The organism is Hymenobacter sublimis (genome assembly GCF_023101345.1).
Taxonomy (GTDB): Bacteria; Bacteroidota; Bacteroidia; order Cytophagales; family Hymenobacteraceae; genus Hymenobacter; species Hymenobacter sublimis.
The window spans coordinates 1,400,930-1,862,302 of sequence record NZ_CP095848.1 but is presented as its reverse complement, the minus strand read 5'-3'; the positions used below and the strand labels follow the sequence as shown (position 1 = coordinate 1,862,302).

Annotated in this window: 386 protein-coding genes, 3 tRNA genes, 1 other RNA gene, 2 pseudogenes and 2 riboswitches (2 of these 394 only partly in view); of the genes and pseudogenes, 183 read left to right on the top strand and 209 right to left on the bottom strand. The window is 57.5% G+C overall.

Annotated features, from left to right (window positions below; translation table 11 throughout):
* A protein-coding gene (locus tag MWH26_RS07860; RefSeq protein ID WP_247976769.1) for a hypothetical protein crosses the window boundary here: on the top strand, positions 1-231 show its final stretch. It extends 1,080 nt beyond the left edge of the window; the window shows 231 of its 1,311 coding nt (coding positions 1,081-1,311); its start codon lies off the left edge, out of view; it ends in the stop codon at positions 229-231.
* Between the two features lie 336 nt (positions 232-567).
* Here the strand turns inward: MWH26_RS07860 and MWH26_RS07855 are convergent, their stop codons facing one another.
* A complete protein-coding gene (locus tag MWH26_RS07855) occupies positions 568-981 on the bottom strand; it encodes a YdgH/BhsA/McbA family protein (protein WP_247976768.1) in 414 nt (137 codons plus the stop codon).
* Between the two features lie 58 nt (positions 982-1,039).
* Entirely contained in the window at positions 1,040-1,489 is a 450-nt protein-coding gene (locus MWH26_RS07850; RefSeq protein WP_247976767.1) for a hypothetical protein, read from the bottom strand.
* A gap of 305 nt (positions 1,490-1,794) precedes the next feature.
* Here MWH26_RS07850 and MWH26_RS07845 point away from each other — a divergent pair, with 305 nt between their 5' ends.
* The 8 genes from MWH26_RS07845 (at position 1,795) to MWH26_RS07810 (ending at position 10,838) form a co-directional block, all read left to right on the top strand.
* Positions 1,795-3,624, top strand: a complete 1,830-nt coding sequence (locus MWH26_RS07845) for a peptidoglycan D,D-transpeptidase FtsI family protein (protein WP_247976766.1) — start codon at positions 1,795-1,797, stop codon at positions 3,622-3,624.
* Positions 3,625-3,822: 198 nt separating this feature from the next.
* Positions 3,823-4,593 (top strand): aldo/keto reductase, encoded by a 771-nt coding sequence (locus tag MWH26_RS07840; RefSeq protein ID WP_247976765.1) that lies wholly within the window; start codon positions 3,823-3,825, stop codon positions 4,591-4,593.
* Positions 4,594-4,832: 239 nt separating this feature from the next.
* Positions 4,833-5,921, top strand: a complete 1,089-nt coding sequence (locus tag MWH26_RS07835; protein ID WP_247976764.1) for an OmpA family protein — start codon at positions 4,833-4,835, stop codon at positions 5,919-5,921.
* Positions 5,922-5,953: 32 nt separating this feature from the next.
* Positions 5,954-6,772: a polysaccharide deacetylase family protein gene (locus MWH26_RS07830; RefSeq protein ID WP_247976763.1), complete on the top strand. Its 819-nt coding sequence runs from the start codon at positions 5,954-5,956 to the stop codon at positions 6,770-6,772.
* Positions 6,773-7,035: 263 nt separating this feature from the next.
* Positions 7,036-7,173: a hypothetical protein gene (locus MWH26_RS07825; RefSeq protein WP_188558631.1), complete on the top strand. Its 138-nt coding sequence runs from the start codon at positions 7,036-7,038 to the stop codon at positions 7,171-7,173.
* A gap of 264 nt (positions 7,174-7,437) precedes the next feature.
* A complete protein-coding gene (bamJ, locus tag MWH26_RS07820) occupies positions 7,438-8,064 on the top strand; it encodes a BamJ family beta-barrel-assembly machinery protein (protein WP_244696039.1) in 627 nt (208 codons plus the stop codon).
* 13 nt (positions 8,065-8,077) lie between these two features.
* A complete protein-coding gene (locus tag MWH26_RS07815) occupies positions 8,078-8,755 on the top strand; it encodes a hypothetical protein (protein ID WP_247976762.1) in 678 nt (225 codons plus the stop codon).
* 133 nt (positions 8,756-8,888) lie between these two features.
* Entirely contained in the window at positions 8,889-10,838 is a 1,950-nt protein-coding gene (locus tag MWH26_RS07810) for a KUP/HAK/KT family potassium transporter (RefSeq protein ID WP_247976761.1), read from the top strand.
* A gap of 430 nt (positions 10,839-11,268) precedes the next feature.
* Here MWH26_RS07810 and MWH26_RS07805 read toward each other — a convergent pair whose 3' ends face one another.
* On the bottom strand, positions 11,269-13,077 hold the full coding sequence (locus MWH26_RS07805; RefSeq protein ID WP_247976760.1) for a M61 family metallopeptidase: 1,809 nt from the start codon (positions 13,075-13,077) through the stop codon (positions 11,269-11,271).
* 277 nt (positions 13,078-13,354) lie between these two features.
* Between MWH26_RS07805 and MWH26_RS07800 the strand changes: the two genes are divergently transcribed.
* The 3 genes from MWH26_RS07800 (at position 13,355) to MWH26_RS07790 (ending at position 15,900) form a co-directional block, all read left to right on the top strand.
* Entirely contained in the window at positions 13,355-13,906 is a 552-nt protein-coding gene (locus tag MWH26_RS07800) for a C40 family peptidase (RefSeq protein ID WP_247976759.1), read from the top strand.
* A gap of 721 nt (positions 13,907-14,627) precedes the next feature.
* The gene (locus tag MWH26_RS07795) at positions 14,628-15,068 is read left to right on the top strand and encodes a DUF2147 domain-containing protein (RefSeq protein WP_188558637.1); all 441 of its coding nucleotides are present in this window, start codon (positions 14,628-14,630) and stop codon (positions 15,066-15,068) included.
* A gap of 331 nt (positions 15,069-15,399) precedes the next feature.
* Positions 15,400-15,900, top strand: coding sequence for a hypothetical protein (locus tag MWH26_RS07790; protein ID WP_247976758.1), 501 nt, complete (start codon positions 15,400-15,402; stop codon positions 15,898-15,900).
* Positions 15,901-15,994: 94 nt separating this feature from the next.
* Here the strand turns inward: MWH26_RS07790 and MWH26_RS07785 are convergent, their stop codons facing one another.
* The gene (locus MWH26_RS07785; RefSeq protein WP_247976757.1) at positions 15,995-18,013 is read right to left on the bottom strand and encodes a M1 family metallopeptidase; all 2,019 of its coding nucleotides are present in this window, start codon (positions 18,011-18,013) and stop codon (positions 15,995-15,997) included.
* A 153-nt stretch (positions 18,014-18,166) separates the two neighbouring features.
* Between MWH26_RS07785 and MWH26_RS07780 the strand changes: the two genes are divergently transcribed.
* Positions 18,167-20,419, top strand: coding sequence for a T9SS type B sorting domain-containing protein (locus MWH26_RS07780; protein WP_247976756.1), 2,253 nt, complete (start codon positions 18,167-18,169; stop codon positions 20,417-20,419).
* Between the two features lie 80 nt (positions 20,420-20,499).
* Here MWH26_RS07780 and MWH26_RS07775 read toward each other — a convergent pair whose 3' ends face one another.
* The 3 genes from MWH26_RS07775 to MWH26_RS07765 all read right to left on the bottom strand — a co-directional run bounded on the left by MWH26_RS07775 (position 20,500) and on the right by MWH26_RS07765 (position 22,157).
* Entirely contained in the window at positions 20,500-21,144 is a 645-nt protein-coding gene (locus MWH26_RS07775; protein ID WP_247976755.1) for a cytochrome c oxidase subunit 3, read from the bottom strand.
* Between the two features lie 442 nt (positions 21,145-21,586).
* The gene (locus MWH26_RS07770) at positions 21,587-21,931 is read right to left on the bottom strand and encodes a hypothetical protein (RefSeq protein WP_247976754.1); all 345 of its coding nucleotides are present in this window, start codon (positions 21,929-21,931) and stop codon (positions 21,587-21,589) included.
* The gene (locus MWH26_RS07765) at positions 21,924-22,157 is read right to left on the bottom strand and encodes a hypothetical protein (protein ID WP_244696030.1); all 234 of its coding nucleotides are present in this window, start codon (positions 22,155-22,157) and stop codon (positions 21,924-21,926) included. The genes MWH26_RS07770 and MWH26_RS07765 overlap by 8 nt, the downstream gene beginning before the upstream one ends.
* A gap of 219 nt (positions 22,158-22,376) precedes the next feature.
* Between MWH26_RS07765 and MWH26_RS07760 the strand changes: the two genes are divergently transcribed.
* The 4 genes from MWH26_RS07760 to MWH26_RS07745 all read left to right on the top strand — a co-directional run bounded on the left by MWH26_RS07760 (position 22,377) and on the right by MWH26_RS07745 (position 26,625).
* Entirely contained in the window at positions 22,377-23,186 is an 810-nt protein-coding gene (locus MWH26_RS07760; RefSeq protein ID WP_247976753.1) for a TapB family protein, read from the top strand.
* 32 nt (positions 23,187-23,218) lie between these two features.
* A complete protein-coding gene (locus MWH26_RS07755; RefSeq protein WP_247976752.1) occupies positions 23,219-23,743 on the top strand; it encodes a DUF4920 domain-containing protein in 525 nt (174 codons plus the stop codon).
* Positions 23,744-23,920: 177 nt separating this feature from the next.
* Positions 23,921-26,083, top strand: a complete 2,163-nt coding sequence (gene ligA / locus MWH26_RS07750; protein WP_247976751.1) for an NAD-dependent DNA ligase LigA — start codon at positions 23,921-23,923, stop codon at positions 26,081-26,083.
* Between the two features lie 95 nt (positions 26,084-26,178).
* Complete coding sequence (locus MWH26_RS07745) at positions 26,179-26,625, top strand: rhodanese-like domain-containing protein (RefSeq protein WP_247976750.1); 447 nt, start codon at positions 26,179-26,181, stop codon at positions 26,623-26,625.
* 101 nt (positions 26,626-26,726) lie between these two features.
* Here MWH26_RS07745 and MWH26_RS07740 read toward each other — a convergent pair whose 3' ends face one another.
* Positions 26,727-28,106: a glycoside hydrolase family 2 TIM barrel-domain containing protein gene (locus MWH26_RS07740; protein WP_247976749.1), complete on the bottom strand. Its 1,380-nt coding sequence runs from the start codon at positions 28,104-28,106 to the stop codon at positions 26,727-26,729.
* A gap of 208 nt (positions 28,107-28,314) precedes the next feature.
* Between MWH26_RS07740 and MWH26_RS07735 the strand changes: the two genes are divergently transcribed.
* The gene (locus MWH26_RS07735) at positions 28,315-30,780 is read left to right on the top strand and encodes a glycosyltransferase (protein WP_247976748.1); all 2,466 of its coding nucleotides are present in this window, start codon (positions 28,315-28,317) and stop codon (positions 30,778-30,780) included.
* Between the two features lie 120 nt (positions 30,781-30,900).
* Here MWH26_RS07735 and MWH26_RS07730 read toward each other — a convergent pair whose 3' ends face one another.
* The gene (locus MWH26_RS07730) at positions 30,901-31,830 is read right to left on the bottom strand and encodes a polysaccharide deacetylase family protein (RefSeq protein WP_244696021.1); all 930 of its coding nucleotides are present in this window, start codon (positions 31,828-31,830) and stop codon (positions 30,901-30,903) included.
* Positions 31,831-31,956: 126 nt separating this feature from the next.
* Here MWH26_RS07730 and dapA point away from each other — a divergent pair, with 126 nt between their 5' ends.
* On the top strand, positions 31,957-32,826 hold the full coding sequence (dapA, locus tag MWH26_RS07725; RefSeq protein WP_247976747.1) for a 4-hydroxy-tetrahydrodipicolinate synthase: 870 nt from the start codon (positions 31,957-31,959) through the stop codon (positions 32,824-32,826).
* A 67-nt stretch (positions 32,827-32,893) separates the two neighbouring features.
* On the opposite strand, the gene MWH26_RS07720 is transcribed toward dapA, so the two are convergent.
* From MWH26_RS07720 to MWH26_RS07710, 3 genes are all read right to left on the bottom strand, one after another.
* Entirely contained in the window at positions 32,894-33,427 is a 534-nt protein-coding gene (locus MWH26_RS07720) for a hypothetical protein (protein ID WP_247976746.1), read from the bottom strand.
* Between the two features lie 246 nt (positions 33,428-33,673).
* The gene (locus MWH26_RS07715; protein ID WP_244696018.1) at positions 33,674-34,411 is read right to left on the bottom strand and encodes a (Fe-S)-binding protein; all 738 of its coding nucleotides are present in this window, start codon (positions 34,409-34,411) and stop codon (positions 33,674-33,676) included.
* A 103-nt stretch (positions 34,412-34,514) separates the two neighbouring features.
* Positions 34,515-35,369 carry a hydroxymethylglutaryl-CoA lyase gene (locus MWH26_RS07710; protein WP_247976745.1) on the bottom strand — a complete coding sequence of 285 codons (855 nt, stop codon included), beginning with the start codon at positions 35,367-35,369 and terminating at the stop codon, positions 34,515-34,517.
* Between the two features lie 336 nt (positions 35,370-35,705).
* On the opposite strand from MWH26_RS07710, the gene MWH26_RS07705 reads away from it, so the two are divergent.
* Positions 35,706-37,034, top strand: coding sequence for a M23 family metallopeptidase (locus tag MWH26_RS07705; protein WP_247976744.1), 1,329 nt, complete (start codon positions 35,706-35,708; stop codon positions 37,032-37,034).
* A gap of 193 nt (positions 37,035-37,227) precedes the next feature.
* Here the strand turns inward: MWH26_RS07705 and MWH26_RS07700 are convergent, their stop codons facing one another.
* From MWH26_RS07700 to MWH26_RS07690, 3 genes are all read right to left on the bottom strand, one after another.
* Positions 37,228-37,830 carry a hypothetical protein gene (locus MWH26_RS07700; protein WP_244696015.1) on the bottom strand — a complete coding sequence of 201 codons (603 nt, stop codon included), beginning with the start codon at positions 37,828-37,830 and terminating at the stop codon, positions 37,228-37,230.
* A gap of 292 nt (positions 37,831-38,122) precedes the next feature.
* Entirely contained in the window at positions 38,123-38,845 is a 723-nt protein-coding gene (locus MWH26_RS07695) for a hypothetical protein (protein WP_247976743.1), read from the bottom strand.
* Positions 38,842-40,593, bottom strand: a complete 1,752-nt coding sequence (locus tag MWH26_RS07690) for a S8 family serine peptidase (RefSeq protein ID WP_247976742.1) — start codon at positions 40,591-40,593, stop codon at positions 38,842-38,844. Before MWH26_RS07690 ends, MWH26_RS07695 begins: the two co-directional genes overlap by 4 nt.
* Positions 40,594-40,796: 203 nt before the next feature.
* Here MWH26_RS07690 and MWH26_RS07685 point away from each other — a divergent pair, with 203 nt between their 5' ends.
* Both MWH26_RS07685 and MWH26_RS07680 read left to right on the top strand, forming a co-directional pair.
* On the top strand, positions 40,797-41,594 hold the full coding sequence (locus MWH26_RS07685) for an OmpA/MotB family protein (RefSeq protein WP_247976741.1): 798 nt from the start codon (positions 40,797-40,799) through the stop codon (positions 41,592-41,594).
* A gap of 399 nt (positions 41,595-41,993) precedes the next feature.
* Complete coding sequence (locus MWH26_RS07680) at positions 41,994-42,227, top strand: hypothetical protein (RefSeq protein WP_244696009.1); 234 nt, start codon at positions 41,994-41,996, stop codon at positions 42,225-42,227.
* A 378-nt stretch (positions 42,228-42,605) separates the two neighbouring features.
* Here the strand turns inward: MWH26_RS07680 and MWH26_RS07675 are convergent, their stop codons facing one another.
* The 5 genes from MWH26_RS07675 to MWH26_RS07655 all read right to left on the bottom strand — a co-directional run bounded on the left by MWH26_RS07675 (position 42,606) and on the right by MWH26_RS07655 (position 47,576).
* Entirely contained in the window at positions 42,606-43,160 is a 555-nt protein-coding gene (locus MWH26_RS07675; protein WP_247976740.1) for a 2'-5' RNA ligase family protein, read from the bottom strand.
* Positions 43,161-43,287: 127 nt separating this feature from the next.
* Positions 43,288-44,682, bottom strand: coding sequence for a M28 family peptidase (locus tag MWH26_RS07670; protein ID WP_247976739.1), 1,395 nt, complete (start codon positions 44,680-44,682; stop codon positions 43,288-43,290).
* Between the two features lie 109 nt (positions 44,683-44,791).
* Entirely contained in the window at positions 44,792-45,358 is a 567-nt protein-coding gene (locus MWH26_RS07665) for a histidine phosphatase family protein (protein WP_247976738.1), read from the bottom strand.
* Between the two features lie 66 nt (positions 45,359-45,424).
* Positions 45,425-46,420 (bottom strand): DUF1028 domain-containing protein, encoded by a 996-nt coding sequence (locus MWH26_RS07660; RefSeq protein ID WP_247976737.1) that lies wholly within the window; start codon positions 46,418-46,420, stop codon positions 45,425-45,427.
* A 454-nt stretch (positions 46,421-46,874) separates the two neighbouring features.
* Positions 46,875-47,576, bottom strand: a complete 702-nt coding sequence (locus MWH26_RS07655) for a TIGR04283 family arsenosugar biosynthesis glycosyltransferase (RefSeq protein ID WP_247976736.1) — start codon at positions 47,574-47,576, stop codon at positions 46,875-46,877.
* A gap of 330 nt (positions 47,577-47,906) precedes the next feature.
* On the opposite strand from MWH26_RS07655, the gene MWH26_RS07650 reads away from it, so the two are divergent.
* The gene (locus tag MWH26_RS07650) at positions 47,907-48,176 is read left to right on the top strand and encodes a hypothetical protein (protein ID WP_247976735.1); all 270 of its coding nucleotides are present in this window, start codon (positions 47,907-47,909) and stop codon (positions 48,174-48,176) included.
* A gap of 331 nt (positions 48,177-48,507) precedes the next feature.
* Here the strand turns inward: MWH26_RS07650 and surE are convergent, their stop codons facing one another.
* Entirely contained in the window at positions 48,508-49,377 is an 870-nt protein-coding gene (gene surE / locus MWH26_RS07645) for a 5'/3'-nucleotidase SurE (protein WP_247976734.1), read from the bottom strand.
* A 140-nt stretch (positions 49,378-49,517) separates the two neighbouring features.
* Between surE and MWH26_RS07640 the strand changes: the two genes are divergently transcribed.
* The 3 genes from MWH26_RS07640 to MWH26_RS07630 all read left to right on the top strand — a co-directional run bounded on the left by MWH26_RS07640 (position 49,518) and on the right by MWH26_RS07630 (position 52,718).
* Entirely contained in the window at positions 49,518-50,213 is a 696-nt protein-coding gene (locus tag MWH26_RS07640) for a hypothetical protein (protein ID WP_247976733.1), read from the top strand.
* Positions 50,214-50,330: 117 nt separating this feature from the next.
* Positions 50,331-50,765 carry a DoxX family protein gene (locus MWH26_RS07635; RefSeq protein ID WP_247976732.1) on the top strand — a complete coding sequence of 145 codons (435 nt, stop codon included), beginning with the start codon at positions 50,331-50,333 and terminating at the stop codon, positions 50,763-50,765.
* A gap of 219 nt (positions 50,766-50,984) precedes the next feature.
* Entirely contained in the window at positions 50,985-52,718 is a 1,734-nt protein-coding gene (locus tag MWH26_RS07630; protein WP_247976731.1) for a M14 family metallopeptidase, read from the top strand.
* Positions 52,719-52,853: 135 nt separating this feature from the next.
* Here MWH26_RS07630 and MWH26_RS07625 read toward each other — a convergent pair whose 3' ends face one another.
* From MWH26_RS07625 to dnaG, 8 genes are all read right to left on the bottom strand, one after another.
* Positions 52,854-53,690 carry a hypothetical protein gene (locus MWH26_RS07625; protein WP_247976730.1) on the bottom strand — a complete coding sequence of 279 codons (837 nt, stop codon included), beginning with the start codon at positions 53,688-53,690 and terminating at the stop codon, positions 52,854-52,856.
* Positions 53,691-53,748: 58 nt separating this feature from the next.
* On the bottom strand, positions 53,749-54,552 hold the full coding sequence (locus MWH26_RS07620; protein WP_247976729.1) for a hypothetical protein: 804 nt from the start codon (positions 54,550-54,552) through the stop codon (positions 53,749-53,751).
* 124 nt (positions 54,553-54,676) lie between these two features.
* Positions 54,677-55,924 (bottom strand): bifunctional 3,4-dihydroxy-2-butanone-4-phosphate synthase/GTP cyclohydrolase II, encoded by a 1,248-nt coding sequence (locus tag MWH26_RS07615; protein WP_247976728.1) that lies wholly within the window; start codon positions 55,922-55,924, stop codon positions 54,677-54,679.
* Positions 55,925-56,287: 363 nt separating this feature from the next.
* Positions 56,288-57,091, bottom strand: a complete 804-nt coding sequence (gene proC / locus MWH26_RS07610) for a pyrroline-5-carboxylate reductase (protein WP_247977073.1) — start codon at positions 57,089-57,091, stop codon at positions 56,288-56,290.
* Between the two features lie 360 nt (positions 57,092-57,451).
* Entirely contained in the window at positions 57,452-58,657 is a 1,206-nt protein-coding gene (locus tag MWH26_RS07605) for a glycosyltransferase (protein ID WP_247976727.1), read from the bottom strand.
* Entirely contained in the window at positions 58,641-59,867 is a 1,227-nt protein-coding gene (locus tag MWH26_RS07600) for a glycosyltransferase family 4 protein (RefSeq protein WP_247976726.1), read from the bottom strand. Before MWH26_RS07600 ends, MWH26_RS07605 begins: the two co-directional genes overlap by 17 nt.
* An 86-nt stretch (positions 59,868-59,953) precedes the next feature.
* The gene (locus MWH26_RS07595) at positions 59,954-61,036 is read right to left on the bottom strand and encodes a potassium channel family protein (RefSeq protein WP_244695994.1); all 1,083 of its coding nucleotides are present in this window, start codon (positions 61,034-61,036) and stop codon (positions 59,954-59,956) included.
* A gap of 263 nt (positions 61,037-61,299) precedes the next feature.
* Complete coding sequence (gene dnaG, locus MWH26_RS07590; RefSeq protein WP_247976725.1) at positions 61,300-63,378, bottom strand: DNA primase; 2,079 nt, start codon at positions 63,376-63,378, stop codon at positions 61,300-61,302.
* A 193-nt stretch (positions 63,379-63,571) separates the two neighbouring features.
* Between dnaG and MWH26_RS07585 the strand changes: the two genes are divergently transcribed.
* Both MWH26_RS07585 and MWH26_RS07580 read left to right on the top strand, forming a co-directional pair.
* On the top strand, positions 63,572-64,675 hold the full coding sequence (locus MWH26_RS07585; protein ID WP_247976724.1) for an Mrp/NBP35 family ATP-binding protein: 1,104 nt from the start codon (positions 63,572-63,574) through the stop codon (positions 64,673-64,675).
* Positions 64,676-64,851: 176 nt separating this feature from the next.
* The gene (locus MWH26_RS07580; protein ID WP_244695992.1) at positions 64,852-65,187 is read left to right on the top strand and encodes a NifU family protein; all 336 of its coding nucleotides are present in this window, start codon (positions 64,852-64,854) and stop codon (positions 65,185-65,187) included.
* A 78-nt stretch (positions 65,188-65,265) separates the two neighbouring features.
* Here MWH26_RS07580 and MWH26_RS07575 read toward each other — a convergent pair whose 3' ends face one another.
* Complete coding sequence (locus MWH26_RS07575) at positions 65,266-66,234, bottom strand: hypothetical protein (protein ID WP_247976723.1); 969 nt, start codon at positions 66,232-66,234, stop codon at positions 65,266-65,268.
* Positions 66,235-66,414: 180 nt separating this feature from the next.
* Here MWH26_RS07575 and fahA point away from each other — a divergent pair, with 180 nt between their 5' ends.
* The gene (gene fahA / locus MWH26_RS07570; protein ID WP_247976722.1) at positions 66,415-67,698 is read left to right on the top strand and encodes a fumarylacetoacetase; all 1,284 of its coding nucleotides are present in this window, start codon (positions 66,415-66,417) and stop codon (positions 67,696-67,698) included.
* A 204-nt stretch (positions 67,699-67,902) separates the two neighbouring features.
* On the opposite strand, the gene acs is transcribed toward fahA, so the two are convergent.
* The 10 genes from acs to MWH26_RS07520 form a co-directional block, all read right to left on the bottom strand.
* A complete protein-coding gene (gene acs, locus MWH26_RS07565) occupies positions 67,903-69,828 on the bottom strand; it encodes an acetate--CoA ligase (RefSeq protein WP_247976721.1) in 1,926 nt (641 codons plus the stop codon).
* Between the two features lie 98 nt (positions 69,829-69,926).
* Positions 69,927-70,304 (bottom strand): response regulator transcription factor, encoded by a 378-nt coding sequence (locus MWH26_RS07560; RefSeq protein ID WP_247976720.1) that lies wholly within the window; start codon positions 70,302-70,304, stop codon positions 69,927-69,929.
* 72 nt (positions 70,305-70,376) lie between these two features.
* A complete protein-coding gene (locus tag MWH26_RS07555; protein WP_247977072.1) occupies positions 70,377-71,720 on the bottom strand; it encodes a sensor histidine kinase in 1,344 nt (447 codons plus the stop codon).
* A 398-nt stretch (positions 71,721-72,118) separates the two neighbouring features.
* Entirely contained in the window at positions 72,119-73,129 is a 1,011-nt protein-coding gene (locus tag MWH26_RS07550) for an SLC5/6 family protein (protein WP_247976719.1), read from the bottom strand.
* Between the two features lie 185 nt (positions 73,130-73,314).
* Entirely contained in the window at positions 73,315-73,527 is a 213-nt protein-coding gene (locus MWH26_RS07545) for a hypothetical protein (protein ID WP_244695984.1), read from the bottom strand.
* 167 nt (positions 73,528-73,694) lie between these two features.
* Positions 73,695-75,206, bottom strand: a complete 1,512-nt coding sequence (locus tag MWH26_RS07540) for an MFS transporter (RefSeq protein ID WP_244695983.1) — start codon at positions 75,204-75,206, stop codon at positions 73,695-73,697.
* 160 nt (positions 75,207-75,366) lie between these two features.
* Positions 75,367-76,905, bottom strand: coding sequence for a hypothetical protein (locus MWH26_RS07535; RefSeq protein WP_247976718.1), 1,539 nt, complete (start codon positions 76,903-76,905; stop codon positions 75,367-75,369).
* 138 nt (positions 76,906-77,043) lie between these two features.
* Positions 77,044-77,466 (bottom strand): IS1/IS1595 family N-terminal zinc-binding domain-containing protein, encoded by a 423-nt coding sequence (locus MWH26_RS07530; RefSeq protein ID WP_247976717.1) that lies wholly within the window; start codon positions 77,464-77,466, stop codon positions 77,044-77,046.
* A gap of 225 nt (positions 77,467-77,691) precedes the next feature.
* Positions 77,692-78,468 (bottom strand): DUF2490 domain-containing protein, encoded by a 777-nt coding sequence (locus tag MWH26_RS07525; protein ID WP_247976716.1) that lies wholly within the window; start codon positions 78,466-78,468, stop codon positions 77,692-77,694.
* Positions 78,469-78,543: 75 nt separating this feature from the next.
* Entirely contained in the window at positions 78,544-79,467 is a 924-nt protein-coding gene (locus MWH26_RS07520; protein WP_247976715.1) for a M28 family peptidase, read from the bottom strand.
* Positions 79,468-79,568: 101 nt separating this feature from the next.
* On the opposite strand from MWH26_RS07520, the gene MWH26_RS07515 reads away from it, so the two are divergent.
* On the top strand, positions 79,569-80,504 hold the full coding sequence (locus MWH26_RS07515; protein WP_247976714.1) for a flavin reductase family protein: 936 nt from the start codon (positions 79,569-79,571) through the stop codon (positions 80,502-80,504).
* A 99-nt stretch (positions 80,505-80,603) separates the two neighbouring features.
* Entirely contained in the window at positions 80,604-81,770 is a 1,167-nt protein-coding gene (locus tag MWH26_RS07510; RefSeq protein WP_247976713.1) for a glycosyltransferase family 39 protein, read from the top strand.
* A gap of 173 nt (positions 81,771-81,943) precedes the next feature.
* Here the strand turns inward: MWH26_RS07510 and MWH26_RS07505 are convergent, their stop codons facing one another.
* Entirely contained in the window at positions 81,944-83,173 is a 1,230-nt protein-coding gene (locus MWH26_RS07505; RefSeq protein ID WP_247976712.1) for an alanine dehydrogenase, read from the bottom strand.
* A gap of 92 nt (positions 83,174-83,265) precedes the next feature.
* A complete protein-coding gene (gene tsaE / locus MWH26_RS07500; protein ID WP_247976711.1) occupies positions 83,266-83,691 on the bottom strand; it encodes a tRNA (adenosine(37)-N6)-threonylcarbamoyltransferase complex ATPase subunit type 1 TsaE in 426 nt (141 codons plus the stop codon).
* A gap of 381 nt (positions 83,692-84,072) precedes the next feature.
* Here tsaE and MWH26_RS07495 point away from each other — a divergent pair, with 381 nt between their 5' ends.
* The 8 genes from MWH26_RS07495 to MWH26_RS07460 all read left to right on the top strand — a co-directional run bounded on the left by MWH26_RS07495 (position 84,073) and on the right by MWH26_RS07460 (position 96,358).
* Positions 84,073-85,329, top strand: coding sequence for a pyridoxal phosphate-dependent aminotransferase (locus MWH26_RS07495; protein WP_244695973.1), 1,257 nt, complete (start codon positions 84,073-84,075; stop codon positions 85,327-85,329).
* Positions 85,330-85,621: 292 nt separating this feature from the next.
* Entirely contained in the window at positions 85,622-88,084 is a 2,463-nt protein-coding gene (locus tag MWH26_RS07490; RefSeq protein WP_247976710.1) for an outer membrane beta-barrel protein, read from the top strand.
* Positions 88,085-88,399: 315 nt separating this feature from the next.
* Entirely contained in the window at positions 88,400-88,840 is a 441-nt protein-coding gene (locus tag MWH26_RS07485) for a MarR family winged helix-turn-helix transcriptional regulator (protein ID WP_247976709.1), read from the top strand.
* A gap of 191 nt (positions 88,841-89,031) precedes the next feature.
* A complete protein-coding gene (locus MWH26_RS07480; protein ID WP_247976708.1) occupies positions 89,032-91,494 on the top strand; it encodes a TonB-dependent receptor domain-containing protein in 2,463 nt (820 codons plus the stop codon).
* Between the two features lie 443 nt (positions 91,495-91,937).
* The gene (locus MWH26_RS07475; RefSeq protein WP_247976707.1) at positions 91,938-92,663 is read left to right on the top strand and encodes an HAD family hydrolase; all 726 of its coding nucleotides are present in this window, start codon (positions 91,938-91,940) and stop codon (positions 92,661-92,663) included.
* Positions 92,638-93,678 (top strand): UbiA family prenyltransferase, encoded by a 1,041-nt coding sequence (locus MWH26_RS07470; protein ID WP_244695969.1) that lies wholly within the window; start codon positions 92,638-92,640, stop codon positions 93,676-93,678. The genes MWH26_RS07475 and MWH26_RS07470 overlap by 26 nt, the downstream gene beginning before the upstream one ends.
* Before the next feature lie 38 nt (positions 93,679-93,716).
* Positions 93,717-95,429 (top strand): glycosyltransferase family 39 protein, encoded by a 1,713-nt coding sequence (locus MWH26_RS07465; RefSeq protein ID WP_247976706.1) that lies wholly within the window; start codon positions 93,717-93,719, stop codon positions 95,427-95,429.
* Positions 95,430-96,019: 590 nt separating this feature from the next.
* Complete coding sequence (locus tag MWH26_RS07460) at positions 96,020-96,358, top strand: hypothetical protein (protein ID WP_247976705.1); 339 nt, start codon at positions 96,020-96,022, stop codon at positions 96,356-96,358.
* A gap of 67 nt (positions 96,359-96,425) precedes the next feature.
* Here MWH26_RS07460 and porX read toward each other — a convergent pair whose 3' ends face one another.
* A complete protein-coding gene (porX, locus tag MWH26_RS07455) occupies positions 96,426-97,994 on the bottom strand; it encodes a T9SS response regulator signal transducer PorX (RefSeq protein WP_247976704.1) in 1,569 nt (522 codons plus the stop codon).
* 174 nt (positions 97,995-98,168) lie between these two features.
* On the opposite strand from porX, the gene MWH26_RS07450 reads away from it, so the two are divergent.
* From MWH26_RS07450 to MWH26_RS07415, 8 genes are all read left to right on the top strand, one after another.
* A complete protein-coding gene (locus MWH26_RS07450) occupies positions 98,169-98,543 on the top strand; it encodes a four helix bundle protein (protein WP_247976703.1) in 375 nt (124 codons plus the stop codon).
* Between the two features lie 64 nt (positions 98,544-98,607).
* Positions 98,608-99,837, top strand: coding sequence for an HD domain-containing protein (locus MWH26_RS07445; protein WP_244695964.1), 1,230 nt, complete (start codon positions 98,608-98,610; stop codon positions 99,835-99,837).
* A gap of 63 nt (positions 99,838-99,900) precedes the next feature.
* Positions 99,901-101,700 carry a glycosyltransferase family protein gene (locus tag MWH26_RS07440; RefSeq protein WP_247976702.1) on the top strand — a complete coding sequence of 600 codons (1,800 nt, stop codon included), beginning with the start codon at positions 99,901-99,903 and terminating at the stop codon, positions 101,698-101,700.
* Positions 101,701-101,721: 21 nt separating this feature from the next.
* Positions 101,722-102,762 carry a UDP-3-O-(3-hydroxymyristoyl)glucosamine N-acyltransferase gene (lpxD, locus tag MWH26_RS07435; RefSeq protein ID WP_247976701.1) on the top strand — a complete coding sequence of 347 codons (1,041 nt, stop codon included), beginning with the start codon at positions 101,722-101,724 and terminating at the stop codon, positions 102,760-102,762.
* A 135-nt stretch (positions 102,763-102,897) separates the two neighbouring features.
* Entirely contained in the window at positions 102,898-104,289 is a 1,392-nt protein-coding gene (locus MWH26_RS07430; RefSeq protein ID WP_247976700.1) for a bifunctional UDP-3-O-[3-hydroxymyristoyl] N-acetylglucosamine deacetylase/3-hydroxyacyl-ACP dehydratase, read from the top strand.
* 90 nt (positions 104,290-104,379) lie between these two features.
* Entirely contained in the window at positions 104,380-105,180 is an 801-nt protein-coding gene (lpxA, locus tag MWH26_RS07425; RefSeq protein ID WP_247976699.1) for an acyl-ACP--UDP-N-acetylglucosamine O-acyltransferase, read from the top strand.
* Between the two features lie 105 nt (positions 105,181-105,285).
* Positions 105,286-105,918, top strand: coding sequence for an ABC transporter ATP-binding protein (locus MWH26_RS07420; RefSeq protein WP_247976698.1), 633 nt, complete (start codon positions 105,286-105,288; stop codon positions 105,916-105,918).
* Positions 105,919-106,156: 238 nt separating this feature from the next.
* On the top strand, positions 106,157-106,516 hold the full coding sequence (locus MWH26_RS07415; protein WP_244695961.1) for a hypothetical protein: 360 nt from the start codon (positions 106,157-106,159) through the stop codon (positions 106,514-106,516).
* A 130-nt stretch (positions 106,517-106,646) separates the two neighbouring features.
* Here MWH26_RS07415 and MWH26_RS07410 read toward each other — a convergent pair whose 3' ends face one another.
* Both MWH26_RS07410 and MWH26_RS07405 read right to left on the bottom strand, forming a co-directional pair.
* On the bottom strand, positions 106,647-107,417 hold the full coding sequence (locus MWH26_RS07410; RefSeq protein ID WP_244695960.1) for a DUF4197 domain-containing protein: 771 nt from the start codon (positions 107,415-107,417) through the stop codon (positions 106,647-106,649).
* A gap of 292 nt (positions 107,418-107,709) precedes the next feature.
* Positions 107,710-108,543, bottom strand: coding sequence for a DUF4197 domain-containing protein (locus MWH26_RS07405; RefSeq protein WP_247976697.1), 834 nt, complete (start codon positions 108,541-108,543; stop codon positions 107,710-107,712).
* A gap of 99 nt (positions 108,544-108,642) precedes the next feature.
* Between MWH26_RS07405 and MWH26_RS07400 the strand changes: the two genes are divergently transcribed.
* The 3 genes from MWH26_RS07400 (at position 108,643) to MWH26_RS07390 (ending at position 111,932) form a co-directional block, all read left to right on the top strand.
* A complete protein-coding gene (locus MWH26_RS07400; protein WP_247976696.1) occupies positions 108,643-109,893 on the top strand; it encodes a competence/damage-inducible protein A in 1,251 nt (416 codons plus the stop codon).
* A 321-nt stretch (positions 109,894-110,214) separates the two neighbouring features.
* Complete coding sequence (locus MWH26_RS07395) at positions 110,215-111,630, top strand: dihydrolipoamide acetyltransferase family protein (RefSeq protein ID WP_247976695.1); 1,416 nt, start codon at positions 110,215-110,217, stop codon at positions 111,628-111,630.
* A gap of 95 nt (positions 111,631-111,725) precedes the next feature.
* A complete protein-coding gene (locus tag MWH26_RS07390; protein WP_244695958.1) occupies positions 111,726-111,932 on the top strand; it encodes a hypothetical protein in 207 nt (68 codons plus the stop codon).
* A 135-nt stretch (positions 111,933-112,067) separates the two neighbouring features.
* Here the strand turns inward: MWH26_RS07390 and MWH26_RS07385 are convergent, their stop codons facing one another.
* The 6 genes from MWH26_RS07385 to MWH26_RS07360 all read right to left on the bottom strand — a co-directional run bounded on the left by MWH26_RS07385 (position 112,068) and on the right by MWH26_RS07360 (position 121,987).
* Complete coding sequence (locus MWH26_RS07385) at positions 112,068-112,475, bottom strand: DoxX family protein (RefSeq protein WP_247976694.1); 408 nt, start codon at positions 112,473-112,475, stop codon at positions 112,068-112,070.
* A 97-nt stretch (positions 112,476-112,572) separates the two neighbouring features.
* On the bottom strand, positions 112,573-113,175 hold the full coding sequence (locus MWH26_RS07380) for a nitroreductase family protein (protein ID WP_247976693.1): 603 nt from the start codon (positions 113,173-113,175) through the stop codon (positions 112,573-112,575).
* A 116-nt stretch (positions 113,176-113,291) separates the two neighbouring features.
* Positions 113,292-115,877 carry a TonB-dependent receptor gene (locus MWH26_RS07375; RefSeq protein ID WP_247976692.1) on the bottom strand — a complete coding sequence of 862 codons (2,586 nt, stop codon included), beginning with the start codon at positions 115,875-115,877 and terminating at the stop codon, positions 113,292-113,294.
* Positions 115,878-116,288: 411 nt separating this feature from the next.
* Entirely contained in the window at positions 116,289-118,334 is a 2,046-nt protein-coding gene (locus MWH26_RS07370; RefSeq protein ID WP_247977071.1) for a S9 family peptidase, read from the bottom strand.
* Between the two features lie 361 nt (positions 118,335-118,695).
* Positions 118,696-121,380 (bottom strand): valine--tRNA ligase, encoded by a 2,685-nt coding sequence (locus tag MWH26_RS07365; RefSeq protein WP_247976691.1) that lies wholly within the window; start codon positions 121,378-121,380, stop codon positions 118,696-118,698.
* 256 nt (positions 121,381-121,636) lie between these two features.
* Positions 121,637-121,987, bottom strand: a complete 351-nt coding sequence (locus MWH26_RS07360; protein ID WP_188557656.1) for a 4Fe-4S dicluster domain-containing protein — start codon at positions 121,985-121,987, stop codon at positions 121,637-121,639.
* Between the two features lie 234 nt (positions 121,988-122,221).
* Here MWH26_RS07360 and MWH26_RS07355 point away from each other — a divergent pair, with 234 nt between their 5' ends.
* The gene (locus tag MWH26_RS07355; RefSeq protein WP_247976690.1) at positions 122,222-123,247 is read left to right on the top strand and encodes an acyl-CoA reductase; all 1,026 of its coding nucleotides are present in this window, start codon (positions 122,222-122,224) and stop codon (positions 123,245-123,247) included.
* Between the two features lie 122 nt (positions 123,248-123,369).
* Entirely contained in the window at positions 123,370-123,681 is a 312-nt protein-coding gene (locus MWH26_RS07350) for a hypothetical protein (RefSeq protein WP_244695952.1), read from the top strand.
* 205 nt (positions 123,682-123,886) lie between these two features.
* Here MWH26_RS07350 and MWH26_RS07345 read toward each other — a convergent pair whose 3' ends face one another.
* From MWH26_RS07345 to MWH26_RS07310, 8 genes are all read right to left on the bottom strand, one after another.
* Positions 123,887-124,759 (bottom strand): nucleoside phosphorylase, encoded by an 873-nt coding sequence (locus MWH26_RS07345; RefSeq protein ID WP_247976689.1) that lies wholly within the window; start codon positions 124,757-124,759, stop codon positions 123,887-123,889.
* A gap of 213 nt (positions 124,760-124,972) precedes the next feature.
* Positions 124,973-125,926, bottom strand: a complete 954-nt coding sequence (gene trhO, locus MWH26_RS07340) for an oxygen-dependent tRNA uridine(34) hydroxylase TrhO (protein ID WP_247976688.1) — start codon at positions 125,924-125,926, stop codon at positions 124,973-124,975.
* A 98-nt stretch (positions 125,927-126,024) separates the two neighbouring features.
* Positions 126,025-126,663 (bottom strand): NeuD/PglB/VioB family sugar acetyltransferase, encoded by a 639-nt coding sequence (locus MWH26_RS07335; protein ID WP_244695951.1) that lies wholly within the window; start codon positions 126,661-126,663, stop codon positions 126,025-126,027.
* A gap of 141 nt (positions 126,664-126,804) precedes the next feature.
* Positions 126,805-128,076: a hypothetical protein gene (locus MWH26_RS07330; protein WP_247976687.1), complete on the bottom strand. Its 1,272-nt coding sequence runs from the start codon at positions 128,074-128,076 to the stop codon at positions 126,805-126,807.
* A gap of 46 nt (positions 128,077-128,122) precedes the next feature.
* Complete coding sequence (locus MWH26_RS07325) at positions 128,123-129,406, bottom strand: DUF2851 family protein (RefSeq protein ID WP_247976686.1); 1,284 nt, start codon at positions 129,404-129,406, stop codon at positions 128,123-128,125.
* A 145-nt stretch (positions 129,407-129,551) separates the two neighbouring features.
* Positions 129,552-130,196, bottom strand: coding sequence for an outer membrane lipoprotein periplasmic chaperone LolA1 (gene lolA1, locus MWH26_RS07320; RefSeq protein ID WP_244695948.1), 645 nt, complete (start codon positions 130,194-130,196; stop codon positions 129,552-129,554).
* A gap of 119 nt (positions 130,197-130,315) precedes the next feature.
* On the bottom strand, positions 130,316-133,363 hold the full coding sequence (locus MWH26_RS07315; protein ID WP_247976685.1) for an FtsK/SpoIIIE family DNA translocase: 3,048 nt from the start codon (positions 133,361-133,363) through the stop codon (positions 130,316-130,318).
* A gap of 119 nt (positions 133,364-133,482) precedes the next feature.
* Complete coding sequence (locus MWH26_RS07310; protein ID WP_247976684.1) at positions 133,483-135,177, bottom strand: DUF6044 family protein; 1,695 nt, start codon at positions 135,175-135,177, stop codon at positions 133,483-133,485.
* Positions 135,178-135,325: 148 nt separating this feature from the next.
* On the opposite strand from MWH26_RS07310, the gene MWH26_RS07305 reads away from it, so the two are divergent.
* The gene (locus tag MWH26_RS07305; protein ID WP_244695944.1) at positions 135,326-135,748 is read left to right on the top strand and encodes a hypothetical protein; all 423 of its coding nucleotides are present in this window, start codon (positions 135,326-135,328) and stop codon (positions 135,746-135,748) included.
* Positions 135,749-135,774: 26 nt separating this feature from the next.
* Here the strand turns inward: MWH26_RS07305 and xerD are convergent, their stop codons facing one another.
* Positions 135,775-136,677 (bottom strand): site-specific tyrosine recombinase XerD, encoded by a 903-nt coding sequence (gene xerD / locus MWH26_RS07300; RefSeq protein ID WP_247976683.1) that lies wholly within the window; start codon positions 136,675-136,677, stop codon positions 135,775-135,777.
* 217 nt (positions 136,678-136,894) lie between these two features.
* Here xerD and aroQ point away from each other — a divergent pair, with 217 nt between their 5' ends.
* From aroQ to MWH26_RS07275, 5 genes are all read left to right on the top strand, one after another.
* Positions 136,895-137,344: a type II 3-dehydroquinate dehydratase gene (gene aroQ, locus MWH26_RS07295; RefSeq protein ID WP_244695942.1), complete on the top strand. Its 450-nt coding sequence runs from the start codon at positions 136,895-136,897 to the stop codon at positions 137,342-137,344.
* A 129-nt stretch (positions 137,345-137,473) separates the two neighbouring features.
* Positions 137,474-138,541, top strand: a complete 1,068-nt coding sequence (locus MWH26_RS07290) for an aminotransferase class V-fold PLP-dependent enzyme (protein WP_247976682.1) — start codon at positions 137,474-137,476, stop codon at positions 138,539-138,541.
* A gap of 91 nt (positions 138,542-138,632) precedes the next feature.
* Positions 138,633-139,193: a MarC family protein gene (locus MWH26_RS07285; RefSeq protein WP_244695940.1), complete on the top strand. Its 561-nt coding sequence runs from the start codon at positions 138,633-138,635 to the stop codon at positions 139,191-139,193.
* A gap of 110 nt (positions 139,194-139,303) precedes the next feature.
* Complete coding sequence (gene rnhA / locus MWH26_RS07280; RefSeq protein ID WP_247976681.1) at positions 139,304-139,771, top strand: ribonuclease HI; 468 nt, start codon at positions 139,304-139,306, stop codon at positions 139,769-139,771.
* 1 nt (position 139,772) lies between these two features.
* Positions 139,773-140,495, top strand: a complete 723-nt coding sequence (locus tag MWH26_RS07275; protein ID WP_247976680.1) for a tRNA1(Val) (adenine(37)-N6)-methyltransferase — start codon at positions 139,773-139,775, stop codon at positions 140,493-140,495.
* Positions 140,496-140,512: 17 nt separating this feature from the next.
* Here MWH26_RS07275 and MWH26_RS07270 read toward each other — a convergent pair whose 3' ends face one another.
* Genes MWH26_RS07270 through MWH26_RS07260 form a run of 3 tightly spaced genes read right to left on the bottom strand, consistent with a single transcriptional unit; the run spans position 140,513 to position 143,571 of the window.
* Entirely contained in the window at positions 140,513-141,211 is a 699-nt protein-coding gene (locus MWH26_RS07270) for an ATP-binding cassette domain-containing protein (RefSeq protein WP_247976679.1), read from the bottom strand.
* Positions 141,204-142,151 (bottom strand): hypothetical protein, encoded by a 948-nt coding sequence (locus MWH26_RS07265; RefSeq protein WP_247976678.1) that lies wholly within the window; start codon positions 142,149-142,151, stop codon positions 141,204-141,206. Before MWH26_RS07265 ends, MWH26_RS07270 begins: the two co-directional genes overlap by 8 nt.
* Positions 142,152-142,203: 52 nt before the next feature.
* Positions 142,204-143,571, bottom strand: coding sequence for a saccharopine dehydrogenase C-terminal domain-containing protein (locus tag MWH26_RS07260; RefSeq protein WP_247976677.1), 1,368 nt, complete (start codon positions 143,569-143,571; stop codon positions 142,204-142,206).
* 288 nt (positions 143,572-143,859) lie between these two features.
* Here MWH26_RS07260 and MWH26_RS07255 point away from each other — a divergent pair, with 288 nt between their 5' ends.
* Both MWH26_RS07255 and MWH26_RS07250 read left to right on the top strand, forming a co-directional pair.
* Positions 143,860-144,354 carry a cytidine deaminase gene (locus tag MWH26_RS07255; RefSeq protein WP_244695934.1) on the top strand — a complete coding sequence of 165 codons (495 nt, stop codon included), beginning with the start codon at positions 143,860-143,862 and terminating at the stop codon, positions 144,352-144,354.
* Positions 144,355-144,476: 122 nt separating this feature from the next.
* Entirely contained in the window at positions 144,477-145,151 is a 675-nt protein-coding gene (locus MWH26_RS07250; protein ID WP_244695933.1) for an alpha/beta hydrolase, read from the top strand.
* Positions 145,152-145,221: 70 nt separating this feature from the next.
* Here the strand turns inward: MWH26_RS07250 and MWH26_RS07245 are convergent, their stop codons facing one another.
* The 4 genes from MWH26_RS07245 to MWH26_RS07230 all read right to left on the bottom strand — a co-directional run bounded on the left by MWH26_RS07245 (position 145,222) and on the right by MWH26_RS07230 (position 149,823).
* Positions 145,222-145,974 carry an SDR family NAD(P)-dependent oxidoreductase gene (locus tag MWH26_RS07245; RefSeq protein WP_244695932.1) on the bottom strand — a complete coding sequence of 251 codons (753 nt, stop codon included), beginning with the start codon at positions 145,972-145,974 and terminating at the stop codon, positions 145,222-145,224.
* A 13-nt stretch (positions 145,975-145,987) separates the two neighbouring features.
* The gene (gene porT, locus MWH26_RS07240) at positions 145,988-146,800 is read right to left on the bottom strand and encodes a type IX secretion/gliding motility protein PorT/SprT (RefSeq protein WP_247976676.1); all 813 of its coding nucleotides are present in this window, start codon (positions 146,798-146,800) and stop codon (positions 145,988-145,990) included.
* Positions 146,749-147,477, bottom strand: a complete 729-nt coding sequence (gene ubiE / locus MWH26_RS07235; RefSeq protein WP_247976675.1) for a bifunctional demethylmenaquinone methyltransferase/2-methoxy-6-polyprenyl-1,4-benzoquinol methylase UbiE — start codon at positions 147,475-147,477, stop codon at positions 146,749-146,751. The genes porT and ubiE overlap by 52 nt, the downstream gene beginning before the upstream one ends.
* A 129-nt stretch (positions 147,478-147,606) precedes the next feature.
* The gene (locus MWH26_RS07230; protein ID WP_247976674.1) at positions 147,607-149,823 is read right to left on the bottom strand and encodes an OmpA family protein; all 2,217 of its coding nucleotides are present in this window, start codon (positions 149,821-149,823) and stop codon (positions 147,607-147,609) included.
* A 509-nt stretch (positions 149,824-150,332) separates the two neighbouring features.
* Between MWH26_RS07230 and yihA the strand changes: the two genes are divergently transcribed.
* The 3 genes from yihA to MWH26_RS07215 all read left to right on the top strand — a co-directional run bounded on the left by yihA (position 150,333) and on the right by MWH26_RS07215 (position 152,123).
* Positions 150,333-150,950 (top strand): ribosome biogenesis GTP-binding protein YihA/YsxC, encoded by a 618-nt coding sequence (gene yihA / locus MWH26_RS07225; protein ID WP_247976673.1) that lies wholly within the window; start codon positions 150,333-150,335, stop codon positions 150,948-150,950.
* Positions 150,951-151,022: 72 nt separating this feature from the next.
* A complete protein-coding gene (locus MWH26_RS07220; protein WP_247976672.1) occupies positions 151,023-151,496 on the top strand; it encodes an energy transducer TonB in 474 nt (157 codons plus the stop codon).
* A 30-nt stretch (positions 151,497-151,526) separates the two neighbouring features.
* Positions 151,527-152,123: a DUF5606 family protein gene (locus tag MWH26_RS07215; protein ID WP_244695929.1), complete on the top strand. Its 597-nt coding sequence runs from the start codon at positions 151,527-151,529 to the stop codon at positions 152,121-152,123.
* A 78-nt stretch (positions 152,124-152,201) separates the two neighbouring features.
* Here MWH26_RS07215 and fbp read toward each other — a convergent pair whose 3' ends face one another.
* Positions 152,202-153,230, bottom strand: a complete 1,029-nt coding sequence (fbp, locus tag MWH26_RS07210) for a class 1 fructose-bisphosphatase (RefSeq protein ID WP_244695928.1) — start codon at positions 153,228-153,230, stop codon at positions 152,202-152,204.
* 156 nt (positions 153,231-153,386) lie between these two features.
* Here fbp and MWH26_RS07205 point away from each other — a divergent pair, with 156 nt between their 5' ends.
* The 6 genes from MWH26_RS07205 (at position 153,387) to MWH26_RS07180 (ending at position 159,715) form a co-directional block, all read left to right on the top strand.
* Complete coding sequence (locus MWH26_RS07205; protein WP_247976671.1) at positions 153,387-154,688, top strand: aspartate kinase; 1,302 nt, start codon at positions 153,387-153,389, stop codon at positions 154,686-154,688.
* 240 nt (positions 154,689-154,928) lie between these two features.
* Positions 154,929-155,387, top strand: coding sequence for a Fur family transcriptional regulator (locus MWH26_RS07200; protein WP_247976670.1), 459 nt, complete (start codon positions 154,929-154,931; stop codon positions 155,385-155,387).
* Positions 155,388-155,498: 111 nt separating this feature from the next.
* On the top strand, positions 155,499-156,137 hold the full coding sequence (locus MWH26_RS07195) for a peroxiredoxin (RefSeq protein ID WP_247976669.1): 639 nt from the start codon (positions 155,499-155,501) through the stop codon (positions 156,135-156,137).
* Between the two features lie 266 nt (positions 156,138-156,403).
* Positions 156,404-157,657, top strand: coding sequence for a 3-deoxy-D-manno-octulosonic acid transferase (locus MWH26_RS07190; RefSeq protein ID WP_247976668.1), 1,254 nt, complete (start codon positions 156,404-156,406; stop codon positions 157,655-157,657).
* A gap of 120 nt (positions 157,658-157,777) precedes the next feature.
* Positions 157,778-158,704, top strand: coding sequence for a ribosome small subunit-dependent GTPase A (gene rsgA, locus MWH26_RS07185; RefSeq protein ID WP_247976667.1), 927 nt, complete (start codon positions 157,778-157,780; stop codon positions 158,702-158,704).
* A 126-nt stretch (positions 158,705-158,830) separates the two neighbouring features.
* Positions 158,831-159,715, top strand: a complete 885-nt coding sequence (locus MWH26_RS07180; RefSeq protein ID WP_247976666.1) for an NAD(P)-dependent oxidoreductase — start codon at positions 158,831-158,833, stop codon at positions 159,713-159,715.
* Positions 159,716-159,838: 123 nt separating this feature from the next.
* Here MWH26_RS07180 and MWH26_RS07175 read toward each other — a convergent pair whose 3' ends face one another.
* Positions 159,839-160,492: a fasciclin domain-containing protein gene (locus tag MWH26_RS07175; protein ID WP_247976665.1), complete on the bottom strand. Its 654-nt coding sequence runs from the start codon at positions 160,490-160,492 to the stop codon at positions 159,839-159,841.
* A 197-nt stretch (positions 160,493-160,689) separates the two neighbouring features.
* On the opposite strand from MWH26_RS07175, the gene MWH26_RS07170 reads away from it, so the two are divergent.
* The 3 genes from MWH26_RS07170 to MWH26_RS07160 all read left to right on the top strand — a co-directional run bounded on the left by MWH26_RS07170 (position 160,690) and on the right by MWH26_RS07160 (position 163,193).
* Entirely contained in the window at positions 160,690-161,148 is a 459-nt protein-coding gene (locus tag MWH26_RS07170; RefSeq protein WP_244695923.1) for a peptidylprolyl isomerase, read from the top strand.
* A gap of 255 nt (positions 161,149-161,403) precedes the next feature.
* Entirely contained in the window at positions 161,404-162,768 is a 1,365-nt protein-coding gene (locus tag MWH26_RS07165) for a dicarboxylate/amino acid:cation symporter (RefSeq protein WP_247976664.1), read from the top strand.
* Positions 162,769-162,968: 200 nt separating this feature from the next.
* Complete coding sequence (locus MWH26_RS07160; RefSeq protein ID WP_244695921.1) at positions 162,969-163,193, top strand: hypothetical protein; 225 nt, start codon at positions 162,969-162,971, stop codon at positions 163,191-163,193.
* Positions 163,194-163,558: 365 nt separating this feature from the next.
* Here the strand turns inward: MWH26_RS07160 and MWH26_RS07155 are convergent, their stop codons facing one another.
* The gene (locus MWH26_RS07155; protein WP_247976663.1) at positions 163,559-165,085 is read right to left on the bottom strand and encodes a sigma 54-interacting transcriptional regulator; all 1,527 of its coding nucleotides are present in this window, start codon (positions 165,083-165,085) and stop codon (positions 163,559-163,561) included.
* 233 nt (positions 165,086-165,318) lie between these two features.
* Between MWH26_RS07155 and MWH26_RS07150 the strand changes: the two genes are divergently transcribed.
* On the top strand, positions 165,319-166,014 hold the full coding sequence (locus MWH26_RS07150; RefSeq protein ID WP_247976662.1) for a 2'-5' RNA ligase family protein: 696 nt from the start codon (positions 165,319-165,321) through the stop codon (positions 166,012-166,014).
* Between the two features lie 27 nt (positions 166,015-166,041).
* On the opposite strand, the gene MWH26_RS07145 is transcribed toward MWH26_RS07150, so the two are convergent.
* Positions 166,042-167,514, bottom strand: coding sequence for a TlpA family protein disulfide reductase (locus tag MWH26_RS07145; RefSeq protein WP_247976661.1), 1,473 nt, complete (start codon positions 167,512-167,514; stop codon positions 166,042-166,044).
* A 168-nt stretch (positions 167,515-167,682) separates the two neighbouring features.
* Between MWH26_RS07145 and MWH26_RS07140 the strand changes: the two genes are divergently transcribed.
* Positions 167,683-170,013: a PAS domain-containing sensor histidine kinase gene (locus tag MWH26_RS07140; protein ID WP_247976660.1), complete on the top strand. Its 2,331-nt coding sequence runs from the start codon at positions 167,683-167,685 to the stop codon at positions 170,011-170,013.
* 62 nt (positions 170,014-170,075) lie between these two features.
* The gene (locus MWH26_RS07135) at positions 170,076-170,489 is read left to right on the top strand and encodes a response regulator (RefSeq protein ID WP_247976659.1); all 414 of its coding nucleotides are present in this window, start codon (positions 170,076-170,078) and stop codon (positions 170,487-170,489) included.
* A gap of 110 nt (positions 170,490-170,599) precedes the next feature.
* Here the strand turns inward: MWH26_RS07135 and MWH26_RS07130 are convergent, their stop codons facing one another.
* The gene (locus tag MWH26_RS07130; protein ID WP_247976658.1) at positions 170,600-171,706 is read right to left on the bottom strand and encodes a vWA domain-containing protein; all 1,107 of its coding nucleotides are present in this window, start codon (positions 171,704-171,706) and stop codon (positions 170,600-170,602) included.
* A 166-nt stretch (positions 171,707-171,872) separates the two neighbouring features.
* Here MWH26_RS07130 and MWH26_RS07125 point away from each other — a divergent pair, with 166 nt between their 5' ends.
* A complete protein-coding gene (locus MWH26_RS07125) occupies positions 171,873-172,154 on the top strand; it encodes a DUF427 domain-containing protein (protein WP_247976657.1) in 282 nt (93 codons plus the stop codon).
* Positions 172,155-172,371: 217 nt separating this feature from the next.
* Positions 172,372-173,031, top strand: coding sequence for a hypothetical protein (locus tag MWH26_RS07120; RefSeq protein ID WP_244695911.1), 660 nt, complete (start codon positions 172,372-172,374; stop codon positions 173,029-173,031).
* 70 nt (positions 173,032-173,101) lie between these two features.
* Here MWH26_RS07120 and MWH26_RS07115 read toward each other — a convergent pair whose 3' ends face one another.
* Both MWH26_RS07115 and MWH26_RS07110 read right to left on the bottom strand, forming a co-directional pair.
* Complete coding sequence (locus MWH26_RS07115) at positions 173,102-174,082, bottom strand: acyl-ACP desaturase (RefSeq protein ID WP_244695910.1); 981 nt, start codon at positions 174,080-174,082, stop codon at positions 173,102-173,104.
* Positions 174,083-174,191: 109 nt separating this feature from the next.
* Complete coding sequence (locus tag MWH26_RS07110; protein WP_247976656.1) at positions 174,192-175,925, bottom strand: hypothetical protein; 1,734 nt, start codon at positions 175,923-175,925, stop codon at positions 174,192-174,194.
* Positions 175,926-176,225: 300 nt separating this feature from the next.
* On the opposite strand from MWH26_RS07110, the gene MWH26_RS07105 reads away from it, so the two are divergent.
* Positions 176,226-177,914 (top strand): ArnT family glycosyltransferase, encoded by a 1,689-nt coding sequence (locus MWH26_RS07105; protein WP_247976655.1) that lies wholly within the window; start codon positions 176,226-176,228, stop codon positions 177,912-177,914.
* Here the strand turns inward: MWH26_RS07105 and MWH26_RS07100 are convergent.
* The 3 genes from MWH26_RS07100 to MWH26_RS07090 form a co-directional block, all read right to left on the bottom strand.
* Positions 177,911-178,819, bottom strand: coding sequence for a glycosyltransferase family 2 protein (locus MWH26_RS07100; RefSeq protein WP_247976654.1), 909 nt, complete (start codon positions 178,817-178,819; stop codon positions 177,911-177,913). The two genes, MWH26_RS07105 and MWH26_RS07100, sit on opposite strands and share 4 nt — an antisense overlap.
* 183 nt (positions 178,820-179,002) lie before the next feature.
* Positions 179,003-180,298, bottom strand: coding sequence for an MATE family efflux transporter (locus tag MWH26_RS07095; protein WP_247976653.1), 1,296 nt, complete (start codon positions 180,296-180,298; stop codon positions 179,003-179,005).
* Between the two features lie 60 nt (positions 180,299-180,358).
* Positions 180,359-181,363 carry a hypothetical protein gene (locus MWH26_RS07090; protein ID WP_247976652.1) on the bottom strand — a complete coding sequence of 335 codons (1,005 nt, stop codon included), beginning with the start codon at positions 181,361-181,363 and terminating at the stop codon, positions 180,359-180,361.
* Positions 181,364-181,581: 218 nt separating this feature from the next.
* Between MWH26_RS07090 and corA the strand changes: the two genes are divergently transcribed.
* Positions 181,582-182,790, top strand: a complete 1,209-nt coding sequence (gene corA / locus MWH26_RS07085; RefSeq protein WP_247976651.1) for a magnesium/cobalt transporter CorA — start codon at positions 181,582-181,584, stop codon at positions 182,788-182,790.
* 156 nt (positions 182,791-182,946) lie between these two features.
* Here corA and MWH26_RS07080 read toward each other — a convergent pair whose 3' ends face one another.
* Positions 182,947-185,688 carry a hypothetical protein gene (locus MWH26_RS07080; RefSeq protein ID WP_247976650.1) on the bottom strand — a complete coding sequence of 914 codons (2,742 nt, stop codon included), beginning with the start codon at positions 185,686-185,688 and terminating at the stop codon, positions 182,947-182,949.
* Between the two features lie 323 nt (positions 185,689-186,011).
* On the opposite strand from MWH26_RS07080, the gene MWH26_RS07075 reads away from it, so the two are divergent.
* Positions 186,012-187,484, top strand: coding sequence for an APC family permease (locus MWH26_RS07075; protein WP_247976649.1), 1,473 nt, complete (start codon positions 186,012-186,014; stop codon positions 187,482-187,484).
* A gap of 241 nt (positions 187,485-187,725) precedes the next feature.
* Here MWH26_RS07075 and MWH26_RS07070 read toward each other — a convergent pair whose 3' ends face one another.
* The gene (locus MWH26_RS07070) at positions 187,726-188,430 is read right to left on the bottom strand and encodes a carboxypeptidase-like regulatory domain-containing protein (RefSeq protein ID WP_247976648.1); all 705 of its coding nucleotides are present in this window, start codon (positions 188,428-188,430) and stop codon (positions 187,726-187,728) included.
* A gap of 287 nt (positions 188,431-188,717) precedes the next feature.
* Entirely contained in the window at positions 188,718-189,122 is a 405-nt protein-coding gene (locus tag MWH26_RS07065; protein WP_247976647.1) for a hypothetical protein, read from the bottom strand.
* A gap of 161 nt (positions 189,123-189,283) precedes the next feature.
* Between MWH26_RS07065 and MWH26_RS07060 the strand changes: the two genes are divergently transcribed.
* From MWH26_RS07060 to MWH26_RS07050, 3 genes are all read left to right on the top strand, one after another.
* Positions 189,284-190,618, top strand: coding sequence for an NAD(P)/FAD-dependent oxidoreductase (locus tag MWH26_RS07060; RefSeq protein ID WP_247976646.1), 1,335 nt, complete (start codon positions 189,284-189,286; stop codon positions 190,616-190,618).
* Positions 190,619-190,680: 62 nt separating this feature from the next.
* Positions 190,681-190,911, top strand: a complete 231-nt coding sequence (locus MWH26_RS07055) for a hypothetical protein (protein WP_247976645.1) — start codon at positions 190,681-190,683, stop codon at positions 190,909-190,911.
* Positions 190,912-191,075: 164 nt separating this feature from the next.
* Positions 191,076-192,494: a 4Fe-4S binding protein gene (locus MWH26_RS07050; RefSeq protein ID WP_247976644.1), complete on the top strand. Its 1,419-nt coding sequence runs from the start codon at positions 191,076-191,078 to the stop codon at positions 192,492-192,494.
* Between the two features lie 63 nt (positions 192,495-192,557).
* Here the strand turns inward: MWH26_RS07050 and MWH26_RS07045 are convergent, their stop codons facing one another.
* The 4 genes from MWH26_RS07045 to MWH26_RS07030 all read right to left on the bottom strand — a co-directional run bounded on the left by MWH26_RS07045 (position 192,558) and on the right by MWH26_RS07030 (position 195,454).
* Positions 192,558-192,902, bottom strand: coding sequence for a hypothetical protein (locus MWH26_RS07045; RefSeq protein WP_247976643.1), 345 nt, complete (start codon positions 192,900-192,902; stop codon positions 192,558-192,560).
* 89 nt (positions 192,903-192,991) lie between these two features.
* Positions 192,992-193,993, bottom strand: coding sequence for an alpha/beta fold hydrolase (locus MWH26_RS07040; RefSeq protein ID WP_247976642.1), 1,002 nt, complete (start codon positions 193,991-193,993; stop codon positions 192,992-192,994).
* A 74-nt stretch (positions 193,994-194,067) separates the two neighbouring features.
* Positions 194,068-194,637, bottom strand: coding sequence for a hypothetical protein (locus MWH26_RS07035; protein WP_247976641.1), 570 nt, complete (start codon positions 194,635-194,637; stop codon positions 194,068-194,070).
* A gap of 190 nt (positions 194,638-194,827) precedes the next feature.
* Positions 194,828-195,454, bottom strand: a complete 627-nt coding sequence (locus MWH26_RS07030; protein WP_247976640.1) for a peroxiredoxin — start codon at positions 195,452-195,454, stop codon at positions 194,828-194,830.
* Between the two features lie 35 nt (positions 195,455-195,489).
* Between MWH26_RS07030 and MWH26_RS07025 the strand changes: the two genes are divergently transcribed.
* From MWH26_RS07025 to MWH26_RS07015, 3 genes are all read left to right on the top strand, one after another.
* Positions 195,490-196,203: a glycosyltransferase family 2 protein gene (locus tag MWH26_RS07025; protein ID WP_247976639.1), complete on the top strand. Its 714-nt coding sequence runs from the start codon at positions 195,490-195,492 to the stop codon at positions 196,201-196,203.
* Between the two features lie 79 nt (positions 196,204-196,282).
* Positions 196,283-197,770: a cellulose synthase family protein gene (locus MWH26_RS07020; protein ID WP_247976638.1), complete on the top strand. Its 1,488-nt coding sequence runs from the start codon at positions 196,283-196,285 to the stop codon at positions 197,768-197,770.
* Positions 197,771-197,827: 57 nt separating this feature from the next.
* Complete coding sequence (locus tag MWH26_RS07015; RefSeq protein WP_247976637.1) at positions 197,828-199,147, top strand: MptA/MptB family glycosyltransferase; 1,320 nt, start codon at positions 197,828-197,830, stop codon at positions 199,145-199,147.
* On the opposite strand, the gene MWH26_RS07010 is transcribed toward MWH26_RS07015, so the two are convergent.
* The 8 genes from MWH26_RS07010 to MWH26_RS06975 form a co-directional block, all read right to left on the bottom strand.
* On the bottom strand, positions 199,122-200,078 hold the full coding sequence (locus MWH26_RS07010; RefSeq protein WP_247976636.1) for a hypothetical protein: 957 nt from the start codon (positions 200,076-200,078) through the stop codon (positions 199,122-199,124). The two genes, MWH26_RS07015 and MWH26_RS07010, sit on opposite strands and share 26 nt — an antisense overlap.
* 27 nt (positions 200,079-200,105) lie before the next feature.
* Positions 200,106-200,762, bottom strand: coding sequence for a TIGR04282 family arsenosugar biosynthesis glycosyltransferase (locus MWH26_RS07005; RefSeq protein ID WP_247976635.1), 657 nt, complete (start codon positions 200,760-200,762; stop codon positions 200,106-200,108).
* A complete protein-coding gene (locus MWH26_RS07000; RefSeq protein WP_247976634.1) occupies positions 200,755-201,297 on the bottom strand; it encodes a rhodanese-like domain-containing protein in 543 nt (180 codons plus the stop codon). Before MWH26_RS07000 ends, MWH26_RS07005 begins: the two co-directional genes overlap by 8 nt.
* A gap of 118 nt (positions 201,298-201,415) precedes the next feature.
* Positions 201,416-202,462 (bottom strand): arsenosugar biosynthesis radical SAM (seleno)protein ArsS, encoded by a 1,047-nt coding sequence (gene arsS / locus MWH26_RS06995; RefSeq protein WP_247977070.1) that lies wholly within the window; start codon positions 202,460-202,462, stop codon positions 201,416-201,418.
* A gap of 73 nt (positions 202,463-202,535) precedes the next feature.
* Positions 202,536-202,868, bottom strand: coding sequence for an arsenosugar biosynthesis-associated peroxidase-like protein (locus MWH26_RS06990; protein WP_244695882.1), 333 nt, complete (start codon positions 202,866-202,868; stop codon positions 202,536-202,538).
* A 121-nt stretch (positions 202,869-202,989) separates the two neighbouring features.
* On the bottom strand, positions 202,990-203,541 hold the full coding sequence (locus MWH26_RS06985) for a heme NO-binding domain-containing protein (RefSeq protein ID WP_244695881.1): 552 nt from the start codon (positions 203,539-203,541) through the stop codon (positions 202,990-202,992).
* A 121-nt stretch (positions 203,542-203,662) separates the two neighbouring features.
* Positions 203,663-204,562 (bottom strand): anti-sigma factor, encoded by a 900-nt coding sequence (locus MWH26_RS06980; protein WP_247976633.1) that lies wholly within the window; start codon positions 204,560-204,562, stop codon positions 203,663-203,665.
* Positions 204,563-204,564: 2 nt separating this feature from the next.
* The gene (locus MWH26_RS06975; protein WP_244695879.1) at positions 204,565-205,122 is read right to left on the bottom strand and encodes an RNA polymerase sigma factor; all 558 of its coding nucleotides are present in this window, start codon (positions 205,120-205,122) and stop codon (positions 204,565-204,567) included.
* A 251-nt stretch (positions 205,123-205,373) separates the two neighbouring features.
* On the opposite strand from MWH26_RS06975, the gene MWH26_RS06970 reads away from it, so the two are divergent.
* Positions 205,374-206,774: an NAD-dependent succinate-semialdehyde dehydrogenase gene (locus MWH26_RS06970; RefSeq protein ID WP_247976632.1), complete on the top strand. Its 1,401-nt coding sequence runs from the start codon at positions 205,374-205,376 to the stop codon at positions 206,772-206,774.
* Positions 206,775-206,922: 148 nt separating this feature from the next.
* On the opposite strand, the gene MWH26_RS06965 is transcribed toward MWH26_RS06970, so the two are convergent.
* Positions 206,923-207,351, bottom strand: coding sequence for a ribosomal maturation YjgA family protein (locus MWH26_RS06965; protein WP_247976631.1), 429 nt, complete (start codon positions 207,349-207,351; stop codon positions 206,923-206,925).
* Between the two features lie 137 nt (positions 207,352-207,488).
* On the opposite strand from MWH26_RS06965, the gene MWH26_RS06960 reads away from it, so the two are divergent.
* Positions 207,489-208,274, top strand: coding sequence for an oxygenase MpaB family protein (locus MWH26_RS06960; RefSeq protein ID WP_247976630.1), 786 nt, complete (start codon positions 207,489-207,491; stop codon positions 208,272-208,274).
* 454 nt (positions 208,275-208,728) lie between these two features.
* Positions 208,729-213,387, top strand: coding sequence for an Ig-like domain-containing protein (locus tag MWH26_RS06955; RefSeq protein ID WP_247976629.1), 4,659 nt, complete (start codon positions 208,729-208,731; stop codon positions 213,385-213,387).
* 176 nt (positions 213,388-213,563) lie between these two features.
* On the opposite strand, the gene MWH26_RS06950 is transcribed toward MWH26_RS06955, so the two are convergent.
* From MWH26_RS06950 to MWH26_RS06935, 4 genes are all read right to left on the bottom strand, one after another.
* Positions 213,564-214,616: an LLM class flavin-dependent oxidoreductase gene (locus tag MWH26_RS06950; protein ID WP_247976628.1), complete on the bottom strand. Its 1,053-nt coding sequence runs from the start codon at positions 214,614-214,616 to the stop codon at positions 213,564-213,566.
* 388 nt (positions 214,617-215,004) lie between these two features.
* On the bottom strand, positions 215,005-215,775 hold the full coding sequence (locus tag MWH26_RS06945) for a YdcF family protein (protein ID WP_247976627.1): 771 nt from the start codon (positions 215,773-215,775) through the stop codon (positions 215,005-215,007).
* Positions 215,776-216,024: 249 nt separating this feature from the next.
* Positions 216,025-216,372 (bottom strand): thioredoxin family protein, encoded by a 348-nt coding sequence (locus tag MWH26_RS06940; RefSeq protein ID WP_247976626.1) that lies wholly within the window; start codon positions 216,370-216,372, stop codon positions 216,025-216,027.
* 131 nt (positions 216,373-216,503) lie between these two features.
* Positions 216,504-218,285, bottom strand: coding sequence for a DUF885 domain-containing protein (locus MWH26_RS06935; RefSeq protein ID WP_247976625.1), 1,782 nt, complete (start codon positions 218,283-218,285; stop codon positions 216,504-216,506).
* A gap of 227 nt (positions 218,286-218,512) precedes the next feature.
* On the opposite strand from MWH26_RS06935, the gene MWH26_RS06930 reads away from it, so the two are divergent.
* Positions 218,513-219,706, top strand: coding sequence for a lactonase family protein (locus MWH26_RS06930; protein WP_247976624.1), 1,194 nt, complete (start codon positions 218,513-218,515; stop codon positions 219,704-219,706).
* A gap of 232 nt (positions 219,707-219,938) precedes the next feature.
* On the opposite strand, the gene MWH26_RS06925 is transcribed toward MWH26_RS06930, so the two are convergent.
* A protein-coding gene (locus MWH26_RS06925; RefSeq protein WP_262921989.1) for an IS5 family transposase occupies positions 219,939-220,693 on the bottom strand; the annotation gives its coding sequence in 2 pieces (ribosomal slippage) (positions 219,939-220,360 and positions 220,360-220,693; 756 coding nt in all).
* Between the two features lie 147 nt (positions 220,694-220,840).
* On the opposite strand from MWH26_RS06925, the gene MWH26_RS06920 reads away from it, so the two are divergent.
* A complete protein-coding gene (locus MWH26_RS06920; RefSeq protein ID WP_247976623.1) occupies positions 220,841-221,323 on the top strand; it encodes a hypothetical protein in 483 nt (160 codons plus the stop codon).
* 4 nt (positions 221,324-221,327) lie between these two features.
* On the opposite strand, the gene MWH26_RS06915 is transcribed toward MWH26_RS06920, so the two are convergent.
* The 4 genes from MWH26_RS06915 to MWH26_RS06900 all read right to left on the bottom strand — a co-directional run bounded on the left by MWH26_RS06915 (position 221,328) and on the right by MWH26_RS06900 (position 228,698).
* Entirely contained in the window at positions 221,328-222,527 is a 1,200-nt protein-coding gene (locus MWH26_RS06915) for an acetate/propionate family kinase (RefSeq protein ID WP_247976622.1), read from the bottom strand.
* A gap of 195 nt (positions 222,528-222,722) precedes the next feature.
* Positions 222,723-223,646, bottom strand: coding sequence for a DUF808 domain-containing protein (locus tag MWH26_RS06910; protein ID WP_247976621.1), 924 nt, complete (start codon positions 223,644-223,646; stop codon positions 222,723-222,725).
* 133 nt (positions 223,647-223,779) lie between these two features.
* Positions 223,780-225,870, bottom strand: a complete 2,091-nt coding sequence (gene pta, locus MWH26_RS06905; RefSeq protein WP_247977069.1) for a phosphate acetyltransferase — start codon at positions 225,868-225,870, stop codon at positions 223,780-223,782.
* 227 nt (positions 225,871-226,097) lie between these two features.
* A complete protein-coding gene (locus MWH26_RS06900; protein ID WP_247976620.1) occupies positions 226,098-228,698 on the bottom strand; it encodes an ATP-binding protein in 2,601 nt (866 codons plus the stop codon).
* A 169-nt stretch (positions 228,699-228,867) separates the two neighbouring features.
* Between MWH26_RS06900 and MWH26_RS06895 the strand changes: the two genes are divergently transcribed.
* Positions 228,868-230,319, top strand: a complete 1,452-nt coding sequence (locus MWH26_RS06895; protein ID WP_247976619.1) for a DNA/RNA non-specific endonuclease — start codon at positions 228,868-228,870, stop codon at positions 230,317-230,319.
* A gap of 210 nt (positions 230,320-230,529) precedes the next feature.
* On the top strand, positions 230,530-231,693 hold the full coding sequence (locus MWH26_RS06890; protein ID WP_247976618.1) for an MFS transporter: 1,164 nt from the start codon (positions 230,530-230,532) through the stop codon (positions 231,691-231,693).
* Between the two features lie 110 nt (positions 231,694-231,803).
* Here MWH26_RS06890 and MWH26_RS20195 read toward each other — a convergent pair whose 3' ends face one another.
* The 5 genes from MWH26_RS20195 to rsmA form a co-directional block, all read right to left on the bottom strand.
* Entirely contained in the window at positions 231,804-232,688 is an 885-nt protein-coding gene (locus tag MWH26_RS20195; RefSeq protein ID WP_311136887.1) for a nuclease A inhibitor family protein, read from the bottom strand.
* A 163-nt stretch (positions 232,689-232,851) separates the two neighbouring features.
* Positions 232,852-233,325, bottom strand: a complete 474-nt coding sequence (gene greA / locus MWH26_RS06875; RefSeq protein WP_244695860.1) for a transcription elongation factor GreA — start codon at positions 233,323-233,325, stop codon at positions 232,852-232,854.
* A 169-nt stretch (positions 233,326-233,494) separates the two neighbouring features.
* The gene (locus tag MWH26_RS06870) at positions 233,495-234,466 is read right to left on the bottom strand and encodes an NAD(P)-dependent oxidoreductase (RefSeq protein ID WP_247976617.1); all 972 of its coding nucleotides are present in this window, start codon (positions 234,464-234,466) and stop codon (positions 233,495-233,497) included.
* A gap of 23 nt (positions 234,467-234,489) precedes the next feature.
* Complete coding sequence (locus tag MWH26_RS06865; protein ID WP_247976616.1) at positions 234,490-234,873, bottom strand: hypothetical protein; 384 nt, start codon at positions 234,871-234,873, stop codon at positions 234,490-234,492.
* A gap of 2 nt (positions 234,874-234,875) precedes the next feature.
* On the bottom strand, positions 234,876-235,664 hold the full coding sequence (gene rsmA, locus MWH26_RS06860) for a 16S rRNA (adenine(1518)-N(6)/adenine(1519)-N(6))-dimethyltransferase RsmA (RefSeq protein ID WP_247977067.1): 789 nt from the start codon (positions 235,662-235,664) through the stop codon (positions 234,876-234,878).
* Between the two features lie 220 nt (positions 235,665-235,884).
* On the opposite strand from rsmA, the gene MWH26_RS06855 reads away from it, so the two are divergent.
* From MWH26_RS06855 to accC, 10 genes are all read left to right on the top strand, one after another.
* Positions 235,885-237,333: a leucyl aminopeptidase family protein gene (locus MWH26_RS06855; RefSeq protein WP_247976615.1), complete on the top strand. Its 1,449-nt coding sequence runs from the start codon at positions 235,885-235,887 to the stop codon at positions 237,331-237,333.
* A gap of 161 nt (positions 237,334-237,494) precedes the next feature.
* The gene (gene pdxA, locus MWH26_RS06850) at positions 237,495-238,547 is read left to right on the top strand and encodes a 4-hydroxythreonine-4-phosphate dehydrogenase PdxA (RefSeq protein WP_247976614.1); all 1,053 of its coding nucleotides are present in this window, start codon (positions 237,495-237,497) and stop codon (positions 238,545-238,547) included.
* A gap of 331 nt (positions 238,548-238,878) precedes the next feature.
* A complete protein-coding gene (locus MWH26_RS06845; protein ID WP_244695855.1) occupies positions 238,879-239,247 on the top strand; it encodes a helix-turn-helix domain-containing protein in 369 nt (122 codons plus the stop codon).
* A gap of 76 nt (positions 239,248-239,323) precedes the next feature.
* The gene (locus tag MWH26_RS06840; RefSeq protein ID WP_247976613.1) at positions 239,324-239,860 is read left to right on the top strand and encodes a YceD family protein; all 537 of its coding nucleotides are present in this window, start codon (positions 239,324-239,326) and stop codon (positions 239,858-239,860) included.
* 58 nt (positions 239,861-239,918) lie between these two features.
* The gene (gene rpmF / locus MWH26_RS06835) at positions 239,919-240,143 is read left to right on the top strand and encodes a 50S ribosomal protein L32 (RefSeq protein ID WP_139922673.1); all 225 of its coding nucleotides are present in this window, start codon (positions 239,919-239,921) and stop codon (positions 240,141-240,143) included.
* Positions 240,144-240,280: 137 nt separating this feature from the next.
* Positions 240,281-241,222: a phosphate acyltransferase PlsX gene (gene plsX / locus MWH26_RS06830; protein ID WP_247976612.1), complete on the top strand. Its 942-nt coding sequence runs from the start codon at positions 240,281-240,283 to the stop codon at positions 241,220-241,222.
* Positions 241,223-241,287: 65 nt separating this feature from the next.
* Positions 241,288-242,301, top strand: coding sequence for a beta-ketoacyl-ACP synthase III (locus tag MWH26_RS06825; protein WP_244695853.1), 1,014 nt, complete (start codon positions 241,288-241,290; stop codon positions 242,299-242,301).
* Positions 242,302-242,491: 190 nt separating this feature from the next.
* On the top strand, positions 242,492-243,055 hold the full coding sequence (efp, locus tag MWH26_RS06820; RefSeq protein ID WP_244695852.1) for an elongation factor P: 564 nt from the start codon (positions 242,492-242,494) through the stop codon (positions 243,053-243,055).
* Between the two features lie 28 nt (positions 243,056-243,083).
* A complete protein-coding gene (gene accB / locus MWH26_RS06815) occupies positions 243,084-243,575 on the top strand; it encodes an acetyl-CoA carboxylase biotin carboxyl carrier protein (RefSeq protein ID WP_244695851.1) in 492 nt (163 codons plus the stop codon).
* Positions 243,576-243,686: 111 nt separating this feature from the next.
* A complete protein-coding gene (gene accC / locus MWH26_RS06810) occupies positions 243,687-245,033 on the top strand; it encodes an acetyl-CoA carboxylase biotin carboxylase subunit (RefSeq protein ID WP_244695850.1) in 1,347 nt (448 codons plus the stop codon).
* Positions 245,034-245,314: 281 nt separating this feature from the next.
* On the opposite strand, the gene MWH26_RS06805 is transcribed toward accC, so the two are convergent.
* The 3 genes from MWH26_RS06805 to MWH26_RS06795 all read right to left on the bottom strand — a co-directional run bounded on the left by MWH26_RS06805 (position 245,315) and on the right by MWH26_RS06795 (position 247,770).
* Complete coding sequence (locus tag MWH26_RS06805) at positions 245,315-245,806, bottom strand: hypothetical protein (protein WP_247976611.1); 492 nt, start codon at positions 245,804-245,806, stop codon at positions 245,315-245,317.
* Positions 245,807-245,925: 119 nt separating this feature from the next.
* Positions 245,926-246,504, bottom strand: a complete 579-nt coding sequence (locus tag MWH26_RS06800) for a DUF3109 family protein (RefSeq protein WP_244695848.1) — start codon at positions 246,502-246,504, stop codon at positions 245,926-245,928.
* Between the two features lie 105 nt (positions 246,505-246,609).
* On the bottom strand, positions 246,610-247,770 hold the full coding sequence (locus MWH26_RS06795; protein ID WP_247976610.1) for a glycosyltransferase family 4 protein: 1,161 nt from the start codon (positions 247,768-247,770) through the stop codon (positions 246,610-246,612).
* A 199-nt stretch (positions 247,771-247,969) separates the two neighbouring features.
* Between MWH26_RS06795 and MWH26_RS06790 the strand changes: the two genes are divergently transcribed.
* From MWH26_RS06790 to MWH26_RS06775, 4 genes are all read left to right on the top strand, one after another.
* Entirely contained in the window at positions 247,970-250,222 is a 2,253-nt protein-coding gene (locus MWH26_RS06790) for an ATP-dependent helicase (protein ID WP_244699082.1), read from the top strand.
* A gap of 256 nt (positions 250,223-250,478) precedes the next feature.
* Positions 250,479-251,180 carry a DUF4290 domain-containing protein gene (locus MWH26_RS06785; protein WP_244695846.1) on the top strand — a complete coding sequence of 234 codons (702 nt, stop codon included), beginning with the start codon at positions 250,479-250,481 and terminating at the stop codon, positions 251,178-251,180.
* A gap of 126 nt (positions 251,181-251,306) precedes the next feature.
* The gene (gene murA / locus MWH26_RS06780; protein WP_247976609.1) at positions 251,307-252,611 is read left to right on the top strand and encodes a UDP-N-acetylglucosamine 1-carboxyvinyltransferase; all 1,305 of its coding nucleotides are present in this window, start codon (positions 251,307-251,309) and stop codon (positions 252,609-252,611) included.
* A 157-nt stretch (positions 252,612-252,768) separates the two neighbouring features.
* Positions 252,769-253,530: a DUF4349 domain-containing protein gene (locus tag MWH26_RS06775; RefSeq protein ID WP_247976608.1), complete on the top strand. Its 762-nt coding sequence runs from the start codon at positions 252,769-252,771 to the stop codon at positions 253,528-253,530.
* Between the two features lie 157 nt (positions 253,531-253,687).
* Here MWH26_RS06775 and MWH26_RS06770 read toward each other — a convergent pair whose 3' ends face one another.
* The 8 genes and pseudogenes from MWH26_RS06770 to MWH26_RS06735 form a co-directional block, all read right to left on the bottom strand.
* Complete coding sequence (locus tag MWH26_RS06770; RefSeq protein WP_247976607.1) at positions 253,688-254,029, bottom strand: phage holin family protein; 342 nt, start codon at positions 254,027-254,029, stop codon at positions 253,688-253,690.
* 158 nt (positions 254,030-254,187) lie between these two features.
* Positions 254,188-255,279, bottom strand: a complete 1,092-nt coding sequence (locus tag MWH26_RS06765) for an agmatinase family protein (protein WP_247976606.1) — start codon at positions 255,277-255,279, stop codon at positions 254,188-254,190.
* Positions 255,280-255,423: 144 nt separating this feature from the next.
* Positions 255,424-256,059: a chemotaxis protein CheC gene (locus MWH26_RS06760; RefSeq protein ID WP_244695843.1), complete on the bottom strand. Its 636-nt coding sequence runs from the start codon at positions 256,057-256,059 to the stop codon at positions 255,424-255,426.
* Positions 256,060-256,119: 60 nt separating this feature from the next.
* Positions 256,120-257,751 carry a chemotaxis protein CheA gene (locus tag MWH26_RS06755; protein ID WP_247976605.1) on the bottom strand — a complete coding sequence of 544 codons (1,632 nt, stop codon included), beginning with the start codon at positions 257,749-257,751 and terminating at the stop codon, positions 256,120-256,122.
* Positions 257,748-258,836: a chemotaxis protein CheB gene (locus MWH26_RS06750; protein WP_247976604.1), complete on the bottom strand. Its 1,089-nt coding sequence runs from the start codon at positions 258,834-258,836 to the stop codon at positions 257,748-257,750. The genes MWH26_RS06755 and MWH26_RS06750 overlap by 4 nt, the downstream gene beginning before the upstream one ends.
* A 61-nt stretch (positions 258,837-258,897) precedes the next feature.
* Positions 258,898-259,281, bottom strand: a complete 384-nt coding sequence (locus tag MWH26_RS06745; RefSeq protein WP_244695839.1) for a response regulator — start codon at positions 259,279-259,281, stop codon at positions 258,898-258,900.
* Positions 259,282-259,328: 47 nt separating this feature from the next.
* Positions 259,329-259,855, bottom strand: a pseudogene (locus tag MWH26_RS06740) (chemotaxis protein CheW).
* A 70-nt stretch (positions 259,856-259,925) separates the two neighbouring features.
* Positions 259,926-264,299, bottom strand: a complete 4,374-nt coding sequence (locus MWH26_RS06735) for a methyl-accepting chemotaxis protein (RefSeq protein WP_247976603.1) — start codon at positions 264,297-264,299, stop codon at positions 259,926-259,928.
* 330 nt (positions 264,300-264,629) lie between these two features.
* On the opposite strand from MWH26_RS06735, the gene topA reads away from it, so the two are divergent.
* The 5 genes from topA to MWH26_RS06710 all read left to right on the top strand — a co-directional run bounded on the left by topA (position 264,630) and on the right by MWH26_RS06710 (position 273,936).
* Complete coding sequence (topA, locus tag MWH26_RS06730; protein ID WP_247976602.1) at positions 264,630-267,104, top strand: type I DNA topoisomerase; 2,475 nt, start codon at positions 264,630-264,632, stop codon at positions 267,102-267,104.
* Positions 267,105-267,318: 214 nt separating this feature from the next.
* A complete protein-coding gene (locus MWH26_RS06725; RefSeq protein WP_247976601.1) occupies positions 267,319-268,110 on the top strand; it encodes a DUF4846 domain-containing protein in 792 nt (263 codons plus the stop codon).
* A gap of 79 nt (positions 268,111-268,189) precedes the next feature.
* Complete coding sequence (locus tag MWH26_RS06720) at positions 268,190-268,882, top strand: SIR2 family NAD-dependent protein deacylase (protein ID WP_247976600.1); 693 nt, start codon at positions 268,190-268,192, stop codon at positions 268,880-268,882.
* Between the two features lie 196 nt (positions 268,883-269,078).
* Positions 269,079-272,807: an outer membrane protein assembly factor gene (locus MWH26_RS06715; protein ID WP_247976599.1), complete on the top strand. Its 3,729-nt coding sequence runs from the start codon at positions 269,079-269,081 to the stop codon at positions 272,805-272,807.
* Positions 272,808-272,943: 136 nt separating this feature from the next.
* Positions 272,944-273,936: a Ppx/GppA phosphatase family protein gene (locus MWH26_RS06710; RefSeq protein ID WP_247976598.1), complete on the top strand. Its 993-nt coding sequence runs from the start codon at positions 272,944-272,946 to the stop codon at positions 273,934-273,936.
* A gap of 113 nt (positions 273,937-274,049) precedes the next feature.
* Here the strand turns inward: MWH26_RS06710 and ppk1 are convergent, their stop codons facing one another.
* The 6 genes from ppk1 to MWH26_RS06680 all read right to left on the bottom strand — a co-directional run bounded on the left by ppk1 (position 274,050) and on the right by MWH26_RS06680 (position 279,569).
* Positions 274,050-276,335, bottom strand: a complete 2,286-nt coding sequence (gene ppk1 / locus MWH26_RS06705; protein WP_247976597.1) for a polyphosphate kinase 1 — start codon at positions 276,333-276,335, stop codon at positions 274,050-274,052.
* A gap of 53 nt (positions 276,336-276,388) precedes the next feature.
* Complete coding sequence (locus MWH26_RS06700) at positions 276,389-276,769, bottom strand: RidA family protein (protein WP_247976596.1); 381 nt, start codon at positions 276,767-276,769, stop codon at positions 276,389-276,391.
* Positions 276,770-276,829: 60 nt separating this feature from the next.
* Positions 276,830-278,818: a DNA topoisomerase (ATP-hydrolyzing) subunit B gene (gene gyrB / locus MWH26_RS06695; protein WP_247976595.1), complete on the bottom strand. Its 1,989-nt coding sequence runs from the start codon at positions 278,816-278,818 to the stop codon at positions 276,830-276,832.
* 378 nt (positions 278,819-279,196) lie between these two features.
* A tRNA-Arg gene (locus MWH26_RS06690) sits at positions 279,197-279,270 on the bottom strand.
* Positions 279,271-279,317: 47 nt separating this feature from the next.
* Positions 279,318-279,394: transfer RNA gene (locus MWH26_RS06685), tRNA-Pro, on the bottom strand.
* 87 nt (positions 279,395-279,481) lie between these two features.
* A tRNA-Ser gene (locus tag MWH26_RS06680) sits at positions 279,482-279,569 on the bottom strand.
* A gap of 180 nt (positions 279,570-279,749) precedes the next feature.
* On the opposite strand from MWH26_RS06680, the gene MWH26_RS06675 reads away from it, so the two are divergent.
* The 4 genes from MWH26_RS06675 (at position 279,750) to MWH26_RS06660 (ending at position 284,724) form a co-directional block, all read left to right on the top strand.
* On the top strand, positions 279,750-280,745 hold the full coding sequence (locus tag MWH26_RS06675) for a VWA domain-containing protein (RefSeq protein ID WP_247976594.1): 996 nt from the start codon (positions 279,750-279,752) through the stop codon (positions 280,743-280,745).
* Positions 280,742-281,707 carry a hypothetical protein gene (locus MWH26_RS06670; RefSeq protein WP_247976593.1) on the top strand — a complete coding sequence of 322 codons (966 nt, stop codon included), beginning with the start codon at positions 280,742-280,744 and terminating at the stop codon, positions 281,705-281,707. The genes MWH26_RS06675 and MWH26_RS06670 overlap by 4 nt, the downstream gene beginning before the upstream one ends.
* A 157-nt stretch (positions 281,708-281,864) precedes the next feature.
* Positions 281,865-283,046 (top strand): acetyl-CoA C-acyltransferase, encoded by a 1,182-nt coding sequence (locus MWH26_RS06665; protein ID WP_311136886.1) that lies wholly within the window; start codon positions 281,865-281,867, stop codon positions 283,044-283,046.
* Positions 283,047-283,266: 220 nt separating this feature from the next.
* Positions 283,267-284,724 (top strand): toxin-antitoxin system YwqK family antitoxin, encoded by a 1,458-nt coding sequence (locus tag MWH26_RS06660; RefSeq protein ID WP_247976592.1) that lies wholly within the window; start codon positions 283,267-283,269, stop codon positions 284,722-284,724.
* 122 nt (positions 284,725-284,846) lie between these two features.
* Here the strand turns inward: MWH26_RS06660 and MWH26_RS06655 are convergent, their stop codons facing one another.
* From MWH26_RS06655 to MWH26_RS06625, 7 genes are all read right to left on the bottom strand, one after another.
* Positions 284,847-286,148 carry a sensor histidine kinase gene (locus MWH26_RS06655; protein ID WP_247976591.1) on the bottom strand — a complete coding sequence of 434 codons (1,302 nt, stop codon included), beginning with the start codon at positions 286,146-286,148 and terminating at the stop codon, positions 284,847-284,849.
* A 106-nt stretch (positions 286,149-286,254) separates the two neighbouring features.
* Positions 286,255-287,637: a sigma-54-dependent transcriptional regulator gene (locus MWH26_RS06650; protein ID WP_247976590.1), complete on the bottom strand. Its 1,383-nt coding sequence runs from the start codon at positions 287,635-287,637 to the stop codon at positions 286,255-286,257.
* A gap of 45 nt (positions 287,638-287,682) precedes the next feature.
* Complete coding sequence (locus tag MWH26_RS06645) at positions 287,683-288,882, bottom strand: ABC transporter permease (RefSeq protein WP_244695821.1); 1,200 nt, start codon at positions 288,880-288,882, stop codon at positions 287,683-287,685.
* 60 nt (positions 288,883-288,942) lie between these two features.
* The gene (locus MWH26_RS06640; RefSeq protein ID WP_247976589.1) at positions 288,943-290,208 is read right to left on the bottom strand and encodes an ABC transporter permease; all 1,266 of its coding nucleotides are present in this window, start codon (positions 290,206-290,208) and stop codon (positions 288,943-288,945) included.
* A 94-nt stretch (positions 290,209-290,302) separates the two neighbouring features.
* Positions 290,303-291,046, bottom strand: a complete 744-nt coding sequence (locus MWH26_RS06635; protein ID WP_247976588.1) for an ABC transporter ATP-binding protein — start codon at positions 291,044-291,046, stop codon at positions 290,303-290,305.
* A 253-nt stretch (positions 291,047-291,299) separates the two neighbouring features.
* Positions 291,300-292,778, bottom strand: coding sequence for a TolC family protein (locus MWH26_RS06630; protein WP_247976587.1), 1,479 nt, complete (start codon positions 292,776-292,778; stop codon positions 291,300-291,302).
* A gap of 103 nt (positions 292,779-292,881) precedes the next feature.
* Positions 292,882-294,129, bottom strand: coding sequence for an efflux RND transporter periplasmic adaptor subunit (locus MWH26_RS06625; protein ID WP_247976586.1), 1,248 nt, complete (start codon positions 294,127-294,129; stop codon positions 292,882-292,884).
* Positions 294,130-295,078: 949 nt separating this feature from the next.
* Here MWH26_RS06625 and MWH26_RS06620 point away from each other — a divergent pair.
* From MWH26_RS06620 to MWH26_RS06575, 10 genes are all read left to right on the top strand, one after another.
* Complete coding sequence (locus MWH26_RS06620) at positions 295,079-297,541, top strand: TonB-dependent receptor (RefSeq protein ID WP_247976585.1); 2,463 nt, start codon at positions 295,079-295,081, stop codon at positions 297,539-297,541.
* Between the two features lie 496 nt (positions 297,542-298,037).
* The gene (locus tag MWH26_RS06615; RefSeq protein ID WP_244695813.1) at positions 298,038-298,421 is read left to right on the top strand and encodes a hypothetical protein; all 384 of its coding nucleotides are present in this window, start codon (positions 298,038-298,040) and stop codon (positions 298,419-298,421) included.
* A 298-nt stretch (positions 298,422-298,719) separates the two neighbouring features.
* Complete coding sequence (locus MWH26_RS06610; RefSeq protein WP_247976584.1) at positions 298,720-299,184, top strand: carboxypeptidase-like regulatory domain-containing protein; 465 nt, start codon at positions 298,720-298,722, stop codon at positions 299,182-299,184.
* 202 nt (positions 299,185-299,386) lie between these two features.
* On the top strand, positions 299,387-300,034 hold the full coding sequence (locus MWH26_RS06605; protein WP_247976583.1) for a TIGR02117 family protein: 648 nt from the start codon (positions 299,387-299,389) through the stop codon (positions 300,032-300,034).
* Between the two features lie 355 nt (positions 300,035-300,389).
* A complete protein-coding gene (locus MWH26_RS06600) occupies positions 300,390-300,782 on the top strand; it encodes an STAS domain-containing protein (protein WP_247976582.1) in 393 nt (130 codons plus the stop codon).
* A 99-nt stretch (positions 300,783-300,881) separates the two neighbouring features.
* A complete protein-coding gene (gene hisS, locus MWH26_RS06595) occupies positions 300,882-302,279 on the top strand; it encodes a histidine--tRNA ligase (protein WP_247977065.1) in 1,398 nt (465 codons plus the stop codon).
* Between the two features lie 74 nt (positions 302,280-302,353).
* Positions 302,354-303,853, top strand: a complete 1,500-nt coding sequence (gene hutH, locus MWH26_RS06590) for a histidine ammonia-lyase (protein ID WP_247976581.1) — start codon at positions 302,354-302,356, stop codon at positions 303,851-303,853.
* 137 nt (positions 303,854-303,990) lie between these two features.
* Positions 303,991-305,931 carry a T9SS type B sorting domain-containing protein gene (locus MWH26_RS06585; protein WP_247976580.1) on the top strand — a complete coding sequence of 647 codons (1,941 nt, stop codon included), beginning with the start codon at positions 303,991-303,993 and terminating at the stop codon, positions 305,929-305,931.
* A gap of 115 nt (positions 305,932-306,046) precedes the next feature.
* Positions 306,047-306,382: a YbaB/EbfC family nucleoid-associated protein gene (locus MWH26_RS06580; RefSeq protein ID WP_188557510.1), complete on the top strand. Its 336-nt coding sequence runs from the start codon at positions 306,047-306,049 to the stop codon at positions 306,380-306,382.
* A 40-nt stretch (positions 306,383-306,422) separates the two neighbouring features.
* Positions 306,423-307,529, top strand: coding sequence for a glycosyltransferase family 2 protein (locus MWH26_RS06575; RefSeq protein ID WP_247976579.1), 1,107 nt, complete (start codon positions 306,423-306,425; stop codon positions 307,527-307,529).
* A 93-nt stretch (positions 307,530-307,622) separates the two neighbouring features.
* Here MWH26_RS06575 and MWH26_RS06570 read toward each other — a convergent pair whose 3' ends face one another.
* A complete protein-coding gene (locus tag MWH26_RS06570) occupies positions 307,623-307,841 on the bottom strand; it encodes a PspC domain-containing protein (RefSeq protein WP_188557508.1) in 219 nt (72 codons plus the stop codon).
* A gap of 164 nt (positions 307,842-308,005) precedes the next feature.
* On the opposite strand from MWH26_RS06570, the gene MWH26_RS06565 reads away from it, so the two are divergent.
* The 4 genes from MWH26_RS06565 to MWH26_RS06550 all read left to right on the top strand — a co-directional run bounded on the left by MWH26_RS06565 (position 308,006) and on the right by MWH26_RS06550 (position 313,164).
* Positions 308,006-309,820 carry a tetratricopeptide repeat protein gene (locus MWH26_RS06565; RefSeq protein WP_247976578.1) on the top strand — a complete coding sequence of 605 codons (1,815 nt, stop codon included), beginning with the start codon at positions 308,006-308,008 and terminating at the stop codon, positions 309,818-309,820.
* A gap of 370 nt (positions 309,821-310,190) precedes the next feature.
* A complete protein-coding gene (locus MWH26_RS06560; RefSeq protein WP_247976577.1) occupies positions 310,191-311,144 on the top strand; it encodes a bifunctional helix-turn-helix transcriptional regulator/GNAT family N-acetyltransferase in 954 nt (317 codons plus the stop codon).
* Positions 311,145-311,335: 191 nt separating this feature from the next.
* Positions 311,336-312,319: a pyruvate dehydrogenase complex E1 component subunit beta gene (locus tag MWH26_RS06555; protein ID WP_247976576.1), complete on the top strand. Its 984-nt coding sequence runs from the start codon at positions 311,336-311,338 to the stop codon at positions 312,317-312,319.
* Between the two features lie 275 nt (positions 312,320-312,594).
* Positions 312,595-313,164 carry a DinB family protein gene (locus tag MWH26_RS06550; protein WP_247976575.1) on the top strand — a complete coding sequence of 190 codons (570 nt, stop codon included), beginning with the start codon at positions 312,595-312,597 and terminating at the stop codon, positions 313,162-313,164.
* Positions 313,165-313,235: 71 nt separating this feature from the next.
* Here the strand turns inward: MWH26_RS06550 and MWH26_RS06545 are convergent, their stop codons facing one another.
* Together MWH26_RS06545 and MWH26_RS06540 are read right to left on the bottom strand one after the other, a co-directional pair.
* Positions 313,236-313,688 (bottom strand): acyl-CoA thioesterase, encoded by a 453-nt coding sequence (locus MWH26_RS06545; protein WP_247976574.1) that lies wholly within the window; start codon positions 313,686-313,688, stop codon positions 313,236-313,238.
* A gap of 84 nt (positions 313,689-313,772) precedes the next feature.
* Entirely contained in the window at positions 313,773-314,507 is a 735-nt protein-coding gene (locus MWH26_RS06540; protein ID WP_247976573.1) for a class I SAM-dependent methyltransferase, read from the bottom strand.
* Positions 314,508-314,601: 94 nt separating this feature from the next.
* Here MWH26_RS06540 and MWH26_RS06535 point away from each other — a divergent pair, with 94 nt between their 5' ends.
* The 3 genes from MWH26_RS06535 to MWH26_RS06525 all read left to right on the top strand — a co-directional run bounded on the left by MWH26_RS06535 (position 314,602) and on the right by MWH26_RS06525 (position 317,423).
* Positions 314,602-314,781: a DUF2256 domain-containing protein gene (locus tag MWH26_RS06535; protein ID WP_247976572.1), complete on the top strand. Its 180-nt coding sequence runs from the start codon at positions 314,602-314,604 to the stop codon at positions 314,779-314,781.
* Positions 314,782-314,876: 95 nt separating this feature from the next.
* Positions 314,877-315,269 carry a hypothetical protein gene (locus MWH26_RS06530; RefSeq protein WP_247976571.1) on the top strand — a complete coding sequence of 131 codons (393 nt, stop codon included), beginning with the start codon at positions 314,877-314,879 and terminating at the stop codon, positions 315,267-315,269.
* Positions 315,270-315,863: 594 nt separating this feature from the next.
* A complete protein-coding gene (locus MWH26_RS06525) occupies positions 315,864-317,423 on the top strand; it encodes a tyrosine-type recombinase/integrase (protein WP_247976570.1) in 1,560 nt (519 codons plus the stop codon).
* A gap of 47 nt (positions 317,424-317,470) precedes the next feature.
* Here the strand turns inward: MWH26_RS06525 and MWH26_RS06520 are convergent, their stop codons facing one another.
* The 13 genes from MWH26_RS06520 to MWH26_RS06460 all read right to left on the bottom strand — a co-directional run bounded on the left by MWH26_RS06520 (position 317,471) and on the right by MWH26_RS06460 (position 328,187).
* A complete protein-coding gene (locus tag MWH26_RS06520) occupies positions 317,471-318,136 on the bottom strand; it encodes a hypothetical protein (protein ID WP_247976569.1) in 666 nt (221 codons plus the stop codon).
* Between the two features lie 26 nt (positions 318,137-318,162).
* Entirely contained in the window at positions 318,163-319,245 is a 1,083-nt protein-coding gene (locus tag MWH26_RS06515; protein ID WP_247976568.1) for a hypothetical protein, read from the bottom strand.
* Positions 319,246-319,277: 32 nt separating this feature from the next.
* A complete protein-coding gene (locus MWH26_RS06510) occupies positions 319,278-320,054 on the bottom strand; it encodes a hypothetical protein (RefSeq protein WP_247976567.1) in 777 nt (258 codons plus the stop codon).
* Positions 320,055-320,056: 2 nt separating this feature from the next.
* On the bottom strand, positions 320,057-320,269 hold the full coding sequence (locus MWH26_RS06505; RefSeq protein WP_247976566.1) for a hypothetical protein: 213 nt from the start codon (positions 320,267-320,269) through the stop codon (positions 320,057-320,059).
* 36 nt (positions 320,270-320,305) lie between these two features.
* Entirely contained in the window at positions 320,306-321,076 is a 771-nt protein-coding gene (locus MWH26_RS06500; RefSeq protein WP_247976565.1) for a phage minor head protein, read from the bottom strand.
* An 18-nt stretch (positions 321,077-321,094) separates the two neighbouring features.
* Entirely contained in the window at positions 321,095-322,372 is a 1,278-nt protein-coding gene (locus tag MWH26_RS06495; RefSeq protein WP_247976564.1) for a phage portal protein, read from the bottom strand.
* Entirely contained in the window at positions 322,372-323,853 is a 1,482-nt protein-coding gene (locus MWH26_RS06490) for a hypothetical protein (protein ID WP_247976563.1), read from the bottom strand. Before MWH26_RS06490 ends, MWH26_RS06495 begins: the two co-directional genes overlap by 1 nt.
* A complete protein-coding gene (locus MWH26_RS06485; protein WP_247976562.1) occupies positions 323,853-324,302 on the bottom strand; it encodes a terminase small subunit-like protein in 450 nt (149 codons plus the stop codon). Before MWH26_RS06485 ends, MWH26_RS06490 begins: the two co-directional genes overlap by 1 nt.
* 298 nt (positions 324,303-324,600) lie before the next feature.
* Positions 324,601-325,473, bottom strand: a complete 873-nt coding sequence (locus MWH26_RS06480) for a hypothetical protein (RefSeq protein WP_247976561.1) — start codon at positions 325,471-325,473, stop codon at positions 324,601-324,603.
* Positions 325,474-325,841: 368 nt separating this feature from the next.
* Positions 325,842-326,498 carry a hypothetical protein gene (locus MWH26_RS06475; protein ID WP_247976560.1) on the bottom strand — a complete coding sequence of 219 codons (657 nt, stop codon included), beginning with the start codon at positions 326,496-326,498 and terminating at the stop codon, positions 325,842-325,844.
* A 3-nt stretch (positions 326,499-326,501) separates the two neighbouring features.
* The gene (locus MWH26_RS06470; protein WP_247976559.1) at positions 326,502-327,161 is read right to left on the bottom strand and encodes a hypothetical protein; all 660 of its coding nucleotides are present in this window, start codon (positions 327,159-327,161) and stop codon (positions 326,502-326,504) included.
* A gap of 253 nt (positions 327,162-327,414) precedes the next feature.
* Positions 327,415-327,573, bottom strand: coding sequence for a hypothetical protein (locus tag MWH26_RS06465; protein WP_247976558.1), 159 nt, complete (start codon positions 327,571-327,573; stop codon positions 327,415-327,417).
* A gap of 83 nt (positions 327,574-327,656) precedes the next feature.
* A complete protein-coding gene (locus MWH26_RS06460; RefSeq protein ID WP_247976557.1) occupies positions 327,657-328,187 on the bottom strand; it encodes an HNH endonuclease in 531 nt (176 codons plus the stop codon).
* A 608-nt stretch (positions 328,188-328,795) separates the two neighbouring features.
* Here MWH26_RS06460 and MWH26_RS06455 point away from each other — a divergent pair.
* The 4 genes from MWH26_RS06455 (at position 328,796) to MWH26_RS06440 (ending at position 331,624) form a co-directional block, all read left to right on the top strand.
* Positions 328,796-330,130, top strand: a complete 1,335-nt coding sequence (locus tag MWH26_RS06455) for a hypothetical protein (protein WP_247976556.1) — start codon at positions 328,796-328,798, stop codon at positions 330,128-330,130.
* Between the two features lie 117 nt (positions 330,131-330,247).
* Positions 330,248-330,814, top strand: a complete 567-nt coding sequence (locus MWH26_RS06450) for an HNH endonuclease (protein WP_247976555.1) — start codon at positions 330,248-330,250, stop codon at positions 330,812-330,814.
* Positions 330,815-330,818: 4 nt separating this feature from the next.
* Positions 330,819-331,220, top strand: coding sequence for a hypothetical protein (locus tag MWH26_RS06445; RefSeq protein ID WP_247976554.1), 402 nt, complete (start codon positions 330,819-330,821; stop codon positions 331,218-331,220).
* A 167-nt stretch (positions 331,221-331,387) separates the two neighbouring features.
* Positions 331,388-331,624, top strand: coding sequence for a hypothetical protein (locus tag MWH26_RS06440; RefSeq protein ID WP_247976553.1), 237 nt, complete (start codon positions 331,388-331,390; stop codon positions 331,622-331,624).
* Positions 331,625-331,680: 56 nt separating this feature from the next.
* On the opposite strand, the gene MWH26_RS20255 is transcribed toward MWH26_RS06440, so the two are convergent.
* Entirely contained in the window at positions 331,681-332,061 is a 381-nt protein-coding gene (locus MWH26_RS20255; RefSeq protein ID WP_375374035.1) for an HNH endonuclease, read from the bottom strand.
* A gap of 538 nt (positions 332,062-332,599) precedes the next feature.
* On the opposite strand from MWH26_RS20255, the gene MWH26_RS06435 reads away from it, so the two are divergent.
* Positions 332,600-333,790: a replication initiation protein gene (locus MWH26_RS06435; protein ID WP_262921988.1), complete on the top strand. Its 1,191-nt coding sequence runs from the start codon at positions 332,600-332,602 to the stop codon at positions 333,788-333,790.
* A 10-nt stretch (positions 333,791-333,800) separates the two neighbouring features.
* On the opposite strand, the gene MWH26_RS06430 is transcribed toward MWH26_RS06435, so the two are convergent.
* The 18 genes from MWH26_RS06430 to MWH26_RS06345 form a co-directional block, all read right to left on the bottom strand.
* Complete coding sequence (locus tag MWH26_RS06430) at positions 333,801-334,349, bottom strand: hypothetical protein (protein WP_247976551.1); 549 nt, start codon at positions 334,347-334,349, stop codon at positions 333,801-333,803.
* 11 nt (positions 334,350-334,360) lie between these two features.
* Entirely contained in the window at positions 334,361-334,699 is a 339-nt protein-coding gene (locus MWH26_RS06425; RefSeq protein WP_247976550.1) for a hypothetical protein, read from the bottom strand.
* On the bottom strand, positions 334,699-335,133 hold the full coding sequence (locus MWH26_RS06420; protein ID WP_247976549.1) for a hypothetical protein: 435 nt from the start codon (positions 335,131-335,133) through the stop codon (positions 334,699-334,701). Before MWH26_RS06420 ends, MWH26_RS06425 begins: the two co-directional genes overlap by 1 nt.
* 84 nt (positions 335,134-335,217) lie before the next feature.
* Entirely contained in the window at positions 335,218-338,286 is a 3,069-nt protein-coding gene (locus MWH26_RS06415) for a phage tail-like protein (RefSeq protein ID WP_247976548.1), read from the bottom strand.
* A 19-nt stretch (positions 338,287-338,305) separates the two neighbouring features.
* Positions 338,306-339,190, bottom strand: coding sequence for a hypothetical protein (locus MWH26_RS06410; protein ID WP_247976547.1), 885 nt, complete (start codon positions 339,188-339,190; stop codon positions 338,306-338,308).
* Positions 339,191-339,200: 10 nt separating this feature from the next.
* Entirely contained in the window at positions 339,201-341,666 is a 2,466-nt protein-coding gene (locus MWH26_RS06405; protein ID WP_247976546.1) for a hypothetical protein, read from the bottom strand.
* Between the two features lie 5 nt (positions 341,667-341,671).
* Positions 341,672-343,855, bottom strand: a complete 2,184-nt coding sequence (locus tag MWH26_RS06400) for a hypothetical protein (RefSeq protein ID WP_247976545.1) — start codon at positions 343,853-343,855, stop codon at positions 341,672-341,674.
* Positions 343,856-343,904: 49 nt separating this feature from the next.
* Complete coding sequence (locus MWH26_RS06395; protein WP_247976544.1) at positions 343,905-347,444, bottom strand: hypothetical protein; 3,540 nt, start codon at positions 347,442-347,444, stop codon at positions 343,905-343,907.
* A 73-nt stretch (positions 347,445-347,517) separates the two neighbouring features.
* Positions 347,518-350,655 carry a tape measure protein gene (locus MWH26_RS06390; protein WP_247976543.1) on the bottom strand — a complete coding sequence of 1,046 codons (3,138 nt, stop codon included), beginning with the start codon at positions 350,653-350,655 and terminating at the stop codon, positions 347,518-347,520.
* Between the two features lie 383 nt (positions 350,656-351,038).
* A complete protein-coding gene (locus MWH26_RS06385; RefSeq protein ID WP_247976542.1) occupies positions 351,039-351,395 on the bottom strand; it encodes a hypothetical protein in 357 nt (118 codons plus the stop codon).
* 34 nt (positions 351,396-351,429) lie between these two features.
* Entirely contained in the window at positions 351,430-351,846 is a 417-nt protein-coding gene (locus tag MWH26_RS06380; protein WP_247976541.1) for a phage tail protein, read from the bottom strand.
* A gap of 16 nt (positions 351,847-351,862) precedes the next feature.
* Positions 351,863-352,297, bottom strand: a complete 435-nt coding sequence (gene gp17, locus MWH26_RS06375) for a tail completion protein gp17 (protein WP_247976540.1) — start codon at positions 352,295-352,297, stop codon at positions 351,863-351,865.
* A gap of 6 nt (positions 352,298-352,303) precedes the next feature.
* On the bottom strand, positions 352,304-352,651 hold the full coding sequence (locus MWH26_RS06370; protein WP_247976539.1) for an HK97-gp10 family putative phage morphogenesis protein: 348 nt from the start codon (positions 352,649-352,651) through the stop codon (positions 352,304-352,306).
* Positions 352,635-352,961 carry a phage head closure protein gene (locus MWH26_RS06365; RefSeq protein ID WP_247976538.1) on the bottom strand — a complete coding sequence of 109 codons (327 nt, stop codon included), beginning with the start codon at positions 352,959-352,961 and terminating at the stop codon, positions 352,635-352,637. Before MWH26_RS06365 ends, MWH26_RS06370 begins: the two co-directional genes overlap by 17 nt.
* Complete coding sequence (locus MWH26_RS06360; protein WP_247976537.1) at positions 352,961-353,488, bottom strand: head-tail connector protein; 528 nt, start codon at positions 353,486-353,488, stop codon at positions 352,961-352,963. Before MWH26_RS06360 ends, MWH26_RS06365 begins: the two co-directional genes overlap by 1 nt.
* Positions 353,489-353,495: 7 nt before the next feature.
* Entirely contained in the window at positions 353,496-353,735 is a 240-nt protein-coding gene (locus MWH26_RS06355; protein ID WP_247976536.1) for a hypothetical protein, read from the bottom strand.
* Positions 353,736-353,765: 30 nt separating this feature from the next.
* Entirely contained in the window at positions 353,766-354,926 is a 1,161-nt protein-coding gene (locus MWH26_RS06350) for a phage major capsid protein (RefSeq protein ID WP_247976535.1), read from the bottom strand.
* Positions 354,927-354,943: 17 nt separating this feature from the next.
* Positions 354,944-355,672 carry an HK97 family phage prohead protease gene (locus tag MWH26_RS06345; protein ID WP_247976534.1) on the bottom strand — a complete coding sequence of 243 codons (729 nt, stop codon included), beginning with the start codon at positions 355,670-355,672 and terminating at the stop codon, positions 354,944-354,946.
* Positions 355,673-355,839: 167 nt separating this feature from the next.
* Between MWH26_RS06345 and MWH26_RS06340 the strand changes: the two genes are divergently transcribed.
* The 7 genes from MWH26_RS06340 to MWH26_RS06310 all read left to right on the top strand — a co-directional run bounded on the left by MWH26_RS06340 (position 355,840) and on the right by MWH26_RS06310 (position 362,728).
* Positions 355,840-356,157, top strand: coding sequence for a hypothetical protein (locus tag MWH26_RS06340; protein WP_247976533.1), 318 nt, complete (start codon positions 355,840-355,842; stop codon positions 356,155-356,157).
* Positions 356,158-356,375: 218 nt separating this feature from the next.
* The gene (locus MWH26_RS06335; protein ID WP_247976532.1) at positions 356,376-356,717 is read left to right on the top strand and encodes a hypothetical protein; all 342 of its coding nucleotides are present in this window, start codon (positions 356,376-356,378) and stop codon (positions 356,715-356,717) included.
* Between the two features lie 79 nt (positions 356,718-356,796).
* Positions 356,797-357,009: a hypothetical protein gene (locus MWH26_RS06330; protein WP_247976531.1), complete on the top strand. Its 213-nt coding sequence runs from the start codon at positions 356,797-356,799 to the stop codon at positions 357,007-357,009.
* Between the two features lie 441 nt (positions 357,010-357,450).
* Positions 357,451-357,942, top strand: coding sequence for a hypothetical protein (locus tag MWH26_RS06325; protein WP_247976530.1), 492 nt, complete (start codon positions 357,451-357,453; stop codon positions 357,940-357,942).
* Between the two features lie 626 nt (positions 357,943-358,568).
* Entirely contained in the window at positions 358,569-358,844 is a 276-nt protein-coding gene (locus tag MWH26_RS06320; protein ID WP_247976529.1) for a hypothetical protein, read from the top strand.
* A gap of 252 nt (positions 358,845-359,096) precedes the next feature.
* The gene (locus tag MWH26_RS06315) at positions 359,097-359,573 is read left to right on the top strand and encodes a nucleoside deaminase (protein WP_244695800.1); all 477 of its coding nucleotides are present in this window, start codon (positions 359,097-359,099) and stop codon (positions 359,571-359,573) included.
* Positions 359,574-359,779: 206 nt separating this feature from the next.
* Positions 359,780-362,728 carry a heparinase II/III domain-containing protein gene (locus MWH26_RS06310; RefSeq protein ID WP_247976528.1) on the top strand — a complete coding sequence of 983 codons (2,949 nt, stop codon included), beginning with the start codon at positions 359,780-359,782 and terminating at the stop codon, positions 362,726-362,728.
* Positions 362,729-362,805: 77 nt separating this feature from the next.
* Here the strand turns inward: MWH26_RS06310 and ffh are convergent, their stop codons facing one another.
* Together ffh and MWH26_RS06300 are read right to left on the bottom strand one after the other, a co-directional pair.
* Positions 362,806-364,155 carry a signal recognition particle protein gene (ffh, locus tag MWH26_RS06305; protein ID WP_188557493.1) on the bottom strand — a complete coding sequence of 450 codons (1,350 nt, stop codon included), beginning with the start codon at positions 364,153-364,155 and terminating at the stop codon, positions 362,806-362,808.
* A gap of 44 nt (positions 364,156-364,199) precedes the next feature.
* On the bottom strand, positions 364,200-364,529 hold the full coding sequence (locus MWH26_RS06300) for a hypothetical protein (RefSeq protein ID WP_247976527.1): 330 nt from the start codon (positions 364,527-364,529) through the stop codon (positions 364,200-364,202).
* A 111-nt stretch (positions 364,530-364,640) separates the two neighbouring features.
* On the opposite strand from MWH26_RS06300, the gene MWH26_RS06295 reads away from it, so the two are divergent.
* On the top strand, positions 364,641-365,957 hold the full coding sequence (locus tag MWH26_RS06295; RefSeq protein WP_247976526.1) for a glycosyltransferase family 4 protein: 1,317 nt from the start codon (positions 364,641-364,643) through the stop codon (positions 365,955-365,957).
* A gap of 47 nt (positions 365,958-366,004) precedes the next feature.
* On the opposite strand, the gene MWH26_RS06290 is transcribed toward MWH26_RS06295, so the two are convergent.
* A complete protein-coding gene (locus MWH26_RS06290; RefSeq protein WP_247976525.1) occupies positions 366,005-367,864 on the bottom strand; it encodes a hypothetical protein in 1,860 nt (619 codons plus the stop codon).
* A gap of 232 nt (positions 367,865-368,096) precedes the next feature.
* Between MWH26_RS06290 and pseB the strand changes: the two genes are divergently transcribed.
* The 17 genes from pseB to MWH26_RS20190 all read left to right on the top strand — a co-directional run bounded on the left by pseB (position 368,097) and on the right by MWH26_RS20190 (position 392,869).
* A complete protein-coding gene (gene pseB, locus MWH26_RS06285; protein ID WP_247976524.1) occupies positions 368,097-369,116 on the top strand; it encodes a UDP-N-acetylglucosamine 4,6-dehydratase (inverting) in 1,020 nt (339 codons plus the stop codon).
* Positions 369,117-369,212: 96 nt separating this feature from the next.
* The gene (pseC, locus tag MWH26_RS06280) at positions 369,213-370,385 is read left to right on the top strand and encodes a UDP-4-amino-4,6-dideoxy-N-acetyl-beta-L-altrosamine transaminase (protein ID WP_247976523.1); all 1,173 of its coding nucleotides are present in this window, start codon (positions 369,213-369,215) and stop codon (positions 370,383-370,385) included.
* Between the two features lie 41 nt (positions 370,386-370,426).
* Complete coding sequence (locus MWH26_RS06275; RefSeq protein WP_247976522.1) at positions 370,427-371,152, top strand: cytidylyltransferase domain-containing protein; 726 nt, start codon at positions 370,427-370,429, stop codon at positions 371,150-371,152.
* Between the two features lie 49 nt (positions 371,153-371,201).
* Positions 371,202-372,740 (top strand): UDP-2,4-diacetamido-2,4,6-trideoxy-beta-L-altropyranose hydrolase, encoded by a 1,539-nt coding sequence (gene pseG / locus MWH26_RS06270; protein WP_247976521.1) that lies wholly within the window; start codon positions 371,202-371,204, stop codon positions 372,738-372,740.
* A 42-nt stretch (positions 372,741-372,782) separates the two neighbouring features.
* Complete coding sequence (pseI, locus tag MWH26_RS06265; RefSeq protein WP_247976520.1) at positions 372,783-373,823, top strand: pseudaminic acid synthase; 1,041 nt, start codon at positions 372,783-372,785, stop codon at positions 373,821-373,823.
* 64 nt (positions 373,824-373,887) lie between these two features.
* Complete coding sequence (locus MWH26_RS06260; RefSeq protein WP_247976519.1) at positions 373,888-375,198, top strand: glycosyltransferase family protein; 1,311 nt, start codon at positions 373,888-373,890, stop codon at positions 375,196-375,198.
* Between the two features lie 54 nt (positions 375,199-375,252).
* Positions 375,253-376,695, top strand: a complete 1,443-nt coding sequence (locus tag MWH26_RS06255; protein ID WP_247976518.1) for a DUF7033 domain-containing protein — start codon at positions 375,253-375,255, stop codon at positions 376,693-376,695.
* Positions 376,696-376,806: 111 nt separating this feature from the next.
* Complete coding sequence (locus MWH26_RS06250; RefSeq protein ID WP_247976517.1) at positions 376,807-378,291, top strand: lipopolysaccharide biosynthesis protein; 1,485 nt, start codon at positions 376,807-376,809, stop codon at positions 378,289-378,291.
* Positions 378,292-378,602: 311 nt separating this feature from the next.
* A riboswitch (SAM riboswitch) is annotated at positions 378,603-378,694 on the top strand.
* A 316-nt stretch (positions 378,695-379,010) separates the two neighbouring features.
* Entirely contained in the window at positions 379,011-379,778 is a 768-nt protein-coding gene (locus tag MWH26_RS06245) for a phosphoadenylyl-sulfate reductase (protein WP_247976516.1), read from the top strand.
* A gap of 168 nt (positions 379,779-379,946) precedes the next feature.
* On the top strand, positions 379,947-380,858 hold the full coding sequence (gene cysD, locus MWH26_RS06240; protein WP_247976515.1) for a sulfate adenylyltransferase subunit CysD: 912 nt from the start codon (positions 379,947-379,949) through the stop codon (positions 380,856-380,858).
* A gap of 97 nt (positions 380,859-380,955) precedes the next feature.
* Positions 380,956-382,269 carry a sulfate adenylyltransferase subunit 1 gene (locus MWH26_RS06235; RefSeq protein WP_311136885.1) on the top strand — a complete coding sequence of 438 codons (1,314 nt, stop codon included), beginning with the start codon at positions 380,956-380,958 and terminating at the stop codon, positions 382,267-382,269.
* 241 nt (positions 382,270-382,510) lie between these two features.
* A complete protein-coding gene (gene cobA, locus MWH26_RS06230) occupies positions 382,511-383,314 on the top strand; it encodes a uroporphyrinogen-III C-methyltransferase (protein WP_247976514.1) in 804 nt (267 codons plus the stop codon).
* 50 nt (positions 383,315-383,364) lie between these two features.
* The gene (locus MWH26_RS06225; RefSeq protein ID WP_247976513.1) at positions 383,365-385,218 is read left to right on the top strand and encodes an assimilatory sulfite reductase (NADPH) flavoprotein subunit; all 1,854 of its coding nucleotides are present in this window, start codon (positions 383,365-383,367) and stop codon (positions 385,216-385,218) included.
* Between the two features lie 437 nt (positions 385,219-385,655).
* The gene (locus MWH26_RS06220; RefSeq protein ID WP_247976512.1) at positions 385,656-388,556 is read left to right on the top strand and encodes a TonB-dependent receptor; all 2,901 of its coding nucleotides are present in this window, start codon (positions 385,656-385,658) and stop codon (positions 388,554-388,556) included.
* 138 nt (positions 388,557-388,694) lie between these two features.
* Complete coding sequence (locus MWH26_RS06215) at positions 388,695-389,471, top strand: DUF2490 domain-containing protein (RefSeq protein ID WP_247976511.1); 777 nt, start codon at positions 388,695-388,697, stop codon at positions 389,469-389,471.
* 4 nt (positions 389,472-389,475) lie between these two features.
* On the top strand, positions 389,476-391,182 hold the full coding sequence (locus tag MWH26_RS06210) for an NADPH-dependent assimilatory sulfite reductase hemoprotein subunit (protein WP_247976510.1): 1,707 nt from the start codon (positions 389,476-389,478) through the stop codon (positions 391,180-391,182).
* Between the two features lie 181 nt (positions 391,183-391,363).
* Positions 391,364-392,869 (top strand): TSUP family transporter, encoded by a 1,506-nt coding sequence (locus MWH26_RS20190; protein WP_311136884.1) that lies wholly within the window; start codon positions 391,364-391,366, stop codon positions 392,867-392,869.
* Between the two features lie 79 nt (positions 392,870-392,948).
* Here the strand turns inward: MWH26_RS20190 and MWH26_RS06195 are convergent, their stop codons facing one another.
* On the bottom strand, positions 392,949-394,403 hold the full coding sequence (locus tag MWH26_RS06195; RefSeq protein ID WP_247976509.1) for an amino acid permease: 1,455 nt from the start codon (positions 394,401-394,403) through the stop codon (positions 392,949-392,951).
* 376 nt (positions 394,404-394,779) lie between these two features.
* Positions 394,780-394,872, bottom strand: a riboswitch (SAM riboswitch).
* A 358-nt stretch (positions 394,873-395,230) separates the two neighbouring features.
* On the opposite strand from MWH26_RS06195, the gene MWH26_RS06190 reads away from it, so the two are divergent.
* The gene (locus MWH26_RS06190; RefSeq protein WP_247976508.1) at positions 395,231-395,662 is read left to right on the top strand and encodes a DUF4890 domain-containing protein; all 432 of its coding nucleotides are present in this window, start codon (positions 395,231-395,233) and stop codon (positions 395,660-395,662) included.
* A gap of 115 nt (positions 395,663-395,777) precedes the next feature.
* On the opposite strand, the gene MWH26_RS06185 is transcribed toward MWH26_RS06190, so the two are convergent.
* The 5 genes from MWH26_RS06185 to MWH26_RS06165 form a co-directional block, all read right to left on the bottom strand.
* Entirely contained in the window at positions 395,778-396,536 is a 759-nt protein-coding gene (locus tag MWH26_RS06185; protein ID WP_247976507.1) for an EcsC family protein, read from the bottom strand.
* Between the two features lie 36 nt (positions 396,537-396,572).
* The gene (locus tag MWH26_RS06180; RefSeq protein WP_247976506.1) at positions 396,573-397,037 is read right to left on the bottom strand and encodes a hypothetical protein; all 465 of its coding nucleotides are present in this window, start codon (positions 397,035-397,037) and stop codon (positions 396,573-396,575) included.
* 9 nt (positions 397,038-397,046) lie between these two features.
* Positions 397,047-398,090, bottom strand: a complete 1,044-nt coding sequence (locus MWH26_RS06175) for a Gfo/Idh/MocA family protein (protein ID WP_247976505.1) — start codon at positions 398,088-398,090, stop codon at positions 397,047-397,049.
* A 143-nt stretch (positions 398,091-398,233) separates the two neighbouring features.
* Positions 398,234-399,043 carry a M48 family metalloprotease gene (locus MWH26_RS06170; protein WP_247976504.1) on the bottom strand — a complete coding sequence of 270 codons (810 nt, stop codon included), beginning with the start codon at positions 399,041-399,043 and terminating at the stop codon, positions 398,234-398,236.
* 118 nt (positions 399,044-399,161) lie between these two features.
* Positions 399,162-400,319, bottom strand: coding sequence for a DegT/DnrJ/EryC1/StrS family aminotransferase (locus MWH26_RS06165; RefSeq protein ID WP_247976503.1), 1,158 nt, complete (start codon positions 400,317-400,319; stop codon positions 399,162-399,164).
* A 169-nt stretch (positions 400,320-400,488) separates the two neighbouring features.
* On the opposite strand from MWH26_RS06165, the gene MWH26_RS06160 reads away from it, so the two are divergent.
* Entirely contained in the window at positions 400,489-401,409 is a 921-nt protein-coding gene (locus tag MWH26_RS06160) for a DUF6565 domain-containing protein (protein ID WP_247976502.1), read from the top strand.
* Here the strand turns inward: MWH26_RS06160 and MWH26_RS06155 are convergent.
* The 6 genes from MWH26_RS06155 to MWH26_RS06130 form a co-directional block, all read right to left on the bottom strand.
* The gene (locus tag MWH26_RS06155; protein WP_247976501.1) at positions 401,406-402,395 is read right to left on the bottom strand and encodes a glycosyltransferase family 2 protein; all 990 of its coding nucleotides are present in this window, start codon (positions 402,393-402,395) and stop codon (positions 401,406-401,408) included. The genes MWH26_RS06160 and MWH26_RS06155 overlap by 4 nt on opposite strands.
* 127 nt (positions 402,396-402,522) lie before the next feature.
* Positions 402,523-403,230: a cell division ATP-binding protein FtsE gene (locus tag MWH26_RS06150; protein WP_247976500.1), complete on the bottom strand. Its 708-nt coding sequence runs from the start codon at positions 403,228-403,230 to the stop codon at positions 402,523-402,525.
* Positions 403,231-403,341: 111 nt separating this feature from the next.
* A complete protein-coding gene (locus tag MWH26_RS06145; RefSeq protein WP_244695764.1) occupies positions 403,342-403,545 on the bottom strand; it encodes a fructose-6-phosphate aldolase in 204 nt (67 codons plus the stop codon).
* A gap of 85 nt (positions 403,546-403,630) precedes the next feature.
* On the bottom strand, positions 403,631-404,287 hold the full coding sequence (fsa, locus tag MWH26_RS06140; protein WP_247976499.1) for a fructose-6-phosphate aldolase: 657 nt from the start codon (positions 404,285-404,287) through the stop codon (positions 403,631-403,633).
* A 212-nt stretch (positions 404,288-404,499) separates the two neighbouring features.
* An RNA gene (gene ffs / locus MWH26_RS06135) (signal recognition particle sRNA small type) lies at positions 404,500-404,596 on the bottom strand.
* Between the two features lie 284 nt (positions 404,597-404,880).
* The gene (locus MWH26_RS06130) at positions 404,881-405,027 is read right to left on the bottom strand and encodes a hypothetical protein (protein ID WP_247976498.1); all 147 of its coding nucleotides are present in this window, start codon (positions 405,025-405,027) and stop codon (positions 404,881-404,883) included.
* A gap of 367 nt (positions 405,028-405,394) precedes the next feature.
* On the opposite strand from MWH26_RS06130, the gene guaA reads away from it, so the two are divergent.
* On the top strand, positions 405,395-406,927 hold the full coding sequence (guaA, locus tag MWH26_RS06125) for a glutamine-hydrolyzing GMP synthase (RefSeq protein WP_247976497.1): 1,533 nt from the start codon (positions 405,395-405,397) through the stop codon (positions 406,925-406,927).
* Positions 406,928-407,152: 225 nt separating this feature from the next.
* On the opposite strand, the gene MWH26_RS06120 is transcribed toward guaA, so the two are convergent.
* Together MWH26_RS06120 and MWH26_RS06115 are read right to left on the bottom strand one after the other, a co-directional pair.
* Entirely contained in the window at positions 407,153-409,036 is a 1,884-nt protein-coding gene (locus tag MWH26_RS06120) for a DUF4153 domain-containing protein (protein WP_247976496.1), read from the bottom strand.
* Between the two features lie 67 nt (positions 409,037-409,103).
* Positions 409,104-409,424 carry a DUF6686 family protein gene (locus tag MWH26_RS06115; protein WP_247976495.1) on the bottom strand — a complete coding sequence of 107 codons (321 nt, stop codon included), beginning with the start codon at positions 409,422-409,424 and terminating at the stop codon, positions 409,104-409,106.
* A gap of 452 nt (positions 409,425-409,876) precedes the next feature.
* Here MWH26_RS06115 and MWH26_RS06110 point away from each other — a divergent pair, with 452 nt between their 5' ends.
* Positions 409,877-413,110, top strand: coding sequence for an AsmA-like C-terminal region-containing protein (locus MWH26_RS06110; RefSeq protein WP_247976494.1), 3,234 nt, complete (start codon positions 409,877-409,879; stop codon positions 413,108-413,110).
* Positions 413,111-413,385: 275 nt separating this feature from the next.
* Here the strand turns inward: MWH26_RS06110 and dgt are convergent, their stop codons facing one another.
* The 6 genes from dgt to MWH26_RS06080 form a co-directional block, all read right to left on the bottom strand.
* On the bottom strand, positions 413,386-414,807 hold the full coding sequence (gene dgt, locus MWH26_RS06105; RefSeq protein ID WP_247976493.1) for a dGTP triphosphohydrolase: 1,422 nt from the start codon (positions 414,805-414,807) through the stop codon (positions 413,386-413,388).
* Positions 414,808-414,895: 88 nt separating this feature from the next.
* Entirely contained in the window at positions 414,896-415,588 is a 693-nt protein-coding gene (locus MWH26_RS06100) for a DUF1361 domain-containing protein (RefSeq protein WP_244695756.1), read from the bottom strand.
* Positions 415,589-415,890: 302 nt separating this feature from the next.
* Positions 415,891-417,381, bottom strand: coding sequence for a TolC family protein (locus MWH26_RS06095; RefSeq protein WP_247976492.1), 1,491 nt, complete (start codon positions 417,379-417,381; stop codon positions 415,891-415,893).
* Between the two features lie 68 nt (positions 417,382-417,449).
* Positions 417,450-418,850 (bottom strand): HlyD family secretion protein, encoded by a 1,401-nt coding sequence (locus MWH26_RS06090; protein WP_247976491.1) that lies wholly within the window; start codon positions 418,848-418,850, stop codon positions 417,450-417,452.
* A gap of 144 nt (positions 418,851-418,994) precedes the next feature.
* A complete protein-coding gene (locus tag MWH26_RS06085) occupies positions 418,995-420,722 on the bottom strand; it encodes a peptidase domain-containing ABC transporter (RefSeq protein ID WP_247976490.1) in 1,728 nt (575 codons plus the stop codon).
* Between the two features lie 64 nt (positions 420,723-420,786).
* Positions 420,787-421,455, bottom strand: a complete 669-nt coding sequence (locus MWH26_RS06080) for a TetR/AcrR family transcriptional regulator (protein ID WP_247976489.1) — start codon at positions 421,453-421,455, stop codon at positions 420,787-420,789.
* 328 nt (positions 421,456-421,783) lie between these two features.
* Between MWH26_RS06080 and MWH26_RS06075 the strand changes: the two genes are divergently transcribed.
* The 5 genes from MWH26_RS06075 to MWH26_RS06055 all read left to right on the top strand — a co-directional run bounded on the left by MWH26_RS06075 (position 421,784) and on the right by MWH26_RS06055 (position 427,740).
* A complete protein-coding gene (locus MWH26_RS06075; protein ID WP_247976488.1) occupies positions 421,784-423,775 on the top strand; it encodes an ABC transporter substrate-binding protein in 1,992 nt (663 codons plus the stop codon).
* Between the two features lie 105 nt (positions 423,776-423,880).
* On the top strand, positions 423,881-425,209 hold the full coding sequence (gene hemL / locus MWH26_RS06070) for a glutamate-1-semialdehyde 2,1-aminomutase (protein ID WP_247976487.1): 1,329 nt from the start codon (positions 423,881-423,883) through the stop codon (positions 425,207-425,209).
* Between the two features lie 285 nt (positions 425,210-425,494).
* A complete protein-coding gene (locus MWH26_RS06065) occupies positions 425,495-426,367 on the top strand; it encodes a hypothetical protein (protein WP_247976486.1) in 873 nt (290 codons plus the stop codon).
* Between the two features lie 64 nt (positions 426,368-426,431).
* Entirely contained in the window at positions 426,432-426,968 is a 537-nt protein-coding gene (dcd, locus tag MWH26_RS06060) for a dCTP deaminase (RefSeq protein WP_244695747.1), read from the top strand.
* A 250-nt stretch (positions 426,969-427,218) separates the two neighbouring features.
* Positions 427,219-427,740: a DUF4890 domain-containing protein gene (locus MWH26_RS06055; protein ID WP_244695746.1), complete on the top strand. Its 522-nt coding sequence runs from the start codon at positions 427,219-427,221 to the stop codon at positions 427,738-427,740.
* A gap of 70 nt (positions 427,741-427,810) precedes the next feature.
* On the opposite strand, the gene gldC is transcribed toward MWH26_RS06055, so the two are convergent.
* Both gldC and dnaN read right to left on the bottom strand, forming a co-directional pair.
* On the bottom strand, positions 427,811-428,149 hold the full coding sequence (gene gldC / locus MWH26_RS06050; protein ID WP_188557445.1) for a gliding motility protein GldC: 339 nt from the start codon (positions 428,147-428,149) through the stop codon (positions 427,811-427,813).
* Positions 428,150-428,355: 206 nt separating this feature from the next.
* On the bottom strand, positions 428,356-429,480 hold the full coding sequence (dnaN, locus tag MWH26_RS06045; protein WP_188557444.1) for a DNA polymerase III subunit beta: 1,125 nt from the start codon (positions 429,478-429,480) through the stop codon (positions 428,356-428,358).
* A 295-nt stretch (positions 429,481-429,775) separates the two neighbouring features.
* Between dnaN and MWH26_RS06040 the strand changes: the two genes are divergently transcribed.
* On the top strand, positions 429,776-430,204 hold the full coding sequence (locus tag MWH26_RS06040; protein ID WP_247976485.1) for a BLUF domain-containing protein: 429 nt from the start codon (positions 429,776-429,778) through the stop codon (positions 430,202-430,204).
* Positions 430,205-430,257: 53 nt separating this feature from the next.
* On the opposite strand, the gene MWH26_RS06035 is transcribed toward MWH26_RS06040, so the two are convergent.
* The 8 genes from MWH26_RS06035 to MWH26_RS06000 form a co-directional block, all read right to left on the bottom strand.
* Positions 430,258-431,970: a sensor histidine kinase gene (locus MWH26_RS06035; RefSeq protein ID WP_247976484.1), complete on the bottom strand. Its 1,713-nt coding sequence runs from the start codon at positions 431,968-431,970 to the stop codon at positions 430,258-430,260.
* Positions 431,963-432,292, bottom strand: a complete 330-nt coding sequence (locus MWH26_RS06030; protein ID WP_244695741.1) for a circadian clock KaiB family protein — start codon at positions 432,290-432,292, stop codon at positions 431,963-431,965. Before MWH26_RS06030 ends, MWH26_RS06035 begins: the two co-directional genes overlap by 8 nt.
* A 10-nt stretch (positions 432,293-432,302) precedes the next feature.
* Positions 432,303-432,617: a circadian clock KaiB family protein gene (locus MWH26_RS06025; protein ID WP_244695740.1), complete on the bottom strand. Its 315-nt coding sequence runs from the start codon at positions 432,615-432,617 to the stop codon at positions 432,303-432,305.
* Between the two features lie 37 nt (positions 432,618-432,654).
* Entirely contained in the window at positions 432,655-434,352 is a 1,698-nt protein-coding gene (gene kaiC / locus MWH26_RS06020; protein WP_247976483.1) for a circadian clock protein KaiC, read from the bottom strand.
* Between the two features lie 311 nt (positions 434,353-434,663).
* Complete coding sequence (gene gldG, locus MWH26_RS06015) at positions 434,664-436,391, bottom strand: gliding motility-associated ABC transporter substrate-binding protein GldG (RefSeq protein WP_247976482.1); 1,728 nt, start codon at positions 436,389-436,391, stop codon at positions 434,664-434,666.
* A 112-nt stretch (positions 436,392-436,503) separates the two neighbouring features.
* Complete coding sequence (gene gldF, locus MWH26_RS06010; RefSeq protein ID WP_247976481.1) at positions 436,504-437,229, bottom strand: gliding motility-associated ABC transporter permease subunit GldF; 726 nt, start codon at positions 437,227-437,229, stop codon at positions 436,504-436,506.
* Positions 437,230-437,266: 37 nt separating this feature from the next.
* A complete protein-coding gene (gene gldA / locus MWH26_RS06005) occupies positions 437,267-438,172 on the bottom strand; it encodes a gliding motility-associated ABC transporter ATP-binding subunit GldA (protein ID WP_247976480.1) in 906 nt (301 codons plus the stop codon).
* Positions 438,173-438,375: 203 nt separating this feature from the next.
* Positions 438,376-439,068, bottom strand: a complete 693-nt coding sequence (locus MWH26_RS06000; protein WP_247976479.1) for an SDR family oxidoreductase — start codon at positions 439,066-439,068, stop codon at positions 438,376-438,378.
* Positions 439,069-439,080: 12 nt separating this feature from the next.
* Between MWH26_RS06000 and MWH26_RS05995 the strand changes: the two genes are divergently transcribed.
* Complete coding sequence (locus tag MWH26_RS05995; protein WP_247976478.1) at positions 439,081-439,860, top strand: GIN domain-containing protein; 780 nt, start codon at positions 439,081-439,083, stop codon at positions 439,858-439,860.
* Between the two features lie 22 nt (positions 439,861-439,882).
* On the opposite strand, the gene MWH26_RS05990 is transcribed toward MWH26_RS05995, so the two are convergent.
* Positions 439,883-440,593, bottom strand: coding sequence for an SDR family oxidoreductase (locus tag MWH26_RS05990; protein WP_247976477.1), 711 nt, complete (start codon positions 440,591-440,593; stop codon positions 439,883-439,885).
* Positions 440,594-440,696: 103 nt separating this feature from the next.
* Between MWH26_RS05990 and MWH26_RS05985 the strand changes: the two genes are divergently transcribed.
* The gene (locus tag MWH26_RS05985) at positions 440,697-441,428 is read left to right on the top strand and encodes an MlaE family ABC transporter permease (protein ID WP_247976476.1); all 732 of its coding nucleotides are present in this window, start codon (positions 440,697-440,699) and stop codon (positions 441,426-441,428) included.
* A 72-nt stretch (positions 441,429-441,500) separates the two neighbouring features.
* A complete protein-coding gene (locus tag MWH26_RS05980) occupies positions 441,501-442,310 on the top strand; it encodes an ABC transporter ATP-binding protein (RefSeq protein ID WP_244695732.1) in 810 nt (269 codons plus the stop codon).
* A 203-nt stretch (positions 442,311-442,513) separates the two neighbouring features.
* On the opposite strand, the gene MWH26_RS05975 is transcribed toward MWH26_RS05980, so the two are convergent.
* The 4 genes from MWH26_RS05975 to MWH26_RS05960 all read right to left on the bottom strand — a co-directional run bounded on the left by MWH26_RS05975 (position 442,514) and on the right by MWH26_RS05960 (position 445,859).
* Complete coding sequence (locus MWH26_RS05975; RefSeq protein ID WP_244695731.1) at positions 442,514-443,059, bottom strand: YfiT family bacillithiol transferase; 546 nt, start codon at positions 443,057-443,059, stop codon at positions 442,514-442,516.
* Between the two features lie 157 nt (positions 443,060-443,216).
* The gene (locus MWH26_RS05970) at positions 443,217-443,843 is read right to left on the bottom strand and encodes a bifunctional nuclease family protein (protein ID WP_188557431.1); all 627 of its coding nucleotides are present in this window, start codon (positions 443,841-443,843) and stop codon (positions 443,217-443,219) included.
* Positions 443,844-444,049: 206 nt separating this feature from the next.
* Positions 444,050-445,027, bottom strand: coding sequence for an electron transfer flavoprotein subunit alpha/FixB family protein (locus MWH26_RS05965; RefSeq protein WP_244695729.1), 978 nt, complete (start codon positions 445,025-445,027; stop codon positions 444,050-444,052).
* Between the two features lie 91 nt (positions 445,028-445,118).
* Positions 445,119-445,859: an electron transfer flavoprotein subunit beta/FixA family protein gene (locus tag MWH26_RS05960; RefSeq protein ID WP_188557429.1), complete on the bottom strand. Its 741-nt coding sequence runs from the start codon at positions 445,857-445,859 to the stop codon at positions 445,119-445,121.
* Between the two features lie 74 nt (positions 445,860-445,933).
* Between MWH26_RS05960 and MWH26_RS05955 the strand changes: the two genes are divergently transcribed.
* From MWH26_RS05955 to MWH26_RS05945, 3 genes are all read left to right on the top strand, one after another.
* Entirely contained in the window at positions 445,934-446,275 is a 342-nt protein-coding gene (locus MWH26_RS05955) for a tetratricopeptide repeat protein (RefSeq protein WP_244695728.1), read from the top strand.
* A 171-nt stretch (positions 446,276-446,446) separates the two neighbouring features.
* Entirely contained in the window at positions 446,447-448,918 is a 2,472-nt protein-coding gene (locus MWH26_RS05950; protein WP_247976475.1) for a M1 family metallopeptidase, read from the top strand.
* 190 nt (positions 448,919-449,108) lie between these two features.
* The gene (locus MWH26_RS05945) at positions 449,109-449,960 is read left to right on the top strand and encodes a transporter (protein ID WP_247976474.1); all 852 of its coding nucleotides are present in this window, start codon (positions 449,109-449,111) and stop codon (positions 449,958-449,960) included.
* Between the two features lie 194 nt (positions 449,961-450,154).
* Here MWH26_RS05945 and MWH26_RS05940 read toward each other — a convergent pair whose 3' ends face one another.
* From MWH26_RS05940 to rhuM, 5 genes and pseudogenes are all read right to left on the bottom strand, one after another.
* Positions 450,155-451,492 carry a M20/M25/M40 family metallo-hydrolase gene (locus MWH26_RS05940; protein ID WP_247976473.1) on the bottom strand — a complete coding sequence of 446 codons (1,338 nt, stop codon included), beginning with the start codon at positions 451,490-451,492 and terminating at the stop codon, positions 450,155-450,157.
* 342 nt (positions 451,493-451,834) lie between these two features.
* Complete coding sequence (locus MWH26_RS05935; RefSeq protein WP_247976472.1) at positions 451,835-452,575, bottom strand: hypothetical protein; 741 nt, start codon at positions 452,573-452,575, stop codon at positions 451,835-451,837.
* Between the two features lie 59 nt (positions 452,576-452,634).
* Positions 452,635-456,084: a pyruvate carboxylase gene (locus MWH26_RS05930; RefSeq protein ID WP_247976471.1), complete on the bottom strand. Its 3,450-nt coding sequence runs from the start codon at positions 456,082-456,084 to the stop codon at positions 452,635-452,637.
* Between the two features lie 132 nt (positions 456,085-456,216).
* Positions 456,217-456,561: a type II toxin-antitoxin system death-on-curing family toxin gene (locus tag MWH26_RS05925; protein WP_375374048.1), complete on the bottom strand. Its 345-nt coding sequence runs from the start codon at positions 456,559-456,561 to the stop codon at positions 456,217-456,219.
* A gap of 201 nt (positions 456,562-456,762) precedes the next feature.
* Positions 456,763-456,963: pseudogene (gene rhuM / locus MWH26_RS05920) on the bottom strand (RhuM family protein); the annotation flags it as partial.
* Between the two features lie 406 nt (positions 456,964-457,369).
* Here rhuM and MWH26_RS05915 point away from each other — a divergent pair.
* The 4 genes from MWH26_RS05915 to MWH26_RS05900 all read left to right on the top strand — a co-directional run.
* On the top strand, positions 457,370-458,083 hold the full coding sequence (locus tag MWH26_RS05915; RefSeq protein ID WP_247976470.1) for an SDR family NAD(P)-dependent oxidoreductase: 714 nt from the start codon (positions 457,370-457,372) through the stop codon (positions 458,081-458,083).
* A 118-nt stretch (positions 458,084-458,201) separates the two neighbouring features.
* The gene (locus MWH26_RS05910) at positions 458,202-459,524 is read left to right on the top strand and encodes a cryptochrome/photolyase family protein (RefSeq protein ID WP_247976469.1); all 1,323 of its coding nucleotides are present in this window, start codon (positions 458,202-458,204) and stop codon (positions 459,522-459,524) included.
* Positions 459,525-459,583: 59 nt separating this feature from the next.
* Positions 459,584-460,219 carry a TetR/AcrR family transcriptional regulator gene (locus tag MWH26_RS05905; RefSeq protein WP_247976468.1) on the top strand — a complete coding sequence of 212 codons (636 nt, stop codon included), beginning with the start codon at positions 459,584-459,586 and terminating at the stop codon, positions 460,217-460,219.
* A gap of 138 nt (positions 460,220-460,357) precedes the next feature.
* Positions 460,358-461,373, top strand: the 5' portion of a protein-coding gene (locus MWH26_RS05900) for an ABC1 kinase family protein (RefSeq protein WP_247976467.1). The gene runs 298 nt beyond the window's last position; the window shows 1,016 of its 1,314 coding nt (coding positions 1-1,016); its start codon is at positions 460,358-460,360; its stop codon lies beyond the right edge, outside the window.

Sequence of the window (461,373 nt, the reverse complement as noted above, 5' to 3'; positions counted from 1 at the left end):
AAGAAGATTATCGTCGCTGATTTGGTAAAAGATATCATAGTAGGAACCACCTTTGTTTCCATTGGCCTTTTCTCGCATTTTTTACCAGAAAATATTGGTCAAATTGTAGCTGGGCTTGGTGGGATTAACTACTTAAGCAAATTTGGGGATAACACTAAAAAGTTAACAAACATCGAATCTGAAATAAGGAATAATAAATATTTTTTTGTATGGAAATTACGTCAAGGATAGGGTCTTACTAACTATTTCAATCCCAACTTAGCCAACTAGGTTGGCATTTAATCATCCTTACACGACACCCGCTTTCGCCCCCAACTGGCGCGAGTTTAGCGCAGCGTAACTCGTGACCAGCGGATAATACCTGCACTGCCGTAAAGCAGCAAACCACAACCGCGCCGCCTGGAGCTATCCAAGCGGCGCATTTCTTACTGAGAGATACTTAAAGTGCAGGTCCTGCTACCGCGGCGTATTACTTAATACTACTCGCGGGTCCACTGCCGGCCCCTATACCTCCGTTGTTCCATCTCTCCTAGCCGTTGCTCGTGCAGCAGCCCTGAGCCAAGCAGTTTATTTTTCCTCGTTACACACGCGGTGTAGCCACTCCTCAGCCGCTTCAGTGCTGTCGAACACCTCGGCGTGGAAGGCTTTTAGCTGGGCGTAGAAGTTGGCCGCGGAGCCGTCGGCTAGGGTTTCCGGCGTCGAAATCAGGGCGAAGTAACGCATACCGGCCGCAGCCGCATTGGGTGCCCATTCGTTGATGACCCAATCCATGGAATGGTCCCAGGGGCCGCGTACGGAACGGGTGTCGTTTAGAACGCAGGAAAATCCGGCCTTGGCTAGCGCTTCGGTGTAGGCCTTGGCCCCTTCCTGAATGCTGTCGGCGGTCAGGTAGCCTTGCCAGTTTACCCGGATCCACTGGTTTTCATAATCGGTATCTACTGTTAGGTACACCCTGCCCAGAGAGGTTTTTAACTCTTGCATAAAAGCCTATTCGAAATCAATGATGAATGAGAAGCGCCCTCAAATGTCTTGCACAGGGCTATTCCTGAGCCTTGGACGCTGCAGTTCTTTTTCTTACGCCTTGCTTAGCTTCCTCCAATGATGGGTAGTAAACAGGTTCCAGCACATATTTTTCGGGTTGCGCTACCGCTAGCTGGGCATACTGCTGGGTTGCCAGCTGCCCGAGCACGTTTTGGGAGGTGATGATGCTCATCTCGCGCAAACCCGCTTGGTAAGCCCGAACGTTCCAGTCGTGGGCTAGCCACTGCTGAATATCGTTGTGGATGGCACTCATGCGGCGCGTATCGGCAATCCAGCCCCAGGGCTGTTGGGGGCTGGTATGAGTCTGGAAGTACTCCAGCCCTGTGTTCATCATGTGCTTAAACTGTTCCCGGTTGGCAAAGCTATGTAGCTGTACGATGATGCAAGGCGTGGCCGAGTCTGCCAACACCGTGGCATACGATTCTTCTAGAATAATCTGTTCATACATGAAAGCATGTACGATTTTCCCAACTCGCTTGTTTCCCAGCGGCGCCCTCTCAAAGGGGAAGTATTTTACCTGAACTGCCCTAGCCCTCGCCTTCGGTTTCTGCTTTCGATTGGCTGTTTTTATCCGTATTAGCCAACAGTGTGGGGCACACGCAATAGAATTGTAGAAGCAGAAAGGGAGCCTAAGAAACTACTACCCACCGACCAGCTAGCACTAAGCTGAATTCCGCGCGGTTCCGAGCGGTAAGCAAACCGGTTGATCGAAAAGCGCAGCACCGAAGCCCGGCAATTCTCTAGCTTTACCCCATGCGCACGGCTTTTACTAAGTGGGGGAACTGTCTACTGGCTTTGCTTGTGGCCCTGGCCGCCTGCTCATCACCAGAGCAACAGACCGGCCAACCGCCGCAGGACTCGGAAACCAAGGAGGTATACACCCGCCGGCGCATCGTGGTGGCCGACTCGCTTATCCGGGGCCGCGTGCTTGACCGCAACGACTCCGTGCTGGTTGACACCCGCCTGCAGTACCTGCTGAAGCTGCCGCGCCGCTTCCCACTGGATACCCTGGCGCTAGGCCTGCTGCTAGGCTGGGATTCAACCACCGTCCGGCGCCGCATTGCCGAGGCCCTGCCCTACCCAGACGCACCCGCTGGTTACCCGGTCCAGCTTCGGCTTACTGCCGCTGAAGCCAAACGGGTCCGCCGCGACAGCGCCGACTGGCCTAGGCTGGCCGTGGTTGAGCGCCACCAGCGCACGTATACCACCGGCGCCGCGGCTCCCGTGCTGGGCTACCTGAGCAGCGAGGCGCAGGCGTTCTACCGCCAAGCTAAGCGGTACCGGCGCGGCCGTTTTTACCGGCTGCGCAATGGCGGCGTTGAAACCTATTATAACGGTCTGCTCCAGGGCCGTCACGGCTACCTCCACCCCTTGGTAGATGCCAACGGCCAAACCCACGGCACCTGGGCCAAGGATACCACTTTCCGGCAGGGCCAGGACTTACACCTCACCATTGACGTTAAGCTACAGGCCTACGCCGAAAAGCTGCTGGGCAACCGCCGCGGCTACCTAGTGGCCCTGGACCCGCGCACCGGGGAAATATTGGCTTACGTGTCGGCGCCGGTGTATAACGCGGCAACCCTTACGGCACCAGACCAGGCTGGGGTGCGCGCCGAGCTGCTGGAGCACGAAGACATGCCCTTGCTGAACCGCCCGGCCATGCTGGCTAATCCGCCCGGCTCGGTGTTTAAATTGGTGAATGCCGCCGTAGCCCTTCAGCTAGGCGCCATCAGCCCGACTACCACCTTTCGCTGCGACCAGTCCTTGATTAGCTGCGTGCACCGTCACCCCCCCGGCAAAAATCTAACCCTGGGCCTGAAGTACAGCTGCAACCCCTACTTCTACCAGGTGATGGAACGCCTTATCAACCGGGTGCCCGATACACTGGCCGTGGTGGATACGGTGGCTACCCGGCACACCAACTTGGAACTCTGGCGCCGCCACGCTCGCTCGTTCGGGCTAGACTCCGTACTGGGCGTAGATCTACCCCGCGAAGCCCCCGGTTTCCTGCCTACCCCCGCGTACTACGACAAGGCGCACCGCACCACCCGCTGGACTTACCGATCCATTTACTCGCTTAGCATTGGGCAGGGCGAAATCAACCTCACGGGCTTGCAAATGGCCAATATGGCGGCCATCATCGCCAACCGCGGCTGGTACTACCCACCTCACCTGGTGCGGAGTGTGGGAGGAAGCGGGCCCTTACCGCGCTTTCTGATTAAACACCGCACCCTCATCGACAGCGTCCACTTTGCCGCCCTGGTGCCGGGTATGGTAGCCGTGATGCAGCGCGGCGGCACGGCCGATGCCTCCAGCCTAGCGGATGTGGGCATTACGGTTGCCGGCAAAACCGGCACCGTGGAGAATGATGAGGGCGACGACCACGCCGCCTTCGTGGGCTTCGCCCCCGCCAACAAACCCCGAATAGTAGTGGCCGTTTATATCGAAAACGCTGGTTTCGGAGCTACGGCCGCTGCCCCGTGCGCCACGCTGGTGATGGAGAAACACTTGCGCGGCTACATTGCTCCCCGGCGCAAGCGCTGGGAAAAGCGCATCCAGCACCGCGCCCAAAACGGGTACTAATCGCTTGCTTACGGTATAGTCACCTACCGGCTTCGAGCGTAGCCAGCCTCTAGGTTTAGGGGCTTGCTGGGGCCACGCCTCACCCAGTTTGCGGGCGACATTTTGAGTTGGTTTAGCAGACAGCCGGCACGACAGGTTATAACTTTTCGCGCTTGCAAATGTAGTTCGGTGTACTACTCTACTTCCAGCCGTTGCTTTATGTCAACTATCACCATTGCCTCCAACTCAGCGCATCCGCTAACAGTTAACCGCTTGGGTTATGGCACCATGCGCCTGACTGGTCCGGAAGTTTGGGGCGAGCCGGCTAACCGCGGCGAGGCGCTGCAAATCCTGCGCACGGCCGTGGAGTCAGGGGTAACATTTCTGGATACTGCTGACTACTACGGCGAGGATGTTACCAACTGCCTCATCCGCGAAGCCCTGTACCCCTACCCTGAAAACCTGGTCATTTGCACCAAAGTAGGCGCTACTCGTCGGCAAGACAAAAGCTGGGTGCCATTCAACACTCCCGGTAACCTACGTACCAGCATCGATAACAACCTGCGCACCCTGGGCCAGGAGCAAATTCAGTTGGTACACCTGCGGCTGATGGGCCAGGGGCCGGTACCGCTAGACGAGCAACTGGGCGCCATGTTTGAGCTGCAGCACGAGGGCAAGATTCAGCACGTGGGCCTGAGCAACGTAACGCGCCCCGAGCTGGAAGCCGGGCTGGGACTGGGTTCTATTGCCACGGTTGAAAACATGTACAGCTACGCTCAGCGCACTACCGTGCAGCTGCCGCACGGGGCCAACCCTGGTGGTGAGGAAGTGCTGGACCTCTGCGAGCAGCACAGCATTCCGCTGATTCCATTCTTCTCGCTGGTGCACGCCCTACCCAAGGCCGATAACCGCATTGCCGAAGTTGCGCGCCAACATAACGCCACGGAAGCCCAGATCAACATTGCCTGGCTGCTGCACCGCTCCCCCTAGCTGCTCCCCATTCCGGGGACTTCCTCGCTGGCTCACCTGCAAGAGAACCTGCGGGCCGCAGCCATCCGGCTGAGCCCCGAAGACATGGCCTACCTGGGTTAGAAGCGGGAAGGGGTTGGAAGAAATTCGGCCGCGTCAGATATTCGAGTTAGCGGGTGCAGCGTTACCAGCGGTAGGGCTGCGCCCGGCGCTTAGTGCTACCCCGCCGCAACGCCCTCGAATCAGTTGACCTAGGTACCATGAAACATAGTAGTTGGCTACTTCTTCTGGCGCTGCTGCTGACAGGACCACTACGGGCCCAGTCGCTGGCGGGCGTCTGGCAAGGGGTTGAAACAGACACTGAAGACCGGGAAGGTTACTGGCCGGCGGTACTTCGGGTGCAGAAAGGCAAGGACAAGAGCTTGTTTGGGGTGCTCTACCAGGAGGTAGGCGGACAGCCCCGTACCACCGTAACGTTTCAGGTGCGGGCTACCCCTACCAGCACCGGGATGCGCCTCGAACACGTGCGTAAGCTCAACGAAACCGGCCGCTCGCCCACTAGCTACTGGTGCGACGGCTCCATTACCTTTGTTTACGACGCGCAGCAGGAAAAGCTGACGGGGCAGGCCACCTACCACCCCGTGGGGGACTGTGATTTTGGTACCTTCACCTTGTACCGAATCAAATTGAAGTCGGCGGCCAGGGTGGCGGCCAACGCGGCCAGTACCATTCGCGTGTCGGGGCGTAACGTGCTCTGGTTTGCCGATGCTGAACTCAAAAAGCCGCTTGCGGCTGGCAACAGCTACCGCACCACGCTTAGCAAAACTACCACGTTCTACCTCACCCAAGGGTATTATCCTACCAGTCAAAGTCCGGTGGTACCCATTACCATTCAGGTAACCGGTTCTGCTACGCCCAAGCCTGCTGCCCCTCGGCCGGTAGTTCCGCCGGCCCCCGTGCGCCCCGATACGGCCCGCCTCGACACAGTACGCCGCGCTCCGGCCCCGCTCCTGGCTGCCACCCCCGTAGTACTCCCAACGGTACTCTTTACGCTCGGAACGGCCGAACTGCTGCCCGAAAGTCGCCCGGCCCTTGAGCAGCTAGCTGCCGAACTCAAGGCCCGCCCGCTGCTGAAGCTGCGCGTGGCTGGCCATACCGATAAGATTGGTGAGCCCCAGAAAAATCAGGTACTCTCGGAGCAGCGCGCCCAGGCCGTAAAGGCGGAGTTGGTAAAGGCCGGAATCGAGGCCGGACGAATCAGCACCCTCGGCTACGGCGACGCCCGCCCCCTCTACCCCTCACCCGACGCCCGCAACCGCCGCGTGGAGGTGTCGGAAGAAAAGCCATAAGCAGAACAGCCGCCTTATCCTACCTCGCAAGAATGAGCAACCTCCACTGCCTAGCCTCATTAGCCCTCCTGGCCTTGACCGCCAGCACCGCCAGTTTCGCTCAAACCGCTGGCCCCTGGAACGGCAAGCAATGCGCCGTGGTGCTTACCTATGATGATGCCCTGGCGGTGGACCTCAACCACGTGGTACCTGCCCTGGACTCCCTGAAACTCCGCGGCACGTTCTACCTTATCGGCTCCTCGCCGGTGGTAGCCGCCCGCTTACCCGAATGGCGCCGGGCAGCTCTGCGCGGACATGAGCTAGGCAACCACGCCCTGATGCACCCCTGCGACGGTAGCTTGCCCGGCCGTAACTTCGTCACTCCCGACAACGACCTGAGCAAGTACACCATCAGTCGGGCAGTCAACGAAGTGCGTGCTACGAATACTCTGCTGACGGCCATTGATGGTAAAACAGCCCGCACCTTCGCCTACCCCTGCGGCGACCGGCAGATTGGGGGCGTGTACTTCTACGAACAACTTAAAAACGACTTTGTGGGGGCGCGGGGAGTTACGGCCGGCCTGCAACCGCTAGCCCAAGTCGATTTAGCCAACATCAACAGCTACATGATTAATGGGCAGTCGGGCGACTACTTGATTAATTTGGTGAAGCAGGCCCAACGCTCCCGCACCTTGCTCGTGTTCCTCTTCCACGGCGTGGGAGGAGGCCACGGCCTGAACGTGGAACTAGCCGCGCACCGGCAGTTGCTGCGCTACCTCCAAGCGCATGAGCAGGACATTTGGGTGGCGCCTATGGTGGAGGTGGCTGAGAAGATGAAAGCTAGTAAGGAAGGCTCCGGCGGTAGCAAGTAGGGCTACTGCCCTTGGCAAAACATACCCCGGGCACGCTGGCTAGCACTGGAATAGGCGGAGGCGTTTTGAAGCTGGGTGCCTTGCCTTTCCTCTGTAAACCCAGGCCTGGAACTTGTTCTTTCACTAATGTAAAAGCAGGTGCACTAGCCCTGACAGCTACTGATTGGCTTAATAAATAATGATGCTTGCATAACATTTATGTAACGACTGCGTAGTATCTTTGCATTCAACAAGCTGACTTACTTTAACATACATACAACACAATGAAAAAGACCACTGCTGCCGTTTCTTCGCTGCTCGTTCTCGGAGGTATTGGATCATTGAGCTTCCTGGCCGCTCAGGTACGCGACTTGAACCTGTTTTTTGACCTACGCGACGAGGAAGAGCTGCACTTCTGCTAGGAAGCCGCTGGCCTTGATTTCTGCAAACCCCGCTCACTCAGCGGGGTTTGTTGCGTTTAAAAGGGAACAAAGCCGAGTTCAAAATCAGGGACTTATCCTCGGCAGTTGAAAAAAACAACATCCATTCGCGCCGGTTTTCGGTACTTCACAGTAACGGCGGCCCGTGGTGGACCGTCGGGCATCCCTTTTCCACTCGCTCATCTGGTTACGCACGGCTTTTGAAAAGTAAGGCCGTAGTGTACTGAGGAGCACAACCTGTGATTTATGAATCTGAACGGCTTGAAAGAGCAAATCAGCTACATCATCGGGCGCGATATGGCCCGCAACTTCGCCCAGCAGGGCCTCGACCTGGACATTGACGTATTTGCCCAGAGCATGAAGGAGGCCATTGCCGGCGAGCCAAGCCGCCTCACGCCCGAGCAGATGCAAAGCGCCATGCAGCAGCTGCAGCAGCAGATGGAAGCCCACGAAGAAGCCAACCAAGACTCCTCTGATATGAGCAACAACAAAGCCGAAGGCGAAGCCTTCCTGCAAGCAAACTCCGCCAAGCCCGGCATCACTACCCTCCCAAGCGGCCTGCAGTACGAAGTGCTGAAGGAAGGAAGCGGCCGTAAGCCCGGTCCCGGCTCGTCCGTCACAACGCACTACCACGGCACGCTCACCAACGGCACCGTGTTCGACAGTTCCTACCAGCGCGGTCAGCCCGCTACTTTCGGTGTAAATCAGGTAATTGCCGGCTGGACAGAAGCCTTGCAGCTGATGCCTGAGGGCTCAAAGTGGCGCCTGTACATTCCCTCTGACCTGGCCTACGGCAAGCGTGGTGCCGGCCGCGACATCGGTCCGGACTCGGCCCTTATCTTCGACGTAGAGCTGCTGAAAGTTAATAATTAAGCTTTTTTCTCGAGTGCCAGCCCCGCTGTTGCCAGTGTATATCGTCGTGCCCCAGTGGGTGCGGACTTCCACGGCCGGCGGGGCTTTTTCGACCATGCCTGATTCTACTTCCCTTCCGCCCGCGTCTGACCCAGAGGATGTGATTCCCGCCCCGGCGGCCACCAGCAGCTCTGAGTTGCAGGAGCCGGAGTTGGGCTTTCAGCCCTTACCCCCGCCTCCCCCGCAGCACTTCCCGACCCTGCGCAGTGAAGACAGCCGGGTAGCTCTGACCAATGACGGGCTGGAAATCAACGATGAACTGTTCGGCTGGCGGGAGCTGGAAGGGGTGGATGTGCAACCGGTGCGCTGGCTGCTGGGCGTGCTGCTGGGCGGCTTTGTGCTCTGCGGCTTTATGTTGGGTTATCTGCAGTTCTGGCTGCACAGCATGCCAGCAGCCCTGGGCATGGGTGCTGGCGCTTTGCTCTTGGTGTGGGGCGTGCGGGGCACTAACCGCTGGCGCCTGCACCGACCCGGCCGGGAGCCGCGCCACTTCGCTTTTGCTGGCCCGGCCCGCAGTTGGCAGCAGTTGGCCAGCGAGGCAAATCTTCGCATTCGGCAGCGCCACAATGAGGCGGCTGCCACGGCGGCTTACTGGCTGCACGAGGCCGCGCAGCCACCTTTCCCCGCCCCCGACGCGCCAACAGTCTACTGATCTTGCGGCCTTATTGTCACTTTTTGCCAAGGCCTACGTAAGCGCGCCGGGACCGAAGCGCCGCATTCGTGTGCAACTACTACCTTTGGCCCCGCTTATTAAAAACGGCTATCCTCACTCTCTTCCTCCTCACATGGACGCCAAACACTCGCATACCGCCATTTCGACGGCTGGCTTGCTCATTGCCCTCGGCATTATTTACGGCGACATCGGTACTTCGCCGCTGTACGTAATGAGCGCCGTTCTGAAAAGCGCCCGGGTGCCTAACCTGATTGAGGCCAACTTGGTGCTGGGCGCCATTTCCTGCGTGCTCTGGACTCTAACGCTGCAAACCACCGTCAAGTACGTCATATTGACCCTCAATGCCGATAACAACGGGGAAGGCGGTATTTTCTCGCTTTACGCCCTCGTGCGGCGGCGCGGCGCCTGGCTGTCGGCCGTGGCTATTATTGGCGGCGCGGCCCTGCTGGCCGACGGGGTTATCACTCCTCCCATTTCCGTATCGTCGGCCATTGAGGGGTTGCGGGCCGTAAAGCCCGACATTCCTACGGTGCCCATTGTCATTGGCATTATTGCGGGCTTGTTCCTGCTACAAAGCTTTGGTACCCAGATTGTAGGCAAGGCATTCGGCCCAATTATGCTCCTGTGGTTTACCATGTTGGGCGTGTTGGGCGTAAGCTGGATTGTACAGAATCCCATTATTCTGAAGGCCATCAACCCCTACTACGCTTACGAGCTGCTGGCTGAATATCCGGGTGGTTTCTGGCTGCTAGGTTCGGTGTTCCTGTGTACTACCGGAGCCGAGGCGCTCTACTCCGACCTGGGTCACTGCGGCAAGGGCAACATCCGCATCAGCTGGGTATTCGTGAAAACCACCTTGATTCTGAACTACTTAGGCCAGGGCGCGTGGTTGCTGGCTCACCAGGGCCAGATGCTGGACGGTCGGAGCCCCTTCTATGCTCTGATGCCTCAGTGGTTCCTGCTCATCGGCATTGGCATTGCTACCATTGCCGCCATTATTGCCTCGCAGGCTTTGATTACGGGCTCGTTTACGCTGGTAGCGGAAGCTATTCGCCTGAATATGTGGCCCAAAGTGCGCCTCAACTACCCCACCGACGTGAAGGGCCAACTCTATGTGCCCAGCATGAACCGGTTGCTGCTGCTGGGCTGCATTGGGGTGGTGCTGTACTTTCAGGAATCCACGAACATGGAAGCGGCCTATGGCCTGGCCATCACGCTAACCATGCTCATGACTACCATCCTGCTCACTACGTGGCTGCACATGAAGCGGGTGCCGATGGCGGCCATTGTGCTCTTCGTGTTGGTGTACGGAGCTATTGAGGGCTCCTTCCTGATTGCCAACCTCATCAAATTCCCCCACGGCGGCTGGGTTTCGCTGGCCATTGGCTCCTCGTTGATGGCGGTAATGTACGTGTGGCTGCGGGCCTACTACATCAAGCGGCGCCTGACGGAGTTCGTGAAAATTGAGCCTTACATTGAGGCCCTGAAGCAGCTCTCCAATGATGAGTCGGTGTCGAAATACGCTACCCACTTGGTGTTCATGTCGTCGGCGGAGCGGCAGTCGGAAATCGAGTCGAAGATTATTTACTCCATCTTCCAGAAGCGCCCCAAGCGCGCCGACATCTACTGGTTTGTGCACGTGGACACCACCGATGAGCCGTATACGATGGAGTATAAAGTAACCGAATTGGCCCACGACGACGTGTTCCGGATTACGTTCCGCCTGGGCTTCCGGGTAGAGCAACGTATCAACCTCTACTTCCGCAAAGTAGTGGAGGACCTGGTGCGCAACAAGGAAGTGGACATCACCTCCCGCTACGAGTCTTTGAGCAAGCAGCACGTTACCGGTGACTTCCGCTTTGTAGTGCTGGAGAAATTCCTTTCGGTAGAAAACGAGTTTCCCATGGTTGAGAAGCTGGTAATGCAGGCTTACTTCTACATCAAGCAGTTCATTGCTTCCGAAGACAAGTATTTCGGCCTCGATACTAGCTCAGTAAAAGTGGAGAAAGTACCGCTAGTTATTACTCCAGTGCGGGAGGTAGCCCTTAAGCGCATCAAGTAACTGCGCTTGCCACCTCAAGTATCTGGCACCAAACCTGGACCAAAAAGCCCCGCTGATTTACAGCGGGGCTTTTTGCTGGGTAGCGCTGTCCGCGCCGGTTATCAATATATCAGCACCGGTAGTACTTACTCCAGAACCCGCGCAATCGAAGCACCGCTCCTGCCAACTATACTTTTATCATAATGAGCCAACCATCAGAGCCTAGGCTTGCTATAAGCACGTCATGCAGAGGCGCCGCTGAAGCAGCTCGCATACCAACGTTACCAATGTACTCTGACATCAGCACGCGAACTGCTTCGGTCCCGCCTCTGCATTATATTTTGATGGGTTACTGCCTATTTCCTTCCAAGCCTTTGAACTGAACAACTTACAGCAAAAAGCCCGGCATCCTAAGAGAAGGACGACGGGCTTTTTGCTGTAAGCTGCTACTTTATTTCTGCACGGGCAGCCACTTCGCTAGCACAACTTGCTGCTCAGGCGTGGGGCTTGCCTGGCGCTCAATACGGTAGCGACGTAGCGGGTTGGCCAGCAGCGGGAAGCTGATTTCTTTTACTAGCCCGTCGCGGTTTACGAGCAGCTTCACCTCAGAGCCGGGGGCCCGGTTGGCTAGCAGCCGGTTCACATCGTCGGTTACCCGGGCGCCATCAACGGCCAGAATTTCGTCGCCGACGCTTAGGCCACCCTGCCAGGCGCTGCCTTCGCGCACTACACTGGTTACGGTTTGCTTGCCGCCCGCCGGGCTAACGCTAGCGCCCAGGCTAGCCTCGGTAGCGGCTGCCGGAGCTACCCGGAGTTGCAGGCCGGCGTAGCCCAGGGCCTGCTCGTAGGGCAGGGTTTCAACCCCGTACACGTGGCGGCGGAAAAAGTCGTCGAAGCGGCGGCCGGCTACTTTGGCTACGGCATCCTGGTACTCCTCATCGGTGAAGCCCCGGCCCAGCTTTTTGTAGTACTGGTCGTAGAGGTAGCGCATCACGTCGTCAAGGTTTTTCTGGCCCTTGGTTTCGTTGATGATCATCAGGTCTAGCACGGCCCCGATAACCTCGCCTTTATCGTAGTAGCTAATGCCGGTGTTCGAGGAGTTTTCGTTGGGGCGGTAGTACTTGATCCAGGCATCGAAGCTCGACTCAGCGGCCGACTGCTGCCGGTTGCCGGGCGTATTTTCTACTCGGTTGATGCCGTTGCTCAGGTCACCCAAGTACTCATCGGGGCTTACGAAGCCCGCCCGCTGCACAATCAGGTTGCTGAAGTACTCGGTGCCGCCTTCGCTTACCCACAGCATGCGGGTGTAGTTTTCTTGGTCGTAGTTGAAGGGCCCCAGGGCCACCGGCCGGATGCGCTTCACGTTCCAGAGGTGGAAATATTCGTGGGCCACCAGCCCAAGGAAGCCTTTCCAGCCAGCCTCCGAGGAGTAGGCATTGCGCGACACCGACAGGGTAGTAGAAAACAAGTGTTCTAGGCCCCCAGTGCCCCGGTCGATGTTGTGCACAATGAACACGTAGCGGTCCAGCGGATTCTGCCCTACTACTTTCTGGGCTTGCTCGCACACGCGCTGCATGTCACGGGTTAGGCGAGCCGTGTCAACTTTTGGGTCGCCGAACATGGCCACCGTGTGGGGCGTACCGTTGGCCGTGAAGGTGTAGATCTTCTGATTCCCGATTTCAATCGGCGAATCAGCCAGCTCATCGTAGTTAGCGGCGCGGTACGTAAAGGTGCCGCCGGCCGGCTTCAAACTGGTGCTAACCTGGCTCCACCCAGCGGCTGGCTTTACTTCCAGGGTGCTGGGTAGTTGCTTTTCTTCGGCCGGGTACATAAATACGCTCGTGCCGTTGAGGTAGCCGTGGGCCGCATCAATAAAGCTGGTGCGCACGCTCAGCTCAAAAGCGTACACCCGGTAGCGCACCGCGAAGTTTTTGGCCTTGGGATGGTAAATGCGCCACGTATTCTTAGTGACTTTTTCTACCCGCAGCTTCTCAGTGCCCGCCGTAGCCTCAAAGCCCTCGACGTTTTTGGCAAACTCGCGCACCAGGTAGGAACCGGGCGCCCATACCGGCATTTTTACATCGGTAAAGGCTTTATTAAAGCCGTCCAGCTTCATTTCCACTTCAAAGTAGTGGGTTTGGGGCGCGGGCATGGACAGCGTATAGCGTAGGGTAGGCGCGGCTACTGCGGCCGAGCTAGCCTGGCTCAGCAGTAGTCCTAGGGCCGCTACCGCCAGCGGGCGGGCAAGGTGTAGGAGCATTCGAAAAGTGGGTGAGGTAGTAAAAGTGCCGTTGTGGTCGCCAAAGAACGGAGGAAACCGCTCAGGGCTGCAAAGTAATGGCGAAAATACACCCCAATGCGCCTGTCCGCCGCTCGAGCTAGGCCTAAACTTGCTCCCTACCTGCACCGTTAGCGTAGCGTCGAGTATCTTGGGGCTTACATTACCGCGGGCAGCTGGCAAACAATTTGCAACCAGTCGGTTTAAACTGTTTGCTATGCAATTGACCCTTGCCCGTCCCCGGCCCTTTTTTCCTGCTATGCGCTACGTCTGGCTAAGTTTTCTGCTCTTGGTAAGCGTAGTGGTAGGCTGGTCGATTTGGAGCCGGCAGGCTACCCCAGTAGCAGAAGGACGCCCGGAGCCCCCCACTACGCAGGCAGTTGCGTATGTTATCAGTAACAAGGCCACCCCACCCCGGGCCGACAGCGTGGTAGCGTTTGCCTTGCGCCAACTTGGTACCAACTACTGCTACGCCGGCAGCACCCCCGCTACTGGCTTCGACTGTTCCGGCTTCGTGAATTACGTGTTTGCCCGCTACCGCATACCCGTGCCCCATTCCACGGCCCTGCTTATCAGTACGGGCAAGGCAGTAGAACGAATCCAGGCCCGCCCCGGCGACATTGTGGTATTTACTGGTACGGCTACTACCTCTACTACCCCTGGCCACGCGGGCATCGTCATTAGTAAACCGGGCGAGCCACTACGCTTTGTGCATTCCTCTTCGGCTCGCCGCGAATCGGGCGTGAAAATCAGCCAAGTAGAAGGCACCGACTATGAGCGCCGCTTCATGCAAGTGCGCCGGGTGCTGTAAGTAAAATTGCGAATGGGTGACGAAGTAAGTTTGATGCTCCACTTGCTTGAGGGCTGTAAGTGGCACAAATAGCGCTAGCGGAATTCGCTTTATCACCCGTTCACCAACTCACTGTAAAAGAGCGATGCCCGGCCGCCTGTGCAGATCCTCTAAGCGAGGCTGCTGGGCGAACCGGGCATCTAATCCTTCAAATCTTACCAAGCGATGAGTCTGGGGTACAGCCCCATCATCCACTTATCCAGTAAGACCTTGCCAGAATGCGGGAAGTACTCAATTAGGAGTGCGTTCCGCGCGAAAGCTGTTGTTAAGCGCGTCCGGCGGTGAAGCGGACTACATTCGACAGGCTTGGCAGGATTTGTTTGGGACTACTAGACATTTTGTACCTCCTTTCTTTAGATCCGACATAACCCCGGCTGTGCTACCCAGCACCTTAGGGCTGCTTGGCAGGGGCTGTAGCACTCGCTACGACAGGTAAAGTTAAAATCCCCCTGGATGGTTCAAAATAAAAACACCATTATTTATGCCCCTGGCCGCATTTTTTATTCATGTTGCTGACCATCAACTGGTTTTAGTACCCAGATTATTTACAAAAAAGCCTCGGCAGTAAGTTGGCCTCAAACTTGCCACGCTTATTTCCGGGAAAAACAGGCGTCATTCGTTTTATTCACGAGTTTTCCCCTATCTTTTTTCCCACAAACTCCCATCTATCATTTCACTTACCATGAAAAAAATTCTGTTCCTCTGCTTGGGCATGTTCCTGGGCTTGCTAGGGGCGGCTTCGGCTCAATCTCTCTCCCCGCTCGGAGTATGGACGAACGCCGAGAAAAAGGCCACCTTCGAGATTTACAAGTGTGGCGACAAGCTGTGCGGTAAAATCGTGAGCCTTACTGTGCCGAACGACCCCAAAACCGGCAAGCCCAAAACCGACACGATGAACCCCGAGCCTAAGCTTCGTAATCGTCCGCGCCTGGGCATGGTGTTCATGCAAGGTTTTGAGTACGACGACGATAACAAGTGGGACGATGGCAAAATCTACGACCCAGAAAGCGGTAAAACGTATTCCTGCTACATGAAAATGCTGAACGCTAACAGCATGGAAGTGAAAGGATACATCGGCTTCTCCATGATTGGTAAGTCGCAAACCTGGACTCGGGTTAAATAACCTGCCTCGTGCGCTTCCATACTGCCAAGGCGGTGCTCCTTACTAGGGGCACCGCCTTTTTTTGTGCTCGCCAGCGCAGGTTGTGGCACTGTGCTTGCGTTGCAGCGGGGCAAGGCAGGGAATACTGTGCGGCTAGTAATGCCGAGATTAAAACCATTTTACCGGGCCCCTGTTGTCCTGTAAATCAATCCTACTACGTTGTTGAATCTGTTCAAACGGTTTTTTTTCTGGCTCTGCTCCCGCTTCTGCCGACTGGCAGCCGCTGCAGCGAAGCGCGGCCGAGGAGCAGGTACGCCAGCAGTGGATTGCGCAGCAAGTGTACCTGAACTGGATGGGCCCTTACTTCAAGGCCTACCACTACCAGAAAGCGGGCCTGCCCGGTGGCACGTTTCGAGTGCAGCTGGCCCGGGACACCAAGCGGCCCGGAGCCGTGTTTCTGTATGACCCCAGCATTGGGCCCGGTAATTTCCGGCACCTGTTTGACTTCATCCGGGACCGAATTCTCAGCTTAGGCTACCATCTGGGGGCATCCAGTCACCGCACGGTGCGCCATGAGCAGTACACGGAAAGCACCCAAAAGCACTTCCTGAAGCCCCAACCCCACGACTGCACCAATACCGGCCGCTGCAACCAGCGCTACGGTAACATCATCCTGGACCTGGTGAGCATCAATGGGCAGCCGGGCTTTCTGCGGCTGCTCAGCAATCCTTTCACCGATTCTATCTTCACGCCGGCTCACTCGTTTGACGAGCTTATTGACGCGGTATTCAACTTCCCCTCGGCCCCGCCAGAAGTAGCCGCGCTTATCAAACAGTATAGAAATCTTTCCTAGTGGTGGTGGTGCGAGGGAAACCTTGAAGCCCAGTAAAAAGCCGCCGATACAGTCGTATCGGCGGCTTTTTACTGGGCGCTACACTTGGCAAGTCTTACTCCGCGGCGCGCACAAACCGGGCCTGCGCAATCAGGCCCTCCTGCCCTAGGAGGCGCAGGTGATAGATGCCGGGCGCCAGCGCCGCCGTGTACAGCACGGGTGCCGCTGAGGTTATAGGCTGGCGCAGCACTACCCGACCGGTTGCGTCCGTAACTTCAGCCGTAGCTCGGCCACCACTAAAATCGGCCAGGCGCAACTGGTCCTGGCAGGGGTTTGGGTACACGGTAATGGTAGCCTCGTTAGCTCCCAGCCGCGTGCTGGTTACCAGCGCATTGTCGCGGGTGATAGGGCCAGTGCCATTAAGTAACCACTGGTCGGGGTCGACGGTGATGCTGCTGATAGGGCGCGACTCCGCTACGGCCGCTGACACTACCGGCTGGTACTGCGGCAGCCGAATGGTGCGGGTCGTGCCATCCGTAAACGTGAGACGGTAGTCGACATCGGTGGCGAAAAAGGACGTTACCGTGGGCATGGAGGTAGTTTCGGTATTCTGAAGGTAAACCAACCCGCCGGCCTGGTTCCAGCGCACAGAAAACGTGGGGTAGCCTTCCCCCCGGAACCACTGGTCAAAGAAATATTGCAGGGAGCGGCCGGCTTCCTGCTCAAACACGCGCTGCAGGTCGCGGGTGCGGGCGGTGCGGCCGGCGTAGGTGCTCTGGTAGGTACGCAGGGCCCGGAAAAACTTTACGTCATCGTTGAGTAGGTAGCGCAGCATATGAACCACGGCGGCTCCTTTCTTATACGAGAGACGAGAATTGAAAATGCGGCTGACGTTGGTGGTATCGGGCACGAAAACGCTACCGCCCGGCTGACTCATGGCCGAAGTATGCGCCTGATTCATCCAGGAAAGCGCCGTGGCTGACCCAATAAGCTGATTCAGGGCCAGGTACTCCCCGTAGGAAGCAAAGCCCTCATTGAGCCAGATATCCTCCCAGGCTCCGCAGGTCACGTTGTTGCCAAACCACTGGTGCATCAGTTCGTGGGCCGTGAGCGTGAAGGTGAAGCCGTACTGCGTCGTCATGGTTTGGTGCTCCATGCCGCCCCCAATGGGCGCCATGCAGTGGCCGTATTTCTCATTGGCAAAGGGGTACAGCCCCACGATGTCGGAGAAGTATTCGATGAAGCCGGGGGTGCGGTCTATCTCCGTGCGTTGGTCGTTCAGGGCCTTTTGGTTATACAGGTAGTTGACGATGGGAATGCGGGGGCCGCCCGTGGGATTGGCATAGTTTACATACTCCACGTAAGGCCCCACGGCCACCGAAATCAGGTAGTAGTCGATGGGGTGGCGGGATTTCCACTCGTGCCGCACCCGGTTGTTAGGTAGCGGGGTAGATTTCTGCAGCACCCCATTGGAGCCCACTTTATTGGTGGCGGCAGTAGAAACCCAAACGTCGGATGAATCGGCCTTATCCGTGAGCACCTGTTTGCAGGGCCACCACTCATAGGCGTTGTAGGGCTCCGACAGGCTCCAGGTGGTGCTCACGCCGTAGGTGGGGTCGGTGCGGGTATCAAGGGCGTTGCCAATGGCGGCGGAGTTACCGTTAGGAGCCGTGCCCCGGTAGTAAATCAGGGCGTTGAACAAGGTATTGGGTGCCACGGGCTGGGTTAGCCCTACGGTCACATCGCCCATGCCTACCCGGCGCAGCCCGGCGCTCCGACGGCCGTTTACTACCACGGAGTCAATAGCATAGGTAGAATACAGCTCAAAGGCCAGCGAGTCGAGGGGTTGCGCTCCGGTGCGGGCCCTGATGGTGACGGCTCCACTTACGGCGCGAGTAGTGTTGGTCAGGTCCAGGTCCAGCTTGTAATACGTTACGTCGTAGCGGGCCATTTTCTGCCGGTGGCTCAGGCTGGCGTAAGCCGGACGGGCAACCCGATTGTGCGTCTGCGCGCAGGCCTCAGCGGCGGCTCCGTTCAGGTCGGCGGCCGCCGGAGGGTAGGCAGGCAGCTGGGCGGCCGCGGGCAGGCAACGCAGCAGACCCACTAAAGTGAGGGCGTAAAGGAAGGGACGCATAGGGCAGATGATGGACGAACAGAACACAAAGACGGGCAAAAAAGCTGGCTATGAAAGGTACGCAGCAGGCAACAGAAAAAACCAAAAAGGTAGGACTCCCGGCGACTCGGGTTGTATCTTTCGTCATTGCTCCCTGAATAGCTGCGCTGCTCTATGCCAACTTCTACTCTTGTTACTTTTGTTCGAACTGGCTTTTTGCTGTGGCTGCTGTGTGTGCTGGCTCCGGCGGCACGGGCTACCCATATTGTAGGTGGCGAGCTTGATTTACAACACGTTAGCGGCTCTACCTACCAGTTAAGCTTGAACCTGTATTTTGATGCTGTAAACGGACAGCCCGGCGCCCTAGACCCGGAACTGACGGCCAGCATCTTCGAGAAAGGCACCAACCGCCGCCTGCTAGACGTGCCGCTACCCCTGACCAATAACACCTTGGTCAGCTACACCAACCCCGCCTGCACCACGCCCAGCCTCGTGACGAGGCGCTTGGTATACACTCGCCCAATTTCGCTCGGCGACCAGACCTTCACTAGCCCCAACGGCTACTATGTGGCCGTGGAGCGCTGCTGCCGCAACAACGGCATCAGCAACATCCTGGACCCCGGCGGGGCGGCCCAAACGTTCTACCTAGAGTTTCCGGCGGTGGTGCGCAACGGACAGGCCTTCCGCAATTCTACCCCCCGCATCTTTCCGCCCCTGAGTGATTATGCCTGCCGGGGCGAGCTGTTCTACTACAACTTCGGGGGCCAGGACACCGACGGTGACTCCCTGGTGTATGACCTAGTAACGCCCCTGAATGGCTATTCCAACACGATTGTTCCCAAGCCAGACCGTGCCCAACCGGCCCCGTACAGCACAATACGCTGGGCTGATAGTCTGTCCGTCACCCGCCAGATTCCGGGCAATCCTACCCTGAGTATTGGGCGGCTCACGGGCCGGCTGGAAGTGCGGCCTACCCGGCTGGGTCTGTTCGTGTTTGGGGTGCGCTGCACAGAATACCGCAAGGGCGTGCGGCTAGGCGAAACCCGGCGCGATTTTCAACTCAAAGTTATTTCCTGCCCTACCAACGCCCGGCCGAAGGTGGTCATGCAGGTGCCCAACCGCCGCCAGCCCTACCAAGTCGGCCGCGATACGCTACGCCTGCAACCCGGCAGCAACCGCTGCTTCACGCTCAAGTTCACCGATTCTGACCCCACCTCAGCCCTGACGTTGTCGCTGAGCCCGGTGAATTTTACGGCTCCTCTTCCTACCCTGAGCACCCTGCAAGGAACCGTGCGCACGCCCGGCGCCCCCGATACCATCGTGTCGCGGCTCTGCTTCCCGGACTGCTTCAACACCAAGGGTAAGGTGTACCTGCTGGATGTGATTGTGGCCGATAACGGGTGCAGCCTGCCCAAGCGCGACACCGTGCGGGTAGCCGTCACCTCCGTACCCGAGCCCAACGCCGCCCCGCTCCTGCGCACTACGGCCGTGCTCCCCCTGCGCGCCCGCCCCGGCGACCTGATTACCTTCGACTTGGTAGCCACCGACCCTGACAACGACCCTATCACGTTAGAAATGACCGGCCGAGGCTTCACGCCCGGCAGCGTGGGGGCGCAGCTCACCCAAGTGCAAACCAACGGTCAGCTTACCGGGCGCTTTACTTGGCGCGTTGACTGCCGGGCCGTGGATAAACCGCTGTATGAGTTTGAGTTTACAGCGGCAGCCGCGCCCTGCGCCGACCGCCAAGCCACTACCCTCGTCATTCCAGTGCAGATTGACTACGTGAACCGCCCCCCGCAGCTAACCAGCCCATTTCCGGCCCCAACGGCGGGTTCTCCTACCCCGGCTCCGTTGGTCATTAAGCGGCCAATTGGGGGCGTGTATGAGGCCTCCCTTTCGGGCCTAGACGTGGATGTGGATGCGCTGACGCTCTCGGCCGCTGGCGCTGGCTTCGACCTGGCCGCGGCGGGAATGACGTTTGTGGCGCGCAACGGCACTGGCCAAGCTAGTGGGGTATTTCGCTGGGAAGCCAACTGCGAGGCCGTGCGCCTGAATGGCTTGGAAGTTACGTTTACCCTTCAGGAAAGCACCTGCCGGCCCCAGCCCCAAACCCGCGTGGTGCGCTTTGAAGTGGAGCAGCCACCCGTGCCGGACTTCCTGCCGCCCAACGTCATTACCCCCTACCAGCGCGACGAAAAGAACGACTACTTCGAGCTGGACAACGTGAAAAACAACCTGCCGCCCGATTTCTGCGAATCTCGTTTTGCCGACCTCGAAATTTTTAACCGCTGGGGCAATCGGGTGTATCGCACCACCAACCGCAGCTTCCGCTGGGACGGCGGTGGCCTACCAGCCGGCGTGTATTACTACCTCATTGAGTTCACGGACAAGAAACGCTACAAAGGCACCGTAACTATTGCCAATTAAGCAGCACCGTGAGGATACCGCATCAAAAAAGCCCGGCTTGGCCGGGCTTTTTTGTGTGAGCAAGCTTTCGGGGCCAGTCGCTAATACAGAAACAAAAAAGCGGCAAACAGTGCCACCCAGAGCACGTCGATGAAATGCCAGTAGATGGTAATCATGCGCAGCTGCAGGCGACGGTAGGGGTTGCGGATAAATACCAGGCTGCGCACCGCGTCGCGGGCGGCGGTGTGGGTGCGCAACAGCAGGGCCAGCAGAAACAGCATGCCGCCCAGCAGGTGCGCCACGTGCAGGGCCGAGAGCAAGTAAACAAACGTACCGCTGGCCACACCGTCTAGCAGCACACCTTGGGCCATTAGCTCCCGCCAGCCTAGCACCTGCAGGCCTGCAAACACGCTGCTCAGCAGCAAGGTAGCGCCCAGGCAGCGGGCCAGCCCCACCAGGTCGTCGCGGGTGTAGAGGTGGCGGGCCTGGTTGATGGTGTAGCTGCTGATCAGCAGCACGATGGTGCTGAGGGAGAAGAAGCGTGGTAGCGGGTAGATGCCGGTGGGCGTGTCGCTTTGGCTGCGGGTATACATATAGGCCACCACCAGCATCAGGAACAATACCCCAATGCCGGCCAGGCCCAGGTACAGCATCAGGAGCAGCGGCGGCACTCCCTCTATGCGCTGAAAAGCCGAGGCGGCCCGACCGGCGCCAATTTTATTGGTACGTTCTTGATCAGAATTCATGAGCTGAAAAGCAGGGCTGGGTGCGAGTAAGCAAACCAATCTGAAGCCCTTTAGTTCCGGCCTCTAAGGGCTGATCTGCGGGCAAGGGCCTCTGAGCAAGATACGGAAAAACGTTCCGCTCCGCGCGTGCTTTTTTCGGGCCAAAACCCTGATTGCCAACTGGCGGACGACTCCTACCGCGCGGCAACCCGACGGCTTATCTGGCCGCAAAAAAGAACGTCCTGCGGAGCCGGCGGCGAAGCATCTCGCACGCTGATGTCAGGTTTGCTACCCCAACGATTCAAGCGAGATGCTTCGCCTCCGGCTCTGCAGGACAGTTGTTGCACTACCTATTAACAGCTCTAACTCAGTACAGACATTTCTGATTCGGCCTTCTGCTCGGCTCAGTGTACTCCCGCCACGCGCAAGGCTTGCCTGCTCACACGGGGTAGCCCTGCAGTTGCTACCCACGAAAAAATGACCCGATTTTGCCGAGCACAGCGTTCAGGGTAATCTTGGCGGAGCGGCCCGTGCCGAAAGTAACGTGGGTTTTGCCTGCTACCCGCATATCCAGCACCAAACCCAGCTGCAGGGCTAGGTCGTTGAGTTGCTGGAGCGGGTCGGGGGCGTTGGGATTTTTGGGTTTGGGTGGGGCGTTGGGGTCCTTGGGCGGGCCGCTGGTTATTTTGTCGAAGACGCGCTGGCTGGGAAAGTTGATGATGAGGTAGCCCCCAGAGCCCGCTATCTGCACGTCGTCCCCGTCAAGGGTAATGACCAGCCGGGCCTCAATATCGAGTCCGTTAGCCAAGGGTGCTAGAGTTTGCGGGCGGAAGGGCACCGGAGGGCGGATTTTCGCCCCGGGTACGAATGCGCAGCGAGCCGTTCAGGCGCCAAGTGGTGGGCGTGGCTGGGTTGGCCGGATTGGGCACTTGCAACTCCATTTGCTCAAAGTTGAGGGCTACCTCTACCCCACCCGAAAGCTTGGAGAGCAGTGAAGCGGCCGTATCGGCCCAGGAAGTAGGTTGTTCTGGCATAGATCTACAATAAAAAGGAAGATGTGAGCAGTAGCGGCCGCGGAAGCTACCCCCGACCGGCCCGGTAAGAAACGGCGCGGCGCGGGGCAAGTTACGAGATGACGCTGGCAAGACCTTTGTGTAAGGCCACCGTGCAGCTACGGTTAGCGGTTTAGCATCAAAACTCAACCGTCTGCGTATGCAGCCCAACGGCTGATTTTCTTCCTTTTTCTTTGCCTTATGCCCCGATTTCATTTGCTGGCAGCCGGTCTGACCGCCTGCCTGGCCGCTTCTCCCGCCCTGGCCCAAACACTGCCGCCGGTTGATTGCGCCCACCCCTTCGGCCTTTACGATAATATGGAGCTAGTGTATCAGCTCCAGGATGCCAGCGGCAAAACAACCGGCACCATGCGCAACCGGGTGGTCAGCCTGAGCTCAGAGCAGAATAAGAAACAGACCATTACTACCAATTCAGTGCTGTTGAAAAGCGGCACCTACGACCCCAAAAACAAGCTTCTGCGCCTACAGGACCTTACCTACCGTTGCCGCCAGGACACCAGCTTCACCGATGGATCGGCTGAGCTGAGCCCCGAGAGCCTACGCTCCTTCCGCGACCGGCGCTTTGTCTACGCGCCCGTACCCCTGGCCTGGCCCAATCAGCCCACCGTCGGCTCCCAACTGCCCCAGGGCGGTATTTCGGTGCAGGTGAGCAGCACGGCTGTCGATATTGCCAAGGTGTACACCACCGTGCATAAGCGCCGCATAACGGGCACCGAAACGGTGACAACGCCAGCCGGCTCCTTTGCCTGCTACAAGGTGGAAGCCGAGCGGGAAAGCGCCACTGCCGCCCGCGCCGACATGGTCATGCGCAACGCAGTGCGGGTAGTCGACTATTACTCGCCGGCCGTGGGCATCGTGAAAAGCGAAGTGTACGACAAGAAGGGCAAGCTGGAACAGGTGCGCCTGCTAACGGCCATTAACACGGGAGCACCGGCCGGCAGTACTGACCAACCCAAAGAGAAGGAGAAATACAAGGTCAAAAAATCGTAAGTTGAGAGCTGAACCCAACAATTCTCCTTGCTATGCCCCTGCTTAATCCACTCACCGGCGTCCTGGGCTTGCTAGTGCTGGCCGCTTGCCAACCCCAAACCGAAACCACTACCGCCAAAACAACGGCTACCACAACGCCGGTAGCCGCCACCGCGGGCACCACGGGCACCACCTACGGGGCCCCCATTACGGCCGCAGGCGCCCAGCCGGTTTCGGCCCTAAACAGCTTACTGGGTCAGCAAGACTCGGCGCGGGTGAAGCTGGTAGGCACTGCTACGGCCGTGTGCCAAGCCAAGGGCTGCTGGCTTACGCTGCAGGCGCCCAACGGGGAGCCCATGCGAGTGCGGTTCAAGGATTATGCCTTCTTCGTGCCCAAGGATATTACCGGCAAAACCGTGGTGATTGACGGCTGGGCCCACCGCGAAACGGTGCCGGTTTCCGATTTGCAGCACTACGCCAAAGACGCCGGCAAATCAGACCAGGAAGTGGCCGCCATTACCCAGCCCCAACAGCAGCTGAACTTCGAAGCCAGCGGCGTGCTAGTGGCCGACAAATAGGCTCTGCTTTATATAAAAAAAGCCCCGCAGTCCGGGGCTTTTTTTATGGCCGACCGTAACCAACCGACGCCCAAAATCGGGGGAACGGGGCAACGTGGTTTGGCGTACCTGGGAAGAACCGCGCCCCGTCAACTTAGTAGCGCAGTTAGTAGCTTGCAGCCCCAACCCGTGCCTTCCATGCCCGCCGACGACAACATTCAGCACCAGATAACGGCCCTCACCGAGCGCCTGCACCACCTTAACTACCAATATTACCAGCGCGACATCTCGGAAGTGCCCGACCAGGAGTTCGACCAGATGCTGGCCCAGCTGGCCCAACTGGAAAAGGACTACCCCCAGTTTGCCCACCCCAACTCGCCTACTCAGCGCGTGGGCGGCACCATCACGAAGCAATTTCCTACGGCTGAGCACCGCTACCCCATGCTTAGCCTGGGCAATACCTACTCCGAGGCTGACCTGCGAGAGTTTGATGAGCGGGTGCGCCGCGGGCTGGAAGGTGCCGCCGTGCAGTACGTGTGTGAGCTGAAGTTTGACGGGGTAGCCATGAGCCTAACCTACCAGGACGGCCAACTCACGCAGGGTGTCACGCGCGGCGACGGTACCCGCGGCGACGTGGTAACCAGCAACGTGCGCACCATTCGCAACCTGCCCCTGCACCTGCGCCCCGCCGGCCCGCCCCAACCCGCTGACTTTGAGGTACGCGGCGAAATATTCATGCCCCTGCCGGTTTTTGCCGAGTTGAATGCTGAGCGGGAAGCCAACGGGGAAGCCCTGCTGGCCAATCCGCGCAACGCCGCCAGCGGGGCCCTCAAGCTCCAGGACTCGGCGCTGGTGGCAGCCCGCAAGCTGCGGTTTTTCGCCTATTCCTTCCTGATGCCGGGCCGGAGCATGTTCCCTACCCACAGCGCGTCGCTGGAAGCCCTGCACGCCTGGGGCCTACCCGTATCCGACACCTGGCGGGTGTGCGGCACCATAGAGCAAGTGCTGGATTTCGTGCACGAGTGGGATAAGAAGCGGTTTACGCTTCCGGTTGCTACCGATGGCATTGTTATCAAGGTCGACGATTTCCGCCAGCAGGAGCTACTGGGCTTCACGGCCAAAAGCCCCCGCTGGGCCATTGCCTACAAGTACCCGGCCGAAGCCGCCCGTACGCGCCTGCACACCATTCAGTACCAGGTGGGCCGCACGGGCGCCGTAACGCCCGTGGCCCTGCTCGACCCCGTGCCCCTGGCTGGCACCGTGGTCAAGCGCGCCTCCGTGCACAACGCCAACCAGATTGCGGCCCTCGACTTGCGTCTCGGCGACTTGGTTTTCGTGGAGAAAGGCGGTGAAATCATCCCCAAAATCACGGGCGTTGATTTGGCTTCCCGCCCCGCCAATGCCGTGCCCATCATCTACCCCACCGAATGCCCGGCCTGCGGCACGCCCCTGATCCGGCCCGAGGGTGAGGCCCACTTCCGCTGCCCCAATGAGCGGGCCTGCCCCCCCCAACTCAAGGCCAAGCTAGAGCACTTCGTTTCGCGCAAGGCCCTGGACATTGATGGGCTGGGCGCCGAAACCGTGGGGCGGTTCTTTGATCTGCGGTTGGTTTCGAATGCGGCCAGCCTCTACGACCTGCCCGCCAAAGCTGCCGAGCTGGCCCAATTAGAGCGCATGGGTGAAAAATCGGTGCAGCGCCTGCTCACGGGCCTGGAGCAGAGCAAGCAAATTCCGTTCGACCGGGTACTGTTTGGCCTGGGCATCCGCTACGTGGGCGAGACGGTAGCCGAAAAGCTCGCTCAGCACTACCGCACCATGGATGCCCTGGCCGCAGCCTCAGCCACGGAGCTGGCGGCCGTGCCGGAGGTAGGCGGCGTTATTGCCGAGTCGGTGGCGGCGTGGTTTCAGGAGCCGGAGAATCGCCAGCTGATTGAGGGCCTGCGGGCGGCGGGCCTGCAACTGGCCCTGACCGGCGAGGCTCCGCAGCCCCAGAGCGACCGGCTGGCGGGCCTCACCTTTGTCCTTTCGGGCGTGTTTGAGCAGCACAGCCGGGAGGCGTTGCAGCACCTGATTCAGCAGAACGGGGGCAAGATTACCGGTAGCATCAGCAAGAAGCTCAGCTACTTAGTAGCCGGCGACAAAATGGGCCCCGCCAAGCGCGAGAAAGCCACCGAACTGAAAGTACCCATCATCACCGAGGACGAGTTGCTGGCCATGCTGCCTACCAGCTTCGACGCGGAAGATGCCGTGCTAGACCAAATGCTGGGCGATTCTACAGCAGCGGCTCCTACCCCTGCGGCAGCCACCGCAACTGGCCAGACCCCATCTGCTGGGGCGGGTGAGCAAGGCAGCTTGTTCTAAGTCTCTCAGCCAGAATGAGTAACTAGCAACCCCTGGCGCAACTTCTTCGCGCCAGGGGTTGTCCTTGTCATATACTTCCCACTATTCCCTTTTATATGTTCCGTTTTGCCTTGTTGGCTGCCGGTCTGATCAGTTCTGCCGGGGCCCACGCCCAAATGTCCGTCCCGGCAGCCCAGCCTCATGCTCCGGCGGCAGTACCCATGGTGAACATCGGGACCATAACCAGGCCCAGCGTGCCAGTGGCGGACTTGGCGGAGGTAAAGCAAGCCCTGGCCCAGCCCGGCACCGTGCTGCTGGATGTGCGCACGCCCGCTGAGTTTGCCGCCGGCCACCTATCTGGAGCGCAAAACGTGGATTTCCGCGCCCCTGATTTTGCCCAACGGATGGCCCTGCTCGACCCCAAGAAACGCTACGTGCTCTACTGCGCCTCCGGCAACCGCAGCGGTAAAGCCGCGGTACTTCTGCAAGAAAAAGGCTTTCAGAAAGTACTAAATGCTGGCGGCTTTCAGGCCCTAAAAGAAGGCGGGCTACCTGCCCAGTAGAAGTAAACACTCCGCCCGACTGCCTGTGGTGAGGGACTACCGATCCAACCAACATTCGTAAAGCCAGTATCTACCGATTTGTGTAAAAGGCGTTCCAGTGCTTACTGGAACGCCTTTTTTCTGAAGCTGCCTTGGGGCTCCTTGGCCCTGTCGGCGGCCGTGAGCTGGCCCACGAAAAAGGGGTAGCTATGGGTGGCAACGCTGCCGTGCCCATCGTTGGCCATTACCAGCAGCCGGTAGGGGCCCTTTTTGCGCGGGGCCTGCAGCAGCACCCTCTCTCCCTGAGCCTGCTGGATGATGTTCGGTAGTGGCTCGGGGGCCGTCCGGTCCTGGGGCAGCACGAAGTTTTCATCCACTTCCGGCACCACCTGCCAGGTAAAGCGCAGTGAGTCGGCTTCGGGGTCCGTGGCTTCTACGCTGGCTTGGTAAGTAGCACCAGGCCGCAGCAGCACATTGCGCTCAGGAGGGAGGCCACCTAGCCGCAAGCGGGTCAGGCGCGGCGCTTTGTTGGCAACCTGCTTTCCCGTCCAGAGGTAGTGCACCATATCTACCACGGCGGTCTTCTCTCCCTTGTCGGTAAAAAGGCTAAACCACATGGCCGTCTGTTCGAAGCGTTGCCCCCAATAGAGTACGTAGGAACCCAAACACCGCCTGGGTTGGCCCGTAACGCTTTTTTCGAAGCGGGTGCGCATGAACTCCGCCTTGGTATTGCTGCTCTGGTCTAGCGGGGCGCGCCAGGTAGTGCGGGGGGCTTCCCACCAGCCCCGGGCTCCGTACTCACCTACGATGTAGGGCCCGGCCCAGCCATCCTGCACCAGCCGGGAGTCCAACTCGCCCAGGCCACCGAAAATGTTGACTGTCAGCACATCCAGGTCGGGGCAGAAGCGCTCCACGGCCGATACCATGTTGAAGTTGCTGGTCAGGGTAGTTGTTACGGGGTGGTGCGGGTCAAGCTCGTGAATCATGCGAGCTACCTCGTTCAGAGCCTGAAACGCCCGCGGGTTGTTAGTGTGGTTGTCCAGCTCATTGCCCACGTTCCACATCAGCAGCGCCGGATGATGGCGGAAACGCAGCACCTGCTCCCGGATTTCCGCTTGCTGCCGCGCCACTGCCTTTCGGTCGAAGTAGTCGAAATCCTCGTACTCGGGCTTCATCCACAACCCCAGCATCACGGTGAGGCCCTGCTGCTGGGCTTTGTCTAAAATGGCATCGGCGTAATTGGTGGTGTAAAGCCGCAGGGAATTTCCGCCGAGGGCCTGCACCCGCTCCAGCTGCTGCAGCCCCGCCACTCCCTTAATCGTGTAGGGCTTGCCGCCGCGCAGTAGCTGGTAGCCGTCCTTGGTTTTCACCACCTGCACGGGCACCACACCCGGGGCCACAGGCTGCTGCTCGGGGTGTGTACCAGCCGAGTGGCACCCACTAAAAAGCCAGGTACTCAGGCAAATAATCAACCAGAAAGAAACAAAGGAGCGCACCGGCATGAGAAGAGGGAAAAAGCGACGAAGCAATATTGTATATTAATTATAAATAATTAAATTTTTTACCAGTATAAACTCGTATACTTGACTTTATTTTACAAGAATTACTTGAATTCATTATACGCGTTATCTTCTCTTTGCTTTCCTCCGTTTATCTGCTTTTCTCTGCTCTTACCTCGCTCTTTCCCCCTCACTGTCAGTCAGTCGCGCCATGACTTTCTATGAAGAAACGCTTACCCCTGAACCAGCCCTGGCTCCACCTCCTCCCCTTAAAGTACCTTCCACGGCAACTTCTATAGGCTCCGTCCTGGCCAAGCAGGTAGGCCAGATGCGGATACTGGTCGTTGTTGGCGTCTTACTGACGGGACATTTCCTGTGGTGGTTTGCTGACTCCGACCACATTGGCTACGCGCCGTTGTTTTGGTTGCTGAGCGTGTCGCTGGGCTTCAAGCTGCTGCGCATGCTGCACGAGTGGTACCACTACGTGGGCGTGAGCGAGCCCGTGGCCCCGGCCGGCCCGGCCCCGGCCTACACGGTGGACGTGCTCACGACCTTCTGCCCGGGCGAGCCCTACGCCATGATGGACCAGACGCTGCGGGCCATGCAGGCCATCACCTACCCCCACACCAGCTACCTCTGCGACGAGGCCGACGACCCCTATCTGCGCCAGCTCTGCCAGCAGCTGGGCATCGTGCACGTCACGCGCCGGCACAAGGTCGATGCCAAGGCCGGCAACATCAACCACGCCCTGCAGCAGGCCACGGGCCAGCTGTGCGTGGTGCTGGACCCGGACCACGTGCCGGCCCCCGACTTTCTGGACCAGGTCGTGCCCTACTTTGCCTGCCCCACCGTGGGCTACGTGCAGGTGGTGCAGGCCTACGGCAACCAGGACGAGAGCCTGGTGGCGCGCGGGGCGGCCGAGCAGACCTACCACTTTTACGGGCCCCTGATGATGGGCATGCACGCCTACAACACGGCCCAGGCCATCGGGGCCAACTGCACCTTCCGCCGCGCCGCCCTGGACTCGATTGGCGGCCACGCCGCGGGCCTGACCGAGGACATGCACACGGCCCTGCGCCTGCACGCGCAGGGCTGGCAGTCGGTGTACGTGCCGCGCATCCTGAGCCGGGGGCTGGTGCCCTCCACGCTGGGGGCCTTCTATGCCCAGCAGCTGAAGTGGGCCCGCGGGGCCTTTGAGCTGCTGCTGACGGTCTACCCGCGCCTATTCCGGCGCCTGAGCGGGCGCCAGAAGCTGCACTACGCGACCCTGCCCCTGTACTTTCTCTCCGGCCTGGTCACGCTCATTGATATTGCCGTCCCTATTGCCTCCTTGCTGCTAGTGGAGTTTCCCTGGCACTTGTCGTTGTTGGAATTTGCCCTGCACCTGACTCCGGTGCTGATGATGTCCCTGCTGATTCGCTACAACGCGCAACGCTGGCTGCGGGAGCCGCACGAAGCAGGTCTGCACCTAGTGGGCGGGCTGCTGCGCACCAGCACCTGGTGGATCTATTGCCTGGGTTTCGTGTACACGCTGCTGCGGGTGCGGGTGCCCTACATCCCGACTCCTAAAGAAGGCCACGGCCGCAACGAGTGGCTGCTTAGCTTGCCCAACCTAGTGCTAGCTGGTATCTGCGTAGCCGCCGCCCGCTACGGCCACTACCTCACCCAGACGCCCTACGCCCTGCTGATGATGGCGCTGGCCCTTACCAATGCCGCCCTGCTGTTCGCCTCTGTGCTGATGGCCCAGCACGAGCTGCTTAAGCGCCTTCGGCAGCTGGCTACATCCGCCCGCCCCCTGCGGTGGTTGCTGCGCCAGGCGGAGAATTTCCTGGAAAATCAGGTGGGCCCCCGGTTGCCGCGGCTACGGACTGCCGCCGTGTTCGTCGCCTTTTTTGTATTTACGACTCACTCCCTGATTAGCTTGGGAATAAGCCTGTGGCTGGGCCGAAATACACCCTCCGACGCCCTCATTTGGGCGCATACCGGCGTAGGTGGCGTACGAATCGGGCAGGCGGCTACCCCGCCAATGTCTCCTATGTGGACCGCTTCCGTTACGTCCGGAACTAAAGTGGCGCCGGCCGTAGTGGAGTTGCAATTGCCGCCCGCGCTAGGGCCTCACGTAACTTCCGCTACGTTGGCAGCCCTGGACCAGCAGGGCAGCACTCCTCTGCTGAGCTGGGAAGTGATGGGTAGCCGTTTTCAGGCCGATGCTTGGCAACGCAGCGTAGCCACTATCCGGGAGCGAAATAAACCTGTACTGCTGCGGCCCCTGCTGCGGGCTAGCACGCCGGCTGCTTACCGCAAAGCCTGGCGGGAGCTGGTTACCCGGTTTCGGGCGGCCGGCGACACCAGTGCCGCCTGGGTCTGGACTCCCCCTCGTCCCGATTCGGTAGCTGCCTATTTCCCAGGCGCCGCTTACACCGACTGGGTTGCCGCCGACTACCTTTCCTCGCAAGTGATTACACCAACGCAAGCAACTGAGCAGTACCAAGCCCTGCGGCTGCAGCTGGCCCAGCGGGCGGAGCTAAACAGCAAGCCCATTTTACTTCTCATACCCAGCCGGCCCGGCCAGCCCTTACCCAGTCAAGCCCAGCGCCTTACCCACACCTACCCAGAGGTCAAGGCAGTGGTATTTGGTCAGCCCCAACCCAAACACGCAGAAGTAGCCGAGAGGTAGGCCCGCCGCCAGTGGGTTGCTGCCTGCATCGTACCCGATTAATGCTGGGTTATCTTTTCAACAATAAAAAGCCCCGGCAGAGCCTATCTGCCGGGGCTTTTTATTGTAAAAACGGCGTGCTTAGAAGCTCTGCACCATGCTGTTATGCAGGGTACGGGGGCTCCAGTACCCACTAGCAATAATGCGGCGGATGGTATAGAGCGGGTCCTGCTGGTCGCGCTTTTCAGCCAGAATAAAGGCCGCATCCATGCCGCGCTTCTTCAGCTCCGGAATAGCCTCGGGGCGCCACAGGCCGAAGGGGTAGGCGAAGTAGTTGATTTTCTTGCCCGTAATTTCCTCCAGTTGCTTGGTGGGCTTTTCAATCTGAGTTACCCAATCCTCGCCGGCGTACTTTTTCACGTTATGATGGTCCCAGGTGTGGGAACCGATGACGTTGCCCTCGTCGGAAAGCTGCTTCACCTGGGCTTTGCTCATGTAGTTGGGGCGCCCCAGGCTCACGGTCATAATAAAGTACACTGCCTTGAAGCCGTACTTGTCCAGCGTGGGCCGGGCCACCGTGAACTGGTCGAGGTCGGTATCGTCGAAGGTCAGCATCACGGGCTTGCTGGGTAGCGGGGCGCCGGTGGTGAGGTAGGCGTAGAGTTGGTCGGGCAGAATGGTGTGGTAGCCGGAATCGGCCAGCATCTTAATCTGGGCCTTGAACTGCTCTACCGGCACGATGTAGTCCTTGGCACCTTTGGAGTCGCGGGGGCGCCAATCCCGAATCTGGTGGTAGCACAGGATGGGCACCTGGGGCCGAGCCGTGATGGTAGCGGCATCGGCACGCTTGCCGGCCGGAATGGTAGCCGGACTGCCCGTGTTGCCGGTGTTGGCAGCGGTAGCGGTGCCCGCCGTGGTAATGGTGGCCGTTTCAGCCGAGTCGGCGGCAATGGCAGTGGAGCTGGCGGCCGTTTCGGCGGCGGTAGCGTTTTTGGCGTCGTTGCAGGCAGGCAGCGCGCCGAGGCTGGCCAAAGAAGCCGCAGCCAGCAGCGGGTAATTCGTGAATTTCATGAAGAAAGATAACGCGACCGGCGAAGGAGGTAGCCGTACTTTTAGAGGAAACGGGCCGACCTTCGCCGCCGGCATTGTACCTTCGCCGCGGGTCTTCCCATTACAAATCAACCGCTAATTTCCCGCATGGACAAACTACGTGGCACTGGCGTAGCCCTCGTTACTCCGTTCACCCCCACTCCTGAGCGCGCCGTAGATTACGCCGCCCTGCGTCGTCTCGCCGACTTCACCATTGAAGGCGGCGTGGAATACTTGGTTATCAACGGCACCACCGCCGAATCGGCCACCCTAACCACCGCAGAAAAAGCCGAAGTGCTGCGCGCAGTGCGCGAGCAGGTAGCCGACCGAGTTCCGCTGGTGTACGGCATCGGGGGCAACGACACGGCCGCTACCGTCCGCACCATCCAGCAAACCGACTTGACGGGCATTTCGGCCCTGCTTTCGGCTTCTCCTTACTACAACAAGCCCAGCCAGCGCGGCATCATTGCGCATTACCAGCTGCTAGCCGATGCCTCCCCGGTGCCCGTGCTACTCTACAACGTGCCCGGCCGCACCAGCTCCAACATGACGGCCGCTACTACCCTGGAGCTGGCCAAGCATCCCAACATCATCGGCATCAAGGAAGCCAGCGGCAACTTGGAGCAGTGCATTGCCATTGCTGCCGCCAAACCTGCTGATTTTCTGCTGATTTCGGGGGATGATATGATGACCACGTCGCTGATCAGCTTCGGGGCCGTGGGCATTATCTCGGTGCTGGCCAATGCCTTCCCGCGCCGCTTCTCTGACATGACCCGGCACGCTCTCAGCGGCAACTTTCAGGCAGCTAGCGAACTGCTCTTCGGTTTCGTGGAGCTAAATCCGCTGATGTACGAGGAAAGTAACCCCGTGGGCGTGAAAGCCGCCCTGGCCGCCCAAGGCCTCTGCGCCGACGCCGTGCGCTTACCACTGGTGGAAGGCTCCGAAAACCTGAAGCAGCGGATTGGACAGTTGGTATAACTTCAACCCACACCATAAAAGAGTGCGCCTCTTCACGTGAAAAGGCGCACTCTTTTATGTACGCATCCTACTGCTTGCCGAAGTACGTTGTCGCGTCGAATTCATTCACGACACCAACGGAAAGCAGCTGAAACCGCAACCGCCCGCCGTCGATATTTACGTAGTCGAGCTCCACAAACCCGTATTGCGGATGAAACAGCAATGACAGCGTGGCCTGCCCTGCTGAGCACCGGGCCACGGCGGTTACTTGCTGGCACTCGAGTTTGCCCAAAGGGGTAGCAACACGTTGCTGGCCTACCGATTTGTAATGGGTTTTCACTTGCATCTGGCCCTGCCACACTGCCCAGGCCGGGTTCGACCAATAAGAGCCAACGCTCAGTTCCCAATCCCACTCTTGTCCAGGCTTGAATGGCAGCCGTATTTCGGGAAACGGACTAAGTTCTAGAATAGCATACTCGCCGTAACGCGGCGGATGAATCCAGACGCCACGTGGGCTTTCAGCCACGCCAGTACCGCTTCTCATTTCGTCGGTTCTGCTTCCCCACCCAATTGCTTTTTGGGTGGAATCTGCCTCCCAGATTCGGCCCGTTGAGGTCAGCACAACGGTATCGGTGGGTACTAGCTGCTGCCCATCAGAGCGGCTGACCAGATACGTGAATTCCTTGTTTTGCGTGAAGATTTCTGCCGGTATTGCCCCTGGTAGCTGGCGCTCTATTCGCCCGCACGCTACAACTGATAATGCTACGAGCCATACCTCCGAAACTGTACCTATTAACGCACGCATTACATATAGTATTTACCATCCCCACAATCCGTGGAATTAGATGAATCCGTCTACATCCGTGATTCACCACCCACTAGCCAGTACATCCGCTACGTGCAGGGTTTTGAGGGGCTTTTTCTCGCGGCGGATGTAGGCATCGAGGTGCATGAGGCAGCTCGTGTCGGTGCTGATGAGGTAGTCGGCGCCAGTGGCCAGGGCGTGCTCTACCTTTTGTTCGGCCATGGCAACAGAAATGGCTTCGAACTTCACAGCGAAGGTGCCGCCAAAGCCGCAGCAGGTTTCGGTTTCGGCCATTTCTAGCCGTTCCAGGCCCGAAATGGCGTCGAGGAGCTGGCGCGGAGCTTCCCGGATGCCGCACTCGCGCAGGGCCGAACAGGAGTCGTGGTAGGTGTACTTGCCCGTGAGTTGGGCTTTGGGAATGGAAGTGACGCCTAGCACGTCCACCAGAAATTCAGTCAGCTCGAAGGCTCGGCGCTGCACCCCGTGGTAGCGGCCGGAGTCAGAGGTGCCTTCAAACAAATCGGCGTAGGTATTGCGCACCATGCCTATGCAGGAAGCCGAGGGACTCACAATGTAACGCTCCTGCTGAGTCGGGAAGTCGTCGAGGAATTTGCGGGCTACGTCGCAGCTTTGCTCCTTGTAGCCAGCGTTATAGGCCGGTTGCCCGCAACAGGTTTGGTTGGCGTTGTAGTGCACCTGGCAGCCCACCGATTCCAAAACCTTTACCATGTTCATGGCGGTAGCAGGAAATAGCTGGTCTACAAAGCAAGGAATGAACAGGTCGACTTGAGGGGCTGGCATAAGGCTGAGGGGGAAATGTCATTCCGAATGCGGAAAGGAATCTGGGTTCTTCATGGGTGCTCAACCCAGATTCTTCACTCCGTTCGGAATGACAAAGTACGGTTTAATGCCCCATAAAAATGCGCTGATTTAATTGCATTGCGGCTGGCAATGCTTCCAGCCGCAGGTTTGGCTCGGCGCCTACCTCGCGGGCAAACTCCAGCAAATGCTCAGTGGGCATGTTGCCGGTGAGCTGGTCGGCGGCCATGGGGCAGCCGCCATAGCCGCCCAGGGCCCCGTCAAAGTGGCGGCAGCCGGCCTCGTAGGCGGCCTGCACTTTTTCGCGCCAGGTGTCGGGGGTAGTGTGCAGGTGGGCGCCAAAGCGAATCTGCGGGAAAGCAGCCGTCAGCTCCCGGAAGGCCGGACCGATGGTAGTCGGCGTAGACACCCCAATGGTATCAGATAAAGCCACAATACCTACCTGCAGGTCGGCCAGCTTCTGCGTGAATTCGCCCAGCACGGCCGGGCTCCAGGCGTCGCCGTAGGGGTTGCCAAAGCCCATGCTCAAGTACACTACCTGCTCCTGCCCGGTGCGGGCGCACAGCTCCTGCATGCGGGCTACATCGTCGAGGGCTTCGGCTATGCTTTTGTTGGTATTACGCTGCTGAAAGGTCTCAGACACCGACAGCGGAAAGCCAATAAACCGAATCTGAGGGTACTGGGCGGCCGTTTCTGCCCCGCGAAGGTTGGCGACAATGGCCAGCAGATGGGTAGCTGAGTGGCTCAGGTCCAGAGCTTCCAGCACCTCGGCCGTATCAGCCAGCTGCGGAATGGCTTTCGGCGACACGAAAGAGCCGAAATCCAGCGTATCGAACCCCACTCGCAACAGGGCATTGAGGTAGGCAATCTTATCGGTCGTGGGAATGAATGTCGACCAGCCCTGCATGGCGTCGCGGGGGCACTCAGTGAGGTGGAGCATGGGAAGGTGGGGTGGTGAAGGTGCGAAGTTGTGAAATTGTGAGATAGGTAGTGGTGAGGTGGCGAGTTTGTAAGCTAGTGAATGAGTGAAGTGCGTCATGGCGGGGGCACCAAAGCCATCCGTCCTCTTTTCGTGATAAGCCTGATAAAGTGATAAGTGCCTGACATATGATGGCGTTATGGCCTTGTCACGTTTCAAAGGGTAGCACGTTGGTCAGGAAGGATAGCGGCGTGCCTCCTCACCAGGATACCTCCCTCACCAGTACACCGCCGCGAACTACTAGCACGAGTCTGGGGTTTATCCAATTAGCTCTTCCTACCGATCCAACCTCGTTCAATGCTGCTTCGCTTTCGAGCCTTACCGGCCGTTTTATTCGTCCTATTTCTTACCGCTTGCAGTCAAAGCCAGACCCTGCAAGGCATCTTCCAAAAATCAACTCCCCACGAAGCCTACGCCCGCAAGCTGAAACAGGCAGGCCTGGCCGAAACAGCTCTGGGCCGCGACTGGCTGCGGGCCGCCGACCAGGCCCTGCGCGACTCGCTGGTGGTGAAGCTGCCGTTCCAGGAAAGCGGCTTTTTCCCCGCCGACCGGGCCGTTGCCACGGGTCTGCGCTACCCCGTCCGGACTGGCGAAACCATTCACATCAGCTTGACTCTGGCCCCGGGTACGCAGGCGCCTAAGGTCTTCGTGGATGCCTATGAGCTCAGCCCCGACCGCCGCACGCCCCGCTACCTAGCTTCTGCCGACACCACGGACCTTTCTTTTCGCTACGTGGCCGAAGCTGACCGTCAGCATATCTTGCGGGTGCAGCCCGAGCTGCTGCGCGGCGGACGTTACACGTTGCGTATTCGGCGCGAACCTAGCCTAAGCTTTCCAGTGAAGGGCAAGAACGACGTGGCGGTGGGTTCCTTCTGGGGTGTGCCGCGCGATGGCGGCGCCCGTCGCCACGAGGGCATTGATATTTTTGCCAAGCGCGGCACGCCGGCCGTGGCCTCGGCACACGGCTACATTACACGCGTAAACGAAACGACTCTGGGGGGCCGAGTAGTCTGGCTAGCCGACACCGACCACGGCCAGCACCTCTACTACGCCCACTTGGATAAGCAGCTAGTGCAGCCCGGCCAGCAAGTAAAGCCCGGCGACACGCTGGGGCTGGTGGGTAACACCGGCAATGCCCGCACCACCTCGCCGCACCTGCACTTTGGGGTGTACCGCAACGGAGCCGTTGATCCGTTCCCCTTTGTGCGCCGGGCCGATGCGCTGGCGCCAGCACCCAAAGTGCTTCCCGCTCGGTTAGGCCAGTGGGTGCGAGCCAGGGAAACGCGCCTGACGCTCCGCCGCACGCCGGCCACCACGGGTGTAACGGCGGCCACGGCCTCGCGCCCCACGCCGCTGCTGGTACTAGGGGCCACGGCCGAATGGCTGCGCGTACAACTGCCGGCGGGCGGCACAGGCTTCGTACCGGCCAAAGCCGTGCTCACGGCAACTCCGTTGCGGCGCGAAAACCTGACTGCCGCCGCTGACTTACGCGCCCTACCCTCCACTAGCGCCCTGATGATTGCCGCCCTGCCGGCCCAAACGGCCGTGGCCGTACTAGGCGAGTTCGGTGGGTTCCGGCTGGTGCGTCAGCCCGATGGGCGAACTGGCTGGCTGGCCGCCTCCTAGCCCACGCCGCAAGGTGTACGGCTTATGTAAGGCTCGGCACTCAGAAACTGGTTAACTTGATTGGTAACTTTATTCAGTGTTGACCCACCAAGTGCTATGTCTTGGTTGACTCCGTAGTTTGAGTAGAACCGCACTAAAAAGCCGCCGGATATGCTATCCGGCGGCTTTTTTAGTATCAACTATACAGGCAGACTTACTCGGCAATGACCACTGCGCGGCCTAGCTTTTTAGAGTAAGCCACGCGCCGCTCGCGACCATCGGCGGCGGGGTAGTCGAACCCAACGGCGCGGGCGTCTTCCTTTACCGAACTCCACGACTGCGCATCCACGTTCTCGGGTTGAGTAGCGGCGCGGGGCACGGCGGGCTGCACAAACCGATCTTCTTTGAAGAAGGCGTTCATACCCTGCAGAATGGCAATTTCTTTATCGCGCACGGTAGCGGCTTGGGGGTCGTCCAGGTCCCGCTCGTTAATCAGGGCTGAAGCTGGAATAATTTCCTTGCGCAGCGTGTCGCCGGTGCTGCTGATAATCATAAAGTAGGCTTGGGCGTTGGCAATTTTCGGCCCGCGCAGCTGCAGCACAAAGTTATCCTTGGTCCGGGGGTTGGAGAAGGCGTGGGCAGTGTTTACCGTGCGCAGCACCGTGCGCTCCGATACGCGGCCCCGGTTTCCTTCGGGAACGGGCGTAAACACGCGGTCAGCATTCTTGGACGTTCCTACCTCGCGTTCCGTGTTAATGCACGAAGCTAACTGGAGTAAAAACAAAGCCCCGGCGGTGGGGAGTAAAATCTTTTTCATGAAGGGAAAGTCAACCATCATCAATTCGGTACGGCAAATTACGAAACTACCGACAGCGCAGAACTAAAGCGGCTGATTTCGGTGAGGTTCCTGTCGGGGTGGGGTAGTGACAACATGTACCGCAAAAGCGGGTGGGAGGTTGTGCAGAAAGTACGGGAAAATTACAAGGAAAAAAGGCTCAACAGCAACCGGCTAAAATCCAGCCGCAATAATCGGGCTATATAGCTCAGCCCAGAGTAATTTCCTGCACGTTTGGGCTCACTCCTAGCCCACTTTATGCGCTGTAATAAGGCTAAAACAAGCCCAATTCCAGCCCCACTACCCACCGGGGCAGTTCCACATAAGCCGGATTAGCTTGGGCATTAAACGTGTCGGAGAGCCGGTAGCGGGCCGTGGCCACGTAGCGCCCGGAGCCTAAACGGGCCCCCACCCCAAAAGGCCAGCGCCGCACGTAGCGCAAGTCGCGCTCCACTACTACGGTGCGCTTGCCGCCCCCCGTGCCGGGCTGGTCTTCGTAGTGGTGCGAGGCACCCATGGCCCAGCCACCCCACCCGCTCACATCCAGATAGTTGCCAATGACGTTGCCGCGGCGGCCGTAGCTAAACCGCAGGTAGGGCTCCAGTTGCAGCTGCGAGAACACCAAGGACTCGGAATGGTGCACCGTGGAAGTCGGCAGTATTTTTTGGCTGTTTTGGCGCAGATGGTAGGCCAGGCGGGCATAACGCACATCGAAGCCGGTAGCTAGGGTTTGCGTAAGGCGGTATTTCTGCCGTACGCCCACAAAAAACTCAGCTGATTTAAACGGACGCAGATCGGCCCCCGGCCCGGCCGGCGCACCCACCACGGGAGCATAACCTATAAAGAGGTGGCGGTAGAAAGCCCGGTTGGGGCCATACCAGGCGCGGACCGTGTCGGTGGCCGGGTCGGCCCGCAGTACCACCCGCTGGGCCCGGGCCTGCTGAGCCTGCCCCCACAGCAGCAAACTCAGGCCGGCCGGCAATAATAGGTGCTTCATGGGGCGAGGTAGGTTTGGGTGTAACCCCGGTAATGCACCCGGGCGGCGTCGCCGGGGCGCAGCAGGCGCAGCGGAATGCGCAATACGGCGCGCTGCTTTACCTCCAGCACTTCGTAACGCCGCAGCTTTCCGCTACGGTCCAGTAGCTGCCAGTACACGTACTGAGGTGGCGTAGAAGGCACCAGCTCCTCGGCGGGAGGTGCCGCTTCCCGCGGCTGCTCCTTCCCTACCGGGGCAACGGCCGGTGCCCCCGCCGCCGTGGTGGCCTGCACAGAATCGGCGAACAGGGGTAGCGTGTGAGCCGGCACATACGCTGCTTCCGGCCGAATCAGCACGGCCAGCACCGAGTCCTGGCGCACCAGGTCAAACGAAGCTGAGGCGGGTGGCGGGGAAGACGGCGTCGTAAAAAAGGATGCCTGCGGCAGGCCGTAGCCGTGGGCGTAATCAAAGTACGGATACAAACTGGCTGACTGCTGAAGCTGGGCGAATAGCTGCATGGCCGTGAGGTTGCGCTGCTGCTGCCAGACGCAAGCGGCAAAGCCAGCCACCAACGGACTAGCAAAGGAAGTGCCTTCCGTGCGCACGTAGCCACCGGGAGCCGCCGCCACCACCACCCCAAACGCCGACACGTTGGGCTTGAGCCGCTGCCCCGGAGCCGGCCCGTAGCTGCTAAAATCCAGGTGCAAATAGGTATCAGGGTCGATGCCACCCACGGCCAGCACGGAGTCGCCATCGGCGGGTGTGCCCACGGTACGCCACTGCGGATCGTCGCCATCGTTACCGGCAGCATTCACCACCAGAATGCCCTTGCGAACGGCCAGCTCCGCAGCCCGGGCTACCAGACTGGTGCGGCCGTTCATTTGCTCAGGAAAGTAGCGCCGGGTGGTGTAGCCCAAGGAGGAGTTAATGATGTCGGCCCCGTTGCGGTCGGCCCATTCCGCGGCAGCCAGCCAGGCTTCCTCCTCGGCGTACTTTTCACGGTACATCTGCTCCGTGCGGGCCAGCAGAAACTCCGCGCCCTCCGCCAGGCCCAGACGGGTGCTGTCTGGAAGGCGGCCGGCAATGCACGAGAGCACCTCGGTGCCGTGGTTGCCACCCTGGTATACGGCAGGAGTGCGCCGCAAAAAGTCATAGGTGGCAACAATGGCACCGCGGCGGCGCAAGTGGGCAAAAGCCGGGTGCTGATCGGCCCCGTTAAACCCTACGTCGAAAATAGCAATCCGTACCCCACGGCCGTTGAGCCGGGCCCGCCGGAAGTCGACGGCTCCCAGGCTGGCCGCTTGGCGCCGGGCCAATGATCGGTCGGCGGAAGTAAGCGGCCCGCCTGCCTCGGCTGCACCAGTGGAGGTGCGGGCAGCCGGTAGCAGCGGATTTTCTGGCCAAGGAGTTACACTTAGAACGCCGGGCACGTGCCGCAGGGCCGCTGCCTGGGCGGCGGTTGCCCGGCACGCTACGGCATTAAACCAACGGCTCACTAGCGTTACCGTGTCGGTAGCGGCGCGCACGGCCGCCACGTAGTCGGGCCGAACGGGAAAGTCGGTACTGTCGGCGGGGGGTAGATGCTGACGCTGGCGGCGGGCCTGGGCGGCGGCGCTGAAGTAGGCGCGGGGCCGGAAATGCTGGCCGGCTTTGTCGCGGAAGCTCACCCAGTACCGGGTAGCAGGTGGCGTAGCGTGCACCGGGTTTTTCACGCCGGCAACCACGTTACCCACCAGCAGCAGCGCTATTAATTGAATACGAAAACGCAAACGAGAATTAGAATACTGACGAAACCATATAGCCTCCAAGGTACGATAAAGCGGGCCGCGAACGACACCGCAAGGCGAATTTCTGGTAGCGCTGCGGCTCTCCGTAACTCCCAACAGTTGGGTTCCGTTTCATGGCTACTTGCGTTGTCACTTCGTATTCCCGCGTCATGAAATATTTGTTTGCTTCTCCATTATTCGCAACAATGTGCAGTGCCACCCTTCTGGTGGGTGCAGTGGGCTGCGTTTCGCAGAAAAAATACACTGCGTTGCAAACGCAGTACACCGATGCCTCCCGCTCCCGCGACCAACTGCAGGCCGAGAAAAATGCGCTTCAGGAGGAAAAAGCGCGCAACGAAGAAGCTCTGCGGACCAGCCTTTTAACCAAGAATCAGCAGGTTAATCAGCTGAATGCCAGCCTAAGCGGGGCCCAACAAGAAAACTCGCAGCTGTCGGCTGATTTGCGCGGCAAAGAGCAGCGAATTGCCGATATGCAGCGCATTTTAGAGCAAAAAGATGCGGCAGTAAAAGCCCTACGTCAGAAAGTGGGCGACGCGCTGCTGGGCTTTAATTCACAAGATTTGCAGGTAAATGTGCGGAACGGTAAAGTGTATGTTTCGCTTTCGGAGCAATTACTTTTTAAATCTGGCTCCACCAAAGTCGACCCGAAAGGCCAGGAGGCATTAAGTAAATTGGCTACTGCTCTTAAAGGTAACCAAGATGTTAACGTGCTGGTGGAAGGCCACACCGATAATGTACCCATTGTAAAAGGGACGGCCGGTATGCGCGACAACTGGGACCTGAGTGTATTGCGGGCCACGGAAATCACGCGAATTTTAACGCAGGCGGGGTTACCTGCTTCCCAGGTTACCCCGTCGGGGCGGGCACAATACGTACCAGTAGCGCAAAACGACTCGCCTACCAATAAGGCGTTAAATCGTCGAACCGAAATTATTCTGACCCCGAAACTAGACGAGCTATTTCAGATTTTGGAGCAGAATTAAGTTTTATTGCGCGCTATAAATTGCTATCCGAGGGCTACCTATTCGTAGATGGCTCTCGGATTTTTCTTTGTCTGGTCGCTAAAATCTCTCTCTGAATCAGCGGCTTACAGTGATTTTATTTTAGATTAAACTCTCTTACCAAGGGGTAAGCACAAGCTATTTTGTAGCCAGGACTGATAAAAATATTTTCACGCTCGGATATCAACAAAGTGCAGGAGGTAATCGTATGGATTTCACCAGACTGCTATTCTTCATTTTAAATGATGCGCGTGTGCCAGTCTGTTCGTAATCCGGAAAAATATTCTTGCGTCATGTTGGATAGCAAAGTATTTATTTGGGCGAAACAAAAAAATCTTCAACTTTGAGTATTATTCGTCTTCCCAAAGATTTAAACTAATCATGGCAACTGCTGACCTTAACAAATTGCAACAGATTTTGGCTAACGCCGAAGAAAACGATGCTGTTCTAGTGCAGATCCGCAAGCACGTAGTAAAAGTAAATGAGCTAATGGCGGAACTGAATGCCATGCTGGAGCCCGGTTTCCGGGTTGAGAAAAAAGAGCGTAAGCCCCGTGCCGCCAATAGCACCGGTAAGCGCCCCGGCCGCCCAAAGAAAAATGCCAGCGCTGAGTAATTCAGCCTTGTTAAGAATATAAAAAATCCCGCAGCTTGGTTTCAGGCGGCGGGATTTTTATTTACTAGGTCATGTGAGCAAAAAAAGCTTGCAAATAGGTATGAGAACGTCATGCCGAGGCCGCGCCGAAACACCCCTTCCGCTGACGTTGCAATCGTACACGTCCTGCCTGATCTAATGTCCGCAGAACCGATGGCCCCTTACCGCTTCGTCCTCGCGTAGGAGTCAGCCAGAGGGAGGAGCGCTTCAGCTGCGCGGACGCCAGATTAGGTAGGGCCCGTTATTTTAGTACTGTTCTTATATGCATAGTACCACCAGCCCGCGGGGTGCTTTGCTCCTGCTCGGCAGGACAGCCGTTGAGCCATCTGGTAACAGTTTCTAGTCTGCCAGGCCATGTGCCGGTAGTAGATACACGGTTTCCTGCACTTGCCATTTACGTCCATCGTGTTGGTAAAGCACCAGTTCTTCCCAGGCGGCGGTTGCCGCGTAGCGGCGGCTTGCAAACTCTGCGCGTAACTCGGGCACGGCTGCGGGGGGCAAATCACGGGTGGCGAGGGTGACGTGGGGTACGAAGGGCCGAGTAGGTGCGGGCACGGCGGGCAATTGCGTAGCGCACCAGTGGCGCAGGGCCTCGTGGAGCTGCTGCACCGCCTGTGCCTGCGCCACATGCACATACAGCGTGCGGCTCTGAAACCAGGCAAAGTCTTCCAGCCCCACCAGGCAGGCCTTTTGCGCACGACCAAACTCCCGTAAGCTGGCCGCGGCGGCGGCGGCAAACGGCGCGGGCTGGCGCAGGGGTGGAATTAGCGTGATGTGCGGGGGAAGGTTAACGGCGTTGCGGCTGCCGGTTCGCTGGTGCATTTCCTGCTTCAGGGCCCAGATGTCGCTACGAATAGGCTCTGGGGGTAGCAGGGCCACAAGAAATAGATCCATACTTAACTGAAGCTATAAGGCGACGAAAAAACAAGTCCCGGCGAAAAGGCGGGCACCTTCTTACCGGGACTTGTACGAATACGTAGGGCAAAAAAGCCGCTTTGCGGGGCGGTTTGCTACCCCAGGCCTACAGGCCGTACTTGCTGAGCAAGTAAATCAGGGAGGCCATGCTGGCCCCGCCCAGTTCCAGCTCGCGGCGGTTCACCTTGTCGAAGGTGTCGGCGGCGGTGTGGTGAATGTCGAAGTAGCGCTGGGAGTCGCAGTCGTAGCCAATGAGGGCTTTGGCTTGACTTTTCAGGGAGCCGATGTCGGTGCCAGCATGACCCGCCACGAATTCGCCGCTGCCGTAGGGCTGCAATAGCGGGGCCCACTGCTGTACCTTACGCACGGTGGCGGGGTCAGCCTCGATGTTGAAGCCCCGGGGCGTAAAGCCGCCCCCATCTGACTCCATGGCGGCCAGGTGTTTTTCGCCGGCTGCCTTGGCCAGCTCGGCATATTTGTTGCCGCCGCGCACACCGTTTTCTTCGTTCATGAACAATACGGCCCGGATGGTGCGCTCCGGCCGCAACCCGGCGGCTTTTAGCAGACGTAGGGCTTCCATGCTTTGCGTGCAGCCGGTGCCATCATCGTGGGCGCCCTGGGCCAAGTCCCAGGAGTCGAGGTGGCCGCCTACGGCAATGATTTCGTCGGGGTACTTCGAGCCCTTGATTTCGCCTACCACGTTGTAGCTTTTCACTTCGGGTAGCTGCTGGCAACTCATTTCCAGCTCTACAGTCAGGTTGGGGTCGGCTTTAAGCAGGTGGCTGAGCTCATCGGCGCCGTTGGTGCTCACGGCGGCGGCCGGTACCTTGGCTACCTGCTCATTGTAGTTCATAGTGCCGGTGTGGGGGAAATCGTCGTGGGCCAGGGTGAGGCTACGTACTAGCGCGCCCACCGCGCCCCGCTTAGCGGCTTCCACGGCCCCGCTGCGGCGCTGGTCGCCGGCTTCGCCGTAGGCCCGACCGGTTTCTACGTATAAGGGGTTCATGGGCCGGTTGAAGAATACTAGCTTACCTTTCACTTTATCAGCGGGTAATGCAGCCAGCTCCTGCATGCTATGCACTTCTACAACTTGGGCTTTGAGCTTACCATTGGTTCCAACGGAGCCGCCCAAAGCGCACACGTTCAGGTTTACGCCCTTGCCTTTGCTGCTCTTAATCTGGGCTTTTTCCTTGGCCCCGCGCACCCAATGCGGCACCATCACCTCCTGCAGGTACACCCGGTCGAGGCCCATCTTTTCCATAACCGTTTTGCCCCACTGCACGGCCTGCTCGGCCTGGGGCGAACCGCTTAGCCGGCCGCCAATGGTAGTGGTCAGGTAGCGCAGGTTCTCGTAGCTCTGCCCGCGGGCTAAGGCTTCATCGTAGATTTTTCGAATGACGACGGAATCGATTTTAGAGCCGGTGGTTTGAGCAGTTGCAGTTCCGGCGGAAGCCAGCAGCAACAGAGCACCCAGGGTAAGGCAGCGAAAGGAAGTGCGCATGAAAAGGAAGAGAGTGACAAAACAACACCGCCCGCCAGGGCCAGGGCTACCGCGGGCGGCTTAAAAGTAGCAGAAAACGAACGTGGGTTGCAGCAAAAGCACGCCCTGGCTACCGTACTCCGTAGCGGCGGGCCACGGCCGAAGCAGCTTGGGTAGAATCCTGCGGAATCCGCACTTGCAGCAGGTAATCATACTCACTGTCCTGCACGGCCGGCACCGGACGCGGGGCACCCAGCGCTTCTACGGTTTCCAGAATAGTGTTAGAATGACCCACTACCAGTACCGTTTGACCCTTGTACTCCCGTCGGATGCGGGCAGCTAGGGCCGCTAGCTGCCGGGCATCGTAGGGCTGCACTGGTAGCTGGCGGGCGGTGGCCAGGGGCTCGGCCGTACTGCGGGTACGCGTGGTAGCGGTTGAGAAAACGGCCGTTATTGTGGCCTTGCGTAGCGTATCCACTAGGGTTTGGGCGCGTTGCTTGCCAGCAGCCGTGAGCGAGGGGTCGGGCAGCCCGGGGGTCGGGTCTTTTTCAGCGTGGCGCACCACGTACACCGTAGTGAAAGCGGGCTGGCTGGCCTTCCGGGGTTCCACGGAAGCGCAGGCACCAGCCAGCAGCACTACGCATACCGGCAGCAGCCACCGCCACAACCGCAGGAAAAGCAAAGATGAAAACAGCATACTTACAGGAAGAAAACAGGGTAGAAAAAGAGAGCTTTTGAAGCTAGAACTCTAAGCAGCCAGGACTTACTTAGCCGCTAGAATCTGCTTGAGCTCCGCATCGCTGACGGTAAGCAGGCCGACTTTGAGCAGGCGTTGAGTGAGCGTACGCCAGTTGGCATCTTGCCGGAAGATAGGCCCCAGCAGCTTGATGGCCTGGGGCACCTGCTGCTTGTTAGCCAGGCTGATGGCGTGCCAGTACTTCATTTCCAGGTTTTGAGGAAAGAGCTTTTCCGCGGCCTCGTACTCCCGGATGGCGCCGGGTACGTCGTTCTTTTCCACGGCCAAGTCGCCGGCGTTCATGTGCTCGTAAGCGCGGTGCAGGCGCAATAGGCGGGCCAGCTCCTGGAGGGGCTCGGCGGCATCATCTACGCGCAAGTCAATGGCGCGGTCTTCCCAGACGCCCGCGCCCGGTTTCGCCCGCACCACTAGCAGCGCCGCCGACTGCCGCCCCCGAATGTCGCCGCCAGCGGCCTGAGCGGCTTCCAGCGCTGCTACTACCCGCTCAGCGAAGGGCAGCTTGATATTCTGCTCGTAGGCCTTGGCCATGGCGGCGGGCACGGTGTTATTGAGCATCATGTTGGCCTGAACCGAAAATTGCGGGCCTTGCTGGTGGCCGGCCATATCAATGCACTTACTGCCGGTGTGAGTAGCCACGCGACCCTGGTTGTCGATGATGGCCACCTGCCGCACGTCGCGGCCTTCATCGGTGCGCAGCAGCTCGTCTAGGGCCTGCTGGGCCGATTTGCCGCTTTTCAGTAGGGCAAGCCCCCGGGGGCCGAAGGATTTGTTGGTGAAGGACTGGGTGGCCACAGCCCCTACCCCAGCTTCGGCCCAACTAACGCTAGTGCCTACTGAAAACCAGTGGCTTTGTACGGCTACGGCTAGGTCACCCGTTTGCGGGTCGCGGGCCACAATGCTGTAGGTATGGGCCAGCGGATCGGAAGCGGTGTACACCTGCGCGGCTGCGGGGCGGGTCAGCAGCGTCAGGACCAGGGGAAGAAGAAAGGCGAGTCGTTTCATAAGCTAAAGCAAGGAAGAATCGTGGCACGGCGCAAATTACCAGGCCTCTATCCTTGGCGGGAAGCCCAACTATTCGCTCGGCCAATGACTCGCGTAGCGCTACTTCAAAGCCCTGCGCCTAGGCCTGCACTTTCCCACCATGCAGCTAGCCGACATATTGACAGATGAATTTACTAAGTCCGTTATAATTACTATAACTATTTTAAAATCAACAGTATGTATAATATCATGTCATGAATAAGTTTAGAATAAACTGAAGCTATTAAGCCAGCTTAGCGTCACCACAGACTGCCTTGGACAGTCGCCTACCCCTGCTGACCTGGACGGGGTCATAGCGGGTGCTTAGGTAATTTCTACTCGACTAGACAGCTGGCGGAGGAACCCCGTTTTTGCTCTTCTACTCAAGCTTGATAACAACTCACTCACGCTTGCCCTTGCTTGAAAATAAGCTCACTCACCATCTGATAAGACGTCGGTATAGGTTGACTAGGGTAGGCTGGGAAACACCCAGCCAGTGCAGAGTGGCAATGAGGGTGAAAATGGCTTGGAGCCGGAAGACCCCGTTCTCCCGGTACTTGCGGGCGGAAGTAACCACGGCTTGTGATAACACCCGGAATGGGGCTTGCTGGCGGAGGCGACCAATGATTTCCTGATCTTCCATGACGAGGAGTTGCTCGCGGTAGCCACCGGCCCGCTCGAACACGGAGCGCGTCACGAAGAGGCTCTGGTCGCCGAAACGAATGAGGTCCACGTCGAAGCGCGTAAACCAGGCATTCAGGCGCAAAAACCAGTGGGAATAGTCGAACCGGAGGCGGAAGCAGCCGCTGCCCGCGCCCCCGGCCACTGCCGCCCGAATGGAGGCGAGGAAGCCCGGGGGCGGGTAGGTATCGGCGTGCAGAAAATAGAGAAGGTGGCCCTGGGCGTGGGTGGCCCCGTAGTTGAGCTGCGCCGCCCGCCCGCGCGTGGGGCACTGCACCACGCGGGCGCCGGCGGCCTGCGCCACGGCCGCGGTACCGTCGGGACTGGCTGCATCTACCACCAGCAACTCGGTTGCGGGGTCAGCCTCGGCGCGCAGGTAGTTCAGCAGGTGACCCAGGCCCGCGGCTTCGTTATAGGCCGGAATGATAATGCTAACCGAGTCAAGGGGTGCGTTCAAGGAAAAGGAAGCGGGTGAGGCCACAAGAACCGATATTTTGCGCTACCAACGCAAGCGGGTTTCCTACCCTTGCTGCCGGGCTGGTTGCTCGGCCGGCCTCACAATTTCCTCGCGGTGGGCTGGCGTATGGTGCCTTGCCCTGTAGCTACGGCCTGGGCTTGCCCATTGCTAAAATCATCGTCGGGTTTCATCACAGTGAGTTTACCTTGGAATCAGAGGTAGGCTGGGGTAGTACGTTCGCCCTGCAGTGTCCTTGAGTGAGCCGCAAGCACATCCGTGGCAGTGCCACTGCGTAAAAGACGCTAGTATTCATTCTCACCCTCCCCGCCCATGAAAAATGTACTTGCCCTGCTGACCTTGTCGGTTTTTGCCTGTGGTGTCCAGGCCCAGGCCGTTCAGCAAAAAACCACGGCCACCCATACTTCCACTGCCGCCGCTACCACCTCGCGCACAACAGCGCGCACCCACCAGCTAACAACGCCCAGCGGTAACACCCACACGGCTACTCGCACCCACACCGTAACTAAGCCCGCCCCAACAAACAAAACCACTACCGTGCGCCGGACCGCCACAACAGTACGCCACGGTGGTTCCCGCTAGCTGACCCTAGGTTGACGTGGCCTATATGTAGGGCTAGGCGCTCTGTAACCACTGCATGTTTTGCCTAGAATGATAAAGCTGCTGGTAGCGGCCTTGCTGCTCTTGAGGCTAGGTCGGCACCCAACACCAAAAGCAGCTTGTAGCGTTAATACCCATCGTCCGCTAGCGTCTTCCTAAGCTCTGCACACGCATTGCCCGCACTCCAGTTCCATTGGCTCGCCTGCCCTAGCATAGCCTCCAACCCTTACAGGCAGAAACCTCCTTCTCGTCCAGCAAAAAGCCCCGACTAGCAGTAGTCGGGGCTTTTTGCTGGACGGAAAATCTTTGTCACCTACCCTAGTCCTTCCGCCGATTCGCCCGGCGCCGGTTGGGCACTACCTAGGTGCGGGGCCTGGGCTGTAACGCCTTGCGGAGTGGCACTGAGCTGCCAGGACGTATTCATTTCGCGCAGGGCATAGAGGGCCGTGAGGTCGAACTGACAGGGCACGATGGAAATGTAGTTATGGGCTAGGGCGTACTCGTCGGTGTCCTGCCCCTGGTCCTCGTTCACGAAATTACCCAGCAACCAGTAATAGGGCCGTTTGTAGGGGTCGTAGCGCAAATCGAACTCTTCCTGCCACTTGGCCCGGGCCTGGCGGCACAAACGCGCCCCCGCAATGGGTTCGGCCGAGTTCTTGGGAATGTTGATGTTCAGGGCCGTTCCTTGGGGGATGCCGTGCGTTAGGGCCTGCCGGCACAGGTGCTCTACCCACTCCTCCACGTGCGAGAAATCGGCCCCGTGCCCGTAGTCGCACAGGGAAAAGCCGATGGCAGGCAGCCCCTCAATGGCCGCTTCAATGGCTGCCGACATGGTGCCGGAATACAGCACGTTCACGGAGGAGTTGGAACCGTGGTTGATGCCCGACACCACCAGATCGGGGCGGCGGTCCTTGAGCACATGGTGCTTGGCCAGCTTCACGCAGTCGGCGGGCGTGCCGCTGCACTCATAGGCCTCTACCCCTTCGAAAATAGTGCTTGGGTCGAGGCGCAGGGAGCTGCCGATGGTAATGGCGTGCCCCATGCCTGACTGGGGCGAGTTAGGTGCTACCACCACCACCTCGCCAATGCGGCGCATGACGCGCACCAGCGTGGCAATGCCAGGAGCCGTAATACCGTCGTCGTTAGAAATTAGAATAAGCGGTGGGCGGGTTGCAGCAGACACAAGCAAAAACAGTCAGTGAAGAAGGAGAGCGGACAAAAGTAGGCCAGGGCCGCTGACCGACCCGGCTCGTTTGCAGTAGCTAACGCCCTTCGCCCCCGTCAGGTTTTCAACACTAGCCTTCGGGCCTGCGTATAGCCCGCATGCAACACCGCCTATTTCCAGTCGTTAGCACCCTGTCTGTTAGCCTTTTAGTAGCCACCCTAACGGGGTGCGACTCCACCACGACCCGCAACGCTACTGACCCGGGTACGCCGCCTTTTACGTCTGCGGCCGGTACGGCCGGAGCCTCCCCCGGTGGAACCTCCGTGGCGCAGCAGGCCAGCGCCCCTACCCCCACGCCCGGCGCGCCTACCCCCGATTCGCTGCATCTGCTTAGTCCGGGCCGGGCTGGCCGGCTCCGGCTGGGTATGCGGGAGGAGCGCCTGAAGGAGGTAGTACCGGCCAACCTGCTGCGCGCCACTACCTACCAAGACCAGGGCCACACCCTGCCCGCTTATGAAATGCGCGATGCCCAGCAACCCCAGGCACCGCCTACTGTGCTGCACCTCATCGGCGACTCCTCCACCGGATTTCGTCTGCGCCGCATTCGCATCTACGATCCGCAGTACCGCACTGCCGAGGGTATAGGGGTAGGGTCGCCGTTCGGAGCAGCCCGCCAAAATCTGGGCCTGACCAAGGTGCGCGACACGCCGGCGGGGTTTGCGGCCGTGTCGGGCGAGGTGCAAATGGCTTGGCTGATTGACCCAAACTCGTTGCCGGCTAAGCATCCGGCGGAAATTAGCTCGGCGGAGGTGCCGCCGGCGGCCCGGATAACGGGGGTATTACTTTACCAGTAGCTGCGTTGGCGGGTCAGTTGCATTCCGCTGCAAATATTGTACTTTGGCAACGCCGGAGGTAGCCGCCTACGTCCGTATTGTTGAACTTACCCGCCCCGGCTCGCTCCCAACTCGCCTATGGCCCTGTTTGCAAACCGTTACCGCACCCACGACTTAGGCCTGCTGCTGTTGCGCGTGGGCATTGGCGTAATGTTTACCATACACGGCTACCCCAAGCTCACGGGCGGCCCCGAAGCCTGGACGCAGGTAGGCGGAGCCATGAAGCTGATCGGAATAAACTTTGCCCCGGCCTTCTGGGGCTTTCTGGCCGCCGCCGCCGAAGCGGTGGGTGGGCAGTTGATTGCCATTGGGCTGTTTTTTCGCGTGGCGTGCGCCCTGCTGTTGGGCACCATGATAATGGCCACCATCATGCACCTGAGCAGTGGCCACGACTTCAATACCTACTCGCACGCCCTGGAATCGGCATTCCTGTTCCTGGGGCTGGCCTTTGCCGGTCCGGGCAAGTACAGCGTTGACCAGCTGCTGTTTCCGGCCCCCCGCCGGTTGTATTAGCTCCTAGACAGGTAGCTCAATACAAAGACTACCCATTCCTGTGGTTAGCGCTACTCGCTAGCATTTTCTATTCATCCTGCCCATTGTGAGGGGTTATTTTCGCCTGAAAAAGTTGCTTCGGCGGCTTGCTTCGGCGCGAAAACATCTTCCGCCGTGCGCAGGATGACGTGTTTTTAGGCTACTTGCACTTCCGACTTCGGCTCAGCTACCTTTTGTCATATGCTTGCACTGCTGCTCTCCTCCTTTCTACTGACATCCCCGGCCTCCCCTCCAACCGACTGGCGCACGCCCTTCGAGAAGGGCAACGGCAACACTACCACAACCCACGCTGAGTGCATCAGCTACTACCAGCAGCTGGATGCTGCCTACCCCGAAATTCAGCTGCGCGAGGCCGGTACCACCGACAGCGGCCGGCCCTTGCACGAGGTAGTAGTGTCGCTGGATGGGGACTTCGAGCCGGCTTCCGTGCGGGCCAAAGGGCGGCGCGTCGTGTTCATTCAGAACGGCATCCACCCCGGCGAACCGGAGGGCATTGACGCCAGCATGATGCTGGCCCGTGACTACGTGCAGAAAAAGGAGTTGCGCCGACAGTTGGCCGATGTGGTGCTGGTTTTCATTCCTATTTATAACGTGGACGGGGCCCTCAACCGCAACTCCACTACCCGCACCAACCAGAACGGTCCCGAGAGCTACGGCTTCCGCGGCAACGCCCGCAACCTCGACCTGAACCGGGACTACATCAAGCAGGATTCGCGCAATGCCCGCGCTTTCGCCCAGCTGTTTCAGCGTTGGCAGCCGGATATCTACGTGGACACCCACACCTCCAACGGGGCTGATTATCAGTATACCATGACGCTGATTGCCACCCAGAAGGACAAATTGCACCCGGCCCTGAGCCAGTATCTGCAGCAGCGGCTGCTGCCGGCCCTGTACGGCGGCATGGATAAGAAAAAGTGGTACTTAACACCCTACGTCGACTTTGAGGGCCGCACGCCCGATGCCCGCGGTTTGGTGGGCTTTCTGGAAACGCCGCGCTACTCCACTGGCTACACTACCCTATTCAACACCATCGGGTTCGTGACAGAAACCCACATGCTCAAGGCCTATACCCCGCGCGTAAAGGCTACCTATGACTTCCTGGATTTGCTGATTAAAACCGTGCACCAGGACGGAGCCGCCATTGCCCAGGCCCGGGCCGCGGCCGCCGAGCAAACCCGCACCCAGCAGCAGTTCGCCCTGGGCTGGCGCCTGGACACTACCCAGGCCGAGCGCTTTACCTTCCGGGGTTTCGAGGGCAAAACCAAGCCCAGCGAAGTCAGTGGCCTGCCCCGCCTCACCTACGACCGGAAGGCGCCCTACACGAAATCCATTCCCTACTACAACACCTTCCAGCCCACCCTAACGGTGCAGCGCCCTACCGCCTACGTCATTCCGCAGGCCTGGGGCGAGGTAGTGGACCGCCTGCGCCTGTCCGGTGTGCAGCTCCGGCCGCTGACTTCTGATACCACCATCACGGGCGAAGTGTACTATATCCAGGACTATAAAACCGGCCCCCGCCCCTACGAGGGCCACTACCTGCACAGCCAGGTGCAGGTGCGCCCGGTGCGCCAGGCCCGCCCCTTTCTGCGCGGCGACTACGTGGTGAGCCTCAACCAGCCCGCCGCCCGCTACCTCATCGAAACCCTGGAGCCCCACGCCACCGATTCCTTCTTCGCCTGGGGCTTCTTCGATAGTATTCTGCAGCAGAAGGAGCACTTCTCCGACTATGTGTTTGAAGACGTAGCCGCCGACCTGCTGCGCCGCCAGCCCGAGCTACGCGCCCAACTGGAAGCCAAGAAGAAAGCCGAGCCAGCCTTTGCCGCCAGCGCCGCCGCCCAACTCGATTGGGTCTACCGCCAATCGGACCACTACGAGGCTTCCCACCTGCGCTACCCCGTTATGCGGGTGCTATAACGCAGAGATTATACAGGACGCGTAAGCCCGTCATCCTGAGCCGCGCGAAGGACCTTATCACGCCAGCATAAATCGTAACAACGACTTGTTCTGACGTGATAAGGTCCTTCGCTGCACTCAGGATGACGGGCTAAGTTATTTTTTGCCCGTCCCGAGTGAGTTGGCGTAGTTCACTAGGTAAGCCAGCTCGCGGGCTTCGGTGTAGCTGATCTTGTTTTCCTTGGCGTACTGCTCAATCTGGCGGGAATGGGTGTGGAAGTAATTGAGCAGATCCTTTTTGGGGTTGCGCAAGGTTAGCACATTGCCATTGGGCAGGCCCAGGTAGAAACTGTCCTTTACATCCGTGTAGTAGCCCATGGCGCGGCCGGGCAGGCCACCACCATAGCCGTATCCGCCGTAGCCGTACGGGCCGTTGTAGGTGATGGGGCGCTCCACCAGCCCTTCGCGCCGCAGCAGAATAATGGGGCCGCCGCTAAGCTGCTCGAAAAAGCCGGGGGCCCGAAAGTCGCTGTAGTCATTGTCGCGGTTCCAGCGGTAGGTCCGGAACACGCGGACCAGGGTGGTATCGGGCCGCTCGCGCCGGCGTGGAGGAGGTAAGGTGTTGAAGTAGGGGTTGCCGTAGTAGTATCCCTGACGCATGGAGTAGAAATCGTCATAGTAATACCGCTCCCGGCTGCGCTCGTACCGCTCGCCCTGCACGGCAAAGCTCTGCACGTTTACGGCGGGCAAGGTGCGCACCGTATTGTCGTTCAGGGTCATGGTGAGCATTTCTTCGGAGCGGTGCAGGGCCAGCGGGCCGGCAATGGTGTCGCCGGTGCTGAGCAGCACCGTGGCCCGGTTGAACTGCTGGGTAAAGCCCTGCCCACCCCGCTGGGCCTGAGCGGCCAAGGGCAGCAGAAGCATAAACCCGCACCAAAAAGCCCGAGCGCACCCAGGCAGACGCGCCGGCACATCATAGATAAATGCTTTCATAGCCGTAAATAAGAAAAGAACATCTTACTTCCCATGACCAATTATGAAAGCGTCTGGTTCACGGTTGAGGCGCCAAAGAATTGGCGTAGTTCACCAGGTAAGCTAGCTCATTCGGTTTCTTGAACCCAAGCTTGTGCTCCTTGGCGTACTGCTCAATCTGGGTTTTATAGGCACTGAAATAGGTTAACAGATTGTCTTTGGGGTCGCGCAGGGCATACACCGTGCCGTTGGGTAATCCTAAATAATACTCACGCTCATTGCTGAGGTAGCGGTTGTTACCACCACCGATGGATCTTCCGCCCAGAGCAACGGGCATCGTATCGGAATGGCGTATTTCCAGCGTCTCATGACGCAGGAGCACCACGGGTCCGGCGCTGAGGTGTTCAAAGAATCCATACCCCAAAAAGTCGCTGTACTCATTGCCATGATTCCAGCGGTAGGAACCGTACACACGAGATAGTTGGGGGTCAGGCTTGGCTAACCGGGCGGGAACGGGCTGATCAGGAAAGGCGGCGCTTCCTTGGTAATAGCCTTTACGCATGGGCGCGAAATCGTAGTAATAGCTCTCCTTCTGAGCCCAATCAAACGGACCGTAGTGGTCGCCCTGCACCACAAACTTCTGCACCGCGGCTGCCGATAGTGTCCGAATGGAACCATCAGAAACAGTGACGGTAAGGGTTTCCGTAGCGTGCTCCGAACGATGCATGATGAGGGAGCCCACTATAGTTTCACCGGTGTTCAGCAGCACCTTGGCCCGATCAAAATGTTGCGTATAATCCCTGTATTGATTTTGCGCCAGGGTAGCACCGCTCAGCAGCAAGATGGCCGCCGTGAGGCAAGCAGAAAAGTAGTTTTTTCTCATACGTAGCTTCAATAGTAAACAGCACTAGGTAGGGGCTTGAGCCGTCTCCCTGCATTAGCGAACCTCACCAGAAACTATCGGGTGAGGCTCGCTAATTGTAAATACATTGTAATTACTAAACAATCTACAGCTCCGTCAGGGCCGCGTCAACATCTGGGTGGGGGGTGCGGTCCTTGCGTAGGATGGTGTGGCCCAGCTTGTCGCGCTTGGTAGTGAGGTAGCGCTCGTTGTGTTCATTGGGCTCCACTTCAATGGCTACCGATTCCACGATTTCGAGGCCGTAACCCATCAGGCCGGTGCGCTTGCGGGGATTGTTGGAGAGCAGGCGCATCTTGCTGATGCCCAGGTCGCGCAGCAATGCCGCCCCTACCCCATAGTCGCGCTCATCCATACCGAAGCCCAGCTCTACGTTGGCTTCTACGGTGTCACGGCCCTGCTCCTGGAGCTTATAGGCGCGCAGCTTGTTCAAGAGGCCAATACCGCGGCCTTCCTGGTTCATGTACACGACCACGCCGCGGCCCTCGCGCTCAATCTGTTGCATAGCGCGGTGCAGCTGGGGGCCACAGTCGCAGCGGCAGGAGCCGAAGATGTCGCCGGTAACGCAGGAGCTGTGCACGCGCACCAGCACCGGCTCGGGGCCCGAAATGTCGCCTTTCACCAGGGCCAGGTGCTGGGCATTGGTGCTGCGCTGGGTGTAGGCAATCAGGTCAAAGTCGCCGTAGTCGGTGGGCAGCTTCACGGAAATTTCCCGCACAATCAGGCTTTCCTTTTCGAGGCGGTACTTAATCAGGTCCTGAACCGAAATCAGCTTCAGGTTCCACTTATTGGCAATTTCGCGCAGCTCGGGCAGGCGAGCCATTTCGCCGTCTTCCTTCAGAATCTCAACCAGCACCCCAGCCGGCTCGAAACCTGCCAGGCGAGCTAGGTCAATGGCGGCTTCGGTGTGGCCAGCGCGGCGCAATACGCCATCCTTGCGGGCTTTGAGCGGGAAAATGTGGCCCGGCTTGCCCAATTCCTCGGGCTTGGTATCAGGGTCGATGAGAGCGAGAATGGTCTTGGAACGGTCGGAGGCGGAAATGCCGGTGGTCACACCGTTCTTCAGCAAATCAATGCTGACGGTGAAGGGGGTAGCGTGCAAGGCCGTGTTGCGGCCCACCATTAGCTCCAGGCCCAACTCTTCGCAGCGCTGCTCAATGAGCGGGGCACACACCAGGCCGCGGCCGTGGGTAGCCATGAAATTGATTACTTCGGGGGTGGCACAACGGGCGGCGCAGATAAAGTCGCCTTCGTTTTCACGGTCTTCGTCGTCCACGACCACCACTACCTTTCCGGCGCGGATATCAGCAATGGCGTCTTCAATTGAATCCAACATGGAATCACGGGTTTAAACGGATTATTCGGATTTCGCGGATTCAGGAGGTGTAGGCACCAGGGAGCCCCGCAAAGTTGCTGCTACAACCAGCAACAACGCCGCGAAGTTACGAGTGGTGAAGTTGTGAAAGGGGAAATTGTGAAATGGTGAAAGAGTGATTAAGTGAAGTGTGTCATGGCGAGGCACGAAGCCATCCGTCCTGACCAACGTGCTACTCACTAACATGTGACAAGCCCTTACTATCCGTGCTGGAAGTAAGGGCTTGTCATATTAGTAGGCGTTAGGCAAAAGAGAGGAAGGATGGCGTCGTCGTGCCTCCTCGCCATGACACACCCTTCACCATTTCCCTATTTCACCATCTCACTACTCCTTTGCCAGCTCGGTGGCGCGGTGTTGGGCGGCTTTGATGCCGGCGGCGAGGGTTTCGGCGAGGCCGCCGGCGCGGAACTCGCGCAGGGCCGCCTCGGTAGTACCGCCTTTAGAGGCCACGGCGGTAATCAGCTCGTCGGGGGTTTTGTCGGAGGTGTTGAGCAGGTGGTAGGCCCCGAGCATGGTTTGCTTAACCAGCAGCCCGGCCACTGATTCCGAGAAACCTAGCTCCTGCCCCGCCCGCATCATGGCCTGCACGATGTAGTAAAAGTAGGCCGGCCCGCTCCCACTCACGGCCGTCACGGCATCCAGCAGGCTTTCATCTTCCAAGAAAATGGAGCGCCCGGTGGCATTGAGCAGGTTCTCTACCTGGTGCAGGCGGCTGCGCTCTACCTCCGCGGCCGCCGAAAACCCCGTGATGCCCATGCCCAGCAGCGCCGGCGTGTTGGGCATGGCCCGCAGCACCTGCTGGTGGACCAGTTCCCGCTGCAGACGCGCAATTGGGATGCCGGCCATAATGGACACGACCACTTGCTCGGGCCGCAGCACCTGGCGCAATCCTTCGGCAACCTTGCCAAAATCCTGGGGCTTCACGGCGACCAGCACCACGTCGTAGGTGCCCACCGTTGCGGTTAGCTCGCTGGTTGGCAGACCGGGGTGGGCGGCCAGCAGGCGCTGGCAGTGCTCCTGGTGGCGACCCAGCAGCAACAGGTCAGCGCGGGCTACGAGGTTATAGTGTAAAAAGGATTTGGCGAAGGCCATGCCCATGTTGCCGCAGCCCAAAATAGCAATCCGCAGGGTTTTCATAGCGCGCGAGGTAATAAAATGATAAGTAGCAGCAAGTTAGAAGTAACTGGAATTTACCCGTCATCCTGAGCGCAGCAAAGAACTGCTACCGCTTCGTTGTATTGGTAATAAAATACTAGGGGCTGTTAAGAGTAACCCAACAGACCGTCATGCAGAGCAGAGCGAAGCATCTCACAGGCGGAGGTTGCAGTAGTAATCAGACGTCAGCCCGCGAGATGCTTCGCTCTGCTCTGCATGACGGTCGTATGTGACTCACAAGCACTTACTGTTCGCCTTGCCTACCAGTAGAGGTCCTTTGCGCTGCTCCAGATAACAGCTGATTTGTTCATGCCCTACTTCCGAAGGCCTACCTCACCGCTTGTGCTGAAACCGTTGGGTAGGCTCCCAGACAGTCGTTTTCACCCCCGTCAGGAAGCGCCAAAGCCCGAGCAGTAGGGCAGCATTCATGCTGTAGAAGTGAGTAATGAAGCGCAGCAGCCGCGCGTGTACGCCCACGCGGTGCAAGGCCCCATCCAGCAGCAGTAGCAACGGGGCGCCGAGTTGCCCAAGCAGCAGCAGCTGATAAAACCACCCAGCCCCGCGGGCCACCAACACCATGTTAGCCAGCACCATAACCAACAGCAACAGCGGCGTAAGCCAGCGCAGCACCTTGTGCGACCAGTAAGCGAAACTCACGCCGCGCCAAGGCGGCCAGAGCAGGCGGCGGAACGTGACTAGGTTCTGGAAGTTGCCGGTGGAAATACGGGCTTTGCGCCGAAACTCCTCCGGCAGCTTATCCGATACGTCTTCGTGGCAAACGGCCGCCAGCTCGTTAATAGCCTGGTAACCCTCCTGGAGCACGGCCATTGAGATGAAAAAGTCATCGACGATAAAGGAGGCCGGGGCCGGGTGGTAGCAGGTTCGGCGCACGGCAAAGCACCCGCCAAAGGCCCCAATCATGGCGCCCCATACTACCCCTTCCTGATACTTAATCTGGTTTTCGCGCTCCAGGTAAGCCTTTTCCTGTCCAGAAATACCGTCGCGGCGGTGGTCGAGGTTGAGGATGTGGCCGCCTACCTGCCCGATGTGCGGGTTACGAAAGTGCTTGACCAGGTGATAAAGCGTGTCCGGGGTAAAAAACACGTTGGCATCGGTGAGCACCAGCACCGGCGCGGTAGCTTCGGCCGACAGGGCTTCCATCACGCCGGGCTTGCCGGTGCGTTGACCGAATGGCCGAAACTGCAGGCCCGGATACTCAGCTATTAGCTTCGTTACCAGCGCATTGGTCTGATCCTGGGAGTTGTCGGAGCCGATATAGAAGGTGAGCTTATCGAGCGGGTAGGTGGTAGCAAACGTGGAGCGGATTTTCTCCTCTATTACCTGCTCTTCGTTGTACACGGCCAGCAGCACATCCACGCGGGGCAGTTCGGGGCTACCGGGCGGGTACACCTCCTGGTTTTGGTGGCGACCCCGGGCCAGGCGGGCCAGCAGCAGCGGAAACAGCACGTAGGTATGCGCCACCAGCAGCAGGCTGCCCCACAGCGCCCCAGCCGTTACTATTTCAACGAGCGGCGGCACGGGGCTGGGGCGTCAGGATGGTGTAGAGGTCGAGGAAGCTTTCCACTACCCGGCGGTTGTCGTAGAGGCGAGCAATGGTGCGAGCGGCTTCCTCCCCGATGGCCCGCTGGCCCAGCTCGCCGCGGTAGTAGCGGCCCAGGCGCTCCAGCCATTCGGTGGGCTCGTCGCAAAGCACGATATCAAAGTTGTCGCGCACGTGAATACCTTCGGAGCCCAATCCGGTGCTGATGATGCACTTGCCCAGGGCCATGCCCTCGATGATTTTTATGCGCATGCCGCCCCCACTGAGCAAGGGCACCAGCATGACCTCGTACTCCTGCATAAACTGCGCCGCCGACTCCACGAAGCCGTGAATCGTGACGCCAGGCAAGTTCAGGTTACGAATGTGGGGCGGGGTTTCCTTGCCGGCAATGTGTAGTTCTAGTTCGGGGTAGAGCTCATGGGCCTTGGGCCATACTTCCCGCAAAAACCAGTCGACGCCTTCCTGGTTAGGCAGCCAATCCAGGGAACCGATCATAAATAGGGTCCGCGGCCGGGGTGTGGCGGCGGGGTTGCGCTGAAACCGGTTCAGGTCGACGCCGGCGGGCACGAACACCACTGGCTCCTGGCAGCCCAGCAGGCGCAAGCGGCGCTGGTCGGGCTCGGTAATGGCGGCCACGGCGTCGAAGCGCGGCAGGGTGCGGTGCTCAAAGCGCCGCAGTCGTTTAGCTAGGTGGGTCAGGTACAGGCGTTTGAGCACGTTGGCTTCGCGCTCGGCCAGCATCTGCCAGATGGTGTACTCCACGTTATGGGCCCGCAGCACCGTCGGCACACCCGGGGCCAGCCGTTTCACCGTATCTACGTACCACGACACCAGGCCACCTTCCACCTGCACCACGTCAATGGCTTCGGTGCGGAGCAGCTCCTGGAGGCGGGCCTCCACGGCCGGACTCACGAACCGCTCGATGTTGTAGGGCAATTCACTTAGCAGCAGGTTGCGCAGGGCTTTTACCGGTGAAAGGCGCGTATCCACGTCCACGGGCACAAGGCGCACGTTGGGCCCCAGGTGGTCGAGCACATCGGCGGGCTGGTGGTGCTTGGGCGTGTTCAGGGCCAGCACGGTTACCTGATGCCCCGCCCGACTCAACCCCGCCGTCACATCGTACATGGCAATGGCCCCACCATCAGTAGGCGGATACGGAACGCGCGGACAGAGCTGAAGAATATGCACGGGAAAGAGTGAGTTAGGGCCGGCAAAGCTACGAAGGTAGGCCGGAGAACCGCCGGCCGCTACCCCGTACGCCGCCAGCAAACGGCCTACCCTACCTGCCGAAACTGGTCGAGCAGGCTGGTAATCTGGGCGTCGGTGCCCAGAAACAGCAGCACGTCGCCGAGGTCCGGCACCAGATCGGCCGCCGGACTTACCGTGAAGCCGCCCACTTGGTGCTTCAGCCCGATGACGGTGGCGCCGGTGCGCGAGCGGATGTCCAGCTCCCGAATGCTGCGCCCGCGCCACTCCGGCCGCAACTCCTCGGAGCGCAACTCTTCCAGCCGCAGCTTGTTGGGCCCCAGGCCCGAAATCATGTCCAGAAAGCGGATTACCTCGGGTCGGGTAATCAGGTTGGCCATGTGGGAGCCCCCGATTTCGTCGGGCATTACTACTGAGTCGGCGCCGGCGCGCAGCAGCTTAGTTTCCGAGCTTTTGAGGCTGGCCCGGGCAATGATGGTAATATCGGGGCTTAGCTCGCGGGCGGTAAGGGCCACAAATACGTTGTCGGCATCCTTGGGTAGGGCCGTGATGAGGGCCCGGGCCCGCACGACGCCGGCGGCGCGCAGGGTTTCGTCCAGGGTAGCGTCGCCGAACACGGCCGGAATAGCTTGACCGGTGGAATCGGCATCTTCTTTTAGCAGGGCCTCATTCTGCTCCACTACTACCACATCGGCCCCGCTGGCGCGCAACTCGTGGTAGGCTTTGCGGCCGTTGCGGCCAAAACCACAGACGATAACGTGGCCCGCATAGCCGCGGATGGCCTGGTCGTTGCGCAGCATAGAAAACATGGTCTGCAGGCCCCCGTCGAAGATGTAGGTGGTAAGCACCGACAACAAGTAGGCCAGCATCAAGAGGTTAAAGAAGATATAAAACGACACAAACAGCCGCCCGGCCGGCGACAACGGGTGCAATTCCCCGAAGCCCACCGTCGAGACGGTTATCATGGTCATGTAGAAGGCATCGACGAAGGTGAATTTCTCAATCCACATAAAGCCGACTACCCCCACGGCAAAACTGAAAGCCGTGAGGACCAGCGCCCCCACAAACCGGCTCAAATTGAAACGGTGCCAAATGTCGCGCACGTAGCGCAGGGCATTCGGGCGCAGCGGTGGAGGTAGAGATTCAGGCATGCTCAAAGGTACGCCCCGCGGGTTGGGGCTGCCAAACATAGGGGCGGTTATGCCAGCTTAATTGTTATGCCGAACATTCCGTGCTTCAAGCGGCGACGAGGAAGCTGGGTCGAGTGAACAGTTAGGATTTATGAATGACGTAAAGCCGTCATGCCACCTGTTAACAACTCCTTGTTACTAAAAGCAAAGGCCTCCGTTGCCGCTTGATGCGCGGAATACTCGGGAGAACAGTTTCTTAACCCATGCTCCTTCTTGCCCAACGCTTACAGCGCAGCACGTGGAATGACGGTTCCGAGCATACTGGCCAGCTGATTATCCATCTGCTTAAGCAGGCGAATGTTGGTCAAATGCTCATCCAGGGCGGCCTCGTCCATGGGGCGGCGCAGGGCTTCCATGTGCTCCGCTAGGGCCCGCTCTACGTTCACTTTGTTAAACCGCAGAATGGCATTGTCGCAGGCGGTTTGGAGTAGGTCCAGTTCCCGGGGCACGTAAATCTGGTGGGTGGTCCAGTTGGGGCTCAACTCGTACTTTTCGGTAGCCAGTTCGGCCACCAGGGCCCGGATATCGGAGCGACCGTGCTGGATGAGGGTGCGCACCTCGGGCCAGCGGCCCTGGTGTAGCTCCTCCCGGCACAGGTGCAGCAAATCGGCGTAGATGCCGGTTTTAAAGGGCGTGTCGTCGAGCTGCTGCAGGAGGTACTGGGCCACGCTCACGTCGGGAGCCAGGGGCTGGGGCGAGTACAGCAGCAGTAGGCGCACTACCTCCCGCTCGCACTGTTCCAGCACGTCGGGAATGGGCTCCAGGTCCTCCTTCGTGAGGGTTTGCAGGTCGCCGCCCCCGCCCATCAGATCCTCGGGCGAGGCGCCGTACATCAGGGCCTCGGCTTCCTCCTCCGGGCTCATGGGGCGCGGGGCCGGGCGAGGCGCAGCCGGCGCGGACTGCGTACTGCCCTGAGGCGCCCCGCTCCCACTCCCACTGCCGCCGCTCGAAGTACCACCCGCCGCCTTGCCCGAGGCGTTGCGCACCAGCTTGTTGTACTCCGTGATGAGCACCTGCTCATCGATGCTGAAGGCCTGGGAAGTTTGCTGCAGAAACACCTGTCGCTTAATCGGGTCGGGCACTTTCCCAATGCTTTGCAGCACCTCCCGAATGGCCTCGGCCTTCTTCACCGGGTCCTGGGCGGCCTCGCGGCTGACTAAGTCCGTCTTGAACTGAATAAAGTCTTGGCTGGCCTGCTCCAAGTGGTCCTTGAAACGCTGGTCGCCAACTTTACGGATGTAGCTATCCGGGTCGTCGCCGTCGGGGAACAGCACCACGCGCACGTTCAAGCCGCCTTCCAGCAGCATGTCAATGCCGCGCAGGGAGGCCCGGATGCCGGCCGCGTCGCCATCATACAGCACCGTCACGTTGTCGGTGTAGCGCTTAATGAGGCGGATTTGCCCATCCGTCAGTGAGGTTCCCGATGAGGCCACCACGTTCTTAATACCCCCCTGGTGCAAGCTCAGCACATCCAGGTAGCCTTCCACCAGGTAGCACAGCTCCTCCGTGCGGATGGCCTGCCGGGCCTGGTAGAGGCCGTAGAGCACGTCGGACTTGTGGTAGATTTCCGACTCCGGCGAGTTTAGGTACTTGGCCGTCTTGTCGTTGGGCTTGAGTGTGCGCGCCCCAAACCCAATCACGCGCCCCGACACGTTGTGAATCGGGAACATCACGCGGCCCCGGAACCGGTCGTAGCGCCGGCCGGTGTCCTGGCCCTGGTCGTCCTCGCGTTTGATTACGAGGCCGGTTTTTTCCAGGTACTTCTGCTCAAATCCCGCCGCCGTGGCCGACTTCAGTAAGTCGTCCCACTGGTCGAGGGAGTAGCCCAGCTCAAAGGTTTTAATGGTAGTCTGGTTGAGGCCGCGCTGGCGCAGGTAGCTTCCTCCTATGCCCTGGCCCTCGTCGGTATTGAGCAGCAGCTTATGGTAATGGTCCTTGGCCCAATTCGAAACGATGAACTGGGAGTCCTTTTCGTTTTGAGCCAGCTGCTGCTCGGGGGTCTTTTCTTCCTCCTCAACGTCGATGCCGTACTTTTTGGCCAGGTACTTCAGGGCCTCCACGTAGCTGGTGCCCTCAATGTCCATGATGAACTGCACTACCCCGCCGGCCTTGCCGCAGCCGAAGCATTTGTAGAGGCCCTTGGCCGGGGCCACCGAAAAGCTCGGCGACTTTTCGTGGTGGAAGGGGCAGCAGGCCCACATGTTCTGGCCCTTGCGCTTCAGCGACACGAAGTCGCCGACTACCTCCACAATATCGGCGTGGTGGATGATTTGATCTACAGTTTCTTTCGGAATGCGCGCCATACATCTGCAAAGGTAGTCGTGAGGAAGCTTCCCAACTTCCGCCCACTTCAAGGGTAACCCGTACGGCATCAAGGCGGGCTACTGCCTGGGGCTAGGGCATGATGCGCAAGCTTCCCCGCTACTTCCCAACTTCTGCCCCGGTTTCCGGGTTATCTTTGTGCTTTGCTTTCGCACTTTCTTCCCCTGATTTATAATGGCAACCATAACCACAGAAGCCGTTCTTAAGGCCCTAAGCTACGTGGAGGAGCCCGACCTGGGCAAAGACCTCGTGACCCTCAACATGATTGAGGACGTGGTCATCGACGGCCGCCGCGTCTCGTTCACGGTGGTACTGACTACCCCCGCCTGCCCCCTCAAGCAGCTCATTCACGACGCCTGCGAGCGGGCCATCCACACGATGGTGGACGCGGAGGCCGAGGTGGTGATTGTGATGACCTCGCGCGTGACCACCATGCGCCAGAACCAGGATGTACTGCCCGGCGTGAAGAACATCATTGCCATTGCCTCGGGCAAGGGCGGGGTGGGCAAAAGCACGGTTACGGCCAATCTGGCCATTGCCCTGGCCAAAACCGGCGCCAAAGTGGGCCTCGTGGATGCCGATATTTCGGGCCCTTCCATGCCCCTGATGTTTGGCGTGGAAGCGGCCCGGCCCCACGTGTACCAGAATGCGCAGGGTCGCAACCTGATTCAGCCGGTAGAGGCCCACGGCGTGAAGCTGATGAGCATTGGGTTCCTGGCCCCCGCGGAGTCGGCTATTGTGTGGCGCGGCCCGATGGCCTCGTCGGCCCTAAAGCAGTTCATCACGGAAGTGGAGTGGGGCGAGCTGGACTACCTGCTCCTGGACATGCCCCCCGGCACCTCCGACATTCACTTGACCATGGTGCAGACCGTGCCCGTTACCGGCTCGCTCATCGTGACCACGCCCCAGAAAGTAGCCCTGGCCGACGCCGAGAAGGGTCTGCAAATGTTCCGCCTACCCCAGATCAACGTGCCGGTGCTGGGCATTGTGGAGAATATGGCCTGGTTTACCCCCGCCGAACTACCCGAAAACAAGTACTTTATCTTCGGGGAAGGCGGCGGCCAGCAGCTCGCCACCAAGCACGAAGTACCGCTGCTGGGTCACATTCCGTTGGTGCAGAGCATCCGCGAAAACGGTGACCAAGGCACGCCCGCCATTCTGCAGGATGGCTCGCCGGCCGCCGCCGTGTTCGAGCAGCTAGCCGAGGAGTTGGCCCGGCAGGTATCCATCCGCAACGCCGTAGCGCCCCGCACCAAGGTGGTGCAGATGCAGTCGTAGCGCAGTTGCCAGGCTACGAGCCGCTAGCGGTTTACAAGCTCGGCAGTCATGCCAACGGCAACTTTACCGCTGGGCGTGGTGTTGCTTTCATACGCGCCAAAAGCCTTACCTTTGAAGAAGTACGCTGCTGCTACCTGCCTGGGTGCCTGCCACGGCAGCAGCTCAATCTGTGATTCATGACTCATTCCGCTGCCGTAGAACATCATCCGCTCCTGCCCCGCATTGAGCAGGCCCTGGACACCATCCGGCCCTATCTGGCCGCCGACGGGGGCAACGTGCGCGTGCTCGACATTACCACAGATATGGTGCTGCAACTGGAGCTCCTAGGCGCCTGCGGTACCTGCCCCATGTCGCCGATGACGCTGAAAGCCGGCGTGGAGGAATCGGTAAAGAAGGCCGTGCCCGAAATCCGGGCCGTGGAAGCCATTAACTCCACCCCTATGGGCGAGCAGCCCGCCGGCCAGGCCGGCCGCCCCGTGCAGCCGAACCCAGTGCCTACCCCGCAGTTTTAGTTTCTAATTTTCGATACATTAAAAAGCCGAGTTCCCTTGCGGAAACTCGGCTTTTTTGTTTTTAGAATGTAATACGAATTATATTGGATTAGCGTGCGTAACATGAGCTTCACTACGCTGTTTGATTACCTCCAAAATCATTTGATTAAAATCGTCGAGTATAAAGTCTGCCCACATTTTACTATACAAGTTTAAATTAGTTGTAACTCTATAGGTGCACGTTAAATAGACTATACTTTGATTAGGTCTTAATTCTTCTATCCTGTAGCTACCTGCTAATACATCAAAATACTTTCCCCCTATCATTACATGTTCATCAAGTGTGGTTGGCGGAACCGACTTAGAATTAACGTTTATATCGTAGGAGAAGCCATTCCCATCATCCCATTTCTTAATAACTTCAGAAAATTTAATTCCTCGTTCCCACGTAATACTTCTTATCCCGCCAACACCTTCCTTGTTAAGCTGCCCATCTAAAGGCTTAGGTACACCAATAAGATGAACGAAATGAGGCGTGACTTCATTGGACTGAATATTTCGTACGTTTTTAATGTTTTCCCATACAGTTACTCTATCAGCATTTATAATCATTTTGGTTTCTACCGTATTTACCTGATTAACTAATTTCATGTTACTTTCTATAAAGAGCACCAACAGTGGCATTAGCAGAGACACGTAAAGCATATTATTACTACCATTCTTCTTAAGCTTTATAAACCTGTAAATAAATGCTCCTAGAGAGCCAAGCAAAATAAATGGACCGACAATAACTACTAGGCAAATCATACCTTCAAAACCTTCTATAAAGCATAAAAAGAAGAACGTAATGGTTATAGCCCAGGGGGTGAGCAAGTCCGTTTTATATAATTGCAATTGCTCTTTAGTCGTGAATAAAACAGGAATTGCGCCAAGCGTAATAGGCAGAACGAAAATATAAGCCAACGAAACATTCCGGTGCTGAGAGTTCACAATTAGCATAATTAAGAATGCATAGACTACTCCGGCTACCAGACCGATGAGCAATGTTCTACTTCTTGAATGTTTCATTATTTTCTTATATAGATGAATACTAGTGTGTTCGTTAAACCAAGTGATGGATTTCTGCAGGTAACAGGGGCTAAGGTACTAGTGTGGGCAGAAACCACGAGCCACTTAGGGTAGGGGTGCCTCTGCTATCATTCCTCCTACCCCGCTACCTTTGCCCCTCCTTCCACTACCCCTACCCCAATGGCTAACCCCAACGACCCGAGCCTGCATTCCTGGATTGATATTGCCCCCGGCAGCGACTTTCCCATTCAGAACCTGCCCTTTGGGGTGTTTGAAACCGAGGAGCGCGGGCCGCGGCTGGGCGTAGCCATTGGCGAGTACGTGCTGGATTTGTACGCCGTGTCGCAGTTCGGCTTTTTTCAGGATCTGGAGCTGGGGCCCCGGATGCCGAAGATTTTTCGGCGGCGCAGCCTGAACCAGTTTATTGCCCTGGGCCGGCCGGTGTGGCGGGCGGTGCGCCAGCGTGTTTCGGAGCTGCTGCGCCACGACAACGACGCGCTCCGCTCCGATGAAATCATGCGGGAATGCCTGCTGCGCCAGAGCGAGGTGCGGATGCTACGCCCCGTGAAGCCCCACAACTACACCGATTTCTACAGCAGCATTGAGCACGCCACCAACGTGGGCATGATGTTCCGCGACCCGGCCAACGCCCTGCTGCCCAACTGGCGCCACATCCCCATTGGCTACCACGGCCGGGCCAGCTCCATTGTGGTCAGCGGCACCAACATTCGGCGGCCCAACGGGCAGCGCAAATCCCCCGATGCCCCGGCACCTACCTTCGGCCCCTCGCAGCAGCTGGATTTTGAGCTGGAAATGGCCTTTGTAGTGGGACGCAGCACCCAGCTCGGCGACACGGTACCGGTGCAGAACGCCGAGGACTACATCTTCGGACTGGTGTTGTTCAACGACTGGAGCGCCCGTGACATTCAGAGCTGGGAGTACGTGCCGCTGGGGCCGTTTCTGGGCAAGAGCTTCGGCAGCAGCGTGTCGCCGTGGGTCGTGACGCTGGACGCGCTGGAGCCCTTCCGGGTGGCCGGGCCGGTGCAGGAGCCGGAGCCCCTGCTCTACCTGCGCCAGCTCGACAAGCATAACTTTGACATCAATTTAGAGGTAGCCATTCAGCCTGAAGCCGGGCCGGAAACCACCGTGTCGCGCGCCAACTTCGGCCTCATGTACTGGAGCATGGCCCAGCAGCTGGCCCACCACGCCTCCAACGGCTGCAACATGCAAGTCGGCGACCTGTACGCCTCGGGTACCATTTCGGGCCCCACGCCCGACTCGCTCGGTTCCATGCTCGAGCTGGCTTGGCGTGGTACCCGGCCCGTGCCCCTGGCCGATGGCTCGGAGCGCAAGTTTCTGCTGGACGGCGACACGGTGACGATGCGCGGCTACTGCGAGCGGGACGGGCTGCGCATTGGGTTCGGAGCCGTAACGGGCACCGTACTGCCGGCTACCCAGGTATAAACTGAGTTCGTCCTGGTTTACTTCGGCAATAGCTCAAAACAACACATAAACTGTCATTCCGAGCCCAGCGAGGAATCTGGGTTGCACTCTAGACGCTAAATCAGATTCCTCGCTAGGCTCGGAATGACAGCTTTACAGGAGCACGAAAAACGCCGACCTACTCTTGGCCGGCGTTTTTGGTTTTTATTAAGAACAGCTTCCTACCTACTTCCGGCCGCTGATGATTTCGTCTACTACGGCGGGGTCGAGTAAGGTGGTGGTATCGCCCAGGCTTCCGGTTTCCCCCTCGGCTACTTTGCGCAGGATGCGGCGCATGATTTTGCCGGAGCGAGTTTTGGGTAGGCCCGACACAATCTGAATTTTATCGGGCTTGGCAATTTTGCCGATTTCCGCCACGATAGTTTCAATAATGCTGGCTTCGATGCGCGGCTTGTCGGCCTCGTTTTCACAGGCTCCGGTCCGGCAGATGACATAGGCGTAAATGCCCTGGCCCTTCACATCGTGCGGGAAGCCGACCACGGCGCTTTCCACCACGTTGGCGTTCTGGTTGATGGCGTTTTCGATTTCGGCCGTGCCGAAGCGGTGACCCGATACGTTAATCACGTCATCCACGCGGCCGATGATGCGGTACAGCCCGTTTTCGTCGCGGCGGGCCCCGTCGCCGGTGAAGTAGTAGCCGGGGTAAGGCCCAAAGTAGGTTTGCACGGCCCGCTCATGGTCGCCGTAGGTGGTGCGGATGATGCCCGGCCAGCTGTGCTTGATGGCCAGATAGCCCTCCTGGTCGTTACCCTCAATTTCCTGCCCCTCCTGGGTGAGCAGCACCGGCTGCACGCCCGGCAGTGGCAGGCCGGCGTGGGCAGGTTTGCTGGGCGTGATGCCGGCCAGGGCCGAAATCATAATGCCGCCGGTTTCCGTCTGCCACCAAGTATCCACCACGGGGCAGCGTTCCTTGCCCACGTGCTGGTAGTACCAGTACCAGGCTTCCTCGTTGATGGGCTCCCCCACCGAGCCCAGCACCCGCAGGGAGTCCAGGGAATAGCTTAGCACGTTGTCGAGGGGGGCGGCCATGAGGCTGCGGATGGCCGTGGGCGCGGTGTAAAAGATACTAACCGAGTGCTTGTCAATTACCTCCCAGAAGCGGCCGGCATCGGGGTAGGTCGGGATGCCCTCGAACATGAGCGAGGTGCTGCCGGCCAGCAGCGGGCCGTAGAGCAGGTAGCTGTGGCCCGTCACCCAACCGATGTCGGCAGTGCACCAGTACACGTCGTTTTCCTCTACCTGAAACACATTGCGGAAGGTGTAATCGGCCCACACCATGTAGCCGGCCGTGCTGTGCACTACCCCTTTGGGCTTGCCAGTACTGCCCGAGGTGTAAAGAATGAACAAGGGGTCCTCGGCCGCCATTTCCTCGGCGGGGCAGGTTTTGGCCACGCCTTCAGCCTCCTCGTGGTACCACACGTCGCGGCCTTCGTGCATGTGCACGGGCCAGCCCAGGTGCTCCGTCACGATGACGCGGCGCACGCTCGGGCAGGTTTCCAGGGCCTCATCCACCACGCGCTTCACCGGAATCTGCTTGGCCCCGCGGTTGAGGCCATCGGCGGTAAGCACCACGCTGGCCTGGGCATCGTTCACACGGTCGGCAATGGCGGTGGCCGAGAAGCCGGCAAAAATCACGGAATGAATCGCGCCAATCCGGGCGCAGGCCAGCACGGCAATGGCCAGCTGCGGAATCATGGGCATGTAGATGCACACCCGGTCGCCCTTCTCCACGCCGTTGTTGTGCAGCACGTTGGCAAACCGGCAGACTTCGTGGTAGAGCTCCCGGTAGGTCAGGCGCAGGTGGCGCGTTTTGGGGTCGTTGGGCTCGTAAATGATGGCCAGCTTGTTGCCCCGGGAAGCCAGGTGGCGGTCGAGGCAGTTCTCCGTGATGTTGAGCCGGGCGCCCTGAAACCACTCGTTGCGGCCGCCTTTCAAATCATCGGTACATACTTTATCCCACTTGCGGCGCCAGGTGAAGGGCTCGGCCACCTCGGCCCAGAACTGCTCGGGGTTGTTGGTGCTGAGCTCATAAGCGGCGTGGTATTCCTCCAGGGTACGGATGCGGGCGTGCTTGGCGGACGAATGAGGCATGAGAATCGGGAATTAGGAAGTGGTAGATTTCGAAAGGGAAGCCGGAGCTGAGTGCAGGTAGCGGGCAGCTGCCGGAGGCCGTGCGCCGCGGCCGGCGGCTACACGGGCGCGCTAAGCAGTTCTTTTACTTTTTCCATGAGTTGGCGGGTGCTGAAGGGCTTGGGAATGTAGAGGTCGGCCCCTACCTCGTAGCCTTTCTGGATGTCGGCCTCCTTGCTTTTGGCCGACAGAAAGATGACGCGCGTACCGGCCCGGTCGGGGCGCTGGCGCAGGTGGCGGCACACCTGGTAACCGTCCACGTCGGGCATCATCACGTCCAGCAGCACCACGTCGTAGGCGGTACTATCCACGGCTTCCAGGGCTTCGGTGCCGTTGCGGGCAATGCTCACCTGATAGCCGCTTTTGCGCATCAGAAATTCGAGCGACATTACAATGTTGGGCTCATCATCGACAATCAGAATGTGGGGAGTCGGCATGAGGAAGGCAAGCTAAGTTGTGTAAGGAGAGGTAGGCGAGCAGTTACATAAAGCGGGCACAAGGCACCTTGGTCATTCCGAGGCAGCAGTTACGGGTAGTTCAACCGAGAACCGGGCGCCTTGCTCCGGGGCGCTTTCCACCCAAATGCGGCCGGCGTGCAGCTCTACTATCTTTTTGGTAATGGCCAGGCCCAGGCCCGAGCCTTCCGGCTTGCGCATGGTTTGGTTGCGGGCCTGGAAAAACTTGTCGAAAATGAGCTGGTGAAATTCCGGGTCGATGCCCTTGCCGTTGTCCTGCACCGTGATGCGCAGGGCCTGGGTAGCGGCTTCTACTACCACCGCAATGCGGCCGGAACCATCGGGGCGGCACGATTTGATGGCGTTGCTGAGCAGGTTTACCAGCACCTGCATCAGCCGGTCTCGGTCGCCGAGCAAGGGCGGCAGGCCGGGCGGCACGGCCAGGTCCAGGTGCAGGTGCTTGTCGCGCAGTAGCTGGCCTACCGCCTCCAGGGCATCGGTAATGATGTCGGCCACGTCTACGGCCCCGCGTTCCAGGGTGGCCTTGCCCGACTCGTACTTTTCCAAATCCAGCACCAGCGTAATCAGCCGGCTCAGCCGCTCCGACTCCCGGGTGATGGTGAGCAGAAAGCGGTGTCGCTCCTCCTCGTCCAGCTCGGGGTTGTCGGTTAGAATTTCGGACAGGGCCCGGATGCTGGTCAGGGGCGTGCGCAGCTCGTGGGTGACGGTGTACAGGAATTCGTCTTTGTGCTGATCCAATTCCTGCAGCTGGTCGTAGGCGGCCTGCAGCTGGGCGGTCAGGCGCTGGAGTTGGCGCTGCTGCTTCTGCAGCTGGCGGTTGGCTTCCAGCAGCTGCTGGCTTTCCCGCAAAATCCCGACGACTTTATCAAAACTGATGTCCTCTACCCCTACCGAGGAGCGCAGCAGCAGCCGCGCCGAGGCCGGGCCGATGGAACCGGCCAGCAGCTTCTCGGCGTAGGTGAGTAGGCGCGGGTCGGCCTGGGGCGGAGTCACGCCCTCGGTTACGTGGGCATCCGGAAAACGCTCTTGAAAGGCGTGTAGGGCTTGGTTTGCGCGCTTTTTGCCCAGAAAGCCCGTGAGTAGGGCCCGCACATCGGGCAGGGGCGCGGCGCCCTGCCAGCCGGCCGGCCCTTCAAACACGGCCCCGTAGCGAAACACATCCACGAACACGGCGGCCTGGTGCTCTTCCAGGGCCGAGGGCTGGCGTAGCAACGAAACGCCCACGTACAGACCCAGGTTAAAAAACCAACTCCAGAACAACCCGTGCGACAGATAATCAAGGCCTTCGAGCCCAAATAAGGCGAAGGGCCGCAGCCCCCGTAGGCTAAACAAGCCGTCGGTTAGCAGGGTATCGGGCAGTAAGTTGGGGCCAACCATGGTAGGTAGCACCAGAGTAAAAAACCACACTACAAAGCCCGCCAGAATGCCAGCCGTAGCACCGGCGCGGGTGCCGCCTTTCCAGTACAGGCCGCCCAGCACCACTGGCGCAAACTGCGCCACGGCCGCGAAGGACACGAGCCCAATGTTCACCAGGGGCAGCAAGTGGCCTACCTCCACGTAGTAACCATACGCCAGCAGCAGCACCAGCACCACGGCCAGGCGGCGGCTGTGCAGGGCCACCTGGCCCAGGTAGGCAAACCAGCGCGGCCCTTCGGCCCGGGCCGCCGGAATGCGAACCAGCAGGGGCATAAGCAGGTGGTTGCTCATCATCACGCTCAGGGCAATGGTTTCCAAGATAATCATGGAGGAAGCCGCCGACAGTCCGCCTAGGTAAATCAGCAGGGCCAGCCAGGGCTGCCTAGCCTGCAGGGGCAGAGCCAGCACAAACGTATCGGCGTCGAAGTGGCCCCCATTATCAAGCAGACGCCCCCGAACGCCAGGGGCAGCACGAACAGGTTGATGATGATGAGGTAGAGCGGAAACAGCCACATGGCTTTGCGCAAGTGGTCTTCGTTTACGTTTTCCACTACGGCTACCTGAAACTGGCGGGGTAGCAGCAGAATAGCGGCCATGCTCAGTAGCAGCAAGGTTAGCCACTGACCTGGGGCCGTACCGGCACCCTCCAACGTAAACAGCCGGCTTAGCTCTGGCACCACCGCGGCCCGCCTGAATACGTCGGCAAAGCCGTTGAACAGGCTATACGTCACGAACAGGCCCGCCGCCAGGAAGGCCACGAGCTTCACTAGGCTTTCCAGGGCCACGGCCAGCACCATGCCTTCGTGGCGCTCCGTGGCCTCAATGGAGCGCACTCCGAAGATGATGGTGAAGAAAGCCAGGGCTACCGTTGTCACGAAAGCTGACGACAGCCCTACCCCCCCGCCGGCCAGCAGGGAGGTTTCACCGCCCCCGGTCAGGATGTCGAAAGACGCAGCAATGGCCTTGATTTGTAAGGAAATATAGGGCACTACCCCCAGCACGCACACGGTAGTTACTAGCGCCCCGAGCCAAGCACTTTTGCCGTAGCGAGCCGAAATGAAATCGGCAATGGAGGTGAGGCGCTGCTGCCGGCAGATGCGGATGATTTTGCGCAAGACCAGCCAAGCCGCCGGCGCCATTAGCGTAGGACCCAGGTAAATCCCGATGAACTCCAGCCCGAAGTGCGCCGCCCGCCCCACGGAACCGTAATACGTCCAGGCCGTGCAATACACGGCCATGCTCAGGGCGTACACGTAGGGGTTGCTCACCAGGCTCCGCCGCGCCGCCGAACGCCGCTCCGCCGCATACGCCACCCCAAACAGCAGGGCGAGGTAGCCAAAGGAAAAGCCGATAACGAGCAGGGTATTCACGGAGTGGTGAGGCGGTGAAATGGTGAAATGGTGAACTAGTGAGATGGTGAGTTGACGTGCTGGCGGTATAATACGGCGGTAGTTACTAGCAGAGAAGGTAGGGACGGACCGTTAGGAGCTGTGCGAAGGGCGTAAACTACCTGCGCCGTCAGCACGTCAACTCACCACCTCACCATCTCACTAGTTCACCGCCTCACCAGCCAACCGGTGAGCAGCACCAGCAGCACCCATACCAGCAGCACGTAGAGGTAGAGTACCGGGATGCCGCCTACCCGGCCATCATGGTCGAAAACGGCCAGGAAGGGAAAATTGAGGAGCACGGCAAACAGCACGGTCACGAAGAGCAGCTGCTGGCCGCGGCGCTGTTCTGGTCGCTCCTGGGGCGGAATGGGAGGCATGGCGAAGCGGTGGTAAAGCCGACGAAGTGAACATCAGCAACCTACGAAACCAACGAAAACACAGGCGCCTGTCGCGCAAAATCCGCCGAACCAACGGCCCGACGGACTTTTACTTGCCTGGGCAACGCATGGGCCTCAGGGTAAAGCTTCACCTGTCAAGGCGCGCACTAGACGGGGTTATCTTCCATCAGCTTCACGTTGCGCACGTCCTTCATCAAGGCCTGCCCAATAAACCAGCAAATCAGGGCAATGCTCACCGGATAGACGAGGCCGGCCAGGGTGCTGTGTTCCTTAATGAAGGGCGTATCGGAGGCGGCGGCGCGCAGGGTGAGGGCCGTGGCAATTAGGGGCACGAAGCCGCCGAATACGCCGTTGCCGATGTGGTAGGGCAGCGAAAGAGAGGTGTAGCGCACCTTCGTCGGGAACAGCTCCACGAGGTAGGCAGCAATGGGTCCGTAGGCCATGGTCACGAACAGCACGAGGCAGAACGTGAGGGCCGTCATGGCCAGCAGGTTGGGCGTGAGGGCCTTCATCACGGCCGGTACGGCTTTACCCGTGGCATCCACGGTAGCGGCGGTTACTTCGGTTAGCGGGCCAGCAAACTGCTTGAGGCCGTAGAAGATAGGGAAGGTAAACAGCGCCCCGCAGAGCAAACCCATCATGATGATTTTCTTGCGGCCGATGCGGTCCGACAGGGAGCCGAAGTACACGAAGAAGGGTGTGGCCAGAATCAGGGCGCTGCACAGCACCAGGCTAGCGTCTACCAGGTCCAGCTTCAGGGTGTTCTGCATGAAGGAGTAGGCGTAAAACTGGCCAGTGTACCACACCACGCCTTGTCCCATGGTAGCGCCGAACAGCGAAATCAACACCAAGCGGCGGTTTACGGGGTTCACGAACGACTCGCGCAGGGGGTTCGTGCTGGTTTTGCCCTCCGACTTGGCCTTGGCAAACAGCGGCGACTCGTGGAGCTTGCGGCGAATGTAGTAGGAGGCAATGACCAGCAGGCCCGAGAGCAGGAACGGAATGCGCCAGCCCCAGTCCTTGAAGGCCTCTTCGCCCATGGTTTTGCGCGTGGCAATAATGACCAGAATGCTCAGCAGCAGGCCGGCCGTGGCCGTAATCTGGATGAAGCTGGTGTAGTAGCCGCGCCGGTTGTCGGGGGAGTGCTCGGCCACGTAGGTGGTAGCGCCGCCGTACTCGCCGCCCAGGGCTAGGCCCTGAAGCAAGCGCAGGATGGTAACAATCACCGGGGCGGCAATGCCAATTTTGTCGTAGCTCGGAATCAGGCCCGTTACGAAGGTAGCGCCGCCCATAATCAGCAGGGTGAGCAGGAAGGTGTACTTGCGCCCAATCATGTCGCCGATGCGGCCGAAGAACAAGGCCCCAAACGGCCGCACCACAAACCCCGCCCCAAACACGGCCAAGGTGCCCAAAATGGTGTCCTCAATCTTACCCGTGGAGCCAAACAGCACCGGCCCGATAATGGCGGCCAGCGAACCGAAGATGTAGAAATCGTACCACTCAATGACGGTGCCCACCGAGGAGGCGGTAATCACCTGCCAGATTTTACTGGTCGAAACGGCGTTGTTGTCGTGGGTCAGCGAATCGTCGGCGGAGGGCGTGCCGCCCACGGGCGCGGCACCGGCGTAGGCGTCGCGCTGCGGTAAGTTCTGGGCCATGATTGGTGGGAGTTGTGGTGGTGAAAAGAATAGAATGGGAGTTGCACGTCTGGTAGCAGAGGCTGCCCAGCAACTCGTCGTCGGGCCTTAGTTATAAAGTGCAGGACGAAGGGGCGCAGCTGCTACAGCCGCCTCACTGATTTACCAGTTTGCCCCTGCCTTACAGCGCTACCTGGGTTTGCAGAGTGATTTCCGGCTTGTAGTCCACGTTGTTCACGTTTGTAAAGTCGGGACGGGCGCGGTAGTTGAGCGTAAACTTGGCGTTGTGCCCATCAATGTAGAAGTTGGCGCCCGCATCAAAAATGTTCACGTTTTTCTGCTCGCCGCTGCTGGTGCGCAAGCCTTCGTAGCCGGCCAGCAGGTGGGAAGCATAGGGCTGCACGCGCAGCTTAGGACCCAGCAGATTTTTAGGCAGCAGGTAGCCCGCCTGCAGGTAGCCTACATTGCCGGTACCCGAGTGAGGCACGGCGTTACCACGACGGGCGTCAGCGCCCCAGCCGGGGTTGGCGGCCCCAATGAAGCGGGTGTGGTTCGGGCCCATGTTGTAGTTGTAATACACTCCGTAAAGCGTAAAGGCCGTGCCGGCATCCTTATTAATGGGCGTATCAAAGAACACATCAGCCGCAAACAGGGCAATGTCATGCTTGCGCGTACCAATGGTGTTCAGGGAGCCAACGCCGGCGGTGGTGGCCGCGTCGATGGCCGCTGCGTTCAGCACACTGCCGGCCGGGCGCGAGTACATGCCGTCTTTGTTATAAAAGAAGCCCGCCCCGATGTTGAACACGCGCTTGGCCCCCAGGTAAGTGCCCACATTGAAGGGTAACAGGTTGGCTTCCTGCTCCAGAAATTCGTAGCTGAAGTAGCCCTGGTACACGTGGTTGGTACCCTGCGGATTGTACTGGGCCGTATTGCTGCCGGTGTTCAGCCGATTTGCGCCGGTGCCGGTGGTCGTACCTAGGCCCAACGGGGTGCTGAACGCCCCCGTCTGATTGGTCAGGAACGCCTCATTCACTGACAAAACGTAGTCGAGCTTGCCAATACGGCCCTTGCCGTACACGCCAATACCGCGCACAAACTGGTCGATAGCCTCAATGGTAGGCCAGTTGGTGAGCGGCGCATCCAGGGTAAGGTAATTGATGGTGCTGGAGCGCGTCATGCGCGAAAGGCCGTTCTGGTAGTGCATGCCCGCCCCCAGGTTCAGATACTTATTGACCTTATACTCTACTACTGCCTCGTGCACAAAAAGCTGAGGCTTTTTGCCGTCTACGGCAGGCGTAATACCCCCACTCACAGCCGTTTGGTTATTGACACCGATGTGCGTGTACACCAAAAAGCGCGGGTTCAACTGCGAAAGCACAATCAGGCGGGAACGACGCAAGGAAAAATCCAGCTGGTCAGACTGGGGCTTGCCCGGAGCACGTAGGGTGCCGGCGTTGTTTTCGGTGTAGCGCGTCCAGACTTGGTGCCAGGTGATAAACCGCAGGTACTTGGTGCCGTCCGGGGAAAGATTTACTTTCATACCAGAGCCGTAGGGCACGGTTTCGGCGGGAGTAGCAGTGGGCACGGCCACGACGGGCGTGGGAGCCGCAGGTGGTGGAGCCGGCGTAGCAGGCGGCTGAGTAGGCGTTACCTGGGCCGTAGCACCGGCGGCTGATGCCAGCAGCGCGCTCATAGCCAACGCGTAGCGAGTAGTTCGCATAGGGTTTGGTGGGGTTGAGGGTTGGGATGGGTCGGGGCAGGTAGCCAGCCACCAAGCGGTGCCGGACTAGTAGCCCCAAGTAGGAAAATCCCAACGCAGAAGTCACGCAGTAGTTATACTTCTGCTAAGCGCTATAGCCTACCCCTGCCGAAACCGCTCCCAGCGAATCATCATGTACTTATCCCCCAGCTCCGTCACGATAAGTCCGGCCTCTTTCAGGTTTTCGGGCTTCTGAAAAAACTCCGCTAGCTCCTTCTGATTCATGATTTTGTAGGTCGGATGATAGTCGGTTTGGCGGGGGGCTTTCATGCCGTATTTCTTTACCCAGTTCATCACCGACACGTGACTTACGCCCAGCAGCCGCTCAATTTCGCGGTAGCTCACCCCCTCTACGTATAGCTGCAGAGCTTTGATGACGTAGTAGGAGTTTATTTCCTTGCCGGCCTTGGCCACGGAGAAGTGGTAGCCGCAGTTCTTGCACTTGTACCGCTGCCGGCCGCCTACAATCCCGCTTTTGGTAGCATCCGTCGATTCACACTTGGGGCAATGCAGCTGAGACATACGGGGGTGAGTAAGGAGTTACTATACAATACCTATAGCTATTTAGTAAACATATAGTATTTTAGCAACTATTATTTCGTTCAGCATAGTTAGTGTATAGTATGAGTCAGGAGTATGACAAACACAAGACTGTCATGCAGGACTGGAGGCGACGCATATCACATCCTGACGTTGTGCTACTAATCAACGATTCGAGCGAGGACGTGGGTAGAACAGTGGCCCTAACTACTTACCCGTAAAATCAAGGTCATAGAGCACATTCAGCCGAAATCCGTGGTTGTTTTCGAAAACCGGCCGGCCCGAGATGGGGTCCGGAGAGGCGTGCTGGCTGATCTGATAGAGGTAGTTCAGCTCCACCTTGGCTTTGTCATTGAATTGATGGCCTAGCCCACCGGATAGCCGATTCTGGTTGAACACATTGCCTGCCACGTTGCGCCCGAAGCCGATGAACAGCTCATCAAAAGCGTTGAGGTACCACTCTCCGTCTTCCACCTTTGGTCCTTGCAGCGGATATTGCCCAGAAAGCTGGTAGCGAATCCGGTTCTGAAATGCCCAGTCCTGCACCGGGCCTTGCCCTTCGGCACTACGGGAACCCAGCCAGCGCTGCTCCAGCCGCAAACGGTGCGTGAGCGAGAGCCGGCCCACTGGGTTTTCCAGCGAAACGTCCTGGTACAAGCGGTGCTCAGGTTCGGGCCGCGCAGGCACGGTGGGGTAGTCACCGTAGCGGTGGGTCTGGAAGTAGGTGTAGCCCCCGCTTATCGTTACGTGGTTGGGGAGCGTGCGTACCAGCCCCAGGCGGGCCAATTGCTGCTGCGGGGCCCGCAACCAATTCACCCGCCGCCACTGATATTCGGTGTGCACGGCCCATTTCTCGGTCAGCTGATGGTCACCGGAATACACCAGCCACCCCAGCGTATTTCGGTCCGTGAGGCGGGGACTCTGGCCGTAGCCAGTAGCCGTCAGCGCGCAGCAACCGAGTAGCAAGAAGAAGTTTTTTATCATTAGAACTGCCCTAAACTGCCAGGCACGTAGGACAGCGTACGCCCCCAGTCCGGCGAGGTTCGGGTAATGGGCTATTTACGGGCGCAACAGCGTCGCCAGCACGGCATCTACGGCCAGCCCCAGCCGACGCATGTCTAGGCGGGCCAGCGTATCAGTGGGCTCGTGGTAGCTTTTGTTGCGGTAGAAAGCCGTATCGGTGAGCAATACGGCCGAATAGCCAAAATGCCAGTAATTCAGGTGGTCCGAAAAATCAATACCGGGCAGCCAGGCCGGAGCTTTAAAGCGTTTCACGGGCAGCGTGGCCGCCGCTTTGTAACGACGCGCAAACTGACGGCCAAACTGGCCATTCCCAAATTTTTGGGCTACCGTTACGTAGTTGCCGCGCCGGCCGTATAGCCACTTCAAGGCGCCTACTGGGTACTCTTGGCTGCCGGGCTGGTCGTTGTAATAGCCCAGCATTTCCAGGGCCACCATACCACGCACCGGCACGCCGGCCTCGTGCAGGGCCTGAGCGTGCACGTAGCTACCCATTTGTTTGGTACGAAAGAAAGGCGGCTCCTCTAGCGTGTAGGCAACCAGCTCAATGGGATACGGCAACCGGGGCTGTTGCCCAAGCAGGCGAGCCAGCTCCAGCAGGGCAGCTACCCCGGTGCCATTATCATCGGCGCCCGGCTGCTCCCCGCAGACATCGTAGTGAGCCCCTACCACCACGCGCGGGCCCTGAGAAGGCCCGAAGTACCCCACAATGTTGCGGTAGCGGCGGCCTTGCACCTCGTATTGCTGTTCACTGGTGCGGGCCCCGGCCGCGGCCAGTTCCCGCCGGATGTAGTCGGCGGCTTGGTTGAGGCTGGCTTCGTGAAGGTAGTTGCGCGGCGCGGGCGTGGTCGTCAGGGCCACTAGGTGCCGGCGCAGATGAGCAGTATCGGCAGGGGTTTGCCCGTGCGCGCGCAAGGCGCCCGCCGCCAGGAGTACTAAGATAAGTAGAAGCCGCTGCCGCATAGTAAATCAGCTAAGGTGTGGGTGCTAGATGCGCAGGCCCTACTTTTGGTTGCCCAAACGACCGTTCATCGCTACGTTGTTTCCTTTCATTTACCCCGCTCATGCCCACCCCTACCCCATTTCGCAGCATCGTTCCGACTGATTTAAAACCCAGCGACTGGCATCCGTTTATGGTGGGAGCGGTGGCGCCCCGCCCCGTAGCCTTCGTCAGCACCCTAGATGCCGCCGGCAACGTCAACCTCAGTCCCTTTAGCTTTTTCAATTGCTTTGGCTCGAACCCGCCCATTCTAGTTTTCTCGCCGGCCAACCGGGTGCGCGACAACTCCCAGAAGCACACGTTGGAAAACGTGCGAGAGGTAGCCGAGTGCGTCATTCACATCTGCGACTACGCCATGGTGGAGCAAATGTCCTTGGCCAGCACCGAATACGAGAAAGGGGTTAATGAATTCGTGAAGGCTGGTTTTACTGAGGTAGCCAGCCAGCAAGTGCGCCCACCGCGGGTGCTGGAGGCCCCTGCCGCCTTCGAGTGTGTGGTGGAGCAAGTGGTGGAGTTGGGCACCAACAACGGCGCGGGCAACCTGGTCATCTGCCGGGTGGTGCGGGCCCACTTTCGGGAAGACATTATTCTACCTTCCGGCATTGGCATCGACCCCGAGAAGCTGGACGCCATTGCCCGCCTGGGCGGCGACTGGTACTGCCGGGCCTCGGGCAGCAGCCTCTTTGAGGTGCCCAAACCCAACCGCAACCTGGGCATCGGCATTGACCAGTTGCCAGAGCATATCCGCACCTCTGAGGTGCTGACGGGCAATAACCTGGGCCGGCTGGCCAACATCGAGCAACATGCCCTACCTACCCCCGAGCAGGTGCGAGCCTACCAGCAGGAGCCACTGGTAGCATACACCCTGAACAAGTTTCGTGGTGAACCGGCCCGACAGCGCCGGGAGCTGATGCTGCTAGGTAAGCAGTTACTAGAGGAAGGCCGACTGCTGGAAGCCTGGCAGGTATTACTGTTGGCCGCGCCGCCCGCAGGCGAGTAGTTGCCCCTTGCACTTTGCCACTCATTCTAGGTGCTGACTTTCTCTTTTGCTTAGCCGCGCACAACCAGCCCGCACAGCACCACCAGTAGGTTACGTTATATGTTACGAAATGCATTTCGCCTGTACCACGTCTATTTTTTAAGTTTCACCTGGCTTTTCGTTCAACTTATTTTATTTAGCCGCTACGGGGTAAGAATTGTTTTTGATAGCCACCGCTATATTCAGCACGCCACAGAAATGGCCGTGCAGCATCACTTGGTTTGGGACCGGAACATCTTATACATTGGATATACGGCATTACTGGCTTTATTTTTAAAACTTCAGCTACCCTTCGAAGCCGTTGTTGTATTTCAAAGCCTGCTTTCTGGCGTAGCCGCTTGTTGCCTGTACGCCCTAGCCCAGCGCCTTACCAGCCGCTGGCAGGCGGCGTTCACAGCTACTCTGGCCTACGTTGCCTGGCCCGATTTGCAGGCCTGGAACTTCTATATTCACACCGATGCCCTGTTCTGCAGCATCCTCACGATTTATACGTACGTTCTGCTCAAGGCCCAAAAGGTCAGGCAATTACTACTGGCGGCACCTTTGCTTGGGTGGCTGCTTTTCTTGCGGCCTAATGGTATCGTCATTGGGGTAGCTACCTTTTTCTACCTGCTTTTCCTGCTCAAGCACTACAGCCAATCTATCTTCCGCCGGGTTGCGGTGGGTGCATCCGTGGTATTTATTTTACTTGCGGGATTTAGTTTTAATAGGATACTACACAATATCTTCTCGCTCATATCTATCTACCAGGGCGGCTCTTTATTTGGCGGCCACCCGTTCGGGGCTGTTACCTCTAGCACCCCGTTGTATATTCCGGCCGCTACCGCACCACTGTGGCAGCAATTACTATTATTTATTGGCCACAATCCTTTTTACTTTACTAAATTATTTGTCTTAAAATTCATCGTATTCTTTGCACAGATTAAACCGTATTATTCCGCAATTCATAATATTTCTATCATTTTATTTATTTACCCAGCTTATTTACTTGCCTGGCTAGGGCTAAAAAAAACTATTCTCTCCCAACCGCAGCGGCTGTTTTTCCTAATAGTAATCGGCTTGCAAGCCACCATTGCCGCGGCTACCCTACCCGACTGGGACAACCGATTTATTGTGCCACTACTGCCCGGTATATTTCTGTTAGCGGCCATAGGCATTCCGGTTGGGCAGCAACTGAGCGCACCCTCGTCCGTGCGTCCTGCACAGGTTAGGCAGGGCAAACCGTAGCGCAGCAGGGATACCTGATGGCACACTCGCATCTACTCCACGGGGCCCATTCTCCCAACTGGCTGGCTGCTTGCTGGGTAACGGGGCGGCCATAAAAAAGGCCTGTACTTACGCACAGGCCGTATTGCACTACAAAATCCGTGGAATCTGAATAATCCGTCTAAATCCGTGATTTAGTTACGCACGGCAATCATCAGGGCTAGCTCTTTGTAGCGCATGTTGAACTTGCGGGCAATGCTGGCGTTAGTGAGCGAACCTTTATAGACGTACACCCCGGAGCGGAAGTGCTCGTTGGTAAACAACACCTCATTGATGCCCCCGTGCTGGCTGATTTCCTGCAGAATAGGCGTAAAAATATTGCTTAGGGCGTTGGTAGCGGTGCGCGGCACCCGGGAGGCAATGTTGGGCACGCAGTAATGAATCACATCGTACTTGCGGAAGACGGGCTTGCTGTGGCTCGTCATCTCGCTGGTTTCAAAGCAACCGCCCTGGTCTATGCTCACGTCGATAATCACGGAGCCCGGCGCCATCTGCGACACCACGTCTTCGGACACCATGAAGGGTAGGCGACCTTCTTCGGCGTTCAGGGCCCCAATCACTACGTCGGCGCGGCGGATTTGCTGGTTGAGGGCGTAGGTGTCGAGGGTGCTCGTGTAGAGCTGCGGGGTGCACAGGTTCATTTTGAGCCGGCGCAGCTTGTAGAGGTGGTTGTCGAACACTTTCACCTCGGCCCCCAGCCCGGTAGCGGCGCGGGCGGCGTACTCGGCCACTGTACCCGCTCCCAAAATCACGACCTGCGAGGGCGGCACGCCCGTAATACCGCCCAGAATCACGCCTTTACCCTCGTTGGAGCGGGCCAGGTACTCGGCCGCAATGAGCATGACGGTGGAACCCGCAATTTCCGACATGGCCCGCACCACCGGCCGGGCCCCGGAAGGGTCCTTAATCAGCTCAAAGCTGATGGCGTTAATCTTTTTCTTGGTCAGGGCCGTGATGTATTCGCCCGTCAGGGTGCCAAACTGCAGGGCCGAAATCAGGGTTTGCCCGGCCCGCATGTACTCAATCTCGTCGTAGGTAGGCGGGGCTACTTTCAGGATGATATCGGCCTCGAACACCTCCTTTTGCGAGTAGGCAATGGTAGCGCCCGCCTCGGAGTAGTCGTGGTCGGAGTGCTTGCTGGGCTCCCCGGCCCCACTTTCCAGTAGAATTTCATGGCCTGCCTCCACCAAGTGCTTCACGGCTTCGGGCGTTAGGCAGATGCGGTTTTCCTGCAGCGAGGTTTCCCGCGGCAGCCCGATAAACAGCTTCCGTTTCCGCGTTTCCACGGCCAGCATGGATTCCTGCGTGAAATAGGCGCGGCTGGTAGCCAGCGACTCGAATCCGGGGGGTACTGCTTCGGGCATCTTGTTAAATTAAAAATTAAAAATCATGAATTAAAAAGTGGCGTACGAGCTGGCCTTATTAGTACTGGAGGAGGGCAAGTCGCATTTCATTTTTAATTCTCAATTTTTAATTCCCTCGAAGAGGGGCCGGTGACGGTAAGCGTAATAACCAGTCGCTCGGGCGGCAACAGCGCCTCGACGCGGCTCGGCCACTCGATTAGGCAAAGATAACCAGAATCGAAGTACTCTAGGGCCCCAATGCCTTCGGCTTCCCGCACATCGTTCAGTCGGTAGAAATCGAAGTGGTAGATGGGCTGGTTTTCGGCGTCTCGGTACTCGTTGACGAGGGAGAAGGTAGGACTGCTGATGTCGTCGGGCACGCCCAGGCTCTGGCACAGGGCTTTGATGAAGGTCGTTTTGCCTGCGCCCATCTCGCCCTCGAAGCAAATGATGGAGTGCCCGTGCATAGCGGCGCGCACCTGCGCGGCGGCCTGGGGTAGCGCGTCGAGCGAAGAAATGAGAATGGTTTCACTGATCATCGGAGGAGGCAGAACAAGTGAGGCGTTTGACTTGAGCCCACAAATTTGGTTAATCTGCCGCAATGCCGGTCCCTACCCCATCTTCCGCGGAAAGTACTGCTGCAGAATCGAACCGAGCCTTGTTATAGATACTGGGGACGATCTTCGGTTCGGATGATTAAGCAGAAGCTCGTATCAGAACGCCCCACTGAGTATTACCGCCGCTGGGTCCAGGAGCTACATTCCAACGACTCCGCAACCGGCCAGCTTTGGCCAGTTGCTGCGCGCCGCCCACTGGTGGATACGCCCTAACTACAGGGGTTTCTTGGGAGTTTTCAGGGCTGCTGGGCTTCAGACAGTCAGGGTCTTCTATATTTGGCCGACCCAAACCATGACCTGACCATGCAAGTTTCCCGAATGGCCGGTAGCCTGATCGGCTCCGAAATCATCAAAATCGGCAACGAAGTAAACGATATGATTCGCAAGGGGGAGCAGATCTGCAACCTCACCATCGGCGACTTCGACCCGAGCATTTTCCCGATTCCGGCCGAGCTGCAAAACGAAATTACCCGCGCCTACCAGAGCGGGCACACCAACTACCCCCCGGCCAACGGCATGGCGGCCCTGCGCGAAGCGGCCGCTACGTTCACCGAAACCCGCCTGGGCCTGGCGTACTCGCCCAATGATTTTCTGGTGGCCGGCGGCTCCCGCCCCCTCATTTACGCTACCTACCTGGCCCTAGTAGACCCCGGCGACAAGGTGGTATTCCCGGTGCCCAGCTGGAACAACAACCACTACTGCCATCTTTCTGCGGCCCAGGCCGTGATGGTAGAAACCCGCCCCGAAAACAACTTCATGCCCACGGCCGAGGAGCTGGCGCCCCACCTAGCGGGTGCTACCCTGCTGGCGTTGTGCTCCCCGCTCAACCCCACGGGCACCGTTTTCAGCAAGCAAGATCTGGAGGCTATCTGCGACGTGGTACTGGCCGAAAATCAGCGCCGCCAGCCCGGAGAAAAGCCGCTTTATTTGCTCTACGACCAGATTTACTGGCTGCTCACCTTTGGCGCGACCGAGCACTACGACCCCGTGAACCTGCGCCCCGCCCTGCGCGAATACACCGTGTATATTGACGGCATCTCAAAGTGCCTGGCTGCTACCGGCGTGCGGGTGGGCTACGCCTTCGGTCCGGCTGTGGTCATTGACAAGATGAAGTCTATTCTGGGCCACGTGGGAGCCTGGGCGCCCAAGGCCGAGCAGGTTGCTACCGCGAACTATCTGCCCGAGACTACCGCCGTGGATGAGTTCCTGGAGCAGTTCAAGGAGAAAGTACAACATAGCCTCGACGCTCTGCACCAGGGCCTACAAGCCATGAAAGCCCAGGGGCTGCCCGTGGACTCCATGGTTCCGATGGGCGCTATCTACCTGACTGCCAAGCTAGACGTACTGGGCAAAACCGCCCCTGATGGTCAGATTCTTAGTACTACCAAAGAGTTGACTTCCTACCTCATCAGCGAGGCGCGGCTGGCCTTGGTGCCCTTCAGCGCCTTCGGGACGGATGGCGCGGCGCCCTGGTTCCGTATGTCGGTGGGAGGCGCTTCCCTGGAATCTATTGAAGCGGCTCTGCCCCGGCTGCGGACGGCGCTGGAGGCTCTACGCTAGTGCCGCTGGCGCCGGCTAGTCCCTAATAGCTTTCCGATGAGCACAGAACAACAACGGGCCCCACCAGGCTGCTGGTGGGGCCCGTTGTTGTTCCGTGGGCTGGCCTACTAGCCCGGTTATTTTCGCGGAGTATGCGACGTTCTTGCTATCTTCCGGCATTCGATTCCTAACCTACTGGTTGAGAATTAAATACCCTGCTCCTTTTCGGCCGCTGTTTCTTATCCATGCGCTGGCCGGACCATCTGCCCCCTATTGCACTTTCCGCTTTATTTAACCACCGGATTGTGTGCCCATGCGCTTTTGTTTACCCCGCCTCACTGGAGGGTCCGTTGCTGTTCTGGGAGCTGTAATACTGCTCCTACCGTTCTCTACTCGCGCCCAGGTGCACCCGGCTGCCGTAGTGGGCACCGTGCGTACTAGCACTGGTGCCGCCGTGGAGTACGCTACCATTACCTTGCATCGGGCCGCCGATTCGGCCGTTGTTAAAACTGAGTTCAGCGACGCGGCCGGCCAGTTTCACTTGGCACCGTCCGTGGGAGGGCGCTACCTAGTGTCGGCGGCGCAGCTGGGATATGGCCGCGCGTGGCTGGGGCCGCTAGAAGTAACGGCCGCTCCCCTCCCGGCCCCCCTGGCCTTTGTCCTGACGGCCGGGGCCGCCACCCAGCTCAAGGGAGTAACCGTCACGGGCCAACGCCCTACCTTCGAGCGCCTCGCCGACCGCACCATTGTGAACGTGGAAGGCAGCACGCTCAGCGCCGGCAATACGGTACTGGATGTGCTGGGCCGCGCCCCGGGTGTGTCCCTGGATGCCAACGACAACCTGGCACTCCGGGGCAAGCAGGGCCTGCTGGTGCTCATCGACGGCAAGCGCCAACCCATGACCGGGGCCGAGTTAGCCAACCTGCTTCGCTCCTTGCCCGCCGAGCAGGTGAGTACGGTGGAGCTAATTACCAATCCGCCGGCCAAGTACGATGCCCAGGGCGGAGCGGGCATCATTGCCATCAACCTGAAGAAGGACCAGCGCCTGGGCACCAATGGCAGCCTGAACACCGCTTACGGCCGGGGCCGCTACGGCAAATTCACCTCGGGCCTAAGCCTAAACCACCGGCAGAAAAAGCTCAACCTCTACGGCTCCTACGCCTACGCCAACCGGCAGAGTTTTCAGGAGCTTGACTTCAGCCGAACGTACCGGCAGGACGCCGGCACCACGGGCCTCAAAACGGTGCAGCGCAACACGCCCCGCGGACACCTACAGTCGCACACCTGGCGGGCCGGCGCCGATTACTCGCTCAGTAAGCAAACGACCCTGGGCGCTGTGGTTAGCGGCCTGAGCAGCCAAACACCCTCTAAAGGCCTGAACGAAGCCGCCTATTTTGATGCCCAGAACCAGCTACTAGGCCGCTCCATTTCCATTAACCGCCGCAACCTGCTGACCCCGAACGTGGCCGGCAACCTCACGCTGCGCCACCTGTTCCCGAAGGACTCCTTGGGCACGCCCGAGCTGACGGCCGATGCCGACGTGGCCCACTACGGCATTACCCGTACCCTGGACCTAGCCACTACCTACCAGGCGCCGCTCACGACTACCCCCGGCACGCTGCTGGGCGACCAAAGCGGCACGCTTACCCTCTGGGGCGCGAAAATCGACTACATCCGGCCCCTGCGGCACCGCTTGCGCCTGGAAGCTGGCGTGAAAATAACCCAGGTATCGTCGGATAACGACGTGCTGTTCGTGCGCACTCGCGACGGGGTCAGCCAGGTTGATCTGGGCCTTACCAACCGGTTCCGGTATTCAGAAAACATCAATGCCGCCTACGTTAGCCTGACCCGCACCCGCCCGGAGCTGACGGTTACGGCCGGCCTGCGTGGGGAACAAACCAATGCCACCGGCCGCCAGGACGTGGGCCAAACCTCGTTCTCCCGCCATTATTTCCAGCTGTTTCCTAACCTGACGTTGCGCCGGACCTTGTCGGATAAGCACGAGTTGACCTTTGCCCTCAGCCGCCGCCTCGACCGCCCCACGTACAACCAGCTAAACCCGTTCCGCTCCTACGTGGATGCTACCTCCTACCGCACCGGCAACCCCGCCCTGTGGCCCGCTACCAGCGTGCAAGCCGAGCTGACCCACACGTTCCGCCACAAAATCAGCACGGCCCTGAGCTACACGCGCACCAACCGCCCCGTGGTGAACGTGTACCTACTAGACGCGGATCAGCTGGTAGCCTCCACCGACGTGAACCTGCGCACCCAGGAGTACTACGGCCTGACCCTGACGGCCCCGCTGGAGCCGGCCAAGTGGTGGAAGCTGTACGCCAACGCGGAACTGTTTTTCATTCAGTTTCAGGGCTTAGTTGATGGGGCAACGCCTCCTGCTGGCCAGCCGGGCGCCATCATCAGCCTTAACAACAGCCTAGCACTGGGCCACGGCTGGAGCGCCGACCTCAACAGCAGCTACAACTCCCGGGAGCAGTTTGCCTTCCAGACCATCCGCTCGTTTGGGCAGGTAGGCGCCGGCGTACAGAAACAGCTAGGCAAAACCCTGATCCGACTCAACGCCACGGATATTTTCTACACTACCCCGCTGCGCGTTACTTCGCGCTACCGGGTGCTGGAGGAAAGCTACCGCTCCGCCCAAGACTCGCGGGTGGTTACCGCTTCGCTGACCTACCGTTTCGGCAACGACAAGGTAGCCGCCGCTCGCCGCCGCGCTACCGGCGCAGAAGACGAAAAGCGCCGCGCCGCTACCGGTCAGTAACTTCACTAGTCTTGCGCTGACTGCTTATTAAGCCTGGCTTTCTACAAAGAAGGCCAGGCTTTGCATTACAGGACATATGAACAAGAGGTAGAATCGACGAACAGCCAAGCAGGAAACCCTGCTAATAAAATGGCAAGTAGAGAAAATGAACGTACTGCTTTGCCTGCGGCTCTGCAGGACGTTTTTGTAAAGTCGATTCTACCTGTCTCTGCTCTCCTATACACTCCTGGATACAGGCAACTGCACATATTTTGTAGGCTTTGCGCAACCTGTATGATGTATCATACATCTATATGATACATCATACAACAGCTCATGCTTTCCAGCGTTATCTTTTACTCCCTGGACAAAGCCATTCGGCAGTACCGCCGCATGGCCCAGGCCAACATCGACCGGGCCGGCGTTAGTATTAGCATCGACCAGTGGCTGGTGCTGCGAGTGATTCAGGAAACCGATGACCTAACCCAAACCGACATTGCCGAACGGGTTTTTAAAGATCAGGCCTCCGTGGCCCGCATGATTCGGCTGCTGCTGGAGCGGGGTCTGCTGCTGGCCGAACCCCTACCCCACGACGGCCGCCGTACCCAGCTGCGGGTGTCGGTGGAGGGACTCCGCACCTTGGACGCGGTGGAGCCCGTGGTGCTCAGCAACCGCGCAATAGCCCTGGAAGGGCTCAGCGAAAATGACCTGAACACCCTGCGCTACTTACTAGAGCGCATTGCCACAAACTGTGGTGCCCTGCCCCCCGCTACCTAGGCACTAACAGCGCAGCGGAATCAACCAAAAATTTCGTATTTAAAATATTTTATTTTTCAAATACGAAATCATTCGTATGTTTACTACGAAACTATTCGTAGTCGCTGAGCACGGAACGGCCGCCTTATTGTTCAGCTCGCCTTTTGGGGCTGGTCGCTTAATTTTTCTTTCCCATCTCACCTTGCTTTCTCATGAAGACTATGCATCCCGGGCAGCCGCGCGGATCCGCCTTGCTGTTCCTTTTATCAGCGCTACCCCTCACGCGGGCAGTAGGTCAGGGCGTCAGTGGGCAAGTCCGGACTGGTGCCGGGGGGGCCGTGGAATATGCTACCGTGGTGCTGCACCGGGCCGCCGATTCGGCGGTGGTAAAAACCGAGTTTAGCGACGAAAAGGGCGCTTTTCGCTTTGAGTTGACCGCCGCGGGGCGCTACCTAGTGTCGGCTTCGCAGGTAGGGTTTGGGCGAGCTTGGGCCGGGCCGCTGGAAGTTACCGCCGGCTCGCCACCATCTTCTCTGACGCTAACGCTACAACCCAACAAGGCAACGGCTCTCAAGGAAGTAACCATCACGGGGCAACGCCCAACCTTTGAGCGGGAAGCCGACCGCACCATTGTAAATGTGGAGGGCAGTACACTGGCGGCCGGCAATACCTCCCTGGATGTGCTGCGCCGCTCCCCAGGCGTGACGGTGGACGGCAACGATAACCTCGCACTCCGGGGCAAACAAGGCTTGCTGGTGCTCATTGATGGCAAGCGCCAACCCATGACGGGCACAGAGTTGGCCGACTACCTGCGGGCCCTACCCGCCGAGCAGCTGAAAAGCATCGAGCTGATTACCAACCCACCGGCCAAGTACGATGCCCAGGGCGGGGCGGGCGTTATTGCTATCAACCTGAAGAAAGACCAGCGCCTGGGTACCAACGGCACCGTAAACCTGAGCTACGGCCGCAGCCAGTACAATAAATACGTGTCGGGGCTGAGCGTAAACCACCGCCGCCAGCACCTGAACCTGTTTGGCTCCTATAACTACTCCGACCGCGCCGGCATTGGCAAGCTGAGCATACACCGCGACTTTTACCGGGTTGACACCACCGGCCGGCTGCCGCGCCAGCTCATTCAAACCACCGACCAGGAAAATCGGGCGCCCAACCAGTCCCGCTCCCACACCTGGAAGGCCGGGCTCGACTACACCCTCTCGAAGCGCACGACGCTGGGCGGGGTAGTTAGTGGCCTGCAAAACCGCAACGAGCAAAACGGTCGCAACCACACGGCCGTCAACAACTTGGAGCGGACTCTGCAGCAGCAATACGCTTCTACCAATGACCGTCAGGGCCGCTACGCCAACGTGGCCGGCAACCTGAACTTCCGCCACACCTTCCCTGATTCCCTGGGCACCCACGAGCTAACTGCCGACGCCGATTTTGCCCGTTACCGCACTACCCGCGACCAGCGGCTAGAAACGCGCTTCAACGGCGCCGAGCAAGTGGGCGAAACCATCATCGGCGACCAGCAGGGCTTACTCACGATTCAGTCGGCGAAGGTGGACTACGTGCAGCCCCTGAGCAAGCAGCTGCGGTTAGAAGCTGGGGCCAAGGCCAGCCTGGTTTCCGCCGATAACGACGTGCAGTTCTTTACCAACGGGGAGCTGGACCGAAACCGCTCCAACCGCTTCCGCTACGATGAGAACATCAATGCGGGCTATTTTAACCTGAACTACAGCCTGCCCAAGCTGAGCTTGCAGGGCGGCCTGCGCGCCGAGCAAACCAACGCCGTGGGCAAGCAGGACGTCGTGCAGGTGGGCCGCACGCCCAACTTCGACCGTCACTACTTCCAGTTGTTCCCAAGCGCAGCCCTGAAGCGGACTTTCTCCGACAAGCACGAAACCAGCCTCTCCCTGAGCCGGCGCATCGACAGGCCGTCGTATAACCAGCTGAACCCCTTCCGCATCATCATCGACAAGACCACCTCCGGGGCCGGCAACCCCGACCTGCGCCCCCAGACCAGCTACAATTTTGAGCTGAACCATACCTACCGCCAGAAGTACAGCCTGGGGCTGAGCTACAGCCTAACCAGCAACCCGCTGATTGGGGTAGTACAGCCGGAATCGGATAGCACGGTAGTGTCGACTACCCAGAACCTAACGCGCCAGCACTACTACGCCCTCACTTTCACGGCCCCGGTGGAGGTAGCCAAGTGGTGGAATATGTATAACAACGCCGTGCTCTATTATAGCCGCTTCGAGGGCAACTTGGCCGGCACGAACCTCAACCGGGGCCGCAGTTCATTCACCCTTAGCTCCAACCACACGTTCCCCTTTGGGAAGGGCTGGAGCGCCGAGCTGAACGGCTCCTACCAGTCACGGGAGGTGTACGGCTTCATCCTGGCCCGGCCCAACGGGGAAGTGGCCGCGGGCATCCAGAAAAGCCTCTGGAACCGCAAGGGCAACCTCAAACTCAGCGTGGCCGACATCTTCTTTACCCAGCCGCAGCGGGCCGTTTCCTCCTACGACAACTACGTGGAGCGCTTTTACCAGCGCCAGGATTCGCGACTAGCTACACTGGCTTTCACCTACCGTTTCGGCAACGATAAGCTGGCGCCCACCAAGCGCCGGGGCGGCGGAGCCGAAGACGAGAAGCGGCGGGCCGGAGGGCAGTAGGGCATGAACTAGTTGCCCTCCTACTCCTCTACCACACCTTACTTTTTCTACAGCGCCCACAAGGCAGGCTCTTATCCCGGAGCTCACCTTGTGGGCGCTGACTGTTTTAGGCGGATCGAAGGGAAATTAACAACTGCTTCGCAACGCTTTTCACTCCCCATGCTTGCCTCTGCTAGGGCTAATAACAGCCAGATTGGGGAGAATCCATTCGACTTCCGACCATAGTATAGGAAACCCTATTAAGACTAAGGCTTACTATCTGAGTGCTTGTTGAATATAAATAAACATATAATTATTTTAACTATCATTGTCATAAGATACACGCAAACTACTGCTGTAAAGCACTATACACCCCAAAATCGTCCTATAGCTTCCACGGGAGGAAATAGCATTAACTATTTTTTAATTTGTGCTTATCCAGTATTAATTTTAATATTATCGATATGATTAATACTGTGCCAATTAACTGGGCGAACCTCAACTGCGTGATTTTTGATGTCGATGGCACGCTCTATACGCAGGGCAAGCTGCGCAAGCGCATGTTGAAGTCTTTGCTGCAATACTATGGCGTCCGGCCCTGGAAGCTGCCGGAGCTGCTAATGCTGCGCCGGTTTCGGGCCGAGCGGGAAAAGCAAACAGCCTACGCCGGCCCCGATCTAGAGGCCGATCAGTACGCCTGGGCGGCACGGGCCGGGGGCTACCCAGTCCAGCAGGTGCGGGCCGTGGTGGAGCGGTGGATGTTTCAGTACCCCAACCAATTTCTGCTGCCCTGCCGCTACCCCGGCGTGGCCGGTTTTTTTGCCGCGCTCCGGGCCCGTGGCATTAGCATCGGCGTCTACTCCGATTATCCGGCCCAGGCGAAGCTGGCGGCCCTGGAGCTGGAGGCCGACATCGTTATCAGCTCTACTGACCCGGCCATCAACCGCCTCAAGCCCCACCCCCAAGGGCTGCTCCACATCTGCCAGCAGCTAGGCCTACCCCCGGAGCAGTGCCTGTTCATTGGTGACCGGCCCGAACTGGACGGCGCCTGTGCCGAAGCGGCCGGCATGCCTTACCTCATAGTCGAGAAACAGCCTTTCCCAACCTTCACTTTTTACGAAACTCTAACGAATCAGCTTTCTACTACCTCACAGCCAACTCCCTATGAATCAGACGTCCATTCATCTTGATATGCAGAATCCGGAGGAGCCGCTGGTGCTGCTCCCAGCCAAGCTCAAGGACTACGTAGCCATTGCGCGCCCCGATAACTGGGTCAAGAATGTGTTTATGGTGCCCGGAATGCTGTTCGCCATCATCGTGTATAACCGCACGAACATTGACGTGCCCCTGGTACTCAACATGTTGCTGGGGATTGTGAGCACCTGCCTGGTGGCCTCGGCCAACTACGTCATCAACGAATACCTGGACGCCGAATTCGACAAGTTTCATCCCCTGAAAAAGAAACGCACTTCCGTGGTGCGGGTCGTGAATCCGGTGCTGGTGTACTCCGAGTGGTTTGGCTTGGCGGCCGTGGGCCTGACCATTGCCTACACCATTAGCGTGCAGTTTTTGTGCGTATCGGCTTTTCTGCTGTTTATGGGCGTGATGTACAATGTACGGCCCTTCCGCACCAAGGAGCGCCCTTACATTGACGTGCTGTCGGAATCCGTGAACAACCCCATTCGGTTTGCCCTGGGCTGGTTTACGGTAGCGCCCGCCCTGGGCTTTGCCAATCTGGATGCCGTGCAGCTGTTCAACAGCTTCCCGCCCACCAGCATCATCATTGCTTACTGGATGGGCGGCGCTTTCCTGATGGCAACCAAGCGCTTCGCCGAATACCGCCTCATCGGCGACCCGGCGCTGGCCGGCCTGTACCGCCGCTCGTTTAAGTTCTATACCGAGCACAGCCTGCTGATTTCCATGTTCTTCTACGCCCTGACCTCGGCGTTTTTCCTGGGCATTTTCCTGATCAAGAACCGGGTAGAGCTGCTCATCAGCTTTCCGTTTTTCGCGCTGCTGTTCTCCTGGTACCTGCGCATTGGCTTGCTGAAAGACTCGCCGGTGCAGGGCTCCGAAAAGCTCTACACCCGCAAGTGGTTTATGCTCTACGTGGTGCTGTTCTGCCTGCTGCTCACGGGCCTCATGTTTGTGGATGTGCCCGGCTTGCACGGCCTGCTCGAAGACCACTTTAAGCTGAACGGCTAAGTGCCGCTTGTCCTTTTCTCGGAACTCTACTTTTCGCTATGCTGGCCCCCTTTAAGTCGACTACCGCCGCGCTGCCCGCGTGGCGCGCCGAGCCGGCCGCTACGCTGCGTCCGCGCGCTGGCACCCGGCCTGATGTTACCTGGTTGCTCTACGGCCTGCTACTGTTGGGGGTAGGCATCCGCCTGTTTCACTTCCTGAACAACCGCTCCTTCTTCATCGACGAGCTGTACCTGAACGTGAACACCATTAATATGGGGTTCTGGGAACTGGCCACCCAGCCGTTTCAGTATGAGCAGAAGGCTCCCATTGGCTACCTCTGGGTTAGCCGGCTGAGCGTGCTGCTGTTTGGCAAGCGGGAAATGGCCCTGCGCCTGTTTCCGTTGCTCTGCGGGGTGGGCACGCTCGGGGTGTTTACGCTTATCGCGCGGCACTACCTCAAAACCTGGGGAGCAGTAGTAGCCGTGGGCATTCTGGCCCTGTCGCCGGCCTGCATTTACCACTCCGTGGAGGCCAAGCAGTACAGCACGGAGCTGTTCATGGCCACGTTGTGCCTCTGGCTTTACATCCGGTTTCACAAAAGCGCTTCCTTGCCTGCCCTGCTGACCTGGGGGGTATTGGGGGCCATCATCCTGTGGTTTTCGTTTTCGGCCATTTTTGTGCTGGCTAGCATTGCCATTGCCGTCAGTGGGCGCTGGGTGCTGACTACCCGCTGGCGCCAGTTTGCCCTCTACCTGATACCATTCTCGCTCTGGCTGGTGAGCTTTGGGGTGCAGTACGTGCTCATTATCAGCAAATATCCGCAGTCGAGCTGGCTGATTGATTTCTTTGCCAAGGTCTACGACGGATTCATGCCCCTGCCTCCTACCTCCGTTAAGGATGTGGTATGGTACGCCCAACGTCCCTACAACTTGCTGGTGCATCCGCTGGGCGTGCTCCTGACCCTGGATGGCGACTTGGCACCCTGGCAGGAAAGCAAATGGCGCTACTTGTTTAAAATGGGCTGGCTGCCGGCGGGCTTGCTGCTGAGCGGCATGGTGGTGCTGTTCAAGCGCAACCGCACCTTGTTTTTCTGCTTGTTCCTACCCCTGGTATTTGCCATGCTGGCTTCCGGGGTAAAGATGTATCCCTTCTACGCCCGGTTCGTGCTGTTTCTGGCCCCGGCCTTGGTGCTTTTCATTGGGCTTGGAGTAGATGGCTTGCAGGAGCTGCTGGCCCGGCGCCGAGCCCTGTTTTATACGGTGGTGGCCCTGCTGTTTCTGCCGCTCTGCATCAACACGGGCCGGCAGCTGGCCAACCCCGATATGTTCATGAACTACGAGGACAACCGCGGCCCCCTGCTCTACATCAATGCCCACTACCAGCCCGGCGACGTGGTGTACGTATTCTGGAACATGACCCACGCCTACCAGTACTACAAGGAGGCCTATCAACTCCCCTTTACTGCCGTGCAGGGCCATAATCTGAAAAATGACGTTCGGAGCTCGGCTGAATTCATGCAGAAAATGCGGGCTGATATTCCAGACCTCAAGGGCAAAAAGCGCCTCTGGTTTGTGTTCGATTACCTGAACCGCAACGCCATTGGCGAGTACGTGGGCCAGCCTGCCTGGTACCACACCCAGTATTTCTATGCTACCACCGAAATGCAGAACCTGTTCAACCAGTTCGGCCGCAAAGTGGATGAGCTGCACAGCAAACCCTATAACAAGTACCCGCATACCGTAGTACTCTACGAGCTGAACCAACAGCAGTAATTCGCAGCTGGCACGCTGGCCTTTACCTACCGCTTCGGAAACAACTAACTGGCACCTACCAAGTGCGGCGGGGGTGCCAAAGAGGAAGAACGCCAAGCCGCTAGACGGTAGCTACCAGACCCAAAAACAAAGCGGATGCTCAGTTGAGCATCCGCTTTGTTTTTGGTATATATTTCAGTTCCCTATATGGTCTTATTTCCTCCCTAAGAAGTTGAGTAGCGAATGGACTTTCTATGTTGTGGCGTACAGCCTGGTGTTTTGGATTCCGCAATTCATCTGCATTCGGCTGGCACGTAAATCCCGGCGGAAAGGCTCCAGTTTAGCTAGGAGCTACCTGACTTTGTACGCTCCGTTGCTGCTTTTTTGCCTGCTAGGTTTTCCGTTTGCGCTGGTCATGTTTCTCACCTTCGGAATATTCATGCTGCCGATATGGGCCCCCACGCTGGTGTATACCTGCGTGCTTCCATTTTCAAGTACAAAGCCAGAGCCCCAACCAGAGTGGCGCAAAAAGTGGCTGGATAAGTAGCTTCGGGCCTCTGATATCTTTGCCAGGTTAGCATCCCTCCATTTCACAATGTACGTACCCTGCTATGCTTAACACTTTGCTGCTGACCATGGACAGCATGCGGGACAGTGATTTTGAGACCTTATATCACTGGCTTCTGGCTATTGCCTGGGTATTTCAGCTGCTATATCTGGGCGCCGTATTCTACTTAACCCAAGGCTCCAGCACCCGCAAAACCACTAGGCACTATCTGTTTCTGATCTGGGCACCCCTATTCGTGTTGTTTGCCATCTACTGGCCGCTAGACGCCGTGGTATTCCTTTTCCCCATTCAGACGCTAGGACTTTTGCTGCCTTTTTTGATAACCAGTTTCCTGCTCCCGGCAATCCGGCGGAATCATAGTAAGCCGAACCAGCATCTGTAGAAAATCCTCTGGTATTCACGTAAAAGGCCGGTCAACTGACCGGCCTTTTTGTTTGTTTCTACTTCTGCTACCCCTTCGGGCTGAGCACTACGTACGGAATGATGCATTCCTCTAGCGAGATGCCGCCGTGCTGGAACGTGTCCTTGTAGTAGTTCACGTAGTAATTGTAGTTGTTGGGGTAGGCGAAGAAGTAGTCGCCGACGGTGAAGACATAGGCGGTGCTCACGTTTTCGCGGGGCAGGAAGATGTGCTCCGGCTTGCGCACCGTGTACACGTCGCGGGAGTCATCGAAGCCCAGGTTTTTGCCGTGCTTGTAGCGCAGGTTGGTGTTCGTGTTCCGGTCGCCCACAATTTTGTAGGGTCGCTTCACCCGGATGGTACCGTGGTCAGTGGTGATGATGAGCTTGCCCTTGCGCTCGGAAATCTGCTGGAGCATTTCGTAGAGCGGGGAGTGCAGGAACCACGAGCGGGTAATACTCCGGTAGGCCGATTCGTCGGCGGCCAGCTCCCGGATCATGGCCATGTCGGTGCGGGCGTGGCTGAGCATGTCCACGAAGTTGTAGACGATGACGTTGAGCTTGTAGTTGTTGTGCAGGTTGGCCATTTTGCCCAGCAAGTCTTTGCCAGCCTGCAGGTTGGTCACCTTGTTATAACTGTACTTGGCTTTCTGCCCGGCCTTCTGGAACATGATTTCCATGAACTCGGCCTCGTGCATGTTTTTACCCTCGTCGTCGTCGTCCCACACCCACAGGTTGGGGTATTTCTTCTGGATGTCGCCGGGCATCATGCCCGAGAAAATGGCGTTGCGGGCGTAGGCCGTAGTAGTGGGCAGAATGCTATAGTAGGTTTCCTCGGAGTCCACCGTGAACAGGTCAGCAATGATGGGCTCGAGTACTTTCCACTGGTCGTAGCGCAGGTTGTCGATGAGCACGAAATACACGGGCGTGTCGCCGGTATCCTTGAGCATCGGAAACACCCGCTCCTTGAACAACTGGTGCGACATGAGCGGGGCGTCCTTGTCGTCGCCGTTCACCCAGTCCTCGTAGTTCTCCGTGATAAAGCGGCCGAAGTAGGTGTTGGCTTCGTCCTTCTGCATGTTAAAGACGTCGGCCATGCTCTTACCCTCCGTCTCGTTGATTTCCAACTCCCAGTACACCAGCTTCTTGTACACCTCAGCCCACTCCGAGGGGCTGAGCCGGTCGGAGAGCTGCATGCCCAACTGGCGGAAGTCGCGCTGGTAACCAGAGTTAGTGGCTTCACTGATAAGGCGCTTGTTGTCAAGCACCTTTTTCACCGACAGCAGAATCTGGTTGGGGTTGACGGGCTTAATGAGGTAGTCGGCAATTTTAGCCCCGATGGCCGACTCCATAATGTGCTCTTCCTCGCTCTTGGTAATCATGACCACGGGCACGGTAGGGCGCACGGCTTTGATTTCGGTGAGGGTTTCCAGGCCCGTCAGGCCGGGCATGTTTTCATCCAGGAACACGATGTCGTAGGTCTTCTCCTGAATTTCCTCGAGGGCGTCGGCCCCGGAGTTCACGCCGGTTACGTCGTAGCCTTTCTCCTTAAGAAAGAGAATGTGAGGTTTCAGGAGGTCGATTTCGTCATCGGCCCAGAGGATGCTGTATTGTTGCATAAGAGGGGTCTTGGGGTCTTGGGGTCTTGGGGGCTTAGTTTTGCCTACCCAAGTCATTTGGATGCTGCAATGCAGCAAAGCAACTAGCTTTACCGTGAATCCTGGCAATAAGATTCCGTCCTAGCTGACATAGATCAGGTTAGTAAAGGTCCATTTACTCGGTTTATATAGTTTATGTTCGATTTTCGCAAACTGCGGATTTGGCAGGAAGGTCAAGATCTAACCTTGCGTATTTATCAACTGACCCGCAGTTTTCCGAAAGAAGAACTTTTCGGTCTTACCAGCCAGTTGCGCCGATCGTCTGCGTCAGTTCCCCATAATATTGCAGAAGGCTGCGGTAGGCAGTCAGCACCAGATTTACTGCGTTTCCTAACCATTGCTATGGGCTCGGCCAGCGAGTTGGAGTCTCAGCTTCTGCTAGCGCAGGGCCTTGAATATATCTCAACGGAAACCGCTAGCCAGATATTGCCCGACGTAGAAAGGCTGCGTCGCATGCTTACAGCGTATTACCAAAAAATAAAAGCTAACCTACCGGATAAGCATGACTGACGAGCGCAGGGATAAGGTCAGAAATTCCAAGACCCCAAGATCCTAAGCCCCCAAGACCCTATCAATGAACAAAAAGAAAATCTTCAACGACCCGGTGTATGGCTTTGTCACCATCCCCACGGAGTTGCTGTTTGACCTAATTGAGCACACCTACTTTCAGCGCCTGCGCCGGATTCAGCAGCTGGGCCTCACCAGCTTTGTGTACCCGGGGGCTTTGCACACGCGCTTTCACCACGCCCTGGGTGCCATGCACCTGATGACCCTGGCCCTGCGCACGCTCAAGGACAAAGGCGTGCAGATTTCGGCCAAGGAAGGCGAGGCCGCCATGGCCGCTATTCTGCTGCACGACGTGGGCCACGGCCCCCTCTCCCACGCCTTGGAGCGCAGCATCTTCCACGACGTGCACCACGAGGAACTGAGCCTACACCTGATGCGCAAGCTCAACACCCAGTTCCACGGGGCTTTGGACCTGGCCATTCAGATTTTCGAAGGCACCTACTCGCGGCCATTCTTCCACCAACTGGTGAGCAGCCAGCTGGATATGGACCGCCTGGACTACCTCAACCGCGACTCCTTTTACACCGGCGTGCAGGAAGGCCGCCCCGGCGCCGACCGTCTCATCAAGATGCTGACCGTGGTAGACGAGCGGCTGGTGCTGGAGGAAAAAGCGGTGTACAGCATCGAGAACTTTCTGGTGAGCCGGCGGCTGATGTACTGGCAAGTGTACCTGCACAAAACGGTAACGTCTGCCGAGCAGATGGTTATCCGTATTATGCAGCGGGCCCGCGACCTGGTGCAAGCCGGCGTAGAGGTGCCCGCCTCGCCCAACCTGCATTTCTTTCTCTCACGCAGCGTCACGCAGCGGGAGTTTGAGCAGGACGATGAGATTCTGCGCCGCTTCACCCGCCTCGACGATACCGACGTGTGGGGCGCCGTGAAGCTCTGGGCCGACCACCCTGACAAAGTACTGAACTACCTGGCCCAAAGCCTGCTCGACCGGCACCTGTTTAAAATCACGCTCCAGACGGAGGCTTTCGACGAGGACTTCCAGTTGGGCATCGTGGACCTGATTGCCGAGCACTTCCAGCTCTCGGCCCAGGATGCAACCCAGCTGATGATTGCCGGCCGCATCAGCAACAACGCCTACGACGCCGACGGCCAGGACCCCATTGATGTGCTGACCAAGCGCGGCCGGGTTGTGAACGTGGCGGAGGCTTCGGATTTGCCTAATATTCGCGCCATCAGTCAGCGGGTAGAGAAACACTACATCTGCTACCCCAAGGAAATTCTGTAGCGGCGGTCTGCTGCGTTGCCGCGCCGCTGGCCGCGCAGTGTCGTCGTTTCATCTTCGCCGCGCATGTTCGCTTTCCTTCGACGCTCCTTTACCGATTTGCCCCTAAGCTTGCTGGCGCTGTTTTTTCTGGCGCTGAGCGGGAGCCTGGGTTTGCTTTACAGTTGGGTTTCGCTGGCCGATTTGCAAGCCCTGCGCCAGGGTATTTACGGCCGCAACGAAATGCCCGAGTTTGTGCTCCAGGCGACGCCCGCTCGGCTTGCTCTGCTACGCTGGAGCTTGCTGGGGGTAGCGGCGGCCGCCGCCGCACTGGTGGCATATTTGCTACGAAGCGGGCGTTTTCAGCGCGAAATTCAGGAGCTGCGCCAGCAACTCCAGGAAGCCAGCCACAGCGTAGCCCAGGCTGTGCAGCAGACTTCAAGAACCGAAAAGCTGCTGGCGGCTCTGCTGCTGCTTGGGGTGCTGGGCTTGCGGCTGTACTACTACCAGGTGTATCCGCTCAGCACCGACGAGGTAGCTACCTACGATTACTTTGTGCGGGGCGGCCTAGTGGCAAGTACCAGCTTCTACCCCATTCCCAACAACCACATTCTATTTAGCCTAAGTTGCTGGGTAGTCAGCTGGTTTACTGCAAATGATGTGCTGGTGCTGCGGCTGCCCACGTTGCTCATCAGCCTGGCAGGCACCGCGGCAGCCTACGCCCTCCTGATTCGCGTGACCAACTTCCGGACGGCTACGCTGGCGGTGGGCTTGTTCTGCCTTTCGCCCTTGTGCCTGTACTATGCCATGGCCGGGCGCGGCTACTTTCTGCTGATAGTAGTGGCGCTGGGACAGTTTTTTGCCATGCTGACCGTTTTGCACGCGCCCCGGTACGAGCAGTTGGGCTGGGGGCTGTTCATTATTACGGGAGTGCTGGGCTTGTACACCATTCCTACCTACGCCTACCCACTGGTTTCCTTAGGCTTTTGGATGGGAGTGGTGTTTCTGCGGCGGGGCAACCTAGCTGGCTTGCGGCGGCTGGCGGCGGCCACGCTGCTGGTAGCCGCCGGGGCACTTGTGGCCTACGGGCCGGTTATCGGCGTTACGGGTCTGCGGGCCCTGGCGGCCAACCAATACATTGCGCCCCAGTACTTAGCCGAATTTTGGCAGTCCTACGGTCTTTACCTCTACCAGCCTGCCCGGGAGCTGTTTGGGCACGAGCAGCTGAGCGTGCCCGGCTTCGTGGTGATGCTGGCGGCCGTTCTGCTGGTGCTGCCCGTTCTACCGCACCGCTGGCGGCGGGTAGCCTTGCCGGCGGCGGTGCTGGTGCTGCTGCCCTTCGTGTTTATGCCCATTCAGCTAGTGTATAGCCCGGCGCGGGTACTGCTCTACGGCACGTTTTTCTTTTTTCTGGGGGTAGCAGCCTTCGGTGAGTGGGTGCTGCAGCGGCTGCGCGTGTCCCAGCCGCTGGCGCTGGTGGGCATTGGGGGACTACTCAGTCTCTACGGCCTCTACCAGGTGGCCCATTTTCGCTACAGCGTGCAGGGTGCGCAAGCCCAGGACCAGCAGTTGCGGCAAGCCTACGCCTGGCTCCGGCCCCGGCAGGCGCGCCGCGTGTACTTCGATGCCCCGTTTCACAAGCTTTACTTTCATCACTACGCCCTTACCACGGGCTACCCCCTGTGGCTGTTTGAAGCCGCCTCGGCCCAGGGCACCCGCTACGACTACGTAGTATTATTCCGCGGCCAAACCACGCTGCCGGCCTGGCTTACCGCCGCTTACCACCCCGTGTATTCCGATGCGGGAGCTACTATCTATCAGGCGCTAGTACCGCCTGCCAACTATTCCGTGCCGGCTCCCGTAGCGGCACCTCGCGCCGGGAAATAGATATTTCTCTACTTTTGCCCGATGGAATTCACCGTAGGCCAGATAGCAGAAGTACTGCGCGGAGCAGTTGAAGGAGACGCCGCCCAGCAAATCAACCGCTTGGCAAAAATCGAAGAAGCCCAGGCGGGGGCTCTCTCCTTTCTGGCCAACCCCAAGTACGAGCCCTACCTCTACACCACGGCTGCCTCGGCCGTCATCGTGAGCCGCACGCTGGAGCTGCGCCAGCCCACCACGGCGGCCCTAATTCGGGTCGATGACCCCTACACCAGCTTCACAACCCTGCTGGAGTTTTACCAACAAGCTACTCGCACGGGTAAGCGCGGCGTGGAGCAGCCCGCCTACCTGGCCGCCAGCTCCACCATCGGCGAAAACCACTACCGCGGGGCCTTCTCTTACATCGGGGAAAACTGTGAAATCGGGCGCGACGTGGTGATTTTCCCTCACGTGTTCATCGGCGACCGGTGCAAAATCGGGGACGGCACCATTCTGTACGCCGGGGCAAAAATCTACGCCGAAACCGTTATTGGGGCCCGCTGCACGGTGCACGCCGGGGCCGTTATCGGCTCCGATGGGTTCGGCTTTGCGCCCCAGCCCGATGGCTCCTACCGCACCATTCCGCAAATTGGCAACGTGGTGCTGGAAGACAACGTGAGTGTAGGCGCCAACGCTACCATCGACTGCGCCACCATGGGCTCGACCATCATCCGGGAGGGCGCCAAAATCGACAACCTGGTGCAGATTGCCCACAACGTGGAAATCGGGCGCCACACGGTGGTAGCGGCCCAGACGGGTATTTCGGGCTCCACCAAAATCGGTGACTTCTGCGTGCTGGCCGGGCAGGCGGGCATTGCCGGCCACCTGAGCCTGGCCAACCGCACCACCGTTACGGCCCAGTCGGGGGTAGGCAAATCCATCAAGGAAGAAGGTATTCTGCTGCAGGGCTCCCCCGCCTTCAACCTGCGCGACAGTCTGCGCGCCAACGCCGTGTTCCGTCACCTGCCCGATCTGGAGCGCCGGCTCACCCAGCTGGAACGCCGCCGTACCGAACCGGAAAAGCCCTAGCTTTACACCGTGGAAGCCGTTGGCTGATGGCGATTAGCTGTTAGTTCTTGGGGCTTCCTTTACTTAATGTCTCTGACCGGCCACCGGTTCTGAACGTCAGCTAACAGCTAGGAGCTATTAGCTAACAGCCAAAGAATGAACGACAAGCAACATACCATTAAGGCCCCCGTCACCGTGAGTGGCATTGGCCTTCATACCGGCGTGCAGGCCACCATGACGTTCTGCCCCGCCCCCATCAACCACGGCTACAAGTTTCAGCGCATTGATTTGCCCGGCCAGCCCATTGTGGATGCCGACGTGGACAACGTAGTAGACCTTTCCCGCGGCACCACCATTGAGCAGAACGGGGCCCGCGTGAATACCGTGGAGCACACCCTGGCCGCCCTGGTAGGCTTGCAGATCGACAACGTGCTGATTCAGCTGGACGGGCCCGAGCCGCCCATTATGGATGGTTCCAGCTTCGAGTTTATCAAGCCCCTACAGGAAATTGGCCTGGAAGAGCAAAACGCCCTGCGCAACTACTTCGAGATTCCCGACGAAATCCGCTACGTGGACAACGCCCGGGCCGTGGAGCTGGCCGCCCTGCCCCTGAACTCTTACCGCCTCACGGTGATGGTAGACTACAACTCGCCGGTGCTCGGGTCCCAGCACGCCTCTTTGACCCACATCGACCAGTTTACGACGGAAATTGCCTCCTCGCGCACCTTCTGCTTTCTGCACGAGCTGGAAGCCCTCTACAAGTCCAACCTCATCAAGGGCGGCGACCTGAGCAACGCCATTGTGGTAGTGGACCGCGTGGTGAGCGACGAGGAACTCGACGACCTGGCGACCATGCTGGGCAAGCCCAAGGTGGCCGTGAAAAAGGAAGGCATCCTGAACAACGTGGACCTGCGCTACAAAAACGAGCCTGCCCGCCACAAACTCCTCGACCTGGTAGGCGACCTGGCCCTGGTAGGCCGGCCGCTCAAGGGCCAGATCCTGGCGGCCCGCCCCGGGCACGCGGCCAACGTGGCCTTCGCCAAACGCATCAAGAAAAAGATGATGGAGGCCCATACCAGCGCCGTGCCCACGTACGACCCCGCGCGCGAGCCGGTGATGGACATTAATAAGATTGCCGCTACCCTGCCCCACCGCTACCCCTTCCTGCTCATCGACAAGATCATACACCTGGACGCCAACACGGTAACCGGCGTGAAGAACGTGACGATGAACGAGCCCTTCTTCCCCGGTCACTTCCCCGGTAACCCCGTGATGCCCGGCGTGCTGCAAATTGAGGCCATGGCCCAGACCGGCGGCATTCTGGTGCTCAACACGGTGCCCGACCCGGAGAACTACTGGACGTACTTCCTGGGCATCGAAAACTGCCGCTTCCGCCGCATGGTGAAGCCCGGCGACACCATCATTTTCAAGTGCGACCTGACGGCCCCCATTAAGCGCGGCATTGCCAAAATGAGCGGCAAGGCCTACGTGAACGGGAAAGTGGTGATGGAAGCGGAAATGTCGGCCAGCATTGTGAAAAAGAATTAAGGTTGAAGAATTAAACATGGCCCTGACCGTTCAGGAACTGCCATTCTCTTCGCTCTTACCTTCTTAATTCTCAATTTTTAATTGAACAGAATGAACCAGCCGCTCGCCTATATCCACCCCGAAGCCAAAATCGCCCAGAACGTGGTAGTGGAACCCTTCACGACCATCGATCAGGACGTGGAAATCGGGGAAGGCACCTGGATTGGACCCAACGTCACGATTATGGCCGGGGCCCGCATCGGCAAGAATTGTAAGATTTTTCCGGGCGCCGTTATTGCCGCCCAGCCCCAGGACCTGAAGTTTGCCGGCGAGAAAACCACTGTGTACATCGGCGACAATACCGTTATCCGGGAGTGCGTGACGGTGAACCGCGGCACCGTGGACAAGCTCAAGACCGTGGTAGGCGCCAACTGCCTGCTCATGGCCTACGTGCACGTAGCCCACGACTGCGTAATTGGCAACAACTGCATTCTGGCCAACACGGTGCAGGTAGCGGGCCACGTCGAAATCGGTGATTTTGCTATTGTGGGGGGCTCCTCGGCCATTCACCAGTTTGTGCACATCGGCCAGCACGCCATGATTTCGGGGGGCTCTCTGATCCGGAAGGACGTGCCCCCTTTCGTGAAGGCCGGCCGCGAGCCGCTTACCTACGTGGGCATCAACAGCATTGGGCTGCGCCGCCGGGGCTTTTCCGATCAGAAAATTGCCGAAATTCAGCAGCTCTACCGCCTCCTTTTCCTTAGTGGCCTCAATAACGCCGCCGCCCTCGACCAGATTGAGCTAGAATTGGCTCCTTCCCCGGAGCGCGACGAGGTAGTTAACTTCATCCGCAACTCGGGCCGGGGCGTCATTAAAGGCTACTCCCGCAACGGTAACGGCGGCATCGAATAAGATTAGAAGTGAGACCTGAAGAGCTTAGAGCTTAGAGGACGTTCTGATACTGCTTGCGTCAGAACGTTCCCTAAGTTCTAAGCTCTTCTTTCTAAGCTCTATACCATGCAGATTACCGCCACCGGGCTGGGCAAGCGCTTTGCCCGGGAATGGATTTTCCGGGACCTGACGCACACTTTCCGCTCCGGTACGGCCACGGCTATTCTGGGGCCCAACGGGGCGGGCAAGAGCACCCTGCTCAATACCCTGTCGGGGCAGATTTTACCTACCTCCGGGACGCTGGCCTACGAGCACGCGGGCCGGGCCATTGCCGTAGAAGAGGTGCCGCCCCAACTGGCCTACGCCGCCCCTTACCTGGAGCTGATTGAGGAGCTGACCCTGACGGAGCAGATTCAGTTTCATACCCGCTTCAAGCCCCTACGCCCCGGCCTGACTACTGAGCAACTCATCACGCTGATGTACTTGGAAAAGTCGCGCCATAAGTTGGTCCGGGACTTTTCCTCGGGCATGAAGCAGCGCCTCAAGCTGGCGCTGGCCCTGTATGCTGCTACCCCGTTGCTCTTGCTTGATGAACCGACCACCAACCTGGACCGCACCGGCGTAGAGTGGTACCTGGAGCATGTGCGGGCCACGCTAACAGGCCGCACGGTACTGGTTTCCAGCAATGTACCAGAGGAGTACGACTTCTGCCAGGAGCAGTTGCTGATAACTGATTTTGGGGCCAAAGCTGCGCGCTAACGGCTTTTTCTCGATATCTGCGTAGTGGAAGGAACTACGGCAGCCTTCGGATGGTACCTACCTCGGGAGCTGCTTGGGAGAAAACTCGCGGCGGCAAACAGGAAGCGACTTGCCTCTTTTTGACGCTTACCCTGGCCTCTACCGCAACCTTCCCTACTCCTACACCCGTATCTTCGCAGCTGAAAAGTAGCCGCGCCATTTCACTTGATTTTTCACCCTTACCGCCCCTAGCAAGGCCATGAGACAACACGACGACCTCGACGACGACCTCTTCGATGATGACGAGCTAGATGACTTCGCCACCACTGGCGGCAGCAAAACTCGCGGCAACCCCGAAGATCAGCTTTCGGCCAAGTACGCCGACTACCTGATGTGGCGCGATACGGGCTCCTCCCACGATGAGGCCCTGGACCTGGCCAGCATGACAGAAGACGAGTACGCCACGGCTGAAGCCACCGAAGACCCCGACGGTAGCACTAGCTTCAGCTCCCTGGACGACTTGGATGACGACGACTTCTCCGACGACGAAAACGACGAGTACGGCAGCAGCGGCAGCTCCCGCAACAGCCGCCGCAACTCCGACTACGACGACTACTAGGCCACCAGCGACATACTAAACCGCGCGCTAGGGCTTAATTAGCCTCAGATAACGCAACCACAACGGCCCGCCTCTCTGCTGCAGAGAGGCGGGCCGTTGTGGTTGCGTTATCTGAGAAAAGCTCGGCGGTTTAGCCCTGCTTGCTGCCAAACACCCGACGAAGCAGCTCCGTGCCGCGCGCTACGGGGTTCTCGCGGATGTTGGCTTCTTCCTGGGCAATGAGGGTGAACAGGCCATCAATGGCTTTACCGGTAGCGTACTGGTTCAGGTCGGTTTGCACCGGAGTAACCAGCGGAATCCGGTTGTAGCGCGTGGTCAGGTCGGTATAGTAGCGGGTGGCCCCTACCTGGTCGAGGCTTTTCTGCACGATGGGTTTGAAAGCTACCGTGAGTTGCTCGGTGGTTGTGCGCTTAAGGTAGTTGGTAGCGGCATTCTTTTCCCCGGTCAAAATACCCCAAACATCTTTGAAGGTCAGGCTCTTGATGGCCGTCAGGAAGATGGGCTTGGCACTTTTGGCGGCGTCTTCCGCGCCCCGGTTCAACGTCAGCTCGAACTTATCGACCTGGCTACCGAGGCCGATGGAACGGAGCGTGTTAGCTACGCGCTGGGCATCGGGCGGAAAAGGAATTCGAATGAGCTTGTTGAGGTAGAAGCCATCCTGCTTGGAGGCTTGATCGGCTCCTTTGCTGATCCCCTGGGTCAGGGCCTCCTTCAGGCCCCGGGCAGCCTCATCCTGGCTGATGTTGCCCGTGCTACCCGTCCGGGTAGAGGTAGTAGTGGAAGGAGCCGGAATGGTCGTTTTGAGAATATCACCCAATTTGGGCAGCCGCAGCTGGGCCGAGGCAGTAGTATGCAGGCCCAGCAGGACCACGGGCAGAACAAAAAAACGGCGGAAGTTCATAGCGGTAAAAGAGCAGTACAGAAGCTAAGCGGTGCAAGGCAGAAACCGGACCAGTTTACAGGAAACCGTGAGTTGGTGAATGCATGAAGCCAGGCCATAGTGAGTGATATTAAGTCCCGGCACCTATACAAAAGCCCGCCATCCTTCGCTGTGCTCAGGATGACGGGCTCTTTACTCACTATCCCATTATTCCATTAGGCTTGGTAGACAGCCAGAGCGTTTGATTTAAAAAAAGAACGTCATGCAGAGGCTGAACACCTCGCTTAGTTCACCAAGGCCCTCATGGCCGGTTTTACTTGCCAAATACCCGCTTGAGTAGGGCGCTACCCTGGGCCGCCGGGTTCTGCCGGATGCGGCCCTCTTCAGCCGCAATCAGGGCGAACAGGCCGTCCACGGTTTTCTCGGTGGCGTAGGGTACCAGCTGCGGATTCAGCGGCGTGACGAGCGGAATCTTGTTGTAGCGGGCCACCATTTCGGCGTAGAGCCTAATGGCGCCGGTTTTTTCCAAGGACTGTTGCACGGTAGGCTGGAAGGCCGTGCGCAGGTCGGCGGCTGTCTTTTCGTAGAGCAGCGTGGTGGCCGCGTCGCTTTCCTTGCTGGTGGCTAGGCTGAGGGCGTCCTGCAGGCTGAGGTTTTGCACCGCATTCAGGAAGATGGGCTTGGCCTGCGCGGAGGCCGTTTCGGCGGCGCGGTTCAGAGCTACCTCGAAGTTATCGACCAAGGCCCCAGCCCGCACTTTCCGCAGGGTAACGGCTATCAGCTCGGCTTCGGGCGGGAACGGGATGCGAATGTCGGCGTTGCCGTTAAAGCCATCGGCTTCGCCGGCCTGGGCTACGGCGCGGGTTACGCCCTGGCTCAGCGCTTCGCGCAGGCCGCCGGTGGCCTCGTCGGCGGTGAGGGGTGCTTTCACTGGGGCCGCGGGGGTAGCAACCGTAGTGGTAGTTTTGGTGGTCGTGGTTTTGGTGGCCGTAGTAGCCTTCTTGACCGGCGCGGTTTTCTTAACCGTGGTGGTTTTTTTGGCAGTTGAAGTCGTCTTTTTCGCCGGGGTTTTGGTTTGGGCTACGGCCAGGTGCCCGGCGGCCAAAGTAAGCGTGAGGCCGAGGGCCAAGGTGCGGAACAGAGTCATAAGACAAAAAGAAGTAAACCCGACGGCCGTTGTGGCGTTGTTAGCCGACGGGTTGCCAATATTGCGCCAAATCCGGCACTCCTCCTAACGCTCCTGCTTATGCCCCTTATTCCCGACGTTGAAATCATGACTATTGGCGACGAGCTGCTGTACGGGCAGGTCATCGACACGAATTCGGCCTTTATGGGCCAGGAATTAGGCAAGCTGGGCCTGCGCGTACGCCAGATTACCAGCGTTTCAGACCGGGCCGATGAGATTGTGGCCACCCTGGACCAGGCCCGGCAGCGCGCCCAGGTAGTGCTGATGACCGGCGGCCTGGGCCCTACCAAGGACGACCTGACCAAGCACGTGCTGGCCCGCTATTTTAACTCGGAGCTAGTGCTGCACCAGCCTACCCTGGAGCACGTGGAAGGAATTTTTCAGCGCTTCAACCGCCCGATGCTGGAAGTAAACCGCCAACAAGCCCTGGTGCCCGCCAATTGCCACGTGCTGTTCAACGAAGTGGGCACCGCGCCCGGCATGTGGTTCGAGGACCAGGGCACCGTGTTCGTGAGCATGCCCGGCGTGCCCCACGAAATGAAATACCTCATGACCCATGAGGTGCTGCCCCGCCTGCAACAGCACTTCCAGACGCCCGCCATTGAGCACGTAGTAGTCCAGACCGTGGGGCTGGGTGAGTCCTTCCTGGCCCAGCAGATTGAGCAGTGGGAAGCGGCTCTTCCTCCGAACATGAAGCTGGCTTACCTGCCCTACCTGGGCGGGGTGCGCCTGCGCCTGACGGGCCACGACGACGGCCAGCCCAACCTGCGTGCCCGCATGGAGGCTCTGCTGCCGGCCCTGCGGGAGCTGCTCGGCGAGCATATTTTTGCCATCGGTGAAATCAAACTGGAGGAAGCCGTGGGGCAATTGCTGCAGGAACGTGGCCTAACGGTGGGCACCGCCGAAAGCTGCACCGGCGGCCTGCTGGCTCACCGCCTGACCAGCATTCCCGGCAGCTCGCGCTACTTCCAGGGTAGCGTCATTGCCTATTCCAACGACATTAAGATGCGGGAGCTGGGCGTAAAATCCGAAACGCTGGCCGCCCACGGAGCCGTGAGCGAAGCTACCGTGGCCGAAATGGCCGAAGGCCTGCGCCGCCAGCTCGGGGTAGATGTGGCCCTGGCCACCAGCGGCATTGCCGGCCCCGACGGCGGCACCCCCGACAAGCCCGTGGGGACCATCTGCATCGCCTACGCCGATGCCCACCACACCGTCACCCGCCAGATCAGCTTCAACCGCGGCCGCCAGCTCAACGTGGAGTACACCACCACCATGGCCCTGAATCTGCTACGGCAGGAAGTGGTGAGATAGTGAAATGGTGAAATTGTGAGTTGGTGAGTTTGACGTGTTGTCATCCTGAGCATGTGGCGCATCAAGCCAGCGACGAAGGACCTTGACACGGCGGCACGACAGGCAGAACAACGTCTTGTTCCTATGAGCCAGGGTCCTTCGCAAGCTCAGAATGACGGGCTGGTGGAACAGTAACTCACCAGTTCACCATTTCACCACTTCACCACTTCACCACTTCACCACCTCACCATCTCAAATTTCACCACTTCACCACTGAGCCATTTCACTTACCTTTGAGGCTCCAAACCCACCCCACCCTTTTTCCTAACTACCCCCAACCGCATGGCACGAGTGGAAATGACGATGCCCAAGATGGGCGAATCCATCATGGAAGGCACCGTCCTGAAATGGCTTAAACAAGTAGGCGACTCCATTGACCAGGATGAATCGGTGCTGGAAGTAGCCACCGATAAGGTGGACACCGAAGTGCCAGCCCTCCACGCGGGCATCCTCCAGGAAATCTTGGTGCAGGAAGGGCAGGTAGTGGCCGTGGGTGCTCCCATTGCCATCATCGAAACCGATGCCGCCAGCGCCTCGGCCGCCCCGGCTGCCAGCGCCGAAATTCCGGCTCCTTCTGTAAACGGGGCTACCAAGCCTGCCCCCGAAGTTCCCTACCTGCCCGAAGCCGGCGACCCGCAGGCCAACCCCGCGCAGGCTGTAGCCGCTCAGCCCCAGGCCGGCCGCTTCTACTCCCCGCTCGTGCTCAGCATTGCCCGCGAGGAAGGCATTTCTATGGCCGACCTGGAGTACCTGCCCGGTACCGGCAGCGAAGGCCGCGTCACGAAGAAAGACATCCTCGACTACGTAGTCGGCGGCAAAAAGCCCCTGGCCCAGCCCGCACCGGCTACCCCGGCCGCCCAGCCCCAAGCCGCAGTACCTGCTCCGGCTCCCCAGGCCGCTCCTGCTGCTGCCCCCGCTCCGCAGGCCGCACCAGCCCCCCAAGCGGCGGCGCCTACCCCCGCTACCAAGGCCGTACCTTCCATCAGCGGGAACCAGGAGCTGCTGGAAATGGACCGCATGCGCAAGATGATTGCCCAGCGCATGGTCGATTCCAAGCGCATTTCGCCCCACGTTACCTCCTTTGTGGAAGCCGACGTTACCGACCTCGTGAACTGGCGCAACAAGCACAAGGACGCCTACAAGAAGCGCGAGGGCGAGAACCTGACCTTCACGCCTATCTTCATTCAGGCTATTGCCCGCGCCATTCAGGACTACCCGATGATTAACGTCTCGATTGAGGGCGACTACATCATCAAGAAGCGCGACATCAACGTGGGCGTGGCCGTGGCCCTGCCTTCGGGCAACCTCATCGTGCCCGTAATTCACAATGCCGACCAGCTGAACCTAAACGGCCTGAGCAAGAAAGTAAACGACCTAGCCAACCGCGCCCGGGCCAACAAGCTCAAGCCCGAAGATTTGGAGGGCGGCACCTACACGGTATCCAACGTGGGCTCTTTCGGCAACGTGATGGGCACGCCCATCATCATGCAGCCCCAGGTAGCCATCATGGCCGTGGGGGCCATCAAGAAGAAGCCCGCCGTTATTGAAACGCCCCAGGGCGACCTGATTGGCGTGCGTCACTTCATGTTCCTCTCCCACTCCTACGACCACCGCGTGGTAGATGGCTCGTTGGGCGGCATGTTCGTGCGCCGGGTAGCCGACTACCTGGAGCAGTTCGACCCGAACACGACCATCTAATTTGGTAGAATAATAATTGCTGAGGGTTGGTTGTTAAGGCGCTGGTTCGCCTTGATAATCAGCCCTCAGTCTTTTTCAGCCCTTCCCTGTTTTGTATGAATAAAACGCTGCCGCTCCTAGCCTTGCTTATTGCCCTGGGCCTGATCATCTTCCTCTACCAACGCCTGCGGACCACGGAAGCGGCGCTGGAAATGGCGCAAAAGCGCTTTGCCGACTGCGAGCAAGTAAACTTCCAGCTCCAAAGCCAACTGGTACAAGCAACCCGCGGTCCCGTACCCGACAGCTTGAAAATCACAGACTAGCTTAACTCAAAGCCACAAAATCTGTCATTCCGACGCCGGAGGAATCGGGGCTGAACCGTTAAACGGTTTACCCTAGATTCCACTGGCGTCGGAATGACAGGTTTAGCGGCTTTCCTGGTGTTTTTTCTGTGCAGGCTAGGCTACTGGGCCGACGTTTCGGCTCCGGGCCGCATCAACGCTCCAGGGGCCCGGGCCGGCCGCCGCCAAGTACAGGTATACAAAGCAGTAGAGCACGGCCAGCTCGCCTTGGTTTACAATGGGTAGGATGCCTTGGGGAGCATGGGCCATGAAGTAGGCCACGGCCATCAGGCCGGAGAGAATGAAGGCTACGGGCCGGGTAAACAGGCCAATCAGCAGCAACAGGCCACCTCCAAATTCCAGAATGCCAGCCACTAGCATCAGGCCGCTAGCGCCGCCACCGTGGTCGGAAGGGGGCCAATTAAACAGTTTCTGGCTGCCGTGGAACAGCATCAACAACCCCGAAACGATGCGCAGGACGCTAAGCAGCCGGGCCGACCAGGGCGAGAGGAAAAAAGTTGCCATACTATATAGGTAAAAGTGTGAATACTACCCCTGCCAACGCAAAAGCGGCCCGCTGGGATACAACGGGCCGCTTTTGCGGGCAGAATAAACGCAGGCGCTACTCCAGCACCCAGGTTACTTTTTCATGTAGCGGGCGGCGGGTGCTGCGGGCAGTAGCGCCCGGCTTGGGGTAGCCTAGGTAGAAGAATCCGAGCAGCTGGTCCTGGGGGCCAAGGTCGAAAAAGGGTTTGGCTTCCGGCTGGTACGTTACGCCGCCGCTGCTCCAGAAACCCGCCAACCCGTGCGCCACGGCCGAAAGGTGCAGGTTTTGCACGGCGCAGGCCACGGCGGCTACCTCCTCTACTTCTGGCACTTCCGGGTTGCGCTTCAGCCCGATGGCAATAACGTGGGAGCTGAACAAGGGATTATTCGTGAGCTTTTCCAGCTTGCTTTCCTGAAGGTTTGGGCCCGCGGTGGATCGGTAGAGCTCCACCTGAAAATCGGCTAGCTTTTGGCGGCCAGCCCCGGCAAATACCACAAAGTGCCAAGGCTCGGTACGCTTGTGGGTAGGCGCCCAGGTAGCATTTTCCAGTAGTTCCCGCACCAACTCGTCGGGCACCACGCGGCCCGGCTCAAACAGCACCGGCTGCATGCTCCGCCGCCCCCGGATTAGTTGGGTTACCTGCGCGGCGCTTAGGGTAGTTTCGGCTTGATTCATCATGCTTACAAAAGAACATCAGGGGTAGGGTGTTTTGACGAGACCTGCTTCGACGATATAAAAAAAGCCCCCAGCCAGTGAGCAGGAGGCTTTTCGCTTTAGACACCAGACCGCCCCGACTAGGGTCGGCCGCCGCTGGGACCCTGGGCGGGCGTGGCACCGGCGCCGTTGCCGCCGTCGCCGCCGTCTTTCAGGTCGTCGTTGCTGATGGAACGGCGGCGCTTGGGCTGGGCCATGCTCATCTTGCCGATGCGGTAGCTCAGGTTCACGCGGAAGCCCGAGCGGCGCAGCACGTTCACGCTGTACTGGTCGAGCACGGGCGTGTTGATGGAGCTGCGGATTTTGTTGGTGGGCGTGAAGAAGTTGTCAGCTCCGAAGCCGATGCTGCCCTTCTTATCGGCGAAGTCCTTTTTCACCCCCATGCTGTACACCCCGAAGCCGCCCTGGTAGCCCTGGAGCTGCACCTGCCGGCCCCGGTAGAAGCTAAAGGCCTGCACGCCCCAACCTTTGGCGAAGGTGTAGCCACCCATGAGGCGGCCGCTGGCCACCCAACCCTGGTTACTGGCCGCGTACAGCACGTCGGCAGTGTTGTTATCCAAGGTGGCGTAGTACACATCCAGGCCCCCGCCCAGCGTCAGCTTGTTTTGGATGTTCACGTTGGCATTTACGCTGCCACCGTAGGCGTTTTCGGTGCCGATGTTGTCGTAGCTGGTCCGGATGCGTGCCCCATCCTGGGTACGTACGGGCTGAATGGAGCCGTCGGTATTACGGGCAAACACGGTGAAATTCAGCGAGGTTTGCTTGATGAAGGTACTGTAGCCCAACTCGAAATTGTTGGTTTTCTCGGGCTCCAATTCGGGGTTACCCACGGTGTACAGCAGCAAGTTACCCGACTGCTCATTTGGGTTCAGGAACTGCAGGGAAGGCCGCTGAATGCGGCGGTTGTAAGCAGCTTTGAGCACGTTGCCGTTAGCAAGCTTGCGCGAGAGGTTTACGCTGGGCACCAGCACCCCATACGACGGAATGGAAGGTGCATTTTCGGTGCGGAAGTCGGCCGTGATGGTGGTGTACTCGTAGCGGGCCCCGGCCTTCAGGGTGTAGTTTTTGAGGAAGCTCTGCGTGTACGACAGGTAGGCTGCCGCTACGTTCTGGTTGTAGTCGAACACGTTGGACAGGGTAGTGCCCGGCAGTTGCTGTCCGTTGAGGAAGGTAGCGTAGTCGCTGTTCACGCGGCGCATGATGTCCTTAGCCCCAAATTCCAGCAGTTGGGTTTTGCTCAGGGGCGTCTGGTAGTCGGCCTGCAGCGTGATTTCCTCGTTGTAGCTGTCGTTGAGGTTGCGGCGGTAGTCGCCGGCATTCTCTCCACTTAGGGTGGTGTTCGTGAAGTTGTTGGTGCGGGTGTTACGGCTGTACTGGGCCAGCAGGCTTAGCTCGCGCTGGGGCGTCTCGAAGGTGCGGGTGTAATTAAGCGTCGCATCCAGGGTGTTAGAATTGTCGAGCACCTTCACGTTGCTGAGGCGGTTGGTGAGCGAGTCGCCCAGCACCGGCCGGAAAAACGTGGTTTGCGAGGCCAGGTCGTCTTGGTAATTAGAGCCGTTGCGCAAGCCCAACTGCACCGAGGCCGAGAGGAAATTGTACTTGTTGATGTCGTAGTCCCAGCCCAAAGAGTAGCGCCCGAACACGTTTTGCTGGCGCGTATCCGCCGACTGCACGGTGCGCGTCAGTAGCTGGCGGTTGGCTATGTCGTTGCCGTTGATGGTGTAAGTGGTCTGCTCGTTGCGGAAGCTGCCGGGCGTGTTGTACTGGCCGCGGCCGCCTCCACCCAGCGAGAAGCCCATCTTGCCTACCCGGTAGGTGGCGTTCAGGCCCAGGTCGGAGCTGCGCAGGCCGGCGCTGGTGCGCAAGTCCAAGGTAAAGCCCTGCAGGTTGTTTTGCTTGGTGACGATGTTGATGATGCCGCCCGAGCCTTCGGCGTCGTACTTGGCCGAGGGCGAGGTAATTACTTCTACAGTCTTAATCTGGTCGGCTGGAATCTGCTTGAGCGCATCCGCAATGCTGTTGGCCGAGATGGTGCTGGGGCGGTTGTTGATGAGCACCCGGATGTTTTGGGAGCCGCGCAAACTCACGTTCCCGTCCAGGTCCACGGAGAGGTTGGGCACGCGCTTGAGCACGTCGGTAGCGTCGCCGCCGCGGGTGGTTTCATCCTTTTCGGCGTTGTACACCGTGCGGTCTACCCTCTCCTCCACCAGGCTGCGCTGGCCTTCCACCCGCACCTCGCCCAAGGCCTGCGCCGTCGACTCCAGGGCCACGCTGCCCAGGGCCACGGTGTTGCCGGCCTCCGTAATTACTACCCCGGTTTTCTCCACCAGTTTGTAACCGATGAAGCTGATTTGCACGGTGTAGGTGCCGGCCGCAATGCGCGGAATCGTGAACTTGCCATTGTCGTCGGCGGCGGTGCCGTCCACGGGCTTGCCGGTGGCGGGGTTCACCAGGGCCACGGTGGCGTAGGGCACCGGCTGCTTGGTGCCCGCATCGGTAACCGTGCCCGTAATGCGGCCAGCGCCGGCCTGGGGTTGGGGCGCCGCCGCAGGTGGCCCTCCGGCGGGCCGACCAGCACCGGCTGGCCGTTCGCCGCCACTCGGCACCTGGGCCAGCACTACGTGGCCGCTACCCGTTATTAAAATAAGAAAGAAGAGCTTTTTCATATGCGTGAGGGGAAATATCATCACCCGGCGGGCTGGTAGCGAATGGCTACTGCTGCTTACCGGCACAAACCTACCTGGCTTCTTAAAGGCCTTAAAACGAACCCGACCAAACGGCCATTTTCTGCCCCGAAGACCGGATAAAGTTCGTGCGAATGCCAAGCAACCGGAGCCACAGACGCAACTTTGCCCCCGGGGTGGCACGTGGGGTAGAATATTCATGGAAATACTGCTAGGGGTAAACAAAAAACCGCTCCATAGTGGGAGCGGCTTTCTATTTTATCATCCTGCGCTGACGAAGAACCTATTCAAGGCAGCGTTAGCTGTTGCTACGTGAGTTGTTCTGACGTTAGCAGGTCCTTTGCCAGCGCATAATGGCAGATAGGTTTATTCCACTTATCCAGCCCGGCTCTATTAGGCCTTTACGCCCAGCAACATCAGCATGAAGGCGAACTGCCGGGCCGTGTCGTGGATGGATTTGAAGCGGCCGGAGGCGCCGCCGTGGCCGGCGGCCATGTCGGTGTGCAGGAGCAGCAAGTTCTGGTCGGTTTTCAGGGTGCGCAGCTTAGCTACCCACTTAGCCGGCTCGAAGTACTGCACCTGCGAGTCGTGGAGGCCAGTCGTTACCAGCATATTGGGGTAGGCCTGGGTCTTCACCTGGTCGTAGGGCGAGTAGCTGAGCATGTACTCGTAGTACTGCTTCTGGTTGGGGTTGCCCCACTCGTCGTACTCGCCCGTGGTCAGCGGAATGGTCTCGTCGAGCATGGTGGTCACCACATCCACGAAGGGCACGGCGGCTACTACCCCCTTGTAGTACTCGGGGTGCAGGTTGACGACGGCGCCCATGAGCAAGCCCCCCGCCGAGCCGCCCATGGCAAACAGCTTCTGCGGGGAGGTGTATTTCTGCTCAATCAGGAACCTGGAGCAGTCGGTGAAATCGGTGAAGGTGTTTTTCTTCTTGAGTTTCTTGCCGTCCTCGTACCACTGCCGACCCATTTCCTGCCCGCCCCGAATGTGGCAAATCACGTAGGCAAAGCCCCGGTCCAGGAGGCTCAGCCGGGCCGCGCTAAAGGTGGGGTTCATGGAAATACCGTAGGAGCCGTAGGCATACTGCAGCACCGGCGCGGAGCCATCTTTCCGGAAGCCCTTCTTGTACACAATGGACATGGGAATGCGGGTACCGTCCGTGGCCGGGGCGTACAGGCGCTCCGTCACGTAGTCCTGCTTGTTGAAGCTGCCCAGCACGGCCTGCTCCTTGAGCAACGTGCGCGTGCGCGTGCTCATGTCGTAATCGAAGGTAGAGCTGGGGGTAGTGAGCGAGGAGTAGCCGTAGCGCAGCACGGGCGTGTCAAACTCGGGGTTGATGCTGATGGCAGCGGTGTAGGCGGGCTCCCCGAAGTTGAGGTAGTGTTCTTGCTTGTCCTGCCACCGAATCACGCGCAGCTGCAGCAGTCCTTCCTTCCGCTCACCCAGCACGAGGTAGTCCTTGAACAGCTCCATGTTCTCCAGAAACACCTCCTTGCGGTGCGGAATCACCTCTTGCCAAGCCGTTTTAGCGGTGTTCGTAACGGGCGTTTTCAGCAGGCGAAAGTTGGGCGCGCCGGCATTGGAGCGCACGTAAAACTCCTGGCCGAAGTGCTCCACCTCGTACAAATGGTCGGCTTCGCGGGGCAGGAAGGTTTTGAAGGCGGCCGCGGGGGTAGCCGCATCCAGAAACCGGGTTTCTGAGGACATGGTGCTTTCGGCCTGCAGGAAAATGTACTTGCGCGACTTCGAGCGGCCTACCCCAATGCGGAAGGTGTTGTCCTTTTCCTCGTACACCAGTTGGTCTTGCTTAGGGTCGGTGCCGAGGGTGTGGCGGTAGAGCTGGAAATCGAGCAGCGTGTTGGGGTCTTTGCGGGTGTAGAACACCGTGTGGTTGTCGGCGGCCCACACGGCGTTGCCGCTGGTATTCGGGATTTGCTCGGGGTAGAACTGGCCGGTTTTGAGGTTGCGGAAGCGCAGGGTGTAGAGGCGGCGGCTCACAACGTCCTCGGAGTAAGCCAGCACCTGATTATCGTCGCTGACTTCGAAGTCGCCGATCTGATAGTACGCTTTGCCCTTACCTAACTCGTTGGCATTGAGCAGGATTTCCTCGGGCGCGGTCAGGCTCCCCTGCTTGCGGCAGTAAATCGGGTACTCGGCGCCGGCCTCGAAGCGGGTGTAATAGTAATAGCCATTGTCGCGGTAGGGCACCGACTCATCCTGCTCTTTGATGCGCCCCTTGATTTCCTGGAACAGCTTTTCCTCTAGCCCTTTCACGGGGGCCAGCTGCTGCTCGGTGTAGGCATTTTCGGCGTTGAGGTAGCTGATTACTTCCGGGTTTTCGCGCTCATTGAGCCAGTAGTAATTATCGGTGCGGGTGCCAAACGGCGAGGTCAGTTGCTTGGGTTTGATGGCCGCTACGGGTGGTTTTTGCATGGAAATAGGTCGTGTTGACTGCGCTACGGCCGCGCCGCTTAGCAGCACGCTCAGGCTTGTCAGCCAGGTATATAAGTGGTTCATAGCGCAGGAATTAAGGTGGGTTTCTGCGCTAAAGGAAAGAGAATTTTTGATACGAAGTAACCGCTTGTCGTCCTGAGCACTCCGCGCATCAAACGGCAACGAAGAACCTTATCACGCTAGCGCGACTTTGTACCAACAATTAGCTTTAGCGTGATAAGGTTCTTCGCTAGGCTCAGGATGACAGGCGAGCGGGTGGAAGCGGCAACTTCACGCTAAACAACAAACAAAAAGGCCGCCACACTACCGTGGCGGCCTTTTTGGCAGGCTTCGTTTGATTCTACAGTGCAGCTAGGCTTTGCTCCAGGGCTGTAATCTTAGCTTCGGCGTCGGCGAGCTTCTGCCGCTCCCGCTCCACTAGGTCCGGCTTGGCATTCTGCACGAATTTCTCGTTGCTAAGCTTTTTCAGCACCGAGTCGCGGAAGCCCTGGGCGTACTCAATTTCCTTGGTCAGGCGTTCCTTCTCGGCCCCCAGGTCAATCTGACCTTCTAAGGGCACGAAGAACTCCGCCCCGCCCGACACAAACCCAACCGAGGCAGCCGGGGCCGCCTCCACCACGCTGATTTCCGTGAGGGCTGCCAGTTTGCGGATAATGGCGTCGTAATCCTGGAGTAGGGCCACCTCATCGGTTTTAGCGGCCAGAGTCAGGGGCTTATTGGGCCCCAAGCCCTTCTGGTTGCGAATATTGCGTACGCCAGCCACAATGTCGAGGGCGCGGTCCATGCGAGTTAGCAGCTCGGCGCTGCCGGCTACCGGCTGCGCTTTGGGCCAGGCCGCTACGCACACGTAGTCCTTGGGGCCGCGCGCAGCCAGTTCGTGCCAGATTTCTTCCGTGATGAAGGGCATGAACGGGTGCAGCAGCTTGAGCAGGGTTTCGAGGAAACCAGTGGTCAGACGCAGGGTTTCAGGGTCAATGGGCGCTTGGTAAGCGGGCTTGATCATCTCCAGATACACCGAGCAGAAATCGTCCCACACCAGCTTGTATACCGTCATCAGCGCGTCGCTGATGCGGAACTTCTCAAAGTGCTCATCCAGCTCCGTGAGCGTGCTTTGCAGCTTGGCCGAAAACCACTCTACCGCCTTGGTATTCACGAATGGCAGCTCCGCATTCACCTCCCAGCCCTGGGTGAGGCGGAAGGCATTCCAGAGCTTGTTGCAGAAGTTGCGCCCCTGCTCCACCAGCTTCTCATCGTAAAGCAAATCGTTGCCGGCCGGAGCCGAGAACAGCATGCCCGTCCGGACGCCATCGGCCCCAAACTGCTTGATCAGGTCCAGGGGGTCGGGGGAGTTGCCGAGCTGCTTGCTCATTTTGCGGCCCTGGGCGTCGCGCACAATGCCCGTGAGGTACACGTTGCGAAACGGAATTTCCCGACGGAATTCCAGGCCGGCCATAATCATGCGGGCCACCCAGAAAAACAGGATGTCCGGGCCGGTTACCAAGTCGTTGGTGGGGTAGAAATAGTTGACGTCGGCGTTGTCGGGGTCCTTGAAGCCGTCGAACACCGAAATCGGCCACAGCCAGGAGGAAAACCAGGTATCGAGCACGTCCTCATCCTGGCGCAGGTCGGTGAGCTGCAGCTCTTCGTTGCCGCTCTGCACGCGGGCTAGCCGGAGGGCTTCCTCCGGATTCAGCGCTACCACGAAGGTGCCATCAGGGAGGTAGTAGGCCGGAATCTGCTGGCCCCACCACAGCTGCCGCGAAATGCACCAGTCGCGCACGTTTTCCATCCACACCCGGTAGGTGTTCTTAAACTTGGCCGGGCGCAGCTTTACCGTGTCGTTTTCTACTACCTCCAAAGCCGGCTTAGCCAAGTGCTCCATTTTCAGGAACCACTGCATGCTCAGGCGGGGCTCGATAACGGCCTTAGTGCGCTCCGAGGTCTGAACGATGCTGGCGTACTCCTCCACCTTCACCAAGTGGCCGGCTTCTTCCAGATCCTTCACAATGTTGCGGCGGGCGGCAAAACGGTCCTGGCCCACGTACAGCACGGCCTTGTCGTTCAGGGTGCCGTCGTTGTTGAGGATGTCGATAACGGGCAGGTTGTGCTTGACGCCCAGCTCGTAGTCGTTCAAGTCATGGGCCGGCGTCACCTTCAGCGCGCCCGTCCCGAAGTCGATGCTCACGTACTCGTCCAGAATCACCGGAATCTCGCGGTTCAGCAGCGGAATCCTCACCTTGGCGCCGTGTAGGTGGGTGTAGCGCGGGTCGTTCGGGTTCACGGCCACAGCCACGTCGGCCATAATGGTTTCCGGCCGCGAGGTGGCTACGGTTAAGAACTTAGATGTTAGAGCTGAGAGCTGAGAATCGTTCTGATCCTCCTTACTAAGCCCTAAGTTCTCGGAGCTTACTACCTCGTAGCGCAGGTGGTACATCTTGGCCATCACGTCCTTGGGAATTACTTCCTCGTCGCTGAGTGCCGTTTGGCCCAGGGGGTCCCAGTTTACCATACGCACGCCCCGGTAAATCAGGCCCTTTTGGTGCAGATCTACGAACACGCGCAGCACGGCGTCGGTCAGTTCGGGCTCCATGGTGAAGCGCGTCCGGTCCCAGTCGCAGGAAGCGCCCAGCTGCTTGAGCTGCTCCAAAATGATGCCGCCGTATTTTTCCTTCCAGGCAAAGGCGTGCTCCAGGAACTGCTCCCGGGTCAGGTCCTTCTTCTCGATGCCCTGCTCCTTGAGCAAGGCCACTACCTTGGCTTCGGTGGCAATAGAGGCGTGGTCGGTGCCGGGCACCCAGCAGGCTTCCTTGCCCTGCATACGAGCCCGGCGCACCAGCACATCCTGAATGGTATTGTTGAGCATGTGGCCCATGTGCAGCACGCCCGTTACGTTGGGCGGCGGAATTACCACCGAGTAGGGCTGTTTGCGGGGGTTGGCTTTGGCTTTGAAGAAGCCCTGCTCCTGCCAGCGCTGGTACCATTTGGCTTCAACGTCGGCGGGAGTATAGGTTTTGGCGATGGACATCGTCGAAGGGAATCAGTTCAGAATAGGGCAAAAGTAGGCATTTCGGGCGGGGCCGGGAAATGCGGTTTAACTTGAAGGTAGAGGCTGCCAGGTGCTACCTACCTACCAGAAACTGTCCTTCCGAGCGAAGCGAGGAATCTGGCTTATATCTCAAAGGCTAACCCAGATTCCTCGCTTCACTCGGAATGACAGTTCTTTAAACCACAAAAAGCCGCTGAAGCAGCGGCTTTTTGTGGTTTAAACTCCAACTGAAAGCTTACGCTTCCTGGTGCAGCCACTGCTTTTTGCTGAGCAGCTTCTCCTGGGTTTCGCGGTAGTCGGGGTCGTCTACGCAGCAGTCCACGGGGCACACGGCGGCGCACTGGGGCTCCTCGTGGAAGCCCACGCACTCGGTGCACTTATCAGACACGATGTAGTAATACTCGTCGGAAATCGGGGTTTGGGGCGACACGCCCGATACGGTGGCGCCCCCGTCAACCTGCACTTCTTTCAAGCTAGTGCCATCGGCCCAGCGCCACTGGGCGCCGCCTTCGTAAATGGCAGTATTGGGGCATTCCGGTTCGCAGGCACCACAGTTGATGCACTCGTCGGTTATCATGATGGCCATAGCCTCGGGTATCTTAAAAAGGTAGGAAAAGGGATGCTTTGCTAGTACGCAACCTGCCCCGGGCAGGATGCCGACGGGCAAAATTAGGAATTAGCCGTACTCAACAAGAATTTTGCTCTCTGAATTCCGTATTCCCGTCAGGAATCCAAACGTAGCTTTCGGGGGTTTACCTAGCTACCCGCCGGAGCCACTACCCGCTCCCACCTTTTTCTTCCCCTTGTTTTGACTTTGCATATGACGCACGCCGACCGCCTGGCTGCTTTTGTGGCCCTAGGCCAGCGCCTTACTGACCTTACCACCCCCTCCCACGCCGATGAACTGGCTAACCTGGCCGCCCGGGCCCGCAACCAGAACAATTGGTTTGATCTGCCCAATGTCACGTCGGCTATCCGGGGCATTGCTCACTTACTTGATGAGGAACCCCTGCGCCAGTGGTCCGGCCGCTACCGCCCGGAGCCCACTACCCCCCGCAAAATTGGGGTAGTCATGGCCGGCAACATTCCGCTCGTTGGCTTCCACGATGCCTTGTGCGTGCTGCTCTCGGGCCACATTCTACTGGCCAAGCTCAGCTCCGAGGATACGGCCCTCATGACGTGGGTACTGGGGGAGCTGACGCGCCTAGAACCCCGCTTCACGGACCACATTCAGTTGGTACCGCGCCTGAACGCGGCCGATGCTTTCATTGCCACCGGCTCCGACAATACGGCCCGCTACTTCGAGTACTACTTCGGCAAGAAGCCCAATATTATCCGGCGCAACCGCACCAGCCTGGCCGTGCTCACGGGCCGCGAAACCAACCACGACCTGGGCCTGCTGGGGGAAGATATTTTTCGCTACTACGGCCTGGGCTGCCGCAACGTGAGTAAGCTCTACGTGCCGGAAAAATATGACTTTACGCCCCTGCTCGACTCCCTGCAGCCCTGGCACCGCGTACTGGAACACAACCGCTACCAGAACAACTACGACTACAACAAGAGCATCCTGCTGGTGAACCGCGTGCCCCACCTCGACTCCGGTTTCCTGTTGCTCACCCAAAGCACGCAGTTGGTGTCACCGATTTCGGTGCTGCACTACGAAACCTACAGCCACGAGGTGGACTTGGTGGTGCGCCTGGCCGACGTAGCGCCTCAAACTCAGTGCCTTGTCTCCTCGGGCGGACTGTTTGCGGGTAGCTTCCCGTTCGGGCGGGCCCAGGAACCGGGAGTGGCAGATTATGCCGACGGCGTAGATACCATGGCCTTTTTGGCGGAATTGGCGTAAAAAAGCAGAACAGGACGGAAGGCAGCTACCTGCCCGGTGCCGTTCACGCATTCCTCGCACCTAATGCGGCACCGTCCTTGCCCTTCCCTGTTCTTCTTTGTACGCTCTATTTCCGTATTGCCATGATTCCTGAACTGAAGACCACCGACCCAACCATAGAAACCGTTGAGAAAGAGGCTATTCCCGGCCTGCGCTTTGCAGCCGAGGATGTGCTGACGGACAAGGCCGCCATTCAGCGCCGCCGCCATGATGCCGAGCGAGCCGCTACCCTGGGTAACGCCTACCACGGCAAGCTCGACATCTACTTCCAGACCGCCGACGGCAGTGTCAAGCGGGTGTATACCACTGTTTGGGCCACCCATGAGGAGTACCTGACGCTTAAATCGGGCATTTCACTACCCCTGCACTCGGTGCTCAGCTTCGACTTCTATTAATCCACGGATTGAGACAGATTTCTTGTTTTGCTGTTCAGGGCACCCGATAGGTACTCTGCCGAATTAGTTGAGGATAGTAACATTAGTGCCTAGCTGACTTTCAAGAAGAAGCCCGCTTGACGTCTTGTCAAGCGGGCTTCTTCTTGGGGTATACCGCTTAGAAAAAAATCCGACTAATCTGCAGCAAGTCGTCTAAATCCGTGATTTAGAGGCGCTCTAGTGTTGTAGCAATCAGTTGATTGATTACTTCCTCGGAGTTAGTAGCGAATTCGCCGGTGGCGCGGTTGGCGACAATGGCGTTCAGCGACACTACCTCGTGGCCCAGCATGCGGCCTAGGGAATAGTAGCCGGCCGTTTCCATCTCGAAATTGGTCAGGCGGAACTCGCCCTCGGCGCTGTGGTGGCGGAACTGCTGGAACTGCTGAATCAGGGTGGGCAGGCGCAAATCGAGGCGCAGCACCCGGCCCTGAGGGCCGTAAAAGCCGGGGCAGGTGAGCGTGTTGCCGGTAATCATGCCCGCGCCCAGTTGCTCGCGCAACAAGTCGGAGCCGCGCACGCAGTACGGGCGGTAGTCAAGCTGCAGGCTTTGCTGTATACCGCGTGCTACCTCCACTTCCAGGCCGGTTTCTACCAGGGGGTAGAATTGCATGAGCGAATCCAGGCCTACGGCGTGCTCCGACACGAGCAGGGAGCCCACCGGAATATCGGCCTGCAAAGAACCGCTAGTGCCTATGCGCACAATGCGCAGGTTGATGCGCTCCTCCAGGGGGCGTGGCTCGCGCGTGACGAAGTCGATGTTGACCAGCGCGTCCAGCTCGTTCATCAGGATGTCGATGTTATCGGTGCCCATGCCCGTGCTGATGACGGTGAGACGCTTGCCCTGGTAGTAGCCCACGTGCGTTACAAACTCGCGCTTGTGAATTACCGTCTCAATGGAGTCGAAATGCTGACTAACCGTGGGTACGCGCTCCGGGTCGCCAACCGTGATAATGGTTTCGGAAAGGTGGTCGGGTAGCAGGTTCAGGTGATAGATGCTGCCATCCTTGTTGAGGATCAGCTCCGATTCGGCGATGTGCATAAGGGGGAATTTTTAGAAAAGGAAGGTGCAATGGTACGGCAAAAACTGCAGTTTGGGTTCGCTCCGATGGAATAACAGCCGCGCAAAAAGCACGTCATCCTGAGCAAAAGCAAAAGACCTTGGCAGATTATAACGACCATCGTATGACCGATTCGTTCTTGCCTAACAAGGTCCTTCGCTCTGGCGCAGGATGACAGCTGATTTTAGAAGTTTTTACCGCACCGGGGCGCGGTACGAGAGCAGCCCCTGCTCGGGGTTGTAGTTATTGCTGTTTTTGGGGTAGGCGCCGGTGCCGTCGTAAGGGCGCTTGTCGGGGTGCTCCTGGCAGGTAGTGGAGCAGGCGCCAGCAAGCTGCTGCCCGCAGGCTTCGCAGAGCGGAATGTGGGCGTTGCAGTGCGGGTTGGCGCAGTTCACCATCCGGTCGGAGGGCGTGTGGCAGTGGTGGCACTGGCTGATGACGCTGGGGTTAACGCTGTTCACGTCCACGGCTACGCGCCCATCGAACACATAGCACTTGCCCTCAAAATCCTCTCCTCCGGCTTCCAGGCCGTACTTAATGATGCCGCCGTGCAGCTGGTATACGTTCTCGAAGCCCTGCTCCAGCAAGAAAGCTGAGGCCTTTTCGCACTTGATACCGCCGGTGCAATAAGTCAGCACTTTCTTGTCCTTGAACTGCTTCAGCTCCTGCACCTTCTCCGGAAACTCCCGGAAGTTTTCGATGTCAAGGGTAATGGCATTCTTGAAGCGGCCCAGGTTGTGCTCGTAGTCGGAGCGCACGTCAAGCACTACTACGTCGTCCTGGTCTTTCAGGTCGCGAAACTCGGTAGGAGAAAGGTGAATGCCCGTGCGCTCGTAGGGCTTGATGTGGGGCAAACCCACGTGCACAATTTCGGGCTTCACGCGCACGTGCAGCTTCTGGAAAGTATGAGCTGGGGCCTCTTCTACCTTAAATTCCAGGGTAGCAAAACGCGGGTCAGCCTTCACCAAGCGCATGTACTGCTCACAATCGGCCCGGCGGCCCGAAACCGTACCATTAAGTCCTTCGGAGGCCACAATGATGCGCCCCAGCAAATTCAGGCTCAGGCACAGGCGGTGGTGTTCCTCCCGAAACTGCTCGGGATTCTCGATAGGCGTGTAGCAGTAGTACAGCAGAACGAGGTAGTCCATTGTTTACTTAAGAATGAGGAATGAAAAATTAAGAATTCACTATCAAGAGTTAGGTACTGTCTGCTGGGAGTACGTTACCTAATTCTTCATTTTTATTCTTAATTCTTAATTGCCTGAGCCGGGTTGCCGAATACCGTTTGACCAGCCGACACGTCGGCCACCACCACTGAACCAGCGCCCACGCGGGCTTTAGCCCCAATTTTCACGCCAGCTACCACCACGGCCCCAGCCCCAATAAAGGCCAGTTCGCCCACCTTCACGTCGGCGTTCAGAATGGCGCCGGCCCCGAGCTGGGCGTAATCGCCGAGCTCAGCTTTGACATCGACTACAGCGTTGGCGCCTAGAATGCAGCCATCACCAATTTTGGCGCTACCCGCTACCACAGCATTGGCCCCTACTAGGTTGCCGTGCCCCAGCCACGCATGCTGTGACACGCTGGCGCGCTGGTGAATGGCATTGACGGGCGCCACTTCGTACTCCTCGCGCAGCATGCTCGTTAGGCTGCGCCGGCTGGCCGTATCCTCGGTGGCCACGAATACCTCACACTTTTTGCCCAGCAGCTTCAGCAGTTCCTTGTCGTCGGTGTTGCCCATTACTGGTACATCGTTCAGTTCGGTATTCTGCAGGGCGGCGTCATCATCGAGCAGGCAGTACACAACGACGTCATTGCTTTGAAAGGCGTCGAGGGCGGCCGTGCCGACGGCTTGCGCACCCAAAATGATTACGGGGTTTTCCATGGATCAGCGTATCAGAAACGACCGTATGGCGGCCGGAAGGTTATTTTTTGGAGGGCAAAGATACGACTTCTTGAGCCCTTGTCCGCAGCTGATCCGTGGGGTTAATGCCGCCTACCTCTGGGCAAGCAACGAAAATGGCGGCTACAGCCTGAGGTAGCGAAGTAGGCGGGTGGCCCAGGCGTTTTGCAGCACCAACAGCAGCAGAAACGGCAGAAACGTCACGCGGTACCGGTTCAGGGTACCTAGGTTGGGTGTCGTCAGGCCGAGCAGGACCGCCACTAGGCAGCAGTAAAGCAGCAAAGCCGCAACCAGCGCGAATGGTAAGTAGCCAGGTTGCCGACGCCCGACAGCCCCTAACGCCAGCAACAGGACCAGCAGCAGCCCTAGGTTTTCCGTTCCGGCAATGCTGTAAAGAACGGTGCGGCCTTCCCAGGGCCAGGGGCGCACTAGCGTATTCACGAGGGCTTGCGGGGCATGCCGAACGACGCTTGCGGTAGTAGGACGCAGGTCGGGGTAGGTTAGATGCGGGCGGTGGCGGGAGGAGGCCAGCAGCTGCGTGTAGTTGCGCTGCAGCTGGGAGGTGAATTTATTAGCACGAAAAACGGGGCTTACCTCACTGGCGGCCCAGGCCCCCGCTCCCAGCAGCCCCACTATCAGGCTTAGTTGCACTAGCCGGCTCCGGCCTATGCCTAGCTGCTGCACCAACCGCACCAGGCCCAGCCCCGCCAACACCCCAAATAGCACCACCGCAAAAAAATAGCGCATTTTGAAATGCAGCCCGACCACTACGAGCAGCCCCCCCAGCAGGGGCCACCGCATGGGCAGCTCCCCGTAGAGCAGACGTACAACCAGCGCCACCACCAGGGCCCCGCTGCTCACCAGCAAGCTTTCCTTGGTGAGTCCGGCCGTCCAGTAGACTACTGTGGGCCAGAGTAGAAACCCCACAATAGCAGCGCCAGCATTAGCCGCTGGGAAGCACCGGTGCAGCTGCCGCACCAATTCCCAGCTTCCTACAAAGCTGCCCACCGACAAGTAGCAAGCAGTGAGCAACGGGTTGTTAAGGCTAGCCAGATTTGCTACAGATAATACCTTGGTAAGGAAGAACGTATTTGAAAACCCGTGGAATACCAGGTGCCAGCGGCCCAAGTGAAACTCATCGGTTGTGAGCATGCGCAGCCACTGCCCTGGGCTCTGCCACAGTTGCTCCGTCATTCGCCCCGACCAAACCAAAAAATAGCGGGCATCTTCGCTTAGCAGCATCACCGATATTCCGGTTGCGACTAGCTTTAAAGCCAGCGTAGGTAGCACCCAGCGCCCCAGCCCCGGGAGTTGCCGTAGGCGCGGTAGCCACCGCAGAAACGCCAGCAGCAACAACGCATTAAGCAAGAAGGCAACCAGCAGCTTGGGCAGCACCAGTACGGAGGGTTTAAGTCAAAGGGGTAGCACGCTGGCACCAGCGCTAGCGCCGCCGCAAGATACTAGCCCCAATGGCACACTCCACACAGCGGCGTGGGGCGCAGTAGCCGCGGTGCAGGGCCAGCAGACCCTGCGAGTCAGCGGCCGAGCTGTTGCGGAAGGTAGCGGCCTCGTACGCGTCGGTCAGGTGGTTGTGCTCGGGCGGCAGTTCCTCCAACAATGACACGGCCGCTTCAATGAGCTCTTGGTTGCCTACGTACTGAGCAAATGCTACCCGCAAAGGCACCACCAGATTCGTGATTAACAGATGCACGCTGCTGCGCCCCAGCGCGGCTACCTTGCCGGGGCGCCCAGGCCGGGAATGTGTTAGCCAGTACTCAGGCAGTGAAGTGGCAAAAAACGCCTCCAGCGCCCGCACGCTCCCGGCGGTTTGCAAGGCGTCAAACAAGGTAGGGCGAGCGTGCAGCAGGCTTACTAACTGGGCCAAGCGTACGGTCGGAAAGTTAGCCGGGCGCAGGCGCAGGAAATTCCAGTCGTGGGGGGCCAGGGCGGTACCGCTCAGGTTGTACTTGTGGCGCAGAAACACAAACTCCTGCTGCAGCCCCTGGGCATACGCATCGTCCCGCATATCGTCCTCCAGAAAACCAGCCTGCCCGAACACTAGCGCTGCCAGCTGCCGTACCTCGTGCCGGTGGCGGCGGAGCACGGCCAGGGGTAACGCCTTGGCTAGGCGAGCCATGGGTTCTGTGTTTTTCTGAAAGCCAAAGGCCGCGGCTAGCCCATGCCAAGCGGTGGCTTCCCAATCCTGCCCCTGCTGCTGAAACAGACTTAGCAATACCTCAGCTTTTTGCTCTACCCGCTCCAACAGGGTTCGGCTGGTCATCATGGTGCGGGTGAGCTCCAATACCTGCGGTAACAGGGGCGCGCAGGGCAGCAGCACCTCGTGAGGCTGGTTGCGCAGCTTCTCATAGGCCGCCAGCAGTCCGGGCTCCAGGCGCGGGGCCAGGGCCAGGGCTGGCACCACGGAGCCGTTTGTCCGCTGGACCTGGGCATCGGCGGTAAGTACTACGTGCAGCACTACCTGGTCATACTTCTGATCCGTCTGGTGCTGGTGGCGATGCCAATCGGAGGCCCGGAGGTGGATTTCGACGGCACCATTCCACTCTACCTCGCCAAGCTGCAGGCGGGCGTTCAGGAAATCTGGGCCGGCATCGGAGTTGCGCTGACCGGGCCGAAGCACGGTTATCGGCTGTCCGTCTTCCGTCCGTAAGTCTGTTTTACTGAAGTACTGATGTTGCCAGACATAGTGGAGAAAATCTTCCTGCATAGCGGCTCTACTAGAATATTTATGAAATATTACTAAAGCAGGAAAGATAGATAATCCCGGACGAGCGCGCACAACCAGGCCAAAAAGAAACCGGCCCGCCTCCGCACGGTGCGGAAGCGGGCCGGATATGAACCGCCGCGCTGGGTTAGCGCAGATCAATCACCTTCACTCCTTTGTATTTGGCTTTGTCGAAGTTAAAGGTGGTAGCGTCTACCGGTACGTTGGGCTGGAACTTGCTGATTTTGTAAGTGTAGCGGTTGCCGTTCTTCTTGAACATCTGCCAGCTTTTCACGGCTTTGTCCGTCTTACCTACCTTCAGGCGCACCTTGTACACTGGGTTGTTCCGGTCTTCGGGCGACAGCTCGATTACATCAACCAGTTCGCCGCCTTCCTTGGCTTCCTGCACGTAGGCATACTTGTAGCCTTTCTTGTAGAGGGTGTAGATCTGGGAGGGCGAGATTTCCTGATCCTCGGGCTCGTAGTCCGAGATGTTCACCTCGTTTTCGGCCTTCATGTAAGTCCACATGGTCTGGCCGTTGTTGATGACTTCCTGACCACTCATTTTCAGCCGGAACTTCTGGCCGCTCACGGTAATGTCGCCGCTCAGGTTCTCCTTCACCTTGGCCGCATCATTTTCGAGGGTTTGAGTAAAAGTTGCCTTGAAAGCCTTCATGGCCTGGTACTTGGCACTCATCTGGTCCAGGATTTTACCCGCTTTGGGGTCCTGCTGCGCCGTGGCGACGGTAGTCAGCGACACGGAAAGGGCGAGCAGGGCGAGATATTTTTTCATTGCAAAAGAGAGGTGGTGTTGGAGAGCGTACTGTAAGAGCGTAGAACTCCGATAAAGTTTAACTGCAGCGCGTAAAAGTATAAAACAAAGTTTAGGCGCCGGGTTTTCGTGTTGAGCTCTTACCGGGGCAGGGTATTCAACAACTGTTCCAAACTATACTCATCCGGAATTAGAACCTCCCGCGCCTTACTACCTTCAAACGGTCCGACGATGCCCGCGTGTTCCAATTGGTCAATTAATCGGCCGGCGCGGTTGTAGCCCAGCTTCAGACGGCGCTGCAGCAGGGAGGTGCTGCCCTGCTGGTGCGTGACGATGACGCGGGCGGCTTCCTCGAACATGGAGTCGCGCTGGGCCGGGTCGAAGTCCTCGGCGTCGTTGCCCCCGCCGCTTTCCCCTACTACCTCGGGCAAGTGGTAGGCATCGGGGTAGCCCTGCTGCTCGCCCACGAAGTCGCAGAGGCGGTCTACCTCGGGCGTATCAATAAAGGCACACTGCACCCGGATGATGTCAGAACCCTGGGAAATGAGCATGTCGCCCTGCCCAATGAGTTGGTCGGCCCCGCCGGCATCGAGAATGGTGCGGGAGTCAATTTTGCTCGTCACTTTAAAGGAAATCCGGCAGGGGAAGTTGGCCTTGATGATGCCCGTAATAACGTTTACCGACGGGCGCTGGGTAGCCACAATCAGGTGAATACCGATGGCGCGGGCCAACTGGGCTAGGCGAGCAATGGGCGTTTCTACCTCCTTACCGGCGGTCATCATCAGGTCGGCCAGCTCGTCAATAACCAGCACAATAAAGGGCATGTAGCGGTGGCCCTTTTTGGGGTTGAGGCGGCGCTCCACAAACTTGCGGTTGTACTCCTTCAGGTTGCGGCAGCCGGCGTCCTTGAGCAGGTCGTAGCGCCGGTCCATTTCCATGCACAGGGAATTGAGCGTGTTTACTACCTTCTTGGTGTCGGTAATGATGGGCTCCTCCGTATCGGGTAGCTTGGCCAGGAAGTGACGCTCAATCTTATTGAAAATGCTCAGTTCCACCTTTTTGGGGTCGACGAGCACGAACTTGAGCTGAGAAGGGTGGCGCTTGTAGAGCAGGGAAGCCAGAATCACGTTCAGACCCACCGACTTGCCCTGACCCGTAGCACCGGCCATCAGCAAGTGGGGCATCTTGGCCAAATCCACCACGAACACTTCGTTGGTGATGGTGCGGCCAAAGGCAATGGGCAAGTCCATTTCGGTGCCGATGAACTTGTCGGTGTTAAATACCGAGCGGATGCTCACCATCTCCTTTTTAGCGTTGGGCACCTCAATACCGATGGTGCCCTTGCCCGGAATAGGCGCAATAATGCGGATGCCCAGGGCCGCCAAACTCAGGGCAATATCATCTTCGAGGCTCTTGATTTTGGAGATGCGCACCCCGGCATCCGGCACAATCTCATAGAGCGTGACCGTGGGCCCGATGGTAGCCTTGATGCTGGCGATGTTGATGCCGTAGTGGCCCAGCGTTTCTACAATCCGGTCCTTGTTGGCCTCCAGTTCCTCCTTAGTTACCTGGGCTTTCGCTACCCCGTAGTCATTCAGCAGTTCAAGGGTGGGGTACTGGTAGCGCGGCAAGTCGAGGGTAGGATCGTACTCGCCAGTAGGCATGGCTTCTTCCTCCTCATTTTCCTCGGCAATAACGGCCATGTCGGCGCCCGCCGAGGGGTCTAGCTCGTGCGAGGAGGTAGTAGCATCCTCCACCTCAAACGACAAGCCAGTGGACACCAACGGAGCCGCGGCTACCAGGGGCGCGACCGGGGCCGTTGGGGCAGGTAACGGGGTATCATCGTCTACCAGGTCGGCCAGGGAGAGCGGGGTAGGCACCGAAGAAATAACGGCCGGAGTCGGTTTGGGCACGGGCACCGGCGCTGCTTCTGCCGCCGGTATTTCAACCGAGAAGCTGGGGCCGCTGGCCGGGGCTGCCGTAGTGAAGGCTGCCGCGGCACCAGTCAGCGCCGAGCCAGCGGCAGAAGATACACTCAGGGGCAGGGCCGTAGCGGCAGCAGCTAGGCCACCGGCACCCACAGTGGCAGCAGTGCTAGCAGCTACGCCATGCGGCGCGCTGGGCATCGGGGCGGCTACCGGGCCGGTGCGCAGGGGCTGGGCGGGAAGTTCTTCGTCCTCCTCTTCTTCCCGTTCATCTTCGCTGGAGGCTGCGGGAGCCAGGGGTCCCACGCGCTTAAGCGTAATACCCAGGGAATCATCCTTTTCCTCTTCTTCGTGAGGCTCTGCGCTAGCGAAGTTAGCAGCTTGGGCCCGACGGGCTGGGGCGTAGGCAGGCTCCTCTGTTTCCACCTCGTCCTCCTCCTCACCGGCGCTCCGGCGTAGGTTCAGGTTGAGGCTGGTCACGTTGAAGAAGAACACCACGAAGGAAATCAGCAGGAAAGCTAGCAGCAGCACCGTGCCCCAGCCAATGAGGCTATCCAGCCAGAAGGCCGTTTCGTAGCCCACGCCGCCGCACAGAAAGTCGAGGCTGTGCGCCAAGTTGGGGTCCACATCGGGACTCTGAATAGTCAGCACCACGTAGCCCAGCAACACACTGAGCCAGAGCATGGTAAACAGGCACAATGCCAGCACGTAGGTGAAAGACACCCCCGCGCGCCGGAACACAATTTTGTAGCCGATAAAGAAGACAATGGGAATGGCCGCGAAGGCTGCCACGCCAAAGCCCTTCTGAATCAGGAATTGCGCCAGCACTGCCCCAATCAGGCCCAGCCAGTTGCCGGTTTCCTGGCCTGCTTCCTTGAGCGGGGTGCGGCCCACTGTTTCCGTCACGCTCTGGTCGGCGTGGCCCGTGAACAGGAAGGAAATGAAGGCAATGGTCAGGTAGATAGACCCGATGAGGAAGAAGAAGCCCAGAAATAGCTGAAACCGCCGGTCGCGCAGGAAGCTGAACAGCCCGCTTAGGTTGACGGCGGGTAGCTTCAGGGGCTTGCGCGGCGCTTTGGGAGCAGCCGTGGTCCGGGGTGCCCGGGCAGCAGGCTCGTTCCGACGAGCAGCTTCGCGGGTAGGCTCGGGCTCGGCAGGACGGGAAGACGGGTTGCGGGCCGCACGCGGCTCACTCACGGGCCGGGGCTCGTTGGTACGGCCCGAGGCCGCGGAGGAGGATTGCTTGTAGGTATTTTTAGCCATTAGAGACACGCCAAAGACCAAATCTAGACATTTCCGGTGAGTAACTGGGTAGCCGGCTAATGAAGTAATTCCGACATTAAATGGGCTTTACACTAGGCAAGAGGCAGTTGCTCAGCTAGTCAGTTCCGGACTTGGTACACCCAAATTCGCCAGTAAGCTCCGGGGGCCGTCCGGCTTTCGAGCAGTTGCAGCCCGCTCCGCTCCGGATGTTGCAGCCGAGCCGCCGATAGCACGTAGCGCCCCCCTAACCGGCGAAATGCCTGGGCATCGAAAGCCCACTCGTGTACTACTTGGGCCGGAAACGCCGCTACGCGAAAGTTCTTGCCCAACTCGGCCGAAAATAAGTAGCAGCGGTTGCCCCAGGCGTCGAAATAGGTTTGGAGGGCGGGGCTTTTGGCCAGCTCTGCCGCCATCAGCGGGCGGAACTGCCGCTTGTACGACAGCGGGTAATTGTTCTGGTAGGCATCCAGGGTATAAAAGCCGTTGAGCGAGGCTACGGCCGGCGGAAAGCCCAGGCAGGCCACCCGGTACTGGGCGGGCCGCTGACCCGTACGGGCCCGAATTGCTTGCTGAACCCGCGCGAACAGCTCCGGGGCCACGTAGGCGGCGTAGGTGGGCTCGGTGGCAGGCAGGCGGCCGAGCAGGCGGCGCACGTTCAGGGTCCACTCAGGGTTCATGCTCAGCCCGATTAGCAACTGCAGCCCCACCAGCCCCAGGGGTAGCCATCCGGCTGGTAGGCGGCGCAAGCTCAGCACCAGCACACCGAACCACAGCAAGGGCGTAAGGAAGTGTATGCGGGAAAGGTTAAAAGCCCGTAGCAAGGGTAGCAGCCGTTGCGCCACCCCTATCAGCTGAGGATAAAACCCACAAAACAAGGCTACTACTCCCAGAATACTCAGGCTAAAAGCCAGCCACTGCACCAGCCGTCGCCGGGCCGGACCGGCTGGCACGTAAGCCAGAGCCAGCCCGGCTGCCAGCAGAGGAGCGGCGCGCAAGAACAGGCCGGCGTGGTACTGCCCCAGCCCAAAATAACGGACCGCCCCGATCAGCCCTGCCCCTACCCCACCGGGCGCAAGTTGGGCGTAGTCAAACTCAACTCGGTGCGAGACGAACTGCCGCTCAATCAGCAGGGAGTACACCAGTGGATATTCCACCAGCAAGTAGCCCAGGGCCAACAGTCCTACCCCCAGCACCGGCCGCCACGCTACCCGGCGGTGCCGGCTAGCATCCCAGACCAGCACCATTCCCGCCGCCGCCAGCACGAACACGCCCGTTAGCACCAGGCTCGACCAGAGCGCAAACCCTACCAGCACCAGCCAGTCAGACCAGCGGCCCGGCCCCAGCCGCAGGTTTAGCAGGGCCAGCACCACCCAGGGTTGTCCCAGCACCGAGGCCCCATAGGCCGTGTAGGTGGGCAACACGGCCCAAGCCAGGGCCAGCGCGGCACACAACGTAGCGTGGCGGGCACCGGGTAGGCCGTAGCGGCGCAGCAGCAGGTACATGCCCACTAGGCCCGCCAGCCGCACCAACAGCTCATGCAGCAGGTAGGCAGGCAGCGGGTCCAGCAGAGCCATCAGGCCCACTAGGGGCTGCAAACCAGGCCGAAGGGCGTTGCGCGGCAACCCGTTCATAAGCCGCTCTACTACAGTAGTGGAGCGGTAGTCCAGGGCCTTGCCTTCTTGCAGCAGAACGAAGGGCGGAGCCAGCTCCGTATCCAGGTTATCATCGATGAGGATGTAGGTAGCTCCCTTCGGGGCCACGTACACCAGACTCAACAGCAACAGGCTCCCTACGGCCCACAGCAACGGGCTCACCAACCAATTTCGAAGAGCCGTCTTCCTAGTATGTTCAGCCATAGTGTGGAGGGCCATGCAACCGGCGCAAAACTAAAATTTCCTGGGGTAGCCGAACCCTATTGCCACTACACCCCGGTATATCTGATTTTATCTATCTTTACCTACTATGCTCTACCGCCTGCTTTCTAACCCCGACCGCCCGAATTATTGCCAGTTATCCTACGACGAGACGCACCACTGGCTCCGGGCCACCTGGGCGGGGCACATCGGGCCCGACTACGCCCGGGAGGGTGCTACAGTCGGGCTGCAGATGCTGGAACAAGTGCATTGCCCCTACCTGCTCAATGATAACAGCAAGGTGGTAGGGCCCTGGTTTGATTCCTTGGAGTGGCTGGCCGCCACCTGGGGGCCGTTGGCCGCCGAGGCTGGCCTGCGCTACGTGGCGCATATTGCCCAAGCTGATGCCGTGGTAAACACCTGGTCGGTGGCCGATAGCAAGCGGCTGCTGAGGCAGTTTGAAATCCAGATTTTCGACAGCGAGTTCGAGGCCGTGGAGTGGCTCAGCAGCTGCCAGCGCCAGGTAGGATAAGGTGCTTTCCCGTGGCGCTGCTGCAGCTAGCTGCGCGGATGAAACTCCGTGATAACCTGGCGCAGGTAGTCCCGGTCGAGGTGGGTGTAGATTTCGGTGGTCGTGATGCTTTCATGGCCCAGCATTTCCTGCACGGCCCGCAGGTCGGCTCCGCCCTCAATGAGGTGGGTAGCAAAGCTGTGCCGGAACGTGTGGGGGCTGATACTTTTCTGAATGCCCGCCTTCACTGCCGCATCCTTGATGATGTTGAACACCATCACCCGCGAAAGGCCGCTGCCGCGCTTGTTCAGAAACACCGTGTCTTCGTGGCCGGGCTTGATGTCGAGGTGGGCCCGGATGCTTTGCAGGTAGAAGCCCAGGTGCTTCAGCGCATCGCGCCCGATGGGTACTAGGCGCTCCTTGTTGCCTTTGCCCGTCACGCGCACAAAGCCCTGGTCGGCGTACAGATTTGAGAGGCGCAGACCCGTCAGCTCGCTTACGCGCAGGCCGGAGCTATACAGCACTTCCAGCATGGCGCGGTTGCGGGTGCCCTCGGGCGTGCTCAGGTCGATGCCGCTGAGTACCTGCTCAATTTCGGGGTAGCTGAGCGTATCAGGGAGCTTGCGGCCGGTTTTGGGCGCATCCAGCGTGTCGGTGGGGTCTAGCGTAAGCATGTCTTCCATAATCAGGAAGCGGTAGAAGGCCTTGATGCCCGAGAGGGTGCGCGCCTGGGAGGTGGCCGTCATGCCCAGGCCGCCCAGCCAGGTCAGGAAGTCGCGCAGGATGCGGGTGGTGACTTGCTGGGGCGTGGCCGGCAGGTTTTCCAGCTCCAGGTACTGGCGCAGCTTGTGCACGTCGCGCACGTAGGCTTCCACGGAGTTGGCAGAAAGGGATTTTTCCAGCTGTAGGTAGCCTTCGAACTGTTTGAGCGTAATAGACCAAGTAGACATGAACAGCGCGGGAACTAGTGGCACGGGTAGCGCCAAAGGTAACGATGTAGGCAGGCCCAACGCCACCACGCACACGCTAACCGGGCCGTTTTAGCGTTAGCAGCGCAAATCACCGCCAAACTTCGGCGGGCTCCCTTAGGCTACTACCTTTGCGCGGCTGGTTGGGGCGCTACCGGCGGCTCCCGTCCTGTGCTTCTTGCCCTACCCCCTCTCTCCTATGCAAATTCTGCTGCTCAACGGCCCTAATCTGAACCTGCTCGGCCAGCGCGAGCCCGGCATTTACGGCGCCCGCTCCTTCGAGGACTACCTGCCGGAGCTGCGTGAGGCTTTCCCGCAGTTCACGCTGGAATACTTCCAGAGCAACCACGAGGGTGCCCTGATCGACAAGCTGCACGAGGTGGGCTTCACTTACCACGGCGTGGTGCTGAACGCCGGCGGCTACACGCACACCAGCGTGGCCCTGGCCGACGCCATTGCCGCCATTGGTACGCCCGTGGTAGAGGTACACCTGAGCAACCTGCACGCCCGCGAGGAGTTTCGCCAGAAAAGTCTCATCGGGCGCAACTGCGTAGGCAGCATCAGTGGCTTCAAGCTCGAAAGCTACAAGCTGGCCCTGCACTATTTCGACGGGCAGCGACCCAAACGGGTAGGGTTTAAAGTGAGTTAGTGAATGCGTAATTGAGTGAGTTACGCAGGCAAAGCGGCACTGACAGCACAACAATTCACTCAATTACGCATTCACTAACTCCCCATTTCCCCGTCCTTTGCCTTTCCATTTCCTTAGCCTTTCCTTCCTATGTATACATTCAATCCCGGCCCTTCGCAAGTGTACCCGCAGGTGCGCCAGTACCTCCAGGATGCTTTTGACGAAGGCTGGCTGTCGGCCCAACACCGGGGCGAGCGGTTTGTGCAGCTCATGCGCCAAACCGTGCAGGAGCTGAAAAACAAGCTTAACATCCCGCAAGACTACACGGTATTTTTCATGAGCTCGGCCACGGAGTGCTGGGAGGTGCTGGCCCAAAGCCTAACGCCTACCAAGAGCTTCCACCTCTACAACGGGGCCTTCGGGGAGAAGTGGTTTGACTACGCCAAAGAGCTGCGACCCGAGTCGGTGGGCCTGAAGTTCGGCGTTGATGAGGTGCCCGATGTCTACAACCTGCCCGGCCTCGACGAGAAGACGGACCTGGTCTGCATCACCCAGAACGAAACCAGCAACGCTACCCAGCTGCGCGACGGGGTAGTACTGAACATGTACAACCGCCTGCCCGGCAACGCCCTGCTGGCCGTGGATGCTACCTCCTCGCTGGCCGGCATTCAGCTCAAGTACATCAAGGCCGATATCTGGTACGCCTCGGTGCAGAAGTGCTTTGGCTTGCCGGCGGGTTTGTCCGTTATGCTGCTTTCGCCGCGGGCCATCGAGCGGGTGCGCAAAATCAATGAGCGCCGCCACTACAACTCGCTCATGGCCCAGTACGAGAAGATGCTCAACTACCAGACCACCCACACGCCCAACGTGCTGGATATCTACCTCTTGAGCCGCACCCTCGCCGACCGGCCCGCCATCAAGGCGGTGCACCAGCACCTGCAGGACCGGGCCAACAAGCTCTACGATTACTTCGACCAGGCTACCCAACTCTCGCCCCTAATTACCAATCCCGAGGCCCGTTCTACTACCGTTATTGGTTTGCAAGGCCCCCCGGCCCTGATTGAGGAAGTAAAGCGCCGGGCCCTGGCCCAGGGCCTGCAGCTGGGCAGCGGCTACGGCACCTGGAAGCCTACCAGCCTGCGCATTGCCAATTTCCCGGCCATTCCCGACGCGGCTTTTGAGCAGCTGGTGCAGTTTTTCGCCCGGGAGTTTGCGTAAGGCACCGGCGAAGTTGTGAAGGGTGAAGTTGCGCTCTGACGCACACTAGCCGGTTTTTGCAATTTCGCCCTTCACAACTTCACCTTTCCCTATGTTCAGCTTAAAGGAAATTGCGTCGGTTACGCTGACGCTTTTTGCCATCATTGATATTTTGGGTTCCATCCCCATTATTATCCAGATTCGGCAGCGTGAGGGCAAGATTCACTCGGAAAAGGCCACGCTCGTGGCCGGGGTCCTGATGATTGCCTTCCTGTTTCTGGGCCAGAGCATCCTGTCGTTGTTTGGGGTTGACTTCCAGTCGTTTGCCCTGGCGGGCGCCATCATCATCTTCCTGATTGGCATGGAGATGATTCTGGGAGTGGAGCTGTTCAAGCACAATCCGCTCAGCGCCACGGGCTCCATCGTGCCGCTGGCGTTTCCGCTGATTGTGGGCGCCGGCACCATGACCACGCTGCTGTCTTTGCGCGCCGCCTACCAGCTACCCAACGTGCTGGCTGGCGTGCTGGTAAACCTGGTGTTCGTGTACCTGGTACTGAAAAGCTCGGCCTGGATTGAGCGCAAGTTGGGCAAAGCCGGTGAGGACATTCTGCGCCGTGTGTTTGGCGTGATTCTGTTGGCTATTGCCATCAAGCTGTTTAAAAGTAATTTTTAGGGCTTTGGGAGCTTGGAATATTAGGGTTTGGAGGATGTTCTGAATACATATTCTGGTTTAGAACCTCATCCAAGCCCCTAATACCCCAAGCTCCTAAGACCCCAGACCGTATGATTCACCTATTCACCGATGGCTCCTCGCGGGGCAACCCTGGGCCGGGCGGCTACGGGGCTATTCTGCGCTTTGGTCAGCACGAAAAAGAGCTAACCCAGGGCTTCCGCCTCACCACCAACAACCGCATGGAGCTGCTAGCCGTCATTGTGGGCCTGGAAGCCATTACCCGCCCCGAGCTGCCCATTACCGTCGTCACGGACTCGCGCTACGTGGTAGATGCCGTGGAGAAAAAGTGGGTGTTTGGCTGGGCCGCCAAGCCGGACTTTGGCAAGAAAGCCAACGAAGACCTCTGGCGACGCTTTCTCAAAATATACAAGCAGCGCAGCGTGCAGTTCCGGTGGGTGCGCGGCCACAACGGCCACCCCGAAAATGAGCGGTGCGACCAGTTAGCCGTGTGGAGCGCCACTAAAGGCCCCTTGCTCACGGATGAGGGCTACGAACTGATTGAGGCCAAGCGCGGGTAGCATGCCCAACGCCTACTTTCAGTTCAAGCAGTTTCGGGTAGAGCAGGGTGCGTGCGCCATGAAGGTCAGCACTGATGCTTGCGTGCTGGGCGCCGTAGCGGCCGTGGAAGGTGCGGGCCGCATTCTGGACGTAGGCACTGGCACCGGCCTGCTGGCCCTCATGGTCGCGCAGCGCAACCCCACCGCTTTGGTGGAAGCAGTAGAATTGGATGCGGCCGCTGCAACCCAGGCGGCGGCTAACTTCAAGGCCAGCCCCTGGGCTAGCCGGCTGGTAGTGCACGCGCAGCCCCTGGCCGGGTTTGCGGCCACTAGCCCAGCACGCTTCGACCACATTCTCTGCAACCCGCCGTTTTTCCGCAACTCGCTCCGCTCCCCAAATGCCGGCCGCACCACAGCCCGCCACACCGCCGCTGACTCCCTGACTTTTCCCGAGCTGGCCGCGTTTGCTGCCGCCTACCTAACGCCGGCCGGCCAGCTTACCGTGCTGCTACCCCCACCCGAAATGCAGCATTTTGAGCTGGACGCGGCCAGGGCCGGGCTGCACCTCATTAGCCGGCTGGTCCTGCATCACCGGCCGGGTAGCAAGGCGTTGCGTCACATCAGCAGTTTCGGGGGCCAGCCAGGTCAGGTGCAGGAACAGCAACTGCTACTCCACGAGAATGATGACGCCGTTTACTCGCGTCCGTTTCAGCAGTTACTGGCCCCGTTTTACCTGGCCTTGTAGAGCCGGCAGCAACTGGGCTACGCTGGCAGCAGCTCCCGCAAGTGGGCCAGCTTTTGCTGGTGCAGACGGTCGAGCAGATCGGTGCGCAGGTGCACGAACTCGGCGGCCGGGTAGTGGCGGAGCACCTGCCCGGCGGCCAGCACTGTTATTTCGTCGCATAGCTCGGTGAGGGAGCCCAGCAGGTGCGAGGTTAGCAGGATGCCCACTCCCTGGTCGCGCAGGCGCCGCAGCAGCTCCATTACCAGCAAATTCGTACTTAGGTCAAGGCCATTAAAGGGCTCATCGAGGATGAGGTAGCGGAAGTTCTGCACCAGCAAAGCCAACAGGGCCAGCTTCTTTTTCATGCCGGCCGAGTATTCCTCGGCGTATTGGTCCAAGGGCAACTCCAAGAGGTAGTTCCAGGCTGCCAGATCCGGCACGGCACGGCCCCGGGCCTGCAAGCAAAACTCCACGTACTCGCGGCCGGTAATGCGCGGGTAGAAGTACGGTCCATAGGGTAACAGCCCCGTGTGCTGGCGGATGGATAAGCCGGTAGTTTCGCGGATAGTACCGGAGTAGTCAGGGTGCAGCCCGTAGAGGCAGTGCAGCAGGGTAGTTTTGCCGGCGCCGTTGGCCCCCACCAGGCCGTGCAACCTACCAGGCGGCAAGGTCAGATCGATGTGCTGCAGGACAAGCTGCTCGCCGAAGCTTTTGCGCAAGCCACGAATTTCAATCATACTGATAAGGAGCTAATCGGCGGTGACTTTTTAGCAGCAGGCCCACAAAGCAGGCGGCCAGCAGGGCCAGGTAGGCGGGGTTGCTGCCGAGGATAGAAAAGCCTACCACTACGGCCCCAGCCTGGGTGAGGCGGGCCAGGGTGGCGTGGGGGTAAAAGGCGTATTTGGCCAGAATTATCATGGTAACAACGAGCCCACACCAGAGCAGCAGGCCGGCGCTACCCCCTCCCCCCGCCGGGCCCTGGGCCATAATACCAACTAGCGGCGCCACCGTCAGCCCGAAATACAGCAGCCCCCACCCTACCCGGTTTCGGAGCCACTGGCTAGGGGTACGCAACACGGGCAGCAGCCAAGCCTGGGGTTCCGCCGGACCGTAAATATTCAGAAGTAGCAAAAGCCAGCCTACTACTGCCAAGGCGGGGCCGGTGGCGGTGTGCCGGGTAGCGGCCGCCCCAGCCAGCAGCCCCAGCCACGCCAGTCCTAGGCCTGGGCGGCGGCTACCGCTCACCCACTCAAAGGAGCTACTCCGAAACAAGCTGGGCCAACGGGTCCGGCTGGCGCGGGCAGTGGCGGCCGGAACTAGCGCTACGGCGGCGGCTAGGGCCACGGTAAGCACAGCAGGCCCCCAACGGCCCCAGGCCAGCAGAAATAACGTAGGCAGCAAGCTCAGTGAAGCATATTCGACAGCTAGCCAGTGCCGGAACTGAGGGGCCGCGAGCTGCAGAAACGTCAGGTCGGGGCGCGGGCGGTGCAAGCCCAATAGTAGCCCCGCTACCCCCAGCGGCACCAGCCAGGCCAGGGACGGGCTACTAGCGGCTACTACCAGCGCCCGTGCCCCCGCCAGCGTCAGCAAGGCCCCCAGCACTAGGAGACGCCACCAGCCCAACTCGCGCAGCAGTCGACCTAGCACCCGGACCCGCAGTAAGAGGTAGTTACGCACGCACTCTGCAACGCTGCCGGCAGCCATCCTATTTCAAACGGGTGAGATGACTTTAGCTGATGAGTTGCTGCTGGGGTAGCGCCTGTTCCTCTTCCATGAACTGAATGCCGTAGTCCTGAGCCAGTTCCGCCAAAATAGGTTCGTACAACTCCGGTAGCGTAGGAATGATTACGCCCCGCTGGGTAAGCTGGCCCTGGGCCAGGCGCCGCACGGCCATAGCCACCGGCAGCCCAACGGTTTTGGCCATGGCCGTGTGCACGGTATCATCGCCTACTACCACCAGCGAGGAGGTAGCAACGTGGGCTTGGCCATCCAGCGTAAACTCCAGTAGGTGCTGCATGACAATCATGTCGTGGTCGGTGGGTTGTAAGGCCCACTTTTCCGTTAGCAGCTGCTCCAGCAGCTGGGCCGGGGTAGCATCGGGTAGGCCCACGGGCCGGGCCGTGAACAGCTCCAGCCAGGCCAGATGCTGCATTTCCGGTCCTTCCGGCGCCAGCCCGAGGTAGACAGCCACCCGGGTAGGCAGCGCCTGGCCGGGCATGGCGGTTGGCAAGTAGGCTTCGATTAGCTCCGACCACGGCAGGTCCGCCGGGTTGCCCAGGTGCACGGAGTCGTCGGTAAGGCCCAGGCGGACCAAGGCGTGCCAGGCAGCGCAGTAACCGGGACGACGCAGGGTACCGCGCAGCATGGTTGGCACGTCGTGCAGGCCGTACGGCGCCCGGTAGCTGAGCGAGTCCCGGTTGGCGTAGCCCTCAAACTCGCCCACGCCGGGCACTACTATGGTTTGGGTGCGGGCGAATAGCTGCTGATACGGGATAAAGCGGAGCCGGCCGGCCTCCAGGTATTTAGCCGTGCTTTGGCCCGCCAGCACAACATTGCGCGGGTTCCAGGTGAATTTATACTTCCACGGATTGTCGCCCTCCGCGCTAGGAGCCAGCAGCCCACCGCAGTAAGAGTTAAACGCCGTGAGTTGCCCACCGCGCCCCCGAATGTCAGCCAGCAGCCGCATGGCCGACATATGGTCTAGGCCGGGGTCTAGGCCACACTCCATCAGGATGGTAATGCCGGCGGCCCGGGCTTGCTCATCCAAGCCGCGGATTTCTTCGCTCACGTAGCTAGCCGTTACCAAGTGGCGGCCCAGTTGCACGCAGGCCCTAGCCACGGGGCCGTGAAGCAAGGCTGGCAGCATCGACACCACAATGTCGGCACCCTGCACCAGCTGCAGCAGTCCCGTTTCATCCTGCATACCAAACGGAACGGCTTGAGCGTAAGCCGCATGAGCCGCCAGCACGGGCTTCAGATGCGCCGGCTGCATATCGGCCACCGTAAGCTGCCAGTTTTGCTGGGGAGCGTGCTGCAGCAGGTACTGCAAAAGGGAGGAAGCCGAGCGGCCGGCACCAAGCAGCAGAATACGGGTCATAGTAGGAAATGGGTGGGCGAAGGGGTGGCCAAGAAGCTGCCTACCGAATCAAGGCCGGGAAGCAAGTGCCAATATTAGAAATTTGCGCGTCAGCACACGGTGGTGGGCTACCGACGCAGTCAGCTGGGCGGCGCGGCAGCGGCTACCTGCCTGCAAGCGGGGCGGAATTGCGGGTTACGGTATTTTTTCGGCGGCTTCCTCCAGCAAGCAAAAAACTCGTACATTCACCGCCCCTTTTCACTCCCCGGGGCCGCGCGTCGGCACCGGGCCGTTCTTTCTTTGCCCCCGATGGCCCACCCTCTCCACCTGACCATTACCGTTGACGTAGTGGCTTCCGAAGCCGACCTAACTTCTGCCGAAGCCGCTACCTGGCAGGCCGCCCGCGCCGCCACCGACCACGCCTATGCCCCCTACTCCCATTTTCACGTAGGCACGGCCTTGCTGCTGGATGATGGCACTATTTTCCGGGGTACCAATCAAGAAAATGCCGCCTTTCCTTCGGGCTTGTGCGCCGAGCGCACGGCCTTGTTTGGCCTAGCGGCCACCCAACCTGAGCGCCGCATTCTGGGCATGGCCGTGGCCGCCCGGCCCGCCAATGGGGAGTTTGTGCCCGTTACTTCCTGCGGAGCCTGCCGCCAGGTAATGGCCGAGTATGAGCACCGGCAGCACCAGCCAATTCCGTTGCTGCTGCCCGGCCCAAACGGTAGCATCTACCGGTTTAGCTCCCTGTCAGATCTACTACCCTTCGGCTTCACCTCCGACGACCTGCCCACCGTTAAATAGTGAGCGGACAAAATGGGGTGCTTGCTGTTTAGCCAGCCCCCGCGGCTCGGTTTGCCTCATGCCTATTCTTAGCTCTTCTGGCAGGAAAAACCGACCCGCACACTTTCTTCCTGTTTCCCCTTATGCTTGCTCAGGAGCATCATCTGCCCGTTGTGCGTACGGCCCGCTACTACCAGGTCGGCGAAATATCGGCATCTACCCGGCGCCTGTGGGTGGTGGCGCACGGCTACGGGCAGTTGGCGGCTTACTTTATTCGGCACTTCGCGCCCCTAGCTGCCACCGCCCCTGACCTAGTAGTGCTGGCTCCCGAAGGCCTCTCGCGCTTTTACTTGCAGGGCACGAACGGGCGCATTGGGGCTACTTGGATGACCCGCGAAGACCGGCTCACGGAAATTAATGACTACGTGGCCTACCTCAACCAATTAGTTGAGGTAGTGTTACCCCAAGCCGCGCCCGACGTAGCCGTGACGGTGCTGGGCTTCTCGCAGGGCGCAGCTACAGTTTGCCGCTGGCTAACTCAGGCCCGGTTTCGCCCAGTGCAACTGGTACTGTGGGCCGGTGCCTTTCCGCCCGACATGGATTTCGATGTGGCCACCCACTTCTTGCAGGATTTGCCCGTGACCTTGATTTGCGGCACCGAGGATGAGTTCATTACGGAGGAAGACTTGGAGCAGCAGCGTCACTTGTTTCGGCACGTCGGCGTTGAGCCGACTATCCTTCGCTTTGCCGGCAAGCATACGCTGAATGCCGCCGTGCTTGCCGAGTTAAACGAGGCTCAACTGGCTTCTCGTCACTGATTGATCTGCCACCAACAAAGAAAGGCCGCTCTCTGAAGCGGCCTTTCTTTGTTGGTAAAAAGCTAACTAGTTATACCTCCTTCCGGATGGTAGCGGCAGCGGCTTGCGCGGCCGGTAGAATCAGAACTTCCGCAATGTTGACGTGGGCTGGCCTTGTGACCATAAACTGAATCAAGTCAGCCACGTCTTCGGCCCGTAGCGGTTCAAAACCCTTGTACACACCGGCAGCTCGCGCAGTATCACCCTTGAAGCGAACTTCTGAAAACTCCGTTTCCACGGCCCCTGGGTTCACCTCTGCCACCCGAATATGGTGAGGCAGTAAGTCGAGCCGCATACCTTTGGTCAGGGCGGCTACGGCGGCTTTAGAGGCGCAATACACGTTGCCGTTGGCGTACGTCTCATGGCCGGCAATAGAACCGATGTTGATGATATGCCCTGAGTTACGGCGGGTCATGGCGGGTAATACGGCCCGGCTCACGTACAGCAGGCCTTTCACGTTGCCATCCAGCATATCATCCCAGTCTTGAGGGCTACCCTCCTGGATGGGTGCCAACCCGTGGGCGTTACCGGCGTTGTTGATCAGCACGTCAATGTCCTGAAACTCGGCGGGCAAACGTTGCACGGCGGCTTCTACCGCCGCTCGGTCGCGCACATCAAACGTTAGCAGCTGCGTGGGTACTCCTGCTAGCTCCTGCGCCAGTTCCTCTAGCCGCTCGCGGCGGCGCCCCGCTAGCACCAGCCGGAAGCCTGCTTTGCCCAAGGCCACGGCCGTAGCCCGCCCAATACCGGAGGAGGCCCCGGTGATAAATGCAGTTTTCGTCATCCGTGAATCCATGTTAGCGCCCCGACCAGATGTTCAGGTACAAAGTTACCGTGTTGCTTTTCATGCTTTGTAGGCTGCGGCTGTACACATCGGTGCCGGGCTTATACAGGTTCATGAGGCCGTGAGAAAAGCGCAGCTCGGGCGAGAACTTAAAGAACGGATAAAACAGGTCCATGCCGACCCCATATTCCAGCGCCACGTCACTGCGCTGGGCCTGCAGCAGGTTTACCTCGGGGTCTTTGCGGCGGTTTCCGATGTTAAAGCTCGGCTTGACTCCTCCAATAATATACACGCGGGAATTGCGCCGCCGCTGCGACTTCAGCTTGAACAGAACCGGCAGGTCAATCTGAGTGCTGCCAATTTCCTGGTCTTCTATTTCTTCTGGGTCGTTGGAGCTGGTAGGTGCGTACCCGTAACTCTTAAATTCAATCCGCCGGGTCAGGAAGCTCACGCCGGGCGAGAAGTTCAGAGCTCCATAATCTCCTATCCGCAGGTCGCCCAGAAAGCCTACCGAAAACCCGGGGCTGATGATGGAGTTAGCCGACGCGCCTTGGCTGGGGTAGCCTGCCGCCTGTTCTATTTTATAGCGCGAGAAATGAGGCGCCACGTACATACCTAAGTGCAACCAGCGGGAGTCGTAGCCGGGTAGGTTGTCCACAGTTACGGATTTCACCTGGCCATTACTGCCCCGACTGGCGGAGCTGCGGCTTTTGCGTTGGGCTTGGGCACTGAAAGGCAACGTTCCAAGCGCCAGCGCCAGCAGGGCTAGTCGGGTTACTTTTGAGCCGTGTAAATGGAGCTGATGCCGAACGTAAGGGGTTGCCATGCGGGAGAGTTAAAGCCGATTTTACGCAGAATAGCCAGAAAGTCCTGGCCATCGGGGAATGCCTGCACTGACTCGGGCAGGTAGGTGTAGGCCGCGCGGTCCTTGGAAATCAACTTCCCAAATACCGGCAAAATGTTTTTGAAGTAAAAGTTGTAGGCCTGCTTCATGGGGAAAGCCGTGGGTTTGGAAAACTCCAGCACCACCATTTTGCCGCCCGGCCGCAGCACCCGGTGCATTTCTGCCAGCCCCTTTTCTAGGTTTTCAAAGTTGCGCACCCCAAAGGACGCCGTCACCGCGTCAAAGTGGTTATCCGGAAACGGCAGGTTTTCCGAATCGCCCAACTCTAGCTGTATCCGCTGGGTCAGGCCTTTCTGCTGCAGCTTACGCCGCCCTACCTCTAGCATGCCTTCCGAAATGTCTACTCCTGTAATCTGGGCATCAGGGGTAGCAGCCCGCAGGGTTTCGATGGCGAAATCAGCCGTGCCGGTGGCAATGTCCAGAATCCGGGCGGGCCGCAGCTGCTTGAGCTCATCCACGGCTTTGCGGCGCCAGTAGATGTCCGTGCCCACACTCAGAAAGTGGTTTAGGAAGTCGTACTTGCCAGCAATGCTGTTGAACATCTGGGCCACCTGCGACTTTTTATCGGCGGCATCATCTTTATAAGGTACTACGGACATACTTCTCAGGGCGAAGAACGAGGAAACGGGGGCGAAATTGCCCAAATACAACGGGCCCGCCTGCATTATGTTGAAAAAAAACGGGTCGGACTATTAGCCCGACCCGTTTTGCATTCTGAGAACAGACGATTAGTCGTTGTCCGTCTTCACTTTGGTTTTCGAACCATCAGCTTCCTTGGCTTTGGAGTCGATGGTACCGTCTTTAGTGACGGTCTTGCTCTTCTCGTCGTTGGCGCCTTTGGTTTTTACCTTCACTTTGTCGCTGTCCTCATCTACCTTGGTTTTCACCTTAGTGCCGTCGGGCAACTTGGCCTTGCTCTTGCCAGGCTGCAGCGGCACCGAAGTAGCTGTGCCCGTAGTTGAGGAAGAAGAGGACGAAGAAGTGCCAGCACCCGTGCCCGGACCAGTACCACCAGCCGAAGGATTCGTCAGCTGTGGAGCCGCTTCACCTTCTTTTACAATCACGCGGAACTCTACGCGGCGGTTAAGCTGCATATTCTCCGGCGAATCGTTGGCCGCGGCCGGACGACGCTCACCGTAGCTTACCGTTACCATGCGTGTCTCAGCAACACCCGACTTTTTCAGGTAGTTGTAAGCCGCATCAGCACGATTCTGGCCCAATACAATGTTGTACTCGTCCGTGTTGCGCGAGTCGCAGTGGCCTTCAATGGAGATGTTTACCCCAGGGTTAGCCTTCAAAATGCTGCTGATGTTGTTCAGCTCCGTGATAGACTCAGGACGCAGTTTGTACTTATCCGTGTCGAAATAAATCTTCTGGAACTGTGCAAAGTTACGCTGAGTGGTATCTACGTAGTTTACGTAGAAATCTTTCTCGATTACGGTTGAATCGTTGGTGGAAATCGGAACAGCAAACTCCTGCGTTTCAATGTTTTGCCCATCCTTCGACACGGCTACCTGGTAAGTACGGCCCGACAGCACGTTTACCTGGTAGTCGCCGGTTTCGGGCTTAGTTACGTCGCGGTAGCTAAGGGCCGTTTTGTCAGCCTGGGTGCCACTGAACACCAACTCTACGCCGGGAATAATCGTGCTGTCACGAGATGACAGCACTCGACCCCGAATGATGGCGTTCTTAATGTAGTTGATGGTATAGATGTCCTTTTCTCCGTAGCCACCAATGCGGTACGAAGACAAGTAGGCGTAGCTACCATCAGGGCTCAAGCGGTAGTAAGTATCATCGTCGGGCGTATTAACAGGGTAGCCCATGTTTTCGGGCCGGCCCCACTTATTGCCCACGGAATCCCAATCCGACTTGAAGATATCGTAGCCACCCATGGTGTTGTGGCCGCGCGAAGAGAAGTACAGCGTCTTGCCGTCCTTGCTCAGGTAGGGGCTGTCGTCGTCGTACACCGTATTTACGGCGTTACCGAGCGTTTTAGCAGGCCCCCAGTCGCCACCAGGCTGGCGGGTGGCGTAGTAAATATCCAGCGTCCCTTCCTCAGAGAACTTGCTGGTAGAGAAGTAAATGGTTAGGCCATCGGGAGTAATGAAGGCGTCTGATTCAAATGCTTTTGAGTTAACGTTGCTGTTCAACTTCTTGGGAGCTGTCCAGTCACCACCGGTTTTTTCAGTGTAGAAAATGTCGCCATTTTCATCTTGCCGGTACATGAGCATTTTGGTGTCATTGTCAAACACCTGAATGGAAGCATCGTGGCCTTTGCCGTTTAGAACGCCGCTCAGGGAACGAGGCTTTTCCCAGTTCTCCTCATCTATCCGCTTGGCTTCGAAGATGTCCTCAAAGTACTCACCGTCCGACGCCAAGTTGCCACCTTTTTTACCTTCAGCATTGCCAGCTCCTGTTACGTTCTCACCGCGCGAGGTGAACAACAGTAGCTTGTCGTCGCCAGAAATTACGGGGCTGTGCTCCGAGTACGGAGTGTTGATAGTAGGACCCAGGTTTTTTACAAAAATATCCTTGGGGCTATTGAATTGCACCTTGGCATTTTTGCTGTGCTGAATGAGTTGCGCCAGCTCCTTCTTGCGGGTATCCTTGCTCTTCAGCGTGGCGTTATACGCTTGGAAGTGGGCAATAGCCTCGTCAAAGTTGTAGTTCAGGTGATCCACCCGACCCAGCCAGTACTCTACATCCTTCGATACGTTCTTCTTTAGCCGTTGCGCTTTATAGATGTAGTCGCTAGCTTTTTCTTTGTCGAACGACATATAGGCTATACCCGCCCGGAACAAAGCCTGCGCATTGTTGGGCTCCTTGGCCAACACTTGCTCATAGTAAGGAATGGAGGCCCGGTAGTTCTCTTGCGAGAAAAACTTGTTAGCAGTCTTCAGTTGCTTGCGTGTGCTTTGGCTTTGAGCCAGGGCAGGCTGGGCCATAGCAGCCGTAAGCGCGAAGGCGCACGAGGCTTTCAATAACCTTCTGACTAAATTGTCCATTGTTGGAGGGTTTAGGGAAATAAGGAGTTGCAAGGGAGGAATTGAGAAATGCCGTACACCGGCTGTGCAGGCAGTTTTTCAAGAGTTGCCTCTTATACTGAAAACCTGCCTCAGGGTTGAGGCAGGCACGGCAAAAAAGCACGACTGACATGAATTAACCACTATCAGTCTAGCCGGTTTACCCCGCTATGTTGCCTTTGTACTTGACAAATAGCGGGCAAAGATAGAAATTTTATAATACGACCTTAGCCGCATCCAATTCTTTGAAATACTTGAAAATCAAGGCTAAAAGAGGTTAAGATTTCTAATTACCTACCTCACCTCTAGTCACTACTGACCGCACAAATATAGTCTGACTACTTAAACTACAAGGTTTTTCTCCAAAAAATTATGAATTCATCCGGTACCCGCTGAATATCTACCTTTGTATTTCTGCTGACCATTTGTATATGAATATCCAGGAAGCAAAATTTCTGATGAGCAATTCTCGTCTTGAGGATTGTCCGCCCCCTACGCTCCCAGAGTACGCCTTTATTGGCCGCTCCAACGTGGGCAAGTCCTCCCTAATTAATATGCTGACGGGGCAAAAAGGTTTGGCAAAAACGTCTTCTCTACCGGGCAAGACGCAATTAATCAATCACTTTCTTATTAATAATAATTGGTATTTGGTTGATTTACCCGGTTACGGATACGCTCGCGTAAGCAAAGATTCGCGGGTAAAATGGGGCCGAATGATTAATTATTATTTACGCAAAAGAGAAAATCTGGCGTGCGTATTTGTGCTGCTAGATTCTCGCCACCCACCGCAAGCCGTTGACTTGGAATTTATGGAGCAACTCGGAGCCGAGGGCATTCCCTTCGTGATGGTATTTACGAAGGCCGACAAACAATCCGGCTCACGCACCCAGCAGAACGTGGTAACCTACCTGCAAACCATGCAACAAAGCTGGGATGAAGTACCCCGCCATTTCATCACGTCAGCGGAGGATAAAACGGGTCGGGAGGAAATTCTGCAGTTCATTGCCGACGTGAATGAGCAGCTCGCGCAAGAGGCCGATAATGCGTAAATTGGCCCCGTAATTGCCTGGTTGCGGCCAGGCTCAGCTACTGGGCATTTCCCGTCTTTCTTCGCTAATTTCATGAAAAAACTACCCATTCTGCTGGGTATCGGCCTGCTGGCTTGTTCTACCGCGGCTGTGGCTCAGAAAACCAAAGTAAAAATCAAAACCGACGGCCCGGTTCCGGAGGCAACAGCCCCGACCGACGCCCCCGCCCAGACCGCTCCGGCCCATGCTCCCAAGGCCATTCCGGTGGCGGAGTATTACCAGGGTGGGCAGGAGGCCATGTACGCCTTCATTGAGAAGGAGCTGAAGTACCCCGTCATGGCTCGGCGCAACCGCATTCAGGGTCAATGTATTGTTAGCTTCACCCTGAACACCGACGGTACCATGTCGGGGATTAAGCTGGTGAAGAACATTGGGGGTGGCTGCGGGGAAGAGGCCCTCCGGGTAGTGCGCCTGCTGAAGTTCAACAAGCCCGATTACGCCATCCTGACCAGCCTGCCCATTACCTTCAAGCTGCCTGCCCCCGGCCAAGCCGCCGCAACTGAGTAACTTCGCACTTTCCAACAACTGCTTTTTCTTATGCCCTACGACCTGAAGGAAGTTGCCGCTATCAGCGGAATGCCCGGTCTGTACCGCCTCGTGAAACCAACCCGCGCCGGCGTTATCATTGAAGCCCTCGACGAGAAAGGCACCCGCTCTGTGGCCTCTGCCCGCAATAAGGTGTCGTTACTCCAGGAAATTTCCATTTATACCCAGGATTACGACCAGACCGTGCCCCTGACGGAAGTGTTTGACCGCATTCACCAGAAGCACGGCGCTGACCTAGCCCTGACCCATAAATCGGACGACCGGGACTTGACGGCCTTCATGGGCGAGATTATTCCTGATTACGACCGGGACCGGGTGTACATGTCGGACATCAAGAAGCTGGTGCAGTGGTATAATACCGTTAGCAAGCGCCTTGAGTATCAGGCGCCAGCCGAGGATGAAACCGATGCCCCGGAAACAACTAACGAGCAGAAAGCCAGCAAGAAAACTGAGGCTGATCCTACTGCTGACGAGGCCATGAGCACGGCGGGCATCATCCCAGCCGCGGAAGAAACCAACGCAGCCGGCAACCCAGAAGCTGGCGAGACGAAGCCCGCCAAAAAGGCCAACAAGAAAAAAGCGGAGTAGCTTTTCCTATTGCCCTACATAAAGAAAGCCGCCCAGGAGTCTGGGCGGCTTTCTTTATGTAAGTAGGATCCGTATTGGCTAGGCTTTAAGAATGGCGTCGCTGGCAAACTCCGGTGCTAGAAACTCCTCTACTTTCTCTACCATTTCTGGGGAGCCGATGAACAAAGGGCACCGCTCGTGCAAGTCGTGGGGCTCAATTTCCAGGGTTCGGCGGCGGCCGTTGCTAGACTTGCCACCGGCTTGCTCCACAATGAAAGCCAAGGGGTTGCATTCGTACATGAGGCGCAACTTACCGTTCGGGGCTTTCTTGGAGGTAGGGTACATATAAATGCCGCCCTTCAGTAGGTTCCGGTGAAAGTCAGCTACCAGGGAGCCAATGTAGCGGGCCGAGTAGTTCTGCTCTTTGCAATACGCCACAAAGCCCTTCATTCCCTCCGAAAACGACTCTGATACTCCTTCATTAACGGAGTAGATAGCCCCCGATTTGGGCGTCTGAATGTTCGGGTGCGAGAGGAAGAATTCGCCGAGGGAAGGCTCGTAGGTAAAGCCGTTTACGCCGTTGCCGGTGGTGTATACCAGCATCGTGCTAGAGCCATAAATTACATAGCCGGCTGCCACCTGATGCGTCCCAGTCTGGAGGCAGTCCTGACGCGTCCCGTCGTTGCCGGTGGGCGATACGCGGCGGTAGATGCTGAAGATGGTGCCGATGGACACGTTCACATCAATGTTAGAGGAGCCGTCCAGGGGGTCAATGGCTACCACGTACTTGCCCTGCACGTTGCCGGTCTGAATCATTTCATCGTCTTCCTCGGAAATGATGGTGCATACCTCGCCGCCGTTGCGCAAAGCCCGGATAAAGCGGATGTTAGCAATAACGTCAAGCTTCTGCTGGTCTTCGCCTTGCACGTTGCGGTTACCATAGGCCCCAGCAATATCAATCAGGCCCGAGCGGTTGATTTCTCGGTTTACAATTTTGGCGGCCAGGGCAATATCGCGCAGCAGCTGGGAAAGCTCGCCGGTGGCATACGGGAAGTCTTCCTGCTTGCGCATGATGAAGCGGTCCAAGGTAGTGCCAACGGGTAGGGCCAGCTTGTCGTGGTTTGTCATGGGGTGGAAATAGGATGCGGGTGGGAAAGGCCAAAATTAACCAATTTGCCGGAGTAGCCTGAGCGAAATTTCGCTACAACGTTTTTACGGCAGCTCTTACCCAGTCAATTTCTCTTCTTTTCTGAGCAAAACGGCGCTTGGTCCTACATTTGGGCCATGCAGCACCCGCATCCTCTTCGGATTTTCAAGTTCGGCGGCGCCTCCGTGAAGGATGCCGCGGCTATTCGCAACCTCGCCCGCATTGTGCAGGAACACGGCAGCAGCGGCCAACTACTTATTGTCGTCTCGGCCATGGGTAAGACCACCAATGCCCTGGAAGAGGTGTACCAACTGGCGCAGGCCGGGCAGGACTACGCCGCGCCGCTGGCTGCCATCCGCGACTTTCACCAACGCGTAGCCCAGGACCTAGCCGTCTCCGATGATACGGCAGCCCCAACTGCAGGCGTGCCTACCCTTGCGCAGTTGCTAGAACAATTGCAGGACCGGCTGGCAACTCTTCCGACGGGGGAGTTTGACAAGCACTACGACCAAATAGTGAGCTTCGGAGAATTGCTGGCGACGTTGATTGTGGCTCGGGCCTTGGGCGCGCACTGGCTTAACTGCCGCCCTCTGCTGCGCACGGACCACACCTGGCGGGAGGGCCGCATTGACTGGCCGACTACGAAGCGCAACCTGCGCACTACCCTACCCCAGGTGCTGAGCCGTGGGCCAGTCGTAACGCAGGGGTTTTTGGGTGGCACAGCTAGCGGCTACACCACTACCCTGGGCCGGGAGGGCTCCGACTACACGGCCGCCATCTTCGCGTATTGCCTCGGTGCGGAGTCGGTGACGATATGGAAGGACGTGGCTGGCCTGCTTAACGCCGACCCCAAGATTTTCGCCGACACCGTCCGCTACCCCGAGGTTAGCTACCAGGAAACCATTGAAATGGCGTACTACGGGGCCTCCGTTATTCATCCCAAAACCATTAAGCCCTTGGCGGTGCGCAGCATTCCGCTGCTGGTTAAGTCGTTTTTGGACCCCGCGGCCGAAGGAACGCGCATCCACGACTGTCGTCATGGGCTGTTGGCCCCGGCCTTCATCCGCAAAACCAGCCAGTGCCTGGTTTCCTTTGAATCGAAGGACCTGACCTTTATTTCCGAAGAAAACCTAGAGGTAATTTTTGGCGCTTTGGCTCAGGTGCGGCTTAAAATTCATCTGATGCAAAATTCAGCCATCAGCTTTTCGGTATGCACCGATTTCTCGGCCTATCGGCTCGAGAAGCTGCTAGAGGCGCTGCGGGGGCAGTTTACCATCCACTATAACACGGGGTTGGAACTCTACACCATTAAGAACTACGATGCGGCCAGCATCCGGCGCCTCACCCAGGGGCGGGAGTTGCTGCTGGAGCAGCGCACCCGCCAAACCTTTCAGTTTGTGTGTCGGGCCGCTGAGGACGCCTCTGGCCGGCTTCTGTAGAAACTAACTTACCATCTGGAAGCTAGTAAAGGCTTACAACCAGGCTGCCGCTACCCGTCCCGTACAGCAGGTTTTGTTAGCCTGCACTACACTAGCCTGCCGCGTCCTAGCAGCGTGATTCCCACAGAGTTGATGGGGGCTGTTTGTTTCATTGTGAGCCGGCGAAATACCGGCCACTGGAAACAATTTTGCCCTGCTGCACCTTATACGCGTATCTTTGCGGAGAATTATTCTTGTCTGGTGGCTCTTTCTACTGATCATTTTCCCCCTACCCCCGACGCAGGACACCTCCGGGCGCGGCTCACTCAGGCAGGCCTGCGGGCTACCCGTCAGCGCCTTATGATTCTGGAAAGCCTGCTTACGCTGCCGGGCCACCCCACCGCCGAGCAGGTGCACCGGCAGGTAATTAGCCAAGAACCCAGCATTTCGCTGGGCACGGTGTACAAAGCCCTCGATTCTTTTGTGGCGGCCGGCCTTACCCGGCGCGTGGCCGCAGCCGAAGGCACTTCCCGCCGCTACGATGCCGATTGCACGGAGCATCACCACCTGTTCTGCACCAATACCCAGGAAATCATCGACTATTGCGACCCGCAGCTCGACAGCCTGATCCGGGAGTTTTTTGCCGCTAAAGGCCTGCAGAACTTTCAGCCCCACTCCTTTTCCCTGCACATCACAGGTAGCAAGCTGGCAAGTAAATAAGCCCCTGGTAGGTGGTTATTGCACCACGACTAGTGTGCCTTGCTCTACGCTGCCGGCTTTCTGCTGCCGTTTTTTAGTCCCCAGTACCTTTTTCACTTCATTACCAAACTCATGGCAGTTCTCGTAGGTAAGCGCGCTCCTTCTTTCAAAGCCACCGCCGTTATCGATGGCGAATTCGAGGAGGATTTCTCCCTCGACCGTTACTTGGGCAAGAAGCACGTTATCTTCTACTTCTACCCCGCCGACTTCACGTTCGTGTGCCCCACTGAAATCATTGCCTTCCAGGACCGCCTGGCTGATTTCGAGGCCAAGGGGGTTGCCATCATTGGCTGCTCTACGGATACCCACTTCTCCCACTTCGCCTGGTTGCAAACGCCCCGCGACAACGGTGGTATTGCCGGCGTTACCTACCCTCTGGTAGCTGATGCCACGAAAACCATTGCCGCCAACTACGACGTACTCGGGGGCCATTACGACTACAACGAGGCCGGCGAAATGACCTTTGTGGGCTCACCCCTCGCCTACCGTGGCTTGTTCCTGATTGACAAGGACGGCATTGTGCGCCACCAAGTTGTAAACGACGGGCCGCTGGGCCGTAGCATCGACGAAGCCATGCGCATGGTGGACGCTCTGCAGTACTTCGAAGTAAAAGGCGAAGTGTGCCCCGCAAACTGGGAAGAAGGCAAAGAGGCTATGTCGGCTACCCGCGAGGGCGTAGCTAATTACCTCGGCAAGCAGTCGGCTCACTAAGCACACAGGCCCTTTAAAGCAAAAGCCCTGGCCCCTCGGCCAGGGCTTTTTTAGTGATGGTGCGGCGGCAAAACCGGAACCACGTACTTTTGCGGCGCGGCAGCTCCGAACGTTCCGCGGCGGCTTCTAGCGTAGCAAGCGGCGCCGTTATGCAGCTCAACGGCGTAGTTGCAGCCGAAAGCATTGGCTGCGTCTCCGGCAAGGAAGCCGTGCAGCTCCCCTGTAGTAGTTTCGGGGCTGTTTCACCTGATACCTGATTTTCGACGTTGCGTTTCCTTTATTCCATTGCCCTGCCCCTCTACGCGCTGCTCCTGCGGCTAGTAGCGCCCTTTGTGCCCAAGGCGGCGCAGTGGGTCGATGGCCGGCGCGGCTTGCTGCCGCATATTCAGGAGGCGTTGCGCCACGAAACAGCTTCATTAGCGTGGTTTCACTGCGCATCCCTGGGCGAATTTGAGCAGGGCCGCCCCCTGATGGAAGCCTACGTGGCCCGTCACCCCGGCCACAAAATCGTGCTGACGTTCTTTTCGCCTTCGGGCTATGAGGTGCGCAAAAACTGGCCGGGTGCTGCCTACGTATTCTATCTGCCCCTGGACACGGCCGAGCATGCCCGTACTTTTCTGGATGCCGTGCGGCCCGCGCTGGCCGTGTTCGTGAAATACGAATTTTGGTACTACTTCCTGACAGAGTTGCGGCGGCGCGCTATTCCTACAATTTGCGTTTCGGCCATTTTCCGGCCCGAGCAGGCTTTCTTTCAGCCCTGGGGAGGCTTTTTTCGCCGCATCCTGAGCCAGTTCACCCACATATTCACCCAAAACCAGGCTTCTGTAGACTTGTTGCGCCGGGCCGGCATAGCTAGAGCTAGCGTGGCCGGCGACACCCGCTTCGATACCGTTGTGCGCACGGCCTCAGCCCCGCCCCGCGCCCTACCCCTGGTGGATGCCTTTACCGATGATTGGGCTCCAGTGTTTATTATCGGCAGCAGCTGGCCTGAGGATATGCCGGCCCTTACTCCCCTGCTGCACCAGTACGCCGACCAGTTGCGCTTCATTGTGGCTCCCCACGAAATCAACGAAACCAACCTGCGCCTCGTGGAGCAGGCCCTGCCTGGCCGGGTGGTGCGCTACTCCCAAGCCGATGCCGCTACCGTGGCCGATAGCCGCGTCTTGCTCATGGACAACGTGGGGCTGCTAAGTCAGCTCTACCGGTTCGGGCACTACGCCTACATTGGTGGGGCCTTTGGCAAGGGGCTGCACAACACGCTGGAAGCGGCTGCTTTCGGCCTACCCTTGTTCTTTGGGCCCACGTACTATAAGTTCCAGGAAGCCCAGGATTTGGTCGAGCTTGGTTGCGCCTTTCCCATTTCCTCCGCCGATGAATTGCTCACGGCCTTCGGTCCGCTCTACCACCGCGAGGAGGCGCGCCTCACCGTCCAGGACCTGAGCCTAGACTACGTGCACGACCACAGCGGGGCCACGGGCAAAATCATGAGCTGGCTCGATAGGGAGGTGGCAAGAAAGTGACCCGGCGAACTAGCTGGGCTGCTTGTGCAGTACCACGCCGCGGGCACACTCAGCTCCCCAGGTCACCGTCTTACCACCTCCCTTCAACTCCCTATTTCACCTCACCATCTCACCGCTCGCATGATCGGCATCATCGTTAAATCTACGGGCTCGTGGTACATCGTGCGCGAAACGGCTACCGGCCAGCTGCACCGCTGCCGACTACGGGGCAAGTTCAAGCACAAGGGGCTGAAAGTGAGCAACCCGCTGGCCGTGGGCGACCAGGTAGAGTTTACGGTGGAGGAACAAACCGAGGGCGCGGGCGTGATTCATCACATTGAGCCGCGGCGCAACTACATCATCCGCCGCTCGGTGCACAAGGCCGAACACGCCCACATTGTAGCAGCCAACCTCGACCAAGCGTTGCTGGTCGTGACGCTGGCCTCGCCAGCCACCTCCTTCGGATTCATCGACCGGTTTTTGGTTACGGCAGAGGCCTACAGCATTCCTGTGACGCTGCTCTTCAACAAAACTGACCTCTACGACGAGGACTTGGCTGATTATCAGGAGCAGATTCTGCACATGTACCAGCGCGTGGGCTACCCTGGCCTGCGCTGTTCCGCCCACACCGGCGAAGGGGTAGCGGCCATTGATGCGCTGCTGAATGAAAAAGTGTCCCTGCTATCCGGCCACTCGGGGGTAGGGAAAAGTACGCTGATTAACGTGCTGGTACCGGACTTAGACCTGAAAACGGCCGAAATCAGCGAGTTTTCCGACAAAGGCGTGCACACTACTACCTTCGCCGAGATGCTGGAAGTCCGGCCCGGCACCTACCTCATCGACACGCCCGGCATCAAGGAACTGGGCCTAGTAGACATGAAGCCCGGCGAGCTGGCCCATTTCTTCCCCGAAATGCGCGCCCTGCTCAACCAGTGCCGCTACCACAACTGCCAGCACCTGCACGAGCCGGGCTGCGCCGTGCGCGAGGCCGTTGACAAAGGCAAAATTGCCCTGCCCCGCTACGACAGCTACGTGAGCATGCTGGCAGGCGACGACAACCGGAAATAAGCGGAAGGACAACTTTAGGCGGGTGTGAAACTGTGCTCCTACCCCGTATGCTGATTTGCGTAGTATTCTGATTCGGCACCTAGCAGGCCGATATAGCTCACAACTTCACCTTTTACGACTTCCGCTTTGACACAACATCGCATAGCCTTCTTGGGCCTGGGCAGCATGGGCCAGGCGATGGCCGCCAACCTGCTCAAGGCCGGCCACCGCCTGCGCGTTTATAATCGCACCGCCAGCAAGGCCGACCCTCTGCAACAACAGGGCGCCACGGTAGCAGCTACCCCCGCCGAAGCCGTGCAAGACGCGGAGTTCGTCTTTACCATGGTAACCGATGACGCGGCTCTGCTGGAGCTGTGCCTGGGGCCAACCGGTTTCCTTACCGCCTTGCCCCAGGGAGCCGTTCACGCCTCGTGCAGCACCGTAGCCCCGGATACCAACCGTCGTCTGGCCGAGGAGCATGGCCGCCACGGTAGTTCCTTGGTTGCTACCCCCGTGTTTGGCAAGCCTGATGTAGCGGCGGCCGGCAAGCTGTGGCTGGCCGTGGCCGGCGAGGCCAGTGCCCGCGAGAAGATTAAGCCGGTGCTGGGGGCCCTGGGTCAGGGTGTCCACGATTTCGGGGATGATGCCGGGGCCGCTTCCGTGGTTAAGCTTTGTGGCAACTTTATGCTCGGAGCCGCCATTGAAGCCATGGCCGAGGCCTTCACGCTCGCCCAAAAAAGCGGCCTCGACCGCCAGCAGGTCTACGAGTTCTTTACTTCTACCCTGTTCAACACGCCCATCTACAAGAGCTACGGCAAGCTCATTGCTGAGCGCCATTACCAGCCCGTGGGAGCCCCGCCGGCCATCATCCGCAAAGACCTCCGCTTGGTCTTGGATGAGGCCCGCACCCGGGTAGTGCCCATGCCTTTCGCCAATATTATCCACGACCATCTCTCCACCAGTGTTGCGAAGGGCGAGCAGAACGATTGGGCCGGTTTCGCGGAACGGGTAGCGGAGGGGGCAGGGTTGTAAGAGAATAGCCGGTAGGCAGCTAGCAAATGGGGAGTTATTCCGTCATTACGGCGTTACCTTCTAACGCAAAAAAGCCCGGCTGAAACAACCGGGCCTTTTTAACCAATCAGGAAAGAGCTGCTGCTAGCTGGCCGGGGCCAGGGGTAGCAATACGCCGTCGATGACGTGGGTGACGCCATTGCTGGAAATAACATCGGGCGTCTGGACGCTGACGGGAGCGTCCTTGCCGTTGCTAATCATCACTTTGCCGTTCTGCACTGATATCTTGATTTTTTCGCCGTTTACGGTCGTCAGTTCTTGTCCGTCGCGCAGGTCCTGGGCCAGCAGGCGGCCCTGGATGACGTGGTAAGTCAGCACGCCTTTCAGCTTGTCTTTGCTTTCGGGCTTCATCAGGCCGGCCAGAGCGCCGTTGGGCAGCTTGTCAAAGGCGGCGTTGGTGGGCGCGAAGACAGTGAAAGGTCCGGCACTGCTCAAAGTCTCATCGAGGCCGGCAGCCTTCACGGCTTTCACCAGGGTAGTCACGCTGGTGGCCTGTACGGCGTTTTGCACGATAGTTTTGTCCGGCGTCATCGGTACGCCGTCCACCAGTACCCCCTCGGCCTTGCCCATGCGGGCGGAGTCCGACATCATGGCCGCCGAATCGACGGTTGTAGCCATAGAATCGGTTGTGGTGGTTGTTTCGGTGGTTTGGTTGTTGTCGCCGCAGCTGCTGAGGCCGAAGCTCAGCGTACCCGCCGACAATAAGGTAAGAGTAGCCAGGCGCATAGTCTTCTTCATAAGGGCGCGAAACAGGAGTTTGGGAGAGGTAGGAAAGAGCGTGCTGCGGTTGAGCTAGCCAACCAGTGGTATGCTTACGCACCAAAGCGGCACCTGGATGCTTGTCCGGCCTCAAAATGGCTACCTTTACCACCCAACACCATACCCGCCGCGCCGCCAGGCGCGTATACGGGCCCATTCCACCTACTATTTACCCGATGAAAACTGCCGAAATCCACACCAACAAAGGCGTGATGAAAGTGGAGTTCTACGAACAGGACGCTCCCAACACCGTGAAGAACTTCACCGATCTGGCCCAGAAAGGCTTCTACGACGGACTGAAATTCCACCGTGTCATTCCCAACTTCGTGATTCAGGGCGGCTGCCCCAACTCCCGCGACGGCGCCAAGGGCACGCCCGGTACCGGCGGCCCCGGCTACAAAATTGATTGCGAGCTGACCGGCGACCACCAGTACCATGAGCGCGGCGCCCTGAGCATGGCCCACGCCGGCCGCAACACGGGCGGCTCCCAGTTCTTCATCGTGCACGACCGCCAGAACACGGCCCACCTTGACCGCAACCACACTGTGTTCGGCAAAGTGGTAGAAGGCCTGGACATCATCGACCAGATTAAAGCCAATGACACCATCGAGAAAATCGTGGTAAACGAAGCGTAAGCTTTCTGGCTTGCTAACGTGAAAAAAGAGGGCCGCCTAAGCAATAGGCGGCCCTCTTTCATGGGTAGCCGCAACGCGGACGTTGAGACGCATCTTTGCGGCTCCGCTTCTGCACCGCTAGCAGGGGTTGCGTGGCAGCTAAATGGCAGCCTCTGCATTCAATGGGCGCTACCCGTAAGGTGCGAAGGCAGCGGTTTAGCGGCGTTTTGATTTTCACCTTAGGGCCAAGCGTACTTGCTGATTGGCTTTCCTTCTATGAAAAAACTCGCATCAAACCTCACGTTTCAGGTACTCACGGCCATAGCCCTGGGGGTGCTGGTGGGCACGTTGTTTCCTGGCTTCGGGGCTGCGCTCAAGCCCATCGGCGACACGTTCATTAACCTGATCAAGATGCTTATTGCCCCCATCATCTTCCTGACGGTGGTGCTGGGCATTGGGGGCATGGGCGACCTGAAAAAGGTAGGCCGGGTAGGTGGAAAGGCGTTGCTCTACTTCGAAATCGTCACGACTCTGGCCTTGATTATTGGAGTTACGGCCGCTAACCTGGCCCAACCAGGCGTGGGCATTGATGCCCGGGCTTCGGTAGCAACGCAGAGTGCCGCGCAGGCCACGGAAGCTTCCAAGTACACGGCCCAGGCCGCTGCGGGCGAGGGCATGAATTGGGTTGACTTTTTCACCCATATAGTACCCCATAGTCTGGTTGGAGCATTTGCCGAGGGCGAGGTGCTACAGGTGCTGTTGATTGCCGTGCTGTTTGGGCTGGCCATCAGCCGCGTTCCGGCCGAGTTTGGCGAGCCGCTCATGAAAACCTTCGACCGGCTCTCGCACGTCCTGTTTGGGGTGCTGGCCCTGGTAATGCGGCTGGCGCCCCTGGGAGCCTTCGGGGGCATGGCCTTTACCATTGGCAAGTATGGCCTGCACGCGCTGCTACCCCTGGGCAAGCTTATGCTGGTGGTCTACCTGACCATGTTCCTGTTCGTGTTTGGGGTGCTAAATGCTATTATGCGCTTTTACGGGCTGAGTTTGTGGCGCTTTCTGGGCTTTATTCGGGAGGAGATTCTGCTGGTGCTGGGGACATCTTCCTCCGAGTCGGCGCTGCCGCGCATGATCGACAAGCTGGAGCGTTACGGCTGCTCCCGCTCCGTGGCGGGCCTGGTCATTCCCACGGGCTACTCTTTTAACCTCGATGGCACCTCCATCTACCTCTCTATTGCGGCTATTTTCCTGGCCCAAGCCTTTACCATTCCGCTTTCCCTCACCCAGGAAATCACCCTGATCGGCATCCTGATGCTAACCAGTAAGGGGGCAGCAGGCGTCACGGGTTCGGGCTTTATCGTGCTGGCCTCTACCCTGGCGGCTACCCGCGTTATTCCAGTGGAAGGCGTGGCCCTGTTGCTGGGCGTGGATCGGTTTATGTCGGAAGCCCGCGCCATCACGAACGTGATTGGCAATGGGGTAGCCACGCTGGTCATTGCCAAAAGCGAAAACGAATTCGATGAAGCCCGTCACCAGCGGGCCCTGCAGGGCCTAGCCGTGTCGGGGGAGGAAGTACTCGAGCCTACCCATCCGCTTCCCGAAACACATCCGGACGCTACGCTGCCAGACCAACAACGCCATTAAAGCGGCTAGCGCTGCCGCTCAGAGTAGCTACAAACAGAGCTGTCTGCGGATCAGAAATTACATAAACTGTAACATTATCTACTTCTCACTAAGAAGCTCATCTTTAACAACTTGCTTGATGATTTCGTAACAGTAGCACCTGTCACTTAATAATTGTCACTATGTTAGTGTCCAACCATCAACTTCGATTACTTCCCGTTTTGTTGCTACTACCGCTGAGCATGGGCTGCAGCTTAGTAAAAGGCGAAGGAAGCTCTTCCGACCCACAGATTCAGGAGATGCAAAACCGAGTAGCCGAACAAAAACGCATTAGCGATGAAGCGGAGCTTCGGGCCAAAAGCGAAAAGCAGGAGCTCAAAGCTCGCCAGCTACGCCTGAAGGCCTTGAAGAACGAGGCCAAAGCCCGGCAAGTTGGCAACAGCTAGATTGGCTACCTAAGCATCAGGCTGGGCTACCACTCACAGCTTATCCATAGCATAACGCCGTCTTGCCAAGCGAAGCGTCTTGCGGGCTAATGTTGCAGTGGTAATCCTAACATCAGCACGCGAGATGCTTCGGCTGCGCCTCTGCAGGACGGTCTTCGAGTTAACTGTTAATACAGGCCAGTCAGTCCTGCTTGCGGTTCTTAATATGATCGGCTCTTAATCCGCTCCACCAGATGCTAGCTAACGAAAACGCCCCGGACACCTTTCGGTATCCGGGGCGTTTTCATTGTCATTCCGACGCAGGAGGAATCTGAATTACTTCGTTAGATGATGTACCCAACTTCCTTCCGCATCAGCAGAACAAGCTAGCGGCGGCGGCCGCGCTGGGGCTTTTCGTCTTCGTCCTCGTCGTCATCTTCGCCGAAGCTAGGCATGGTGAACATGCTGCTGAGCAGGTCCTTGAATTGGGCGCCGGCGGTAAGGCGGTTGCGCGAAATCAGGCTGTACTCCGAGAGGCCGTGGAGCAGAAACTCCATCAGGAAGTAGGTGGTTTCCTCGTCCTCGTTGGGGTGCAGCTCCTTCACAATGTCGCGCAGGCCGGGCACTTGGTCGAGAGCGGCGCGGTAGTCTTTCGTGGAGGCATCGTGGAGCATGTCCACGGTGTGGCCGCTGCCAAACCACTCCTGCACCGTTTTATAGGGCGAAGGGCGGCCTTTCAGCTTTTTAGCTTTGTCGGGGTCAGGGAAGAAGTTCAGGAACAGGGTACGTACGGCCTTGCCCATGAGCTTTTCGGCCACGATGCCCGCACCTTCCTGCTCGCCTTCATACACCAGCTCCACCTTGCCCGTAATGGCGGGCACGGCCGAAATAAAGTCGCCCACGCGCACGTAGGTATTCTTCTCGCCATTGATCAGGGCCCGGCGCTCCGCTCCGGCCACTACCTGCTCGTAGGCCGAGATGGTGAGGCGGGCCGACACGCCCGATTTAGCGTCCACGAACTCGGAGCCACGGGCTTCAACGGCCACCTGCTCCACCAAGTCGTGCACGATTTCGTTGCTGGTCACCAGGCCTTTCTGCTCCTCCCGGATGCGGGCTTCCTGCTTGGTAATGCGCTTACCGATTTCAATAGATTTCGGGTAATGCGTGATGATTTGGGCGTCAATACGGTCTTTGAGGGGCGTTACGATGGAGCCCCGGTTGGTGTAGTCCTCGGGGTTGGCCGTGAACACGAATTGCAGATCCAAGGGCAGGCGCACCTTGAAGCCCCGAATCTGGATGTCGCCTTCCTGCAGAATGTTGAACAGGGACACCTGAATGCGGGCCTGCAAGTCGGGCAGCTCGTTAATCACGAAAATGCCACGGTGCGCCCTAGGAATCAGGCCGAAGTGAATTACCCGCTCATCAGAATACGGCAGCTTCAGGGTAGCGGCTTTAATGGGGTCAGCGTCGCCGATGAGGTCGGCTACCGATACATCGGGGGTAGCCAGCTTCTCGGTGTACCGGTCGTCGCGGTGCAGCCAGGTTACGGGCGTATCGTCGCCGCGCTCGGCAATCAGGTTTTTGGCGAAAACCGACAGGGGCTGCAACGGGTCATCGTTCAGCTCCGAGCCTTCTACTACCGGAATAAACTCATCGAGCAAGCCTACCAACAGGCGGGCAATGCGGGTTTTAGCCTGGCCACGCAAGCCCAGCAGGTTGATGTGGTGGCCGGCCAGAATGGCGCGTTGGAGTTCAGGAATTACGGTTTCCTCGTAGCCATAAATGCCGGGAAACACGTCCTCCTTGCTTTGCAGTTTGGTAATCAGATTGTCACGCAGCTCCTGCTTCACGGAGCGGGGCTGATAGCCGGATTTCTTCAGGGCACCGAGGGTGCGGATGTCGGGTTGCGTCATACGGGGAGTGGATTACCGGCCACCCTACGGAATCCGGACCAGTGGTAGTTCGGCTCGGGTGGCGGAGGTAGTAGTATAACTAGGAAGCAGGGTGGTTGGTTCGGGAAGAAAAGAAGGACTTCTGGCGGGGCAGGTTTTTCGGGTGTAGGTTGCGACGCTGGAACTCACCCCCAGCCCGCGTAGAGCAAAGCCAGGGCACCGCTTTGGTTTTGCTTTTCACTCACTGCCTTTGTATGAGCCTACAGGAACACTATGACGCCATGCGAACTGTCGCCGTTCGCCAGCTTCTGCAGGGCGAGGCTGAACTTGACTTGCTGCTTGAGGTGCCAGAGCAGGACTCCCGCCGGGGCCTCACCTTGTTGGCCCGCCCTCCGGCCGCAGTTACCGCCCGCATTGCCGAAGTACTAGCCACTGTGCAGCGCGCAGAGCCCAACCAGTACTACTACCCTGCCTCCGACACGCATCTTACCATCCTGTCCATTATTTCCTGCTACCCTGGCTTTTCCCTGCACCTCGTGGACTCAGCGGCCTACCGGCAGCTGGTGGGAACTGTGCTGCGCGCGGTGGGCCCGTTCCGTATTCGCTACGCCGGCCTAACGGTTTCCGCCGGTGGTATTATGGTACAGGGCTTTCCGGAAGACGATAGCCTGGAAAAGCTGCGCAATGCGCTACGAGTAGCGTTTCGGCACTCCAGCTTACCGCAGTCCATCGACCAGCGCTACGCCCTGCGTACGGCCCATTCCACCGTCGTACGCTTCACGACGCCACTCCGCGACCCGGCCCACTTAGTAGCCCTAGTGCAGCAAGAGCAGCAGACACGTATCGGCTCCTTTGAAGTAGATACTCTAGAGCTGGTGTTCAATGATTGGTATCAACGGGCGGCCAACACTGTGCAACTAGAGCAGTACCGCTTGCCCTATCATCCTTAGCACCCATACCGCTTGTTTCTACTGCCCTCAGGGCTTTTGCGCCAACGCTTGCTCCAGCGCGGCCACCGTTTCAGTACCGGCGGAGGGACGCGGGGCACCGCCGCGCCAGATGCGCCCATCGCGCCCGATAATCCAGTAGCTGGGAAAGGCCGATACGCCGTACGCCGAAGAAGCCTTTTCCCCGCCGGGGTCGAGCAGGTGTACGCTACCGGGGCTGGTAAGCGGGTACTTAGCCAGGGCCCGCTGCCAGTCAGTAGCTTTGCGGTCTACGGAGATGTAGAGAAACACCACGTCGCGACCCAGAAACTGCTTTTTCAGCTTTACGGCGGCGGGGGTTTCGGCCAGACAAGGGGCGCAGCTGCTGTACCAGAAATCGAGGTAGATGACCTTGCCCCGGAAGTCGGCTAGTGTCACGGTTTGGCCTTGGCCGTCGCGTAGGGCAAAGGCCGGGGCTAGTTGGCCGGGCTGTAAGCCGCCCGTTACGCGCCAGGCGTGGCGCACACTGCGCACGTACGTGGAGTCGTGCGTGCGGGCCAGGTAAGTCGGCAGCACGGCCCCTACCGCCGCGCGGGTGGTCGGGAAATCATACAGCTGCCTCAGCAACATTTCCCCTATCACTTGGTCGCGCAGGGTGGTTTCGCCCAGGTGAGCCGTGGCGGGTGCGTAAAGCCGATCCGGAAGATTAGGAGCCAAGGAAAGTTGATCGGAAGGCGGCAGCAGAAACACGTAACTGTAAGCCCCATGGAAGAAAGCTAGGGTTTGAAGGAACGTGGGACGAGCAGCAAACAGACCCTCAGCGGGCAAGGGTAGCGTTTTCAGAAAGTCGAAGTAGCCAGCGGGCAACTCGGGCTCCCGCTGGGCCTGGCCTTTACGGTGGCCCACGTAGCGCAACAGGGAAAGCCCGCGCTGCAACTCTAGCAGTTGCCGGCGCAACGTCACTAGCTCCGCGGGCAAGGGTTGCCGTGCCTGCCAGGCCGCAAGGGTATCGAGCTGGCGCTGGTGGTAGGCGTCGGCTCGCTGCCGGAACTCGGGCGGGGTCACGGCCGCGTGCAGGTTTTCGGGCAGCTCCCCGAAGTTGTAGTCAAAGTGGCGCTGGGCCTGGGTGAGGTAGTTGTTGGCGTGGGCCCCGCGCCCCCTGAAACGCAGGGTGGCGAGCAACTGCTGCCGGTCGGCGGTGAGCTCCAGCGAGTCGCCGGGGCTGAGGTACACCGTAAGCGCATCGCCGAGAACCAGTTGCGCATCGATGGGCCCGGTGAGGCCGGTCAGCCGGACTTCAAACGAGCCATCGGGTGCTACCGGAAATTTCTGCTGCCCGCGCTCGGCCAGAGGAGGTAGCTTGCGCCAGATTCGCACGGTATCGTGGGGAGCAGCGTGGAGTAACCGGCCGCGCAACACCGCGGTAGTAGGGGCCACCATGGCCAGGGGCGCGGCAGGCGGCGACGAGGTCCGAAGGGTAGCGCAGCCGCTTAATGCGAATACTACAGGAACCAAATATTTCATATAGGCAGGATAGTAAAATCGTGCTTAAGGTAGCGCTCCGCCGAAAATGACTAGCTAACTACCTGATGACGAATCCACTATTTTTTGATGTCGGGCATCTTTTGCGGCTGGCAGCAGGCTACGCGCGGCGGTTGTCTGTGGTAGTAATATCTTTCGCCTTCTGCTACCTTGCTTCCCTCATCTCAGCCCTTGCCTTCCGTGCCAGACCAACCCGTGGATTATCAGGCAGCATTTGAGGCCCTGCCGGGCAGCTTTCTACTGCTGGCGCCCAATGCTCCCGCCTACACGGTGCTGGCTATCAGCACGGATTTGCTTGAACTCACGGCCCGCACCCGCCAGCAAGTAATTGGCCAGAGCGTGTTTACGGTGTACCCCGAAAACCCGGATGCCCCCACGGCCACGGGCCCCTCGGCCTTGCGTGCCTCCTTGCAAAACGCGGCCCACACCCAGCAGTCCGACCAGATGCCCGTTGTGCGCTACGACTTGCGTAATGCGGCCGGAGTTTTTGAGCCCCGCTATTGGTCTAGCCTGACCAAACCCTTGCTGGACGCGGCCGGGCAGGTGCAGTATTTGCTGCACACTACCCAGGACATTACCGAACAGGTGCGCAAGCAGGATCAGCAGCGCGAGTTGAGCAAGATTGAGAAAACGTACGGGCTGTTTCTGCAGGCCCCGGTGGCCGTTTGCATTCTCACCGGCCCGGAATACACAATTGAACTGGCCAACGACGAAATGCACCGTTTCTGGGGCACTACCCCGGCCGTTACGGGGCAGCCCCTGTTCGCGGCCCTACCCCACGCCCGCGAGCATGGATTTGCCGAGCTGCTGGACCAAGTGCGCAAAACCGGAGAATCCTACTTCGGCACCGAATATCCGGTGCAATTTGCGGGGCCCGAGCAGCCGGTGCAGTACTATAACTTCATCTATCAGGCCTACTTTGAAAACCCTACCGATGCTACCGCCGCCGGCGTTTTTTGCGTGGCGCACAACGTGACGGCACAGGTAATAGCGCGGCAGCAGGTTGAGGAAAGTGAGCGGCAGGTGCGGGCCCTGGTAGACAGCGCGCCCTTTCCGATTAGCGTGCACGTAGGCCAGGATCTACGCATTCAGTCAGCAAACCAAGCCATGCTAACAGCCTGGGGCAAAGGCCGCGCCGTGCTGGGCCGGGCCTTTGCTGAGGTACTGCCCGAGTTCGAAGACCAGGATGTATTCTTCCAAATGGAGCAGGTGTTTGCTACTGGGCAGCCGTTTGGCGTTCGGAACCAGCAGATAGAGGTAGTAATCGACGGCGCGCCTCAAACCTTTTACTACCACTACAACTTCACGCCCCTGTACAACCCCGATGGCAGCGTGTACGGCATCGTAAACACGGGCGCCGATGTTACGGACCTGATGCTGGCCCGCCAGCGCATTGAGAAGTATGCCGCCGAGCTAGAGGAAAGCGAGGAGCGGTTCCGCATCATGGCCGACGCGGCACCCAACCACGTGTGGGCCGTGCATCCAGATTCGTCGATCCGCTACGTTAACCGGGCCTTTCTGGAGTTTGTGGGCGTGAGCCTGGAGGAGTACCTGCGGGTAGGCTGGGCCAGCTACCTTTATCCTGAGGAGCTGGAGCACGCCCAGCACATCCTGACGGAGGCCATCAGCCGCCAAACCATTTACCGGCTGGAACACCGCATGCGGCGCCACGATGGGCAATACCGCTGGCTGCTGGCGCAGGGCGCCCCCAGCTACTACCCCAACGGCGAGCTGTACGGCTACGTGGGCTCGGCCATTGACATCACGGAGCTTAAGCAGATGAACGAGCAGTTGGTGCAAACCAACAACGACCTGGACAACTTCGTGTACACCGCCTCCCACGACCTGAAAGCCCCCATTCATAATATCGAGGGGCTGCTGCACGCCTTGCTGCAGACGCTGCCGCCCGAAACCCGGCACTCCGGGCAGGTGCAGCGCCTCACGGATATGATGCAGGAGTCCGTGGACCGCTTCACCAAAACCATTGCCAACCTCACGGACGTTGTGAAGCTGCAGAAGGAAAACAGCGAGGAAGCGGTTCTCGTGGAGCTGGCCAGCGTGTTGCAAGACGTATGCCTGGACCTGGAGCCGCTGCGGGCAGCCGCGGCGGGCCAACTTCAGAGCAGGGTTCCGGGGGGGCTGGTTGTTCGGTTCTCGGCCAAAAACCTGCGTTCTGTGCTGTATAACCTGCTGAGTAACTCCCTAAAATACCGCGCCCCGGACCGCCCCCCGCTGGTACGCATTAGCTACGAGCTGGCCCCGCCCTACCACGTACTAACCGTTACGGACAACGGCCTGGGCATTGCGAACACGCATCAGGAACAACTATTTGGCATGTTCCGCCGGTTTCATAACCACGTGGAGGGCAGCGGCATTGGGCTGTACATGGTCAAGAAAATGGTAGACAATGCCGGCGGAAAAATCATGGTCAGCAGCCAGGTTGGGGTAGGTTCCAGCTTTCAGGTGTATTTTCGGCACTAACCCGATGCGCTGGGCTTCCGGATTACGCGTAGTTACGTGCAGCTAAATTCCTACAATACATAATGGATAAGATTTCCTGCATTTTATTGGTGGACGACGACAAAACCACCAACTTTCTTAACCGGCTGCTCCTGGAAAACCTGGGGGTAACCGACCAAGTGCTGGTAGCAGAAAACGGCCGCGAGGCCCTGCGCCTCATTGAGCAGAACGGCCCCAACGACACCTGTCCGGCCCTGATTCTGCTCGATATTAACATGCCCGTCATGAATGGCTTCGACTTTCTGGAAGCCTACCAAAACCTCTCCTTTGCCCACAAGCAGTCCGTGGTCATCGTGATGCTGACTACCTCGCTTAACCCCCGCGACGTCACCCGCCTGCAGCAGCTACCCACCAATGGGTTCCTGAACAAGCCCCTGACCAAAAAAATGGTCCATGAGGTGCTGAAGCAGCATTTCAACCTGGAGTTTCCGGCCTAGCCCGCCTACCTGTTCGTAGCTCGTCGAATCTTTTCACAGAAAAAGCCGCTGACGTTCTGCGTTAGCGGCTTTTTCTGTGAAAAATCAGTTTGAGATAGTGCCTCAGGCAGTTACACTGACTTGCGGCGGTTGCGCTTATAGTCCTCAAATATCAGGTGGCCCAGGCCTTTCAGGGAGCTGTAGTAGGCTTTGCCCTGGTTTACCTGCGTAAACTCTTCCACAAACTGCTGCAGGTAGGGGTCCGAGGCAATCATAAAGGTAGTAATGGGCACCTTCAGCCGGCGGGCTGCCGCGGCCAGGTTTAGGGTTTTGTTGACCACTTTCCGGTCGAGGCCAAAGGAGTTTTTGTAGTAGCCGTTGGCTTCTTTCAGGCAAGTGGGCTTGCCGTCGGTAATCATGAAAATCTGCTTGTTGGGCGTTTTGCGTTTGCGCAGCAGATCCAGGGCCAACTCCAGGCCCGCTACCGTGTTGGTGTGGTAGGGCCCCACTTGCAGGTAAGGCAGCTCCTTGACCTCAATCTGCCAGGCGTCGTTACCGAACACGATGACATCGAGAAAGTCCTTGGGATACTTCTGCTTCACCAGCTCGGCCAGAGCCATAGCTACCTTTTTGGCGGGCGTAATCCGATCCTCGCCGTACAGGATCATGGAGTGCGAAATGTCAATCATAAGCACCGTACTGGTCTGCGACTTGTGCTCGTTCTCGCGCACCTCCAAGTCGTTTTCCGTCAGCATGAAGTTGTCGCCCTCCATGCCGTGGTTGAGCTGAGCATTCCGAATGGACTCGGTCATGGAAATCTGGTCGAGCGAATCGCCGAAGCGGAACTCCCGCATGTCGGTGCTTTGCTCGTCGCCCTGGCCCGTGTGGGGCGTGCGGTGGTTGCCCTGGCCCGACTTCTTGAGCTTGCCAAAAATTTCCTCCAGGGCCGACTTACGGATGTTCTGCTCGCTTTTGGCCGTGATGCTAAAGGCGCCCGGCTCCTGCGGGTCTTCATCAATGTAGCCCTTCTTTTTAAGGTCCTCAATGAAGTCGCCCATGCCGTAGCCGTCGTCAGTCAGGCCGTACTGCTTATCCAGCTCGTTCAGCCACGAAAGGGCCTCACCCACGTCGCCGCTAGTGATGGTGACAAGCTGCATGAATATCTTGAAGAGGGAGTCGAAGCCTTTTTCGGTCGACTCCTCGGGCACGTAATCCCGAAAACGAAAGCCTGCGGACATAATACAAGGGGAATGAGCTTTCAGAACAACCGTTGGGGTAGCAATGTTCGTTTCTACAGTCGGGGCTGCAACTTATGGAGGTGAGAAGGTAGCCGGAAGCTACTATCCTTTTGCCTTCTTATGCCGCCGAATTCCACATTTCCTTAAACCAAGATTCTCTCAGTATATGAAAGCCATCTGGAACAACGCCGTTGTGGCCGAAAGCAACGATACGGTAGTGATTGAGAATAACCACTACTTCCCCGCGGATGCTATTAAGCGGGAGTTTTTCGAGGACAGCATTGCGGGCACTACCTGCCCCTGGAAAGGACGGGCCAGCTACTACTCCCTGCGCGTGAATGGGGAACTAAACAAGGACGCCGCTTGGTATTACCCTGACCCCAAGGAAGCTGCCCAGCAGATAAAGGGCCGCGTGGCCTTCTGGAAGGGCGTGCAAATAGTGCCTTAACCTACCTTTTTCAGCGGAATTAGTAAGCTGCGGGGTCGAAAACATTGATTATATGCTATATTACTTGCAGGCAATCCGTTAATCAATATATAATAGAAAAAATACAACTCAATATCTTTACCTTGCGTTTACAAACGCCGAACTCTCTCCCGGCGAACCTAGAGTGCGGGAAGTCTCGTACGCTACCTCAGGAATACTCCCTAATACCTCTTCTACCATGCTCACTTCTTCTTTTCCTCGTTTGCTGCTGGCTACCGGCGTTGTAGCGGCTTCCCTGACGGCCTGCGACTCGACGCGCCCCGTGGCCAGCGAATCCTCCGCCGAATCAGTTCCGGTTTCCCCTACCGTAGATGAAAGTGATGTAAGCTTTAACCGCGAAGTAACGCAGGGAGATTACCGTTTCACCGTGAAATCCTACGGCTCGCAGGAGCCCCGGTTTATCAGCGTCCGCTCGTACCGCGGTACGGCTCAAACCATTGACCCACTGCGCGTAGAGGTAAGCGGGGCCGTTACCAACGTAGCCTCCGGCGACCTGAATGGCAACGGCAAGCCCGAGCTGTACGTGATGACAGATAACAAGCGCGCCAACGGCGGCCTGTACGCTTTTGAGTTTGCGGAGCGGGGTTACACGCCTATTACGGCTCCCGGTACGCCGGGCGGTAATGCCGGCATGGGCTACTCTGGCCAAGATACTTACCAGATCAGCGGCAATAAGCTAGTGCGGACCTTCCCCGTAACTAGCACGGCAACGGCCACCGCTGGTACTACGGCCGGCACCACGGCAGGCTCCACCCCTGCTACCGGCACACGCACCGTAGAATACACGCTCGATAACACGGGCAAGCTGGTAATGGGCCAGTCCATGGACGCCAAGTAATCTTACTAATACGCCTCATAAAAAAGCCTCCGCAAGTAGTTGCGGAGGCTTTTTTTATGGAAGCTGTACCTTACTCAATCCACTTGAACTTGTATTCGAGCTTGGGGACTGGCATGCGGTCAGCAACGCGGCGCAGGCGGTTAGGCAGAGCCATGATGTACTCGCGGGCTTTCTCGGCGGCACTGTTCAAGCCAGTAATCTGGTCTATTTTCCAGATGTTGATCAGGCTTTCCAGAATATCCGTGTAATCCTGGCTGGTATACACGCCCAGGCGCTGGGCCGCGTCGGTGAAGTGGCCGAAGGTTTTGCCCATTTCCACACCCATTTCGCGCATGTAGTGGGCTGGCATGACAATTTTCTTGCGCATCATGTCTTCAAACGCCAGCATCATCTGGGAGGGGTCAACTTCGAAAATCTTCTCCACAAAACCCTGGTACACGCGGGCGTGGCGGGTTTCGTCGCCGGCAATCATGCCGCAGATTTTAGAGAGTTGGTCGTCGCCGGCTTTGCGGGCCAGCGTACCCACGCGGCGGTGTGAGAGGTTGGTAGCCGCTTCCTGGTAGCTCGTGTACACAAAGGCGCGGTACGGGTCGTGGGCCGTGCCCAGGTCGAAGCCGTCGGCAATCAAGTGCTGGGTGCTGACCTCAAACTCGCGCATATTCACGCGGCCACAGAGGTAGAGGTAGCGGTTAAGCAGGTCGCCGTGGCGGTTTTCCTCGGCCGTCCAGCCCCGAATCCACTGCGCCCAACCGTTGTCATGGTCCCGGTTCAGATCATCGAGCTGGTGAAACCAAGCTTCGTAGTTAGGCAGGGCTTCTTCCGTGATGGTATCCCCAATCAGGACGGCTAACAGGTCGTAGCTCAGGCCCGTGGCCCGCTCACGAAGCAGTTTTACTTCGTCAAAAAAGTTATCCTGGCGCGGATCAGGTAGGAAGTCCGAAGGTTGCCAGCTAGACTCCACGCTTTTCAGAAAGGAGCCAATATTTTCTTTTACATAAGGCTCCATATGCTGGAGCACTTCCGCTCGGGAGGTTACGGAGTCAGTAATCATGGCAACGGGTGGTGAAGGGAGTAATATGCAACATCAAAGGTATGGTACTCCTACCCCGCCGTAGTCGGAATAAGTCCCGTAACACCAATAAAATTTTGGCTTCATCTATCTATTGCGAAAATTTTGTACGCATTCGGTACACCTGCGCTCTTGCCCCGCGCTTCGACTCCAGCTCCACAGGAAATAATTGCATTACTGGCTGGCTAGGCCGCCGCTCCAGAGTTAATTGCCAGTTGAGCAGCGCCGCGCCGTTGGGAGTGAGCACCCAGGCTACATCCGGCCGCGCCCCCAGCCGCCGCAAAGCCGCCGTGAAGTTGCGGGTGCCCGTGAGGTGGTGGAGCAGGGCCGTTTGTGCAGGGTGCAGCGTCTGCCAACCCATTATAGAAAGATACCGATTAGGAGAAGCCAGGACATAGGAGTATGGCCTGGCGAAGGGGTGCCCTTCCGTGAAGGGCGACTCAGACTTGTACGTTTCCTCCAGCGCATCTGAAACGATTACCCGCGCCCTTGGCAAACGGTATAGCTCATTTCGCTGCATCGGGGTGAGTAGCAAGGCCCGACGCTCATCAGGGGAAAGGATAGCTGAGCTGGCCAAGATGAGTTGGCGCTCGATGCGGTTGCGCAGCCGCTCCTGGGTTAGCACGCCGCGGCGGTGCCAGGTTTTATAGCCGTAAGGCAGGGCCACCACCGCCAGCACCAGCAGCAAGGCTCGGACGGGGTTGCGAGGTAGCAAGCTGGCTGGTAAGCGAAACAGAAACACCAGGTTGCTGAGCACCCAAAAGTCCAGCAGGGGTAGCGCCAGCCGGGGTGGCAGCTTCAGCAGCGTGCCTAGCCCTAAGATCAAACTCACGTATGCCAGCTGCCCGAGCCAGAATTGCCAGTCACTTACCCGGTGCCGAAGCACCAGCGCCCAGGTAGCCAGCACGAGCAGCAGCATCGGGAAATAGTCGCGGGCCAGTTGAACCAGCAGCGCGCGTAGCTTGCTGGGGGCCGTGTGCTGGAGAAAATATTCAGGGCGGAAGGGCGCGGCGCGGGCAAAAAACGCCTCGTTAATCAGGGTAGAATCGGTCAGCAGCCAGTGGCGGGCAGCGGCCAGCCCCAGGCTGTCCCGGGGTGAGAGGGGCTGGAGAGGCGGGGCCGTCAGCTGGAAATCGTTGAGGTTGGATTTAAGGACATCGAGGCGGCGAAAAGTGGCGGCAGCGGGGCTCCACGTTAGGTTCAGCCACAGCGCGCCCACCACCGCCCACGTCCCTATCCCGGCCAGCAGCGGCAGACTTCGGCGGCCCGCCAGCCACCACGCGCCGGGCAGCGCGGCCACCACGCCCAGCAGCGCCGCGCTCGGCCGAATCAGCCAGGCCAGTCCGAAGGCCAGCAGCCCCAGGATCAGCGCGTGGCGGGTTGGGGCTCGTTGGGCCGCGAACAGCAGCCCGGCCCCGGCCAGTAGCACCGGCACCCGCGCGTAGTTAAACCAGAACCCGTGCTCCAGCCAGGCTACCCCCCAAATCAGCACGATGAATACTAGCCCCCACCACCGCTCAGTGTGCGCCTGCAACAGGCGCCTGAGCACGGCAACCATCAGCACTGCAGCCAAATAGAGCAGCCCGTACAAGGTATAGGCGTACCAGGGCTGGTAGGGCGCAGCCGCGTACAGGCGGCTCCAGAGAGCAGCGTAACCGTGGAAATACAGGTGCAGATCGATTACGGGAGCGGCCGCGGTAGTACCGCGCAGTAATGCAATAATTGTCAGGTCGTCGTTGGTTTCGAAGTAGCAGCCCAGCACCACGCCACTGAGGAACATCAGCAGCAAAGGCAACCCCAACACATAGAGACGACGCAGCATCATGGCCCGCAAGGTAGGGGGCGGTGGTGAGATAGTGAGGTGGTGAGATAGTGAGGTGGTGAAATCGTGAGTGAAGTGGTGCCGTGAGCCAGGAGGCACAACGACTCTATCTTTCCTCTCTTTGTGACAACCTTAGAAACGTGACAAGCCCTTACCGCCAGTACAGACGTCGAGGCTGGTCATATTTCAGGGTGCAGTACTTCGTGAAGGATGGATAGCCGCGCTCTGCTCGTCATGACACCACTTCACTCACTCTCTATTTCACCATCTCACTATTTCACCACCGCCCCCTACCTTGCCCCGGTGAATCGTTTGACCTCCCGCTTGCCCGACTGGACTTTGCTACTGGTAGTAGTGCTGACTGTAGCTTACTTCCTGCTTACGCACGAAGGCCTGTACGCCCTCGATGACTATTTCTACGCCCGCTACGCCCACCAGCTGCTCACGGGTACCTTCCGGGTGGAGCCCGATCCGCTGGGGCTGCTGCACGACCCTTTGAAAGAGCGCCCCTTGATTTTCGGGCCGGTGGCGCTGTGCTACGCCTTGTTTGGCCTGAACATCATCAGCACTACCCTGTGGCCTCTGCTGGCTACCTTGGGCTGCGCGGTTTTGGTGTGGCGTCTGTACCGTCGGCGCGAGCCGCTGGTGGCGGCAGCGGCCATGCTGCTGCTGGGGCTGCACTACTTCACGCTCAACCTAACCAACTACCTCTATCCTGATAACATTCTCATGTTCTGGTGCTTGGCGGGGGCCGGGGTGTTGCTGCGGGGCCGGGAGCCGGGACGGATGGCGAGCTGGTGGGGAGCAGGGTTTGCGCTGCTTTCCTTTGCCGCCCTGCTTAGCAAGGAAACCATTGTCTACTACCTGCCTTTCTACCTGGGCATGCTGGGTTGGGATGCCTGGCAGCGGCGGCACGGGCAGTTTTGGGGAGCGGCGCTGGCTACCGGTACCGGGCTGCTGGCGGCCTACCTGGGCTTCTACCAGTACTACACCCACGACGCCCTCTACCGCATTCACCTGATTGAGCACACCAATCAGTTTTTACAGGAAGGCAACTACCTGGCCGGCAACCGGGCGGCCCTGCTCAGCCGCGTGACTTGGCAGCCCCTAGCCTTTTTTGTAGCGGCCGGCATGGGGCTGATGCTGGTGCTGGCCGTCGTGGCCGGGAGCCACCCCAAAGTGCCCCTCGCCGATGCAGCAACGGGGGCTGCGCGCCCACCAGCCGAAGCCCCAGACCGCCGATTTTGGCTGCTGCTGGCCCTGAGTACGCTGCTGCTCTACTGGGTAGGTAGCACCTCGCTCAGCCAATACAACCCCATCAGCCTGCTGCCGCGCATGACTACTCCCCTGCTGCCGCCCCTGGCCCTGGCGGCAGGCTTCGGAGTGCGCACTATAGTGCAACGGGCCGGCTGGTGGGCCGGCGCCACGGGACTGGTGTTGCTGCTGGCTGCCGCGTGGTTGCGTAATGCGGCCGCCCTTCTTTACGCACTTCCTGGTTTCTATCTGCTGCTGCTAGGGCTGGGCGCCGGCCGGCCGTGGTGGCCCGCCCGCCTCCGGGCCGGTACCGCGGGGCTTAGCGCCCTGACGGTGCTTGTGCTGGCTGGAGCCCTGGCTATCCGGCCGCTGTACTTTATGCAGAAGCCTTCCGTTTCGGCCCATTTTGCGCAGGACCGTCTTATTCGGCAGCACTTGCAAGCACCCGCCCAGGGAGTAGTTTTCGTGGATGACTACCTGATTGGCAACTACGATTTCTACTACGGCTTCCGTCCGCCGACCGGCCTGCAGTACCGGCGCTACTGGGCCCGCGACTCGGTGCAGCTGGCCCCGGGCCAGCACGCCTGGCTGCTGCTCAACCGCGCCACTCTCAGCAACGACGAGCTAACGCGCAAGCTGATTCGCTACTCCCCCGACTCAGTGCTGAGCTGGTACCCAGGCCGCCTGTTGGTGGCCGAGGATGGGCCGGTGGCGCTGTTCGAGGTATCGGGGTTTTAGCGGGCTAGGGCCAGCAGCCAATCGAGGGGGCGCACGCCACGCAACTCGCGCAGCAGCTGGTACAGCGCGCGGGCCTCGGGACGGTTGCGGTACCGAATAGCCTGGCGCAACTCCCAACGCACGCGCACAGCCAGGGCGGCCCGCTCCTGCTCCGTACGGCACAACGCCAGCGCCTTGCGGCACACCCGGATGGTAGACGCCAGGTAAGGGTCGTGGGGGCGGTAGCCTTTACGCGACATGGACTGCGGGTGCAGGCGCTTCTGAGTGGTTACTTCAGGCAGCAGGTGAAACTCCCAGTTGCGGCTGGCCCGCACCCAGAAATCAAAGTCCTCGTAGGCCAGGGTTTCGTCGTAGCCACCTAACTCCTCCAACACGGCGCGGCGCATGGTCATGGTGGGGGTGCTGATGAAGTAGCGGGCCAGCACCTCAGTAAAGACCAAGCCGGAGGCAGGTAGCGGGTGTAGCTGCCCGCGGGCGTCGCGGCGGAAGTGGTTGCGCACGTGGCGGCCGTCTTCGTCGATCAGCTCAGCATCGGAATAGACCACACCGCAGCGCGGCCCTGCCTGTGCAAATTGCCTGATTTGCTGACTAATGCGCTCCGGGAGCAGCACGTCATCAGTAGCAAAATCCAGTAGAAATTCCCCCTTCGACTGCCGAAATCCGTGGTTGAAGGCCCGGCAGTTCCCTACGTTTTCCGGGAGCAGGTGAAGCTGCCAACTGGGGTGCGCGGCGGCGTAGCGGCGCAGAATGGCCGGGCTGTCGTCGGTGCTGGCATCGTCCACCAGAATCACTTCCAGATTCGAGTAGGTCTGAGCAGAAATAGAGGTAAGAGCCGCCTCCAGAAACCGGGCGTGGTTGTAGCACAAGGCCACAACAGTGACAAGGGGGGCAGATGCAGCTGACATTGAGCCGGCAAGATAAAGAGTTTGCGCCCTGAATGCGGAGGAAGGCGGCGCGCGAAATAGCTCGACGGGTGGCAGCCAGGCTCCCCTCTGCTTGGCAGGCAGGAAAGAAATGCCTTTGCACAGAAACCTAGCTTGCTCGGCGGTAGCCACAAGCTGCTGGTGATTCTACCAGCCCAGCCTACTCTAGTGGCTCAGCTCCCGCCGAAAAAACCAGAGGCACCACGCCAACAGCAGACCGTAGCGGGCGGCCTGAGCCAGTGGGGCTCCCAGCAGGCCGTACGTGGGCAACAGCAGCGCCAGCAGCACCGCCAGCACCAAAGCCGAAACCGCCTGCACGGCCACGTACTGCCCCACCCGCGCCTGAGCCGTGAGCAAGAACAGCAGCACCCAGGTCAGGAATTTCAGCCAGTCGCTGAGCAATTGGGGAGCCAGCAGAAAGTTGGCTTCTACAAAACGGGCCTCGAAGAGCACGGCTAGCAGCCCCCCGCGCAGCAACCATAATGCTCCCAGCCCCAGGGCCAATCCGGGCGCTAGCAGGGCCAGCACGGTGCGCACCAACCGCCGCCGCTCGGTGGGCCGGCCGCTTAGGGCTGCCAGCCGGGGGTAGTACACGCTGCTCATCAGGGCCGAGAATACCATGGTGTAGTTGTCAGAGAGCTTGGCTACAGCCTGCCATAAATCGGTGGGGCCCAGCCCAAACTGCCGGATGAGCACTTGGCGCAAGCTAAAATCCACGGCTTTGCTGAACAGCAGCACGCTCAAGGCCATTAGCAGAAAGCGCCCCAGTGCCCGCAGACCGGCGCGGCTGATGCGGCCCCGCAACGAAGGCAACAACCCAGCCCGGCGCGCTACTAGCAGCGCGGGTCCCAGGGTTGCCCCCTGGGCCAGCAGGTAGGCCAGCAGGGCCGCCGGAATGGAACCGCCCCCGGCCAGCACCAGGGCTACCACAGCCGGCCCCAGCAAGCTCAGCAGCACCGTCAGGCCCACGTAGGCCCGCAGCCGCCCCGCCGCCAGCAGCACCGACACCACCAACGCATGCCCCGTGAGCAGGGCTAGCCCCGCCAGCAGGCCCGCTACCCATCCTAGCCCTCTCCCGAATACTGCTACCAGCGGACCGGGTGCCAGCAACAGTGCCAGCGCCGCCACGGCTAGGGCCGCTACGTTCAGCACGAGGCCGGCCCCCAGCCAGGCCCGGTAGCGGCCGGAGCCGGCGCGCAGCGGAGCCAGGTACTTTACTACCCCCACGTGCACTCCATCGTTAGGCAGGGTAGTAAACAAGGCCATCAGGTTTTGGAAGTGGGCCAGCAGCGTGAGGCCACCGGGTCCGCCATACACGGCTAACAGCTTGTTCAGCACCAGAGCCCCCGCCGTGCGCGCCCCCACGGCCACACCCGAGCCCAACGAGCCGCGCAGGAAACGGCCTAGCACGGCCGCGCGGGGTTCAGGCCGGGAATCCGGGACGGAAGAAGGAATTTCCATGGCCCGCAAGTTACGCGCTCCGGCGGCGCGGCTTACTACCGGCCGGCACGCCCCGGTACTTTACAGGGCCTTGGTAAACGTCAGCTTGAGGCTAGCTACGCCGCCCAGGTGGCGCTTAAACTGCAGCAACGACTGATTTAGGCCGGTGGGTAGAGTGGAAGTGCCCAGGTCCAGCAGCCGCATGCCGCTGGCCTGGCTGAATGCGTGCAGGCCAGCGTTGAGCAGCACTACCGGGCTCAGGGAATTATACGCTACCGGACTGGCCGGATAGAAGTTATAGAGCACCGCGGGGCTTACCTGAATGGCCACCGTCAGGGCCGCCCACTCGCCCTGGGCATCCCGCACCGAAAACAGGAAATGGTTTCGCGGAAACTTCTGGAATAGCTCTTGCAGCCGCTCCAGGGGCATAGACAAGGTCTGACCCTTTTCTTCCCGGCAACGGCGCAAAAACTCGTAGGCTAGCGGCAGCAACAACGGGGGCTCCTGCTCAAAGCGCAAACCGTGCCGCTCGCACTTTAGCAGGCGCCGCCGCTCCGAGGGGTGCAAACCCGCCCGGTAGCTCTGGGTTACGGGCAAGTGCATGTTTACCTCGGCTAGCTCCACCGTGTAGCCCAGCTGGGTCAGCACATGGGTAAGCTGAGCGCTGGCCCGCGGGTGATAGGCAAAGGCGTGGGGCCGCAGCGTGAAGTGCCGAATGCCGCGCTCCACCAGCTGCTCCTGCACTACCTCCAGAAAAGCTCGCAACACCGCATCGGGCAGCCCGTCGGCGGCTTGCACGGCCCCGAAAGGAGCTTGCCAGGGGCTGCGGGCCATCATTTGGTCTTCCGCCTCGAACACCGAAAGCTGGGCTACGGTTTGGCCGATGGCTACGTCTTCCAGAAAAAAATGCAGCTGGCTGCCGGGAGAATTCTGGAGGGCCAGATGAGCCGGCGTAAAGTAAAGCCAGGGCGAATAAGCCAGGGGTAGCGTTGGCGCTGCTCCCGCTTCCAGCCGCAGCCTAACCGCGTACTGCCCGCCGCCAGCGGGCAGCGGCCACAGACGAGTGGAGGCAGCAGGTGAATGCAAAGGCGGCACGGGTAAGGGCAAAGCAGCGGGCGAAAGTACGAGGATTTTTCGCTGGAAACAGCCACGGAACAAGCCTGCCTACCGGGCCATAGTGCGCAGAATAGGAAATTGGCACGTTGCGTCCGCGCCCACCAGTTGCCAGCTACCTTACGCCAGGCCGAGCTTTTTTGGTGTGAATGCCGTAAACTGCCTCCACAATTGGTTGCTTGTTTCTGATAATGTCTGCCTCCGACTCTACTCCCCTTACTGCTACCCCGCCGCCCGTTCTGCCCTTGCCGGAAGAGGAGGACGAGCAGCTCCACTCCCGCGGCATCGCCGACCATGACGCTACGCGCCAGGCCCGGCAACAAGGGGTAGGCCAGCGCCCTGGCACACTGGTTATCCGCGAGGATTCTCTGAAACCCCGGCTGTTTTTAATTTCCTACGGCGATGATTTCCTAGAGGAGCGGGAATATCACGACTACGGCCACCTGCTGACCTACTTCCGCCAGCACCCCGAGCGGCGGCACTGGATTGACGTGCGTGGCTACGACGACCTGGCCCTGATGCAGCGGTTTCAGGAGGATTTTCGCATCCACCCCCTGCAAATGGAGGACGTGCTGGGCGACTACCAACGGGCGAAAGTGGAGGAAACCGAGGACGGGCTGTTCCTGGTTTCGCGCATGACGGAGTTCACCCGCCTGCTCGACATCGACGACGATCAGCTGTCCATCTTCACCGGCCCCAACTATGTGCTCACCTTTCAGGATGATTACGAGGACTGCCTGGAGGCCGTGCGCCAGCGCCTACGCTCCAGCCGCAGCACCATCCGCAAGCGCAGTTCGCTGTACCTGGCCTACGCCCTCACCGACGTCGTTCTTGACCACTACTACCCCACCATGGCCGCCATCGGCGACTACCTGGAGGTTCTGGAGGAGCGCATTTTCCAGGGTAATTCCGACCGGCGGGTGCTAAACCGGATTCTGCATATCAAGAAGGATATCGTCCGGTTCCGCCGCCTGGTGTACCCAGAACGCGACAAGATTGCCGAACTGCTGCGCCTACCCGACGAGGAAATTCCGGAGGAAATCAAGGTGTTTTTCAAGGACTGCTACGACCACGCCATCCAAGCCCTGGACCTAGCTGAAAGCTACCGCGAAACCGTCAGCAGCCTGATTGACCTGTATATGTCGGACCAGAGCAACCGGGCCAACGAGGTCATGAAAGTGCTGACTATTATCAGCAGTATCTTCATTCCGCTCAGCTTTGTGGTGGGCCTTTACGGCATGAACTTCCAGCGCGAAGCCCCCGATGGCCGCGTCAACTACCTCAACATGCCGGAACTCTACAGCCCTTGGGGCTACCCCGTCCTGCTGGCCGTACTAGCCCTAATTGTCATTGGGCAGCTCACCTATTTCTACCGCAAAGGCTGGTTAACTAAGCGGTGATTATCGAGTTAGTGAATTGGTGGCTGGGTAGGTGAGTGAAACCCGTCTGTCATCCTGCGCTCTGCTCAGGATGACAGACGGGTTTATTTAGTAAATCACTGAATCACTTTTATTCCCCTACCCAACTACTAATTCGCTAAGTTACTGAATCACCACCTACTGCGCCAGTCGCACGTCGGTGCGGCGCAGTTCGTTGCCGACTACCCGGAAGAGGTGGTAGAGGCCGGTGGCGGGGTCGTGGGTGAGAGCAATTTGGGGGGCGCTGCTATCGAAGGGCTGACCGCCGACCAGGCGGGCGCGGGCGTCGTAGAGGTAGGCCTTGCCGGGGCCCGTTTCGGTGAGGGCATATACCTGCCGCCCCGGTCCGAAGCTAAAAAATTGCACCGAGCGCGGCGCCGAGGTGATAAAGCGCTGGCTAAGCACCTGCTGACCGGAGGGGCTAAACAGCGTTAGCTGCCCCCCATCTTCGCGCACCACCACGTAGGAGCGCTGTTCCTGATCAGGCACCAATCGGAACTGAGAGGTGCGGCTCCAGGTAGCCACCCGGGCCCGGGCCAATATGTCGCCGCTTAGGTTGAAGCTGACCCGCTCGCCGCGCTGGCTAACCACCGTGAGGCGCGTGCGGCTGAAGGTGGCGCCGGTTTCCACGAGCACGCCGCTGCCCAGGCGCGCGCCCATGCTAATGGGAAAACCAGGATAGGACGCTCCGGCCTGGTCGAAAGCATACACGTAGCCATTTTCCAGCAGTACCACCACTACGTCGCGCCCATCCACTGTCAGGTACTGAGGCGGACCTGCCAGCCGGAACTCCAGTTGCTTGGGTTGCCAGCCGGGGTAGGCCCGGCCCTGCGTATCATACAGAAACAAGTTGCCGCTGGCCCCAGCTACCAGCAGGCGCCGCGCTACCCCGCCGCCGGGCGGCGAAATACTCAGGGAGGTAGCCCGCACGGTATCCGGCAGATTTAGGGGGAAGTTGGGCTGCACCTGCCCGCTGCTGTTGTACTGAAACAGCTGGCTGGGGGTAGCCAGCAACACCCCCGTGCCACCGGGCAGACGGTAGATGGGCCCTACCACCGGTCCGGGCAAGGAGTCAGACCAGGCCACCACGTTGTCGGGGGTGACGTAGTGAAGCACCCGCGCCGTATCCTGCACCAGCACACCCGGCAGCTTGGCACCGGCCACAGTTACAAGTTCGGGGGAGGAGCTGAGCGGTAGCTTAAAATCGAGCACGCTGCCGGTGCCGTTGGGGTTCTGGGGGCGGGCCACGGCGGGCCCCACGGCCGGGTGGCGGAGCACAAATTGGGTGAAATACTGGGCCCCAGCTTCCCGCTCGTTGGCCGCTGGCACCCACTGCATGGCAATTTGGGGGAAGCGTTTGAATAGGCTTTCGTTGCGCAGCAAGCCGGCCCGGCGCTCCTCCTGTAAGCCGCGCAGCAGCAGGTTCCAGCAGTTGCGTGTGTCCAGCATCACGCTTAGTCGGGCCAGGGGCTGGGTATCCTGCAGGAAGGCTACCTGGGTAGGCGAGCGGCTCCAAACCTCTCCGGCGGCTATATCCGTTAGCCACTGGCGCAGGGCCGGCTCATCGTCGCCGAAGGCTACGTAATTGCCCACCTGCGCTACCACCGGCTGCGGCCCAAACCCCTTGAACAAGGAACCCAGCAGCAGCTGCGGTAGCTCCGGCACGCCAGTTTGGTGCAGCTGATACGGCCCCACCCGCCCAAAGGCCGGACTGGCTCCCACGGCTCGCCGCAGCTGGCCCAGCAGCAGACCTATTTTCCCAGGGTTGGCCGTGTAGGCTACCGCCAGCTTGCCCGGCCGTGCCCGGGCCGAGGCCGTAGCCAGGTAACACAGGGCCACTTCCTGGCTGAGCTGGGTCGTGAGGCAGTCTAACAGAGGCTGCACGGCCGGCGCCAGCGAGTCAGTAAGCGTGAGGGGCGGGCGAGAGCCGCGCAGAACTGCCGCCGGGCCCAACCCCAGGTGCACCACGAGGGCCGTACGCAGGGGTAGCACTTCGGCCATGCGCAGGCGCTGGGCGGGCTGGCCTACTAGCCGCTGGTGCAGGGCGTCGCGGGCGGTTTCGGGGTTGGCAAAACCGTTGAGTACGACTTTGTTGCCGGCCAGCTTGAGCTGAGTCATCTCGTTGCGGGCCAAGCTGGCCACGGCGGCTATTTCGGTGCCCAGCTCCTGCCGAAAGAACACGTTCATGAGCTGGGGTAGCCGCCGCTGGTTAAGTAGCAAGGTGGCATCTACGTCGCGGAGCTGGAAGTAGTCGGTGCTCTGAAACTCGGCCGCCACGGTAGGAGCATCCAGGTTTTCGAGGCGGCGGGCCACAGCTTCCACCAGTACTGGGTTGGCACTGATCAGCAAGTGGTTGCGGTAGTTGAGCATGGTTACGCCTTCCCCGCCGGAGCGGGGCCGCACCTCGGTCAACACCTCATCGAGGTAGTCGCGGGTAGTTACCAGGAAGCGCGGGTCGCGGCTCAAGCCCTCCACTAGGCTGCGCACCTGCCGATACTCGCGCACGCTCCCAATGGGCACCTGAAACAGGATATCGAAGCGGCCGGGACTGGTGACGTGCAGGGACGTCAGGACCCGCTTTCGGCCTAAAAAACGCAGCACCACGTTGCGTCCCCCGGTCAGGCTGTCGGCCAGGGCCAGGTTGTCTTCCATCTGCTGGAAGTAGCGCACGGCCGTCAGGTTGTCCCAAAGCTGGGTTTCCTTCAGGTGGCGCACCAGGGTAGGATGGTCGCGGGTAACGGTTACGAGCACGGCATCGTCGGGCACCAGGGCCCAGGGGTCCACGGGTACGCGCGCCACTGTGCGGCGGTAATACACGTAGGAGCCCAGCGCCGTGAGCAGCAGCAAACCCGTTAAAAAGACCAGTACTCGTTGCGACATGCAGGAAACTCAGGGTGGCGGGCCGGCAAAAATAGGGGTTTGGCCGGGAGCATACGGTGGAAGTTATTGCTAACTGGCAGATACCCTACCTACTTCGGGTAGTAGTGGTTTGAAAGGAAGGCTGTGCCCGCGGCCCGGGCACGTTTGCTGCTTTGCCGCTGGCCCGCTCCCCCGAGCTGGCGCGCACTGGTTTTCACCCTATCCTAAACGGGATACAGCACCTGCCGTCTACGCAGAAACCGGGTGCGGGGCAGCGCGCCTGTGCCCTTATCTCCGGGCTAATCTTCTATCTTCCGGCCTGAAACACTCTCTACTCTCCCTTTATGTCCGAAAAACAAGGTCATTTTCAGCGGGCCATTACGCTGTTTGATGCCGTCATGATTGTGACCGGCAGCATGATTGGCTCCGGCATTTTTATCGTCTCCACGGGCATTGCCCGTCTGGTGGGCTCGGCGGGTTGGATGCTGGTCGTGTGGCTAGTGACGGGCATCATCACCCTGGCCGGGGCCGTAAGCTACGGCGAGCTGTCCTCTATGTTCCCCAGAGTGGGCGGTCAGTACGTGTACCTACGCGAGGCCTACAACAAGCTGGTGGCCTTTCTCTACGGCTGGACGCTGTTTCTGGTAATCCAGACCGGGGTTATTGCGGCCGTGGCCGTGGCCTTTGCCCGCTTTACTGGCGTCCTGATTCCTTGGTTTTCGGAAACGAATGTGCTTCTGAAAGCTGGTTCCTTCACGTTCACCACGGTACAGCTGCTGGCCATTGGCCTGCTGGTTTTCCTGACCTTTATCAACTCCCGGGGCGTGCGCTCGGGCAAGCTGATTGCCAACGTGTTCGGGAGCACCAAGCTGGTGGCGCTGGCCCTGCTAATTCTCTGCGGCATAACGTTTGGTATTAACAGTGAAGCTGTTAGCCAGAACTTCCAGAACGTGTGGCAGGCCATGAGTTTTAACGCTGCCGGCCAGGGCGTGCCGCTAACCACGGGGGCCTTGGTAACGGCCATTGGCCTAGCCATGACGGGCTCTCTGTTCAGCTCCGACTCCTGGAACAATATTGGCTTCTCGGGCGACGAAATTGTGAAGCCCGAGCGCACTATTGTGCTGAGCATGGCCCTGGGTACGGCCATCGTAACGGCCCTCTACATCCTGATCAACGTGGTGTACCTGCTGGTGCTACCCCTGCAGGGCGACCCGAATGCTACCGACGTGCTAGGCCGCGGCATTATGTACGCCGCCAACGAGCGGGTAGGCACGGCCGCCGCCGAAAGCATCCTGGGCGCGCCCGGCGCCTACGTCATGGCCGTCCTGATTATGATCAGCACCTTCAGCGCCGACAACAGCATCCTGATGTCGGGGGCGCGGGCGTACTACGCCATGGCCCGCGACGGAGTGTTTTTCTCGGGCATGGGCCGCCTCAACAAGGCCGGCGTGCCCAGCGTGGCGCTGTGGGCCCAGTGTGCCTGGGCCTGCGGGCTGTGCCTGTCGGGCTCCTATGGTGAGCTGCTGAACTACGTCATGTTCTCCGTGATTCTGTTCTACGTCATCACCATTATCGGCATTTTCATTTTGCGCCGCACCCGGCCCGAGGCGCCCCGCCCCTACCGGGCCTTCGGCTATCCGCTGGTGCCGCTGCTGTACGTGGTGCTGGCCTCCGCCTTCTGCTTCATTTTGCTCACGGACCCCGAAAACTCTAAGTTCGCTCAGCGCGGCTTGCTGCTGGTAGCGTTGGGCGTACCGGTGTATTTTCTGTTTGGTAAACGCCTGGCTAGCAGCCCGCCCGCTACCCCAGCGCAGTAGCCGCGGCTTGCTGATTAAACTACTAAAAAGGCCCCGCCGGAAATCCGACGGGGCCTTTTGTTAATGAACTGAGTAAACAATAGATGAGGTCAGCTTAAAACGAAAAACAACGCGTTATGCCTTGCAGGGCTTAGCATAACGCGTTGTTTTAGCTCGGCAATGAAGAATGCAACCGTGGCGTTATGCCTACAACCTAAGCTCTAGGCCAACTGCATGTCTTTGCCTGGAAGCCACGCTTCGCTTACCGACGCCGACGACGCGGGGCGTCCTCGCGCGGCACCAGGGTAACGTTCTGGGGCTGGCCGTTGCGGGCGTGCACTTCGTGGTCCTCGTAGCCGCCGTAACCATACACCAGCGTATTGTCGCCGGCCGGCACTTCAATGCTGTAGTTGCCGTTGGCGTCGGTGCCGGCAACCTTACGCGAGCCTTTCAGCATTACGGTGGCTCCGGCCAGTGGCTGGCCCTCCTCATCGAGAATCCGGCCCGACAGGGTGACGGTTGCGGGGGCAGCTTCGGGGGCAGCTGGAGCGGCTGGTACCGGCTCAATGGCTACTGGCTCGGTGGCGGCCTCCGTGCCGGGAGCTGCTAGGGCAGTGGCTGCTGCAGTTTCGGGGGTAGCAGTAGCCGAGCGGCTGGCAGCCTTCTTGGTAGCGGCCTCGGCATTGGCTTCGGTTTCGGTGGTGGCTTCCTCTTCGGTGGCTGGTGCGGCCTCCTTTTCCCGGTGGCCGGTTACGCTGGCCTCGCCCAATTCCATAATGGGCATGGCGTTGGCGATGCGCCGCGTGGCCTGAGCCGGCAGCAGCACGTAACCCAGCACCACCACGGCCACAATAATTCCAACAATGATTGCCAACCGGCCATTGCCCGAGGACAGCTCGTCTTCCTCGTGGTTCAGGTCTGGCGTTTGTTCGTCGTGTTCTACTGGAGTAGGAGTTTTGGCATTCATACAGTGGTTGAGTTGAAGAAAAGGTGTGGAAAGCGCGTGAGGGTACCAGACAGTAAACCAGGGCAGCTACCGTTAAACTGCACGCTGGCGGTACTATTGGACTCTAAAGATAAAAGGAGGAAAAGCTGCTAACCTAATTCGGGACGGGACACACTTTATTTATTTCTCTGTCATTTCAGCGACCAAAACCGCTTTTACCTGCGCAAATCGGCAAAAAAATGCCGGTTGGCTCCCAATTCAGGAACCAGCCGGCATGACGTATACTACCTATGAGGCGGTGCGGGTGCTTAGTCCTCGACGGGCTTGGCGGGGCCGCTGGCAGTCTTTTCGCCAAACTCCTGGTCGCGGGTGCGCAACTGGTGGTCTAGCTCAATGCTTCCCTCCGACTCGAAGCCGGGGCCCTGGGCGTGCTCCCCGGCGTCGTTGTGCGTGTTACCGCCCTGGGGTACGCCCTCGGCGCCGCCAATGTGCAGGTTTTCCAGCTGATCTTTCTGGTCGGAGCGCTGGGTATACCCGCCGGCACCTTGGTTACGGTAGGCGGTCGGGTCGTTGCCTTCCTTCCCGTTGCTCATCATCTTTTTGAATTCCTTTTCCTTTTCCTGCTGCTCGCTGTAGGGCGCGGCATGCTCGGTATTTTCGGACAGGTTTTGGTTTTCGTTGTCGTTATTTACTTCGTTCTGGGGCGTTATCATCAGTGTAGGAGTTTTGGTGATGGATAGTTACTTCATCAGTACGGCTGCCACCGAGTGAGGTTAGGCATAGTGGGTGGGAAGTGATGCGAAAAACCACTTCCCCCACAACGGCGTAGCTTTGCCCAGCTCGGGTTTCTTTTTTCGCTCTGGCCCCGCACTGCATGCACCTCGTTATCATTGGCAATGGCATTACCGGCGTTACCTGCGCCCTCACGGTGCGGCAGCTCCAGCCCACGGCCCGCATTACCCTGGTTTCGGAGGAAAGCCTGTACCATTTTTCCCGCCCCGCCCTGATGTATGTGTACCTGGGCCACCTGCGCCCCCAGGACATCAAGCCCTACGAGGACTGGTTTTGGACGGAAAACCGGCTGGAGTTGGTGCACGCCCAAGCCACGGCCGTGGATGTCGAGCGCAAAACCGTCAGCCTCAGTACCGGCTCTACCCTCCCCTACGACAAGCTCCTGCTGGCTACCGGCTCCGTAGGCCGCCGGGCCAACTGGCCGGGCCAGGAGCTGGCCGGGGTACAGGGCCTAGTAACCCTCCCCGACCTGGAGCGCATGACCCAAGACACGCATGGCGTGCGCGAGGCCGTGGTGGTAGGCGGCGGGCTGATTGGGGTAGAGCTGGCCGAAATGCTGAGCGCCAAAGGCATTGCCGTAACGCTGTTGGTACGGGAAGGTCATTACTGGGCTTCCGTGCTGCCCGCGCAGGAAGCCGCGCTAGTTCAGCAGCAGCTGGCGGCCCACCACATCAAGGTGCTTTACAATACTCAACTCGCCGAAATTCTGCCCGATGCCCAGGGCCGGGTGCGGGCCGTGCGCACCTCCCAGGACCAGGAGCTTACCTGCCAGTGGGTAGGTCTCTCGATTGGGGTGGAGCCTAACCGGCAGCTGGCCCAGGCCGCCGGAGCGGAAACCGACCGGGGAATTTTGGTAGATAAGTTCCTGCAAACCAATTTACCCGACGTGTACGCAGCCGGTGACTGCGCCCAGCACCGCCACCCTGAAGCGGGCGAGGTAGCCCTTGAACAGCTGTGGTACACGGGCAGGCACCAGGGCGAAACCGTGGCCCACACCATTTGTGGGCAGCCGACCCGTTACCAGCGCGGGCCCTGGTACAACTCGGCCAAGTTCTTCGACCTGGAGTACCAAACCTACGGCCGCGTGCCTGCCCACGTCCCCCCCGACGAGCACACGTTCTGCTGGCAGCACCCCAGCGGGCGGCACTTGTTGCGCCTGAATTTTCGTTCCGATGCTACCCTGGCCGTTACGGGCATGAACGCCCTGGGCCTGCGCCAACGCCACGACCTGTGGGACCAGTGGCTGCGGGCCGGAACCCCGGTTACCACCGTGCTAGCCGAGCTGGGTGCCGCCAACTTCGACCCGGAATTTTACCGTCAGCACGAGGCCGCTATTGTGCAGGCGTTCAACCAGCAGTATCCCCAGCACCCCGTGGCACTCCGGCGCCGCCGAGGGCTGTTTTCTTTCCATTCCTAGCGGGTAGTAGCTGCCAGCCATTCGGGCGGGGCAGTGCGCCGTTTTTCCTTTGCTTTATTTCTATGGACTTCTCCAAACTGTACCACCCCAGCGCCCTCAACAGCTTCCAGTACATTGCCCTGGTAGGCGCCGTCATGAGTGGAGCCGCGCAGCTGATTATCCGGGTGCTGGGCAACGCTCAGCCCGAAGGCTATAACTGGCTCTACCTGTGCTGGTTGGGGCTTTATATTGTTGGCTCCCTGCTGAATCTCTTTGGGAAGCCCCATGATCCGCATCACCACCATCATCACTAACGGCCGCGAGCACCTAGGCTGAATTCTCAGGACCAGAGTAAACACTACCGGTAGCGCCAATAGGATATCGGCGGTGGCCCTGGGGTGAGAAGGGTGCCTACTGCTACCGTGGTCCTCCCTGATTGGGCCTTCCGCACTGAAGTATCCGTTTCCGTTTTTGCTTTATGTCTATTGCTTCGCTTGCCGCTCCTACCCCACCGGTTACGCCCGTTTCGGGTGTTGAGAAGGGGCTGCTCACCCTGGTTGGACTGGGGCTATTGCTGCTGCTGCCGGTAGCTTTCGACGCGGACGCCGAGCGGGCCCGGTGGTGTCTTTTCGCGGCCTTGGGGCTGCTGAGTGCCGGTACGCTGGGGTGGGCCGCATTCAAGTTTGGCCGCCAACCCGCCGGCGTACGCCAGGATAACCTCTGGCTGCGCAGCAGCACCGGCCGCGGCAGCCTGGCCTGGCTCACGGCCGTGGTCCTGACTGGCTTTTACGTGGTGCTCTACTGGTTTAGTGCCGATAATGGGCAGGGCAACTTCGGTCCCCTCAATCAGCTCGTGCACGCCCTCGACCCGCTTAGCCAGGCCCTGCGCCGCCACCCCTCCGACCAGTGGTTTCTGTACGGCACATTTTACACCTTGGCCGTACTGGTGATGGGTGGTCGGGCACTCTGGAAATACCACCACTCGCCCTACCAACTGATTCGCACGGTATCGGTCATGTTTTTTCAGCTGGGCTTTGCCTTCCTGCTGCCGGGTCTGATGCTGGCTCTGCAGCGCCCAGAGTACTACTTTAGCTACTTCTGGCCCCTGAAGCAGGACTACCTATTTCCAGGTACAGTAAGTTATCTGCTCAAAGATGGCGGGCCAGGGCTGGGCGTGTTTATGGTGTTCTGGGGAGCCGTAATGTCGTTTCTGGCCACGCCGGTGCTTACCTACTTCTTCGGAAAGCGCTGGTATTGCTCCTGGGTATGCGGCTGCGGTGGCCTGGCCGAAACTGCCGGCGACCCGTACCGCCACCTATCCGATAAAAGCCGGGAAGCCTGGCGCTGGGAAGTGCGCCTGATTTACCCCATTCTGGGGCTTATCGTCGTTATTACTGTGCTGTTGTGGCTAGGGGCGGCGGGCGTGCTGCCCAGCTGGTTTACCACAACTCAGCAGTCAGGCCTACCCCTGGTGGGCGGCCTGAGCCCGGTAGATGGCCTAGGCAAAGTGTACGGCTTTTTCATCGGCTCCATCTTCGCCGGAGTAATTGGGGTAGGCTTTTACCCCCTGATGGGTAGCCGAGTGTGGTGCCGCTTTGGGTGCCCCATGGCCGCCTACCTGGGGCTACTGCAAAAGCACTTTTCCCGCTTCCGCATTACCACCAACGGCGGCCAGTGCATTTCCTGCGGCAACTGCTCCAACATCTGCGAAATGGGCATCGATGTAAAGCAGTACGCTCAGCGCGGGGAACCCATCATCCGGGCCGCCTGCGTGGGCTGCGGGCTGTGCAGTACGGTGTGCCCCCGCGGCGTGCTCAACCTGGAAAACGGCCCGCGCGAGGGCCGTTACCAAGGTTCTCAGCTGATTACAGCCGAAAGCCTCCGGATTCTGGACTAAGCCTATCCCCACTACTTACCGGAAGGTTACGCTGCTTTTTCACGGGAAGAAGCTGTTGCCCTTTTACTCTACTTTCCGTTGGAGCGGCAAGGGCACTACCCCGTTTTGCGTAGTGGGAGCAGGCAGTTGCATGCGGTTGATTTTTCGACCAGCCGTATCAGGTGCTACTACCCGCATGGCGTGGGGCTGGGTGTGGTAACTCTCTGGCGCCGTTCCGGAAACGCCGCTTTGCAAGCGCTTCTGCAACAGTGCTTTACTATCTAGCCTGCGGCCGTACGACAAGCGAGTGGGTGGCTGATTCGCTCCTACTTTGGGGCGGGTGTTTTCCTTAGGAGCAGTTATAGGAGACGTTTGAGCTGAGGCTGAAAACGCCAGTCCACCTAAGCAGAGGATCAGAATATTTTGCATAACTGTATCATTATCCAGCAATTAGATCCATACTTAACGCATAAGGTTGCAAGCTACACAGCGGTGGTAGCCTAGACCTGGTGCGCTGCCTACCGCACAAACCCTAACAGTGCCGCCAGAAATTGCGGTGTGGCTTCCAGGTGCGGGATGTGGCCTACCCCAGTTAGCGGCACTAGCTTGGCCCCTTTGACTTGGGCGGCCGTTCGGCGGCCTAACTCCGGGTATTGCCCCATACGGGCCAGCACGGCAGAGTCCTTAAGCAGGCCCTTGCCCACCACTGTACGGTCGTCTTGCCCGATAATAAGCAGTGTAGGCACCTGCACCAGGCTGAACTCGTAGTTCACGGGCTGCTGATAAATCATGTCGAAGGTCAGGGCGTTGGCGCGGGCTACCCGCGGAAAATCGGGGTGGCGGGTTTGGGCCGCTAGGGGTAGCAGCCACTCGTCGTGGGCTTTGGGGTAGCCGTGGGGGTAGTAAGTGGCGTGGTACTTCCGGATGCTCTCCTCGGTGCTTTTGCGCTCCGTGGCCTCGGCCTGAGCGATGGTTTGATAGGGTACACCCAGGCGGTAATCTTCCAGCCCAATGGGGTTTTCCAGCACCAGCCGCTCCGTGAGCTGCGGGTACTGCAGGGCAAAACGAGTGGCTAGCATGCCGCCCATGCTGTGGCCTACCACCACTACCTGCCGCACGCCCAACGTATCGAGCAGGCGCCGGGTGTTCAGGGCCAATTGATGAAAGGAATAATGAATGTCGGGCTTATCTGATTTGCCAAAGCCTACCTGGTCCGGCACCACCACCCGAAACCCGGCCTCCCGTAAAGCTTTGATGGTTTCGCGCCAGTAGGCCCCAAAAAAGTTCTTGCCGTGCAGCAGTACTACCGTACGCCCATTCGCCTTACCAGTAGCGGCCACGTCCATGTAGGCCATGCGCAGGCGCTGCCCTTCAATCGTCAGCGGCAGGTAGCGGACAGGAAAAGGATAGTCGTAGCCGTCGAGGGTAGCGTTGAGGCTGCTAGGGGCAGTAGTTTGAGCCGCGGCGGAAGTGGTAACGCACACGAGCAACAACAGGCAGTAAGAAAGAAAACGCAACATGAGCCAGGAAAACGAAAGTGAAGCGGTAGCTTCTTCCAACCATCTTTTCGGCCCGGAGGTTACGCTGCCGCTTACTAGGCTCCCAGGGGGCCGCGTTGCTTTAGGCGCAGCTCCAGCACGCGGGTGTCCTCGTTGCTCCAGATAAAGTTGCGCACGTCCTCGATGCGAAACACCACCAGTCCATCGGGCAGGCCATACTCAGTGAAGCATTCCATGAGTACGTGCTCCTGGGTAAGCTGGCGCACGTAGCCGTAGTAATCCATGCTCAGGTGGGTGTACACATTTACTAGTTGCCCGGCTTGGTGGGCCCGTTCCAGTAGCAGGGGCACCGTCAGGTCTTCCTGCTCCAGAAAAGCCGGCGACTTCAGCCCTGCGTATACTTTATCCAGGTTATCGGCCTTGAATTCGACGTGACGGGTGTACTGATCATCGAAATCGAGCTGAAAAACATCCAGCAGGTTAAAGGACTGAATGGCCGTGGGCATACCGTCGCGGTTGATGATGCGCAGCACCACTACCTCCTCGGAGTAGCTTAGCACGTAGCCCACCGAAAAGCGGGACGGGTCGCCTTGGCTACTACGCACTCCTAACAGCCGCTTTTCCCGCCGGGCGCGCTCAAACACTTCTTGAAACAAACTGGGCATACTAAACTACGATACGCAACTATAATTCCGGTTTCGCCGGCTTCTTCCCGCCTGCCCTGCCTTAAGAGACACCCGGCCAAGCCTTTGCCCGGCTAGGCCGCGCCACGAAAGAAGATTCGCTTGTACTGCCTACGGGCCAAAGCTCAACAGTACGGAGAGAAGCAAAAGTAGCTAATCGGGAAGCTCGACCCTAGTGACTACCGTCAAGTTTTCGCAGAACTTCCCGGGCCTGGGCTACATGGTCGGTGGCCCGGCTCATGGAATTAAAAATATATTGAATAACTCCCTGCTTGTCGATTACAAAGGTTACGCGCCCAGGTAGCAGCCCTAGCAGGGCCCGGGGCACCTCGTAGAGCTTGCGCACCTGCCCGCCGGCATCGGCCAGCAAGGGGAAAGGCAAACGGTGCTTCTGGGTAAACTTTTGGTGGGAGGCTTCACTATCGGAACTCACGCCCACAACTTCCGCCCCCAGGTCCTGAAAATCCTGGTACTGGTCGCGGAAGGAGCAGGCTTCGGCGGTGCAGCCGGGCGTATCATCTTTGGGGTAGAAGTACAGCACTACGCTGCGCTGCCCACGCTGGTCGCGGAGGCGAAAGGTGTCGCCGGTGGTGGTCCGGAGGGTAAAATCGGGGGCTTGGTCGCCAATCTGGAGCATAGAAACACGGGTAAAGCCGAAGTATACGGCTAACTCAGCATTGGGGGCCATTGTTCCGGGGCCGGGGGTAGGCGCCCACAGGGGCGCTAGCCGCCAGTGAAGCCCGAAGTTCAGGGGCTGCTGACGGGTAGTGAGCGGGTGGTGAGGCCGGAAGCGGGACACTTGCGCATCTTTGCAGGCTCAACCCTGCCCCACCCATGTCTGTTGCCCCTCTGCCGCTGGCCGTCATCGACGTTATTATTCCTGCTTACAACGAAGAACAGTCCATTGCCCGGGTACTGGCCGAAATTCCGGCGGGGCTGGTGCGCGAAGTAATTGTGGTGGACAATAACTCCCGCGACCAGACCGGCCCGGTAGCCGCCGCGGCCGGGGCTACCGTGCTGCGCGAGCCCCGCCCCGGCTACGGCCACGCCTGCCTGGCTGGCATGGCCCGCTGCTACGGCCGCCCCCCGGCCGAGCAACCAGATATCATTGTGTTTCTGGACGGCGACTATTCCGATTACCCCGCCGATATGACGGCGCTGGTGGCCCCGCTACTGCGGCAGGAAGCCGATTTAGTGATTGGCTCCCGGGCCCTGGGCCAGCGGGAGGCCGGCTCCATGCTACCCCAGCAACTGTTCGGTAACTGGCTGGCTACTACCCTACTGCACTACCTCTACGGAGCCCAGTTCACCGATCTGGGGCCGTTTCGGGCGGTACGGCGCGAGGCTCTGCTTCGCATCGGCATGCAGGATACCACGTACGGCTGGACGGTAGAAATGCAGCTGAAGGCGGCCAAACTGGGGCTCCGCTGCACGGAGGTGCCCGTGCGCTACCGGCGGCGGATTGGCGTAAGTAAGGTATCCGGGACGGTGAAGGGGACGCTGGGGGCGGGCTATAAAATCCTGTGGACTATTTTCCGGTACCTGTAACCCGGCCTCCAGCCTTCAGGCCGTTTTGCGCCAGTGCTGCCTCACCGTTTCCTTTCCTCTTTTTCTTTTCCCTGGCTGCTTGCTACCTGCTTTACAACTGTTGCTGATTGGGTTGTACGGGCTTTGCCTGCTGCTGCTGCTGGGCTTTAGCGTGAGCCAGTGGCAGCTTACTCGGCTGGCCCGCCGGGCCTATGCTGCTCCCGGCCTACCCCCACTTACCCCGGCCGAATGGCCGCTGGTAACGGTGCAGCTCCCCCTTTATAACGAGGTATTTGTGGCCGAACGCCTGCTCGATGCCTGCGCGGCCCTGCGCTACCCCGCTGGGCGCCTGCACCTGCAAGTTCTCGATGATTCTACCGACGAAACCGTAGCGCTAGTTGCCGCCCGGGTAGCGCACTACCGCGCCCAGGGTGTGCACATCGACCATGTGCGCCGGGCTACCCGCACGGGCTTCAAGGCTGGGGCCCTTGCCTACGGCCTTACGCGCACGGAGGGGGAGCTAATTGCCATATTTGACGCCGACTTCGTGCCGCAGCCTGATTTTTTAGAGCAGGTAGTACCTCATTTCTACCTTGATGAGGCGCGAGATACCCGTACTGGGGTAGTGCAAACTCGCTGGGGCCACCTCAACGAGGAGTACTCCCTATTGACTTCCCTGCAAGCATTTGCCCTGAACGCCCATTTTTACGTGGAGCAGGTAGGCCGGCAGCAGGGCGGGCACTTCCTGAATTTCAATGGCACTGGGGGAGTATGGCGGCGCGCCTGCATTGAGGACGCCGGCAACTGGCACGCCGACACTCTGACGGAGGACCTCGACTTGAGCTACCGGGCCCAGCTACGGGGCTGGCACTTCCGCTACCTGCCGCAAGTTGCGGCCCCAGCGGAGCTGCCCGCCACTATGGACGCCCTGAAGTCGCAGCAGTTCCGCTGGACCAAGGGCGGCGCCGAAACGGCTCGTAAGCATTTAGGCGCTGTTTGGCGCTCAAAGCAGTCCTTGGTCACCCGCTTGCAGGCCACCTTCCATTTATTGAACAGCACCGTGTTTCTGGCTATTCTGTTGATGGCCGTGCTGAGTGTGCCGCTAGTGTTTATGCGGGCCCGGGTGCCGCAGTTGGAGCCGGCCTTCCAGATGGCCACGGGCTTTCTGGTAGTGCTCGTTCCGCTGGTTTTCTATTTCCGTACGGCTTGGCAGCGGGCAGCCCTCGACCGGCCAGCGCCCCGGCCTGGCTTTATGGGGCAACTGCTTTTGTTTCTGGCGTTTTCCATGGGCTTGTCCTTGCATAACTCCCGGGCGGTCCTGCTCGGGTTGCTGGGGCAGCGCACCGCGTTTATTCGCACGCCCAAGCTGGGGCTGATGCAGCAGCCGGGGGCTTGGCGCGGCCGCCGCTACCGTACCAGCCGCCTGCGCAGCGGCCTGACCCTCCTGGAAGGCCTGTTGTGCCTGTACTTTCTGGTCGGAATAGGAGCGGGCGTGTATCTGCGTGAATTCGGGCTGCTACCTACCCATATGCTTCTTGCCACGGGCTACGGCCTGGTATTTTACTACTCCTTGCGGCACGCCGCCTAGCTTTAGAAGTGGAAACAACTACCACTTCTACGCCACCTGTCTGTTCTACCCAATTGCATGAAACCCGCCGTTCGTATTCTGCTGCTGGGCAGTAGCGCCCTACTATACGGAGTGCTGGCCTACGCCACGCCAAGGCCGGAGTTTGGGCAGCTGCTGGGGGTGCTGATTGCGGCGTTTGGGTTGTACGGCTGGATGATGCGCGCCGGGCTGCCGCTGCGCCAAGGCTTAGTGGCGGCACTGCTGTTGCGCCTACTCTGGCTGCCGGCCCTGCCTACCCTCTCCGACGATTACCACCGCTTTCGGTGGGACGGCCTACTAGTTACGCACGGCGTCAATCCGTATCAGTTCCGGCCCGATGAGTTGCTGACGCCCGCGGGGCCCCTCCCGGCCCAACTGGTGGCCGAGCTGTATCCACGGCTTAACTCCCCGCATTACTACTCAGTGTACCCGCCGGTCTGTCAGGCGGCGTTTGGGGCGGCGGCGAGCCTGTTACCGACCTCGGCGCTGGGGTTCGTGGTGGTCTTGCGGGTGCTCATTATTGGGGCCGAACTGAGCACCGCCCTGCTGCTACTGGCCCTGCTGCGGCGGTTTAACTTGCCGGAGCAGCGGGCTTTGTGGTACTTGCTCAATCCCCTCGTGCTAATAGAGCTAACTGGTAATCTGCACTTTGAGGCGCTGGTTATCAGCTTTCTGCTGCTTATGCTCTGGCTGGCTACCCGCGGCCAGCTGGCGCGGGCAGGCGGGGCACTGGCGCTGGCTGTTGCCACCAAACTACTACCTCTGTTGGTGCTGCCCTTGCTGGTGCGCCGTCTGGGTCGGGGGCAACTGCTAGGCTTCCTGGCAGCGCTGGGAGTTGGGCTGCTGGTGCTGTTTGCACCCTTTCTCTCCGTCGAGCTGTTTCGCAATATCGGGCGCAGTCTTACGCTGTACTTTCGCTCCTTCGAGTTCAATGCCAGCGTGTATTACCTACTGCGGGCCGCGGGCCAGTGGTACAAGGGCTACAACGATATTGCTCGCATTGGGCCGGCGCTGGCTTGCACTACGGCCTTGGGTAGCCTGGTACTGGCCTTACGCGAGCGGCAGCCCACTTGGGTAAGCCTCCCCCGCACTCTACTCCTGCTCCTGACGCTGTACTTTCTGCTGGCCACTACGGTGCATCCGTGGTACATCACGCCGCTGGTAGCCCTGGGGGTATTCACCCGCCTGCGCTACCCCGTGGCGTGGTCGGGACTAGCCGTGCTGTCCTACGCCGCCTACCGCACCCCAGCATATACTGAGAACCTGGGGCTAGTGGCTCTGGAATACGGTCTGCTGCTGGCAGTACTAGCCGCCGATGGCTGGCAGGGCCGGTTTAGCGCGCAGCCGCGGCAGGCATAGCGGCTGCACTATCAGGGGCGGTAGCGGCGGCCAGTGCCACGGGCCAGTACACATAACGGCGTACTTGCTTGAGCTGAAGGGTTCGGCCATCCCAGGTGGTTTGACGCAGCAGCACGTTGGGGTACTGTTTGCCAAACCAATACACATTTCGCTTTTGATTGGTCAGCGTGACGGTCACCCGCCAGGCAGGCTCGGACGTGTCCGCCGTTAGGACGTCTTCCGTGCGGATATGGGCGGGGTAGAGCACCGGCGGCGTGGCCTGGTTGGTTTGCTGCAGCTCGTACACATCGGCCTTGAAGGTGGGAAGGGTTTCAAAGCGCAGACTGCGTAGTGTGTAAGGCAGGGCATCTTCGAACAGCACCACCCGCCGCAGCTGGCGCTGCCCTACCCCCTGACCGTCCCAGTAAGAGTTATAGGTTTGCACGTACTGCATCCCGTCATCCAGGATGGTCTTAAACGTGTTGCCGCACCACTCCTGCGAGGAGGTCGTGAGCTTGTGAAGCTGGGCCGGCTGGTCGCGCCGAAAGAACAGGGAAGTCAGGAAGTGGTAGGGATACTGCTCCGTAGGAATGGTACAGAACTGATTCACCTTCATCACCGGAAACACGTCCTTGCGCTGCCGGTCGTCGGTCTTGACATTGTACTGCTGGCTGAATTCTTCCTTTACCGTGATAAGCGTGTATTCAAACCGGCGCGCCTCCCCGTACACTACCCGCTCCGCCTCGTAGGTAGCCACCTCCGCCTTGCCATCTTCCCACAGCCGATCCATGGCCCATTGCTGGCGCAGGGGGCCACCCCGCCGGGTCAGCGGGTTTTCGGTTGCAACTTCCAGGGCAGCCACGGAAGCCGCCGGTTTGCTACCGGAATCAGGGGAACAGGACAGCAGACCAGCGCCCAGGGCGCCGCCCACTACTACGGCAACTATACGCATGCAGGAAAACACTAGCTCAGGAATGCGCTACAGTACGCGCAAACCCTGCCCAAATGTTTTCCCCGTGCTGGTTTCCCAGGCGCGCAGATCAGCTCCGGTATCAATGTCGCTCAGCTCAGAAAGTAGCTGAAGGCGCAGGCCTAGTTGCTGCGCGTCGGCTACCGTAGCGGAGCACACAGTATCGGTGCTCCAGCTTTTGCCCGTGAACAAGCTCGGCCACAGTTGCTTCATTCCCAGCAGGTAGTAGCCCCCATCGGTGGCGGGCCCGAGCACTACATCGTGGGTGCGTAAGGCCTCAAAAGCATTTGTCAGGTGGGCGGTAGTCAGGCCCGGGCAGTCCGTCCCAATGATGACCACGGCGGCAGCTTGCCGATCAAAGTCGTGGGCAAAAGCCGCCTGCATTTTCTCACCCAGGTCGCCTGGGGGCTGGGCCAGCTGCTCGTAGCCTGGCCATTCATCAGTCAGATCGGCGGCGGGGCCGGCTTCGGCCAGCCACACGGTTTTATGCACCGGCAGCGGAGCCACCACGGCCCGGGTGTGGGCCAGCAGTTGGCGGTAAATGCTCAAGGCTAGTTCGGCCCCGATGTCCGCCGCGAGCCGCGTTTTCACGCGCCCCATTTCGGGCAGGCGGGCAAAGACAATCAAGTGGTTAAGTGCCGGAGGAGCCACGAAATCGTTATTCATAGACCGGGTTGCCTTGCTTCAGCCAGGGGCGCCACATTACAGAATAGGGGTGCACATTGGTAGTGGGACCCTGCGCATTTACTACCCCATAGCCATCGTTAACCCACTGAAAAATACCGCCGTACAAATTGCGCACATCCTGAAAGCCCCGCTCCCGCAGCCACGCCCCTACCTGCTCACTCCGGGCTCCAACGGTGCAATACACCACTATGGGTTGGGTGCGCGGCAGCTGCCGCAAATCGGTGTCACGGAAATGGTCAAAATCTACGAACCGTGCTCCTTTCAAGTGGCTTACCCGGTATTCGGCCGGGGTACGAGCGTCCAGGAGCACGACGGCGGCGGGGCTGCGCTGCAGGCTAGCAGCCAAGGCGGCGGGCTGCACCACGGGCACCGTCTGTTTGTAGAGCAGGCGCAGCATGTGGTCGTAAGCCGTCATGGTAGAGGTAGAGGCGGAAGTAGTGGAGCCGGTCTGCTGACCGCAGGCAGTTAGCGCAGCGGCCAGAAATCCTAAAAGCAGGCTGGAGCCTCGTTTCATGTGCGTTTCTGTGCGCCCGGAGGCAACTCGTTGGCATGGTGGCTAACTCCCCTTCAGCCAAAGCCGAGGAGCAACCACTAGTCGATGGAAAACAAGCTCCGCTGAGCGAGGCTGATTATTAGGTGGTTGCGCCGCCGCAACTCGAGCCGGCGCCGGCGGTGCAGCCGTAGCAGTGCTGGTTAATAACGATGGCCCGTGCGTTGAGCAAGGCCTCATCAAAGTCCCGGATGTGCTGCACCGGGCTGGCTACGGTCAGGTCCAGCATCTGGTTGAAGTCACAGTCGTAGAGCTGCCCGTCCCAGCCAATGCTGAGGGTAGAACGGCACATGACGTTAGCGGCGGCCACTGGGTTGTAGGCCGCCACCAGCTTGTCCATGTAGCCCTCATAGTTGCCGCTTTCCAGCAAGTACTCCAGGAAACGGCTAACGGGTAGATTGGTGATGGTCAGCAAGTTATTGAACACAATACCGTACTCCCGCCCCAGGCGCTGCTTGAACTCCCGCTCCAGGCCTGCCTGGCTACCCGGCATAAAGGCTCCGGCGGGGTTGTACACCAAGTCCAAGCTCAGGCCCGAGCCTTCCTGGCCGTAGCCGACGGCATTCAGCATTTGCAGGGCCCGGATAGAACGCTCAAACACGCCTTCCCCCCGCTGGGCATCGGTGCGGCCGGCCGAAAAGTGAGGCAGCGACGACACCACCCGCACCCGATGCCGGGCGAAGAACTCGGGCAGGTCGTGGTACTTCTTGTTGGCCACGATAATGGTCAGGTTGCAGCGCACAATGATGTCTCGCCCCAGCGCCGAAATCTGTTCCACCAGCCAGCGGAAATCCGGGTTCATCTCCGGGGCACCGCCGGTCAGGTCCACGGTAGCAATGTCGGTACGGGCCAGGGCATCAAGGCAGAGCTGCATGGTGGCCCGGGTCATGATTTCGGTGCGGTCGGGACCGGCATCTACGTGGCAGTGCTTACAGACTTGGTTGCACATCTTGCCCACGTTGATCTGCATGACACTCAGGCCAGTAGGCAGCAAGGGTAGCAAGCCGCTCTGTTGCAGCTTGTGGGCGAAAGACGGCAGATGCGCGCCTTCCGCCTCGGCCTGGGTCAGGACGGTAAGCTGGTAGGCCGTATCGGCCAAGGGGGCGTGCCGGGCCAGCAGGGACTTAATCATGCGCTATTAACTCGTAAGCCAACGGGGTAGTTCGCTGCTCCTATAAGCAACACGTCCCAAGGGCAGCTGACTACATGCTTAACTCCTTGGCTTTGTTCATCATCTGCACGCCGTGCACCAGCGCGGCCCCACCCTTGATGGCGGCAGCTACGTGTACGGCTTCCATCATCTGGGCCTCGTCAGCGCCTTTCTGCAGGGAGTCGGAAGTGTAGGCATCAATGCAGTAAGGGCACTGCACGGCGTGGGCTACGGCCAGCGCAATCAGGGATTTTTCCCGCTCGGTTAGGGCTCCGTCCTTGAACACCTCAGCGTAGTAGGCGAAGAACTTGTTTCCCATTTCCGACTGCCACTCCGTGATGTTACCAAACTTGGCCAGATCCGCAGGATTGTAGTACGTGCTCATATTCAGATGTTTAACATATGGTGAAAGAAGTAGAAAGTAAACTGATTCCCGCGGAGCGGAGTAGCTGGGCGGGCGGCTACCCAACACACTCAACTGGCAGCGTTAGCTAGTAAGCGTTTAACTAGGCCGCAGGTTTTATCCGTCGTACCCGAATGCGCACTTCTTCGCCGTTTTCATTGGTAGTGGGCTCCACTTTGATAATGTCAGCTTCATCGAAGTACGTGGCCAGGCCGCGTACGATACCTACAGCCAGCGCCCCCATCCGCCGCTTCGACACGTAGTCAATAAACAACTCGTCGGGGCTAATGCGGGTGACGTGCAGCACGGGCGGGGCGTTTTCAGCATGCTCGCTCCGCACCTGCCGGTGCATGGTGTTTTCGGTGTGCTCAATCATGTCGAGCGTGTTCCAGCCGGGCTGCACCAACCGTTGATACATGTACATCAGGTCCGGCACCAAGTACTCGCCAAACTTTTCGTGCAGTTCATCCGCCGACAGCCCGGTCATCTCGGCGGCCTGGCCTACCAACTGGTACATATGCTCATCGGGGTACACATGCTTGTGGTCGAAATCGGTAGCCGTCAGCCCCGAATTTTCCAGCAGCTGAATCCAGGTACTATGGTCGTACTGGGTCTGGACGTAGCGCTTGAGAAGCGTAAAGATGGTTCCGTGCACGGGTTGGGTAACTGGGGTTAGAACCGGAAGATAGCCGAAAACCAGTTATCTGCCAGCCCTGAACAGCAGAAGGAGCAGACAGCTTACGCCGCCTGCTCCTTCTTCTACCCTCGCGTTGCCGCTACAGGTTGCCGATTACGGTCATGGTGCTCAGGGTGGGCGAGGCTACCCCGCCTTCATCCTCCACCGTCATGGCAAAGGCTTGGGCGCTGGCTATGTCCTTCATCTGTTGGATGCTGTCGCCGCTGGCCGTGGTGCTGGCTAGTACCCCGGCGTCAACGGGCTTGCCGTTGTCGAGGGCCCAGAGCTGGTACTGCTTGCCAGTTGGTGGTGCGGGCAGGTTGCGGACATCCACGTACACTGCTTTGGTTTGCGGGTTGTAGTACACGCGAGCCAGAGCATCTGGAGCCTTCGGCGTACCCTTCAGGTCCACGGTGCGGAAGGCCTGGTTACGCAGAACAGAAAGCTGCTGGTCCCGCTCGTTCAGGGCCGCTTTCTGGGTAGCCGCATAGCGCGATTGTTCTGTTTGGGCTACTTCCAGATTGGCTTCCGTTTCGCGCAGGCGGTTGTACAGCAAAAAGTTACCTAAGGCACTCAGTACCAACAGGGCCACCGAAGCTGCAATCAGCCACCGCGTACGGCTGCCGCTGGCAGTTTCAACCGGCATTTGCCGAACTACAGCTTCCCGAGCGGGGGTAGCAGCTGGCGCCGCGGCGGGGGCCGAAGCGACCATCCGGGGCGGCGTCGAGCTGCCGTCCGAAGCAGGAAGGCTGGGGGTTTGCTCCGCGGCTTGAATGGCTTGCTGCCAGCCCGCCAATACCCGTTCCCGCATGTCGGTGGGTGGGACCAGGGCGTGGGCTTCGGCGTAGGCATCCAAGCTCGCAATAACTGTTTTCAGCTCCCGGTTTATCTCCGGATGCTTCCGTGCGATGCGCTCGACTTCGGCGCGCTCGACCTCGTTGAGTACGCCCAGGGCGTACTCCTCAAGGATGCCAGATTCGATATATTCCTGGATGTTCACGATTACCGAATCAATTTAGAAAGTACTTTGATGGCCGCCCGGGCGCGGGTTTTCACCGTACCGAGCGGGAGGTTGAGTTCTTCTGCCACTTCGCTTTGCGTAAATCCGCCGAAATAAAGCAGGTCCACGATTTGCCGCTGCTCCGGATTCAGCTGGCGCGTCATTTCCTGCAAGCCAATGTGCTCAGGCCGGAACGAGGGTTCGGCGGCCTGGCGCAGCGCTGCACTTTCTTCGATTGGCTGCGTACGACTACCTACGCGGTACTGTCGGGAGCGGATTTTGTCGATGGCTAAATTTCGGCACACATTCATCACCCAGGTAAACAAACGCCCTTTTTCGGCGTCGTAGGAAGGAAATGAGTGCCAGATTTTGACCATGGCCTCCTGCAAAACATCCTCCGCAATTTCTTCTTTCTTGACGATGCGCATAATCACACCGAACAAAGCTGCGGAGTACTTGTCGTAGAAGATGGTCATGGCCCCTTCGTCCCGGTCGCGCAGGCGTTGCACGAGCAGAACTTCAGTTTCGAGGGCAGCTGACTCAGAAGTAGGAACAGACACGGGCAGCAACTAATGGAAACAGGGCGGCGTAGCAATGCCAGCCCCGCGGATGAAACGAAAGTACTGGATAAACTTACATTTCGACACGCAGGCACCTAAAAAGTGCAATCCACGCACCTGAACATCTTGCTACGGCCCTTAACTAGCCGAAGTTACCACAGCCGAGGTTAACCACGGAAGCGGTTTACTTGTTTATTTCTTCTTAATAGGCCTTCCTTTTTCGCCGGCCCTACCTCCACCGCTACCCCTTTATGGCAATTGAATCTTTCAACCCGTACACTGGCCGCGTAGAGCGCCGGTTCCGGGCGTTCAGCTGGAGCAAAACCGAACGTATTCTGGCCCAGGCGCACCGGGCCTTCGGAGAGTGGCGCACTACCTCGTTTGCGCACCGAGCCGGCCTGATGCGCCGCGCGGCCGCGCTGCTGCGTGAGCGACAGGACGAGCTGGCCCGCCTCATGGCCTTGGAAATGGGCAAGCCCGTAGTGGATGGCCGCGCCGAGGTGCAGAAGTGCGCCCTCACCTGCGACTACTACGCCGAGCACGCCGAGCACTTTCTAGCCGACGAAGAAATCAAGACCGAGGCCCAGCGCAGCTTTATTGCCCACGAGCCCATTGGGGTAGTGCTGGCCGTGATGCCCTGGAATTTTCCGTTCTGGCAGGTCGTGCGCTTTGCCGCGCCGGCCCTGATGGCGGGCAACGTGGGCTTGCTTAAGCACGCCTCCAACGTGCCTCAGTGCGCCCTCGCTCTGGAACAAATTTTCCATGATGCTGGCTTTCCGCCCGCTGCCTTCCGGGCCCTGCTCATCGGCTCCGATGTAGTAGGCAAGCTCATTGAAGATAATCGGGTGAAGGCCGTGACGCTTACCGGTTCGGAGCCGGCCGGGGCGCAGGTGGCCGCCACCGCCGGTCGCGAAATCAAGAAGACGGTGCTGGAGCTAGGTGGCTCCGACGCCTTTATTGTGCTGGCCGACGCCGACCTGGAGCTGGCCGCCAAAACCGCCGCCCAGGCCCGCATGATTAACGCCGGCCAAAGCTGCATTGCCGCCAAGCGCTTTATTATAGAGAAGCCGGTGCTCAAGGAATTCGTGGCGAAGATGAAAACCCACCTGCTGAACTTCCGCCCCGGCGACCCACTCGACGAGGCCACGCAGTACGGCCCCCTGGCCCGCCCCGACCTGGCCGACGAGCTTACCCAGCAAGTTGAAGACTCCGTGAAGCAAGGCGCGAAAGTGGAGCTGTTTGGGGGGCAGAGCAAACCCGGCACCGCCCTGTTTCGGCCCGTAATCCTGACCAACGTAAAGCCCGGCCAACGCGCGTATGAAGAGGAGTTTTTCGGCCCCGTAGCCATTGTTCTGGAAGCCAAAGATGCTGACGACGCCATCCGACTTGCCAACGATTCCCGCTTCGGCCTCGGTGGCTCCGTCTGGACCTGCGACGTCAGGCGCGGCGAGGAGCTGGCGCGGCGCGTGGAGGCCGGGGCGGTGTTCGTAAACAGCATGGTGAAATCGTCGCCGGAAATGCCGTTTGGGGGCGTGAAGAAGTCGGGTTACGGCCGGGAGCTTTCCCACCTCGGCATCCGGGAGTTTGTCAATCAGAAATCCATTTGGGTGGCTAAGGAAACCAAACCGGAGGCTCAAAAGAAAGTAGAATAGCCAGGCCAGTACCTGCCGGCTGCCGGCAATAATCCGCCAACAGAAAACGGTGTCCTTCCGAGCGGAGCGAGGAATCTGGGATGCACGCAAGAGCCTAATCTAGATTCCTCGCCCCGCTCGGAAGGACACCGTTTTTGAGGTAGTACAATCAAAATGTCTCTGGCTTTGTGCGTGGATTGCGAAGGGAGCTGAGGCGTGCTGGGCGCAGCCAAATTTGCTCCAGCCCTACCCCTATTAACACCCCGAGCGTGTAGCAGAGCAAGTCGCTCCACAGGAAGCCCTGGCCCAGCACGAGGCGGCCGGGCCGGGTGTGGCGCAAGGCATCCAGCCAGGACACGTGGTAGAGCTGACTGCATTCTATGCAAAAGGCAAAGCCCAGGGCCACGGCCGCAACCTGACTACTACCCCACCGCGGCCAGCCGAAGCCAACCAGCCAGAACACTAGCAGCGCCCACAGTGCGTCGCCGGCATAGGCTCCTATCCAGGCCGGCAGTAGAGGGGCGAATTGGCGGGAGGCCAGACCTAATCCTATGGTTAGCAGGCCTAACACGGCATACCAGATTCTATTTCTTTTCATGCCACCTAAGCCGGTAAAGTCAACGAAAACCAAAATTAGTATTTACTTTGCATTTCAAAGTAATTTGCAATACTACTTACATCGTAATGGGCACCGGTGGCGGAGCCGGTGCGTTTCATCGTGGAAGAAAGGAAAACATGGAATATTTCGTAGACCAAGAATCGGTGGTGCGCACCATTTGGGGAAAGGCTGATACGGTGCTGTTCATTTTTGCGGGGGCGGCCGCCGAGTTTGCCGTGAACAAGGCAGTCGACTGGCTGTATTTCACGGGCCGCCTGCCCGCCGATCCGCTGGGCCGTCTGTTCTCGACGGTAGAATACGCCCGGCAGATTGTGTTTGCCGAGCGCCACGAAGCCGAGCGGGCCATCGACACCATTGCGGCCATTCACGCCGCCGTGGAAGCTAAGCGGGGGCAGCGCATTCCGGCCTGGGCCTACCGCGACGTACTGTACATGCTTATTGACTACTCCATTCGCGCCTTTGAGCTCTTGGAGCGCCCCTTATCAGAGCCGGAAAAAGCCGAAGTCTGTGCTGTGTTCTGCCGGGTAGGACAGCGCATGGGCATTCCGGAGCTACCGGCTACGTACGCCGCCTGGCTCCTGGACCGGGAACAGCACCTCAGTCAGGACTTAGCGCATAGTCCTTTCACCACCAACCTGTACGCTCAGTACCGCAAGCACTTGGGCCCACTCCGGTACCAACTGCTGCTACAGGGGCAGGCGCTGGTAGTACCCGCGCCAGTTCGGGGGTTGCTGCGGTTGGGTCGGCGCTCTTGGCTGGAGCCCGTTGTGCCCATTTACCGTCGCACGCAGCACTTGGCCGTAAGCAAATGGGTGAAAACCAGCTTACTGCCAGCCGCCTACCGGGCCCAGATCAGCGCGCTGGACCGGGAGCCGGCCCCAGCGCGGCCGCTTGCGGCGTAAGGCAGGCAGCTACCCGAGGGGTAGCGACACATAGTGGCTCTCTTCCCTGACTACAAGCGTAAAAAATCCGGGCCGAAGCATTTGTTTTTTAAGCGCCAAACAGTGGCGCGGCATACCTGCCACCGGAGCCAACACGGCCCGGCTGGCAGGTATTTTTGCTTGTGCCGTAGGTGTATTGGCTTGTGGATAAGGCAAAGAAATGAGGCGAGCAGGCAAGAAACGAGGCTTGCAAATAGCCGCTAAAGGCAAATACATTAGCATTATTCACTGCCTTAGTTGAATTATTTTCCAGACCACACGGGCCCATTTCCACCGCTCATTTTTGCGTGGCTCGCTTCTCAAGGAAATGATGACCTCCCGGCTACCCGTGCTATCTGCCTACTGAACTACAGCCAATTACCCCTGGCTTCCGCTCCTGTTGCCTCACCCTTTTTGTTCTCCAAATCCCACCGTTATGAAAAGAACTTTCTACCAGTACGTCCATCGAGTCCGTGCCCGAGGCTTGGCTTTGCTGGGCGGGCTCTGTTTACTAACTCAGCTACCCGCCCAGGCCCAGCAACAGCTTGTTTGGGAGGAAAACTTCAACGGCACCACCATTAACCCCAGCACGTGGACCTTCGACCAGGGCGACGGATGCGCCCAGGGCGTGTGCGGCTGGGGCAACAGCGAGTTGGAAACGTACACCAACCGCCCCGAAAATGCCCGCGTAGAGGGCGGCAACCTTATTATTGAGGCCCGGCGCGAAAACTATCAGGGCAAGGCCTTTACCTCGGCCCGCTTGAAAACTCTGGGCCGCGTGCAGTTTAAATACGGCACCCTGGAAGCCCGCATCAAGGTACCCAACCTGCAAAACGGGCTGTGGCCGGCCTTCTGGATGCTGGGCGCCTCGGGCACTTGGCCGGCTAGTGGGGAAGTGGACATTATGGAAATGGGCTCGGCCGCTGCCATTCAGGCCGGGCTTACCAACCGCCGGTTGGGCGGGGCCACCCACTGGGAAAACGCCGACTCCCACGCCGCCTACGACACCCACTACGACAGCCCCACTGACCTGACGGCCGACTACCACGTGTACCGCATGAGCTGGGACAGCCAGTTCATCCGGATGTATATTGATGGCACTGAGTACTACGCCATTGATATTTCCCGGGCCGCGGCGGCTGATTTGGAGGAGTTCCACAAGGCGCAGTACATCCTGCTGAACCTGGCCGTGGGCGGGCAGTACACCGGCATCTACGACCCGAACGCCATTACCGCCCCCCTACCCGGCCAGATGCTGGTCGACTACATCCGCCTCTACCAGAGCCCCGGCGACGAGCTGTACCTGGGCACCAACAACAGCATTGCCGGCGACTTTGGCATCTACACCGAAAACTCGGCCATTACCAACCGCCTGGCCTACGGGCAGGACGCCAACCTCTACCTCTGGAACAATCTCACCAACATTGCCGGCGCTACCCCCTTCGAGGGCCAGGAAGTGCTGGCCCTGCGCGCCAACGCAGGCAACTGGTTTGGCTTTGGAGTTGATAACCAGGTGAAGAACCTGGCGGCCTTTGCCAATGGCTCCCTCAAGTTCCAGTTCAAGACCACCTACGCCGGGCAATTTAAGGTTGGGCTTAAGTCGGGCGCTGGCGAAAGCTGGATTGATTTTCCGGCGGGCAGCAGCAAGTACGGGCTAGTGCGCGACGGGCAGTGGCACGAAGTGGTGCTGCCGATGTCGGCTTTTGGCAACGGCGACCTAGGCTCAGTAACGCAGACGTTTATGTTTGCCGGCGACGCAGCTAGCAGCCAGGCCGACTTTTACTTCGACAACATCTACTACAGCGGGGGCGTGGCCACCAACCCTGCTCCCACCGTCAGCCTGACTTCGCCCGCCAACGAGGCCCTGCTTACCACGCCGGCCAGCCCTACCCTCACGGCCAACGCCGCCGACGCCAACGGCTCGGTTACGAAGGTGGAATTCTACAGCGGTTTTACCCTCATTGGCACGGCTACCACGGCGCCCTACAGCGTGCCCTGGCAAAATGTAATGCCGGGCACCTACACGCTTACGGCCAAGGCTACGGACAACGAAGGGGTCGTGACTACCTCGGCTCCGGTTACCGTGTTTGTGGCCGCCCCAAACAACGCGGCGCCGGCCGTCAGCCTCACTGCGCCTTCTGCTTCCAATAGCTTCACTACGCCCGCCACCATCACGCTGGAAGCCAATGCCACGGATGCCGATGGCACGGTGTACAAGGTGGAATTCTACAACGGCACTACTCTGCTGGGCACTGACTTCTCCAGTCCCTACACGTACACGTGGAGCGGCGTGGCGGCCGGCACGTACTCGCTTACCGCCAAAGTAACCGACAACGGCAAGCTCACGGCTACCTCGGCACCAGTGAGCGTCACGGTCCGCAGCAACGTGATGGCGGGACCCAACTTCGGGGTGTACACGGACAACGCCCAGATTACGGACAAGCTGGCCCTGGGTCAGGATGCTAATCTGTATATCTGGAACAACCTCAGCAACATTGCCTCCCCTACCCCTTTCGAGGGGCCGAACGTACTGGCCCTGCGCGCTAATGCCGGCAACTGGTTTGGCTTCGGCATTGCCAACGACATCAAGAACCTGGCGGCTTTCAAGGATGGCTCCCTCAAGTTTCAGTTTAAGACTACCTACGCCGGGCAATTCAAATTTGGGGTGAAAACTGGCGGGGCAGAAGGCTGGGTTGATTTCCCGGCCGGTGCTACCCAGTATGGCCTGCAGCGCGACGGACAGTGGCACGAAGTGATTATTCCGCTGCGGGCGTTCGGCAACCTCGACTGGGCGACCTTGGAGCAGGCGCTGATGTTTGCCGGCGACGCCCCCGGCGCAGCGGCAGACTTCTACTTCGACAACGTGTACTACAACACCCAGCCCGTGGTAGTAGCGCCCGTTACTTACTGCGGCACCGCTGCCAGCGGCGACTACAGCTACGCCGTAACAACAACCGGCACTAGCGTAAACTTCACGTTTCACCCGCTGGGAAGCGTAGCGGGCGGCAACCTGGCTATTCTGTACGTGAACGGCCCCGGTTACGGCATGACCAAGAATGCGGCCGGTGATTTCACGTACACCTTGCCCAACCAAACGGCGGGCCAAGCCCTGAGCTTCTACTTCACTTACGCCGTACCTGGCGCAGGCGAGCGGAACTCCGCCGCTGCGCCCCACAGCTACACCGTGGGCACTACCTGCGGTAGCACGCCGGCCCCCGCGGCGCCTACCGTCAGCCTGACTTCGCCGGCCGCTTCAGCTAGCTTTACGGCCCCGGCTACCATTACCCTGACGGCCACGGCGGCCGATGCTGATGGCACTATTACCAAGGTAGAGTTCTATCAGGGCACTACCCTGCTGGGTACCAGCACCACCAGCCCCTATAGCTACACCTGGACGGGAGCGGCAGCTGGTACGTACTCGCTCACGGCCAAGGCCTTCGACAACGCGGGCCTATCCACTACCTCCGCGGCGGTGGCCGTAACGGTAACGGGGGGCTCTACTCCGGGCGGGAACGAGGGCTACTGCGGCACGGCCGCCAACGGCGACTACAGCTGGAAAGCCGTAACCAGCGGTAGCAACGTGGCCTTCACCTTCCACCCGTTGGGTGCTACGGCAGGCGGCAACTTGGCCATAGTGTACGTGGACGGGCCCGGCTATCTGATGACCAAAAATTCGGCCGGCGACTTCACCTACACCGTACCGAACCAAACCAGCGGCACCGTCCTAAATGTGTACTTCACCTACCAGGTAGGCGCCGGCGGATTCGAGCGGAACTCGGCCGCTACCCCGCATGCGTACACCGTAGGTGCCAGCTGCGGCGCAGCCCCCGTTAACGCGGCGCCTACCGTAGCCCTAACTTTGCCCACGGCTACCAGCTTCTCGGCGCCGGCCACCATTACCCTCACGGCTACGGCCGCGGATAACGATGGCAGCATTAGCAAAGTAGAGTTTTACCAGGGCACTACCCTGCTCGGCTCCGATGCTACGGCCCCGTTTAGCTTTACCTGGAACAACGTATCCGCCGGCGCTTACTCGCTCACGGCCAAGGCTTTTGACGACAAAAACCTATCCACTACCTCCGCTGTCGTGGCCATCACCGTCGTTATTCCGGACGCCGACAACGACGGCTACCCCGCCGACCAAGACTGCGACGACAACAATGCCGCCGTGCACCCCGGCCTGGTTTTCTACGCGGATGCTGACGGCGACGGATTTGGAAATGCTGGGGCTCCTACGGTAACGGCCTGCGCTACTCCCGCTGGCTACACCCTGCGGGCCGGCGACTGCAACGACCAGAATGCAGCCATCAACCCCGCGGCTCAGGACGTGTGCGGCCAGGACCGCAACTGCGACGGTAAACTGGACTTGCCCGCCCAGGTGGCTCCTACTGTTGCCGTGCAGCCTTCCTCTAGCGTGCAAACCGGCGGCCCGGCCACAACTATTTATCTGGGCTACGGCGCTCAGCGTGTGCAACTGACAGCCAGCGCGGCCGCGGCGGCAAGCTACACCTGGAGCCCAGCCGCTGGCCTGAGCGCCAGCACCGGTGCTAGCGTGGTGTTTACGCCCACTGCTCCTGGTCGCTACACCTTCACGGTCACGGCCCGCAACGCGGCCGGCTGCACCGCCGACGCCAGCGTGACTATCACCGTAATTGATGCTCGCGGCCTTAAGCATTCGGATAAAGTGCTGGTGTGCCACCAAGGGCAGGTACTGGAAATCAGCGCCAATGCCGTGGCGGCCCACCTCAGCCACGGCGACAAGCTCGGGAGCTGCTCGGCGGTGGCAGCCCGGCCCGCGACGGCCGGTGTTGCTAGCAGCGCATCGACCCTAATGACCACCGACCTGACCCTTTCCCCGAACCCAGCCCAGGACCGAGTGAGCCTAGAAGTGGCGCTAGGGCAGGATGCTACCTATTCGCTGGCCATATATGATCTGAAAGGCACGCTGGTCAAAATCATCAGCAGTGGTCAATCGGCAGCGGGCCAGCGACTTTCCTTGGAGTGGAATGCCGCTGACTACGCCGAGGGCATCTACCTGGTGCGCCTTGTAACGGAGAAAGAAGTCATCAATAAACGCCTGGTAATTCAGCACTAACCAACTACAAACTTAGCTTTCAACACAACGCCCCAACCGCTTGGTTGGGGCGTTGTGTTTTGTTCTTTATTGAGGCCAACTCGGGTGTGTTCTTCCGAGCGAAGTAAGGAATCTGGGTCAACCTCTTACCTGGAACTCAGACTCCTCGGTCTACTCGGAAGGACACGCGGGGTAGGCTACTGCACTTGGCTGGGAGCTACCGCCGTTTGCTCGGCATGTTGCGCGCTGCCTTTCAGCTCGGCCAGGATTTCGTAGGAGCGCAGGCGGGCGGCGTGGTCGTAGATGTGCGAAACGACCATGAGCTCCGCCACCTGGGTTTGCGCCACAAAGGCTTCTAGTTTCCGAGTGATGGTAGCGGGGCCACCGATGAAGACGTAGGTCATCATCTGGCGTACGGCGGCTTCCTCGTAGTCGGTCCAGTACCCTTCCATGCTGTCCAATGGGGGCTGCAAGGGAAGCGTGGTGCCGCGGATGATGCCCAGGGCAAACACATAGAACGAGGTAGCCAGCCGTTCAGCTTCCTCGTCGGTATCGGCCGCAATTACGTTCACGCAGGCCATGGCGTACGGTTCCGCAAGTTGGCTGGAGGGCCGGAAGTTGCGGCGGTACAAGCCCAGGGCCTCGTGCAAATAGGTAGGCGCAAAGTGGCTGGCAAAGGCAAACGGCAGGCCGAGCAGCGCCGCCAGTTGGGCGCTGTAGGTGCTGGAGCCCAGCAGCCAAATCGGAATGTCGAGCCCCTCGCCCGGCACGGCCCGCACTCGGCTACCCCGGTTTTCGGCCGAGAGGTAGGTTTGCAGTTCCTGCACGTTGCGGGGAAAATCGTTGGCGGCCGTGTGCTGGTCGCGGCGCAGGGCTTGGGCCGTAAGCTGGTCGGTACCGGGGGCGCGACCCAGGCCCAGGTCGATACGGCCGGGATAAAGCGAGGCTAGGGTACCAAACTGCTCGGCAATCACCAGCGGGGCGTGGTTCGGTAGCATAATGCCGCCCGAGCCCACCCGAATGCTAGCAGTGCCGCCCGCTACGTGCCCAATCAGAATGGCCGTAGCCGAGGAAGCAATGCTAGCCATGTTGTGGTGTTCGGCCAGCCAGTAGCGCCGGTAGCCCCACCGCTCGGCGTGGCGGGCCAGATCAACGCTGTTGCGGAAGGTGTCGGCGGGCGTGTAGCCGGCCAGAATAGCGGCCAAGTCCAGCACCGACAGGGTGAGGGTGGCAAGCGGGGAAGTGTTCATAGCAGGAAGGATAGGGAGGGCCGGCGGGCGAAACCGGTCCGTTGACCAGCCCACCGACGGACGCTAGGTGTTCACCCGCGGCGCAGTGCCGCGCTTTCGTGGTGCTACCAAATCGAAGGCGTAACAACCATGCTCGGAGCCAAAAGGTTTACGGGCTTGTTATTCCTTGCTCGGTGTTCTTGCTTGCCGCTGCATACGGGGTGTACTGCGGTGCGCCTACCGCGGTTTTTATAATGAGTTGCCGCCGTGGCACTCAGCGTAAGGCCCGGCCAGTGCCCACGCGCTGCCGCCGAGCTAGTCTGAGCCCCAGGATTTGCCCGTACGCTGCACGGGACCCACGCCGCCAATTGGCCTAAACTACCCAGCCGCCGCGCGCAGCCCGCTATGACTACGCCACGTAGCCCCGCAGCCGATACACCGCATAGCCCACCATTTCATGCAGCAGAATACCCCACAGGCGCGGGGCCTCGTCGCTGGGAATCAGCCAGTACGTGAGCGTGGCCTGCCGGTCAGAGGAGTAGTAGGAAGCCGGGAAAACGGCGGGATTCAGGCCTACCTCACGGAAGCAGCCCATGGCCCGGCGCTGGTGAAAAGCGGAGGTAATCAGCACGATGGACTTAATTTCTGGGTGCTGACGTAGCAAGGCGCGGGTATTGAGGGCGTTTTCGCGGGTGTTGCGGCTGCGGGTTTCCAGCAGTATGTGCTGCCGGGGTACGCCGGCCAGCCGCAGCAGAATGCCCAACTCCTCCGCCTCTGAACGCCGTTTACTGCCGCCCAAAGCCCCCGACCCGCCCGAGACGATGATGTTGCGAATGCGCCCGGCCCGGTACAGCCACAAGGTATGCAGTAGTCGGTCGGCGCCCTGCTCCACGTACACCCGGTCGTGGGGCGACTTGCGGCCCTTGGTGATGCCCGTGAGCAGGACGCCCGCATCGTGGCGGCCCAGCTGGGTTAGCCGCACGGGCGGAATTTCCCAGGCCAGCAAGGCTTCATTGACCAGGGCGCCGTTGGTGAGCACTAACAGCAGGGCAACTCCCAGCCCCAGCAGCCGCTGCCCCCATGTGGAGCGGCGCCGCAGAACGGCCAGCAGCAACAGTACTACCACCCATACCAAGGGCGAAATAAGGAAATCAAGCAGTTTTGACAGGATAAAGAACATAGCCGCGAAACTACGAGCCTCCCATTCAGCATCCCACCCCCACTTCCTACCTCTTATTTATTAGAATGAGGAGATACAAAAAGCGCCCGTCATACGAAGCATGTGGCTCGATGCGCTACATACTTCGTATGACGGGCTGCTTAAGACGGTTTCGAGCACTGGGTACCCAGGAAACTCTTTTTTCCACTATTCAGACGCACTAACTACCCGTTCCGGTTGCGGACAAAGCGGCCAAAAGTGTCCGGCGCGCTACTCTTCTACCTCAACGGCATCCGTGCAGCTTTGCAGCTGGGTGAGCATTTCCAGCACTTCCTGCTCCGTGCGCAGCGTGTCGCACTCCATCAACCGGCCCCGGCAGTAGGACACAAAGAACGGGGCTACTTTGGTATCCATCATCTTGCGGGCCACGGGGTTCTCATCGGCATCCAAACGAAGAAAAACCGTGGACAGAAAGCGCGCGTCCACGGAAAACTGCTCGAACGGGGGAGCCAGCAGGTCGCAGACGGAACAGTTTTCGGAGGTGAATTTCGCCAGCACCCGGGGGTAGTCGTGAATGAGCGTGCGCAGTCCTTCGTCGTTGGTGTCAATAACTTTCATACGGTGCATTCTACGTGAGCCGGTGGTTCGGGCGCTTACATCACCCTACTCTTCCCGGCAGACAAAAAATCCGCCCCGGAAAATTCCTTCCCAAAGCGGATTTCGTGTCTTAAAACGGGAAACCTGGTGGCTTAGTTGTGGCCCAGCATCATCTGGCGGATGTACTTGACGGGGGCGCTGCCGTAGCTCAGGAACTGCTCGTGAAAGGCTTTTAGGTCGAAGCTCTTGCCCTGCTGCTTTTTCAGCTCCTGGCGCAAATCATAGATTTCAGTGGAGCCGGTGAAGTAGCTGCTTAGCTGCACCTGGCTGAGGGTAGCGCGGCGCCACTTATTGCGGGCCTCGGCCTCCTCCTGAAATCCGTCGCGCTGGAGCAGGGCCACGGCTTGGGCCTCGGTGATGCTGCCCGCCTGTACCTCGTGGTCGAGGATGGCGTTCAGGGTCACGCGCATGTTCCACTTGTCCCACATCAGCCAAATTTCGTCGGTGTTGCCACCGTAGCCGCTTTCCAGCATCATGCGTTCGGTGTACACGGCCCAGCCCTCAATCATGGCCCCGTTGCCGAAGATGGATTTTACCAGCGAGGGCGAGCGGTTGGCGTACACCAACTGGGTGTAGTGACCCGGAATAGCCTCGTGGATGTTCAGAATCTGGAGAGTGTACTGATTGTACTCGCGCAGGTAGCTTTCGGCCTGGGCCGCAGACTGCCCGTCGAGGGGTTCCACGTTGTAGTAGGTGTTAGCGGCCTTATCGTAGGGGCCGGGGGCCGAAATGCTGGCGCCCGCCCCGCTGCCGCGCATGTACAGGGGCGTTTCGCGCACCACTAGGGGCTTGGTGGGGTCCTGGGTCAGCAGCTTATGGTCATCGACCCACTTCACCAGGGTAGGCATCTGGTCTTTCACGGCTTGCACAAAACCGGCGGGGGTAGCGTGCTTTTCCGACAGCTTGCTGATGACTTGCTTAATCAGAGCCACCGAATCAGTAGGCATAGTTTGGCCGGGGAAGTACTTGGGCCAGAGACGGGTAGCCCGGCGGCCCATGTCGTGGAGGAGTTCCTGGCGGTGCTGCTGGGCCTTCCGGTACACCTGGTCGGCGGAATACGTGGACTGAATATCCAGCGCAAACTTGCGGTCAAACAGGGGCTTACCGATGCGGAAAGAGCGGAACTTGCCGGCCGGCAGCACCTCCTGCTGCAGGAAGCGCACGTAGCCTTCCATCACGAGGCGGGTGGTAGCAATGCGCCCCTGTAAGTCCTTTTTCTCCTGGGCCGAAAGCCCCGACTTTGCCACCGAATCTTGCAGGGCCGGCCCGAATACGGCCAGCCCGCCCTGGGTTTGCAGAATGGCTAGGTTGGTATGCTCGCGGGTAGGCGTTTGGATGTTCTGCTTGGCGGCCTCGTAGTAGTCGGCGGCGCGGCTGATTTTGGTGCTGATGGCGCGCAGGCGGCGGTCGAGGGGGTGGTAGCGCCCGTTCAGGATTTCAGCCACCGAGGAGCCCAGGTTGTAGCCCGCCGGGTTCCACTGCCAGTCGCGCAGGGTATCGGCGTAGAAGCGGGCCGAGGCCAGGTAGTTCTGCAGCAGGCGGTAGTCGGTCTGGTTGTTCACTGACAGATCCTCCACCTTAAAGATTTCCATTTCCTTGCGCCGGCGGGCCAGGGCGGCGGCTTCCGTCTGGCGGCGGCCCGCCGAGGGAATTACCAGTAGTGAGTCGTAGCGGTGGTAGCCGGCGCCGGAGGCCCACTCGGGGTTGTAGTACCACAGGGAGTCAATAAAGCGCTGTTTGTACCGGTCGAAGTCGGCATCCACGGTTTCGGGCGTGCCGGAGGTGGGCTTGGTGTTGGAATTGCAGGCGCTGAAGGCCGTTAGGCCCGCCACGGCCGCCGCCAGCACCAGCCGGGAAGCGTAAGGGTGCGTCATAAATTAAAAGAGAGGAGGTAGTTCAAGTGCCAAGGTAGCGCACAAGGACGCGGGAACCGCAGCTGGCGTTGCGCTGCGGGAAGCGGTGCCCAAGGCCGTTGCCCCTTTTTGTCCGCCCCAGCACTACCCTGCAACGACACTTGCTTCTTGCCAGCAAACCTATTTCTGGGTAGGCACCCCGCTGGCGCGTATATTTCCTCTCCCATTTGCGCCTCACTCTCCTTCCCATGAAAAAATCTACCAACAGCCGCCGCCGCTTTCTGCACACCCTTGGGTTTGGGCTGGCTGGCAGCGCCCTGCTTACGGCCTGCGCCCGCGCCGGCACGGGTGCTGCGGCTGCCAATAGCTACCTCGTGTACGTGGGCACGTACGGCCCGGCTGACCAAGACAACATCTGGCTCTATCGGTTGGAGCCGGCCACCGGGGCCTTGACGCGGGTAACGGGAGCCCGGGGCGGGGCCAGCCCCTCCTTCCTGACTGTGGACGCCAAGCACCGCACCCTTTATGCCGTGAATGAGGTGGACAATTACGAGGGCACGCCCAACGGCGGCGTCAGTGCCTTTGCCATCGACCAGCAGCGCGGCGGGCTGACGCTGCTAAACCAGCAGGCTTCGGGCGGCACTATTCCCTGCTACATCAGCCTGGACAAGCAAGGGCGGCACGCATTGGTGGCGAATTACGGCAACGGCACGGTGGCGGCCCTACCCCTCGGGGAAGGCGGCAAGCTGCAGCCGGCTTCTTCGGTGGACCAGCACACGGGCCACGGCCCCCACAAGAACCAGGCAAATCCGCGCGGCCACTGCATGCTCCCCGACCCAGCTGGCAAGTACTTTTTCGCGGTAGATCTGGGCAATGATACCGTGTACGGCTACACCCTGGCGGCCAACGGCCAGTTGCAGCGCCTGCCTACCCCGGCCCACCAGGCCAAGCCCGGCGCCGGGCCCCGCATTCTTACTTTCCACCCCAGCAAGCCCTTGGCCTACCTCATCAATGAGCTGGACTCCACCATGACGGCTCTGGCCTACGACGCCAGCCGGGGCAGCTTCCGCGAAATCCAGACCATACCCACGCTGCCCGCTGGCTTTACGGAGTGGAATGCCTGCGCCGATGTGCATGTGTCGCCCAACGGCAAGTTTCTTTACGGCTCCAACCGCGGCCACAACAGCCTAGTGGTGTACGCCATCGACCCCAGCAGCGGCCGCCTGAGTTTGGTGGAGCACGTGATGCTACCCGGCAAAACACCCCGCAGCTTTGCCCTCGACCCTACCGGCCGGGTGGTGCTAGTTGCCCATCAGCAGTCGAACACGGTAGTTACTTACTTTGCCGATGCCCGCACCGGCCGCCTTACGCCCACCGGCGTCAGCGTGGACCTGGCGGCTCCCGTGTGCCTGCAGGTCTACCCCGACTTTTTGCGCGGGTAGCCAAGAGTTGGCTAGGCGGGGTAATCGTATAATCCAGAGGCAGCCTGGGTGCTGATTAGGGGGGTGCTACCTACCATCAAGCGGCGGATTAGAGCTAGGGCTAGTTTCTATCTCTATGTTTTCTCGTCCCCGTCTCGCTGAGCTGGCACAGTAGCAGTATCAGACATGAGCACGCGAGATGCTTCGCCTCCGCCTCTGCATGACGTTCCTGTTCTTAATATACTAGGAAGTGTTAACAGTCACGCAACCAGAGTACGGTTGCGGCCAAGTAAATGAACGCCAGAAAATGCGCATCCAGCTTTTCATACCGAGTGGCCAGCCGGCGAAACTGCTTGAGGCGGCTGAACAGTTGTTCGACAGGGTGGCGCTGGGCGTAGCGCACCGCGTCGTAGGGGCGCGGGTGGCGGCGCTTGCGCCGGGGCGGGATGACGGCTTGCGTGCCGCGGCGGGCAAGTTCGGCCACGAGCGGGTCGGAATCGTACCCGCGGTCGGCGATGAGCCAGTCCGGGGTGAGGCCCGCGAGCAACGGCAACGCCTGCGGGGCGTCGTGGCGCTGGCCGGCCGTGAGCCGGCACCGCCGCAAGCGGCCGCGCGCATCAGCCGCTACATGCATCTTGGTAGTGAGCCCGCCGCGACTGCGCCCGAGGGCTTGTGGTCCGTTTTTTTGCGCGCCCCCGACGCATGCTGGTGCGCCCGCACCGTCGTCGAGTCGACCAACAGCGTGTGCAGCGCGGCCTCGTCCTGCACCGCTTCGAACACGCGTTGCCACACGCCCGAACGGGCCCAACGCTGGAAACGTGTGTACGTCGTGTGCCAGTTGCCGCGCGCGGCCGGCAAGGCCCGCCAGCGCGCGCCGTTGCGGGCCAACCACAACACAGCCTCCACAAACTGTCGGTTGTCGCGTCCCCGGCCTCCGCTCGTGCCCGCACGGCCCGGCAACAGCGGCGCCAGCCGCCTCCACTGCGCATCCGTCAACATCTGCTCCATACTGCAAGGTAATCACTGTTAACACTTCCTAACTATATGCCCTGAGGTTGAGGATGGTACTATTTCGGCTGGCTTGACGTTTGCTTAGCGGCATTTAGTCGTGTGACTCGACAAGCTGGCCTACCCTTCTTTCTTCCGCTGCTTTTTATGAAACGTTTCGGCGGCCTAGCCCTGCTGGCCCTCCTCCCTTTTTCTCTACCCGCTCAGCAAGCTGGCTCGGTGCAGCGCCTAGATGAGAGCAACGGCTTTCGGGGCCTGCACTTTGGGGCTCCCCTAACGGAGGCCCTGCACCTGCGACTCGTCCGGGACGGCGGCGACGAAAAGATTTATGAGCGCACCGACGAGGATTTGCGGTTGGGTTCATTTTCGGCCACCCGCATTCACTACAAGTTTTTCCGCGGACAATTTGCCGCCGTTACCATCATTGTGAAAGGGGCCGACCATGCCCCACGCGTACTGCCCGCGTTTCAGAAGGTGTACGGGCCGGGCCGTGTGGAAGGCTTTAGCTGCAAGTGGCAGGGCCGGCAGGTGGCCCTCTCCTGCGCCTCCTGGAGCGAGGACAACGCCATCCTGGCCATGGCCAGCCTACCCCTTACGGCCCAAATGAAGCAGGCCAAGAGCGGAAAATAAGCTCCTACTCGGCCAGCAGCGTAGCGCACTGACTGGCAATTTCTAGCTCCTCGTTGGTGGGCACCACTAGCACCTTTACGCGGGCACCCGGCTGGCTTATTTCCCGGATGCCGGAGCGGCGCTGCTGGTTTTCCTGCTCGTTCAGCTCAATGCCCAGAAACTCCAGCCCCTCGCAGGCTTTGCAACGCACCAGCGCGTCGTTTTCGCCCACTCCGGCCGTAAATACCACCGCATCCAGCCCGCCCAGCACCGCCGCGTAGGCTCCAATATATTTGCGGATGCGGTAGGTGTAGAGGTCGTAGGCCAGGGTAGCGCGGGCGGCGCCTTGGTCCAGGGCTTTGGTGATGTCGCGCATGTCACTGAGGCCCGTGAGGCCCAGCATGCCGCTTTCCTTGTTCAGCAGGGTGCTGATTTGCTCGGCCGAGTAGCCCAGCTGGCCCATCAGGTGCAAAACCACCGAGGGGTCCAGGTCGCCGGTGCGGGTGCCCATTACCAGCCCGGTCAGGGGTCCGAAGCCCATGCTGGTATCGAGGCAGCGGCCCGCGTGCACGGCGGCGGCACTACAGCCGTTGCCTAGGTGCAGGGTAATGAGTTTGGCATCGGGCTGGCCCAAGTACGTAGCGGCCTGGGCCGCCACGTACTGGTGGCTGGTGCCGTGGAAGCCGTATACCCGCACCCGCTCCTCGGTGTAGATCTTCTCAGGCAGGGCGTAGCGGAAGGCGTGCTCCGGCAGGGTTTGGTGAAACGCAGTGTCGAAAACAGCTATCTGGCGAGCTTGGGGGAAGATACGCTCGGCCACTTCGATGCCCAGCAGATTGGCCGGGTTGTGCAAGGGGGCTAGGGCAAACAGGCGGCGGATTTCGGCTTTCACTTCTTCATTGAGCTCCGTAGTAGCTGCAAAGCTTTCCCCACCATGCACCACGCGGTGCCCTACTACTTCTACCTCCGCCGGGTCGCGCAACACTCCGTGCTCTGCATCGGTTAGCAGGGCCACTACCTCGCGCAAGCCGGCTTCGTGGTCGGGCAGGTGTAGGGTGCGGCGGACTTGCTGGGGTGTCTGCGTGGTAAATACGTTGTGGGTAATGGTGGCATTGGGGTAGCCAATACGCTCTACTAGCCCGCTGCACACCGGTTGCTGAACCGGCCACCGGAAAAGCTGATACTTAATGGAGGAGCTACCGGAGTTTACAACGAAGATGTTCATAGCGGAGAGAAAGACGGAAAGTCAGCCCATGCATGACTACGCCTGTAACAGGCTCATCGTGTGGGAAGAAGCGTAGGATGGTTGACGGCGCAGAAATAAAATCGTTGTCCTACTCTTGCCTATCCAATGCCGAGCCGCGGCCCTGCGCGTGCAGGCACCAGCATAACCGGCATTCGCGCGCTACCTGCAGATGCTTTAGGCTTTGCTAGGCCGCATTTTCTTCACTAACCTTACCACCTGATCAATAAGGAAGCCCAGGATAAGGCCGCCGATACCACAGGCCAGTACTTTGGCCAGCCAGGCTAGGGCCGGCACGTTGGCTAACGCATGTTCCAAGTCGTGGAGCAAGTGGCTGGTGAAAGGAACACCGTGGGCAATAATTTCGGCCCCTACCCACAGCATAGCGGCCGTACCTACGTAGCTCAGAATACGCAGGAAGCTGGGCATAAACTTGACGATGCCGCGCCCAAATTTCTGGGTGGCGGGGCCAAAATTCTCCCCGGCCAAGTGCAGACCGATGTCGTCCGCTTTTACAATCAGGCCCACAAAGCCATACACGGCCACGGTGATAAACACCGCCACGGCCAGCATCACGATAATCTGATTGACAATCGGTTGGCCGGTTACCTGGCTGTAAGCAATGGCCATAATCTCGGCCGATAGAATGATGTCGGTTCTCACGGCGCCCGTCACCCGCTCCTTCTCCAGTTCCTCCGGGGTAATGGCTTTCACCTGCTCACTTTCCGGATGCACCTCGTGGTGCTTGCTGAACATGGAATGCACCTTCTCATAACCCTCAAAGCACAAATACGCCCCGCCCAGCATCAGGATTGGGGTAATGGCCCAGGGCGCGAAGTAGCCCAGCACCAGGGCCGCCGGACTTAAAATCAGAATCTTGTTGATGAGGGATTTCTTGGCAATCTGGTAGATGATGGACAGCTCCCGGGAGGGGTCCAGGCCCACCACGTATTTGGGCGTCACGGCCGTGTCATCTATCACGATGCCAGACACCTTGCCGGTAGTTTTGGCGACCTGCGCCGGCACATCGTCGAGGCTGGCCGCGCTGACTTTCACCAAAGCCGAAATATCATCTAGTAAAGCAAAAAGTCCTGAAGGCATAGGTTGGGGTGGTGCGCTGTTTCTGTGTTAGAAAATGGTGTACTTCTTTCTCGTTTTACCAGGCTGCAAGCTACAAGGAAAGTAAACGAGGCCGCCGCATTTTAGCTCCTGCTACTACCCGGAACCCTGTTTGCTACCCCTGCTGACTCTGGATGGCCGTGATGATGACCGTGTTGTATACGTCATCGACGGTGCAGCCGCGGCTGAGGTCGTTGACGGGCTTGTTGAGGCCTTGTAGCACGGGCCCGATGGCCAGAGCCCCGGTTTCGCGCTGCACGGCTTTGTAGGTGTTGTTGCCGGTGTTCAGGTCGGGGAAGATGAGCACGCTGGCCTGGCCGGCTACTTCCGAGTCGGGCAATTTCTGGCGGCCCACTATGGGGTCCACGGCGGCGTCGTACTGGATGGGGCCGTCCACTTTGAGGTCGGGGCGGAGCTGACGGACCAGCTCGGTGGCCTGGCGCACCTTCTCCACATCAGCCCCCGCCCCCGACGTGCCCGAGGAATAGGACAGCATGGCAATGCGGGGCTCGATACCGAAGGCTTGGCTGCTTTCGGCCGAGGAAATAGCAATTTCGGCGAGCTGCTCGGCCGTGGGGTTGGGGTTTACGGCGCAGTCGCCGAACACGGCCACCCGATCGGGCAGGCACATGAAAAACACCGACGACACCACCGACACGCCCGGCTTGGTTTTGATGAACTGCAGGGCCGGCCGAATGGTGTGCTGGGTAGTGTGCACCGTCCCCGACACCATGCCGTCGGCGTGGCCCTGGTGCACCATCATACTCCCGAAGTACGACACGTCGCGCATCATGTCCCGGGCCATGTCCTCGTTCACGCCCTTGCTGCGGCGCAGCTCATAAAAGGCCTGCACGTAGCCGGGGTAGTAGCTGGAGTTTACCGGGTCTAGCACCTGCAGGTGCTCGCCTACCGGCATGTTTAGGCCCAGCCGTTTGGCCGACGCCGCTACCTCCTGGGGGTTGCCCAGAATGGTTAGGTCCACGATGTCCTGGTGCAGGAGCTGGGCCGCAGCGCGCAGAATCCGGTCGTCGTTGCCTTCGGGTAGCACAATGTGCTGGCGCTTGCGCTTGGCCCACTGCAGCAGGCGGTACTGGAACATGTGGGGCGTGATGCCCTCGGGTTGATAGCGGGCCAGGCGCTCCTGCAGGGCGCGCACGTCCACGTACCGCTCAAACGTCTGAATGGCCAGCTGAATTTTCTGCGGATTATCGGGCGAGATGCGCGACTTGATAGCGCCTACCCGGGTGCTCGTCTCGAAGGTGCCGGTGGGCACGGCCAAGATGGGCACCACCGTTTGCAGGCCTTCAATCAGGCGGCGCACGGGCTCCTCCGGCTCCGAGCCGGCCGTGAGGACAATGCCGGCCACGCGGGGGTAGCTGGCTGAGAGGTTGGCTTGCAGGGCCCCAATGATGATGTCGCCCCGGTCGCCGGGGGTTACGATGAGCACGTTTTCCTTGAGGTAGTTCAGAAAGTTAGGCAGCTGCATGGCCCCTATCACGTAGTTATCGACCTGGTTGCCCAGCTCGGCCTCGCCCAGCAGCAGCTTGCCGCCAAGCCCCTCCTGAATCTCGCGCATGGTGGGGTGTAGCAGGTTTACATCCTCGGGAATGACGGCCAGCAGCACTTCCTCCGGCAGCTGGGTGCGTAGCAGCTCACGCACGTCCGCTACCTGTTCGGGCCGAATGCGGTTGGCCACGGCGGCCAGCACCTGCACTTCCCGGGCCTCGAAGCTGCGCAGCACCGTCAGCACCGTGCTGACTACCTGAGCCGTGGTTTTGCCCTCGCCCGACACCACCATGAGCACGGGTACACCCAGGTTTTTGGCAATGGAAACGTTGGCATCGAACTCAAACGCGGTGCCGGGGCCCACAAAGTCGCTGCCTTCTACCACCGTGAAATCGTACTGCTCCTCCAGCTGCTTGTACTTGTGAATGACGGTGTCAATCAGCTCGCCCTGGGCATCGGCCTCCAGCAGGCGCAAGGCTTCGGGGCGGGTGTAGGCGAAGGTATCCTCGTAGGCCAGGGGTAGCTTGAAGTAGCTGAGCACGGTAGCAATGTGCGGGTCCTGGGGCTGGTCGCCGGCAATGATGGGCTTGAAGTAGCCGACCCGTTGGGCCTGGCCCAGCAGCAGATTCACCAGGCCCAAGGCCAGCAAGGACTTGCCACTGTAGGGCTCGGCCGAGGCAATAAAGACGGTTTTGGTCATACCCGTTGTCGTTGGTAGCAGATGCGGCAGCACGGCGGAAGAAGCCAGAGCCGCAGGGAAGTACTGCCTACGCAAGTGCATCGGGCAAGGATAAAAAGGCGGCGGCTTGGAGCTACAATTTTCGCCACAGCCGCGGCCGGCGCGGCCGCCACGCAGGCAGCCCAGCACGTGCCAACCGCTACTTCAGCCGCGTGATTTTCAGCTCGACTGGCACCCGCAGCAACTGGTTAGCGCGGCAAATACACCGAAAAAGTGGAGCCCTCCCCTACCGCGCTGACTACCTCAATTCGTCCGCCGGCGTTTTCCACCATTTTCTTGACCATGTACAGCCCAATGCCGCTGCCCTCCACGTGGGCATGGTAGCGGCGAAACATGACGAACAGCTTCTGTCCGTTGGCCAGATCTAGGCCCAGGCCATTGTCCTGCACTTCCAGCACCAGAAACTGCTGCTCGGTTCGGCACCGCACCTGCACCCGGGGTACTCGCCCAGGGTGGCGGTACTTCACGGCGTTGCTGATGAGGTTATAGACCACGGAACGCAGGTTTTTCTCGGAGAAGGCCACCAAGGGGCACTCCTCCACGTGCACCTCTAGTTGGGCACCCGTGTCTTGCAGCAGGGGAGCCAGGTCCAGGAGCACACCTTCCAGCACCGGGGCTAAAGCTACCTGAGTGGCCGGTTGGGCGTATTCCTGCTGAAGACGGGCTACATCGGTGAGCTGGGCAATGGTGGTTTTGAAGCGCTCCACGGAGCCGTACATCAAGGCCAGAATCTGGGCTACCTCTGGCGCGCCGGGCGCCGGAGACAGGCTACCCTGCAAGGCGTTCAGTAGTCCTTCAATGTTAAGAATGGGGGCTTTCAGGTCGTGGGAGGCCGTGTAAATGAAGTTATCCAGGTCCACGTTGGTGCGCTTGAGTTGCCGATTGGTTTCCAGCAGGTCCTGGTTGCGGGCTTCCAGTTTTGCATTGGTTACCTCCAACTCATCTGACAGAAACTGGAGCTGTTGCGCTGCCACTTTGCGCTCGGTTATTTCAGTTATTACCCCGGCCATACGCACAGGCGTGCCGCTTTCATCGTAAAAAACTTTGCCCCGCACTTCCACCCAACGCCGCTGCTGGTCCACGCGCACAATCTGCACCTCAAGCTGCAGGCTGCCCGTTCGGCGGGCTTCCAAGGAAGCCGCTTCCAGCAGTTCCTGCTGCTCCGGCACTACGTGGCTCCGAAACCGGTCTGCCCCCCACTCTGGCTGCGGCTCGGTATAGCCAAACAGCTGGTCGTGCTGCAAGGACCGCTCGGAGGTGTTGGTGCGCAGGTCCAGGTGCCAGGTGCCCATCTGGCCCGCCGTGAGGGCCAGTTGCAGCAGCTCCTGGCTGCGCTCCACCTCCCGGCGGGCCAGCACCTTGTCGGTAGCATCTACAATAAAGGCTAGAATGCCCTGCGTTTTGCCCTCAACCGTTACCAGGGGCTGATACACGAAGTCGATGTACTGCTGCCGTGACGTGTTGCTGGCCGGGTTGCGCAGCTGCACGGGCACCTCAATTCCCACGTAGGGCTCACCCGTGCTGTACACTCTATCAAGCAGGTGCACAAAGCCCTGGCTACCTATCTCAGGTATAGCTTCCGAAACGGGCAGGTCATACTGGGCCCGCTGCCCAGACAACACGTGGTAGCTGCTGTTGAAAAAGGTGTACCGGTGCTCGGGGCCGGTAAGGGTAGCAATGGAGGCGGGTACTTGGCTGAGAATGTGCTGAAGTAACACTTTTTGCTGCTCCAGCAGCTGGCCCTGCTGCTCCGCTTTCCGCAGGGCCGCTGCTACCTGGGTCGTGCGCTCCTGAATGCGGGCTTCCAGCTCCTGGTTCAGGGTGCGCAATTCGCGCTGGGTCTGCACCAGTTCTACGTTGGTAAGGCTGTACTCCTCATTCGCTACTTGCAGTTCTTCGTTGATAACTGCCTGCTCCTGATTTAGCTGCTCCACCTGTTGGCGGGCCTGCACCTGCTCGGTCACGTCGTAAGCAAAGTTCAGCAGGCCATAGATGCTACCCTCCGCATCGCGCAGGGCCTGGAAGAACACGTTGAAATAGCGCTTCTGCAGCTGGCCTGAATTTGTAAAATCAACCCAGGTTTCCTGCTCCTGATTGTAATAGGGCTTTCCAGTTCGGTACACGCGAGTGAGCTCCTCATATACACCCTGACTTTTAAGCTCGGGCAGGGCCACGCTCAGGGGCAGACCCAGTATTGTGCGCTCCGGAAACAGCTGCTGGTAATACGGATTCACCAAGTCATACACCATGTTGGGTCCAACATATATGGCTATGCACACGGGCAGCTGCATGAGCATATCGTGGAGGCGCTGGCGCTGGGTTTCGGCTTCGGCCCGGGCCTGCCGCTCCCGCGCGTGACTTTCGCGCAGGGTTTGCTCCACGTTGCTGCGGTCTTGGTCGGCGGTATCCGTGAAGCTAACCACCAACAGCTGACCACTGCGCCGAGCTGCCAGGTGAAAAAAGTTGTCCAGCCGGTCGGCCTGATAATTAACATCGAAGCGTTCGGCCCCTTCGTTCTGGAAGGCCTGGCAGTAATACGCAAACACGCCGTTGTGCCGGGAGTGTGGATACTGGGCAAGCAGGGTCCAGCCAGCGTGCTCCGGTAGCTCCAGCATGCGCTGGGCCGCCGGATTCAACCGTACGCACTGAAAATCAATGATTTCTTGACTATCAGGGGCGTACACTGGCTGGTAAAACAGTACGCCCGTCAGCGACACGAACAGCACATCGGCGAGCAGTTCCGAGGCCGAAGACAGCGCGGGGGCCGGGAAGGGAGGGGTAGCTGGCATAGGGCAGGCAGGCGTAACTGGAATAATATCTGCAAGTTCACAGAACCCGCAGGGAATCCAACCGGCGCGGCCGTTAGTTGCCCACAAACGGCCGCGGGATGCCCTCCAGGCCCGGCATGGAAAGCTCGGGTTCTACACTACATTCGTTGTCTAGTTCGTACCGCTGCTCATGTTTTCACACCCCGCTCCTTTGTTGTTTTCCGCCCTGCTGCTCAGCCTCAGTACCCTGGGCTGCTCTCAAAACCCGCCCGAAACGGCCCGCACTGCGCCGGCCAAGTCATCGGCCTCTCAGCCTACCCAGTCGGGGGCGGGACGGATTACCGAAACGTTTGAAACGGCTGAAAAAGGAGCCTACGCGGCCGCTGATGAAACGCTGGCCTCCGGTTCCTGGCATTTCGAGGATGCCCTAATCGGCTCCTCCGACCAGGATCATAAGAGCGGACAGCGTGCGGCCCGCCTGCGCGGGCAGGGCCGGCTGCGCATGAACTTTGATGCGCCCGGCGGCGTGCAAACCATCCGTATCAAAAGTGCCGCCTACGGCGACGACCCGGCCAGCACCTGGGAGCTGTGGGGTAGCCTCGACCGGGGCCGCACGTTCCGGCGCATTGGGCAGCCGGTGCGGGCGCAGGGGCCACGGCTCATCGTGACGACGTTTCAGGGAGGAGCCGCCGGCCCGTTGCGCCTGGAAATCCGCAAGACCGATGGCGGCTCGGGCCGCCTGAACATCGACGACATTGCCCTAGAAGCAGCCGGCGGCGCGGTTGCTGGCGGGGCAGGTGGCCCCGTTCCCCCGGCTCCTTCCTCCCCAGCGCCCAGCCCTGCCCCGGCTACTCCCGCCCCAGCCCAAGCCGCAGTCACGGGCCGCGACGATAACATGGCCCTAGGCAACCCCAGCGGCGCTACCCCAAACGTAAACACGCCCACCAACTACCTACTCAGTAAGCCCCAGTTCGCCGTGGGCTACAACGCCCAGCGCGGCACGCCCACCTGGGTAAGCTGGCACCTGAACCGGGCCTGGATGGGCGCAGCCCCGCGCCAGGACGACTTCCGCCCCGACCCGGCCCTGCCCCGGCAGTTTTACCAGGTCACGCGCAACTCTTACGCCGGCTCCGGCTTCGATAAAGGCCACAACTGTCCCAGTGCCGACCGCACCACGGACCTGGACGACAACTCGGCTACCTTCCTGATGACCAACATGATTCCGCAGGCTGGCAACAACAACCAGCGCACTTGGAGCGCCCTGGAAGAGTGGGGCCGCGACCAGGTGCGCCAAGGCCAGGAAATCTACGTTATCATGGGTAGCTACGGCAAGGGAGGCACCGGCCAGAATGGCAAGATGACGACCCTCGACCAGGGCCGGGTAACGGTGCCCGCCCGCATCTGGAAGGTGCTGGTGCTACTACCGGAAGGCAGCAACGACCTGCAGCGCATTGCCGCCGGCCAGGCCCGCATTGTGGCCGTGGATACGCCCAACGACCAATCCGTAAGCCCCGACTGGAGCCGGTACCGCGTGAGCGTAGATGCCATTGAGGCCGCCTCCGGCCTGGATTTGCTAAGCAAGCTTCCGCTACCCGTGCAGGAACAGCTGGAGGCGCGGGTTGATACGGGCCCCGTGCGGTAGCTCAGGGCAGCCGCAACCTCCGCAGCAACCTCTGGGGTAGGCGGGCGTACATGCAGGCAGCTGAAGCCAAGAGGATTTCCGCAATTGTGCTGATCTTTACGGCGACGCCTCCCACCGCGCCTATTCACTTTTCTTGGTGCATTCCCACCCATTATGCCTTTGCCGGGGCGTAATGGGTGTTTTTTTGACTTACCAGCGGCCTCCTTTTCTATGCTTGCTCAACCCCTTACATCACCCCTGCTCCGACCCCGCCGCACGCACCGCCTGGCCGTAAGCGCCGCGTTTCTGCTGCAGGGGCTGTGCTTTTCTACGTGGGCGGCGCGCATCCCTACCGTGCAGCAGCAGCTAGGCCTTTCCGATACCGAGCTGGGAGGCGTCCTGCTGGCCGTACCGGTGGGGTCTATGGCCTCGCTGCCGCTGTCGGGCTGGCTGGTGGCTCGTTTCGGTAGCCGCCTACTTACGGTGCTGGGCCTGTTTCTGTACGCGGCGTTTTTGCCCCTGCTGGGACTGGCTACTACCACCCCGCAGCTCATGGGGGCGCTGGTCTTGTTCGGGCTGGCTAGCAACATGGCCAACATCAGCATCAATACCCAGGCCGTGGGCGTGGAGGCCCTCTACGGCAAGTCCATCATGGCATCCTTCCACGGCTTGTGGAGCCTGGCAGGCTTTGCCGGCGCGGCGCTGGGCACCTTCATGATTAGCAACACCATTGCACCCCTTCCCCATTTTCTGCTCGTGGCGGCTGTGGTAATCGGTAGTGTATTTCTGGCCCGCCCCTACCTGCTGCCCGCCGACGCGCCCCGGGAAGCGGACGCCCCAATATTTGTACTTCCCGATAAATCGTTGCTGCTGCTGGGCGTATTGGCTTTCTGCTCCTTACTCTGCGAAGGAACCATGTTCGATTGGAGTGGGGTGTACTTCCGCAAGGTTGTGCAGGCGGATAAAGACTTGGTGGGCGTGGGGTTTGCCGCCTTCATGAGCACTATGGCGGCAGGCCGCTTTGTAGCCGACTGGTTTGCGGACCGCTTCGGCCGCCGGCGCACGCTGGTGCTGAGTGGTTTGCTGGAAGCCACTGGCCTGCTCATTGCCGTGGCTTTCCCCGGCGTTATTCCTGCTACGCTGGGCTTTATGCTGGTGGGGCTGGGCGTATCGTCGGTGGTGCCGCTGGTGTACGGGGCAGCGGGCCGTTCTACTACTATGTCGCCGGGCGTAGCGCTGGCGGCGGTTTCTACGGTTGGGTTTGCTGGCTTCCTGCTCGGCCCACCCGTTATTGGATTAGTAGCCGGCGTCACCAACTTGCGGGTATCCTTTGCCTTGATTGCCCTGATGGGCGTAGCAGTAGCGGCCCTGGCCCGCCGCTCGGCCGTTGACTAATGCTTGGTGCAGGCTTCGAGGGTAAAACACCAGCGGCCAGCCCTAACCAGGCTGGCCGCTAATCTTGTGCAGCGTGCTATACTATGGAGGCACCAGCTTTTTACGCCCGATTAGGTTTCTGTCAGTACGGTTTTAAAGCCCGCCAGCTTATCGCCGTCGGCCTCGCCCAGCACCAGCACCGGCACCTGCGGACCGCTGCCAAAACGGTAAACCTGCACGTTGTTCAGTTCCTGCTTCAAGTACATCTGCAGGGCTTTAAAGCGGTTGGCCAGCTCGGGGTTACCTAGCACGCCGTTGTCGGCGGTGTGGTTGCGCAGGAAGTAGGTTAGCTCTTGCTTTTCCACTTGGGTAGCAGCGGGCACACCGGCCAGCGTAGCCAAGGCCGCATCCGTTAGGGCACCGGCCGGCGCGGGGTAGCTCACGGCCTCCAGGGGCGCCTCCGATTCGCTCATGTATTCGAGGCCTTGGGTTAGCTGCTGGAGCTGGTGCAGGGTAGCATCGGAGGTAGCAGCAGGAGCAGCGGCATCGTTGGCTTCGGGGGTTGCGTGGCGGGCTTGGCTGGTGAGGGCGGCCGTAGCGGTGGAGCTATTTGCACCGCTGCCGGGCACTTGGGCGGCAATGGCGGCGGCCAGCTCCTGCATGCGCGCATCGGCCACCTTTATCTTGGGGTTGGCAAAGTTCATGTCCGCCACCTGCTTCATCGGAATCAGGTGAATGTGGGCGTGGGGCACTTCCAGCCCAATTACCGCCACTCCAATCCGCTTGCAGGGCACGGCCGCTTTCACGCCCTTGGCCACGCGCTGGGCAAACTGGTGCAGGGCCGCCAGTTCGGCGGGTGGCAAATCAAAAATGTAGTCGACCTCCTTTTTCGGTATTACCAGCGTGTGGCCTTCCACCAGCGGGGTGATGTCCAGAAACGCCAGGTGCTGGTCGTCCTCGGCAACCTTGTAGGCGGGCAGCTCGCCCGACACGATACGGGAGAAAATAGAAGGCATAGAGGAAGGTAGTGAGTGGTGAAGTTGCGAAGTTGTGGAAACCACGGCAGTGCCGCGTGGCGCCTCAAAGTACGCGGCAAAACGCAAAAGGGCGAAGCCGACTGGCTTCGCCCTTTTGTTAAGTTCATGAAAATCACAAACTCACCATTTCACAAGGTCACCGTTAGCGGCTGATTTCCAGAATTTCAAACTGGAGCTTACCCGCGGGTACCGTGATTTCAGCCGTGTCGCCGGCCGACTTACCCAGCAGGCCTTTGCCAATGGGCGACTTTACGGAGATTTTGCCGGCGGCCAGGTTAGCTTCCTCTTCCGCTACCAAGGTATAGTCCAGAACCATGTTGTTTTTCAGGTTCTTCAATTTCACTTTGCTCATGATAAGCACCTTGGAAGTATCCAGGTTGCTCTCATCCAGCAGCCGCGCATTGCCGACAATTTCCTCCAGCTTGGAGATTTTGAGTTCGAGCAAGCCCTGCGCTTCCTTGGCCGCGTCGTACTCCGCGTTTTCGCTCAGGTCGCCTTTGTCGCGAGCCTCGCGCAGGTCATCGGCGGCTTTGGCCCGACCGCGGATTTTGAGGTCCTGCAGCTCATCCTTCAGCTTCTGAAGACCTTCCGGAGTGTAATAGTTGATGGTAGCCATGGTGGGGTGATGTAAGCTCAAAAAACAAGGAGAACGGCCAGCGCGGCTGGCCGTTCTCCCCGAACAGGTTTAGGCAAATATACGAAACGTTGGGGAAAAACCGGCGAGCAGGTCCCGCGCAAGCGGTATTCCAAACCACGGCAAGCAGCCGCTGCCAGCCGCTGCCCTTCTACTCCGCTACCCCGCTCGCCGCCGGTAACTTTCCCGCCAGAAACTCGCGCAGCTTGCGAACCAGTACCGTGTTAATACGCTCGTAGCTCTGGAAGCTCCAGCCGCCCACGTGCGGGGAAAGCACCACGTTCGGGGCCGTCGCCAAGTACGCAAACCGGGCCTGCTGCTCGGGGCTGAGAGTAGCCAGCTTTTCGTTTTCCAACACGTCCAGGGCGGCGCCGCGCAGCTGCCCGGTTTGCAGGCGCTGCACCAAGGCCGCATGGTCAAGCACTTCGCCCCGGGCCGTGTTCAGCAGCCACAACGGCTGATGGAAGCCGGCCAGAAACTCCTCATTCACGAAGTGGTGGTTGGCCGGCGAGTATGGAATGTGCACGCTCAGCACTTCGGCTCGGGCCTGCAGTTCCGGCAGGCTCACGAGGGTAGCGTGGTGGTTGGCTTCTACGCGGGGGTCGTGGTCGTAAGCCAGCACGGTGCAGTCGAAGGCCTGCAGGCGCCGGGCAAAGGCCTTGCCCATGTGGCCGTAGCCCAGTAATCCGATGGTTTTGCTCCCTATTTCCTCACCCCGGTTGGCCTCGCGGCGCCACTCTCCGGTCCGCACTTCCCGGTCGGCGCGCGCAATGTTGCGGAACAAGGCCAGCAGCAGCCCTACAGCGTACTCTCCTACCGCGTCGCGGTTGCCTTCGGGGGCATTGAGCAGGGTTACGCCGGCCGCGGCCAGGGCCTCCTCATCAATGTTATCAACCCCGGCCCCGGCCCGGCATACGTAGCGCAGGTGTGGCCCCTGGGCTAGCAGCTCCCGCGTAACGCGCACTTTGGAGCGCACCATCAGGCCGTTGTAGGGGTGAGCCGCCAGAGCTGCGGGCACTTCGGCAGCCTTTAGATCGGGGCGGTAATGCAACTCAATACCCATATCCTGCAGCAAGTCCGGCAGGTTCGGGTGCATTTCGTCGATGACGAGGCAGAGGGACATTCTGAGTAGTGAAAAACTGAGGATTAAAACTGATGCTCTTCCGCAGCTGGATGTATAGCACGCATAGTATCTTCAGTGTAAGTCACAGAAGCATAGGCTTTTTCGGTGCTCTGGGCCGCTGCTGTTACGGTTACGCGAGAGCCACTTTCGGCATCATAACCAACTACCTGCCAGTTTACCCGTCGAAAATTGTGAAAACCACCAGCCAGTGGCTCTACCCGTTGCCACCAGTGGGTACTGTAGCCGAGAGTAGTGCGGCCCTCGTAGTCGGTTCTGACATAGAAATTCGGGGCTTCTGCCAGCGGCTCCCAAGAGCCCTCATCTGCATCTTGCCCCAGCGCCCAGAAGAAAACACCCAACAGTAAAGTAGTGGTTAGCAAAAAACCTACGGCCGTCTTCTTCCTCATTTTCAGGACAGCTTGTGCTGCTCCACCTGCTGCGTGAGGCCCACAAAATCCTGCACGCTCAGCTGCTCAGCGCGCTTGTCGAAGATGGGGTCAGTGGTGGCTTCGGCGGGCATACCAAAGGGCTTAAGGGCGTTGCGCAAGGTTTTGCGGCGGGTCTGGAAGGCCTGCTTTACCACCTGAAAAAACAACTTCTCGTCGCAGGCCAGCTGCTGGGTTTGGTTGCGCGTGAGCCGAATTACGGCCGACTGCACCTTGGGCGGGGGACTGAACACGTGCGGGGGCACCGTGAACAGGTAATCGATAGTATAAAAAGCCTGGAGCAACACGCTCAGGATGCCGTAGGTTTTGGTACCCGGCCCCTCGGCGAGGCGGTCGGCTACTTCTTTCTGAATCATGCCCACGCACTCGCGCACCTGCTGGCGGTGAGCCAGCACCTGAAAGTAAATCTGGGAACTGATGTTGTAGGGAAAGTTGCCGATGATGCTGATTGGCTGGCCGGGGTACAGCTTGCCCAAATCCATCTTCAGAAAGTCCTGGGAGTAAATCCGCCCCTCCAGCGCCGGGAAATGTTGCCCCAGGTAAGCCACCGACTCCCGGTCAATTTCTACCACCGAGGTGCGGTACTCGGGGTGTTGCAGCAGGGTTTGGGTAAGCACGCCCATGCCGGGGCCGATTTCCAGCACCTCCGCTACCCCATCAGGCAGGCGCAAGGCCTCCACAATATTGCGGGCAATGTTGGGGTCAGTCAGGAAGTGCTGCCCAAGGTGCTTTTTGGCCTTAACGGAATCCACGGCAAAGGAAAATGAGGAGGAAAGAAGGAGCAGGAAGCCGGAACGGTAGTACACACAGCAACAAGGAAAATCTAAGGCAGTGAGGCCTGCTCACGGCTACTTCCTTATTCCTCATGAACAAATCGGCTACCTTCACGCCCAAAGATACGCCGGCAACTGCCGTTTCTCCGCGCCCGGAGCCCGGAGCAGGGGTAGTAGCTGGCCTTACAGACTTCGTCTCATGCCCCTATCCCTCGCCTACGCCGCCGATTTCCCTTCCTTTGCGGATACCGTATTTATCCTGCCCGCCGGCACTACCGAGCTACCCATCAGTGCCGCCGCCGACTTGCCCGAGCCAGCCCGCCAGTACGTGGCCGCTCAGCTAGCCGCCGGGGAAAAGCTATTTGGTATCAACCAGTACACCCACCGGCACTATTATGTGGTGGTCGAGCAGAAGAAAACCGCGGACCTTACCGCCGAAGCGCTGCGCAAAGCCGGCCACCAGCTCCACGCCCGCCTCAAGACGGACAAGGTACCCGAGCTGTTCATTCACGATCTGACAAGCTCCGGCGCCCTCCCCTTGGCCGAGGGCATTGCCCTGACCGCCTATCAGTTCGAGGGGTACAAAACCGACGAAAAGTCCAAGAAAGCCCCTGACCTGCAACTGCTAACCCTAGTCAGCGCTGAGTTGACAGCCGAGAAGGTACAGGAACTGGACTACGTGCTGCAAGGCGTATACCTAGCCCGCGACTTGGTCAACATGCCCTACAGCCACCTCAACGCTACCCAGCTGGCCCAGCGCTTCAAGCAGGTCGGCGACGAGGCGGGTTTCCACGTGGAAGTACTGGACTTGGTTCGGATTGAGGCCCTGCGCATGGGCGGCTTGCTGGCCGTCAATCAGGGTAGCCCCGAGCCGCCTACCTTCACTATTATGGAGTACAAACCGGAAGGCGCTACCAACGCCAAGCCCATTGTACTGGTGGGCAAGGGGGTAGTGTTTGATACTGGCGGCCTTAGCCTCAAGCCCACACCCAACAGCATGGATTTGATGAAGTGCGACATGGCCGGCTCGGCGGTAGTAGTCGGCGTGCTGGCGGCCCTGGCCAAAAACCAGGTGCCTCTGCACGTTATCGGGCTGGTGCCGGCCACCGACAACCGTCCCGGCGGTCCGGCCCTGGCTCCCGGCGACGTCATCACGATGTACAGCGGCCTGACCGTGGAAGTCCTGAATACCGACGCCGAAGGCCGCCTGATTCTAGCTGACGCCCTGGCTTTTGCCAAAAAGTACGACCCCGAACTGGTACTCGATTACGCCACCCTAACCGGCTCGGCCGTGCGGGCCATTGGCGTGGAGGGCATTGTGTACATGGGCACGGCCGCGGAGCAAACCATGAGCGCCCTCAAGCAGGCCGGCCACGCTACCCACGAACGCCTGGTAGAGTTTCCCCTCTGGGACGAGTACGCCGACCACATCAAGAGCAGCATTGCCGACATCAGCAACCTGGGCAAAGCTGAGGCCGGGGCCATTTCCGCGGGCAAGTTTCTGGAGCGCTTCACCGAAGGCTACCCCTGGGTTCACTTCGATATTGCCGGCCCCGCCTTCCTAACCGCCCCCGATTCTTACCGGGGCAAAGGCGGTACGGGCGCAGCCGTGCGCCTCACCTACGAGTTTCTGAAAAACCGGGCGTAATACCACGTTAGTAATAGCACGCCGTTTTGGGCGGCGCGAGAAACCTTCTGTTGTTGCTTGCTATGCAGTAAGCAGCGCGCACGATTTCTCGCGCCGCCCGGTGTGACCGGCTGAACTAACAACTTTCCTCTACCGCCTTCATCACCTCATTACCCCCACAAATGCTTCCACGCATTGGCATTTCCGTCGGCGACCTAGCCGGCATTGGACCGGAAATCATTTATAAAACCTTCCTTGATCAGCGCCTGCTCAAGTATTGCACGCCTGTTGTGTACGGTACGGCCACGGTGCTCTTCGACGACTTCCCTGCCGACGCTACCCACGAGCCGCTTACCTTCCGACAGGTGCGGGAAGCGGCCGATATTGCCCCGGGCAAGCACAACGCTGTTACATGCTGGGATGAAGACTTCACCCTCACGCCCGGCCAACCGAGCACGGCCAGTGGTACCGCTGCCCGGCAAAGCCTGCTGGCCGCCGCCCGCGACCTGAAGGCCGGCCTGCTCGATGCCCTGGTAACCGCCCCCATCAGCAAGGAGAATACCCAGTCGGATGACTTCCGCTACCCCGGCCACACCGAGTTTCTGACGTCTTTTTTCGGCGCCAAAGAAAGCCTGATGCTGCTCGCTAGCGAAGACCTGCGCGTGGCTACCGTTACGGGTCATATTCCGCTCAAAGACGTACCGGGCCGCGTTACTCAGCAGCTGCTCACCACCAAACTGCGCATCTTGCTCCATTCGCTTAAGCAGGATTTCGGCATTGAGAAGCCGCGCGTGGCTGTGCTAGGACTGAACCCCCACGCGGGCGAAAACGGCCTGCTTGGCTCCGAAGAGGCCGACGTTGTAATGCCCGTACTGCGGCAGTTTCAGAACGAAGGCCACCTGGTGTACGGCCCCTTTCCCGCCGATGGCTACTTCGGCACGGCGCAGTTCCGGCAGTTTGATGCCACCCTGTCCTTGTACCACGACCAAGGGTTGATTCCGTTTAAAACCATTGCCTTCGAGCGGGGCGTCAACTTCACGGCCGGGCTGCCCGTCATCCGAACCTCCCCCGACCACGGCACCGCCTACGGGCTAGCCGGCCAGTACAAAGCCGACGAAACCTCCTTCCGCGAAGCGCTCTACATGGCCTGCGACTTAGTGCGGCAGCGCAAAGCCCTAGCCGATATTGTACCCTTGGTACCGGGCCCGGCCCCGCGCGGCGGCCGCCACGAGTAACCTTTAGGTTCTTTATAAGAAGAGCGGCCATCGTTTCCAGTAGGAATGATGGCCGCTTTTTTCCCTAATAGCTTAAGCATAGAATGCTTTACACAACGGCATTTTGGTAGCTACCTCCCAGTTGTACCAATTGGCGAAAACGGTCTTTTTTAATAATTAAAGATTTGCTTATCAGACTTTTAAATACAAAATATAGCAAACAAGCAAAAAGTCTATAGTGAAACATTCTTTTCAAAATCGAAATTTACTTTGTGTTTTTAAAATTACGCTGTAAGTTTGCAACTGTAATCAGCGGAGCCACTTCGGTTCCGTTCTGCTTTTACCCCGTTTCATGACGCTGCACACTCCCACCGACTACCGTACTGCCCTGCGCCGCCTCGACGCGCTGGTAGCGGCAGGCGTGGAGGGAAATGCCGCGTTGGAGGCAGAGTTTCGGGAGTTGATTGCGGCCCTGGATACCTACGAAGGCAAGCTCGGGCTGCTACCCATTCCTAACCTGCCTACCTCCCTGGCGGAGATGATAGAACTGAAGCGCCAACAGATGCGCCTCAAGCAGAAAGAGCTAGCGCAGTTGCTGGAAGTACCAGCGGGACGTCTTTCGCAGATACTGAATGGCAAACGCCGCGTGACGCTCGACTTGGCGAAACGCTTGTATGAGCGGCTGGATATTCCGCCGGATTTTATCCTCAAGAACGCCTAGCTCACTGCCCTACCCCGCAACTGCTTTTACAAAACGGGGAAAACTTTCTACTTTTGCCCCCTGCTACAAACTAGCCGTGAAAAAGGACGCCCAATACGACATTAATATTGCCAAGCTAGCCGATAAAACGCATCACTTTGCGTTCGAGCTGGACAAGGCTTTTTTTGAGCAGTTTGATCAGCAACTCATTCCCGAAGGTCAGGTGCACGCTGATGTGACGCTAACCAAAACGGAGCGGCTCATCACCGTGGATTTTGACTTGCACGGCACTGTGCGTCAAATCTGCGACCGGAGCCTGGACGAGTACGACCAGGAGGTGGAAGCACACGAGCAGTTGCTGGTTCGCTTCGGCGACCAGAATCAGGAACTGGACGACAACGTGCTGCAAATCACGCCCGATACGCAGACTCTGCCCCTGGCTCAACACCTCTTCGACTACATTGGCTTGGCCCTGCCCATGAAGAAGCTGCACCCGCGCTTCCAGAATGAGCCCGATGAAAACCCCGAAGCCGACGCCAAACTCATTTTCACTACCCGCCCCGAAGGCGACAAGGAAGATGATGACAACGACGGCATCGACCCGCGCTGGAATGCGCTGCGTAATCTTAATTAGGCCCCGTCTTTCGCCTAATTCCTCACTCTCAATTCTTCATTCTTAATTTTTTTCAGAAATGGCACATCCTAAGCGCCGGACCTCCTCCGCTACCCGCGACAAGCGTCGTAGCCACTACAAACTGACTCCTAAAGCCGTTTCGGTTTGCTCCACTACCGGCGAGTTGCACCTGCGTCACAAAGCCTACGTAGTAGACGGTGACCTGTACCTGAACGGTAAAGTAGCCATCAAAGACTACGCTCCCGTAGCCGCTCCGGCCGCTACCGACAACGACGAAGAATAGTCGCGCGTTAGCAGCTTACCCGCCTTGCGGTGGGGCCTAATATACTATTCCCGGCCTCTGGCTTCCTCAGGAAAGCTGGGGTCGGGGATTCGGCCCTTCCCAAGGATTCTCTCCCGGACCTCTTTGATTTCCCGTTCATGAAGATAGCCCTGGACGCAATGGGGGGCGATTTTGCTCCTCAGGCCGCCGTCGATGGGGCCATACTGGCCGCCAAACAGCTGGCGGGCAAGGCCCAGATAGTGCTCATTGGCCAGGAAGATGCCGTGCGCCCCTTGCTGGCGCAGCACGGCCCCGATGCTGCCGACCTGCTAGTAGTGCCTGCTTCCCAAATTATTGACATGGGCGAGCACCCGGCCAAAGCTTATCAGCAGAAGCAGGACTCCAGCATTGCCGTAGGCTACCGCTTGCTGGCAACGGGTGAAGTCGAGGCTTTTTGCTCGGCTGGTAACACGGGGGCCATGCTGGTAGGCGCTATGTTCAGCGTGAAAGCCGTACCGGGCGTGATGCGACCCGCCATTGCCAACTTTGTCCCGAAGCTACACGGCGGCATGGGCATCATGCTCGATGTAGGGGCCAATGCCGAGTGTAAGCCCGAAATGCTGGAGCAGTTCGGCGAGCTTGGCTCCCTGTACGCGCAGTATGTGCTAGGCATCAACAAGCCGAAAGTTGGGCTGATGAACTTGGGGGAAGAGGAAGGCAAAGGCACTGCCATTACCCAAGCTGCTCACCAACTGCTGAAGGTGAATCCCCACATCCACTTTGTTGGCAACATCGAAGGGCGCGACCTATTCAATGACAAGGCCGACGTCATCGTCTGCGACGGTTTTACGGGGAACGTGGTGCTGAAGATGGCGGAATCCGTGTACGACATCATTGCCGATAAAGGCATTCACGACCCTTTCCTCGACCACTTCAACTACGAAGCGGTAGGAGGCTCCCCCATTCTGGGCATCAACGATAACGCCATTATTGGGCACGGGGTAAGCACGCCCCTAGCTATTTGCAACATGCTGCTGCAAGGCTACCAAATGGCCAGCTCAGGCATTGCTGACCAGATAAAAAACACCTTCAAGTCTTAAAAGCGACTGTAAGTCCGGCCGCCGAGCCGGACTTTTCCTTTGCCGCGTTTTCCGTTTTCTCCCTAATGAAGATTACCGCTGCCATTACCGGAGTCGGCTCCTACGTGCCCGACTACGTGCTTACAAACCAAGAGCTCGAAACCATGGTCGACACGACCGACGAGTGGATTATGAGCCGAACCGGGATTAAGGAGCGCCATATTCTGAAGGGGGAAGACCAGGGCACTTCCGTGATGGGCGTAAAGGCCGTGCAGCAGCTACTAGCCAAAACGGGCAACAAGGCTGCGGACATCGACCTTATCATCTGCGCTACCACCACCCCGGACTTGGTATTTCCGGCTACGGCCAACATTATTTCGGCGGCTGTAGGTGCTACCAAGGCGTTTAGCTTTGATATGCAGGCAGCCTGCTCGGGCTTTATGTACGCCCTGGCCACGGGCTCCCAGTTTATTGCTACCGGTACCTATAAAAAGGTAATTGTGGTAGGCGCCGATAAGATGTCGAGCATTATTGATTACACGGACCGCGCTACCTGCATCATTTTCGGCGACGGGGCTGGGGCTGTTTTGCTGGAACCCAACACCGAAGGCCTGGGCCTGCTAGATCAGGAGCTGCACTCGGATGGTAGCGGCGAGCAGTACCTGCACCAAAAAGCCGGTGGCTCCCGGCGCCCCCCATCCGCCGAGACGGTAGCCAACCGGGAGCATTTTGTGCACCAGGAAGGCGCCGCGGTGTTCAAGTTCGCCGTGAAGAACATGGCCGATGTAGCCGCCCAGGTAGCGGACCGCAACGGCCTGAATCCTGATACTATTGACTGGCTGGTGCCCCACCAGGCTAATAAGCGCATTATCGATGCCACGGCCAACCGCGTGGGCATTGGCCCCGAAAAAGTAATGCTCAACATTCACCGGTACGGCAACACGACCAACGGCACCATTCCTCTGTGTTTGGCCGACTACGAGTCGCAGCTGCGCAAGGGCGATAACCTGATTATTGCCGCGTTCGGTGGGGGCTTTACCTGGGGGTCTTTGTACCTGAAATGGGCCTACGACCCCAAGCCCGATCCTACGGCAGCCTAAATTGGCGGCCCGCAAGCGGAAAAACTTCTATACTTGCACTCCCGACGTGCCGTCCCGCCATCTTTCCGGGGCGGCACGTTGCATTTCCACCCGAGTAACTCACTTTCTGACAGTTGAAGATTCGGGCCGGAACCGGCCGTTTCCGGCCGCTCTTCACCTTATTTTCCCTCTCTAATTCTTTCCTCCCACCATGGCCACGACCGCAGACTTTCGCAACGGGCTCGTTCTGAACTACAACGGCGAGTTGCACGTCATCACCGAATTCCAGCACGTAAAACCTGGCAAAGGCCCGGCTTTCGTGCGTACCAAGCTCCGCAACATCAAAACCGGCCGCGTAATCGACAATACCTTCAACGCCGGGGTGAAAGTGGAAACTGCCCGCGTGGAGCAGCGTCCCCATCAGTACCTGTACAAGGACGATTACGGCTTTACTTTCATGGATAATGAGTCGTTCGAGCAGGTAGTGCTGCCCGAGGCCATGGTGCCTTTCGCCGACATCATGAAGGAAGGCCAGGTAGTTACTATCCTCTTCCACGCCGAAACCGAGCAGCCCCTCACGGCCGAACTACCAACGACGGTAGAGCTAGTAGTAACCTACACCGAGCCCGGCCTCAAGGGCGACACGGCCACCAACACCCTCAAGCCCGCCATCGTGGAGACGGGGGCTCGGATTCAGGTGCCGCTTTTCATTGATACCGACACCAAAATTCGCATCAAGACCAGCGACTACTCCTATGTCGAAAGAGTCAAGTAAGCAGCCCAACAAGCCCACCGCCGCCCCCATGAAAGCCAAAGAACTACAAGAGCTCATCGACTTCATTGCCAAGTCGGGTCTGAACAAAGTCAACATCGAAACCGAGGAGTTTAAAATCTCGGTGCAGCGCGAGCCTAACACGAAAGTGGTAAGCGGTAGCGTAGCCGCCGCGCCGGCCCCGGCTCCCGTAGCCGCACCAGCTCCTGCCGCCGCCCCCGCGGCCCCTGCTCCTGCCGCCGCGCCTACCCCGGCAGCGCCCGCTGAAGCAGCCGGTGGTAACTACTCGCCCCTGAAGTCGCCGATGATTGGCACGTTCTACCGCAGCAGCAGCCCCGATTCGCCCGCTTTTGTACAGGTAGGCGACTTGGTGGAGAAAGGCCAGGTGATTTGCATCATCGAAGCCATGAAGCTCTTCAACGAAATCGAGGCTGAACAGTCGGGCCGCGTGGTGAAGGCGCTGGTGGAAAATGCGTCGCCCGTGGAGTACGACCAGCCCCTGTTCCTAATTGAGCCGATGTAGAGCAATTAAAAATTGAGAATTAAAAATTAAGAATGGACCGCGCTAAGGTTACTAGCTGCCGCGCGGTTCCAATTTTTAATTCTTCATTTTTAATTTTTAATTGATGAAGCTGTGTTCAAGAAAATATTAATTGCCAACCGGGGCGAAATTGCGCTGCGCGTAATTCGGACCTGTAAGGAAATGGGCATCAAGACGGTAGCCGTGTACTCGACTGCTGATAAGGAAAGCCTGCACGTGCGCTTCGCCGACGAGGCCGTATGCATTGGCCCCCCTAGCTCTGCCCAGAGCTACCTGAGCATTCCTACCCTGATTGCCGCCGCCGAAATCACCAACGCCGACGCCATTCACCCCGGCTACGGCTTCCTGTCGGAAAACGCGGAATTCTCGCGCGTGTGCCAAGAAAATGGCATCAAGTTCATCGGGGCCTCGCCCGAGATGATTAACCAGATGGGTGACAAAGCCTCGGCCAAGGCAACCATGATTGCGGCCGGTGTGCCGTGTATCCCCGGCTCCGTGGGCTTGCTCGACTCAGTGGAGCAGGGCAAAAAGGTCGCCGCCAAGATTAAGTACCCGGTTATCCTGAAGGCTACGGCCGGTGGCGGTGGCCGCGGTATGCGAATTATCAACTCCGAAGAGGAGTTCGAGAAAGCCTGGAACGATGCCCGCACCGAGGCCAAAGCCGCTTTCGGCAACGACGGCGTGTACCTGGAGAAGTTTGTGGAGGAGCCCCGCCACATTGAAATTCAGGTGTGCGGCGACCAGTTCGGCCACGTTTGCCACCTTTCTGAGCGCGACTGCTCGATTCAGCGCCGCCACCAAAAGCTGGTAGAGGAAGCGCCCTCGCCCTTCATGACCGACGAGCTGCGAGAGCGAATGGGCCAGGCCGCCATTGCTGGCGCCGCGGCCATCGGCTACGAAGGCGTAGGGACCATTGAGTTTCTGGTCGACAAAAACCGGGACTTCTACTTCATGGAGATGAACACCCGCATTCAGGTGGAGCATCCCGTGACGGAGGAAGTTATCAACTACGACCTGATCAAGGAACAGATCAAGGTAGCGGCTGGCATCCCAATTACAGGCAACAACTACGGCCCCAAGATGCACGCCATGGAGTGCCGCATCAATGCCGAAGACCCCGCCAACGGCTTCCGTCCTTCGCCCGGCAAAATCACGGTACTGCACATTCCCGGCGGCCACGGCGTGCGCGTAGATACGCACGTGTACGCAGGCTACCAGATTCCGCCCAACTACGACTCCATGATTGCCAAGCTCATCACCGTGGCCCAAACCCGCGAGGAGTGCATTGTGAAGATGAAGCGGGCTTTGTCGGAGTTTGTAGTGGAGGGCGTGAAGACCACGATTCCTTTCCACTTGCGCCTAATGGACAATGCGCAGTTTAAGGCTGGTGACTTCACCACGAAGTTCTTGGAAACCTCCTTTGATTTTTCGGAGCTATAAGCGTTTCTGCAAGCAGCATAGAGAAGGGCTATCCGTTCGCGGGTAGCCCTTCTTTTTTACCCGCACAAAAGGCACTGCTCTACCCTTTCAGAGCGCCACGTTCACCAATAAAACCGGTAAACTACGCCGGTACCAATGCCAGCGGCTACAGCAACTTACTACTGTTGGCTCGTAGCTCTTGTGTGTGGGCTCCTAATCACAGCAGGCCTCTTCTACGCTGACTAGTAGCCATAAGAACCTCAGCTTACGAACGTAAAAAAGCCAGCGTACCGCTGGCTTTTTTATGCAGGTATGTCTGCAATCAACCTACCGAAGGCATCAAATCCGGCTTTTAGCAATGGATACGGCCCTAGCAACCGGACGGGTTTGGCATCCGGCTCACCAAATTCGGTAGCGCTATCATCGGCTAGGTAGCTCACGCCTTGCTGAAACACGATGTCATAAAACGGGTAATGCGGTTTCTCAGGGTGGGTAAATGGTACTAGCACATTAAGCTGAAATTGCTCCGATAATGACTGCGCCAACCACAAAGACCGGGCTTCCTCATCTTTGGTCGGCGTCCGGTAAATAGCCACATGCTGCGGAAACTGTGGAACCTCCGATTCCGTGGTTTCAAAGAAGATATGGGTGGGGTTGCGCGAGTCAAATTCCATCGGCTCTTCCTCCCCCAGCAACATCTCCCAAGGAAATGCGGTAAGCCCTGGCATTGCTGTCTGCAGGAACTGCTGAATCTGTGCGGCACTTAAGTTTTCACTAACGTACATCTCCTCCATGCCGAAAACGGGTTACGTAGAAACTTAAAGTACTAAAAAGGCCGACTGCGCAGTCGGCCTTTTACTTCTGCATTATCTGCTTGATGGCGGACTGCTGTACAGTTCTAGCGAGCAACCGCCTACCCAACCTGCGCGCTGCCCTGCTCAATTTCCTGCACCAGCTCACCGTACCACTGCTCACCGTACTTGCGAATGAGCGGCTCCCGCAGAAATTGGTACACCCGTACGCCCAGGTTTGCCCCGAAGGAGCAGGCGGGTGAGCAGATGCTCCACCGGTCGTAGTTCAGGGCTTCGAAGCCCTCGTACTTAGTAACGCGAATGGGGTACAGGTGGCAGCTAATGGGCTTTTTGAACGAGGTGGCCCCAGCTCGCCAAGCATCTTCAATGCCGCACTTTAGAATACCCCGCTCATCGTAGAGGGCGTAAGCGCACTCCCGGTCGTTAATGGTAGTCGTGCTGTAGTCGCCTTCCCAATCCTTGATGTAGAGGCCCTGTTGCTCAATGGCTTGGCGGCCGGCTTCGGTTAGGAAGGGCTTGATGGCCTCGTACTCATTGTGCAGGATTTGCAACTCCTCGTCTTCCAAGGGGGCGCCCAGGTCGCCTTCCACGCAGCAGGCGCCCTTGCAAGCTTCCAGGTTGCACACAAAGAAATTATCCCGAACGTCGTCGGAAATAAGGGTATTCTGAATCTGAATCATGGTGGGGGCGGCGGGCTCAGGTTTTCGGGGCCGTGGGGCGCTAACAAATCCGTAGCGTTTCCAGTGCCGCGCTGAGCAGGCAAATAATCCTCAAAGATACCAGATTTACCCCAGGCCGTGCAGCACCTTTTCCGTCAGCGCACACTGGCGGTGGTGGGAATAGGTAGTCAGGGCCTCGGTCTGGGCTTGCCGGCCCAAGGTAGCGGCCAGCTCCGGCTCCCGCAGGACCCGCTCAATAGCAGCGCAGAACTCGGCCTGGTTACGCAGCGGATATAATAGGCCCGTGCGGCCGTCTTCCACAATCTCTAGGGTGCCACCCGCCGCCGAAGCCACAACGGGTAGGCCCGTGGCCATGGCCTCAATGGTTACCATGCCGTAGGTTTCATTCACGGAGGCTGTAATGGAAATATCAAGGGCGCGGTAGGCTACCTCGGGCTGCAGCGTGAACGGGCGCAAGTGCGCAACCTCCGACAGGCCCAACTGCTGTACCCGCGCCAGCACGGCCTCCTGGTACGCATTGCCCTCGTTGCGCGTCGATTCACCCACGAACAGCACATGTAGGTACGGGTGCCGCGCGTGTAACGCCCCCAAGGCTTCCACCACAAAATCCTGGCCCTTCCCGTCATCGAGGCGGCCGATTACGCCGAGCAGCACCGCGCCGGGCGGTAGCACTAGGCCAAGCTGCTGCCAGGCCTGAGCTTGGGTTAGGCGAGCATCAGCAAACTTTTCCAGCTCAATACCAAGCGGAACCACGTGCAGGCGCGCGGCAGGGAAGCGCGTTTTCTCCAGCACCTGCCGGGCCAGGCCGGGCAGCGGGGAAAGCCAGGCGTCCAGGGCGCGGTAGCGTAGCGTGTGCACAACGCCCCGCTTGGCCAGGCCCAACTGCATGTGCTGCTGGTACACTACCCGCAGCTGTGGCAACCGCAAGGTCTTGCAGAGCACCGCTAAGCCCAGGTCGCCGTTGCGCGTGACGATGAGCACCTGAGTTCCGAAGCTGCGCAGCAGGGCCGCCAGTCGGCCGGCGGCCGGTACGTCAAGTGCCTTCCACGGATTGCGCAGCAGGGCTACCGGTAGCTTCAGCTCGGTGGCGCGGGCGGCAATGGGCGAACCGGCCAGGGTAATAACCTGCACGGGCCAGCCCCGCTGCCGCATCCAGTCGGCAAACCGGACGGTGTTTAGCTCCAATCCGCCCCAGCTCCCGGACAGGCACAGCAACGAAATGGGAAACACGGCGGGCGAAGCGGAGGTAGCAGCGGCAGAATTCACGCCGCGAAGATACAGCCGGCGCTTTTGCGGGTGATAATTGGGCCGCCGCGCACCAAATGCCGCACGTTGCGGTTAGTACTTTTCGGGGTGTAGGCTGCTTCTACGGGGCCGACATTCGGTTTCGCTACCCCAGCCGAAAGCCCTACCTTTGCTAACAAGCCAAAAAGCTTAGTTTCCGATCTGACTGACACGCATGGCACTGGATTATCACGCATTATTGAACCCCTCGCAGGCGGCGGCCGTGCTGCACACCGAAGGCCCCTGCATGATTATAGCCGGCGCGGGCTCCGGCAAAACCCGCGTGCTTACGTACCGCATTGCCCACCTGCTGGAAAAAGGGGTGGACCCGTTCAACATCCTGGCCCTGACCTTTACCAATAAGGCGGCCAAGGAAATGCGCGCCCGCATCGAGAAGGTAGTGGGCCCGAACGCTAAAAACCTGTGGATGGGCACTTTCCACAGCATCTTCGCGCGTATTCTGCGCTCCGAAGCCGACAAGATTGGCTACCCCCGCTCCTTCACTATCTACGATACCCAGGACTCGAAAACCCTGATTGGGCAAATCCTCAAGGAGCTGGAGCTGGACGATAAGCTCTACAAGCCGAACATGGTGTTGGGCCGGATTTCGGCCGCCAAGAACAAGCTGATTTCGGTGCAGCAGTACCTCAACGACCCCGTGATTCGGCAGGACGACGAGGCGGCGTTGCGGCCCAAGCTGGGCGTTATTTACCAGCAGTACGCCAACCGCTGCTTCAAGGCCGGAGCCATGGACTTCGACGATTTGCTCTACCAAACCAACGTGCTGTTCAAGGACCACCCCGACGTGCTGAACAAGTACCAGAACATGTTCCGGTACGTGATGGTGGACGAGTACCAGGATACCAACTACTCCCAGTACCTAATTGCGCGCAAGCTGGCGGCCAAGGAGCGCAACATCTGCGTGGTGGGCGACGACGCGCAAAGCATCTACGCCTTCCGGGGCGCCGATATTCAGAACATTCTCAACTTCGAAAAGGATTATCCTGAGCTGCAGGTATTTAAGCTGGAGCAAAACTACCGCTCCACCAAAAACATTGTGCGCGCAGCCAACTCGGTTATCAAAAACAACCAGGCCCAGCTGCGCAAGGACGTTTTCTCGGATAACGAGGAAGGCCCGCTGATTGAGGTATTCAAGGCCGCTTCCGACAACGAGGAAGGCAAGTTGGTAGCCAACAGCATCTACGAAGACAAGATGAACCACCACTTGTCCTACGATGACTTTGCCATCCTCTACCGCACCAACGCCCAGAGCCGGGCCATGGAGGAATCTTTGCGCAAGCTCAATATCAAGTACAAGATTGTTGGGGGCCTCTCCTTCTACCAGCGCAAGGAAATCAAGGACTTGGTGGCCTACCTACGCCTGACGGTAAACCCCAACGACGAGCAGGCCCTGCGTCGGGTGATTAACTACCCCAAGCGTGGCATCGGCGACACAACCATTGCCAAGCTCATTAACGCGGCCGAGGAATCAAACCACACTATTTGGGAGGTAGTAGCCAACGCCGACCAGTTCCTGCCCGCCCGGGCGGCCAACCCGATTGTGGATTTTGCCGAGAAGATCAAGGCCTACACGGCGGTAGCGGCCAAAGATGATGCCTTTGAGGCGGCCAAGTTTATTGCCAAGAACTCGGGCCTGATCGAGGACCTGTACGCCGACAAGAGCATTGAGGGCCTTTCCCGCTACGAGAACATTCAGGAACTGCTCAATGGCATCAAGGCCTTCGTGGAAGACCCCGAGCGGGAGGATAAGACGCTGGCCTCCTTCCTGCAGGATATTGCCCTGGTAACCGACGCCGACACCAAAGACGCCCAGAGCGAAGGCGAGCAGGTGACCTTGATGACTATTCACTCGGCCAAAGGCCTGGAATTCCGCAACGTCTACATTGTGGGCATGGAGGAAAACCTGTTTCCTTCGCAAATGATGATTACCTCCCGGGCCGACCTGGAAGAAGAACGCCGCCTGTTTTACGTGGCCATTACGCGGGCTGAGAAGAAGCTGACGCTGAGTTACGCTACTTCCCGCTACCAGTGGGGCAACCTGCGTAGCTGCGAAAAAAGCCGCTTCCTGGATGAAATCGACCCGCAGTTCGTAGACTTCAAGTTCTCGGCTGGCCCCGTGGGTAGCGCCGGCCCGGGCGAGTCGCCGTTTGGGCACGTGTTTGAGCGGCGCAGCAACTTGGTGCCGCCGGCCCCGCGCAAAACTGTTGCTACCAAGTACTCCCCACCCGCCGACTTTAAGCCCTCCGACACGAGCAACCTGCAAACCGGCCAGCGCGTGGAGCATCCCAAGTTTGGGTTCGGGACGGTCACGAAGCTGGAAGACCAAGCCGGCTCCGTTAAAGCCATTATCCTGTTTGAGGAAGTTGGGGAGAAAACGCTGCTTCTGAGCTTTGCCAAACTGCGGGTGCACTAACTGTTTCTGTGTCCTTCCAAGCCAAGCAAGGAATCTGGGTGGCAGTAAGAAGTCACGCCGGACTCCTCGCTTGGCTTGGAATGATACTAGGCGCCGTGCACCCAAATTGCCCTATTCGCGTTACTTTAGATGCTGATAGCGCGGCCCTACCCTGCTATGCATTCCTGCTGAACCTTGCCGCTGGTCTTCCTGTGCAAAATAGGATGCCATTGGGGCAAGGTTTGGCGTATATTTGGCCCTTCGAATACAATTTTTCATGACCTTACCTTCTCTTCATAAACACGAGTTGCTCCAGCGCGAGTACGGGCAGAGCACCTTTCAGCTCGTGCAGCAACTGCGCGACGTAGAGGACCGCACTGAGCGCACCCGCCGGGCTCAGCAGATCGTGCAGCTCATCTTCCGCATCCAGCCTACCCTGCGCGACCAGCCTGAATCGCAACAGAAAGTGTGGAACCATCTGTTTGAAATGGCCGACGGCGAGCTAGACGTTGATGCGCCGTTTCCGTTGGTAGCCCAGGCCAACATGGCGCCTCCACAGCGGGTAACTTACCCCAGCAAAGGCCCCAAGCTACGGGCCTACGGTCGAGCCGTGGAACAGCTCATCGAGAAAGCCATAACCCTGGAAGACGCCACCGAACGGGAGCAGGCCACCATCATTATTGGGCGGACCATGAAGTTTCTGTACCGCTCCCATAACAAGGAAAACGCCAAGGACGTCACCATCCTCAAGCACCTGAAGGAGCTTTCTGGCGGCCAGCTTACCCTAGACCCAGCTCAGGTTGATGCCCAGAACCTGTTTGAGTTTACTACCGGTGGCCGGCCCGCGCCCTTTATCGTGCCCCAGCCCCGCCAGGAACGCGACGTGCGCCGAGGAAGCGGCGGTAACAATAACCGGCGCGACAAGCAGCGCCGCGGCGGTAAAAAAGGCCGCCAGGAACCCCAGCAACCCCCGCAGTAAGTTTTTAGCTAGTAGCCAATGGCCAGAGCTATTGGCTTTATAGTTAGGAACAACTACAAGCCCGCTTCTTTTTCTTGATTTTAAAAGCTAACAGCTACTAGCCATCAGCTACTAGCTCCCCAACAAATGGCCTCTTTTGAAGTTATCGGCGGCAAGTCGCTGAAAGGTGAAATTGTGCCTCAGGGCGCCAAAAACGAAGCTCTGCAAATTCTGTGCGCCGTGTTGCTTACGGATGAGCCCGTCACAATTTCCAACATCCCGGATATCCGCGACGTGAACAAGCTCATTGAGCTATTGCGTGATATGGGCGTGAAGGTGGGCAAGCTTGCCAACGACACCTACCGCTTCCAGGCCGACGATGTGCACTTGGACTACCTCGACACCCCCGAGTTTGTGGCCCAAGCCGGAGCTTTGCGCGGCTCCGTTATGATTCTGGGGCCCATGCTGGCCCGCTTCGGTAAGTGCCAGCTGCCTAAGCCCGGCGGCGACAAAATTGGCCGGCGCCCCATGGATACCCACTTTTTGGGTCTGGAAAAGCTAGGCGGCAAGCTCACGTTGGAAGGCACTGACTTCTACCGCATCAACACCGAAGGTCGCCTGCGCGGTGCCTACATGCTCCTGGACGAGGCCTCAGTTACCGGCACCGCCAACATTGTGATGGGCGCGGTACTGGCCGAAGGCACCACAACTATTTATAACGCGGCGTGCGAGCCGTACCTGCAGCAGCTTTGCAAAATGCTGGTGCGCATGGGGGCCAATATCAACGGCATTGGCTCTAACTTGCTAACCATTGAAGGGGTGGAGCGCCTGGGGGGCACGGACCACCGCATGCTGCCCGACATGATTGAAATCGGCTCTTTCATTGGCCTCGCGGCCATGACAGGCTCCGAGATTACCATCAAAGACTGCCAGATTCCGGAACTGGGCCTGATTCCGGACACCTTCCGTAAGCTGGGCATTCAGCTAGAATTCCGCGGCGACGATATCTACGTGCCCGCCCAGGACCACTACGAAATTGCTACCTACCTCGATGGCAGCATCCTCACCATCTCGGACCACACTTGGCCCGGTCTCACCCCCGACCTGCTGAGCGTGCTGCTAGTGGTAGCAACCCAGGCCAAGGGCACCGTGCTAATTCATCAGAAGATGTTTGAGTCGCGCTTGTTCTTCGTGGACAAGCTCATTGATATGGGCGCCCAGATTATCCTCTGCGACCCACATCGTGCTACCGTTATTGGTTTGGACAAGCGTACTCGTTTGCACGGCATTACCATGACCTCACCCGACATTCGCGCCGGGGTAGCCCTGCTGATTGCCGCTCTATCGGCTGAGGGCCGGAGCGTGATTGAAAACGTGGAGCAAATTGACCGGGGCTACCAGAACATTGACAAGCGCCTGACAGCCCTTGGCGCCCAGATTCGTCGTCTCTAAATCTAGCTTTACGGTAAGTATTGCGCACCGCCCGGTTTCCGTTGAAGCCGGGCGGTGTTGTGTTATATACTGGCTCCGGGTTACGTTCCGGGCGTAACAGTATAAATCAGCAGAAGCTGCGCAGCTCTTTTCATCTCACTCTTTCCTCTTTTATCTGATGAAAAAATATGTGCGTCTGCTCCCGCTGATGGGGCTGATGCTGGCTGGGTGCGCCCAGTCAGCCGAGCAGCAAGATATATTTACTTCCGGCGCGGTAGTGCCCGAAGTTACTACCACCTCTCCTGGTACAAATACGGCCGCAGCGGAAGCCACGACGCCGGAAGTACCACTTGCCCGCTTGTGGCGGGTAGCAGGTCACCCAGTTATCTACCAGGGCGCCATGGAGGTGGAAGTGGCTGACTTCGCAGCCGCCTCAGCGCACTTAGATACAACCCTACTGCGCCATAACGCCTACCTCACCAGCGCCCGCGAAACTACCGACGCCGACCGCCACCAGCAACTCCTGACGATTCGGGTTCCGTCGGCGCAGTTTCTGTCTCTCACCTCGGAGCTGGCGCGCTTGGGACTCGTTCGTGGCAAAGAGCTTACCTCCCGCGACATTACCGCCGAACTAGCTAAGCTCAGCCGCGCTACCGCCGCCGCTGACACGACCACCCAACAGTTCTCTGCCCAGGAAAAGCAACTGCTTACGGAGCAGGCCACGTTGGCCACCTTGCAGCTTACATACTACCAGCTGCGTCCTGCTACTGAACTAACTCCGGCCGCAGATATAGCCAGCCAACTGCAAACCGGTTTGTGGTTTGGCTGGCGGGCGTTAAGCATGTTCCTCATTGCGGCCTCTTACATCTGGCCACTCTTGCTAGGGGTAGCAGTGTGGGCCGGATACCGTTGGCGCCGAGGTAAGCTGGCACTAGACTAATCCTTTAATTCACGGCTCCTACCCTACTCACGGGAGCGTACTCAAACGGGCACGTTTGGCTTCCGTATCTTTTTTATCTGGCCCAGAGATAATAGCTACCATAGGAAAGCCCGCCTGAACGCGTCCAGGCGGGCTTTCTTATAGCAGCAGGACCAGCTTAGCTCCGGTCAGTTACCATATCGATTACTGAGGTAACCAACGACAACACAACGCTGAAGATCAGGGCAGAAACGAACCCGTCCAGCTTAAAGCCACCTAGCAGCCAGTCGGCTATCATAACAATCAGAGCATTGATAACCAGCAGAAATAGGCCTAGCGTGAGAATGGTAATGGGGAAGCCGATGATTTTCAGAATCGGCTTGACAATGGCATTCAAGATTGCCAGCACAATGACCAGAATAAACGCGTCCCCGATGCCGCTGATGTCGGCGCCGGGCAGAAACTTAGCCAGCACGTAGGTAACAATGGCCGTGAGAATGAATTTAAGAATGAAGCCCATAGGGTAAGAAGAGGGATTGAGGTGAGAGAACAGTACGGGAAGTAGGAAGTTGCTTACTCTACGCATAGCCCGCAAAAAAGTACGGCAAGCAGCTGAATCAGCCACTTGCCGTACTTTTTTTGCGGGCGCTTGATAACTCGAACTACCGAACGAAAAGCCTATTTTTCTACGGCGCGGGCTTTTAGCCGGCCCTGCGAGACGCCCATCCAGTTGGCCATATGATAAAGCAACCGGGCGCCTACAATGGCGTTCCATTCCGTGTCGCCGGGTGCCACCTCATTTAAGTCGCAGCCGATGATGGTGCGGCCGGAGCGCACTACCATCCGAATAAGGTAGAGAGCCTGCTCAAACTCCAGCCCGCCGGGTACGGGGGTGCCTGTGCCGGGGCACAGCTTGGGGTCGAGCCCGTCGATATCAAAGCTCAAATACACTTTTTGGGGCAGCTGGGCAATGATTTTTTTGCACTCCTTCTTCCAGGACTTCCCCCCCAGCATTTCAGCCTGCAGAAACCGGTCGGCGAACAGGGCCACTCGGCCGTTGCTTTGGTCAATGTACTCGGCCTCCTGCTGGCAGTAGTCGCGGATGCCAACCTGCACCAACTTCTTTACCTGTGGCAGTTTCAGGGCATTGTACATAATGGAAGCGTGGGAAAACTCAAAGCCTTCATAGGCCGGGCGCAGGTCGCAGTGCGCGTCAATCTGCAGAATTCCAAACTCTTCATGCCGCTCAGCCAGCGCGTGCAAGTAACCTAAAGGCGTGCTATGATCGCCACCCAGCACTACTACCCCTTTGCCGGCATCCAGCAAGGCACCGGTTTTTTGCTTAAGCCACTCTAGCAGGGCCTGGCCGCGCTGATTGACTTGGGCAGGCACCTGGGAGAACGTTCCGTGCGTTGCTTCAGGCTCGCCTTCCTCCAGCCAGCCGATGTACTCCGCCGCGGTAGGGCGCAAAGAGAGGCTCTCGGCGGCAATCTTTTCGTCGGGCTCCTCCATGGCCAAGCCCATTTGCCAGGCATTGGGCAAGTCGGGGTCATAGAGGTCCACCTGCAAGGACGCCTCTCGGATGGCCTCGGGCCCCTCAGCGGTACCGGCGCGGTATGAAACGGTTACTTCCCAAGGCACAGGTACGATTACGACCTGGGCCTCCTCAGGCGTGAAAGGTAGACCGTAAATTCCGCCGGCGGAGTCACCGAGGGCATTGGGGTCGAAGGCGGCAAGCTTTTGTTCCAACGAGGACGCAGAATTAGCCATACTGATAAAGAAGTGAAAGTGAGAGGTAAGACCAGCCGGAAAAGGTAGCAGCCCCCGCTTCCAGGTCTCAACGCCCGTTCTGAGCATGATTCCTGGCGGCGAGGGCCGCTTGATAACGCCCCGGCCCAACGGCCGGAAGACTTATTAGCCAGCTTGCTGGCCGCCCATAAAATCGTAGGTGCGAATGATATCCAGGATTTTCTCAAAAGTATCCCGGTCGAAGAAGATCATCAGCGGTAACTCAACTGAGTTGTCCTTGTCCGAGAATTGAGTTATAACCGAGAAAATAAGTGGCTGCACCATGGGCCGGTTCAGCAGCAGGTTGTGCAGGGCATCGGCAATGTCGCCACGCGGGTGCGTGGGTGGCGCCCCGTAAATGCTTGCTTTCAGAATGTTAGCTAGTTGGGTTACCAGTGCCCCGGTAATGATATTGCTGATTTCCAGCAGCAATGACTCCTGCATTTCATCAATCTGCGTGGAATCAGAGGTGCTCATGCGCAAGCAGACGCGGGAAAGCCGCTGGACATGCTGGCCGGAAAAGAACATCAGGGTTGTTCCGTTAAAATCCCCCCGGATATCCGACTGAATAATGACGTGGCCCGCTTGCAGGTCGCGGACTTTATCCAGAATCGTCTTACCCGACACGATATCAAGGTTGGGTACTTCCAGCAGCACCTTTTCCTGGGCGACAACCGCGAATGAATCGGCCGCGCGAGCTAGGCCGATATTCAGGATTTCGCGGATGATATCCCGCTCCAGTTCCGTCATGTGCAAATCCATAGGAATCAAATGAAAGGGCGGCCAGCCAAAGTCGGCCGCCACAAGTCTGCAATACGTGAGTTACGGTCGTTTGGCCAGAAATAGTCGAGTTAGGGCCGGCACATCGAGCACCAGGCACACTTGCCCGCTTCCCAATAAGGTAACGCCCCCAAACAAGTCAATGGTATCCAGCGGTTTACTCATGGGTTTTACCACGATATCCTGCTGGCGTAAAAACCGGTCGACTATCAAGCCCAGCCGGCGGTTACTGTAGTTGACAATGATTATGTCTTGACGACCATGTAGATCAGCTTTGGTAGCGGGCGCTAGCGGTCCGTCACCGTTATGCAGCAAGCGGCGTAGCGACACGACCGGAACGTTTTCGTCCTGAACTCGGGTCAGTAGCACGCCTCCTACTACGTTGAAATTTTCCGGCAGCAAGGATACCACCGAATCAGTATGCATAAGCGGAATAGCGTAGTTACGCTGGTCCAGTTGAAAGAGTAGCGCTCCTTTTACGGCAATGGAAGTGGGTAGCACTAGCGTAAAGGTGGTTCCTTCCCCTAGTACTGAATCCACACGCAATTGGCCGCCCAAGGAGTCAATGGCCAATTTCACTACATCCAGCCCCACACCGCGCCCCGATATTTCGGTTACTTCCTGGGCCATGGAAAAGCCCGGCTCGAACAGAAAACCACGTACGGCATCATCATCGAGGTTAGCAGCCGTAGCGGCCGGTACCAAGTCGCGTTCAATGGCTTTGCGCCGAACGCTTTCCACGTTAATGCCGCGGCCATCGTCGCGCACCTGAATCAGCACATCGTCGCGTTCCGTCTGGGCCGACAACGTCAGGTGGCCTTGGGCACTTTTGCCGGCCGCCTCCCGCTCTTCCGGAGTTTCTAGGCCGTGCCCAATGGCGTTGCGCACCAGATGAAGCAGGGCGTCGGTAATGATTTGCAGGATGTTGCGGTCAATCTGGATGTCCTCACCCACTACCGTTAGCTCAACGTCCTTCTTTTCCGTGTTGGCCACGTCGCGCACCACCCGCGGAAATTTGTTGAATAGGGAACCGACACCTACCAAACGGGCGTCCATGACGCTGTATTGCAGTTCGTCGGCAATGCGTGAGAGGTGAGCGGCCGCCGCTGCCAACGCCGGATTACCGATTTCCTGGCTGAGCGTCAGCACCCGGTCCCGGTCGATGGTCAGCTCGCCCACTAGGTTAAGCAGGTGGTCAAGCTTGCGGATTTGAATGTAGACCAGATCCGAAAGCTCCAGCTTACGGCTAGCGTCCTCTTCATCCTCGGGGCCGGATTCCAGAATAGGCTCCTCACCGCGCACCAGACGGTCCAGGTTTTCCAGCAGTTGCTCTACTTCCGGCAGCGCCTCATCCTCACCAACGGCGCGAATCATTTGGCCGATAGTGTCAATCCCCGTGAATAAAACGGGTACTACTGATCCAGTAAAGGTTTTCTCCCGGCTGCGAATAAGCCCGAAGATGGTTTCCATGTGGTGGGCTAACTCCCCGATGGGGTTGTAGCCCATAGCCCGCGCATTGGACTTGAGGTTGTGCATGAGCCGAAATAGCTCATTCAGTGCTGGCTCGTCGGTCGGATTACGCTCTAACTCGCTGATATGACGGCTCATGGCGTCGTAATATTCGAGCGCCTCGGCCATGAAAATTTCGCGGTACTCCTGCTCCCTTGACTTCATTGCGCCTGCACGGGTTGAGAGAGGAAGGAAGAACGCCCCCGACGCGCGGTGGTTCCGGGCTGCACGTGGCGCACCAAGAAGTCGGCAATGTGCGGAAGGGGTAGCACAGCAGATGCCAGACCGGACTGGATGACCGATTTGGGCATCCCAAATACCGCTGAAGAAGCCTCGTCTTGGGCTACAACCGTGCCGCCGTGCTGACGGATGGCGTGAGCTCCAGCGGTTCCATCGTGCCCAAGCCCGGTCAGGACTACGCCCACCACATTACGGCCCACGGCCCGGACAACGGAGTGCATCAGAATGTCCACGGAAGGTACATCAAGACCAGGCTCCTCCACAAAATCAGTTTGCCAGCCAACCCAAGGGCTATCCATTACCGACCGCACAACTAAGTTACGCCCACCCGGCGCAACCAGAACACGCCCTGGCTCCAGGCGCATGCCGCTAGTAGCAGCCATGACGGGTAGTTGGGTGGCCCGCCGCAGACGCTCCACTAGTGTATCGGTGAAAGATTCAGGCAGGTGAACGGCCACGAGCACGGCCCAAGGAAAACCCAGCGGCAACTCCCGAAGCAGCGCCTCAACTGCGGGGGCCCCACCCGTTGATCCTCCAATGACTACCACCCCGCGCGGAGGTAAGGGCACCGCCGTGCGGCGCAGAATGACCGACGGTTCTACTTTGGGGACGGGAACTGAGGAAGGCTTGGCAGCTAGCAGCTTACGACGTAAAGACATGCGCCACTCAGCCAATTCACTACCTGTCCCCAGAGGAGGCGTAATGTAATCGTACACCCCTAGCCGCGCAGCCTCGCGCAGCATGCCGGGTAGGGGCGCTTGAGCGCTATACAGCAGTACAGGGACCGAAAAGTGCCGTTGCAGCTGCTCCAAGCCTAATAACTGATTCTCACTTATGAGCACTACCCCCGGCCGCAAACGCCGCGCCATGGCGGGCAGCTCGTCAGTAACCACGGCAGCGCCTACTACCTCCAGTTCAGGATCGGTATGCAAGAGCCGGGTGACTTCCGTGCGCACAAACGTGGGCAGGTTGCCAAGCAATAAGGTGAGAGGAGCAGTTAGAGCGGACACAAGAAAGAAAAGCAGCTACTACGAGAGGCGGACTTTATTTACCGCGTGGGGTGGGCTAAAACTACTCTTGCTCAGAATCAGTTTCCTGCAGGGCGCTTCCTACAATTTCCAGCACCTTCTCCTCCGAGAAAGGCTTAACGATATAAGCGGTAGCCCCGCTTTCCAGTGCTTCGTTTACAATAACCTCCTGGCCTACTGCTGAGCACATAACTACTTTTACCTCAGGCTGCTCCTGGCGGATGCCCTTTAACACGTCAAGGCCGGTATTGTCGGGCAGAATCACGTCGAGCGTAATCAGGTCAGGCTTCGTTGCCAGCGCCATTTCCAGTGCTTGCTGCCCATTTGCGGCTTCTCCCACTACCTCATAGCCGGCGTCGGTAAGCATGTTCTTGAGCATCGTGCGCATGTAGAAAGAGTCGTCGACGATGAGGATGCGGTTTTTCATGGAGAAAGTAAGAAGGAGGAAAACAGGAGCTGAACAATACGTTTGGACTAGGCCTTTGTACGGCTGCCCGCGGCGGAAGATTCCGCTTTAGGCTGCAACTGCATGATTTCGGAGGGGGTAAGCAGTTTCAGCATATCGAGCACCACGATGATGCGGCCATCGACCTTGGCAATTCCCTCAATGTATTTGTCGTGAATGTTGATGTCCTGAATAAACTCCGGGGCCTTTTCAATGATGGACACGGGAATAGACAAGGGCTGGGGCACTTCGCGCACCATGATGCCAATGGTATACTCTTTGGCTTCAATGGCCATTGTGTATGACATGGCAGGCATCTCACCCTGGCTGGACCGAAGCTTGAATCGCTCTTCCAGGTCAATGATGGCAATAATATCGCCGCGCAGGTTGGCAATTCCCTTGACGAAGGGGGGGTTTTAGGCATACGGGCAATTTCAGGGGTAATGGTTACCTCCTTCACTTGCTCGATGCGAATCCCATACTCTTCTTCACCCAGGCGGAAAACAATCAGCTGGATGATAGGGTCCTGTTTGACGTTCTTTTCGGACTCAGGCATGCCTGAAAAAGTAGCGCGGATCCCAGGCCACCCGGTAGGGGCAGCCTGGGGGCGCGGTTAGAGAAAATGCTTACTTGTTCTTGCTCTTAGCCGTCCGAGCCTTCGAAGGTGCCGGGGCATCAGCTGACGGCTGGGGCGCCTCTTTCTTGCGGTCCTTACGGCGGCGGTTATCTTTTACCACAGGTGAGGCAGACTGATCAGCAACGGCCGTTTCTGCCGGAGCAGCGGGAGTGGCCGCAGCGGCCCGGCGCGACGTTTTGCGGGCGGTAGCTGGGGCTGATTTCTCCGTTGTAACAGCTGACGCGGTGCCCCGACGGCTGGGCCGGGTAGCGGGTGCGGCAGCAGGGGCAGCCGGAGTAGAGCGGCGCATCAGCGGCCGCCGACGAATTGGTTCTGGCTCCGGCTCGGGCTCCGGCTGCAAGTCTTCCATCAGCTGGAAGGCGGACAGGCCAAGCTGTAGGTCGTCGGCAATGTCGGTCAGGTTCTGGCTGCTGGTGGTCAGCTCCTGCATGCTCGTGGAGAGCTGCTTGGCGGTGCTGGCTACCTGCTGGGTACCGGAGGCCGTTTGCTCGGCAATGGCTACTACTTCTTCTACGTACTTTACCACGTCGCCAATCGAGGTTTTCTGTACCTCGGTGGCCGTTAGAATGTCACGGGAAGTGCGGAGCGTTTCGCCGCTGCTGGTGGCAATGTTCTTAAAGGCCGAACTGGCTTCGAACGTAGCGTTCTTACCCTTGAGTACTCGGCCTTCCATGGTGCTAATTGCCGTAGCGGCCGAGGTCGTATCTTTCTTAACGTCTTCTACCAGGGTAGCAATTTCACTGGCCGACTTACGAGAGCCTTCGGCCAGCTTGCGGATTTCTTCGGCTACTACCGCGAAACCACGGCCGGCTTCCCCGGCGCGGGCTGCTTCGATAGCGGCGTTCAGAGCCAGCAGGTTGGTTTGCGAGGCAATGTCGGTAATAACGCCCAGCGACTTGCTGATTTCCTGGGACCGAGTGCTTAGTACTTCAATGGTTTTGGAGGTCTGGGCGGCTGCCGAGCTGATTTCCTCCATGTTTTTTACCACTTCCGCTACCGTCTTCAGACCCAACTGGGAGGTTTGCTCACCAAGAATAGCGGCTTTGATACCAACATCGGCTTTGCCAGCCGTTTCCTTGGTAGCCTGCATAATCTCCTCGATCAGCTTGAAGGCTTGGTCGGTCTTGAGAGCTTGGTTCTGCGCACCTTCGGCCATCTGCTGCATGGCTAGGGCCACGTCAACCGTAACCCGGCTCATCTCCTGCCCTTTCACCACCATTTCCTCCGACGATTCCCCTACAATCTGCGAGGACTCGTTAATCTCGCCGAGCAGTTCGTTGAGGTTGTCTACGGCGAGGTTCAGAGCGTCGGCCATGGCGCGGATGTCGCCGGTGGTTTCGATTTCTACCTGCTGCTGCAGGTCGCCTTCCGAAATGGCTCGTACCACGCGGCTTACTTCCAGTACCGGGGAGGCAATGGATTCAATAAGAGCGTTCAGCGTATCCACCAGTTCTTTCCAGGAGCCCGACACGTCCGTTACCGTGGCGCGTTCCGTCAGCTTGCCTTCGCCACCCGCTACGCGAGCCACGCGGCTTACTTCCGACGCCAGACGGTTCAGGTCGTCCACCATGCGGTTGATGGTTTCGGCCAGGTCGGCTACCTCACCCTTGGCATCCAAGGTCAGCTTCTGGGTCAAGTCACCCTGCGATACGGCCGTTACTACCTTCACAATACCCCGTACCTGCGTGGTGAGGTTGGAGGCCATGGTGTTTACCCGGTCGGTCAGTTCCTTCCATACCCCGCTTACGCTGGGCACGTTGGCCTGGCCGCCGAGGCGACCTTCCGTACCTACTTCTAGTGCCACGCGGGTTACTTCGCCGGCGAAGATGTTCAAGGAGTCCACCATAACGTTGATGTTGTCCTTGAGGTCGAGCAGCTCGCCTTTTACGTCTACCGATACCTTCTGGCTTAGGTCGCCGCGGGCTACGGCGGAGGTTACGTTGGCAATGTCTCGTACCTGGGAGGTCAGCGAGGCAGCCATGGTGTTTACGTTGTCCGTCAGGTCCTTCCAAGTGCCACGCACATTCGGTACTACGGCCTGACCACCGAGGCGGCCTTCCGTGCCTACCTCGCGGGCCACGCGGGTTACTTCGTCGCCGAACGTGTTCAGCGAGTCCACCATTTGGTTCAGGTTTTCTTTCAGCTGGAGCAGCTCGCCGCGTACGTTTACCGTTACCTTCTGGCTTAGGTCGCCGCGAGCTACGGCGGTGGCCACGTTGGCAATGTCTCGCACCTGAGAGGTCAAGTTCGAGGCCATCGTGTTTACGTTGTCCGTGAGGTCTTTCCACGTACCCGAAACGCTGGGCACATTGGCCTGACCACCCAGTATACCCTCGGTACCTACTTCGCGGGCTACGCGGGTAACCTCGCCGGCAAAGATGTTGAGCGAGTCCACCATCTGATTGAGGATGTTCTTCAGGTCGAGAATCTCGCCTTTCACATCCACCGTCATCTTCTGGGTCAGGTCACCTTTGGCTACGGCGGTTGCCACGTTAGCAATGTCTCGCACCTGCAGCGTCAGGTTCGAGGCCATCGTGTTTACGTTGTCCGTCAGCTCTTTCCAGGTTCCACCAACGCGGGGCACTACAGCTTGGCCACCGAGCTTACCCTCCGTACCTACTTCACGCGCCACGCGGGTTACTTCGTCACCGAAGATGTTGAGCGAGTCCACCATCTGATTGAGGATGTTCTTCAGCTCCAGGATTTCTCCTTTCACATCCACGGTCATCTTCTGGCTCAAGTCGCCGCGGGCTACAGCGGTAGCTACGTTAGCAATGTCTCGCACCTGCAAAGTCAGGTTCGAGGCCATGTAGTTCACGTTGTCGGTCAGTTCTTTCCATACACCCGCGACGTTAGGCACGCTAGCTTGGCCGCCGAGCTTGCCCTCGGTACCTACCTCCAGCGCCACGCGGGTTACTTCGCCGGCGAACAGGTTGAGCGAGTCCACCATCTGGTTCAGGTTCTGCTTCAGCTGTAGCAGCTCGCCCTTTACGTCTACCGTAATCTTCTGCGACAAGTCGCCTTTGGCTACCGCAGTAGCTACGTTGGCAATGTCTCGTACCTGCAAGGTCAGGTTCGAGGCCATGTAGTTTACGTTGTCGGTCAGTTCTTTCCACACGCCGGCCACATTCGGTACTACGGCCTGGCCGCCAAGGCGGCCTTCCGTACCTACTTCCTGGGCCACGCGGGTTACCTCACCGGCGAACAGGTTGAGCGAGTCCACCATCTGGTTCAGGTTCTGCTTCAGCTGCAGCAGCTCGCCCTTTACGTCTACCGTAATCTTCTGGGTCAGGTCGCCTTTGGCTACCGCAGTAGCTACGTTGGCAATGTCTCGCACCTGCAAGGTCAGGTTCGAGGCCATTGTGTTTACGTTGTCCGTCAGCTGCTTCCATACCCCGCCTACGTTAGGCACGCTGGCTTGGCCGCCTAGTTTGCCCTCCGTACCTACCTCCTGGGCCACGCGGGTTACCTCGCCGGCGAACAGGTTGAGCGAGTCCACCATCTGGTTCAGGTTCTGCTTCAGCTGCAGCAGCTCGCCCTTTACGTCTACCGTAATCTTCTGGGTCAGGTCACCCTTAGCTACTGCAGTAGCTACGTTGGCAATGTCTCGCACCTGAGAGGTCAGGTTCGAGGCCATATAGTTTACGTTGTCCGTTAGTTCTTTCCAGATGCCACCCACGTTTGGTACCGAAGCCTGGCCGCCGAGCTTACCCTCGGTACCTACTTCCTGGGCCACGCGGGTTACTTCGCCAGCGAATAGGTTCAGGTTGTCGATGGTCTTGTTGATGGTTTCGGCCATCACCTTGAAGTCACCTGACACCGGAATCTGGAAGGTTTCGTCCAGGTTTCCTTTGCTGATGTTCTTCAATACTTTACCTACCTCCAACACCGGCACGGCAATGCTATCCACTAGGCCGTTGATGTTGTTAATCATGTCGCGCCAGAAGCCAGCGGCATTATCGGCTGAGGCCCGGGCTTTGAGGTTACCCTCAACCCCGGCCACCTTCGAAATGCGCGACACCTCACCGCCTACCCCACCAATCATCTCCACCATGGAGTTGTAGGCTTCGGCAATTTCCGCGAAAATGTCGTCGTTCTGCTTCGTTAGGCGCACCGACACGTCGCCCTTCTTAAAGGCGTCGAGGGCGTAGAGCACCCGGTTAAGCTGGTCGTTGATATAATCCGGGTCCTGGGCCGTATAGCTTACGGAGCTAGCTGCTCCCCGCTTGCGGGTGAGGTTGCTGCTCTGTTGCACCGGACCAGTACCATTATCGGCCGAGTCAGTGACGAGGGTTGATTCTTCTAGCGTGTCCGGAGCGGCGGGAGCCGGGCGGTTGTTTCTGGGCGTCTTAGCTGAAGCCATAAACTGGGTATGGTGGCGAAACCTGCCGAAGCAAGGCGAGGCACAAACGGAACCCCAGATAGCAGGGTTCCAGAACGTGCAAAGGTAGCAAATAGAGTTGTCTGGTCACAATTCCTGCTAAAAACTTCAGGGTATTCAGTAACCCGCGGAATCTGAACGATTTGCCTTCCGTTGGGGTCCCTTGTATTCCTTGGTTAAGACGCCAGCTAGGCCAATATTCCTACCCGGCTACTGCTGCGCCGGATTATTCCAGCATCTTTGCGGCAAAATTCAACTTTTGCGCTGTCCCGACCGTTTCCTACCGAAACAAGCCTAGCGTATCCCACCCCTATGGTCAAAAATCTAGTCATCGTCGAATCTCCTGCTAAGGCCAAAACAATTGAGGGCTATCTGGGCAAGGATTTCGTGGTCAAGTCGAGCTTCGGCCACGTCCGCGACCTACCCAAGGATAATAACGCCATTGATATTGCCAACGGCTTTAAGCCTACCTATGTGGTATCGGCTGATAAGCGGGAGATAATCAGCCAGTTGAAGAAGTTGGCCAAGGAGGCCGAAACCGTATGGCTGGCCAGTGACGATGACCGGGAGGGCGAGGCTATTTCCTGGCACTTATCGGAAACGTTGAACCTGAACGACGCCAAAACCCGGCGCATCGTTTTTCGGGAAATCACCAAAAATGCTATTCTCAATGCCATTGCCACGCCCCGGGAAATTGACCTGAACTTGGTGAATGCCCAGCAGGCCCGACGGGTGCTCGACCGGCTGGTAGGTTTTGAGCTGAGCCCCGTGCTGTGGAAAAAAGTAAAAACTGGTCTTTCCGCTGGGCGCGTGCAATCCGTGGCCGTGCGGCTAGTGGTGGAGCGCGAGCGGGAAATCAGCCAGTTCAAAACATCCTCGGCCTACCGGGTAGTAGCGAAGTTTGATGCCGGCCGCGGCGCAGTACTAGAAGCCGAGCTGCCGACCCGGTTTAAAACCCGCGAAGAAGCTGAAGCTTTCCTGGCCCGTTGCGTAAATGCGGCCTACCGCATTGATAATCTGGAGAAGAAGCCCGGCAAGCGTAGCCCCGCGCCGCCCTTTACTACCTCTACTCTGCAGCAGGAAGCCTCGCGCAAGCTGGGTTTCTCCGTAGCCCAGACCATGAGTGTGGCCCAGAAGCTCTACGAAGCGGGCAAAATCAGCTACATGCGGACCGACTCGGTGAACCTGTCGCAGGATGCGTTGGCAGCGGCCCAGGTAGCTATTACGGCTGCTTACGGCGCAGAATACGCCCAGACCCGGCAGTTTAAAACCAAGTCGGCCTCGGCCCAAGAAGCGCACGAAGCTATTCGGCCCACAGATTTTGCTTTGGTGAAAGCGGGCGCCGACTCCCAGGAGCAACGGCTCTACGATTTGATCCGCAAGCGGGCCCTGGCCTCACAGATGGCCGACGCCGTGATTGAGCGCACGGTAGCAACCATCAGCATCAGTACCCAGCCGGGGGTAGCCCTTACGGCCACGGGAGAAGTTATTACCTTCGAAGGCTTCCTGAAGGCGTATGCCGAGTCGAAGGACGACGAGGAGCAGGACGGGGAATCGTCGTTCTCGCGCGGGCTGCCGCCCCTGAGTGTCGGCCAGGAGCTGCCCCTGCAGCAACTGCGGGCTACGGAACGCTACGCCGCCCCTGCCGCTCGCTACACGGAAGCCTCGCTGGTAAAGAAGCTGGAGGAAATGGGTATCGGCCGGCCTTCTACCTACGCGCCGACCATCAGCACCATTCAAAAGCGCGGCTATGTCGAAAAAGACACTCGTGAGGGTAAGGAGCGCAAGTTTCACGTGCTGACGTTGGAGGGCGACACGGTGAAAACGGAAGTAAAAACCGAAACCTACGGCGCCGATAAGGCCAAGCTGTTTCCCACGGATACGGCCATGGTGGTCAATGACTTCTTGGTAGAGCATTTCCCCGTCATTGTGGACTATCAGTTCACGGCGAAAGTGGAGGATGAGTTTGACCGGATTGCCGACGGCCAAGAGCAGTGGACGGACATGCTGGCCGGTTTCTACACCACGTTTCACGAGACGGTGGAGCGCGGCCAGGACATTGAGCGCAGCACGTTAGGAAGCACCCGCGAAATTGGCGTGCACCCGGAAACGGGCCAGAAACTAACGGCACGCCTGGGCCGTTTTGGTCCCTACGTGCAGATCGAGCCCAAGGAAGGCTCGGAGGAAAAGGCTGTGTACGCCAGCCTGCGGAAAGGTCAGTTTATCGAGAGCATCACGCTGGAAGAAGCGCTGGAGCTGTTCAAACTGCCCCGCATCGTGGGCCAGTTCGAGGAAAAGGACATGACGGCTGCCCTAGGTCGCTTCGGTCCTTACATTCGTCATGACAGCAAGTTCTACTCGCTCACCAAAGAGCAGGATCCGCACACGATTACGGCCCAGGAAGCCATTGATTTGATTGAGGCCAAGCGTAAGGCCGATGCCGAGCGTCTGATCAAGCAGTTTCCCGAGCGCGAGGACGTGCAGATCCTGAATGGCCGCTTCGGGCCCTACATTGTGGTCGGCAAGAAAAACGTCAAGATTCCCAAGGGCGAAGAGCCGGCCGAGCTGACCCTGGAACGCTGCCTGGAACTAGCCGACGCTACCCCCGATAAGCCAGCTAAAGGCGGCCGCTTCGCTAAAAAAGCGGCACCAGCAGCTGATAAGGAAGACAAAGCAGACAAGCCGGCGCGCAAAGCGCCCGCTGCCAAGAAGCCCGCGGCCAAGAAACCAGCGGCGAAAAAGCCTGCTGGCACTGCCGCCAAGAAAGCCACTGGCAAAGTGAAGTAAGCGGTGATTACTACATAAAAGGCCCGGCTGGATTCAGTCGGGCCTTTTTGTTTAACTCAGTATCCAATACAGGGTACCAAGCCTCGTTATATCGAATAACATAGATAGTATCAACCAAATGAAGTGTGCCTTATTACTAAGCACCTTGGCGCTGGGATGTACTACCCTGCTTCCGCCTTTTAGCGTACCTGTCTCCGAGCCTGGGGTAGCAGCCGTGCCTGCACCGCCACCCGCGTATCCGTGGCTCCCGGTGGGGCGCTACCAAACCAACCAGACGCTGGCCGCCCGCTTTCCGCCCCCGCCCGGCTATGAGCGAACAGCTGTGCAGCCTGGTTCGTTTGCGTACTGGCTGCGGTATTTGCCCTTGCTGCCCGTCGGAACGTCCGTGCGCCTGCACACGGGTAAACTCAAGAACCGCCAAGATGTGCACGCCGCCGTGCTCGACTTGGACGTGGGGGCGCGTGACCTGCAGCAATGCGCGGATGCCGTTATCCGGTTGCGGGCCGAGTACCTATTTAGCCAGAACCCTGACCTCGTGCACTTTCACCTCACCAGCGGGCATGACATTGCCTTTCGGGATTGGTATGCCGGGCGTGGATTTCGGGTGGTGGGCCCGCAGGTAGAGCAGGTGCCAAAGGCCGCGGAAAAGCCCGACCACGCGACTTTCCGCCGCTACCTCGACCAGATTTTTACGTACGCTGGCACCCTTTCTTTGAGCCGGGAGCTACGCCCGGTACCGCTGGCCCAGGTGCAACCCGGCGACGTGCTAATTCAGGGCGGCTCGCCGGGCCATGCAGTACTGGTACTAGATGTAGCCGTGGAGCTCCAGACGGGTCGGCGCAAGGCCTTGCTGGCCCAAAGCTACATGCCCGCCCAGCAAATGCACGTGTTGAAAGCGGGTCCGCGGGTTGGTGCGGGCGCCTGGTTTTTGCTAGACCCTGAACGAGACGACGTCAACACCCCGGAGTGGACGTTTAGCCGCGACGAGTTGGGAAGGTTTGAGTAAGGACGAAGCCGATTGTACACCCGGTGCCCTAAACCCACGGGCGGCAAGTCACGTCTCTGTTTACGTAACCCTGACTGGCATGAAAAAGAAACTGGTAGCCCTAACCGGGGCAGGAATTTCGGCGGAAAGTGGACTGGCTACCTTCCGCGGCTCCGATGGACTGTGGGAAGGCCACCGCATTGAGGATGTGGCTACTCCCGAAGGCTGGGCCAAGAATCCTGGTTTGGTACTGGAGTTTTACAACCAGCGCCGGGCCGCGGCCCGCGCCGCCCAACCCAACGCCGGGCACCGCGCCTTGGTTGAGCTGGAACAGGACTTTGACGTGGTAGTAATAACGCAGAACGTAGACAATTTGCACGAGCGGGCGGGCTCCTCCCGCGTCATTCACTTGCACGGCAAGCTGTTTGAGTCGCGTAGCTCCTATTTCGACCAGTTAGTATACCCCATGGAGGCAGATCGAATTGAGCTGGGCGAGAATTGTGAGAAAGGCCACCAGCTACGGCCTAATATCGTGTGGTTTGGCGAGGATGTACCGCTGATGCAGCGCGCCATGGAAGAAACGGCCATTGCCGATGTTTTTCTGGTGGTAGGTACTTCATTGCAGGTATATCCGGCGGCCAGCCTAGTAAACTACACCCAGCAGGGCTGCCCTATCTACATCATTGACCCCAGCCAGCCCCCCGTAGCGGCACGGCCCAACCTGCACTTCGTTGTTGAACCGGCCACAACGGGCGTGCCACGGGTAGCTGCAGAACTACGCGCCCAGGCCTAGGGGAGCAAGGGGCCTGGTAACGAGGCTACCCGGTTAGCTGTTGCATTTTTGCGTTTTTAGCTGAAAGCAACATCCTGCGTCAGATTTACTTTACCCAGGTAGCCTCAGTCACGTTGCCCTTACCAGAGGGAAGTAAGAAGGAGTTATATCGGATTGCGGATTTTTGCGTAGTAGGACGTTCTACACTCCCCTCTCCATGCCCCTACGTTACACTCACGCGCTGTTAACTGGCCTGGGCCTAGTGGCCACTGCCCCGGTTTTTGGCCAATCAGTCCCGCCAGCACACTCGGTTTTTCTACTGGGTAATACCGCCTCCGCGGAGCTGCCTATCAGCCGGTTGCAGGCCCTGCGTCGTACTCTGGAGCAGCAGACTGGCCCTTTTACGGTAGTTCACCTCGGCGACATTGTGGGCAATACCGGCTTGGGTAGCCAGAAAGACTCCAGCCAAGCCAGCCAAACGGCCCGCGCCGATGCGCTAATTGCTCTAGTGCAGGGCTTGCCCAATGGCAAGCTCTACTTTGTGCCCGGTGACAAGGACTGGGCAAACTCCGGCCCCGACGGGCTAAAACGGGTACGTCGGCTGGAAAAGTACATCGAGGAAAGGCTGCCCGGCCAGAACGCTTTCGTGCCTACGGGCGGCTGCCCCAGCCCCGAAATCGTGGACGTAGCCCCTACCGTGCGCCTCGTGGCCATTAATTCCCCGTGGTGGACTCATCCCTACGACCGGCCCGAAGCCCCCGACACCGATTGCAAGACCATGACGCCGGAGGAGTTCCGGGAGCAATTGCAGGACGTATTGGATGAAACCAAGGGCCGGAATGTGCTGCTGGTGGGTCACCAGCCCGTTATCAGCAACGGCGTGTACGGTGGCCATATGCCCCTGAGTCGCCATTTGCTACCCCCGGTAGCGGGCACAGTGTACGCTGCCTACCGCCAAAACGTGGGCTCCCCCCGCGACCTGGCCAACCCGGCTTACCAGCAGTTTCAGAAGGAAATGCTGAACACGCTCAAGGACCACCCCGGCGCCGTGTACGCCGCCGCCCACGATTTCAGCCTGCAACTAACCCAGGCCGAGGGCAGCTACCACTTGGTTTCGGGTTCCTTCGTTGAAAAGCAACACGTAGGCGCCAATGCCCAGTCGCAGTTCAACGAGTCGGCTGAAGGATTCTCCAAGCTGGACTACTTTGCCGACGGCACGGTAAAAACGACGTTTTACACCTTTAACGGGGCTAGTGTTGCCGTTAAGGAAGCGTATGCAGCTACACTATTCCAATCGGCCTGCCAGCAGCCGCGCCTGCCCAACGTGCCGGTCAACAGCTTTATTCCCGAATGTCCGGGCGGGCCGGCGGGGGTAGCGGAAACCAAGCCCGATGCGCCGTTCCTGCCTACTCAAACCCTGGCCGCCGGCAAGCAGTACGCCGGCACCCGGTCCTCGCGCTTTTGGCTTGGCGACCTGTACCGCACTTCCTGGACCCAGCCCGTGCCGGTGCCAACCCTGAACCTTGCCACTGAGAAGGGCGGCTTGCGCCCCTTCGGCCGTGGGGGCGGACGCCAGACTACCTCCCTCAAGCTCATTGCGGCCGATTCCTCGGAGTACGTGTTTCGCTCCGTCGATAAGGACGTGACCCGCATCCTGCCGCCGGAACTACGCCGCTCTTTCGCCGCCGATGTGCTGCGCGACATCACGCCTACGGCTTACCCCTACTCGGCGCTGGTAACGGGCTCCTTACTCGATAAAACCGACATTCTGCACGCCCGCCCCCGACTGTTTGTCCTACCCGATAACAACCAGTTGGGCCCCTATCGCCAGGAGTACGCCGGCCTGCTTGGCACCCTAGAAGACCGCCCCGTGGACCCCAAGCCCAACCTGCCCGGCTTCGGCGGGGCCGATGAGGTGCGCCGGTCGTTCAGTTTTTTTCGCCAACTCTACAAAGACCACGACAACCGCATTGATGCCGAGAACCTGGGTCGTGCCCGGGCCTTCGATATGCTGGTGGCTGACTTTGGTAAGCACGAGGACAATTGGAAGTGGGCCGGCTATAAAAACGGTAAGAAAACGGTTTACAAGCCGATTCCGCGCGACCGGGACCAGTCGTTTACCCTCTGGAACGGGGCACTTACTTACCTGGCCAACCGGGAGTGGGCCGTACCGAGCATCGAGGATTTTCAGGCCGAGTTTCACGACTTAAAAAGCCTGAATTGGCCTGCCCGCCACCTCGACCGGTTCCTACTGCAAAGCCTAAGCCGGGAGCAATGGCAGCAGATTGGGCGCTACATGCAGGCACGCATTACGCCCGCGGCCATTGACGAAGCAACTGCCACCCTACCCGCCGAGTTGCAGGCCCTATCGGGTAATGAGTTGAACCGCAAGCTCAAAGCTCGCATCCAGGCCCTACCCCAAGCCCTGGACGAGTACTACCTGCTGCTGGCCAAGCGCGTGGACGTAGTTGGCTCCAACAAGGCCGAAGTGTTCCAAATAAACCGCCAAGCCGACGGCCGGGTACGGGTGCAGATGTTCGACAAGGCCAAGGAAGGCAATGAGCCCGACGGCCTGGCCCTGTTCGACCGCACGTTTTCGCCCAAGGAAACCCAGGAAATCAGCCTCTATGGCCTCGATGGCAAGGACACGTTTACGGTAACCGGCACGGCCAAGCGTAGCGTGCTGGTGCGCATCATCGGCGGCGACGGCAAAGACCAGATTGCCGATGACTCGCGCGCGGCAGGCCTGCGCACGCTCACAAAGGTGTATGACGTGCCCGATACCGACCTGAAGCTGGGCCCGGAAAGTGACAACCGCACCTCCACCCGGCCCGACATCAACCGCTACAACCAGGAGGAGTTCGAGTATAACACGTACAAGCCCCGGGCTACCGTCATCGTGAATGCCAACGATGGGCTGGGGGTAGGCGCTGGGGTAGATTTCGTGCGCCAGGGTTTCCGCAAGCCGGGCTTCAAAAACGTGTATTCCTTTGACATCCGGGGTTCTAGCGGCGGTAACTTCCAAGTTTCGCTGGCCTCGCGCCACCGTTACGCCTTTGGCCAATGGGATGTAGGCGCGCGTACTGAATACGGCAACTTCTTCCCCTTCTACAACTTTTTCGGGCTAGGTAACGACACTGATAAGGACCAAAGTCGCTACAACGATAAGTACTACAAGGCCCGCTACAAAGGCTTCACGCTGAACGGTTTTGCAGAACGAGTTTTCTGGCAGCGCAGCTTGTTCCGCATTGGCCCCACCTACGAGCAGTACACCTCTAACTACGCCGGCAACAGCTACTTAGGGCAGCTAGAACGCCGCAACACGACCGTACCGGACGACCGAATACCCAACACCGATTTTCAGCGCCTGCTTGGTTTAAATGCCTTGCTGGACATAGACTTGCGCGACCGGCAGAGCTTTGCTCGGCGCGGGGTGCGCCTGCGGGTGCAGCACGACACTTACCACCAGCTGAACGGCAACAGGGGCAATTTCGGCCTGACCCAGGGCTTTGCCGAATACTACGGCACGGCGCGCCTGGGCATTCCGGTAACGCTAGTAGTAAAGGGTGGCGGCGGCCGCAACTACGGCAACGACGACGATATTCCCTTCTACAAGTTCACCAGCCTGGGCCTGCGCGAGAACCTGCGGGGCTACTACCGCAACCGCTTCACCGGCGACGCCAGCCTTTACTTAAACACGGAGCTGCGCCTAGCCCTAGGGCGGGTGCAAACCTCTTTTCTGCCCTTTTCCTACGGTGTATTTGGGTTCTACGACCGGGGCCGGGTGTACTTTAAAGGCAGTTCGCCGGATGGCTGGCACAGTGGCTACGGAGCGGGCTTCTACATCGCGCCCGTTTCAGATCAGTTGGCTTTGTCGGTATCGTATCAAAAATCACCGGAAAATGGCCTGATACAGGTGGACTTGGGCTTCCGCATTGATAACTAACAGGTTGCCCCCTCTAAGGCGCATCCTGTTCCAAGAAAGGACGGGACACGCTTTGCTTGTTAGCTGGCCCTAATGACTTTCCACCCCTTCTGACCGGCTATATTTGTTTGTCCCCTTCCGCCACACCTTTCTCTGAATGGAATATCCTCTGCTGAAACTAGCCGCCATTGATATTGGGTCCAACGCCGTGCGCTGCCAGATTTCGGCCGTGCTACACTACGGCGACCGGTACCGGCTCAAGCGTGTGGAATACGTACGCTACCCCCTGCGGCTGGGCGAGGATGTGTTTGCCAGCGGCCGGATTTCGGCTAAAAAGGAAGAGAAGTTCATTAAGTTTCTGCACGCCCTGCGCTTGCTGATGGAGGTGCACGATGTGGCCCCGAACCACTACTTGATCTGTGCTACTTCGGCCATGCGTACCGCCCAGAACGGACAAGAGGTAGCCGCCCGCATTCAGCAGCAACTCGGCATGACGGTGCGGGTTATTGACGGGCAGGATGAGGCCGCTTTCATCAACCGCGTTATCGAAAACCTGCTCGAAGACAAAAAGCACTACATCCACATTGACGTGGGCGGAGGCAGCACCGAGTTCAACATCTACCACGACCGGCGCAAGGTAGCCTCGCAGTCGTTTGAGGTAGGCTCCATTCGGCGGATGCAGCAGGAAGAGGCGGGCCTGAGCACGGAAGCCATGCGCGAAACCTGGCAGCGCATGGAAGAATGGGTAACGGAAAACGCTCGGCGCTACCACGTAACCCGGGCCATTGGCACCGGCGGCAACATCAACAAGCTCTACAGTATGGCTCAGGCGGGCGTCGATAAGCCCGTTACCCGCCGCCGTATTGCCACCATCCTCGACCACCTCACTTCCATGAGCATGGATGAGCGGGTGAACGTGGCCCTGCTCAACCCCGACCGGGCCGATGTCATCGTGCCCGCTGGCCACATCTACCTTTCCGCCATGGAATGGGCCAATGTGCACCAGATGATTGTGCCCGATATCGGCCTGAAGGACGGTATGCTGCAAACCCTATTCGAGGAGCACTTCGACGAGTTCCGCGCCGAAGGCGACCTGAAGCCTGGCTGCCCCAAGCCCGCCATGCAAAGCCGCCCCACAGAAGTAGAGTGAGTTTAGGGTAAAGGGAGTAAGAAGGTAGGAGGGCAAGAGTCGGGTGAAATATTGGCACGTTTGCCATTCACCCGACTCCTGCCCTCCTACCTTCTTACCCTTATGCCCTGTATTTACTCCAGCGCCGCCTCCGAATCAGCGGCGGGCTCAGCGCCCAAGTCCACGGTCACTGCTGTTTCCTCGGTGGCGTTGGGTTCATCATCCACGGGCACCGAGGGCGGGTTGTCGGCCGCGTCGGAGGTAGCGCTGGCCCGAATGGTGGCGCAGGACAGCCATTCATCGTAGAGCAAGGTTTCCGATACCAGTCCGAAGTTCTTGTTGTAGAACTCTTTATGCACGTTGAAGGCTGGCTCCTCATTATCGGGTAGGCGCTGAATGTAGGCTCCATCTTCGCGCATCACGTAGGTATTCTGGTTGTCCTTCAGGTTGAAGTACAGAATGTTAATGGCCTCGCGCTTGAGCTGGGGGTTTACAATCAGGAACAGGGCCTCAATACGCCGGTCAAAGGAGCGCACCATCAGGTCGGCGGAACCGGCGTACACCTTGGGGTGGCCGGCCTGGTGGAAGTAGAACATGCGGGAGTGCTCCAGGTAGTCGCCCACAATGCTGCGCACCTCAATGTTTTCGCTAAGCCCCGCCCTACCCGGCCGCAGGCAGCAGATACCACGCACGATAAAGCGGATGGGCACGCCGGCTTTGCTGGCCTTGTAGAACTCATCGATCATTTCCTTGTCTTCCAGGGAATTCATCTTCATGACGATGCCGCTGGGTAGGCCCTTCTTAGCATTGCGCACCTCCTCCCGAATCAGGGAAATCAGCTGCTGGCGCATGTCCTTGGGTGCCGTAATCAGGTACTCGTAGTCGTCGGGTTGGGAGTGGCCAGTAATTACGTTGAAGAATTCCGACACGTCGTGCCCGTACACGTCGTTGGTGGTGAGCAGGCTTACATCGGTGTAAATGCGCGAGGTTTGCTCGTTGTAGTTACCCGAGCCGATGTGCACGTAGCGCGTCACCTTCTCCCCTTCCTTGCGGATAATCATCATCATTTTGGTGTGCGTCTTGTACTTGCTCACCCCATAAATGACAAAACAACCCGCTTTCTCCAGCTTCGCGCCCTCCCGAATGTTGCGTTCCTCATCAAAGCGCGCCTTCACCTCAAACAGTACCGACACGTGCTTGCCGTTTTCGGCCGCTTTCAGTAGCGCGGCCGTTACCCGGGAGTCGTCGGCCAGGCGGTAAATGGTTTGCTTGATGCCCAGTACGTGCGGGTCCTCGGCGGCCTGCTCCAGTAGCCGCACCACGGGGTCGATGTTGTTGTAAGGATGGTGCAGGAGCACATCGTGGTGCTTGAGGTATTCAAACAAGTTGTCATCGGCCCCCTCCGGCAAGCTCAAGGGCGTGACGGCGGCGGGCTGCCGGAAGCCCTTGCCCCGGAAATTGGGGTGCTTCAAAATCTGCAGTACGCCCTTTAAATCAATCAGGGAGTTGATAACGAACACGTTGCCGTTATCAATGTTCCACCGCTCACGCAGCACCTGCATCAGCAAGGCCGAGGCGTTAGGCTCCACCTCCAGGCGCACGACCCTACCCTTCTTGCGGGTTTTGAGGCCCAACTGAATTTCCTTGATGAAGTCCACGTCAATATCGTCGGACTCCTCCAGGGTAAAGTCACCGTTGCGGGTGATGCGGAACAAGTCGGCCGACACAATTTCCACATTGCGAAACAGCTTGGGCAGGTTGGCCCGCACAATTTCCTCAATCGGCACGAACATCACCTTGTCTTTGCGGGTCAGCTCAAAAAAGCGCGACAGGTTCTGCGGAATCTGCACGAAGGTGAGCCGCTCCTGGCCCCGCTCGGCCTCGGCGTCGAGCCCGCCCCCGGCCCGCGTTACTACCCCGAAGATGAGCATCTGATTCATCATCAGCGGGAAGCCGTGGTACGAATCGTACACCATGGGGGTAAGCAGCGGGAAAATGGTGTGCTTGAAGTAGCCATCGGCTTTCTTCAGCTCCAGTTCCGTAAGCTCCTCCATTTTGAGTACGTTGAAGCCGTTCTTCTCAAACAGCGGCTTCAATTCGTTCAAGTAAGTCAGCGACTGGTCGTTGATGAAGCGGTGGGCAAAATCCAGCAGTTTACGCCGGAAAGGCATTTCGCGCAGCCCGGAGTAATCCACCCGCTCCTTGCCGTAGTCGATGTAGTTATAGAGTGAGCCCACCCGAATCATGAAGAACTCATCGAGGTTGCTGCTGGTAATGGCTATAAAGCGCAGCCGATCGAAGAGCGAGCGGCTAGCGTCGCGCGCCTGATCTAGCACCCGGTAGTTAAAGCGCAGCCAACTCAGGTCGCGGCTGATGTACTTGCTTTTGCGAATGAGGTCGGCAGATTTGAATAATTTCATACTGAGTAAGGAAAGGCCGGACAAAATACGAGCAAACGCCCGTAGAAGTATGGCTAGTCCGGAATAATAGCAGTGGCTTCTATTTCGACTAGCAGCCGCGGGTCAATTAGGGCGCTTACCGCCAGCATGGTGGAGGCGGGCCTGATAGTACTAAACACTTCGCCGTGGGCCCGGCCCACGGCCTCCCAATCGGCCATGTTCGTGAGGTAGATGCGGGTGCGGACCACGTGTTCCAGTGAAGCACCGGCCGCCGCCAGCGCCGCCCCAATTTTGACTAGAACCCGCTGCGCCTGCTGGTAGGCATCAACGCCCGTAATCGTGTCGCCATCCTGGGCGGTAGTACCGGCCACCTCCACCACATTGCCCACGCGCACGGCCCGTGAGTACCCCACAACCGGCTCCCAGGGAGCCCCTGACGAAATTAGCTGCCGCATGTTTCCAATTGGGTTAAAAGCAAAAAGGCCCGCTTTGCAGCGGGCCTTTTCTAGAATCAGTTACACGTCGAGTTTCGCGTACTTGGCGTTTTTCTCGATGAAGTCGCGGCGAGGAGCTACCTCGTCGCCCATGAGCATGGAGAACAGGTGGTCAGCTTCGGCAGCCGACTCCACGGTTACTTGCTTGAGGGAGCGGGTAGCGGGCTGCATGGTGGTTTCCCAGAGCTGCTCGGCGTTCATTTCGCCCAGACCCTTGTAGCGCTGCACATTCACCGTTTCCGGCTTGCCGCGGCCCAACTCTTCCTGAGCCTGCGCACGCTCGTCTTCGGTCCAGCAGTAGCGCTCTTCCTTGCCCCGCTTCACAAGATAGAGTGGCGGCAGGGCAATGTAGATGTAGCCCCGGTCCACTAGCTCCCGCATGTAGCGGAAGAAGAAGGTCAGAATCAGCGTCCGGATGTGCGAGCCGTCGATATCGGCGTCGGTCATGATGATGACCTTGTGGTAGCGCAGCTTGGCCGTGTTTAGGGCTTTGGCGTCGGCCTCAATCCCTTTCTCCACGTCGGCATTTACCCCGAAGCTCACGCCTAGGGCCGTAATCATGTTCCGGATTTCCTCATTTTCCAGAATGCGGTGCTCCTGGGCCTTCTCCACGTTCAGGATCTTGCCTCGTAGCGGCAGAATAGCCTGGAAGGCCCGGTTGCGGCCCTGCTTGGCCGTACCGCCAGCCGAGTCACCTTCTACCAGGTAGATTTCGCAGATCTCCGGGTCCGATTCTGAGCAGTCGGCCAGCTTGCCGGGCAGGGAGGTGGAGCCCAGCACGGTTTTGCGCTGCACCATCTCGCGGGCCTTGCGGGCGGCAATGCGGGCTTTAGCAGCCAGAATTACTTTCTCTACAATGATGCCGGCTTCTTTGGGGTTTTCCTCCAGGTACTGGCTCAGGATTTCGCCTACTACGGTATTTACCGCGCCGCTTACCTCGTTGTTGCCCAGCTTGGTTTTGGTCTGGCCCTCGAACTGGGGCTCGGCTACCTTCACCGAAATAACGGCCGTCAGACCTTCCCGGAAGTCTTCCCCAGAAATCTCCACCTTGGCTTTCTCCAGCTTGCCTGATTTATCGGCGTAAGCCTTCAGTGTACGGGTCAGGGCCGAGCGGAAGCCGGCTACGTGCGTGCCGCCTTCGTGGGTGTTGATGTTGTTGACGTAAGAGAAGATGTTCTCCTGGTAAGAGTCGTTGTATTGCAGTGCTACCTCTACCGGGGTGCTACCCTTCTCGCTAATCACGTGAATGGGGGCCGGCATCAGGGCGTGGCGCTCCGAGCCATCGAGGTACTGCACGAACTCGGCCAGGCCGCCCGTGGAGTAAAACTCTTCGCCCAGGAACTCCGCCCCGTTTTCGCCGGGCTCCCGGCGGTCAGTTAGGGTAATGCGGATGCCGCGGTTCAGGTAGGCCAGCTCCCGCAGACGGGAAGCAATGGTAGCGTACTTGTATACGGATTCCGTGAAGATGGTATCGTCGGGCAGAAACTCCACCTGCGTGCCGTGCTCCTCGGTTTCGCCGATTTCCTTGACCGGGTACTGGGGCGCCCCGATTTTGTACTCCTGCTCGTACACTTTGCCGTTGCGGCGCACGGTTACTTTCAGGTCCTTGCTCAGGGCATTCACGCAGCTGACGCCTACCCCGTGCAAACCACCGGATACTTTGTAGCTGTCCTTATCGAATTTGCCGCCGGCGTGCAGCACCGTCATCACCACTTCCAGGGCCGAGCGGCCTTCCTTCTGGTGGAAATCAACGGGAATACCGCGGCCGTTGTCGCGGACGGTTACGGAGTTGTTCTCATTAATGGTCACGTGGATCGTGTCGCAGTGGCCGGCCAGGGCTTCGTCAATGGAGTTATCGACTACTTCCCACACCAAGTGGTGTAGGCCTTTGATGCCGGTGTCGCCGATGTACATCGAGGGACGTTTGCGCACGGCTTCGAGCCCTTCGAGTACCTGAATGCTGTTCGCGGAGTACTCGGCGGGGGCTTTTTTCTCTTTAGTTTCGCTCATGTTGCGGTTGGTTCAGCGCTTAGTGCGTAAGTAGGCAAAGATAACGAAAAAAATCGTTTTTTTCCAGCAAAAAGGCCGATTTACCACTACGTCAGCAGCCGTTGTGTATTCCCTTCCGTGGCAGTCAGAGCCGCGCCACACCGTTCTGCTTGTAGCTCTGTTTGAGGACTACCAAGATGGATCTAAGCTGCACCGTGAATAGCGAGATACATCAGTTTTAAACGAGCTGTTTTCTGCACCACTATACCCGTGGTATTCGCTGCTATGTACGGCCTATGCGTGGCGCGTAACATGCAACATACTAGCTGGCATAGTGTAGGCTATTTCGGTGCTATAAATAAAAAAAACCCGCTTCACAAGACGTAAAGCGGGTTTCAGTGGCCCCGATTGGATTCGAACCAATGACCGGCTGCTTAGAAGGCAGCTGCTCTATCCAGCTGAGCTACGGGGTCAAAAACAAATAGCCGCCCGCCCCAAAGGTGGGCTGACGGCTATCTTGTGGTCGGGGTGGCAGGATTCGAACCTGCGGCCTCCTGCTCCCAAAGCAGGCGCGATACCGGGCTACGCTACACCCCGAAAAAGAATTATGAGTTAAAAACCAGGGCTGCCAAGGTTGTTGTGCAACATATAGCCCACAATTTCTAACTCATAATAGGAACTATGTGGAGAGGGGGGGATTCGAACCCCCGGTAACCTTTAGAGCTACGGCAGTTTAGCAAACTACTGGTTTAAGCCACTCACCCACCTCTCCAGGTGGAACTCCTTTCCGGCTGAAAGGTGTGCAAATATACAAGCGGAATGGAGAAACAAACCCTTTTCAAAAAAAATATCTTCCATCTTGCCGTTGCATTGCGAGCCGCAGAGGGCATTTTTAACTCCTAAATTCTCCGGCTCAACCTTACTTTTGCGGCGCTTGTATTGTGAACAATAAGTGGTTACCATCGTGCTGAACTGGGCGTATCCGCTGGGCTGGCCCGAGGGGTTGGTGGTCCTCTTTTTTTTTCTTTTCTACCTCGGCTACGCCCTAAGAACCCGTCGGCTGGCGGCTCCGCTGGGGCAGCGCGGCTGGCGACTGGGCTGGAAGCTGGGGCTGCGGCTGCTATATGTGAGCCTGCTGGGCGCCGCACTACTGGGTCCGGCGTACGGGCTTACCCAACGCCCCGTTCGCACGGCGGGCAAGGATGTGTGGCTGTTGGTAGACCTTTCTCGTTCCATGAATGCGGTGGATGTAGCGCCTTCCCGCTTGCAAAAAGCGAAGTCGGAGCTGAGCACTCTAATCAGCCGTTTTCAGGCCGACCGGCTGGGGTTGATTGTATTTGCCGGCGAAGCCTACGTGCAGTGCCCCCTCACCTACGATCAGGCCGCCTTACAGCTCTTTTTGCGCACACTCCAAACTTCACTGGTGCCCGCCGGTAGCACTGATTTGGCGCCGCCGCTGGAGTTGGTGCTGCAGCGCTTGGGTAGCACGCAGACGACCACCCCGGCAGCAATACCCCGCGCTACTGCTATTGTGCTGGTAACGGACGGGGAAGATTTCGGGGAGAATCTGGAGCCCACGGTGCGCGTTCTGGCACGCTCCGGCACGCGGGTATTTCCAATGGGGGTGGGCTCCGTGGAAGGCAGCCGCATCCCACAAACCGGGGGGCGGGGCTACTTGCGCGATGCCCGGGGCCGGGAAGTTGTCACCCGGCTGGCTCCAGTACCCTTGCGCCGGTTGGCGGAGCAGACCGGGGGACAGTATTTTGAACTCACGGATCGGCGGAATGAGTTTCCGTTGCTGCTAAATGCGCTTAACCGCGTAGAAGGCCAGGCAGAGCAAGTTCGCACGGTAGCCGTGGCCGACAATCGGTACCGCTACCCCTTGGTACTAGGCCTGCTGCTGCTACTACTCGATGTATTAATTACCGTAAAAGTGATTCGGCCGTGAAAAACACCCTGTTAGGTGGCATGCTGCTGCTCAGCACCTGGGGCGGCTTAACCCGCATTCACGACCGCAATGAAGCCATTCGACAAGGGGCCGCGGCCTATGCGCGCCGGGAGTACGCCGCGGCCGCGGCTGCTTATAAAACCGCAGCCGTTACGCTGGGCTCCCGCGAAGATGTAGTGTGGCTAAATCTGGCGCACGCTACGGCGCGGGCCGGGGAGCCGGGCGCGGCCCGTGGTTACTACAGCCGATTGGTAACCAGCAAAACACCCGGCATTCGGAGCGTAGCGTTGCAGCAATTAGCGGCGCTGGCCGCTGCTCAGCACGATTATGTACAAGCAGTAGGGTTGCTGCGACAGGCACTAGTAGCCAACCCGGCCAATCAGGATGCTCGCTACAACTACGAAGCCCTCCGCGCCTTTCTGGAGCGACGAGCGGCCGCACCCCAAACGCCCCCGCCCGGCACGGATGGCAGCCCCCAAAACAGCCCAACGCCTACCCCTACCCCACGCGCCGGCACTGACCAGGCGGGTAGCCTCCCAGACCCTGCCCGACCACAAGACCCTAGCTCAGCTCCTCAACCCCAGACTGACCCCGCCGGTCAGCGTAACCCAACCCAACCTTCAGCCACTCCCGGCAGCTCCGTCAACCAAGGATTCCGGCCAGGAGCAGGGCCTCAGCGCAGTGTGAGCCGAGGTAGTGAGCCGGGCTCGGTGCGCGGGCTGAGCGATGCGGAAAGCGGCCCGGAAGCGCCGGGCGGCTCAAGTCGGCGGGGAGGAACTGAGGCCGCTACCAACGCCGAAGCAAACACCCAAACGCAACGGGCCCGTTTGCAGCAAATGAACTTGAGTCCAGGCCAGGCGCGCCAGCTACTAGAAGCCCTGCACACGGCGGAGCAGCAGTACCTGCAGCAGTTACCCCGCAAAGCCACTGCCCCAGCCCCCAAAGGCAAGCCGGGCTGGTAAGTTCATAGCAGCTTAACTCTGGGCAACGGCAGTAGCTGAACACTAAGGCGCAGGGCCTGCTTGCTCTAGCCTACGCCTCTCCTACCCTATTGGCCGAATTCCTACCTTTACGGGAAAGCAGCCCACCCAAAACCAAACCATTCCACCCATTCAATTTATGCAAATCAAGGAAGTAGTAATTGTAGCCGCCGTGCGCACGCCCATTGGCTCATTTGGGGGCAGTTTGGCCTCATTGTCGGCCACTGAACTGGGGGCCATTGCCCTGAAAGGCGCGCTGGAAAAAGCCGGCATTGACGGTCAGGAAGTTGATCAGGTGATAATGGGCAACGTTATTTCTGCTAACCTGGGCCAGGCTCCTGCCCGGCAAGCTGCCAAGAAAGCTGGCCTGCCAGACACGGTAGAGTGCACCACGGTTAACAAGGTGTGTGCTTCCGGCACCAAAGCCATCATGTTCGGAGCCCAAGCTATTATGCTGGGGCAGTCGGAGGTAGTGCTGGCGGGTGGCATGGAAAGCATGTCGAATGTACCTTACTACCTCGATAAGGCCCGTTTTGGCGCCAAGTACGGTCATGGCCAGATGATTGACGGTCTGATGAAGGACGGCCTGTGGGACCCCTACCACGATTTCGCCATGGGTGTAGCCGCCGACCGCACCGCCACCCACTACGGCATCACCCGCGAGGAGCAGGACGCCTTTGCCCAGCAGAGCTACGAGCGGAGCGCCGCTGCTGCTAAAGCTGGCAAAAAGAAAGACGAAATCGTGCCCGTAACCATTACGGTACGCGGTAAGGAAACCGTCATCAGCGACGATGAGGAGTACACCAAGGCTGATTTCACCAAGTTTGCGGGCCTGAAGCCGGCTTTCGGCAAAGAAGGCACCGTAACGGCCGCCAACGCTTCTACGCTTAATGATGGGGCCGCCGCCGTGCTGCTCATGAGTCGGGAGAAGGCCGAGCAACTGGGCGTGAAGCCCCTGGCCTTGATTCGGGGCTTCGCTGATGCCGAGCAGGCTCCGGAGTGGTTTACCACTTCCCCAGCCCTGGCAATTCCCAAAGCGCTGAAGCACGCCGGTCTGGAGGCCAAGGATGTTGATTTCTACGAAATCAACGAGGCTTTCTCGGTGGTTTCGCTGGCCAACAACAAGCTGCTGGAACTGGAGGGAATCAAGGTGAACCCTTACGGCGGCGCTGTATCGTTGGGGCACCCGCTGGGCGCTTCGGGCGCGCGCATCGTTACTACCCTGGTAAATGTGCTGCACAACGAGGGCGGCAAAATTGGAGTAGCCGGCATCTGCAACGGGGGCGGCGGAGCCAGCAGCCTCGTGGTAGAAAAACTGTAAGCCCAGACTTCCGGCGGGTTTTCCGAATTCGCCGGACTTTCTGCCTGATTCAGGTGGTAAAGCCCTGCTGCATTTGCGGCAGGGCTTTTGTTTTGCGGGTAGCAGATGCATGGTTTGGGGTGAATGGGTGCGTATCGTTCGGCTGATTTTACCTACCCGCTACCCCTTGCCACCGGTTGTCATTCGAAAATACTTTCTGCTTTACTGCGTTCTTGCGCCTATGAAACGACTTGCCCTTGCTCTGCTGCTGCTAACTTCCACGGCCGCTCAGGCCCAGAAGCTGCGACGCCTCACTACCTATTTCGATTCTACGAATACCCGCAAGCGGGAAATATTCTCGGCTCTGGTAGCTGCTGATACCGTCATGCAGGGCCCCTACAAGCGGTTTTACTACTCTGGCAAGCTGGAGGCCCAAACTCGCTACACCGATGGGAAGCGCGACTCAGCCTACGTAGAGTTTCATCCTACCGGCGGCCGGCGGCTGGAGGTCACCTACCAGCAGGGCGTCCGCCAGGGCCCTTTCAAAACGTATTACCCCACCGGCAAAATCGCCCAGGAAGGCACCTACCAGGACGATCAGCCGACGGGCACGCTACGCTACTACCACCCTAGCGGGGAAGTAAAGCTGGAAACCACGCTCAGCAACGGCCAGCCCGCCGGGGCCATCCGGGAGTTGTATCCGTCGGGCAAGCCCCGGGTGGAAATCACCTACCAGAACGGGCAAGCCAACGGGCCAGTGAAAACCTACTTTGAAAACGGTCAGCTGCAAAGTGAGGGAGTGTACAGCAAAGGATTGCTGGCGGGCCCCTATAAAACGTACTACGACAACGGCCAGGTAGAAACGGACGTGCAGGCCGATAAAAGCGGCAAGGGCAGCTACCGCAGCTTCTACCGCTCGGGCAAGCTGCGCACAGAGGGCACCTACGCCCCCGCTACCCTGGTGGGCAGGGCCGTAAAAAACCCCTTGGCCGACGATCTGACCAAGCAAGCCAAAAACTTGGCCGGGGGTACCAGCAACCTCGATGGACCGGCGAAATCTTACTACGAAAGCGGGGCCGTGAAAAGCACCCAAACCTACCGCCAGGGCGTGCTGGTGGGCACCCAGCAGGATTTCTATGAGTCGGGAAAAGCCCAGCAGAAGATTGAGTACGCCAACCAGGGCCGCGACCGGCGCATTACGGCTTATTACGAGGACGGCCTCCCTAAGGAAGAGCAACAGTACAAGAACGGCCAGCCCGCAGGCCAGTGGCGTACCTTTCACCCCGGCGGCAAGCAGGTGCAAAAGCAGGAAACCTACGTGAATGGCAAGCTGGCCGGCGAGCAACTTACCTACTACCCCACCGGCACCGTGCAAAGCAAGCTGACCTTCGAAAACAGCAAGCCCATAGGACTGGGGCAGGAATTCTACCCTTCTGGCAAGCTTAAAGCGGAGACTACCTACGTGAAAGGCCTCAAGATGGGCCCCTTCCGCCAGCTGCGGGAGGATGGCACGCCCGAAATAACCGGGGCCTTCCGCAATGGCAAGGAAACCGGCGTATGGAGCTATTTCGCCCCCGATGGCAAGACGGTGCAGGAAAAGAAAACCTTCCGCAACGGGCAGGTAGCTACCGATGCAACACCTCCTGCTGGCCGGCCCGCTCCTACCCGCAAGCCCGCCGCGCCGGTGAAGCGCAAATAAGGAAAGCCAATTATCGAACCATCCGTTATCCGGCGCCCACGCTACGTAGTTACTATAGCTGGCAACTACACGGCGTGGGCGCTGTAGTGTTTGGCCCCTACCGTTAGTTTCACTGGCTTGCGCTAAGCCAACCGGATGGTGAAGGCGGTAGTACCGTGCGGCGTTGGAGCCAGCTCGAACGAAAAGCCGTGGGCCAGTAGAATGTCGCGCACCAGGGTCAGGCCGATGCCCTGGCCGTCGCGCTTGGTGCTAAAGAAGGGCGTGAACAAGCGGCGCTGCACCTCGGGCGGAATGCCGGGGCCGTCGTTTTCAATGCTGATGCAGGCGGGCTCCCGGCTGGTGCGCACCCACAGGTTACCTTCTTCGCCAATGGCTTCTAGGGCATTCTTGCAGATATTGAGCAGAGCCTGCTCCAACTGCTGGGCATCCAGGCGGACAACCAGCGGGCCAGGCGCGAAATCAGTGTGCCAGTGAATGCGCCGGCGCCCAGCTTGCACGTGCAGTAGCCGCTCAGTGGTGCGCAGCAGCTCGTGCACATCGGTGGGGTGGCACTGGGGCAAGGGCAGGCGCACGAGGTTGGCGAAGTTGGCAATGAAGTTGGCCAGGTGGGTATTGCGACTGATGGACACGTCGAGGGCCTCCGTAAAATCGGGCTGGTCATCGGGGCGGAGCTGGGGCGCGTAGTGGTGGAAGCTCTGCAGAATGGAGTTGATGGCGCCGATGGAGTTGTTGATTTCGTGCGACATCATCCGGATCAGCTTCTCGTAGGCCTGTTTTTCCTGCCGAATCAGGTCCTGGGTTAGCTCCTCCAGCACAATGAAGCGGCGCGAAAATCCCCGGTCAATAAAGCGGGAACAGTGGGCACGGTAGGTCTGAATGCCGGAGAGCTGCACCACCTGCGGCGCCTGCTCCGACAGGTTGGCCAGCGTACTACCCCAGTCGCCGGGCAGGTAGGCGGGCTCCTGCCCGAGCAGCTGCGCGGCCGGCAGGTTTAGCATCCGCTCGGCGGCTGGGTTCACGCCCTCAATCCGGCCGTCGAAGGTGAGCAGTAGCACGCCGGCTGGAGAGGCTTGAATTAGACTTTCCAGCAGGTAGCTTTTCTCGTGCTGAGTGACGCGTTCCTTGCGCAGCTCCTCAATCATGTGGTTGTACACATCAATAAGCTGGTCCATTTCGCGCTGCCCTACCGGCACAAACTTCATGGAGAAATCCTTGGCCCGGATGGCTTCGGTGCCGGCCGCAATCAGGTGGAAGGGCCGCACAAAGCCCTTGTAGAGCTGCACCGTGAGCAGAATACTAACGGCCAGTAGCACCTCCAGGCCCACAAACAACGGCGCGTTGGTGCGCATTACCTGCCCCGCCAGCACAATAAGCACCGCATGAATCAGGACAACGAACAGGACGAATTTGGTGCGCAGAGACATGAAAGCCGGTGAAATGATAGTGCTCTAAACTAGAATTAAAACCCAGCTCCTCTCCTCACGCGGAGGAGGAAGCCGGGTTTTACTTGTGCCCCATGCCTGCCCGCAGCTACTCCGCATCAAACGGAATAGCGTATTTTTCCAGCCTACGGTAAAGGGCGCCGCGGCTCAGACCCAGGGCTTTAGCCACGCGGCTGATGTTGCCGCTGTAGTGCTCCAGGGTGCGGCGAATCATTTGGGCTTCTAGCTCGTCGAGGGTAATGGTGCCGGGCTCGGGTAGCTCGCCGACCTCGGCGGAGCGGGCGGGGGCGCGTTGGAACTGGGCCTGAAAATCATCGGGGCCCAGTTCGTCCTTGCCACTGACCAGCACGGCGCGCTCCACCAGGTTTTTGAGCTCCCGGATATTGCCGGGCAAGGGTTGCTCCTGCAGCCAGTGCTGGGCGCGGGTGCCTACCTTCAGGGCCGGGCGGTTGTAGGTAGCGCGCAGCCCATCCACGAAGTGCTGCACCAGCAGCGGAATGTCCTGGGGCCGCTCGCGCAGGGCAGGCAAGCGCACGGTAATCAGGTTGATGCGGTAAAACAGATCCTCGCGAAAGCGACCCTGCTGCACCATTTCGGCCAGGTTGCGGTTCGTGGCGCAGATAACCCGGATGTCGAGGCGGCGCGGCTTACTGTCGCCGAGCACCTCGTAGGTGCGGTCTTGCAGCACCCGCAGCAGCTTTACCTGGCTACCGAGGTCCAGCTCCCCAATTTCGTCCAGGAAAATAGTACCACCATTAGCTAGCTCAAAACGGCCCACCCGGTCGGTTTTGGCATCAGTGAAGGCCCCGCGGCGGTGGCCAAACATCTCGCTTTCAAACAAAGAGGCCGAAATGCCGCCCAAATTTACTTTCACGAAGGGCTGGCGGCGGCGTTGGCTGTTCTGGTGCACGGCCTCCGCAATCAGCTCCTTGCCCGTCCCCGATTCGCCCTCGATGAGCACGGAAGCATCGGTGGCCGCTACCTGCCCTACGTTGCGCAATACCTGCAACAGGCGCACATCCTGGCCCACAATTCCGCGGAAATTGTACTGCTTATCGAGTTGGCGGCGGGAAAAGGCAGTGGGGTCGGCGTCGGGGTCCGGCTCGTGCAGGGCTAGAATTGTGCGGATGGTTTGCAGCAGGGAGTCGTTGTGCCAGGGCTTGGTGATAAACTCGGCGGCGCCGGCCTTCATGCCTTCCACGGCCAGCGTGATGCTACCCCAGCCGGTAATCAGAATCACGGGCAGGGCCGGCACCAAACGCTTTACCTGAGCTAGCAACTGCAGGCCGTCGTGCCCGCTGGTGTCAAGGGAGAAGTTCATGTCCAGGAGCAGCAGGCGGGGCGGACTCTCGCTTACCTGCTTCAGCACTTCAGCGGGTGTAGCTACGCTGCGCGTGGCGTAGCGAGCCTGCTTCAGCAGCAGCCCCAGCGAAGTGCGCACGGCCAGGTCGTCGTCGGCAATTAGTATCATAGCTCAGGGGCGAAGGAAGGAAATCGGCGGGTAATTTGCGGCGCCCTATTCTTCGCGCAGCGCCACGGCCGGATGGATGGCGGCCGCCAGCCGGCTGGGGTATAGCGCGCAGAGGGCCGTAATCAGGTACACGGCCACGGCCGCCACGCCCATGCCGGCCAGGTACAGCGCGGGGGCCAGGCTGAAAGCGCCCAGCAGCGGAAACTGCGCCGCCAGCAGGCAGCCCAGCACCACGCCCAGGGTCGTTACCACCAGCATCTCGCCCAGAAACTGCCAGCTGATGGCCGCCCCAGTGGCGCCCATGGCCCGGCGCAGCCCAATTTCGGCCCGGCGCTGACTGATGTTGTACCAGAGCACGCCGAACAGGCCTAGGGCCACGTTCACAATCAGGAATACGCTCACCAGGGCCAGACCTACCACGGGCACGAGCGTGTAGCGGCGTTTGTGCAGGCGGTCATCTTCCATCACGCGCACCATGGTCGTCCATTGGCGCGTGACGCCGGCCACGGTGCGGGCTATTTTTTCCTGCAGCTCGCCGCCCGCGCCGGGCGCCACGCGCACCACCACGTTGGCCGTTTCCCAGCGTGTGGTGTCAAACGGCAGCAGGCGCTTCCACATCGAGGGCACGGGGGCACTGAAGTCGTTTTCCATGCGCACGTTCTCTACCACGCCCGTCACCAGAAACTCGTCCTCGGGCTTGGGATTGGGGCCGGGCTCCACCCAGGAAAAGACTTTTCCCAGCGCGGGCTCGGGGCCGAACAGCTTTTCGCGCAGGTCCTGGCTGATGACGACCGGGCGGTAGTGGCTGCCGTCGTCGGCCTTCTCAAACCAGCGTCCTTCCCGCAGCTGCAGGCCCAGGGCCTGGGCGTAGCGGTCATCGGCGTCATAAATGTTGGATTGCCCCGACTTTCGCCCCTGGTAGGCAAACTCCGACGTATTGGTGCTGAACGTGAACGGCACGTTGCCGCTGGTGAGGGCCACGTGCCGGATGCCCGGCAGCGCCTTCACCTGGCGCAGCACCTCGTCGAGCTCGGCGCGGGGCATGGTCTCGTTTTGCCCGGCCCTGATTTCAAGCCGCCACACCTGCTGGGAGTCGAAGCCGTGGGGCGAGAGAAAGTTGGCGCCAAAGGTGATGAGCATGGTACCGACCCCAAACAGCACCACGAAGGAGAAGAAGATTTCCGACACCAGCAGCGCGTTGTTGCGCTTGCGGTTCCAGATAAGTTTAAACAAGTGCCGAAACATACGAGCAGGATATGAGGTGAGAGGAAAAAGGGCTGCTGCCCCAGTAAGGTGGCCTGGCCGTTACTTCTGCTCCCCGCTGCCGCGCAGGGCCACCACCGGGCTCAGGCGCGACATCTTCCAGGCCGGGTACACGCCGCTCATCAGGCCGAAGACCAAGGCCAGCAGCAGCCCCCAGCCAAATACCCGCCAGCTCAGGGCAAACTGCGCGTAGGCCACTATGTGAGCCTCGTTGAGCAGGGCCAGGGCCCCGGCCGCCAGGCCCAGGCCCAGCAGCCCGCCCACCAGGGCCAGCACCACGTTTTCCACCAGAAACTGCCCCACCAGGTTGCTGCCCGTGGCGCCGAAGGCCTTGCGTACCCCAATCTCGCTGGAGCGCTCCAGAATGCGGGTCACGTTCAGGTTCACCAGGTTCAGGGCGGGCAAGAGCATAAACATCAGGCCTAGCACCGTGCAAATCAGGTAGAAGGTTCCCATGTTATCTTTATCCAGCGTCTGGGAGCCGCCGTCGAAGTGTAGCGCCCGCGTAAAGCTGGCCAGCATGGAGTCGGCGTAGGAATACAGGGCCCGTACTTCCTTGGGATTCGGAATTTCTACCCGCCGCATCATCTGCTGGTATTCCTCGCGCACGGCCGCCACGGCGGCCGTTGTGGGCGCCAGCAATACAATCATAAACTCCCCCCCGATGCGGTTGTCGCGCGCCAGCGAGGGGCTCAGGCTGTAGGGCACCCACACGTCGGAGTAGGAAGCAATGTGCGCCGCCGACACGTCGCGCACCACGCCCGACACGCGGTAGCGCTTCAGGTCAATTTCGATGGTGCGGCCCACCACGTCGGCCGTCCCGAAATAGTTGCGGGCCGTGGTTTCGTTGAGGACGCACACCGGCTGAGCCTGGGCCACCTCGCTGCTGGTAAAGGCCCGCCCGCCCAGAAACTCAAAGTCCAAAATGCGCCAAAACTCGCCGTCGGTATAGCGGATATCCAGGGGCAGTAGGCCACTCTTGACGAAAGCCGTGGCATTGTAGATGTTCGACATGATGCCGATCCTCTCTGGGGTTTTGAGCTTGCGCACGTAGTCGTCCACGAAATGCAGGCTGGCGGGCATGTTCATCCAGCCGTGGTCGTCCGCCATCTGCTGGCGGATAGTATTCACGAACAACATGCGGTCGATGCGCTTTTCCGGCATGTTGGGCCCCACCACATGATCCACCAGGGCCATGACTACCAGCAGAATCATCAGCGTGAAGCTGACGCCAAACAGGTTGATGAAGGTGAAGAACTTGCGACGCAGCAAGACCTTCCAGGCAATTTTGAGGTAGGAAAGAAGCATGGGACAAGGTGAATTTGTGAAAGGTGAACTTGTGAAAAGGTGGTTGTTAGCTTAGGTAGCGCTTGCACAACTTCACCTTTCACAACTTCACCATTTACTGAACTTGGCTTCCGTCGAAGAAGCGGATGAGGCGCTGGGTTTTGTGGGCCTGCTGCTCGTCGTGGGTTACCATCACAATGGTGGTGCCCTCCTGGCGGTTGAGACCCAGCAGCAGTTCCATGATTTCCTCGCCCATCACGGAGTCGAGGTTGCCGGTGGGCTCGTCGGCGAGAATGATTTCGGGGTTGCCGGCCAAGGCCCGGGCAATGGCCACGCGCTGGCGCTGGCCCCCGGAAAGTTGGCTGGGAAAGTGGTTGGTGCGGGCGCTCAGCCCTACCTTGTCGAGGGCAGCGTAGGCCCGCTCCCGCCGCTCCCGGCCGCCTACCCCCGCGCGGTACAGCAAAGGCAGCTCCACGTTATCGAGCACCGAGAGGTCGTTGATGAGGTGGTAGCTCTGGAAAACAAACCCAATTTTCTGGTTGCGCAGTGCGGCTAGCTCCTTGTCGGAGTAGGACTGCACCGGGCGACCATCCACTTCAATAATGCCGCTGGTTGGCTCATCCAGCAGCCCGATAATGCTAAGCAGCGTGGACTTGCCGCAGCCCGACGGCCCCATAATCGAGACGAACTCGCCCTTGTTGATGGTCAGGTTTACCCGGTTCAGAGCAACGGTTTCAATGGTTTTGGTTTGGTAGACTTTCTCAATGTCGCGGAGCTGAATAACGGGCTGGGAGGTAGCGGCCAGCGGTGCGCTGGTAGCCAGGGGCCGCACGGCCGATTGGGCGAGGATGTTTTCCATGAGCAGGTCGAGGGTAGGAAAAGTGAGAAAGGCTTGCGAAAGAGTTGTCCGGTATTGGGCAGTAGGCTACCCAGGCTATAGTGGTGTTGCCAAGCAAGATGCCAACTTCATATTAATCTGTTTTTCAATTATTTACATCAAAATCCCAAATTGTAGCTTTAGTAAAAGTTGTCCGGTTCCGGACAGGGTGTTCGATATTGAAGGGCGTCTTGCGCGTGGCATGGCAGACAAAAACAACGGCCGTTTTTGGTGCTTACTGAGCCGTGAGGGGCAGCTGCCGCTCGAAGTCGTAAAGGGTGAGGGCCCGGAGGCGGTAGTGAGCCACCCAGGCCGCGCGCAGGGCCAGAATGTAGGTGCGGCGGGCCTGGTCCTTTTCGGCGGAAGCAATGGTAAGGTCGGTGAGGCTGATGCGGCCGACTTTGTAAGTGGCCTGGGCAATGTCGTAGCGGCGCTGGGCCAGAGAATCGGCGCGGGCGGCCAGGTCCAGCTGCTCGCTGAGGGTAGCAAGCTGGGTGGCCTGCACCTGCACGCTCTGCTCGAAGGAGGCTTCCTCCTGCGCCACATCGGTTTGCACCTGGCGGCGGGTTAGCTCCGCCGTTTTCACGATGGATTTCTGCTTGCCCCAATCTACCAGCGGAAGGGCAAACGTGAGGCGTACCTGCTGCTGGTTTTGCAAGGCGGCGTAGGTATCCCACAGATTGCCAGCCTGATTGACGTAGCCCAAATTCGCCGCCAGCGTGGCCTGAAACCCCGTGGTGCCCCGGGCCAGCGCTACCTCCCGCTCGGCCAGCAACAAGCGCCGCCGAAAGGCCAGCACCTGGCTGCGGTTTTCGCGCGCTTGGCTCAGGGCTTGCTCGGCAGGTACTACCAGCCGCGGCGCGGCGGCCGGCACCACCAGGCGCAGAGCATCGGCCCGCAGACCCGTGTAGCTCTGCAGATTCACGGCCGCATTCTGGGCGTCTAGTCGGCCCTGGGCCATGGCCTGGCGGGCATTCAGCAGGTTTAGCTCCAGGCGCAACAGGTCGCTCTGGGAAAGGCGGCCGAGCTGGTATAGCTCCTTGCCAATGCGCAACAGCTCCTCGTTGGCCTGCACGTTCTGGCTGGCTACCTCGGCGTTAACTTGCTCCTGCAACACGTCAAAATACAGCTCCGTGATGCGCTGGGCAATGCCCTCACGCTCCTCTAGGTACTGGCGCTGGCTTTCCTGGTAGCGCAGTGGCTCAATGCGCCGGGCCCACTTCAGCCCGTTGAACATGCCGAGCGGCTGGGTTAGGCCAATGGCTACGGGCTGGTTGTTGTAGCGCTTCAGGCCCCCGTTGAAGTCGTCGAAGCGCTGCACCTCGGAGGCCACGAAAATCTGCCCACCCGTCAGGCCAATGTTCTGGCTTACCGACAAGGCGAGGTTGGAGTTGTTGATACGCACGGCCCGGAAGTCGGTGGTGCCATCGGGCTGCACCACGGGCGTAATCACGCGGCTGAAGCCCGGCAAGGTGCCTTGCAGCCCTAGCTGAGGCTTGTAGTTGGCCTGGTAGGTGCGCCACTCCCAGTAGCTTTTGTCGCGAGTAGTTTGGGTTTGCTTGGCGGCGGCCGACTGACTTAGGGCCAGCTCAATAACCTGATTCAGCGATAAAGTAGAAGGCTGGCTCTGCGCCAGCGCGGGAACAGCCAGCAGCACTAGCAGGCTGCCGAGGCGCCCAGGTGCGCCTTGTCGTTGAGTGATTAACTGTTGCACGACTGACCCAGAACGATTCCAGGTAAACAACCTCAGCAACGAGGAGGCGCGAATACGCAGCTCTACAGTCCAGATGACAGGAAATATCCGGTTCATGGCGCCGCTAATCGTTGAGGGTGAGTTCGGGCGTATCCACGTGGTCCTTCATATCGGACACGATGACTTCCTCGCCCGGGCTGAGGCCGCCGGTTATCTGCACGTAGTCGAAGTTGCTTTCCCCGAACTGCACGGTACGACGCACCGCCTTCCCTTCCTTCACCACGAACACCGGCTGCTCTTTACCGCCCTTGTAAAACGGGCCGTTTTTCACGCGCACCACGTTGTGCAGGGCCTTGGTAACTACAAACACATCGGCCCGCAGATTGGAGCGCAGGGCCGGGTGATGGTCCTGGGCCAGAGCGGCGTAGAAGGTGACTACCCCCTTCTCCACGGCCGGGCTTACGGTAGTGATGGTGCCGCGCAAATCGGTGCCGTTCACGCGAATCACGACTGGGTCCTGCGGGTGCAGGGCGTCGGCGTAGGCATCGGAAATGGTGGCTCGCACCCGGAAGCGGCTCAGGTCGGCCACTCGGGCCAGGGCGTCGCCGGCCTGCACGGTGCTACCTAGGTTCTCGTTTACCCAGGTCAGCACGCCCGGCTGCTGGCTGCTAATGTTGGCCTGCTGCAGCTTGCCGGCCAGCTCGGCAATGCTGCGTTCCTGAATTTGTAGGGTGAAGCCCAGCTCCCGCACATCAGCGGCATTGGCGGCGCGCTGGTTCCGAATTTGCTCGGCCAGGCGCTGCAGCTCCAGTTGGGCCACTTTTAGGCTTAGCTCAGCCTGGCGCACGCTCTCGGAGGTGCCGCCACCAATTTTGAGCAGGTACTGCTCGTCGCGCAGGGCCGACTGCAGGCTGCGAACTTTCACCTGCTGCACCTGCTCCTGGGAGCGAAGGTCGTTCAGAGCTTTTTCGAGGGTGAGCTGGAGCTGGCTGTTTTTATTGCGGTTCTGCTGCTGCTCATCCTGGAGCTTGGCCAGGGCCGTGTTGGTCAGTTCCCGGTCCAGCTCCAGAATCGTTTGGTTCGGCTGCACCTTGCTGCCCACGGCTACCAGCACCCGGCGGATAGTGCTCTGGATGGGACTGGTGATGACGGCTTCGTGAGCCGGAATAATGACGCCGGCTGCCGTAAGGGAGGCTTCCACGTTGCCGGTTTCGGTGCGGGCCGTTAGCACGGTGTTGCGCTCCAGGCTGGGCTTGAGCACGCGGCGGAAGGCCAGCAGCCCCGCTGTCAGCAACACCAGCGCGCCCAGCCCTAGCAGCCACCGGCGGCGCTGGCGGCGGTTCAGGGTTGCAGTAGGTATAGCTCTGTCCATTTTCGTACAGGAAAGGAAGGTTTTCCTATAGGGTCAGCCAAGCAACATGCCAAGTGTATAAATAAATGATATTCAATGCCTTACACCCCAATTATAAAAACAGCGCTTTACAAAATATGTCCAAGAATGGACAAGCTGTTCGAAAACGAAAGGCAGTGCAGTATCCGAGCGGGGCAAGCAAAAGCCTACTGCAGCCCGCCACGCCGAAGCATCTCGCCCACTGCCATTGAAACGGTAGCCAAATTGAGAACAAACGGTACGATTCGATTTGGCCTCCGCTCAGCCGAAGTACCACTACCTCTGGCTACTTCACGAGGTAGCAGTGAAGCGGTAGAGATGCTTCCACTTTACCCAGCAGGATACCTACTACCATAACGTCAGCCAAACACGCTACTTCGGTTCCGCTTCTGCCGGACGTTACGCTATCCATACCTGTCTATATCAGTTTGATAAGATATTTTCTGCTGGTCAGGCAACGGGTGTTTCTCGCCGTGCATCTATTCTCCTGGTAGCCAACCACTGTCGCCGCGGCCGCTCATAGTCCAGGTTATTCGGTGGGGCTCCGTCTTCCAGCTTACAGCAAAACACAAGGTTTTCATCGAATCAAAAAATAATTTCTACAGGTACCTTGCTTTACATAGTACCTTCGCTTACCTTTGGACTGTTGATTAGCTGAACTCTCTGCCGCGGCGCAGCTCCTTTCCTGAGCTTGCTGCGGTACCTGCCAGCCACCACCGTGGGCCAACCGGGCCGGGTGCTGGGTCGCTAGCCGGAAACGTTTGTTTCTCGCCGCGGCGCTTGTGTTCTGGTTGCCTGGCCTCCCCGCAATTGCTGCCTGGAGCCCCTGCTTTTCGTGTCTGAATTTCTGGCAACCATGCCAGCCCAGCGGAACCGCGGCCGCCGGGCACGGCCTCTCCTTGCCCGATTCGTCCCCAACCACTCCCTTTTTATGACTACCTCCCTGTCTTCCGGCCGGGCCCTGCGGGGCCTGGGGTTCCTCGCTATGCTCTTTCCCCTGGCCGCCGCGGCCCAGCAGCAACCAGCTGGCTCCATTTCTGGCACCCTGCTCGACCAAGCCAACGGGCAGCCGCTACCCTTCACCAACGTCGTCGTGCTGCGGGCTCAGGATTCGAGCTTCGTGGCCGGGGCCGAAACCGCTGAGAATGGCCGGTTTGCGCTGGAGAAGCTGGGCATGGGTAACTACCTGCTGAAAGCTTCGGCGGTGGGCTACCAGGGTCTGCACCGCACGGTAGCCCTCACCAGCGCCACACCTACCCTGCAACTGGGCCCCATGAAGCTAAAATCTACCGCTACCCAGCTGGCTGGCGTAACGGTGCAGGGCGAGCGGGCTGCCGTGCAGGAAAGCCTAGACAAGAAGGTAATTAACGTAGAAAAAGACCTGAGCAGCGTGGGCGGCACGGCCGTAAACGTGCTCCAAAACGTGCCCTCCGTAACGGTAGCCCCCGATGGCACCGTGAGCATGCGCGGCTCCTCCAACATCACCATTCTCATTGATGGCAAGCCCAGCAACTCAGCCAACAGCGGGGCCGGCGGCAACCGCCTAGAGCAGATTCCGGCCAGCAGCATTGAGCGGGTGGAAGTTGTCACGAACCCCTCGGCCCGCTACGATGCCGCCGGGGCCGGTGGGGTGCTCAACATCATCCTGAAAAAGCAGAAAAAAGACGGCTGGAACGGCCAAGCCGTGCTGAACGTGGGCACCCGCGACAAGTATAATACCAGCCTGAGCCTCAACCGCCGCACGGGCAAGCTCAACGTGTTTGGCTCCTTCGACCTGCGCGACGACCACTACCGCAGCCGCATGTGGAGCGACCAGTACACGACCCTGGAAAACCGCAGTCTGCGTACCTACCAGCAGGGCACCAACCTGCGCCACAGCAAGAGCTACAATGGCCGCTTGGGTTTCGACTACACACTCCCCGCGGGCCAGTCGTTGACTTTCACGCTGGAACCCAACTTTAACCGCAGCCGCAACACCGGCAACCAATTGGCCACCCTTAGCGGCGACACTACGGCCCGGATTGGCAGCACCTTTGGCGTCACGGAGAACATCGACAATATTGATGCCTCCGTAGACTACCGCCGCACCTGGGAGGCCCACAAGGGCCGGGAGCTGACGGGCAGCGTGAACTACACCTTTCTGAACGCCGATGTGGTCGTGGCCCAGCGTAATACCGAGGGCTCCCCTGATTTGCGTGAGTGGCAGCAAGACCTGGATGTGCGCCTGAACGCCGTGGCCGGCCAACTCGACTACGTGCACCCCTTGGGCGAGAAGGCCCGCGTTGACGCCGGCTTCAAGGGCCAATACCAGCGCAACGGCGGCACCGACGATTTCCTGCGCCAACAGGCCGACGGCCCCGCCTTTGACCGCCTCCCCGACCGTTCCTACGAGTACACCTTCCGGGAGCTGACCCAGGCCGCTTACGCTACCTATCAGCAGGAAATCAACAAGTGGCGCATGCAGGGCGGGCTGCGGGCCGAGTACACCCACACCAGCGGCGAGGTGCTGAACGGCAACGGCCCCTTCCGTTTGCGCTACCTGAACCTGTTCCCCTCGGCCACCGTGGAGCGCACCCTGCCCGGCAAAGACCAACGCGTGAAGCTGAGCTACTCCCGCCGCCTGAACCGGCCCGGTTTCATGCAGCTGCTGGCTTTCCCGCTCTACCAGGACCAGCGCAGCTACCGCATTGGCAACCCCACGCTGCGGCCTGAGTACATCAACGCCTTTGAACTGGGTCACCAAGTGAGCATGGGCCAGGCTTCGCTGACGTCGACCTTGTTCTACCGCCACACCGACAACACCATTCAGCGTTTGGTGCGGGTAGACGAGGAAGCCACCCAGCGCTACGGGGCCGGGGCGGTTATTACGGCCCAGTACGTGCGCAACTTCGGGCAGGCTACTAGCTACGGCGCGGAGGTTTCCCTGAACCAGCCCCTAGCCAAGTGGTGGCGCCTGACGGCCAGTGGCTCCCTGTTCCAAAACACCGTAACGGCGGCCACCGGCAACGAAGCCAACCGCCGCATTGTTTCGGGCACGGCCCGCGTGATGAACTCCTTCACGCCTACCCCCAAGCTGGACATGCAACTTACGGGTAACTACCGCGCCGCCGCCGTAACGGCACAGGGTCGGGTGGCGCCGGTGGGCTCCGTGGATGTGGCCCTGCGCCAGCGCCTGTTCACTGACCGCGCCGCCCTGACCCTGCGCGTATCGGACATTTTCAACACCCAGCGCAACCGCTCCGAGTCGTTCACGGAAAACTTCCGGGCCGAGTACTACAACAAGTGGGAGTCGCGGGTGGGCTACCTGGGTTTCAGCTGGTACCTGGGCTCCAACAAGCCCCCGAAAAAGATTGAAAACCAGCCTCAGGGCGGTGGGGGCGGCTTCGGCGGCTAGCTGGGGCCAGCAACTGAAAAATAAATTTTCGATTTGCTGTAACGACCGGCTCAACGCGCGGTATTCACAGCAGCAACGGTCTTTAAGGCGCACCGCCGCACGCACTGCTACCCTGACAGACACTACCCGCACCGGCGAAAACAACATAAAATATTCAACATATTTTTTATCCCTCAGGCATCCTTTCTACCGCCGCTTCCATCTTTTAAGTACCTGCTCCCCAACCTACTATCTGGCAGATAGCTCGCTACTTCTGCTGCTCTTTACAGCTCCTGCTTCACCCCGCGGCGACGTTGCTTCCCGGTACCGTCATGGCCTCCCGCCCGCTGAAGCTGCCCGCCGCTCCTGCCGGCTGGGCGTTGTCCTCGCGCTGCCTTTCCGGCTGCACTGCGGGGCCTGGCTTTCCTCTTGCGTTGTTGCTGCTTCCGTGTTTCGGCAGGCCCGTTGGCCAGCCGGCGAGTGGCTTGTTGTGCCCATTTTTTTCCTACTAATCCTCATGAAAACTTCCCTGCTTTCCCGTCTCGGTATCCTCTGCGCCTCTCTTGTGGTGCTACCCGCCTCCCTGGCCCTGGCCCAAACCACGTCGTACAGCGAAGCGCCCGTTATTGCTAAATCGGGCTACTGGATGCTGGAAACGGACCCCAAGCGCCCCGACTACACCGTGGTTCGATTCTACAACGACCAGCACGAGGAACTGTACCAGGAGCGGCTGAGCGGTATTTGCCTGAACCCTTTGAAAAACCGGGCTACCCACCGCCGCGTTGCTCAGATGCTGGGCACCGCCCTGGATCAAGTGCAGCGGATGCAGTCCAACGCGGTAATATCTACCACGCTGGCCTCCACCGCCCGGCGCATGCCCCGGACCTACGCCGTGAAGTAGCCGCCGCGCACTACCAGCTACCGGAAGTGCTACCCCGTTACCCCTAGCTATTCATAGTATATTCTTCCGTGCCAGCCACTCTGGTTTGCCTGGCGCGTAGTGAGTTCTTGCTGAACCCCGCCGCGCCGATTATCTGGGCGCACGACCCAGCCGGGCTTGGCTTCTTGCTAGCCTACCCCATTGGGCTCGACGTTTTACCCTGCTTTTCCTGACCCTCGCCGGCATCTTCGGAACGGAACCGCGGCCCTTCTTCGGCCCGGCGAGGGCCACTCCTTTTCCTTTCTTTTCCCGTACTACCATGAAAACTTCCTTTGTTTCCGGTGCCCTGCTGGGCTTTTCCCTTCTCGTTGCGGGCCCTCAACTGCCTGTGCAGGCCGGCTCCACTCCGAACCGCGGTACGGTATCGGGCCGCCTTTTCGATGGGCAAACCCAGGAGCCCATTCCGCACTCCTACGTGGTGGTGCTGCGGGCCTCCGATGGACGCCTGATGAAATCAGTAGAAACCGATGCCCAGGGCCATTTTCGGGCGACGGGCCTGCCCCTGGGCCGCTACGTGGTGCGCACCACGGTACTGGGTTACCACGCCCTTCGGCCCGCCGTGACTTTGCACCAGGCCCGCACCCAGCATGCGCTGGGCACCATGGTGCTAGTACCAGTAACCATGCCTCAGGTAGCCCGCGCCGACCGGCAGGCCTGGGCCAAGCGCACTGCCGCCGTAGCAGCCGTTGAGCCGCGCCGCCCAGTAGTGCGCACCCGGTCTTAGGTACTCCACAACTCAGGATAGGTAGTAATTCACCAGTATACAAGGCCAGCCAGCAGCTTCCAGTGCGGAGGGCTGCTGGCTGGCCCGTTGCGTTTACACCTGGCAGGGGTTACTCGACCGGGAAATGCGTATCAAGCCGCAGCTAGTATAGCTCCTATGGCTGATGCGCCTACCTTCTCTTTTCCTTGCCTTTCGTTTGCTTATGTCGGCTATTGCTGCCCTTGTGCTCCTGCTGCTGACCGGAACAGTGGTGCCCCTAAACCGCCAGTTTCGGCAGACGCCCGACGGGGTAACCATCTTCGTGGTATCCAACGGCTTTCATACCGATGTGGTGCTGCCCATGCGGGAGGCGCGCACTGGCCACGACTGGCTCCAGACGCTCAGCCAGCCGGCCCTGACGGCGCGCTTCGCCCGCTACCCCTACGTGGCCTTTGGCTGGGGCAACGAAGGCTTTTACCTGGGCTCGATGGGTGGCAAATTTCCGGGGCCGAAAGCCGTCCTAGGGGCGTTGTTCCCGTCCCGGACTCTCATGCACGTTGATTTCTACCGTGCTGCCCCCGACTCCGGGGCGCGGGTAGTGCCCTTGCGCATCTCTCCCGACCAGTACCGCACCCTAGCCGCCTACGTGCAACGCTCCTTCCGCCCCGACAGCCTGAACCACATGCAGTTGCGGCAGCCAACCGGCTACTCGCCCGTGGACTTTTTCTTCCGGGCCCGGGGCCGCTACCACGCCCTGCGCACTTGCAACGACTGGACCAACCGGGGCCTTCGGCAGGCCGGAATCCGGGCAGCGTTAAAGGCGCCGTTAGCCGCCAGCGTACTTTTCCAGGCCCGCCGCACGAAGCCGTAGCTCTGCCCCTTCCTCACTTCAAGCCCTGAGTAAGCCAATTAGGCAACAAGCAAAAACTAGTTGCCGGATATTCGTGCGGGCCAGGGCGGCTGGTTAGGAGTAGAGTGCCCTTCACGGGCTCCGACGAAACGGACTCCTGACTTATTTTTCATTGACCTGCAAGTCCTGGCTACCGTGGCGTGGGGACTCTGGTTGAGCTTATGTCCTATTGTGTCAATTTTAACCGCAATTCCAACGTAGTACGCTGATACATCCAACTTTAAAGTTCTACTTATTCTGCTTTTCACGCAGAACTTTCGTGGGGGTAACCACAGTATTACCTACTGTCCCAACCCATCCCCGATAGATATCGGCCATGTTAGATGTCCACCGCGAAGTGCTGCCGAATGGTTTTTTGCTCATTCTTTCCCCAGACACTTCCTCTCCCAACGAAGTAAAGCTAGCCCGGGCCCTGCACCGGGCCAGCCGCAGCGACAAAGGCGCCATTCTGATTGACTTAAGTTTGGTTGATTCGCTTTCCGAGGACGTGATTGATCTGCTGCTGGCCTACGCCTTCATGCTGCATGCCCAGGACCGTCGCCTGATTTTGTGCCACGTGCCCCAGCCCGCCCAGCACCACTTTCTGTTCCTCGACGCCGCTTCTCAGCCCCTGTTGGTACCTTCCCTGCTAGACGCCATGCAGGAAATCGACTTCACCTTCAGTCAAGATCAGTCCGTGCAAACCGGTAACGCCAACGCCTCTTTGTAAGGAAACCGGCGCTTAAAAAGGTCTTTGCAAAGGGCCTTCCGGAAAATCCAATGCAAACCGCGAATTTTGCGGCCGTATTTCCGCATTCTGATTTTCCTGATGAGCGCCCAAAAGCCCAGCATTCCCCGCGGCACCCGCGACTTCGGCCCCGCCGTAGTGGCCCGCCGTAATTATATTTTCGGCGTCATCCGCCGCGTGTTCGAGAAGTTTGGCTACGCCCCGCTCGAAACCCCTACCCTCGAAAACCTCTCGGTGCTTACCGGCAAGTACGGCGAGGAGGGCGACCAGCTCCTGTTTAAAGTCCTGAACTCCGGCGACTTTGCCAAGGATGTTACCGCCGATGATCTGGCCGCCGACAACCGCAGCAAGCGCCTGCTGCCCAAAGTAGCCGAGAAGGGCCTGCGCTACGACCTAACGGTGCCCTTCGCCCGCTACGTGGTCATGAACCGCAATACCCTGGTATTTCCCTTCAAACGCTACCAGATTCAGCCCGTGTGGCGCGCCGACCGGCCCCAGCGTGGCCGCTACCGCGAGTTTTACCAGTGCGACGCCGACGTGGTGGGCACCGATTCGCTGCTCTGCGAGGCAGAAATTGTGCTGATGATGTCGGAGGTGCTGACCACGCTGGGCCTCACCGAGCACACCATCAAAATCAACCACCGCCGGGTGCTGGGCGCGTTCTACCAGGCTCTGGGCGGTGAAGGCACCGAGGTTGATTTGTTTACGGCCATCGACAAGCTGGATAAGATTGGGCGCGACGGGGTAGAGAAAGAGCTGCTGGGCCGGGGCTTCTCCGCGGAGGCCACGGAGCGGCTGTTTGACCTGCTGGGGGTAGGCGGCGACTTCGAGGAAAAGCTAGAACGTCTGCTGGCGGCCTTTGCTACGGCCGCCGTGGAGCCCGACAACGCCGACGGTTACAAGGGCCTACAGGACCTGGCACGGGTGCTGGAGTACCTGCGCAGCTTCGGCTTTACGAAATGGCAGAACCTGGAGTTCGACGTGACCCTGGCCCGCGGGCTGAGCTACTACACGGGCTGCATCTTCGAAATCAAGATCAACAACGTGAACATGGGCAGCGTCTCGGGCGGCGGCCGCTACGACAACCTCACCGGTGCCTTCGGGTTGCCGGGCGTGTCGGGGGTAGGCTTCTCCTTCGGGGTGGACCGGCTCTACGACTGCCTGGAGGAGCTGAACCTGTTTCCGGAAGCGGTGGCCACTACCACCCGCTGCCTAGTAGCTAATTTCGACCAGGAAAGCGAAATGGCAGTGCTGCCCGTACTGCGGCAGCTGCGTGAGGCCGGCATTCCCAGCGAGCTGTTTCCCGAAGCCGGCAAGCTGGGCAAGCAGTTTAAGTACGCCGACGCCAAGGGAATTCCTTACGTGCTGATTCAGGGCCCGGAGGAGCGCGCGGCGGGTCAGTTCAAGCTTAAAACGCTCGCTTCGGGTCAGGAACGCGCTCTTTCCCTGGAAGATGTAGTAGCCGAACTGGCTCGGTAGTACACCTTAGCTACCGGCTGCCCCCTTCATTTAGCCGCTTTTCTCACGCAGGCGCCCCACTCACTTCCGCCCCCATGGCCCAGGATTTCGCCCTCACTCCTTCTACCCGCCTCAACCTGACAACCATCGGGGAATTGCTGCACTCCAAGGCCCGCGTGGTGCTCAGCGAGGAAGCCCGGCAGCGCGTGGCCGCCTGTCACCGGTACCTGCACGACCGGCTGGAGCGCACCCCGGATGCGGCTATTTACGGCATCAATACGGGTTTTGGGGCCCTGTGCAACCAAGCCATTCCGGCCGGGCAGCGCCAGCAGCTGCAGGTGAACCTGATGATGTCGCACGCCTGCGGAACCGGGGAGGAAGTGCCGGCCGAGCTGGTACGGCTCATGCTGCTGCTCAAGGCCCAAAGCCTGAGCTACGGGCACAGCGGGGTGCAAGTGAGCACCGTGCAGCGCCTGCTCGATTTTTACAACCGTGGCATGCTGCCAGTGGTGTATCAGCAAGGCTCTCTGGGTGCTAGCGGCGACCTGGCCCCGCTGGCCCACCTCTGCCTACCACTACTGGGCTTGGGCGAGGTGAACTACGAAAGCTACCGCCTTGCCGCCTCGGATGCCATGAGTTTGTTTAGCTGGCCGCCCCTGACGTTGGAAGCCAAGGAAGGCCTGGCTTTGCTCAATGGCACCCAGTTTATGCTGGCTTACGCCGTGCATTGCCTGCTGCGCACCCGCCGCCTGCTGGCCGCCGCCGATGTTATTGGGGCCTTGTCCTTGGAAGCCTTCGATGGGCGCAGTGAGCCGTTTGATGAGCGCCTGCACCGGATTCGGCCCCACGCCGGACAGCTAACGGTGGCCCGACGCGTGCGGGAGCTGCTAGCGGGCAGCCCGCTGCAACAGCAAGCCAAAACCGTCGTGCAGGACCCCTACTCCTTCCGCTGCATGCCCCAGGTGCACGGCGCCTCCCGCGACGCGCTGGCCTACGTGGAGCAGGTAGTAGAAACCGAGTGCAACGCCGTAACGGACAACCCCAACCTGTTCCCCGAGGACGACGCCATCCTGAGTGGAGGCAACTTCCACGGTCAGCCCCTGGCCCTGGCCCTGGATATGCTGGCCATTGCCACGGCCGAGCTGGGCAGCATATCCCAGCAGCGCACCACCCAGCTTATCAGCGGGCAGCGGGGCCTGCCGCCTTTCCTGGTCGCGGAGCCCGGCCTGAACTCGGGCCTGATGATTCCGCAGTACACGGCCGCCGGCATCGTGAGCCAGAACAAGCAGCTTTGTACGCCAGCCTCCGTCGACAGCCTAGTGAGCAGCAACGGCCAGGAGGACCACGTGAGCATGGGGGCCAATGCCGCCACCAAGGCCCGCCGGGTAGTAGAAAACGTGGAGCAACTGCTGGGCATTGAGCTACTGAACGCCACCCAGGCCCTGGCATTCCGGCAGCCCGCTCGCACCAGTGCCGCCCTGGAACAGGTAATGGCCCACTTCCGCGAGAAGGTACCCTTCGTATCGCAGGATCGGGTGTTGTACCCTGATTTACACGCCGCCGCGGCCTTCGTGCGCACCTATGCGTGGCAGTAAAGCCGAGCGGTAAGGCGTAAAAAGCTTCAAAAGCGGAGAACCGGCTAAAGCCAGCAAGTCAGCTTGCTCCCAGCTGAAACCTGTTACTTTCGCTTGGCGCGTAGACGCAACTACGCGGCTGCTTCGTTATGGGGATAGTGAAAAAACTACTTGTCTTTCTGCTGATGCTGGGATTAGGCAGCCTGGGGGCGCACACTGGCGCCCTAGCCCAGTGCGCGCCCACACCCAATTCGGGCGCCTGTTTCAAGGCCTACGATGCCGCTACGGGCCAGGAAATGCCCTTTTACCTGTGCGTGGGTCGTCCGGTACGGCTGCGGGACTGCAGCGGCAAAAACCTAGACCCGGCCCAGATTTATTACCAGCGCGGCTCGGCTATTACCTGCAGTGGCTTCCGGGATACGGCCACCTCGTTTACACCCACGGCCGCCGGCGTGCTCGTCATCACCCAAAACACCCAGGGCCCGCAAGGGGGTAGTCAAGGCATCATTTTTTCGCGCAATTTTGAGGTTAAAGCTACTCCGGCTCCCACGTTCACGCTGACGACCTGCGCCCCGGGGTTCGTGGAAGTCACCGTCACGGACGCTACCTACGACCAGTATTTTGTGCAGGTCGGCAACGGAGCCCCGGTGGCTGCTGCGCGCAACACTCCGGCTACTTACCCCACCAACGGCTCGAACCAAGTGAAAGTCATTGGCCAGTACGCCATTGCGAGCCTGTGCGCGGGTACTAACCCGCAAACTTTTACGCCCCTGCCTACCCCTCAGCGGCCTACCCTAACTTCCATGACCGTGCAGGGCGGAGCCGTGCAATTTCAGTTTACGGGCCTGCAAGCCGAGTACCAGTACCGCCTGCAAGTAGCCGATGCCGCAGCCGCCGGTGGCTACCGCACGGTAGCTACCGTGCCCAGCAGCGCTACCTCGTTTACCCTGAACAATGCGCCTCTACCGGGCTGCTACCGACTTTTGCTCCAGGATGTTTGTCAGCCTTCCGTGGCCAGTACGCCTTCCCTGGAGGTATGCTCCGTGAGTTTAACGGGTACTTCCCAGAACGGCCGCAACATACTGCGCTGGACAAATCAGGGAAATGGCAGCTACGCCCTAACCCGCACTGACGGCCCGAATACCATCCGAATTACGTTGCCGGCCGGCTCTAGCCAGTACGAGGATACAACGGCTTCCTGCGGTACTACCTACCGCTACCGGCTCAGCCAAACCCTGGGCAGCACTACCTCGGTTTCCGATGAGGTAGCCCTGACCACTACTGCCGGCCTGGCTCCCACACCGCCCCGCTTGGCCGCTACGTTTAACCTGCGCAACCAGGTAGAGCTGAGCGCCTTGCTGGTGCGCAGCCCGCCTAACAGCCAGCTCACCTATCTGCGTAACGGCTCCGAGCTGCGCGTCACGGCGGCCCGCACGGTTACCGATTCGCTGGTCAGCCCGGCCCTTGCTACCCCGGTGTGCTACTCCGTGCGGTTTCTGGATGCCTGCGGTAACCGCTCCGCCGAAAGCCCAGCGGTGTGTCCGGTGCTGCTAGAGGCCACGCCCGCCACCGACGATGGCAGCACCATTCGTCTCACCTGGACGGCCCTGCGCGGGCCCGACCCCACGGCTCCGGTCAGCTACCGGGTGCTCACTCTCTCGCCCACGAATGCCGTGCTGAGTTCCCGCTCCGTAGCCACCGGACTGACGTATCTGGATTTGCAACCGCCCCAGGATCAGCAGGTAGTGCGCTACCGCATTGAGGCCACGGGTGGCGGCCAGCTGCTGGTTCCGAGCTATTCTAATGTTGCCTCCGTGTCCCGGGCAGTGAAGGTGTTTGTGCCCACGGCCTTCACGCCCAATGGCGACGGCCTGAATGATGTGCTGGAGCTGAAAGGACGCTACCTCGACAATTTTCGGTTTACGGTAGTGGACCGCAACGGCCAGCAGGTGTTCCAGGCCACCTCCCGGACCCAAACCTGGGACGGCCGCATCGGCTCGGCCCCACCCGCGCCGGGCACCTACGTGTGGCGCTTTGAATCCACGGACCAAACCGGCAAGCGGAGCGCCCAAAGCGGCACAGTCTCCATTCTACGCTAGTTACCCAGACCGACGTAGCCACCGGCTTGGCGGCGCCGTATGAGAGCTGGCGCCTACCTTTGCGCGCCGCGTACGCTGTTTCGCGCCTATTTCTCACTTTAACTACAACGCGCCGATGTTTGATATGATGGGCATGATGGGCAAGATGAAAGAGCTTCAGGACAAGATGAAGCAAGCCCAGGACAACCTGCAGCACGTTACGGCCACGGCCGAATCGGGGGGTGGGCTGGTGCGGGCCACGGCCAACGGCCAGCGCCGCCTGCTTAAGCTGGAAATTGATGAAAGCCTGCTGCAACCCCAGGACCGTGACATGCTGGCCGACCTAGTGGTAGCAGCCGTGAACAAGGTGATGGAGGAAGCCAGCGAGAAGGCCAAGGAAGAAATGAAAAACTCCACGGCTGGCCTGATTCCTAACATTCCGGGCCTCGACCTCGGCGGCTTTGGCCTCTAATCCGCCACCAACAAGTACGGACAGCTGCCTCGATGTAGCAGTGGTTATCCTTAACTGGAATGGCAGGGACTTTCTGAGAAGGTTCCTGCCTTCTGTGTTGATGCACTCCGATGGTGCTACCGTATTTGTAGCCGACAATGCTTCCACCGATGATTCGGTGGCTTTGCTGGCCCAGGAGTTTCCGCAGGTGCGGCTACTGCAGTTGCCCGACAACCTGGGGTTTTGTCAGGGCTATAATATGGCCTTGGACATAGTGCGGGAGCAGAATTGCATGGTATTCCCTAGTGCACTTGCCGGGGTTGGGCTGGAACTAAGTCAGAGCGGCGCGGCAGCTTCCGGCTTCCGCTACTACGTGCTGCTTAATTCCGATGTGGAGGTAACGCCCGGTTGGCTCCGGCCCCAGCGGGAACTGCTGGAACACAAGCCGCGCGTTGCGGCCTGTCAGCCCAAAATACGGCAGTTCAGCCAGGTGCCGGAGCAGCGCCAGCAGTTTGAATATGCCGGTGCCGGAGGCGGCTACCTCGATCAGCTTGGCTACCCCTTTTGCCGCGGCCGCCTTTTCGACACGTTGGAAACCGACACTGGCCAATACGACGACCCGCGGCCGGTGGCCTGGGCAACTGGGGCCTGCATGCTGGTACGGGCCGCTGCCTGGCACGAATTGGGCGGACTGGAGCCAACTTTCTTCGCCCACATGGAGGAAATTGATTTGTGCTGGCGCCTGCAGAATGCGGGCCATGAGGTGTGGTACCACGGCGGAGCCACCGTGTTTCACGTGGGCGGTGGCACGCTGCACAAGTCCAACCCGCGCAAAACCTACCTCAACTTCCGCAACGGACTGGCCTTAGTCTACAAAAACACCCACTCGGCTGAGTTGCCCGGTGTCATGATCAGTCGAGTGGCCTTAGATTGGGTAGCTGCTGCGCGCCTATTGCTGCAAGGTGCCACTGCTGATTTTCAGGCTATTCTGCGGGCCCACTGGCATTTCGTGCGGCAGCTTTCCTACTGGCGTGCCCAGCGGCAGAGGTTTCCGCCGCGCTTGCGCTCCACTGAGCGTAGGGGCGTATACCAGGGTAGCCTGGTCTGGTCGTATTTCGGGCAGGGCAAGCGCCGGTTTTCGGAGTTAAATCCGCAACAGCTAACCTGAGTTGCAGCCTTGTATGCTACCAAAAAAGCCCGCGGCTGCGGTGAAGCGGCGCGGGCTTTTCAGGAAGTTCAGTAAATCGGAGGCTGTGGCAGGCTACAAGTCCCAGACGGTGCTGCGCTGCCGGCGCATGGCCCGGCGCACGTTCATCCAAAAAGCCAAAGCGAAGTACAGTACGATGGGCGAGCCAAACGTAAAAAATGATGCGTACACAAAGGAAAGCCGAACGCTGCTGGTGGAAAAACCAACCCGCTTGCCGATGACGTCGCAGACGCCGAAGCTCTGCTTCTCAATAAAGTCGGTTAGTCGTTTCATAACTCCTGCTGTTTCAGTTGCCCGCGGTGGCTAACCTGCTTTCAAAATACAATGATTTGCGGCCTGTGTCAAGCACTTACGCAGGAAAGCTCCCGCAAGATACGTCGGTCGGCAGCCTTTTTCCGTTTGTTGTCTGAATTTCGCGCTACCCCTGCCTTCTGCTCATGAGAATTTTGTTGTTGCGTACCCTGCCGGCAGCGGCGCTACTAATTACTGGCGGCCTACTACCGGCCTGCTCTCCCCTATCGAAGGTGCTGAAAAACGCCCAGGCCGGGCAGGAAATTACGGTGCAGCCCACGGTGCTGGAAAGCAACGGCGAAAACGTGCTGTTCGAGGTGACGGCCAAGGTGCCCGCCAGCCACTTACGCAAGGGCGCGGCCTACAACTTAGGCCTGAGCTACCGCTACAACAACGGCCTGCGCGAGGACACCGTTGGGCGGCTCACCTTTATTTCGGGCGAGTACCTCTACGACGAGGAGCAAAAGAATAAGCTGGTTATCCGCAAGCAGTTCTCCTTTCCGTATTCGCCCCAGAAAAGCCCCGGCGAGCTGCTGGCCCTACCCGATGCCCGCGAAACCAAACCCAACGGCAAGCGCGTGAAAGGCAAACAGCTGACGCTGGCCCGCGGCATCGTGACCACCAGCCGCCTAGTTGTGCGCCAGGACACGGCCATTACCCTACTACCCGAAACGGTCGATAACAACATGAGCGGCACCCGGGTGTTGCCCTTTTTCTTTGACGCGGGCAAGGCCGAAATTCGCAACTACCTGGGCACCAACGTAGCCGCTCTAGAAGATTTCATTGAGGCCAACCAACACACCGACAAGGTGATGATTGTGGCCGGCCACTCGCCCGACTCCCTGGACCGCCACGATGCGCGCCTAGCCGACAAGCGGGTACGGGTGCTGCTCAACTACTACAAAAAGCGCGTCGATACCGATTCCTACCTCAACCAGGTCAGTAACATTGACTTCGAGACGGAAGCCTACCACCGCCGCTGGGACCTGTTCCTGAATAAAGTGCAGCAGTCGGCCCTGAAGCCAGCGCAGGTTGATTCGGTGCTACTGCTGATTAACGATACGCCCGGCTCCTACGCCACCAAGGAAAAGAGCCTGCATCAGCTCACGTTCTATGATTACATCGAGCAGTACATCTACCCGGTGATGCGCTTCGGCACCATTGCCGTGCGCTACACCGCTCCCAAGCGCTACGACTCGGAAATCTATCTGCTGTCCAAAAAGATTGTGGAAAAGCAGACCGAGGCCGACGCCCTTACGCCCGAGGAACTGCGTTACTCTGCTACCCTCACGCCCCTGCTGGCCGAAAAGCAGCGCATTTACGAGACTTCCGTGGCTACTACGGGCCTCTGGCAGGCCTACCATAACCTGGCCGTAGTGCTGCTGCAGCGTTCCGAGAAGGAGGTGAACCCCAAGGTGCAGAAAGCCTACCAGCGCCGGGCCGCCGTGAACTTTACCCTGGCTGCCCACCGCAACCCCACCGCCGAGCTGTTCTACCGCGTGGGCAGCGCCTACCACCGTGCCGGCGACAAGCTCGAAGCCCTGCAGAATTACGACTACGCCATTAAGCTAGGCGGACCACGCCCGGTGCTGAGCAAGATATTCTCGGACAAGGCGGCCCTGGAAATTGAAGTTGGCCAGCTCGACGATGCCCTGCGCAGCTTGAGCTACAGCTCCAAAACCTACCAAACCATCATGAACCGGGCCCTCATCTACGTGCTGAAGGGCAACTACCAGGGCGCAGCCAACATTTACGCCGAAGCGATTGCCCTGCGGCCCCAGGACCCATTGCTATACTATTGCCTAGCCGTAGTAGCCGCACGCCAGCAGAATGAGTCGGCCATGGCCATGCACCTGCGCCGCGCCGTGCAGCTAGACCGCGCCTATGCTAACCGCGCCGTTGAAGACCTGGAGTTTCGGGATTTCGCTAAGGGCAAGCAGTTTCTGGAAGCCTTGCGGTAGTCTCTAACAACTATTAAAGCAATGTGTATAATCTCACTTTTGCTGGATCAGCTGGCATCTTTTGACTTTTTCACGAGAGGAATAGGTGTCATTGCTCTTTTTATTGCGGTGGTTAGCATCTGGCCTGCTCTAACGCAGTCTGAAACCCGGAATAATGTTAGTACATTCAGAGTGATATACGCGCTTTTCTTCTTTCTCCTCGGCTTATTTTGCTTTAATGTTTAGGGCATTAGCATTGCCAAGGACAAGCTGATTCTGGGTGGTGCAATAGCGGTACTGGGTGGCTCTGCCTTTTTTTATTCTAGTTACAAGCCTACTACCTTTCATAAAGCTTATTCTTATATTTGTAAGTACTTACATAACACAACACATGGATTTCTTTGAGCAGGTAGGACCCGCTGCCCTGGGCAGTCGGCTCCGGCGCCTTAGTGAGCAGATGATTGGGCAAGCTGCTGAGGTGTATTCCTTGTATCACGTGCCAGTGGAGCCGCGTTGGTTTCCGGTATTGTATGCGGTAGCAACCCAACCGGAGCGGCACGTGGGTGAAATAGCGGAACTGATTGGGCAAACGCACGCGGCTGTCAGCCAGGTGGTTAAAGAGCTGGTTAAGCAGGATCTGGTTAGGGTGCAGCGCGGTGAGGCGGACTTGCGCCGTAGCGTGGTTAGCCTCACGGAGAAGGGAGCAGCCTTGTGGCCCACGTTGCAGCAACAAACAGCCGATGTACGCCAGGCCACGGAGGCGCTACTGCACGAAACCCGGCACAACCTGTGGCTGGCCATTGGGGAAATGGAGTACGCGTTGTCGCGCCAGAGTTTGGCTAGTCGGGTAAAAGCTATTCGCGACCAGCGTGTGGCCGCTGAAGTGCAGATTATAGACTATGCGCCGCAATATCAACCCGATTTCAAGCAGCTGAACGCGGAGTGGATTGAGCGGTATTTCCGTCTCGAAGCAGCCGACCTCAAAGCCCTCGACCACCCTGATGAGTACATTATTCAGCGCGGCGGCCACATTCTGCTGGCCGCCTACGGAGGGCAAATGGTGGGTACTTGCGCTCTGATTCCCATGGACGACACCACCTATGAACTGGCGAAAATGGCCGTGTCGCCCGCGGCGCAGGGGCTGGGCATTGGGTGGCGGCTGGGCGAGGCGGCCATTGCCAAGGCCCGCAGCCTGGGAGCTCAGCGTCTGTATTTGGAAAGTAATACCAAGCTGGGTCCGGCCCTGAGCCTGTACCACAAGCTGGGTTTTCGCAAAACGGTTTCCGGCCCGCCTTCGCCCTATGAGCGGTGCAATATTCAAATGGAACTGCCCCTGTTTCCTTAAGCTCCCAGGCAGGAGGTTGAAATGCCGCCGGAGGGAGCAAAGCGTTTACTTCCCACTGGCGCCTCAAACGCACTATTTCACCACTTCACAATTTCACCGTTTGCCCGTCCCGGCTAGTCGTTGTAGCTTTACGGGCCGGATTTGCGCCGGCTTTTGTTTCTGAACAGACCTTTTTGACTTTCCTACCGATTATGCGGACCATCCAATTCCGGGAAGCCCTGCGTGAAGCCATGTCTGAGGAAATGCGCCGCGACCCGCGCGTGTTTCTGATGGGCGAAGAAGTTGCCGAGTACAACGGCGCCTACAAAGTAAGCCAGGGCATGCTCGACGAATTCGGCCCGGAGCGCGTGATTGACACGCCCATTGCCGAGCTTGGTTTCGCTGGTATCGGGGTGGGTGCAGCGGCCAACGGCCTGCTGCCCATCATCGAGTTCATGACCTTCAACTTCTCGTTGGTAGCAATTGACCAGGTGATTAACTCGGCCGCCAAGATCTACTCCATGTCGGGCGGGCAGTACTCCTGCCCCATCGTGTTCCGTGGCCCTACCGGCAACGCCGGTATGCTGTCCTCGCAGCACTCCCAGAACTTCGAGAACTGGTACGCCAATACCCCCGGCCTGAAAGTGGTAGTGCCCTCTACCCCTTACGACGCTAAAGGCCTGCTGAAAAGCGCCATCCGCGACGCCGACCCGGTTATCTTTATGGAATCGGAGCTGATGTACGGCGACAAGGGCGAGGTACCCGAAGAAGAGTACCTGATTCCGATTGGCAAAGCCAACGTGGTGCGCCCCGGCGAAAACGTGACCATCGTGAGCTTTGGCAAGATGATGAAGGTAGCCCTAGCTGCCGCCGACGAGCTGGCCAAGGAAGGCATCAGCGCTGAGGTTATCGACCTGCGCTCGGTGCGCCCGATTGACTATGATACCCTCATCGAGTCGGTGAAGAAAACCAACCGCATGGTGGTGGTGGAAGAAGCCTGGCCCCTGGCCAGCATCAGCTCGGAGCTGTCGTACATGGTGCAGCGCCGCGCCTTTGATTACCTCGACGCCCCCGTGCTGCGCATCACCAACATGGACGTGCCCCTGCCCTACGCCCCTACCCTCATTGAGGCCGCTTTGCCCAACGTGGAGCGCACCGTAAAGGCCGTGAAGGAAGTGCTGTACGTGAACAAGTAAAATAGCTGACATCTGACGGTACTGTTCCGCTCATTGCAGTAGCAAAAGGCCCCGCCCGGTATGGTGCGGGGCCTTTTTAGTAGCTATTCTAGTCATCAGCAAATTCAGGTTTAGCGTTCGAGCAGTATTATGGCAACTGCTTTGCTGTTTAAGCTATCCGGTACCTTGCGGGGTGGGTTGGCTTAGGGGAAATGCCTGTGCGGGGTTCTCAACTAAGCTGGACGGGCAGATTTTACGTACCTTTTGCTCACAGCTACGCGTCTTTCCATCCCGACATGAACCACCGCCTACACCTTCGGTTTGAACAGCTTGAACGAGCTACGACCCAGTTACTTCACTCCGTGGAAGCCCTCGGTGACAAGGCCCGACAAGCGCCTGGCCCCGGGCAATGGTCGGCCGTGCAGGTAGTCCAGCACCTGGTGGTTGCGGAAACAGGCATTGGGCAGTACATGGAAAAAAAGCTGCTGCAGGCAGAGGGCTTGCACAAGGCGGGATTCGCCTCGTTCCTGAAGTCGCGGCTGCTGCGGGTGCTGCTGCGGCTGCCTTTTACGCGCTTTAAAGCCCCAGCGGCGCTGGCCAAGCTCACGCCCGCGGAGATTCCGCCCCTGTCTGAGTTGCAGGCCGAGTGGGAAGCGGTACGCCGCCGCTTGGAGCGCCTGCTCAATGAGTACCCGAGCAATCTGCTCGACCGCGCCATTTTCAAGCACCCCCGCTCGGGCATGCTCACCATCTACCAAACCCTGGACTTTATGCTCGACCACGTGTTGCACCACCAGAAACAGGTAGAGCGCATCACAAAGGCCGTTGCGCTTAACAAAACAAACCCGGCGCTTTCCACCACGTAATGCGCGCACAGTAGGGGCATCAGTGGGCGGAAAGCGCCGGGCGGCACTGGACCTAAAGTCTATTTAACGGCCTAGTTGGCCTTGCGCACAATATCGGCGTACGACTCGTGGCGGGGTAGCTGGCGCATGAGGTCGGTAATTTCGGGGGGTGGCACTAGCAACTTACGCGCCCGCAAATCCAACCAAGCACCCTCAACGGCTACCGTGGCGGCGGGCCGGCCATCGGCCTTGAATAAGGTGTGCAGGATGTTCCAGCGGCTTCCGTCCTCGCTCAGACCCGATAGTTCTCCCGTCACGCGCAGAGCTTCGTTGATGTGCAACTCCTTAAGAAAGCGCGTGTCCTCGCGAAATAAGATCGGGCCGAGGCCAAGCTGGGCAAAGCGCATGAGCGTGAAGCCGTGCTCAGCCAAGTATTCAATGCGGTGCTGGGCGGCGTAGTCGGCGTAGGCGGAATGACGCATGTGGCCGTTGGGGTCCATATCGGCCCAGCGTACGGTATAGGTTCTTTCGAAGGAAGCGGACATAAATTAGGTTCGTTGGCGGAAAGGTAAGCCGTCGGGGGGCAAATTAGTAGGCAAGCCTACTAGGTAGCAACCCAACTAGTGGGCCTAGCGCAGCGTGAGGCGCACCAGGTATTGTTGCTGGTCATCTTCTTCCAGAAACTCAACCTCATAGCCTGCCGCTTCGGCGTAATCCTGTAGCAGAGCCGGATCGGCGAAAATCCAGGGGAAGCTCGCGCCGGTTTCCGTGGCATACTGCATGGTGTATTCTACCTCCCCATAGTACGGACCGTTCAAGTCAAACACCAGGGCCCCATCCTCGTCCTCATAGAGGTAGCTGATGTCGGAGGAGGTAGCCAAGATCTGACCGCCGGGGGCTAGCAGGCCCTTGGCGTGCTGCAGAAAGCGCTCCAGCCCCTCTAAGGTGCCCGTCAGCCCGATACCATTCATCAGCATCAGCAACGTATCAAACTTCTCACCCTGGGTTAGGACCACGTCAAAAATATCGTGGCAAGCCACTTCGCGCAGCCCCCGCTCCTGCATCACCTGCACCGCGCCGGGCGAGATATCCACGGCTTTCACCGCAAAGCCCCGCTGCTGCAGCTCCAGGGCGTGGCACCCGGCCCCGGCGCCCAGATCGAGGATGCGGCCGCGGCATTCTTCCAGAGCCGTCCGTTCCATTTCGGGCATTTCCCATAGGGAGCGAAAAAAGTAGGCCGCGGGCAGCACTTCCTCGTCGGCCACGGAACTATGAACGGCCAAGGTGGCGCTCAGGTGGCCGCGCTGGTAGGCTAGCAGGGCGTGGCCCAGGGCATCGGGGGCAGTAGAAGCAGATTGTGACATGCAGCAAAGATAAGGCCCCTGATAGGGCCTAGCAGCGGTGGCCTTAAACTTGTGCCGCGCAATGCCGTTAGCTGGGTAGTATTTCAGCTCCTTCATGCCTGCCTCTAACCTGCCTAAACGCCTGACAAAGGGCAACCTACCCACCAAGATTTGCGCTACCTGCGGCAGGCCCTTCGAGTACCGCAAAAAGTGGCGCGCCTGCTGGGACGAGGTAAAATACTGCGGGGAGAAGTGTCAGCGCAACCGCCCCACTACGGCTACTACCCCCACGTAGCCCGCCAGGGGAAGAACGGTGGCCGCGGCGGGCGCATCTTTTCAGCGGCATCCTGCGTTTTGAAGCCCAACTTAACCTCTCAGTTCTCCCCTGCTATGGCTAGCAACCTCGACTACCTAGATCCTGCCCTGCAACCTTTGGCCGATAAAGTTCAGGCCTATATACAAGCCGAAAAAGAATTTCAACGGGCCGAAGTGGAGGCCGTGGCCACCACCCATCAGCCAGCAGACGCCGCTTCCCATACCTCACCTCAGCCAGCTGCTAGCGGTAGTGCTGCCCAGCCCCTTGAGCAAATTCAGCTGAAACTGCAGCACTTACGCGAGGAGCTTCAGCAGCTACGCCAAGAAGTTGTTGCCTTGCTGCCGGTCCGGGATGAGTGGGTAAAAATTAACCTAGGCTATGGCCCCAGTCGAGTAGGCGCCTTCTCTACCCCTGCAATAAACGCTACGGATGCTACCCCTGAATACGATTTGCGCGTTGTCGTGTAACCGTTTCCAACTTTTCGCAACGTAATCACCTACCCTGGGAAGGCTACTTCTCAGGGTAGTTTTTGTAAGGCCTAACCTTGAACAAGCGGTTTGCAAGGCTAACGCACTTTGTTGCCGGTCAAGATAATAAGCCGCCCTAGGCAGCCTCTTTCGCAAACAAAACCAGCAAGCACCAGCGCCAAAATCAGAGGTATTATCTAATTAGAAACTCAAGCCTACGGCCTGACTCACCCCGAGGCTACTGTTTGCAACCATGAGGTACCTGTACTCATGCCCTCCTAAGTTAAAGCAGCAAGATGTGGTACAGAGTAACGGCAGATAACAGGTTATAGAATCATACCCACTTAGTTTTCAAGCGCATAAAAAAAGGGCGACCAACAGCCGCCCCCTTTTCCACAACCTTTTAGGGTAAAAATAGAAAACCCGCTCTATTAGCTGGAAAAGGCACTCCACGACCTGTTTTTATAGTTTCCTGTCACAGAAACTTGTTTCCTGTCACAGCTTTTCTACCTTTATCCCATGCTGTAAACGCCACTACTACATTTAGTTGCTTTACTGCTATTCGTCCTATCCAACCTTTATCAAACAAACATCATGGCAAGACCAAAAAGCACGGCGTGTAGGATCACGACTGCCCTACGCACAGATGGTATTTACAAGGATGCTGTACAAAAACCGCTGTATGTGCGCTACAGCTTTGGATCTGATCAGTCTCACAAAGTCCCTACCCTCTTTGATGCAAAGGAAGGTGAACTAACAGAAGCCGGTTATCTAAAGCCTAGTGCTAGACCGGACAGAGAAGCAATCAACGTCTATTTACAGGCTGTGAGAGAACGCTTGCAGCAAGCGCACAACATTGTAGCCGCAAGTGCTGAAAGTGTCACTGGTAAGCTGGTAGCAGCGGAATACGATAGACTAACGAAAGAAGCGGTGGCGGCGGCGGAAGCTCAGACTCAGGCAGAGCTTAAAAGAGCCAAGTTTAAAGAGAAAGCCAACCGCATAGCAAACGAGTTTTCAGAGGCAGTAATCTATGAAGAGATACCGGCGCGTGAGGCACATATAGCCAAGCTGGAAGCAGAGTTACAAACCAAGCGGAACACGTTGATCAACCTCAAGAAAGAGAAGAATCTATATGAGGATGATAAGCTTACTACGTGGTTGCTGAACTACGCTCAGCGTAACGGTAGCACTACGCTAGCTAAAAGCACTCAGCGTACTAATAACTCCTTTGTAGAGACGGTAAAGCAGTTTGATCCAGAAGCCCGAATAGGGAACATCAATGATGTGTGGTTGGTAAAGTTTCAAGACTTCTTAATCAACACACCTTCTAGAACGCCTATCTACTCCATTATTACCGTTGGTAAAAACCGGATCAAGGGAGACTTTCTAAAATGGCAAATCGGTAAAACCCGCTCCAATGAAACGGTGCTGAACTACATTGATAAGGTGAAATCCTGTCTGAATTATTACACCATCCATGATGATAAATTACCGGATGGTGTGAAGGTGAATCCACACTATAAGCGGTATGAATTTACGCTAAGCCGTAAGCCAGAACGGGTATACACCTTAGAGGAACAAGATCTAGTTGATCTAATGGCTATGGATCATCTAAGCAAGAGCTTAGAACGGGCAAGGCTACTCCTGTTGTTCTTGTGTGCTACTTCGCTCAGATATTCTGATGCATCTACCCTAACAGCGCACAATATTCAAAAAGGGTATATCCACAAGGCTACCCAAAAAGGAAAAAAGAAGGGCACTGAAGTATACATTAAGATTAATCCAGTATCACAATATGTATTAGATAGATGTGAGAATAATATTAGCTCTATTGCAATGGATGATGATTATCTAAATAACCTATTACCACAGATATTAAAGCCTCTACCCTCTATGCAACAGATGGTAGATTTTGTGGATGTGTCAGGTGATAATGATACCGTTACCTACGTGCCTAAATATGAAGCTATCCGCACTCATAGCGGGAGGCGAACACATATTAATATCTTGCTTGATTATAATGTACCCTTGCATGATATCATGTCCATTACCGGACATAAGCAGATCAAGACCTTAGAAGGCTACATGCAGAAGCGTAGAAAAGAGTTACGAGAACATACGCTTAACATTTTTGAGCTTCCAGTAAGAAAGTAGTGGAAACAAAAGAGGCTTACTGTAACTAGTAAGCCTCTTTTTTATGATCATAAACCATTGTATTTCCTAACCAGCACTTGTAGTTGGGGTGAAATGGCATACACTTTCCGTATAACCACATCTGATGAAGTTTTTAGCTTATTCAGCTTCTCGGTTTGTCTATCTAGCATCTCTCTATCCTTTTTTGCATGTTCCTTAACTTCAGATACTATCTCATCAGTAACTTGATCCTTCACTTTTTCCCACATAGCAATAGAGTAACCATTATGTTCTTTACCAAGTGAACTGGTAACCAGTGCTATCATATCTGATAATAAATCCATAAGTTCATTATCTAGACCACTAAATACCTTCGCATCGTTTTCGGGTAATAAAAAGCTCAGGTTAAGAGATGCTTTAATGTAGTTGTTTTGTGCTTCAAACAAATCTTCTCTATATTTAATTAAAGCAGTATCCTTTTCAATAAGAATAACCAATCCCTTTTTTATAAGTGATAAGCTTGTGGCAATGCTAGACATATACGCTTGCATTTCCTTATTACGCATTCCAATTAGTGAGCTTTGACGCAACTCATCTCTTTTATTTAGCCGGTTATAAATTATATTCAGTATCACACCAATCAACGCAATAATAGATGTCAGTATTACGCCTATAAAACTAATTTCTTTATTATATTTAGCTAAAAGAGCTAAAAATTCTTCCAATCTGTTCATTTCAATTGATATTTAAATTAGTACTACTAATCATTATTGTTATCCAACTCCTTTTCATCTAACAGGGTCTTGTTTTTGACTTCACTCCTTTTTCTCCAATACTCTTGATTTGCTTTCATTAAATCACTCTGTTCATCTTTTGATATAAACTTATCTGCCATATCATCCTTTATTGCAATTAATAAATGCTCACATTTCCATATAGCATCTTGCAAATAACGCTCTGTTATTTCTTTAAAATCCCCATTGGTATAATTATTAGCATCTGGCGAAGTATAATATTTTTTTTCACCATCTTTCTTATTTTTGTTTATTACATCATAAAACTCACATAACTTCTGCGAATATAATCTATTTACAACCCCTTTATTATGCACATGTATATTTCTAGTTTCTCTAATTTCTATTATTGACCCTATAATATTATCATCAACACCAATTGATACATGCTGTGCTTTCATATCAATAAATTGCCTATTTAGTATTTTGTTAAAATATGACAATTGATCCTTTATGCTTTTAAACCCAAACGACAGCAATTCACGCTGAATTATTTCATCTTTTAGTTGTTCAACGCTTCTTGCATTTAATATATCAATATAATTCATACTAGGCACGGTAGCACCTTTATCTAGTGGCACCATTGCAAATGGATACTTATTAAATAATGCACTAGCGAAATCCTGCATCGCTGCATCAAAAAGAGAAACTAGGTGAGTAAAACACATTATATTCAAGAAGTTCCTATTACGGGCATTTTTCAGACGCACCGTATTGGTCGTTTCAATAAAAAACCGCAGAAGTTTTTTTGATACCGGATAAGGCTGTTGATCATCAGCTAATAAATATGCAATATCATCCTCACCTTTATCTTTTACATAATTATAGGCATCACAAAATACTTGCGGAGGGTTTTCAAGGGATTCATCATATCCCCAAGGCATTTGCACATCTGCATTTTTGAGCATAAGCCTAATTTGCTCAACATCACTTTGAAAGTCACTAACTATTCGCAATAAATGAGCCCAAAACACATTGTATTCAAATGGATTTTGTGGCACATTATCTATATTGTTAGCACTATCAACATGCTCGTTATTCTTTTCCATAAATCAGCTTGTTTAAAGAGGCATGATTAAAATTACTTTTTAATATGACTTAGTGAAAATAGCTTTACCTCTGATGACGGATAGACGTAATAACCATCAATTTTCTTGCTATACAGGAATATATTTTCTTTTGTTTTGCCTACATAAATAAGATCATCTGTAGTTCTAACAACCTTATCATTAAACAACATGGAAGCATACTGTTTTGGATCTATCCGATTGTCAATAGCTCTTGAACGGGCTCCGATATAAGTAAGCACAAAAACCAGACTACCTATGATCATAGAATTGTAGAATGTCACTGATATTTCACTTCCATATCTTTTATAATACTTCAAATCAATTTCCGAAAATATCAATCTAGAGTTTATAGCCCAAAACAACCCAAAAAAATATAGCCTAAATGTTTTCACATCTTGGCTACCTTTAATCTCGGCAATAACATAAATTATGAGCAATGGAACAAAGATGAAATTACTCACAGAAGTTAATTTAAAATGCCTTATCAATCTTTCTTTGAAATTTGTTTGTATAGATACTTGATGATCTATATGGTTAAGCTGAATTTCCTTATCTGTTGTTGAATACCAATTAAAAACAAACGAAGCACCCATTGTTATACCAGTGCGGATAAACTCAGAAGCCGACAGTGTTAAAGCTTCAGATAAATCAATGTATGATATAATATCAATATTATAATAAGAATAATAAGCTGTAATGCGAACCAACCCTAGCACCAATAAGAGAGTTGAAAAGATAGCTATATTATTCTTAAAAGAATCCCAAAGTGAAGTTTTGTTTACTTCCATATCTAGTTCTTATAAAAACCATCTATTATCCACAAAACTATTCTTACAATTACCCAAAAAAGAACAAACCAAATAAGCGCAAAAATCAAAGCCCCTATAGGATGATCTTCATCTTGTGACAAAATCTCAATAAATGCAGCTATGAATACTACCACTGAAATAACAATTAACAAGCGCTTGGGTCCAGCGTGAATGGTTTTAAAACGTGAGATCATTTGTGCAGAATGCTAGATGTACAGGCTGTAAAAGTATCAAAAGCCTAATGATAACTGTGTACCCTCTTGTGGTTTCTTACGCTGGTAGATGGTGGTACACCTGCATCTACATCTTTCACGAGCTGGTAACGCTGGATCAGCCGGAAAACGGCAAGGTGAACCACCTACGGTGAAGAGTCCGTTAATATCAACCGCTATTCCGTTGGTTGCTGAGTGCGTTGGTCTGGTTCTCGTGTCTGAAGTAGCTAACCATACCTTATCCAGTTGTAACCCGCTGGTATCAGCTCCACAGAAGCTACCGTAGTTCATTGCCCCTATCAACTCAGTACGGGCTATTAGCTCAGCTCTCTTCTTACTAAAGATGGTAATGCGTTGGCGTAAGCTTTTGGCTGTGTTCGGAATGCTGCTACCAGCTTCAGCAGATGCTTTCAGCACCTTCCTTACCTTTTTCCTTGTGGTGTTGGTGATAGAGGTAATAGCCTTACTGGATTCTGTAGCAATGAAGTTTCTAGCACGTCTTAGCCACTCTGCTACAGGTAGTGTAGGAGTTGCTTTCTTCTCTCCTACCAAGTGTAGATACTCATGCTTTGCTTCAGCCGGTACTATATCTAACCATAGCTGATCCAGCACCACTTTTAGCGCTTTAGAGCCAATCAAACCAACGGCTAGCAGATCACTACCTGTAGCTTCATACGCTGCTACAGCAGCCTCTAAATCATTCAATAAGGCTTTAGTAATTTGCTTGCTATATCTGGCTACTAGATTATCAACTCTGGCTAGTCTTTTATCAACATGTACTGGATTCAAGTGTAGGAATAGTTTTTATTATGCTGCATCAGATAACGAATCACCTTCATCATATGCATCAGCAGCCATAGTATCTATCTCATCTATAGTCTTCACGTAGCTGATAGCAGCAGAACGTAAGAACCCCTCTCCCCCTTCCAGCGCTGGTAAACCTACCATTCTACGCTTCTCATTAATGGTTGCGAAATCAGCAGCAGCAGCCGCCGTAATCAGCTCAGATAGATTAGGCTTCAATACTTCAATACCGCTGGTATCTATATCAATGTATACATCATCACCATATGTCTTACCTAACCAGTGATTTAAACCATCTCTAAAATCCTTCAGGATGGGAATCACACAGTTATTGTATAAAGCTCTCTGTGCCTCAGCAACGTTGTTATAGGTGCTGGACTTCGTACCACTCAAGAGAACGGATGGATAACCTAAAAGGTCAGCTACCATCCCTGTATCAGCATTGATACTGTTAAGAATATCCAGATCTACAGGTGATAGACCGATTTGCGCCGTATCAAGTGGATAAGCAGACCATGTAAAGCGCTGTGACTGGTTGATCTTCTGATCTAATTCATTCTCTTGTTGCTCTGTCAACTCTTCAGCAACATCAGTCGGGAACACCACCACTTTAGGACCACCCATGTTGAGCTGTTTGATATGCTGTTTCAAAGCGAAATCAACAGATGCTAACTGTAGAGTAGCCGCCTTCACCGGACTGTAGCCATACAAAGAACCATCAAGGTTGAATGCTTTCATGTGAAGCACATCAGCAGCCGGAATAACCGTAGTAGCGCCGGGAATACGGTACCCTTGCACTGTAGCTAGCCACTGTGTACCAGCAACTACCTCTGTGCCTCTTGGCATGATATGAAGCTCTTGCGGTTTACCCGTATTCAATCCACTGGTATTCCAGATAACATAAATGAATGCATCACCATCCGTTAGATAGTGTCCGATATATTGAACTACAAACTGTGTCCATGTCTGGTACGGATTAGGTCTGTAGAGCAAGGATGCTAGATGATGCTTGGGTAGCTTCTGTGCATTATCATCATTCTTGTTCACCTTGTACACATTCCAAGGAATTGATTTAGACGTGGTTTGAATGCTGGTTAGAATGGTATAGAATACACTGTTATTCTGAGCATTGACCTTTGTTAGATCCTGAATAGTGAAAGTAGGTGAACCACCATAATTAATCGGGCGCATCCTACCAATCTCATCTACTCCTGTAATTGCTTTAGTTTCTACCTGTGGTTTAGGGCTAAACGCATTTTTAATAGTTGAATAAATAGACATTAAATAAATCTCATTTTCTTTTTTGCTGGTACTAGTAATTCTTCCATCCTAGCAATCTTTTGCGTTAATAAGTCAACAAACTCATCATGCACTGAGGAATTTGGGAACGCACATACACTATTTATCCATTTCTGATTCCAAGAACCATCAATCAAGCAAACTCTACCGGGAGCTATAAACCACATGACAGATATTAATCTATGTCGTTTGTCTCCCTGTGGTGTAGCTGCCTTTTGTACATTGATATTCGTGTTCTTTTTCAACGACTGAACCACGTTAATACCATTGGCTTTAGGCTCAATCCATAAAGTAGATAAGTGCTGATTGTATTCGTTGGTGGTAATAAATTCTTGAATACTCTCTAGCAACTGATCAAATTCATCATTAAACTCCCTTGCATCTCTGATGAACAGAGTATTGTTAGACTTAGAATAATAGCTAGCCATTAATGCTGATGGATCACTGTCTTTCTTTTTCAATCCATAGGCAGTATCACAATCAAACTCCCACACTACTTTTTCATCCTTGGTAAGTGCGTTGAATTGTGACCATTGGCATGTCTGGATCATGTCACGTTTGACAATACCACCATCTTCAGAAAGCGGATTCTGAAGGAACTGCGCTGCATAGGAGTATGGACCTAGTAAGGCTGCATACTCAGCTAAGACTTCTCTATCAAGCCTGTTTTTATCAAGTAGATTATCATTTGCCTCATAGTAGGCTATAGCTCTCTGTGGGCTTACTAATGATCTAGTTTCGGGGGTTAACTCCGCTGGTAAGCAGATGATGTTAAGCTTACCCTTCTTAGCTTCTCTTAGCTTAGCCTGTGGATCATTGCTACTCGTGCGCTGTCCGGTGTAGATGGAAACCGTGCGCTTCTTATCCGTCTTTCTAGTAGTGACAGTATCCGTTACGAATAAGCCCGCTGCCTCTTGAGCTGGTTCACTGAATGCCTCTTGCGCATTGATACCATCATCAATGAAAATGAAGTCAGCATGGATACCTGTAGCTGATCCATCAGTAGATGTGGTGAAACGATCACCACCGGCTGTTAGCTGGTAGTAGCCTTTACCGTCTACATCACGTCTGATCTTAACCTTGTTACCAAACAGCCTCTTGAACTTGGCTGACTTGATACAATCACGAGTCTTATCACTAATCTTCTCAGATACTCTAAGCGCGTAAGACGCAAACAGGATACGGATCTTGGGATTACGGATGAACAACCAGACTGCAAATAGCTGACTGATCTCAGTAGTCTTAGAGGTACCGGGACATAGCTCATTAAGCATGTCCAACTGTCCTTCACCACTCTCCCACGTTTCGTAAACTACCTGTAATTCCTCTGCTATTAATTTAATATGCCAGTTGTCTACATAATCAGAAGTAGATACTGTTTCCCAAAACTCAAGAAAGAAATAGTAGAAGTTATGATGGCATACGTTTCTTAGTAATATGTCTTCAGTTAAATTATCATACATTACTTGTTAGCCTCTTTCATTTTTCTCTTGAGTAGGGCTAACTGATATTGTTCTTCTAAAGTGAGTGCTGATAGATCTTCTACTTCAGCAACGTGTATATCATTCGCTTCTACTTTATCTCCATATTCTTTATGCAATACTTTACTTAACACCCATTTGCGGGTATCCACTTGTAATCTAGCTCTATTGATGCTAATAAGGGTATCTGGTAGTACTGGATCAGGATTAGATAGATCTAGTAGTTGCTCAGCAAGCAATTCAGCACGTATTAACTTTGCTTGTGTGTACGTGTCCGAGAATGATTTAAATTCTGGCTTTAACCTCCAATAATAGACGGTAGAGGTTGTAGGCATGTGCTGATCCTTGCAGATATTAATAAGAAATTCCCCTTGTGCTATTCTCATACATATCTCATCAGCAATAGCTTGTGTATATGTTGATGTACCCATTTATTCAGGATTATTTTTAAATAAATTCTCAATTTTATATTTACGAGTATAAGATCTAACAGATGACACAAAATCATCTGAGCTAATTAAACCTTCTGTATGATCTCTTACTAGCTGCTGTATAAAATCAAGGGTATAATCAGCAGTAATCTTGTGCTGCTGGATTAATTCATAACTATTCATAATAACATTAATTTTAGCTCTATGGCTCTATACACTATATATTGATACTAGAGAGCAAAGAAAGCCCCTGACCTTCTAAAAAGGTCAGGGGCTTTATAAATGGCGTTTAATAAGTTTAATAGGTAACCTTAATACCTAAATCTAGAGTGTGAACAGTTACATATTTCGGATTGTCGTTCCCATACCTGTAAGATAAGCCGAGGAATATCCTTTTACCAATTCGTTTGTCAATGGATGCTTTTGCTATACCCGCAAAGTCTTCGCCAGTAAGATTACGTGAGTCTGAAACAACATAATAGTAGTTGCCCGACAATCGGAGAAACCAATCATCAACTACACCATTCTTCACCGTCTTCTTTCTGATCCGCTTCTTCCACTCTCCTAGCAAACCACCAGTCGCGTAAGCATTCCCGCTTATCTCTTGATCACCGTTTACCTCTACTCTGGTACGTCGGTGCCCTAGATTGAAAAAAGGACCGATAGAGAAGCTATTATCTGCTAGCAGGAACGTATCTGGTCCACTAGTATAGCGGGCGCTGATGCGGTTAAGTAGAAACTTGGCTTGACCATAGTAAAGCATCTGGTCAAAGTTTTTGTCAGCGTTTACTACCGGGTTTAGTTCAAAAGCTTTATTCAGTTGAGATACGCCAAATCCATCGTTACTCTTGACCTTATCGCCAAAGAAAGCTTTACCTAAATAAAGCTGTACAAGTATATTATTTTCGGAAGCGGTTACTCCTTCCCCAATATTAACATCAGAACTAGGAGTGATATAGAATCCACTTCTGCTATACAATATATATCTACCCGCTTTCTCATCAACCTTTTCAGTCCTATTGAAGTCAAAGGAAAAGGTCTGAATGAACCTACTTTCCTTAAAATCTCCACCTGCACCGATACGAACAAAGTCTTGCCCTAATACTGGTACGCTTGCCGACAGCATCAATCCCAAAAGTAGAGTGTTATACCAACTCATCGTCTTTGTCATCGTCTTCATCGCTATAGCCGGCTTCGTATATCCTCTCCATCACTAGTTCTCCTGTTTTGAGAGGATCAAACATGTCATTGTGTATTTCGGTACAATTGATGTCCTCCCATTTATTACATACATCATCAGCAAAGCTGTGTTTAAAATTCGCAGGCACATAACGATCTTTAATACCTAACGACAGTTTAATATCATAGTAGGCATATGGACAGTATAGAGCCATTATCTTCCTCAACTCCTCTCTGTTATTCATAATGTTGTCTTTTTGTTTAGAGATCAACTGCCTTTACCTACTTGCCAAGTAAGTAAACGAGGGGCATTCCTATACTCATTTTTCATAGGCAAATTATTTTAAAATTAAATTACTACTAAATTTTATTGATAGGATAAACGAATTTGACATACATAAAAAAGAACAGCAGAGATATAATTAATATAATAACACCAAGTATTGAAGACGACATTTTGATTCCTGTAGCCGACACTTCAATACTTGTCACACCGCTACCAGTATCCTTTACCTTTTTATCAGCCTCATCCTTATTCTTTACACTAGAATCAAGTTGATCAACGAGATCGTTTGTACCCGTAACCGTATTAGCAGAAGATGTATTTGTGATCATTTTGGTCATATCCTGTTGACTTGCACTAGATAATGATATATTTTTAGTGGTAATTAAGAAGTGAATAGCAGAGAAAATGAGACCAAACAAAGTAATTAACACAGAAATTATAAATATTATTATTGATGAGGCATGTTGCCAATTAAAAGCTCTTTTGTTTAGCTCTAAAACATTCATTTCGTATTCAATATATTTTTCATTATACAATTTTAAAAGATATTCATCATTTTTTCCACTCAGGGTGTAATTCTGCTTTTTTAATGCAGAATCTTGAACTTGAGTACCGTCAATCATTTGCTCTATTAAGTCATCATGATTTTTTGCAGTTTTACTAGACTGAAAAGAACCAAGACTTAGTAAAGCACAGAAAGCAACCAGCAAACCTAATATTGATCGCTTCATATCTTACATTATTTTATAATCACTAATCATTTGCGCTCTATAAATTTTAATTATTTGTTTCCTCCTGTCATTATTAACATAAATTGACGCGCCATACTCATTTTCCAATCTACTTTTCTCTTTTTTCAAGTAAGAAGCCCTAATTTTGCTTCTATTCTTATCACCCTCACTATGAGATACTATATAATCAACAATTTTTTCTAACATTTCATCATTGGAAAGCCCTGAGATTAACGATTCTGAAGAAGGCACCTTGCCAATGGGTTGAGGTATTGTACCAGGTAGAGTACCAGCTATGAATCCTTTTGGATATGGAGAACTAACTACTATCGTCCCATCCTTAACACCTTTAGGTGATTTAGGAATGGGAAGATCTTCAAATAGCCCATAAGCAGCATGCACCTTCTTTAGATATAGCAACTGCTCTTGAAGTTGTTCTTTTTGCGTATGCTGCTCTATTTGCCGCTCATGCATGTGTTTATGTTGCATTTGCTGGAGCTGTTGCATTTGCCTCTCATATGTTTGATCCTGCTGCATTTGGGGCGGTATGTGCTGCTCTTTAACTTGTCCCTGCTGCTGGCATAAAGCCGTACGTGGCGAAAGCAGAACAATTGTACAGCCGAGCGCCAACGTAACACACCACGTACTATGCAGATTTCTCATGACTGATTTTGCATTTATTCATCTATCATTATTAATATAAAAATAAAGCATATCAAAACCTATATTTAACTTAAATAATTAAAAAAGTTACAACTTATGCAAAAAGTTATATTTTCATATCGGGTCTACACAACACACTAAACAAGTTTACTCCACACCCTTATAAGCAAAACGTTACTGCACTGGCGTTAGCATCAAATTAGTGAGGAATATATTTTGTGTATTACAGCCTATACTCATGGCTGCTATAATATTAGTTATTATATGCTGCTGTATACGCTAACATTATCTTCAAAACTTTTCTATCTATTTTATTTCGTGATATTATACATTGATTGTCTGCTACCATGACAATCATTACACCTGTTTCTTGCTGCTTTTCTTTGCTTCTGCTGATAGTAGTGATAGGCATGATGCTTTGCCTTATAGGAATGGTATGGTGGCAACAGAAGCATTAATATGAGTAAGTAGAGCATAGTAGAGTGTGTCTTTCTACTATTTATTAATGTCATCAGGAAAGTTTAGAACTGCATACCCGTATTCAATTGCCTTTTGATCATAAGCTCTTGCTGCATCTTCTGCTACACTGTAACTACCTATTTGAAGTTGCTTCTTATTGTGAGAGATTCTAGCTTCATACTTCTCACTTCCAGACTTATAACGCACACCAATGTAACCAGTCTTAGACGTGCTTCTTAACCCTCTATTTTTATTATTTTCTTCATTCGTAACCCATCTCAGATTACGGTAATTATTATTTCCCTTATTACGATCAATGTGATCTATAAAAGGCTTTTGATCAGGATTAGCTACGAAGCATTCACCAACCAAGCTGTGTATCCTTTTAGTACCTATTGGTAAGTTTATAGCTTGGTAGCCGTTGGCATTGGTATACTGCTTTAAAATGCGCTTATATCTAATGCTATACACACATCCTGATTCAGTTACAGCATATTGTGAATCAGTGTTTGGTATTACACAAGCTTGTTCATTGTTAAGTGTGAAATAATTGTTTTGATCTTTCATAGTGGCTTCTCTTTTCTTTTTATAGAAGAGAAACCTTTTTTGTTTTAATAATGATATGAATGATGAATAATGGAGATGAATAGTGAAAAGTGTACCATCATATAACACAATACACTTTATAACCAATAACCCATTCTAACACGTAAAATGTACCATCATATAACATATCTACCTTATTACCCAATAACCCAATACCAACCCATAATAATCAATAACCTTTCCCACATATCCTATCCTCTCTCGTACCAGAGGGAGAGAGAGAGGATGATAATAAATGAATAATCTTTAAATTAATTACTAGAAATCATCAACAAAGAAGACCATTTAGTATATATACATTAAATAACAAATCTTATTATGACTACCACCACATCATCTTACAATCCTTCCAAGTACCAATACGATTGGAAAACAGTCAACATTACTCCTGAAGACAAAGACAAGCTTCATGCACTTGTTCAACACTTCTCTACTACTGGTAGCAGCAAAGGAGTAATGTCTTCTATCCTTTCACGCCTTATTAATGCGGAATATGAATCTGTGATCAAGAAATAAAAAAAAAAAGAGGCAGCTACCAACTACCTCTCCTTAAAACCAATTATTGTATAATGTCAACTACTTATATATCTGACTTAGAAAAAGTTTTAGATACAACCGAAAAAAGATACAACAACAGCAAAAAACATACTGAGCAACGATTGTATATTCCTAGTGGATTAAACACTAGATCATTGCTAGATAAAAAGGAACAAAAGCATGTAGATAAGTACAACTACCTGTTACATCACCTCTACATGACTCGTGTACTGAATAGAAAATATTCAGATTATGATTTCATTCCAGTGAGGCTTAAAACATTGCGCGAATATGTAAGCAAGCGCAAAGCAGATACTATCATTCAATTCTGGTTGGATCACCATGTTATTGAATCAGATAACTCCTATATCATTGGTCAAAAAAGCACAGGTTTTAGGCTCACTGAGGACTTCAGGGATATTAAAGCAGTAGATGTAGGTATTGTGGATGAAGTCTTTACACAGCGCTTAAAAACGCTTCGTAAGCGCTATAATGATCAACTAGACATGTCATTACCACAACATGCTTTCCTGAACTATAACCTGCATGAGATTAAGGTAGATGCTACTGCTGCCTTTGAGTACCTGATTGAAACAGCGTTGGATAGCAACTACACCGTACCAGCTAAAGCCACTAAGAAAGAGAAGCTATCTATTGAGGCTGCTAGAAAGAAGGCACTCAACAAGTACAATAAAGATGTAGCCTCTATCATGGCTATCAGCACTGGTAGCTTCAGGATCAACCGTGATACCACCGGCAAGCGTGTACACCATAACATTGCCAACCTGAGCAAGCGAGTTAGAAGGTTCCTCTACTTAGCCAGCGGTGAACCACTCGTGAACGTGGATGTAAAGAATAGTCAACCATTGATCATGTGCATTCTGCTACTTGAGAAGTACCAGCGTAGCACCATGCCAGCGGATATGGTAGCCTATATAAAGGAGTGTGAGCAAGGAACGCTATACACTACGCTTATGGCTGCATTCAATACTCCTGATCTGGATAGATCAGCATTCAAGCAAAACCTATTCAAGAGTGTATACTATGGTGAAAACAAGTATGCTGATAACTATACTGAATGGAAGACATTCAACCAGCTCTATCCCTCTGTTGGTGAGTTCATCACCAACTACAAGCGTAAGAACTTTGAACAACTCAGCATTGATATGCAACGTGCTGAGTCAGAAATTATAATAGATGGTGTGATAGCCTCACTAGCTGCAAAGTATAAGCATATGTTTTTCAGCTTGACAATACATGATAGTGTGATGTGCAAAGCTGTTGATCAGGATGAAGTACGTGATCTAATTCTCTACCACTTTGGCTTACGTGGATTAACACCATCGGTAGCCATAGAAAATATCTAAACTATTTTACCAAAAACGCAAAAGGGAGATGTGATTTAGTATATATACATTAAATGATTTATATCATGATAAAGAAGCTGTAGCCAGCAAGAGTACTATAAAAACTAATTATTTAAAATGTCAACTTATGAACAACAAAACACAGAAGTAACTACTGCTACTTTACCCGAATTTCCAGCATACACATTCTATGCTGATGGTAGAATCTACTCAGACTATCTTAACCGTTTTCTGATCCAAAATGCAATAAATGGCAGAGGTTATAAGGTAGTGAACCTAAGAGACAAAATAGGTAAATCAAAAACGTATAATCTACACTCAATTATTGCTAGAGCCTTTCTAGGAGAAAGCACTGGTTTGTATGTGGATCATATCAACAGAGTACGCACAGATAATAGAATTGAGAATTTACGCTATGTCACTGCCAGTGAGAATACTAGGAATAGCATTCAACAAGATAACTCAGCTTCAAAATACGTTGGTGTAACATGGTGCAAGAAGCAAGGTAAATGGAAATCACGCATCACTATTAATAATAAAGATGTTAACATAGCCTATCACGTTGATGAAATAGAGGCTGCAAAAGCCTATGATCGTTACGCTGTAACAGTTGGTAGAAAGCCTAATTTCTCTACTGCTACCATTACAGCTATCCCAACCTTTACAAAACCAAAATTCATCTAATTATATGTTAAAACTGAAATCACCAAAACCAAAGAACGACAATCAACTATCTATCAAAGACTTTAGAGCTATAGCTACCAGTGAATCAAGCTTACTGAGTAGTGATTACTATAGCACATCTGATGCTAACTATATTCACCTAATCTTTAATGCAAATTTGCTTGGTGAAGAGTTAAGTAACTATCTAGAAGAATTTAATGATACTGGACACAGTGAGAAAGGCAATTTTAGCTTTCAAGTTACACCTACAGGTAGGCAACTACATCTTACTTACATGTTATCTAGAACGAAGCTACACACGCTGTATAGGCAGGACAAGATTAATAACCTGTTGGCTTCTGAACCAAAGAATGAAGCTCAGGAGTTAAGACAATCTATTCTGACAAAAACAGGACAAGTAAAGTAGATATATAATCTAGAAGATACTGATTAGTACTTTCATTCTTTAAATGTTAATTTTTTTTTACAACGAAGCTTGACACGAATCCACACAAATTCCTGTCAGGCTTTTTTGTTTCACATCTATTCTACTATACTTGCGTAAATATATTCTCACAACCAATCTATAAAGACATGGCAACTCCTGATCTGAATCAATTGCAGCAAATTCTTCAGAACGCTGAAAAGAATGATGCTCAACTAACCGCTTTGAAAAAGGCATTTAATAAAATCGCGTTGGCTATGGATGAATTTGCTGAACTATTATCTGATGACTACCAGCCAGTGAAGCGGGAGCGTAAACCACGCGAAGTGAAAGAAGGTGCTAGGAAAGCTGGCAGACCACGTAAGAACGCCAACGCGGAAGCATAGATCAACCAGCTCCACTGGTAAGCAAAAAAGGAGTCCTTAAAGGACTCCTTTTTTATTCACATCATTTTATGTCTCCCGCATTCGGAACAACAATATAGTATACCCCTATTGCTTGAATTGCCCTGTATGGACACCCATCTTAGATTACTTAAACTGTAATCACTTCTTACTCTGTTGATATGATCCACTTGAGGTAGATTATCTGGATTGGTAATGAAGTGTTCTGCTAGTAGCCTATGCAATAGCTTCTTTATTCTCTTATTGTCTTTGAATAGACCTACTTGAAGGTAACCATTGCTATTAAGCTGAGGCTTAATGAAACGCTTATATCTAATGCTGTAGACCTTACCAGTAGTCGTTATAGCGTAATCAGAGAAGTCATCTATCAAACATGCGGTTTCATCGTGTAGTGTAAAGTATGGTTTTCCATCAATCATAAAGGTTATGTTCTTTATGACTTATAGAGCAAAAGGCTACAGAGTTTGAACTTTTCCTAGCCTTTTTTCATGTCCCTCCCCTACCAGCCTTTAAAGTGTGAGAATATTCTCACATGTATTATTCCTACATATCCGACATACTCAGTAACCTAAGTGTGAGAATATTTTTTGTACTCTTATAAGGATACTTCTGAACTTCCCCTTGAAAGCTGCTATAAAAACTATTCTCACATTTATAGTTTCCATTAGAGCAATACAAATTTTAAGAAGCCAACTACGTTTGCTCAGTTCCCGCTTGTTCAGACGTGTTAGGCTTTTTTAAGAATGTTAGATTCTGTTACACAACTGTTAGCAACTGCATAAGTAACTCATTCACTGATAAATACACACATCTACAGCGCACTATTCTGCTAACAAACCTACCAGTGACTACCAGCCTTTATAGGCTACTTTCCTACCGGCTCAAAAAATTCTTCTAGCTTTTGTACCTTTTTCTCCTGAACACCCGTACATTTGCACTATACCAACTATTACGGCTATGCAACCACACGCCAGCCTTAGCAACGAATTAGTACGAATCCCACAACGCCCTATGTCTGCGCTGGAAACACGCATCTTTCATAGTGCTTTGCGCTGCATTAGCCTATATGATAAGGTGCTACCAGTGATCAGCCTCAAGCTATCCGATCTAGTTTCTACCAAGTGCGGTACGACCTATAAAGCCTTAGAAGCTGCTTGTGCTAGCTTACTTGCGCGTATATGGAATGATCAACCCATGTTCCTAACGCTTCACCATAAGAAGCAATCCAGCGTTTTAACGGGTACATTCAATCCAGCCTTAGCGGAACATCTTCTAGGCTTAACCAGCTACTACACCTGTATCAATTTGCAGGGTGTACACTTTAAGAGTAGCCACACCTACCGCTTGCTGTGGCTGCTACGCTCCTACTACCGTCCTAAAGGAGTTCCAATCACACCACCGCTTACCGTTGATCAACTCAAGCTCTACTTATTTGATGATCTGACCATCAGCACGGATAAGCTGCGGCGCACCCTGCGCACTAGCCTAGCTGAGCTAAACGCTAATGGCTACACCTGTGAAAGTAAGTCTACCATGTGTGGCAACTTCCTGAATCACCTACAGTTCACCATTCCACCTGTGCAGCTAGTTCAGCGCAAGGTGAAAGCTCCTGCTAGAGTGCGCGTACTGGAACCTGTAGCCGCTACTGATCACGAGCTAGTAGAGCTGAAACCGGAACCAGCATATCAGACGGTAACCATTGCTACTCCCATTGCTCCTGAGCCGGAGCCGGAAGTAATCTATGATCCAGAAACGGTACCTGCTGCTAACTCGGCACTGGCTACCATGCTTCAGCAAGCGCTTACCGGAGATAACCGCAACCATAGCTACCGGACAAGCTTTGATGAACACTATGAACCGGAACCAGACTACACCACTGAACCGGCTACACCGGCTAAACATGTTCCCGGCGCTAAGCTCAGCTTTGAAGAAAGGCTTACCAAGGCACACACCAACCTGATCTTACTAGGTGTGCTATCCTATAGAGCCTCAACCTACGTGCAGCGGGTAAGGGAAAACCAAGCCAAGCTAGAACTACGCTTCTTTAAAGCGGTACACCACCTGCTAGGCTCTCGTGATACCATCTCTAAAGAGGCTTGGAACGGGTATGTGATCAATAAACTAAAGGATGTATTTGGTGATATGTGAGAATATTAGTTTACAGTAAATAGGTCTGTGTGTGCGGTGGATTATATCCTTTTTTCCACACAAAATGAGCATATTCCGCATTCTCCGAACTGTTTTTATTAAAACGTGGTCTTTGCGTGTGAACGAAACAATAAAGTGGCATATTGTTAGAAAAGAACTCTTTTCGCGACAGTGATCCAAAAAAGTTCAGACGTAACAGCATGACTACATAACCACCTGATTTGCAGTCTTCTAAAGCTGTTACAATATAATCTAGGGCTAAATTAAAAGGTGGATTTGTAATTATTAAATCGTATTCTTTTTCAGGATAAAAATTCATATAATCTGCAATTATAGCAGCTCTGCTATCCTGACGTATATCCAGTGTATCTATATTCTCACATCCTAGAGCACGTAAAGCAGCAGGATAAGTCATAATATTTTCTGCGCAACCACCAGCAGCAGGATCAAAAACTTGGGCTACTGTTAAATCAAGTGCAGGTACTAGCTCTTGAAATTTGACAAAAAATTCAGCAACAGTAGCTAATGGTGTAGTATAGTAGTCTTGTCTTGCTCGCATGGTGCAAGTTACTACACCACTGGATCACTGCTACCTGAGCTGGTACTTGTATCTGTAGCAGTCGCGCCACAGGTTGCGCAAGGATCAGCAAGCGGTTCACCCGTACCATCTGCTGTTTTGCGCTGGTAGTATCCTTTCACCTCTTTCACTATCTCCAAGCTCAAGCCAGCGCCTAACAAGGTTACTCCTACCTCAAGTGGTAACACCAGATGATTAGGGGTTACTAATATGATAGCTGGTACTAGAACAAACATGTACACGAGTCCGGCGAAGAACGCTAATGCTTTAAACAAGTCTTTGGCTACCGTATGCCCGTTCTTATCCTGTGTGATATCTTTCCACCATTTCATTACCTGTTAGCTAATTTTTCTAATATCTTATCCATCTTATCATCTGTAGATTTATGGTTGGCATCAATTTTCTTATCAATCTTATCTACATCCTTCGTGAGATAATTCATATCACTGGTTAACCTAGCTACATCTTGCACCAATCTATCTACAGTAGTTGAAGAATTACTTACTCTATTTTCCAATCCTGCTAACCTACGCTCATTTGCATCAACTAAATGTTCACGCTCCATCTGCGCATTCTGGATTCTGGTGTTAGCTTGAATAATATCTGCTTCAAGTGTTTTAATTCTAGCTTCATAATTCTTACTACTATCACGCCAGTAGTTGAGCAAGAAAACAATTGCCGCAACGATTAGCGGGAATAATAGTTTTTCAATGATGGAAGCAACAGCAGACCATAATGATGCATTCAGAAGTAGAGCAAGGATCAAATCACATAGATTAGTTATTACATGTATTTATTAATAAACCAGAATAAAAAAAGGCTCTACGTGTTGTGCGTAGAGCCTTTTAAATTAAGATAATTGGATGATTTGAAACGTATAACGATATCTAACAGATACACCAGTAGAAACGCCGGGAAGATTCAACAGCATACGGGTTGGTCCAGTCGCTTTCAGTAGTTGTGAAAACTGAGTCCATTCACTTACACCGCTCGTGAACTGGTACGACATATGAGATGGGGTAAGGTTCGTTTCGGTCATATTCGCCAAACGATAATTAAAACGACCAGATGTAGAGCCTGTAACACTATCAATTTTAAGACTTAACACTACCTGATATACACCACCAGCCACGGTGTTTAAAATCGTTGAATCATTGGTGTTGACCAAATTAAAGGGGTCGGTTTGATATTGCGGGCTAGGATTCGTAAACGAAACAACAAGCATTTTAGAGGCAGGTATAGTACCCGTAGCTTCAATAAAATATTGTTCTGGTTTATCTGGTAGTAGGTAGCAAGGTTTTGCTGCCATATTTTCAAGCGCCGTAACACGGTTTTTTATCGCCGTATCATCATAGCTGGTACCACCACCTGTGGTAGTAAAACGGTTCTTTACATCATCTGCTAACTTTTCATATGTGACGTTATTATCCGCTATTTTATCAGTTGTTACAGCGTAAGTGGCAAGTTTTTGATTACTTACCGCGAAATCTTTTAACTTATAAAAATCTACTGCATTGTTGGCAATATTGGTAGTATTAACCGCACCAGCCGCATTGGAGAGTTTCGTAGCAATCAGATTACGTAACTCCTGATCATTGTAGGCAGTACCCGAGCTACGGAACGTGGATAAATCACAGATATGACTTCCCATATCTGTGATAATCACAAGGTTATCATTACTAAGGGCTACATCAGCAATGATATCACCAACCTGTATATTATCAAGCTGCTGCTGAAGCGAAGCATCAGCCGCATCAACGTAGGCTTTATTTACATCTGCGCTAGTTCCACCTGTAACAGTTGAGGATATCACACCATTGGTAATCGTAATGTTACTACCAGCCGTGTAGGTGATCAAACCATTTAGCTTATTAACCTCTGTCTGCGTAATCAGGCGTGCATCAGGTGCTTTATTTACTTTGTTGTTCTGTAAATTCGTAATGTCTGTTTTGATAGCGGTATCATCATAACTGGTTGCATTATTATTCTGAAGTGAATCTAGTTTAGCCTTATCAGCAGCCGAGAAATTAATGTCCGTCAAGACCTTGCTACCTACTTTATCAACCTTGTTCACTACAGCAGTTTCTACCGCGCTTACACGAGACTTGATAGCCGTATCATCATAGCCCGTTCCGGTAGAACCACCACCAGTAGCAGAGATAACACCATCAGCAGAGATGCTGATACCTGATCCTTCTGTGTAGTTCCTCAGACTATCCAGCTTGCTTTTATCCGCACTCGTGTAATCATTTGTGCTGAGCTGTTTACCATCTACTTTATCTACTTTCTCCGCTTCCACTGCTGTCACGCGGTTTTTTAGCGTAGTATCGTCGTAGCTGGTGCCACCAGCACCAGTAGCATAGCCTGACAAATCCAGTAATTGCCAGTTAGCCGCATTCACAGGAGGCGCATCAGCGAGTGATTGTGCTATTTGATAGACCATGCTGCTGTACAGCTTACCTTGGTAGAATACAATATCTTCCGGCTCGTAGGAGGCGTTTACAAACCACTCATCACGCTTCACCTGCTTTTTGATTTCAAAGGAGCTGGTGTCACTATAATCCCCATTTACATACTTGTCAAACGTCACCGTAGTCCCATCCTTACTGATTTGGAAATCAGTCAAGTAGTTACCAGCGGAAGCAGTAGCCGCTACTCCTAGCTTAGTCCAGCCAGTCGACGTGGTATAGATGTACACGCCTTCGTCTCCATCCGTCTGAAAGACCTGCAAGCCTTGGGCGGGTGCTCCGATCCCTTGCCGCTGCGCTTGCGTCATGCGCGGGGTCAGCAAGGAACCTCGCGTTGTGCTGTTCACCTGCACCTGCGCACTATTTTCAATCGCATCAAAGTCTACCCCAAAACCAATTTGCCCCGTTAACTGCTTGAGGTTAAACGGGTTGTTAGTTCGCCATGTCAGCAAGCTTACCCCCTTTCCGGCGGTTCCTCTGAAGCCGTGGTTGGTGTCGCCAAAGTAGACCGTTGCGGTCGCACCTTCAAACGCGTAATCGTTGCCCCCGCGCATCAGAATATCATTGCGCACGGTCATTAAGCCCGTAAACGTGTTATTCGTATTGAGCAAGGGAACATTGCTGCTCAGACGCGCATCAGCGAGTGTACCACTCGTGAGTAGTGAGGCATCGGTAGTTGCTGTGCCTGAGCCAGCACCACCAGTATTTACTAAATCAGATAAATCAATAGTTTTCGTGCCTGTTGCATTTGTATGCAGATAAATTGCATTACCAACTCGCTCAAATTGGTTAATTACGACTGCTTCCTGTGTCAGATCTTTGACGAAATTGGTATAGCTCGACATGGGAATAGCAACTTGTGAACCATCAGTCATGGTTGCCAGCAATTGATTCATCACCAGACTGGTACTAATACTCTGAATAACAGGTGGTAACGAAGGCTGTAACGGACTTAAATCAACCGTAAACGTGCCTATTTTCGTGGCTATTTGTAATTGATTCCCGGCGAGCGAAGCGCCGGTTAGGCGCGTGTCCTCAACACTTATTTCACCAGTTGCATTAATAGAAACACCACCGCCAATTTTCACCCCGCCTAGTGTGGTAGTAGTGGCTGGTTGTAAGGTATAAGGTGTGCGTAGCGTAGCTAAATCAACGGTTTTGGTACCTTGATTGGTAATGATATTCAAGTTGGTACCATCCAAGTTCAGGCTAGTTACCTTATCGCCTAAAACAGTGGCTAGATCAACACTCTTCGTGCTGGAACTGGTTGCTATTTTCAGCGAAGTACCATCCAAGCTGAGCGTTTGCAGCGTCTCACCAGCCGGAGCTACTAGCGTAATGGCTCTGGTAGCTTGATTATAGGTAATCTGTATATTACCTGTATTTTGCTTTAGTTTATTAGCTACCGCATCAATGGCTTCATTATTTGTATAACGTGTATTCTTTGGCATTATTCATAATTATTTTATCTTACATATCAGCATAAAAGCTAGCTTCATACGGTTTACTCAGCAGCGTACTATATCTACTTCTCACAGCATCCGACAACGTAACCGGTAACACAGACAAACCATTAACATGTGCTTTATTAGTTAAGAAATTAGTGCCCCCTCTACCACCTAGATATAATGGTTGCGCGGATAATACGTAATCGTTTGGGTTGTCAATATTATAATTTCCAAAAACGGTAGAAGTATAGCCATTGACAAGCTGTGAAGATTCATTACTTGATCTACTTAAATCAAATGTAGTCACACGATTAGTTACAATGTTTGGCGTGTTTATTTCCGTCACTTGACTGATACTGTAGGCATCCGGAAGCGGTTTAATTCCGGCTGTGAGCCTACCTGAACTATCCTCCATAAAGGTTCCCCATCCCGAATTACTATTAAAATTATCGGAGTATTCAGCAAAAATAATCGTTTCAAATGCGGTTACAACACTCACCATACCAACCGTTACTTTGCCTGAGCTAACCGAGTACGATGCGCTTTCCACTTTTAGCGCACCTCTTTCAAAGCTGTAACTTTTTTGGTTATTAATCACACTAGTAAGTAATACTCTACTAGTGTTCTGCGTTACAGGCACCATGTCATTACCAAACAAACAGTAGGCTTTTTCCACTTGATTACTACCATTTATTTTATTGCCAAAATGGGCATTTATCCAGCATCCGTTATTAGATCCGGTAATGCCCACATCAGCTATAAATTGATAGCATTCATTGACATAATTAATGTTATGCACAGAACCACCACCCGCTTCTACTCGCTGCTTATAGGCTAACGTTGCAGGTAAAAGAGTAGAAGAAACTGATAGCGTTTTATTACTGTAATACGTAAAATAACTTCTCATTAACTATTTATTAATTTGCTATGCTAACTATTGCTCCTGCACTCGTATCCGTGCGGGTAATAGTCACTTTTAAGGTATCACCCGCCAGCAGTGAAAATGGAATATTCACTGCTGAAGTATTGATGGTGTAGGTCACGGTTGCCACGTTAGATAGCTGCTGACTCGTGTACTCTGCCGCTTGATTTGAACCTATCATGGTGGTGAAATCATTGGCAAAACCGCCGTTAAAGACAAATTCTAGCGTCTTGTTATCCGATGCGGTAGGGGTAGTAGAATTGCCACCACCACCTGTGGTGATCGGTTGCGTTGACCGGAACAGAGAAACCGTCATTTCCGCACTCACCCCCGCGTTGAAACCATCCAATAGCGCATACATGCGTACTCGTTGCCCCGCTGTCAGCTCCATTACCCGCGTGTTTAACGAGCCTTCACGTACCCCGTTGCTATAAAACCACTGAAACCAGGGACCATCGGAGTTGGTGGTACCCGCGCCCTGTCCGTAGCTTCTACCAGCGGGCGCATTGCCATCGTTGGTACGCATCTTCGTGGTAATGAAGTAGGTTCCCGCCACCGGAGCCACATATTCATAGGTAGCGGTATCCCACCCGCCCGTAGTGCCGGTGGGTCGAATATCAGTAACTACAGTGGATAAGGGTACCGTGGCAAAACCACCACCTAGCAACCCGCTGTTGGTTACAGTTGCTACCGCCAGTACAGATAAACCTTGTGAGCTGCTGCTAGTACCCCCTGTGCCCGTTCCACCATCCGTGGTAGAAGTAAGTTGTACTACCACCTCATAGGCATCACCCGCAACCAAGGCTGATAAGCTAGTAGCAGTAGCCGCGTTAATGGTGAACGTCCCGGCTACAAGGTCAGTGGTATATTCACTGCTCATGAGTGCGTACCCATTTGCTACCACAAGTGATAGGATTTGGGCTGAGTTGGCGGGTAACACACCAGAATAGCTAGCATCCAAGGTGCCCTGTAGGGTCTGGATCTCAGAGGTAACTACGGTAGTCGTACCACCTGCATTAATCAGATCGGTTAGATCTACCGTCTTCGTGCCACTGGATGTGGTAAGTACTAGGCTGTTGCCTTGGCGCTGGAAGCTGGTTACCGTCTCCCCTTGCGTTAGGGTTTCCAACTTGGTTTTCAAGGCAGACGTGAAATCCTCAGCGGAAAGCTGCTTACCAAATACCTTATCTACTTTTGTAGCTACCGCAGCTTCAGCAGCGGTTAATCTAGTTTCGGTTGCTGAGACACGTTCTTTAATAGCCGTATCATCATAACTGGTTGCCGTATTATTCTGAAGGGAATCTAATTTAGTGCGGTAAGCTGTAGTAAAATCTTCTGTTGATAATTGCTTACCAGCTACTTTGTCTACTTTATCTAATAATGTATTTTCTACGCTGGTTACACGAGATTTAAGTGCTGCATCATTGTAAGTTGGTGTGTTTTGTAAGGAGTCTAGCTTGGTTTTATCAAGCTGACTGAAGTTTACATCCGTGAGTTGTTTACCCGTTACTTTATCTACTTTGTTAACTACAGCAGTTTCTACCGTACTTACCCTGTTTTTAATAGCGGTATCATCATAACTGGTTGCGGTAGAATTTTCTAATCCAGCCAGCTTGGTTTTCTCTGCACTGGTAAAGTTTTCATCACTCAGTTGTTTACCAGCAACTTTATCTACTTTGTTATTTAAAGCAGCTTGCGTAGCATTGGAAATAGGCTTATTAATATCACGCGTATTATCAACATTATTTAATTGTAGATCAGCCTTGGTAATTGTCTGTTGTTGTCCATCGCTGGTTTCATGTTTAATAGTACCGTTATCCGCGAACATAATAGCATAGTTTAAGCTATCGATAACCGGCTCCCACCACAGCGTACCCGTTCCATCAGCAACATCTACCTTATACACATTATTATCATAGAGGCTTTTGTAAAGGCTATTACGCTCTACTACAAACTCTCCCTGTGCATATACAGTCGCCGGGTTGTAGGTGCCTTTAAACAGGCTACTATCAGCTCCCAAAGCGGCAAGCTTCTGCTTTTCTTCCAGCGTGTAATTCTGATCACTAAGCTGCTTACCAACCACCTTCAGCACACGTCTTTCTACCTCTGTCTCTACAGCTAGAACCGCATTTTCTACATCTACAATATCTGCTTCGTTCTGTGCAGTACGCGCTTGTAATTCCGTATCATCATACTCCCCTGCTACTACCAGCTTCCAGTTCGCATTATTCATGATATTGGTATCTACCAGACCCTTTACCAAAACATATTTGGTACCAGATGGTAAATTCGCTTCCATACCCCATTCCCTACGCGATTCTAGCGTAGCATCACGTTCCGCAAGGGTAGCAGGGTTATGTAAACTGCCTTTGCCATACTTGGCAAAGTGGGTATTATAAATATCTTCAGTGGTAAACGGTGTTATCGGCGCTCCAATGTTATTTCCTTTAATATCAGCCAAAACAATTAATTAATTTTTAAATTGAAGCTACCGGCAGTTTGAATAGTATCGGTATAGAGTAGTTTGTAGCTTCTGCTTACTCCAAATTTATCTTTTATGGTAATATCTTCTACTGTGTACGAACTGAAGGTAGTTGGTCCCTGCTGCACACCGGATGGATTACCTAAGTCAGCACGATATAAGTAATACGGGTACTTACCACCTGAGCAATCAAAATTGTAATCCAAGCCTCTACCGCCACCAATTGCTTTATTACTTAGCACACCATCAGCAGTAGACGCTACAGCAGCTTTTAGCTGAGCTGGTGTTAAAGCAGAGGCACCATAGTATCTGGCTAACGCTGTGTCAATGGTAATACTTCTTGCAAAACTCTCATTTTGCGTATTGATAGCATTAATTTCAAAACTCTTGCTTTCACCTAATTGCAAGGTGAATGCTGGAATATCTAGTACCTCGCTCCCATCGTTAGCTAAGCCTGAACCAATTACAACACCATCACTCTTGATAGAAATAGTATTCGCCTTGCTGTTTATCGTATTACCTATAGACCATGTGAAGGTATCCGTAGAATTAAAGGTGGTTCCCGCTTCTACAGTACGTGATCCTTCACCGTTCCAGTGCAGATAATTGAATACTGGATAATGATATTTCTTAACTAGTTTTTCGTTAAAACCTGCCTGGGTACCAGAATAACTATCACCAGCTTTAAAGCTGCCTATATTCTCCGTAATACCTACAATATTAACGATCACCTTTGACGCATCAATTGTATCTCCAATTGTGCTAACAGCATTTAATTTAATGCGTACATCTTCCGTTAAAATATCCTCACTTACACTGTCAGCTTGCAACGCATAGTTTTCTAAACTTGCTAGCTTCGCTTTATCCGTATTGGTATAATCGTTGGTTGATAGTTGCTTACCCGTAATCTTGTCAACTTTGGTAGCTATACTGGCTACTAGTGCCGCATCATTGTAGTTCTGAAGTCCGGCTAGCTTGGTCTTGTCAGCGCTGGTATAATCATTCGTGCTGAGTCCTTTACCTGCTACTTTGGTTACCTTATCATTAATCAGCTCGCGTAGTTCGGTATCATCATAGCTAGTGCCACCTGTGCCACCGGAGCTGGCAGCATTTACCTGTAGCCAGTAGACGTTGCTAGTAGTCGGGGCAATAGTTGAAGTAGCTATATCCTGCTTTGCTACAAAGACATTACCACCTGATAAGATGAACTGTCCGGTTACGTAGCTACCAGCTCTCCAAGGCTCAGCAGCGGTAACCAGTGCGTCAATACGAGCATTCAAATCAACCTTCGCGGTTTCAATGTTATCCAGTAGATCAGCAGATGCTTGTTCCAGATTCTCTACTCGTGCGCGTAGCTCCGTATCATCATATACAAGCCCACCACCGGCACCCGCGAACACTTCCCAATCAGTACCGCTTGCCGGTGCTACGGTGCTGGTAAAGGCACGTTTAGCGCGGAATAACTGACTGTTGTAGGCTACTACTTCATCAAGCTTGTACTCCCCTTTCAGCCATGAAGTAATTCTAGTTAAGCCCGTACCGTTCACCTCTTCCCAATTCGTATCAGTAGATAAACCAGTAGGTTCAGGAATTAACTTATCTGGATAGCTTGATTTTACTAGATCTTGTTTAGCAGAGAATAAGCGTAGTACACCATCAATATAAAACTTCACTACATCACCATCTGAGTACGTAGATACAAATGGTACGAAGTCCTGAATACCTGCATTTTTATCTTCTAAAGAATCACGCTCTACCCACTGCGCACTTACTTTAATATTGCTAAAACTACCATCAAGCCACACGCTTAACTGTCCATTGCTTGCATACACTAAACGATATTCTTTGCTAGGCTGAGGAAATTCAACCCAGCAAATAGCCCCAAGAGCTAAAAAATCAGGATTTAGATCAGCAAGGGTTTCATCTGTTGCATTACCACCGGGAACGTTACGATCATACAGACGCGCTGATTTATAAAGCGTCTTGGAATTATTCGCACCGGGCAAGGCAGCGGTAATTGCATTTACTACCGTACCAAACCCAACCTTTTTGTTTTCTGGCTCAGCACCACTGCTATCTTCTACTTCAAAATGCGTAGGGTATAATTCGTCGGGAGTAAGGATTTCTGGTAAATCCTTAATAAAGCTTTCTTCTAATTCTTCAGCCATAAATAAATAAGAGTGTATAGCGTATATATTCGCTACACACTCTACTTAATTATCTATTGGCTACTCTATAATATTTTACTCCGTTTACGTTGGCTATCCTGTAATTCTTTATCCCTCTCCTATTCGCTATTCGAGCATTAGCTGGTGTTTGCTTTTCTAGTTCCCCGTACATTCCCGGCGCTAATTTTCTCAGTGTAATTTGGGCTGTGCGCTTCTTTTCATGCTTATAGCAACTGATTACCATAAACCTACCGTCAACATTATCCGCTGGTAAATCCAGCATGGTACCAATCCCTAACTGATCAAAGCCATTTCCGCTAACTTCTCCGGTGATATCATCACTGGCGTATGCTCTAAGTAGCATTCTATCCTGTGCTGCTGTTTCCAGCAAGGGAGTATAGGTCGGGTAGCTAGGACGTTTCCAACCACTAGTAGCCGTAAAGTCTTCCAGGCTTAACGCATGTCTCCACGCATACACATCCATCTTCACTGGTTCCAGCTCTACGGAATTCGCGCCCGGTAAACGGGGTAGATCTGCATGGACTAGTTCAATATCCTCCATCATTCTACCTGTGTCCAGCACCCTATTTAACACGCTCTTTTCAGCGGTTTCATTCCACTCCTGCGCGGCTGGTTGAATCTTCAAGGCAGCGGAAGACACGAGTAGCCTACTGTTACCTTCTACTGTCTGTGGCTGAAGGATAGCTATGCGTACCTGAGTACCGGGCAACCCGAATAGATCCTGCTTAAACTCTTTCCAACGGTCCTTTGAGCTAATTTCAAAGGTTACCGGATCATTGAACGGTTGTCCATCACAGAACACCTGCACTAAGATATTTGCCTTCACTTCCGTTTCACCAAGCAAATCATCCACGTTTTCCAGCTTGGCTTTTATGATTACCCGCATCCAATCCTCATCATCTCCTGTGAGGTGCGGAACGGCTGAGGAAAGCAGGTAAGTACCATTCTGAATAACATCATTGTACTTGCTGAAGCGTACTGCTTTTTCACCTGCCTTTTCCCCGTTGACTTGCTCAATGGTTAAGGCTCCTGTGATAGACCAGTTCTGAGGACGCTTATCAACGAAGGTTAAGAACTTCCCATTTTTGATCAGGTTCTCTTCTAGCTGAAGCTTCACCCTAGCTGTTACAATAGATGCGGCTGAAACGGTAGTGCGCTGCTGACTTGAATTGATCCAGTAGAGTTCATTAGCGCCGGTAGCATCCTTGTGCGGAAGAATACGCATTGGTTCCAGACGTGAGCCGGTTGTAGTCAGCTTTACACCCGCTGAAGACCATGTTCTAAACTCGTATTCATCCATTGCTTCATTCAAGCCTACGATATGCCAGCATCCGTTTTTCTGATACAGGAACGCGTTGAAATTGCGTAGGATCGCATCTATGACGGTTCTACAATCAATTACATCTTCATCCTTAATAATAGTATCCGATTTCTTATTGTAAGCGGTTCTGTGAGCATAGGCTAGTTCCAGCGGATCACCATCTTCCGCCATTAATTTATCTCTCAAGTTCACGCCACAGCTTAGCTGCATGTTTACATCTGTGCGGCTCAAGCAAGAAAGAATAGTAGACAACAGATTGGTACGCCCTACTTGCGGCTCTCGTTTGTGGTTCAGTAAGAACGTGTTCTTCAGTGCGCCTAAGCCATCGGTAGCGGTTAACACCACTCTATCACCAGCTCCTAGCAACCGCTCACTGTAAGAGGTAGCATCTATGTAACCTCTAAACTGAATCTGATCGTTGCGGTAATGGTCTACCCTGTGGTTCCTATCATCTTTCAGGATCGTAGCAACAAACTGTTGTGCTACCTGAGTGCGCAAGGAAAAATCTAATGTGGCACCTACAGATTCCGGTACATATCCATCCTTAGAGCTACCACTATCCCAACTTAAAACCACTGGATCACCATCAGCACACACATCCGTAACAGCTCCCTTCCAGCCTCTTTCATAGATGCGGGTTTCTAGCTTGGTTCCTTCGTAGTCATCATAGATCAATCTCCAACGAAGACGGTGTTCATCCTTTATTTCAAAATCTGCTTTCAGCAAACGGTTCTGTGCATCACGTACTTCCACCACGTATTTACGCGCTGCTAGATTCTCATACTTGCCGGTAGTGTTGTCCTGCACTGGATCAACCATGTGAAAGCGAAGCGGTAAGGATGGACTATCTGCAATGATCCACGCGCTACCATTATCCGCACCTTCATCATCCAGATCATTCTTGATGATATCAATGATGCGTAAGTCACCGGCTGCTGCTTCTGCTTTCGTGTCCGTATCTACAAAATAAAATCTATCCCTGTTTTCTTCTGAATAAGGCAAATCAGGATTTTGCAAGTGAAAATAAACACGTCTATACAGCGTACCAATAAAGTACTGATCAATGGGTTCACTTTCTGGAATAACGTAATGAAAGGGTGTATAATTAGGTATTAACTCCCAGTATTGATTTGATTTTTTATACTCTGGTTTTGGCAATTGGTTACCGGGAAAATTACGGGATTCAAAATAAGTACGGGCTTTATAAAAACAATTCCAGCCATACCGCGCAATTTCCCCCTGTTTTATTACCCCGTAGTCAACTAATTTTAAATCACCCTTTGAGTTTTTTACATAACTTTTCAGGTTCGGATCAAACGTCCATTCCGTTAATGGAATACGCTTCCAAAATCCCAAATTTTCCCCGTTTGCATCGGGGTAAGGCAGCTTACGCTTGTTATCCTTGTACATCTCCCCATTCATGTACACAGCAGCCTTGAAATAAGCAGAAAACGGCTCTCCATTTCTCGTGTAGCGTACAATATCCCCTATCTTATATTCAGTGGTATACTGGTAGAAATCGGGGTAGGTAAGCGCTATCTTATCCACTGCATAGCCTTGCTTGGTGGTTTTATTCCACGCTAAACCGGATAAAAAACCCCTTCCACCCCCATTTTGCTGGTTATGGACATATTCATACTTTGCCCATAGCGTTTTCGTGGCAACGTTATCTCCCGGCTCACCAGAGCCAATGGTAGCACCGGCTTCAATGGTGACTGGATCGGAGTTAAGCCGGTTATTATTTCCATCCTGCACGTAGGCAGCGTAGGTACCTCTTTTTAAGCCCGTAAAGGTGAAGGTGCCGAAGGTGGAGTTTACCGTTTTGTTGCCCCCCCCTACTAGGTACACCGTAAGCGGTGGCACGGAACTACGAACACTAATGGTGAAGGCACCATCATCAGCCGATAAGCCAGAAGTATTGGTACCGTATAAGCCCGTAATTTCCAGATCAGAAGTACCCTCACAGGCGATATCATTTTCATACACATCACGAATAGCATCACCATTCGGATTCGTACCATTTCCGTAGACTTTGTGCCGCACCCCATCCCCATTTACTACATCACAGTAATCATCTACTAAGCTATTCTCATCTAAATTAAAAATAGAACACGTTGCATTACTACCCCCTTGCCTTTCTAATACCGCTTGTCCGGCTTTACGAGACTCAATATTATAGTAAGTCTCTTCATAGTTATAATATCCGGTTCTAGGTACACATGTTCTACGCACTAATATTCTTGCCATATACAGTTATAATTATACCGTATATATTCTAGCAGGTAAAGCAATAAAAAAGGCTCCTACGGGAGCCTTTTTGTTAGCGGTAATTCGTTAATCTGTATTCATCTACCCCCATCACTACGCGTAATTTATTTGGTTCAATATCTACTTGAGCCTCTTTAAATTCCACAATGATCTTCACGTTCTGGTTCTCCTTGGTAGAGGTAACAGAATCAGGAGCCTTATAGGCGCTGGTAGTTGGAGCAGACATACCACCGCTGCTAGGCGTGATAGCCGAACCACCAATAGATACCAGTGTACCGGCTAGAGCCAAGGCACCACCGGCTACCAGTTCATAGCCTCCGGCGGCTACCATTGCCGGATTACCAGACGCAATACCTAACGCAACGTGTCCGGCACCAAGCAAGAGAAGCTGCTTACCAAAGTCCTTCATGAAGTTTCCGATAATGGTTAAGGTCTTGCCGAAAATGCTTTTCAGACCATCAGCAACGGACATTTGACCAGACACAATGTTACCAATGCCTTCTACAATCACAAACCCAATCTGACCTAATGAATCAGATGCTTGCTGCGCGGCACCCGCATATACATCAGTCAAATCCAGTTCTCCTTTCAGACCGGCTAGCGCATCTTTGGCTTGCTTGATCTGTGCATCAGATGTGCCGTTACTCTGCATATCTCGGATAGCATCCTGACTCTTTCTAATGCGTTCCTCTAACTCAGATTGTGCCTTACCAGTGGCTAAATCTTCAAATGAATTACCACCACCTGTAGCGGTTTGTGCAACCTTACCAAAGAAGCCAGAAGGTTTGGTTTTGGGTTGGGTATCCCCATTTAGCCCCTCTAGCAATTGATCAGCAGAAGCATCACGTTTAGCTTGTGCGGCGGCTACTCGTGCTTTCTCTAACTCAGCTTGTAGTTCCTTGGCTTGTTCAATCTCAGCTTGTAGATAGCGGTCATTTTCTTCAGCACCTTCTTTCTTCAGCCTTTCAGCGGCTTGTAAGGATTGTGCTAACTGAGATTCCAGAATCTTAACCTTCTCTTGCGCATCATCAGCCGTTTTACCAAGCGCTTGCATTTGCTCAGCGGTTAGCGCAATAGAGCGTTCCGCATCTAAGAAGATTTCTCTGAATTTAACGTTGTCGTTATATTCTTGGCTTAGCTGGATCAGGTTCTTGTACTCAGTGCTAGCGGCGGTAAACTCAGGTGATTTTTCCACCCTACCTGTTTTATCTAATTCAATCAAACGATCCATGTAGGTTTTATACACCTTCGCTTTTTCACCGGCTACATCATACGCATCACCTTGTAATTTAAACTCATTATTTACTTTACGTAATCCATCTCTGAAATCATCATGTGCCTTTGCTAAATCAGATATTTCTTTCGCTGCTTTCTTCGCATCCGATTTAGAGCCAACACCTAGTTCATCAATTTCCTTGATCTGCGCCTTTTTAGCAGCTACCAATTTATTGTTAGAGGCAATTTGCTCAGCATCACGTTCTTTGCTTAGTTTATCGGTTTCCTCTTCCAGCTTCTTAATATCCGCTTCTAAAGCAGCTCTGGAATCCAGAATAGCTTTATCCTTTTTCTTAGCAGCTTCAATAATGGCTTGTTCACGCTTATCCTCAGCATCAACTATAGGAGCTAAACCAATCGTTTTACGTGCCTTGTTAACCTCATTCAGTGCTTCTAATTCGGCTTTCTTAGTTAGATTCACCCGGTTCGTTAATTGCTTGCGGTATGCAATACCATCAGGACTTTCAGCCGTAATTTTCTGATCTGGTAACTGGATACCTTGACTGTTAAATCTAGGAGTAGTAATCACACGCTGCTTATCCAGCTTATCTAATTCCGCTTTGGCTTGCTTGCTACGCTTAACCAAATCATCATAATTAACTTTCAGATCTGGTAAAGCGGTTGCTGCTTTTTCCTTCGCAATATCCTGCAACACTTTGAGGTACTGCTTTGCCTTTCCGGTACTGATCTGCATGGTATTACCATATTCATCTGTAGCGGTAATAGCTCCCGGTGTTACCTCTCCTATTCTCTGAATAGTCTCTTTCAGGTTTACTTGCTCATCAGCCGTAAGCTTCGCTTTCTTGCTCAGCTCATCATAGCGCTTGAGTAGTGGATTCAACTGGTTGCCTAACTCATCAGCACTCTTGGCACTCTCCTTAAACTCGTCGGTAGCTGATTTACTGGTTGCCACATAGTACACGAGTGCAGCGGATACCGCTGCTAAGGCAATACCAACGGGACCAAGACTAGTGTAGAGCAACGTACCAGCCCCTTGCAGCGCTTTAAAGCCTTCAACGGCTACAGGTATGGCTTTACCAAGCGAACCAACGGCAAACAGCACCGGACCAGCACCCGCCGCTACCCCGGCAAAGCCAAGAATAAGCTTCTGTGTCGCTGGATCAAGTGAAGCGAAGGTTTCCGCAAGGTTGGTAACACTGGCGCTGACATTATTAGCCAGTTCTTCTAAGCCTAGCGCATTGTTAGCAGAATCACCAAGCTTGCTGAGTGCTAGCGTACCTGCATCCGATAAGTTCTCCAATGCATTCTTTAACCCACCAGTGACTTTGGGCAGCTTACCAAACTCTTCGGTAATCCTCTCTACAAACTCCTTACTCGTAATACCGGCTTTGCGCAATCCTTCCGCATTGCTAGCGCCAAAGGCTTGTTTCATGACCGTACCAATTTGCGGTAATGCATCCTTGAGCTGGTTCAAGTCCTGCTGCATCACCGTACTTGAGTTGCTGATCTGCACGAGTGCGGTATTCACTCTATCCAGTTCCGCTTTCCCCTTGCCTACGGTAGCCAATGCACCACCAAAGGCTAGGAGCATGGTTCTAGCTTCTTTGGCGCTGAATCCAGCCGCTTGCAGGTTGGTAGCCCCTTGTAGCGCTTCCTTCAAGCCAAGCCCCGGTAGCTTGGCTATTTCAAGCGTTTTCTTAATCTCTGTGCCTACATCACCAGCTCCCTTGTAAACCGCTTTGAAACCTTGCTCTAAGCCTTGGATATCAGCCGTTGTTTTAATGGCTGCATAAGAGAGTAAACCAAGTGGTGCTGTTACATAGGTAGTCAGGCTTGCACCTGTATTCTTAGCTCCTTCCGCTAATCTGCCTAAGCCTTTTTCCGCTTGCTTTATTCCGGCTTCAAATCCATCAATTCTAGCATTGATAACGATTGCTAATTGTTCTAAATCCACTATTCATAATTCTTATTTTTATATGCGCCCCTTCGCTTTCATTTTTTCATAAAGAGCTATGCTAGCCGCAATTTTTCTAGCGTTTTCCTTTTCAATATCCTCATAGTCCGTAGGCAGTGTGATATAATCTCTATAATGCAAAGGCTTTTGACGCATGTGATTATACGTTTCCGTTGCAATGCGTCGGGTTCTATCCCATTTATGCCACTGTTTAATATTATATCCATTGACACGGCGTTGGTATTCATTCCATGTCATGTGCCATATTTCGTCTTCGCGTATACCAACTTCCCCACAGGCATAATCTAAAAAAGCGCACCAGCTACCAGAATACTCATCTTCTGGTTCTGGTGCGCTTTCTTGTTGATTATCGCTTGTAGGTTTTACGCTTCCGACTTTTTTGGCGTATCACGCTTCATTGCAGCCATTACTTCAAATAATTTGGCAATTTCTTCCGGTCCAGCCATATCAGACCAAAAGCATACTGTAACAGGCGTATAATCAATAACCTGATCTTTAAATGTATCATACGCTGCAAGAGCTGAATACAAGTAATCATTGATCCATACATTATTCTCCATATTGTTTTCAAAAGTAAACTTACCAATCTCATCTACGTAAGTACGTAGTTCAATATTACGAACCTTGCAAAATAATTTAGCTTGATAGGTACCAATATGAAATCCACGCTCTTTACCACCAATAGTCATTGTGCCGAAACCACGTTCTACAATCTCCATCTATAATAATTATTTTATAACGTATATAGTTAGATTATGCTTCCATTACCAAAGGAGCAGCGCCTACCAAGTTAGCAGTCCACGTAACAGCACCATCTTTAGGAATGCTGATATCTACGTTGGTCAAATATGCTTTTGAAGTGAAAACCTCACCATCCAAACCACCTAATTCATATTCAATATCAAACAGGGTTTTGCTACGCAAGATGGTGTACATATCCTTCATGCTTACGTTAGTAGCAGCATCATCCCCATTAATTACACGGAAAACAGCAGAGATACTACCATCCCATGATTCAGCGCCGGGCTTTTGCGTTTTAAATCCTTTGCTACCCATGCAGCTTACATCAACCATATCAAACTTGGTTGAAAAGTTTGCTGATTCAGCGCAACCTAAAGTTTTAGAGTTTACTTTAATCGCAACTTCAGTTCCAATAACTTCATTAATCATTAGTTAATAATTATTTTTATTTGTTTTTAAAGACAATTGTCTTTACTCGTATATATCGCAAAACCTCTAAAGAATTATTGTTATATCGGCTTGCATTACGCTTATAATCAACCACTAAGGGACGCATACTGTACCCATCAGCAAGAGGTAACTTCTTACCATCCAATGCATTAACTACTTGTCCACTAATTGTGTAGATAGGTAGATCATAGGCAATACCGGGATCAGGAAAGGATGTGAGAATAGTTAATTGAAATACACACTCTGCATATTTACACGCCATAGCACCACTGGTAGCAGCGGTTGATACTTGACTCAGTAAGATATAAGGAGCTGAAGCGGTTGAGGGTACGTGAGAGTATACCGGAACCACTTGATCACCAAGCGTAATTACAGGAGTAGTTACGGCTGCATAAATGGCTTTTTGTACTTCAATATCTGGATCAAACACGCTTACTTATTTAAATTTTATAGCTGCTTTCACATTGCGTAGAAAGGCTTCTTTATGCATGTGGTACGCTGGATATAAGAATGGTTGTGGCGTGTTACGACCATTACCAAATTCAACCCATACCGCATACTCCGCGCTAGCTGTAACACTACCAGCGTAGGCACCTTTTATATTGGCATGAATAGAGCTACGCAAGTAACCGCTATCAACAGGAGCTAATTTCTTAGCATCTGATTCAATAGCTAATAAGGTAGAGGCTACTTCCGCTTGTACCTTCTGCTTACTTCTGGTAGCCCACGCTTTTAATTTAGTTGATAAATTATCAGCACCTTCTAGTTTAACTGTTGCGCTCAATTCCGTTTAAATATATTTCTGTATAGTTCTTATTAAATCTTACACTAGTAATACTGATCTTCTTACCCTTCCATTCTAAACGCTGCATAGGAGTAATTGCAGCATCATAGCGCAAGGTGAATTGGTAAGGTTGATGATAGATCACTTTCCCATCTACTAATTCCTCTTTTGCTGGCAGCATCTCCACAGCCGCCCAACGGGTTACGCTGGTAGCAGTGGATACCGCTATTGTGCCCAATGCATCCGTAGTAGTAACAGATGCAGGTGTTATGATGGTGATAACCTCTCTAAACTTACCCGCTGCACTCATTACACCCTACTTAGTTTTCTATAAGGAGCTAGCAGCGTTTTAAAACTGATACTAAGCTCTTTATTGGTTTCATTGGTACTGTTTTCTCTATTCTCATAGAGATCAGCAGCAATTTTAGCAATAGCTATTTTCACAGCAGCCGGTACATCTTCAGGATGTATTTCTACACCGTAGGTAATGGTATAGCTAGGTGCAAAAGCATAATCAATCGGTAGGCTCCTTTCAATAATGCTACCTTTTAAATATTCTACATAATTAGTATAGCCGTTTTCTAATTCATCCACACTGGTAAATACACCACTAACACTGAGAATATCAGCCGTAGGAATAGTTAACTTATCCAGAATGGAAAAGGTCTTAGACTTTACTTTGCTGATATAATCAACGTTGGTATACTTTTCAGCTTTTTCTCTAGCTGCACGTATGAATAGTTCAATCAAAGCTGAGTCTTCAGCCGCAATTAGCTTAGAGTAGGCTTTGAATAGTTCAATTGATACAGGTTCAATAGGATTAAGTAGAATAGGCATTCAATAATTACTTCTTTTCTACCTTTTTGGTAGTTGGTTTGGTTTCACGTTTAGCGTGAATAGGCTCATTAATAATTGATTCAAAATTAGGCTGAATAGAAGGGGGTAATACCCCTTCTATTTCACCTTTTGCATCATCTACTAAATTCGCTTGCTTCAATTCGTTCGCTATGTGAGCTGTTACGTCTTTTACTTCACCTGCTACCCACATTTCTGAACGGTAGTAGAAGGAAGTTTTAGCAATCATTTTCATTAGATAATTATTATTTTAAATTAATTAAGAAGCAGCAGGAGCAACAGGAGCAGCAGACAAAGCAGCTTTAGCAGCAGCAAACGTGCCTTTTACCAATGCTGAGGGACGAACAACCGCCTGTAGCAAACGCTCTTCGATAACTACGGTGATTTTGTTAGTCACAAAATCATCTTCGTTGCTATCTGAAATCTTGATAGATAGGTCTTCAATCATGAAGGTTTCTACCGCTAGATCAAGGTTAGCTACCAAGAACTCACCGGGATTCATTGCGTCAATCTCGGCAATCTGGATACGACTAACTTGGTTAACACCAGAAGTGAAGATGTTAGGCAGGATGTAGCGACCATCAGCATCTTTGGTTAGCTCTAGTGCGGTTACATCGTCAGGATGCATGAATACCACGTTAGCGCGGTACATGCTCTTGCGCACCTGATTCACAGCAGCGCGGATAACGTCAATGGTTTGAGCGTTGCTTACGCGCAAGGAACCAGCGTTGAAAGGAATAGCAAGCGGGAAAAGACCTTGGATCTCACCATTAGCACCAGAACCGTACAATAGCTGAGCATCCTCTTCTACTAGAACCATCTCCACACCTTTACCTTGGAAGCTGTAGGTTAGAGCAGGTGCATCATGGGCGGTTTCAGTGGAAACCTTGTAGTGCATGGCAAGCTTAGCGCCGTTTGCCGTAACCGGCTCTGTCTTGAAGCTCACTTTAGGCTTGCGGGTACCTTCAGCGGTTAGCGCTGGCTTACCTTCAGGTAGCAACTCACGATCATATACGTAGGTAGGGGTAGCCAATTTACCGATACGCATAAAGTCGCGAACGTGAGTAAGACGGTTAGGCTGTTGGATATAACCACCACGAGAAATATCATTTTGGCTGGTAGATACACCTGTGTTGCCACGTAGCATATCAACAGGAGCCTTAACTTCTACTGCTTTACCACCTTTAACAAGTGATTTGATCTCAGCAGTCTTTTCAGCTACTACAGTTTCTAGGCTTTTAACTTCTACCTGAGCATTGCTCATAGCAGAACGCTTTTGCTCAGCAGCAACAGCGTCAATTGATTTCTGAACTAGTTGTAGATCAGCATTAATTTTTTCCTGTACTGAATTAACTTGCTTGGTTACATCAGACTTAATTTCATTAGCAATTTCAATTGCAGATTTAACTTCATGTTCCATTAATAATTAGGATATTTTTATTTTATATTTTTCCAAGCTTTAGATAGCTCAGCTAATTCACGCATCTTCATATCTACCACCGGCTCAAGCACTAGTTCAGGAGTGGAAATAACTTCCGGCTCTTTAGCCTTGAGTGATTCATTAATATCAAATAGTGACTTAGTAATTATGGCATGTTCAATTGCAAGCCTATGCCGTGCTTCATCCGTTAGATTGCCAACGGATATAGCTTTAGTAAAGCGTTCAGAACGCTCCTTTATTTCTTCTAATACTTCTAGTGGATCAGCAGATTTAAAGCCTAAAAAGGGAGTATTTGGATTAGAGCCAAATACTACGGCTGAACCTTCTACTAGCTTGGCTTCCGTGATAATGCGTACTCCATTATCAGCCATTTTCTTCTGCATCGTGTAGAAGCCTACACTGTGCTGATTAATAGACCCTGATTTATATCCATCTAGGATTTCATCAGCCGTTCTATTATTATCTAGCTTCGCTACACCACGTAGACCAAACTCATCTTCGCGAAACTCTTTTACATCAAATAAACCAGCCGGTATTTTTGATGCATCATGGTTCCATAAGAAAGGAATGTAGCTTGATTCACTAATTGTCTTTGCCCACGCTCCTTTTTGAAATCTATCATTATGAGAATCTACCGTTAGATGCTCAGCAAGACGTATTTCTACACGTCTACTAGATGCATCAACATCCATCAGTGTTGTAGGCGTATTCTTTAATTCAATCATCAATAGGATTAATTTCTATATCCTATATATCATGCTGTTATATTTCATTTTTTCAACACTTACCAACAGCATTGAAAAATATTTTCACTTTTTTCTATCCGACTATTGTATTGTACGTCATATGTCGTACATTTGTATTGTTCTTTAACTACTAACAAACAAACAACATGGTACAGCTAACTAACGAACAGAAAGATGCTCTGATGAATCCCCGTTTCAAGATGCACGAAGCCGAAAACGAAACGAAATGCTGGTACGGTGAACATTTATTCTATGATGGTTTTGAAGCTATCTCCACTATTCTAGAAGCTGAGGCACAAGGATATCAGATGGTGTTAATTAACTGTGATACACATTGTATAGTAAGCACACAGGAACGCTATCAGATGCTTTACTTGAAGATGATACAACAAGGGGATACCTACTACAAAATAGGTCGCAAGAGCATTCAGACAGAACTTTTGAAGCTCACTGAGCAACTATAAATATCTTCACTCTACCCCAAAGCCTACTCCTAACAGGGTAGGCTTTTTTTATTCACTGAAAAATATTTTTACATAAAACATACAAGTGTATTGTATTGTACGACATATGACGTACATTTGAATCATCAGAAAGGCACTCGGCACTTCTGCTACTGCTTGCTCTTTGACATTCCGACCCTACAACCGCTGCTGAAAAGCAGCACCAACAAACAAACAACATGAAAATTGTAAGAGAAACCTCAGAAATCAGCTTCACGGTTCGCTACTGGACTCGCAAACTTAAAGAAGCCTTTGGAGCCAAAAGAAACCTAGTAATCAAGCAATTTGAACGCAGTCTGGAAGTTTACTTCTATTCTACCAGAATTGCACTAATTGACTTAGACACCGATACGATCCGCCTAGCGAACGGCGGCTGGGAAACGAAAACCACGAAAAACCATTTGAATCAGGTCTTGCGAGTAATGAATGTTCAGCAAGCAGTATTTCAGAAAAAATTTCAATGGTTTTTGGGCGAAAAAGAATTTAACACACAGATTGAAATAAAAGCGAAGCTAAACTAAGAAAACGGGAGCTGGCACAAGCAGCGGCTCCCCTTTCTTTTCCCTCACTCTCCTACCCTACCATCAAACAAACAACAACATGACTACTTCCAGCTTTTATGTCAACCTCACCAATGCTTGTGCAATTGCGGATCAACATGCACAGCGAGACTTACCAACAGCATCAGTAAATGATCTGGAATGGGATCTTGGTTTAGAAAGCGAAGGATTAACCATTGATGAATTAACGCTTCTGAAAATGGTGTACGATCAATACCGTGCCTTGTATGTTGCTAACCAAATAAAGAAATAAAGTCATGACAAGATTCTGCTTTGTTTTCAGCAGTGAGTTAAAAGAGGGGTTAGCATTCATGCATTTTAATGCACAACCCGATAGAATTAAGGCTAACGAAGGACATATAGTAAGCACACTGCAAGCGTCACACCAGCAAGCCACAGAGAAGAAACTACTGAAGCTGGTGGTGCAAGAGTATCCAAAAGCGGTTATTTGGGAAGATAAAGAACACCCGCTACGACACCGCTACATTAAAACCAAGTAAATAGAAAATGCCTCTCCGATTTAACGGAGAGGCATTTTTATTATCAATGGATACTATATTCTCACATCTCTAAAATATACTCTCACATTTCAAAACTTTTTTCAAAAATATTTTACAAAATTCTTGACATTAGTACGTTGAGTGTCGTACATTTGTATAGTCAAAACCAACCACCACTTTAACAGCTACTCATTATGTCACCTGCTGAAAAAATCAAACGTGCTGATATTGCTAAAAATGCACACGCTATTGCGAAAACATTAGCTACTGGCAGCTATCGTGAACGCTTATCCGCTGGCTTTAAACAAGCTTGGATGAATAGCAAAGCACCCCTTGCGAAGCGCACGTATACTATTGCTGAAAGTGTGCGTAAATACCCGGGTACCAGTATTATGAAAGGCAACACAGCTCAACATATTCTGAGCTGGGATTCTAACACTGGATCTATTGTAGATGCGGATTGGTGCGCTTATTCTGAGTTTGAATCTAAAAGCTCAAGCTATTCTTATTATGATATTAAAGTAGATCTAGTGCAAGGTGAAGTATACAAAATATGGCAGAATGGTAGCATGACCTATAACGTCTATGATGGTAGAAGTATACACGAGATGAAATGGAATGATGTTAAGTCCTTGCTAAAGGATGTTTCCCGCGCAAGTAAGATAGAACGCTTACTTGCCGCATAATAGCCAATCAATTACACTGAGTATTTATTAATCACGCTCATCATTTACTTGCCTCAGTGAATTTTTCACGCCGAAATTTTCACTACATGCTTACCACCACAAAAACCTTATTATTGGAGTTAGTCCAATTAGATACACAAATAACGTTGCTGCATGATAGCCTCTGGATAGAAGCCCTATCCATTAGCCGCAAGCTTACGTTGTGGGATGGTCTATTTTTACAGCAGTTTATTCAGGATGAACAAGCAATAGAGGTAACTACACTCTTCACGCTCATTGAAGCCTATGAAACCAGATCTAGTACGAGACTTTCTAGCCCGCTGGGGCATTAACATAGCCGCCATAGCGGAATACGTTGGGGTGCATCGAACCACGTTAGCCGATATGCTAAATCCTGCCCGCAGAGCGAAGCTAAATGATCAACAGCAGCAAGACCTTCACGAGTACCTGAAAAGGTTACACACAGAGCTAGGAGCGTTTCTAGCTACCGATCTGGAAGAACTACCGGCTACCGAATCTTAGCGGTACCTTTGTTTCAGATAACATGGAGTACCCATGTTGTTTGTTTGATTTGAGAAGCCTATGCCGTTGGTGTAGGCTTCTTTGTTTTTTTCTACTCCTACCCTGTGGATAACGTCGGGACAGGAAACCTACGCTGGTACGGGAAACGATTTCTTGTGACAGGAAACCCCGGTTTTAGGCTATTTTCCTGTCACGAGCGAAAAAGACGTGGTACAGGAAATGAGGTTGAAACGGTCAAAAACAGCCTCTATTGCTCAGAAATGGACAAAAAGAAAGAGCGAATAAAATTCGCTCCCTCTTCCACAACCAAAACACCTAAAAAACTATTCTTTCATTTCTCAGAACATCAAATTCCGGGCCAGATTTCTCTTTTACCGTAACAGCTATTCTGAGTGAGGAATAGTATTTATGTGTCTACACGATACAGAGTCGGGCAACTGGGGTCGGGGTTGCATGGGTAGCCAAAAATTTAATGCACTTGCATAGGAGTAAACTAGCAGGTAACAAAGGCTCGTTTGCATCCTCTATTTCGTGGCACTTAGGTGGTGAAGAATTCCACAAGCTGTATTTTGCGCAGTTTTTGGCCGGGCTAACCGGTAAGTCAGTTTTCCTCACCCTTTGAAGCCCGTTCTATGGAAGCGCCCAACCCCGACTTTATGCGCGAAGCAATTCGCCTGTCAATTGAAAAAATGCAGGCCGGCTACGGCGGACCTTTTGGCGCCGTAGTGGTTAAGGACGGTCAGATTATTGCCCGGGGCTTTAACCAGGTCACGAGCACCCACGACCCTACCTGCCACGCCGAAGTAGACGCCATTCGGAAAGCATGCACGGCCTTAGGCACTTTTCAGCTCGATGAGTGCGACCTATATACCAGCTGCGAGCCGTGCCCTATGTGTTTGGGAGCTATTTACTGGGCCCGGCCCCGTCGAGTGTTCTACGGCAATACAAAGCAGGACGCGGCCGCTATAGGCTTCGATGACCAATTTATTTATGAGGAATTGGAAAAGCCTTTGTCTGCCCGCCATATCCCAATGGTAGAATTACTCCGTGAGGAAGCTGGCGCTGGCTTCCGGGCCTGGGAGCAACACGAAGGCAAAACCGAGTATTAAACTTTATTTATACGCGAAGTTCCGCTATTTCCCAACGCGGGTGAGTCCATCCTATTTTCGGAATAGGATGGACTCGCTGTTTATACGGCTTCTGATCAACTAACTTTATTTCAGAATAGGATGAAACTCTTTTGGTGGCTTAGCTATTACAACTCCAATTTCCTATGAAGTCAGATCTAAAATTAGCACTAAATCAATAATAAGTTTTGAGACGAAAACTTTTACTAGCACTTCATTTTCTCTATTTTTTTATCTTCTCGGCTCACGCGCAAACCGGTAGCTGGGACCCCGCAGGAGCTACCCCAACCTTTCCCCGGACCTTGCTCACCGCGGCAGCTATTCCGGCGGGGCAGGAGTTTATAGCGCAACCGGCTAATCTGACGCTCTACGAAAGCGTGTACGGCAGCCTTGCGGCGGGTCCAGGCAGTGAGAATAGCTCAGCGGATGGGCGACGAGCCCGGGCCACTTTCGCCAAGAATGCTGCCTTTGTGCTGCTCATGGACCGCAAGCCTGACGCTGGCACCCTAACGGCCTTACCTACCTCCGAGCGCACGGCATATCAGCAGCAAGTGGTTGCTGCACTAGAAAGCCTTAACCCCGCCGTGGAAGCATTTGCCAGCTTTTCCGGTACCACCTACACGGAGTGGCAGTGGCGCTCCAAGGAGCTAATTGATTACCTCATTGCCTACGATTTGCTGCGCGGCGTGGGAGTGCCAGAATCACAGTTGCTGGTCAGCAAAGCCAAACTTCAGCAATTTGCCGGCAACCTATACCGGGAGTCGAACCGGGCTTTTCTGGGAGTGTATTTTTACCGGCAGGTAAAGAACAACCACACTCTGATGACAGCCGCCGCGCTGGGCATGGCGGCTGTGGTGCTTAACGACGCTACCAGCCTCGACATTAACCAACAACCTGTTAACTGGATTAACGCAGGGCTTTTCCACATTGATAATGTGCTTTGGGAAGATGCTCAGCGTCAATCAGACCCGGCAGCCTTAGCGGGGTACGCGGAAGGGCCGTATTATTTCAAGTACGCCTTTTTGAACTGCTTACCCTTCTTTCGGGCCCTTGGCAACTTCGCCCCGGACGCTAGTTTTTCCTGCACTTACAACGGCACCACACGCAGCATCCGCAACCCGTATTTCGACCCGCGCTACGACCAGCTTTATGAGTGGATAACGGCCATTCTGATGCCAGACGGTCGTTTTCCGGCCCTTGAGGATTCGTACGTGGACATGGGAATGCCAGAACTGGCCCTCACGGGTAAGCGCCGCTACGTAGTACCCCTGCATCTGCAACACCTGGCGCCCGGGCAACTCAATTCCCTTACGGCCCAGCTGCGCGATGTAACCGTGGATATGCGCGCCGCCTACCTAGCCGCCCAAATCACCCCAACTCCACGCTCCCGCCCTACCCTCACCCACTTGCCCCACAGCGGCAACCTCGTGCTGCAGGCCGGCCCCGATTCTGCCGCTACCTACTTGCACCTGTACGGTAAAAGTGGAGCCGTGCAAACGAACTCCGGAGGCCACAACCAAGCCGACGCCACCAGCTTTATTCTGCACGCTCAGGGCCAGCTGCTGGCCCTCGATGCCGGTTATCTAAGCTTTAACCGCCGGGCAGAGGTAGGCCAGGCCGCCAATCACAACCTAGTGCTGATTGACGGGGCCGGTCCGGCGATGGGTACTGCTGGGGCGGCCAACGAAGCTAGCACCTCCTTGCCGCGGGCCTTCGCGGCGGCGGGTCTGGCTTTCGGGGAAGCTCGGACTACTTACCAGAACGCTACCGTTACCCGCAAGGTGCTGTTTATCCGGAACCGCTATTACCTATTGGCTGATTTTGTGCAATCCGCCGCACCGCGCCGCTACACCTGGCAGTTGCACGGCTACGGGCTGGCCGACGGCACGGCCCAAACCGGCACCTTCCAGAGCAGCCTAGCTCAGCACGAAGGCAGCTGGGAGAAAAACGGGGCTCGCCTGCAGGCCCACATTGCCACGCCTAGCCCCGCCGCAACCTACCGCACGGCTACTGGCGTGCACGAGCTGGTGTACAACACCCCCGAAAACCACACCACACTGCTGGTTGACCAAAGTGGGGCGGCCCAGACGCAGTTTCTAGCGGCCCTCTATCCTGGCACTGCTGCCGCCACTCCCGCCCTCATTACGACCACCAGCACGGCCGCTACTGCCGCGCTAACTACTACCACCGATGGTTTTCGGGATGCCGCCTTCACCCAGTCCGATACGGTGCTGACTACTAACTCGGGTCTGGCCCAGACCATCAGTTCTGATGCGCTGCTGACCTTTCTTTCGGTTGATGATGTGGATATGCCGGTTCAGGCCTTCCTGGATCAGGGGACACAATTGCGCTACGGGTCGCACCTGTTGTTGCAGTCCGTGCGCCGGGTCACGATGAGTTGGCAGCAAACCGCTACCAGGTCATTCGCGGGCTACGTGAGCGGGGCTACTACGCTTCGCATCAGCCTGCCTTCCGGGGCCGCCGTTACCGGGCCTGGCGTTACTACGTCAAGCTTTGATGCCGCAACCGGGCAGCTGGTCATTACGTTTTCGCAGGCCTCCAGCTTTGAGGTGCAGGTTGCCAGCCGGCCGCTTCCGGTAGAGCTAACGTTCTTCGGGGCCCGCCGCCAAGGGACAGCCGTGGAACTGAGCTGGCAAACCGCCACGGAGCTGCAGAATCGGGGCTTCGCCGTTCAGCGCAGCCTCGATGCGGGCCGCACGTTTCAGTTGGTAGCTTTCGTGGCAGGCCGGGGCACTAGCACCCAAGCCGCTACCTACCGCTACACCGATGAAGCGGCTCCCACCACACCTGTTCACTACCGTCTCCAGCAGCAGGATCTGGATGGCACCGCGCACTACTCCGCCGTGGTACGGGTAGCAGGCGCCACGCCCGCTGCTACCCTGACCGCCGCGCCGGTTCCCGCCCGTGACGTCCTCACAGTTTCCTTTCCTGACCCCAGCCAACTGGTTCACCTGCACCTGCTGGACAGCCAGGGCCGGGTAGTGGTACGGCAGCAATTTCAGCACCAGACGCGGCTACACCTGCAGGCCTTGCCAGCTGGGCTCTACTACCTGCGCGCGCTAAATACCACCGGGCAGCTAATTGCGCCTGCGGTAAAAGTGCTAGTAGAGAAATAAGGCCTCGCACAACCACTGGAAAGCCCCGAATATCAACGTATTCGGGGCTTTCTAGTGTTTGCGAAGGAGTTGACTGGCTAGCGGATAGGGCCTTTCATGCCCATCATACGGGCCATTTGCTGCATGCCGCCTTTGGTCTGGCTCATCTTGTTCATGGTGCGCATCACTTTGCGCATGTCCTCGAACTGCTTCATCAAGTTGTTAACCTGCTGAATGTCAGTACCCGAGCCTTTGGCCAAGCGGCGGCGACGGGAGCCGTTTAGCAGCTCGGGCTGAGCCCGCTCCTTCGGCGTCATGCTCTTGATAATGGCCTCAATTGGCTTGAAGGCATCATCGTCGATTTCCACGTCCTTCAGGGCCTTGCCCATGCCCGGAATCATGCCCACCAGATCCTTCAGGTTGCCCATCTTCTTGATCTGCTCTAGCTGGGAGAGGAAGTCGTCGAAGTTGAACTGGTTTTTGCGAATCTTCTGGTTGATGCGCTTGGCCTCTTCCTCGTCGAACTGCTGCTGGGCCCGCTCTACCAGCGAAATCACGTCGCCCATGCCCAGGATGCGCTGGGCCATCCGGTCGGGGTAGAACAGGTCCAGGGCTTCCATCTTCTCGCCCGTGGAAATGAACTTGATGGGTTTCTCCACCACGGCCCGAATCGAGAGAGCCGCGCCACCGCGCGAGTCACCGTCGAGCTTGGTCAGGACTACCCCATCAAAGTTCAGCCGGTCGTTGAAGGTCTTGGCCGTGTTCACGGCGTCCTGACCCGTCATGGAGTCCACCACGAACAGGGTTTCGGACGGGTTGATGGCCCGCTTCACCTGCTCAATTTCGGCCATCATCTGCTCATCCACGGCCAAGCGGCCGGCGGTGTCAATGATAACGACCTTCTTGTTGTTCTTGCGGGCAAACTCGATGGCGTTCTGCGAAATCTGCACCGGATTCTTGTTTTCCGGCTCCGAGTACACTTCCACACCTACCTGCTCACCCAGCACTTTCAGCTGGTCGATAGCGGCGGGGCGGTACACGTCGCAGGCCACTAGCAGCACGTTACGGCCTTGCTTTTTGATGTGGCTGGCTAGCTTACCGGCGAAGGTGGTTTTACCCGAGCCCTGCAGGCCTGAGAGCAGCACCACAGCCGGCTCGCCCTTGATGACAATGTCCTGCTTTTCGCCGCCCATGAGCTGGGTCAGCTCATCATAGACGATTTTGGTCATCAACTGGCCCGGCGACACGCTGATGAGCACGTCGCGGCCCATGGCCTCGTCCTTGATTTTATCGGTTACCTCCTTGGCTACCTTGTAGTTCACGTCGGCGTCCACGAGGGCGCGGCGGATTTCCTTTACGGTGGCGGCAACGTTGATTTCGGTGATGCTACCTTGGCCTTTAAGCGTCTTAAAAGCCCGGTCGAGTTTGGTACTGAGATTATCGAACATCGGTTGATGTGCTGATTTTTGATGTAATAATGGGCTGAGTTTAGTTAGGAAGCCTTGCGGAGCACAATGCTTTCCAGTACCTCCAGGCGGTGCAGCATATCGGCCTGGGTGGCTTGGCTGGCTTCTACCCGGGCCAGCCGCTGGTCAATCTGCTGCACATCGGTGCGCAGCCCGGCCACTTCTTCCTTGACGCCGTCAATCTTCTTTTCCATGCGGGAAAAACCATCCGAAGTAGCCTCGGCGAAACGGTTGAAGATGGCTTCAAATCGGTTGCCTAAGTCATCGATATTGCGCTTATTTTCCTCGGTCTGCCGGTCCACGGCGCGCAAGACGTCGCCCATGAGGGCCAGTAGGTCGGTGTAATCGGCAGCCATAGAGCAGTGTACGGAAGAGAAACCGGGTTCAGCCTCCAAAAGTAACCAGAAAACCCCGAAAGGCCGCAGGTGCGTACCTTCGCGGCTTCCTTGCTACCCTCACCTGTGCCCGTGTCCGCTGCTCGTCCGCTTCGCCTGCTTGTTATTACGTATTACTGGCCGCCCTCTGGCGGGGCCGGCGTACAGCGCAGCCTTAAATTCGTAAAGCACCTGCCCCAGTTCGGGGTAGAGTCCACCGTGCTTACCGTGGATGCCAGCCAGGGCGCCTACCCCGTATTAGACCATTCACTGGCCGCCGATGTGCCGCCCCAGGTGCGAGTCATCCGGACCGATACGTTTGAGCCTTTCGACAGCTACAAAAAGCTCACGGGCCGCCAGCAGGTGCCCTACGGGGGCTTCGTGGGCGAAAGCAAAACCAGCCTCGTGCAGCAGCTGTTCAAATTTGTGCGGGGCAACCTGTTCATTCCCGATGCCCGCCGGGGCTGGAACCGCTACGTGCTCCAAACCGTAGCCGACCTGCTGGCCGCCGGCGAGCAGTTTGACGCCGTCCTGACCAGCTCGCCCCCGCACTCTACCCAGCTCATTGGCCTGGAGTTGAGGCGCCGCTACGGCCTGCGCTGGCTGGCCGACATGCGCGACCCATGGACCGACATTTACTACTATAAGGAACTCAACCACCTGCCCCCAGCCCGCTGGCTTGATGCCCGTTACGAGCGGCAGGTACTGGAACAGGCTGATGCCGTGCTGGTTACCAGCCCCAGCACCAAGCGTCTGTTCCAGCATAAATCAGCCCGCATTGCGCCCGAAAAGATTCAGGTGCTACCCAATGGTTACGACGAGGCCGATTTCCGCCAGCCTAGCACGCCACCCCAGGATGCCCTGCTCATCACCCATACCGGCACGATTTCGGAAACCTACCACATTGAGCAGCTGCTGGCAGCCGGCGCCGAGTGCGCCCGCCGCTACCCCCAGGTACCGCTGCGCCTGCGCTTCGTGGGCAAAGTATCGGATGGACTGCGGCAGCAGGTGGTGGCCGCGGGCCTCAGGGAACAGACAGAGTTTATTCCGTTTGTGCCCCACGATGAATCGGTGGGCTATTTATTGCGCAGCACGGTGCTGCTGATGGCTATTCCGGACGTGGCAAATAACCGGGGAATTTTGCCCGGCAAAGTATTCGAATACCTAGCCGCGCGCAAGCCCATCCTGTGCGTGGGCCCCAGCGGCTCCGATGCCGATACCCTGCTCCAAGAATGCGGCGCGGGTCCGGCTCTGCCCTACACGGATTACGCGGCCATGCTAGCGCGGCTGGAAACCCTGGTCGCCCAGTGGCAGCGCAACCCCAACCTCGACCTTGCGGGCACTGGTTATACCCGTTATTCCCGCCGGGCCCTAACGGAGCAGTTGGCTAAGGTCATAGCAGCGAAATAGAGGGTACGCTGGTTTATCATGGCGTCGCGCTGCCTGCCATGAGGGTATTATTTAAACAGCCCGCGCAGCTTGCCAGGCACTAGGCTTGCGGCCCGGGCTTTCAGGTCGGTCCAGGAGGAATGGGCTAGGTGCTGGCCGCGCCACTCACCAATGGCCGTGGCGAGGCGCTGGGCCAGAGTACGGTAGTGCTGGCGGTGGTAGTGGCGCAGGTTGTTGGTTACGTCGGCGGGGGTATGCACGAAGTCGCGTACGTCTAGTACGTAGCAGTTAGGCGCAGCGGCGGCAAACGCAGCCAGCGCCCGGTTCATTACGATGTGACGCTCAGCGGCTCCGGTTTCGCCGGAGCCTGGCACGTCAATTTCAGCACCATTAAGAAAGAAAATAGGCACCTGCTCGGGCACCTGGGCCCGTAGCCACTGCAGGTTTTCGGTGAATTGAGCCGGCGTAATCTGGCCTACTAGCTCGAATTCCTGCTGAAATTGGCGCAGAAAATCCTCACTCATACCCTGAAACCGGCGCTGCGTGTACTTCGCAGCCTGCGCCGCGGGCTCCACCGTAGTCAGGTTCTGGTAGCCGCCGAAGGGAATGGCGCGGCCGGTGACCTTTTCACGGTACAGCTCTTGGGTATAGTCCATCAGGGGGCTGTACACCAGCACATCGTAGCTGGCCTGCCACAGTTGGGTTTCGAAGGATTCCCGGCCGAGGAAGGGTAGCGCGGCGGCCAGGCGCTGCTGCTCCGCTGCCGGCCACTCGCGCCCAGCCCGCAGCAGGGCCGTGTGCTCCAGGTGCACTGGAATCTGGTTTTCATTATTGTAGTTGAACTCCTCTACCACGTCCAGCTCGAAGGCCTGCAGAAAAGGCGTCAGCTGGCCCAGGTCGCAACCTCCTTTGAGCAGCACCCGCAGCCGTGCCTCGGCGGGCGCCTTGACATCTACTCCCGAGCTGGCTGCTACCTTCGGCGCATTAGTAGGGTCTACTATGGTAATCCAGTCGGGGCTTTCCGTGGTATTCAGGTGGGTGGCTACCTCGCCCTGCACTTCCAGGGCCGGAAAGCCCAAGTGGGCGTAGGTGAACTGCTCCACGCCCAGATGCAGGATGCGGCAGGAAAACACGAGTTGCTCCAACTGCTCCGTTTCAGTATTGAGGCAATAGACGCCTACTAGCCCGTAGTCCCCGAATCGGTCGTGCACGCGCACGGTGCCCCAGCGGCGGGCTGAATCTTCCAGACTAGCCTGCACCTCTTCTTTCCTAACGCGACGCTTGGTGAAATTCAGCTGATTGGAGCGGTTGATGAGTTCCTCTATCCGGTCCAGATCGGGCAGTATGGCCTCACCCTCGCGAAACTCGATGCGCACTTGTGCGTCGTGCAGGAAGGCCAGGTTGTCGTTGTACTGGGTGCGGGCCTGTTGCTGGCGCTCCAGCAGCTTGTACTGCTCCAGACGCGAAAACGTGGGGTCGGGCTTGCCGGTGGCCCGCAGCTGGGGGGCCAGCGCGGGCAGGTCGGCGGGGTCGGCTACCTGCAATTCAGAGTTATAGTACTGAGCCTCGGCCCGGTTCATGGAGTTATCGTCCAGGAACAGAGCGTTGGGCGCGCGTAGCTGCATCTGCTCCAGCAACTGCTTGATAATCGGGCCCTTGGGCTGCCAGCTGATTTGCGGAAACACGAACAGCTCGCGGATGCCTAGTTCCACGAGCTTGGCCTCGGCGGGAGCAAAATCATTTTTGGAAACGATGGTGTGCACAATGCCGCGCGCGGCCGTGTCGCGCACTAGCTGTACGTTCTCCTCTAGCGCCTCTACCGCGCCTTCCGAGAGCGTGCCCTTCCAGAAGGTATCATCCAAATCCCAGATGATAACTTTTACGGGGTGAGGTAAGGCGGGGGAAGAAGCAGGAGAAGGAGGCGTCATGCTGAGCGAAATGAAGCATCTCTCCCGCTTCGGTGAATTATTGCTGCAACGAAGCGGGAGAGATGCTTCAACTTCGCAGACGCCAGATTAAGCAGGACAGGAAGCACCCTTTCTGTCCGAACTACAAAAGTACGCAAGCTCCGGGCGGAATGTCTACTTTTGCCCTCCTTACCCCCGGAGGTCAGGTTCAGGTGGCGTTTCACCTCTTCTCCTCCTCACCTCATTACTTCCAATGGCCCTCGACCTCAATCATAAATCCATTCTGGTAACCGGCGGCACCGGTTCGTTCGGTAAGCAGTTCGTGCAGACGGTGTTCGAGAAATACCCCCAGGTAAAGCGCCTGGTGGTGTACTCCCGCGACGAGCTGAAGCAGTTCGAGATGTCGCAGATTTTCCCCCACTCGCAGTACCCGGCCATTCGCTACTTCATTGGCGACGTGCGCGATGCGGAGCGCATGAAGCGAGCCTGCGAGGGCATCGACATTATTGTGCACGCCGCGGCCCTCAAGCAAGTGCCCGCTGCCGAGTACAACCCGATGGAGTGCATCAAAACCAACATCTTCGGGGCCGAAAACGTGATTAACGCCGCCCTAGACTGCGGGGTAAAGGACGTGGTAGCCCTGAGCACCGACAAAGCCGCCGCCCCCATCAACCTCTACGGCGCCACCAAGCTCTGCTCCGACAAGCTGTTTGTGGCCGCTAACAACATGAAGGGCTCCCGCGACTTGCGCTTCTCGGTGGTACGCTACGGCAACGTAATCGGCTCCCGCGGCTCGGTGGTGCCGTTCTTCCTGCAGCGCCGCCACACCGGCGTACTACCCATCACCCACCCCGACATGACCCGCTTCAACATCTCCCTGGAGGAAGGCGTGGACTTGGTACTTTATGCCCTGGAGCACAGCTGGGGCGGGGAGATTTTTGTGCCCAAGATTCCGAGCTACAAAATCACGGAGGTAGCCAAGGCCATCGGTCCCGACTGCCGCCAGGAAATTGTGGGCATCCGGCCCGGCGAGAAGCTGCACGAGGAAATGATTACCGAAACCGACGCCTTGAGCACCGTGGAGCTGGATAAGTACTACGTTATCCTGCCCTTTACCCCGCGCTGGGACGTCGACGACTTCATCAAGCACTTCGGGGGCCGCCGCGTGGAGCCCGGCTTCCATTACGACTCCAGCAACAACACCGAGTGGATGGACGCCGAGCAGATTCGGGAGGAAATCCGCCTGCACGTGGACGCGGGGTTCGCGGTGTAGTATCGTCGCTTTAGCAAAAGTAAAGGCCGTTTTCTGAGGAAAGCGGCCTTTTTTGCTTTCCGAGTTGTTCTGGCACCAGCTACCTTTGAGTCTACTATGCCAGCTACCTCCTTCGTTCCTACCCGCCCCATTGCCTACGGCCGCCAGCAAATCACCCCCGAAGACGTGCAGGCCGTCACGGAAACGCTCTACTCCGACTACCTCACCCAGGGCCCCAAAGTGGCGGAGTTTGAGGAGAAGTTTGCCGCCTACGTGGGAGCGAAGTACGCGGTAGCGGTAGCCAACGGCACGGCGGCCCTGCACCTGTGTGCCCTGGCCCTGGGCGTGCAGCCCGGCCAGCGCGTGATTACTACCTCCATTACCTTCTCGGCCTCGGCCAATTGCGTGCGCTACTGCGGCGGTGAGGTGCATTTTGCCGATATCGACCCGGCTACTGCTCTGCTTGACTTGAAAGCCGTGCGCCGTCTGTTGGAAAGTCACCCCAAGGGCCATTTCCACGGCCTGATTCCGGTTGATTTTGCGGGCCTGCCGGTGAATCTGGAGGAAGCGCGTCAGCTTTGTGAGGAGTTTGGCTTGTGGATGATTGAGGATGCCTGCCACGCGCCGGGCGGCTTTTTCACCGACAGCCAGGGCCAGGAGCAGCGCTGTGGCAATGGGCAGTTTGCCGACCTGGCCATTTTTAGCTTCCACCCCGTCAAGCACATTGCTACTGGCGAGGGCGGCATGATTACCACCAACCGCCCCGACCTCTACGAGCACCTGCTGCGCCTGCGCACCCACGGCATCACCAAGGAGCCCGCGCAGATGAGTCGCAACGAGGGCGGCTGGTACATGGAAATGCAGGAACTGGGCTACAACTACCGCCTGCCCGACATGCTCTGCGCCCTGGGCATCAGCCAGCTCACCCGCGCCAACGAAGGCCTGGCCCGCCGCCGCGCGCTGGCCGCCCGCTACGATGCCGCTTTTGCCGAAATGCCCGGCGTACAGCCCCTACTGCCCGCCGCCGGCCATGCCTACCACCTCTACGTTATTCAGGTAGCCGACCGCAAAGGGCTATACGATTTCCTGCGCACCCGCCAGATTTTCGCCCAGGTTCATTATATCCCGGTGCACACCATGCCCTACTACCAGCAGTTCGGCTGGCAACCCGGCGACTTTCCCCTGGCCGAAACCTATTACGCCCACTGCCTCAGCATCCCGCTGTTTCCCAGCCTCACCGATGAAGAGCAGTTGTATGTACTTGACTGCATCCGAGAGTTTGTGGGGTAGCGACGTAACCCTCCCCGCCTCACCTTTCACCTATTCCTCCCTTGACCAAAGTCGGCATTATCTCCCAGGCCCGCATGACCAGCACGCGCCTGCCGGGCAAGGTGCTACACCACGCCGCCGGCCGGCCCTTGCTGGACTACCACGTCGAGCGGCTGCAGCAGAGCCAGCAGCCGCTTTACTTAGCCATTACCGCCAATGCCACTGATGATGCTCTGGCGGCCTACGCTCAGCAGCACGCCCTACCCTGCACCCGCGGCTCCGAAGACGACGTGCTGGCCCGCTTCCAGCAGTGCGCGCAGGAGCACGATCTGGACGTTGTTGTGCGCGTAACCTCCGACTGCCCGCTGCTAGATGGGCAGTTGATTGGGCAAGCCGTAGAGCAGTATCGGGCGGCGAATAATCCGCGGCTTTACCTCTCTAATGTGCTGGAACGCACGTTTCCGCGGGGGTTTGACTTCGAGATTTTTTCCCGGGAGCTACTGGAGGAAGCCTTCCGGGCCGCTACCCTGCCCGCCGAACGGGAACATGTGACTCCCTACATTCACCAGAACCGCTCCGGCCGGGTGACGTTTAGCCATGTGCGCCGCCCCGAGGACCGCAGCACCTACCGCCTCACGGTTGACACACCCGATGATTTCGCGCTAATCAAAACATTGATTGAGGACTACCGGGCGGCGGAACTGTCGGGAAATGAACTGATTGCTTTGCTGGACGCCCACCCCGAGCTGGTTGCGCTGAATGCCCACATCGAGCAGAAGAAAGTCTGACTAGGTCTTGCCCGCACGCCAGCTTCGGGTGAGTTTCTACCTTCGCGGCATGGAAACTTCAGCCCCTCCCCATTCTGCTGCCCGCCGTGCCGCGCCGCCTGTCCGCCTGATTCTGCGCGCCGATGGGAATTCCCGCATCGGGCTGGGGCATGTAATGCGGCTGCTAGCCCTGGCGGGAATTCTGCGGCCAGTTTTCGCGGAGCAGATTTTTCTGATTCGGGAGCCCGACCCAGCCCTGGCTGAGCAGTTGCGGGCGGCTGGGCTGCAGCTGCGGGAGCTGCCCAGCCAGCCCCTGCCCGAAGAAGCCGCCTGGCTGGTGCGCCAAGAACTGCGCCCGACTGATGTACTGGTGCTGGATGGCTACGATTTCCGCTACGACTACCAGAACACGGTGCGCGGTGCCGTCGCCCGCCTGGTGTATCTGGATGACTTGCACGCTTTTCCGTTAGCGGCCGACCTGATTCTGAACCCGGCCGGGGGCCTGACGCTGCAACAGTACGAGCTGCGCCAGCCGGGCGGCCGCCTGCTTAGTGGGCCGGCATTTGCTCCCTTGCGGGAAGCGTTTCGCACTAGCCCCAGCTCTATGTCGGGCGCTGCCCTGCCCGATACCGTGCTGGTGTGCCTGGGCGGGGCCGACCCAACCCACCAAACCCAGCGCATAACCGCCGAGCTGCTGGCCTTGCCTTCGGTGCGGCTGGTGCACGCGGTGGTGGGCGGGGCCTACCTGGGCTGGACCGGCCTGAGTGCCTGGGCCGAGGAGCAACCCCGGCTCCAACTGCACCGCAACCTGTCGGGCCCGGAGCTGGCGGCGCTGATGCGGCAATGCGGCGCGGCCGTGTGCTCAGCTAGCACCGTCAGCTACGAGTACGCCGCGGCCGGGGGCGGGCTGCTATTTGTGCTGGCCACGGTTGATAATCAGCGGGATATTGACTTTTACCTGCGCAGTGCCGGCCTGGCCCTACCCTACACCTCAGCCGCCAACGTGCTGACCTCGCCGGAGGCTGAGCGCCTGACCAGCCGCCTGCGCCAGCAGCAACAGCGGGTTTTCGATGGCTTGGCTCCCGCCCGGCTGCGCCAGGAGTTTCGGGCCCTTCCCTTGCCGGCGGCCCCCTTTCACCTGCGCCCCGTTACGGCCGCCGATTCTGAGCAGCTGCTAACCTGGACCAACGAGCCGGCGGTCCGGCAGTTTTCATTCAACCCCACTCTCGTTGCCCGGCCCGACCATGAGCAGTGGCTGAACGCTCGGTTGCAGGACCCCAACGCCCTGTTGCTACTGGCCCAGGATGCGGCTACGGGGCGGCCGGCCGGCCTGATTCGGTTTGCGGTTACGGAGGGCGAGCAAGAGGCTACGCTAAGCTATTTGCTGGATGCTGGTTTCCGGGGCCGAGGCTTGGCGCCGCTGCTGCTGCTGGCAGGCACTCGCCGCCTGCTGGCGCAGTTTCCGGCAGTGCGCCACGTGGTAGGCCACGTTCAACCGGCCAATGTCGCCTCGGTGCACGCATTTGAACGGGCCGGTTTTTACCGCCGGCCAGCCCCAGCCGATGACGCCTCACTTACCTATGTCTGGTGCGGGGTTGGCGCGGCCTAGCAGCGGCGGCGACGAATCCATCCGCACCTTGTATTTTTACGCATGAATTTTTCTCTCGGCTCCCGTCTCATTGGCCCCGATCAGCCGCCGCTTATTATTGCCGAACTCAGCGGCAACCACAACCAGGACCTGAACCGCGGCCTTGCTATTGTGGATGCCATGGCGGCGGCCGGTGCCCACGCCATCAAGCTCCAGACCTATACCGCCGATACTATGACGCTGCCCGGCGCCTACCGCATCGACGACCCCAACTCCCTGTGGTACGGCCGGGAGCTGCACGAGCTCTACCAAGAAGCCCACACGCCCTGGGAGTGGCACAAGCCCCTGTTCGACCGGGCCCGGCAGCACGGGATGCTGGCTTTCAGCTCGCCCTTCGACGAAACCGCCGTCGATTTCCTGGAAACCCTGGACGTGCCGGCATATAAAATTGCCTCCTTCGAGAATACTGATTGGCCGTTGCTCCGCCGGGTAGCAGCCACAGGCAAACCCGTGATTATGAGCACCGGAGCTAGTCAGCTGGCCGAGGTAGCGGAGGCCGTACAGGTGCTGCGCGAGGCTGGTTGCCGCGAGCTAGTGCTGCTGAAGTGCACAAGCACCTACCCCGCCACGCCCCAGAACACCAACCTGCGCACCTTGCCCCACTTCCAGCAGCTTTTCCCCGATGCGCTGGTGGGCCTCTCCGACCACACCATGGGGGTAGGCGCGGCCGTGGCCGCCGTGGCCCTGGGCGCGTGCGTGGTAGAAAAGCACGTGACCCTGCGCCGCGCCGATGGCGGTGTAGACTCCGCTTTTTCCCTGGAGCCGGAAGAAGTAGCCCAATTAGTTACCGAAACGGAACGCGCTTGGCAGGCCCTGGGCCAGGTGCAGTACGGCGTGCAGCGGGCCGAGGAGAAAAGCCGCCTCTACAAACGCTCCTTGTATGTAGCCCAGGATATTGCCAGCGGTGAGGTGTTCACCAAGGACAACCTGCGGGTGGTGCGGCCCGGCGACGGGCTGCCTCCGCGCTACTACGATCAGCTCTTGGGCAAGCCGGCCCGCCAAAACCTGAGCGCCGGCACCCCGCTCACCTGGGCTGCCCTGTAATATTCCATAACGCAAGCTTTCTGATGGCGCGCTGCTCCCGGGTGGCGCGCTATTTTTGTGCATCATGCCCGACTCCGCCACTGCCCGCCTGCGCGACATTCTGCAACTGCGTTTCACCGACCTGTTTGCGTCCCTGCCGCCGCATATGCTAGCGACTATTTCCCCGGCCAGTCCGTGGAAGCGCCTGGCGAAGGTGCTGGGATACGCCGGCCTGCGGCTGGTAGGCAACCTGTTTCGGCCGGTGCGCAACCCAGAGCAATTGCACGGCGCCGTGTGGCTGTACGTGGTCAGCCAGAACAACTATGACTCCCTGCATTTCCTGCGGGAGGCCCTACCGGGGAGCGTGCTGGTGGCGGGTCAGAGCAAGCAGATTGGGCGTTACAACCAGGCAGTAAACCGCTTATCGTTGCGGCGGAAACTGCTGTATTACGGGCAATTTCTGGGGGTGTACTACGGGTTGAAGCGCACGGAAGGCCCGCGGGCGTGGCGCTTTTTCGACCTGATTTTCAACGCCATTGGGTACTACGAGGTGTACGTGCGGGCCCTGCGCCATTACCGGCCCCGCGCCATCGTCTTCGCCAACGACCACAACGACGACGCCCGGGCCCTGCTGCTGGCGGCCCGCGCTTGCGGCGTGCCCACGGCCTACGTGCAGCACGCCAGCGTAAGCACCAACTTCCCGCCGTTGGGTTTTGATTTTAGCCTGCTGGAAGGGCAGGATGCGTTGGATAAATACCGGCAGTGCGGTCCGGTTTATGGGCGCACCGAACTAGTGGGCATGCCCAAGGCTGATGCGTTTCTGGCGCGTAAAAACCAGAACCCCACCGTGCAACGGGTAGCCATAGCCATCAACACCCTCGATGACGCGGAAGCAGTAGCGGCGGCGGTAGACCACCTGCTGCGTGAGTTTTCGGGTCTCATCTTCACCTTGCGCCCCCACCCCGGCGACACGCGCGACTTTTCCTTTCTGCGCCGTCAGTATCCGCAGCTCCATTTTTCCGATGCCCGCCAGCAAACCGTATTCGAGTTTCTGGCCGAACACGACGCTCTAATTGCCGCCGACACGAGTACTCACCTGGAGGCTACCCTGCTCAACTTGGCCAGTATCTACTTCCGCTTTGGCACCCACGGCGTGGCCGAGGATTATTACGGCTATGTCGCCCACGGCCTCGTGGAGCGTGCCCACACCCTGCCCGAACTCTCGGCACTGCTCCGGCGCTACCAGCAGCACAAACCCGCTGATTTGTACCACCGGGCGGCCTACTACAACGCTACCCTCGGCACGCCCGACGAAGGTCATAGCCAACAGCGGGCCGCACGGTTGCTTTCCGAGTGGCTGGGCAAAGCGGCCCCTACCCCAACTGTCACCACGTAACGCGGCGGCTAGAGGAGGAAGATAGAGTTGCGCCATCTGGCTTACTTTGCAGCTATGCTGCCTCCCCCGCTTCCCGCAGTGGCTCCTGTTGCCGCAGAAACCCGCATTGCCTACGTGCTTCGGCACTTCCGACTGGCGTATGAAGTCGTGCCACTGGTTTCTATCGGCTACGCTCACACGCAGCCGCACATTGAAATAGCAGAAGCCGCCGGGAGCTTTTTCAAGCAGCAGCAGCCCTACCCCCCGGAACCTACTTGGCGGGAGTGGCAGGGTCAGCAAATTCCCATTTTCTTTGATTCTGAGCCGCAGAAACCACTTTTAGAGCTGCTTTCTAACGGCCACGCGCTTATTCACGCCGACATCCTTTCGGCAGCTTTCTACCTGCTTAGCGGCTGGCAGGAGTTTTTTTCAGAAGAACGGGACCAGCACGGCCGCTTCCCCTACGCCGCCAGCGTGCAGCACCGCTATGGCTTCGTGACTATTCCGGTGGTAAACTACTATTTCGACGTACTGAAAACCGCCGTCGAGCACGTTTCAGGTAAATCCCTACGGCCCCGCTGCTGGCCCAATGGCGCCACTTGGGCCGCCTTCATCACCCACGACGTCGACAACTTGCAGAGCGCCTGGAAAGCGCCCGCCAAAGCTGCTCTGCGCCAAGGCCGGCTCTTAAGTTTCGGGCGCCAGCTGTGGCGACATTTCACTACCCCCGACGCCTGGGACAACCTCCAACAGGTGCAGGAAACGGTGACCAGCTACGGGGCCAAAAGCACGTTCTTCTTCTTACCTGAACACCGGCCGGCCGCAAGCGGTACACCTAACGCCGATTACAAACTGCGGAAGGTGTGGCCTAAAGCCGCAGCCGCTATCCAAGATGCGGAAGTAGGTCTGCACGCAGGTCTGGGCACGGCAATGCATGGAGGAAAGCTAAAAACCGATTGGCTTAAAATTCCGGTACCGTGTAGCGGTATCCGATTCCATTATCTGAGTTGGGAGCCACGCATTACTCCCACCTTACTCAGTATGGATAATTTCACTTATGACTCGACACTAGGCTTCGCCGAGCACTTTGGCTTTCGAAATTCCTACTGCCTGCCGTTCTATCCTTTCAATTTTAATGCTGATTCTTTTACTGTTAATCCTCCGCAAATGAGGCTCTATACGCTACTATCAGAAGCACCGGCTTTCTTTACCCTGGGACCAAAAAACTCTATTCAGACATCTAAATTTCTCGAAATTCCGCTCAACGTGATGGACGCTACTCTCCACCATCCGCGCTACCTGCAGCTAGCCCCGGCGGAAATTCTGCCAGCCCTGACGCCCATGCTGCAGGAAATTGAGCGGTTTGGCGGCGTATGCACGGTGCTTTGGCACAACGAGAACTTTGACCCGGCCAACGAAACCACGGGCCCCCGCCAGTTCGCCGAAATCATGGAGTACCTTCGCAGCCGCAACGTGGCCTTCGTTAACGGCCAGGATGTCTGTGAGATGGTGAACTAGTGAAAAGGTGAGGTTGATGTTCAGATGGCGTCACTTGTGCAAACAGAACGTCAACCTCACCATTTCACTAGTTTACCATCTCACCACCTTACCACCTCACTAGTTCACCACTTGGGTATCGTTCAGCGGCAGGGGCTGCGCAACACCATTATTTCCTACATCGGGCTGGCGCTAGGCTTTGTAAGCACGGCCCTGGTGCTGCCTAATTTTCTGGAGCCCCAGCAGTTGGGCGTGACGGCCACGCTAGCCTCAGTAGCCACGCTGTACGCCCAAATTGCGGCCTTTGGCTTTGCCAGCGTGGGCATCCGGTTTTTTCCCTACTTCCGCCACCCGGAATCGGGCCACCGGGGGTTTCTGCCGCTACTTGTGGGCGTGCCCTTGCTAGGATTTGCCGTAGTCACGGCCCTGTATTTCCTGGGGGAACCCCTGCTCCTGCCCTGGTACGGCCGCGATGCGCCCCTGCTCGCGCCCTACTACACCTGGGGCGCCGTGCTGGCCTTCTTCACCATGCTGTACTCGGTGCAGGACGCCTACTTAAAGGCGCTGTATCACACGGCTTTTTCCTCCTTCGTGCAGGATATTCTGCTGCGGGTTCTGATTGTAGCGGGTGCGTTTCTGTTTGGCTTGGGCTACCTCTCGTTTACGGGTTATGTGTTGTGGTTTGTGGGCGTGAACAGCGCCCTGGCCCTGCTGCTAACGGGTTACGTAGCCGCCATTGGGGAGCTGCACTGGCGACCTACGCGGCAGGTACTCGCGGTACGGCCCCTGCGCGAGATGCTGGGCATGGGCGCCTTTACTCTGCTCGGAAGCCTGTCGGGCAGTATTATCCTGTACATTGATACCTTGATGGTAGGCGCGCAGGTGAGCGTGGCGGCGGCTGGCATTTACGTGGTGGCCAGCAACATTAGCACGGCCCTGGCTATTCCGGCTCGCTCGCTCAACAAGATAGCCTTTCCCCTGTTGGCCGACTATTGGAAGCAGCAGGATCTGCCCCGCATGGCCGATTTCTACCGCCGCGCTACCCGCCTCAACACACTGTTGGGTTGTTTTTTATTTCTGGGTATCAGCCTGAACCTGGACTTTATCTACTCCCTGATGCGCAATGCCCGCTACGCCGAAGGCACGGTGGTAGTGCTGCTGTTACTGGGTAGCAAACTCTTCGACGGCATCACGGGCGTCAACGGCTTGATGGTGGTAACCTCTCCCCGCTACCGCTACGATCTGATTTTCAACGTGTCGCTGGCCGTGCTTACTATTCTACTCAACGGATTACTGATTCCGCGCCTGGGCATGGTGGGGGCTGCGGTAGCTGCCTGCGTGGCTCAGGTAAGCATCAATGTGGCCCGTACCTGGTTTGTGTGGCACAGCTACCGCATGCAGCCGTTTACGTGGCGCATCCCGTTGATTCTGGGCATTGCGGCCGTTGCCGGGGTAGCTGGCTGGCTCATGCCCACGCTGGCTTCGTCACTACTCACTATGCTGTTGCGCTCCACCGTGCTAACCGTGGCCTACGCTACCCTGATTTTGGCTACTAAATCTTCACCCGAAGCCACTTTATTTTTAGAAAAACTTCGGGCGCGTTTTTCAGAAAAGTAAAGTTGTACAATCCGCATATAGTTCTTAAGATCAAACTACGCTCAAACGGCAACTGCAGAGTTGTAGCTTTCCGTACCTATCTTATTTCAATGGCTGGTTTCAGCTAAAAAAGGGGTAGTTAATGCAGCTAGCAAACGACCCCAGCAATTTTCAATATTTCCGCTAGGCACGCCCTCCCGTCTAGTCCTACCACTCTCGCTGTAGTGACCCGTCCGGGCTGGGAAAACGCTACTGCAGAAAAAATAAAATTTGGTAGTGTAAAATTCTGACCACTACTTTTGCCCTACCAATTCTTTACCCACAAAGGATTGTTTTTATACAGAGGCGCGGAGAGACAGGCTCGACGAAACGCCGGCAACCAGCGGACCATCCGAAACGGTGCCAACTCCTGACCATATAAAAACAACTAGCCGTGAACCGCTTGTCCAACTCCGCCGCCGCATCCGCCACCGCCTCTGCACTACAGCATGGGTGTTGTGCCATGTTGGGCATGCCGTGTTGTTGCTAAGCGCTTCCAACCTCCTTTCTTCTGGTTTGTGCGCCCTGCTACGCGGCTGACACGGCTCTTTCGTGTAGTCAGGTTTCGGCGCACGCCCACCTTTTCGCCCGGCTGTTTTCTAGCTAGTTGCTGCCCGTAGCAGCGCCGCTATCCTGTGCCAGGGCCTTTGTTTGGCTGAAATCCGCGCCTACAACGTCGGTTTCCCTTCCTTTCTTCTGATATGTCCGCAGCAACTGCTGCGCCGGCCGTCCACGCGTTGCTGGACGACCTGCGCCCCCGGCTAATCCAGGCTTCGGCCTTGGAGCGGCTGCGCCTCGTGGCGGAGTACTTCCCCGAGCAAGCCGTTTTCTCGACCTCCTTCGGTCTAGAAGACCAACTCATCAGCCACCTGATTTTTGCCCACGAGTTGCCCATTCAGGTGTTCACCCTCGACACGGGCCGCAATTTTCAGGAAACCTACGCCACCTGGAATAAGACCTTGCTGAAGTACGGCCAGCCCATTGCGGTGTACTACCCCCAGCGGGAAAATGTAGAGCAGCTGATGCTAGCGAAAGGCCCGAATAGCTTCTACGAAAGCGTGGATAACCGCAAGGAATGCTGCTTTATTCGCAAGGTGGAACCCCTGAATCGGGCCCTGGCTGGCAAGGCGGCCTGGGTTACGGGCATCCGCGCCGAGCAGTCGCAAAACCGCCAAACCATGGACCCGGTGGAATGGGACGTGGCCCACAACCTGGTGAAGATTCACCCCCTGTTCGACTGGACCTGGGACCAAGCCGTGGCCTTCACCAAGGAACACAACGTGCCGGTGAATACGCTGCACCAACAGGGCTTCGTGAGCATTGGGTGCGCCCCGTGCACCCGCGCCATCCGCCCCGGCGAGGACTTCCGCGCTGGCCGCTGGTGGTGGGAAGACCTTTCGGCCAAAGAGTGTGGCCTGCACGCCACCGCCCACCACAATGGCCCCGACCCGGTGGTAGAGCCCGTGTGACCCCACCCCAACCCCACCCCGGTGGGGAGGGGCTTATGCTAGTACCACAACGATTTTGACTGGTAGCGTTGCCAAACCAAAGTAACCGAAGCCCCTTCCCACCGGGGAGGGGTTGGGGTGGGGTCACACGGACACTTTCCGGCGCTAAGAACTGACATCCAGAACTACATGAGTACTTCCTCTTTTGATTACCTCGACCGGCTCGAAGCCGAAGCCATCCACATCCTGCGGGAAGTAGCCGGCCAATTTGAGCGCCCAGCCCTGCTGTTCTCGGGTGGCAAAGACTCCATCGTGTTGACGCGTTTGGCCGAAAAAGCCTTTCGGCCCGGCCGCTTCCCCTTCCCGCTGGTGCACGTAGATACCGGCCACAACTTCCCGGAAGTGCTAGCCTACCGCGACCAACTAGCCGAACAGTTGGGCGAAAAGCTGATTGTGCGCAAGGTGGAAGATACCATCAAGCGGCAGCGCCTGCGCGAGCCGGGCGGCAAATACCCCAGCCGCAACCCGCTGCAGACTTACACGCTGCTGGAGGTAATCGAGGAGTTTGAGTTTGACGCCTGCATCGGCGGGGCTCGCCGCGACGAGGAGAAGGCCCGCGCCAAGGAACGCATCTTCTCCGTCCGCGACGAGTTTGGGCAGTGGGACCCCAAGCGCCAGCGCCCCGAGCTCTGGAACGTGTACAACGGCCGCATTCAAAAAGGTGAGAACGTGCGCGTATTCCCGATTTCGAACTGGACGGAGCTGGACGTCTGGCGCTACATTCAGCGCGAAAACATTGCCCTGCCCGACATCTACTTCGGCCACGAGCGCCGCTGCGTGGTGCTGCCCACCGGCCAACTCCTGGGCCTTTCCGAGCACCTGCGCCTCGATGAGGACGACGAAATCGTGACCCGGCAGGTACGCTTCCGCACCGTGGGCGACTCGACTTGTACCGCCGCCGTGGAAAGCGACGCCAGCACCGTGGAAGACATCATCCAGGACCTGCTGCTAGCCAAAGTGAGCGAGCGGGGCGCCACCCGCCTCGACGACAACATCTCCGAAGCCGGCATGGAAGACCGGAAGCGCAACGGCTATTTCTGATTATTAGAAGTGAGACTGTGAGACATGAGAGGTGAGACAGTTCCGGCTTTGCACCTGTCGACCACCCTCTTTTTCGAACTCACCCATCTCACTTCTCATGTCTCACAGTCTCATGTCTAAACAAATGGACCTTCTTCGATTTATCACTTGCGGCAGCGTGGACGATGGCAAAAGCACGCTGATTGGCCGCTTGCTCTACGATTCCGAATCCGTGTCGCTGGACGTGCTGGCGGCGCTGGAAAAGCGGCAGGCTTCCAACGGCACCGTGGATTTGGCTTTGCTGACGGATGGCCTGCGGGCCGAGCGCGAGCAGGGCATCACCATTGATGTGGCCTACAAGTATTTCACTACCCCGCGTCGCAAGTTCATCATCACCGATGCGCCGGGCCACGTGCAGTACACCCGCAACATGGTAACCGGCGCCAGCAACGCCGACCTGGCCATTGTGCTGGTGGATGCCCGCCAGGGTGTCATTGAGCAAACCCGCCGCCACACGCTTATTGCCGCCCTGCTCGGCATCCGCCACTTTGTGCTGGCCGTGAATAAGATGGATTTAGTGGGCTACGACGAAGCCGTTTTCGCCCGAATTGCCACCGACTACGCCGAGCTGACCAACCATTTCAACCTGCCCGCGGCCACGGCTATTCCGCTCAGCGCCCTCAACGGCGACAACGTGGTGAAGCGCTCGGTGCACCTACCCTGGTACGCAGGCCCGAGCCTGCTCGAACACCTGGAAAGCGTGCCCGGCGCTTCGGAAACCGCCGCTCCGGCCCGCTTCCAGGTGCAATACGTCATCCGTCCCCAGACTGCCGAGCTGCCCGATTACCGCGGCTACGCCGGCCAGATTCAGAGCGGCCAGTACCGCCGCGGCGACCGGGTAAAGGTGCTGCCTTCGGGCCTGGAGTCGGAAATTGAGGCCATTGAAGTAAGTCAGCAGGAAGTAGAAACAGCCTCCGCGCCGCAGGCCGTCGTCCTCCGCCTGCGCGACGACGTGGATGTGAGCCGCGGCGACTCCATCGTGCCGCTGGCCGAGGCCCCTACCCTCACCCGCGAGCTGGAAGCCACCCTGTGCTGGATGAGCGAGCAGCCCCTGTGGCCCGGCCGTAAGTTGCTGGTGCAGCACCACTCGGCCCTGTTGAAGGCGGCCATTCCGGCCATCCTCTACAAGGTGAACGTGCACACCTTCGCCCGCAACGCCGCCGACTCTGCCCAACTCAACGACATCGTGCGGGTGCGGCTGAAAACGGCCCTGCCTTTGGCCGTGGATACCTACCTCGAAAACCGCGCCTCCGGCTCCTTCATCCTAGTCGATGAACTTACCGGCGATACCGTTGCCGCCGGCCTAGTGGAAGCGGCTAACTCGGAGTACTTCACCCTACCTATCGGCCCGCCGGTAGCTTTTTCGATCTAAGGTGACGCCAGCCGAACGTCAGGCTGACGCAGGAAGCATCTCGCTTGTTGAGGCCCGAACGATGTAGAGACGCGACACTTCGCGTCTCGGCGTCAGAACGACCAGGAACCGCATAGTATACACAACGTCAGCAACGACAAGACGCGAAGTGTCGCATCTCTACATCGTTCGGGCCTCTCTTCTTGGCGGAGCCCAGGCGGCCCAAGCAAGCTACTCTGCTGACAACCATTCTCCTACCCCCATGCCCCTCACCAAACTACCTCGTCTTACGGTTCTCGGGGCCGGCCCTGGCGACCCGGAGCTACTCACGCTCAAGGGCGCGCGGGTGCTGGCCGAGGCCGACGTCATTCTCTACGATGCCCTGGCCAATCACGCCCTGCTCCAGCACGCCCGCCCCGAGGCCCTAACCGTGCCGGTGGGCAAGCGCCGGGGCATGCGCAGCCACTCGCAGGACGAAATCAACGCCCTGATTGTGGAGTACGCTCACCGCTACGGGCACGTGGTGCGGCTAAAAGGCGGTGACCCGTTTGTGTTTGGGCGGGGTCGGGAGGAAATGCTGTATGCCGAAGCGCACGGGTTGGCTACTGACTACGTGCCCGGTATCAGCAGCGCAGTAGCGGCGGCGGGCAGTGTGGGCATTCCGGTGACGCACCGGGGCCTGAGCGAAGGATTCCGGGTAATTACAGCCACCACGGCCACCGGCGAGTTGTCAGGTAGCGTGGCGGAGGCGGCCCGTTCCCAGGCTACTACCGTGCTACTCATGGGCTTGGGCGAGCTGGATGCTATTGTAGATGTATTCAGCCGACATGGGCAGGCTGATACGCCGGCGGCTATCGTGCAGAACGGGACACTACCCCACGCTCAGCTGGTAACGGGCCCGGTGGCGGAGCTGCCGGCCCTGGCCGCGGCAGCAGGTATTGGCGCCCCGGCCATCATCATCATTGGCGAGGTGACTCGCCTGGCAACTTCCGCCAGCTTGGTGGCCACGCTGCCGCCCGCCGCTTTTGCGGTTACTACCCCCGCCTCCTACGCCAAGGTAGCCTAATAGACTTTCTGTTCAGCCTCGCGCTTTTCACCGCCAGAATCCCTCTTGTCATGTCTTCCCCTTCCCTGACTCTTCCCATCGGCTTTGATGAAGCCACGCTGCAGCAGCTGACGGCGGGTCTTACGGACCGCCAACTGCTCTGGCTGAGCGGCTACCTCTACGGCCGGGTAGGCGCCGATACGGATGCCGCCGTCAGCGCCCCAGCTACGGCCGCCGCGCCCGTTACAGCAGCGGCGCTGGCTGCTCCCAGCCTCACCATTCTCTACGGCTCCCAGACCGGCAACAGCAAGAAAGCGGCTGGTATTGTGGCCGAAGCGGCCCGGCAGCGCGGCCTAACGGCCTCGGTGCGCGACATGAACGACTACCCCACCAAGGACCTCAAAACCGAGCAGCAACTGCTGGTGGTGGTGAGTACCCAGGGGGAAGGCGACCCACCCATTGCCGCCGAGGAGCTGCACCAGTTCTTGCTCAGCAACCGCGCCCCCAAGCTGCCGGAGCTGCACTTCGCGGTGCTGGCCCTCGGGGATAAAAGCTACCTACAGTTCTGCCAAACCGGTTTTGAGTTCGACCAGCGCCTGGCCGAGCTGGGCGCCAAACGCCTCCTAGAGCGGGTGGACTGCGACGTAGAATTCGAAGGCGAAGCCCGCCGCTGGGCCGAGCAGGTGCTGGGCCTACTTGCCAAGCCAGCACCGCAGGTAGCGGCTCCGGTAGCGGCCAATGCGCAGGTAAAACCCGTTGCCCTTCAGGCCCTGATAGGCGGGGCGGAAGTGGAACTGGAGGAGCCGATAGAATATACCAGTCGCAACCCCTTTGAGGCTGAGCTGCTGGAAAAGATTCAGCTCAACGGCCGCGGCTCTACCAAGGAAACCTACCACCTGGAGTTTTCCTTGGCGGGCTCGGGCATTGCGTATGAGGCCGGCGACGCCCTAATGGTGCAGCCCCACAACCGCCCCGGCCTGGTGCAGGAAGTGCTGGATGCCGCCCGCCTGGACGCTACCGCCCCCGTGCGCCTGGAAAGCTCGGAGCTGGACCTGACCACCGTCCTGACGGAGCGCCTGGAACTTTCCGTCGTGACCCGCGACGTGCTGGAACGCTACGCCGCCCTGGCCCCGCACTATCCTAAGCTGCGCGAAATCCTGGCCGACAAAGCCCAACTGCCCGCCTACCTCTACGGTCGTGATGTGGCCGATTTGCTTCAGGAGTTTCCGGTGGAGCTGTCGGGGCAGCAGCTGGCGGCGGTGCTGCGGCCCCTGCCGGCCCGGGCGTACTCTATTGCCTCTTCCTTGCTGGCTCACCCCGAAGAAGTGCATCTCACCGTGGGCGCCGTGCGCTACCAGAGCAACGGCCGCCACAAGCACGGCGCCTGCTCCAGTTTCCAGGCCGACCACCTGCTCATCGGCGACACGGCCCGGGTGTGGGTGGACTGCAACGAATATTTCAAGCTACCCCAGGACCCCAGCACCAACATTATCATGGTGGGCGCGGGCACCGGCATTGCGCCGTTCCGGGCGTTTGTGGAAGAGCGGGCCGAAACCGGCGCCTCGGGCCAGAACTGGCTGGTGTTCGGCAACCCCCACTTCACCACCGACTTCCTCTACCAAACCGAGTGGCAGCAGCACCTCAAGCGCGGCACCCTCCACCGCCTCGACGTAGCCTTCTCCCGCGACCAGGAAGCAAAAGTCTACATCCAGCACCGCCTACTGGAGCAGAGCCGCCGCCTCTATCATGAACTAGAAAACGGCGCCACCTTCTACGTCTGCGGCGACAAAAACCGCATGGCCGCCGACGTGCAACGCGCCCTACTCACCGCCATCAGTCAGGAAAGCGGCCAGGACGAAGCCTACGCCGCCGACTACCTCAAGCAGCTCCGCAAGTCGCGCCGCTACCTAGAGGACGTGTACTAGCAAACCCCACCCCAACCCCTCCCCGGTGGGGAGGGGCTCAGGTTAGCATTACAACGACTTTGTTCACGGTCGTTAGCTGACATTGCCACAGTAACCGAAGCCCCTCCCCACCGGGGAAGGGTTGGGGTGGGGTCCACCCAGCAGCACAACAAAGCGGTAGAGATGCTTCGACTTCGGCTACGCACCCTGGCTTGATGCGCCACATACTCAGTATGACGGCCTGACAACACCTCTTATCAGCTAACACCCCTCTTCCTCACTACTCCAATGATGCGCCTTCTGCCAAGACGATGTTGTAGCCGGTAACTGCTGCCGCGAGCCTAACGCGAGTAGCTGCTCCGTTTCTGCGCATTTCGCGGCCTGTATCTCCGCAGGTTTTTTCCCAGCAAAAGCCTGCTCCTACCTCCTCTTCCTTCCAGAATCTTATCAGACTAGTGATGAAGCACGCATACGCTTCCCTCCTGCTACCGGCCGTATTCCTCGCCAGTACTACCTCCCTTCACGCCCAGGAGGCTTTGATTTCCATTAGCGGGACCGTTCGAGAGAAAGGTACCCAGCAGCCGCTGCCGGGCGTGAGCATCAGCGTGAAGGGTGGCTCGGCCGGTACGCTCAGCGACGGCGACGGGCAGTTTGCGCTTAAGGCCAAGCTGCGGTTCCCGTTTACGCTGGTGTTCAACATCCTGGGTTATGAGGCTCGGGAGCTGGAAATTGCCAGCGGCAGTCAGCCCATTGCCATCCAACTGGAGTCGAAGGCAGTGGCGATGAATGAGGTAGTCGTGTCGGCGTCGCGGGTGGAGGAGAGCCGGCTGACCTCGCCGGTAGCCATTGAGAAGCTGGATATTCGGGCCATCAAGGAAACGCCCGCGCCGAGCTTTTATGACGCGCTGGAAAACGTGAAGGGCGTGCAGATGACTACCTCCTCGCTGACCTTCAAAGTACCCAACACCCGCGGCTTTAACATCCCCAACAACTTCCGCTTTATGCAGCTGGTGGATGGGGTGGATATGCAGGCGGCTACCCTCGGGGTGCCCCTGGGCAACGCCATCGGGCCCACGGAGCTGGATATTGCCAGCGTGGAAATTACGCCCGGCGCGGCCTCGGCCCTATATGGCATGAACGCCATCAACGGCATGGCCAACCTCAGCACCAAAAGCCCCTTCGCTTACCAGGGCCTGAGCGTGTACCAGAAGGTAGGCGTAAACCACGTGGATGGCAAAGACCGGGACCCGAGCGTGCTCACGGAAACGGCCGTGCGCTGGGCCCAGGCCTTGGGCGGCGCGCAGCGCTGGGCCTATAAACTGAATCTGAGCTATTTGCGCGGCACCGATTGGCTTTCTGACACCCAGAACGACCAAAACCCCCAGAACCTGTCCTCCGCCAATCCGCGCTTCCCGGAGCTGAGCGGGGCCAACAACCCGGCCGCCGACCTTTGGAACCGCTACGGCGACGATAACGCGGGCAACGTGAGCATCACCATCCCCTACCAGGGTCGCAACGAAACCTTTAATATCCGCCGCACGGGCTACTACGAGCGGGATTTGGTGAACCCCATCGTGCGCAATATCAAGGCCGATGCCAGTCTGCACTACAAGCTCACCGACAAAATGGAGCTGAGCTACGGCTACCGGTTTGGGCTCATGGATGGCGTATTTCAGCGCGGCAACAAGATTCAGCTGGATGGCGTGACGGTGCAAAACCACAAGCTGGAGCTGCGCGGCCAGGATTTCACGGCCCGTGCCTATATGCTAGTAGAAAACACCGGCGACTCCTACAACCTCAACCCCCTGGCCCTGAATCTGGACCTTCAAAACGGCTCCAACGCGTCCTGGGGCGCCAAGTTCCGCACGGAATTGCAGAGCCAACTGGGCGCCGGCGCACCCCTGGCCGAGGCCATGCGCCAAGCCCGCACCGTGGCTGATGCCGGCCGCGCCGTGCCCGGCACGCCGGAGTTCAATGCGCTTAAGAATCAGATTACCAGCACCAACAACTGGGACAGCGGCGTGAACGTGCCCGGCGCGCCCATTCCCGGCGGGGCCGCCCTTACCCAGCGCAGCCGCACCTACCACACCGATGTGCTCTGGAACCTGGGCGAGCGGGTGAAGTTCCTGGATGTGGTGGTGGGCGCCGATGCCCGCCTGTACGAGGTCATCCCCGACGGCAACAACTTCGTGGATTTCAGCCGCCCCCTCTCGGAGCGCACCCAGCCCGGCGGCAGCAACCAGTATTACAAGAAAGTGGGCGGCTTCGGGCAGGCTACCAAGCTGCTGCTCCAGGACCGCCTGAAGCTCACCGCCTCCCTCCGCCTCGACTACAACCCTGAGTTCGACCCTAAGCTGAACCCGCGCCTGGCGGCCGTGTACACGCTGGCAGCCAAGCACAACTTCCGGGCGTCCTACCAGAACGGCTGGCGCTTCCCCTCGCTGTTTGAGGCGTTGTCTTTCGTGAACAATGGCAACGTGCGCCGGGTGGGCGGCCTGGCCCGCGTGAACGAAGGCCTCAACTACCTCGACAACTCCTACACGCTGGCCTCGATTTCTACCTTCAACGCCGCCGTGAATGCCTACGTGGCCGCCAACACCGGCACCACGGCTTCGCAGGCGGCCCTGCGCCCCGAAATCCGTAGTCTGCTGCAAGTCGGTAACCTACCCACCGAGCAGCCCGAGCAGATTAACGCCTACGAGGTGGGCTACCGTAGTGTGCTGCTGGACAACCGCTTGTCCATCGACGCCGACGCCTACTACAACATCTACTCCGGCTTCCTGGGCCAAGTGGAAGTAAGCGTGCCCAAAAATACTAGTGGTCAGCAGGTGACGGTAGGTTCCGATGACGCCGTACTGGCCGCTTTGGCCACCAACCGCGCCGCCCGCCAGGACCGGTACCGCGTGTACACCAACGCCCGCAACAACTACCACAGCTACGGCTCCACCCTGGGCCTGACTTACAACTTTTACCAGAAGTTCACGGTGGGCGGTAACGTTAACTACAACGCCCTGTCTGACAACAAGGACGCCGACATCTTCGTGACCGGCTTCAACACCCCGCACTGGGTAACGAACGTGAACTTCGGCAACCGCGAAATCGTGCGCAATGTGGGCTTCAACGTGGTGTGGCGCCGCCAGAGCACCTTCACCTGGGAAAGCCCCCTGGCCAACGGCCGGGTGCCCGCCTACCAAACCGTGGACGCCCAAGTGAACGTGCGCGTGCCCAGTCTGAAATCCACCATCAAAGTGGGCGGCGCTAACCTCTTCAACAACCGCTACTTCCAGTACGCCGCCGGCCCTACCATCGGTGGGCTGTACTACGTGGCCCTCACCTTTGATAACACCGTGCTGCGGTAGCCCCCTCACTCCAGCCTCTCCCCGTTGCCCCCTCTCCCGCAGGGAGGAGGAACTAGCTCTAAAAGCTTTTAGAAAGCTAAGACTAGAGCCCTTCTCCTTTTCCGGAGAGGGGTTGGGGTAAGGCGACTAGAACTAGCCATGAAACACCTCCTACCTCTCCTGTGCTTCCTCCTGCTGCTGACCTCGCCCCTACGAGCGCAGAAGCAGTACGTGCGCGAGCAGCAAACCTGGGTCGGTGTGTTCAACCAAACCCGCTTTTCGCCGCGCTGGGGCACCTGGACCGACCTGCAACTGCGCCTGCACGACCACTACGTGCGTGACCTCGCCCAGGGCCTGACGCGGGTGGGCCTGACCTACTACCTCACCGATGATGTGCGCCTGACGGCCGGCTACGCCTACGTGCACCACTTTGCCGAGGGCACCCGCACCATCAGCCAGGCAGAACACCGGCCCTGGCAGCAGGTGCAGTGGTTTACCAAGTTTCCGCAGGCCCGCCTGATGCAGTGGGTGCGGCTAGATGAGCGGTTCCGGCGCATCATTCAGGGGGGCACCGAGCGCACCGATGATTTCAACTTCAACTACCGCGCCCGCTACAACGCGGCGCTGTTTCTGCCCCTCACCAACAAGGGCTTTACGCCCGGCGGGCTGCAGTTTCTGCTCAACAACGAAGTGATGATGAATTTCGGCCAGGAGATTCGCCTCAATTACTTCGACCAGAACCGGCTGTTTGCCGGCCTGGTGTACCAACTGAACCCGCACGCCCAGCTGCACGGGGGCTACATGCACCTGTTTCAGCAGCTGCCCGCTGGTAGCACCTACCGCAATCAGCACACCATTCGGGTGTTTTACTTCCACAACTTCGACCTGCGGCCTACCCCGCCGCCGGCACCGACTACCCCAACTTCTGCCCCGTAACCTCATGGCTGATACTCCCAAACTTTCCGAAGTAGAGCACGTCAAGCACGCCAGCAACTACCTGCGCGGCACCCTGGCCGAAAGCCTGGTAAACCCCATTACTGGCGCCCTCTACCCCGACGATACCCACCTGATCAAATTCCACGGCTCCTACCAGCAAACGGACCGCGACCTGGACTCGGAGCGAAAGCGCCAGAAGCTGGAGCCCCTGTACTCGCTCATGATTCGGGTGCGGGTGCCGGGCGGCATTGCTACCCCAGCCCAGTGGACGCGCATGGACGAGCTGGCCGACCACTACGGCAACGGCACGCTCAAGCTTACCACCCGCCAGGCCTTCCAGCTGCACGGCGTGCTCAAGCGCAACCTCAAGAAAACCATCCAGGGCTTCAATGATGCCCTGCTGGACAGCATTGCCGGCTGCGGCGACGTGAATCGCAACGTGATGTGCAACCCCAACCCGCACGAAAGCCAGGTGCACGCGGCGGTGTATGAGGTTTCGAAGCAAATCAGCACCCACCTTACCCCGCGCACCTCGGCCTACTGGGAGCTGTGGCTCAATGGCGAATCTAAGTTCAGCAGCGTGCCGAATGAGGGCGAAGAAGACGCCGAGCCGATTTACGGCCGAACCTACCTGCCCCGCAAGTTCAAAATTGCCCTGGCCATTCCGCCCCACAACGACACCGACATCTTTGCCAACGACCTGGGCCTGATTGCCATCGAGGAAAAAGGCCAGCTCGTGGGCTTCAACGTGGCCGTGGGTGGCGGCATGGGCATGACCTTCGGCATGCCCGAAACCTACCCTCGCCTGGCCAGCCTCATCGGGTTTGTGCCTGCTGATAAGGTAGTGGACGTGTGCGAGAAGATAGTCACCATTCAGCGCGACTGGGGCAACCGCGAAAACCGCAAGTTCAGCCGCCTCAAATACACCCTGGACCGCGTGGGCCTCGACGTGTTCAAGGCCGAGCTGGACCAACGGCTAGGCTTTACCTTGGAACCCGTGCGGGCCTATGAGTTCAAGAGCTCCGGCGACGCCTTCGGGTGGAGCCAGGGCCCCTACGGTGCCCACCACCTCACCCTTTTCGTGGAAGGCGGCCGTGTGGCCGACCGGCCTGGCCACCAGCTCAAAACCGCCCTGCGCGAAATTGCCGCCTTCCACCGCGGCGACTTCCGCCTGACCGGCAACCAGAACCTAGTGCTAGCCAACGTGGCCCCCGAAGACCGCCTCACGATTGAAACCATTCTGGCCCAGTATGGCGTGGCCGTGGCCACGTCCTCGGGCCTGCGGCGCGGCGCGCTGGCCTGCGTGGCCCTGAACACGTGCTCTTTGGCTTTTGCTGAAGCGGAACGCTACATTCCGCAACTTATTGATAGATTGGAGCCTATCCTGGCTTCTCACAACCTCACCCACGACGACATTCTCATTCGGATGACGGGCTGCCCCAACGGCTGCGCCCGGCCCTACCTGGGGGAAATCGGGTTGGTGGGCCGCGCCGTGGGCCGCTACAACCTCTACCTCGGCGCCGCTTTCAACGGGGAGCGGATGAACAAGCTCTACAAGGAAATGTTGGACGAGGACGGCATTGTGGCCGAACTCACCCCGCTTTTCGCCGATTACGCCCAGAACCGCCAGCCCCAGGAGCACTTCGGTGACTTCATGGTTCGGCGGGGCTACGTGCAGGCCACCACCAGCGGCCTGAATTTTCATGAGTAGGAACCTGCTCGTCAGGTGACCACCTGAACGTCATTCCGCGCTTGCCAAGGAATCTTGCTCACTAGTAATCAGATTAGTTTGGCGACGTCAGCACGAGAGATTCCTCGGCAAGCGCGGAATGACATTCGACTTATTCTATACTGCCTCCTGCCCCTACCTCCTTTCCAACCAACACCAACCAATGCCTCTTTCTAACGAACTTCTTCCCCAGCCGGAACCGCCGCCGCACACGAGCAACCGGCTGTTTCCCGTCTTTCTGAAGCTCGAGCAGCTGCACGTACTACTGGTGGGCGGGGGCTACGTCGGGCATGAAAAACTCGCGGCCTTGCTCTCGAACAGTCCGGCGGCCGCGGTAACGGTGGTGGCTACCTGGTTTTCGCCGGAGCTAAAAGCCCTGGCCGCCCGCCACCCGCTGGTGCAGTTGCGGGAGCAGCCCTACCACACCACCGACCTTGTCGGCCACGACTTGGTGATTGTAGCTACCAACGATAAGACCCTGAATCTCAGCATCAAGTCCGATGCTACCCGTCAGCGCCTGCTCTGCAACGTGGCCGACACGCCCGAGGCCTGCGACTTCTACCTGGGCTCCATTGTGCAGAAAGGCGACCTAAAAATTGCCATCAGCACCAACGGCAAGTCGCCCACCATTGCCAAGCGTCTGCGCGAAATGCTCACCCAAGCCCTCCCCGATGAGCTACACGACGTGCTCCAGCGCATGTCCATCATCCGAGACAAGGTTGGCGGCGACTTCGCCCACAAAGTGAAGTCCCTGAACGCCGTTACGGCCGAGCTGACGGGCGGGCCGGCCTACGAGTCGCCGGCGGCGGCGCGGTGGCGGCGCATTGCTACCACGGCGCTGCTGGCGTTTGCGGCCATGCTAGTGTTCAACATTCTCTCCTACTACTTCACCTGGCAGCAGGTGTGGGGCGCCGCTACCCATTCGAACACATTCTGGCTGTTTGTGGTCATTGGGTTCGGGGCGCAGCTGATTGACGGGCTGCTGGGCATGGGCTACGGGGTAGTTACGGCCATTAGTTTAATGAGCCTGAATATTTCCCCGGCGGCGGTGAGTGCCAGCATTCATACGGCCGAAATGTTTGCCAGCGGGGCTTCGGGCTACCACCACTACCGCTTCGGCAACGTGAACAAGCGCCTGTTCAAAGTGCTCTTGATTCCGGGCGTGCTAGGGGCCATTACCGGTGCCTACCTGCTCTCGAAATTCGGGGAAACCTATGCGGCCTACGTCAAGCCGTTGCTGGCGGTGTACCTGCTGCTGCTAGGTGTGCGCATCATCTCCAAGGCCTTTTCCCAGCCCGGCCCGCGCCAGAAGCACAAGAAGCTAGGGTTGCTGGCCGCGGCCGGCGGCTTTCTGGATTCGTTTGGCGGCGGTGGCTGGGGGCCGTTGGTAACCAGCACGCTCATTGCCGGCGGCCGCACCCCACAGTACGTTATCGGCTCGGTCAGCGTCACGGAGTTTTTCGTCACGTTTGCCAGCGCCGTCACGTTTTTTGCTACCCTAGGCATCTCGCACTGGCAGATTATTTTGGGCCTAATTGTGGGCGGCGTGGCCGCTTCTCCTCTAGCCGCCCGCCTGGCCGGCCGCATTCCGGTCCGCTGGATGTTCGTGGGCGTGGGCCTGATGGTGATTGTGTGGAGTGTGTGGGCCCTGCGGAAGGTGTTTATGTAGAACCCGACGTATATGAAACCACATAAAAAAGCCTCACCGATAAACCGGTGAGGCTTTTTTATGTGGTTGAGAGCCGTATCTACGCGACTTGCCGCCGCGCTTCTTGCCCTAGCTTGCTGTGCCGCTTGCCGTAGCCGAAGTAGATAGCCAGCCCGATGGCCAGCCACACGGCCAGGCGCAACCAGGTTTCCCAGGGCAGGGACACCATCATTACCAAGCAGGTCAGGATGCCCAAGATGGGCACCAGCGGCACCAGCGGCGTGCGGAAGCCGCGGGGGGCATTGGGTTCTTTCTTGCGCATGATGAGCACGCCGATGCACACCATCACGAAGGCCAGCAAAGTGCCGATAGATGTCATTTCGCCAACTACGGCAATGGGCACGAATCCAGCGAATAGGGCAATAAACAAGCCCAGCAGCAGCCCCGATTGTAGGGGCGTGCCGAACCGCTCGTGCACGCGCGCAAACACCGGCGGCAGCAGCCCATCCTTGGCCATGGCAAAAAACACGCGAGTCTGGCCCAGCAAATCCACCAGAATCACGGAGGTATAGCCGATGATGATGGCCAGAATAACGGCCGACGAAAGCCAAGCGTAGGGCGTTTTCTCGATGGCAATGGCTACGGGAGCGGCGCTGTTCTTGAACTCGGTGTAGTTGGCCAGGCCCGTGAGTACGTGTCCAAACAGTACAAACAGCACCGTACAAATCAGTAGAGAGCCGATGATGCCGATGGGCATGTTTTTCTGTGGATTCTTGGTTTCCTGGGCCATGGTGGCCACAATGTCAAAGCCGATGAATACGAAGAACACCACGCCCGCTCCGCGCAGAATCCCGCTCCAACCAAACTCCCCGAACTCCCCCGTATTCTGCGGAATGTACGGCTGGTAGTTGGCGGGGTCAATGTACTGCCACCCCAAAGCAATGAACACGAGCACCACCGACACTTTCAGCGTAACCACAATGGCGTTAAACCACGCTGAGCCTTTAGTGCCGCGCACTACAATCAGTGTGATAACCAGCACAATAAGCATGGCCGGAATATTTACCAGACCATGTACTTCGGTGCCGTTGGCCAGCTTGGCCGTCTCGAACGGCGACATCACCAGCTGCGGGGGCAGGTGAATGTTGTACTTGCTTAGAAACTTCAGCAGATACTGCGACCAGCTAATGGACACGGCCGCCGCCCCCACAGAGTATTCCAGAATCAAGTCCCACCCGATAATCCAGGCAAACAGCTCGCCCATGGTAGCGTAGGCGTAGGTGTAGGCCGAGCCAGCCACGGGCACCATGGCGGCAAACTCAGCGTAGCACAGGGCCGAGAAGGCGCACCCCACGGCGGCTACCACAAACGAGAGCGTCACGGCCGGACCGGCATTGTTGGCGGCAGCAATGCCAGTCAGCGAAAACAGGCCCGCGCCGATAATTACCCCAATGCCAATGGCAATTAGGCTGAAGCCGCCCAGACTTCGTTTTAGGGTGTGGGCGCCAGTTTCGGCCGCCTCCTGCCGTAGCAGTTCCAATGATTTTTTGAGCATAAAAAGCAAGCGCCAACTTCCTGGTTGGCTGGTAAAAAAGAGTTCGGTTGTAGGACCACCCCAGGTGCCGACGGAAGGCATTGCGCACTGAGTCCGCTTGGTTATTAAACTAGGCTGTGGCGGTGCGCAAAAAATGCAAGCCGACAACTAAGCGGCTCTTAGACCGAAGCCACATCCCCAGAGAAAAACCACGGGCAACCTCACTACTACCTGTTTAGGCCAGGTAGCCATGCCGGTTACGCGGGTAGGCGACTTAACTTCAGCAGCAACAACACCCGCTGCCACACCACCGCTGCTCCCGAGCAGACGCGCGGAAGCGAGCGGTAAAAACTACGAAACGGGCACGACGGCAGGGGCAAAAGTCCACGGCTTGTTGTTTTTATATGGTCAGGAATTGGCACCGTTCCAGCAGTTGCGGATGGTTGCCGACGCGTCAGTGAGCCTGTCTCTCAGCGCCTCTGTATAAAAACAATCCTTTGGGCTAGAAAGAATTGATGGGGCAAAGGTAGAACCGGAATGCGGGTCCTGCAAACGAGAAGCTCAACGCCCGGTTTACCCTACCTACCGGCCTGGCTCAGGACCCAGGCGACGAACAAAACAACTACGCTTTTTGCCTACTAACTACTTGCCTGCAAGCACCTTACACGCAACGATGTATTTTCCTGGGCAAGGTTTAACTTAAAAATTTAAATTTTTTCAGAACCTGTTAAGCCCCCCTTCTGGTCAAAGTTGGCATCTGAGTTGCCTACTGACGTAGCAGAAGCACAAAAGCCTGTTCCGGACCACGGCCTGCTTCTTTCACTGAATTTAACCTATCCAACATAGCCATGAAAAAGCTCCTCGTTCTCTTCGCCGCTTTCTCCTTTTCCGCTGCGGCCGCCTCAGCCCAGACTACGCCCGTAAAAGCGGCCCACGGCCAGCACCAAAAGGGCGCCAAAGCCAACAAAACGCCCGAGCAGCGCGCCGAGCAAAAAGCCAAGAGCCTAAGCCAGAAGCTCGGCCTCACGGCGGCCCAAACCGAGCAGGTGCGCCAGCTGCACCTGGCCCGTTTCCAGGAAATGCAGGCCCAGCGCACCCAAACTGCTTCGGCTGCCAATAAGCAGCAGCGCCACCAGGCCATGAAAGCCAGCAAGGATCGGTACGAAGCTCAGCTCAAGCAAATTCTGAGCGCCGAGCAGTACACTAAGTATGCGCAGCTGCAGGCGCAAAAGCAGGCTAAGCACAAAGGCCAGCACGAGCAGCGCAAAGCCAAAAGCTAAACCTGTCGTTCCCTAAAAAAGCCCCGTTTCCTTACAGGAGACGGGGCTTTTTTGTTGGTGTAGCATCCGCGTGTACTCGCTTTAAGCCAAGTGGGACCAGCATTCATTGAGCTGTTCAGGTCGCGGGAATAGGGGTAGCAGGGGTAGCTTCGTTGGCGGCGTGTAGCCACCGCAGGCGGTAGCAGTTCATGGCCGTATCGCCGAGTTGCTCTAGCAGGCGGTAGTTGGCCACGGCGCCCACGGCGGCCCCAATGACGGGCACCAGCTGGGCCATCTTGGCCAGGTCGATGTAGTCGCGGTACTCCTGTTGGAAGGTGCGCCAGTCGAACTCGTGCACGTCGGTGGGCAGGGTGTGGCGGTAAGCGTCCCAGTTGGCCACGCGCTGGTACACGTCGTTGCGAGTGTGCTGGCTGCTGAACGCCAGTTGAAAGATGTGAAGCAAAAACAGGCGCTCAGTATAGTCGCGCACATCGTAGCCATACAGCGCCGCTACGTCGAACAGAAATTTCAGCTTCAGGCCCAGCAGCAGCGGAAAGTCGGCCAGCCCGAGCAGGAAGCCACCGGCCCCGGTAACGGCACCTTCGGCGGCAGCCGTGTTGCGGTAGTAGCGCAGGGTGCTGCGCACGGCCGCCTCGCGCTCGGCCATTGTGGCTGTTGCCTCCGGGCGGCGAGTGGTGTGCGTGGAGCCGAAGAGCACCCCGCGCACCGTTTGCTTAATGGCCGCTGTAATGGCCGCGTGCACCTTCTCTGGTAGCAAGGCATTGAGCCGAGCCTGGGCCCGCCGCGTCAGGCGACCTAGCAAGGTAGGCTTCTGCTGCATGCGGCGCTGCCAGGCGCGCAGTTCCGTAAGCGCCGGTTCTTCTAGTGCAGCCATACGAAAAGGTGCTTCCGCCACGTACACAAGGTTAGTCTACGGCTTGCCTTGAAGATACAGAATCTCCCGGTTCATAAAGATGGTATCGGGGCCAGGATAACGCTCATTGTAATCAAGCTCAACCTTGTACATCCACTCGTGGGCCTTTATTTCGCCTGATTTAACATTCTTCGCAGTTGGGGTGAACCGCACGATGCCGGTGTCGCCAACCATTACTGCCGTGTCGTAGGCGGGGCTTTCTAGGGAAGGACGGTACGTGATGCGGATTGTACGCGGCTTGCTTTCAGCCGGAGCAATGGCAGTCAGCACCCGCGGATCCACATAGACCCGGGTGGAAAATTCCTGCCCCGTAAGCACAGTGTCACGGCCGCGGGAGCTGACGGCGCTGGCCGTTGGCGGTGGTGGTGGGGTATTCTGAGCCTGCACGGCCCGTTTTTCAGAATCGGCGGAGCAGCCGGCCAGGAGCAAAGCGCAACCTAGCGCCGGAAATAGGTAGTTCATGGATGATGCTTAATCAGAGGCTGAGGGCTGGCGCAAGCTATAGATGCGCTCAATTATTTCGACCACCTTCAGGCCTTCCAGGGCATTAGTGGTGGCACAGCTGCGGTTTTGAATGGTGTCGACTACGTTTTCAATTACCTGCACGTGGTTGGCCGCGCTACCCTGATAAGAGCCGTAGTTGTTCGCAGGGTTGGTAGGGGGTAGCGGAGGCAGTTGGTAGTCGCGCAGGTGGCAGTAGTCCACTTTGTCGAGGTATTGGCCGCCGAGGCGGAGGCTGCCGTGCTCGGCGACTACCGTCAGGGAGCTTTCCAGGTTTCGGTCCCAGACGGCCGTGCTGTACTGGAGCGTGCCGCTACCCCCGCGCACGAGGTCGAAGGTTACCAGGCCGCTATCCTCGAACTCCGTGAGGTTCTGGTGGTTGAAGTCGCGGAAGCGGGCCGAGATATTGGTAACGTCGCCGAATACCCAGTACAGCAAGTCAACGAAATGACTGAACTGAGTAAACAGCGTGCCCCCATCCTGAGCCTGGGTGCCGCGCCAGCCGCCGGGGCGGTAATAGCGGGCGTCACGGTTCCAAAAGCAATTGAGCTGCACCAAATACACCTGTCCCAATTTACCCGTCTCGTAGAGTTGCTTGAGCCAGGCGGCCGGCGGCGAATAGCGGTTCTGCATCACCCCAAACACCAGCCGGTTCATTTGTGCCGCTGCGTGCACAATGGCTTCTGCATCTACTTTGCACAAGGCCATGGGTTTCTCAACGACGACGTGCAGCCCTGCTCGCAAACCGGCTATAGCTTGCGGCGCATGCTGGTAATTTGGTGTAGCTATAGTTAATACATCAGCGTCAGAACCGCTCCTAAAGTATTCATCCAGAGTAGAGTACAGCGGCACGCCGGGAAATTCAGTGGCCAATGCCGGAGCCAACGCCGCGTCTGTATCGACTAAGGCCACGAGGGTAGCGCCTGGATGGCGGGCCACCAACGCCGCGTGCCGGCGGCCAATGTGGCCCACTCCACAAATAACGAAACGAACAGCAGCACCAGAATCAGCCAAGGCAGAGGAAGTAAACGCGGCGGGAACAGCGCCGCCGCAAGCTCCGAAAAAACCACGGCTTATCGATGCAAAAAAGCCCGTAGCGCCTACTATGGCACTACGGGCTCCAGGGGCTTCCTTACCGGAAAGCGGGTACAGTGACGTTACAACAGCCGCTTCAGCTCATTGAAGTTATTGTTGCTTACGTTTTTGCCGGTGCAGCCTAGCTGTTGGGCACTGCGCTGAATGCTTTGGATGCGGGAGCCGGGATTGGGGTGAGTACTCAGAAATTCGGGGGTGCCCGCCGCACCTTGCTTTTCGGCCTTGATGAAGAAGCCCGCGGCCCCGTCGCAGGAGTAGTAGCGGGTGCCGTTGAGGTAAATGGTGGAGTACTTATCGGCTTCGGTTTCAAAGCTGCGGCTGAATTTAAGCTGGCCCAACCCGGCCGCAATTTGCACCAGCTGGTTGGAGGAGCGGTTGCCCAAAATTAGGCCCAGTAATAGGCTAGTACCGTACTGCTGCTGAAGCTGTTGGGTGCTGTGGCGGCGGTCGGCGTGGGCAATTTCGTGGCCCAGCACCCCGGCCAGCTGGTTTTCATTGTCCAGAAATTTAATCAGCCCCGAAAACACATAAATGTGGCCCCCGGGCGTGGCAAAAGCGTTTTGCGTCTGGTCATCCTTGATGATCTGCACGTCCCAGGGGAACTGGGTGCGGTACTTCAGGTTGCCATTGTCGAGGACGCGCTTTACTACCCCATCGAGGAGCTGGTAGGCACGAGGGTTACGGGAGCGTTCCAGCAGCTGCCCCTTGGCGCGGTAAAGCGAGTCGGTTTGCTTAGCCACCTGGGCCCCGAGGGCAATATCCTGGTTGATGGAAAACAGGTTGATGCCCTGGTGGGGTTTGTTGATGGCCGCCGTGGTCAGCCCGGCAACCACGGCCAGGGGAAGAAAAAACTTCAGGAAGGAAGGACGCATAGTACAACGAGGGGATAATATGACGGAGGTAGTACGAGAAAAAGAAAAAACAGTGCCAGCAAAATACCTACCTGGTTTGAGCCGCTGTTGCCTGCTTTATAAGACGAGTAAAATCGGCCTATGCTTCTGCCCAGTTGCGCACCACTTCTGCCACGTAGGCTACCTGCTCAGGCCGTAGCGTAGGGTGAATAGGCAAGGACAGCACCGTGCGGCACAACCGCTCGGCCACCGGAAACTGCCCGGCTTGGTAGCCTAGGTACTGGTAGGCGGGCTGGGCATGCACTGGCACCGGATAATACACGGCGCTGGGCACGCCGTGGGCCGCCAAGTGCTGCTGGAGCGCGTCACGCCGGCCGGGCTCGTCGGCCACGGTTATGGTGTATTGATGGAACACGTGCGTACTCCGGGGGTCGCGCTCCGGCACCTCTACGCCGGACACCGGGGCCAGCGCCGCATCGTACTGGGCCGCTACCTGCTGGCGGGCGGCGGTCCACTCCGTGAGGTAGCGCAGCTTTACGCTGAGCAGGGCGGCCTGCAGGGTGTCGAGGCGGGAGTTAAGGCCAATCTGCTCGTGGTGGTACTTGCGGCTCTGGCCGTGGTTGGCAAGCTGGCGCAGGGTAGCGGCGCGCCCGGCGTGGCGGGTAAACAAGGCTCCCCCGTCGCCGAAGCCGCCAAGGTTTTTGCTGGGGAAAAAGGAGGTGGTGCCTACCTCCCCTACCGTGCCGGCCCACCAGGTTTCGCCGCTGCGAGCTGTAAACTGGGCGCCAATGGCCTGGGCGTTATCCTCAATTAAGGCAACTCCACGCTCATCAGCCATATGGCGAAGTACCTCCAAATCAGCACATTGCCCAAACAGGTGCACGGCTACTACAGCGCCGGTACGGGAAGTTAGGGCGGCGGCAACGGCGGCGGGGTCGAGGTTAAAGGTGCCGGGCAGCACGTCCACCGGCACGGGCCGCAGCCCCAGAACGGCCGCCGCCTCCAGGGTAGCTACGTAAGTGAAAGCAGGCACAATAACCTCGGCTCCGGCCGGCAGCTGCAGGCTCATCAGGGCTAGCTGCAGGGCGTCGGTACCATTGGCGCAGGGTACTACGTGGGTGCCCCCGAGGTAGACGCTCAGCTCCTGAGCAAATTTGCCCACGGCAGGCCCCTGAATAAAGGCCGCTTCCTCCAGGGTACGCGCCACGGCGGCATCCAACTCAGCCCGAAGCGGAGCGTGCTGGGCCACTAGGTCGAGCAGGTGAATGGGAGGATGCGAAACAGGGGGTACCGACACGAACAAAGCACTAAAAAGAGAAGGAAAAGCAGGCTTCAAAGATAGAAGAGCAGCAGAAACTCCAGGGACGGGGCAGGGCGTAACCAGGAAAGTAGCTGTTGCGTTAAGCAACTCACGGGCTACATCGTGGCCTTTCTATATTCTCCCTCTCCCTACCTTCCCTACCACCATGTTCAGGAAAACCCTCACCGCCAACGCCCTTTCCGCCCTGCTCGTGCTGGGCGGCGGCGCCCTTGCCACCAGTTGCAGTCAGAACCAGCAAAACGAAGCTTCGGCTGATGCCGACCAGGCTTACAACGACTTCAAAACCTTTGTTTCGGAAACGGAAACAAAGACCGAGGCCGTCGCTTCCGAAGCCGAAGCTGACTACGAGCAGGAAACGGCTCAGCTAAAGTCTGACTTTGATGCCAAGGTAGCAGCCGTAGACAAGTACGCGGACCGCTACGACGATGCCCGCCGCCAGGAAATTGAGCAGTTGCGCACGCGCTACACCACGGCCTACGACAAGCGCGAAATGGCCTGGAAAAACCGTCCCGGTGTAACCAGCGCCATGTCGGGCTCGGCCAGCACCACCGCCGGCAGCACGAAAATGGGCCAGTATTACAAGCCCACCAACCCGGCTGCCCAACTCACGGCCGCCAACGCGCGCCAGACGTACGAGGCGTTTGTGCGCGACATCCAGGTTAACGAAAACAAGTACGACATCGACGATTGGCGCAACATCAACGCCGAATGGCGGGCCCTCGACGAAGCCTATGACAAGGTAAAGAAAGACATTCCGGCCCGCGACTTAGCCGAGATTCAGAAGGAAAAACTGAAGTACGCTGCCTTTAAATCCTACGATAAAGCCGAAGCTCGCGTGGCCCAGGGCGCTGACGCCACGGAGCGCGGGGCGGAAAACGTAGCTGCCGAAACGCAGGATGAGCGCTCGGCCGTGGGTCGGGCCGCCAGCAACACGGCTGATGACGTGAAAGAGGCCGGCAAAGATGTAGGTCAAGGTGCCGCGAAAGTGGGCAAGAAAGTGGGAGGCGCCGTGAAGGGCGCCTACAAAGAAGTGAAGTCGGAAGTTAAAAACACCGACAACGACTAGGCTTCTTCTTTCTTTAGTCTTAGCGCCGATTCTTCTACGGAAGGGTCGGCGCTTTTTTGTGCCACCCGGCTGCCTCCCGGCTGCGGGGGCGCGCTACCGTGCAGCTCACTGAGCAACCAGTACAGCTTCAGCGCATCCAGCTGGCGCAAGCTGGGGCGGCCGGAAAGCAGGTTGCGGCGCACTTGCTCCCGGCGCAGGCTAAACGCAGCCCGCACGGCATGGCTCAGCCCCCAGCGCTGCAAACGAAGTGCTGCCCGTAGCAGCCGAGTATCGGCACCTAAGCCCTCGGCCCGGTAAAGCTGCACCAAGTTGCGTACAGCGTCGTGGCTTTTCTGCAGGAATACTGGAGCAGGCTCCAAACCGTTGTGCAGCACGGGGTTATCCAGGTGCACTACCCTAATGCCCGAATGACGAAGCAGCCACCCGAACTTCGTGTCCTCGTGCCCGTAACGGGTCAGGCTCTCATCTAGGCCCAGGCGGCGAAATACCTCGGCCCGGATCAGTAGGTTGTTGAGGGTAAGCTGCCCGTGGGGCACCTGCTGGCGCACGGCAGCCGGCCGGGCCTCGCGGCGGCACCCATACAGCCAGCGCAGCCGCAGAGCCTCCTCCCGCGGTGGCAAGGCCTCATAGATAGTTCCTCCCGACAGCACCCGCGCCCGGGTGCGGGCCGCTGCGTAACGGGCTAGAAAGTGAGCGTCAGGTAGCAAACTATCGTTGTCGAGCAGCAGGAGCCACTCCTGGCGGGCAGCGGCAGCCAGCTGGTTCCGAATGGCCGCCCGACCCACGTTGTACTCCAACTCGTGGTATTCTACTCCGGGTAGGGCCGCCAGTTCCCGGTTTTTCAGCCGATATATGGAATCAGAACCATCGTCGAGGCAGTGAATATCAACCGGGCCGCGCCAGTTCGGGACCTGGGCCAGCAGGGCGCGCACCAGGGGCCGCACATCGTGGTTGAACACCGGAATAAGCACGGATAGGCCCGTCATGCTGCTGCGAGAAAAGAAGGAAGCAAAATGCCGAAGGCAGCGTAATATCGGGGTTTTCGCGCACTTTCCTGCTAGTGCTGCCCGGCCACTTACCGCTGGCCAGTCTTGTGCAGCACTACTGAGTAGCTTACAGAGCCAGCTCGAAGGGAGCTACGGCCGAGTCGAGCAATTGGCCTTGCTCGCACTTCAGCACCCGCCGCGGATACTGCCGGATGATCTGGTAGTTGTGGGTAGCCATCAGAACGGCCGTGCCGGCGTTGTTGATTTCCACGAACAGGCGCATGATGCTGTCTGCCACATCGGGGTCAAGGTTGCCGGTGGGTTCGTCGGCTAGCAGCAACAGGGGTTCATTCAGCAAAGCCCGGGCAATGACGACCCGCTGCTGCTCGCCCCCGGAAAGCTGATGCGGCATCTTGGAGGCCGCATTGGCCAGGCCTACCCGCATCAGCACCTCAGAAATCCGCTGCTGCTTCCGCGCCTTCCCCGACCAGCCGGTGGCGTTCAGCACAAACAGCAGGTTGTCGGCTACGGAACGGTCGAACAGCAGCTGAAAATCCTGGAAAATGATGCCCAGCTTGCGCCGCAGAAAAGGCACCTTGTCGCTGCTGCTGAGCTTGGGCAAAGGAAAACCCGCTACGGTGCCGGAGCCGGCGGGCAGTGGCAAATCGGCATACAGCGTTTTGAGCAGGGAGCTTTTCCCCGACCCGGTCCGACCCACCAGGTATGCAAACTCCCCTTTCTCCAGCGTAAACGTGACTTTTTGCAGCACTGTGTTTACATCCTGCATGATGTAGGCGTCGTGCAACTCAATAACGGGCGTGGCAGAGGTAGGCATAGAAAGCGAAGATACAGGGCAGGCTTCAGAAACACGTATTCCGAGCGCTACGGCAAAAGCTTGCGAAATAGCTTTTCCCCTAGCGCTCGGAATCCTTTGGCAACAAGCAGCTTACAGTTCGAGCTTTTGCAGCTTGCCAAACTCCAGCCCCTCAATGACGGTAGCCAGTTCAACTTCCTTGCCCTCCAGCCCGTAGCGGTGCAGGTCCTTCAAGGGCCGGTCGGCGCGGAAATAGGCAATAAGCACGAAGTGCTCATCCCGCAGCTGAATGTAGTCCGGAATCTTGGCCTTGCCTTTTACTTTGATGATGTACATGATTGAATTAGGAATGAAGAATGAAGAATGAGGAATGAAGAGTCTGATGTTCTTCCATTCCTCATTCTTCATTCCTAATTGAGTACTAGCCATTCACCTTCTTGTGGTCGGCTAGGAAGGTAGCCAGGCCTTTGTCGGTGAGCGGGTGGTTAAGCAGGCCCGTAATCACGTTCAGGGGGCAGGTTACTACGTCGGCGCCCAGCTCGGCACACTGAATCAGGTGGGGCACGTGGCGCACGGAAGCCGCCAGCACCTGGGTGGGGTAGCCGTAGTTCGAGAAGATGTCGACGATCTGCTGAATCAGCAGTAGCCCATCATGGCCGATGTCATCGAGGCGGCCGACGAAGGGCGACACGTAGGTAGCGCCGGCTTTAGCGGCCAGCAGGGCCTGCCCAGCCGAGAAAATCAGAGTGCAATTGGTTTTGATGCCTTTGTCGGAGAAGTAGCGAATGGCCTTCACGCCGTCCCGGATCATGGGCACTTTCACTACAATATTGGGGTGCAGTTCCGCCAGCGCCTCGCCCTCGCGGATAATGCCTTCCAAATCAGTGGCAATAACTTCGGCTGACACGTCGCCGTCCACGATTTCGCAGATTTGCTGGTAGTGAGCCATCACGGCATCAGTGCCTTTGATGCCTTCCTTAGCCATCAGCGAAGGGTTGGTGGTCACGCCGTCGAGCACACCAAGCTCCACAGCTTCCTGAATTTCCTTCAGGTTGGCAGTATCAATGAAAAATTTCATGCGAATAGATTGGGAACAACGATGCCCAAAGCTAATCACGGATTAAACGGATTTTTCGGATTGCGCGGATTTTATACTGTTTGGCTTACGGCGCACCGTTGGCTAGGAGCCAGAAACACAACAAGAGCCCTCCGGCAGAAGGCTCTTGCGGGTACTAGGCAGATAAAGAACGAGTCCGTGCAATTCGACGAATTCGCCTACATCCGTGATAAAAAAAAGCGAGCCAAAATCGCACCGCTCAACCGTCTACCCTTGCTACCTTCCGGTCCTGGGGGAGTTCAACAGGAGCTGGTCGTTCTGACTCGCCGGGGCAAAGGTAAGCACCTATTTCGGCAGAAAGTACACCGGCACCCGATATTTTTTCTACTGGCACGGGTAGCGTTAAGAGTATCAGGCTCTTTTATTCGAGTTGTCTACCGTCATCCGGCAGCGCCTCACCGTTTTCAGGCGCTAAAATTGGCCGCATCTTGCTTTTTAAGCTGAGGTCGTAGCAGTGAGCAAGCTGCAGGCCCGGCATACAGTAGTAGGTTAGCGAGGCCACGGGCTTGACTAGCGAAACAGTGGAGAGCAGCCCCCCGCGGCGAGGCGACTTTTTAAGCGGCCAGTAGGTCAGTAACTGTGCCAGCAGCAGGAATGGGGTCAAGCTGGGTAGAATCTTCGGACTGCTGGGTGAGGCTGTCAACCGGCAGCACCAAGGCGCCTAGTAGCGACAAAGCAAGGAGGGGGAGCGGGGAACACATAAGGCAGAAGCAGAAAACAAGAAATTACTTTCGACAAAGTTGTACCTACATGGCTCCTCCTGTAAAGGCAGTATACGCTTGATTTGTGACTAGTATTACCTTAAGAAACTGATAGCACTATAGACAGTACATACCCCTTGCCTTCGATGTAAAGCAGTTTTTCGATGCATCAAGTCAGCGCACACTCTCTTAATTTGTGACCTTGTTTGCAGCCGCTTTAACTCCACCAAAGAAGCTGGCCCGCGCCGGGCGGGGCGGAACCTATTCTCACGCGGTAGCCGCATGCACCCGATTTAGAGAGTAGAAAAGTCCGTCAGTAAATCGGTGGGTGTGCTTCAGGTCTGAAATCTGCGCCGTACTTTTGCCCATGCCTCAACAGATTCTCATTCTCGATTTTGGGTCGCAGTACACGCAGCTCATTGCCCGGCGCATCCGGGAACTGAACGTCTACTGCGAAATTCATCCTTATACGCACGCCCCGGACCTCACTGAGGACATCCGGGGCGTTGTGCTTTCGGGCTCGCCTTGCTCCGTGCGCGACGCCGACTCGCCCAACCCCGACCTTTCCCGCTACCTGGGCCGCGTGCCGGTACTGGGCGTGTGCTACGGTGCTCAGCTGCTGGCCTACCAGCAGGGCGGCGAGGTGCTGCCGGCTACCATTCGGGAGTACGGCCGCGCCCGCCTCGCGCGCGTCCATCACAACTCGCCCCTGCTGCACGGCGTCCCTACCGATTCGCAGGTGTGGATGTCGCACGGCGACACCATCAAGACCCTCCCGGAAGGGTTCGACATTATTGCCAGTACCCCGGAGGTAGCCGTGGCCGCCTACCACATCCAGGGCCAGCCTACTTACGGCATCCAGTTTCACCCCGAGGTAACCCATTCCGCCGACGGCAAAACCCTGCTCCAGAACTTCGTGGTGAACATCTGCGGGCTAGACCAGAGCTGGACTCCGGAGCACTTCGTGGACAGCATGGTGGAAACCCTGCAGCGTACCATTGGCCAAGAGGATCAAGTGATTCTGGGCCTTTCGGGGGGGGTTGACTCCTCGGTGGCGGCCCTGCTGCTGCACAAGGCCATCGGCAAGCGCCTGCACGGCATTTTCGTGAATAACGGGCTGCTGCGCAAGAATGAGTACGAGGATGTGCTCCACTCCTATAAAGACCTGGGCCTGAACGTGCGCGGCGTGGATGCTTCCCAGGAATTCTACGCGGCCCTGCAGGGCCTCACCGACCCCGAGCTGAAGCGCAAAGCCATTGGCCGCACTTTTATTGAGGTGTTCGACCGGGAAGCGCAGAAAGTGGACGGTGCCCGGTGGCTGGCCCAAGGCACTATTTACCCCGACGTGATTGAGTCGGTATCGGTGAAAGGCCCGGCCGTAACGATTAAAAGCCACCACAACGTAGGCGGTCTGCCCGAGAAAATGAACCTGCGGATTGTGGAGCCGTTGCGCGCGTTGTTCAAGGACGAAGTGCGCGAGGTAGGCCACACCCTGGAGCTGCCCGAGAACATCCTGCACCGCCACCCCTTCCCGGGGCCCGGCCTGGGCATCCGCATCCTCGGCGACATTACGCCCGAGAAAGTAGACCTGCTCCAACGCGCCGACGCCATCTTCATCAAGGGTCTGAAAGAACACGGCCTATACGAGAAGGTATGGCAGGCCGGCGTAATGTTGCTCCCCGTGCAGAGCGTGGGCGTAATGGGCGACGAGCGCACCTACGAGCGAGTGGTGGCCCTGCGCGCCGTAACCAGCGTGGATGGCATGACCGCCGACTGGGCCCACCTACCCTACGAATTCCTGGCCGAAATCAGCAACAAGATCATCAACCAGGTCCGCGGCATCAACCGCGTAGTGTACGACATCAGCTCCAAGCCCCCAGCAACTATTGAGTGGGAATAGCAGTGAAATAGTGAGATGGTGAACCAGTGAGTTTGCCGTTCCACTAGGCCCAACCGGGCGCCATGGCCGTAAAAAAGCATGGGGTCATAACGTACAACGCCTCAGTGGGGCGACACTCTCCGTCGAACGATAGAGTGTCGCCCCACTGGGGCGTTGTTCTTCTGCTCATGCTAGCTTCTAGAATGTAACGTCCCATTAGGCCAGTAGAATCTAAAGCTCACTAGTTCACTTTTTCACCTCCAATAAAGCCTGGCCATCGAAGCTGTACCATACACTATCCTGCCTCTGATGGCGGTTTAGGCTGCGCAGCACTAGCTGCAAGTAGAGACGGTTGTCGGTGGCGTGCAGGGTAAGGGCCGCGGTGGGCAACTCAACGCTGGTGGCAGGATTACGGCCGTAGGTACGGGTCAGTGAATCGGCAACGGCACCAGGGGCGAGCGTGAGTTGGGGTTGCCAGCTTCCATCGGCCCGCAGTTGCTCCAGTTGCAGCAGGTAGCCACGGCGACGGGTGCGTACCCGAAACGAACCTTCCGGCACGACTACCTCCGCCAGGACATCCTTATCGGGCACATGGTACTGATACACGCTCAGGTTGTTCAGCCAGTAGCGGCCGTTACCCAGGGGTAGCACATCGGAGTTTTTGAGGTCGAATGTGGCAGAAATTTCTTCATTGGCAGCAGTCGCATAGGGGCTGGCGCGCTCCAGGCCGCTGAGCGCGAACAGACGGGTGGACTGCCAGTGCCTTCTCTCCCACGGCGTTCCTTGGCGCAATGAATCGGGCAGCTGCAAGGAGCCGGCAAAAACAGGTTGTAGCTCAGCCAACGCCTGCCGCTGGGCGAAAAACTCAAAAATAGACGTGAGCCGCTGCCGCACTACCAAGGGCAGTTTCGGTGCTCGGGCCCCGGCTCCGTCTAGCTTACCGTTCCGCAGCAGGTTATACTCAGCGCTGATTTCACGTAACTGGTTGAGTTGACTACGCTCAGCCGTAGCAAATGCGCCCCAGGGTCCGGCGGCGGAGACCAGCGCAACCAAGGCCAGGGAAGCCGGAATCCAGATGATGCCCTGGCCTTTGCGCACCAGAAAGTAGGTAGCCATGACCAGCAGCCAGGCGGCCAGCACCAGGACGAAGTAGCGTTCCTCCGTAATGCCGTAGGACCGAATGCGGGTAGCAATAGCCACGGCCAGCAGCCCCAGCAGCGGAAACAGAGCCCGGTAAAACCATCGGGCAAACGTGCGGATCCAGGTGTTTTCGGTTGCGTTGCGGATTGGATGAATCAGGAGCAAAGCCAGGATGCCGGCCACCGCAAAGGCCAGTATCAAAACAGAGACCCAGCCTTTTGGTAGCTCCCACTGCACCAGTATGCGCCCCATGTAGGCGTACAGAATGCCCAGGTATAACACCACCAGCGGCAGTAGCACAAACTGCGTGAATACCTTCAGGCCTTTCGGATAAGTGGCCTCCTGCTCAAGAAGGGCGAAGTTGCGCGGCACCCCGGCCAGGAAAAACCAGGTGTTGAACACTGTTCCCAGCACGATGAACAGGTGCCCATACACGCGTTGGTCTACCTTCACCTCAAAAAGATTCTGGATGGCCAGCAGCGCCAGGGCGCATCCGACGAACAACACCCCGGAGTAGAGCCCGGCCGTGAGAATGCGCAAAAACAGCGTTTTGTTGTACCGCCAGAAGCCCGGCGTATCGGCCTCCCGGCGCAGTTCGGGCAGGTACGGCACTACGGCTACCAGCAGATGCGAAGCTACCAGCAACACAAACAGCCGGAGCCCCCATACACTATCTGGTTGCGGGGGGCACATGGCATACCAACCACCCAGCAGCAGTACTACCCCACTTGTAGCGGCCAACCGCTTCCACCCACGCCAGCGGTACCGCTCCGTGGCCAGGGCAACGGCCAGCGTGAGCGTAAGCCCCAATACGGCCGTGGAAAGCACTGGAAACAGCCAGTCGAGCTTGGCTTCCTCGTCGGCATACGGTAGGCGCTGCACATAGATGCCCACGCCGCACAGAACAAAGGCGCAGAGCAGGGTTAGCGGATAACGCCGAAGCACCATCGTGGCTTCGGTCAGCAGATGATGTAGGGAAGGAAGTCGCATAAGCTACGTCGGATAAGTGCGCCAAGAAACAGCTTTTCCGTTGAGCTTACTGCCCGTAGGCCCACGCCTACTCGTTTTGCTGCAGCAGTTCTTCTACCTCTAGGAGTAAGGCCGTGTTTTCGAGGATGTCGCGCAGCTGGGTTAGCTCCACCAGGGAGAAAACCAGGGCCAGCCGGGGCGCCGCCGTGCGCAGGGCAATGCTGCGGGCTTCCGGGTCGCGGGTGTGCAGGCAGTAGTGGCGCCAGGTTTCCGTGACGCAGTGCCGAAACTCCTGAAACTCAGTGGGGGTAGTAGCCATGGCCACGTTGCCGAAGCAGACGTGCAAGTGACGTGTGCGCGGGCACCGGGCGCAGTAACCGTATTCGTTATGGTGAAAGAACTGAGCCATGCGAAGTTGCTTACAAGAGGTTCACTGGCGCAAGTATAACTATTTAGAAAAATTCTAAATAATAAAAACCGTATTTCTTTATCCACAACGCTGCCCTACCCTATGGCTATTCGGCTTCTGTGGGTGCTACATAACTCTCGCCTCCAGAATTTCAGATAGCGCTGCTTTACAATGCACGGCATGGCCTCTGGTAGCGCCGTGACGGGTGAGCATTTCTGATGCTGTGCGCCCGAACTATGGCTGCTTCGGGCGTTTGTTGGGGCCGTTTCTGCGGCGGTAGGCATCAGTAGGGCGGGCCGCCGGCCTGGCTATTATTGGCGCCGTTCTGCCCAGAAAGAACCGGCTTACGGTGCAAGCAGCGCGGAGGGCACAATGGGTTTACTACGGGTTCAGACACGGCGCCGATTTCTACGTAAAACCGCACCGGCCCTCTACTGCTCCGCTTGCGCTTTATGAAACGACCGTCCTTCCGCCAGTTCCTGGTCCTAGCTGTGCTGGGGTTGCTAGCGGTGGTAGTGGCGGGTACGTGGCTGATTGGGACGCACTGGGGGCAGCGCCGCCTGGAGCAAGCCATCCGGCAGCGGCTGGCCCAGCAGTCAGACCTGGTGGTAGCGCCCTTCACGGTAGATTTTTCGGTATGGCGCAACTTTCCTCACCTCACGGCCTCCGTGCACCACTTGGCCCTTACTGATACCTCCTACCACCGGGCCGTGCCCGTGCTGCGCATTGGGCGAGCCGATATGCGGGTAGAGCTCCAACACATTTGGCGCGGCACCATCCGCATCAGCCACCTCACGCTACAGGACGGTACCTTTCAGCAGTTCACCGACTCCCTGGGCCACGATTGGGGCCTGCGCGGCAAGGGCCCGCGCCGGGCTACTCCCGCTGGCCCTCCCGATTTCAACCTGGATTCTCTGGTGCTACGGAACGTGCACGTCACGGACCGTAATGAGTTGCACCGCAGCGGCTTTGCGGCCCACGTGCGCCAGGGCCGGCTAACGGTTCGCTCCCGCAATGGAGTAGCCCATGCCGGTGGCCGGCTCGATGGGCAGTTGGTGTATTTGCGCAGTGGCCGCGGCAACTTGTTTACCCAGGAGCCGGTGGTAGCGCTGGTGCGCTACCGCTACAATTTCCGGCGGCGAGAAGGGACATTCTTGCGCACCCACGCCACGCTCAACGGCGACACCATTCTGGTTACCGGTACCCACCGGGGGGCGGCGCCTGGCGAACCGCGCGGCACCCGCCTGAACTTGCGCTTCCAGGGTACGCAGCCCCTGCTAGAAGTACTACATGTGGCCCTGCCCGCGGGTTTGCAGCGGTTTTTGCGGGGTGCCCGCAGCCGCAGCCACGCCCGCATCTGGTACACCATTCGTGGGGTAAGCGGCCCAACTACCCGGCCGCGCACCATTCTGCGCTTTGCCCTGCGTGGGGCGCAGGTGCAATGGGCCGACGCCGCCCGCCGGATTCACCGTTGGGACGCGCGCGGCATTTTTGATAATGGTCCCCAGCACTCGCCCCGCACTACCTACCTCACCTTCACGCAGTGCCGGCTGTACTCGCGGGCTGGGCAGCTGGATGCGGCCCTGACGGTGCGCGACTTTACCCGGCCCCACCTACTGGGCCGGATTCGGGGCCGCACTGAACTGCAGACCCTGGCGGCCGTAGTAGCCCCCAGCTTGTGGCGGGCCCGGGGCGGGCAGGCGGCTCTGGACCTGCAGCTCAACGGCGCGGTGCCGGAAATCCCGGACCGCCTGACGCGGCGCTCGACCCGTCCTGATACGCTGCTACCCATTCTGGCGGCCCGCGGCACGGTTCGACTGGAGCAGGCCGCTTTTGCCGTGCCGGGCCGGCAGGCCGCCATGACGGGGCTGAACGTGCTGGTTCGACTACAAGACAGCCTCTGGATTCTGGAAAACCTAACGGGGCGGCTCAACGGCATGCAGGTGCGGGCCAATGCCACCACTACTTATTTGCTGGCTTACTTCAGCGGACAGCGGGCGGCTACTACCATTACGGGTTCGTTCGGGGTTGATGAACTGCACCTGCATGAACTGCGCCGCCTGCTTGCCCCGCCTAGTCGTGGTGCCCGGGCCGGGCGGGCTCCGCGGCCCGGCAGAAACCGCAAGGCCCAGCTAGCAACCCGGGTCCTGAACTTCCTACCTCCCGGGCTCCACCTCAACATCCGGCTGCAGTGCGGACGGCTGGTAGTAGCCACCGATACCCTGCAGCAGCTGGCCGCCACCGTGCGCCACGACGGGCGGCGGGTGCAGCTAACGGAGCTGCGGGGGCAGATGTGGGGAGGCACCATCCGAGGCGTTATTAGCTGGCCCACCGACACGCTCGCGCCCCCACCCGTAGCCGCTCAGTTGGCCGTGCATTTCCGCACCCTGCGCTACCAGCAGCTGCTGGCCCGCCTAACCCGGCCACCGCGGCGTAGCGCCGCCGCCCCGGCGGCTCCTACCCTGCGCGAGGTGCTGTTGGCCGCCAACGGGCAGGCCCGCGTTACCATAGACCGGCTGCTGCTACCCGGGGCCGAGCAGTTCACGAATCTGCACCTGCGCGTGGATAAAAACGGGCCGCGTTTTCTGATTCCGGCCCTCACGTTTACCATTGGCACCGGGGGCACGGGGCGCGTGAGTGCCAGCGCCCTGCTGGCGGGCACGCGCCTGGCCCGGGCCCGCACCGATATCGACTTGCGGTATGCGTCCCTGAACGTGCAGCACTTGCTGCAGATGCTAGCCAGCCTGAGCGCCCTACCCACCGCCTCGCCGGAACAGATTCGGCCGGCCGCTTCTGTTGCCCGACTGCGCCCCTCCCCCTTTCTGGATGGTACCATAACCGGCCGGGTGCGGGTGTCAGCCGCCCGCATGGCGTACGGGGCCTTGCGGGGGCAGCAATTTCGGTTGTTGAGCAACCTAAAGGCGGGGCAAGTACAGGTTGACGAATGTGCGGTACAGGCCCTGGATGGCTTCTTGCACTTGCGCGGCACCCTGCAAACGGATGCCGGCACGGCCACCCGCCCCTTGCACGCCCAGCTGCGCCTGCGCGACATTCAGCTTCCCAAGCTTTTCGAGCTGGCCCGCCTGCTGGGCTTTGACGTGGTAGGGCCCGACAACATTCGGGGCAGTATGCGCTGCGAAGCCGACGTACACACAGAATTAAGCCCAAGCTTCCTGCCCCTGCTAACGCAAACCCACGCCTTCCTGCGTACCGACTTGCGCGACCTGGAGCTGATTGAGGTAGAAGCCGTGACCCAGGCGCTGAAGCTACTAAGCGAAAAGCGCACCGGGCACCTGTATTTCGAGCCCGTGCAGCCACGCTTCGTGCTGGAAGGCAACCGCCTCCTAATTCCGGCTTTAAGCCTGAGCAGCAACCTCACCGACATGACCGTAAGCGGCGAATACTACCTCACCGGTCAGGCAGATCTTTACGTGGGGCTCAGCCCGCTGCAAGCCTTGTTTGGCGATAATCAGAAGCGCATCAGTCGCATCCAAAGCGGCGAGGCCGAGCAGCGCCCCAGCCGCGGGCTGGTGTACCTGAACCTGTACCGACGCCCCGGCAGCCCCTACAAGGTACGCCCCTTCCGCAAGCAGGAGCAGCAGCGCCAGCAAGCTGTTATTCAGCAGCAGTACCGGGAGCTGTTGCAGCGCCAGCCCCTAGATACCACACTACGGCTGCTACAGTAATCTTGTGCGGGCCGGATAGGGTGGTAGCGCAGGCTAGCGTATGGTGCGGGCTTGTCCGTTCTTGCCGTGGCTCCTACCCTTCTTCTTGCTGCTTAACCTACTGATGCACATACGCTTTTCTTTTTTACAGAAAAGATGTGGGCAACAGATAGAATGCCGTTTTCCGTGTCACTCCGAGCACAGCGAGGAATCTAGGTTCCGGCAAAAGAGGCTAACCCAGACTCCTCGCTGTGTTCGGTAGTACACCGGGCTTATACTGACTTTTCAGAAGCAGGCTAGAACCCCTTAGGCAAATCTATTCCGCGGATTGTGCGGAACAGGCTGATGGCGTTTTGGTCGGTGAGGCCGCCGATATAATCCGTGAGCAGAATGATTTGCTCGTAGGCTGAAGCGCCCTTCTGGTGAGCCACGGCCCGAAACTGCTCGGGCAACAGCTGCACCACTTTGCGGGAGCGGGAGCTTTCTTGCGGATCAAAGGTGGCGTGCAGAAACGCATCGAGCAGCCCAGCCATGACCTCGAAACCGGCCGCCTCAATTTCCAGCACGGGGCGGCTGCGGTACAGGTGCTCCATCGTGAGCTGATGCACGTGCTGGAGCTGGTCCCAGCAGTCGAGCTGCTGCACCAAGGGCTCATCGGAGCGGCCACGCAACAGGTCGGGGGCCCGGTCGGCGAAGAGGCGGGCGGTTTGCTGTACAAGGCGGTTGATGAGGCGGGCGCGCAGGTAGCCCAGTTCCTCGCGCCAATCGCGCCAGTCCAGGGAGCCGCGGCGGCCGGGCGCGTCGCCCAGCATGTCGCGCAGTACTCGCAGGCCGGTTTCGCACGGAATGAGGCCCAGCTTGAGCCCATCTTCAAAGTCGATGATGCGGTAGCATAAGTCGTCGGCGGCTTCTACCAGAAAAGCCAGCGGGTGGCGGTGGTAGAAGCCTCCCAGGTCAGTGCCCGGCGGCTTGGTCAGCAGCCCCAACTCCCGGGCTACCTCCTGAAAGCGCGAAGCCTCGGTCTGAAAGTAGCCGTACTTTTTCTCGCTGGTGCCCCGGGTAAGGGTGGCCTCCTCCACAATGGAAGGGCGCGGATACTTGGTAAAAGCGCCGAGGGTAGCGTAGGTCAGCCCCAGCCCGGCCGAGCCGCTACTGTGGGCCGCGTAGGTGTGGGTCAAAATTCGAAACCCAGCGGCGTTACCCTCAAAGTGCTGTAAATCGGTGCGTTGAGCCGCGTTCAGCATGCGCACAAACGGCTCGGCGGCGGGGCTGCGGAAATAGGCCGAAATGGCATCTTCGCCGGAGTGGCCGAACGGCGGATTGCCGATATCGTGAGCCAGGCAGGCGGCGGCCACAATGTCGCCGAAGTCGCTGTCGAGGTGGGGTAGCTGCTGGGCCAGACCAGTTGTTTCCTCCAGCAAAAGCCGCCCGCCCAAGCGCCCCAGGGAGCGGCCCACACAGGCTGTTTCCAGGGAGTGAGTCAGGCGGGTGTGCACAAAATCAGTTTCCGGCAGGGGCATCACCTGGGTTTTGCGCTGCAGCCGCCGAAACGGGGAACTAAACACCACCCGGTCGTAATCCTGCACGAAGGCCCCGCGCACCGGCGGCGCATCGGAAACAACGTGTAGCTGGGGCTGCTGGGGGTAGCGGCGGCGGCTGAGTAGCCGTTCCCAGCTCATAGTGGGCGTATCGGGCGAGTCGGGTTGGAGGTGCATCATCAGGGAGGCAAGGTACAAGGCAGCGGCAAATCATGCGGCTATTTCTTCCCTGTCCGTTGCGGCTACCCGTTGGCCGGCCGCTTATCTTCTACAGTTCTTCCGGCTCGCGGTGCTGGCCCAGCAGGCGCACCGTGGCGTAGCCCAGCAGCAGGAACACCCCATACAGCAACGTCACGCCCCAGGTGCCGCGGTGCATAGTGGGGTGCAGAATCCGCGAGATGATGTCGTAGAATAAGGTAATGGGATTGGTCAGAATGTCCCAGCTATTAAAGCGCAGGTAGCGGCCCAAGTACACCCCGAAGCTGCTTAGTAGCAGGGCCAGGGTAGCAAAGGCCCAGCCGGCGCTCCGACCCAGGCGGCGCGTCACCAGCAACTGCATATCGGTCAGGGAGGCGTAGGCCAGCATCAGCCCGTTCCAGGCGCAGCTCAGAATCAGGGCCAAATCATACCAGTACGGCACGCCGGGGCGAGGCTCCAAGTGAAATAAGTCGGTGAGGATGTAGGGCGCGTTGGGAAAGAACAGCAGCCAAACCGCGCCCACCGGCAGCAGTACCCGGGCCTTCAGGCGGCCGGCCGTCAGGCCCAGCATGGTGCTCAGCCCGAACGGAATCAAAGCCAGAAACAGATTCCAGAGCAGGAACACAAAGGAAATCTTATGGGTCAGAAACACCCGGAAGGTAATCAGCACCACACTTAGCACCAGGGAAGCGCCCAGCACCAGCATCAGGTTCAGGCGCTGCCGCAATTGGGGCGCGGATAAAGTAGCTACGGACATCGACATACCACTAAGTACAAACTTTTAACCGGGGATGGTAACGCAAGGTTGCGGCCCGGCATTGTACGAGGGGCCGGCGTTCCGGAAATGGCTAACTAGGTAGCAAGAGAACGTCATTCCGAGCTCCGTGAGGAATCTCGCTCAGCTGACGGCAGGATTACTACTCCAACCTTCAGCACGCGAGATTCCTCGCGGGGCTCGGAATAACGTTTAAAAAGAGCTTGGCAGTAGTGGATACGTTTGCGCTACAAACGCCAAGCTCGGAATGACATTCAGACCCGCACTTTCCTGCTCAGCCGACCTTGCCCCTACTCCGGCACGCCCCCGGCGGCCCAACGCAGAGTGGCCTGGGTTTGGGCGTACTTGGCTTGCAGCTCGGCCAGCTTCACCCGGGCCGAAACCAAACTGGCTTCCCGAGAGTTGATGAGAAACACGGAGCTTTCCCCGTTCTCGAAGCGGATTTGCTCGCCGTTGCGCAGGCGCTCAGCGTTGCGCACTACCTGCTCCTGCAGGGCGAGCTGCTCGCGCAGGGCTTCCCAGTCGTTGGCAACGGTGCGCACGGTGGTTTGTACCTCGCGGGTGTCCTGCTGCAGGTCCAGCTCAGCTTCGCGGGTTTTCAGCCGGTTGAGCTGGAGCTTGGCCCGCTCCTGGCGCAGTAGCAAGGGGTAGGCAAAGCTGACGCCCAGCTTGTAATTATTCTCTAAGTAGCTGCCACTCAGGCTAGCCGCCTTCTCGGGACTGAAGGGCTGGCCGGCCTGGAGCAGATTGTAGTCGAGGGTAAGCTTGGGCAGAAGCTTGTTGGAAAGCAGGCGCTGCTCCACGCTAAGCTGGCTGAGCTTGGCGCGGTTTTTCTGCAAATCCGGATGAATCTGCTGGGCCAGCTGGGCCAGGGCCGCTACTGAGTCGGGGGCCAGGGTGCGCCAGTCGGTGGGGCCGGGCAAGGGCTGCGGTGCGGTGGCGGCGGGCAGATCCAGGGGCTGTTGCTGCTCGTTCCAGAGGTAGTTACTCAGCAGCAGGGTAGCGTTGCGAAACTGCACCCGGGCCTGGCTTAGCGTGGCCTGACGGTTCTGCAGCTCCGTGAGGGCCTCCACCGAGTCGATGGCGGCCAAATCACCCAGCACCACGCGCTGACGAATGGCCCGAAAGCGCACATCGGCCAGGTCGGCGTTGCGGGCCAGCAGCTGCAAGCGTTGGTAGTTCAGGCTCCAGTCCCAGTAATCTTTGGCGGCCTGGAGCAGCAGCTTGTTTAGGGCGCTACGGCGCTCGGCTTCGGCCAGGCCTTGCAGGGCTTGGGCCTGGCGCACGGCGGCGCGGCGTTCGTCAATCAGCAAGCCCTGGGCCAGGGGCACCGAGAGGCCCACGTAGCTCAAGCCAGCCGGGGAAGTGTAGTTTTCGGGGTTGACGTAGGTGCCTACTCCCCGTTCGAAGCCAGCCTTGACATCGAGACCGTACCACACCGGAATGCGCAGCTGGGTGTCCCAATCGTGAAAATACTCCTTACCCTTGAAGGTCTTGCCGTAGTATTTGCTAGTGGCAGCGGGGTCGAAAAGGCCGCGGGCGTAGCGCACCTCCTGGCGGGCCCGCTCAGGCAGTAGGCCGGCCTGCCGGGCCACCGGGTGGCGCAGGGCCACGTAGTTCAGCAAATCAGCCAGGGCAAACACCTGTCCCGAATCAGCCGAGGTAGGCGTCACGACGGCGGGCCGGGGCACCGTTGGTTGGGCCACCAGGCTTCCCAACTGCAGCCACCCGAGCAGTAGCAGCAGCCCTACCCTACCCCGCCAGGGCCCGGCAGGGCGCACGGGTTGGCCAAGGGCCCAACCGAAAAAGGCTCCGGGGCTTCTACTGACAAGTTGCACTAACTTCTGGCTCATTTCGCTTCCTCCTCTCCCCCGGTGTCGGCGGCTTTATCAGCTTTCTTGGCCTCTTTGCCACCCTTGCCGGCATCGGCGGGCGAGCCCACAAAGTTGGGCGGGAAGCCGTTGAGCTGGCGCCAGAGCTCGTACCAAATGGGTACATCATCGAGCAGGGCCCAGCCGTACACCCCGGAACCTACCCGTAGGGGCTTGGGCCAGGCTTCCAGCTCAGGGTCCGGCGTCACCAGGATGCGGTACTGGCCTTGGGAGTCAATGTTGTCGATAACGGCCACGCGGCCCCCGAAGGTACCGAAGCTGGTACCCGGCCAGCCGCTGAACACCAGGGCCGGCCAGCCATCAAACTGCAGGCGCACCTTGCGGCCCACCCGCAGCAGCGGAATATCCATGGGCTTCACGTAGAGCTCGGCGGCCAGGGCCGGGGCATCGGGCATCACGCTCACAATGGGCTCCCCTTCCTTTACAATGTCGCCGAGGCCGGTTTTCAAGGCCCGCACCACGTAGCCATCCTGGGGAGCCGTAATGCGGTAGAAGCCCGAACGGATGCTCAAGTTGGCTAGCTCATTGCGCATTTTGGCAATCTGCCCCTCCGAGTCGAACTGGTAGGCCACGGCCGAGCGCCGGTCGGACTCCGATTTGGCCAGCTTATCCTGGTACTCGGCCTGCAACGAGGACAGCTCCAGTTGAGCATTGATTAGCTCCTGGCGGGAGGCGCCCAGCTTGTTTTCTACAGCCTGGCGCTTGGCGGTGCTTTCCTGAAACTTGAGGCGACGCTGCTCTAGCTCCGTGAGACTCTTCAGGCCTTGCTTATAAAGCTCTTCCTGGCGCTGCAGCTGCTGGCGGGCAATGTCGAAGTCGTTGTTGGCGGCGCGCAGCTCGGCCTCGTCGGAGTTTACCTTCAGGCGGGTCTGGGTTACTTTGTTGCGGGCTTTGTCGAGGCTCACGCTCAGGCCACTCCGCAGGGCATCCTGCTGGCTGCCGAGGGCGGCGGTTTTGCCCCGGTTTTCTTCCAGAGCCGAAATTTTAGCCTCCAGTTGCTCGCGGGTGCGCTGTATCAGCTCGGGGTCGAAGTACTTGTCTTTGATTTCGGCAATATCCACCAGGGTGTCGCCCTTTTTCACGCGCTGGCCTTCGCGCACCCGCCACCGCTCAATGCGGCCGGCAATGGTGCTGGGCACGGTTTGGGGGCGGTCCTGGGGGCGCAGGGTAGTAAGTTGGCCGTAGGAGCGAATATTCTGGGTCCAGGGCAGAAAGCCGGCCAGCAGCACAATTAGGCCCAGGCCACCCAGCCACCGGGCCACCGTGCGGCCGGTACCTGGCGTCTGGACTCGCCCAAACGAGTGAAAACGCGCCGTGAGCGGGTTGGTTTCTTCCAACGGATGTTCAGCAAAAGGCACAGGTCAGGGAATTAGTAGTTGATAAGGAAGGATGAACGATGAGCTATTTCAAGGAGCCAAAGGCTAAGTCAGGTAGGGCACCGTGAAGTTCACTAACCACCCGGCTAGCCACTTACTTAGGCCTTGCTCTGGCTTGCTCATCGGCTACAGTAGCTCTTGTACTTCGGGCCTGGCGGCTACGGTGGCAAAGGGGCCATCGGCTAGCAGGTGGCCGTCGCGGAGCAGGGCGAGGCGGGGGCACAGTTCCAGCACCCGCCGGTCGTTGCTGGCAATGAGCACCGTCCAGGCGTGCGTGGAGTCCAGCAGCTGGCGCAGTATGCGCAGGCGCTCCACGGGCTCCACGCCGGGCAGGAAATTATCCAGCAGCAGCAGGCGGGGCCGGCGCACCAGGGCGCGGGCCAGCAGCAGCTTCTGGCGCACACTATCCGAAAGCGGCGTGCCAATGCCCAGGGGCGTGTTCAGGCCCAGGGGGCGGGCGTAGATGTTGTCGCGCAGGCCCACCAGTTCCAGCACCCAGGCCACGTCGTCGGAGCTAATATGGGGCTGGTCGAGGGTCAGGTTCTGGAGTAGGGTACCTTCAAACAAGTTCTGGTGGGCAATGTTGTCGCCGACGTGGCGGCCCAGGGACTCGCTGGAAATGTCCTGCAGGGCCAGTCCGTCGTAGGCCACTACCCCCGTATAGTCATTCAGCAGCCCCGCCATAATGCGCAGCAGAGTGGTTTTGCCCGAGCCATCGAAGCCAGCCAGGCCCAGGTGCTCACCGGCAGCCAGGGTCAGCGACACGTTCTGCACGGGGTGTTTGGTGCTGCCGGGGTAGTGGTAGCCCAAGTGGCGCACTTCTACCCGCAGCCCCGCGTGCACGGCCGGCAGGGGCAACTCCACGCCGGTACGCTGGGGTAGCACCGGCAGGTCCAGCACGTGCCCAATCTTGTCGAGGGAAGTCAGGGCGTCGTAGACCACATCCAGCTTGAGCAGCACTTTCTCCACGGCCGAAATGGTGAGGATAATCACAATTTCAGCGGCCACAAACTGACCGATGTTGATCTGTTTGGTGATTAGCAGCCAGCAGCCAATAATTAGCAAGGCGGCCGTAATCAGGGTTTTGAAGGCCACAAAGCCCCAGAACTGGGTTAGCAGCACCCGGAAGTGGCTTTGGCGGGCCGTGAGGTAGCCGCCCACCAGGTCGTCGGTACGGGTAACGGCCATTTCCTGGCGGGGCGAGTGGCGGAAGGTGTGAACCGTGCGGGCTACGTCCTCGAGCCAGGCTACTACCCGGTACTTAAACTTCGATTCTACCAAGCTGGTCTTTAACCCTTTGGGCCCAGTAAACCGGATCATTAGGGCCAGCAGCAGCACCAGCAGCAATCCAAAGGCAATGAAAATGGGATGGTAAAAGGACAGCAAAATCAGGCCGAACAGGATTTGCAGGGCCGCGGCCGAAAACTCCACTAGCAGCGTAGAGAGGCCCTTTTGCAGGGTAGGCGTATCGAGCAGGCGGTTCATCAGCTCCGGTAGGTATTGCCCGTCCAGAGCCTCGGTGCGTACCCGGGGCAAGCGCACGGCAAAATCAAAGCTGACGCGGGCAAACAGCCGCTGCTGAATAAACTCCACTAGGTACAGCTGCATTACCTGCAAGGCGCCCACCAGAAACGTGCCCACCACAATAAACCCAATGAGCACCACCAACGACGTACTCACGTCGCCGCTGCTCACAAACCCAATCACGGACTGCACGCCCAGGGGTAGGGTCAGGCTGATGAGGCCGGCCAGGGCGGCGTACACATATAAGTAGGTAATGTCGCGCCGTTCGGCGACCAGCAGGCGGAATAGCCGCTGGCCGGGGGTAAGAGAAGATGAGGGAAGATCGGCCATGAAGGAGGAAAAAGGAAATGGCTACGGATTGTCAGGAAAAAGGTTTGTGGGGCCCAGTGGCGGCTTAGTATGCCTGCAGGGCCCCGAACGCCAGGCCTTCGAGAAAGGCATAGCGGTCCGTGTCGGCGGCAGAATCAGTAAGGGAAGGCAGGTGCTGGGCAAAAAAGAGCTGCTTGCGGGCCGCTTCCAGCAGGGTGCTTACAAGGGCGTGGGGGAAGGGGTAGCAGGGCTTCAGTTCCTGCACTACCGCGGCCATGTCGGCGGCTAGGCGCTTATACTCCCGAAACAGGCCGGCCTGGTTGTCCTGGTCTACCTCACGGGTGAGGTAGGCCTTGGAGGCTTCGTGCACCACAATGCGGTAGAGGGCAGCCTCATCCAGGTCAGAGGTAGCGGGGTCATCGTGGTGGGCCCGGGTCAGAATGCTTAGCATGAGCCGCAGCCGCTGGGCCGCGTCGGGCACGTTGTGGGTGTGGTAGCGAATCTGGTAGCGCACCCAGGCCCAATACCACGACACCAGGTAGCCCAGCAGGCGGTGCTTGTTTTCGAAGTAGCGGTACAAGGAAGCCTCCGTGGACTCCATGCGCTGGGCCAGCTTGCGGAAAGTGAAGTGTTCCAGCCCCAGCTCATCAATGAGCCGGATGCTTTCCGTTAGCAGGCGGCGACCCAGCTCCGTTTCCTGCGGGTCGCGCAGGTAGAGCTTGTTGTTAAGGGTAATGCGTAGCTGCGGGTTCATTTGAAAAGTAAAGAGCTAAGCCAGAGCAGTACTACCTATCATGCATGATAGGTTTACTTTCAGGCCTGGCAACAATGTAAGGTGCCAAAACCAGTCGGTGACAGTACACTCCGCCGGCCCTGCAAAGGTAGAGCACGGGGCCATGGCCCAGCTTAAGAAGGGATTAAATGCAACTTAAGTTCGCATTAAAAATGCCCCAATGAGCAGTGCTGACGCCGCTTAGGCGTTCGGCAACTCTTCCCCGGTGTATCTGCGTACCTTTGCCCGGCGAGTCGCAGGGTTGCGGCCTCGTGCTTCCTCCCGCCTATCTGATCTGGCTCCTCGGTTTATGAGGTCTTACTCTCTCCTGTTTGCTGCCGTGCTCTGCGGCAGCCTTACGTTGTCGGAATCTACCTGGGCCCAGCAGGCCCCGGCCAAGAAACCAACTACCCCAGCCGGTAAGGCCACCACCCCGGCCACTTCGCGCCCAACTACGGTGCGCCCGGCTGCTACGGGCGCCGTCACGCCCGGCGCCCGTCCGGCCCCGAAGACGACTACGACAACGCCAGCTCCTGCCGCGGGCAAACCAGCTACCTCTAGCGCCCCTAAGGCCAGCCCCACCACGAAACCGGCTACCTCCGCGGCCACGCCCAAACCAGCCGTTACCGCGGCTCCGAAGCCCACGGGCCCGCCCCTGCCGGCCAACATGAACTCCAGCGACCCGGCCACTCGCTACAAAAACGGCAAAACGCTGCTCGACCAGACCCGCTACGAGTTGGCCATGCAAGAGCTGTTGCCCGTCACGGCGCCCGGCAGCAAGTTTCAGCGGGCCCCGGAAGCGGCCTACCTCTACGCCGTGGCTGCTAGTCGGGCTAAGAAGTGGGCCGAAGCTGAGCAGATGCTCAACCTACTGCGCACGGAATACTCGCAGTGGCCCAACCTGCCCGAGGCCTTCTTTCTGCAGGGGCAGGTGTCTTTTGAGCAGGGCGACTTCGAGAATGGCCTGCGGGTGCTCAGCCAGCTCCCCCCCGACCGCCTGGCTACGGAGCGGGAAAACATGAAGGCCGCTTATTTGCCCCGCGTCAAGGACAAAGCCACCTTCCAGAACCTGCTCAAGGCCTACCCCCAGGATGCCACCCTGGCCCGCGCCTACGCCGACAAGCTGGCCAATGGCGGCTGGTACACCGAAGCCGACAAGCCCCAGCTCGACCAGCTCATCACCCAGTTTGCCCTCGACAGGACCCGCTACACGCCCCGCCCCCGGGCTCAGAAGAAGAGCACCTACAACATTGGGGTGCTGCTACCCTTCGAGTTTGATGACCCGAGCTGGGAAACCCGCCGCAAAAACCAATTCGTAACGGACCTGTACGCCGGCATGCGCCTAGCCCAGGACTCCTTGCAGCGTGAGGGGCACCCCGTGCAGCTGTTTGCCTACGACACCGGCGCCGATACTCTGCAGCTTAAGCAGGTGCTGGCTCTACCGGAGCTAGCCGGCATGGACATGCTGATCGGGCCGGTGTACAAATCGGGCAGCAAGATTCTGGCCCGCTACGCCCAGCAGAAGCAGATTGTGGTGGTCAATCCCCTTTCCCAAGACGGCGACTTGGTGCTGGACAACCCCTGGCACTACCTCTTCGAGCCCAGCACAGCCACTCAGGCCCGGCAGGCCGCCCAATTTGCCTTTGCCCGCCTGGGTGGCCCCCGCACGGCCGTGGTGCTCTACGAGGACAGCAAGGACGAAGCTGCCTTTGGGCAGGCTTACAAACAGGCCTACGAGGCCCTAGGCGGGCGCGTGCTGCAGCTGCGCCGCATCAACTCCGATGTGGAAGAGTCCCTGGCCGCGGGCTTTGCTGGTGTTGATTTAAAGACCATCGGCCACTTGGTGGTAGCTTCCGATGGCAAAAAAGCTGGCCCCTACACCCTCGGGGCCCTTAAGGCCCAGGATGCCCGCACCCCGCTCATTACCTACGCTTCCTGGCTCGACAACAACCGCATTGGCCTGGGCCAACTCGACGCCCGCGACGTGTACTTTGTGCACCCTAAGTTCGTGGACCGTACCGGCTACGGCGTGCGGCGGGTGCGCCAGCTTTACACCCAGCGCCAGAACCTGCCGCCTTCGGTATTTGCTTTGTCGGGCTTTGAGCTGCTGTACTACTTCGCTAGCCAGCTCCACCAGCACGGCCCCGCGTTTCAGCAGCCCCTGGCCAATGGTGGTCCGGTTTCCGGAGCCGTTTTTCAGGGCATCGGCTACCCCGGTGGCAGCCACGATAACCAGTACGTGCCCTTAACCAAGCTGGAGCGACTGGAAGTAGAAGTTCTGAACCCAGTGGGCATTCGGTAGGTTATTTACTTGCTGCCGCGCCCGTTTTGTGGCCTGGTTTAACCCAGCTTTGGCTCCCTTTATCACGCCGCGCGAAGCTTCCGGCTTCCGCTACATTTTGCTTTCATGTCGCACGTAACCACTTCCCCAGCTCCCACGCTTCCCCTCACCACCAGTGACGCCCTGTTTACGCGGGCCAAAAACCATATTCCGGGCGGGGTAAACTCGCCGGTACGGGCCTTCCGGGCCGTAGGCGGTCATCCGGTGTTCATGCAGTCGGCCAAAGGCGCTTGGCTGACCGACGTCGATGGCAACCGGTACCTGGACTTCATCAACTCCTGGGGCCCTATGATTCTAGGCCATGCCCCGGACCTGGTACTGAACGCCGTACAGCAGGCCGTGCAGGGTTCCCTGTCGTTTGGCGCGCCCACGCGCCGGGAGGTAGAAATGGCCGAGCTCATCAAGCAGATGGTGCCCAGCATCGAGAAAGTGCGCCTCGTAAACTCGGGCACCGAAGCAACGATGTCGGCTATTCGGGTAGCACGGGGCTTCACTGGACGCGACAAAATCATCAAGTTCGAGGGTTGCTACCATGGCCACGGCGACTCCTTCCTGATTGCAGCCGGTTCGGGTGCCCTCACCCTGGGCGCGCCTGATTCGCCGGGCGTCACCCAGGGCGTGGCCCAGGACACGCTCACGGTGCCTTACAACAACTTAGCCGCCGTGGAGCAGATTATTGCTGCCAACGAGGGCCAAGTAGCCGCCCTAATTCTGGAGCCGGTAGTGGGCAATATGGGCCTGGTGGCTCCGCAGGAAGGCTACCTCCAGGGTCTGCGCGAGCTGTGCACCCAGCACGGCATTGTGCTGATTTTTGATGAGGTGATGACTGGCTTCCGGCTAGCCCGGGGCGGCGCCCAAGAACTCTACGGCATCACCCCCGACCTGACGACCCTAGGCAAAATCATTGGGGGCGGCATGCCGGTAGGCGCGTACGGCGGCCGCCAGGACATCATGGACAATGTGGCCCCGGCTGGTAAGGTGTACCAGGCGGGCACGCTCTCGGGCAACCCCATTGCCACGGCGGCCGGCATTGCCCAGCTCTCCTACCTTAACGAGCACCCCGAGATTTACGACGAGCTCAACCGCATTACCACCCGCATTGCCGACGGCACCCGCCAGATTTGCGCTGAGCTAGGCCTGAACTACACCGTTAACCAGGTCGGCTCCATGTTCAGCGTGTTCTTTACCAGTCAGCCCGTCACTGATCTAGACTCAGCCAAAGCCTCTGATACGGAAGCTTTCGGGCGCTACTTCCGGGCCATGTTGCACCGCGGCATTTACCTGGCTCCGGCCCAGTACGAGGCCCTGTTCGTGAGCACTGCTATTACCGATGAGCTCGTGGACCACTACCTGACCGCCTGCCGCGAATCAATGAAAGAAGCCCACGGGTTGTAAGTGAAGTGGTGCATGAGTGATTGAGTAAGTTGTGTGATAGTAGGTAAAAAGGCACAACGACGCTGTATACCTTCTTCGCGTAACCAACCTGATAATGTAACAAGCCCTTGCTTCCAACGCGGAGGCAGGGGCTTTTGCTTTCAAGGAAGCTCAGCTGGCACGCCCGAGGCACTAGGCCTTGTAGGAATTCCTGGTCATGACAACCACATTTTTGGCCTTTCTGCTGGCTGGCCAGCTTAGCGCAACTGCAAATTCCCGACCTTTGCCGGAAACTACCCTTGCCCTATGCCCCGACTTTGTCAGTTGCTACCGCTGTTTTTGCTGCTGTGGCTCGCTGGGCCGGCCGTGTTGCTGGCACAAACCGAAACCCCTGCGGCGGCCAACAAGCGCCTCTTCGACCGCACCGTGGACGAGCTGAATTTCCGAACCATGGAAACCGTGTACGACAAGTCGTTTGCCCGGGGCAAGTTTCCCGTCTCGCTACGCACGGCCAAGGCCCGTAAGGAGTTCGACAACTTCCCCGGCCGAGATGACCTGAAAAAGCTTTTCCTGAACTACAACGGCGTTTCGGACCGCTTTAAGTCGCGCTTCGGTAAGGGTCGCACCGACCTGGTAGAGTTCGAAAAACAGCTCAACAGCATTCTGGTTGACCGCAACTTTGAGTTCTTTATCCGGGTGCTACCCCGCGACGAACGGGTAGCCTTAATCCGGAGCCTGCAGCGGGCCATAAAGCAAGGTGCCGCGCAGTTTAACGCTTCCCAGGATGCCGCGCCCGAAGAATTGGCCGCCGACGGAGCCGCTGTACCCCCCGCCGACATTGACCCGGCCTCGGCGCCTGCTTCTGCCCCTTCCCCCGATGTGACGGCCGAGGACCCGCAGCCCGAACCCGAAGTGGCCCTGGCTATCCCGGCCGCCGGCTACCCCGCTCCCCGTTCCCTCGACTCAGCCCCGCGCCACGACTGGATGGACTACCTCACGCTGCTGCTCTCGGGCAGCTCTCTGCTGGTGCTGCTTTACTTGGTTACCAGCGTGTTACCCGACCTGCGCAACCGCCTCGACGCCCTCACTGAGGACCAGGAACGCCCAACTCCTCCTGCCCGCCCCCGCCGGCCCGCCCCCTTACCCGAGGACCGCTACGAGGACGAGGAGGATAATTAGAAGTTAAGAATTGGCAGCGGCATCCGACTCCTCAATTCTTGATTCTTCATTTTTACTTGACTTCATGATCCTCACCGACCAGCAGATTCTCGCCGAAATTGAGCGAGGCAACATCGTTATTGAGCCCTACGACCGGGGTTGTTTGGGCACCAACTCCTACGATGTGCACCTGGGCCGCTACCTGGCTACCTACCGCGACACCGTGCTGGATGCCCGCAAACACAACGAAATCGACGTTTTTGAAATTCCGGAGGAGGGCTTTGTGCTTCAGCCCGGCACGCTGTACCTGGGCGTAACCGAGGAGTACACCGAGAGCCACGCCCACGTCCCATTTCTGGAAGGCAAGAGCAGCGTTGGTCGCCTGGGCATCGATATTCACGCTACGGCGGGCAAGGGTGATATTGGGTTCTGCAATACCTGGACCCTGGAAATCAGCGTTTCTATGCCGGTGCGCATATACCATTTGATGCCCGTGGGGCAGCTCATTTACTTTGCCGTGCAGGGCAACGTTGAAACGTTCTATAATCGTAAGGCCAATGCCAAGTACAACGACCGCACAGTGAAGCCCGTGGAGTCGATGATGTGGAAAAACAAGTTTTAGCGTTTCCGACGCGCAAATAGCGCTGCCATTCCAGGCAAAACGGAAAATCTGGGTTTACCGAGTGAGGTCAATCCCAGTTTTCCGTTTTGCCTGGAATGGCAGTTTTTTATGCGCTTTCAGGCGCTAATCCTTATCAGAGTAAACTCCCTGGCACAATTTTTCGTTAAGAAAGGATACAACAGGAGGTTTCGCAACGGATGAAACGTGCTGTTTTATTTGGATCTGACTTGTTCACGATATCTTTTCCCCGATGAAAAAGAAACTTGCTGCCGCGACTGCCCTGGTGCTTGCTTCGCTTGGGGCCACCGCCCAACAGAAGCCTGCCACTCCGGCCCCGCAGGATAAACCAAGCCAAGCTTCCGCCCGTCTTAACCCTATCCAGGCCCACGCCCGCCAGCTCTCAGACCAAATGGCACGTGAGTTGCGCCTGAATGGCTACCAGAAAACCCGTCTGCAAGCCATTAACGAGGACAAGCAGGCAAAAATCGCCGCTATTACCCAGAAGAACGCCGGCAACGACAAGCTCATTAAGCAGCAATGCGACGCCGTATGTAAAGAGCGTGACAAGGAGTTGCAGGCCGTGCTCAGCACCGACCAGTACAGCAGCTACTACGATGCGCGCCCTTCTTACAATCAGTTCAGCATGAATTATGGCAAAGCTGCTAATGCCATCTTTGTCAACTCAGTGCAGAACCCGCTTCCGGCTAGCAGCAACGGCGCTACCATTGGCCCGGCCAAGTCTGCCGCTCCCGCTACCCGCAGCCGTCAGTAAGCTTACTCTATAATTCATAAAGAAATCCCGCCAGATACATCTGGCGGGATTTTTTCGTGCAAGTTAAGTACTAGCGTTGCTTGCGCTCTTCCTCCTCAATGTGGTCCATGAGCTGGCGGCACAGGTCGCGCATCTTGGTAGCCATCACGGAGTCGTTGGTGGCCGTGATGATGCTTTCTGCCATGGCGCCCATCGTATCCACGTAAAAGCGCTTCATTTCGTCCACCGGCATTTCCTTGGTCCAGAGGTCAATCTTCATGGTGCCGCGTTCGTCCCGGTCCCACAGGGCAATGTTGATGGCCTTGGCAAAGTGAATATCGGGGCCTGCATCAGTAGCCGACCAGCTGATGGCCTCGGGGACCTTCTGATCGTCGAGGGCGATGCTGAAGCGAATTTCAGATTTCTTCATATCACGGATTTAAACGGATTATTCGGATTTCGCGGCTTCGTGTGGCCTTCCGTTTCGGGCCGCACGCCGCGTATTTTCCACTAGTGGTGGAGGATACTCACAGACCCAGTTTCACAACTATTAACCTGATCGGTCAAAAGAAAAGACGGACTTCTCGACTCACAGAATGAACCCGTGCTATTCGAAAAATCCGTCTGAATCCGTGCTTAGACGTAGTTGTTCAACATCACCGGCATTACCAGCATCAGGATGCTCTCGTTGTCGTCGGGGGTAGTGGGCATGAGCAGGCCGGCGCGGTTGGGCGTGCTCAGCTCCAGGGTGATTTCCTCGGAGTCGATGTTGCTGAGCATCTCGGTCAGAAACTTGGCGTTGAAACCGATTTCCATGTCCTCACCGTCGTACTGGCAGGCTAGCTTTTCGTTGGCTTCGTTGGAGAAGTCCAGGTCTTCAGCCGACACCGTTAGCTCCGAGCCAGCCAAACGCAGGCGCACCTGGTGGGTGGTTTTGTTGGAGTAAATGCTGATGCGCTTTACCGAGTTCAGGATTTCCTGACGGCTGATGATGAGCTTGTTAGGATTGCTTACCGGAATTACATTTTCGTAATCAGGGTAGCGCTCATCAATCAGGCGGCACACCAGGCGCATCTGGTTGAAGCTGAAGAAAGCATTGGAATTGTTGAACTCCACGCGCACGGTAGTTGCCTCGGAAGGTAGAGCGCCTTTCAGCAAGTTAAAGGCCTTCCGCGGAATGATGATGTTGGCAGTCTGGCCCGCGCCCACGTCGGAGCGGCGGTAGCGCAGCAGGCGGTGGCCGTCGGTAGCCACGAAAGTCACCTGGTTATCGGCCAGCTGCACCAGAATGCCGGTCATCGCGGGGCGCAGCTCGTCGGTGCTAACGGCGAAGATGGTCTTGTTGATAGCCCGCGACAACGACGTGGACGGCATCTCTACCGGCGCCGAACCCTTCACAACCGGTACGCGGGGGAAATCGGTGGCATTTTCGCCGGCCAGCTTGTAGCGGCCGTTTGAGCTGGCAATTTCGATGGTGTAGGTTTCCTCGTCCAGGGTGAAGGTTACGGGCTGGTCGGGCAGGTTTTTGAGCGTGTCCAGCAGAATGCGGGCGGGTGCTGCAATGCGGCCGCTTTCCCGGGCTTCCACGGGTAGCTCCGTCATCATGCTGGTTTCCAGATCAGAGGCCGTAATCGTCAGCTTGCCGTCCTCGATTTCAAAGAGGAAGTTCTCCAGAATCGGCACCACGGGGTTGTTCGTGACTACACCGTTGATGCTCTGCAGCTGCTTGAGCAGGGCGGAAGACGAAACGATAAACTTCATAGTGGGGCGGGGTTCGGTCGTTTTTTAGGAAGAGGACAAAGATAGGGAACGGCAGCGGGTTTGGAAACCGCTTCCCGTATTCCGGTGCACCAGAAAAATCAGGTATTTCAGGCCAGATTTAAGCAATTATTTCTGGCCGCGGCCGCAAAAGTCGCAGGGCATTTTGCACTGGCTGGGCGCTACCATACTGGATATATTCAAGCTCAACTATTGACTAATCCCGGCAAACCAATTAATTAGCCCCTAGTATGTCCTTCCTCCCGTCGTGGTCAGTTTTTCCATGTTTACTCCTGCCTTGTATCATCTTGTTTATCAAAGTGCGGCCACTACTCCCATGCGCGAGGACGAGCTAGCCGTGTTGCTGACCCAGTCCCGGACCTGGAACCAGGCCCACGACCTAACCGGCCTGCTGCTTTACAGCGACGGCAGCATCATGCAGGTTCTGGAAGGTACTGAGGAAGAAGTACGCTACATTTTTCGCCGTATTGAGGTGGACCAGCGGCACTTTGGCGTTACGAAGCTCTCCGACGGCCCGATTCAGGGACGCAATTTTTCGCAGTGGTCCATGGGCTTCCGGACGGTTAATCCGGCGGCATTTCAGCGGCTGGTAGGCTACAATAACCCGGAAAATGGCAGCCATCTTGCCAACTACTCCGAGAACGGCAACGTCTCCCTGCACGACTTGCTCTCGTCCTTCATCACCCAGGACGAAGTGTATCGGTAGGCAGCAGGGTAGCAGCGCTACCGCTCCTGCGCATTAGCGGCAAGCAAAGCGGCTTACTGCTTGAAATACACTGAGAAGGTGGAGCCCACGCCTACCTCACTCTGAACCTCGATGCGGCCGCCCGCATTTTCCATAATTTTCTTGACCATGTACAGGCCAATGCCGCTACCATCCACGTGGTCGTGAAAGCGCTGGAACATGGAAAAGAGCTTCTGGTTGTTTGACTCCTTCAGGCCCAGACCGTTGTCGCGCACTTCCAGCACCTGGTAGCTTCCCTCCTGCCAACTGCGGATGCTTACCTGGGCGAGCCGGTCGGGGGAGCGGTACTTGAAGGCGTTGCTGAGCAGGTTGTACACGATGCTGCGCAGATTTTTTTCCGTAAACGAAATGCGCGGACAGCTACTCACGGCCACTTCCAGCTGGCCGCCGGCCGCGTGCAGCAAGGGCGCCAAGTCCATGCTCACGTCCTGGATTAGAGTAGCCAGCTCAATAATGGCCACGGGCTGGTCATTTTCCTTTTGCAGCTTGGTAACCTCCGTCAGGTGCTCAATGGTGCGCTTGAACCGGTCCACTGAACCCTGCATCATTTGCAGGAGCAACTGCACTTGCGCCTCATTGTGGGGGGTAGTGCTTAGTTCCGGTAACAAGGCGTGCAGCAGCCCCTCAATATTATTAATTGGGTCCTTCAGGTCATGCGAGGCCGTGTAGATGAAGTTATCCAGGTCTACGTTGACGCGGGTGAGCCGCTCGTTGTTTTCCTGCAGCTCCCGCTGAGCCTGATCGATGCGTTCCTGGGCTAGCTTGTGCTCGTGGATGTCGGTGTAGGTGCCAATCCACTGCATGATTTCGCCTTCCTCATTGCGGGAGGGTAAGGCCCGGCCCAGCATCCAGCGGTAGGCACCGTCCCGGCCCTTAATCCGGCATTCCACTTCTAGGGCGTGGCCGGTGTGCAGACTGTTGCGCCACCGGGCCTGGGCCGTGGGCAAATCGGCGGGGTGAATGCGGGACTGAATGGAGCTACCCGTTTCCGGCCCGGTAGTGTGGCCCGTGTAGTAAAACCACTGACGGTTCAGGTAGGTGTTTTGGCCCTGGGAATCAGCCGTCCAGGCTATTTGCGGAATACCCTCTAGCATCCGGCTGGCCTCGGCGGCAGCCCGGGTTATGACATCCTGGGCGGCCTGCTGCTGCCGCAGTTCTTCGTTTTTGCGCGCCAATAGGGCATTCTGCTCCACTACCTGCGCCCGGATATCGGTAATTTCCCGTTGGGCCGATAAGTCGGTAATGATGACGGCCAGCACCGGCAGCTCGTTGAACTCCAGCACGTTCATTGACAGGGAGAAGGGCTGCAGCAGGCCGGATCTGGTTTGCAGAGGCATCTCGCCCTTACTCTTGCCCGCCCACCCCTTCTGAATCAGCGCGGCCCAATACGGCTCAAACTGAAGCGGAACAAAACCCTCAAAAGAGCTACCAATTACTTCCTCCAGGCCCAGCCCGAGCAGGCTGGCTAGGCTGGCATTGCCGTAAAGAATGGTGGCATCCTGGCTGAGCAGCAGGGCGCCTTCGTTCATTTGCTCAATCAGGGTGCGGTAGCTCTGGTCAGCGCTTTGCAGCGTGAAAATGCGTGGCCCGTCGGAACTCTGCACGGCCAGCGCGTCTACGGCACCCGTGCGGATGGCGGTAATCAGCTCCTCGGCTTCCAGCAGTTGCTGCCGCAATTCCTCGTTTTCGCGGGCAAGGGCAGCGTGGCGTTGTGGGTCGTCAGTCATGGGGGCTAGCCGTACCGAACGGCGCCGACAGCCCTAGGGCCAGCAGCACCTTGTCTTTTTCCGAAAGATCTCCAATGAGCCGGCGCGTGGGCAGGGGCATTTTCTTGACTAGGGTCGGGGCAGCTACAATCTGATCCTGCTCGGCCAGCTCCGGCTGTTGGTATATATCAATGATAACCAATTCGTAGCGCCCTTTCAGGTATTGCTCGCAGAGGCCCTTGATGTTCTGAACTGCCCGCGTGGAGTTGGGGGTAGCCCCAGTAATATACAAATGAAGCACGTATTCAGCCGCCGCCTCTTGTCCTAGTTCCTCTAAATCCATCCGGCGCGGGTTACTTACTCTCAACCGCCCGAATATCTAACCCTACCAGCACCCGTTCCTGGTTGGATAAGTCGCCGATAATTTTGCGGATGGGGGCCGGCACTTTGCGCACCAGCGTGGGAATGGCCAGAATCTGGTCGCCGGCAGCTAGCTGCGGGTGCAGTAGTAAGTCAATGACTTCGAGCTTATAACGTCCTTTCAGGTGCTGCTCGCAATACGCTTTCAGGTTAGCCAGGGCCGTAACTGACTTGACGGTCTGACCAGCCACGTACAAACGGAGCTCCCAGGTTTCTTCTTGGGGGGTAATTGGGAGAGGGGTCTCCATACGGGGGGTGCAAATAGGAAAAAGACGTACTGGAGACTTACTCGGTGGAGGCGGTTCCCGCAATTTGCCGGCGGTTATCGGCTAGCTTCTGCTGGCGAACCAGCTCCTCATGGTTAATTTGCCGCAACTCCTCTTCCACTGACTCAAATTCCGTGCGCAAATTGGCAATGGTCGCTTCCAGCACCCGGCGCTTGCGCTCAATTTCTCGGTCTTTGCGCTCCAGCTCCTGCTGGCTAGCCAGGGCTTGGGCCTGCTCCTGCATTTGCTGGGTTAGGCGGCTGGCTCCCGTCACGATGCCCATAGGCCCAATCACAACGTCCAGGAGTTGAACGCCGTGGTCAGTGACTACAAACTCCCGAACCTGGTTGGAGTGCGCCATGCCCCGAGCTTTCAGAATGCTGATGCCCCGGTTTCGCTCCCCTACCCCTTCCAAGTCCCGCACGCTTATCCAGGTGTCAACCAACGAGGAAACGCCTTCCTCCGTCATTTCCTGCTGAATATTACGGCCGTTGATCAGGGAAGTGAACATGGCCGTGATGTTGTTGATTTTCAGGAAGTCAATCAGGCGGGTGAGCATGCTGCGCACTTCCGCAATGTTGCCCACGGTGATTAGGTTGCTGATGGGGTCAATAACCACCGCATCGGGCTTGAACTCTTTAACTAGGCGGTGCAGCGTCACCAAATGCTTTTCCAGCCCGTTCAGGGTAGGGCGCGAGGCTTCCACGTGCAGTAGCCCCTGCTCCATAAAGGTGTTCAAGTTGAGGCCAATGGAGCGCATGTTGCGCACCAGCTGCTGGGGCGACTCCTCGAAGGCGAAGAAGGCGCAGCGCTTGCCGGTGCTACATATGGCATGGGCGAAGGAGGCGGCCAAAGTAGTTTTGGCCGTGCCGGCGGTACCCGTGATGAGCACGCTGCTGCCCTTGTAAAACCCGTGCCGGCCAAACATATCGTCCAGGGCTGGTACGCCCGTGGAAATGATTTCGTTGGAAACTTCGTGGTCGAGCTTCAGGCTGGTTACGGGTAGCACGGAAATACCGTCCTCGGTAATCAGGTAGGGATATTCATTGGTGCCGTGGGTGCTGCCGCGGTATTTCACAATGCGCAGGCGGCGGGTAGTAATCTGCTCAATTACCCGGTTATCCAGCAGAATCACGCAATCTGACACGTATTCCTCCAGGCCCTGCCGGGTCAGGGAGCCTTCGCCCCGCTCGGCGGTAATAATGGTGGTCACGCCCTTGTCCTTAAGCCAGCGAAACAGCCGGCGGATTTCGGAACGGAGCACAGCTTGGTTGGTGAAGCCGGAGAACAGGGCCTCAATGGTATCGAGCACCACGCGCTTGGCCCCGATGGAGTCAATGGCGTAGCCCAAGCGAATGAATAGACCTTCCAGATCATACTCGCCGGTTTCCTCGATTTCTGAGCGGTCGACGTGCACGTGGTCGATGCGCAGTTGCCCCTGGCCCTGGAGGGTTTGCAGGTCAAAGCCCAAGGAGGTGACGTTGGCGGCTAGCTCATCGGCCGTTTCCTCGAAGGCCATGAGCACCCCGGGCTCGTTGAATTGCTGAATACCGCGCACCAAAAACTCCACGCCCATCAGGGTTTTACCGCAGCCGGCGCTGCCGCACACCAGCGTGGGGCGCCCCTGGGGTAAGCCTCCCTCCGTTATCTCATCCAGGCCATCGATGCCCGTGGGCGTTTTGGGCAGCTGTGGCCCCAGAGAAGCGGAGGAAGTCATCAGGTCTTGCATATTCTACTGGCGTATTCAGCAAAGATACCCGAATAGCAGACACTTCCCCGCCGCCCCGCACAATCTGGCCGGCTGTGCTAGCCCGTGTTGCTTGTAGCCTCTGAGTCTGGAGCGCCGAGCTTATGCTTAACCCTACCGGCGCAAGCAGGCTGAAAAGTTGATTCAGAGCACTAGCTGCCACTTTCAGCTCGACTGCTTAGCTATCAGCAGCACCTAGGCCAAGCCCGAAATCATGTTGTCGGCTACCCGTTCATGGGTTCGGCAAGCTGATGCTCGGCCAAGAACTGGAAGCAGAAATGCTAAAACGACGCGTACCGGCGCTTGCGGCGCCAGGCGCGCACTACCCCAAATAAGCCCAGCAAAGCCAGCGGAACCACCAAGTTCAGCAACTGCCAGCGGCGGCGTTCTTCCACTACCCGCAGCTTATCCAGGGGGCGTAGGGTGATTTGCTTGCCGCGTACAGCAATCAGGCCGCTTTCATCCAGCATGTAGTCCACGGCGTTCAGCACTAGCTCCCGGTTGGCAAACTCGGTGTTGGCTAGGCGGTCGAAGCCCAGGCGAAAAGGTCGGCCCGTTTTAGGATCCACCTCATTACGCACGAAGTCGCCATCGGAAATGACCAGCACCTTGGCAGGCTTAGCCAGCGGGGAGGTAGCTGGCTGGTAGCGGGTGGTGCCGGGCTCGGCGCGGTTGGCATACAGGGAGCGGAACTGGCCTTCGAGCAGGTAGCCCACGGGCTTGAACTGCGCCTTGTAGAGCTTGGGGTCGGGCTCCAGGCGGGCGTCATTCAGGTTCACGGGTACCGGCGAGGGTAGCACCCGGGTGTAGCGGGAGGTGAACAGCAAGGGCGTTTTGCGGATGCCCACGGCCTTCACCGTATCAATGCTGCTGACAAATTTGGTGTACACCGCGTCGAGGTTGCGGGTGATGGGGTGCTGGCTGAAGTTGTTAATCAGGGGGTAGAACTGCCAGGGCATGGGTTCCACCTTGGGCTTGTCGCCGAGGGTGCCAGTAACCATGGGGATGACGCCGGAGTTGAGGTCGAGCAGCAGATCGGGGTTTATGCGCACGCCGTACTTGAACAGTAGGTCGTCGAGGCCCAGGGGCTGGGGGAAGGACAGCATACCGCCGCGGTTGGCGCTGTCCAGGTTCACGCGCATGGCATCCACGAAGAACAAGGCACTACCACCCTGGGTCACGAACTGGTCGAGCTTAAACTTTTCCGGCTCGGCATAAGCTCCGGCCGGCTTGGCCACAATCAGGGCGCTGAGCGTACGCAAATCCTGGGGGCGCGACTGAGCTAGGTTCACCCGGAATACGTCGTAGAACTGACTCAGGGAGCCAATCAGGTCGCCAGCTTCCTGGTTCGACAGCTCGCCGTGGCCCTCTACTACCCCAATGCGCTTGCGCGAGCCGGGGTTGAGCTTGCGGATGGCGCTGGCCAGCTCGTATTCCAGCCCTTCTATGCTCTGGTTGAGGCGCACATCGGAGGGGGCGGCTTGGTTACCGCGCAGCAGCAGCACCTGCTGCTCTTTGCCGCCGGCCGCTACCGTGGCCCAGGGAAAAATGATTTTCTCAGTGCGCTTGCCGTTTTCGGTGGCCCCGAGGTTGGTAGGCCGTAATCCTTTTTTGAACAGCGCTTGGTAGTACTCGTTGCGAGCCTTCTCGGTGCCGGCCGCTGAGGGGTCGACGAAGACGTAGTGCAAGTTGGCCCCACCGTACACCTGCATTTCGTTCAGGGTTTCGCGCACGGACTGCTGCAAACGTCGAAACGCGGGCGGAAAGTCACCGTCGAGGTAGACGGTAACGGTGACGGGCTGCTTCAGGCCTGAGAGCAACTGCCGGGTAGCCCCCGACATGGTGTAGCGCTTCTCCTCCGTCAAGTCAAGGCGAAAGAAGAACAGGCCAGCAAGAAAATTTAGTAGCAGCAAGCCCACCAGCGCCAGCGCAAAGCGCGTGAGGTCACGGCGTTTTCGGCTAGCTGTTGGCTGTTGGCTGTTAGTTGTTGGCTGATGTTCTGTGCTCACAGAATGCGGGTTGAAAGTTCTTCTTGTATCAAAAGGCTAGTAGCCAATTGCTATGTCACTCAGTTCTGCCAAAGGCCAACAGCTGAAAGCCATCAGCTTATAGCTAAAAAGCCTACCAGTTCCGGCTTTGGAGTACCAGGCGCGTACCCAGCAGCAGGGCAGCAATCAGGGTAAGAAAATAGAGTAGGTCGCGGGAATCGAGAAGACCCTTGCTGATGTCGCGGTAGTGGGCCGCAATGCCCAGCTGCCCAATGTAGTAGGCCGGCGCTCCATCAAACACCGAAGCCAGCGAGTCGAACCCCGAATACACCAGAAAGCAGCCCACTACGGCCACCAGAAAGGCAATAATCTGGTCGCGGGTAATGGCGCTGGCAAAAATACCGATGGCTGCAAACACCGCTGCCAGCAGCCCCAGGCCCAGGTAGGAGCCCACTGTAGCGGCTGAGTCGATGTTCCCCTGGGGACTACCCAGTTGGTAAACCGAGTAATAATAAAGCAGCGTGGGGAGCAGAGCCAGGAGGGCCAGCAGCAAGCAAGCCAAGTACTTGCCGCCGATAATCTGCCCATCGGTGAGCGGACGGGTGAGCAGCAGCTCCATGGTACCGGCTTTCTTCTCCTCAGCGAAGGTGCGCATGGTAATGGCCGGAATCAGGAACAGGAAAATCCAGGGAGCCATGTTGAAAAGAGTTTGCAAATCGGCAAACCCGTAGTCCAGCACTGAGCTGTCTGGGAACACCCACACAAATAGGCCGGTAGCCACCAGAAACACCCCAATGACCACGTAAGCCACCGGGGAGTTGAGGAAGGAATTAAATTCTTTGCGAAGAACGGAATACATCAGGAGGACAGGTGAATAGTAGATAAGCTACAGCTACTCATTTCGTCAGGGACTGGAAGACCTGCTCCAAGCTCTGCTCCTCTTGCCGCAGCCCCAGCAGCACCCAGCCCTGTTGGGCGGCCAAGCGGGAAATGGCTCCGCGTTGGTCGGAGCCAGCAATTGCGCGAATATGATAGATGTTGCCGGCGGCCTCCACGTGGGTTATGCCGGGCAAGGCGCGCAAGGGGGCCAGGTCAATGGCCTGCTCGAACTCGGCGCGGATGACGGTTTCGCCGGCTACCTTCCCGCCCAGCTCTGACACGGGAGAATCGGCTACCAGTTGGCCGCGGTTGATGATAACGGCGCGGCTGCACAAGGCAGCTACTTCGGGCAGAATGTGAGTAGAGAAGATGACGGTTTTGTCCTGGCCCAGCTCCCGGATCAGGCTGCGGATTTCACCAATTTGGTTGGGGTCGAGGCCGGTGGTGGGCTCGTCGAGGATGAGTACACCCGGATCGTGAATAAGGGCCTGGGCCAGGCCTACGCGCTGGCGGTAACCTTTCGAAAGCGCCCCAATTTGCTTGTTCTGCTCGCGGCCCAACCCTACCCTTTCCACCATCTCTTGCACCCGCTGGCGGCGCTGATTTCCCTTCAGCCCGTGCACCGAGCCGATGAATTCCAGGTACTCGTGCACGTACATGTCCAGGTAAAGTGGGTTGTGCTCGGGCAGGTAGCCCACCCGGCGGCGCACTTCCAGCGGGCTGGTTTGCACATCAAAGCCATCCACGGTTACCGTGCCCAGGGAAGGCGGCAGGTAGCCGGTGGCAATTTTCATGGTCGTGGATTTGCCTGCCCCGTTCGGCCCCAGAAAGCCCAGGATTTCGCCTTTGCCTACCGTGAAGCTGATGTTGTTCACCGCAGCCTGGGCGCCAAAGGTTTTTGTGAGCTGTTGAACTTCTACCATAGGGTTCTATCGAAACCGTGCACACTTGTTTATTCTCAATACCTTGCCAGCAGCGGCAGCAGCGCCCAGGTTACCTGCATAAGCAGCCACAGGGCGACTAACGCCACAAACATTCCCGTTGTTCGGCGCCGGTGGGGTAACGCCTGCCGGCGCTGTTTTATGCAGTACAAGAGCAGCGCCAGCAGTATCAGTAGCGTCATCAATTACTTTGGTTGGGTGGGCCGCATCTGCAGCTCCGAAATCATGACGGTTTGCGGGGCTTCCAGGGCATGCACAATGGCGGCGGCAATGTCTTCGGGTTGCATTTTGTGCGGGTCGGGCTGCTGGCCGGGGGTAGCGCCGTTAAAGTTGGTTTCCACCGAGCCGGGCATTACGCAGGTTACCCGCACACCGGCGGGGCGCACTTCCTTGAACAGGGCATCGGAGAAACCGCGCACGGCGTACTTGGTGGCGCAGTAGCCGGCTAGGTTGGCTGTGCCCGCCGTGCCAGCCAGGGACGCCACATTAATAATATGACCCTCCCGCTGCTTTTTCATCTGGGGTAGGGCGGCCTTGGTGCAGTAAAACAACCCGTGCACGTTGGTATCGAACATGGCGTGCCAGTCATCCGACGAAAACCCGTCAACGGGGCCGAAATTGCCGATGCCGGCGTTGTTAACCAGCACATGAACTTCCTGGCCTAGCTCACGCTGGGTGTTGGTGAAGGCTTCCTGAACCGCTACCTCGTCACGGATGTCGCACTCAAAAAACTGAAACCGCTCGTGGGTCAGGCTTTCTGGCGCGGTGCGGCCCCAGCCAGCTACCACGGCCCCGCGAGCCAGCAACGCTTCGGCCGTCGCCAGCCCAATTCCTTTGCTGACGCCTGTGATAATGGCTACCTTGCCGCGTAGGTCCATAGCAGTAGTTTGATGTTCGGGTTTAAAATACGGCCGCAAGTTAGCGCCCTGCACCGGCTTTTACGCGGGAGTTGCGCCCTAGGTACGGGCCTGCTGCTGCTGACGGCCTGCCAGCCGGAAAACGAAGCCGGCTGTTTCACCAGCACAGGCAACATCACCACGGAGCGCCGCAGCCTCCCTCCTTTCCGGGTGTTGACTACCTACGACAACGTGCGGGTAACGCTCCTGCAGGACACGATAACCTACGCCGAGGTGCGAGCGGGCAAAAACCTGCAGGAAGATATCCGCCTGGAAGTGGAAGGTAACCACCTCACCGTTCGCAACACCAGCCGCTGCAACTGGGTACGTCGCTACAACACGCCCCGCGAAGTAACCCTGCACACCCCGCGCCTCACCGACCTGTTTCTGCGCGGCCAGGCTGATATTCAAACCAGCGGCACCTTCCGGGCCGATACGCTGTATGCCCACCTTATCGGCTCCGGCGACTTTCGCCTGCACCTGACCAGCCGCTACCTGGGCCTGGACCAGTACGAGCTAGGCGACATGTACCTGAGTGGAACCGCCGCGGAGCTGCACCACACCATTGGCGGCAACGGCAGCATGTATGCTTCGGAGTTGGCCACCGGGGACGTGTACTTACAAACCAATTTCAGCAGCAACGGAAATGGTTATTTCAGTCCGCGCCAGCTGCTGGCCGGCACCCACGCGGGCACCGGCACCATCTTTTACCGCGGAACACCTTCAGTAGCAGATTTTCGGGTCAGCGGCAAGGGCAAGCTAGCGCGCGAGTAAGAACCCAGGCTACTCCCGCCACTTACAGGTCGCCGAGTTGGGGCCGGATCAGCAGCTCCTCCACCACAGCCTGGGGCGAGAGAGAGTAGGTAGCAAAAATGGCTTCGGCTACGTCTTCGGCTTTGATGAACCGCTCGGCGGGCAGGTCAACGCCTTCCCAGCTGGCGGTGAGGGTAGCGCCGGGCAGCACGGCCGTCACCCGGATGCCAGAGTCCTTTAGCTCTTCGCGCAAGTTGCGGGTCATGCCCAACAGGGCGTGCTTGGCAATGCCGTAGGAGCCACCATTGGGGTAGGCCGTAAGACTGGCCGTAGAGCAGATAGTGAAGATATGGCCCGCCCGCTGCGCCAGCAGCCCCGGTAGCAAGGCCAGCGTCACATCGTAGGCGCTGAGCAAGTTCACGGCCAGCATCTGACGGAGCTGGGAGCCATCCTGGGGCTCATCTTGCAAGCGGCCCGGAATAAAGGAACCGGTGTTGTTAACCAACACTTCTACTTCGCCCTGGCTGCGCACAAAATCAGTGAAGCGCACGCAGTCTTCCTGCCGGCTTAAATCGGCGGGTAGGGTGTGCAGTACGGCGCCGGGAAGTTGCTCCGCGGCAGCGGCTTGCAGCTCCTGCAAGTCTGTGGTGGAGCGGGCGCAGGTAACCACCGGATAGCCCGCCTGCAGAAAGCGCCACACCAGGGCCCGCCCAATTCCTTTGGTACCACCCGTAACAACGATATTTTTTTGCATTCCTTTGATTCCTGAATTGGTTTTTACGTAAGCAAGGCAGCTCGGCACTCCCCCTCCCTTTCGGATGCCGCAAGTTTCCGCTTTTCTTTTCTTATTCCCTTTTATGGTCAAGTCCTTCGGTGAATTTCTGCTCTTTATTCAGAGCATGCTCACGCGGAAAGAACGGGTAGCCGTATTATGGCAACGCACTATAGACGAGTGTGTTATCATCGGCATCAACTCCATTTTTATCGTCGCCATCGTGTCGGCCTTTATTGGGGCCGTAACCTGCGTGCAGATTGCCTACAACCTGACCAACCCGCTCATTCCTAAAAGCACCATTGGCTACATGGTGCGCGAAATGACGATTCTGGAGCTGGCGCCTACTATTACCAGCATTGTGTTGGCCGGCAAGGTGGGTTCCAGTATTGCTGGCGGCTTGGGCACTATGCGCATCACTGAGCAGGTATCGGCCCTGGAGGTTATGGGCATCAACTCCGCCTCCTACCTGGTGCTGCCGCGCATTCTGGCCTCCATGCTCATGTTCCCGCTGCTCGTGATTCTGGCCATGGCTTTATCCATCATCGGGGGCTATTTGGCAGGGTCTCTGACGGGGGCGTTGTCGGCTCAGGAATATATTGAAGGTATCCGCACCGATTTTATTCCTTACAACATTGTCTTTGCCCTCATTAAGTCGGTTGTATTTGCCTTCTTGGTTTCGGCTATTTCGTCGTTCAAAGGCTTCTACACGCAGGGCGGCGCCTTGGAAGTGGGAGCGGCCAGCACTACGGCCGTTAACAATTCCATCATTGCCATTCTAGTGGCCGATTTTGCCCTGGCTGCCCTCCTTCTATAATGCGCAAGCTGTTAGCTGTTAGCCTGGTTATCAAAAGCGCTAACAGCCATCAGCTGACAGCTTACTACACATATGATTGAAGTTCACAACGTCCAAAAGTCCTTCGAGGGCAACCAGGTACTGAAAGGTATTACCTGCACCTTCGAAACGGGCAAGTGTAACCTGCTGCTAGGAGGTTCCGGCACGGGTAAATCGGTGCTGCTACAGTGCATTGTGGGCCTGATGAAGCCCGACCTGGGCAGCATTACCTTCGACGGCACGGTGTTCACCAACAACAAGGTGGATATTCGGCAGGAAATCCGGAAGAAAATTGGGATGCTCTTTCAGGGCTCGGCCTTGTTTGACTCCATGACGGTGTACGAAAACGTGGAGTTTCCGCTGAAGATGCTCACGCCCGACATGAGCCGCGAAGAGCGCCGCGACCGGGTTGAGTTCTGCCTCAAGCGCGTGGGCCTGGAAAACGCGGGTACCAAAATGCCTTCCGAAATTTCAGGCGGCATGAAAAAGCGCGTGGGCATTGCTCGCGCCATTGCCCCCAACTGCACCTACCTGTTCTGCGACGAACCTAACTCCGGCCTCGACCCGCTCACCAGCATCAAAATCGACGAACTCATCCACGAAATCACCCATGAGTACGGTATTACCACGGTGGTAGTAACCCACGATATGAACTCGGTGGTGGAAATTGGGGACCATATCATCTTCCTCTACAAGGGCCTTAAGCTCTGGGATGGTAACAAAGATGAAATCCTGAACGCCCAGGTGCCTGAATTGAAAGAGTTTATCTTCAGCAGCAGTCTGGTGCGAGCCGCTAAAAAGGTAGATGATGAAACTGAAGGTGGCCTGGCCGCCGCTACCACCGACGAGGCTATTAATATTTAGTAGATAAAGCAGTCCGTGAGAAAATGCCTTCATGGCGAGGCATCCTTGCTCTCTTTGTGACCAGCCTGATAACCAGACAAGCCCTTACTTCCGCACTGGAGGTAAGGGCTTGTCACATCTAGAAGGGTAGCACGTTGGTCAGGACGGATGGCGTCGGTAGCCTCGCCATGACACCTTACTCACTGAATCACCGGCTCGCTATTCTACCACTGCTGGCGCTTGCGCAGCTCCGTGATATGAGCCAGGTGGTGCCGGCCGTGCCAGGCATACAGTACTAGCACTTGGTCGAGGGTGAAGGTACGCTGGGAGCCGGGGTGGTAGAACGTGCGGTTCCACTGCGCGTCGGTGAGGTTACGCAGCAGCTTTATCCAGCGAATGTGCAGGGCCTCTAACAAAGCGAGGGAAACAGCTACTGGGGTTGCCTCATTATCGGGTAGCTCAGCCCAAAGCTGCTCCTCATAGGGGCGCACCGTAGGGTTATCCTCGGTCAGGGCTAGCTTGAAACGAGTGTAGCTATTCAGGTGCGAGTCGGGCAGGTGGTGAATAACCTGGCGCACCGTCCAGCCGCCGGGGCGGTAGGGCGTATCAAGTTGGGCCGGTGAAAGACCCAGAACTGCAGTGCGTACAAGGTCCGGAAGGGTAGCGATTTGGGCCATGTAGGCGGTGCGGGCGCCGCGGTCCAGGGGTTCATCGGGCAATACGGGCTGGCCAATGGGAAAGCGCAAATCAAGGTCAGGAGTCGGTTCCATGCGAAAGAAGGTCTATCAGTTACCGCGGCAAGGTACAAGGTAGCAGGCATTCGATTGGGGCTTCATTACCCGAGGAGCCCGGCAGAAGGCAGAAGCAAAAACGCCTCTCTATTCATAGAAAGGCGTTTCCATTATAACTCGAGGGTAGTAGCGGCGCTTAGCCGTTGCGCTTGTTAAGTTCGTCGCGGATTTTGGCGGCCTTCTCGTAGTCTTCCCGCTCCAGGGCCTGGGCCAGCATCTTGGTCAACTCATCCAAGGATACCTGACCGCTAGGCTCTCGGGGCTCGGCGGGCGCAGGGGCCGGACGGCCGCTGTCGTCGTCCTCATCCTCATCGTCCGTGTCGTCTTCGTCCTCGTCGGCATTTTCATCCAGGTCCGACAGGATAATTCCGGCTTCGCTCAGGACGCTTTCCACCGTAAAAATTGGCACCCCGAAGCGCAGCCCAATGGCAATGGCGTCGGAAGGCCGCGAGTCAAGCTCGAAGGTAGTAGCACCGTCGGAGCATACAATCTTGGAATAGAACACCCCTTCTTTCAGGTCCGAAATCAGCACCTCCAGTACGGCCACGTGCACTTGTTCGGCAAATGATTTGAACAGATCGTGCGTGAGGGGCCGGTTCGGGCTGATCTTCTCTATCTGGATAGCAATACTTTGCGCCTCGAACATGCCAATGATAATGGGCAGGCGACGGTTGCCAGTCTTTTCACCCAGGATCAGGGCAAACGAGCCCGACTGCGACTGGCTGGAGGAGAGGCCCAGAATTTCGAGCGGTATCTTTTTCAAAGGAAAGTAGGGTCTTAAGAACTAAAGGTCGAGGGCTACTAGCCGGTAGGGCCACGTACGGGGTAGACAGGGCAGCGCCGGCTTGGCAGGTGCAAAAGAAATCAATACCGGCTTACCCTTCCCCATACGGCTAAAAAAGAGTTAGGGTCTTAGGCAATGCGGGGGCGAATACGCTCCAGCTTCCTAAGACCCTATTCTTGCAGCGGTTAGCCCAGCTCTTTTACAGCCTGGGTCAGCTTGGGCAGCACATCGAACACGTCGCCGACGATGCCGTAGTCAGCGGCCTTGAAGAAGGGAGCCTCCGGGTCTTTGTTGATGACCACAATTACTTTGGAGGAGTTTACCCCGGCCAAGTGCTGGATGGCACCCGAAATGCCGCAGGCAATGTACAGGTTCGGCGAAACGGTAATGCCGGTCTGGCCAACGTGCTCGTGGTGAGGGCGCCAGTCAACGTCGGAAACCGGCTTGGAGCAGGCCGTAGCGGCACCCAGCGCTTGCGCCAGGTCCTCAATCAGCTTCCAGTTTTCCGGACCCTTCATGCCGCGGCCACCCGATACTACCTTATCCGCTTCGGGCAGCAGAATACCACCGGCCTGATCCTGCAGTACTACCTGCTTGGGAGCATCAGCAAAGTCAGCGTCAGAGAGTTGAGCCGAGAAGGACACGACCTCGGCCGTTTTGCCAGCCTCGTGCAAGGCTTCAATGGAGTTTTTCTTGACGGCAATGATCTTCCGCTCGCCGGCCAGGGTTACGTCGGCAAAGGCCTTACCCGAGAAGGCACCGCGCTTCACCGTGAAGCTACCCCCATCGGCTTTGGGCAATTCTACTACGTTGGTAGCTAAGCTGGCCTGCAGGCGCACCGACAGGCGCGAGCCCACGGCAGCGCCAATGTTGGAGTTAGCCAGTACAATTACTTTGGCATCTTCCTGCTGCGCTGCGGCGGCAATGAGCTTGGTGTAAGCGCCGTTTACGAAATCTTTCAGGCGGGGCTCAGCATCGTAAAGCACTTTGGTAATGCCCTGCTCGCCGAGCTTGGCTAGGTTGGCTTCGGTAGCCTCGCCTACGGCCACGGCCGTAGCCGACGTGCCGAGCAGTTGCGCTACCTGGCTGCCGTAAGAAGCTACTTCCAGCGAAGACTTCTTTACCTCGCCGCCGTCACATTCAACAACAACTAATACAGACATTTTTTGTGAATGAAGAATGAGGAAAGAAGAACAAGAAATGGCTGCGACGGACCCAGCCGAAGCACCTGCTTATTCTTCCTTCTTAATTTGATTAGATAACCTTGGCTTCGTTACGCAGCAGCTTGATCAGCTCACCGGCGCTTTCGGCCGGAATGAGCTTCACGCCTTGCTTAGCTGGGGGCAGCGCGTAGGCGGAAACCTCGGTGCGGGCGCCCTCGCCGGTAGGCTCTACCACTTTCAGGGGCTTGGTGCGAGCCGTCATGATGCCGCGCATGTTCGGGATGCGGGGCTCACACATGGGCTGCTGGCAGCTGGCCACGAAGGGCGTGTTTACTTCCACGATTTCCTTGCCACCTTCAATTTCGCGCTCTAGCGTAGCGGTATTGCCGCTCATATCGAGCTTCATGGCGGGGGCTACCGTCGGGATGCCGAGCAGCTCGCCCACCATGCCGTGCACCTGGAAACCATTGTAGTCAATGCTTTCCTTGCCCATCAGAATCACGTCGTACCCGCCGTCTTTGGCGATGTTGGCAATCTGCTGGGCCACGAAGAAGGCATCCTTGGGGAAGGCATTCACGCGGATGGCATCATCGGCACCGATGGCCAGGGCCTTGCGGATGTTGGGCTCCGTGTCGGCTTCCCCCACGTTCAGTACCGTTACGGTACCGCCGCCCTGGGCTTCTTTCAATTCGATGGCGCGAGTGAGTGCATACTCATCCCAAGGATTAATCACGAATTGTACGCCTGCCTTGTTAAATTCCTTATTATCAGGCGTAAACGTGATTTTGGTGGTCGTGTCGGGCACGTTGCTAATGCAAACGAGAAACTTCATCTACGGCTACTTATATGAGAAGAACACGGGGAAAGTCCCAAATTTGGGGCGAAGATACTCAAATCTACTGCCCCATGGAAACAACGCCCAGCCGTCTGCAGCAACTCCTGGCCTTTTATCAGGACGACCCCGCTGATCCGTTTACGATTTATGCCTTAGCCACCGAATACCGGACCACGGAGCCCATCCGGGCCATGGAGTACTACCAAAAACTGCTCGACGAGCATCCGGAGTACGTGGGAACGTACTACCACGCTGGCAAAATGCTCCAGCAGTTAGGAAAGCCGGATGAAGCCGAAAAAGTTTACCGCACGGGCCTCACCGTAGCGCGCCGAGCCGGACAATTGCACGCCGCCAGCGAAATTCAGCAGGCCCTTAACCAGCTGCTGGGCCTCGACTACGAGGACGACGAGTAATAGTATGTTGCGGCCTTCCGATTTCGCGTCTGATTTGGAACAACAGCTCGAAAAGCACCTTTCCAAATACAACCTAAGTCGGAGCGGCGGCCTCGGTGGAATATACTACCTCCCCACCTGATCTGTGCTGAAAAGTTTGCAACTAGCAGCCCCATTCTTGCCCCTTATTTCATGACCAAAGCTTTCCTGCTAAGCCTCGGCCTGCTGGCAGCGGCCCCCGCCCTGGCCCAGTCGTCGGCCGCCCGCCCCGATTCTGCCGCTACCCTTCCCTACCGCGAATCAGCCCGCAAAATCAACGCGCTGGTGCACACCAAGCTTGATGTGCGCTTCGACTACGCCAAGCGTCAGCTGCTGGGCCGCGAGTGGGTGACCTTGCAGCCCGTGGCGTATGCTACCGACTCGCTGCGCCTCGATGCCAAGGGCATGGATATCAAGTCGGTGACTATGGTAAACGGCACGGCTACTTCAACATTGAAGTACGACTACAACCAGGAGCAGCTGCTGGTGCACCTGGACAAGCTGTACACGCCCGGCCAGCAATACACCGTGTACATTGAGTACGTGGCCAAGCCCGACGAGCTGAAAACCAAAGGCAGCCAGGCCATTACCGACGCCAAAGGCTTGTACTTCATCAACCCCGACAGCACCGAAGCCGGCAAGCCCCGCCAGATCTGGACCCAGGGCGAGACGGAGGCCAGCTCGGCTTGGTTTCCGACCATCGACAAGCCCAACCAGAAGACGACGGCTGAAATCAGCATGACGGTGCCCGCCCGCTACGTCACGCTCAGCAACGGCCGCCTCGACGCGCAAAAGCAGAACCCCGACGGCACCCGCACCGATACCTGGAAGCAGGAGCTGCCCCACTCGCCCTACCTGTTCATGATGGCTGTGGGCGACTTCAAGATTACCAAGGATACCTGGCGGGGTAAGGAGGTCAGCTACTACCTCGAACCCAAGTACGCGCCCTTCGCCAAGCAGATTTTCGGCAACACGCCCGAAATGCTGGAGTTTTTCTCCCGCCGCCTCGGTGTGGACTACGCCTGGAACAAGTACGCCCAGATTGTGGTGCGCGACTACGTGAGCGGGGCCATGGAAAACACCTCGGCTACCCTGCACGGCGAATTTTTGCAGAAAGATGCCCGCGAGCTACTCGACGCCGAGTATGCCAACGGCGAGTCGGTTATTGCCCACGAGCTGTTTCACCAGTGGTTCGGCGACCTGGTAACGGCCGAAAGCTGGAGCAACCTGACTGTAAACGAGTCGTTTGCCGATTTTTCGGAGGCACTGTGGGCCGAGTACAAGTACGGCCAGGACGCCGGCGACGCCCACGCCTACATGAACATGCGCAACTACCTGCGCAGCCCGGCTGACGCGCAGAAAAACTTGGTGCGCTTCCACTATGCCGATAAGGAGGACATGTTTGACTTGGTCAGCTACCAGAAGGGCGGCCAAATTCTGAACATGCTGCGCAACTACCTCACCGACGACGTTTTCTTTAAAGGTCTAACCAAATACCTAAGCGACAACAAGTTCGGCAATGGCGAGGCCCACCAGTTGCGCTTAGCCATGGAGGCCGTATCGGGCCAGGATCTGAACTGGTTTTTCAACCAGTGGTACTTCGGCGCCGGCCACCCCGTCGTCACCATCGACTACGCCTACGATGCCGGCCGTAAGGAGCAAACCGTGACCGTCCGGCAAACGCAGCCCGGCCGGGTATTTCAGTTGCCGATGGCCGTGGAGCTGTACGTGAACGGCAAGCCCCAGCGCCACCAAGTAATGTTACGCCAGGCTACCGAAACCCTACGCTTCCCGGCGGCCAGCAAGCCTAGCCTGGTGAATGTGGATGCCGATAAGGTGCTACTCTGGCAAAAAACCGACAATAAGCCCCTGGCGGGGTTTGCCTACCAGTACAAAAATGCCCCGCGCTTCGTGGACCGCCGCGAGGCCGTAGCGGCCGCGGCCCAGCTGCCTCCCACCGATGCCGCTGCCCGTCAGCTCCTACTCTCGGCCCTGAGCGACAAGTACGCCGGCCTGCGCCTCACGGCCCTCTCGGGTCTTAAGCTCGATGATAAGGCCGTGCAGAAAGCAGCCGCGCCAGTTATCCGGAAGCAGTTGGCTCAGGAAAAAAACACCAACAACCAGGCGGCTCTGCTGCTGTCCTTGGCTCAGTTAAAGGAAAAGAAAGACCAGAAGGTTTTCACCCAGGCCCTGAATAGCCAGTCGTACGCGGTACAGGGAGCGGCTTTGCAGGGCCTAGCGGCCGTGCAGCCCCAACAGGCGGTGGCCCGCGCCCAGGCGTTGCAAAAAGATGCTCGTGGTAGCCTTGCCGCTTCTGTTGCAGCCGTTTATGCCGAGCACGGCAACGCCAGTACCTGGGCCTACGTGCGCGACCAGTTTGATACCGCTGGCCCCCAGGGCAAGTTCCAGATGCTGGAAAGCCTAGTTGGGTTCATGTCGCGCCTCAACGATGTGACTGTACTTAACGAGGGCGTGGAGCGCCTGCAAAAGCTGGCCGTTCAGTACAAAAAATACGGGGTGGACGAGCCTATTCTGGCCATGCTCGACAAGGTGCAGCAAAACAAGCCTGCTGACCAGAAAGCCACGGTGCAGACCGCCATTCAGGCCATTAAGCAGGCCCAGTAACACGTATAGTTTCTTGTTTTCAGAAAAAAAGGCCGGAATAGTTTCCGGCCTTTTTTTATGTCTGTTTTTGGGTCGTACCGCCCTGAGTTGGCTGTTTTGCCGGGTTTATTTGTCGCACGTAAATCAGCGGCCAGGGTTGCGGCGTCTTCGTAAAATCGAACTATTCCTACTGCGTAGGCGTCGAGGGTATATGCAAAAGACCACTCTGCTGACCGTCGGCGCGCTCCTGCTCGCCGGCTCGGCCCGCACCCTGGCCCAAACTACTGATCCGAATCTGAACAATGAAGAGTCGCCCTTTGTGCGCCTCATCCGCCCCGATCGACCGGGTCAGACCATTACCACCAACATGCTCTACCCCGGCCAGTTTCAGCTTGAAACCAGCCTTAGCCGTTACGACAGGGGTAGTAGCACGGGCTACGCGGGCCGTACGGCTTGGGGCAATACCTTGCGGGTAGGCTTTTTCAACCACATTGAGTTGCGCGCCACCCAGAACTATCTGCTGACGCCCGCTACCCGTGCCATCAACCCAGAAGGCAGCCCCGCTCCGTTTGCGGGCCCGGCCGGGTTTGCGCCGCTAAACGTGGGAGCTAAGTTTCTGGCCTCTACGGTTCAGAATGCCCGTTCACAGGTAGTAGTGCTGTTCGACATGAACCTGCGCAACGGTGACGCCAGCTTTCCGAACAAGCAGTTTGAGCCGGGCGCCCGGCTGCTCGTTTCTCAGCAGCTTGGCAAGCGGTTTGGGCTGGAGGGCAACTTAGGTTTTCGGCAGCAGGGCTTCAAAGCGGAGGGCACCAAGCAAGGCCAGTACCTGACCACGCTGGCCCTTAACGGCCCTCTTACGCCAAACAATCACGTCGGCTTTTTCGCCGAAACCTACGCTACTTGGCAACGGCAGCAGGGCTGGCGGCCGGGCCTTACTTCGGGCCTTTACTACCGGCCGATTCCCGGTCTGCGGTTTGATGTAACCGCTGCCCATGGCCTAACGCCTGCCGCCGGGGGCTTTAACATAGGAGCCGGCCTGAGCGCACGCCTGGGAAAGTGAGGCGGCACAACCACGCCATCCGTCCTGGTCAACGTATTACCCTTTCTAACGAGCCAAGCCCTTGACGCTACCATACGTTAAGGGCTTGGCTCGTTATAGAGCTTGTCGCGGAAGAAAGGAAGTGTGACGTCGACAGGGGCCTAATGCGCCACATGCTGGTTAGAACACCACTTCACCCATTCACCACCGCAGTATTACTGTTTCACCGATTCAGGGGCAATACGTGTGGGGGTTTGCTGGCCACTGATGATACCGGCGGCACTGCGGCCGATGGCTGTAATGACGGCTGTCATGTTGACCAGGTCCAAACTTTCTACCTCGTCATCCACGCTATGGTAGCGCTTGTCGGTTGGAATCTGGTCGGTGCTGATGGTGTGAGCGGGCACACCTAGGCGAGCCAAGGTGGCGTTATCAGAGCGGTAGAATAGGTTCTGTTCTGGGTACGGGTCGGGCTCGAAGCGGAAGGTGCCACCCTTGGCGGCAGTTTCCTGGAGGAGTTTACCGAAGTCTGACTTATCGAAGCCGGTGATGAAGGCCGTGTTGGGTCCAAACTTGGCTTCTTTGCCGATCATCTCAATGTTGAACATGGCCACCACCTGCTTGGGGTCAAGCTGCTGGGAGAAGTAGCGCGCCCCGAAGCCGCCGATTTCTTCGGCCGCAAACGCCACGAACACAAGGGTGCGGGCGTTATCCTTCTTCTTTTTGAAGTACTCAGCCAAGGCCACGACGGCCGTGGTACCGCTGGCGTCATCGTCGGCGCCATTGGCAATGGAGTCGCCTTGCACGGCAGGCAGAATCCCGATGTGGTCGTAGTGCCCACTGAAAACTACCTGTTCCGCAGCCCGAGCGGCATCTTTACCTGGCAGCACGCCTACCACATTGCGCAGTTCCACAGTCCGGATAGTGGTAGTAGCCGCCACCTGAAACTTCACCGGCGCGGGTGGGGTGGCGCCCAAGACAAACAGGGTAGTAAATGGCGCCGGCTTGTCGGGCCGCAGCCCGCCCCTTTTCAGGTAGCCAGCCAGCCGGGCAAACGCGGGAGCCTGGGCCGGGTCAATAAATACAAGGGTGTTTTCACGCGGCTCCAGCAAGGCCCGCACCTCACGCATGAGGTTGCCATCGGCGCCTACCGTCATGATGCGGGGGGCAGGCTCGTCGGCATCCGTCCAGTTCAAATGGGGTTGGCCGGAGACCAGCAGCGTTTTATCGGGGCTGACGTTTGTGCCGTTGATGCTGATGAGCGCAGCTTCCGTGCGCACTTCATAAGTAGGAAAGCGTTGCTCAAATCCTTTCACCCCATTTAGCGGCTGGAGGCCAATGCGTTGAAATTCGGCCGCTAAAAAGCGCGCGGCTTTCTCGGCCCCAGGTTTACCAGAGGCGCGGCCTTGCATGTCATCAGCCGCCAACACCCGGATAACCCGCTCCACGGTAGCAGGTGCCACACCCGCACTGCCTGAAATGGCGGCCTTTTTCTGCCCGAAAGCAGTGTGTGTGCAATAGAACAGAAGGGAGATAAAAAGAAAGGTTCTCATGGTCGAAAGTAACCATTTTGTTTCTAGCCCAGCTACTTCCCCTTCCCTACCAAGCGCATTTTTACCAGGGAACCGGGTTCAGGTTAGCATGTACTCACCAGCAATGTGCGAATGGCAGTTCGCTCGTTTTCAACTGGTATTACCTGCCCACTGCGGCTGCTACTAGCTTCTGTTGCAAGGACAAGTAGCTTCTGACCCAGTAGCCTGATGCTGCACCACTGATTTATAACCGACAATGCGCCTTGTCTGCTGGCAGCAGCCAACACACAAGGCGCATTGTGAGGTAAGAATAAAGTAGCGCCAACGCAACTAATAGTACGGGCTGCATTGACGCTAAGCTATTTATTTGTCTGCGGCGGCCAGCACTGCTGCCCACTCGGCATCGGATTTAGCGGCTGAGGCATTGGGCGCTGCTTTTAATGCTGCAGACAGTTCTGGCGCGGCCGATTGCATTGCTTTAAGCGTCAGTTTTACGGGCACCACACTCCCGTTGGGGTGGCGCAGGTAGTACATGGGCTTATCCTCAATTTCATCGTAGCGCCGGTCCGTACTGTACGCGCCCTGGTAGTCGGCCTTGCGGAGCACTTTGGCGTAACGCTTGAGCAACACGTATTTGCCCTCGTGCAGCACCTCCACGTATTCACCCCGCTGGGTGGGCACGGGAGCTTCGGCGAAACGACGGAATACGCGGCGGCGGGTTCCGGCGGTGTTAAGCGCAGGTTCTTCCAGCTCAAAGCTGGCCAGCAGACGGTCATCCAGCTGCAACGAATCGTTGGGCCGACTTACCGGGCGCATGAGCAGCCGCTGGTTCAGCACGTCGTATTTCAGCGGCACTGGTGCTAGCGGCACGTTATTGCTCATGCGCAGCCGGGCGGGCAGCCACCGTTTGTCGGCGTAAGGCGAGCCCTTCGTGGCTTCCGTAGCTCCGCGTGGCACTACCGTAGGCGAGCCGTTCACCAAGGCGTTAAGGTTGGCTTGGGCCGCAGCTCCCGTCTGCTCAATGCTAGGTTGTTGCGCGGCAGCAGTGAGAACAGTACCAACTGATAGGGTGAGCGTCAGGATAACCGAAGAACGAGTAACCATAAAAAGTGGAAAAGAGAGGGTTAGGCTCTTAATCTACTGGTTTCAGACGAGAAATATTGCTACCCCAGGGTCAGGACCAAATCATCGGCATTCACTAGCGTACCTTCCGGTAGGTTCACGGCCTGCACGGTGGTATCGTCGGTGGCCGTGATGGTGGTTTCCATCTTCATGGCCTCGATGATGAACAGCGGGGCGTTGCGCTTAACCGGCTGTCCACTCGCCACTAATACCTTGGAGAGCAGGCCCTGCAAGGGCGCGCCTACCTGCTTGGGGTTGGCTTTATCGGCCTTGGGGTTGAGTACGCGCTTGACTTCCACACTGGTATCCCGGATTTCCAGGTTGCGGGTCTGGCCGTTGAGGGAAAAGAAAATGGTGCGGCAGCCGTCCTCGTTTACCGGCCCAATGCTTTGCAGGCCCACGATGATGCTCTTGCCGCGGGCTATTTCGATGATGGTTTCCTCGCCAGGCTGCAAGCCGTAGAAGAACGCTTGGGTGGGAATAACGGACACGTCGCCGAACTGCTGCTGGTGCTGCCAGTACTGCTCAAACACCTTGGGGTAGAGCAGCCAGGACAGCAGATCTGTGAACTTGGCGCGCTGCCCGAATTTCTCTTCAAACTTCTGCCACTCCTGCTCGAAGTTAATGGGAGCCAGGTGCTCGTTGGGCCGGTCGGTGAAGGGCTGCTCATCCTTGAGGATGACACGTTGCACATCCTGGGGCCAGCCGCCTTCAGGCTGGCCAATGTCGCCGCGGAACAGCTCCCGCACCGATTCGGGGAAGCTCAGCGTGGCGCCTTTTTCCAGCACATCAGCCGTGGTTAGGTTGTTGGAAACCAGGAACAAGGCCATGTCTCCTACCACCTTCGAGCTGGGCGTAACTTTGATGATGTCGCCAAACAACTGGTTGACGTCGGCGAAGGTGGTTTTAACGGTTTCAAACTTATCAAGCAGGCCCAGCGAGGCCGCCTGGGGCCGCAGGTTGGAGTACTGCCCGCCCGGAATTTCGTGCTGAAACACTTCGGAAGTGCCCGCCTTTAGGCCCGACTCGAAGGGGTAGTATTGCTCGCGCACAGTATCCCAGTAGTTGCTGAACTCGTTGAGGGAGTGTTGGTTGAACTCACGGTGGCGCTCCTGCCCGCGTAGCATTTCCGTTATGGAATTGAAGTTGGGCTGAGAGGTCAGCCCCGAAAGGCTACCCAGGGCCACGTCGATAACGTCGACGCCGGCTTCCACGGCTTTCAGATAGGTAGCGGCCTGCAGGCTGCTCGTGTCGTGGGTGTGCAGGTGAATGGGCAGGCTGACGGTGTCGCGCAGGGCCGTAATTAGCTCCTGGGCAGCGTAAGGCTTCAGCAGACCGGCCATGTCCTTGATGCAGAGGATGTGGGCGCCAGCGTCCTCAATTTGCCGGGCCAGGCGCAGGTAGTAATCGAGGGAATACTTCTGGTTGCGCTTGGGGTCGAGAATGTCGCCGGTATAGCAGATGCTGGCCTCGGCCAAACGGTCCGTTTTGTTGCGCACGAAGCCGATGCAGGCTTCCATGCCGGGCATCCAGTTCAGGGAGTCGAAAATGCGGAACACATCGATGCCGGTTTCGGCGGCTTGCTGCACAAAACGTTCCGTGAGGTTGTCGGGGTAGGCCTTGTAGCCCACGCCGTTAGCCCCGCGAATTAGCATTTGGAGCAGAATGTTAGGCACGGCGGCGCGCAGCTTGGCCAGCCGCTCCCAGGGGTCTTCGTGCAAAAAGCGCAGGGCCACGTCGAAAGTGGCGCCGCCCCAGCATTCCAGCGAAAAGGTTTGGGGGTGCTGCTGGGCGTAGCGGCCCGCAACCTTCAGCATGTCAAAGGTGCGCATGCGCGTGGCCAGCAGACTCTGGTGGGCATCGCGCAGGGTGGTGTCGGTGAAATGAATCTGCTTTTCGGCCCGTAGCCACTGGGCAAAGCCTTCGGGGCCCAGTTCGGTGAGTTTCTGCTTGGTGCCGGGGGGCGGGGCCAGGGTCAGGTCGGCTTCGGGTAGCAGGGGCTTGCGCAGTTCGCGCTTGGGGTCGAGGTGGCCGCGCACATCGGGGTTGCCGTTCACGATAACGTCGCCGAGGAAGCTGAGCACCTTGGTGGCGCGGTCTTGGCGGGCTTTGAACTTGAACAGCTCGGGGTGGTCCTTGATAAAGTCCACGTTGGCCTCGCCAGCCATGAACACCGGGTTAGCAATGATGTTCTGCAGGAACTGAATGTTGGTGCTCACCCCACGCAGCCGGAACTCGTCGAGGGTGCGGGCCATCTTCTGAGCCGCTTCGGCCAGCGTGGGCGCGTGCGTCGACACCTTTACCAGCAGGGAGTCAAAAAAGGGCGACACCTTCACGCCGGTGTACACCGAACCCTGATCCAGCCGAATACCAAAGCCGCCCGCCGAGCGGTAGGCCGTAATGGTGCCGTAGTCGGGCTTAAAATCCTGCTCAGGGTCTTCGGTAGTGATACGGCACTGGATGGCTACCCCAATTTTCATGGGCTTTACGTCGGGCCCCAGCCCAATTTCCGGGTCGGTGAGGCGGCGGCCATCGGCAATGTGAAGCTGGGTTTTAATCAGATCCACACCCGTAATCATCTCCGTAACGGTATGTTCCACCTGAATGCGCGGGTTTACCTCAATGAAGTAGATGCGGTCCTGCTCGGGGTTTACCAGGAATTCCACGGTGCCCACGTTGTTGTAGTTCACGGCCCGGCCCAGGCGCAGCGCATACTCATACAGGAGGTGGCGCATGTGGTCGGGTAGGTTTAGGGAGGGCGCCACTTCCACTACCTTCTGGTAGCGCCGCTGCACTGAACAATCGCGCTCGTACAGGTGCATGAGCCCGCCGTGGTTGTCAGCTACCAACTGCACCTCAATGTGCTTGGGCTGCTCCACGAACTTCTCCAGAAACACGGTGTCGTCGCCGAAGGCTTTCAGGGCTTCGTTGCGGGCCTCGAAGAAACCCCGCTCCAGCTGCTCATCGTCCCGAATGACGCGCATGCCGCGCCCCCCACCCCCGCTGGCGGCTTTTAGCATCACGGGGTAGCCAATACGGTGGGCTTCCTCCAGGGCGATGCTCAGGTCGGTGAGGTCCTGCTGGCTGCTCTCAATGATGGGCACCTGGCACGATACAGCCACTTTTTTAGCCGCTACCTTGTCGCCGAGAGCTTCCATAACTTCCGGCCGGGGCCCCACGAAGATGATGCCTTCCTCCCCGCAACGGCGGGCCAGCATGGCGTTTTCCGAGAGGAAGCCGTAGCCCGGGTGGATGGCGTCGGCCCCGTTTTCCTTGGCCGTGCGGATGATGCCTTCAATGTCGAGGTAGGGCTTGAGCGGCTCGTCGTCGCGGCCCACTTGGTAGGCTTCGTCGGCCTTGTAGCGGTGCAGGGAGTACCGGTCCTCGTAGGTGTAAATGGCGACCGTCTGGATGCCCAGCTCCGTAGCCGCGCGCAGCACGCGAATAGCAATTTCGCCCCGGTTGGCGACCAGCAGTTTGCAAATATTCATCGTGGAAGGTTGGGGTAGGGATGAAAGTGGAAGGGTGCTGCAAGCTACGGAAAGCGACGAGAACAGTTAGCGAATTTTTGCTAAAAGCATTTTTTCGCTTTCGTTTACTCTCTACGATATGTCTGAATTAGGCTAGTTTTCCTGATTAATCAAGTTCACTACTAGCTTCACCATTACATCTTTATCCTCGGGCTTACTCTCTGCAATTAGCAGTGTAAGAGCAACCAAGGCATTATCAGCAAGTCGGCGAGACCCATTAGGTTTGTAGAGACAACCGTTCTTGTCCATAAACCAGACGAAGAGGAAAGCAGCAATCCGCTTGTTGCCATCGGAAAAAGAGTGATTCTTTACAACAAAGTAGAGTAGGTTAGCAGCCTTTTCCTCTGCGCTTGGGTACAGATCTTCGCCGTCAAAGCTTTGGTAAATTGTTCTCACCGAACTCTGAAAGGAGTCATCTTTTTCCCGCCCGAATAGCACGCTACCTCCGAATTGTTGGCGTAAGCTATCCACAGCTTGCAGAGCAGCCTCATAAGTTAATTCGAACGGGGTGGTGGCAGAAGTACCCGTGATACGTAGGCGCTGGTGGTCATACTGGTCCAGCACATCAAGGGCCCGGGCGTAGTCGCTGAGCACGCGCAGCAGGGCGCTAGTCTGGTCGGGGGTCAGCTCCTGACTGTCTGCAATTTCGCCCTGGAGCTGAAGCAGGCGCTTGAGGTCAGCCAGTTGGCAGGCGTCTTCGCGCAGACGTTTTTCATTGAGCGCATGGCCCTGCACCAGATACTGGCGCAGCACCTGCGTGGCCCATTGACGGAACTGGGTGCCTTTTTTCGAGTTGACGCGGTAACCGACTGAGATGATAACGTCTAGGTTGTAGTGTTTGACACGCCGGGTTACCTGCCGTTTCCCCTCTTGGCGAACTACCGAGTATTCCTCGGTAGTTGGCGCAGGACATTAATTCGCCTGTGCGGAAAATATTCTGAATATGCAGGCCTATTGTATCAGAATCTTTATCAAACAGCTCTGCCATCTGGGCCTGGGTCAGCCAGATAGTTTCGTTTTGCAGGTGAACGTCCAGTTGGGTATGGCCATCGGCGGATTGGTAGAGAAGAATATCGGGCATAGAAGCAATAATTGGGGTGGTGCGTAAAAAAAGCGGCAACTCAGCAATATGCGGAATCGGAAACCGGAAGCCAAGCTCGCAATTGGGTTTATTCCAAGGCCTAAGGGCCGAAACTTTCCCCGAACGGTTCAGTTAGCCAGTATGACGTCTTACGTGAACTGATTTATGGAATTTGCTGATAAAAACATCCTCCTGGTCGGAGCGTCCTCGGGCATTGGTCTGGCTACGGCGCAGTTGCTTCATAAGCTGAATGCTACCCTATTCACTGCCTCCCGGCACCAGTCTGCGGAGTTAGCGGCTCTGGGCACCACCTTTCTGGATCTAGATGTAACCCAACCGCTAGGCACCGCCCTGGATGCGTTGCCAGAGGTACTACACGGGGTAGTGTACTGCCCCGGCTCCATTAAGCTGCGACCTTTCGAGCGGATACCGGTTGATGACTTTCGGGCCGATTTTGAACTGAACGTACTGGGTGCCGTGCAGGTACTGCAAGCCACCATGAAGCGGCTGAAAAAGGCCGACGGAGCCTCCGTGGTCCTCTTCAGCACGGTAGCGGCCGACACGGGCATGGCCTTCCACGCCAGTATTGCCACGGCTAAAGCCGCCGTAGAGGGCCTTACCCGGTCGTTGGCGGCTGAGTATGCGGCCAGTGGCATTCGGGTTAATGCAGTAGCACCCTCGCTGACCAATACGCCCCTGGCCGCCGCCTTGCTCAGCACGCCGGAAAAGGTGGAGGCCGGGGCCAAGCGCCACCCTTTGCAACGCATTGGCGAAGCCCAGGACTTAGCCTACATGGCGTCTTTTCTACTCTCCGACCACAGCTCCTTTATCACGGGCCAGGTGCTACCCGTAGATGGAGGTCTGGGCCGCCTGAAGTAAGCCCCTTTTTTAAGAGGCGCTAGGTGCTGGCCGCCAGCATAGTTCTAAAAGCAACCAACTGCAGCTGAAAAACACGTGCCACCATCCGGCCTGACCTATTCACCTGACAACTCACCGCATGAAGATTACCCTGTTCTGGCATCGGCGCGACTTGCGCCAGCACGACAATGCCGGCTTGGCGGCAGCTCTGCAAAGTGGCCACCCCGTGGTTCCTCTGTTCATCTACGACCGGGAAATTCTGGATCTGCTTCCCTCCCGCCAAGATGCCCGGGTAACGTTTATCTACGATGAAGTGGAACGCCTGGCCCGGCAAACGGAGCAAGCTGGCGGCAGCTTTCTGGCCTTCTACGGCCGACCCCTGGAGGTTTTCGACCAGCTGCTCACCCAGCACGAGGTGGCGGCCATCTATACCAATGAGGACTACGAGCCCTACGCCGCCGAGCGAGACGCGGCCGTGGCGGCGCTGGCCGCCCGGCACGGTACTAGCTTTCAGGCGCTTAAAGACCAAGTAATTTTCGCCAAAAACGAGTTGCTGGGCAAATCAGGCAAGCCGGCCCGCGTATTTGGAGCCTACCGCAAGGCGTGGCTGGAAAAGCTTCAGGACGCACACTTGCAGCCCTACCCTTCCGCCGGCTTGTACACTTCTGCAAACCTAGCCCCGTTGCCCCAGGCTCCGCCGCGCCCAAGCCTAAGTAGCATGGGTTTCGAGGAGTTCCGGCAGCAGGTGCCAGCCAATGAGTTACCGGCCGAGGCGTTGGTGCGCACGTATCACCTCACCCGCGACACGCCCGGGCGCGTGGACAGCAGCACCCGCCGTTCCGTGCACCTGCGCTTTGGCACCCTGAGCGTGCGCGAGCTGATGCGCCAAGCTCGTGACCTAAACCCTAAGCTGCTGGCCGAGCTGATTTGGCGCGACTATTTTATGATGCTGCTCTGGCACTACCCCCGCACCGCCACCGAGAGCTTTGAGCCGCGCCTGCGCCAAGTGCCTTACCGCAACAATGAGGAAGAGTTTCGGGCCTGGTGCGAGGGCCGCACGGGATACCCGCTGGTAGATGCCGGCATGCGCGAGCTTAACCAGACGGGCTACCTCCCCAACCGGGCTCGTATTGCCGCCGCGGGCTTTCTGGTGAAGCATCTGCTAATTGACTGGCGCTGGGGCGACCGGTATTTTGCCGATAAGCTCCTTGACTACGACATGGCCCAAAACGTGGGCAACTGGCAGTGGATGGCTGGTACGGGCGTGGTGGCCGCGCCTTGGTTCCGGGTGTACAGCCCCCAAAGTCAACAGGAACAGTACGACCCCACGTTTGCCTACGTGCGGCAGTGGGTACCGGAGTTCGGTACCCGCCACTACCCCCAACCCATCGTCGAGCATAAGTTTGCTCGGGAACGGGCCGTTGATACGCTCCGGGCCGCTTACCGGGCTGCGAGTGAGTAGTCAGGTTATTTTACCTCTACTGCCGAGCAACTTCCTACCCTGCTACCGGTTGTACTACCATGGAAAAGGATCGGATCAAACAAGCCTACCTCGACTACGTGCTGCGCAAAGGCACGCCGCCCGTTTCGGTGTTTAAGCTCACCAAAAAGCTGGGCCTGCCGGAGCAGGAGTTCTACCGCTACTATGCCAGCTTCGAGGTGCTAGACCGGGAGCTGTGGGCTGATTTCGGGCGCGAGGCCTACGATACAGCCTCCAAGGAACTCGTGTGGGCCGAGTATGGGGCCCGCGAGAAGCTGCTCAGCTTTTACTACATCCTGCTGGAAGTACTGAAGCGCAACCGCAGCTTTGCCCTGCAAGCCCTGCGCCGGTCTTTGCACCGCATGCCCGGCCTGACCCCGCGGGTGCTGGACGGGCTGCGGCAGGAGTTCGAAGAATTTGCCGCCAAAATTTTGCAGGAAGGCCGGCAGCGAGGAGAGGTAGCCTCCCGGCCCTTGCTGGAGAATAGCTACCCCCGCTTTTTCTGGCAGCAGCTGCTGTTTCTGCTGAATTTCTTCGCCCACGACGAGTCCGTAAACTTTGAGCGTACCGACGCGGCCGTGGAAAAAGCAGTTACTCTCAGCTTTGACTTGGTAGGACGCAACACCCTGGATTCCGCCACCGACTTCGTGCGTTTCCTAATTCAGAGCCGGCGTTAAGCCCCCGCCAATCTGAGCAGCCTTCGCAGCAGAGCAGGTGCTTGGGCACCTACTAGTCACTGATGCAATTCAAGTCGTAAGGCCGCTACTTTTCACCTTTTGCACCTTTGCAGGCCCTGCTGTGTAGGCCGCTTTCGTATGCCCGAATCACCCAAAAATATTCCCCTCGATTCTTTGCCTACCACGAAGGTGGCGCGCGCGGCCCGCTTCGCCAAAACGGGCCTAAACGTGGGCGCTAATTACGTGAAGCACTACGCCAAGCGTGCCGTAGGAGCCGAGAGCCCTACTAGCGAGTTGCACGAGGCCAACGCGGCGGAACTGTACGGTGCTCTAAGCGAAATGAAGGGCTCGGTGCTGAAGGTCGCCCAGATGCTGGCCATGGAGAAGAACATTCTGCCCACGGCCTACGCCAACCAATTTGCTCAGGCTCAGTACCAAACGCCTCCGCTTTCGGGGCCGTTGGTGGTAAAGGCTTTCCGGGACGCTTTCGGCAAGTCGCCCTTCGACGTGTTCGATTCGTTTGACCTCAACGCCCGGCAGGCGGCTAGCATTGGGCAGGTACATTGGGCTCAAAAAGACGGCCAGGAGCTAGCCGTGAAAGTGCAGTACCCGGGCGTGGCTGACAGCATCCGTTCCGATATTCGCCTGGTGAAACCCATTGCTCTGCGGGTGCTAGGCCTAGAGGAAGCAACCGTGCGGCCGTACTTGCAGGAAGTGGAAACCCGCCTGCTAGAAGAAACGGACTACGCCCTTGAACTACGGCGCGGCCAGCAGATTGCCGCTGCCTGCACTGGCCTGGCGCATCTGCAGTTCCCAAGCTACTACCCCGGGCTATCCGGCAGCCGCATTCTAACCATGGATTGGCTGCCCGGGCAACACCTGAAAGAGTTCTTGGCCACCCACCCCAGCCAAGCCGTACGCAACCAACTCGGGCAGGCTCTCTGGGACTTTTACATGTTTCAGCTCAATACGTTGCGCCAGGTACACGCCGATCCGCACCCCGGCAACTTCCTGCTGCGCGCTGAGGCCGGGGGCACCGTAGGCGTTCTGGATTTTGGCTGCGTAAAGGAAATTCCGGCCGAGGTACACCGACTGTTCACGGCCCTGCTGGCTCCCGAAACCCTGGCTGATCCGGCCCGGCTGACGGCCCTGCT

Excerpts from the sequence above, each read along its gene's own strand:
- MWH26_RS07855 (WP_247976768.1), bottom strand. The coding sequence starts at position 981 with ATGCAAGAGTTAAAAACCTCTCTGGGCAGGGTGTACCTAACAGTAGAT.
- MWH26_RS07850 (WP_247976767.1), bottom strand. The coding sequence starts at position 1,489 with ATGTATGAACAGATTATTCTAGAAGAATCGTATGCCACGGTGTTGGCA.
- MWH26_RS07845 (WP_247976766.1), top strand. The coding sequence starts at position 1,795 with ATGCGCACGGCTTTTACTAAGTGGGGGAACTGTCTACTGGCTTTGCTT.
- MWH26_RS07840 (WP_247976765.1), top strand. The coding sequence starts at position 3,823 with ATGTCAACTATCACCATTGCCTCCAACTCAGCGCATCCGCTAACAGTT.
- MWH26_RS07835 (WP_247976764.1), top strand. The coding sequence starts at position 4,833 with ATGAAACATAGTAGTTGGCTACTTCTTCTGGCGCTGCTGCTGACAGGA.
- MWH26_RS07830 (WP_247976763.1), top strand. The coding sequence starts at position 5,954 with ATGAGCAACCTCCACTGCCTAGCCTCATTAGCCCTCCTGGCCTTGACC.
- MWH26_RS07825 (WP_188558631.1), top strand. The coding sequence starts at position 7,036 with ATGAAAAAGACCACTGCTGCCGTTTCTTCGCTGCTCGTTCTCGGAGGT.
- bamJ (WP_244696039.1), top strand. The coding sequence starts at position 7,438 with ATGAATCTGAACGGCTTGAAAGAGCAAATCAGCTACATCATCGGGCGC.
- MWH26_RS07810 (WP_247976761.1), top strand. The coding sequence starts at position 8,889 with ATGGACGCCAAACACTCGCATACCGCCATTTCGACGGCTGGCTTGCTC.
- MWH26_RS07805 (WP_247976760.1), bottom strand. The coding sequence starts at position 13,077 with ATGCTCCTACACCTTGCCCGCCCGCTGGCGGTAGCGGCCCTAGGACTA.
- MWH26_RS07800 (WP_247976759.1), top strand. The coding sequence starts at position 13,355 with ATGCGCTACGTCTGGCTAAGTTTTCTGCTCTTGGTAAGCGTAGTGGTA.
- MWH26_RS07795 (WP_188558637.1), top strand. The coding sequence starts at position 14,628 with ATGAAAAAAATTCTGTTCCTCTGCTTGGGCATGTTCCTGGGCTTGCTA.
- MWH26_RS07790 (WP_247976758.1), top strand. The coding sequence starts at position 15,400 with ATGGGCCCTTACTTCAAGGCCTACCACTACCAGAAAGCGGGCCTGCCC.
- MWH26_RS07785 (WP_247976757.1), bottom strand. The coding sequence starts at position 18,013 with ATGCGTCCCTTCCTTTACGCCCTCACTTTAGTGGGTCTGCTGCGTTGC.
- MWH26_RS07780 (WP_247976756.1), top strand. The coding sequence starts at position 18,167 with ATGCCAACTTCTACTCTTGTTACTTTTGTTCGAACTGGCTTTTTGCTG.
- MWH26_RS07775 (WP_247976755.1), bottom strand. The coding sequence starts at position 21,144 with ATGAATTCTGATCAAGAACGTACCAATAAAATTGGCGCCGGTCGGGCC.
- MWH26_RS07765 (WP_244696030.1), bottom strand. The coding sequence starts at position 22,157 with ATGCCAGAACAACCTACTTCCTGGGCCGATACGGCCGCTTCACTGCTC.
- MWH26_RS07760 (WP_247976753.1), top strand. The coding sequence starts at position 22,377 with ATGCCCCGATTTCATTTGCTGGCAGCCGGTCTGACCGCCTGCCTGGCC.
- MWH26_RS07755 (WP_247976752.1), top strand. The coding sequence starts at position 23,219 with ATGCCCCTGCTTAATCCACTCACCGGCGTCCTGGGCTTGCTAGTGCTG.
- ligA (WP_247976751.1), top strand. The coding sequence starts at position 23,921 with ATGCCCGCCGACGACAACATTCAGCACCAGATAACGGCCCTCACCGAG.
- MWH26_RS07745 (WP_247976750.1), top strand. The coding sequence starts at position 26,179 with ATGTTCCGTTTTGCCTTGTTGGCTGCCGGTCTGATCAGTTCTGCCGGG.
- MWH26_RS07740 (WP_247976749.1), bottom strand. The coding sequence starts at position 28,106 with ATGCCGGTGCGCTCCTTTGTTTCTTTCTGGTTGATTATTTGCCTGAGT.
- MWH26_RS07735 (WP_247976748.1), top strand. The coding sequence starts at position 28,315 with ATGACTTTCTATGAAGAAACGCTTACCCCTGAACCAGCCCTGGCTCCA.
- MWH26_RS07730 (WP_244696021.1), bottom strand. The coding sequence starts at position 31,830 with ATGAAATTCACGAATTACCCGCTGCTGGCTGCGGCTTCTTTGGCCAGC.
- dapA (WP_247976747.1), top strand. The coding sequence starts at position 31,957 with ATGGACAAACTACGTGGCACTGGCGTAGCCCTCGTTACTCCGTTCACC.
- MWH26_RS07715 (WP_244696018.1), bottom strand. The coding sequence starts at position 34,411 with ATGCCAGCCCCTCAAGTCGACCTGTTCATTCCTTGCTTTGTAGACCAG.
- MWH26_RS07710 (WP_247976745.1), bottom strand. The coding sequence starts at position 35,369 with ATGCTCCACCTCACTGAGTGCCCCCGCGACGCCATGCAGGGCTGGTCG.
- MWH26_RS07705 (WP_247976744.1), top strand. The coding sequence starts at position 35,706 with ATGCTGCTTCGCTTTCGAGCCTTACCGGCCGTTTTATTCGTCCTATTT.
- MWH26_RS07700 (WP_244696015.1), bottom strand. The coding sequence starts at position 37,830 with ATGAAAAAGATTTTACTCCCCACCGCCGGGGCTTTGTTTTTACTCCAG.
- MWH26_RS07695 (WP_247976743.1), bottom strand. The coding sequence starts at position 38,845 with ATGAAGCACCTATTATTGCCGGCCGGCCTGAGTTTGCTGCTGTGGGGG.
- MWH26_RS07685 (WP_247976741.1), top strand. The coding sequence starts at position 40,797 with ATGTGCAGTGCCACCCTTCTGGTGGGTGCAGTGGGCTGCGTTTCGCAG.
- MWH26_RS07680 (WP_244696009.1), top strand. The coding sequence starts at position 41,994 with ATGGCAACTGCTGACCTTAACAAATTGCAACAGATTTTGGCTAACGCC.
- MWH26_RS07675 (WP_247976740.1), bottom strand. The coding sequence starts at position 43,160 with ATGGATCTATTTCTTGTGGCCCTGCTACCCCCAGAGCCTATTCGTAGC.
- MWH26_RS07670 (WP_247976739.1), bottom strand. The coding sequence starts at position 44,682 with ATGCGCACTTCCTTTCGCTGCCTTACCCTGGGTGCTCTGTTGCTGCTG.
- MWH26_RS07665 (WP_247976738.1), bottom strand. The coding sequence starts at position 45,358 with ATGCTGTTTTCATCTTTGCTTTTCCTGCGGTTGTGGCGGTGGCTGCTG.
- MWH26_RS07660 (WP_247976737.1), bottom strand. The coding sequence starts at position 46,420 with ATGAAACGACTCGCCTTTCTTCTTCCCCTGGTCCTGACGCTGCTGACC.
- MWH26_RS07650 (WP_247976735.1), top strand. The coding sequence starts at position 47,907 with ATGAAAAATGTACTTGCCCTGCTGACCTTGTCGGTTTTTGCCTGTGGT.
- MWH26_RS07640 (WP_247976733.1), top strand. The coding sequence starts at position 49,518 with ATGCAACACCGCCTATTTCCAGTCGTTAGCACCCTGTCTGTTAGCCTT.
- MWH26_RS07635 (WP_247976732.1), top strand. The coding sequence starts at position 50,331 with ATGGCCCTGTTTGCAAACCGTTACCGCACCCACGACTTAGGCCTGCTG.
- MWH26_RS07630 (WP_247976731.1), top strand. The coding sequence starts at position 50,985 with ATGCTTGCACTGCTGCTCTCCTCCTTTCTACTGACATCCCCGGCCTCC.
- MWH26_RS07625 (WP_247976730.1), bottom strand. The coding sequence starts at position 53,690 with ATGAAAGCATTTATCTATGATGTGCCGGCGCGTCTGCCTGGGTGCGCT.
- MWH26_RS07620 (WP_247976729.1), bottom strand. The coding sequence starts at position 54,552 with ATGAGAAAAAACTACTTTTCTGCTTGCCTCACGGCGGCCATCTTGCTG.
- MWH26_RS07615 (WP_247976728.1), bottom strand. The coding sequence starts at position 55,924 with ATGTTGGATTCAATTGAAGACGCCATTGCTGATATCCGCGCCGGAAAG.
- MWH26_RS07595 (WP_244695994.1), bottom strand. The coding sequence starts at position 61,036 with ATGCCTGAATCTCTACCTCCACCGCTGCGCCCGAATGCCCTGCGCTAC.
- dnaG (WP_247976725.1), bottom strand. The coding sequence starts at position 63,378 with ATGGCGCGCATTCCGAAAGAAACTGTAGATCAAATCATCCACCACGCC.
- MWH26_RS07585 (WP_247976724.1), top strand. The coding sequence starts at position 63,572 with ATGGCAACCATAACCACAGAAGCCGTTCTTAAGGCCCTAAGCTACGTG.
- MWH26_RS07580 (WP_244695992.1), top strand. The coding sequence starts at position 64,852 with ATGACTCATTCCGCTGCCGTAGAACATCATCCGCTCCTGCCCCGCATT.
- MWH26_RS07575 (WP_247976723.1), bottom strand. The coding sequence starts at position 66,234 with ATGAAACATTCAAGAAGTAGAACATTGCTCATCGGTCTGGTAGCCGGA.
- fahA (WP_247976722.1), top strand. The coding sequence starts at position 66,415 with ATGGCTAACCCCAACGACCCGAGCCTGCATTCCTGGATTGATATTGCC.
- acs (WP_247976721.1), bottom strand. The coding sequence starts at position 69,828 with ATGCCTCATTCGTCCGCCAAGCACGCCCGCATCCGTACCCTGGAGGAA.
- MWH26_RS07560 (WP_247976720.1), bottom strand. The coding sequence starts at position 70,304 with ATGCCGACTCCCCACATTCTGATTGTCGATGATGAGCCCAACATTGTA.
- MWH26_RS07555 (WP_247977072.1), bottom strand. The coding sequence starts at position 71,720 with ATGGTTGGCCCCAACTTACTGCCCGATACCCTGCTAACCGACGGCTTG.
- MWH26_RS07545 (WP_244695984.1), bottom strand. The coding sequence starts at position 73,527 with ATGCCTCCCATTCCGCCCCAGGAGCGACCAGAACAGCGCCGCGGCCAG.
- MWH26_RS07540 (WP_244695983.1), bottom strand. The coding sequence starts at position 75,206 with ATGGCCCAGAACTTACCGCAGCGCGACGCCTACGCCGGTGCCGCGCCC.
- MWH26_RS07535 (WP_247976718.1), bottom strand. The coding sequence starts at position 76,905 with ATGCGAACTACTCGCTACGCGTTGGCTATGAGCGCGCTGCTGGCATCA.
- MWH26_RS07530 (WP_247976717.1), bottom strand. The coding sequence starts at position 77,466 with ATGTCTCAGCTGCATTGCCCCAAGTGTGAATCGACGGATGCTACCAAA.
- MWH26_RS07525 (WP_247976716.1), bottom strand. The coding sequence starts at position 78,468 with ATGATAAAAAACTTCTTCTTGCTACTCGGTTGCTGCGCGCTGACGGCT.
- MWH26_RS07520 (WP_247976715.1), bottom strand. The coding sequence starts at position 79,467 with ATGCGGCAGCGGCTTCTACTTATCTTAGTACTCCTGGCGGCGGGCGCC.
- MWH26_RS07515 (WP_247976714.1), top strand. The coding sequence starts at position 79,569 with ATGCCCACCCCTACCCCATTTCGCAGCATCGTTCCGACTGATTTAAAA.
- MWH26_RS07510 (WP_247976713.1), top strand. The coding sequence starts at position 80,604 with ATGTTACGAAATGCATTTCGCCTGTACCACGTCTATTTTTTAAGTTTC.
- MWH26_RS07505 (WP_247976712.1), bottom strand. The coding sequence starts at position 83,173 with ATGCCCGAAGCAGTACCCCCCGGATTCGAGTCGCTGGCTACCAGCCGC.
- tsaE (WP_247976711.1), bottom strand. The coding sequence starts at position 83,691 with ATGATCAGTGAAACCATTCTCATTTCTTCGCTCGACGCGCTACCCCAG.
- MWH26_RS07495 (WP_244695973.1), top strand. The coding sequence starts at position 84,073 with ATGCAAGTTTCCCGAATGGCCGGTAGCCTGATCGGCTCCGAAATCATC.
- MWH26_RS07490 (WP_247976710.1), top strand. The coding sequence starts at position 85,622 with ATGCGCTTTTGTTTACCCCGCCTCACTGGAGGGTCCGTTGCTGTTCTG.
- MWH26_RS07485 (WP_247976709.1), top strand. The coding sequence starts at position 88,400 with ATGCTTTCCAGCGTTATCTTTTACTCCCTGGACAAAGCCATTCGGCAG.
- MWH26_RS07480 (WP_247976708.1), top strand. The coding sequence starts at position 89,032 with ATGAAGACTATGCATCCCGGGCAGCCGCGCGGATCCGCCTTGCTGTTC.
- MWH26_RS07475 (WP_247976707.1), top strand. The coding sequence starts at position 91,938 with ATGATTAATACTGTGCCAATTAACTGGGCGAACCTCAACTGCGTGATT.
- MWH26_RS07470 (WP_244695969.1), top strand. The coding sequence starts at position 92,638 with ATGAATCAGACGTCCATTCATCTTGATATGCAGAATCCGGAGGAGCCG.
- MWH26_RS07465 (WP_247976706.1), top strand. The coding sequence starts at position 93,717 with ATGCTGGCCCCCTTTAAGTCGACTACCGCCGCGCTGCCCGCGTGGCGC.
- MWH26_RS07460 (WP_247976705.1), top strand. The coding sequence starts at position 96,020 with ATGCTTAACACTTTGCTGCTGACCATGGACAGCATGCGGGACAGTGAT.
- porX (WP_247976704.1), bottom strand. The coding sequence starts at position 97,994 with ATGCAACAATACAGCATCCTCTGGGCCGATGACGAAATCGACCTCCTG.
- MWH26_RS07450 (WP_247976703.1), top strand. The coding sequence starts at position 98,169 with ATGTTCGATTTTCGCAAACTGCGGATTTGGCAGGAAGGTCAAGATCTA.
- MWH26_RS07445 (WP_244695964.1), top strand. The coding sequence starts at position 98,608 with ATGAACAAAAAGAAAATCTTCAACGACCCGGTGTATGGCTTTGTCACC.
- MWH26_RS07440 (WP_247976702.1), top strand. The coding sequence starts at position 99,901 with ATGTTCGCTTTCCTTCGACGCTCCTTTACCGATTTGCCCCTAAGCTTG.
- lpxD (WP_247976701.1), top strand. The coding sequence starts at position 101,722 with ATGGAATTCACCGTAGGCCAGATAGCAGAAGTACTGCGCGGAGCAGTT.
- MWH26_RS07430 (WP_247976700.1), top strand. The coding sequence starts at position 102,898 with ATGAACGACAAGCAACATACCATTAAGGCCCCCGTCACCGTGAGTGGC.
- lpxA (WP_247976699.1), top strand. The coding sequence starts at position 104,380 with ATGAACCAGCCGCTCGCCTATATCCACCCCGAAGCCAAAATCGCCCAG.
- MWH26_RS07420 (WP_247976698.1), top strand. The coding sequence starts at position 105,286 with ATGCAGATTACCGCCACCGGGCTGGGCAAGCGCTTTGCCCGGGAATGG.
- MWH26_RS07415 (WP_244695961.1), top strand. The coding sequence starts at position 106,157 with ATGAGACAACACGACGACCTCGACGACGACCTCTTCGATGATGACGAG.
- MWH26_RS07410 (WP_244695960.1), bottom strand. The coding sequence starts at position 107,417 with ATGAACTTCCGCCGTTTTTTTGTTCTGCCCGTGGTCCTGCTGGGCCTG.
- MWH26_RS07405 (WP_247976697.1), bottom strand. The coding sequence starts at position 108,543 with ATGACTCTGTTCCGCACCTTGGCCCTCGGCCTCACGCTTACTTTGGCC.
- MWH26_RS07400 (WP_247976696.1), top strand. The coding sequence starts at position 108,643 with ATGCCCCTTATTCCCGACGTTGAAATCATGACTATTGGCGACGAGCTG.
- MWH26_RS07395 (WP_247976695.1), top strand. The coding sequence starts at position 110,215 with ATGGCACGAGTGGAAATGACGATGCCCAAGATGGGCGAATCCATCATG.
- MWH26_RS07390 (WP_244695958.1), top strand. The coding sequence starts at position 111,726 with ATGAATAAAACGCTGCCGCTCCTAGCCTTGCTTATTGCCCTGGGCCTG.
- MWH26_RS07385 (WP_247976694.1), bottom strand. The coding sequence starts at position 112,475 with ATGGCAACTTTTTTCCTCTCGCCCTGGTCGGCCCGGCTGCTTAGCGTC.
- MWH26_RS07380 (WP_247976693.1), bottom strand. The coding sequence starts at position 113,175 with ATGATGAATCAAGCCGAAACTACCCTAAGCGCCGCGCAGGTAACCCAA.
- MWH26_RS07375 (WP_247976692.1), bottom strand. The coding sequence starts at position 115,877 with ATGAAAAAGCTCTTCTTTCTTATTTTAATAACGGGTAGCGGCCACGTA.
- MWH26_RS07370 (WP_247977071.1), bottom strand. The coding sequence starts at position 118,334 with ATGCAAAAACCACCCGTAGCGGCCATCAAACCCAAGCAACTGACCTCG.
- MWH26_RS07365 (WP_247976691.1), bottom strand. The coding sequence starts at position 121,380 with ATGTCCATCGCCAAAACCTATACTCCCGCCGACGTTGAAGCCAAATGG.
- MWH26_RS07360 (WP_188557656.1), bottom strand. The coding sequence starts at position 121,987 with ATGGCCATCATGATAACCGACGAGTGCATCAACTGTGGTGCCTGCGAA.
- MWH26_RS07355 (WP_247976690.1), top strand. The coding sequence starts at position 122,222 with ATGACGCACGCCGACCGCCTGGCTGCTTTTGTGGCCCTAGGCCAGCGC.
- MWH26_RS07350 (WP_244695952.1), top strand. The coding sequence starts at position 123,370 with ATGATTCCTGAACTGAAGACCACCGACCCAACCATAGAAACCGTTGAG.
- MWH26_RS07345 (WP_247976689.1), bottom strand. The coding sequence starts at position 124,759 with ATGCACATCGCCGAATCGGAGCTGATCCTCAACAAGGATGGCAGCATC.
- trhO (WP_247976688.1), bottom strand. The coding sequence starts at position 125,926 with ATGGACTACCTCGTTCTGCTGTACTACTGCTACACGCCTATCGAGAAT.
- MWH26_RS07335 (WP_244695951.1), bottom strand. The coding sequence starts at position 126,663 with ATGGAAAACCCCGTAATCATTTTGGGTGCGCAAGCCGTCGGCACGGCC.
- MWH26_RS07325 (WP_247976686.1), bottom strand. The coding sequence starts at position 129,406 with ATGCAGGAAGATTTTCTCCACTATGTCTGGCAACATCAGTACTTCAGT.
- lolA1 (WP_244695948.1), bottom strand. The coding sequence starts at position 130,196 with ATGAAAAAATATCTCGCCCTGCTCGCCCTTTCCGTGTCGCTGACTACC.
- MWH26_RS07315 (WP_247976685.1), bottom strand. The coding sequence starts at position 133,363 with ATGGCTAAAAATACCTACAAGCAATCCTCCTCCGCGGCCTCGGGCCGT.
- MWH26_RS07305 (WP_244695944.1), top strand. The coding sequence starts at position 135,326 with ATGCTCTACCGCCTGCTTTCTAACCCCGACCGCCCGAATTATTGCCAG.
- xerD (WP_247976683.1), bottom strand. The coding sequence starts at position 136,677 with ATGTCTACTTGGTCTATTACGCTCAAACAGTTCGAAGGCTACCTACAG.
- aroQ (WP_244695942.1), top strand. The coding sequence starts at position 136,895 with ATGCAAATTCTGCTGCTCAACGGCCCTAATCTGAACCTGCTCGGCCAG.
- MWH26_RS07290 (WP_247976682.1), top strand. The coding sequence starts at position 137,474 with ATGTATACATTCAATCCCGGCCCTTCGCAAGTGTACCCGCAGGTGCGC.
- MWH26_RS07285 (WP_244695940.1), top strand. The coding sequence starts at position 138,633 with ATGTTCAGCTTAAAGGAAATTGCGTCGGTTACGCTGACGCTTTTTGCC.
- rnhA (WP_247976681.1), top strand. The coding sequence starts at position 139,304 with ATGATTCACCTATTCACCGATGGCTCCTCGCGGGGCAACCCTGGGCCG.
- MWH26_RS07275 (WP_247976680.1), top strand. The coding sequence starts at position 139,773 with ATGCCCAACGCCTACTTTCAGTTCAAGCAGTTTCGGGTAGAGCAGGGT.
- MWH26_RS07270 (WP_247976679.1), bottom strand. The coding sequence starts at position 141,211 with ATGATTGAAATTCGTGGCTTGCGCAAAAGCTTCGGCGAGCAGCTTGTC.
- MWH26_RS07260 (WP_247976677.1), bottom strand. The coding sequence starts at position 143,571 with ATGACCCGTATTCTGCTGCTTGGTGCCGGCCGCTCGGCTTCCTCCCTT.
- MWH26_RS07255 (WP_244695934.1), top strand. The coding sequence starts at position 143,860 with ATGGCCCACCCTCTCCACCTGACCATTACCGTTGACGTAGTGGCTTCC.
- MWH26_RS07250 (WP_244695933.1), top strand. The coding sequence starts at position 144,477 with ATGCTTGCTCAGGAGCATCATCTGCCCGTTGTGCGTACGGCCCGCTAC.
- MWH26_RS07245 (WP_244695932.1), bottom strand. The coding sequence starts at position 145,974 with ATGACGAAAACTGCATTTATCACCGGGGCCTCCTCCGGTATTGGGCGG.
- porT (WP_247976676.1), bottom strand. The coding sequence starts at position 146,800 with ATGGCAACCCCTTACGTTCGGCATCAGCTCCATTTACACGGCTCAAAA.
- ubiE (WP_247976675.1), bottom strand. The coding sequence starts at position 147,477 with ATGTCCGTAGTACCTTATAAAGATGATGCCGCCGATAAAAAGTCGCAG.
- MWH26_RS07230 (WP_247976674.1), bottom strand. The coding sequence starts at position 149,823 with ATGGCCCAGCCTGCCCTGGCTCAAAGCCAAAGCACACGCAAGCAACTG.
- yihA (WP_247976673.1), top strand. The coding sequence starts at position 150,333 with ATGAATATCCAGGAAGCAAAATTTCTGATGAGCAATTCTCGTCTTGAG.
- MWH26_RS07220 (WP_247976672.1), top strand. The coding sequence starts at position 151,023 with ATGAAAAAACTACCCATTCTGCTGGGTATCGGCCTGCTGGCTTGTTCT.
- MWH26_RS07215 (WP_244695929.1), top strand. The coding sequence starts at position 151,527 with ATGCCCTACGACCTGAAGGAAGTTGCCGCTATCAGCGGAATGCCCGGT.
- fbp (WP_244695928.1), bottom strand. The coding sequence starts at position 153,230 with ATGACAAACCACGACAAGCTGGCCCTACCCGTTGGCACTACCTTGGAC.
- MWH26_RS07205 (WP_247976671.1), top strand. The coding sequence starts at position 153,387 with ATGCAGCACCCGCATCCTCTTCGGATTTTCAAGTTCGGCGGCGCCTCC.
- MWH26_RS07195 (WP_247976669.1), top strand. The coding sequence starts at position 155,499 with ATGGCAGTTCTCGTAGGTAAGCGCGCTCCTTCTTTCAAAGCCACCGCC.
- rsgA (WP_247976667.1), top strand. The coding sequence starts at position 157,778 with ATGATCGGCATCATCGTTAAATCTACGGGCTCGTGGTACATCGTGCGC.
- MWH26_RS07175 (WP_247976665.1), bottom strand. The coding sequence starts at position 160,492 with ATGAAGAAGACTATGCGCCTGGCTACTCTTACCTTATTGTCGGCGGGT.
- MWH26_RS07170 (WP_244695923.1), top strand. The coding sequence starts at position 160,690 with ATGAAAACTGCCGAAATCCACACCAACAAAGGCGTGATGAAAGTGGAG.
- MWH26_RS07165 (WP_247976664.1), top strand. The coding sequence starts at position 161,404 with ATGAAAAAACTCGCATCAAACCTCACGTTTCAGGTACTCACGGCCATA.
- MWH26_RS07155 (WP_247976663.1), bottom strand. The coding sequence starts at position 165,085 with ATGACGCAACCCGACATCCGCACCCTCGGTGCCCTGAAGAAATCCGGC.
- MWH26_RS07150 (WP_247976662.1), top strand. The coding sequence starts at position 165,319 with ATGAGCCTACAGGAACACTATGACGCCATGCGAACTGTCGCCGTTCGC.
- MWH26_RS07145 (WP_247976661.1), bottom strand. The coding sequence starts at position 167,514 with ATGAAATATTTGGTTCCTGTAGTATTCGCATTAAGCGGCTGCGCTACC.
- MWH26_RS07135 (WP_247976659.1), top strand. The coding sequence starts at position 170,076 with ATGGATAAGATTTCCTGCATTTTATTGGTGGACGACGACAAAACCACC.
- MWH26_RS07130 (WP_247976658.1), bottom strand. The coding sequence starts at position 171,706 with ATGTCCGCAGGCTTTCGTTTTCGGGATTACGTGCCCGAGGAGTCGACC.
- MWH26_RS07125 (WP_247976657.1), top strand. The coding sequence starts at position 171,873 with ATGAAAGCCATCTGGAACAACGCCGTTGTGGCCGAAAGCAACGATACG.
- MWH26_RS07120 (WP_244695911.1), top strand. The coding sequence starts at position 172,372 with ATGCTCACTTCTTCTTTTCCTCGTTTGCTGCTGGCTACCGGCGTTGTA.
- MWH26_RS07115 (WP_244695910.1), bottom strand. The coding sequence starts at position 174,082 with ATGATTACTGACTCCGTAACCTCCCGAGCGGAAGTGCTCCAGCATATG.
- MWH26_RS07110 (WP_247976656.1), bottom strand. The coding sequence starts at position 175,925 with ATGATGCTGCGTCGTCTCTATGTGTTGGGGTTGCCTTTGCTGCTGATG.
- MWH26_RS07100 (WP_247976654.1), bottom strand. The coding sequence starts at position 178,819 with ATGTCAGCTGCATCTGCCCCCCTTGTCACTGTTGTGGCCTTGTGCTAC.
- MWH26_RS07095 (WP_247976653.1), bottom strand. The coding sequence starts at position 180,298 with ATGGAAATTCCTTCTTCCGTCCCGGATTCCCGGCCTGAACCCCGCGCG.
- corA (WP_247976651.1), top strand. The coding sequence starts at position 181,582 with ATGTCTGCCTCCGACTCTACTCCCCTTACTGCTACCCCGCCGCCCGTT.
- MWH26_RS07080 (WP_247976650.1), bottom strand. The coding sequence starts at position 185,688 with ATGTCGCAACGAGTACTGGTCTTTTTAACGGGTTTGCTGCTGCTCACG.
- MWH26_RS07075 (WP_247976649.1), top strand. The coding sequence starts at position 186,012 with ATGTCCGAAAAACAAGGTCATTTTCAGCGGGCCATTACGCTGTTTGAT.
- MWH26_RS07070 (WP_247976648.1), bottom strand. The coding sequence starts at position 188,430 with ATGAATGCCAAAACTCCTACTCCAGTAGAACACGACGAACAAACGCCA.
- MWH26_RS07065 (WP_247976647.1), bottom strand. The coding sequence starts at position 189,122 with ATGATAACGCCCCAGAACGAAGTAAATAACGACAACGAAAACCAAAAC.
- MWH26_RS07060 (WP_247976646.1), top strand. The coding sequence starts at position 189,284 with ATGCACCTCGTTATCATTGGCAATGGCATTACCGGCGTTACCTGCGCC.
- MWH26_RS07055 (WP_247976645.1), top strand. The coding sequence starts at position 190,681 with ATGGACTTCTCCAAACTGTACCACCCCAGCGCCCTCAACAGCTTCCAG.
- MWH26_RS07050 (WP_247976644.1), top strand. The coding sequence starts at position 191,076 with ATGTCTATTGCTTCGCTTGCCGCTCCTACCCCACCGGTTACGCCCGTT.
- MWH26_RS07045 (WP_247976643.1), bottom strand. The coding sequence starts at position 192,902 with ATGCAAAATATTCTGATCCTCTGCTTAGGTGGACTGGCGTTTTCAGCC.
- MWH26_RS07040 (WP_247976642.1), bottom strand. The coding sequence starts at position 193,993 with ATGTTGCGTTTTCTTTCTTACTGCCTGTTGTTGCTCGTGTGCGTTACC.
- MWH26_RS07035 (WP_247976641.1), bottom strand. The coding sequence starts at position 194,637 with ATGCCCAGTTTGTTTCAAGAAGTGTTTGAGCGCGCCCGGCGGGAAAAG.
- MWH26_RS07025 (WP_247976639.1), top strand. The coding sequence starts at position 195,490 with ATGTCTGTTGCCCCTCTGCCGCTGGCCGTCATCGACGTTATTATTCCT.
- MWH26_RS07015 (WP_247976637.1), top strand. The coding sequence starts at position 197,828 with ATGAAACCCGCCGTTCGTATTCTGCTGCTGGGCAGTAGCGCCCTACTA.
- MWH26_RS07010 (WP_247976636.1), bottom strand. The coding sequence starts at position 200,078 with ATGCGTATAGTTGCCGTAGTAGTGGGCGGCGCCCTGGGCGCTGGTCTG.
- MWH26_RS07005 (WP_247976635.1), bottom strand. The coding sequence starts at position 200,762 with ATGAATAACGATTTCGTGGCTCCTCCGGCACTTAACCACTTGATTGTC.
- MWH26_RS07000 (WP_247976634.1), bottom strand. The coding sequence starts at position 201,297 with ATGAAACGAGGCTCCAGCCTGCTTTTAGGATTTCTGGCCGCTGCGCTA.
- MWH26_RS06990 (WP_244695882.1), bottom strand. The coding sequence starts at position 202,868 with ATGAGCACGTACTACAATCCTGCGGATCTGGCCAAGTTTGGTAACATC.
- MWH26_RS06970 (WP_247976632.1), top strand. The coding sequence starts at position 205,374 with ATGGCAATTGAATCTTTCAACCCGTACACTGGCCGCGTAGAGCGCCGG.
- MWH26_RS06965 (WP_247976631.1), bottom strand. The coding sequence starts at position 207,351 with ATGAAAAGAAATAGAATCTGGTATGCCGTGTTAGGCCTGCTAACCATA.
- MWH26_RS06960 (WP_247976630.1), top strand. The coding sequence starts at position 207,489 with ATGGAATATTTCGTAGACCAAGAATCGGTGGTGCGCACCATTTGGGGA.
- MWH26_RS06955 (WP_247976629.1), top strand. The coding sequence starts at position 208,729 with ATGAAAAGAACTTTCTACCAGTACGTCCATCGAGTCCGTGCCCGAGGC.
- MWH26_RS06950 (WP_247976628.1), bottom strand. The coding sequence starts at position 214,616 with ATGAACACTTCCCCGCTTGCCACCCTCACCCTGTCGGTGCTGGACTTG.
- MWH26_RS06945 (WP_247976627.1), bottom strand. The coding sequence starts at position 215,775 with ATGTTCTTTATCCTGTCAAAACTGCTTGATTTCCTTATTTCGCCCTTG.
- MWH26_RS06940 (WP_247976626.1), bottom strand. The coding sequence starts at position 216,372 with ATGAAAGTTATTGACACCAACGACGAAGGACTGCGCACGCTCATTCAC.
- MWH26_RS06935 (WP_247976625.1), bottom strand. The coding sequence starts at position 218,285 with ATGACGCACCCTTACGCTTCCCGGCTGGTGCTGGCGGCGGCCGTGGCG.
- MWH26_RS06930 (WP_247976624.1), top strand. The coding sequence starts at position 218,513 with ATGAAAAAATCTACCAACAGCCGCCGCCGCTTTCTGCACACCCTTGGG.
- MWH26_RS06920 (WP_247976623.1), top strand. The coding sequence starts at position 220,841 with ATGAAACGTTTCGGCGGCCTAGCCCTGCTGGCCCTCCTCCCTTTTTCT.
- MWH26_RS06915 (WP_247976622.1), bottom strand. The coding sequence starts at position 222,527 with ATGAACATCTTCGTTGTAAACTCCGGTAGCTCCTCCATTAAGTATCAG.
- MWH26_RS06910 (WP_247976621.1), bottom strand. The coding sequence starts at position 223,646 with ATGCCTTCAGGACTTTTTGCTTTACTAGATGATATTTCGGCTTTGGTG.
- pta (WP_247977069.1), bottom strand. The coding sequence starts at position 225,870 with ATGACCAAAACCGTCTTTATTGCCTCGGCCGAGCCCTACAGTGGCAAG.
- MWH26_RS06900 (WP_247976620.1), bottom strand. The coding sequence starts at position 228,698 with ATGCCAGCTACCCCTCCCTTCCCGGCCCCCGCGCTGTCTTCGGCCTCG.
- MWH26_RS06895 (WP_247976619.1), top strand. The coding sequence starts at position 228,868 with ATGTTTTCACACCCCGCTCCTTTGTTGTTTTCCGCCCTGCTGCTCAGC.
- MWH26_RS06890 (WP_247976618.1), top strand. The coding sequence starts at position 230,530 with ATGCTTGCTCAACCCCTTACATCACCCCTGCTCCGACCCCGCCGCACG.
- MWH26_RS20195 (WP_311136887.1), bottom strand. The coding sequence starts at position 232,688 with ATGCCTTCTATTTTCTCCCGTATCGTGTCGGGCGAGCTGCCCGCCTAC.
- greA (WP_244695860.1), bottom strand. The coding sequence starts at position 233,325 with ATGGCTACCATCAACTATTACACTCCGGAAGGTCTTCAGAAGCTGAAG.
- MWH26_RS06870 (WP_247976617.1), bottom strand. The coding sequence starts at position 234,466 with ATGTCCCTCTGCCTCGTCATCGACGAAATGCACCCGAACCTGCCGGAC.
- MWH26_RS06865 (WP_247976616.1), bottom strand. The coding sequence starts at position 234,873 with ATGAGGAAGAAGACGGCCGTAGGTTTTTTGCTAACCACTACTTTACTG.
- MWH26_RS06855 (WP_247976615.1), top strand. The coding sequence starts at position 235,885 with ATGCCCCTATCCCTCGCCTACGCCGCCGATTTCCCTTCCTTTGCGGAT.
- pdxA (WP_247976614.1), top strand. The coding sequence starts at position 237,495 with ATGCTTCCACGCATTGGCATTTCCGTCGGCGACCTAGCCGGCATTGGA.
- MWH26_RS06845 (WP_244695855.1), top strand. The coding sequence starts at position 238,879 with ATGACGCTGCACACTCCCACCGACTACCGTACTGCCCTGCGCCGCCTC.
- rpmF (WP_139922673.1), top strand. The coding sequence starts at position 239,919 with ATGGCACATCCTAAGCGCCGGACCTCCTCCGCTACCCGCGACAAGCGT.
- plsX (WP_247976612.1), top strand. The coding sequence starts at position 240,281 with ATGAAGATAGCCCTGGACGCAATGGGGGGCGATTTTGCTCCTCAGGCC.
- MWH26_RS06825 (WP_244695853.1), top strand. The coding sequence starts at position 241,288 with ATGAAGATTACCGCTGCCATTACCGGAGTCGGCTCCTACGTGCCCGAC.
- efp (WP_244695852.1), top strand. The coding sequence starts at position 242,492 with ATGGCCACGACCGCAGACTTTCGCAACGGGCTCGTTCTGAACTACAAC.
- accB (WP_244695851.1), top strand. The coding sequence starts at position 243,084 with ATGAAAGCCAAAGAACTACAAGAGCTCATCGACTTCATTGCCAAGTCG.
- MWH26_RS06805 (WP_247976611.1), bottom strand. The coding sequence starts at position 245,806 with ATGGAGGAGATGTACGTTAGTGAAAACTTAAGTGCCGCACAGATTCAG.
- MWH26_RS06800 (WP_244695848.1), bottom strand. The coding sequence starts at position 246,504 with ATGATTCAGATTCAGAATACCCTTATTTCCGACGACGTTCGGGATAAT.
- MWH26_RS06785 (WP_244695846.1), top strand. The coding sequence starts at position 250,479 with ATGACCTTACCTTCTCTTCATAAACACGAGTTGCTCCAGCGCGAGTAC.
- murA (WP_247976609.1), top strand. The coding sequence starts at position 251,307 with ATGGCCTCTTTTGAAGTTATCGGCGGCAAGTCGCTGAAAGGTGAAATT.
- MWH26_RS06775 (WP_247976608.1), top strand. The coding sequence starts at position 252,769 with ATGAAAAAATATGTGCGTCTGCTCCCGCTGATGGGGCTGATGCTGGCT.
- MWH26_RS06770 (WP_247976607.1), bottom strand. The coding sequence starts at position 254,029 with ATGGGCTTCATTCTTAAATTCATTCTCACGGCCATTGTTACCTACGTG.
- MWH26_RS06765 (WP_247976606.1), bottom strand. The coding sequence starts at position 255,279 with ATGGCTAATTCTGCGTCCTCGTTGGAACAAAAGCTTGCCGCCTTCGAC.
- MWH26_RS06760 (WP_244695843.1), bottom strand. The coding sequence starts at position 256,059 with ATGGATTTGCACATGACGGAACTGGAGCGGGATATCATCCGCGAAATC.
- MWH26_RS06755 (WP_247976605.1), bottom strand. The coding sequence starts at position 257,751 with ATGAAGTCAAGGGAGCAGGAGTACCGCGAAATTTTCATGGCCGAGGCG.
- MWH26_RS06745 (WP_244695839.1), bottom strand. The coding sequence starts at position 259,281 with ATGAAAAACCGCATCCTCATCGTCGACGACTCTTTCTACATGCGCACG.
- MWH26_RS06735 (WP_247976603.1), bottom strand. The coding sequence starts at position 264,299 with ATGGCTTCAGCTAAGACGCCCAGAAACAACCGCCCGGCTCCCGCCGCT.
- topA (WP_247976602.1), top strand. The coding sequence starts at position 264,630 with ATGGTCAAAAATCTAGTCATCGTCGAATCTCCTGCTAAGGCCAAAACA.
- MWH26_RS06720 (WP_247976600.1), top strand. The coding sequence starts at position 268,190 with ATGAAAAAGAAACTGGTAGCCCTAACCGGGGCAGGAATTTCGGCGGAA.
- MWH26_RS06715 (WP_247976599.1), top strand. The coding sequence starts at position 269,079 with ATGCCCCTACGTTACACTCACGCGCTGTTAACTGGCCTGGGCCTAGTG.
- MWH26_RS06710 (WP_247976598.1), top strand. The coding sequence starts at position 272,944 with ATGGAATATCCTCTGCTGAAACTAGCCGCCATTGATATTGGGTCCAAC.
- ppk1 (WP_247976597.1), bottom strand. The coding sequence starts at position 276,335 with ATGAAATTATTCAAATCTGCCGACCTCATTCGCAAAAGCAAGTACATC.
- MWH26_RS06700 (WP_247976596.1), bottom strand. The coding sequence starts at position 276,769 with ATGCGGCAGCTAATTTCGTCAGGGGCTCCCTGGGAGCCGGTTGTGGGG.
- gyrB (WP_247976595.1), bottom strand. The coding sequence starts at position 278,818 with ATGAGCGAAACTAAAGAGAAAAAAGCCCCCGCCGAGTACTCCGCGAAC.
- MWH26_RS06665 (WP_311136886.1), top strand. The coding sequence starts at position 281,865 with ATGCAAATCAAGGAAGTAGTAATTGTAGCCGCCGTGCGCACGCCCATT.
- MWH26_RS06660 (WP_247976592.1), top strand. The coding sequence starts at position 283,267 with ATGAAACGACTTGCCCTTGCTCTGCTGCTGCTAACTTCCACGGCCGCT.
- MWH26_RS06655 (WP_247976591.1), bottom strand. The coding sequence starts at position 286,148 with ATGTCTCTGCGCACCAAATTCGTCCTGTTCGTTGTCCTGATTCATGCG.
- MWH26_RS06650 (WP_247976590.1), bottom strand. The coding sequence starts at position 287,637 with ATGATACTAATTGCCGACGACGACCTGGCCGTGCGCACTTCGCTGGGG.
- MWH26_RS06645 (WP_244695821.1), bottom strand. The coding sequence starts at position 288,882 with ATGTTTCGGCACTTGTTTAAACTTATCTGGAACCGCAAGCGCAACAAC.
- MWH26_RS06640 (WP_247976589.1), bottom strand. The coding sequence starts at position 290,208 with ATGCTTCTTTCCTACCTCAAAATTGCCTGGAAGGTCTTGCTGCGTCGC.
- MWH26_RS06635 (WP_247976588.1), bottom strand. The coding sequence starts at position 291,046 with ATGGAAAACATCCTCGCCCAATCGGCCGTGCGGCCCCTGGCTACCAGC.
- MWH26_RS06625 (WP_247976586.1), bottom strand. The coding sequence starts at position 294,129 with ATGGACAGAGCTATACCTACTGCAACCCTGAACCGCCGCCAGCGCCGC.
- MWH26_RS06620 (WP_247976585.1), top strand. The coding sequence starts at position 295,079 with ATGACTACCTCCCTGTCTTCCGGCCGGGCCCTGCGGGGCCTGGGGTTC.
- MWH26_RS06615 (WP_244695813.1), top strand. The coding sequence starts at position 298,038 with ATGAAAACTTCCCTGCTTTCCCGTCTCGGTATCCTCTGCGCCTCTCTT.
- MWH26_RS06610 (WP_247976584.1), top strand. The coding sequence starts at position 298,720 with ATGAAAACTTCCTTTGTTTCCGGTGCCCTGCTGGGCTTTTCCCTTCTC.
- MWH26_RS06605 (WP_247976583.1), top strand. The coding sequence starts at position 299,387 with ATGTCGGCTATTGCTGCCCTTGTGCTCCTGCTGCTGACCGGAACAGTG.
- MWH26_RS06600 (WP_247976582.1), top strand. The coding sequence starts at position 300,390 with ATGTTAGATGTCCACCGCGAAGTGCTGCCGAATGGTTTTTTGCTCATT.
- hisS (WP_247977065.1), top strand. The coding sequence starts at position 300,882 with ATGAGCGCCCAAAAGCCCAGCATTCCCCGCGGCACCCGCGACTTCGGC.
- hutH (WP_247976581.1), top strand. The coding sequence starts at position 302,354 with ATGGCCCAGGATTTCGCCCTCACTCCTTCTACCCGCCTCAACCTGACA.
- MWH26_RS06580 (WP_188557510.1), top strand. The coding sequence starts at position 306,047 with ATGTTTGATATGATGGGCATGATGGGCAAGATGAAAGAGCTTCAGGAC.
- MWH26_RS06570 (WP_188557508.1), bottom strand. The coding sequence starts at position 307,841 with ATGAAACGACTAACCGACTTTATTGAGAAGCAGAGCTTCGGCGTCTGC.
- MWH26_RS06565 (WP_247976578.1), top strand. The coding sequence starts at position 308,006 with ATGAGAATTTTGTTGTTGCGTACCCTGCCGGCAGCGGCGCTACTAATT.
- MWH26_RS06560 (WP_247976577.1), top strand. The coding sequence starts at position 310,191 with ATGGATTTCTTTGAGCAGGTAGGACCCGCTGCCCTGGGCAGTCGGCTC.
- MWH26_RS06555 (WP_247976576.1), top strand. The coding sequence starts at position 311,336 with ATGCGGACCATCCAATTCCGGGAAGCCCTGCGTGAAGCCATGTCTGAG.
- MWH26_RS06550 (WP_247976575.1), top strand. The coding sequence starts at position 312,595 with ATGAACCACCGCCTACACCTTCGGTTTGAACAGCTTGAACGAGCTACG.
- MWH26_RS06545 (WP_247976574.1), bottom strand. The coding sequence starts at position 313,688 with ATGTCCGCTTCCTTCGAAAGAACCTATACCGTACGCTGGGCCGATATG.
- MWH26_RS06540 (WP_247976573.1), bottom strand. The coding sequence starts at position 314,507 with ATGTCACAATCTGCTTCTACTGCCCCCGATGCCCTGGGCCACGCCCTG.
- MWH26_RS06535 (WP_247976572.1), top strand. The coding sequence starts at position 314,602 with ATGCCTGCCTCTAACCTGCCTAAACGCCTGACAAAGGGCAACCTACCC.
- MWH26_RS06530 (WP_247976571.1), top strand. The coding sequence starts at position 314,877 with ATGGCTAGCAACCTCGACTACCTAGATCCTGCCCTGCAACCTTTGGCC.
- MWH26_RS06525 (WP_247976570.1), top strand. The coding sequence starts at position 315,864 with ATGGCAAGACCAAAAAGCACGGCGTGTAGGATCACGACTGCCCTACGC.
- MWH26_RS06520 (WP_247976569.1), bottom strand. The coding sequence starts at position 318,136 with ATGAACAGATTGGAAGAATTTTTAGCTCTTTTAGCTAAATATAATAAA.
- MWH26_RS06515 (WP_247976568.1), bottom strand. The coding sequence starts at position 319,245 with ATGGAAAAGAATAACGAGCATGTTGATAGTGCTAACAATATAGATAAT.
- MWH26_RS06510 (WP_247976567.1), bottom strand. The coding sequence starts at position 320,054 with ATGGAAGTAAACAAAACTTCACTTTGGGATTCTTTTAAGAATAATATA.
- MWH26_RS06505 (WP_247976566.1), bottom strand. The coding sequence starts at position 320,269 with ATGATCTCACGTTTTAAAACCATTCACGCTGGACCCAAGCGCTTGTTA.
- MWH26_RS06495 (WP_247976564.1), bottom strand. The coding sequence starts at position 322,372 with ATGTCTATTTATTCAACTATTAAAAATGCGTTTAGCCCTAAACCACAG.
- MWH26_RS06490 (WP_247976563.1), bottom strand. The coding sequence starts at position 323,853 with ATGTATGATAATTTAACTGAAGACATATTACTAAGAAACGTATGCCAT.
- MWH26_RS06485 (WP_247976562.1), bottom strand. The coding sequence starts at position 324,302 with ATGGGTACATCAACATATACACAAGCTATTGCTGATGAGATATGTATG.
- MWH26_RS06480 (WP_247976561.1), bottom strand. The coding sequence starts at position 325,473 with ATGACAAAGACGATGAGTTGGTATAACACTCTACTTTTGGGATTGATG.
- MWH26_RS06475 (WP_247976560.1), bottom strand. The coding sequence starts at position 326,498 with ATGAAGCGATCAATATTAGGTTTGCTGGTTGCTTTCTGTGCTTTACTA.
- MWH26_RS06470 (WP_247976559.1), bottom strand. The coding sequence starts at position 327,161 with ATGAGAAATCTGCATAGTACGTGGTGTGTTACGTTGGCGCTCGGCTGT.
- MWH26_RS06465 (WP_247976558.1), bottom strand. The coding sequence starts at position 327,573 with ATGCCTATCACTACTATCAGCAGAAGCAAAGAAAAGCAGCAAGAAACA.
- MWH26_RS06460 (WP_247976557.1), bottom strand. The coding sequence starts at position 328,187 with ATGAAAGATCAAAACAATTATTTCACACTTAACAATGAACAAGCTTGT.
- MWH26_RS06455 (WP_247976556.1), top strand. The coding sequence starts at position 328,796 with ATGTCAACTACTTATATATCTGACTTAGAAAAAGTTTTAGATACAACC.
- MWH26_RS06450 (WP_247976555.1), top strand. The coding sequence starts at position 330,248 with ATGTCAACTTATGAACAACAAAACACAGAAGTAACTACTGCTACTTTA.
- MWH26_RS06445 (WP_247976554.1), top strand. The coding sequence starts at position 330,819 with ATGTTAAAACTGAAATCACCAAAACCAAAGAACGACAATCAACTATCT.
- MWH26_RS06440 (WP_247976553.1), top strand. The coding sequence starts at position 331,388 with ATGGCAACTCCTGATCTGAATCAATTGCAGCAAATTCTTCAGAACGCT.
- MWH26_RS20255 (WP_375374035.1), bottom strand. The coding sequence starts at position 332,061 with ATGATTGATGGAAAACCATACTTTACACTACACGATGAAACCGCATGT.
- MWH26_RS06435 (WP_262921988.1), top strand. The coding sequence starts at position 332,600 with ATGCAACCACACGCCAGCCTTAGCAACGAATTAGTACGAATCCCACAA.
- MWH26_RS06430 (WP_247976551.1), bottom strand. The coding sequence starts at position 334,349 with ATGCGAGCAAGACAAGACTACTATACTACACCATTAGCTACTGTTGCT.
- MWH26_RS06425 (WP_247976550.1), bottom strand. The coding sequence starts at position 334,699 with ATGAAATGGTGGAAAGATATCACACAGGATAAGAACGGGCATACGGTA.
- MWH26_RS06415 (WP_247976548.1), bottom strand. The coding sequence starts at position 338,286 with ATGCCAAAGAATACACGTTATACAAATAATGAAGCCATTGATGCGGTA.
- MWH26_RS06410 (WP_247976547.1), bottom strand. The coding sequence starts at position 339,190 with ATGAGAAGTTATTTTACGTATTACAGTAATAAAACGCTATCAGTTTCT.
- MWH26_RS06400 (WP_247976545.1), bottom strand. The coding sequence starts at position 343,855 with ATGGCTGAAGAATTAGAAGAAAGCTTTATTAAGGATTTACCAGAAATC.
- MWH26_RS06395 (WP_247976544.1), bottom strand. The coding sequence starts at position 347,444 with ATGGCAAGAATATTAGTGCGTAGAACATGTGTACCTAGAACCGGATAT.
- MWH26_RS06385 (WP_247976542.1), bottom strand. The coding sequence starts at position 351,395 with ATGGAGATTGTAGAACGTGGTTTCGGCACAATGACTATTGGTGGTAAA.
- MWH26_RS06380 (WP_247976541.1), bottom strand. The coding sequence starts at position 351,846 with ATGATTAATGAAGTTATTGGAACTGAAGTTGCGATTAAAGTAAACTCT.
- MWH26_RS06365 (WP_247976538.1), bottom strand. The coding sequence starts at position 352,961 with ATGAGTGCAGCGGGTAAGTTTAGAGAGGTTATCACCATCATAACACCT.
- MWH26_RS06360 (WP_247976537.1), bottom strand. The coding sequence starts at position 353,488 with ATGCCTATTCTACTTAATCCTATTGAACCTGTATCAATTGAACTATTC.
- MWH26_RS06355 (WP_247976536.1), bottom strand. The coding sequence starts at position 353,735 with ATGATTGCTAAAACTTCCTTCTACTACCGTTCAGAAATGTGGGTAGCA.
- MWH26_RS06350 (WP_247976535.1), bottom strand. The coding sequence starts at position 354,926 with ATGGAACATGAAGTTAAATCTGCAATTGAAATTGCTAATGAAATTAAG.
- MWH26_RS06345 (WP_247976534.1), bottom strand. The coding sequence starts at position 355,672 with ATGATTGAATTAAAGAATACGCCTACAACACTGATGGATGTTGATGCA.
- MWH26_RS06340 (WP_247976533.1), top strand. The coding sequence starts at position 355,840 with ATGGTACAGCTAACTAACGAACAGAAAGATGCTCTGATGAATCCCCGT.
- MWH26_RS06335 (WP_247976532.1), top strand. The coding sequence starts at position 356,376 with ATGAAAATTGTAAGAGAAACCTCAGAAATCAGCTTCACGGTTCGCTAC.
- MWH26_RS06330 (WP_247976531.1), top strand. The coding sequence starts at position 356,797 with ATGACTACTTCCAGCTTTTATGTCAACCTCACCAATGCTTGTGCAATT.
- MWH26_RS06325 (WP_247976530.1), top strand. The coding sequence starts at position 357,451 with ATGTCACCTGCTGAAAAAATCAAACGTGCTGATATTGCTAAAAATGCA.
- MWH26_RS06315 (WP_244695800.1), top strand. The coding sequence starts at position 359,097 with ATGGAAGCGCCCAACCCCGACTTTATGCGCGAAGCAATTCGCCTGTCA.
- ffh (WP_188557493.1), bottom strand. The coding sequence starts at position 364,155 with ATGTTCGATAATCTCAGTACCAAACTCGACCGGGCTTTTAAGACGCTT.
- MWH26_RS06300 (WP_247976527.1), bottom strand. The coding sequence starts at position 364,529 with ATGGCTGCCGATTACACCGACCTACTGGCCCTCATGGGCGACGTCTTG.
- MWH26_RS06290 (WP_247976525.1), bottom strand. The coding sequence starts at position 367,864 with ATGACGCCTCCTTCTCCTGCTTCTTCCCCCGCCTTACCTCACCCCGTA.
- pseB (WP_247976524.1), top strand. The coding sequence starts at position 368,097 with ATGGCCCTCGACCTCAATCATAAATCCATTCTGGTAACCGGCGGCACC.
- pseC (WP_247976523.1), top strand. The coding sequence starts at position 369,213 with ATGCCAGCTACCTCCTTCGTTCCTACCCGCCCCATTGCCTACGGCCGC.
- pseG (WP_247976521.1), top strand. The coding sequence starts at position 371,202 with ATGGAAACTTCAGCCCCTCCCCATTCTGCTGCCCGCCGTGCCGCGCCG.
- pseI (WP_247976520.1), top strand. The coding sequence starts at position 372,783 with ATGAATTTTTCTCTCGGCTCCCGTCTCATTGGCCCCGATCAGCCGCCG.
- MWH26_RS06260 (WP_247976519.1), top strand. The coding sequence starts at position 373,888 with ATGCCCGACTCCGCCACTGCCCGCCTGCGCGACATTCTGCAACTGCGT.
- MWH26_RS06255 (WP_247976518.1), top strand. The coding sequence starts at position 375,253 with ATGCTGCCTCCCCCGCTTCCCGCAGTGGCTCCTGTTGCCGCAGAAACC.
- MWH26_RS06245 (WP_247976516.1), top strand. The coding sequence starts at position 379,011 with ATGTCCGCAGCAACTGCTGCGCCGGCCGTCCACGCGTTGCTGGACGAC.
- cysD (WP_247976515.1), top strand. The coding sequence starts at position 379,947 with ATGAGTACTTCCTCTTTTGATTACCTCGACCGGCTCGAAGCCGAAGCC.
- MWH26_RS06235 (WP_311136885.1), top strand. The coding sequence starts at position 380,956 with ATGTCTCACAGTCTCATGTCTAAACAAATGGACCTTCTTCGATTTATC.
- cobA (WP_247976514.1), top strand. The coding sequence starts at position 382,511 with ATGCCCCTCACCAAACTACCTCGTCTTACGGTTCTCGGGGCCGGCCCT.
- MWH26_RS06225 (WP_247976513.1), top strand. The coding sequence starts at position 383,365 with ATGTCTTCCCCTTCCCTGACTCTTCCCATCGGCTTTGATGAAGCCACG.
- MWH26_RS06220 (WP_247976512.1), top strand. The coding sequence starts at position 385,656 with ATGAAGCACGCATACGCTTCCCTCCTGCTACCGGCCGTATTCCTCGCC.
- MWH26_RS06215 (WP_247976511.1), top strand. The coding sequence starts at position 388,695 with ATGAAACACCTCCTACCTCTCCTGTGCTTCCTCCTGCTGCTGACCTCG.
- MWH26_RS06210 (WP_247976510.1), top strand. The coding sequence starts at position 389,476 with ATGGCTGATACTCCCAAACTTTCCGAAGTAGAGCACGTCAAGCACGCC.
- MWH26_RS20190 (WP_311136884.1), top strand. The coding sequence starts at position 391,364 with ATGCCTCTTTCTAACGAACTTCTTCCCCAGCCGGAACCGCCGCCGCAC.
- MWH26_RS06195 (WP_247976509.1), bottom strand. The coding sequence starts at position 394,403 with ATGCTCAAAAAATCATTGGAACTGCTACGGCAGGAGGCGGCCGAAACT.
- MWH26_RS06190 (WP_247976508.1), top strand. The coding sequence starts at position 395,231 with ATGAAAAAGCTCCTCGTTCTCTTCGCCGCTTTCTCCTTTTCCGCTGCG.
- MWH26_RS06185 (WP_247976507.1), bottom strand. The coding sequence starts at position 396,536 with ATGGCTGCACTAGAAGAACCGGCGCTTACGGAACTGCGCGCCTGGCAG.
- MWH26_RS06180 (WP_247976506.1), bottom strand. The coding sequence starts at position 397,037 with ATGAACTACCTATTTCCGGCGCTAGGTTGCGCTTTGCTCCTGGCCGGC.
- MWH26_RS06170 (WP_247976504.1), bottom strand. The coding sequence starts at position 399,043 with ATGCGTCCTTCCTTCCTGAAGTTTTTTCTTCCCCTGGCCGTGGTTGCC.
- MWH26_RS06160 (WP_247976502.1), top strand. The coding sequence starts at position 400,489 with ATGTTCAGGAAAACCCTCACCGCCAACGCCCTTTCCGCCCTGCTCGTG.
- MWH26_RS06155 (WP_247976501.1), bottom strand. The coding sequence starts at position 402,395 with ATGACGGGCCTATCCGTGCTTATTCCGGTGTTCAACCACGATGTGCGG.
- MWH26_RS06150 (WP_247976500.1), bottom strand. The coding sequence starts at position 403,230 with ATGCCTACCTCTGCCACGCCCGTTATTGAGTTGCACGACGCCTACATC.
- MWH26_RS06145 (WP_244695764.1), bottom strand. The coding sequence starts at position 403,545 with ATGTACATCATCAAAGTAAAAGGCAAGGCCAAGATTCCGGACTACATT.
- fsa (WP_247976499.1), bottom strand. The coding sequence starts at position 404,287 with ATGAAATTTTTCATTGATACTGCCAACCTGAAGGAAATTCAGGAAGCT.
- MWH26_RS06130 (WP_247976498.1), bottom strand. The coding sequence starts at position 405,027 with ATGTGTTCCCCGCTCCCCCTCCTTGCTTTGTCGCTACTAGGCGCCTTG.
- guaA (WP_247976497.1), top strand. The coding sequence starts at position 405,395 with ATGCCTCAACAGATTCTCATTCTCGATTTTGGGTCGCAGTACACGCAG.
- MWH26_RS06120 (WP_247976496.1), bottom strand. The coding sequence starts at position 409,036 with ATGCGACTTCCTTCCCTACATCATCTGCTGACCGAAGCCACGATGGTG.
- MWH26_RS06115 (WP_247976495.1), bottom strand. The coding sequence starts at position 409,424 with ATGGCTCAGTTCTTTCACCATAACGAATACGGTTACTGCGCCCGGTGC.
- MWH26_RS06110 (WP_247976494.1), top strand. The coding sequence starts at position 409,877 with ATGAAACGACCGTCCTTCCGCCAGTTCCTGGTCCTAGCTGTGCTGGGG.
- dgt (WP_247976493.1), bottom strand. The coding sequence starts at position 414,807 with ATGATGCACCTCCAACCCGACTCGCCCGATACGCCCACTATGAGCTGG.
- MWH26_RS06100 (WP_244695756.1), bottom strand. The coding sequence starts at position 415,588 with ATGTCGATGTCCGTAGCTACTTTATCCGCGCCCCAATTGCGGCAGCGC.
- MWH26_RS06085 (WP_247976490.1), bottom strand. The coding sequence starts at position 420,722 with ATGGCCGATCTTCCCTCATCTTCTCTTACCCCCGGCCAGCGGCTATTC.
- MWH26_RS06080 (WP_247976489.1), bottom strand. The coding sequence starts at position 421,455 with ATGAACCCGCAGCTACGCATTACCCTTAACAACAAGCTCTACCTGCGC.
- MWH26_RS06075 (WP_247976488.1), top strand. The coding sequence starts at position 421,784 with ATGAGGTCTTACTCTCTCCTGTTTGCTGCCGTGCTCTGCGGCAGCCTT.
- hemL (WP_247976487.1), top strand. The coding sequence starts at position 423,881 with ATGTCGCACGTAACCACTTCCCCAGCTCCCACGCTTCCCCTCACCACC.
- MWH26_RS06065 (WP_247976486.1), top strand. The coding sequence starts at position 425,495 with ATGCCCCGACTTTGTCAGTTGCTACCGCTGTTTTTGCTGCTGTGGCTC.
- dcd (WP_244695747.1), top strand. The coding sequence starts at position 426,432 with ATGATCCTCACCGACCAGCAGATTCTCGCCGAAATTGAGCGAGGCAAC.
- MWH26_RS06055 (WP_244695746.1), top strand. The coding sequence starts at position 427,219 with ATGAAAAAGAAACTTGCTGCCGCGACTGCCCTGGTGCTTGCTTCGCTT.
- gldC (WP_188557445.1), bottom strand. The coding sequence starts at position 428,149 with ATGAAGAAATCTGAAATTCGCTTCAGCATCGCCCTCGACGATCAGAAG.
- dnaN (WP_188557444.1), bottom strand. The coding sequence starts at position 429,480 with ATGAAGTTTATCGTTTCGTCTTCCGCCCTGCTCAAGCAGCTGCAGAGC.
- MWH26_RS06035 (WP_247976484.1), bottom strand. The coding sequence starts at position 431,970 with ATGACTGACGACCCACAACGCCACGCTGCCCTTGCCCGCGAAAACGAG.
- MWH26_RS06030 (WP_244695741.1), bottom strand. The coding sequence starts at position 432,292 with ATGGATTTAGAGGAACTAGGACAAGAGGCGGCGGCTGAATACGTGCTT.
- MWH26_RS06025 (WP_244695740.1), bottom strand. The coding sequence starts at position 432,617 with ATGGAGACCCCTCTCCCAATTACCCCCCAAGAAGAAACCTGGGAGCTC.
- kaiC (WP_247976483.1), bottom strand. The coding sequence starts at position 434,352 with ATGACTTCCTCCGCTTCTCTGGGGCCACAGCTGCCCAAAACGCCCACG.
- gldF (WP_247976481.1), bottom strand. The coding sequence starts at position 437,229 with ATGTATTCCGTTCTTCGCAAAGAATTTAATTCCTTCCTCAACTCCCCG.
- gldA (WP_247976480.1), bottom strand. The coding sequence starts at position 438,172 with ATGGTAGAAGTTCAACAGCTCACAAAAACCTTTGGCGCCCAGGCTGCG.
- MWH26_RS06000 (WP_247976479.1), bottom strand. The coding sequence starts at position 439,068 with ATGGACCTACGCGGCAAGGTAGCCATTATCACAGGCGTCAGCAAAGGA.
- MWH26_RS05995 (WP_247976478.1), top strand. The coding sequence starts at position 439,081 with ATGTTCGGGTTTAAAATACGGCCGCAAGTTAGCGCCCTGCACCGGCTT.
- MWH26_RS05990 (WP_247976477.1), bottom strand. The coding sequence starts at position 440,593 with ATGCAAAAAAATATCGTTGTTACGGGTGGTACCAAAGGAATTGGGCGG.
- MWH26_RS05985 (WP_247976476.1), top strand. The coding sequence starts at position 440,697 with ATGGTCAAGTCCTTCGGTGAATTTCTGCTCTTTATTCAGAGCATGCTC.
- MWH26_RS05980 (WP_244695732.1), top strand. The coding sequence starts at position 441,501 with ATGATTGAAGTTCACAACGTCCAAAAGTCCTTCGAGGGCAACCAGGTA.
- MWH26_RS05975 (WP_244695731.1), bottom strand. The coding sequence starts at position 443,059 with ATGGAACCGACTCCTGACCTTGATTTGCGCTTTCCCATTGGCCAGCCC.
- MWH26_RS05965 (WP_244695729.1), bottom strand. The coding sequence starts at position 445,027 with ATGTCTGTATTAGTTGTTGTTGAATGTGACGGCGGCGAGGTAAAGAAG.
- MWH26_RS05960 (WP_188557429.1), bottom strand. The coding sequence starts at position 445,859 with ATGAAGTTTCTCGTTTGCATTAGCAACGTGCCCGACACGACCACCAAA.
- MWH26_RS05955 (WP_244695728.1), top strand. The coding sequence starts at position 445,934 with ATGGAAACAACGCCCAGCCGTCTGCAGCAACTCCTGGCCTTTTATCAG.
- MWH26_RS05950 (WP_247976475.1), top strand. The coding sequence starts at position 446,447 with ATGACCAAAGCTTTCCTGCTAAGCCTCGGCCTGCTGGCAGCGGCCCCC.
- MWH26_RS05945 (WP_247976474.1), top strand. The coding sequence starts at position 449,109 with ATGCAAAAGACCACTCTGCTGACCGTCGGCGCGCTCCTGCTCGCCGGC.
- MWH26_RS05940 (WP_247976473.1), bottom strand. The coding sequence starts at position 451,492 with ATGAGAACCTTTCTTTTTATCTCCCTTCTGTTCTATTGCACACACACT.
- MWH26_RS05935 (WP_247976472.1), bottom strand. The coding sequence starts at position 452,575 with ATGGTTACTCGTTCTTCGGTTATCCTGACGCTCACCCTATCAGTTGGT.
- MWH26_RS05930 (WP_247976471.1), bottom strand. The coding sequence starts at position 456,084 with ATGAATATTTGCAAACTGCTGGTCGCCAACCGGGGCGAAATTGCTATT.
- MWH26_RS05915 (WP_247976470.1), top strand. The coding sequence starts at position 457,370 with ATGGAATTTGCTGATAAAAACATCCTCCTGGTCGGAGCGTCCTCGGGC.
- MWH26_RS05910 (WP_247976469.1), top strand. The coding sequence starts at position 458,202 with ATGAAGATTACCCTGTTCTGGCATCGGCGCGACTTGCGCCAGCACGAC.
- MWH26_RS05905 (WP_247976468.1), top strand. The coding sequence starts at position 459,584 with ATGGAAAAGGATCGGATCAAACAAGCCTACCTCGACTACGTGCTGCGC.